Below are 461,373 nucleotides of genomic sequence, written 5' to 3'. Positions count from 1 at the left end.
TTCTTGAATATCTGGAGCAAGTAAGCCCGACATTCTTGATTTAATATAATCCAAAACTTCATAAATAATATTGTATGAAGAAATTTTTATTTTTTCATTCTCTGCTAATTTTTTTGCTTCCTTACTTGGCTTAACATTAAATGCAATTAAAGCTGCGTTTGATGCTTTCGCTAAAGTCACATCGGTTTCTGTTACCATTCCAATATCTGATAAAATTATTTTAGGTTTAACTTCATCATGAGTAATTTGACTGATGGCATTTTTTATTGCCTCGGAAGATCCATGAACATCAGATTTGATAATAATATTTAATTCAGTTGCAGATTTATCTGTAAATGCTGAGTCTTGTGTTGCAAAAGCTAGAGGGTTACCACCAGTTTTATTTTCTTCTGCTCTATTAGCACTTAAAGTTTTTGCTTCTTTTTCTGTATCAAAAACAATAAAATCATCACCTGATTTTGCTGCACCATTAATTCCTAAAATCTCCACTGGAGACGATGGTGGTGCTTCATCAATATTTTGACCTTTGTCGTTAATTAATGCCCTAACTTTACCCCACTTCAATCCACTAACAAAAAAATCACCTTTTTTAATTGTGCCTGATGTAACGATTACTGTTGCTACAGCTCCTCGACCTGTATCAATTTTTGACTCTAAAACAATACCAGTTGCTTTAGATTCATAATCTGTTTTTAAATCTAAAATCTCAGCTTGAAGAACTATAGACTCTACTAACTTATCTAAGTTCTTTTTAGTTTTAGCAGAAATCTCAACCATTAGTGTGTCACCAGATAAATCTTCTGCAATTAACTCATACTCTAAAAGTTGATTTTTAATTTTTTGTGGGTCAGCATCTGGTAAATCACATTTATTTATTGCAACAACAATTGGAACTTTAGCGGCTTTTGCGTGTTTAATTGATTCAATTGTTTGTGGTTTAACTCCATCATCTGCTGCAACTACCAATACCACAACATCTGTTAATTTTGATCCTCTGGCTCTCATCTCTGTAAAAGCAGCATGGCCTGGGGTGTCAATAAAAGTTATTTTATTTGATTCATGTTCTATTTGATAAGCCCCAATATGTTGCGTTATCCCTCCAAATTCTCCTGATACAACGTTTGCACTTCTTAAAACATCTAATACAGAGGTTTTACCATGATCAACATGTCCCATCACAGTTACAATCGGAGGTCTATTTTTTAAATTTTCAGATCTAGACTCTTTTATTTTTTGAATAATTTCTTCTGCTTTAGTTTCTCTTATAGGGTTATGGCCAAACTCTTTTACCAAGTACTCTGCCGTATCAGCTGCTAGTGTTTGGTTGATCGTAACAGTTACTCCCATTCCAAATAAAAATTTAATTACATTGCTTGATTGCTCTGCCATTCTATTTGCAAGCTCTCTAACTGTAATTGCCTCTGGAATATTTACATCTCTCTTAACTGGTTTTAAATTTTCTTGGATCTCTTCTTTAGTAAGCTCTCTGTTTTCTTTTAATTTTGCTCTTTTAAGAGAAGCTAAACTTCTTGTTCTAGCTTCAATTTGATCACTTAGTGCTCTTGAAACAGTTAATTTTAATTCTCTTTTTTTCCCCTCTGACTTTCCTTTTTCTCCAGATTCTCCCTTGAGTCTTCTAGTTGCTCTTTGTTCAGCTAATTTACGTTTTTCATAATCATTAGTTATGGGTGAAGATGGTTTAGGTGACAGAGTGTTTCTTGGCACAAAAGATCCTTTAGGACTTGCAGCAGGCGTTGATCTAACACTTGCTGGTCTACTGAAACTACCTTTTGGAGCAAATTTGCTTGGCTTTTTTTCAATTACAACAGAGTTCTTACTCTGAGTTTTTGCTAACTCTATATTTTTTATTGATTTCTTGGCTATGCCAGAAAGTGTTAATTTTGTTTTTTTGTTGTCCATATTTCATTACTCAATCTTTATAAACTATATTTCTTGCAGACATGATCAATTCATCAGCTTCCACTTTTGATAAAGCAAAGTCTTCAAGATACCCTTGAATTTTTATTCTTTCACCTTTAACAACATCATAACCGCCTGTTAATTCATCAGATGCTAGATCTGCAAAATCTTCTAATTTTAAAATTTTCTGCTCACCTAAAGTAACTAACATTCCAGGAGTTAAACCTTTGTGATTTATAAGATCATCTTGCAATCCTAAATCTTTAATTCTTTTAGTAATATCTTCCTGATCTTTTTGATAAAATTCTTTAGCTCTTTCGATTAAAGCTTTAGCTGTATCTTCTTCAATACCTTCAATTTTTATTAAACTTTCTGGTGTGCTATCTTTAATATCTGAAATTGAAGAAAAACCTTCAGCGACAAGTAATTGTCCTAGGGTTTCATCTAGCTCTAAGTTTTTAACAAAGTTTTCAGTTTTCTCTTTGAATTCTAACTGTCGTCTTTCTGAGTCTTCAGCATCAGTCATTATATTAATTTCATAATTTAATAATTTAGTAGCAAGTCTTACGTTTTGACCTCTACGACCAATTGCTTTACTTAAATTTTCTTCAGTTAAAATCACATCTAATTTTTTTGCAACACTGTCAACATTAACTCTTTGAACTTCTGCGGGAGATAGAGCGTTAGAAACTATAATTGCTGGATCTTCAGACCAATTCACAATATCAATTTTTTCTCCTTGCAATTCATTAACAACTGCTTGAACTCTTGATCCTCTCATTCCAACACAAGCTCCTACTGGGTCTAATGAAGTATCAACTGCTTTAACACAAATTTTTGCTCTACTTCCTGGATCTCTTGCTGATGACTTAATCTCAATTAAACCGTCATAGATTTCTGGAACCTCTTGAACAAAAAGTTTTTCCATAAATTTAGGATGAGCTCTTGATAAAAATATTTGCTGTCCTCTTGTTTCTCTTTTTACATCATAGCAGTAAGCCTTAATTCTATCACCTGCTTTAATGTTTTCTCTTGGGATCATTTCATTTTTTTGAATAATTGCTTCAGTTCTTCCCAAATCAACTATTACATTTCCAAATTCTAAACGTTTAACAATTCCACTCAAAATTGTATCTTTTTTATCTATAAAGTCATTGTATTGTCTTTCACGCTCCGCTTCTCTTACATTAAAGCTAATAACTTGTTTTGCTGTCTGAGCTGCAATTCTTCCAAAGTCAAAAGAGGGCAATGGTTGTAAAATTTCATCACCAACTTTTTTATCTTTGTTTTCTTCATTTAAAATGATTGCGTCTTGAAGATTAATTTCTGTATTTGTGTTCTCTGGTTTTTCAACAATAACTAATTTTCTAAATATACCAATGTCACCACTTTCTCTGTCAATTAAAACTTTGATTTCATTGTCTTGTCCAAATTTAGATTTGGCTGCTTTAGCAATTCCAGTTTCCATAGAATCTATAATCAACTCTTTATCGATAGATTTTTCTAAAGCCACAGCTTCAGCTATTCTTAATAATTCTAATTTATCTGATCTTCTATTTAACATATTTTAATAGTTCCAAAAAAAAATGGGCTAAAGCCCATTCTGTAATTTCAATAATGTAAAGGCAATATATAAAGAATTTTTTTTAATTCAATAGTAACTATTTAGAAAAAACACTCTTTTTATCTGTTTTTTCCCATGAAAATGAACCGTCTGTCTCTGGCACTCTGCCAAAATGACCATAAGCTGCTGTTTTTTCATAAATTGGTTTATTCAAATTTAACATCTCTCTTATTCCTCTCGGGCTCAAATCAAAATTCTTTGAAATCTCTTCTGTTACAAATTTATTTTTTTCTAAATCATTATCAAATAAATCGACATAAATAGATAACGGTTTTGAAACCCCAATTGCATAAGCTAATTGAATTAAACATTTCTCTGAAATTTTTGAAGCAACAATATTTTTAGCAATATATCTTGCAGCATAAGCAGCAGATCTATCTACTTTAGTTGGATCTTTTCCCGAAAAAGCTCCTCCCCCATGAGGCGCTGCCCCACCATAAGTGTCCACAATAATTTTTCTACCTGTTAAACCACAGTCTCCATCTGGCCCTCCAATTACAAAATTTCCTGTGGGATTTACATAAAACTCTTCTTCATTAAAATCTTTTAAAAAATTTTCTGGAATTGATTTTAATAAATAAGGTCTTAATAATTCTCTAACTTTAGCTTGATCTACGTCTGCAGAATGCTGTGTAGAAATTACAACTGATTTTATTTTTGTTGGTCTTCCATCAACATATTCAAAAGTAACTTGGCTTTTTGAATCTGGCTCTATATTTTTTAATTTTCCAGATTTTCTATCTTCAGCCATAAGTCTTAAGATTTTATGAGAATAATGAATTGGTGCCGGCATTAATTCTTCAGTTTCATTACAAGCATAACCAAACATTATTCCTTGATCTCCAGCTCCCTCATCTTTATTTCCTGAGGAGTCTACACCCATAGCAATATCAGCTGATTGAGAATGAAGATGGCTTTCAATTTTTGTAGCTTCTCTCCAAGTAAAACCATCTTGGTCGTATCCAATATCTTTAATACAATCTCTTACTTTTTGATAAAGATCTTCTTTTTTTATCTCTGGTCCTCGGACTTCTCCTGCAAGGACAACTTTGTTTGTAGTTGTTAATGTTTCACAGGCCACTCTAGAAAATGGATCACCAACAAGGTAGCTATCTACCACCATATCTGAAATACGATCTGAAACTTTATCCGGATGACCCTCTGACACAGATTCACTGGTAAATAAAAAGTTTTTTAAATTACTCATGTTCAAGTTTATTAAATGAAAAAATTAAAAAAATATATATTAAAATAATGATAAAAAATATTTTATTACCATATTTCATAAATAGAGTTGATTTGATAATTTTACTTTCAGTAAAATCAACATAACCAGTAGACCCAAATTCTACTTTTTGCTCAATAATTCCTATAGGATTAACTATTGCAGTGATACCGTTGTTTGCAGATCTAATTATATATTTTCCGCTCTCAATCGATCTAAAGATACTATGTGAGAAATGTTGTTTAGGGCCTATGGATCTTCCAAACCACCCATCTTCTGAAATATTAATTATATAATTATAATTATCTTCTTTAGATATTTTACCTGAATAGATTATTTCATAGCAAATGAGTGGCAGTAAACTCACTTTAATTTTATCTTTATCAATATTAAAAGGGGCTCTATTTTTACCACTTGAGAAAGATTGATAATTGTTTGTAACCGTTTTAAGGCCTATTAATCCTAAAATATTCTTAAACGGAATAAACTCACCAAATGGAACTAAATTAATTTTGTTATAGTTCTCCTGTAATTGCATTTTATGATCAAATACTGCCATTGAATTAAAAAATAAATTTTCACTATTAGAGTTTTCAATGCTATTCAATCCCATAATAATTAAATCATCTGATGAAAAATTATTTATAAACAAGTCCTGATAGATATCCATTTCGCTTACATAGCTGTCTGGAATAATTCCTTCTGGCCATAAAAAAATTGTAGGTATTTTTTTTTCGGGAGCACTAAGCGTTATCAATTCATTAATTATTTTTATCTCATCTTGATTAGAATAAAATCTTCCTAAACTAATGTTGGGTGATACAGCTCTAATCACATAGGAATTTTTTATATTTTTAAGTGAATTAAATTGATTAATTTTAAAATTACCAAAAATTAAAAAAGTAGATGAAATTAAGATAAAGAAAAAACAAAATATAATCTGTATTCTATTTTTTCTTAATATAAAAACAGCCGGCAAAGAAAAGAGAGAGATGCAAAATAGATTAAAAGAATAAGTGCCAATTAAAGAAATTATTTGAATAAAATAAATATTTTCAGAAAAACTATACGAAACTAAATTCCAGGGAAATCCAGTAAATATCAAGCCCCTTATAAATTCTATAATGCCAAATAAAATTGAAAAAATAAGAAAAGAGCTAATTAAATTCTTTGAGTAAAAAATTGAAAATAAATAAGTAATTATTCCATAAAATATAGCTAAAAAAGTTGGTAATAAAATTATAGCTAGAGGAATTAGAAATTTAAAACTTTCATCAAAAGTTAATGAAATTGATATCCAGTACAAACTTGATAAAAAATATCCAAATCCAAAAAACCATCCATATTTAAAGAAAGACTTATTCTCTAAATTTTTTTCTCTTTTATTGTAAAGAAAAATAAAAAATAAAGAAAAAGTAAAAAAGTTAATTAGAAAATAATTATAAGGTGGTAAGCTATAAGAACTGATAACTCCTAAAAAGACAATGTAAATTGCATTTAAAAAATCTTTTTTAAGCAAATTTTTCATTTTTGCTTTTAACTAATTTATAAATTTTTTCTTCTTCTTTGCTCATCTTTTTAAAATCTTTTAATTTTACATGATTATGACCCAAAAGATGAAGAAACCCATGAATGAATATTTTTATAACTTTATTTTTAAAATCCAGACTAGTTAAATTTTTTGGTTTATTCATAAATTCATAACTGATCACTATGTCTCCAAGATAAGTATTCTTTTTTAAATTGAGTTTTTTCTCAAAGGGAAAGGATAAAACATCTGTTGGTTTATCTTTATTTCTGAAACTTTTGTTAAGCTTTTTAATTCTTTTATTGTCTGACAAAAGAATACTCAGACTTATCTTTTTTCCAATAAACCTATATTTTTTTGGAAAAAATTTAACTAATTTATTAAAAAAAATATCTTTTTTTTTTATCTTTTTATTCCAAAGATTGTTCTCAGAAACAACACCAACACTAATCATTTTCTTGGTCTGAGTAAGCCTTAACAATCTTAGATACAAGGGGATGCCTAACTACATCAGAATGATCAAAATCTACAACGGATATTTCCTTAATATGTCCCAATAATTTTTTTGACCTATTCAATCCAGACATGTTTTTATGTGGTAAATCAATCTGAGAAGGGTCACCATTAATAACAATTTTAGAGTTTTCTCCAATACGAGTTAAAAACATTTTAATTTGAGTATCTGTTGCGTTTTGTGCTTCATCTAAAATTGCAAAAGAATTTTTTAAGGTTCTTCCTCTCATGAATGCGAGTGGTGCAATTTCAATATCTCCAATTTCAATCATTCTTTGAATTTTTTCAAAATCAAAGAGGTCATATAGTGAGTCATATAAAGGTCGTAAATAAGGATCTACTTTTTCTTTCATGTCACCTGGCAAAAATCCTAGGCGCTCTCCAGCCTCTACCGCAGGTCTTGATAAAATAATTCTCTCAATTTTTTTATCAAGCAACATTGTTAAACCCACTGCTACTGCTAGAAATGTTTTTCCTGTTCCAGCTGGTCCTGCTGAAATGGTAATGTCACTCTGTCTTAAAGCTCTAACATATTCTTTCTGTCTTTCTGATCTTGGGATGACTGATTTTTTAGGTGTCTTAATTATATCTGAAACGTTCTGGTTTTTTACTTTTTCTTCAATCATAAATTTATCTATGGATGAAATTATATCTTTTTTTTCAATACTTCCATTGCTAATAAATTGATTTGCTAAAAATTGGATAGCGTTTTTGGTTATCTCATTTTGTTCTGGAGTAGACTTGATAATAATTGAATTCCCTCTTGAATATAAACTTGTATTAGTAATTTTTTCTAATTCCTTTAAATTTGCATTGAATTCTCCCACTATACCCATCAATAAATCATTATCATGAAATATAACGCTTAAGGAATTGTTGTCTGAATACACAAATTTTAATGTTGAGTTAATTTTTTTAGAATTTGTATTATGCAATTTTAAGCTACCTTTTTTTAGAACTTTCTACTAATTTTCCAAAAAGACTATTTTGATTACTGCTTGTTATTTCAACTTGTACAATTTTTCCAATATTGTCTATATCACCATCAAAAATTACTGATGTCATATACTCTGTTCTGCCAAATAGCTTAATTCCATCTTTCATTATATTTTCCACTAGAACATTTAAAATTTTATTTTCAAGAGATTTATTTTTTTTAATTTGATTTTCAAATAACCTCTTTTGAATAATTTCTAATCTTTCTTTGGATTTTACCGCATTAACTTGGGTAAGATCTGCAGCTACTGTTCCAGGTCTGGCACTAAAAATAAAAGAATATGAATTTATGAAGCCAATTTTTTCAATTAATTCCATAGTTTTATTAAAATCATCTTCATCTTCCCCTGGATATCCAATGATGAAATCACTTGAGAATTCCACATTAGGATTTATCTCTTTTAAACTTTCATAAACTTTTAAATACTCCTCAATAGTATGTTTTCTATTCATTGATTTTAAAATTTTATTAGATCCACTTTGTACAGGTAGGTGAACTAGTGGCATTAATTTAGAGCTTTTTTTATACACATTAATTAAATCCTCTGTCATATCTTTAGGATGAGAGGTTGTATATCTAACCCTTTCAATTTGATCAAAACCATTAAGCTCTAACAATAAGTCTGATAATTTATATTCTCTATTATTATCTTGAAATTTATAAGCATTAACATTTTGACCTAACAAAATAATTTCTTTTGCACCTGACTCGATTAATTCTTTTGCTTCATCGATGATTTGTTTGAATGGTCTAGAGTATTCAGGGCCACGCGTATAAGGAACTACACAAAAATGACAGAACTTATCACAGCCTTCTTGAATAGTTAAAAATGAAGATACTCTACTATCTTTATTTTTAATTTTACTTAAATAATTAAATTTTGAAATTGTATCAAATTCGGTTTCTTCCTCTTTCTTTTTATTCTTCGAATGTTTTAATATAGCCTCATTAATTTTATGATATGATTGAGGTCCTATAACAATATCTATATAGGGCTCTCTTTTTAACATTTCTTGATTTTCAGCCTGAGCAACACATCCTGCTACAATAACAATTGGTTTTGGCTTTGATCTAAAAATTTTTTTAACCCTACCTATTTCATGATAAACTTTTTCTTTAGCCTTATCTCTAATATGGCAAGTATTTAATAAATAACAATTTGCATCTTCATACTTGTCAGTTTTTTCAAATCCAATTTCTTTGACTGTATCAAAAATACGATTAGAATCGTATTCATTCATTTGACAGCCAAAGGTTTTGATAAAAATTTTTTTCAACATTCAACTAGGATTTTTTTTTAACCCCATATAATTCTAATTTATGATCCACAAGTTTATATCCATATTTAGCTGCAATTTTTTCTTGTAGTTTTTCGATTTCTTCATCCACAAATTCTATAATCTCTCCAGATTTAACATCAATTAAGTGATCATGATGTCCCTCATTTAATTCCTCATATCTTGCCTTTCCTCCCTTAAACTCATGTTTAGCTAATATTCCTGACTCTTCAAAAAGTTTTACAGTTCTATAAACTGTGGCAATACTAATTTTTGCATCAATTTTCGTAACCCTATTATATAACTCATCTACATCAGGGTGGTCTTTTGCCTCTGACATCACTTTTGCAATTATCTTTCTTTGATCTGTTAACTTAACACCTTTTGCTATGCATTTTTGCTCAATATTTTGTGACATTATTAATTTTAACTTAAATAAATAGGATTAATCAAATTCTTTTTAATTTGAAATTGTTCGCATAAACTGGGGACATCTTCATATCTAATTTCATCTTTAACCTTAAAATCTTCAAAACTAAAACAATAATAGTTAATTTTTTTAGTTAAATGCAAAGCTTTAATTGTTGCTAATGAGTTTCTAATACCTGCAAAACTTCCTGGACCTCTATTTACATATATTGTGCTTACTTTATCTAGAGAGATTTTGTTATTATTCAAAAATTCATTAATTAAAATCATTAATTTTTCAAAATTAATTTTACTATTTTCATGACTACAAGTATAAATATTTTTACTAACTATGAGTGTTAAAAAAATTTTATCTCTAGCAGCATCTACAATTAAATTATTCATTATAACAATGTTATTAATGTTTAGTTGTAAAGCAGATGAAAATAATATCAAATATTATTCTCCTGACATGGGTATACTTTCTCTTATGTATCACCGATTTGATGAAAATAAATATCCATCTACAAATATTCAAATGGATATATTTAAGGAACATATTTCAATAATTAGGCAATCAAACCTTAAATTCTATGATCCCAAAAATTTAGAAAATAACTTTTCAACAATTAAAAAAGAGAAAAAAATTCTTTTAACCATTGATGATGCTTTCACTTCTTTTTACAAGGTTGCTTGGCCTTATTTAAAGCAAGAAAAAATCCCATTCATATTATTTGTATCAACCCAATCGATTGGAAAATATGGTTATATGACTTGGGAACAAATAAAAGAATTAGAACAAGAGCCTTTTGCCTATATTGGAAATCATGCCCATTCTCATGATTACTTAGTAGATTTTAACAAAGAAGATTTTATGAAAGATATTAATTCTTCTACTTCCATATTTAATAAAAATTTAGGATATAATCCTATTTTCTTTTCTTATCCCTTCGGTGAATATAGTCTAGAAATTAAAGAATATATTTCTAAAAATTTTAAATATGCTTTTGGACAACATTCAGGGGTGATTGATTATAATAAAGACCCCTTTGAACTTCCACGATTTCCTATTAATGAAAAATATGGTGATTTAGATCGATTTAAATTTTTAGTAAATCTGTATCCACTTCAATATAAAAATTTATATCCTGAAGATAAATACGTAACAGATAATAATCCTCCTGAATTTTATGTAGAATTTTTTGATGAACAAAAAAATATAAATAATATTAATTGTTTTTCTGATGAGGGTAATGAATGGAAGCAGTCCAATATAAATTTTAATGAAAATAAATTACGAATAAATTTTAGGGAAAAATTTTTGTTTAGAAGGGGAAGAATTAATTGTTCTCTTAATGATGAAGGATTATGGCGATGGTTTGGAGTTCAATTTTCAGTTGAACAAAATTAAATTAAACTATTAAGTTCAATACTTGATGGCATTAACTTTGCATCATCAAAATCTGTTAATTTATTTTGTCTAATAATTTGTTGTAAAATTTTTACATACTCTTTTCCAGTCTCTGCATATTCATCAAGATGTTCTGAAAGAATAATACTATCTAGCTCCTCACCATTATCTCTTAGTTCTGCTCTAGCACTTCTAAAATCTCTATAAGATGAATGGGTATTTAAATTTCTTTGATAAGCTTTAACTGATGCCTGTAACACGTTAAATCTCATAACTTTGTGTGTGCTATCATTATCAGCATCAGAGGGTTTTATTCCATCACCAGACCACGTCCACTGACCAAATAATGCATTTCCTTCTTGTGCAAATCTAGATGTTCCCCACCCAGTTTCTTTTGCGGCTTGAGCGATTGCCATTGAGACTGGTACTTCGTCCATTCTTATTTTAAGTGTTGATAAATCTTTATTAACAACTCCATATTGTTTAAATTTTGAGTTCAGCCAATTTTGTTCTGCTTTAGTATTTTTATTTTTATTTAGAATAGTAAAAAGTTTATTACGGTCAGATTTAATATTATTATTTTCTTCAATGACTAATGGTAAAATAATTTGGATAAATAAATCTTTTCTTTTTTTAGCATTTTCTATTTTAGTAATCTCTGCCGGTAATAATGTTAAAGTAATCGGTTTTACTAATTTATTTTTTCTTACATCTTCTAAATTATAATTTGTTGATTTAAATAACTCTTCAATTGTAGATGCGCTTAATCTCACACCATCTTTATCTTTTGGCTGTTGATCAAATGTGAAAATGTCTTCAAATAAAGATTTTTTATCTAAGTCATCATTTAGTTTTGGATCTTGGTTTTCTAGTAGTTTATTCAATTTATTTTTGGAAGTATTCTCATAGTTTTTAGAAAACAATATTTTTTTATTTGTAAGATCAATGGCAAGAGGCAAAACAAAGAAAAATGAGATTATAATTAAACTAGATAAAAAAGTTTTTGATAGGGTATCTAAGGTAATAGATTTTTTTTTTTTAATATTCTTTCTTATTATAAGTCCTTTTTTTTTTAAAAATCTTTTTATCTCTAATAGTGAAAATTGTTTATTTCTCATAACTATATAGCTACTACCTCTTTTACCTCAGGGAGATAATGGCACAAAAGATTTTGCACTCCTTGTTTAAGTGTCATTGTTGAGCTTGGACATCCAGAACAACTACCTTGTAATTCTACTTTGACAACACCATCCTTAAATTCTTTAAATTTAATATCTCCACCATCTTTAGCAACAGCTGGTCTAATTTTAGACTCTAAAATACTTATAATTTGTTTTTCTATTTCACTATGTTTTTCTTTTTCACCTCCGAATAATTCATTCGCAATGACAAACTCTTTGCCTGTAGAGTAGAAATCATTAATCAAAGAAATTGCTATATGTTTAATATCATCCCAGCTTGTTTCTTCTTTTTTATTAATTGACAAAAAATCTGCACCTAAAAAAACACCTGACACACCGTTAACAGATAACAAGTTTCGAACTAACTCGTTATCAGTCTCTTCTTTTTTAGTAACTTCAAAAGATCCATTATTGGATACCGTTTTACCAGGAAGAAACTTTAAAGAATTTGGATTTGGTGTTGATTCGGTTTGGATAAACATTATTCTATATATAATGATAAATTATGAAATTTAAACTAATTAATATATTTGTTTAAAAACCAACCAATTCTTTTATTTCCTTAATTTTTTTTGACGCAACTATATCTGCTTTTTTAGACCCCTCTAACAGAATTGTATCTAAATATTTTTCATCATTTAATAATTCTTTTATTTTTTTTGCAATAGGTTCAATTTTTTCAACTAAAACATCTGATAATTCTATCTTAAATTCAGAAAAATTTTTTCCTGAAAATTCATCTATTGAATTCTGTAAACTTTGATTTTTCAAGCTAGAGTAAATACCCAATAAATTTTCTGCTTCAGGTCGCTCAACCAACTCATCAATATTTTTTGGTAATGGCAATGGGTCAGTTTTTGCTTTTTTAATCTTATTAACTATTTCATCTTTACTGTCAGTAAGATTAATTCTACTAAGATCTGAAGGATCTGATTTGCTCATTTTTTTTAACCCATCTTTTAAACTCATTATTCTAGAAAATTGTTTTTGTATCAATGGCTCTGGCACTTTTAAGAATTCAGGTGCATTAAAATCATTATTAAATTTTTGTGCAATATCTCTGCAAAGTTCTAGGTGTTGTTTTTGATCGTCTCCTACTGGCACATGTGTTGCATCATAAAGCAAAATATCAGCAGCCATCAAAACAGGATATGAATAAAGACCAATACTAGCTTTTTCTTTATCTTTTCCAGCCTTTTCTTTAAATTGAGTCATTCTATTAAGCCAGCCAATTCTTGAAACACAACTTAAAATCCAAGCAGCTTGTGAATGTGCTGACACCATTGATTGGTTAAAGATAATATTGTTATCTGGATTGATACCGCTTGCAATAAATGTAGCAGCTGTCTCTCTTATATTATTTTTTAATTCCTTAGGGTCTTGCTTAACTGTGATTGCATGAAGATCTACAACACAAAAAATGCAATGATTTCCCTTGTCATTTTGAAGCTCTACAAAATTTTTTATAGCACCAAGATAGTTTCCCAAATGAAGATTACCAGTAGGTTGAACACCTGAAAAAATTTTTTTACTCATGTTAATAGTTTAGATTAATATCACTTTTTTTAAAAGCTTTGATTAAAAGTGCTATAAAAATATAGAATGTAAATCCAGCAATTACTATTGAGATTAAATATATTGCTTTAAAATTTTCGGAATACATTAATTGTTCATTAAAAAAATTAATCAAAAAATTAAAAAAAATACCCATTAAAATAGAGGCTACTATAATTTTGATAAATCTATCAATGAAAACTAAATTAAATTTAAACAAATTATCTTTTTTTAAAAAAATAAATAAACAAATTGCATTAAACCAAGATGATATTGTAGTTGCTATAGGTAAAATAATAAATCCTATTTCTTTAAAAAAAATAACACTTATAAATATATTTAATAAAACTGAGATTAGAGAAATATAAAAAGGTAATCTTGTATTATGTCTTGCGAAAAAAAAAGCAGAAAAAACTTTAATCAATGAAAATGCAGGTAAGCCAAAAGCAAAATAAAATAGAGCTTTGGCTGAATTTTTAACACTTAATTCATTAAAAGATCCATAACCAAATAATGACGATATAATTTCTTCTGAAGCAATTAACAGTGCAATTGCAGCAGGGATACTTAAAAACAAACTTAATTCTAAAGCTTTATTTTGAATTAAATTCATTTTATCTTTATTTTGATTTTGAACATACTTAGATAATTGGGGCAAAATAACTGTACCAATTGCAATTCCAGCAATTGCTAAATTTATTTGATAAACTCTATCTGCATAATAAAGATAAGAAACTGCACTAGTTTGAAATGAGGCAATAATTGTTCCAACTAAAATATTTATTTGGGTAACACCAGATGAAAAAATACTTGGTAATAATTTTTTAAAGAAATTTTTTATTTTTTTATCAATCTTGATTGAAAAATTTACTATAGGTGAAAAATATTTTTTTACATAAAAATATAAAAAAATAAGCTGCAAAACACCTGAGATTGTCACCGCATAAGATAAATAATACACCAATTGATCATCTAAAATTTTACCCAAAAATAAAACACTAATTAAAAGTATGTTTAAAATAATTGGTGCAGCTGATGCTACAGCAAATTTATTATGTGAGTTTAAAATAGCAGAAAAAAAAGATGCCAAACTAATAAATAAAAGAAAAGGAAATGTAATTCTTGTTAGGGTTACGGCTATTTCCATTTTCTTAAGATCACCCTCAAAACCAGGTGCTATTAGAAAGACGAATACTGGCATTAAAATTTCAATAAGAAGAACTAAAAAAAACAATCCTAAAATTAATAAGTTAAAAATACTATTAGCAAAAGCTTGTGATTTTTTTTTATTATTTAATAAAGAGGAATAGCTTGGGACAAACGCAGCATTAAATGTTCCTTCGGAGAATAATCTTCTAAAAGTATTTGGAATTCTAAATGCAACAAAAAACGCATCAGCTAGCAATCCTGTTCCAAGAAAAATTGCTATTAAAATATCTCTTAAATAACCCAATAATCTACTAATTATTGTAAAAAAACTAAACGTACCTGTTGACTTGAGAAGATTCATAAATCATATTAGTCTTAAATTCGCTTCAATTGTATACCTAATTACCAAAAATGAAAAAAACTAAAATAGACCATTACACTGATAAAGAAGCTCTAGAATTTCATAGTTTAAATAAGCCAGGTAAAATTGAGATTAATTCCTCAAAACCAATGACGACTAAGAGAGACCTAGCACTTGCTTACTCTCCGGGTGTAGCAGTTCCAGTAAAAGCAATTGCTGACAATCCCGAGGCAGCCTATGATTACACATCCAAAGGTAACTTAGTGGCTGTAATAAGTAATGGTTCTGCAATTTTAGGAATGGGAAATCTGGGAGCTTTAGCTTCAAAGCCTGTAATGGAAGGTAAGGCAGTTCTATTTAAAAGATTTGCAGACATCGACTCGATAGATTTAGAAATAGACTGTAAAGATTCTGATGAGATAATAAATAGCATTAAAAATTTTGCATGTAGTTTTGGTGGGATTAACTTGGAAGACATAGCTGCACCTGACTGTTTTATTATTGAAGAAAAATTAAAAGAAATTTTAGATATTCCAGTATTTCATGATGATCAACATGGAACCGCAATAATAACTACGGCAGCTTTAATTAATGCTCTAGATATAAGTGGCAAGTCAATAAAAGATATTAAGATTGTGGTTAATGGTGCTGGTGCTTCTGCAATAGCTTGTACTAATTTATTTAAAAATAGTGGTGTCTTAAATGAGAACATAACCATGTTAGATCGAAAAGGTGTTATCTATAAAGGAAGAACAGAGGGTATGGACCAGTGGAAATCGGCTCATGCAATTGAAACTAAAAATAGAACACTTGAGGATGCAATAAGCGGGGCAGATGTGTTTTTGGGACTATCTGCTAAAGGTGCTTTAAAAAAAGAACTTGTAAAAAAAATGGCAAATAATCCAATAATTTTTGCTTGTGCCAATCCTGATCCCGAAATAACTCCTGAAGAAATTATGGAAGTAAGAGATGATGCTATTATTGCAACTGGCAGATCAGATTATCCTAATCAAGTTAATAATTTAATTGGTTTTCCTTATATTTTTAGAGGAGCGTTGGATGTTAGGGCAACAACAATTAATGAGGAAATGAAGGTTGCAGCTGCAAACGCAATTGCTAAATTAGCAAGAGAAGATGTTCCAGATGAAGTGGTTGCTGCAATGGGTGGCGATCGTCCTAGATATGGAAAAGACTATATTATTCCATCTACTTTTGATCCAAGGTTAATTAGTGTTATCCCCGCAGCTGTTGCCAAAGCTGCTATGGACAGTGGAGTTGCAAAAAAACCGATAATAGATTTTGAGCTTTATAAAGATCAACTTAAACAAAGACTTGATCCCTCTGTAACCATTATGCAAGGTATTAATTCTCATATTAAAAAAAATCCAAAAAGAATTGTTTTTGCAGATGGAGAAGATGAAAATACATTGAAGGCTGCTATAGCTTTTAAAAACTCTAAGCTGGGGATACCAATCTTAATTGGTAAAAAAACAAAAATTAAAGAAAGAATAAAAGAAATTGGATACAATGAAAACTTTGATATCAAAATAATAAATTCTGAAGATAATGAAAAAAGAGAAAAATATGTAAAGTTCTTATTTGCTAAACTTCAAAGAGAACAAGGTCTACTAGAGAGAGATTGTGACAGGTTGATTAGGAATGATAGAGTAATTTGGGCATCTTGTATGGTTGCTTGCGGTGATGCTGATGGTGCTGTTACTGGCAACACGCGGAGGTTTGGGTCATCTTTTGATAAAGTTACACAAGTAGTAGATGCTAGACCTGGCGAAATAATGTTTGGTTTAAACATGGTCGTTGCTAAAGGAAAGACAATTTTTGTTGGGGATACTAGTGTAAATGAATACCCAAGCTCAGAAGAGCTTGCAGAAATTGCAATTTCGTCTGCTCGTGTAGTTAAAATGTTTGGCTTTGTTCCAAAAGTTGCTTTTGTTTCTCACTCTACTTTTGGCCAACCTCTTACAAGTAGAACCAAGCATATTAAAAAAGCTGTTGAAATTTTAGAGAAGAAAAATGTCGACTTTGATTTTGACGGAGACATGCAACCAGATGTTGCTCTTAACTCAGAATACAAAGAACTTTATCCTTTTTCAAGTATCGTTGGAAATGCTAATATTTTAATAATGCCTGGACAACATAGTGCAGCAATCTCTTATAAATTAATGAAAAGTTTAGGTGACACAAGAGTAATTGGGCCCTTATTAATCGGATTAGGTCAACCCATTGAAATAGCACCTTTGAGATCTTCTACATCTGAAATTATAAATCTAGCATCAGTGGCTGCTTACTCTGCTGACGTTATAGATTATAAAAAAAATTAATCTTTTTGAATTCTTAAATCTTCAACCAAAATAATACTTGCTATAACATTCTCAACATCAAGTATTTCTTTTGCTTCATTTATTACTTCTTTTTTTTCTTCGTTTGTTAAAGCAATTCCATAAATGAATATTTTTTTCTTATAGGTGTCTATTTGATAATTAGTTGAATTTATTTTTTTATTAAAAATTAACGCAGAACGTAATTGAGAAGTTATCAATAAATCTTTTGCAGATTGTTTAAAATTAAAATCTTCTTTTATTTTAATATCATTTCTTACAGATCTGACACCTTTTGTTTCCCATGCTAATTTAGTAATTTGAAGTTTTTCTTCAGGATCATCTACTTTTCCAGTTAAAAAAATTCTTCCATCTAAAACTTTTATTTTTACAAATATCAAATAACTTTTATTTGTTAATAGCAATCTACCTGTCAGATTTTTTTGCATCACAGAATCATCTATTTGAGTACCTAAAGATCTTGGATCAAATGCAACACTTACACCTGTTCCAAAAACACCCTTCGAACTTAATCCTGCACATCCAGTTAAAAACAAACAAATTAAGCTTATTAAAATAGTTCTATTTCTCATTTTTCAATTTTAGACAATAATTATAAATTTCTTTTTTTGGCACATTAGAGTTTTGGCTAATTAAATCTGTAATATCTTTTATACTTAGTTTCTTAATCATTTTTTGAATATTAATTTTATCTGATTCTTTTAAATTTATCGAAGAATTTTTTTCTTTTAATTTTTCAGAAATAACAATTGTTAATTCTCCTTTTGGGTCAGATTTAAAAGGTTCAAGTTTATCAATGTCGGTTCTAATATATTCCTCATAATACTTAGTCATTTCTCTACATATTAAGATCTTTCTATTTATAAAATATTCTTTGATGTATTTTACTGATTTGTTGAATTTCCTTGGTGAAATAAAAAAAACAATGCAGCCATCTTGTTTTTTAAGTTTTTCAAAATCTTCTTTGAGTTTATTATTTTTTTCTGGAAAAAAACCATAGAAAAAATATTGTTCATTAAAACCACTAATTGATACAGCAGAAGAAACTGCTGATGCTCCTGGAATAGGATAAATATCGATTTTATTAATTAAACACTCATTAACTAATATTGCCCCAGGATCTGAAACAGAGGGTGTTCCTGCGTCAGAAATTAGAGAAACAACACAATCGGACTTTAAAATCTTAATAATTTTAGATAGGTTTTTTTTTTCATTAAATTTATGGTTTGAAATAAGTTTGGACTTAATTTCATAACGATCTAATAGGTTTTTTGAAGTTCGAGTGTCCTCGCACAAGATATAATCTGATTTTTTTAATACCTCTAATGCCCGCAAAGTAATATCACTTAAATTTCCAATTGGTGTGGAGACTATATAAAGGCCACTTTTAACTTTATTATTTGTAATGTCAGTATGTAGAATCATTAAATTATAAACGTTATAATAATAACATTAAAATGAAAAAAATTATTAAAATTATATTGTTTTTGACCTTAACACTCTTAATGAGTTTAACGAGCATTAAAGCAAATGAAAAAATAAAGATAGGTTTGCTCATCCCTTTAACAGGTGAAAATTCAGAAATTGGTGAATCTATAATTAACTCTGTAGGACTTGCTGTTAACAAAATTAACAACTCTTCAATTGAAATTATTCCAAAAGATACAGGATCAAATCCTGATATGGCCTTAGATGCTGCAATAGAATTGTCAAACTTAGGTGTCAAAATTATTATAGGCCCTGTATTTAATGAAAGCTTAGCTTATCTTAATAAAGTAAATGAAATAACTTTTTTAGCTTTAACAAATAAGAACAATAATTTTTCAAAAAATATTATTAATGCAGGAATAAATGCAACATCCCAATTAAGAGCAATTAATAGATTTATAAAATTAGAAAAAATTAAAAAAACTATTTTTTTAACTCCTGATGTGAGCTTCAAAAATGAAATTGAAGTAGCTATTTCTAGATCTAAAATTAAATTAAAAAAAAATTATATTTATAATACTGATCCAACTAAGCTTACTGAACAAATAGAAAAAATCACTCGTTATCAAATTAGAAAACAAAATTTACAAGATGAAATAACAAGATTAGAAAAATCTGATGAAAGTAATAAAGAATTGTTAATTGAGAGATTAAAAAAAAGAGACACGCTTGGAAATGTAAATTTTGATTCAGTTATAATTTCAGACTTTGATGAAAGCTTAAAAAGTGTAACTACTTCTTTATTGTATACCGATGTCTCACCAAAAGAAAAATATTTTATCACTCTTAATCAATGGTTTGACGAGTCACTTCTTAAAGAAACAAGTTCACAGCCGCTTTATTTTCCATCTGTAAATAAAAATAATTATGAAGAATTTTCATCTGAGTATTATGAGAAATATAATCTATACCCAAATCAATTGTCTTTTTTAAGTTATGATTTAGTTGGTCTTGTTTATTACCTGATACTACAAAATGATAATATTATTAATCAAACTATGTTTGCCAAAAAAACTTTATTCAAGGGAAAAGTTGGAATTTTTGAAATCCAGGACAATAAAATAAATCATATTTTAAATTTCTATAAAGTCGAGGATGAAAAATTTAAAAAAGTTTTTTGATTTTTTTGAAAGCTTTAAATCTATGATCTATTTTATATTTTTCAGATACTTTCATTTCTCCAAAAGTAAGTTTTTTTCCTTTTGGAATAAAAATTGGATCATATCCAAATCCGTTTCTGCCTTTCATGGCAGGTGAAATTGAACCTTCAATTTTACCAATAGAGCTTATTAATTTTTTATTTGAACTAAATATAGTTAATGCACAAACAAACCTTGCTCTAATTTTTTTTTGTTTCCAGTTTTTATCTTTTTTATTTAATTCTTTAAAAACTCTATTCATTGCTTTTTTAAAATCACCTTTTTTTCCACCCCACCTAGCTGAATAAATTCCTGGTTGTCCCTTTAAAAGATCAACCTCTAAACCAGAGTCATCAGATAAACATATTAATTTAGATTTTTTTGAAAAATATCTTGCTTTTATTGATGAGTTTTCTGCAAATGTTTTACCATTCTCGGCTGGACTTTTAATTTTGAAATCTAAAGGTGAATATATTTTGAGATAATTGGGTAATAAATCCTTAATTTCCTTTAATTTTCCCCTATTATTTGTTCCAACAATAAGTTCGGTAATTTTTTTCTTTGGCATCTAGCAATTTTTAAATTTCATACCATATAAGTCTCTATGGAAAAAGAGCAAAACACTAACTCGGACAAGCAAAATAAAGAAGCTGAGGAAAAGATAAACGAGGAACAAAATAATGATGCTCAAACAAATAATAGTACAGATTCTAAGGATGATAAAAAAGAGATAAAAGAGCTAACACCAGAAGAAAGAATTATAGAACTAGAGGATAAAGTTGCAAGAACATTTGCGGAAATGGAAAATCAAAGAAGAAGGTTTGAAAAAGAAAAAGATGATGCATTTGACTATGGTGGATTCTCTTTTGCTAAAGAAGCTCTAAATCTTATTGACAATTTAGAAAGATCAAAACAAATTCTAGAAAGTGATGAGGCGTTAAAAGGTACAGAGGCTCTTAAAAAAACTTTAGAACATTTTGAAATTATTAGTAAAGATATGGTATCGATTTTTTCAAAAAATGGAATTACTCCTATAAGTTCTATTGGTAAAAAATTAGATCCAAATCAACATCAAGCAATGATGGAAATTGATGATGATCAAAAAGAACCTGGCACCATAGTTCAAGAAATTCAAAAAGGATTTATGATGAAAGACAGACTTTTAAGACCAGCTTTAGTTGGGGTATCAAAAAAAACAAAAACAGAAAAAGACGAGAAAAACGAGGAAAATAAAGAGAATTCAGACAATTAATAATATTGATCAGAGCTTGTAGATTAAAAATTAACAATTATATGAAAGGTAGGAATTGAATTATGAGCAAAATTATAGGAATAGATTTAGGAACAACAAATTCATGTGTTTCAATCATGGAAGGAAGCCAAGCAAAAGTTTTGGAAAATGCTGAAGGTGCTAGAACAACACCTTCTGTTGTTGCTTTTACTGAAGATGGTGAAAAACTAGTTGGCCAACCAGCTAAAAGACAAGCCGTAACAAATCCAGAAAATACTATATTTGCTGTAAAGAGATTAATTGGAAGAAACTTTGAAGATCCTACTGTAAAAAAAGATATTGCTGCTGCTCCTTTCAAAATTGTTAATTCTGAAAAAGGTGATGCTTGGATTGAAGCAAGAGGAGAAAAATATTCTCCCTCTCAAATTTCTGCTTTCATACTTCAAAAAATGAAAGAAACTGCTGAAAAATATTTAGGACAAGAAGTAACCAAGGCAGTTATTACCGTTCCTGCTTACTTTAATGACGCCCAAAGACAAGCAACAAAAGACGCAGGTAAAATAGCAGGTCTTGAAGTTTTAAGAATTATTAACGAACCTACTGCCGCCTCTCTTGCGTATGGTTTAGACAAAAAACAAAATAAAAAAATTGCTGTTTATGATTTAGGTGGTGGAACATTTGATGTATCTATTCTTGAATTAGGAGATGGTGTATTTGAAGTTAAATCAACTAATGGTGATACCTTCTTAGGAGGTGAAGATTTTGATAATGCTATAGTTGACTACTTAATTGGTGAGTTTAAAAAAGATAGTGGCATTGATCTAAAGTCAGATAAATTGGCTCTTCAAAGACTCAAGGAAGCTGCTGAAAAAGCAAAAATTGAATTATCTTCAGCAGAACAAACAGATGTTAATTTACCCTTTATAACTGCAGACAAAACAGGTCCAAAACATATTAATTTAAAAATGACTAGAGCAAAGTTAGAGGCTTTAGTTGAAGACTTAATTTCAAGAACCTTACCTCCATGTAAAACTGCTCTTAAAGATGCCGGTCTTACAGCAAGTGAAATTGATGAGATTATAATGGTTGGTGGAATGACAAGAATGCCAAAAGTTATAGCTGAAGTTAAAAACTTTTTTGGTAAAGAACCAAATAAAAGTGTTAACCCTGATGAAGTTGTTGCAATGGGTGCAGCAATTCAAGCTGGAGTTCTTCAAGGTGATGTTAAGGATGTACTTCTTTTAGACGTAACTCCATTATCACTTGGAATTGAAACACTTGGTGGTGTATCAACAAAATTAATTGAAAAAAATACAACAATACCAACTAAAAAAAGCCAGGTATTCTCGACAGCAGAAGATAATCAACCTGCCGTATCAATCAGAGTTCTTCAAGGAGAAAGGGAAATGGCAACTGATAATAAAATGTTAGGAAACTTTGAGTTAGTGGGTATTGCACCAGCACCAAGAGGTGTTCCACAAATTGAAGTAACATTTGACATTGATGCAAACGGAATAGTAAGTGTTTCTGCAAAAGATAAAGGCACTGGTAAAGAGCAAAAAATCCAGATTCAAGCTTCAGGTGGCTTAAGTGATGAAGAAATAGAGAAAATGGTCAAGGATGCTGAAGCAAATAAAGAAGAAGATAAAAAGAAAAGAGAATCTGTTGATGTTAGAAACCAAGCAGATACCCTTCTCCACTCTACAGAAAAAAATCTTAAAGAACATGGTGCCAAAGTTTCTGATGCTGATAAAAAAGCTATTGAAGATGCGTCTTCTGCTTTAAAAGAATCAATTAAAGGAACTGACACTGATGATATTAAGAAAAAAACTGAAACTTTAGTGCAAGCTTCTATGAAACTAGGTGAGGCAATTTATAAGTCTCAAGAAAAAAAAGAAAATTCATCTAAAGATGGTGATAAAAATGATGAAGGAAAAAAAGACGATAATGTAGTTGATGCTGACTTTGAAGAAGTAAAAGAAGAAGGCAAAGAAGGCACCGAAGATAAAGAAAAAAGCGCCTAAGTCTCACAACAACAATCATCTTGGAGTAACTTATGGCTAAAAAAGATTTTTATGACGTCTTAGGTGTTAGTAAAAATGCAAGCCCAGAAGAATTAAAATCAGCCTATAGAAAACTCGCAGTCAAATATCATCCAGATAAAAACCCCGGTGACAAAGCTTCTGAAGATAAATTTAAAGAAGCTAGTGAAGCCTATGGCATCCTTTCTGATAAAGAAAAAAAACAAAACTATGATAATTTTGGTCATGCTGCCTTTGAAGGCGGTGGTGGTAGACAAAGTGGAGGCTTTGGTGGTTTTGGAGGGGCAGATTTTTCAGATATTTTTGAAGATTTTTTTGGTGATTTTGGAGATGGTGGACGATCAAGAGGAAGAAGAAATACCAATAATAAAGGCTCAGATTTAAGGTATGATTTATCAATAACGCTTGAAGAAGCTTATGAAGGAAAAAAACAGGATATTAAATTTTCAACTACTGAAAAATGCAACACTTGTAAGGGTAATGGATCAAAACCAGGACACTCACCTGATAGATGCACAGTTTGTGGTGGAAATGGAAAAGTAAGATCAAATCAAGGTTTTTTTACTGTTCAACAAACTTGTCCTCAATGTGCAGGTTCTGGTGAAGAAATTACAAATCCATGTAATGATTGTAATGGCCAAGGCAATAAACAAGCGTCGAAAAAAATATCCGTTACAATTCCAAAAGGTGTGGATGATGGAACAAGAATAAGATTAGCAGGCAAAGGTGAGGCTGGTTCAAGGGGTGGAGCAAATGGTGATTTATATTTATTCATAAATGTTCACTCACATGATTTATTTAAAAGATCTGATGAAAATTTATTCTTTGAGTTTCCAATATCTATTGCTGATGCAGCTTTAGGGACAACAATTGAAATACCAACTATCGATGGAGGTAAAGCAAAAATTAAAATACCTGATGGAACTCAAAATGGTAAACAATTTCGTTTAAAAGGAAAAGGAATGCCTTATATGCGAGGAAGCGGCAATGGTGATCTTTATGTACAAATAAACACTGAAGTGCCTATCTCATTAAATAAAGAGCAAAAAGAGTTACTTGAAAAATTTAGAGAAATAGAAAACGAAAAATCAAATCCAAGTATCAAAAAATTCTTTCAAAAAGCAAAAAGTTTTTGGAAAAACTAAAAGACTAATTAGTTAAAAAAGGTTAATATTTTCCTTAATGAAAAAAATTAATTTAGCAATATCTGGTTGTCTTGGTCGAATGGGTCAACAACTCATTAAATCTTCAAGATCGAATAAAAATTTTAAATTAGTAGCGCTGACTGAAAATAAAACCTTTAACAAAAAAATTGCAGGAATAAAAATTAATCTTAATACAAATGAAGCTTTTAAAAATACAGATGTTATAATAGATTTTACGGTACCTAATTGTACTTTTGATATCCTTAAAATTGCATCTAAATTAAAAAAAAGAGTAGTGATTGGTACAACTGGATTTAATCAAAAAGAAGAAAATATAATAAAAAATTACTCAAAAAAAATTCCCATACTAAAAGCGGGTAATATGAGCTTGGGGGTGAATTTACTAATGTATCTAACAGAGATTGCCTCAAAATCATTGCATGATGAATATTTAAGTAAAGTGTATGAAGTGCATCATAAGCATAAAAAAGATTATCCATCAGGAACAGCCCTAATGCTTGGTAAAGGCATTGCAGATGGTAAGAAAAAAAATCTTTATAATTTAATGGGTAAAAAGTTTTTAAATAAAAAAACTTTTCCCTATGGAAAAAAAATTAATTTTAATTCAATTAGAAAAGGTGAAATTATTGGAGAGCACGAAGTTACATTCTCAAGTGGGAAAGAAATCATAAAATTAAATCATGAAGCATTTGATAGGGCGCTGTATTCAGATGGTGCCTTAACAGCTGCAAAGTGGCTTATCAATAAGAAACCTGGACTTTACTCAATGAGAGATTTATTAAACTTTAAATAATGGATGAAAAGGAAAAAGCTAAAAAAATACTTAAAATTTTAAATAAAATTTATCCAACAACTCCTATCCCATTAAATCACATAAACAATTTTACTTTACTAATGTCAGTTCTTCTATCAGCACAATGCACAGATTTAAATGTTAATAATGTTACGAAAAATATTTATCCAAAATATAATAAACCAGAACATTTTGTAAAATTAGGTAGAAAAAAAATTGAAAAATTAATTAAAAGTATTGGTCTCTTCAGAATTAAAGCAAAAAATGTTTATCTAATGTCTAAACAACTTATTGAAAAGCATAGGGGTAGAGTGCCTAAAAGCTTTGAAGAACTCGAAAAACTTCCTGGCGTGGGCCATAAAACAGCAAGTGTAGTTATGTCTCAAGGATTTGGAGTTCCTGCTTTTGCAGTTGATACTCATATCCATAGACTAGCTCAACGATGGGGATTAACTAATGGCAAGAATGTAATTCAAACAGAAAAAGATTTAAAAAGAATATTTCCAGAAAAAACATGGAGTAAGTTACATTTACAAATAATTTATTATGGAAGAGAGTTTTGTAAAGCTAGAGAGTGTTATGGTTTGACTTGTAAAATCTGTACGACTTGTTATCCTAATCGAAGAAATCCTGTTCAAATAAAAAAAGCTTAATATGAAAATTCTAGGAATTGGTAATGCTATTGTGGATGTTGTATGCAGAATTAATGATCAATATTTAATTGATAATCAATTAACAAAAAGCACAATGAAATTAGTTGATGAAGTCGAATTTAAAAAACTATTATCAACTCTTAAAATAGAACAAACTATTTCTGGTGGATCAGTTGCAAATTCTATTGTTGGATTATCTCAGTTAGGAAATGATGTTGGCTTTATTGGTAAAGTTAACGCTGATGATTTAGGACAAAAATATGAAGAGGGTCTAACTAAAGAAAAAGTGCAATATTTCTATAATAAAAAAAGAGAAATTTTACCAACTGGAACATGTTTAATTTTAATCACTCCTGACGCCGAAAGAACGATGGTCACTTATTTGGGTGTCGCAGGAAAAATAAATCAAAATGATATTGATGAAAAAGCTATAAAAGAAAGTGAAATGATTTTTCTTGAAGGCTACTTATGGGATAAGGGAGAGCCAAAATCGGCCTTTGATAAAGCAATGTCTTTCTCTCGTACCAAAGCAATGTCTCTGTCAGATCAATTTTGTGTGGAAAGACATAAGAATGAATTTTTAGATTTAGTGAAAAATAAACTTGATATTATTTTTGCTAATGAGCAAGAGATTAAATCATTAATTGACGCTAAAGATTTTGGGGATGTTGTTGAGTTTGGCAAACAAATTGAAAAAATCTTAATTATTACACGTGGTGAAAAAGGAAGTGTGGCCATTAAAAATAAAGAAGTTATGGAATGTAAAAGTAAGACAGATTTAAAAATTGTTGATTTAACTGGTGCTGGAGATCTTTTTGCAGCAGGTTTTCTTCATGGATTTATTAACAATATCTCAACCAAAGAAGCTTTAGAAAAAGGAACTGATATGTCTGCAAAAATAATTCAAAAAGTGGGTGCTAGACTTAATTAAAATTTTTTAGCCAATTAAATAACCATTTTTTTGACTTACAATAAATTTTTTATCCTTAAAAACTTTGTCTATTTTTTTTCTTAATCTATAAATATGGGTCTCCACTGTGTGTGTTTCAATATTTGCAGAATACCCCCAAATATTTTTTTGTAAATCAGCAATATCACAATTAATTTTTTTTTTATTTAAATACAGTATTATTTCAATTTCTTTTTCAGTTAATTTTAAAGTTAAACCCAATTTAGATAAGTGCTTTGAATTAACATCTAATTGAAAATCATTTATATTAATTTTAGACTGTAAACTGTATCTTAATTTAATTAAGTTAATATTAATTTTTTCTAAAAGTTTTTCAAAAGATAAGGGTAAGTCATTTAAATATAAAATGTTACTTTCATGAAGACCATGATTAAATAATAGTTTCGTTTTTTTATTTAAGATGATTAGAGATTTTCTTTTATCAAGACTATTATCTTTTAAAAAGTCATCTTCATTTTTAAATTTAATTGTTTTAAAAGGTAAATTTTCTTTTAAGTCATCAAATATTTCATATAGTGAATTATAATTTATTATAATAACATTTTGCATAAATATATTTAATTTTTTTTATGATAATTCATGTACTAAATAAAAACACTCTTATAATTGATGATTTTAAGATGAGATGTTGTGTGGGAAAAAATGGCTTAAACTCACAAAAAGAAGAGGGAGATTTTTCAACACCGAAAGGTTTATTTAATTTAAAGAAATTATATTTCAGAAAAGATCGTGTTGGTATTCCAAAATGCTCAATTAATAAAAAAGCAATTAATAAAAATATGGCCTGGTGTGATGACTCAAATGATAAAAGATATAATACAGAAATTAAAACTACAAATAAAAATCTTAAAGAATACTTATATAGAAGTGATCATAAGTATGATTACTTAATTACAATTAGTCATAATGATAAAAAAATACCTTATAAGGGTAGTGCTATATTTATTCATCTAACCGATAACTATAGACCAACATCGGGTTGCATAGCACTAAAGAGGAAAGATTTTGAAATTTTAGTAAAATTAATAAAAAATAACTCCAAGATAAAAATTGGTTAATTTCTATTTCCAAAAATTTTAGATCCAATTCTTAGGTAGGTAGACCCATATTTCGCTGCTTCAAGGTAATCATTTGACATGCCCATGCTTAATTCTTTAACATCTATTCTCTCTGCAAGATTCTTCATTTTAGAAAAATATTTTTTAGTATCTCCATTTTGTGGTGGCAAGCACATCAATCCAATAATATCTAATTCTAATTCGTTTATACATATTTTATGAAATTCATTTAATTCAGCTTGATCAATTCCACTTTTTTGGCTCTCGTTTCCAATATTTATTTGGATAAATATCTTTAATTTTTTTTTTAATTTTTTTTGTTCTTCAGAAATTTTTTTGGCTAATTTTAAGCTATCTAATGAATGAATATAGTCAAATAAACCCACAACAAACTTAACTTTATTTGACTGTAGTTTACCAATCATATGTAATTGAAGATGTTTAAAGTCCTGCTTGATCGGTTGCCATTTCTCTAACGCTTCTTGAACTTTATTCTCTCCAAAATGAACTTGGCCATGATTAATTAAAGGTAATATTTCATTAATTGGAAATGTTTTACTAACAGCTATTATTTTTGTTTGATTTGAATCTTTTTTTTCTATCTTTAATGTATTTTGGATAGAAACTAGATTATTAATACTTTGATGCAAAAAAAATTTCCTAAAATTTACTTGTTTGTTGAGGATTTCAATCCTGCTGATTTAAATAACTTAAATAAAAATATTTCAATTATTTATCGTAATTATAAAAAAAAACCTGATGAAAGTACAATATTATCATTAAAAAATTACTGTAGGGCTAATAAAAGAGAGCTTTATTTGTCAAATAATATTAAATTAGCTATTAAACATAGATTAAACGGAGTTTATATTCCATCTTTTAACAAAGTTAAAAATTTCAATTTTTTATCCAAACCAAATGATTTTTTAATTATAGGTTCAGCTCATAACAGAGCTGAAATTAAACTGAAGGAAGATCAAGGTTGCAATTTAATTTTCTTAGCTCCAACATTTAAGGTTAATAAAAAGATTGGTTTTCTTGGTATTAATAAATTTAACTTACTTACAACGAATAGCAAAAGTATCTTTATTGCTCTTGGAGGAATTAATCAAAAGAATTTAAAAAAATTAAAACTCTTAAATTGTGAGGGTTTTGCGGGAATATCCTGGATAAAAAAAACGGCCCAAAAAATTAATTTTGGGCCGTTTTAAAATTAAATGATTTATCTAATTAAAACGCTAAACCAAGTGCGATTTCAGTTGCACTTTTATCAGATGCATCTTCATCAAACGCTGGATTTGTTACGTCAATTTTGTATGCTTTAATTGACATAGCACCCATAGAGTAAGCTGCTTGGATACCATCAGTTTTCATTACAACATCAGCTACAGCTGTTGCTGCATCATCCTGCGCATCATAAGTTTCTTCTGATTCAGTGTATGAAATCGAAAAGTTTTCATTCACGTTGAAAGCGATCGACATTTGATTACCTTCAAAGAAACCATTATGTGTTCTTGTGTTAGATCCAACATCTTTTGCAGTATTAACATCTTCTGGAGTTCCATTAGCACCACCATCCATGTAAGATTCAGTGTAACCAATTGCAACTGGTCCAAATGAATAGTTTACATACCATGCACCTTCAAAAGCGTCTGATACTTCTGTATTTCCTTGAGCAGTTCTTTCAATCTCAGCACCGTAGATACCAAACTTTAATGCATCGTAACTTAAAGTTACACCCGCAGCACTTGATGATCCGAAGTCTTCATTTACAGTTACACTACCACCATCATTAACAAGTACACCAGTACCACTACCCGCTATGTTTGGCGAGTATTCTAAATCAAATGATGCAGTTACACCACCTAAATCAAATGAAGGTGAGTTATAAACGATCATGTTTGTGTCAGCCATGTTTCCAATTCTGTTAGCAGAATTGTTCTGTGCATCAGACATTTGTTCGTATGCTTGTGGCACCTCTTCATCATACTTGTAGTTAGCTCCACCAGTATCTGTACCGAAAGATACAGTTCCTAGAGAACCCATAGTCATAGATGTGTAAGATGATGATATACTTTGAGCATCAGTTAACAATGAGCTAACTGTGAAAGTCCAACCATTATCTAATTCACCAGTACCTGTAAAAGCTACATCTTTATCAGTACCAATTGATTTTCCTGCAGCAGCATCTTTTCCAGTAACGTATGTTACGTTAGCAGAACCTGTTACAGAAATTTCTCCTGCTTGAGCACTAACTGCAACTAGCGAACCTGCTAATGCTGAAAGACCCAATTTTTTTATATTTGTCATATTTATTTTCCTTTTGTTATTATTAATATGAATAAGGCTTTTTAACAAAAAAATTTTTTTTTAGTTGAAGAATTTACTCTAAAGTGTCTATTTTATTGAAATGTGACAAAATTATCACATATGATCAATTTTTTTGTTGAAATTCAACAAAACAAATGGTTTTTGACTACAAATGTATTTCTTAAAAAAATATTTTATCTTTCTTTTTCTAATTTTTTTCACTTTTTCGGGATGTTCGAATAGCATTTTTAAAAGAGCCGATATTAAAGATACACCAGTAAATGTTAATGATCGGGTAAAGAAAAATATTACAGAAGGTAGAGGAATTAGATTTGGCAAGGGATCTTCAAGTGGTGGCACTTTTGATTTTGCCTCCTCTAATGAATTATGGAGAGCGTCTATGGATGTACTAAATTTTGTTCCCTTTTCAAATGCGAGTTACTCTGGAGGTATTTTAATAACAGAATGGTTTGATGGTAATTCAAATGATCAAAATGAAAAGAGAGATTTAAAGATTACTGTAAGATTTTTATCTAATGAAATTAGAGCTGATGCTCTAGATATCAGTGTCCACGAAAGAGTATGCCTAAGCAATGGAACGGGTTGCAATGTTAATAAAATTACATCCAACATAGAACCTGAAATAAAATTAGCAATTCTTAAACGTGCTGCAATTTTAGAAAAAGGTCTATTATCAAAAAATGCCAAAGAATATGGTCGTAAGAAACGAACTACACTTAAAGATAAGTAATGTCACAAAATAGAGTAGTAAAAAAATGAGCCTCGGTGGATAAGGAATGACCTTAATAAAAAATAAATAATTTTATTAATATTGACTAGATACAATTTTAAACTAATTGAAAAAAAATGGCAAGATCATTGGATCAATAATGGTTTTTTTAAAAGCTCATTAGACAAAAATAAAAAAAAATTTTATTGTCTAGAAATGTTTCCTTACCCATCGGGTAAAATTCATATGGGACATGTAAGAAATTATACTATAGGAGATGTTTTAGCACGATTTAAGATAATGCAAGGTTATAACGTTTTACACCCTATGGGCTGGGACTCCTTTGGGATGCCAGCTGAAAATGCTGCTAGACAAAATAAATTAGATCCAAAAAAATGGACTGAAAAAAATATTAGTACAATGCGAGGCCAATTAAAACAATTAGGTCTTTCAATTGACTGGGATAAAGAAATTTCAACATGCTCACCTGAATATTATAAGCATCAACAAGCTCTCTTTTTAGAATTATATGAAAAAGGTCTTGTTTACAGAAAAGAAAATTATGTCAATTGGGATCCGGTTGATGAAACCGTTTTGGCCAATGAACAAGTAATTGATGGAAGAGGATGGAGGTCTGGTGCTTTAGTTGAGAGAAAAAAATTAAACCAATGGTTTTTCAATATATCAAAATTTTCTAACGAGCTATTAGAGGGGCTAGAAACACTTAATGAGTGGCCTAATAAAGTGAAAACTATGCAAAAAAACTGGATAGGTAAATCTTTTGGTTGTGAAATAGATTTTCAAATAGATAGTAAGGTGCCTGTAAAAAGCATAAAATGTTTTAGCACAAGACCCGACACGTTATTTGGTTGCTCCTTCTTGGCAGTATCTGTTGATCACCCGATAGCAAAATTTTATCAAAATGATAAAAAATTTTTAGAATTTAAGAGAGAGTGTTCTAAAACTGGCACAACAGAAGAGTCTATTGCTCAAGCAGAAAAATTAGGATTTCCAACAAGTCTAATGGCTATTAATCCCTTAGACCCAACTATAAAAGTACCTGTTTTTTTCGCAAACTTTGTATTAATGGATTATGGATTTGGGGCAATATTTGGTTGTCCTGCACATGATCAAAGAGATTTTGATTTTGCAAAAAAATATAAATTAAATATCATTTCAGTTGTTAGTCCAATTGACTCAAAAGATAAAATTGAACTGAGTGGCAAGGCTTATACTGGTCCTGGTAAAATAATTAATTCAAAATTTTTGAATGATTTAAGTGCACCAGATCAATCTATTTTAGAGGCTATTAAAATATTAGAAGAAAAAAAATTAGGAAAAAAAAAATTAATTTTAGGCTTAAAGACTGGGGCATTTCAAGACAAAGATATTGGGGCTGCCCTATACCGATTGCTTATAATGAAAAAAATGAAATTGTTAAAATTCCCAAAAAAGATTTACCTGTAGCACTACCAGAAAACATTAATTTAAATACTAAAGGTAATCCTTTAGATCATCAAAAAGAATGGATTGAATTAGAAATAGATGGTCAAAAATGCAGAAGAGAAACGGATACTTTGGACACATTTGTGGACTCTTCTTGGTATTTTTTAAGATTTTGTTCAAGCAAGAACACTGAAGTAGGATTTGCTTTAGATGAAATTAAATATTGGATGCCTGTCGACCAATACATTGGAGGTGTTGAGCATGCAATACTACATCTTTTATATTCTAGGTTTTTTATGCATGCAATAAAAGATCAAAGAAAAGAATTTATAAACCCTGAACCATTTAAAGGACTTTTTACACAAGGAATGGTTTGTCATGAGACTTATAAAGATAAAAACAATCAATGGTTAAGTCCTGATGATATTGAAACAAGCGACAACATAAACTTTTATTTAAAGGGAAAACCTGATGAAAAAATACAAGTTGGACCAAGTGAGTCTATGTCAAAATCTAAAAAGAATACGGTGGATCCAGCAAAAATTATTTTAAATTATGGTGCAGATGCGGTAAGACTTTTTATTTTATCAGATAGTCCTCCTGAAAAAGATGTGCAGTGGTCCGATCAAGGAATGCAAGCTTCATATAAATTTATTCAAAAATTTTGGCTTTTACACAAAAAAATTATTTCAAAGATTTCACTTAAAAATGAAAATGGTGACTCTAGTTCATTGGAATCGTTTACCAATATTATGATTGATAAAATTACAAAAAATATAGAAAATTTTCATTACAATGTAATCATAGCAAATTATCATGAAACCTATAATTACTTAAACAAAGAAATTGAAAAACCAATTAATTATTTAAGTTTGACAAAAAATTATAAGAAAATATTAAGTCTAATACATCCTGTGGCTCCTCACCTTGCAAGCGAATGTTTGCTAGAACTAGATTCTAAAAATAAACTTGAGTGGCCAAATGTTGATCAAAAAAAGATATTGAATGAAAATATTAATATCGTTGTTCAAATAAATGGTAAAAAAAGAGGTATAATTAATCTAACTAGTGAGATTTCTGAAAGTGAATTAATTATTAAAATAAAAAATAATCCTTTAATAAATAAATTTATTAATAATGAAGAATTAAAAAAAACAATCTATATTAAAAATAAACTGATAAACTTAATTATCTGATGAATAAAATAATTTTAATTATAATTTTTATAATATTAAATAGCTGTGGATATGAATCCGTTTATTCAAACAAAAATATTAACTTTAATATTATTAACATCAAAAAGTTGGAAACAAGCAAATTAAACAATATATTTGAAAAAAGAATAAAAAATTTTTCTAACAGTGATGCCATCAAACAAATTGTATTGGAAATTGATTCAAAAAAAAGTATTTCCATAGTTTCAAAAGACTCAATGGGTAATCCTTCTCGTTATAAAATGACCGTAAGATTAAATCTTAAAACAACTGACGATCAAAACAAAAAAATAGAAAAAGAATTCTTTAAACAATTTGATTATAATTCTAATTCAAATAAATTTGCACTTAGCCAATATGAGAAAGATATTGAAATAATATTAATTGAAAAAGTTATTGAAGAAGTAATAAGATATTTATCAAAATTTTAAAATGATTGTTAAGTCATTCGAAATAAAAAAAATCAAAGGCAAACACAAATTTTTTTTATTTTATGGTGAAAACCAGGGCTTTAAAAATCAATTAATTGATGATGAATTTAAAAAAAAAAACCTAGAAAGCTGTTATTTCTATGAAGAAAATGAAATTTTAAATAATAAAGAAACTTTTTTTTCAAACCTTTTAACAAAATCTTTTTTTGAAAACGAAAAATTAATTATTATCAATAGAGCCACGGATAAGATTAAAGAATTGGTAGAAGAAATTGTAGAAAAAAATCCTGAGGGAGTGATTTTAATTGTTAACGGAGGAATACTTGAAAAAAAATCCAAATTAAGATCATTTTTTGAAAAAAACGAACTAACCGTATGTGTTCCATTTTACGAAGATAATGCACAAACATTATCAACAATAACAAGTCAATTTTTTAGAGAAAATAATATTCAAATTTCTCAACAAATAATAAATTTAATTGTAGGAAGGTCTCGCGGTGACAGACAAAATTTAAAAAATGAACTTGAAAAGATAAAAAACTTTTCACAAAATAAAAAAAAAATTGAAATAGAAGATATTCTTAAACTAACAAATTTAGCTGAAAATTATAGTGTATCAGAATTAATCGATAGTTGTTTATCTAAAAATAAAAAAAAAACAATCAATGTACTTAATGAAAACAATTATTCCCAGGAAGACTGCATTCTTATAACTAGAACTATGCTAATAAAGACAAAAAGACTAGTTAGATTGTGCAAAGAACAATCTAAATTAAACAATTTAGATGCTACAATTGCTGGATTTAAACCACCTATATTTTGGAAAGATAAAGAAATTATAAAACAACAAATTAAAAATTGGTCATATAATAAAGCAAAGTCTTTACTTTATGAGATTAATGAGGTCGAATTATTAATTAAAAAAAATCCTGTAAATTCAATTAATATTTTATCAAATTTTATAATTGAAAAAACTTATATCAATTAATAATTAATTTTTATAATCTCAATTAGTTTATTTAATTGATCTAAATCTTTATATTCAAACACAAGAGACCCTGTGTTGTTTTTTTTATTTTTAATTAAAACATTAAGACCAATTTTTTCTCGAACTGAGTTTTCTAATGACTGTAAATTAATGTCACGTTGTCCTTTAAAGGATTGTTTCTTTATCTTAAAAATTTTTACAAAATTTTCTGCTTGTCTAACAGAGAGATTTTTCTCAACTATTTTATTTGCAACAAATTCTGAATTATCAAGACCTACTAAAATTTTTGCATGCCCTGGAGTTATTTTTTTTGTCTCAATTAATTTCAAAACTCCATTTGGAAGTGTAAGCAGTCGTAAAAAATTAGTTATATGACTTCTACTTTTTCCAATAAATTCAGCTACTTTTTCTTGATCATAGGAAAATTCATCTATCAATCTTTGATAACCACGAGCTTCTTCTAGTGCGTTAAGATCATTCCTTTGAACATTTTCAATTATTGCAAATTCTAATGATTTTAAATCATCGACATCTGTAATGACTACAGGCACATCATGAAGACCTGCCTTTTGAGCTGCCAACCATCTTCTCTCACCTGCAATTATTTCATATTTGGAGCTATCATCAGATGATTTTCTGACAATTATCGGCTGTATAATTCCTCTTTTTTTTATTGAATTAGTTAAGTCTTGTAAATTTTCTTCATCAAAAATTTTTCTCGGTTGGAATTTATTACTAACTAAATTGCTGATAGATAATTTATTAATATTAACCTCTGTTTTTGTCTCGCCTATTAATGAAGATAATCCTCTACCTAGACCCTTCTTAATTTTATTGGTATCCATTATGCAGCACTCCCAATTGTTTCTTCTTGATTAATAAATTCATCTGTGAAGTTAAAATATGATTTACTTCCAGGACAAGATTTATCATAAATTAAAACAGGCATTCCATGAGATGGGGCTTCTGACAATCTTACATTTCTTGGAATGACTGTTAAATAAACTTTGTCGTTAAAAAAATCTCTAGCTTCCTTTTCAACTTGTGAGGATAATTTATTTCTTTTGTCATACATTGTTAAAAGAATTCCTCTAATTATTAAATCAGGATTTAAATTTGCTTTTATTCTTTCTATTGTTTTCATTAGCTGTGTTAATCCTTCTAGAGCAAAAAACTCAGTCTGTAATGGAACAACTAGGGAGTGAGATGAAACTAAAGCCATGACAGTGAGTAAACTTAGGGATGGAGGACAATCAATTAAAATATAATCATACTGTCCTCTAAAATCATTTAAATAAGCGGTTAATTCACCTTTTAAAATGAAGGCTCGTTTGCTATCTCCTGCGGTCTCAACCTCTAAACCAGACAAATCAACATTTGAAGTTACTACATCTAAATTTTGATAGTTTGTTTTTTTAATTACATTAGAAATTGACTTAGAGCCATTGAGAACAGCATAAATTGTTTCGTTAGAATTTTCTAAATTTGATAAACCAAGTCCTGTTGTAGCATTACCTTGTGGATCAAGATCAATAATTAAAACTTTTTTTTCTTTTTGAGCCAATCCTGCAGCAAGATTAATTACAGTTGTAGTTTTTCCTACCCCACCCTTTTGATTTATTACAGATATAATTTGCATCTATTTTTTTTTAATATTTTTTATGTTTAATAAAAATGAATCTTGGCTTGTGATACTTTTTTTTTTTTCAAAATCAAAATCCCAAATTTTTAAAGTGTCCTCTAAAGTTTTTTCACCATTTTTACCCATAAATAAAATTAAATTTTTATAATTATTAAAATTATTGTAAACTAATTCTAAAACTATTGGTAAGGGCTTAAATGCTCTTGCCATTATTGTACCTGACTTTATATTTTTTATCTCAAAAATATTTTTTTGTATTACTTCTGTTTCTAATTTTAATTCTCTAGATATTTTTCTTAAAAAAACGCTCTTATGATGACTTTTTTCATATAAGTTAACTTTTATGTTTTTTTTTAAGTTTTTGATCAAAATTGACACTATTATTCCTGGGAATCCACCTCCTGAACCTATATCTGTTACAATATTACTGTTAAAATCAACAAAATCAATACTTTGAGCTGAATCTACTATATGTCGTTCTCTTATTGTATTATCCTGGGCATTTTCCTTGCTTATTAGGTTAATTTCTTCATTATTTCTTTTTAATTGAATAATAAATTTTTCAAAATCTACACAAGTTTCACGTGAAACATTTTGATATTTTAATAGTGGATATTTATCTAAAATTTCTTCCATTAAGCTATAAGCTTAATAGACTTTCTTTTGACATGTGACAACAAAATATATACAGCTGCTGGGGTAATTCCGTCAATTCTCAAAGCTTGACCCAAGGTTTTTGGCCTGATCAATTTAAATTTAGATTTTACCTCATTTGAAAGACCTGAGAGGTTATCATAGTTAAATTCTTCAGGTATGGATAAATTTTCATCTCTTTTAAAGGCTAAAATATCTGATCTTTGTTTTTTTAAATACCCCATATAATGGGCATTAATTTCAACTTGCTCATCTATTTTTTTACCAAAAAAGGGAATATTTGCCCATATTTCTCTTATTTTTTGCATATTAACTCCTTTTTGAGACAATATTTCATTTGATTTTCGTAAAACTCCATCCTGAGCTATATTTATCCCAAAATTCCTAACTTTATTTGGTGAAATTGATAATTCTGACATTTTTTTTACTATTATTTTTAATTTTTTTGACTTTTCCTCAAAAAGCCCTTTTCTAATTTCATTTATTAAACCGATTGAAATACCTTTCTCCGTTAATCTTTGATCAGCATTATCGGCTCTTAGGGATAGTCTATATTCAGCTCTAGAGGTAAACATTCTATATGGCTCAGCTACGCCTTTGGTTACAAGGTCATCTATCATAACGCCTATGTAGGCATCAGATCTATCTAGAATAAAAGGTTCTTCATTTTTAAAAGATAGAGCAGCATTTATTCCTGCAATGAGCCCCTGTGCTGCAGCTTCTTCATAACCTGTCGTACCATTAATTTGTCCCGCAAGATATAAATTAGGTATTTTTTTTGTTTCAAGCGTTAAAAAAAGCTCTCTTGGATCTATATAATCATATTCTATAGCGTATCCAGGTCTAATAATCTTTACATTTTCTAAACCACTGATATTATTACATATTTCCTGTTGAACTTCCGCAGGGAGTGACGTAGATATACCATTAGGGTATATTGTGTGATCATTTAGGCCCTCTGGCTCTAAATATATCTGGTGGCGACCTTTATCAGCAAACTTTACTATCTTGTCCTCTATTGATGGGCAATATCTTGGGCCAACCCCTTGTATGCTACCGGAATACATGGCGCTCCGTTTTAAATTTTTTTGAATAATGTTATGAACATTCTCATTAGTATAGGTCATTCTACATGAAACCTGTTTGTTAATATTTTTTTTAGTTAAAAAAGAAAAAAAATAAGGATCCTCGTCTGCAAACTGTTCTTCTAAATTTTTATAATTAATTGTTCTTGAATCTAATCGTGGAGGGGTGCCTGTCTTTAATCTTCCAATTTTAAAATTATATTTCTCCAACTGCTCGCTTAATCCTGTAGAAGGTTTCTCATTGTATCTTCCAGCTGGCGTTCTCTCTTCACCTATATGTATCAATCCATTTAAAAAAGTGCCTGTTGTTAGTATTAATTTATTACATAAAATTTTTTTCCCAGATTTTGTTACAAATCCAGTTATAGTGTTTTTTAAAAAAATAAATTTAATTACAGGATCTGAAAAAACTGTTAAATTACAATAGTTTAGTAGTTTTTCTTGCATAAATTTACGATATAAATATCTGTCTGATTGAGTTCTTGGACCTTGAACGGCTGGACCTCTACTTCTGTTTAGCAGTCTAAATTGTATGCCTGATTTATCTGCAATCTCTCCCATAACACCATCTAATGCATCTATCTCTCTAACTAAATGACCTTTACCAAGACCACCTATCGCTGGGTTACAAGACATCTCTCCTATCGTTTCAATCTTATGAGTGAATAGGGCGGTATTAACTCCAAGACGCGCAGAAGCTGTTGCAGCCTCACAACCAGCATGTCCTCCACCAATAACCACTACCTCAAACGACAAATCATTTTTCATAAGCTAAATTTATAACTGATATAAATATTTACAACCAGACAGTATTTTTTTTAAAGATATTTATCTAAAGCAATTCTGACTGTATTTATGATTTAAATTGACGAATTAGTTATGTTTATCAACAAAAATGGAGAAAATGTGCTGAAAAACCCTGTAAAATCTTGTTTATTTGCCTATACAAAAATCGTTGAAAATACTACCTAATATCTCTTCAACATCTACTTTTCCAACTATCATTCCCAAATGTCGTGTTGCTAAACGAAGATCCTCTGCAGCTTTATCGAAATCCTCTGCTTCATTTTTTTCTTCAAAGTTTTTTAAGTAATTTAAGCTTTGTTCAAGATGTTGTCTGTGCCTTTCGCGAGTAATTAAAATATCTTCATTTGTGATAAATTTATTTTTTAATTTATCTTTAATTTTTAGGATTAAATTTTCTATGTTGAGATTGTTTTTTACTGAAATTAAAACATGTTCAAAATTTTTTATTTCAGAGCTTAAATCTTTTTTTAAAAGATCAGATTTATTGACTACAAGAATTGCATTTTCATCCATCAATTTCCTCAAAACTCCTTTAAAATCAATACTTTTAGCGTCTACAATGATCAACTTTAGGTCTGCATTTTCCGCCTTATCAAGGGCTAACTTTATTCCTTTTTTTTCTATATCATTTTTAGAGTCTCTAATTCCTGCAGTGTCGGAAACCACAACTGGATATCCATCAATATTTAAGTGAGTTTCTATTACGTCTCTTGTGGTCCCCGCTATCTCGGATACTATTGCAACATCTCTTTTTGATAGATGATTTAGTAGACTAGATTTTCCAGCATTAGTTGGTCCTATAATTGCAATCTTAAAACCTTCCCTAATCCTTTCTCCAACTTTTTGATCGTTTAAAATTTTTTTAATGCTTAAAATGACTTCATCAGAAATTTTTTTAATATTTTTTAAAACATCAACTGGCAAATCTTCATCGGGGAAATCTATTTTTGCTTCGACATTTGATAAAATTTTTAAAAGTTTTTCTCGAAGATCATTAAATATTTCTGATGATTTACCATTCATTATTTTTATCGCTTGCTGCCTTTGAATTTCGGTCTCTGCTGAAATTAAATCTGCTATACTTTCGGCTTTAAGCAAATTTATTTTTCCATTTTGAAATGCAAGTTTTGTAAACTCGCCAGGTTCTGCCAAACGGCAATTTTCAATTTGAGAAATAGATGAATGTAGAGCGTCAATTACAGCTTTACTACCATGTACATGGAATTCTGCCATATCCTCGCCTGTGTAGCTCTCAGGGCCGGGAAACCATAATATTATACCCTCATCTATGAGCTCAGAAGTGTTAATTTTATTGATCTTTTTTAATGTGGCCACTCTGGCTTTTGGCAAATTCTCGTTGGTCAATAATTTTATTATTTTTTTTGTGTCTTCACCTGAAACTCTAATTATGGCTATGCCTGAAATACCTGGACCAGTTGATAGAGCATAAATTGTCATGCAATTATTATAGCTCCAATTTTACACTCATGTAAAACTTTAAATTAATGAAATAAATTTTTTAGGCTGGTTTGTTCATTGAATTAAAGAAATCTGCATTACTTTTGGTTTCTTTAAGTTTTGAGTTAATAAATTCAATTGCATCCATAGTGCCCATTGGAGCAATAATTCTTCTCAGAACATTCATTTTTGAAAGATCATCTTTGTTAAAAAGTAATTCTTCTCTTCTTGTTCCTGATTTAGTTATATCGATTGCAGGATAAATTCTTTTGTCAGCAATTTTTCTATCAAGAACTGTTTCACTATTTCCTGTTCCTTTAAATTCTTCAAAAATTACTTCATCCATTCTTGAACCGGTATCAATTAAAGCAGTTGAGATAATTGTTAAAGATCCACCTTCTTCAATATTTCTAGCTGCTCCAAAAAATCTTTTTGGTCTTTGTAACGCGTTCGCATCAACACCACCTGTTAAAACTTTTCCAGAGCTTGGAATTACTGCGTTATAGGCTCTGCCCAGTCTAGTAATTGAGTCTAACAGAATAACTACATCTTTTTTATGTTCCGTTAGTCTTTTTGCTTTTTCGATAACCATTTCAGCAACAGCAACATGTCTTGAAGCGGGCTCATCAAATGTTGAGCTAATCACTTCACCTTTAACCGTTCTTTGCATGTCTGTCACTTCCTCTGGTCTTTCATCAATTAACAAAACCATCAGATAGCTTGTTGGATAATTTTTTGCGATAGAATTTGCTATGCTTTGTAAAATCATAGTTTTACCAGCTTTAGGAGGTGAAATAATAATTGATCTTTGACCCTTGCCTATTGGACTTACAAGATCAATTAATCTGGGTGTTAAGTCTGGTTTTTTTTCTATTTTAGTTGTTTCAATTTCCATGACCATTTGTTGATCTGGGTAGAGAGGTGTTAAGTTATCAAATGCGATTTTATGACGAGCCTTTTCAGGTTCCTCAAAATTTATTTTACTAACTTGCAATAATGCAAAATATCTTTCGCCTTCTTTTGGTGCTCTAACAGGACCCTCAACAGTATCACCCGTTCTTAAACCAAACTTTCTTATTTGACTTGGACTAACATATATATCATCGGGACCAGCTAAATAATTTGATTCCATGGCTCTTAAAAAACCAAAACCGTCTTGTAATAATTGCAAAACACCAGCACCTGTAATTTCCTCTTTTTCTGCAACTTTTTTTAGTATGGCAAATAATATTTCTTGCTTTCTAAGTGTGCTCGCATTTTCAATTCCAAGCTCTTCTGCTTGTGTAATTAATTGTTCAGATGATTTTAATTTAAGTTCTTGTATATTCATGTTGTGGGGGGTGTGTTTGAGATTTGTAAGATAGATAGAATATATATGCTCTTTAAAATATTACAAGTCTAAATGGGTTTAAATATTACAATAAAAACAATCAAAATTAACAATATTGTTGGTACCTCATTAAGTATTCTAAAAAATTTTGATGATTTTGTATTTCTGTTCAAGTTAAAATCTTTAAGCAATTTAGATAAATAGAAATGATAAATCGTTAATAAGATAACAAATAATAATTTTAACTTTACCCAAAGTGTAAAAAAAATATCAATTCCTATAGTAAGAATTAAAATAAATCCAAAAATCCAACTTAAAATCATGGCCGGCATCATGATGTAAAAAAATAACTTTCGTTCCATGGTTTTAAAAATTGAAGAAGAGTTTTGATCGTTTAAGTTTTCAACATGATAAACAAAAATTCTTGGTAGATATAAAAGTCCCGCCATCCAAGAAATGACGGCTATTAAATGTAAACTTTTGAATAATAAATAACTATTCATGATTTAAACATGGACATTTTTTAAATTCTAAAGGACATTGAATTTTTGGAGGATAAAGATCATCTTTAAACTCATATTCATTTTTTTTAATTATTAAATCTGACATTGTTTTAATAAAATCTTCATTTGTTCCAAGGGCAGGGACTCTTGTGTAATTCTTGCAACCATTTGCATCCGCAAGCTCTTTATATTCTATGTCTAGTTCAACAAGCGTTTCCGAGTGTTCAGAAACAAACGCAATAGGCACCAGGACTATATGTTTTCCAATTTTAGAGTTTTTTATAATGATGTCCTCTGTTGATGGTCCAATCCACTTAAGTGGACCAACTCTACTTTGATAGCTTAATATCCAATCTAAGTTTTCAATATTTAATTCTTCCACTATCTTTTTTACTGACTGTTCTACTTGCCATTGATAGGGATCTCCTTTTTTAATATTTTTTTCTGGCAAGCCGTGTGCTGAAAATATTAATTTAAAATTTTTTAAATCTTTAATCTTTTTAAGTATCTCTTTGGTGTGAGCTTTTACAAAGTTTTGATCAGTTGGATAACAACAAATGGTACTTGTTTTAACTTTATACTGATTTTTTTTACAAACATCTTTCCATTCTTTAATTGAAGACCCAGAGGTTGCTGCAGAATATTGGGGATAGAGGGGTATTAAAATAACTTCTTCTGGATTAAAAAACTGTACTTCTTTAATCACTTGCTCCGCTCTTGGGTGCCAACACCTCATAACAATAAAACATTTATATTCGTCAACCTCTTGATCTTGATTAATCTTTTTTTCAAGAGCGTCTGATTGTTCTTTTGTTAGTTTTAATATTGGTGATGCGCCACCAAGCTCTTCATAAATTTTTTTTGCAACAGGCGCCCTTCTATTAGAAATTAATTTTGCAAGAGGATATCTTAGAAAAGTTGGTAAATTTAATATTGCTGGATCATTAAACAAATTAAATAAAAAAGGCTCAACATTTTCTATTTTGTCTGGGCCCCCAAGATTAAATAAAATTATTGCTTTTTTCATTTAATAATCTTTTACTATCTTTACTAAATAATCAACCATTTCAGGATTGGTCTCTGGCAGGACACCGTGGCCTAAATTAAAAATATAAGGATGGTCTTTAAATATATCTAGGTATTTTAAGGCTTGTTTTTTAAGGTTACTAATATCTGTTAGCAAAACTTTAGGATCCAACCCTCCTTGTACAGGAATATTAATTAATTTAGATATTGATATTGGATCTACATCATAATCGATATTGACTACATCCGGATTGACTATATCACAATAATTTTTATAATTTTTTATTCCTCTAGGAAAACAAATTACAGGAACATTAAGCGATTTAACATAGTTTACCAAACTTAATGTTGGATTGTATACGTAATTAGGTAAATCATTTTCATCCAACAATCCAGCCCAACTATCAAAAATTTGTATTATGTTTGCTCCATTTTTAATTTGTTGATCAATATGTATTTTTAAAAATTTATCTAAGATTAATAGTATTTTTTTTATTAGATTTTTATTTTCAAAAAAAATTTTTTTTTCCAATTGTTTTTTTGGCGAATGTTTATTAATCATGTAAACCAATAGTGTCCAGGGTGCGCCAACAAAACCTATTAAACTCTTATTATTAATTAAATTTTGCTCACTTACTTTCTTAATAGATTTGTAAACTGGATCCAATTTTTTTAAAAAATCTGTTTCATTAATTTTTACCAAATCTTCTAAATTTAAATCACCTAACCGAGGGCCAAAATCTTTTTTAAATTCTACTTTTTGATTTAATCCATAAGGCAACATTAAAATATCTGAAAAAATTATTGCAGCATCTAGCTCGAATCTTTTTAAAGGTTGTAAAGTAACTTCAGATGATAATGTTTCATTTAAGCATAATTTTATAAAATCTGGATTATTTTTCCTAATTTCTCTAAACTCAGGCAAATATCTTCCTGCTTGTCTCATTAACCATATGGGTGTATTTGTGGTTTTTTTATTTAATATTGTTTCCTGAATAGGAGTCATAATAATAAGTAATTATTTAATTATAGTATTAGTTATATAGTATGTGAATAATGGTAATAAATTATTTTACCAATTTTATACACTTTTTATTAACAATTAATAATATTTAAGATCTCTTTTTAAATAGTATAATTAATATATTTTCTAATCTTGTTCGATAAGTTGTATATAAATAGTTCACATGTTTATTAATGTTTGTAAAAACGTTGTTTTACAATAAAAAATAATAAACTTCATTAATGGAAAAAAGTGATAAAAATAATACTTAATTACCAACATTTTATTCATGAGTAATACATATCAAATATATCTCATTTCTGATTCTACAGGTGAAACTTTAGACAGAGTGTTTTTAGCAATTAAAGCACAATTTAAAAATATAGAATATGATGTTAAATCTTATTTTTTTACAAGAACCAATAATCAAATCATTAAAATAATTGAAGAAGCAGAAAAAAAACCAAATGCTATAATTTTATATACAATTGTAGATAGTTCACTTGCTAAATTTTTAGGCAACAAAAGCGATGAAAAAAAAATTCCTTGCTTTAGTGTTTTAGGAAATTTAATCTTAAATTTTTCTAAACTTTTAAACCAAAAAGCATCACACAAACCTAGCGGACAGCACGAACTTAACGAAGAGTATTATGAAAGAATAGAGGCTATCCAATTTACTATGGCCCATGATGATGGTAATTTAGTTCAGGACATTAATAAAGCTGATTTAGTATTGTTAGGAGTAAGTAGGACTAGTAAAACTCCCACATCTATCTATCTTGCAAATAGAGGACTCAAAACGCTAAACATTCCTTTGGTTAATGAAAACTCAGTTCCAGAAACATTAAAAACAAACCCAAAATTATCGTGTGTTGTTGGACTCACAACTGAACCTGAAAGATTAGCCGATATAAGAAAAAATAGGATGAACACACTAAAAGAGACAGAAAACACAAGCTATACAGATATAAAAAAAATTGAAAAAGAAATTATGGAAGCAAAAAAAACATTTGCAAAATATAAATGGCCAATAATTGATGTTACGAGAAAATCAGTTGAAGAAACAGCAGCCTCGATAATTAAAATTCATGAAATATTTAAAAATAATGATCGATAAAATAATACTTGCCTCAAAAAGTGGAGTAAGAAAAAAAATTTTGGAAGATAATGGAATTAATTGCAGAGTTGAACCGTCTAATGTTGATGAAGATAGTATTAAAAAAAGTCTGCTAAAACAAAATGCAACACCAACAATTATTTCAAAAAATTTAGCAGAACTAAAAGCAAATAAAATAAGTCAAAAATTTACCAGTGAAATAATTTTGGGAGCAGACAGTGTTATCGATTTAGAAGGACAAATAATATCAAAGCCGAATGATAGAGCTGAGGCCATTAAAATACTTCAAAAATTAAATGGCAAAACCCATCAATTAGTTAGCTCTGTCTGTATTTCAAAGGGAGGTTCGATGTTATGGAATCATACAGACAAAGCTTCATTAACCATGAAAAACATGAGTTTTTTAGAGCTAGAAGATTATTTGGCTAAAATTTCAGACGAAGCGCTTTATGCTTATAATGTTTATCAAATTGAAGGAGCGGGGAGAAGTTTATTTTCTAAAATTGATGGAGATGAAGACACCATTATGGGATTACCCATTAAACAAATAAAGGAATATTTAAATATATTTTAATGATTAAAAAATTTTTAGTTATTGGCAATCCAATACAACATTCTTTATCGCCAGATTTGCACAATTATTGGATTAAAAAGAATAAAATAAACGCATCCTATGAAAAAAAACTAATACAAGAGAATGAATTAAAGAAATTCATTTCTGACATCAAAGAAGAAAACATCCATGGAGCAAATATAACGGTTCCATTTAAAAATAAAATCATACCTTTGTTGGACTCTTTGACTTCTGAAGCCGATAGATCACAGTCTGTAAACACAATTTATAAAATGAAAAATAAAATTATAGGAGATAATACAGATATTGATGGTTTTAAAATTGCTTTAGAAAAGACAAAACAAACTATAGAAAATAAAACAGCACTTATTTTGGGGGCGGGTGGAGTAGTTTCATCAATAATTATTGCTTTAAAAAAATTAAAAATAGATAAAATTTTTATCACCAACAGAACAGAAAAAAATGCAACTGAAATTAAAAAGACCTTTTCTGATGTAGAAATAATAAAATGGGGAGAAATAATTGATTTTGATATTATTATAAATGCAACTAGTGTTGGCCTGGATAAAGCAGATGTGATTAAATTAGACTATGAAAAAATTAGTAAAGATAAATTTTTTTATGATGTAATTTATAACCCTAAAGAAACAAATTTTTTAAAAGAGGCTAAAAAGTTCGGCGGAAAAACTGAAAATGGAAAAACAATGTTTTTATATCAAGCTCAAAAGGCTTTTTTTATATGGCATGGAGTTCTACCAAAAATAGATACAGAGGCCATTAATTTACTTAATTTATGATTAGAATAGCTGTTTTGGGAGGCATAGGGTCAGGGAAAACTCACATAGCTAAACTTTTTAATTTTCCTGTTTTTAATGCAGATTTAGAGGTTGCTAAAATTTATAAAAACAACAGGCAATGTTTTATGAAATTAAAAGAAAAATTCCCTGACTATTTTTCGTCATTCCCAGCAAAAAAAGATCAAATTATAAGGGCAATAACAAATAATGAGAAAAACTTAAAAGAAATAACCAAAATTATTCATCCAGAAATTAAAAAAAAAATGGATATATTTTTAAAAAATAATAATAAAAAAAAAGCAGTTGTTTTAGACATCCCCCTTTTTCTTGAAAATAGACTAAATAAAAAAGATGACATTTTAATTTTCATTCAATCAAATAAATCAGAAACCATTAAAAGATTAAAAAAAAGAGATAACTTTAATATTGATTTATTTAAAAAATTTAAAAAAATTCAACTTCCTTTGAGTTTTAAAAAAAAAAAATCAAATTATATAATTAAAAACAACTTTACAAAAAAATTAGTTAGACAAAGAATAGAAAGAATACTAAAAAAAATTATATAAAATGAAAGAAGTTGTATTAGATACAGAAACAACCGGACTATCAGTTAAAGAGGGACACAGGATTGTAGAAATTGGTTGTATTGAGTTAGATAATTTAATTCCAACAAAAAATAAGTTTCACTGTTATCTTAATCCTGAAAGAAAAGTTTCTGAAAGAGCGCTAGAAGTACATGGATACACAGATGAATTTTTATCTACACAAAAAAAATTTTCAGAGATTGTAGAAGAGTTTTTAAGCTTTATTAAAAATAAGAGATTAGTAATTCATAATGCTGAATTTGACTTATCGCACTTAAATAATGAATTGACACTATTAGGTAGGGAAAAAATAGAGAGTAAAAATACCATCGATACACTTGCCTTAGCTAGAGATAAGTTTCCTGGTTCACCCACCAGTCTAGATGCGCTTTGTAAAAGATATCGTATAGACAATTCAAATCGAACTCAACACACCGCCCTTATAGACTGCGATTTATTAGCGAAAGTTTATATTAATTTGTTAGATCAAAAAGAGCCCACACTTAATTTCAAAAATGAAGATAATGAAAGAACAACAATTAATACAAGTAATACAAACCAATATTATGAAAAAGTTGTTAAGCCTACCGAGGAAGAGCTAAAGCTTCACAAAGAGTATGTAAAAAATAGCTTAAGAAAAAATTTTTTTAATTAGCCCTTTGCTTATATAGCTCTGTAAAATTAATTTTTTTTTCGAGTTTTATTTCTGGAAACCCTGAATTATGCAGCAAATTTAAAAATGCTTTTTCAAGGGTAGGATAAATTTTATTTTGAACATCACACAATATAATTTTTTCAAGTTCTTTTTTATCTTTGACTGCCTCATCAACTTGAACAATGGAAGCATATACTATTTCAAAATATGATTTTTTATCATTATACTCTTTGTCTTCAAATTTTAACGTCGTGCTAATCTCTACCATTTTATTTTTAAGAGGTTTAGAGCTAATATCTATATTCAATTGATATTTTGAAATATTTTCTTTTACATATATATAACTTTCAATATTTGGTGTTTCACTAGATATATCTTTTATGAATTCTGCTAAAATTTTAAAATTTTCTGTCATCTTCATCCTCTATATCTTCAAATTCGCCATTAATAAAATCTTGTTTTTTATTTATGGGTCTTTGTTTATTTGATACTTTTTTAAAAATCAATTTTCTTGTTGGTGGAAATATTATTAATAAGCCTATAAAATCAGTAGCAAATCCAGGCAAAATTAAAAGGAGTGCAGCAAAAGCTAAGGCCGCTCCAGAAATAATTTCGTAAACTGGGAGTTCATTTTTTACCATTTGAGACATCCCAGATCGCAATGTATTAAAACCTTCATAGCGGGCATAAACAACACCAAAAAATGCAGTAACAAAAATCAATAAAATTGTATAAAAGGCACCTATTTGAGAACCTAATTTAATAAATAAATAAATCTCAATAACCGGAATACCTATAAGTAATAATAAAAATGTGTTCATTTGTCCTTAGTCTAAATTGCTAGTTGTAATTAATCAACTTAGTAAATATTATCAAGTTATGAATTATAGTTTTGAATACTTCGATATTATTCTCTTAGCAATGATTGCAGGTTTCATATTTTTACGTTTACGAGGAATACTTGGAAAAAAAACTGGTTTTGAGGGTAAAATTCCTTCACCAATCGAAAAAGAATTCCAGGAAATAAACATAAACCCAAAACCAGTAAGCGCAAATTTTGATGAACAATCACAAAAAGAATTTTTAAAAGGTGCAAAAATAGCTTATGAGACAATTATTACAGACTTTAGTGATAGTGATAATAAATTAATAGCCAGCAAACCTCTTTTAAGTAAAAAGATTTTTGATCAGTTTAAAGAAGCACTTGAAGAAAGAGAAAGAAGGGGTCAGTTCGCAGAAATTACATTTATAGGAATTAAGTCAGCATTAGTAAAGTCTTATAAAAAAGTAGAAAATAGTTTTGAGGTTACGGTGGATTTTGTTAGTGAAATAATTACTTGTGTGAAAGATAAAGAAAAAAAAATAATTTCTGGTGATAGTGAAAAAATTAAAACTGTTTATGATACATGGGTTTTTTCAAGAGACCTTAAGTCAAATAATCCTAACTGGCTGTTAATTGATACACTTACGTAATTGAATAAAAAAATTTCAGATAAAGATAAAGAGGATTGGGAAAATTTTTTAAAAGATAAAGAAAAAATACCCAATAAAGATTTTATTGTTAATAAAAAAATAAGACATGAAAAAATAAAAAAAATAGATCTTCATGGTTTTACACTTCAAGAAGCAAACAAAGCTATAGAGCAATTTATTCAAAAGTCCTTTGATGAAGATGTCACTAAAATTATAGTAATTACTGGAAAAGGTTTAAGGTCTAAAAATATTCACAACCCCTATCTCTCGAAAGATTTAAGTATATTAAAATATTCAGTTCCTGAATTTATTGAGTCAAATAATAATCTAATGAAAATGATTATAGAAATTACTGATGCTAAGATTGAAGACGGTGGTAGTGGTGCATTTTATATTTTTCTTAGAAATAAAAATAAACTTAAGTGATCATTAAAGAATAAATTTAGAGAGATCTGTATCTTTAACTAGTTCATCTAGGTTCTGTTTAACATATTGAGAATTGATTATAATCTTTTCTCCAGCTCTATCTGTTGCAGTAAAACTTATGTCATCCAAAATTCTTTCAATAATTGTATGAAGTCTTCTTGCACCAATATTTTCTACTGTAGAATTTACTTCGGATGCAATATTGGCAATAGCATCAATTCCATCATCAGAAAACTCTAGCTCTACATTTTCTGTTTTAAGCAAAGCAATATATTGTTTGATTAAACTATAGTCAGGCTCTTTAAGTATTCTTATAAAGTCATCACTATTTAAAGCTTCAAGCTCTACTCTTATAGGGAGTCTTCCTTGTAATTCTGGAAGCAGATCTGAAGGTTTTGCCAATTGAAATGCTCCAGAAGCAATAAATAAAATGTGATCTGTTTTAATTGGACCATATTTTGTACTTACAGTTGTTCCCTCAATCAAAGGAAGAAGATCTCTTTGTACACCTTCTCTAGACACATCTCCTCCAACTCTATCTGTCCGACCTGAAATTTTATCAATTTCATCTAAAAAAACTATTCCATTATTCTCAGTTGAATTTTTTGCAGATTTAATAATTTTGTCTTCCTCAATTAACTTATCGGCCTCATCATTTATTAAAATTTCATGAGATTCTTTAACAGTCATCTTTTTCTTTTTTTGTTTATTGCCAACTGATTTACCAATCATTTCGCCGATATTAATCATGCCAATATTAGCCCCAGGCATTCCAGGAATTTCAAATGAAGCTTGGGAACCATTATTATTCACTGCAATTTCAATTTCATTATCGTCTAAATCTCCATCTCTTAGTCTTTTTCTGAAACTCTCTCTTGTGGCAAGGCTTGCTTTATGACCCACCAAAGCATCTAAAACTTTTTCCTCAGCAAGCTTTTGTGCTTTTGCATATACTTCTTTTCTTTTCTTTACTTTTTCCATAGCAATAGCAATTTCAAGAAGATCTCTTATAATTTGTTCAACATCTCTTCCAACATAGCCAACTTCTGTAAATCTAGTTGCTTCTACTTTCACAAAAGGGGCTTCTGCCAATTTAGAAAGTCTTCTAGAGATTTCAGTTTTACCAACACCAGTCGGTCCTATCATTAAAATGTTTTTAGGTAGAACTTCATTTTTCATTTCACCTTGTAGGGCTTGTCTTCGCCATCTATTCCTTAGAGCTATCGCAACAGCCTTTTTGGCTTTGTTTTGACCAACTACATATCTATCTAATTCTGATACTATTTCTCTTGGGGATAAAGAGCTAACTAACGATCCATCATTGTTTGGAATCTTTTCTTTTGGAAATGGAGTAACGTTTGTGTCTTTCATTAAATTTTTTCTATTTTAACATTGTCGTTGGTAAAAACACAAATTTCTGATGCTATCTTAATAGCTTTTCTTGCAACTTCTTCTGCACCCAAATCTGTTTCTAATAAAACTTTAGCAGCTGCTAATGCATAGTTTCCACCAGAACCTATGCCAATTGCATCACCTTCTGGCTCAAGAACATCACCTGTGCCAGAAATTATATAACTATTATCTTTGTCACCAATTGCCATTAAAGCCTCTAATCTTCTTAAATATTTATCAGTTCGCCAATCTTTAGCTAATTCAACAGCAGCACGTGGTAGGTTTCCAGCATGCTTTTCAAGTTTTGCCTCCAATCTTTCAAACAAAGTTAAGGCATCAGCAGTAGACCCTGCAAATCCTGCTATTACATTTCTTTTTTCGATTTTTCGAACTTTTGCTGCTGTGCTTTTGATCACAGTATTTCCCATACTAACTTGACCGTCTCCAGCAACCACAACTTCGTTGTTTTTTCTAATAAGTACTATTGTAGTCATAGATTATAAATGGATATTAATTTTTTTTCTTCAAGTGCTCGATTACTAATATTGATATAGTTAGCTAATCTCTATATACCTATTAAATATTATGAGCAGAAAAGGAAAAGTTTCAAGAAAAACGAAAGAGACCAGCATTAGTGTTGATTTAAATATTGATGGTAAAGGTAAATATAATATTGATACAGGCATAGGTTTTTTAGATCATATGCTTGAGCAATTATCCAAACATTCACTAATTGATATCAATCTTAAGGCAAAAGGGGACACACACATTGATCTTCATCACACAACAGAGGATACTGGAATTGCTATTGGTGAGGCTTTAAAGAAGGCATTGAAAGACTATGCAGGGATAAAAAGATATGCCCATGCAATGATACCAATGGATGAAACCTTAACAAGAGTTGCAATTGATGTCTCTAACAGACCATATTTAATATGGAAAGTTAAGCTTAAAGTAGAAAGACTTGGTGAAATGGATACAGAACTTTTTAAAGAATGGTTTCAAGCATTTTCTCAATCAGCAGGCATAACACTTCATATGGAAAACATCTATGGAGACAATAGTCATCACATAATTGAGTCCTGCTTTAAGGCTCTAGCAAGATCACTGAGGACTGCTTTAGAAATAGATCCTAGAAATAAAAAAAGCATACCATCAACTAAAGGCTCATTATAAGCTTAATGAATGTCACAATTGTTGATTATAATTCAGGAAACATAAGCTCTGTAATTAATTCTTTTAAGGAAGCTGCAAAAGATAAAGTTAAAATTGAAGTAACCTCTAATCTAAATAAAATAAAATCAAGTGATAAACTTGTATTGCCAGGACAGGGATCTTTTAAGAGCTGTGTTGATGCATTAAGTAGCATAAATGGTTTGATAGAAACACTCAATGAGTTTGCAATAATAAATAAAAAACCTCTTCTTGGGATTTGTGTTGGTTTACAAATGTTTGCAGATCTTGGTTATGAAGAAATTGAAACAAAAGGCCTGGGTTGGATCTCAGGCAAAGTTTCAAAGATTGATAATCAAAATAATAAATTCAAACTTCCACACATTGGTTGGAATGATATAAAAATCATTAAAGAAAGCAAGATTTTTAAGGATATAGAAAATAAATCACACATGTATTTTGTACATAGTTATGAATTCATTCCAGATGATAAAAGTACAATTTCAGCAACAACAGAATATTCGTCAAATATTGTTTGCTCTGTTGAAAAAGAAAATATCTTTGGAACTCAATTTCACCCTGAAAAAAGTGATAGAATTGGATTAAAGTTAATAGAAAATTTTTTGAATTTATAGAAATGAAAATATTTCCAGCGATTGATATTAAAGATAAAAAGTGTGTAAGATTAATTAGAGGAGATTTTAGTAACAAAACTGAATATCAAATATCACCAGTTGACCAAGCTGAAAAATATAAAGAACATGGCTTTAAAAATTTACACATAGTTGATTTAGATGGTGCTCTAACTGGAAAGACAGTTAATTTAGATATTATTCAACAAATAGTTCATAATTTTAATTTAAAAATTGAAGTAGGAGGGGGTATTAGAACCATTGATAGTATTCAAAAATATACAGATATAGGAGTTGAAAAAGTTATTTTAGGAAGTGCAGCCATAAAAGATAAAAATTTTTTAGAAGAAGCGTGTAAAAAATTTTCAAATAAAATTGCCTTAGGTTTAGATGCTAAAGATGGATATTTATCTGTTTCAGGATGGAAGGAAAACTCTAATCAATTAACGTTAGATTTTTTAAAAGAGGTTAATGACTTTGGTGTTAGTAGATTAATTTATACAGATATAAATAGAGATGGCATGAAGCAAAGTCCTAATTTTGAAGAAACGATAAACGTTGCTAATGTTTCAAACTGTCCAGTGATTATTTCAGGAGGAGTATCCTCAATTGATGATATTAAAAATGCAAAAGGTTTAAAAAATATTGAAGGAATAATAGTTGGTAAAGCCATTTATGATGGTGATATTAGCTTAGATGAATTAATAAAAGAAATTGATGCTTAAAAATAGAATTATTCCTTGTCTAGATGTAAAAAATGGAAGAGTTGTTAAAGGAATTAATTTTATAGATTTAAAAGATGCTGGTGATCCAGTTGAGCAAGCTAAAATTTATAGCGATGGTGGTGCTGATGAGATTTGCTTTTTAGACATTACTGCTTCCAATGAAAATAGAGACACAATTTATGATGTTGTTGAAAGAACATCTAAAAAATGTTTTGTGCCCTTAACAGTTGGTGGAGGGGTAAGAAGCATTGATGATATTAGTAAATTATTAAATTGCGGAGCAGATAAAGTTTCGATCAATACTGCAGCAGTTCAAAATCCTGAAATGATAATTGAAAGTTCAAAAAAATTCGGATCACAGTGCATTGTTGTTGCAATAGATGCTAAAAAAAATGACAATAAATGGGAAGTTTTTACTCATGGAGGAAGAAATAATACAAGCATAGATGCAATAGATTTTGCAAAAAAAATGGAAGATAGTGGAGCAGGAGAGTTGCTGGTCACTTCGATGGATAGAGACGGTACTCAAATTGGCTATGATAATGATTTAATGTTTAAGATATCATCAACAGTAAATATACCTGTTATTGCCTCAGGTGGTGTAGGAAATTTAGATCATTTAGTAGATGGTATAAAATTAGGAAATGCTAGTGCTGTACTAGCTGCATCCATTTTTCATTATGGAACCCATTCAATAAAGGAAGCTAAACAATATTTGAATTCAAAAGGGATTCCCGTTAGAAATTAAAGATGTCAGAAAATCTATTAAATTTAGTAAATATAATTAGAGAAAGAAAAAATAAAGACAAAGATAAATCTTACACATCATCATTGTTATCTGGTGGTTTATCTAAATGTATAGACAAAATGGAGGAAGAATTTGGTGAACTTAAAGAAGCTCTAAATGATAAGTCGAATGAGGTTCATGAAGCAGCAGATACAATCTATCATATATTAGTCACACTAGAAGCAGCTAACATTAAATTTGAGGATGTTTTACAAGAGCTAGAAAATAGGAAAAACCAATCAGGAATTGAGGAAAAAAATAATAGAAAATGATTTACGACAAGAATAATATTTTTGCGAAAATTTTACGAAAAGAAATTCCTTGTAAAAAAATTTTTGAGAATGAGCATGTTTTATCCTTCTATGATATTAATGCTCAAAAAAAAATTCATGCTCTGGTAATACCAAAAGGTGAATATATTGACCTAGATGATTTTAATCAAAAAGCTTCAGATGAAGAAATTGTTGCTTTGAGTAAAGCAATTACAGAGGTATCAAAAATATTAGATATATCAACAGATACAGGCAAAGGTTATAGAGCGCTAACTAACTTGGGGGAGCATGGAGGACAAGAAGTTCCTCATTTACACTTTCATTTATTTGGAGGTGAAAAAATAGGAAAAATGGTTGAGTGACAGAAAAAATTTTTAGAAATTATTTAGAAATTAAATCTCTAGAAGATTTTAAAGAAGTAGAAACACCCTCGCAGTTTAGTTTTGTAGAATTACTTAATCCTAAAGATTTTCAATTAAATAAATTCTTCTATAAAAATGTAGGGAAAAATCATCGTTGGATTGATAGATTGATTTGGACAGATTTAAATTGGATTGAATATGTATCTAATAAAAAACTTTTTACTTATGTTTTAAAAGAAAAAAATGAGATTGCAGGTTATTACGAATTGTTATTTTATGAAAATAATAAAGAGGCAGAAATTGCTTATTTTGGAATTTTAGAAGAATATTTTGGAAAAAAATTAGGTGGATATTTACTTAGTGAGGCAATCAAAAATTCATTTAATCAGGGAGCAAAAAGAGTTTGGGTACACACTTGTTCACTTGACCATGAGAATGCCTTAAAAAATTATTTAGCAAGAGGAATGAAAGTTTTTAAAACAGAAACTCTAATTAGGTAGAATTTTAGTTATTTTTTGGTAATTTGAATTTGTTATAATCTAATTTTTGATTTATCTTAATTGAAGAAATAAATGTAATACTCAAATTTTGATATATATCTTCTGTTTGCCATCCAATTAAGTTTAAATTTTTTTTGTCAAAAAAAATATTTATTTCATTATTATTTTCAAAAATTTTAAAGTTAAGATATTTATTATCTATATTCCTTGGTTTTAACTCTTGTATTTTAGAAATTAGATACTTTTTATCTAGCAAATACTGCAACGGCGTTTTAGCAAGTGGGTAAATATAATAATTACCACTATTGTTAATCTTAATTACTAAAGATTTTCCATTAGAGACAAGGACTTTCTTATTTGATCCACTATACTCACACCAAATTTTTCCTGGATATTCCAAGACACACATTCCATTTTCACTTTTATCATCAACAGTTTGAATAAAATTAAAACTTAAATTATTAGTGCTTTTCATTTTTGCAATTATATCTTCCTTCATAGATGGTAATGCAGGATTATAAAAGTTTAGCAAAATAAATATTATTAATATCCTAGGCATTATAGGACATCTCTTTTACCAACATGGTTTGCTTTGCTAACAATTCCATCAGCCTCCATCATATCAATAATTCTAGCTGCCCTATTGTATCCTATTTGCAATTTTCTTTGTAAAAATGAAGTTGAGGCTTTACCTTCTGACCTAATTATATCTAAGGCTGCTTGATATAATTCATCTTTATCTCCATTATTAGATCCAGTATCACCACTATCTTTTTCATCCACAAAATTTAAGATTTCATCTATATAGTCTGGTTCTGCCTGGACTCTTAAATAGTTATTTACCTTTTCAATTTCATTGTCAGAAACAAAGGGTGCATGAATTCTCACTATTCGATTAGCAGATGACATGTAAAGCATATCTCCTTTCCCAAGTAATTGTTCAGCTCCTTGTTCTCCTAAAATTGTTCTACTATCAATTTTTGAAGTTACTTGAAAAGAAATTCTTGTAGGAAAGTTTGCTTTAATAGTGCCTGTAATTACATCAACACTAGGTCTTTGAGTGGCCATTATAATGTGAATACCAGCAGCTCGGGCCATTTGTGAAAGCTTTTGAATATAATTTTCTATTTCTTTTCCTGCTACTAACATCAAATCAGACATTTCATCCACAACCACAACAATGTAAGGCATAGACAAAGTATGTTTTGCATTATATCCATCAATATTACGGACACCTTCTTTTGTCATAAGTCTATACCTATTCTCCATTTCTTTAACAACCCAACCTAAAACTGAAGCAGCTTTTTTTGCCTCTGTAATAACTGGACATAACAAATGGGGAATTCCCTCATACGTAGACAGCTCTAACATTTTAGGATCGATTAATATAAATTTACATTTATCAGGAGCGTGCCTGTAAAGTAAGGAGAGAATAATAGTGTTGATACATACAGACTTTCCAGAGCCAGTTGTGCCAGCTATTAATAAATGAGGCATAGATGCCAAGTCACCAACAATAGGTATTCCCGAAATATTTTTTCCAAGTGCTATTGGTAGTCTTACGTCTTTTTTATTAAAGTCAGCATGTGAGAGAATTTCACTAAGAAAAACATTTTCTCTAGTAGAGTTGGGTAATTCAATACCAATAGTACTACGACCTGGTATAGTTGCTATTCTCGCAGATTCAGAGCTAGTGTTTCTAGCGATATCATCTGAGAGGTTAATAATTTTTGAAACCTTAACTCCTGCTGCTGGTTCAAATTCATTAAGAGTTACAACGGGCCCATGACTAACTTTTTTAATATTTCCACTAACTCCAAAGTCTAAAAGGATTTTTTCCAAGAATTCACTATCAATGTAATCTTCATCTTGAAGTTTAGCTCTTTCTTTTTCAGTTGGAATTTTTAATAAATCTACAGAAGGCAATTTAAATCTTATTTTTTTATTGGTATCTTTATTTTCACTTTTAATAAAAGGAAGATCATCTTGAATTAAGCTTTTTATCTCATCTTGTGGTATAAATTCACTTATTATTTCATTTTCATTGGTGTAATTTTTCTCTTTTTTAGAAAATAGAAATTTAAATAATTTTTTTATAGTATTATAAAAAAAATTAATTCTAAATTGAATACTTATTAAAAAAATAGTCAAAATTAAAAAAATTAATAAATAATAAAATATTTGTGAATTGATATTGATCATTGATGCCAGGAAAGTTGTTTCAAGGTACTTACCAATAAAACCCCCATTACCATTAATATAAAGATTAAATGCCCTAGGATAAAAAAAAGAAAAAAATAAAGATCCAATTAAAGAATAAATCAAAGTGTAGAAAATACTTTCTATTATTAATAAAATTTTTTTATTTAAAACAATATTAATTCCACAAATTATAAGACTAAAAGGAATTAATAAGGATATAACCCCAAAAGACTGAAAAAAAAGATCAGAAGTAAAACTTCCTTGAAAACCAAGTAGATTTTTGATTACCGTGTTATCTGGAAAAATAAAATTTGGATCATCAGGCGAAAAACTAACCAATGAAATTAACAAAAAAACACCTGCAACTATGATACCCAAACCCAAAATCTCAATTACTCTATTTATTCCAAAGTTAATTGTATTGTTTGCTAGTTTTTTAAATTCCATAAATTAATTAATCAGATTAATCACTTTGTATCATCTAATTTTTATTGTTAAAATTAAAAAATATTATGAATGTATGCATTATAGGAGAAGGATTAACCAGTCTAGCTTTAGCTAAAAATCTTATAAATAAAAAAATAAATGTTCATATTTATTATAAAACTAAAATTCAAAAAAAAATAACTAGTAGAACTATTGGTATATCAAAAAATAACTTAGAATTTTTTAAAAAAGAAATTTTTGAAATCACTAAAATAAATTATTGGAAAATAAAAAAAATAGAAATTTATTCACAAAAAATTAAAAATGAAAATATCTTTAATTTTAATAATGAAAAAAATGATTTATTTTATATGGTTAAAAATGAGAGACTTTATGAATTGTTAAAAAAAGAAGTTTTAAAAAGTAAGTTTATTAAAAGAATAGCAATCAATAAAAAATTAAATGAGAAAAATCTTAATAAAAAAAATTACGATTTGATAATAAATAGTGACCCAAATAATTTTATTGCAAAGAAATATTTTACAAAAAAGATAGAAAAAAATTATTTTAATGTAGCCTACACAGCAATTTTTAAACATAAAGAAATAGAAAATAATACTGCAGTTCAGGTATTTACGGAGTTTGGTCCTGTTGCATTCTTACCTATTTCAAAAAATGAAACCTCAGTGGTATGTTCGCTGGATACAAAAAGTAAAAAATTCTCAAACTCTGAAATAATAGAATTGATTAATAAAAATAACCCTAAATATGTAATAAAAAATATTTTTGATATTAATAGTTTTAACTTAAGTTCGTCTGTTTTAAGGAAATATTATCAAAAAAATATTTTAGCTTTTGGAGACTTATTGCACAGAATTCATCCCTTGGCTGGACAAGGTTTTAATATGACTATTAGAGATATAAAAATTTTCTCTGAAATTATTCAAAATAAAATTGATTTGGGTTTACAGTTGGATTCTTCAATTTTAAAAGATTTTGAAAATCAAGCCAGAAATAAAAATTTTATGTTTTCAAATGGAATAGATTTTATTTATGAATTTTTTAATTTAGAAAAAAAATTGAAAATAAGAAATTTCACCAAAATTCTTAAAGCAGTTGGTAAAAATAATAATTTTAATAATTTATTAATTAAAATTGCAGATAGGGGAATAAATCTGTAATTTATTGAATGGTTGTATTATCAAAGTTATCGTAATTATAAGTATTTAAAATTTCAGCAATTTTATTTTTTCTAATTTCTAAATCTTGGCTTTCCAATAATATTTGTTTTTCCTCTAATGAAAAAGGTGACGCCATTGAAAGAGCATTAATTGTTTCATTTAAATCTTGTTTCTCAAGAGATTTCCAATTGATTATGTATCCTTTTTTTTCAAACAAGGTTTTTAAGTCTTTAAAAATTAACTCAAGATCTGAAAATTTTAATTCTTTTTTTGAAATGTTTAAATCATCTGAAAAATCATCAAAAGTTACTTCACATAGACGGTAAGCTTTATCAGCTTTAATTTCTTTAATTACTTTAAATCGCGTTAATCCATTTAGCTCAATTAAATATCTGCCATCAACTTTTTCAAAATTTGAAATTTTCCCTAAACATCCAACCTCATATAAATCAGGTATATTACTTAGTTTTTTTTGTTTTGGTTGAATTAAACCAATTAATTTATTGGTTTTCATACTATCATTTATCATCTCTATATATCTTGGTTCAAATATATTTAAGGGAACAGTTGTATTTGGAAAAATAATAAAGTTACTTAAGGGAAACACGGGTATAATTTTTGGTAAATCTTGTTTTTTCATAATTTCTTTTATCAAATTTTTGATAATCTATATACTAATCAAAAACTTTATTATTGCTTGCGTTAAAAAAACCGTCTATTTATTATATTTATATGCGGGTCTAGCTCATTGGTAGAGCGAATCGTTGCCAACGATTAGGTAGAGGGTTCGATTCCCTTGACCCGCTCCAATAAATTTTAAGTTATAATATTAAATGAGTGATCTTTTAAGTAAAAAATGTGTGCCATGTGAAGGTGGGATATTACCATTTGATATAAGTGAAATCCATAAATATCAAAAAAAAGTTGATGGATGGGATGTAAAAAAAAATGTTAAAGATATTTTTTTTTTAGAAAAAAATTTTATATTCAAAAATTTTATTAATAGTCAAAATTTTATAAACAAAGTTGGGGAAATTTCTGAAAATGAAAACCACCATCCTGATATCTCTTTTGGATGGGGTTATGCAAAAATTATAATTACCACACACGCAATAGAAGGTCTCTCTGAGAATGATTTTATTTTAGCAGCTAAAATTGATCAAATTGCTAATGTCTAAAATGTCTAGTTTTAGAAAAAACTAATATCGTATTAGTTTGATTTGCAAATTTTATTATTTCCTTATCCCTAATAGAACCAGAAGGTTGTATAACAGCACAAACTCCAGCTTGAATTAATTTTTCTATTCCATCTACAAATGGAAAAAATGCATCTGAAGCTGCAACTACGTCTTCTCTAAAATTTTCAAATTTATGCATTTTATCAATTGCAATTTGGCAACTATCTAGTCTACTTGGTTGACCTGAACCAATACCTACTGTTGCCTCATTAGCAGCTAATACGATTGCATTTGACTTAACATATCTACAAATATTAAAAGCAAAGATTAAGTTTTTAAATTGTAATTTAGTAGGTTTTTTTTTGGAAACTATCTTAAAATCTTTAATATTAAATTTATTTATATCTTCAGACTGAGTTAAAATTGCCTCATTTGCAGAATTAAATCTTACTAAATCTTTTATTTTAAAATTTGAAGAGTCTATTAGACGTAAATTTTTTTTATTTTTTAATATATTAAGGGCTTCTCTATCAAATCCATTAGCAATAATAACCTCTAAAAAAATATTTTTTAGTTCTTTTGCTAAAGTTTTATTTATTTTATAGTTGCATGAAATTATTCCTCCAAAAGCACTAATAGGATCGCAAGCCAGTGCTAATTTATAACTTTCTAGAGCGTTTTTATGAATAGATACACCACAAGGATTAGCGTGTTTTATAATAACCGTTCCAGTATTGGAGGGCAGTGATTTTGAAATAGTTAAAGCAGAAAATATATCATTATAATTGTTATAGCTTAATTGCTTTCCATGAATTTGATCCAAATTTAAACTATTAGTTTTTGAATAAACAGCAGCTTGCTGATGTGGATTTTCCCCATATCTTAAATTCTCTACTAAATTTCCATAAATAATTTTTTTTTTAGGAAATTTATTATCTTTAATGTTGTTAAAATAATTTGAAATTACTGCATCGTAATAAGCTGTTTCAGAAAAAGCTTCTAAAGACATTTTTTCTCTAAATTCCAAAGATGTTGAACCTTTATTTAATTGCAGTTCATTAATAAGCTCAGAGTATTGATTTGAGGAGGTAATAACAGTTACATCCTTATAATTTTTTGCTGCAGCTCTCACCATAGTTGGTCCACCAACGTCAATATTTTCTATTATTTTTAAATGATTATTTGTTTGTTCTAAAGTTTTCTCAAATGGATAGAAATTAACTATAACAAGGTCGATTTCATGAAAATTATTATTTTTTAAATCATTTTTATGTTTTTTATTTTCTCTTTTACTTAATATCCCAGCATGTATTTTTGGATGCAGTGTTTTAACTCTTCCACCAAGTATTTCAGGAGATCCTGTGTATTCTGAGACCTCTAAGCATTTAAATTTTAGTTTCCTAATTTCTTTGTAAGTGCCACCTGAGCTTATGAATTCAACTTTATATTTTGTTAAAATTTTTAAAAGGTCTTTTAAATTACTTTTATCAGATACAGAAATTAATGCTTTTTTGATTTTATTCATTATAATTTAGTAATTTCCCATTTTATAGTTTGATTTTCATCATTAGTCATTCCTGAAATAAATATATTTTGATTATCAGAAAAAGAATTTTTCTTACCAAAATATAGTCCGTTATCAATATCGATAGTATTGTTTTCTGAGTTAAATTTCCATCCTTCACCATCAAGATCAATGAGTATTGACTTGTTATCCTGTGTTTTCATTACCTTAATATTTGGCTCTAAATGAAATCTAATTTCGAATTTTAGATTTTTAATACCATTTTTTGAAATCATTTTATCATGACCCACAAATTTTATTTGTTCTGGATAAAACTCAACTTCTCTTTCATGAATAATACCATATCGCTTTAGGTAACCATCGTGTGAGGCATGAACTTTCCAATAATTTTTTTCAAAAATAATATTTTTTTTTAATATTTTTAAACCCTGTAAAAGTTTGGAACCCTTATTTTTAGTTTTAGTAAATTTACATGAAGATCTGTCATCTATAATTAATGTGCTATGGACTGCACTTGATTTAGATAAATCATTTAATTTATGTTTATAGTCTTGATAATATCCTGAGTTACAAATTAATTTTTTACCATTTGTTAATATCTCAAGAGATAAAGCACCTGCCTGATAATCAGATGAAAATTTCTTATCAGGACTATCTCCAATATCCATTATTAGAGAGTATTTCTTATTATTAAGAATTACATATCCTCCTATTTCTTTGTTTTGAGATTTAAAGTTATAATCAAACTTTTTCAAATAATGATCAAAATTGTCATTATTTGTTTCATGATTACCGTTGAATAATAAGTCCACATTATTATTTTTCCAAGTAAAGGCATATCCTTGTCCTAAATAATAAATATATTCATTGATATAATCTGGTATTTCATTTTGAGATTCTTTGATCCACTCTCGAATTAGAATAAAATATTTTAAATAAAAATTTAATTGTCTTATGTTTCTAGATTTTGGAAAACCATCATTGTCTAAAGAAAATTTAACAAATTTTTTGAGTAAATTAAGTCCTTTATCTAAGTATTTATCTTCATCATGGTAACACAATCCGACTAAAATAATAGCAGCACAACCTATCATTTTATCATCAACTTTTTCAGACCGTTCAATTTGATCAATTAAATAGTTAATTTGTTTTTTAATAACACCGTTGAAATTATCTTTATAGGAGCTAGTGCCATCTTCATAAGTTAATCTAGCATTTGAAATCCAAGCTATTATTCTTTTTGCTAATATATCTATTTCCCAGCTTTTATGATTATAACGATAATTCTTACTTATCCATTGTTGTATTATTTCTTGAGTATCTTTTTTTGAGGATCTTAAATCCAAACTAAACAACCAAAAAAAACTGTTTAAATTTTTGTAATCTTTATCATTTAAATTTTTATCATTCCAGATGTTACCTAGTGAGTAATTTTCAATATTAATTTTTTTTTTTTCAAATTTAATAAGCGAATCTAAAAGATTAGGACTTGGTTGATATTCTAAAGAACTGATGATGGTGGGATTAATTTTTTTATTATAAATACTGGAATTTAAATAAAGGGAAAGAATTTTTTTTTTAAAAAAAATAAATGAGTTATTAAAAATCATTATTTAACTTGATTTTAGAAGCTCTATATTTTTTTTTATATTTCCATTGTTATTTTTAAATATAGTTGTGCCTGAGACTAAAATATTAGCACCAGCTTCAATAGCCAATTTATTATTATCAAAGTTAATGCCCCCATCAATTTCAATATCAAATTTCAAATTTTTTTGATCTTTTATTTTTTTTAACTCTTTAATTTTTTGTAATACTTCTGGCATAAATTTTTGACCACCAAATCCAGGATTGACACTCATGATTAAGATTAAATCTATCTCTTCTAGAAAATTTGTTACTAAATTAATTTCAGTTTTAGGGTTTAGCGATACACCCACTTTTTTATTTAATCTTTTAATGTGTGTTATTGAACTTTTTAAATCTTCAGTTGCCTCAGGATGTATAGTTATAATATCTGCTCCAGCATCTGCATAATCTTGAATGTATTTATGTACTGGTGAAATCATTAAATGAACATCAAATGGCAGTTTTGTATATTCCCTTAAAGCCTTAATAATTGGAGGCCCCATAGTTAAATTAGGAACAAAATGACCATCCATCACATCTACATGGATCATATCAGCCCCACCTTCTTCTAGTCGTTTAATTTCATTTCCTAATTGACTAAAATCAGCTGATAAAATTGATGGTGATATTTGTATTTTTTTCATTGATTGTCAGCTCTACTAGTATCAATTTTTAAAATTTAATTGAATTAAATAATTGATAAATTTGTTTAGAAATTTCACTTTCTAGAGGAAATGATAACATTCCCATTACAGAATATCCTAAGACCCAGGGCATAAAGTAAAATCTAATCATAAAAAAGAACCATGCTACATATAATGGAACCAGAGGTCCTATGATGAAAGATGGGGTTATTGGTTTAAAAATTTTTATTAGTGGATTGGTAGATTTTACAAAAATCTTCATAAAAAAGAATTCAGAATCTTCTTTTTGAAAAATATTCATCGCAACTCGTCCTATTAAAGTCCACATAATCATACCAAATAAGTAATCTATAAAATAAACTAATGGATGGAAATTTGCTGACATTTAATGATTTATATTAGAAATGAGATTAAATTAAAAGGGGCGAAATTAATCGCCCCTTAGAATTAAAGTTTATTAGTTCTACTTACCAGTAACAGTTCTACCGCTTGGTATACGAACTTCATCAACCATTTTTTGAATTGCTTTATCTGGTTCTTGAGTCATTAAACTCACTACAACCATTGAAACAAAACTAACAGCTGCTCCGAAGATACCAAATGTTAATTGAGTAAGTCCTAAGAACCCACTTCCACCACTTCGCACCCAAACTAGGTACCAAATAGCAGAACCAAGACCTAAAACCATACCAGCAATAGCACCTTCTCTGTTGGCTCTCTTCCACCATACACCAAGTACAAGTGGGAAGAACAATCCAGACATCGCAAAGTCGAAAGCCCAGATAACTGAACCTAAGATACCTTGGATTTCCATTGCCGCAATAGTTGCTCCAGCAAAACCAATTACTACAAGTAATACCCTTGCAACAAGAAGTCTTTTTGCAGTTTCTGCTTTTGGATCAATCATTTTGTAATAAACGTCATGAGAGATCGCGTTCGCAATTGCTAGGATCAAACCATCAGCTGTTGACATGGCAGCAGCCATACCTCCAGCAGCAACCAGTCCTGAGATTACATATGGTAATCCAGCTATTTCTGGTGTTGCTAACACAACTGCTTTACCGCCCATGAAAAACTCGTTTAACTCAAGAGTTCCATTGCCGTTAAAGTCACTGATGAACATCAAGTTTGCTTGATTCCAGTTTTGGAACCAATCTATTGACTGAACTTCAGCAAATGATTTACCAATAATACCAGTTGGTAATGTTGGATCGATCAACGATAGTTTAGATAGCGTTGCTAACATTGGCGCTGAAGAATACAGAAGGAAGATAAAGAATAATGACCAACCAACTGATTTTCTAGCTGCTTTTACACTTGGAGTAGTAAAGTATCTCATCATCACGTGTGGTAATGATGCTGTTCCCATCATCATCGCCAATGCTAATGAAATAAACGCCCAAGGTGTTGCATTTACTGCAGAGTGTGCTTTAGTTATTCCAGCTAACCCTTTAGGTACCGTTGCTAGATCAGCAGCAGAGTTTTTAACAAAACCAAACTGTTGTTCTAACTCACCAATTCTAGCTACTTCATCAGCTAACATAAAGTGAGGGAAGAAACCCGCACCCATTTTGTTACTGATCCAAAAAATTGGAAGTAAGTAAGCTATAATTAGCACGATATATTGTGCAACCTGTGTCCAAGTTACCGCTCTCATACCCCCTAACATTGAACAAAGTAAAATACTTATTAGTCCAATATATACAGCGTATTTAAAGTCGATATCTAGAGCAACAGATGCAATAGTACCAGTAGCGTTAATCTGAGCAGTCACATAAGTGAATGAAGCAACAGTTAAAACTATTACCGCACATAGTCTCGCTAAATTACCACCGTATCTTGTACCTACAAAATCTGGAACCGTGTAACAGCCAAATTTTCTTAAGTATGGTGCTAATAAAGTTGCAACTAATATGTAACCACCAGTCCAACCGACAAGTAGAGCCATATATCCATAGCCTTTGAAGTAAATACCACCTGCCATTGCAACGAATGAAGCACCAGACATCCAGTCTGCCGCCGTCGCCATTCCATTGAATACAGTGGGCACTTGTCTTCCAGCCACGTAATATGCGTCTGCTTGAGCTGTTCTTGATAGATAACCGATCAATGCATAGATGAATATTGTAAAGGCTACAAAAGCAACACCTATTGCTTTAGCAGTCATACCCATCTGCTCACCAATTGCCATTAAGATTATAAAACCTATAAAACCTCCTGTATAGATTCCGTAAACTTTTGGCAAATTGTCTATAAATTTACCTTTTATCATTATTGATCTCCTTTTTCGTTGAAGCCAAATTCTTCATCGATTTTCTCTTGCCTATTAGCAAACCAGAAACATAAAATTACAAAAATTCCAAGAGATCCTTGACATGTAAACCAGTATGTCCATGGATAACCGAAAGGTCCTGTAACCTCATTCATTTCAGCTGCAAAAAGGAAGATGCCGATAGAGAAAACAAACCAAATAGCCAATGTTACGAATAACAATGTCCTAGTTTTTTCCCAGTGTTTTGTTGCGTTTGACATTTATACCTCTCTGTTTTTAGTTATAACTAACCGAAAACATACCCATTCTGATGGTTTTTAAAAGGCTAAAATTTTTCAAATTAAGTCCTTATTTGCTTAATTTTTAGGCTATGATGGCGCATATTTGAACTTTTATGCAAAAATATAAACTTTCCTGGAGAGATATATCACTCAATGATTTTAAAGTTTACTTGTTTGCGATGTTTAAGGCTTTTATCCCAAAGAAAAAAATTAAGAATTTAAATGACCTTGAACACTTTATTCAAACAAAATCTGCCTGGGTAACGCAAGTTACTTTATATAATTATTTAAAAACTAGAATGGGCACAAGGTACGTTCTTCATTTTGACAATGATGTATTCATGGCATCTCTTGATATTGCCAGATGGAATATTTATTCTGTTGCTTTACAGGATCTGACATTATTTACTTTCTCATATTTAAAAGTTAATTTTAATTATCAAAACATCAACCAGTCTAAAGAAATTTTTTTTAAAATTTTAGATAGTGAATCTTCTAATAAGATGCCAGTTGATATTATTGAGGGAGCAAAAAAAACTTTTAATGAGCGACATCAAAATATAAACTGGGAAACTTATTATAAAGATCTGCCATTTAATCCTAGCGCATTATCATTATATAAATGGGCCCCAATAGCTGAAGAATTAAAAACTTTAGATAGAAAAATTGTATTAAACTCTATGATTTTAAAATGGGATAATGTTGAAAAAGAGTTTAAAGAGTTAATAAATTTTTAAATATTTTTTCTATTATCAACTAAACTTTGTACAACACTTGGATCAGCTAAAGTTGTCGTATCTCCTAATTGGTCATGCTCATTAGCAGCAATTTTTCTTAAAATTCTTCTCATAATTTTTCCTGATCTCGTTTTAGGTAGCCCAGGTGAGAAATGAATGATGTCTGGTGTTGCAAGAGCACCTATCTGCTTACGAACCCAAAGTTTTAAATCTCTCTCTAGGTCAAGGTCAGCTACCTCATCAACATTTAAAGTAACATAGCAGTAAAGTCCGTTACCCTTGATATCATGAGGATAACCAACTACTGCAGCTTCAGCAACTTTTGGATGGGCAACAAATGCACTTTCTATTTCGGCAGTTCCAAGGTTATGACCAGAGACAATAATTACATCATCAACACGTCCTGTTATCCAATAGTAACCGTCTTCATCTCTTCTAGCACCATCCCCCGTAAAGTATTTACCATCAAACTGAGAAAAATAAGTATCAATAAATCTTTGATGATCACCATACACTGTCCTCATTTGTCCAGGCCAAGATTGGGAAATACACAACCTTCCTTCGCCAGCTCCCTTAATTTCATTTCCTTCTTTATCAACAATTGCTGGCTTAATACCATAAAATGGTTTTGTGGCCGAACCTGGTTTTAAATTTATAGCTCCTGTTTGAGGACTAATTAATATTCCACCTGTCTCAGTTTGCCACCAAGTATCAACTATAGGACAATTTGAATTTCCTACAGCTTTGTAATACCACATCCATGCCTCTGGATTTATTGGCTCACCTACCGTACCTAGTAATTTTAAAGATTTTCTTGAAGTTTTTTTCAAAGGACCATCACCTTCACGCATCAAAGCTCTAATGGCTGTTGGAGCAGTATAAAAAATATTTACTTTGTACTTGTCAATGATTTCCCACCATCTCGAACTGTCAGGATATGTTGGAATTCCTTCAAACATTATAGTTGTGGCACCATTAGCCAGTGGACCATAAATTATATAACTATGACCCGTAACCCACCCAATGTCAGCAGTACACCAATAGATATCTTTAGGTTTATAATTAAAAATATATTGATGAGTCATTGAGGCATAAACCATATATCCACCAGTTGTATGAAGAACTCCTTTAGGTTTGCCAGTTGAACCAGAGGTATAAAGAATGAACAATGGATCTTCAGCATTCATCTCTTCAGGTTCACAGTGATTGGGAACACCTTCAATTAAATCATGGTACCAAATATCTCTATCATTATTCCAGCTAATTTGACCTCCCGTTCTCTTGACTACAATACATTTTTTAACATTAGCACAGCTTCTTAAAGCTTCATCTGTAATTTGTTTTAATGGAATAGTTTTTCCACCTCTAACTCCTTCATCAGCTGTTATGATATATTCTGATTCACAATCATTAACTCTTCCAGAAATAGAGTCTGCTGAAAATCCTCCAAAAATAATAGAATGAACTGCACCAATTCTAGCACAAGCAAGCATTGTAATCGCAAGCTCTGGTATCATTGTTAAATAAATTGTAACTCGGTCACCTTTTTTAATTCCTAATCTTTTCAAACCATTTGCAGTTTTTGATACTTCTCTGTGTAATTGATTGTATGAAATTTTTTTTGTATCTTTTGGATTATCTCCAACCCAGATAATTGCAGTTTTATCTTTTTTATTTTTTAGATGACGATCTATACAATTAGCAGAAGCATTTAATGTTCCATCTTCATACCATTTAATTCTAACTTCTTTCTTACTATATTTAACATTTTTAATTTTTTTGTACGGCTTAATCCAAGTTATTCTTTTTCCCTCATTTTTCCAAAATTCATTATTATTTTTAATTGAGTCAGAATATTTTTTTTGATACTTGGTCTTATTAATTAAAGCACTTTTGACCCATTCTGGTCTAGTTTTAAAAACTAGCTCTTTTTCTTTTTGTATTTTTACTTTTTTTTTTGAAACTTTTTTTTTAATTTTGGATTTTACAGAACTCTTTTTTTTAGCTTTTGTTTTTTTTTTAAGCTTAGGCTTTTTAGAGCTTCTTTTTTTAGCTTTAGATTTTGTTTTTTTTCGTTTTGGCATGATTTAATTTTTTAAATACTACCCATCTTATATAAAATTTTCCAGCTTTTAGAGTCAATTGGCATAACGGAAAGTCTGCTTTGTCTAATAAGCGATAAATGGCCAAGTTCTTTGTTTTTTTTAATATCTTCAAGAGTTACACTTTTCTCTAATTTTTCGTTAAACTTAACTTGGACAGCTACAAATCGTCCTTTTTTATCTGTTTTATCTAAGAAGGCTTCTTTGATAACTTCAACAATACCAACAATTTCTTTACCAATATTTGAATGATAAAAAAAACATAAATCTCCTTTTTTCATTCCCTTTAAATTTTTTGCTGCTTGATAATTTCTAACTCCATCCCAAGGAGCACCTTTTGCACCAGCTTTTTTTTGCTGATCAATTGACCAAACATCAGGTTCTGATTTCATCAGCCAGTAATGCATTATAATCTCACTCCAGCACCTTTTAAAAAAATAGCATCCGCATCTAATGGCCACCTAGGTTTTGCAGGACTGTCCAAATCACTAAATTGTTTTAATTTAAATTTTTCTAATCCAACCATTGCAATCATTGCTGCATTATCACCACACAAGTTAATGGGTGGAAAAATTGCCTCAAAGCCTTCTTCCACACAAAGGTTGGTTAGAATTTCTCTAATTTTTTTATTTGCTGCAACACCCCCCGCAACTACAAATTTATTTTTATTATCTGGGTTCATTTTTTTAAATTCTTCAAAAGCAATCATACTTTTTTTATATAGTATTTCTTCAATTGTTTTTTGAAAAGATGCTGCAAGATCATATTTTTCTTGGTCAGTTTTTATTTGTTTTGAAATTTTTAAAACAGCAGTTTTTAAGCCCGCAAATGATAAATTACATCCTCCTTTATGAAAAATTGGTTTAGGTAACACATATTTATTGGGATCACCTTTTTTGGCATACACTTCTATTTGGGGCCCACCTGGAAATTCTATACCTAATAATTTTGCTGTTTTATCAAAAGCTTCACCAACAGCATCATCAATAGTTGTTCCTAATCTTTTATAATTTCCTAATCCTTGTACGCTTAAAAATTGAGTATGGCCCCCAGAAATTAAAAGCAATAAGTATGGATAGTTTAATTCAGAATTTAATTTTGGACTTAATGCATGTCCTTCTAAATGATTAACGGCTATAAACGGTTTATTGAGTGATGAAGCTACAGCTTTGCCAAAACTTAAACCCACTGACAGACAAACGATAAGACCAGGCCCTGCTGTTGCTGCTATTGCATCCAGATTGTCCATTTTTAGCCCACTTTCATCTAGAGCTTTTTTTGTAATTAAGTCTATTTTTTCTATATGAGATCTTGCAGCAAGTTCAGGCACAACACCGCCAAATTCTTTATGAACATCTACCTGGCTTGAGACAATACTTGATAAAATTGTTGGCATACCTTGCTTATTTTCTGTTACAATAGAAGCAGCAGTTTCATCACAGCTCGTTTCAATTCCTAAAATTATAGGTTTTTTAATCATTAAATTAGTTTTTATTAATAATACATTCTCAATATAAGTATGAAGTATAAAGCAAATAAATGAAAAATAGAAAAATTATTATAGGTTCAAGAGGAAGCAAATTAGCACTGATCTATGCTGAAAAAGCTAGAGAAAATATTCTTAAACATGCAAAAGATTTTGGAATTGAGGATGTGGATATTAAAGAAATTGTAACCAAAGGTGATCAAGTTCAAGATCAAAGATTATCCGAAGTAGGTGGTAAAGGTTTATTTTCAAAATCAATAGAAATAGAATTATTGAATAATAAAATTGATATAGCTGTACATGCTTTAAAAGACATGCCCTCAGAAGAAACTGAGGGGCTGTTAACTAATTGTTTTTTAAAAAGAAATGATCCACGAGAGATTTTGATTAGTAAAAATAATAAAAATTTAAAAGATCTAAAATTAAACTCTGTTATTGGAACTTCATCATTTAGAAGAGAATTCCAAATTAAAAAAATAAGAAGTGATTTTCAATGTAAATTAATTAGAGGAAACATAGACACTAGATTAAGAAAGCTCGATGAAAACTTATATGATGCAATTATCTTATCCTATGCTGGAATTGACTCTCTAGGTTTAAATAAAAGCATAACTCAAACTTTTTCAACTTCAGAAATTATTCCTTGTGCAGGACAAGGAGCTATAGCTTTACAATGTCGAGACAACGATAATGAATTGATTAAATTGTTAGAATTAGTAAATCATAAAAAAACATACGATTGTATAAAAGCAGAAAGAAGTGTTTTAAAGATTTTAGAGGGTGATTGTGAAACAGCTGTAGGTGCTTTTGCAAGCATTGAAGAAGGAAAAATCACTTTAGAAGTAGAGCTTTTTTCCTTAGATGGAAAAAATAGATTTTATTTAAAATCCTCTAAAGGAATTGAGGAGGCCGAGGAATTAGGTATAGAGATAGGTAGTGCTCTTAAAAAACAGTCAAATAATTCTTATAAAAAATAATATGCATATTTTATTTACAAGACCATTGGAAGATTGTCATGAAATGATGATAAGATTTAAATCATTAGGAAATGAAATATCTCATTTACCATTAATTAGTATTCAAGGTATTAAGTACAAATCTGTTGATTATTCAAAATTTAAGGGAATTATTTTTACAAGCTCTAACGCTATCAAATTTTTGGACATTAAAAATATTAATAAAAAGTTAAAATGTTTTTGTGTAGGAAGCGCCACTGAAAAAAAAGCAAGAGATGCTGGTTTTCAAAATGTATTTGCTGCAGAGGGAAATGTAAATAATCTCAAAGAATTGATTTTGCAAAATTTTAATCCCTCGGAGGGAAAATTGATTTATGTCAGTGGAGAAGTTGTCTCTAGTGATTTAGATCAAGAATTAATTTTAGACGGCTATAGTATAGATAGAATAATTAATTACAGAGCTAATGAGATAAAGAAATATGACGAAAATTTTATCGAAAAATTAAAGCTAAATATGCCAGACATTACTTACATATACTCAAAAAATAGTGCGATTAATTTTTTAAAGGTAATTAAAAATTATCAGCTAGAAACGCTGTGGATGAATACTAATTTGATGTGTGTGGGCGAGAAAACCTCTGCGGCACTTAATGAAATAAAATGGAAAAAAATTTTTCTTTTTAACCCTGGAGAAGAAGAATTTTTGCTATATAAAATTTGATTATGGACATATTTAATAATTTCAGTGAATTATTTTTTTCAGTTTGGTCAAGAGGAATTTATGGAATTGATATTTTTCAAATTTTAATTGGAATTGGAATATTTTTTATATTTTTAGTTTTTAGAGGTTTAATAAGTAAACTTATTATAAGAAAATTAGAAATAATTTCTAAAAGAACTACAAATAAACTAGATGATACATTTGTTCATGCAATGGTGGGGCCTGCAAGATTTTTACCAATCGTTCTAGGTTTTTTTATTGCAAGTTATTACATGTCTTTTGGAGAAGAGGGCAAGTTAGCCATAGATACAATAAATAGAACACTGATTACTATTTTTATTTTTTGGTTGATCCATCAGGTTGTTGAACCCATTTCTTATATCTTAAGTGGTTTAGACAAAATGTTAACTAAAGAGTTGATTGGTTGGATTATTAAATCGTTAAAAATCTTAATTTTTATATTAGGTTTAGCTGCTGTCCTTGAACTTTGGGGAATAAAAATTGGACCAATTATTGCTGGACTTGGTTTATTTGGTGTTGCGGTTGCTTTGGGTGCTCAAGATTTATTTAAAAATTTAATATCTGGGATTTTAGTTTTAGTTGAAAAAAGATTTAAGATTGGCGATTGGATTTTAGTTGAAGGAACAATCGAAGGTGTTGTTGAAAAAATTGGTTTTAGATCTACGGTGATTAGAAAGTTTGATAAATCTTTAGCAATAATTCCAAATTTTCAATTTGCAGAAAATTCAGTAGTTAATATTAGCGAGACTACTAATTGGAGAATAAGATGGTCGATTACTCTTCAGTACGATACAACTGTTGAACAATTAAAAAAAATAAGAGAAGAAATTGAAAACTATATAAATAAAAGTGATGATTTTAATCAAAGTGTAGGTGTTGCTGTAAGAATTGAAAAATTTTCAGATAGCTCAATAGATCTTCTTGTTAGATGTTTTACAGCCAGTAATAGTTGGACTGACTCACTTTTAGTTAAAGAGAGATTAGCAATTGCAATAAAGGAAATAGTAGAAGGTAATAAAGCTTCTTTTGCTTTCCCAAGTCAGTCAATTTATATCGAGAAAAAATGATAGCAATTTTTTATTTGGTTCTTCAAATATTAAAACTCTATTCTTATGTGGTAATTGCAAATGTAGTTACCAGCTGGCTTGTTGCATTTAATGTTTTAAATACTCAAAATAGATTTGTTTATTCTATTTTAGAGGTGACTTATCGATTAACAAGTCCTGCACTTAATAAAATAAGAAGTTTTTTACCTAATTTAGGATCAATAGATATTTCACCAGTTATACTACTTTTATTGATTTGGTTTATAGAAATGTGTATGAAGCTGTACATTGCACCAATAATTTTTTAAGAAAATACATGATTTTAATAGATGGAAAAAAAATAGCAGCTGAACTTAGAGAAGAACTAAGACAAGAGGTTGTAGAGTTAAAAGCTAAACACAATAAAGTTCCAGGACTTTCAGTTATTTTAATTGGCGATATGGTCCCTAGCCAAATTTATGTTCGTAATAAAGAAAAATCAGCGAATGAAGTAGGGTTAAAATCAGAAGTAATCAGATATCCAGAGGCTGTTGAAGAAAAAACAGTATTAGATAAAATTGAAGAACTTAATAAAGATGAAAGAGTTTCAGGAATTTTAGTTCAATTACCATTACCAAAACATATTGATAAGCAAAAAGTTATTGAAACTATTTTGCCAAGTAAAGATGTTGATGGGTTTCATCCAATGAATGTTGGCAATCTTTCTTCAGGCTATGAAAGTTCAGTTCCTTGCACTCCTTTAGGATGTTATCTAATGATAAAAAAAATTGAACCAAACTTGAGCGGGAAAAAAGCGGTTATGATTGGTAGATCAAATCTAAACGGTAAGCCAATGACACAGCTACTTTTAAAAGAAAATTGTACAGTAACAATTACTCATTCAAGAACTAAAGATTTAAAAGCAGAATGTTTAGAAGCAGATATTATCGTTGCAGCCGTTGGTATTCCTGAACTTGTAAAAGCTGACTGGGTTAAAAAAGATGCAATCGTAATAGATGTTGGGATCAATAAAACTGAAAACGGTATTGTTGGTGATGTCGCTTTTAAAGAAGTTTCAAAAGTTGCAAAAGCTCTAACTCCTGTTCCAGGTGGAGTAGGGCCAATGACAATTGCCTGTTTGTTAAAGAATACCATTGAGTGTTTTAAAAGATCTTTAAAATAAAAATATCAATAATAGTGATAAAATTTATAATTTTCATATTTATGATTATTGCATATAACTCATCATTAATTGCTATGGATAAAAAACCTTATCATCATTTACCAGATGGAACTTTTAGAAATCCAGAAGGTTCACCAGTTAGAACTAGTCAAGCCAAGTTTTCTTATACACAATTTATTAAATTGAAAAAAAAAATAGACATGACTATTCCGAAAGAACATGTTGTTGATAAAGAAAAAGTTTTATCTGATTTAGAAAAGTATAAAAATGACGATTATATTGCTTGGATTGGTCATGCTACTTACTTAATTAAACTTGGAGATACAACAATTATAACTGACCCAGTGTTTTCAAAAAATGCAGGGCCTTTAATTTTTGGCCCAGATAGATTTACTAAGCCTGCCTTAAATTTAGATGAAATTCCAAAGACTGATTTATTATTATTAACACATAATCATTATGATCATCAAGATATGGGAACTATTAGAAAGTATCCGTTTAAAAATACAAAAGTTTTGACACCACTAAATCTTGGAAAATACTTTACAAAAAATAGATTTAAAGATGTAAATGAAATGGATTGGTATGAAGAAATTAAAGTTAATGAGAATTTAAAAGTAACATTGCTCCCAGCTGTTCATTGGTCTAAAAGAAGTCTAACGGATATGAATAAAACACTCTGGGGTAATTTCTTAATTGAATATAAGGGTAAAAAAATCTTATTTGCTTGTGATACTGGCTATGGAAATATTTACAAAGAATTAGGTGAAAAATATGGTCCAATTGATTTAACAATGATTAATATTGGAGCTTATGATTTTAAGCCTATGTTTGATAAATCAATTTATCACACAACACCAGAAGAAGCCTTAAATGTAGCAAAAGATTTAAGAAGTAAAAAAGTTATGGGAACTCACTGGGGTACATTTGTTTTATCTTTGGAACCAATTATGGAACCACCAATAAGATTTAAGGCTAGTGCAGAAAAATATGGCTTTAAAAGAGAGGATGCAATTATATTTAAAATTGGAGAGATAACATCATTGAAAAGTATAATTTCTGAATAGAAATATTGATGAGTGTTTCAAATAGTTTTTATTCAAAACTTAGCCAACAACACCTTTAAATTTTTTTTCTAAATTAGGAATTATATCTTTGTTTTCATAAAGTTTTATTGTCTCAAATAAAAATTATTTAATTAATTCCTTTTAATTTTTGATAATCTTTAAGGATGAAAAAACCAAAATATCCGTACAGAATTGCAATCATTATGCTTCTTCTAACGGCTGTGCCAATTGGCGCTACTCAACTAGGATGGTATTTGTATGGAAAACAGGTTGGCTTTGATTATGGAATGATAGCAGGCACTTTTGCTGTTATATTAGCTGGATATTTAATGTATGAAAAAGACTGGAGAAATGAAGATGAGGATGAGGATTAAATAATGGATAAATTAATATTTTTTATATTAGCAGTACCAATATTAATCTTTGTTTTTTATCTTGGTGGTTCAGCAATCATGACAGGCTTCAAGGCTAAGGTTGACAATGCGCCAAGTCAAGACAATGAAACTCAATCTGATAACTTTAATGATGTTTTAGAAAGTAATTCAAATTTAAGTAGTGAAATTACAAAGTTAAATGAACTTTTAAAATCAGGAATTTTAACACAAGAAGAATTTGATAAAGCAAAAAAAAAACTGTTAGATAATTAGCCTACAATTTTATTCAGAACATTCTCTAAATCAGTAATGGATTTTTTATTTTCATACAAGTTTGTCTCTGCTTTAAGTTTTAGTTGATTTTTAATTTCAATGAGATTCTTGTCGTTTGCAATTCCAACTGCTGTATCAACATAATTATCAATATTTTTTACAATTGGATTAAATTTCATGTCTGAAATTTTCATTTGATTATAGGCTCCGAGCACAAGTCTAGACTTTGTGTGATTTGTGGGCATAGTTATTGTGGGAGTTCCGTAAAACATTGACTCGTAAAAACTATTACCAGCACCAAAATATAATGGGTCTAGCAAGACAGACGCTCTACCACAATGATTAATATATTGTTCCCAATTCATATTTTCTAAAAAATTAATTTTTTCAAGATTTATTTTTGAATTTTTTTTTAGTCTATTGATGAAAATATTGTTGAGAGCCTTGTTTGAATCCTTGATAAAATAAAATATTGAATTTTTATCTTTCTTTTGAATTTTTTCTATTATTTGGTCAAAATCTGGGTGTAATTTGAATAATGTTTGCGGACATGAATATAAATTTAATTCATTTAATTTTTCTTCATTAAGTATATTTTTAATTTTTGGTTTGTAGTAGTACATAGGCAAACTTTCTGAACAAATTATTTGCTCTGAAAAATTTTTATGTGAATTTTCAGACTCTATAAATTTTGAAGAAATGAAATAATCAATAGAGTCGTTTCCAGTAGTTTCAGGGTGTCCCCAGGAAGTTATTTGATATTTCGCAAGGCGAATATATGAGAGAAAATATAGTTGAATAGATAAGCCAATTTCTGGATAAAAAAGTATATCTAATTTTTGATCAAGTATTGAGATTTGTTTCTGTTTAAAATCTTTCGGTAAAAAAATATTTTTAATAACACCTTTTTTTTCGGCATCTACCAAATCATTTAATATTGATCCTTTTTTAGTTTGCTCAGAATGAAAAACCAATACTTCAAATTTTTCTTTATTAATTTTTAAGATAATACCTTTAAATAGTTTTCCAATAGTGTGGTCAGTTAAATATTCAGAGATAAAGCCTATTTTAATTTTACTCGATGAAGTATTTTTGTGAAGGTAAACTTTGTTAAGCTCAGGATATATTCTTCTAAACAAAGATATACATTTCTTGTTTATTTCTAAGTTATCGAACTGATCATATGATAAACCAAATTGAGGAGGTTTTATAAGATGGTCATTAATATTAAAATTGTAGTTTTTGTTGTTATTTAAAATTTCTTCAATAAATTTATTAATATTGGATCTAAATTTTATAATTTCATTAGAGTTATTTTTAATCATTGGTATCAGCAGTTCTTTTTTGATTTTCCAATGGTCATTTAATAAATTATTATTTATACCAATACCGATAAATTCTTTTGCCTCTTCAATTTTATCTTGTTCCTCAAGGACTAAAATTAGCATATTTAAAGCATTAGGTTCTTTTAAATTTATTTTAATTATTTTTTTTAGAATATTCTCTGTTTCAAAGAAATTTTCTTGATTGAAATAAGTTAAAGATATGTTTCTTAATAGAGATAGGTTTTCAGGATAAAATTCTAAAATTTGAAACCACAGCTCTCTTGCTTTTTCATATTTTAGAGACTCAAAATTTTTTTGAGCCTCGTTAAAAATTTTTTTAGCTTTTATTTCATCCATTTAGCTTTTTTCCATTAACCACAAACTATTATTTGCTAAAAAATAAATTTTTCCATTTACGGGATGTACCTGAATATCTCTTATTCTTCCAATATTATTTCTAAATATAAGATCTTCCTTCACATTCGTTAGATCATTAAATATTAATTTTCTTAAAGATTTATCTTTTAAAGAAGTGACTAGAGCATGACCATTCCATTCTTTAAACTCATCCCCTTTATAAATTGTGATAGCACTAGTAGCTATTGATGGTACCCAATATTGAATTGCTTTAGTAAAACCTGGTTTCCATTTAGGGCCAATAGGTATTCCAGAATAATTTTTTCCACCCCAGCCCAAAATTTTCCATCCATAATTTTCTCCTTTTTTAGCCTCTCCAAACCAATCACCACCTCTTGCTCCATGATTACTTAAATATATTTTTCTATCATAATCGGAGAGTGTTAACCCTTGTGGATTACGAACACCTATCTGATAAATTTCAGGCAACCAATCTGGTTCACCAGTAAATTTTGGGTTATCTTTGGGAATACGACCATCAGTATGAATTCTAATAATACTACCAGGATGTTTTGTGGGATCTTGAGCAATCATACCTTGGCCTCTTTCACCAGCTGATGCATAAATATAATCATCTTTAATCGCTAATCTTGAACCAAAATGATAACCAGAATCTATAGGAGGGTTTGCTTGAAAAATATTTTTAAAATTTAATTCTTGTTTGTTTAATTGTGCTTTTGCAATTGATGTGCTTGTTTTTAAATTTCCCCTATCTTCTGAATAAGAAATCCACAGAGTATTATCTTGGTAAATAATATCTAATAACCCACCTTGGCCGACTTCTAAAAAATTAAGATTATGCTTAATCTCTGTAACTTCTTTTGAAATAAGATTAATAATTTTAATTTTTCCACTTTTTTCAGTAATAATGATTTCATCATTGTTAATAAAGGATGATCCCCAAGGTTCATCTAACTCTATAATTTTAGTGAATGTATAATTATTGGAATAGCTTTTTGAAGCAAATAAAAGAAAAAAAATTACTAATAAAAAATATTTTTTCACTTTAAGAAAGTTTTGATCTACCACCATCAACAGCTATTATCTGTCCAGTAATCCAAGAACTCTCTTCAGTAATTAAAAATTTAGCAAGCGCTGCGGAATCTTTTCCTTCTCCTAATCTTTTAAGAGGATGAGCTTTAGCAATTCCTTCTGCAATTGCAGGATTTTTTAACATTGGTTCTGCAATTTTAGATTTTGATAAACTGGGTGCAATACAATTCACTCTAATATGTGGAGCAAACTCAGCAGCTAGTGTAACAGTTAGTCCCTCAACAGCAGCTTTAGCAGAAGCAATAATTGTGTGATTAGTAAAACCTCTTTGAGCAGCAACAGTTGAAAATAAAACAACTGAGCCTTTGTTCTTTTTTAAACTTTCTTGAAATCCTTTTATTGCTTCAATAGCTGAATAAAGGTTTAGTTTCATACATTTATTCATATCTGCTTCTGTAACCATCCTTAATGGTTTTAAATCAATAGATCCTACACAGTAAGCGATACCCTTAATTTCACTAATGTCTGATTTTACTTTTTCTATAAATCCTTCTTCTAAAACGTCAGCAACCGTATAAGTGCAGCCTAATTTTTCTGCAATAGTTTTAACTTCATTTTCATTTCTTGCTATTAGATGAATATTATTTCCTGAATTTTTCAATTGTTCAGCTAAGCTGGAACCCACAGAACCTGTCGCACCAAAAATAAGATATTTTTCTGACATATAAATTTTATTTAGTTATATTTAACTATGAAACTGTTTTTTATACTTGGCAATCAATTATTTCCATTAAAATACGTAGACCGCTTCAAAAAGGACCACTCTTTTTACATGGCAGAAGACTATGAACTATGTACTTTTGAAAAGCATCATAAGCAAAAGATACTGCTATTTCTCTCTTCTATGAGGTCTTATGCAGATAAGCTTAAGGTGAACAAATACAAACTTGAATATTCTAAAATTGAGGACAAAGATTTTAAAGATACTTATTTTAAGAAATTAAAAATTATTATTGATCAAAAAAAAATTACTGAAATTTCAAGTTTTGAGGTTGAGGATAAATTTTTTGAAAAGAAAATTTCACAATTCTTAAAAAAAGAAAAAATTAACTGGAATATTGTTCAAACTCCAATGTTTTTAAACTCAAGAGATGAGTTTAAAAATTATTTAGTAAAATCAAAAAAACCTTTTATGGCAACATTTTACAAAGAAGTTCGTAAAAAATCTGGAATATTAATGGGAGCAGATGGAAATCCTATTGGGGGTAAATGGAGTTTTGATGAAGATAACAGAAATAAATTACCAAAAGATATATCAATACCAAAATTTCCAAAAATTAACGAAACTAATCATACTAAAAAATTAAAACCAATTATTGAAAAATTATTTAAAGATCATCCTGGTAGCACAAATGATTTTTGGTTAGCAACAGAATACAATGATGTGGTCAAACTTTTAGATTTTTTTATTAAAGAAAAATCAAATTTATTTGGCGATTATGAAGATGCTGTTAATCAAAAAGACAATATTTTATTTCATAGCGCATTAAGCCCGTACATTAATTTAGGATTGATAACCCCTGAAATTATCATTCAAAAAATTTTAGAATTTCATAAAAAACACAAAATTAGAATGAACTCACTTGAAGGTTATATTCGTCAAATAATAGGCTGGAGAGAGTTCATGCGTGGAATTTATCAAGGTTACTCTGATGAAATGGAAACAAAAAATTTTTTCAACCATGAAAGAAAAATGAAAAAGTCTTGGTATGAAGGCACAACAGGTTTGCCTCCATTGGATCATGCAATTAAAAATGCCGTTAATCATGGCTGGTCTCACCATATTGAAAGATTGATGATTTTATCAAATATAATGAACCTTTGTGAGGTGAAACCAACAATTGTTTATAAGTGGTTTATGGAAATGTTTGTAGATTCTTCTGATTGGGTGATGGTTCCTAATGTTTATGGAATGGGCTTATTTAGTGATGGAGGTATTTTTGCAACGAAACCATACATTTGTGGATCAAGTTATTTTATGAAAATGATGGATTTTAAAAAAGGGGAATGGTGTAATACGATGGATGGTCTTTATTGGAGGTTTATAGATAAAAATAGAAAATTTTTTTTAAAGAACCCTAGATTGTCTATGATGGTTTATGTTTTTGATAAAATGAAAGATGAAAGAAAGAAAATGATTTTATCTGAAGCTGACAAGTTTATTAAATTAAATACAAATTAAAAATGTTAAAAAGTTTATTTATTATCTTTTTTTATCAACTTCTAGGTGAAGCTATTCAAAAATTTTTTGCAATAAATATTCCAGGGCCTGTTATTGGTTTAATTTTATTATTATTATCGTTCATTTTATTTTCTAAAAATATTAAACAATCCAAGAGAATAATTAAAGAAATTTCTTTAACTAGTCATCAGATTATAAGCCACTTATCATTATTATTTGTTCCAATAGGTGTTGGTGTTGTGATGCATATAAATTATCTAGGAGATAACTTATTCAAAATTTTTAGTATTATAATTATTGGTACACTCACTACTTTAGTATTCACAGCATTTGTTATGGAAAAAATAATTAACCTAGAAAAGAAAAATGGCAAGAGAAGATAAACTATATAAAATTTGGGTATATTTGCAGGCAGAACCTCTTTTCTGGATCACCCTAACATTAGGAGCATATTTAGTAGGTGATTATTTATATAAAAAATCTAAGTTAAATCCATTGGTAAACCCTGTTGCAATAAGTATCTTAATTGTTTCCTCAGTTTTATTATTCTTAGATGTCTCCTATGATAGATATTTTGAGGGTGCAAAATTTATTCACTTCATGTTAGGTCCAGCAACAGTTGCTTTGGCTATACCAATTTATGAAAAAAGAAATTTGATTACAAAAGAAGTTAAACCAATTATTTTTTCAATTTGTCTTGGAATACCTTTTGCAATTTTAATTACTTTTTATTTGGGAAAATTTTTTGGATTAAGTAATGAGATGATTTTAACAATGATACCTAGAAATGTGACAGCTCCTATTGCAATGGGTATCTCAGAGCTTATTGGAGGAATACCGTCTTTAACTGCAATAATTACAATAATTACTGGTATAATTGGTGCTTCATTAGGAACTTTTTTATTAAATGTTTTCAAATTAAAAGACATGAGTGCTAGAGGTTTTGCGTTTGGTTTAGCAAGTCATGGTATTGGAACAGCAAGAGCAATGAGTAAAAATAAAACAGCGGGCGTATTTGCTGCTCTAGCGATGGGCCTAAGTGGCATTGCAACTTCACTTTTTGTTTTAATTATAATTAAGTTTCTTATTTAATTTGTGAAAAAAGAAAATTTACCTTCAAAAATTTGTCTTACTTGTAAAAGACCTTTTACATGGCGTAAGAAATGGAAGTTAAATTGGGATAAAGTAAAGTATTGTTCTAAGAAGTGCTCTAAGTGATTTACTTATCCTTATTTACTATATCTTTTTTAGCTGCAACCATTTTACCATTTTCATCTGAGCTCACATTGGCAGGATTAATTGCAACATCAAATTTTGATAATTTATTATTGTTAATTGTTGCTAGCTTTGGGAATATTTTGGGATCAGTTGTTAACTGGGTCTTGGGATTTTATTCAAGAAATCTTACTACAAAAAAGTGGTTTCCGTTTAAAGACAAACAAATAGAAAACTCTTCAAAATGGTTTAGTAAATTTGGTAAATGGTCATTATTATTTGCTTGGGTTCCAATAATAGGTGATCCACTGACTTTAGTTGCAGGTTTATTAAGAGTTAGATTTTTAGATTTTATTATTTTAGTGGCAATTGGAAAAGTAAGTAGGTACGTCTTAATTTACTATTTGTTTTAATATTTGCTGAATTTATCCAGGTAACTATGCTAGAAAAGTGAATGCTTGAAATATTTATTCAAACTTTCTTTTTATATTTTATTGTTATTGATCCACTAGGAAATACACCATTATTCTTAGCAGTAACTCAAAATATGAGTAGCCAACAAAGAGTTAAAACTGCATTGAGTGCAACAATAATTGCATCAATCATATTGCTATTCTTTGCATTTCTTGGAAGCACTTTATTAAGTTATTTGAATATATCTTTTCCAGCATTTACAATTGGTGGAGGCATCATTTTATTAATAATTTCGATGGAAATGTTGTTTGATAAAAGACAACAACGAAAAGAAGATGACATTGATTTCAATTCTGAAAATGTAAGTGTGTTTCCTTTAGCAACACCGATTATAGCAGGACCGGCTGCAATCACATCTGTTATTGTTTCTGTTTCAGATATGGGAAGTAATTTTACAAACCAATCTGTCGGAATGATTGCTTTGGCTTCAGTTTTACTTTTAACTTTTATATTTTTTTTTACTGCTTCAAAATTTTCTCAGATAATAAATAAAAAAGTTATTAGTGTAATTTCAAGAGTAATAGCAATTATTCTAGTTGGATTAAGTGTTCAGTATATTTTAGACGGAATAAAAACCTTTTTAGCTTAAAGTATTGTTCAGTAGACTATTTTAAAATGCTATAAATATAGTAATGAACATAATTGTCTTACAGCATATAAAGATTGAAGACCCAGGCTATATCAAAGATTTAATGCTAGCTGATGGTTTTAACTTAACCACTATAGAGCTAGATGAAGGTGAAAAAATCCCAAGTGATCTAAGAAAATTTGATGGAATGTTTTGTATGGGTGGTCCAATGGATACTTTTATGGAACAAGAATATCCATGGCTAATTGAAGAAAAAAAAGCAATTAAAGAATTTGTTGTTAATTTAAAAAAACCTTATTTAGGTTTTTGTCTTGGGTGTCAGTTATTAGGTGAGGTAATAGGTGGTAAGGTAGTTAAATCAAATCCAGCAGAAATTGGAATAATGGATATAAATTTTACTAAAGAAAAAAAGGAGGATATTTTATTTTCAAAATTTCCAGATCAAATTAAAAGTTTGCAGTGGCATTCATATGAAGTGCAAGGAATAGATAATAATAAGGATGTAACTTTACTAGCATCATCTCCTATTACTAAATATCAAATTTTCAAATACCAAAATCACGCATATGCAATTCAATTTCATATAGAAATTAAAGACACAACAGTTAATGAGTGGGGGTGTGTGCCTGAATATAAAAAAGCTCTTGAAAGTCAATTAGGTGAGGGAGCTTTAGATAAATTTGATCAAGCTGCAAAAAATAATATGCCTGATATGAATAATTATTCTAAGATACTTTATGAGAATTTTAAAAGGCTATTATGAATAATAAATTTTTTGAATGGGCAGGGGTTATTACGGCAATCCTTTATTCTATGTTTGTAGCCTTAAACATTGGAATAGAGTTTTTAGGATTTTGTTTGTTACTGTTGTCAGCTATTTTAATTGGTATCTGGGCATACAGAGGAGGTCATAAGGGAATACTCGTATTACAATTTTTTTATGCCACAGCTGGTATAATTGGAATGATACGTTGGTTTTAATTAAAATTAGCAATAATTTTTGGAATATAATTTTTAAAATTAAAAAACCCCTTATTACAATATTGCCAAGAAAATTGATCTAACTTTCTATATAAAAATTTAATATTTCTTAATTGATTATTTTGAATAAAATCCAAGTTTTCACCAACGGTTGGATAAAGAGCATATACTTCTTCAGTAATATTTTTTAAATCATTAATGTTAATAGTTTCACAATTAATTGATTTTTCTTCTAATCTTATTTTTTGATCCTCTAAAAGATTAGCTTTAAATTTCAACACTTTTTTACTTAATTCGATAGTTCTATTTGTATTATTTAGGACCAAAAAAATTTTTTTAAATTTATCTTCTTTAAAATCAGAAAATTCAAATGCCATATTATTTTCAAATATTAATAAAGTTTTATCTTCAAAAATCTCAGAATTTTTAAAGCTCTTATTGATAACTGAATACATTTTATCACTAGATATAGGCTTAGCATTTTCATTAAGTTTTATGTTTTTAAACCTATTATTTGTAAATTTATTTATGTTCCATTCACTTGCTAAATAATTTTTACCCTGCGTTTGAATGCCAGCAACCCATCTCCAACCAAGGGTATTTGATGCAGCATCTCCATCGTACAAATGATTCATAAAAAATTCGGCTCCTAATTGCCAAGGAAGTTCTAAAGTGAAAACCCAAATACTTGCAAACCACATTCTTGCATGATTGTGCAAATAGTTATTTTCTTTCAATTCATTTACCCATTCATTGAAACATTCTATGTTTGTACTACCCTCAATGGCATTTTTATAATCAGCGTTATCTATAAATTCTTCACGTATCTTTTTTAATTCATTTAAGTAATCTGTCCAAACATTAGGTCTTAATTCTAGCCAACCTTTCCAATAAACACGCCAAAGAACTTCCTGAATAAATTTTTCATTTTTTGCAAATGAAAACTTTTTAAGAGATTTATCAATTACTTCTAATTCATTAATTATTCCGTGAGTTATATAGGGGGATAAACAAGAAATATTAGATCTATTACTAGGTCCAAAATCAAAATTTCTTAGTTTTGAATAATCTGAAAGATTTTGTTCAACAAAAGTATTTAATTGATCAACGGCTTTAGCCCTTGAAGCTTCACAAATCATTTTAAACTATTTAGATTTTCTTTTCTTTAGGCCCAATTTATCACTATGTCTCAATCTAAGAATAACTATTGCAGATGCAATCAGAACTATAGCTATAGCTTCATAAACTAATGCTGATGGATCCATCTCTTTTCCTTGCAATATAATAAATCGAGCTAGGGCAGTTATCGCAATTAAAAGAGGTAAAGTTATGCTTATTGATTGCTGGTTCCAAAAAACACGAACCATTGCTAAGACTTCTAAATAAAGAAACATCAAAAGTAAATCTGCTAGCATTACAGATTGATTTAGAAACATATTTTTAATTTCCATACCAACAGCAATTACAGTGCTTACTAAAATAATGCACATTAATACTAGTTGTAAATTTTTTGCTATTTTATCCATTACTTATCTTTACTAAATGGTAGCCACTTTTCAAACACTGATTTTGATGGACCATCATATGGAATTGAGTAAGAGCTAGGGTTTGGACTGGTTAAAACTTCTATTCCTTTAGAGAATACGAAGATGAATACAATAACAAAAACAATAACCATAATTTTAAATGGATCAAAGTTTTTAGTTTTGAATACACTGCTAGATTGCGCCTCTGCTTTATGAAAATGTTTGAATGTCATATAGACTGCAAATATCAATCCAATATGAGCAACGTATAAACCGGCCCAACCAAATGCAAAAGTTGTATAAGAAAATATATATAAACTAAAAACAGTTGTCCAAACGAAGCTCAGAACTAATAGAATTTGTAATCTAACGGACCTCGGTAAAGACCTTAGATCATTTTTGCTATCATCAAATAAAATGTTAGCGGCATCTATCATCCAATTTTTTAGTGCTTCCATATAGCTAGAATAGATATTTATATGTTAAAGGCAAAGGATAAAGTGTCCTTTAATTTTTAGCTTAAATTGGACTTTATTACACTTTCTAAATTTGTAGAGCTTTGGGCGCCTGAAATAAAATCTTTTCCTATTTCAAAGAAGGGCACTCCACTAATTTCCTTCTCTTTTGCGACCGAAATATATGAATTAATTTCTTCAATATTTTTTAAGTTAAAAAAATCATTAATTGCATCTCCATAAATATTAAATTCTTTTCCAATATTAATTAAGATTTCTTTATCTCCAATATCAAGACCTTCAATAAAGTATGATTGATATATTTTTTCTTTAATTTCGTTGTGTACATTAGATTGTTCAGCTAATTTGATTAATAAGTGAGAAAATACAGTATTAGGTGTTTTCTTTATCTTATCTAGATTAAAATTAAGATCTTCTTTGTTGGCCTCTTCTGTCATTCGATCATACATTGGTTGAGCAAACTCTTTTCCGCCAAACTTTATTTCTAAGTACTTGTTTCTTTCAATTCCTTCTTTAGGCATGTCGGTATTTAGTTGAAATGGAACATGCTCTATCTCAAACTTAGTTTCAGGAAAGGCCTTTAAAGCTTTATTTAATCTTGTCTGACCAATAAAACACCATCCACAAATTGTGTCAGCAAATACTTTTATTTTCATTAATTTATGAACGAAGTTTTTGTTTATGAAAGTTAATAAATCTTTCTACGTTTGATTTATTAAAGGTTTTATTTTCTTCAAAAGAAACTTTTTTCATTGAGTAAGCATTACTTTTTGTCTGTCTAGACATTATGGTGATATTACCTTTGTATAATTTAAGTTTAACAGAGCCATTAACTTTATTCTTTTTAAGGTCGACAATTTTTTGAAGTTTAAATCTTGCTTTTGAGTACCAATAACCATTGTAAATAAGTTCTGCATATTTAGGCATAATCTCATCTTTTTTATGCATAGTTTCTTTATCTAAAGTAACAGACTCAATTGCTCTATGTGCTGACATTAATAGTGTTCCACCAGGCGTTTCATAAACACCTCTAGATTTAATCCCAATAAATCTGTTCTCAACTAAATCAACTCTACCCACTGCATTTTTACCAGCAACATCGTTAAGTTTTTTTAACAAATTTCCAGGCGATAATTTTTTACTATTAATTGTTGCAGGGTCTCCATTTTTAAATCCTATAGTTACAAAAGAAGGTTTAATAGGTGCTTTTTCAGGAGACACCGTTCTTTGAAAAAGAAACTCAGGAGCTGAATTTTTTGGGTTTTCTAAAACCTTACCTTCAGTTGATGTGTGATATAAATTATCATCAATAGAAAAAGGAGGAGCACCTTTTTTATCTGTTGGAATTGGAATATTATTTTTTTTTGCATATTTAATTAAATCTGTTCTAGAATTTAATTTCCAAATTCTCCACGGTGCAATAATTTTAACTTTTGGACCAAAGTAATGATAGCCTAATTCAAATCTCACTTGATCGTTTCCTTTTCCAGTTGAACCATGTGAAACTGCATAAGCACCAAATTTTTTAGCAACAGCAATTTGTCGTTTTGCAATTAAAGGTCTTGCAATTGAAGTACCCAATAAATAAACACCTTCATAAACTGCATGCCCTCTAATCATTGGAAAGACATAGTCTTTTACAAATGTATCTTTTAAATCTTCAATAATGATATTTTTAACACCTAGTCTTTTGGCATTTTTTATAATTTTTTTTCTATCAATTTCTTGCCCAATATCTGCGGTATAACAAATAACTTCTGCGTCATAGTTTTCTTGAAGCCATTTTAATATAATAGATGTGTCTAGCCCACCAGAATATGCGAGTACAATTTTTTTTTTAGGTTTCATCTACTTAGCTGCAATTTGCTATAGTAGCATTGTATGCCTTAGTGAAACCCAATAGTGAATAATGATCAATAGTTGAAGATCCATTCTGAGTATAACCTGTAATCATTATCCTAGATCCTCTTTTCATTGTTTTGATCATTTTTTTTTCTAATTTATTATCTTGGTCTGACATCCAAGCAAATCCTTCTTGAATAAGATCAAATTTATATATGTTTTTTCCTGAAGTTGCTGTTACCGTATTTTTATTATTAAATTCATATCCACCAGTAACACTTATCTCATTGGTTATTTTTTCTCCGGGTCTAAAGCTAATAAATAATCGGGCTTCTCTAGGGTTCGCCTTGGGTGATTGGAGAACTGGCTTAGATTGAGCAAAACACACTTTACCTGTATCCGAGTTTATTACATATGTTTCCCAATCTTTATGTGTACCCATTTTTTTTACTTCTTCAGCATTAACTTGGCTGATAAAAGTAGCAAAAAAAATTATGATTATAAAATTTTTAATTATGGACATGGGTTAGGGTAAATAGTTTGTATTTCATTTATTTCTTTAATTACATCATCAGTTAAATTTATATTTACACTTTCTATATCAGTTTTCAACTGCTCCATGGTTGTTGCCCCAATAATAACACTTGTCATAAAGGGTTGTATTTCACAAAATTTAAGTGACATTTGAGTTAAGTCTAGGTTATGTTTTTTTGAAATTTCATAGTATGCATCAACTGCTTTTTTTGTATTTGGTTTTTCATATCGAGTCCAAAAATTACCATCTCTTTCAATTCTGGAGTTTTTTGGCAATTGGTTGTTTCTGTATTTTCCAGTTAAGTATCCACTTGCTAGTGGAGAATAAGCTAATAGACCAATGTCATCTCTTATTGAAATCTCAGCAAGTCCAACCTCATAAGTTCTATTTAATAAATTGTAAGGGTTTTGAACAGACATCATTCTTGGAAGACCTTTTTCCTTTGCTAGCTCTAAAAATTTTGTTACACCCCATGGTGTTTCATTAGATAAACCAATTTCTCTAATTTTCCCCGCATCTACAAACTTTTGTAAATTGCCCAAGACATCTTCAAATTTATTCCATTCACCATTATCTTTGTGTTCATAGCCCAATCTTCCAAACATATTGGTATTTCTCTCAGGCCAATGTAGCTGATATAGATCAATATAATCTGTTTGTAATCTTTTTAAGCTATCGTTAACAGCTTCAGTCATTTTTTTTATTCCATAATTATTACCACCTCCTCTTAAGTAGGCTCGCATAGGACCAGCAACTTTAGTTGCTAAAATGACTTTGTCTCTTTTGTTTGTTTTCTTAAACCAGTTACCAATTATAATTTCTGTATGACCGTAGGTTTCTTCTTTTGGTGGAACTGAATAAAGCTCTGCCGTATCCCAAAAATTTACTCCCTGATCTAATGCATAATCCATCTGCTCAAAACCTTCTTCCTGAGTATTTTGCTCTCCCCAAGTCATTGTTCCTAGACAAATTGTGCTAACCTTTAAATCAGTATTTCCTAGTTTTTTGTAGTTCATATTAATTTAATCCTTAATAAGGTATCTTGAAATAATAGTAAAAGCCTTTATATATACGGTATGGAATTCAATAAACAAAATATACTAAATAAAGTTAAAGAAGCTCAACAATCAACAGTAGTAATGGATGAGGGCCTAAGAGCCTACATGTTAAAAGTCTATAACTACATGGCATCTGGTATTTTATTAACTGGATTAGTTTCTTTAATATTTTTTAAACTTTCAGTAGTAACAGATGCGAATGGATCAATTGTTGCTTTAACAAGTTTGGGAAATACAATTTTTTTATCAGGTTTTAAATGGGTTGTAATGTTAGCTCCTCTTGGAGTTGTTTTTTACATGAGTGCTAGAATTAACAAAATGTCGGCTGCAAGTGCCCAAACAACCTTTTGGGTTTTTGCCTCATTGATGGGTCTTTCTTTATCTTCAATTTTTTTAGTTTATACAGGAGCGAGTATTACTAGAGTTTTCTTTATTACTTCAATTACTTTTGGAGCAATGAGTATTTACGGCTATACAACTAAAAGAGACCTTACAAAATTAGGATCATTTTTAATGATGGGATTAATTGGTATTATTGTGGCCTCAGTTGTTAATATGTTTATGAAATCTTCCATGATGGATTTTGTTATTTCAATCTTAGGTGTTTTAATTTTTGTGGGACTTACTGCATATGATACTCAAAAAATTAAAAACATGTTTGTATCAAGTGATACTGGAGAGTTAATGGGTAAAAAAGCTGTGATGGGTGCCTTAACTCTATACTTAGACTTTATAAATTTATTTATAATGTTGCTGAGATTGTTTGGACAAAGAAGATAGTTTTTATTTTTTAAGATTTTTCCAATTAGTATTCTTAAGTAATATTTCTAGATCAAAAGAATTTTTTAATATTTTTCCATTAGAGTCAGTGATTAAATATTTCAGATTTTTACTGTTAGGTTTAAAATTTTTACAAATTTTGTATAAAGCATTTTCGGTAGCATTTTTAAAAACACTGAAACTTACTTGTCTGCTTGAAATATTTAAACCATAATCTTTCCAAGTTCCTTCCGAGACCATTTTGGCATATAAATCTAAAATAACTTTAAGCTCATTCTTTTCAAAAAATTGTTTCTCTGTAATCTGATTATGAGGATTGTTGATGACTAATTTTAAGTTTCTATTCATCAAGCTTATGCTTCTTAATTATAGATATTTGAAAGGCCGTAAAAATAATAGTTATTGGTAGCATTCCCCAAACCTTAAAATTAACCCAAAACTCTTCAGTTTGTGTTCTCCAAATATATTCATTTAACAATGCAAGACCAAAGAAAAAATACATCCATCTTTTGTTTAAAATTTCCCAACCAATATCAGTTAAAGAAATTGATTTACCCATAATTTTCTTAAGCACAGGTTCTTTTGTAAAGTATTTTCCAAAAAACAAACCAAGAGCAAATAAAATATTTATAATTGTTGGTTTTATGTAAACAAAAATTGGATCATTAAAATAAATGGTAAGACCACCAAAGAGTGTAATTAAAATACCACTCAACAAAGGCATCATGGGTATTTTTTTTTCAAAAACCCAAACAACTGCTAATGCAACTAGAGTTGCAACTATAAGTGGTGGTATGGCAACTGATAAATTCTTATCATTATTATAATAATAAAAAAAAAATATAGCTAAAGGCCCAAAGTCTGTTGCAAATTTAAGAAAAGATTTATTCACTTGAGACATATTAACATAATAAAAAAACAATTATATTTTTTTTATTGATTTTTGTTTTTAAACCCCCATATTAATAATAATGGCAATTCAAAAAGCAAAATTTTCAATAGGTGATATTGTTAAACACAAACACTTTGAGTTTAGAGGTGTGATATATGATGTTGATTTTGAGTTTAATAATTCTGAAGAATGGTATCAGTCAATTCCTAAAAATGTACGTCCAAGAAAAGATCAGCCTTTTTATCATTTACTAGCTGAAAATGATGAGATTACCTACGAAGCCTATGTATCAGAACAAAATCTACTTATGGATGATTCAGAGGATCCAATTAAACATCCATTAATTGAAGAGATATTTTCTGGAAAAAAGGGCTCTAGTTACTTTAAGCCATCTAATTAAATCTTTTTTTTAACACATTTTACTCAAACCTCAGACACAGATTGAGCCTAAATTAAACTATATTCTGGTCAAGAGTGTTATACTAATACCTCTTAGTAATCATTATCTCCCTCTTCACTCTTGATCAGATTAACTTTTCAAAATAAGAATTAATTTAACTTCTTTTAATATATATAATTTTAAAATGTTTAGATATTTTGAACCTAATAAGATTTTTGCAATAACTTCAAAGGCACCAAAATATGTTCTATTTCTATTTATCGTTGTTTTAACAATTGGCTTAATAGAAGCACTCATTCTTTCACCTGAAGATTATAAACAAAGTGACTCTGTAAGAATTATGTACGTACATGTCCCCGCAGCATGGATATCACTTGGAATATTTTCAAGTTTAACTTTATTGTCTATTGGAAGCTTTATTTTTAAAAATAAAAATTTTGCATTAATTGCAAAAAGCTTGGCACCATCAGGCTTTGTTTTTAATATTGTAGCATTAGTTACTGGATCTATTTGGGGCAAACCAACATGGGGAACTTGGTGGGCATGGGATGCAAGAATAACATCTATGCTAGTGTTAGCTTTATTTTATGGAATGTATTTATTGGCATGGAGGATATATGAGGACAAAGAAGAAGTGGTTAAAATAACTTCTATAATTGCAATCATAGGAGTAGTTAATGTTCCAATTATTAAATATTCAGTTGATTGGTGGAACACACTCCATCAACCGGCATCAATAAACATCACAACAACTAACACAGCAATTCACCCATCAATGTTAATACCTTTAGGCTTAATGACTGCGGCATTTGCTCTTTTTTCATTACTCATTTTTTTGATGAAATATAATACGGAACTGATAAAACTTAAAAATAAAGGATTAGATAGATTATGATAATAGAAATAATTTCAATGAATGGGTACGGAGCTTATGTATGGTCAGCCTTTGCATTTACATTGACTAGTTTTACAACTTTATATTTTGTGATCAAATTGCAACTTTCAAAAGAACAAAAAAGATTTGCAAATAAGTTTGGTTCCCTAAGTATTGAAAAAGCTAAAGCTGCTAAACAACAAACTATCAATAACGAAATATTATCCAATATATCAAATATTTAACTAATAAACCATGTATGGTAAAAAGGTTAAATTACGATTTTTATTCTTAGTATTGCTTCTAGCAACTGTAATTTTAACTGTTTTTCTAATTCTACAATCATTAAAAGAGAACGTTATATATTTTCAATCTCCATCTGAAATAAATTCTCTAATAGAAATAGAGAGCAAAAAGATAAGAGTAGGGGGTATGGTTAAAGAAAAATCTGTAGTTATCAATTCCAATAAAGTAAATTTTATTATTACTGATTTTAAAAATGAAATTAACGTCACTTATTCAGGTGCCGTACCAAATTTATTTGCTGAAGGAAAAGGAGTAGTTGCTGAGGGTTTTTTAAAAGACAAAAATTATTTTTCTGCAACAAAAATTTTGGCAAAACATGATGAGAATTATATGCCACCAGAAGTCAAAGAAGCTTTAGGAGTTAAATAAATTGCTTGCTAATCAAATAGGTTATTATTCGTTAATACTTGGAATGTTATTTTCATTTTTACTCTGCACAATAGCTATCCAAGACTTTAATAAAGTTAATAAAAAACTTAATGAAAACATAATAATCTTAACTTTCCTTCAGTTAACTTTTGTGATTGTAAGTTTTTTTAGTTTAATTTTATCTTTTATAAATTCAGATTTTAGCAATGAGACAGTTTTTAATAATTCACATACAACCAAACCATTATTTTATAAAATTTCTGGAACCTGGGGCAATCATGAAGGTAGTTTGTTATTATGGTTATTAGTTCTAGCTTTATTTATTTTTCTATTTTTACTAAAATCAAATTCACAACCAAAAAAATATAGAATATTAACTTTATTATTTCAGCAAATTATAATTATTGGATTTTTTTTATTTGTATTAACTACCTCAAATCCGTTTAATTATTTATTTCCAATTCCTAAAGAAGGCCTTGGTCTTAATCCAATATTGCAAGATCCGGCATTAGCAATACATCCTCCAATTTTATATTTAGGATATGTTGGTGCCTCTATAATATTTTCAGCCTCACTGGCAGCAGTTGCTCAAAATTATATTTCTCAAGAATGGGCACAGCACATAAAAAAATGGGTTTTAATATCTTGGATTTTTTTATCATTAGGAATTATGTTGGGTTCAATTTGGGCTTATTATGAATTAGGCTGGGGAGGTTTTTGGTTTTGGGATCCTGTTGAGAATGTTTCTTTAATGCCCTGGTTATCGTTAACAGCTCTTTTACATTGTATTGCGGTATTAGAAAGAAGAGCCACATTAACATCATGGGTAGTTGTGTTATCTATTACAACATTCACCTTAAGTATGTGTGGAACATTTTTAGTTAGATCTGGCTTACTAAATTCTGTGCATACTTTTGCAAACGACCCAGCAAGGGGAATTTTTATATTAATCTTCCTGTTTGTTTTAATAATCTTATCTTTGGGTGTATTTTTTATTTTTCATAAAGATAATAATGTTAATCAAAATAATTTTTTTTGGCTTAGTAGAGAAACATCCATTTTAATAAATAATTGGTTTATGATGTACTTTTTGTCTGTTGTTTTAATAGGTACAGTTTATCCAATTTTTTTAGATGTTATTTCATCAGAAAAAATTTCTGTAGGACCTCCATTTTATCACAAACTCATAGCTCCATTTTTAATACCCTTTTTATTATTTATGGCCTTGGGGCCAAGACTTAAATGGATCAAGTCAAAAATTGAAAAGAAATATTCAATAATTATAATATTTATAATTTCAATAATTTTAACGTTTTTTATAATCAAAAATCTAACAACAAATATTCTTTTCTATACTCTTTTATTATCAGCTGCTTTTTTTCTTTTTTTCACAACTCTTAAAGAATTTTTGACTAAAAAATTAAATAATAGTTCACAAACAATTGCCCACTTTGGTTTTAGTTTATTAATATTGAGTATTTTATTTAATGGCATCTTATCATCAGAGGTGATTACCAATATGAAGATAGGTGAAAAATTTAAATTTGGAAAAGGAGAAATTTTTTTTAAAAAGATTGAAGAAAGAAGAGAGAGTAATTTTAATTCAATTATTGCTTTTTTTGAAATTAAAGATCTGGAGGGAAATGTTGTTGAATTAGAACCAGAGATAAGAGTTTATAATCAACCTCTAATGGTTACTAGCGAGGCAGATATAAAAACAACATTATTGGAAGATAAATTTATAGTCATGAATCTTGTTAAAGGTAATGAATATTTTAATGTTAGATATCAATCAAAACCATTTATGGTATGGATTTGGATTTCTGTCTTTTTATTAGGTCTTGGTGGAACGATAGGTTTATTTAAAACTAGGACATGAAAAAAAAAATAACTATATTAATTACAGGCGTAGTTTTAAGTTTTTGTTTTATAATTTTTTACAAAGGATTAAATAATCCAAATACTTATGCACCAAAAACTAGCATTAAAAAAGATATTCCAATTTTTAATGCAGTAGATTTCTTTTCAAAAAAAACTGTTAGTTCAGATGAAATTTTTAAAGATAATACTTATTATATTGTAAATATTTGGGCATCTTGGTGTGTGCCTTGTAGAGCAGAACACCCTCTTTTAATGCAATTAAATGGAAATCATTCAGTTAAACTAATTGGTTTAAATTACAGGGATAGTTTTAATAATGCAAAAAATTTTATTGATGAATTTGGAAATCCCTATTCAAGAATTTTAATTGATAAAGATGGTGCTTTAGGTGTTGAATTTGGTGCTTTCGGTGTCCCGGAAACCTTTTTAATAGATAGAAATAAAAAAATAATAAAGAAATTTATTGGCCCAATTGATCAAGAAGCTGTAAATAAAATTAAGTTAATGATTAAATGAAAATTTTTAAGATATTTATAATACTTTTATTAATTACAAATTTTTCAGAGTTAAAATCTGAAGAAAAAAGTGATATCTTAAAAAATAAAATATTAAAAAATATCCGTTGTTTGATTTGTCAGGGTCAGTCTGTATACGACTCCGAGTCAGAATTTGCATCTAGTATAAAATTAATTGTTGATAGAAAAATTAATGAAGGACTAAAAGAAGAGTCTATATATGAATTTTTAAGAGAAAAGTATGGTGATTGGATAGTTTACGATCCACAATTAAATAAAAATACTTATATATTGTGGTTATTACCGTTATTGTTATTTTTGTTAGGTGGTGCAATAATGAGAAAAAAAATTAAAATTTAAAAACTAAATATTTATGAAGCTAAAAAAACTATATTTATTGTTATCCTTGTTGCTTTTTTTTACTCCAGCAAAGAGTGAAACAGAGTTCAGCTTCTATGCCGGCACCTTTGATACCATAGATAAAGAAGGCGATGATGAGGCAACTCTATATGGTTTTGAACATAATAATCCAATATTATTCAGAGATACGTTTATTGGAAAATTTTCTCCGATTACAGGTGGATTTGTTACAGATAAAAGTTCAATTTATTTGTACACTGGGGTTCAAGCTGAATATGAGTTGGGTCCTTTAAATATTGTACCCAGTTTTGCACCTGGTTATTACGAGCAAGGTGATGGAAAAGATTTAGGAATGGCTCTAGAGTTTAAAAGTGAATTAAAATTTAGTTTAGATATTTTTAAAGAATCTAAAATAGGATACTCTTATAGTCATATTTCAAACAATGACTGGGGAGACAAAAACCCTGGTGTAGATAATCAAACAATTTCATTTTCAAAAATTTTTTAATTTAATGAAGTTAAATGATTGTTATAATTTTAATGACTTTAGAAAATTAGCTAAAAAAAAATTACCTTCACCTATATTTCATTATATTGATGGTGGTGCAGATGATGAGCAAACATTAAGAAGAAACACAGAATCTTTTAATGATTGTGATTTAGTTCCTAATATACTTGCTAGCGTTGGTAAGCCTGATCTTTCAGCGACTGTTTTTGGTAAAAAGATTAATATGCCTATCTTTCTTTCCCCAACTGCAATGCAAAGACTTTATCATCATGATGGCGACAAAGCATCTGCTAGAGCTGCTGAAAAATTTGGTACTTTTTATAGCATGTCAACTATGGCTAATAATACAATTGAAGAGATTGCAGAAATCTCAAATGGTCCAAAATTGTTCCAACTTTATGTTCATAAAGATCAATCAATAACGGATGATTTAATTGATAGATGTAAAATATCTGGCTTTGACGGCATGTGTTTAACAGTAGATACTTTAGTTGCTGGAAATAGAGAAAAAGATCATAGAACTGGATTTACCACTCCTCCAAAACTTACCCTTCAAAGTTTAATTAGTTTTGCAATGAGGCCTGAGTGGGTATTTAATTATTTTACTCATAAAAAATTTGAATTATCTAATGTTAAAAACAAAACAGACAAAGGTACCAATATTTCAAAGTCTGTAATTGAATATATTAATGAACAATATGATCCAGCTATGAATTGGAAAGACGCTGAATATTGTGTGAAAAAATGGAATGGTCCATTTGCACTTAAGGGCGTGATGTCAGTTGAGGATGCAAAAAAAGCTATAGATATAGGATGCTCAGCAATTATGATTTCAAACCATGGCGGTAGACAACTAGATGGTTCAAGGTCGCCTTTTGACCAAGTTAGTGCAATTCGAGAGGCTGTTGGAGATAAATTAGAGATCATATTAGATGGTGGAGTAAGACGTGGAACTCATGTTTTAAAAGCTTTAGCAGCTGGTGCAACAGCTTGTAGTTTTGGAAAAATGTTTTTATTTGCATTAAGTGCAGGAGGTCAACCAGGTGTTGAACGTCTATTGCAAAACATGCATGATGAAATTAATAGGAATATGGTATTAATGGGCTGTAAGACCCTGAAAGAATTAGATGCGTCAAAATTAATCTATAGAAAATAGTTATTACTTATCAAAAGTATATATAAAAAAAATAAATTAAATTATAAAATATTAATATTAGAATTAAATTATTATGAAATTAGCAAAAAATTTAGAGAGATTAGGAACTGAGTCTGCATTTAGTGTTTTGGCTGAAGCTAAGGCTTTAGAGGCTAAAGGAAATCCAATGATTCATTTAGGGTTAGGTCAGCCTGATTTTAAAACACCCCAACACGTAGTAGATGCTGCAAAAAAAGCTTTAGATGATGGTCACCACGGATATGTAATGTCCAACGGTATTCCAGAATGTAGACAAGCTGTAACAAGATGGATTAAAAAACGTTATAGTGTTGATGTAGATTTTGAAAGAATTTTAATCATGCCAGGTGGAAAACCTACGATGAGTTATGCCATTCAATGTTTTGGAGAACCAGGTGCTGAAATAATTCACCCTACACCTGCCTTTCCAATATATGAGTCAATGATTAATTATACTGGATCAACATCTGTACCTTATGATTTAACTGAAGATAAGGATCTTAAATTTAATCCAGAAAAAATTTTATCACTAATCACTGATAAAACTAGATTGTTAGTATTAATTAACCCAAACAATCCAACGGGTAGCTTTGTGGAAAAAGCGGATATTGATGTATTGGCTGAAGGTCTTAAAAAACATCCACACGTAACTATATTAAGTGATGAAATTTACAGTAGACAGATTTTTGATAATAAAGAAATGCCATCATTTTTTAATTATCCAGAGTTAAGAGAAAGACTGATTGTATTAGAAGGTTGGAGCAAAGCATATTCGATGACGGGATGGAGACTAGGATGGAGTTTTTGGCCCAAGGAATTAATTTCACATGTTAATAAGCTTTTAATTAATAGTGTATCGTGTGTAAACGCAGCAGCTCAATTTGCAGGAATTGCAGCATTGGATGGTCCAGATGATTCAATTAATGAAATGATGGTAAAGTTTACACAGAGAAGAAAACTAATTCATGAAGGTTTAAATAGTTTGCCAGGTATAGAATGTAGCCTTCCAGGAGGAGCTTTTTATGCATTTCCAAAGGTAATTGGAACGGGAATGAATGGCTCAGAATTTGCAAAAAAATGTATGCATGAAGCAGGAGTAGCAATAGTTCCAGGAACAGCTTTTGGTAAAACTTGCCAAGATTACGTAAGATTTAGCTTTGCAGCCTCAGAAGATAACATATCTAACGCATTGGAAAATATCAAAAAAATGCTAGGCTAAGACTAATGAGTGAATTAGTTCTGCCAAAGATAGATAAAGCAACGATAAATAAAAAAGAATATATCTTTAAAAATCTTGCAAAAATTATAAATCCAGAAAATGTTTTAAGTCATGCTGATGACGTTAAGCCATATGAAACTGATGCATTAGCGGCTTATACGCAGACACCACTTGCTGTTGTGATGCCAGAAAATACTGAAGAAGTAAGTAACATTTTAAAGTTTTGTTACAAAGAAAATATTAAAGTTGTACCAAGGGGAGCTGGCACTGGCCTTTCAGGTGGTGCACTACCTTTAAATGATGCAATTTTATTAAGTCTTGGGAAATTTAATAAAATTATAGAAATTGATTTTGAAAATAAATGTGTAGTAACCCAACCTGGTGTAACAAATCTAGGAATTACTCATGCTGTCCAACATAAAAATTTTTACTATGCACCAGATCCATCAAGTCAGCTTGCATGTTCAATAGGTGGTAATGTTGCTGAAAATTCAGGAGGTGTTCACTCTTTAAAATATGGAACAACAACTAATAATATTTTAGGTGTTGAAATGGTAATGATGGATGGAACGGTTTGTAGAGTTGGTGGAAAAACTCTTGATCAAGAAGGATATGATTTGATGGGATTAATTTGTGGTTCAGAAGGATTATTAGGAGTGATTACTGAAGTGACAGTTAAAATTTTAAAAAATCCTCAAGTAGTTAAAGCAGCGTTAATAGGATTTCCAACAATTGAAGAAGGTGGAAACGCAGCATCAGAAATAATTTCAAGTGGAATTGTTCCGGCGGGCATGGAAATAATGGATAAAGCTTTAATAGAGGCAACAGATAATTTTAGTAAAGCAGGTTACCCACGAGATGCAGAGCTTTTATTAATTGTAGAATTAGATGGAACTGAGTCTGAAGTAGATGAATTATTAAAACAAGTAAGAACTATTTGCGAAAAAAATAATTGCTCAAGTTTAAAATTTAGCAAAAATGAAAAAGAAAGACTATCATTTTGGGCAGGTAGAAAAGCAGCTTTTCCAGCATGTGGAGCTATGGCACCAGATTATTATTGTATGGACGGATCCATACCAAGAGGAAAACTAGCAGAAGCTTTACTTGAAATAAAAAAACTTTCTGAAAAATATGAGTTGCCAGTAGCAAATTGTTTTCATGCGGGAGACGGAAATTTACACCCGCTAATAATGTTTGATGGGGGTGATAAAGAACAATTAAGAAAAACTGAAGAATTTGGAGCTGAAATACTAAAAGCCTGTGTAAGGTTAGGAGGAGTTATAACTGGAGAACATGGGGTCGGAATTGAAAAAAGAGAACTAATGTGTGAGATGTTTAATAATACAGATATTCAACAACAATTAGATATTAAAAAATCGTTAGATGAAAAAAATTTGTTAAATCCTGGAAAGGTTTATCCAATATTAAGAAAATGTGCAGAGGAAGGAAGGGTACATGTCCACAGAAATGAAGAAAAATTCCCAGATCTTCCAAGATTCTAACAACATCTATTATCCAGAAGATGAGCTGCAAGTTTCAAATCTAGTTCAGGAGCTTTATAAAAAAAACCAACCAACAGAAATAATTGGCACAGGCTCAAAAAATTTTATTGGTAACAGAATACAATCTGCAAAAAAACTATCTATGTCTAAATTGTCAGGTGTAATTGAGTATTTGCCTGAAGAACTTTATATTAAAGTTAAAGCTAACACGCCATTAGAGTTAGTTGAAAAGGAGTTGGAAAAAAACAATCAAGAATTGGCTTTTGAGCCTATTGATTTTGGATTTATTGAAAATGGAAAATCAAATAAGGGAACTATAGCAGGTCATTTAGCTTGTAATTTTGCTGGCTCTCGAAGATTTAAAGTCGGAAGTTTAAGAGACCATATATTAGGTTTTAGAGGTGTAAATGGTAAGGGAGATATAATTAAATCAGGCGGAACAGTTGTAAAAAATGTTACAGGTTATGATTTATCAAAGCTAGTTACAGGATCTTTTGGAACTTTAGTAGCATTAACTGAAATAACATTAAAGGTTCTACCTAAAAAAAAATTATCTAATACAATTACAATTTATACTGATGATAAAAAATTAGTTAAAGATTTATTCGAAAAAATTTCTGGCTCAAGTAGCGAAGTCTCAGGAGCTGTTTATATTCCTGAAGAACCCAAAGACGAAAATTATGACCAAAATAAAGAAATGGTTTTTAAATTTAATGATTTAAAATATAAAGGATCATTTTTAGCGTTAAGAATAGAAGGAGATAAAATCTCAATAGAAGAAAAATTAAAAGCTTTAACAATTGAACTTGAGCTTAGTAATTTGAATACAATAATTTTGGATGTTCATCAATCAATACCATTTTGGAAAAAAATAAACAATCTTGAGATATTTAAACAAACAAAAAATAACCTCTTAAGAGTAGTAGTGCCTCCTTCAAAAGGCCCTAAGTTGATGCAATTTCTAGGCAATAAGTATAAATATTACATTGATTGGTGTGGCTCATTATATTGGATAGAGGTTCAATCAAAGAAGAGCTCTAAGGTAAGCGATATTAAAAAATTAACAAAGGAATTAGGTGGCTATTTAACTATCATAAAGACATCGGAAGAATATGATTACGAAGAAACGATTTTTACAGTAGACGATACAAGACTTTTAATATCAGAAAAGATCAAAAAAAGTTTTGATCCTAAAAGAATTTTTAATCCGGGAAAAATGTATAGAGGAATTTAATGCAAACAAACTTTACTGAAAAACAATTAAAAGACAGTGATAATACGGCAACAGAAAAAATTTTTAAAAAGTGTGTTCATTGTGGTTTTTGCAATGCAACTTGTCCAACTCATCAAATATTTGGTGATGAATTAGATGGGCCTCGGGGAAGAATTTATTTAATTAAGGATATGTTGGAAAATCAAAAAAAACCAACAGCAAAAACGGTAAAACACATAGATAGATGTTTGTCTTGCTATAGCTGCATGACCACTTGTCCTGCTGGAGTAAATTATATGCACATCATTGATCATGGAAAAAAATATATTGAAAAAAACTATGAAAGATCTTTTTTTGATAGAACAATTAGGAACTTTTTATCAGTAGTGTTACCGAATACTGGATACTTTAGATTAGCAAGTTATATGGTTAAATTAGCTAAACCTTTTCAATTTTTAATGCCATTAAAAATAAAAGATATGATGAACTTGATGCCAACAAGTTTTCCCAAAAAAACCTTAAAACAAAAAGAAATTTATCCTGTGGCTAAAAATAAGAAAGTTGCAAGAGTTGCGCTTTTAACTGGTTGTGTGCAGAAAGAAATTTCTCCTCAAATTAATGAGGCCACGATTAGACTTTTAAATAGACATGGAGTTGAAGTAATTGTTCCTAAAAAGATTAGATGTTGTGGATCTTTAAATCACCACTTAGGCAAAGAAGATGATGCTCACCAGGATTTTATAAATAATATCAATACTTGGTATGACGAACATCAAAAAGGAAATTTAGACGCTATTTTATCTAATACTTCTGGATGTGGAACTACCATGAAAGACTATGGTTTCATTTTTAGAGATGATGAAAATATGAAAAAAAAAGCTAGAGTAATTTCTGATTTAACCAAAGATGTCACTGAATATTTAAATACAAATTTAAAATTAAATTTTAGCTCTAAAGAAAAGAAGTACAAAATTGCCTATCATTCAGCTTGTTCAATGCAACATGGACAAAAAGTACACAGTCAACCCATGTCATTACTTTCAAAAACAAATAATGAAATTATGGAAATTCCAGAAGGACACATCTGTTGCGGATCTGCTGGTACTTATAATATTTTGCAGACTGAAATTGCAAAAGAATTATTAAGTAAAAAAGTAAAAAATATTGAAAGTTTAAAACCTGATTTTATATCAACTGGAAATATTGGTTGTATTACTCAAATTTCTAATGGAACGAAAACTCCAATTTTACATACCATTGAGATATTAGATTGGTATACTGGTGGCCCAAAACCAAAAATATTACAAAAAAATTAACTATGAAAAAAATTATAATTACAAGAAGGTTATTAAAAGAGTCTGAAGATAAAGCATCAAAAATATTTGATGCAAAATTTAATAGCAATGATGAATTATACTCTCAATCAAAACTAATTGAATTGAGCAAAGGACAAGATGCAATCCTAACTTCTTTAACTGATAAGATGGATGAAGAAACTATAAACAAACTGCCAGATAGTATTAAGATAATTTCTAATTTTGCAGTTGGTTTTGGAAATATTGATTTAGAAGCAGCCAAAAAAAGAGGAATAGCTGTAACTAATACACCAGAGGTTTTATCTGATGCCACAGCTGAGATTGGAATCTTATTAATACTTGGAGCATGTAGAAGAGTGCCAGAGGGCATTCAGGCTGCAAAAGAAAGTAGCTGGAAATGGTCAGCAGATTATTTGATAGGAAAACAGTTAACTGGTACGAGGCTTGGAATTTTAGGAATGGGGAGAATAGGTCAAAAGATTGCAAAAATTGCAAAATCTTTAGGAATGATTATTCATTATCACAACAGATCAAAACTAAGTGACGAAAAAGAACAGGGTGCGATTTATCATGATAGCATTAAAAGTCTTTTTGGAGTTTCAGATGTATTGTCAATTTGTTGTCCCGCAACAAAAGAAACAGAAAATTTAATTAATAAAGAAACATTAGAATATTTTCCAACAGGTGCAGTTATAACAAATGTAGCTCGTGGAGATATTGTTGAAGATGAAGCTTTAATAGATGCATTAAATAGAAGAAAAATTTATGCAGCAGGACTTGATGTTTATAAGGGTGAACCAAATTTAAATCCGGGCTATCTGAAGATTAAAAGTGTTTTTATTTTGCCTCACCTTGGTAGTGCCACTAAGCACACAAGAATTGCTATGGCTAATCTAGCTATAGACAATATTGATGAGTTTTTCAAAACAGGAAACTGTAAAAATAAAGTAAATTAATTTTTGGATATCAAGTTAATATAATACAATTTTAAGTTGTACTGTTATTGTCGCAAGAAGATTTTTCATCATAAAAACATAATTTTATAAAGCCGTTCAAAGTCTACTATTCTTTAGACTCTGATTACGAATGTGATTAAGATACTCGCAGTTAATTAACTAATAATCAAAGGAGAAATAATGATTAAAGAAAAAAAATCATTGAAGAGCTCAAATTCTTCAAGACGTAAGTTCTTTAAGACTGCTGCTAAAGCTGGTGCTGTAGCTGCAACAGCTGTTGCAATGCCTAATATTGCAACTGCAGACGGACACGTTACATTAAAAATGCAAGCTGCTTGGCCTTCAGGCGCAAACATTTTTTTTGAAATGGCGCAAGACTACTGTAACATGGTTAGCGATATGTCTGGAGGATCACTTAAAATTGATCTTCAGCCTGTAAACGCAATTGTTAAAACTTCAGAAATCGGAGCGGCGGTAAGCGATGGAATCGTTGATATGGGTCACTGGGTGACTGCATATTGGTATGGTAAAAACGCTGCAGCTTCACTTTTTGGAACTGGTCCTTCATACGGAATGTCATCTCAAGAAGTTATGGGATGGATGGAGTATGGTGGAGGAAGAAAATTATATGAAGAAGCAGTAGCTAGTGTTGGATATAACTATACTGGATTCTTTCATATGCCTATGCCAGCACAACCTTTTGGTTGGTTCAAAAAGAACGTAACTAAAGTATCTGATGTTAAAGGTATGAAGTATAGAACAGTTGGTCTAGCGACTAACGTTTTAACTGCTATGGGAATGGTCGTAAGACAATTACCAGGTGGTGAGATCCAACCAGCAATGAAAACTGGTTTGATTGATGCTGCTGAGTTTAACAACCCAACATCAGACTCACAGTTTGGAATGCAAGATGTCTCTAAACACTATCACTTAGGAAGTTTCCATCAATCTCAAGAGATGTTTGAAATTCCTATGAACACTAAGAGACTGAAAAGCCTTTCACCTGCTCATCAAGCTATCTTGAAGAACGCTGCTTATGCTGCTAACTCAGATAACTACTTCAAAGCACTTGTTAGATACTCTGACAGTTTAGCTGATTTGATGAATACACATAAGGTTAACGTTTACCAAACATCTGATGCCATTTTAGCTGAACAGTTAAAAGGTTGGGATAAAGTTGTTGGAGAATTCTCAGGAAAAGATGCATTCTTCAAAAAAGTGGTAGACTCTCAAAAAGCATACGCTAAGAAAGTAATGAAGTACTTGCTGATGAATCAGCCTAATTACAAACTAGCTTATGAAAATGAGTTTGGACCAATTGGAAAAGTTAAAATCTAATTAACTTTTTAACAATTTAAGAAGGGGGTTTCGGCCCCCTTTTTTTTGTAGTACAGTTTTTAACAAAATTAGAGTATCCTATTCAAATCATGATGAGAGCCTACATAAAATTAGCTGACACATTAAGTACCTCAATAGGTAAGGCTTTTTCTTGGTGTATTGTTATTTTAATGGGTGGAACTTGTTATGAAGTTATGATGGCCTATGTATTTAATAAGCCAACACTTTGGAATTTTGACTTTAGTATGCAGATGTATGGCGCGATATTGATGATGTCAGGTGCTTATTGTTTAGCAACAGAATCTCATGTTAGAGGAGATGTAATTTACAGATTATTTAAACCAAGAACACAAGGTTATATTGATTTAGTACTTTATTTTATTTTCTTTTTTCCTGGTGTCGTATCTTTAGCATTTTATGGTTATGAATATGCTGCACTTGCTTGGAAGATAAAAGAGACTAGTTGGAGTAGCCCGGCGCAAATTAATATTTATATGGTAAAATCTTTAATACCTGCCGCGGGAGTATTTTTGGTTATTCAGGGAATAGCTGAAGTATTTAGAGCAATTATTTGTATTAAAACTGGACATTGGCCAGCAAGAATGGTTGTTGCTGAAGAGACAGAGCAAATTTTAATGAGAACAGCACAAGACGAGGATCAAAGAGATGTTATTTAGTTTAACAAATCCAGAAGTAGCTATCTTCATGATGGGATTATTTTTATTTGCAGTGCTATTAGGTTTTCCAATTGCCTTCACTTTAATGGCAATGGGAATAGGTTTTGGGTATTATGCTTATTACGATCCTGCTTTAATGGATCATGTATTTGATAATAGGATATTTTCTTTATTTGTAAAAAACACATACACCGTTATGGATAATAACGTGCTCACCGCTGTACCACTGTTTTTATTCATGGGATATTTAGTTGAAAGAGCTGGCATTGTAGCAAAATTATTTTTTGCAATAAGACTTGCAGCTCATAGATTACCAGCTTCAATGGCAGTAGCCGCTCTAATAACATGTACTTTGTTTTCTACGGCAACAGGAATTATTGGTGCGGTTGTAACCCTAATGGGTCTACTTGCTTGGCCTGCGATGGTTAAGGCAGGATATGATAAAAAATTTGCTTCAGGAGTAATTTGTGCAGGCGGATGTTTGGGTATTTTAATACCACCTAGTATTATGTTAATTGTTTATTCAGTAATAGCCCAGTTATCTCCTTTGAGATTATTTGCGGCAGCAATTTTTCCAGGACTTTTACTTGCAGGACTTTATATAGCTTACGCTGTGGGTAGAGCTTGGCTCCAACCATCAATTGCACCTAAGCCAAGAGCAGAAGATATTCCACCACGAGCTGAAATTTTAAAAGAAGTATTAGTTTCTTTCGTCCCTCTTTTTGGATTAATTATGTTGGTTCTTGGAACAATCTTAGCGGGTATAGCAACGCCGGCAGAGGCCGCAGCAGCAGGAGCATTTGGTGCAATATTGTTATCATGGTTTTACAAAACACTTAAATGGCAAAGTTTTAAAGAGTCTGTTTTTCTAACTGCAAAAACTACAGCTATGATTATGTGGTTATTTATTGGTTCTTGGACTTTTTCTTCTGTATTTTCTTATCTAGGTGGCCATGAAATTTTTGAACATTTCTTTACATCAATAAATATAAATACATGGCAATTTTTAATTATCACACAAATTATTATTTTTCTTTTAGGATGGCCGTTAGAATGGACTGAAATCTTAATTATATTTGTTCCAATATTTTTACCGCTTCTAGAGGTATTTGATGTTAATCCATATTTCTTTGCAATGTTAATTGCTCTTAATTTACAAACATCTTTCTTAACTCCTCCAATGGCAATGTCAGCTTATTATTTAAAGGGCGTTCAAAAGAAAAATGTTGAATTGATGGAAATATTTGCAGGAATTATGCCATTCTTGGGTATAGTAATATTTGCTATGTTTCTTATGTATATGTTTCCAGGCATTGCCTTATGGTTGCCAGAAACGTTATTTGCAAATTAGACAAACTAAATGTTAAATATTTTTACACTCACAGCCAATAAATTGGCTGAACATTTAAAATCAGGTCAATTATCTTCAGTTGAAGTTTGTACACAATATATTGAGAGAATTGAAAAATTTGAAAAAGATGTAAAGGCGTGGCAATATTTTGATAAAAAAAAGCTTTTAGAAAAAGCTGTAGAGGCAGATGAGTATAGAAAATCAGGTAAACCACTAGGCTCATTACATGGCTTACCAATTGCGGTTAAAGATATAATTGGCACATTTGAAATGCCTACTGAATGTGGTTCTCCCTTAAGAAAAAAAATGCCTAGCTCACAAGATTCAGAGATAGTTAATTTACTTAAGATTGAAGGAGCGATAGTGATGGGTAAAACTGTAACCACAGAACTTGCATATTTCCATCCTGGAAAAACTACCAATCCACACGACAACACAAGAACGCCAGGGGGATCATCAAGTGGTTCAGCAGCTGTCATTGCAGCACATATGGCGCCCCTATCAATTGGAACCCAAACTAACGGCTCAGTTATTAGGCCCGCTTCTTACTGTGGGGTTGTAGGCTATAAGCCTTCTTATGGATTAATTTCAAGAAGTGGAGTTATGAGACAGTCTGATAAATTAGATCACATCGGAGTTTTTGGAAAAACGGTTGAAGATGTTGCCTTGTTTGCAAAATCATTAATTAAAAAAGATTTATATGATCCATCAACTATTCATTATGCTGCAGATGAAATGTTAAATGTTTGTAAAAAGGGTCCAATATATGAGCCAAAGTTTATTTTTTACAAAACTAAAAATTGGAAAAATATTGATAAAGAGTCCCAAAAATCTTTTGATTTCTTTATAAAAACTTTTAGTAAAAATATTGAGGTCTTTGATACCCCATCTTATTTTGATGACATTCCAAAATATCATAAAATAATTCATGAAACTGATATGGCAAATAATTTTCAAGGTTATTATAAAAAATCTAAAAAATTTCTTTCTAAAGAGATGGTTAGTGCAATTGAAAGAGGACTAAAATACTCAGCAAAAGAATATGCTGAAGCAATAGACTTTATGAAAAGAAGCTACGAGTCTTATAAAGAGGTTTTTGAAGATTTTCATGGAGTATTAACTCCGTCATCGTCTGGCGTTGCTCCAAAGGGTTTAAAGAGCACAGGTAGCCCAGAATTCTCAACTATTTGGACATATATGGGTTTGCCGTCTATCTCATTACCTTTACTTATCGGTGCAAATAATTTACCATTAGGAATTCAATTAGTTGGAGACAAGTTAGATGACCTAAGATTTCTTGGTGTAGCTAATTGGTTAGAAAAAAATTGTAAAAAATATGCTAAATAAAATATCAACATTTTTAGGATCGTGTCTTGCAACAATATTTCTTATTGGACTTGCAACAACCTTAACTAGATCTTCTATGATTGGTTTTTGGGACGTGTTACCCGTATATATCTTAATGGCTCTAGCAATTGGAATGATGATTTACGAAGCTTATTTCGATAAAAAATAAATCAAATTTTTAGTGAATAATTCAAAGAATAATTATTTACCTTTTTTATTACTTTTCATTCAACCTATTTTTATGGCAAGCAATCTAATCGTTGCAAGAGGTGGAGTTGAATATGTGCCTCCAATTTCTCTAGCATTTTGGCGGTGGACTGCTGTATTCTTAATATTATTACCTTTTACCTATAGCTCTCTTAAAAAAAACTTTAAATTTGTAAAACAAGAATACAAAAAAATATTCTTTATTGGGTCAATGGGGTGTGGTGTTTGTGGCGCCTTTCCATTTTTAGCAGGCCAAACAACAACCGTTACAAACATGGGAATTATATATTCCTCATCACCAATATTTATAATTTTAATTTCAAGTATTTTTTTTAAAGAGAAAATAAATTTTTTAAGAATTGTAGGTCTAGTTTCTTGTTTAGTTGGGGTTTTTGCTATTATTATTAAAGGTGACTTATCTTTATTAATTAGCTTAAAATTTACAATTGGTGACCTCTGGATGTTAGCTTCTGCAATAGGTTGGGCCCTTTATTCAATTTATTTATTTTATTGGAAAACAAATTTAAAAATTTTTGATAGATTTACATTGATTGCATTTTTTGGTGTAGTTAGTTTATTTCCATTTTATTTGATTGAAGAAATTTTTTTTGTTAAAACAATTTTTAATGAAGACTTTTTCATTTGGGTTTTATTTGCTGCTATTTCCCCAGGAATAATAGCTTTTACATTATATACCATGGCACAAAAAAAACTTGGGGCCTCCATAACAGGTTTTACACTTTATATCTTTACAGTTTATAGTGCCATTTATGGAGTGCTATTTTTTAAAGAACAGCTTGAATATTATCACTATCTAGGAACAGCCTTAGTTTTTGGTGGTGTTTATTTAGTTAAAAAAAAAAATAAATATGAAAAAAAAACTTAAAGAGTATTTATTGAAGTTAATTTTAATTATACCAATAGCTTACTTTTCTTTACTCTTTATTATATTTATATTTCAACGAAATTTATTATATCATCCAAAAGAAAATAACTATTCTGGCGATGAATTAAAAGTTAAAATAGAAAAAGTAAAGATTGAGACAGGTGATAATATTGAATTACTCGGATGGTTTCATGAAAAAGATCTTATAAATTTTAAAACTCTGGTTTTCTTTCATGGCAATGCGGGAACATTAGAAAATAGAATACATAAAATTAATCATTTTAAAGAAATGAATATAAATTTTCTAATCATTTCCTGGAGAGGATTTAGTGGAAACTTAGGCAAACCATCAGAAAAAGGATTATATGAAGATGGCGAGAGTGCAATTAATTGGTTAAAAGGAAAAGGACTTAAAGATAATGACATTATTCTTTATGGTGAGTCATTAGGCACTGGAATTGCAACTCATGTTGCTCAAAAGCGTAAATTTGCAGGTATTATATTAGAATCTCCATTTACATCTATGGTTGATGCAGCAAAAAATGTATATCCATATTTTCCAATCAGATTTTTACTTAAAGATAAATACGAAAGTGACAAAAAAATTAAAAATTTTAAGTCTCCAATTCTGATTATGCATGGAGAAGCAGATAAAATAGTGCCATTCTGGATGGGTAAAAAAATGTATGAATTAGCAAATGAACCAAAGTATTCTTACTTTTCCGAAAAAGATAATCACATGATGGAATACAACAAAAAAATGATAGTAGTTTTGAAGGAATATTTAAAGAGTTTAAATTAAGCCACAATCTGACCAAATAATTTACAGATTTTATTTTTAAATATTAAGAGTGCTAAGATTTATTATATCTTTATTAATTATAATTTCTTTCAGTAATTTTACATACTCTGATGAGACAAATTATAATACAGATAATCTTTTTCATGTAGGTCAAATGAATTCTTATGATAAAAATTTTAGTCTTTATTTTAAAACTAGAGAAAAATCTATTTTAGCAAGAGGAGAAAATTTTAATTATGTTACTGATTTTCCCCAGGATCTATATATTTATGACTATAAAACAAAAACTTCATCCCCTTTAATCTCTTATGAATGGTTTCCATCACAAGCTAAATTTTTTTTAGAAGAGTATGGTTTTCCAGTTTTTCCAGAGGATTTTGCGTATTACCTACTAAGGGATAACAATACATTAATTATGATTAGTGCAATTAAAAATATCAAAACAAATTTTCAATTTGATATTGCGAATAAGAAATTAAATCAATATTCCTCTACTGGAAAACTAGAATTTATAATTTCATCGGTTGCAAAAAATTGTGGACATTCACATCTACAAGAAAATTATAAATGTAATTATTACAAACCTTTAATTTCTAATAACTTAATTAATTAATATTGATAAAAGCTTCTGCAAACTTTTCTGCATTAAAGATTTGTAAATCATCTTCTTTTTCTCCAAGTCCCAAAGCAATTATTGGTAGCTGATATTTTTTAGCAAGAGCTAATAAAATACCCCCTTTTGCTGTTCCATCTAATTTTGTCATTATTAGACCCGTAACAGGGATAATTTTATTAAATTCCTCTACTTGGTTAATTACATTTTGTCCTGAAGTAGCATCTAAAACCAGAATTACATCATGTGGTGCATTAGGATCTATTTTTTTAGTTACATTAGCAATTTTCTTATATTCTTCCATTAAGTTCTTTTTATTTTGTAATCGTCCAGCTGTATCAATTAACACATGATTAAAACCTTCTTTTAATGCTTCTTCTATAGCCTTGTATGCAACAGAGGCTGGATCAGACCCTTGTGATGATTTAATGATTTGTATATCAATTTTATTCGCCCAGCTTTCTAGCTGTTCGATAGCTGCCGCTCTAAATGTGTCACACGCAGAAAACATAACTTTATTTCCATTAGATTTTAAAATTTTACCTATTTTACCTATGGTTGTAGTTTTACCAACTCCATTAACTCCTGATATTAATACTGCATTGAGTGTTTCTTTTTTATCAAAAAAATTTTGGTTTTCTAATGGTTTCATTAATGTGATTATATAATTTTTAAGAATTAAATTAACCTCATTCATAATATCTTTTTTAGGATTAATTTTTTCTTCAGAAATAATCTTTTTAATTTCTTCGGCTGCTACAAGACCAACATCTGACTGAATTAAGTATTCCTCTATTTGATCTAATGTTTTGTCATCAATTTCTTTTTTAATAATTATATCTCTTAAACCAGAGGTGAAAGTAGATGCACTTTTTTTAAAACCAATTTTAAATTTATCAAAAATTCCCATTATAATTTAATATCTATATCTTGAATATCAGAGACTGGTCCCTTCATAAAAACACTATTTCTTTCGTCAATAAAAATTGTTAGTTTTCCTAGAGCAAACTCAATGTCTAAAGTTTTTTCAGCTAGTTGATTTATATTTGCTGCAACAGCAGTTGCACAAGCTGCAGTACCACATGCCTTAGTAAGTCCAGCACCTCTTTCCCAAACTTTAACTTTTATTAGATTTTTATTTATAACTTTTGCAAGAGTAACATTGCATTTTTCTGGAAAAAATTCATGATGTTCAATTTTTGGACCAAGGTTTTTCAAATCAAATTTTTCTATTTCTTCTACAAAAAATATTATATGTGGATTGCCAACATTAACGGCTGTACCCCCAATAAATTTAATATTATTGTCATCTATAATCTCAATTTTTAAATTTTTTGTATTCATTTCTCTAATTAAAGGAATTTCTTGCCAATCTGTTTTTGCTATTCCTATCTCAGTTTCTACCAATTTATTTTCAATGATATTAGATTTTAGCGAACCCGACTCTGTCAAAACTGTTATTTCCTTTTGCCCATTTTCTCTTGATAGGAACTCCGCAACACATCGAGTACCATTTCCGCAGGCTCCAGATATACTGCCATCTGAATTATAAAAAACTAGTTCTGCGTCAGCATCATTTGTTTTATTTTTTTTAATCAAAATTAGCTGATCACATCCAATGAAATTACGATCACATATTTTGATTATTTGATCTTTGCTTAAATTTAAGTCCTTTTTTCTTAAATCAATGATAACAAAATCATTGCCTAAACCATCCATTTTAAATGCTTTAATATCCATATGTAGATATTTAACTTATTTATTGACTTTTTGTACCTCTATTATAGGTTGTTGCCGTTCCCACAAAAACGTTAAATTTGTGGTGTCTTTGGTAACAAAGAGATCAACACTAGTCAGCGAGGATTCGCCCACTAGTGCAGTACTGCTATGTGTAAAAAAAATGTTTGAAAACTTAACAAATAAATTTGAAGAAATCTTTTCTTCTTTAAAAAAAGCACCATCACTTGATGAAAATCAAGTTGATGAAGGTTTAAGAGCTATTAGACAAGCTCTCTTGGAAGCTGATGTATCGCTTGATGTAGCTAAAGATTTTATAACAAGAGTTAAGCCAAAAGTTTTAGGACAAGAAATAATTAGATCAACCTCTCCGGGGGATATGGTTGTTAAAATTGTTCACGATGAGTTGGTAAGTTTTTTAGGTGAAAGCAACACAGATATTAATTTAAATGCTGTTCCACCAGTTTCGATGATGCTAGTGGGCTTGCAAGGTTCGGGTAAAACTACAACTACTGCAAAATTAGCAAAATACTTAGAAAAAAATAAAAAAAAGAAATTAATGATGGTCAGCCTTGATGTCCACAGACCAGCAGCACAAGAGCAACTTAAATCCTTAGGTGAACAAAACAATATTTTAACTTTACCAATTATTGAAGGACAATTGCCAGCAGATATTTGTAGAAGAGCAGTAAGTGCTGCTAATTTAAATGGGGCAGAAATTATATTATTTGATACAGCAGGAAGGACTCAAATTGATCTTCAGATGATGAGTGAGATTAAACAAATAGAGAGTATAATTAATCCAACAGAAACTTTTTTGGTCGCAGATTCATTAACAGGGCAAGTAGCAGCAGAGGTTGCTAAAGAGTTTAAAAATACCGTGAATTTAACCGGTATTGTTTTGACTAGAGCCGATGGTGATGCAAGAGGTGGAGCTGCACTTAGTATGAAGTATGTCTCTCAAGTTCCAATTAAATTTTTAGGGGTAGGTGAAAAAACAGAAAATTTAGAAGTTTTTCATCCAGATAGAATAGCAAATAGAATATTAGGTATGGGTGATATTGTTTCTCTAGTTGAGAAAGCAGCTGAAGATCTTGGTGAAGAGAACATAAAAAAAGCAGAAGAGAATTTAAAAAAAGGTCAATTTTCGATGGAGGACTATTTAACTCAGCTAAGACAAATGAAAAAAATGGGTGGAATAGAGGGGATAATGTCATTTATGCCAGGTGTTTCTAAGATGAAGGCACAAATGGATACTGCAGGAATTGATGAAAAAATTATTTCTCAAAATGAAGCAATAATTTTATCTATGACGAAAAAAGAAAGAGGAAATCCTAAAATCATTGATGGTTCTAGGAAAAAAAGAATTGCTAATGGCTCTGGAACAGATGCGGCCACTATCAATAAATTGCTTAAGCAATTTAAAATGATGTCTGAAATGATGAAAAAGATGTCAAAAGGAAACCTGAAGGGTATGTCCGATAAAGGAATACCTCCAGAGCTACTAAATCAACTTAAATAATAAAGGAGAAGAAATGTTAAAAATAAGACTATCAAGAGGTGGAACAAAAAAAAGACCAGTTTACAAAGTAGTTGTAGCTGATAGCCGACGTGCAAGAGATGGAAGATTTATTGAGAAGGTAGGATTTTTTAATCCTCTTTTACCAAAAGATAAAAAAGAAAGAGTTGGACTAGAAGCTGAAAGAATTAAATATTGGTTAGGTGAAGGTGCACAACCAACAACTAGAGTTGCAAGAATATTAGGTGAAAATAATTTAATCACAATGCCAGTAAATGGAAGCAATCCTCTTAAAGCGGTTCCAAAAAAAGAAAGAAAAAAAGAAGGTGATGAAGCTCCAAAAGCAGAGGCAGCTCCTAAAGCAGATGCTCCTAAAGAAGAAGCTCCAAAAGCAGAGGCAGCTCCTAAAGCAGATGCTCCTAAAGAAGAAGCTCCAAAAGCAGAGGCAGCTCCAAAAGCAGAAGCTCCTAAAGAAGAAGCTCCAAAAGCAGAGGCAGCTCCAAAAGCAGAAGCTCCAAAAGCAGAGGCAGCTCCTAAAGAAGAGGCAAAATAGTTTGACTTATGTGGCAAGCTCAAATTTTTACACTTTACCCAGATATTTTTCCCGGTCCTTTAAGCAAGGGGCTTTATGGGAAAGCTTTAGCAAATAAAATCTGGGATTTAAAAGTTGTAAACATAAGAGATGCAGCAGAAGATAAACACAAAACTGTAGATGACACTCCATTTGGAGGTGGTTCTGGAATGTTGTTAAAGGCTGATGTGTTAGCAAAATCTATTGATCAAAATAAAAAGGAAGGAGAAAGAATTTTTTATTTATCTCCTAAAGGAAAAAAACTTGATCAAAAATTAGCTTTAGAATTATCAAGAGAAAAATCTGTAAGTTTAATTTGTGGACACTTTGAGGGTGTTGATGAAAGAATATTGTCGACCAGAAATATTGAAGAACTTAGCATTGGTGATTTTATTTTGTCAGGAGGAGAAACGGCTTCATTTGTTGTTTTAGATAGTATTCTAAGATTATTACCTGGCGTTTTGGGAAATGAACAATCAAAAAGTGATGAGAGCTTTGAGAATGGACTTTTAGAGTATCCCCAGTACACAAAACCTCAAATTTGGGAGGAAAAAAGCGTTCCAGATGTGCTATTATCAGGAGATCATAACAAAATTAAAGACTGGCGTTTATCACAATCAGAGGCTATAACACGCGTCCGAAGACCAGATTTATGGGAAAAGTATAAGAAAAACTAATTAAAAATATAGCATTATGAAAACGATTGAAGAAATAAACCAATTTAACGTTAAAAAGATATTAGCAGAAAAAAAGATACCAGAATTTTTTCCTGGCGATGTTATTAAAGTTGGTGTGAGAATTACTGAAGGAAAAAAAGATAGAATTCAGTATTTCGAAGGTGTTTGTATTGCTAGAAAAAATAGAGATCTTAATTCATCATTTACAGTTAGAAAAATTTCATTTGGTGAAGGTGTTGAAAGAACGTTTCCTTTATATGGAACCGTTATTGACTCAATTACTGTAATAAGACATGGAAAAGTTAGAAGAGCAAAATTATATTACTTAAGAGATAGAACAGGTAAATCAGCTAGAATTGCAGAAAAAATTAGAAAAAAAATAGGTATAGAAGTTGATGTTAAGCCTGAAACAGTAACAGAAGAAACTTTAGCACCAGTAGAAGCTGTAGAAGCTGAGACTGAAAAACAACCAGAAGCTCAAGTTGAAACAAAAATAGAAAAAACTGAAGAAAAAAAATAATTTTTTTTCAATGCCTTTAACTCTTTACGATAAAATTTGGAACGATCATTTAGTTGATCAGCAGGAAGATGGAACAGCCCTACTTTTTGTTGATAGGCATTTAGTCCATGAAGTTACAAGCCCCCAAGCATTTGAAGGATTAAGAAATGCAAATAGAAAAGTAAGACAACCAAGTCTTACCCTAGCTGTTGCAGATCATAATGTTCCAACTACTGATAGATCTAAGGGTATTGCTGATGCAGAGTCAAAAATTCAAGTAGATACTTTAGAAAACAATTGTAAAGAGTTTGGAATTCAATATTTAGGAATGAATGATAAACGACAAGGTATAGTTCATATTATTGGACCAGAACAAGGATTTACACAACCAGGAACAGTAATTGTTTGTGGAGATAGTCATACAGCAACCCATGGGGCATTTGGAGCCCTAGCTTTTGGTATAGGCACATCTGAAGTTGAACATGTTTTGGCAACTCAAACCTTAGTGCAGAAAAAAGCAAAAAATTTCAGAATAAATGTAAATGGAAAGCTTCCAATTGGTGTGACTTCAAAAGATGTAATTTTACAAATTATAGGTGTTATTGGTACTGCAGGTGGAACAGGATCTGTTATAGAATATTCAGGTAGCCTAATTTCATCCTTAAGTGTTGAGCAAAGAATGACAATTTGCAATATGACAATTGAAGGTGGAGCAAGAGCTGGATTAATAGCCCCAGACGAAAAAATTTTTGAATATTTAAAAGGCAAGCCAATGTCCCCAAAAAATACAGATTGGGATAAAGCTATGAAATATTGGATGAGTTTAAAAACAGATGATGGTGCTAAATTTGATAAAGGAATAAACTTGGTTGCAGAAGATATTCTTCCCATGATTACTTGGGGAACATCTCCTCAAGACGTCATCACTATTGATGGCAAAGTTCCAAACCCACAAAATGAAAAAGATGAGGATAAGAAAAATTCTATAGAAAGATCTTTGAAATATATGGGTTTAAAGGCTGATACATTAGCTACAGATATAAAAATTGATAAAGTTTTTATTGGAAGTTGTACAAATGGTAGAATAGAGGATTTAAGAGAGGCTGCAAAAATATTAAAGGATAAAAAAAAAGCAGCACATGTTCATGCAATGGTTGTTCCAGGATCTGGGTTAGTTAAAGAACAAGCAGAACAAGAAGGGCTTGATAAAATCTTTATAGAGTCAGGATTCGAATGGAGAGAGCCAGGTTGCTCTATGTGTTTGGCCATGAATGCTGATAAATTAAAACCAGAGGAAAGATGCGCATCAACATCAAATAGAAACTTTGAAGGTCGACAAGGAAGAGGTGGGCGTACGCACTTAGTAAGCCCTGGAATGGCAGCTGCTGCAGCCATTTCTGGAAATCTTGATGATGTTAGAAAATATCAAAATTAGAAATGAAAAAATTTAATACACTTAAAAGCATTCCAGCTTATTTACCAATAGTTAATATTGATACAGATATGATTATTCCTAAACAGTTCTTAAAAACAATTAAGAGAACTGGACTTGGTAAAAATTTATTCTTCGAAATGAGGTACGATGATAACGGTAATAGTTTAAAAGATTTTGTTTTAAATCAAGAGCCTTACATTCAATCAAAAATATTAATTGCAGGTAAAAATTTTGGCTGTGGGTCATCAAGAGAACATGCGCCCTGGGCATTATTAGATTTTGGAATAACATGTGTGATAAGCTCAAGCTATGCAGATATTTTTTATAATAATTGTTTTAAAAATGGAATTTTGCCAATTACTTTGGAAGAAAATAAAATTAAAGAATTATCTGAATATTCAAAAAGAAAAGAGGAAATAGCAATTGATTTAATGGAAGAGAAAATAATTTTTGGAAATAATGAAATAAAGTTTGATATTGATCCTTTCAAAAAAAAATGCCTATTAGAGGGATTAGATGATATTGCTCTTTCATTAGCAAAAAAAGATAAAATCATGACATTTGAGGAAAATTTAAAAAATACTAAGCCATGGATATTTAATGATTAAAGTAAAAAAAAGAAAAATTTTACTTTTACCTGGGGATGGCATTGGTCCTGAAGTAATTCAGGAAGTGAAAAAAATTATTCAATGGTTAAATTCAAATAAATCTTTGGACTTTGAGATTGACCAAGATTTAGCCGGAGGATGTTCTTACGATAAACATGGAACTCCAATTACAGATGAAGTTTTTTATAAAGCTTTAGAAAGTGAAGTTGTAATGTTAGGAGCTGTTGGTGGTCCAAAGTGGGATAATTTAGATTTTTCTAAAAAACCTGAAAGAGCATTATTGAAATTAAGAAAAGAATTAAAATTATTTGCAAATTTGAGACCAGCAATTTGTTTTGAGCAATTAGTTGATGCATCAACTTTAAAGCGAGAAATTGTATCCGGATTAGATATAATGATTGTAAGAGAATTAACAGGTGGAATTTATTTTGGAGAACCAAGAGGAATTAAACCTATAGAAAATGGAGAAAGAAAAGGCATAAATACTCACACTTATACTACCAGCGAGATAGTTAGAGTGGCTAAAGTTGCCTTCGATTTAGCAAGAAAAAGATCCAACAAAGTTACTTCGTGTGAAAAATCTAACGTGATGGAAGCTGGGCAATTGTGGAAAGAAGAAGTTCAAGAATTACATGACAAAGAATATAAGGATGTAGAACTAAGTCATATGCTTGCAGACAACTGCGCTATGCAGTTATTAAGAAATCCAAAACAATTTGATGTGATTGTTACAGATAATTTGTTTGGAGACATGTTATCTGATCAAGCCTCAATGTTAACTGGTTCGTTAGGTTTGCTGCCATCAGCATCATTAGGAGCTAAAAATAAAGAAGGAGAAATGAGAGCAATGTACGAACCCATTCATGGATCGGCACCTGATATAGCCGGCAAAGGAATTGCTAATCCAATCGCTAGTATTTTAAGTTTTGCAATGGCTTTAAAATATTCTTTGGATTTAGATAAAGAGGCGGAGGCTTTAGAGAAAGCGGTTCAAGATGTACTAAATGATGGCTTAAGAACTAAAGATATTCTATCAGAAGGCACAAAAGAGGTTTCAACTTCTCAAATGGGTGATGCGATAATTTCAAAATTGCAATAATCTATTAATTATTCTAAACTATTTTTATGCCAACCTATTCTGCTCCAGTAGAAGATATGATGTTTCTTTTTGAGAAATTGAGAGACAACAAAAATTACAATGAATTAGAAAAATATAAAGAAGTCAGCTCTGAACTAGTTAAGGATATATTAGAGGAGGCAGCAAAAATAAATCAAAATTTAATTTTACCACTTGCAAAAATAGGAGATGAAAATCCTGCAGTTTTAGAAAATGGAGTAGTAAGAACACCCCCAGGATATAAAGAAGCGTACCAAAAATATATTGAAGATGGTTGGACTTCTTTATCTTGTGATCCAAAATATGGTGGCCAAGGAATGCCAAAAACTGTAAGTGCATTTTTTGATGAAATGCTCTCTTCTGCAAGCCTATCATTTAAATTATATAGCGAATTAAGTATTGGAGCATACAACTGTATTAATCATCATGCTTCAGATGAAATAAAAAATACGTATTTACCAAAGATAGTGGAAGGTAAATGGAGTGGCACAATGTGCTTAACAGAACCTGTGTGTGGAACTGATTTAGGACTTTTAAAAACAAAAGCAGAAAAACAAAGTGACGGAACTTATAAAATTACTGGTCAGAAAATATTTATTACTTCGGGAGACCAAGATTTGACAGAAAATATTATTCATTTAGTAATTGCTAGAGCAACAGATTCTCCTGCTGGGACTAAGGGTATTAGCTTATTTTTAGTTCCTAAATTTAAAGTAAATGAGGATGGGACTGTTGGCCAACGAAATGGAATATCAACAGGATCCATTGAAAGCAAGATGGGTATTAAAGGTTCTGCTACATGTGTGTTAAATTTTGATCAAGCTACAGGTTTCATGATTGGTAAAAAAGACAAAGGTCTAAATGCAATGTTTACAATGATGAATCTTGAAAGAATAGTTGTTGGTATTCAAGGATTAGGAATTTCTGAAATTGCTTATCAAAATTCACTTGCTTACGCAAAAGAGAGAAAACAAGGTAAAACTAATAATACTAAATCTACTAATGGTGCAGATTTTATAATTGAGCATGCTGATATAAGAAGATCATTATTAAATATGAAATCAATAATAGAGGGTGAGAGAGCCTTATGTTTTTGGTTATCGCAACAAACTGAAGTTAGCCTGAATCATCCAGATGAAAAAATTCGCCAAGAGGCCTCTGATTTTGTTTCGCTAATGACTCCAGTGGTAAAGTCATTATTTACAGATCTAGGCATGGAAATTACAAATGATGCAATGCAAATTCATGGAGGTTATGGTTATACTAAAGACCAAGGGATAGAACAATTATTTAGAGACAACAGAATAACACCAATATATGAGGGAACAAATTCTGTGCAAGCTGCAGACTTAGTTTTTAGAAAATTATCCAATAAAAATGGAAGTATAATTAATAAATTTTTAGATCTAATAAAATCTGAAACAGATATAGATAACGAAAAAATTAAGCCATTTACTAAGGATTTTGCTCACTATTTAAGCATCTTAACTAAGTTTAGTGAATGGATAAATGAAAAAACAAAATCAGATAAAGACGATGTGAGTGCAGCAGCAAACGATTATTTAAAGACACTTGGGTTTGTGTCTGTTGCTTATGCTTGGATAAAAGTTTTAGACATAAGTTTTAAAAATTACGATGAGAACAAAAACTTTTATGATGATAAAATAAATACGGCAAAATTTTACTTTGATAAAGTTTTACCAAGAGCAGAGCAACATTATAAATCAGCCATATCTGGAAGCTCAAATATAATGAATTTTAAATTTAATTAAAATGAGTCATTACGATACTAATTTAAACAAAAATGCAGCAAACTATGTTCCATTAACACCGATATCTTTTTTGGAAAGAGCGAAAGATGTTTACCCAAATTATGAAGCAATTGTTTATGAAGATCGAAAATATACTTGGGCTGAAGTTTATAAAAGAACCACTAAATTTGCTAGTGCACTCGAAAAAATTGGTGTTAGTAAAGGTGATACTGTTTCGTTTTTAGCTTTTAACACACCAGAAATTTTTGAGGCTCATTATTCAGTTCCTATGATGGGTGCGGTGTTAAACACAATAAATATTAGGCTGGATGCTAATACTATCTCTTATATTTTAAAACATAGTGATGCAAAAGTATTAGTAGTAGATAGACAACTTCACATAGAAGTAAAAAAAGCATTAAGTAAATTGGATAAAAAAATAACTATTATCGACATACACGATAAGTTTGCAGATCAGTCAAAGTTAGAAAAAATTGGTGAACTAGAATATGAAAGCTTCTTAGAAACAGGTGATGATGGTTTTATTTGGAAAAGACCAGAAGATGAGTGGCAAGCTATATCATTAAGCTACACCTCTGGCACAACAGGGAATCCTAAAGGAGTTGTTTATCATCATAGAGGATCATATTTAATGGCAACAGGAAGTGCAGTTGCATGGAATATGCCTAACAGATTAAATTTTTTAACAATTGTTCCAATGTTTCATTGTAATGGCTGGTGCTATCCTTGGACAGTTCCAATGTTAAATGGAAGGACTATTTGTTTAAGAAATATAGATATTAAAAAGATTTTTGAGTTAATTGATAAATACAATGTTACTCATTTTGGAGGTGCGCCAATCGTATTAAATATGATTACGGGTGCTCCAGAAAGTGATCGAAAAAAATTAAAACACAAAGTTCATGTGCTTACCGCAGGAGCTCCACCACCAAGTATAATTTTCAAAAAAATGAAAGAACTTGGTTTTGAAGTAATGCATGTTTATGGTTTAACAGAAACTTATGGTCATGTTACTCAATGCGCTTGGAATAATGATTGGAATGAATTTGATGAAGACAAACAAAATGAAATTAAAGCAAGACAAGGTGTAAGGTATCCTAATCTTGAAGGTGCAACTATTATGGATCCTGAAACTATGCAAGAAGTACCCAGAGATGGAAAAACAATTGGTGAGATTATGCTTAGAGGTAACGTGGTCATGAAAGGTTATTTTAAGGACAAAGCAGCAACAGATAAAGCTATGGCAGGTGGCTGGTTTCATTCTGGAGATTTAGCGGTAATGCACCCAGACGGTTATGTTAAAATACAAGACAGATCTAAAGATATAATTATTTCTGGAGGAGAAAATATATCTTCAATTGAGATCGAAAATACGCTTTCTAAACATCCCTCAGTATCAATTGCTGCTGTTGTTGCTAAGCCTGATGAAAAATGGGGAGAGGTACCATGTGCATTTATTGAAATGGTAAAAGACAAGCCTACAACTGAAAAAGAATTAATAAGCTTCTGTAAAGAAACTTTGGCTAGTTTTAAGGTTCCAAAACAAGTTGTTTTCTGTGAATTACCAAAAACTTCTACGGGAAAAATTCAAAAATTTGAACTAAGAAAAAAATTTTAGGTAATTGATTGATAATAACCATAGAAAATAAAAGTGTTCATGCTTCAGATGCAGGACAAGGCATAGATAATTCTAAAGATACAATAGTATTTCTACATGGAAGTGGCCTTTCACACATTGTTTGGTCTCTAACCGAACAATTTTTTTCAAACAAAAAATTTAATGTTTTATCAATTGATTTACCAGGGCATGGGAATTCGGAAGGTCCATCTATTGATACTATTGAAAAAATTGCTGAGTGGCTGGAAAAAGTATTTATAGAATTAAAATTGGATAATATAATTCTTGTTGGTCATTCTCAAGGTTGTCTAGAAGCTTTAGAATATTCATTTAAATACAAAGATAGACTTAAAAAGATAGTTTTTGTTGGGGGCTCCTATCGAATGCCTGTTCATAAAGATCTCATTGATCTAGCAACAAACGGAGACTCTGATGCTGTAAAATTAATGATGAAGTGGGGATATGAAGGTTCAAAAAAATTTATTGGTGGAAATCCAGTTGAAAGAATAATCCAATCACCCAGGGACATCAGAGAAATTTTAGCAGTTGATCTTATTGCCTGTAATAATTATCAAAATGGTTCTGATGCTGCCAAAGCTATAAATTGTCCAGCTATGTTTATATTGGGGGAACTGGACAAGATGGCCAATTTAGAAAGTGGAAAAAAATTTGCAAATTTAGTCAAAAATTCCACTACCCATATAATTAAAGGATCAGGACATATGATTATGATTGAAAAAGCTTTTGAAATGCGAGAAAAGATTTTGGAATTTTTAAATAAATGAAAAATTATTCAATAGCAAAATCTAGAAGATTAAGAAGCACCCCTTATACCTCAAGAATAGAAAAACAAGGTGTAACAGCTTATACAGTCTATAATCACATGTTGTTACCAGCGGCCTTTGGTTCAATTGAAGATGGATATCACCATTTAAAAAAATATGTTCAAGTATGGGATGTTGCTGCCGAAAGACAGGTTGAAATATCTGGAAAAGACTCAGCAAAATTAGTTCAGTTAATGACATGTAGAGATTTATCAAAATCAAAAATAGGCAGATGTTATTACTGCCCGATAATAGATGATTTAGGAAACTTAGTTAATGATCCTGTAATTTTAAAAATAGCAGATGATAAATGGTGGATATCAATTGCAGACTCTGACGTATTATTTTATGCAAAAGGATTAGCATCTGGATATAAATTTGAAGTTAATATCATAGAGCCAACTGTAGATATAATTGCAATACAAGGGCCAAAATCTTTTGCGCTAATGGAAGAAATTTTTGGAAAAAAAATTACTGAACTAAAGTTTTTTGGTTTTGATTATTTTGACTATGAAGGTGAACAACATTTAATAGCAAGATCTGGCTGGTCAAAACAAGGGGGATTTGAAGCTTACATTCAAAATCCTGAGATAGGAAAAAAGCTATATGATAAATTATTTAAAGTTGGAAATCAGTATAATGTAAAGCCTGGGTGTCCAAATTTAATAGAAAGAATTGAAAGCGCCCTACTATCTTATGGGAACGATTTTGACAATAATGACAATCCTTTTGAATGTGGTTTTGACCAATATGTTTCTTTGGATAGTGAGGTTGAATTTCTAGGTAAAGAGAATTTAAAAAAGATAAAATCTGAAGGAGCTCTAAAAAAGTTAAAAGGGGTAAAGATTGATTTACAAGAAATAAGTCTTACATCTTCAAAAAATATTTATGATGTTAACAATGTTATTATTGGTGAATTAAGGTCAGCAACTTATTCTCCTCTATTTAAGCAAGTAATTGGAATAGCCATGATCAAAAAACCTTTTTGGAAAAATACTCAGGCTTTTAAAATTGATATAAATGGTAAAACTTTTGATGGAAAAGTTTGCGATTTACCCTTCATCTAGTATAAAATCTTGTAGTATCATGAATATAGCAATTGTAGGTGCCACAGGCAATGTAGGAAGAAAAATTCTCGAAGTATTAGAGAGGAAAAAATTAAAAATAAATGAATTATTTTTGGTAGCCTCATCTAAAAGTGCTGGTCAAAAAATAGTTTTCAATGGTAAGGATCATGAAGTTTTTAATCTTGAAACTTTTGATTTTTCAAAAACTAAAATTACTTTTTTTGCTGCTGGAGGAAAAATTTCTGAGAAGTATGCACCATTAGCAGCAAAACATTCAGTTGTTATTGATAATTCTAGTTTTTATAGAATGGATCAAGATGTGCCCTTAATTGTTCCTCAGGTGAACGCAGATGCTATTAAAAATATGAAAAAAAATATTATAGCCAATCCAAATTGTTCTACTGCACAATTAGTCATTGCATTAAAACCTTTGCATGATTTATTTAAGATTCAAAGAATAGTTGTTTCAACTTATCAGTCTGTTTCAGGAGGTGGCAAAGGTCCAATGGATGAATTAATTGAACAAACTAAACTATCGTTAAATAATAAAAAAATTACATCTAAAAATTTTACTAAACAAATAGCCTTTAATGCAATCCCTCATATCGATCTTTTTTCAGATGATGGTTACACTAAAGAAGAGTTAAAAATGACAAATGAAACAAAAAAAATACTTGATGAGCAAATTGAACTAACAGCAACTTGTGTAAGGATTCCAGTTATGGTTTCACATTCAGAGTCAGTGAATATTCAATTTGAAAAACCATTTTCTTTAGGAGAAGTTCAAGATGCCTTAAGTAAAGCTAAGGGATGTAAAGTATATGATTTAAGAGAAGATGGGGGCTACATTACTCCTTTAGAAGCTGAAGGTAGTGATGAAACTTACATATCTAGAATAAGAGAAGATAAAACAAATAAAAACTCGTTAAACTTATGGATTGTTTCTGATAATTTACTTAGAGGAGCTGCATTAAATGCAGTTGAAATTGCTGAAACTTTAATTAAAAAAAATATTGATGGAAAATAACAATCCTTTATCCCCCCATATACAAGTTTATAGATGGCATATTTCATCTTTGGTTTCGATTTCTCATAGAATTACAGGAATAATAAATATTGTTGCAATCACAGTTATATGTGTTTGGGTTGCCTCTTTATTATTAGGAGAGACTAGTTATGAATTTACAAAAGTTTTTTTACAATCTGTGTTTGGAAAATTTATAATTTTAGGATTAACATGGTCATTTAGTTTTCAAATCCTCAGCGAAATAAGACATTTAATAATGGATATGGGATACGGTTTTGAATTAAAAACTACTAAAATTACAGGTTTAGTTGTGATTATCGGCTCATTTTTATTAACAATTTTAATTTATCTTTTAGGAAAATAATTTTTATGAATAATGTAACTAAAAAATGGGTACTTTTAAAAGTAAGCTCAGCTATTTTAGTTCCTTTAATGTGCTGGTTTATAATAAATTTTGTAGGTATTTTTGATAAAGATTATACCGATGTGCTAGGTTTTTTTTCTACAAAATCATCAAAAATATTATTTTCATTATTTTTGATACTTGCATTTTTTTTCTCTAATTTAAGTATTAGTGAGGTATTTGAAGATTATATTAATGATGAAAAAAACAAAAATGCCGCAAACAAAGCATTACAAATTTTTGCTATAGTAGTTCCACTAATTACGATTATTATAGTATTTAATTTAAATATATGAGTGCTTACAAAATTATAGATCACGAATATGATGTTATTGTGCTTGGCGCTGGTGGCTCAGGTTTAAGAGCTGCAGTTGGTTTGAGTGAAGCAGGATTAAAAACTGCCTGTATATCAAAAGTATTTCCAACAAGAAGTCACACATCTGCTGCACAAGGTGGAATCTCTGCTGCCCTTGGAAACATGGGAGAAGATGATTGGAGATGGCACATGTATGATACGGTTAAAGGTGCAGATTGGTTGGGTGATCAGGATAGTATTGAGTATCTTTGTAAGGAAGCACCAAAAGCAGTAATAGAATTAGAAAAGTATGGAGTTCCATTTAGTAGAACAGATGATGGAAAAATTTATCAAAGACCATTTGGTGGAATGACTAAAAATTATGGTAATGGTATTGTTCAAAGAACATGCGCGGCTGCCGATAGAACAGGGCACGCAATACTTCATACCCTTTATGGACAAGCATTAAAGCACAATACTGAATTTTTTATTGAATACTTTGCGTTGGATTTAATAATGAAAGATGGTGAATGCAAAGGTCTTATAGCTTGGAATTTAAATGATGGAACTATCCATAGATTTAGAGCCCATATAACAATAATAGCAACGGGTGGTTATGGTAAAGTTTATTATTCTGCAACATCAGCTCACACATGTACAGGTGATGGTAATGCAATGGTACTTAGAGCAGGTCTTCCTTTACAAGATATGGAATTTGTTCAATTTCATCCAACAGGAATTTATGGTCATGGAACTTTAATTTCAGAGGGTGTTAGAGGAGAAGGTGGATATTTGGTTAACTCAAAGGGCGAGCGGTTTATGGAGAGATACGCGCCAAATGCAAAGGATTTAGCATCTAGAGATGTAGTGAGTAGATCAATGTCAATTGAGATCAATGAAGGAAGAGGTGTTGGTAAAGAAAAAGACCATGTCCATTTACACTTAAGTCATTTAGATAAAAATATTATAGAAAGTAGACTTCCAGGAATTACGGAGGCAGCAAGATTATTTGCTAACGTTGATGTAACAAAAGAACCAATACCTGTTGTGCCTACTGTGCATTATAATATGGGAGGTATTCCTACTAATTATAAAGCAGAAGTTTTAACCGTTAATGGTTCTGAAAAAACGGTTCCAGGTCTTATGGCAATCGGAGAGGCTGCATGTGTTTCTGTTCATGGAGCAAATAGATTGGGTTCAAATTCATTGATTGATTTAGTTGTGTTTGGCAGGGCTGCAGCAATGAGAGCTGCAGAATTAGTAAAGCCTGGCACACCTCATGAAGAAGTAAGTGAAACTGAGACTGAAAAATGTTTAGCGAGATTTGATAAACTTAGAAATGCTAATGGAGAAACAAGCACTGCAGAACTTAGACTTTCAATGCAAAAGATCATGCAATCAAAATGTGCAGTTTTTAGAACAGATAAGACTTTAAAAGAAGGAGTCGATGAAATAAGAAAAGTTTATGATGGGATGGAGTCAATCTCAGTCAAAGATAAATCTTTAGTTTTTAATACAGATTTAGTTGAAACATTGGAATTTGATAATTTGATTAGACAAGCAATTACCACAGTTGATTCCGCTTATAATAGAAAAGAGAGTAGAGGTGCTCATGCTAGAGAAGATTTTCCAAAGAGAGATGATGAAAAATTTATGCAACATACTATTGCTTGGTGTAACGGAAAAGATACTAAAATTGACTATAGACCAGTTCATAAAACAACATTAACAAATGAGGTCCAATATTTTCCGCCACAAGAGAGAGTTTATTAATGGTTCAAATTAATTTACCTGAAAATTCTAAAGTTCAAAAAGGCAAATATTACAAAGATACAACTGGATCAAAAAATATCAGAAAAGTTAATATTTATAGATGGGATCCATCAACTGGAGAAAATCCAAGAGTAGACACATATGAAGTTGATATGGACAACTGTCCGTCAAAAGTTCTAGATTTATTAAATAAAATTAAAAGTGAAATAGACCCATCATTAGCGTATCGAAGATCTTGCGCTCATGGTGTTTGCGGTTCTTGTGCTATGAATATGGATGGTAAGAATGGTCTTGCATGTACAACACCTCACTCTGAAATTGAAGGTGATATAAATATTTATCCTCTTCCACATTTAAAAGTTAAAAGAGATTTAATTGGAGATTTAAATGGTCTTTATAAACAGTACCAGTCAATAGAGCCTTGGTTAAAAACTAATACTAAAGTTGAAACAACAGAAATTATTCAATCTAAAAAAGATAGAGAAAAATTAGATGGAGCGTACGAGTGCATCATGTGTGCATGCTGCTCAACATCCTGCCCAAGTTATTGGTGGAATGGTGACAAATATTTAGGGCCTGCTGTATTACTACAAGCGTACAGATGGATAGTTGACAGTAGGGACGATGAGAGAAAAGAAAGACTTAAAAAAGTAGCTGATGAACTTAAGCTTTATAGGTGTCATACTATTATGAATTGTACTAATGCTTGCCCAAAGGGATTAAATCCAGCAAAAGCTATAGCAGAACTAAAAAAAATGTTAGTTACAGCTAATCTTTAAATAAAGCACTCTTCAAATTATTTGCCGCAGAAAGCATTGAAGGTAAAATTTTTTTCAAACCATCGATGTTTTTTCTACTCTTTGCTGTGTGAGTAGAAAGACAAAAACACAGTTCATTTTTATAATTTGTAATTGGCAAAGAAACACCTACCATTCCATTAAACCATTCTTCATCATCAAATGCATAACCTTGCTTATTAATTTTATTTAACTCTTTTTTAAACTGAGAAATATCAGTAATTGTATTTTTTGCTGATTTTGGTGTTTTAATATTATTAAAGATTTTTAATGCGTCTTCTTTTTTTATTGAAGAAAGATAAAGTTTTCCAGATGCAGAAGCATGCAATGGCAAATGATCACCAGCTTCCAGATTCAACTGCATTGGCCAATGAAATTCAATTCTGTCAAAATACACTAGTTTTGTTCCAATAGGTACTGACAAACTAACTGTTTCTTTAATTTCAGTTGTAAGTTTTCTCAAATAAGATCTCCTAAGAGTAAAGTTTGGTTCATAAGGCAAACTATGTAAGATTATATTTCTAATCTTTGGTCCTGGAATATATTTCTTATTACTGCTAGCAATTAAAAATTTCTCATCACACAAAGTTTCTATGTGTCGGTAAACAGTTGGTAATGGAATCTCTAATTTGTGAGATATTTTTTTTGCAGTAAAATTGTCTGGATCTAATAGAACTTCTTCAAGGATGTTTAAAATTCTTTTGGGTGAAGTTCTACTATTTGTATCACTCATAACTTTTAAGTTTTTTAACTAAAAAAATTAAGAAAGAACTGGAATTGTAAACTCTGGACCACTATTATCTTCCGACCATGTTACTGTTGCAGTTTTCAATTTAGTATAGAATCTTACTCCTTCAGGACCATGCATAGAATGATCCCCAAATAATGATCTCTTCCAACCACCAAAGCTATGGTACGCAACAGGTACAGGAATGGGAACATTTACTCCTATCATCCCAATTTTTGCATTTTCAGTAAAATGTTTTGCTATCATACCACTTTTTGTAAATACAGCAGCTCCATTTCCTAATTCATGATCATTGACTAATTTTAAAGCTTCTTCATAAGTATCTGTTGTCATCATGCTGAGAACTGGACCAAAAATTTCTTCTTTATAAATTTTCATATCAGGTTTTACATCTTCAAAAATGGTAGGACCTACAAAATATCCATTCTCATACCCTTGTAGTTTCATATTTCTTCCATCTGCAAGAAGCTTAGCTCCTTCTTTTTCACCCGTATCTATGTATCCCAAAACTTTTTCATAGTGAGCTTTGTTATTAAGTGGGCCAAAATCACTTTTTTCGTCTGTGTATGGTCCAACATTTAGTTTTAGTGTTTCTTCTAATAATTTAGTTTTTAAATTTTCAGCAGTCTTTTTTCCTACACAAACAGCAACAGAAATAGCCATACATCTCTCACCAGCAGACCCAAAAGCAGAGCCTATAATAGCGTCTGTTGTTTTATTAACATCTGCGTCAGGCATCACAACCATATGGTTTTTAGCTCCACCAAGAGCTTGAACTCTTTTATTGTTTTTTGTTCCTGTGTGATAAACATATTCCGCAATTGGAGTCGAACCTACAAAACTAATCGCTTGAACATCTTTACTCTCTAATAGAGTATCAACAGATTCTTTATCACCATTTACAACATTTAAAACACCCGGTGGCATACCAGCTTCAATAGCTAATTCTCCAAGTCTAATTGGACAACTCGGATCTTTTTCTGATGGTTTAAGTACAAAAGTATTTCCACATGCAATAGCAACTGGGTACATCCACATAGGTACCATTGCTGGAAAATTAAATGGAGTAATTCCAGCACAAACACCCAAGGGCTGTCTCATTGAATAAGAGTCAACATTAGTCCCCACACTTGCAGAGTGATCTCCTTTTAAAGAATCGGTGATACCAGTTGCATACTCAACAACTTCAATTCCTCTTTGAATAGAACCTTTTGCATCTGGAATAGTTTTTCCATGTTGTTCGGAAACCATTACAGCCATATCTTCCATATTTTTTATTAATAAATCTTTATATTTTGCTAAAATTCTTGCTCTGTTTATAGGTGTGGTTTTAGACCATTTTAAAAAAGCTTTCTTAGAGCTCTCTATAGCCATTTCAACAGTAGCTTTACTTGCTAATTCAACTTCTGCTATTTGTTCTCCAATAGCGGGGTTAAAAATTGGACCGGTTCTAGAATCTTTTACAGTAAAAACTTTTCCATCAATGAAATGACTAACTTTTTTCATAGTTCTCCTTTAATATATAATTTAAAGTTATACTAGCTCAATTTTCTTTGCAATATATTTTTCCTTAAATGAGAAAAATATTATCAATTAAAAGCTTTCAGTTGTTGACTCCTAAAATTACTTAAGTTTAGATTAAGCATTAACAAATTAGATGAAAAGAGAGAGGACCGTTTGATTAAAAGAGAAAATGTTCGTATTTGTGTTCCTAGATACTTGCAAATTGGCAAGGGTAGCTTGAATGAACTCCCTGATATAATAAAAATTTTAGGATCTATAAAATCATTACTAATTGTAACTGATAAACAAATGGTATCATTTGGTTATGTAAAAAAACTACAAGATGTTTTAACTAAAGCAGGGTTAAATTCTGATGTTTTTGATGACACTGTTCCTGATCCAACGGATTCAGTAGTTTTAAATGGAATTAAATTTTTAGAAAAATGTAAAAATGATGCTGTAATTGGTTTTGGTGGAGGAAGTCCAATAGATACTGCAAAGGCAATAGCCGCAATGGCTAAATTTAGTAAAAATATTCAAGATTATAAGCCACCATCAATGTTTGATAAAAAAGGTTTTCCAATAATTGCAATCCCTACTACAGCTGGTACAGGCTCGGAAGTAACACATCACGCAGTAGTTATAGACTCAAATAATAATGAAAAAATTTCTTGTAGAGGAGAAGGATTTGTCCCTATAGTTGCAATTGTTGATTATGATTTAACTTTATCGAAACCCAGAAGATTAACTATTGATAGCGCAATTGACACTCTAACTCATGGAATAGAAGCATACGTAAGCAAAAAAGCCACACTCTTTTCTGATCGAATGGCTTTAGACACAATAAGACTTGTTACCCAAAATATATATGCAGTTGATAAAAATCCAAAAGATTTAAAAGCAAGAGAAGGCTTAATGTTAGCTGCTACATTAGGAGGCTTAGCATTTTCCAATGCTTCAATATGTTTGGTGCATGGAATGAGTAGGCCGCTAGGTAGTAATTTCAAAGTTCCTCATGGACTTAGTAATGCAATGTTACTACCAACTATAACTAAATTTTCGATAGATCATGCAAAAAGTAGATATGCAGATTGTAGTCGTGCTGGAGATTTTGCACTACCTGGTGACAATGATGATGTGGCCTGTGATAAATTGATTAAAGGTCTGTACAAAATTAATAATGATTTTGAAGTTCCATCAATGCAAAATTTTGGAATTAATCAAAAAAATTTTGAGGAAGAGTTAAAAAATATGGCAACTGATGCAGAAAATTCAGGGGCGCCAAACCTCAATCCGAGAGTGCCTTCTGTAAATGAGATGGTAGATCTTTACAGACAAGCATGGAGAGCATTTTAAAATGAGTTGGAAATGCACTTCTTTTAGACGAACAACTCGAAACAAAAGAGAGGGGAAAAATATGATAGATAAATCAAAATCACTAATGAAATCGTTCGTTAGTATTTTGGCTGTATTTGCTTTAATGATAACTTTTTCATTTCAGCAGGTAAATGCAGCTGAAAAAATCAGATGGAAAGTACAATCTACTTTCAATACTGGTTGGCCAGCGCTGGGTGACCCAGTTGCTCGTTTAGCAGACACTTTAGATAAAGCTACAGATGGAAGAATAAAATTAAAGGTTTATGAGCCTGGAAAAATTCTTCCTCCATTAGAGATCTCACCATCAATTAGTAAAGGTGATTTACCTGCAGCTTATAACTATATGGCTTATGACCAAGGTAGAATTCCAGCGGCCGTTTTATTTGCGGCAGTACCGTTTGGAATGGAACCATGGGAGTATGCTGCATGGTGGTTTGAAGGAGAAGGTTCAAAGTTAGCAAATGAAATTTACAACAAGCAAAATATTAAAGTTTTGTTATGTAGTACAATTGGACCTGAAACTGCTGGTTGGTATAGAAATCCAATCACAAGTTTAGATGATCTTAAAGGTTTAAAAATTCGTTTCTCAGGATTAGGAGGAATGGTTTTAAATGAAATAGGAGCATCTGCAACTTTAATGGCTGGTGGTGAAATTTTTGCTGCTTTAGAAAAAGGAACTCTAGATGCAACAGAATATTCGATGCCAGCAATTGATGAAGTTCTTGGTTTTCACAAAATTACTAAGTTCAACTTGTTTCCAGGTTGGCACCAAGTATCAACATCTACTCACTTCATGGTCAACTTAGACCTATGGAAAAAAATGGGTGCAGCTGACCAAGCTTTATTCGAAATGGCTTGTACAGCAGCAGCTATGAGAGCAATTACAACTGGTGAATTTTTACAAGGAAAACAAATTGCAAGTTTCCCTTCTAAAGGTGTAACAGCTGCTAGATTGCCTGATAGTGTATTGAGAGAACTTCAAAAAGTTAGTGCAAAAGTTATGGCAGAACAGTCTGCTAAAGATGCTGACTTTAAAAAAGTTTGGAATTCTCAACAAGCATTCATGAAAGAATATGATGTTTGGCAAAAATGGGGTTATTTACCTAGAAACTTTTAGTATTTAATACTTTTAAAGTTTATAATAAAGTTAAAAAGCAGTCGGTTTTGCCGGCTGCTTTTGTTTTTAAAAGAAAATTTTTTATGGCGAATGATTTTACAAAATTAGAAAATAGTTTAGATAAAAAACTACAGCTCAAACACTTGCCAATCACAAAAAAAATAGATGGGTTTGTGACTAGTGTTGGTGAAGTATTTAATTGGATATGGGTTGTTTTAGTTGCTGTAATTATTCTTAATGTCATTCTTAGATATGTATTTAAAAGTGGTATGATTGAATTGGAAGAATTACAATGGCATCTATATGCTGTAGGGTGGTTAGTTGGCTTGTCATCTACTTACGTAGTAGATCAACACGTTAGGGTAGATGTTTTGACTGACAGCATGGCTTACAGAAGAAGACTGTGGTTTGAGTTTTTTGGAATTCTTTTATTGTTTTTACCATTCATTATTTTAGTACTTATTTACTCAGTTCCATTTTTTGAACTATCATGGGAAACAAGTGAAAGATCTACTTCTGCAAATGGACTTCCTGCACGATGGCTTGTAAAAGGCTTTCTAGTATTTAGTTTCTTTTTATTATTATTAGCTGGCTTATCAAGAATAATTAGGGTTCTAACAACTATTCGACTAGGGTTTGAAAAAATAAAATAGATGGAATTAATTTCAGAATACTACATGTCAATATTGCTCTTTTTGAGCTTCATAACTTTAATTTTTATTGGTTTCCCTGTTGCGTGGACAATGGGAGGTTTAGCGGTATTATTTACTCTCATTACAATGTTGTCTGATAGCTATTTAGACACTTTCTTTGGAGTTGATTGGAAATTTTCTTCGATGGTAGTTTATAGGCTGTATGGAGTTATGGCAAACTGGGTCCTTGTTGCTCTTCCAATGTTTATTTTTATGGGAATAATGATGGATAAATCTGGAATTGCAGAAGATTTAATGACAGATCTTTCAAAATTGTTTGGTCGTATGAGAGGAGGTTTGGCAATAGCAGTTGTCTTTATTGGGGTGCTATTAGCAGCCTCAACAGGCATCATAGGGGCGTCTGTTGTTTTATTAACAATTCTGGGTGTTCCTTTAATGTTAAAAAATAATTACAGTCCAGACCTTGCATGTGGAGTTGTTTGTGCAACTGGGACACTTGGAATTTTAATACCTCCTAGTATTATGCTTGTAATTATGGGTGACCAAGTAAGAATTTCGGTAGGTGACCTATTTATGGGGGCAGTATTTCCTGGCTTGATGCTTGGTTTATTATATACAATTTTTATTATTACTTATGCTTACTTAAAGCCAAAAGTTGCGCCAGCTCCTAAAAGTGCAGAGCCTGTTTCTTTAGATATAATTTTAAGAGTATTTAAATCAATTATACCACCAGCTTTATTAATAATAGCAGTCTTAGGAAGTATTTTTATGGGTATAGCAACTCCTACAGAGGCATCAGGAGTAGGTGCACTAGGGGCATCTATTTTAGCTCTTATAAGAGGAAGGCTTTCTTTCAAGGATTTAAAAAGTGTAATTAGAAAAACTACACATACAACAGCGTATATATTTGCACTGTTTGTAGGAGCAACGATGTTTGCTTTAGTTTTAAGAGGATTAGGTGGAGACGAATTAATTGAAGGTGCGCTCAAAGGATTACCCTTTGGACCCAATGGAGTTGTTATAGTTGTTCTGTGTATTGCTTTTATATTAGGTTTCTTTTTAGATTGGATAGAAATTACATTAATTTTATTGCCTTTTTTAGCACCAGTGATGGTTAATCTTGGCGTTGATATGGTATGGTTTATAGTTATGTTTGCAGTTGTTCTACAAACTTCTTTTATAACTCCACCAGTTGGTTTCGCCTTATTTTATATGAAAGGTGTAGCTCCTCAAGGAATAACGATACAAAATATTTATAGAGGAATAATTCCTTTTGTAATTTTACAAGCAATAGCAGTTGCAATTGTTTTTAATTTTCCAAAAATTGTTACATGGCTACCAAAAGTAGCTTATGGTCCATAAAAACTTATAATACATTTAATGAAAAAAATTATTTTTTTATTTATATCTTTATTCATTATAAGTTTTGCTAAAGCAGATACCAATACTTCTTTAAAAGATTATTTAGAAAAGAAAGATATTGAAGATGGCAAAACACAAATCTATTTATTAAATAGATGTAGTGCAGTCTATGCTTATGCATCAGGTATAATTTTAAAAACAGATGCTGTAAGTTCTAAAAATTTTATTGAGATTTCAAATAATCTTTTATTTAAGTCTGTAGAATTAATGGTAATTGAAGAAGAAAAAAAATTAGAAGAAGCTCAAAAAAAAGCTGAAGAAAATAGAAAGCAGCTATTCAATAATTACATAACTGATGGTAAAAAAAATTGGGAGGAGAACAAGTCACATTTTAAAGGATCATACATTTCTGGAGATATGGCAATCTGCTCAAAACTTATTGAAGATAAGTAGATAAAATCTAAAATTCAGTTGAATTATCGTCAATTATCAATAAAAGATAAGCTCAATCATGAAAAAAAAAATTTCTTTAATAGGTGCGGGACAGATTGGTGGTACTTTAGCACACTTAATTGGAACTAAAGAAGTAGCCAATGAAGTTGTCCTTTTTGATGTTGCCAGCGGTATAGCTAAAGGAAAAGCTTTAGATATTGCCCAATCATCATCTGTTGATGGTTTTAATGTAAAATTTTCAGGTACAGATAATTATGAGGATATTAAAGACTCAGATGTAATTATAATAACTGCAGGAGTTCCAAGAAAACCAGGAATGAGTAGAGACGATTTATTAGGGATTAATTTAAAGATTATTAAACAAGTAGCAGAAGGAATAAAAAAAAATGCACCTAATGCCTTTGTTATATGTATCACAAATCCACTTGATGTAATGGTAATGGCATTTCAAAAATTTTCTAGTATGCCAGCTAATAAAGTAGTTGGAATGGCAGGAATTCTAGACAGCTCAAGATTTAAATTATTTCTATCAGAAGAGCTTAATGTTCCTGTAAAAGAAATAGACGCAATGGTAATGGGGGGTCATGGAGACACAATGGTACCATTACCAAGATTTACAAAAGTTTTAGGAAAACCTTTATTAGACTTGGTTAAAGAAGGTAAAATAACTCAAGAAAGATTAGAAGAAATAAATCAAAGAACAAGGGATGGTGGTGCTGAGATTGTAAAATATTTAGAAAAGGGATCAGCATTTTACGCACCCGCAGCATCAGGAGTTCAGATGGCAGAAGCATACTTAAAAGATGAAAAGAAGTTATTACCGTGTGCCATTCAATTAAATGGAGAGTATGGGGTAAGTAATGTTTATGCTGGCGTACCTGTAATCATTGGAAAAAATGGTGTAGAAAAAATAGAACAGATAGATCTAGATGAAAAAGAAAAAAAAGAATTTATGCATTCTATTGATGCTGTTAAAGCACTTTGGGAAGCCGCATCTAAAATAGATCCAGATCTTTCTAAATAATGAATATTCACGAACACCAGGCCAAACAAATTCTAAAAAAATATGGAGCGGTAGTTCCTGAAGGAGTTTTTGCGTTTACAGTTGAAGATTTAATTGAAAAAGTAAAATCTTTAAAAACAGAAAAATTTGTTTTAAAAGCACAAATTCATGCTGGTGGACGAGGCAAAGCTGGAGGTGTAAAAATTTTAAACACAATTGATGAATTAAGTGCTGCTGCAAAAGAATTGTTTGGAAAAACACTCGTAACACATCAAACTGGCCCAGCAGGAAGAGAAGTAAAAAGATTATATGTAGAAGAGTCCTCTAATATTGATAAAGAATTCTATTTATCTTGTTTAGTAGATAGAGCAAGTTCAAAAATAGTATTCATATCCAGCGATCAAGGTGGAATGGACATTGAAGAAGTTGCAGAAAAAACTCCAGAAAAAATTATAACAACTAAAATAGATATTACCGATGAAATTTCTGATGCTGACTGTGAAAAAATAATTGCAATTTATGCTTTAGCATATGATGCAAAAAAACAAGCAATAGCACTGATAAAATCAGTATATAAAATGTTTTTAGGTACAGACGCCAACATGGTTGAAGTTAACCCACTAATATTAACTAAAGAAAAAAAAATAATTTGTTTAGATGCAAAAGTTAATTTTGACTCTAATGCTTTATTTAGACATCCTGAAATAATCGAGCTTAGAGATTTAAATGAAGAAGATCCTGCAGAAATAGATGCGAGTAAACACGATCTTGCTTACATAAAGCTAGATGGAAGCATTGGCTGCATGGTCAATGGAGCAGGTCTTGCAATGGCAACAATGGATATAATTAAATTATATGGTGAAGAGCCAGCAAACTTTTTAGATGTTGGCGGAGGAGCTTCAAAAGAAAAAGTTTCAGCCGCTCTTAAGATTATTCTTTCGGACAAAAATGTAAAAGGAATCTTAATAAATATATTTGGGGGAATTATGAGATGTGATGTTCTTGCACAAGGTGTTGTGGATGCTGCTAAAGAAATAAATATAAGTGTTCCATTAGTTGTAAGACTTGCTGGCACCAACTTTAAAGAAGGAAAAGAAATTTTAGATAATTCGGGGCTAAAATTGATTTCAGCTGAAAACCTAGATGACGCAGCTCAAAAAATTGTAAAGGCAATAAAATAATATGTCAGTTTTAATAAATAAAAATACAAAAGTTATATGCCAGGGTTTTACAGGTGCTCATGGAACTTTTCATTCAGAGCAAGCCATAAAATATGGAACAAATCTCGTTGGTGGAGTTACTCCAAAAAAAGGAGGACAAAAACATCTTGATCGTCCAGTATTTAATACAGTAGCTGATGCGAAACAAGAAGTTGGAGCAGATGCCACAATGATTTATGTGCCAGCAAAATTTGCTGCAGCAGCAATAATAGAAGCTATTGATGCATCTATTGAGCTTATAGTTTGTATTACTGAAGGTATACCAATTCAAGATATGCTTCGTGTTAAACAAAAGCTAAATAGTTCAAAAAGTCGATTGATAGGACCTAACTGTCCAGGAATAATTACTCCTGATGAATGTAAAATTGGGATTATGCCAGGAAATATTCACAAAAAAGGCTCGGTGGGAATTGTTTCAAGATCTGGAACTTTAACTTATGAAGCAGTAGCTCAAACAACAGAAAATGGATTAGGACAATCTACCTGTATAGGAATTGGTGGAGATCCAATAAATGGAACAAACTTTATTGATTGTTTGGATTTATTTTTAAATGATGATGAGACAGAATCTATTCTTATGATAGGAGAAATTGGTGGCTCTGCAGAAGAAGAAGCAGCTGAATTTATTAAAAACCACAAAATAAAAAAACCTATGGTTGGGTTTGTTGCTGGAATAACAGCACCCCCAGGAAGAACTATGGGGCACGCTGGAGCTATTATCTCTGGTGGTAAGGGTGGGGCAGAAGATAAGATTAAAAAAATGGAAGAATGTGGGATTACAATTGCAAAATCACCATCTGAACTAGGAAAAACATTATTTAATAAATTATCTAATTGAAAATTATTTATCTGATATTATATCAATAAAATAGATGTCATCATCAAAAAATCTCGAATTCGAAAAAACGTCATTTCTTAGTAAATCAAATAGTGCATTTATAGAACAAATGTATTTAAAATTTATCAATAAAGATAAAGATCTCCCAGAAAGTTGGCAGCATTACTTTGAAGGTATAGGCGAAGACTTAAGTATGATTGCTAAGGAAATTAATGGACCATCTTGGGGCTTAAAAAATAAAATTGATATAGATGAACTTCAAAAAAAAATTGAACAAGAAGAAGAAAGTCCATCAGGCAATACTCAGCAAGCTAATGTAGGTCAAATAAATTTATCTAAATCAAATGAAGACTCAATTAAAGCGGTCTCTATGATTAGATCATATAGACAAAGAGGACATCTCATAGCTAAATTAGATCCATTGCAATTATTACAGTCAGATTATCTAGATGAACTGCATCCAGATTCTTTTGGTTTTAAAAAAAGTGACTATCAAAAAAATATTTATTTAGGTGGTGTTATAAATAAAGATCAATCGAATATAAAAGAAATATTAGTATTTTTGAAAAAAACTTACTGTGGGCCAATTGGATATGAATATATGCATATATCAAATCCAACTGAAAGAAAATGGTTTAGAGATCGGATTGAAAAGTCAGAAGACAACTTAAATTTTACAAAAAATGGTAAAGAAGCAATTTTAAATAAATTAATACAAGCAGAAGGTTTTGAAAAATTTTTACATAAAAAATATGTAGGAACAAAAAGATTTGGACTAGATGGTGCAGAAAGTTTAATTCCCGCTTTGGAACAAATAATTAAGATTAGTGGCCAATCTGCAGTCAAAGAGGTTAAGATTGGAATGTCACATAGAGGTAGACTGAATGTATTAGCGAATGTTTTGCAGAAATCATATAAAAGAATATTTAATGAATTTGCTGGAGAAATTAATGCATCATCAGAAGAAGGAGCTGGAGATGTTAAGTATCATTTAGGCGCATCTTCAAATAGAGATTTTGATGGAAACTCTGTACACGTTAGTTTAACAGATAACCCATCTCACTTAGAGGCAGTTAATCCAGTAGTGCTTGGGCAAACAAGAGCAAAACAATTTTTTCACAAAGATAAAGAGAGAAATAAAGTAATACCCATATTGATACATGGTGATGCTGCATTTGCAGGCCAAGGTGTGGTAGCCGAATGTTTTGCAATGTCTGGATTACCAGGTCATAATACTGGCGGAACAATTCATATTATTGTTAATAACCAAATAGGTTTTACAACAAGTCCAAGATTTGCACGATCTTCACCTTATCCATCTGATGTAGCAAAAATGGTTGATGCTCCAATTATTCATGCTAATGGAGATGACCCAGAAGCTGTCGTTTATGCGGCAAGAATAGCTACAGAGTTTAGATTAAAATTTAATAGAGACGTGGTTATAGACTTGATTTGCTATAGAAGATTTGGTCATAATGAAGGAGATGAGCCTTCATTTACTCAGCCATTGATGTATGAAAAAATTAGATCACATCCCTCTGTAGTAAATGTTTATGGGAATAAATTGATATCTGAGAATACAATTACTAATAATATTTTAGAAAACTCAATAAAAGAATTTAAAAATTTACTTGATGATCAATTTAAAAATGCAAAAAATTATAAGCCTCAAATAGAATGGTTTGAAGGCACATGGTCAGCATATAAACCTGAAAAAGGAAAAGATAAAAGAGGAGTAACAGGTGCAGATACTAAAAAACTTTTAGAGATTTCAGAAAAAATAAATTCTTATTCTGAAAAATTAAATTTACATAAAACAATAACCAAAATACTAGACTCAAGAAAAAAAGCAGTCGAAAATGGATCAAACATAGACTGGTCAACTGCAGAAGCGTTGGCATTTGGATCTTTATTAGAAGAAGGATATCCAGTTAGGCTAGTTGGCCAAGATTCTGGTAGAGGAACTTTTAGCCAGAGACATTCTGTTTTAAGAAATCAAAAAAATAATAGTCGTTATGTCCCTTTAAATAATATTTCAAAAAATCAAAAGCAATTTGAAGTAGTCGACAGCTTTTTATCAGAATTAGCAGTTCTAGGTTTTGAGTATGGTTACAGTCTTGTTGAACCTAACACACTTACAATATGGGAAGCTCAGTTCGGAGATTTTGCTAACGGAGCACAAGTAGTAATAGATCAATTTATTGCATCAGGAGAAAGAAAATGGACAAGAGCATCAGGTTTAGTAATGCTTTTACCACATGGATATGAAGGTCAAGGCCCAGAACATTCATCAGCTCGTTTAGAAAGATTTTTACAACTATGTTCTAATGACAATATGCAAGTAATGAATTGCACTACTCCTGCAAATTATTTTCATGCACTAAGAAGACAAATGCATAGAGATTTTAGAAAACCATTAATTATGATGACACCAAAATCTTTATTAAGAAACAAGTATTGTGTTTCAAACTTAGAAGATTTTAATAAAGAAAATTCATTTCATAGAATATTATGGGACCATGCTGTGGACCCAAAAACTAATGGTTTTATAAAATTAAGAAAAGCTTCAGAGATTAAAAAAGTAATAATGTGCTCAGGTAAAGTTTACTTTGATTTATTAGATGCTAGAGAAAAACTTAAAATAGATGATGTAATATTGTTCAGAATTGAACAACTATATCCATTTCCTGCAAAAACTCTTGTAAAGGAACTTAAACCTTACGCTAAAAATGCTAAGTTTTATTGGTGCCAGGAAGAACCAAAAAATATGGGCGGATGGTTCTCAGTAAGAGACTATATACAATGGACATTAGAAACTATTAACGCTAATAATAGTAAAATTTCTTATATAGGAAGAAGTCCAGATGCATCTCCAGCAACAGGATATGCAAAAAGACACATTTCACAACAACAAGAGATTATTAATAAGGTTTTTGAATAAAAATGAGTGAAAAAATTTTAGTACCAGTTTTGGGTGAGAGCATAACAGAGGCAACAGTTGCTAAATGGCTTAAAAATGAAGGTGACACAGTTGAAGCCGATGAAGCAATTGTAGAGTTAGAAACTGACAAAGTTAATTTAGAAGTTCCATCTCCAATAGATGGAGTTTTATCTGAAATAAATTCAAAAGATGGTGAAACCGTAGAGGTGGGAGCTCTTCTTGGTACGATAAGTCAAAATGGAACTCAACCATCTGAAAAAAAAATAATTACAAAAATTGAACCTAAAAAAACTGAAAATAATGTAGTTAATTTAGAAATTAAAAAAGAAATTCCTAAAGTTTTTGAAGAACCTGAAGAGGAAGAACCTTTAATATTAACCAATGAAGTTAAAGAAGAAAAAACCGATTCTTCAAATAAAAATAATGAAGTACTTTCACCAGCTGTAAGAAAAATGGCAGTTGAAAATAAAATTGATTTAAAAAAAGTTAGTGGCTCTGGTAAAGAAGGTAGAATTCTTAAAGGTGATCTAATTAGCATGATGGGAGAAAACCCTCAGCCATCAGAAAGAAAAATTAAATATGGTCAAGAAGAGAGAATTAAAATGTCTAGGCTTAGACAGACAATTGCAAAAAGATTAAAACAAGCACAAGAAAATGCAGCATTATTAACAACATTTAATGAAGTTGATATGACCGGTATAATGGAAATGAGAAAAGAGAACCAGGAAGATTTCCAAAGCAGGTATGGAATTAAATTAGGGTTTATGTCATTTTTTGTAAAAGCATGTGTTGCTGCACTAAAAATGTATCCATCAGTTAATGCTGAAATTGACGGAGATGAAATTATTTATAAAAATTACTATAATATGAGCTTTGCAGTGGGAACTGAAAAGGGATTAGTGGTACCAGTATTAAGAGATGCTGATCAGTTATCATTTGCAGATATTGAAAAAAATATTAAAACTATTTCTGAAAAAGCAAGAGATGGAAAAATAACCATAGAGGACCTTCAGGGTGGAACCTTTACAATTAGTAATGGTGGAGTTTATGGTTCAATGTTATCTACTCCGATATTAAACTTACCTCAATCTGGTGTGTTAGGTATGCATAATATAGTTGAAAGACCAATGGTAGTTGATGGTGAGATTAAAATTAGACCAATTATGTATCTTGCCTTGTCTTATGATCACAGAATTATAGATGGAAAAGAGTCAGTATCGTTCTTAAAAATGGTTAAAGAAAATTTAGAGGATCCAAGAAGGTTGTTTTTAAATATTTAAATGTCAGATAAATTTCAAGCAGTTGTAATAGGTGGTGGTCCGGGAGGCTATGTGTGTGCAATAAGATTAGCACAATTGGGAATTAAAACCGCATGTATAGAATCAAGAGGTTCATTAGGTGGAACTTGTCTAAATGTCGGGTGCATACCTTCTAAAAATTTATTAAATATTTCTGAAAATTATCATAAGGCACAAAATTTCTCTAAACTTGGCATTGAGGTGAGTGGGGTAAAACTTAATCTTCAAAAAATGATGCAAAATAAGGATAAAGCGGTGACAATTTTGACTAAGGGCGTAGAGTTTTTATTTAAAAAAAATAAAGTCACTTATTTTAAAGGCACTGGAAGCTTTAAATCAGCAAATAAAATCTCGATATTAGATAATGACAAAAAAGAAACCATCATTGAAACAGATAAAACAGTAATTAGTACAGGGTCGGTGCCAGTTGCATTACCAGGTATTAAATTTGATGAAAAAATAATTGTATCTTCAACAGGAGCATTAACTTTAGAAACTGTGCCAAAAAAAATGGTTGTAGTTGGTGGTGGTTATATAGGATTAGAGATGGGGTCTGTTTGGTCTAGATTGGGTGCAGAAGTACATGTAGTTGAATTTTTAGAGCATATTACTCCTGGTATGGATAGAGAAATATCCAAAGAGTTTATGAAAATATTAAAGAAACAAGGAATTAATTTTCATATGCAGACGAAAGTAGAAGGAATTAAAAAAAATGCTAATGGTGCTAAAGTTTCAACATCTGATAAAGATGGGAAAAAAGTAGATTTTGATTGTGATGTGGTTCTTATATCTGTTGGTAGAAAACCTAATACAACTAACTTAAATTTAGAAGCAATTGGTGTTGAATTAGATGAAAAGAAAAGAATTAAAACTGACAAAGCATTTCAAACAAATATTAAGAATGTATATGCTATTGGAGATGTAATTGATGGACCGATGCTTGCTCACAAAGCTGAAGACGAAGGTATTGCAGTTGCAGAAAATATTGCAGGACAATCAGGGCATGTTAATTATGATGTTATTCCTGGAGTTGTTTATACAACACCAGAAGTTGCTTCAATTGGGAAAACAGAAGAACAATTAAAAGAAGCAAATATTAAATATAAAATTGGTAAATTTTCATTTATGGCAAATTCAAGAGCCAAAGCAATTGATGAAGCAGAAGGTTTTGTTAAAATTCTTGCTGATGAAAAAACAGATAGAGTTTTAGGAGCACATATTATTGGACCTCATGCAGGTGAATTAATTGGGGAAATTGGAGTTGCAATGGAGTTTGGTGCGAGCGCTGAAGATGTTGCAAGAACATGTCATGCACACCCAACATTTTCAGAAGCAGTAAAAGAAGCAGCTTTATCAGTAGATAAAAGAGCAATACACTCTTAAAATATTTTCATATTATAAAGATATGAAAGTACCGATTCTTATACCAAATATTTTTAATCATCCTTTTACCTATAATTCTGATCTAACTTTAAAAGTTGGAGACTATGTGCTGGTACCTTTTGGAAAGTCAGAGGTGACTGGAGTTGTGTGGGATGACTTTGAAAAAAAAACAAATAAAAATTTTGCAATTAAAAAAGTTTTAAGGAAATTAGATGTTCCACCCTTAAAGAAAAATATAATTAAATTCCTAAACTGGTTTTCAGAATACAATATGACGCCTAAAGGTATGGCATTAAAATTATTATTATTAAGTAGTGGCGCCATAGAAAAGTTACCAATTGAAGCTTATGAAACATTCAAAATAGATATCAAAGAAAATAAAATAAAACTTTCAAAAGAACAAAAAAATTCATTAAAAAAAATGAATGTATTAAATCAAAAATTTAGAGTTCATGTTTTACAAGGCACTACAGGCTCAGGTAAAACAATGGTCTATTTTGAGGCTTTAAAGGAGATAATTAATAAGGGTTTTCAAGGGTTAATTCTATTACCAGAAATAGGATTAACAGGACAATTTCAAAATAAATTTATAGAATTTTTTGGTTTCAAGCCGGCTGTATGGCACTCAGGCATTACCAAAAAAAATAAAGAAATTATTTGGAGCGGAATAGCAAATGATAAAATTAAAGTTGTAATTGGGGCTCGATCATCATTATTTTTACCTTTTAAAAAACTAGGATTAATTATTGTTGATGAAGAGCATGATCAATCTTACAAACAAGATGAGGGAGTAACTTACAATGCTAGAGACATGGCAATTTCAAGAGCATCTTTTGAAAATATTCCAATTAATTTAATAACAGCTGTCCCCTCTATTGAAACTTATGACAATATTAAAAAAGGCAAATATAGTTTATCAAAACTTGATCAAAGGTATTTAAATGCATCTTTGCCAAAATATGAAATAATTAATCTAAATAATTCTAAACTTGAATCTCAATCCTGGATATCTAAAAAAACAATTGAAAAAGTAAATTTACATCTTGAAAAAAAAGACCAAGTTTTATTTTTTTTAAATAGAAGAGGATTTTCCCCACATGTTTTATGTAAAAAATGCTTTACTAGCTATTCATGTCCAAATTGTTCAATAAATTTGGTATATCATAAAAACAAACAAAATTTGTTATGTCATTACTGTGGCTATAAAGCTTTACTAAATAGAGATTGCCCTAAAGAGGGTAAATGTGATTTTATTTTTAGTGGTCCTGGTGTTGAAAGAATATCAGAAGAGGTTAAAAAAATTTTTCCTACTCAAAAGACAACTATATTTTCTAGTGATACAATGAATAAAAAAAGTTCTTCAGATGTTATAGAAAAAATTATAAATAATGAAATCCAAATTTTAATTGGGACTCAATTAATTTCTAAAGGATTTCATTTTCCAAGCTTAAATTGTATAGTAGTAGTTGATATTGATTTATCATCACAAGGTCATGACCTAAGAGGTGCTGAAAAAAACTTACAGTTATATCATCAACTTTCAGGAAGAGCAGGTAGAACAGGAAAACCAGCAACTGTTTATTTTCAAACTTACAATCTAAATACAAAAATGATTACTGATATTACCAATAAAGATCCTGATATATTTTTAGATAAAGAACTTGAAATTAGAAGAGAAAATAATCTTCCACCGTTTCAAAGATTTATTGCCTTAATAATTACTGGTAACAATGAAAGAGAACTTGAAAAAGAAGCTTATAAGTTTAAAAGTTTTATAGAAAATGCTGTTGATGGTAGAGTGCTTGGACCTGTTAATGCTCCTATATTTAGATTAAAAAGAAGATTTAGAGTAAGGCTTTTGATTAGGGGTCGAAAGTCTTTAAAAGTTCAAAATTCGCTTTCAAAAGTCATTGAAAAATTCAAATTTCCTGCTGGAATGAAACTAACGGTTGATGTTGACCCAATAAACTTCAATTAATACAGAAAAAACAAGACTTTTAGACAATGTGTGACTTGAAGAGGTAGGAGTCATATGTTAATTAAAACAAAATTTTAATAAATCTTCTAATATTTATAAGGAACAATAAATTGAGCAAAAATAAAGTTTTTTCTGAAACATCGGCTGATAGATATTCTCTTGCACTTTATGAATTAGCAATAGAAGATAATAATTTAAGTGAGATCGAGGCTCATTCTACTTCAATTATTAATTTAATTGCTTCAAGTGAAGATTTTAAATCTTTAATAAAGGATCCAACAAATAGCAAAGAAGACCAATTGAATGCTCTAAGTAAAATTTCAGAACAATATAAAATAAATGAATTATTAACAAAATTTTTAAACTTTCTAATATCTAAAAGAAGATTCTTTTATGTGGATAAAATTCTAAAAAGCTTTGTTGAAACATGTTCGGTCAAAAGAGGTGAATTAAAAGCAGAGTTAACTTCTGCAAAAGATCTTACTAAAGAGGAAATTAACAACATAAAAGAAGAATTGACTAAAAACTTTAGTTCAAAAATAAAATTAAACTACAAACACGATGCAAGTTTAATTGGGGGTTTGATTGTGCAAGTAGGGAGCACAATGGTGGACACTTCCATTAAAAATAAATTACAACAAATCGAAAATAGGATGATAGAGGCATAAATGGATATAAACCCATCAGAAGTAACAAAGATATTAAAAGAACAAATTAAAAAATTTGGGGATAAAGCAGAAGTGACTGAAGTTGGTCAAGTTTTGTCAGTAGGAGATGGTATTGCTAGAGTGTACGGATTAGATAATGTTCAAGCTGGAGAAATGGTAGAATTTTCTGATGGATCAAAAGGCATGGCTCTAAACTTAGAAAGCGAAAATGTTGGAGTTGTAATTTTTGGAGATGATAGAAAAATTAAAGAAGGCGACGTTGTTAAAAGAACAGGAAGTATTGTTGATACACCCGTTGGAAAAGAATTATTAGGAAGAGTTGTTGATGGATTAGGAAATCCAATCGACGGCAAAGGTGCTTTAGATAAAGCAACTAAAAGAAGCAGAGTTGAAGTAAAAGCTCCTGGAATTATTCCAAGACAATCTGTTAGTGAACCTATGCAAACAGGCTTAAAATCAATTGACAGTTTAGTTCCAGTTGGAAGAGGACAGCGTGAATTAATTATTGGGGATAGACAAACTGGAAAAACTGCAGTTGCTATCGATGCGATCATTAACCAAAAAAAAATAAATGAATCTGGCGATGAGAAGCAAAAACTTTACTGTATCTATGTCGCTATAGGTCAAAAAAGATCTACAGTTAGACAGATTCAAAAAACTTTAGAAGAAGCTGGTGCAATGGAATATACAACAATTGTTGCAGCTACTGCTTCAGATGCAGCACCACTTCAGTTTTTAGCACCATATACAGGCTGTACTATGGGTGAATACTATAGAGATAATGGTATGCATGCATTAATCATTTATGACGATTTATCTAAACAGGCTGTAGCTTATAGACAAATGTCACTTTTATTAAGAAGACCTCCAGGAAGAGAAGCTTATCCAGGGGATGTATTTTATTTACACAGCAGATTGCTTGAGAGAGCAGCCAAACTTAGTGATGAGCATGGTGGAGGTTCATTAACCGCTCTTCCAATAATTGAAACACAAGGTGGAGACGTATCTGCTTTTATTCCTACTAACGTAATATCAATTACAGATGGACAAATATTTCTTGAAACAGAATTATTTAACCAAGGAATTAGACCAGCGATTAACGTAGGTCTATCAGTTTCTAGAGTTGGATCTGCAGCACAAACAAAAGCAATGAAAAAAGTTTCTGGTTCAATGAAATTAGAGCTTGCTCAATATAGAGAAATGGCTGCCTTTGCACAATTTGGATCTGATTTAGATGCATCAACACAAAAACTTTTAAATAGAGGTTCAAAACTAACTGAACTTTTAAAACAAAAACAATATTCTCCTATGACAGTTGCTGAGCAAGTAATTTCAGTTTTCTGTGGAGTAAAAGGTTATTTGGATGATGTTGAACTTAAAGATATTGCTGAGTTTGAGTCTAAGATTATTGAAAAATGTAAATCTGAAAAACCAGAAATTTTAGAATCTGTTTTAAGTTCAGGTAAACTTGAAGAAGATACTGAAAAATTATTAGTTGAAACTATCATGGAACTTAAGAAGAACTTTAATTCTTAAAATATGGCAACACTAGACGACTTAAAAAAAAGAATAGCGAGTGTAAAGTCTACACAAAAAATTACTAAAGCCATGAAAATGGTTGCAGCCGCTAAACTTAGAAGAGCACAAGAAAATGCTGAAAAGGGAAGACCTTATTCTGAAAAAATTAATAACATTATTCTTAATTTATCTAGTGGCATTTCTGATAAAGAAAATGCCCCTAAGCTTCTTTCTGGAACAGGTGAAGACAAAGTGCATTTATGTATCGTGTTAACATCTGATCGTGGTCTATGTGGTGGTTTTAATACAAATATTATTAAAAAAGCCAAAGCATATTTTCAAAAAATATCTGATGAGGGAAAAACTTTAAAGATTATAACAGTTGGCTCTAAAGGGTATGATCAATTAAAAAGAGTTTATAAAAATGATATTGTAGAGAGAATATCTTTTAAAGATTCAAAAACTATTAATTATCTAGATGCTGAAAAAGTGGGGAAAATGATAATTGAAAACTTTGAAAAAAAAGAATTTGATGTGTGTACAATTTTTTATAATAAATTTAAAAATGTAATTACTCAAATACCTCAAGAACAACAAATAATTCCTTTAAAAACATCTGAAGCAGAAGAAAATTCTTCTGAGGATAATTATGAATTTGAACCAGATGAAGATGAAATTTTAAGCAATTTATTGCCTAAAAACATATCTACTCAGATTTTTAAAGCGATGTTAGAAAATTCAGCTAGCGAACAGGGCTCAAGAATGAGTGCAATGGATAATGCAACCCGTAACGCAGGTGAAATGGTTGACAAGCTAACTATTGAGTATAATAGAAGTCGTCAAGCAGCTATTACAAAAGAACTAATTGAAATTATATCAGGAGCGGAAAGTTTATAATTATGAGCAAAGGAAAAATCACACAGATCATTGGAGCAGTAGTAGACGTAAAATTTAATGGAGAATTGCCAGAAATTTTATCAGCATTAGAATGTAAAAATGGAGACAACAGATTAGTTTTAGAAGTTGCTCAGCACCTTGGTGAGTCAAGTGTAAGAACTATTGCAATGGATGCTACTGAAGGATTAAAAAGAGGAGACGAAGTAACCGCAACAGGTGCTCCTATCCAAGTTCCAGTTGGTCCAGAAACTTTAGGAAGAATTATAAATGTCATTGGTGAACCTATTGATGAAAAAGGTGAAGTTAAAACAAAAGAGAAATGGCCAATCCATAGAGCTGCACCTGAATTTAGTGATCAGTCAACAGAGACAGAAATTCTAGTTACAGGAATTAAAGTAGTTGATCTATTAGCACCATACGCCAAAGGAGGAAAAATTGGTTTATTTGGAGGTGCGGGTGTTGGTAAAACAGTACTTATTATGGAGTTAATTAACAACGTAGCGAAAGCCCATGGTGGATTTTCTGTGTTTGCTGGTGTTGGTGAGAGAACTAGAGAAGGAAATGATCTTTATCACGAAATGATAGACTCAGGCGTTATTAAGCCAGAAGGCCCAGGATCAAAAGCTGCACTAGTGTATGGTCAAATGAATGAGCCCCCAGGAGCTAGAGCAAGAGTTGCCTTAACAGGTTTAACTGTAGCTGAATATTTTAGAGACCAAGAAGGACAAGACGTATTATTCTTCGTTGATAATATCTTTAGATTCACTCAAGCAGGTTCAGAAGTTTCTGCACTATTAGGAAGAATTCCTTCAGCAGTTGGATATCAGCCTACACTTGCAACAGACATGGGTAACCTTCAAGAAAGAATTACAACTACTAACAAGGGTTCTATTACATCTGTACAAGCAATTTATGTACCAGCAGATGACTTGACTGATCCCGCACCTGCAACATCCTTTGCCCACTTAGATGCAACAACTGTATTATCGAGACAGATAGCTGAAATTGGAATTTATCCAGCAGTTGATCCATTAGATTCTACTTCTAGAATTTTAGATCCTAGAATAGTTGGTGATGAGCATTACAGAGTTGCTAGAGAAGTGCAAAAAGTTCTTCAAACTTACAAATCACTACAAGATATTATTGCAATTTTAGGAATGGATGAATTATCTGAAGAAGATAAATTAACAGTAGCTAGAGCACGTAAAATACAAAGATTTTTATCACAACCTTTCTTTGTTGCCGAAGTCTTTACTGGTTCTCCGGGGAAATTAGTAGATTTAGAATCTACAATTAAAGGTTTTGCAGCAATATGCAATGGTGAGTATGATCATTTACCAGAAGCTGCATTTTATATGGTGGGCACAATTGAAGAAGCTGTAGAAAAAGCAGAAAAAATGGCAAAAGACGCTGCTGCATAATGAGTGAAGAGTTCAAAATAGAAATTGTAAACCCAGAAAAATCTTTTCTTACAAAAGAAGATGTAACAGAAGTTGTTGTACCTGCTTTTGAGGGAGAAATGGGGATTTTAAAGGACCATATCTCGATTATTTCATTTTTAAAGCCAGGGATTATTAAAATCTTTTCTAAATCAGGAGAGGATAATTACTATGTTGAGGATGGAATTGTTGAATTTAAGAATAATAATTTATCAGTTCTAACAAGTTCAATTTTTAATATCAAAGATATTGATAAAGATAAAATTAGTGAACTACTTACTCAAGCAGAAGAAAGTTCAAAAAATAGTGACATTACGGATCAAAATAAATACTTAGTTGATCAAAAAATTGAAGTTTTAAAAACTATAAATTAATAATTTTTCTTACTTGTTCTTGGATATTTTTGTAAACATGCATTTTAAAATCCACAACTAAGTCAGTTATTTTTTCAAGCTCAACCCATTTCCACTCAGAAAATTCAGGTTGTGCAGTTTTAATATTTATTTGATTATCTTGACCTAAAAATCTCATTACAAACCATTTTTGTTCTTGGCCTCTATATTTTCCTTTCCAGATAATTCCAAGTAAGTTTTTTGGTAATTCATAAGAGATTAATCCATCACACTCTTTAATCAGTTCAACATTTTTTATACTAGTTTCTTCTTCTAATTCTCTATAAGCAGCATCTAAATAATCCTCACCATTGTTAACTCCACCCTGAGGCATTTGCCAAAAATTTTTTTGATTATCTATTCTTTTTGCAACAAAAACTTTATTTTCTTTGTTTAATACAACAATGCCAACTCCACTTCGTAAAGGGAGGTCTAAATTAGCGCTTGTCATTTATCCGTTAAGTAATTTTATAGCAAAATTTAATTGGTTATCAGTTTCTGAATTGATCTTAAAATCATCAGAACCTTCTACAACTTCTATATCAGGAGTTACGCCAACTTCTGAAATAGATTTTCCTGATGGAAGATAATATTTTGCAATTGTTAATCTTATGGCACCTCTATTCTTAAGAGGTATTATTGATTGCACCGATCCTTTCCCGTAACTATTTTCACCAACAATAATTGCTCTTTTATGATCTTTTAATGCACCAGCTACTATTTCAGCCGCAGAAGCTGATCCATAATTAATGAGAACTAATACAGTTTTTCCATTAGTTAAATCACCTTTTTTTGCAAACCATTTTCGATTTTCAGAGGGCTGTCTACTTTTCGTTGATACAATTTCACCATTATCTAAAAAAAAATCAGATATTTTAATTGCCTGAGAAAGTAATCCACCTGGGTTATTTCTTAGATCTAAAATATACCCCTTAAGTTTTTTATTATTATTTAGTTTTTTAATTTTTTCTTTGACTTGTGAGCTACTATTTTCATTGAAAGAAGTTAATCTTATATAACCTATGTTATTTTCTAAAAGTTCAAATTTTACAGATTGAACTTCAATTATTTCTCTTGTGATATTAAAAATTAATGCTTTTTTTTCACCTCTTCTTCTAACTGTTATTTCTATACTTGAACCAACAGGTCCACGCATCAACTCAACAGCTTGTGTTAAAGACTTTCCTTGAACTTGAGTATCGTTAATTTTAACAATATAGTCACCAGCTTTTAAGCCAGCTTTTGAAGCAGGAGTATTATCTATTGGCGATATTACTTTAACAACACCTGCCTCCATACCTACTTCAATACCTAAACCGCCGAATTCTCCGCTTGTTTCAGTTTGCATACTCTTAAAGCTTTCAGGCGTCATATATGCGGAGTAAGGGTCTAAAGATTGTAATAAACCGTTTATGGCAGCATCCATACTTTGTGACTGATCAATTTCATCAACGTATTCATCATTTATTTTTTCAAGAACTTCACCAAATAAATCAATTTTTTTATAAATTTCAGAGTTATCAGAAAAACTTTTTTGAAAAATAAATAAGAAAACTAAAACAAAAAAAGGAATCTTTTTGATTAGGCTCATATCATCACTTTTTCTTTAGGAATTACTTCAGACCAAATTTTTTCAAGTTCATAAAATTTTCTTTTATCAGGATGGAATATATGGACAATTAAATCAATACCATCAACCAATTTCCAATCTCCACTTTCTTTTCCTTCAATTTTAGAATTTTTAACTCCATTAGATCTTAATTTTTCTAGTACCATTTCTGATAAAGCTTGAATGTGTCTTGATGAGGTACCACTTGCTATGATTAAGTAGTCGGCCATTGAACTTTTATTTTTAAGATCTATTGAAACAATATCTAAGGCTTTATTGGAATCTAGTGTTTCTAAAATTAAGTTTTTTAAATCTGAGTTTTTTTCCATTAATATATTTAACCTTATCAAACTTTTCTTAATTGAGAAGATGAAATATTAACCTTCTTAAATTTAATAAAGGATAATCTTTTTTTATTTACACCATTATAGGTGACTGACTTTAAAGATTTAGCCTTGTATCCTTGTCGATCAAACACTAGGAGATTGCATTTTTTCACAATAGATCTCCACTTGTGCCATTTATGAAAGTTAATAAGGTTGTCAGCACCCATAATAAAATATAGCTCATATTTTTTATTTTTTTTCAGATAGTTGATAAGGTCAATAGTTCTATTAGAGGATATCTTTTCTTCATAAAATCTTATTTTTATGAAATCATTTTTTGCAATTAGTTTTTTTGCAAATTGGATTCTATTTTTTAAATTTGATTTACTAATATCTTTGAATGGATTTTGTTTAGTAATCGCCCAGATGACATTTTTTAGATTAAGTAATTTTTTTGCCTGTTTTGAAATTTCTAAGTGCCCTTTGTGAGCAGGATCAAATGTACCTCCTAATATTCCAATTTTTATTTTTTTGTTATTTTCTAATTTTACCATTACTAACTATTTCGTATTTATATGAAACAAGCTGTCCAAGCCCAACGGGACCTCTTGGAGGTAAGGTGTTTGTAGAAATACCAACCTCACCACCAAAACCAAACTCACCACCGTCAGCGAATTGTGTAGAAGTGTTATGCATAACTATAGAACTTTTAATATTTTTTAAAAATTGATTGGCTGTTTTTTTATTTTTTGTAACAATAGAGTCAGTGTGCATAGTTCCATATTTATTAATATGTTTTATTGCTTCTTTATAATTTTTAACAGTTTTTACTGAAACAATTGCTGATAAATACTCTGTAGACCAATCCTTATCTTTTGCAGGATATATTTTTCCTTTGTAATTTTTTCTTATAAGGTGATCTCCAAAAATTTTGCAGTTGTTTTCTTCTAATTTTTTTAAAATTGGATTACAAAATTTTTTAATTATTTTTTGGTGCATCAAAATTGTTTCCGTAGCACCACAAATACTAGTATTCCTTAACTTTGCATTATAAACAATGTCTACTGCCATTTTAAGATCAGCATCTTTATCTATGTAAGTATGACAAAGACCCTCTAAATGTCCAATGATAGGTACGGTTGAGGACGCTTGTACTCTTTTAACCAAACTTTTTCCTCCACGTGGAATAATCACATCTATATAATCTTTCATTTTTGAAAGCATGTAATCAACTATTTTCCTATCTTTGGAGTTTATAAATTGGATAAAATTTTGATCTACTTTATTTTCTTTTAATGATTTTCGAAATAAGTTTGCTAAAATTTTGTTAGTATTTATAGCTTCTGAGCCACCTTTTAATATTACTGCATTCCCAGATTTAAAACATAAACTTGCAACATCAGATGTAACATTAGGTCTGCTTTCATAAATTATACCCAATACACCTATAGGCACAGACACTCTACTTATTGTTAAGCCGTTTGGTCTACGCCATTTTTCTAATATATAATCAACTGGATCTTTAATTTTTACAATTTTTTCAATAGATTTTTTTATACCAACTAATTTTTTATGATCAATTGTAAGCCTATCTATTAAATTATTCTTTAAGCCTTTTTTTTTAGCAAATTTGATATCTTTTTGGTTAGCACTGATTATAGAGTTTTTTTCTTTATCAAGTAATAAAGCATATCTCTTTAAAATTTTATTTTTAGTTCGTGTATCAATTTTATTGAGGATGGCTTTTCTAGCATTTTGGCCAATTGAATTCATAATCTTGTTCATTCTATATTTCCACTATATCATCTTTATGTATAACTTCTGATTTTGCAACATATCCTAATATTTTTTCTATTTCTCTTGAGTGATAACCTTTAATTCGTTCTATTTCATCAGACGAGAATGAACTAAGTCCTCTAGCACACTCATTGTTATTTTTGTCTAAAACTTTTATATGATCACCTTTTTTAAAATTTCCAGTTACTTTTTTTACGCCAGCGGCTAATAAACTTTTACCATTTGTGAGTGCTTGTCTTGCACCATCATCAATAATAAGAGCTCCTTTTGGGGAGACAGAACTAATGATCCATTTTTTTCTAGCATCTAATTTTGAAACTTTAGGTAGAAACCACGTACAATTATTTTCCTCAATTATTTTTTTTATAGGTCTATTTAATAAACCATTTGCGATTACCATTTTACAACCTGACAATTGACAAATTTTAGCAGCATCAATTTTTGTTTTCATTCCACCTGTACCAAGATCACCAATACTTTTAGTGGCTATTCTTTCAATATTCTTATCAATATTTTTTATTTCTTTAATAAGTTCGGCATTTTTAAAAATTTTTGGATTTTGAGTGTAAAGACCATTAACATCTGAAAGTAATATAAGTGTGTCTGCTCTAGATATTTGAGCAACCCTTGATGCCAACCTATCATTGTCACCATATTTTATTTCAGTTGTTGCCGTTGTATCATTTTCATTTACAATTGGTATGAAGCCTAACTCAAATAAATTATCAAAAGTTCTTTTTGCGTTTAAAGCCCTTCTTCTTTGTTCAGTATCCTCTAGTGTTAAAAGAATCTGAGAAATATTAATTTTTAATTTTGAGAAAGTTCCTGAAAATAAATTCATCAACTCTATTTGACCAATTGATGCAACAGCCTGGCTTTTATCAATTTTAAGATTTTTTTTATTTATGTTGAGTTTTTTGCAACCCATGGCAATTGCACCAGAGCTTACAATAATTACTTTTCTATTTTTTTTTATGAGTTCTTTAATATCTTTGGCAAATTCAGATAACCATTTATTTCTTATTTTTTTATTATCATCTATCAGTAAAGATGAACCTATCTTAACAACAATAATTTTTGAATTTTCAAGATACATATGAAAGTAATTTAGCTTTTATTTGAGATATTGATTCTTTATCTAGTGTTGAAAGTATAACAACTTCTGAGTTTTTATTTTTAGAAAATTCTTTTAAAATTTGACTTACTTCTTCTTTTTCTAGCAAGTCAGTTTTATTTAATACAATTAATTCCTTTTTATTTAGTAAATCTTTACTATAGCTACCAAGTTCAGTTCGAACTTGTTTGTAGGTATTTTCAAGATCCTGGTTAGTAATATCTAATAAGTGCATTAAAGTTTTACACCTTTCAATATGCTTTAAAAATTGAATACCTAATCCCACTCCTTCATGTGCACCCTCAACTAAACCTGGAATATCAGCTAATGTAATTTCTTTATCATCATAACTCGCAACTCCTAAATTTGGGTTTAATGTCGTAAATTTATAGTTAGCTATTTTTGGCATTGCATTTGTGATGGCAGCTAATAAACTTGATTTACCTGCATTAGGCAATCCCACTATCCCAACATCTGCAATAGTTTTTAATTGTAACCAAATTATATATTCTTCTCCTATTGCGCCCTTAGTGAATTTTTTTGGTGCTCTATTAGTAGAACTTTTAAATCTTGTATTTCCAAGTCCACCCTTTCCACCATTAGCAACAACAAATTCTTCACCTTCTTTTTTAAAGTCAAAAATTAAAGTTTTATTATCTTCCTCAAAAACTTGTGTTCCTATTGGTACTTTTAAAAATAAATCATCACCGCCACGACCTGTACGGTTTTGTCCTGATCCATTTTCTCCACGTTCAGCTTTATGATGTTGTTGGAATCTGTAATCAATAAGTGTGTTTAAATTTCTTTCAGATCTTAAAATTATGGAGCCACCTTTGCCACCATCACCACCATCAGGTCCACCATATTCAATAAATTTTTCACGTCGAAAACTTGGAGAGCCATGTCCTCCATTGCCTGCTTTTACATAAATTTTAACTTGATCAAGAAACTTCATAATACAACTCTCAATTTTTAGTTGTACTACTAATTGGGTTTTACTGAAACGAATGTTCTGTCTGATTTACCTTTTTTAAAAACAACTTTACCTTCAACAACAGAAAAAATAGAGTGATCTTTACCCATACCTACATTTTCGCCAGGAAAAATTTTTGTTCCTCTTTGTCTTACTATTATGTTTCCAGGAATTACTACTTCACCACCGTATTTTTTAACGCCCAGTCTTCTACCAGCACTGTCTCGTCCGTTTCTTGATGATCCACCTGCTTTTTTTGTTGCCATAATTTACCTAATTTATTTACTTGCTACTTCTGCTTCTACTTTTTCAACTTTTTTAGTTGGTTTTATCATTTTTGATGCTTCAGATAAAACTTTACCATCTTTTGAAAAAATTTTGCTAATTCTAATTAATGAAAACTGTTGTCTATGTCCATTTTTTCTTCTTGAATTTTGTCTTCTTCTTTTTTTAAAGATTAAAACAGTTCTATTTTTACCATTTTCAACAAGGTCAGCCTCAACTTTTGCTCCTTCTACTACAGGAGAGCCAACTTCAATAGTTTTATCATCACCGTAAGCTAAGATTTCTTTAAATTCAATTTTAGTCTCCGGCTTTGAATCCTCTAATCTTTCGATTTTAAGTATCTCACCAGCTTTAACTTTGTACTGTTTTCCACCTGTTTGTATTATAGCGTATGACATTGTTTTATCTTTTTTTATAATGAGCAATATAGTCTCGCGCAAATCATAGTCAAGCGTGAATAAGTTAGAAATTGTCCTTTAAATCTCTCAATTTTGAGAACGTTTCAACTTTATTAGATCTAAGAAAAATATTACAATCTAGCTCTTCTCTAATTGTAGATGGAATAGTGGGTAAATTATTTTCTAATTTTTTATCTATAATTTTTATTTTATTTTTAAGATTTTCATTATTTTTGTCATGTGTTATACAAAATCTAGCATTTTGTTTAGTATACTCATGTCCACAGTAAATTTTAGTTTTTAATGGAAGTGCTTTAATTTTCATTAAAGAATTAAACATTTGTTCATAACTTCCTTCAAAAATTTTTCCACACCCTAAAGAAAAAAGAGTGTCTCCAGTAAAAGCAGCCTCCTCATTGAAAAAATAAAAACATATATGTCCAAGAGTATGACCTGGTATATGAATTATTTTGGCCTCAAAACTTTCCTGCTTCCATATTTCTTGATCATCAACAAGAGTATCTATTTCTGGAATTCTATCTTTATCTCCCTTGTATCCAATAACACGAGCATTATATTTTTTTTTTAATTCTTGATTACCACCCACATGATCATAATGATGGTGAGTATTGAGTATATATTTTAAATTAATATTTTTTTTTTCTAAGTATTTAATTATAGGTTTTGCTTCACTGGGATCAATTGCACAAGCTATGTTATTTTTTTCATCAATAACAAGATAAGAATAATTATCATGTAAACAGGGTATTATTTGAATTTTCATTTATCTTTCAATTAAAAAAATACCCAATTCTGCTGATAAGTTTTTTATATTTAGATTTAATTTATTTATAGTTGATATTTTTTCATTTTTTAAAGCTATTGATTGATCTAGTTTTATATTTCGATTTTCACAAAAATTATAAAAATCTTTTAATGTGCACATATGTAAATTAGGAGTATTATACCATTCGTCAGGTAGGTTTTTTGTTATTGGCATTGTTCCTTTAAGCAATAAGTGAAGTCTAATTTTCCAAAAACCAAAATTAGGTATAGTAACAACAGCTTTTTTTCCAACACGTAATAATTCTTTTATAACAATTTCAGGAGTGAGAAATGCTTGTAATGTTTGACTTAAAATAACAAAATCAAAAGAACTATCTGGAAATTGCAAGAGATCTTTCTCTGCATCTCCCTCTATAACTGTTAATCCTTTTGATAAACATTTTTGAACATTATTTTTTGAAATTTCTATTCCTCTAATATCTATTTTCCTACTGTCTTTCAGATACTCCATTAGTGTACCATCGCCACATCCCACATCCAGAACTCTAGTATTCTTATCAATTAGATTAGATATTATTTTAAACTCTTGTTTCATATTTAACTCTTAGAATAAGCTGTTTTAATATAATCACCTAAGGTATTTAAAAATTCAGGGACTTTTAATAAAAATGAGTCGTGACCTTTATCAGACTCAATCTCAACAAATCCAACATCAGCACCTATGGCATTCAATGCAATGACAATTTCTTTATTTTCGGAAGTGGGATAAAGCCAATCGGAAGTAAAGGATATAACAAGAAATTTTGTTTTAGTATTTTCAAATGCTTTAGATAAATTTCCATTATGTTCTTTGATAAGATCAAAATAGTCCATTGCTCTTGTTATATATAGATAGCTATTTGCATCAAATCTATCAACGAATACAGATCCTTGGTATCTTAAATAACTTTCAATTTGAAAATCAGCATCAAAACCAAATTTTAAATCATCTCTTTCTTGAAGCTTTCTTCCAAATTTTTCCTGAAGCCCATTTTTTGATAGATAGGTAATATGTGCAGCCATTCGAGCTACTGACAATCCTTTATCAGGACTTTTATCTTTATTAGAATAGTCTCCATTGTCCCAGTTAGAGTCCGCCATAATTGACTGTCTACCAAGTTCATTGAAAGCTATGTTTTGTGCTGAATGACTTGCAGTACAAGCAATTGGTATTGCTACTTTTGCTTTTTCAGGAAAATTACTAACGAACTGTAGTGTCTGCATTCCCCCCATAGATCCACCAATAACAGCAAATAATTTTTCAATATTAAAGAAATTTAACAAATTAAATTGTGCATTAACCATGTCGTTAATAGTTATAACGGGAAAGCTAGTTCCATATTTTTTATTTGTTTCGGAATTAATTTCATTAGGACCAATTGAGCCCATACAGCCACCAATAACATTTGCACAAATCACAAAAAATTGATCTGTATTAATAGCTTTATCAGGGCCAACAGCATACGACCACCAACCTTCTTTTTTTGTGATTGGATTTATTCCAGTTACAAATTGATCACCTGTCAATGCGTGAAACACAAGTATAGCATTATCCTTTTTTTCATTTAAGGAACCATAGGTTTCATAGGCCAAAGAATAATTATTTATAGTTTGACCACAGTCCAATTTTAATGGTTTATCAATTATAAGTTTTTTTATCTCTAAATCTTTAATCATAAATATTAGCCAAATTTGAATTGGGAGACAAAAAAAAACTTATTTAGCGGTTTTTTTTAAGCGCTCGCAATTCAGTTAAATCAGCGCATATTTTTTGTACTAGATAGTATTTCTTATGTCAATTTTTTTTAAAAATGACATATTCTATATGAAAAGTTAGTATTTTATTTATAAAGTGAATAAAACTATAAAATGACAATTCCAAAATTTAAAATATTTAAAATAGAAGCTTATAAGCCTGGTAGGTCAAATATAAGTAAAATTTCAAATCCAATAAAACTATCAGCAAATGAGTCTGCACTTGGGGTGAGCCCAAGGGTAACAAAAATATTGAAAGATAAAAGCTTGTTAATTTCAAAGTACCCAGATGGTAAAGCCAGAAATTTAAGAAAGGAGATTGCGAGGAAATATAAGTGCAATTTAGATCAAATAATATGTGGTGCAGGTTCAGATGAGATTATTCAAATAATTTGTCAATTATATCTGAAACCATCAGATGAGGTGATTGTTCCACAATATAGCTTTTTAATGTATAGAATTTATGCTCAAATCATAGGAGCTAAAGTAGTTTTTTCTAAAGAAAAAAACTTTAAGGTATCGGTTGATGAAATACTTAAAAAAGTAACTAAAAAAACTAAATTAGTATTTATTGCAAACCCAAATAATCCAACCGGAACCTATTTAAGTAAAAGAGAATTAATAGAATTAAGAAAAAAATTAAATAAGAATATTTTGCTAGTTTTAGATGATGCTTATTTTGAATATATGAAAAATAAAGATTATAAACCAAGTTTAGACCTATTTAAGAATGCCAACAATGTTGTTGTTATAAGAACATTTTCAAAAATTTATGGATTAGCTTCATTGAGAGTAGGTTGGGGGCATGCAAATAAAAAAATAATTAGTGCAATGAATTTAATAAAACCCCCATTTAATGTTAATCAAATTGCACAGCGTGCAGCAATAGAAGCTTTAAAAGATAATAGTTTTATTAGTCGATCTGTTAAACACAATATCTTCTATGGGAATAAAATTAAGAAATTTTTAGAAAATGTGGAAATTTTTTCCAATGAAGTTACAGCTAACTTTTTATTGCTAAGTTTTGATAAATGTAAATATTCAGCCAACTTTGTTTTTAATAAACTACAATCAAAAGGAATTATATTAAGATCGACCGAGAATGGCTATAATATAAAAAATAAATTAAGATTAACTATTGGATCAAAAGTACAAAATGAAAAATTTATAAAAGCAATTACGGATATATTTAATTAATTATGAAAAATATTTTAATCATAGGTTGTGGTTTAATTGGCTCATCTGTATTAAGAGCTATTTCACATTATAAAGTTTCTAAAAATATATTTGTATATGAAAAATCAAAATCTAATTTATCAAAAATAAAAAAATTAAAATTACCCTGTACTATAATAACTGATTTCAAAAAAAATGTTCCTAATATAGATTTGATAATAGTTTGTACTCCACTTAGTGAATACAAAGGAATAATTTTAAAATTAAATAAACACTTGCTACCCAAAACAATCATTACAGATATTGGCTCAAGTAAGGAAAAATCTCATAATGTAATTAAAGAAAATTTAAAGAGAGGAATTTCATGGACCTCTAGTCATCCAATAGCAGGATCAGAAGTTAGTGGTCCAGTACATGGTAAAAAAGATTTATTTTTAGACAAATGGTGTATTCTTATAAGAGAAAGTAATACCAACCAAAAACATCTCTCAATATTAAGGAAATTCTGGACAAAAATTGGATCCAAGATTTCTATAATGAGCTCAAAAAAGCATGACAGGGTCTTTTCAATGACTAGTCATTTACCACATCTAATTGCTTATAATTTAGTTAAAACAGCTACTGACTTTGAAAGAAAACAAAAGTATGAGTTAATTAAGTTTAGTGCTGGCGGTTTAAGAGATTTTTCAAGAATCGCTGCTTCAAATGAAATAATGTGGAGGGATATTTTTTTTAATAATCAAAAAAATATTTCTGATGCAATCGAATTATTTATTAAAAATTTAAGAGCTTTTAAAAAAGATATTGAATCAAAAAATAATAAATTAATACTTAAGAAGTTAATTGATACAAAAAAGGTTAGAAAAAAAATAATTAAATTAAAACAAGATATAAGCGAACCTGATTTTGGAAGGAAAAATTAATTTTTTATTTTTTCAATTAGTTCACCTAGGTATGGTTTAAAGTAATCTGAAGATTTAATTGCAGATTTATAAATAGGTTTTCTAGCCTGAACCCAACTTGCAGTTTTTATAGATTTAGGATTATTTTCATGTTTTAGACAGTTTTCTTCAAATCTTAAATCACAAAAATTTAATAAATTTTCAATTTCTTCTTTTGGATTTTCAACTAACTCTTCATAAACTACGTCATAAATTTCATTAGGAAATAATTCTTTCCAAAATTTTATATAATTTTGATAAAGTGTATAAAAAGAAGCAAGATCATTTAGATTATTAGAAAAAGATAAAGTTCCAGAAAAAAAATTTTTATAGTTAGACCAACAAATATCTATAGGATCCCTATTACAATTAATAATTTTTGAATTTGGAAAAATTTTTTTAATAAAACCTATATATTTAAAATTTAAAGGAGCCTTATCAATAAATATTTTATCTGAAGAGTCTATTTTTGATATTTTAGAAACATACTGTCCTTGTATTATTTTTAATAAATCATTTAATTTATTATTATCAATGTTAGCTAAATTTTTATTATTAAAAATTCCTTCATGTAAAATATTTGATAAATAAGGCAGCTCACCTCCCCCAAAAACATTTGAATGTGAAGATATTATTTGTTCAACTAATGATGTGCCTGACCTCGGCATACCAACTATAAAAATTAATTGGCGTAAATTTTTATCTGTCTTATTATTGCTTATAAAATTAATTGTTTTTTTTATTTTAATAAATTTTTCAACATCGTGACGAATATCATACTTAATGATTTCACTTAAGTATTGATTTGCTCTATTAAAGTTTTTAAAAGAATTTTCATATTTTTTTACATCTTCAAAAGCTTTCCCAAGAGCAAAATGTAAATGCATTAATTGATTTTTGTTAAGATCTTTTTCTTCAATCTTTTTAATCATTTTTTTTAAATGTTCATTATCTTGTGAGTATTTTGTAAATGATGAAATTAATCGATCTGCCTCAGTAGCTTTTGGATTATTTTCTAATATTTTATTTAAATGCAACTCTGCATCATTAAACTTTCCTAAAGTAATATAAATTGTTGCTAAGTTAAATTGTATTTCATTTGAAACCTTGTTAATTTCTAGTGATTTTTTATAAAGAACAATAGCCTCATCGAATTGATTTAAATCTTTTTTAAGATTGGCAAGGTTATTAAGTATATTTATGTAATTAGGTGCAATCTCAAGTCCTTTTTTAAAATAATACTCTGCTTCATCAAGAATTTCTAATTTGTGCTTACTAATTCCCATGTTGTTTAAAAAATAAGGGTTTCTCGGGTTTTTTTTAAGAGCCTCCTCCATAATATTTACTGAAAGGTCAAATTTACCCAAACTTTGGTAAGCAATAGAAATAATATTATAAATTATTTGATGCCCTCGTTTCTTTAATAAACCTTTGGCTTCAGTTATTACATCTTCAAATAAACCTGCTTTTAATTTATTAGTTAGAATATCTATTTTTATTTTTAATTGATTATCAGTTATCATTAATATTTTTAATACTTATTACTTTTAAATTAGATTTTTTCTTAATCTCTAAAATTGTATCTTTAATGCTCATAGTCACAACTTTTTTTCTAGGCCCGTAAGCATGAATTAAATTATTACTATTAAGGCAAATTGCAACATGTCCTTTCCAATAAATTAGGTTATTTTTTTTATATTTGTTTTTTATATTATTCTTTTGAAAAAATTTTACTTGGTCTTTCGTATCCCTTGGGCAGTATAGGTTATTGAATTTAAAAAAAATTTGAACTAAAGCAGAACAGTCGATGCCTTTATAACTATTGCCACCCCATTTATATTTTGTATTTTTAAAAATTTTAATATTATTAAATATTTTATTTTTATTTTTAATGGGAACAACATCTTTACATCTAATCCAATAATTATCAAAATTATAAAATTTATTTTTGTGTTTCTTCACCTTGATAAATGAACAAAAACTAATTTGTTTATTCAACCTAGATTTCATATTAGGCTTAGAGTACAGAGTTGCTTTCAACACTGAGATTTTATGAGTTTGTTGTTGCGTTATAGGGAATTTTTTTCTATTTATAAAGCCAATATAATTATCATAAAAAGTTTTAATTTTTAATGTATTCTTATATTTTTTGATTATCTTAAATTTATCTCCATATAAAAGTTGAGTAGCTAAATTTTTTTTAGACTCTTTGTCTTCATAAACATTTAATATTAATCTATTATTAATCATTTATTCTCTTATGGGAGCTACTTTTGACAACCATATAATTAATATTAATACAGGCACACCAAGTAAAGCAGTAACTACAAAATAATTTGAATATCCAATGGCATCAACCCAACTACCAGAATAACCTGCCACTAATTTTGGTATAAAAAGCATGATAGAGCTAAATAATGCATATTGTGTTGCAGTAAATTTTAAAGATGTTAAAGCAGACAAATATACAACAAATGCAGCACCAGCAAAACCACTCGCTATATTGTCAGCAGTAATTACACCTATCAAAAATTTAATACTAGGCTCAGATATGGCAAGCCAGGCAAATAACAAGTTGCTACTTGAAGCTATAAAAGCACCTAGAAATAATGATCTCATTGTTCCAAATTTTAGACAAAAAAATCCTCCTAAAAATCCACCTGCTATAGTTGCAAAGACACCAAAAAATTTTGAATATGTTGCTATTTCGTTTATGTTAAATCCTTTTTCTAGATAAAAAATATTTGCCATAACCCCCATAACTACATCTGCTATTCTATAAAGAGCTATCAAAAAGAGTATAGAAAAAGCAAATTTACCATAACGATTTAAAAAATTTAAAACTGGATCAAGGTAGATTTTTTTAACTATTGTTTTTGAAATATATTTAGTACTCATCATTGAAAAAATTATGACTCCAAAAAAAGTAAAACATAAAAAAATTCTCATAATAGAAAATAGAAATTTTTTTATTATTTCATTTTCTCCAAAAGGATTATTAATAAAATTATATAAAAAAATAAAACCAGCTAATGAGAGAATAAAAACAAACAAAAATTTTGCATGTTCATTAATTTTAAGATTTTTTTTATTATTTATTTTAGGTTCTTTTGATACTAAAGTAGTTATTATGCCAACAACCATGAATAAAGCCATGATTAAGTAAACAGTTTTCCATACATTCTTATTATATATTTCGCTACCTAAGTAAGAAGCGAGCCACAAACTACCTGCACCACCTATCAACATAGCCAATCTATATCCAGCTATATACATTGATGAAAGTGGACCTTGTAAATAAATGGGTGATGATTCAATCCTAAATGCATCAATTAGAATATCTTGTGTAGAGCTAAATATAGCTAATAGAGTTATGGATATTGTAATAAATAACAAGCTTTTAGCTGGATCTGTTAATGAAGTTAAAATTAAAGAAGTTATAATCATCAATTGTGTAAATAGCAACCAGCCTCTCCTATGACCCATTTTATCAAAAAAAGGAATTTTAAAATTATCGACAATTGGAGACCACAAATATTTAAACGCATAAGTAAACCCTACCCAGCTAAAGAGAGTAATAGTGCTTCTATCAATACCAGCCTTGAAAAGCCAAACAGATAAAGTGGAAAATATCAAAAGTATAGGCAGCCCTGATGAAAATCCAAGCAGCAACATTTTTAATGTTTCTTTTTTAAAAAATAGATAAATATTTTTATTTTTCAATTTATTGTCTCCAAAAGGAAGGTAGAAATAATACCAAGATAGCAAAAAGCTCCAATCTACCCAATATCATTCCAAGTGTTAAAATCCATTTAGAAATTTCAGGTAGGCTTGAAAAATTACCATTTGGGCCAATTGTTGAGCCTAATCCAGGGCCAACATTTGATATTGATGTTGCAGCTCCTGAAATTGAGGTAATAAAATCTAAACCACTTAAAGATAGAAAAGCTGTAATTAAAAAAAATATAACCAAATAAAGAAATATAAAAGAAATAATGGATGCCATAAATTTATCATCAACATTATTTTTGTCATATTTTATTATAAAAACACCTTTAGGGTAAATAATTTTTTTTAGTTGATTAACTATGAACAAATATAAAATTTGGATTCTAAAAATTTTAACTCCACATGCTGTAGAACCAGCACATCCACCAATAAACATCAGCGTTAAAAAGAAAATTAGTGTAAAATTACCCCATCCATCAAACTCTCCTGTTACATAACCTGTGCCACTTAAAATCGAAATTACATTAAAAAAGATTACTCTTAAATTTGTTAGAGAAAAATTATTATTTTGAAAAAGTAAGTAAACAAAAAGTATAATAATTGAAAAAATAATTATCTTTAAAAATGATCTAATTTGCACATCAGAAATAAAAATTTTTTTATCACCATTTAAAAACTTTATATAGGCAATAAAAGGTAAGCTACCCAAAATTATAAAAATCATTGATGATATTTCGATTGATAAACTATTAAAATGTCCAATAGACTCATTGTAGTTTGAAAAGCCACCAGTTGCTATTGTTGTCATTGAATGAGTTAAGCTATCAAAAATACTCATTCCAAAAATAGAATAAGTAAAAGCACAAAGAAAAGTTAAGCTTAAATAAACATAAATTAACCTTAGAGAAATTTCTTTTGATTTTGGTAAAATTTTTTCTGATGAGTCTTTACTAGAAATTTTAAATAATTGCATTCCTCCAACGTTCATTATTGGCATTAGTGTTATTGCCATGACAATTATACCAATTCCACCAAGCCATTGAAGCATGGCTCTCCACAATAGTATTGATTTAGGAGCTTCATCCAAATTAGATATAATTGTTGATCCGGTGGTTGTGATACCAGACATACTTTCAAAAAATGAGTCTGTTATTGAAAGCTCCAAAGAGGAAAAGATAAAAGGCAAAGAACCAAATATTGCAATACTCAACCAAGAAAGAGCAGTTAATAAAAAAGCTTGTTGTAGATTTAGTTTTTTATCGTGATTAAGGTTAGATAAAAAAAATAAAACACCAAATATGATTGAAATTATAGACCCCCCAATAAATGAGGAGTCAATTTCTGAATAAATAAATTGAGCAAGAATTGGTATCATCATGGAAATTCCAAGAATAATTTGCAAAACACCCAAGGTGAAAAAAACTGTTTTATAATTAGACATTTTGAAAGAACATTATTTTATGGTAAATAAATTTCAACTCTATAAGAATTAATAAAAACACCAAATATAAGATATTTGTTATTAAACAAAGTGATTGAAAAAGATAATTTAGATAAAACCAACGCATGGCCTTTTGTTGAGGCTAAAAAGATGTTGCGTGAAAGAAAATCATTTATAGATAAAAAAGGTAAAATAATTTTACAAACAGGCTATGGTCCAAGTGGACTTCCTCATATTGGTACATTTGGTGAAGTTGCCAGAACATCGATGATGGTTAATGCTTTGAAACAACTTACTGATATTCCAGCTGAAATTATAACGTTCTCTGATGATATGGATGGTCTTAGAAAAGCTCCAGAGAATGTTCCTAATAAAGAACTTTTAAATAATAATCTTCATAAACCATTAACACAAGTTCCAGATCCATTTGAAAAATTTGCAAGTTTTGGTGAACACAATAATGAAATGTTAAAAGATTTTTTGAATAAGTTTAATTTTGAATATAATTTTAAAAGTTCCTCTGTACTTTACAAAAGTGGTTTTTTTAATCCAACCCTTCAAATAATTTTAGAAAACTACCAGGGTATTATGGACATAATTCTTCCAACATTAGGGAAGGAAAGACAAAGAACCTACAGTCCATTTTTACCAATTTGTCCAAATACAGGCCAAGTTTTAGAAATTCCAGTTTTAGAAATTTTAAAAGATAAATCAAAAATTATTTTTGATAATAATGGTGAAAAACTTGAAATTAGTATTTTAGATGGAAATTGTAAATTACAATGGAAAGTTGATTGGGCAATGAGGTGGTATGCTTTAGATATAGACTTTGAAATGTACGGAAAAGATTTGATTGAAAGTGCGATATTGTCATCAAGAATAGTAAAGTTAATTGGAAAAACGAACCCATCTGGTTTTGCCTATGAACTTTTTTTGGATGAAAAAGGTGAAAAAATATCAAAATCAAAAGGTAATGGAATTACAATTGATCAATGGTTGGAGTATGCCTCTCCCGAGAGTCTTTCCTTATACATGTATCAAAATCCTAAAAGAGCCAAAAAACTATACAAAGAAATAGTACCCAAAACAGTAGATGAGTATTTGGAACTAATAGAAAAAGCAAAAAAACAAAATGAACTTCAGTTATTGATGAACCCAGTTTGGCATGTTCATAATGGAAAAATTCCGAAAGAAGATACGATAATGAGTTTTTCAATGCTTTTAAACTTAGTGGAGACTAGCAATGCAGACTCTAAAGAATTACTTTGGAAATTTGTAAAAAAATATAAGAAGGATATTTCTGAAAAAGATCATCCTATTTTTGATAACTTAATTGGTTATGCTATTAAGTATTTTAATGATGTAATCAAAATTCAAAAAAAATATAAAAAGCCTGATGAAAGTGAAAAAAAAGCTTTGAAAGCACTTATTAAGACTTTAGATGAGTGTAATGATAAAATGTTACCTGAAGATATTCAGACATTAATTTATTCAACTGGAAAAGATAATGGATATTCAGAAAACTTACGCGATTGGTTTAAACTAATTTATGAAGTTGTTTTTGGAGATGAAAATGGTCCAAGGATGGGTTTTTTTATAAGCTTTTTTGGAGTGAACGAAACTAAAGAATTAATAAAAGAAAAAATAAAATAATGTTTTCAAAATTTAGATCACTAATCTTTAAGTTTGATCCTGAAACAGCTCATAATTTAGCAATTAAGTCATTAAAATTAAATTTACTACCAAATTTATCTAATCAAGAAAAAGATGACTCATTATTTAAGACTAAATTATTTGGAAAAGAAATTAATAATCCTATAGGAATGGCAGCTGGTTTTGATAAAAATGCTGAAGTCTATAATTCTCTTTTTAAACTTGGCTTTGGCTTTGTAGAAGTAGGAACCGTTACACCACTAGAGCAATATGGAAATCCAAAACCAAGAGTTTTTAGACTAGTAGATGATCAGGCTCTAATAAATAGATTGGGATTTAATAACTTAGGCTCAGAAAATATTAGCAAAAGAGTTAAGTCAAATCCAAATAAAGGTTTACTGGGTGTTAATATTGGTCCAAACAAAGATAGTGAAGATCGACTAAATGATTATTTAATTGGACTTAGGGTTTTTCATAATATTGCTGATTACATCACTATCAATATATCTTCACCTAATACAGAAAACTTAAGAAATTTTCATGATAAGTCTAAATTTGACGAACTAATGGACTCGATAGAAAAAGAAAAAATTAGACTAAAATCCAAAATACCAATTATAGTAAAAATTTCTCCAGATATTTTAGAAGAACAAATTGAAATAATTTGTAAAACTTTAATACAATATAAAGTTAGTGCAATAATTGTTTCTAATACAAGTGCTAAAAATAGAGATAAATTAAAAGATATTCTAAAACATCAAAAAGGTGGCCTATCAGGAAAACCTCTGGAAGAAGAAGCGAATAAATTAATAAGTAAATTCTATAAAATATTAAATGGAAAAATTGAGATTATAGGAGTTGGAGGTGTAGACTCAGGAGAGAGTGCTTATAAAAAATTTCAGTCAGGAGCAAGTTATGTACAACTATATACTGGAATGGTTTTTCAGGGACCAAACATAGTAGGAAAGATTAAAAAAGAGCTTAAAGAAATATTAATTGCTGGTGGTGTTAAGAATTTTAAAGAAATAGTGGGAAAGAAGCTGGCTAATTAAGCCTAATAAACTTGACGAGTTCTTAAACACATCCTATATAGTCACTAAATATTATGTCTAAAAAATGTGAATTAACTGGTAAAATTCCAATGAAAGGTCACAATGTTAGTCACGCTAACAATAAGACCAAAAGAAGATTTTTACCAAATTTAAAAAAAGCTAAATTTACAAGTGAACTTTTAAAGAGAAGTTTAACTTTAACAGTAAGTAATGCTGGAGTTAGATCCGTCGATAAAAAAGGTACATTTGATCAATTTTTAAAAAGTGCAAAAAATAAAAATATTTCACTTAGACTAAAAAAACTAAAAAAGAGTATTCTAATTAAATCTCCATTTATTAAAAAAGCACCAAAAGCATCTCCCAGTAAATCAGCTTAATGAACAAATACTTTTTACTACTTTCATTAATAATGGGAGTTGTAGTACTAGCATCCAATTATCTTGTTCAATTTCCAATAAATTATTATGGACTAGATGAAATACTTACTTATGGAGCCTTTAGTTATCCAATTGCTTTTTTAATTACTGATTTAACCAATAGGTCTTACGGTAAGCTTATTGCTAGAAAAATTGTTTATATAGGTTTTGTTATTGGAATAATTTTTACCTTATTTTTTTCAACAAACTTTGAAGATTTAATTTCAATTAGAATAGCCATTGGCTCTGGAGTAGCATTTTTAGTTGCACAGTTAATTGATGTCCAAGTCTTTGATCAATTAAGAAAAAAAAAATGGTTTATTGCACCACTTACCTCATCATTAATTGGCTCAACAATTGATACTTTTTTATTTTTTTCAATATCCTTTTATGCAACAGGAATTCCTTGGATTACTTTATCATTAGGGGACTTATCTGTAAAAATACTTGTGGCACTTATAATGCTAATTCCATTTAGGTTATTATTAGGAACTGTTAAAGAATCTAAAGCTTAATACAAAAATTTATAAGATAAAATTTTATAAGCTAATTTAGCTACTAGAAAATTGTAGGAATTAAACCCTTTAATAGGTGACAATTCATTTATATCCGCACCCACAATATTTGAGTTTTTAGCTGCTATTCTTATAATATTTAAAGTTTCATCCCACAGTAAGCCACCTGGTTCTGGTGTGCCAGTTGCAGGCATTATACTGGAATCTAATCCATCAACATCAAAAGTTAAATATACAGTTTTATTTTTTATTATTTTTTTGAATTTTTTTAAGTCCCACTTAGCCTTATCTTTTGCCCAAAAGATATCTATTCTAGTTGAATTTTTTTTTAAAAAAGGTATTTCACTCTCTGAGATATTTCTAATTCCAAATGAGATTAGTGATACATTTTTATAATCCAAACATCTTCTGATAGCTGATGCATGAGAAAATTTTTCACCATTATAGCTTTCTCTCAAATCTGCATGTGCATCAAAATGTAATAAGCAAATATCTTTATGTTTTTTCACAAATGGAGCAATACAGCCAGGTGTAATAGAATGTTCACCCCCAAATGTTATTGGAAAAAGTTTTTTATCTAATATTTCTTGATTTATATTAGACATCTTTTTTAGGGCTTTTTTTATATCTTTATCAATCTTAAATGGCTTTAGAGTTTTAATTCCAATTTTTTTGTAAGGTTCACAGTGTAATTCTTCATCGTATAATTCAACCTGATGAGAAGCTTTAATAATTTCTTTTGGTCCATTTCTAGTGCCTCCACCATAACTTACAGTTTTTTCTAAACCAAATGGAATAACAACAACCTTTTCTTTAAAATTGGTATTGTTATCAATCCCAAGAAATCCGTTTTTATTAGATAGATATTTCAATTTTATTTAAATATTTTTGAGAAATTTTTTCTCGTTCTGTTTTTCCAATCACCCTTATGATAAGCATCGCTAACAATTAAAGGTAAAACACTGGTAGCTTCCGCAAAGACCATTTGTTCTTTTGTAATATCTACTTTACCCCAAGAGCTTGCTTCTTTTAATGTTGAGCTGCTACAAGCTCCATCTCTAGAGTCTGCTACTGTAATTTGAACCGCATATTTATGCATTCCCACTTCTTTGCCAAGCAGTTCAGCGCATATTACTGTATCTTGGATAAAGTTTTTAGGAACTCCTCCACCAATCATAAATAAACCAGATCCTTTTGATTGAATCTTAATTTCTGTTAATTCACGAAACTCTCTTATTGAGTCTATGGTTATATGATTTTTTGGATTATTTTCTTGATGAATAACCAATCCAAATCCAGCACTTGAATCTGTAAAAGCTGGACAAAATATTGGAACGTTATTGTCATAAGCTGTTTCAATTAAAGAATCTTTTTTTACTGAGTATTTTTTTAGGTATTTTCCCATTGCATAAATAAACTCTCTAGAAGTATAACTTCTTGGTTCTAATCCATCTGCAATTTCACATATTCTTTTGTCGCATTCTTGTAATTCATCTTCATCAATATAAGTGTCATATATTCTATCTATGTAGTTTTTTCTCAATTCCGTATCATCTTGAAATTGTGAGCCTTGATAATGCTTAAAACCTAAAGCTTCAAAAAAATCCATATCAACAATTGAGGCACCAGTCGCAATGATTGCATCAACCATATTGTATTTGACTAAATCCTTATAAATATTCATACAGCCAGCGGCAGATGTTGAACCAGCTAGTGTTAAAAAAATAGTGCAATCTTTGTCTTGTATCATTTCATTAAAAATACCAGCTGCATTTGCTGTTTCTCTAGAAACGAAAGACATTTTTTCCATTGATGAGATAATTTTTCTTGCATCAAAAGATGTAATATCAATATGTTCTACAGGGTTTTTTAGAAAATCTTTTTTACTATTATGATTTAAGTTTTTGTTTTCTGACATTAGGCAACTAATATAGCCCTATTATTCTCTTTACCATACATTGTCATTATTGGTTCATCTTCTACTTCATAAATTTCATTAGAATAAAAACCATTAAATTGAGTTCTAAAAGTAAGACCATAAGCACCAAGTTGACCCAATTCTATATAATCGTTTTCTTTAATATTATTTGGTAATAGAAATGGTCCTTTCATATAATCCATACTGTCACAAGTAGGACCATAAAAATCAAAAGCAGTTAATTTTTTTGAAATTATTTTTCCTGATTTAATTATACGAGAAGGGTAAACTATATTTGGTGTACCAGCATCGAAAAGAGTTCCATATGTGCCATCATTTATATAAAGCTTTTGTTTTTTTCTAAGATTTATTCTTACAATTGTAGAGCCACTTTCAGCAACTATTGCTCTACCAGGCTCACATATTAATTCTGGAAGTTTTTCTAATTTTAAATTTTCTAATCCTTTTTTTATTTCTTCAAAATAATTATCTAAAGATTGTGGAACAAGATCCGGGTAGATTGCAGGGAACCCACCACCAATATTAATATAATCAGGAATAATTTTTGTTTTTTTTATTATATTTCCAACTTCTGAAATACCTTTTGCATAAGAAATAGGATGCATACATTGAGAACCAACATGAAAACTTAAGCCAATTTTTTTTGCATATTGTTTTGTTAATCTTAACAAACCAGAAGCCTCAGAGGCTAAAGCACCAAATTTTTTAGATAAATCTATTTCTGCATGTTCGTTTGAAACTGCAATTCTAATAAATAATTCAAGATCTGAAGCATGATTTGTTGACTCAATTATTTTAATTAACTCATCTTTTGTATCTAAAGAAAAAGTTTTAATATTATGATTAAAATAAGCATCTCTAATACTTTCTCTACTTTTTACAGTATGCATGTATGAGCATTTAGCATTAGGATCTATTGCTCTTATATCTTTAATTTCTTGAATTGATGCAACATCAAAGTTTTCAATACCACTCTCAACTATTGTTTTTAATACTTCTGGATGTGGATTGGTTTTAACAGCGTATAAAATTTTACCAGGAAATTTATTTCTAAAATATGTAGAGGCTAACTGTATAGATTTTTTTCTAATACAATAAATCGGTTTTTCCGGTTTTAGTTGACTTACAAGCTCATCAACACTTTTAAATTTTTGCACTTTATATGCCTCCAAAAAAAATTTAATAAAAAAAAGTTTTTTAAAAAACTAAAAAACTTTCATATAAATCATGCAATTAAGGTAATAGTTAATTAATGTAAAGCAAATAATAGGTGTTGAAATTTTTAAAATAAACACCATATCTAAGGTATGCCTGAACAAATCAATCTTAAAAAACTAAGTGATTTTGACAATAAATCACTATTAATTGTTGATGATGACAACCCTTTTAGAGATAGACTGGCAAGAGCCATGGAAAAAAAGGGCTTTACAGTTTTACAAGCTGAGAGTGTGCAAAAAGGTATTCAAACTGTTAAAACAAATAAACCAGGATTCGCTGTTGTTGATTTAAGGTTGGCTGATGGAAATGGATTGGAAGTTGTTAAAGAAATACAAGTTTCAAATCCCAAAAGTAGAATTATTATGTTAACCGGTTATGGAAATATACCTACGGCGGTAGCAGCCATTAAAGAAGGGGCCATTGATTATTTGGCAAAACCTGCAGATGCTGATGATGTTGAAAAAGCATTATTGGCAGATCCAGAAAAGAAAGCTGAACCACCAGAAAATCCGATGTCAGCAGATAGAGTTAAGTGGGAACATATTCATAGAGTTTTTGAATTATGTAACCGAAATGTATCAGAAACTGCTAGAAGACTTAAGATGCACAGAAGAACTCTACAAAGAATATTATCTAAAAGATCTCCTAGATAAATTTTCTTAATTTAATTATTTTTTTTGCTAATAAAGTTAAAAGACAAATCTTGAATAATTCAGCTAGTAAAAAAGGTGTTACACCTAAACCAAGTATTGGTTTATCCCATCCAATCAAAGTCCCAAGCCAGATTGCTCCAAATATATAAATTATTGAAACTGAAAATATTAATTTAGTAAAAATTAAAAAAATATTATTTTTCATATTGAGATATCCTGCAAAAAAAACTGCAAATAAAAAACCTATTAAGTACCCCATTGTTGGACCGGTAAAATAAACTAAACCAATACCTTTTTCTGGGGAATTAGAAAAAACAGGCATTCCAATAATACCTTCAAATAAATATACACCTACTGTTGTAAGACCAATTTTATACCCAAATGCTAAGCCTATGAAAAGTACAACAAAAGTTTGCATCGTCATTGGCACTGGATAAAATGGTATTTTTAATTTAGCAGAAATGGTTAGAGCAATAGTTCCTAAAAAAATCAATATAAATGTTTTTGTAACTTTTTGAATTGAGTTTGTTTTTAATAGATCCATAAGTAAAATTTACTATTTATTATTATAATAATCTAGTTTTTTATTAGTCTTAAAAATACATCTTCTAAATCACCATCATCAGTTGATATATCAACAATTTTGACGTTATTTTTCTTTATTAAGTTTATTAATTTTTCCATATTAACTTTGCTCTTTTCGTAAGAGACGCAAACTTCATTGCCTATCTTTGATATTATTTCAAGAGATTCAAGGTCATTTTTTTGAATATTAATTTCTTTATCTGTTTTAAAAGTAACTTTTTTTGTTTGAATTCTATTTAAGAGATTTTTAGTACTATCTAGGGCTACTACATTTCCTTTGTTGAGAATAGCTATTCGATCACACATTTCTTCTGCCTCCTCAAGATAATGTGTTGTCAAAATAATAGTAACACCAAGTTTGTTAAGCATTCTTACATTTTTCCATAAATTTTGTCTCAATTCGACATCAACTCCAGCAGTAGGCTCATCAAGAAAAACGAGAGGAGGCTGATGAACTAACGCTTTAGCCATTAATAATCTTCTTTTCATTCCACCAGATAAACTTCTGGCATAACTATTGGCCTCTTTTTCTAAAGATACTAGATTTAAAATTGTATCAGTAATTCTATCTTTTTCTTTTACACCATATAAGCCTGCCTGAAGTTCTAGTAGTTTTCTTGGACTAAAAAATGGGTCTAAATTTACCTCCTGAGGAACTACTCCAACTGAAGCTCTAACCTGTCTGGGATTTTCATCTAGATCAAATCCACATACATTAACTTCACCCCCAGTCTTAATGACTGTCCCAGCTAAAATATTTATAAAAGTTGTCTTACCTGCTCCATTTGGACCCAGAAGGCCAAATATTTCTCCTTCTTTCACGTCTAAGTTTAAATCATTTAAAGCATAAGTTTTTCCATTATGTTGCTTAGAATAAATTTTTTTTAGATTTTTAACCAAAAGTATATTTTTTTTGTTCATGTGCATTAATACATTTATAATATTTAAAATAATTAAGATAACATTAACTTAATGGATAAAATTAAAAAAACAGATCACTTTTATTTAATTGATGGTTCAGGTTATATCTTTAGAGCTTACTACGCTCTTCCACCCTTAACCAGAAAAAGTGATGGACTGCCGGTTGGAGCAGTAAGCGGATTTTGTAGTATGTTATTTAAATTATTAGAGGATTCAAAATCAAATGAAAATTTACAAAAACCAACTCATTTTGCAGTAATTTTTGATTCAGCTAGAAAAACTTTTAGAAATGAAATTTATTCAGATTATAAAGCAAATAGATCAGAAGCACCTGATGACTTAGCACCGCAATTTGAATATATAAGAAAATCAGTCCTAGCATTTAATTTACCATCAGTTGATCTTCCAAATTATGAAGCTGATGACTTGATAGCAACTTATACAGAACAGATATTGGCAAAAGGAGCTAAGGTTACGATAGTTTCTTCAGATAAAGATCTAATGCAACTATATAGAAAAGATGTTCGTTTATTTGATCCCATGAAGAATAAATTTATTACCCCAGAAGACATAATGAATAAATTTGGTGTGGAGCCAAAAAAAGTAATTGATGTTCAGTCATTAGCTGGAGATAGTAGTGATAATATTCCTGGAGTTCCAGGCATAGGTGTAAAAACTGCTGCAGAACTTATTAATCAATACGGAACTCTTGAAAAATTATTAGATAATGCTCATGAAATAAAACAAAATAAAAGAAGAGAAACTCTTATAGAAAATAAAGATAAGGCAATTATTAGTAAAAAACTAGTAACCCTTATGAAGGATGCTCCAGCTCAAAGAAAGATAGAGGAATTTCAATTAAAAGAAATAGATAAGGAGAAACTATATAAATTTTTAAGAGAAATGGAATTTAATAGACTTCTTAGCTCAGTCATTTCTGCGTATGGTGAACCTAAATTAGCAACCACTAAAACAGAAAGCTCAGTAAAAGAAAAACAACAAAATATAAGTAAGAAAAATTACCATCTTATTACTAACGAAGAAGAGATAGAAGAATGGATTAATGAAGCTGAGGAGGCTGGTGAATTAGTAATAGATACCGAAACAAGTTCACTGGATGCGCATCAAGCAGATCTTGTTGGAATATCGCTAAGTACAAAAATTGGTAAAGCTTGTTACATTCCAATAGCACATAAATTTGACGGATGTTTAGATAAAAATATTGTAATTAAAAAATTAAAGCCACTTTTAGAGGACAAGAGTGTAAAAAAAATAGGCCAAAATATTAAATTTGATTTTATTGTTTTGTACAAGCAGGGAATAAAAATGAATTCAATGGAAGATACAATGCTGATGTCTTATGTGCTTGATGCGGGAAAAAACAGACATAATATGGATACATTATCTGAGATCCACTTACAGCATAAAACAATTTCATTTAAGGAAATAGTGGGTACCGGAAAAAAAGAAATCAATTTCAGCGATGTCGAACTTGATAAGGCAATGGAGTACGCTGCTGAAGATGCAGATATTACTTATAGATTATATAAAATTTTTAATAAAAATCTTAAATTAGAAAAATTAACTAATATTTATGAAATTTTTGAAAAACCTTTAATTGAGATACTAGCCTTTATGGAAATTGAAGGGATAAAAGTTGATAATAAATTTTTGAAAGTACTATCCGAAAAATTCGAGAAAAAAATTAATAAAATAGAAAAAGAAGTTTTTAAAATTTCAAAAAAAGAATTTAACATTGCCTCACCAAAGCAATTAGGTGAAATAATTTATAATGAATTAAAAATAGCTGCCCTTAAGAAAACAAAAAAAGGAAGTTTTGCAACAAATGCAGGTGTACTTGAAGATTTGGCATTTAAAGGACATAAATTCCCACAATTAGTTTTAGATTGGAGACAGGTATCTAAACTTAAAAATACATATTCTGATGCATTACCAGAACATATAAATCCTTCCACAAAAAGAGTACATACTTCATTTTTATTAGCTGCAACAACAACTGGAAGATTAGCTTCAAGTGATCCAAATTTACAAAATATTCCTATTAAATCAGAAGATGGTAAAGATATAAGAAAAGCCTTTATATCGGAAAAAGGGTTCACATTGATCTCAGCAGATTATAATCAAATTGAAATGAGAATTTTAGCTGATTTAGCTGATGTTAAGGAGTTAAAAAAAGCTTTTAAAAATAATGAGGACATTCACACACTTACAGCTAGCCAAGTTTTTAATATTGATATTAAAAAAGTAGACCAAGATATGAGACGAAAAGCAAAAGCAATAAATTTTGGTATTATTTATGGAATTTCACAATATGGTCTTGCAAAACAAATTAATGTTTCAAATCATGAAGCTAATGAATTTTTAGAAGCATACTTTGCTAAATTTCCAGAAATAAAAGTTTATATGGATGACACTATTAAATTTTGTAGAAAGAGTGGATATGTAAACAATGTTTTTGGAAGACGATCACACTTTAATGGAATTAATGATAAGAATTTTAATGTTAGAAATTTTCAAGAGAGAGCTGCAATTAATGCGCCAATTCAAGGTTCGGCATCTGAAATTATGAGACTTGCAATGATTAGAATTGATCAAAAGTTTAAAGAAATAAAAAATAATAAGTCAAAGATACTGCTACAAATTCACGATGAGTTAATTTTTGAAGTTCCAGAAAAAGACGCAAAGAATATAACAAAGATCATCAAAGAAGAGATGACAAGTGTTACAAACAGTGATTTGCATGCTTTTTCAATCCCACTAACAGTGGATATAAATACGGGTGATAATTGGGGAGTACTTCATTAATTAATGAACATTGCCTAAATTAGAACAATTTAGTATTTTTAAAGTAGATTATGCAAACACAAACAATCGCTTTAATAGATGATGATCGAAATATACTTACAAGCATAAGTATTGCGCTTGAAAAAGAAGGTTTCAAGGTTCAAACTTATATTGATGGCGAGAGTGCATTAATTGGACTAAGTAGAACACCACCAGATTTAGCAGTAATTGATATTAAAATGCCAAAAATGGATGGTGAAGAACTTTTAAAAAAATTAAGAAAAAAAACTTCTCTGCCAGTAATTTTTTTAACATCGAAAGACGATGAGATAGATGAACTGTTAGGGTTAAAATTAGGAGCAGATGATTTTATAAAAAAATCTGGCGGATTTTCCATAAAAGTTTTAATTGAAAGAATAAGAGTTCAGCTAAGAAAAAAAGATATCAATGTTAACCTTGAAGAGACTAAGAGTATAATTTCTCATGGAAGACTTAAACTTGACCCTTCACAACTGGAATGCGAATGGAATGGGAAACAGTTACCAGATAAACTTACAACAACAGAATTCTTAATAGTGAAAGAGTTAGCCAAAAGACCAGGCATAATCAAGGAACGTGCACAGTTAATGGACATAGCCTATAGAGAAGATACTGACATTGAAGATAGAACTATAGATAGCCATGTCAAAAGAATTAGAAAAAAATTTAAAAAAGTTGATCCTGATTTTACTGCAATTGAAACAAGATATGGTAGTGGATATAGATGGAACGTTAGTTGATGTTCACAAATTTCATAAAAAGTTTATCAATTTTAAAAAAATTTTTATTTATAAATTTAATAATTTTTTTAGTAATTGGTAGTCTGGCATTTTTGTATATTAGCAATGTTAAACCAATCTTAATTAAAAATAAAACTACCAAGCATATTAAAATAATCAATAATACCATTGAACACATACTTCGATTAAATATAAAATTTGAAGAAGAAGATATTAGAAGATTTTTATTTTCAACAAGATTTTTATTTCAAAATTTAGATAGAGTTATTCTATTTGATAATCAATTTAATCTAGTAGGAGATACTGATACTCTAGATTTAGACCCAAGATCATTTTCAAATAGACTAGACATTGTTCAATTAGAAACTTTAAATGAAGAAAAAAGCAATAAAATAGTTGAAACGAAAAATATAAATAAGGAAAAAACTATTTCTTTAAAAGATATTTTAACAAATTATTCATGGTCTAAGGATTATGGAAAACCTTATACTTTTGTACAAGAAGGGTATGACCAGTTCCTACTGACAACAATAAACAATGTAATATTGGATGGTAAAAATATTGGCTATTTAGTAATTACAGAAAATGCCAACGATGTAAAGCTAGCTATTGATGAGAGAAAAACTTTTATTTTAAGAACAGTAATTTTTATTGTTATTGTTATTGTTATCTTTTCTTTTGTATTAAATAGATATTTTTTAAAACCAATAAAAAGTTTAGTAACCTATACAAAAATAATTAAAGAAAAGAGCAGGAAGAAAACAAATATAAACGAACTGAAAAATCGAAATGATGAATTGGGAACTTTATCAAATTCTTTAGATGATATGACAAATGAACTTCAAAAAAGAATCTCCCATGCAGAAAACTTTTCAACGGATCTTGTTCATGAAATAAGAAACCCCTTAACATCATTAAAAAGTGCATCTGAAATTCTAAACGAAACTGTTGATCAATCTCAAAGAAGTAAATTAATTGACATTCTTAATCATGATGTTCAAAGAATTGAGAGATTAATTACTGATTATTCTCAAATGTTGAAGGACGAGGTCGCTTTAAGTAAAGAAAAGATGAAACGAATTAATCTTAAAACAATAGCACAATCTGTTGTTGATGATTTCAACAATATTTATGAGGCTAGAAGGGGCATAAAAATAATACTAAATGATTTAAATAATTATGACGAATATTATATTAATGGAATAGAAAATAGAATTGAACAAATTATTGCAAATTTGCTTGATAATTCAATTTCATTTAGTGAGGACAATAAAAGAATTTTAGTTGAAATTTTTAAAGATGATAAAAATGGTATCATTTTAAAGGTTATAGATGAAGGTAAGGGATTTAAAGAAACTAATACAAAAAAAATATTTGATAGATTTTATAGTAATAGACCAGATAATTTTGGTGAACATTCAGGTTTAGGTTTAAACATAGTGAAAAATTTAGCTGAACTACATGGTGCTTCAATCAGTGCTGCTAACAATACAGCACAAAAGGGTGCAAATATTGAAATTATATTTCCCAAAGCCTAAACATAAGTTGATAAATCAATTTTTTATTGCTAGAAGACCGTTCGATGGATGATTTTAAAGTAAAAGATATATCACAAGCAGAATTTGGTAGAAAAGAAATTTCTATTGCAGAAAGTGAAATGCCAGGACTAATGGCTTTAAGAGAGGAGTATCAAGGAAAAACTCCTTTAAAGGGTGCAAAAATTCTTGGTTGTCTTCATATGACAATTCAAACAGCTGTTTTAATTGAGACACTTGTTGAGCTTGGAGCTGAAGTGAGATGGTCTTCATGTAATATTTTTTCAACTCAAGATCATGCAGCGGCAGCCATAGCAAAAGCAGGTATACCAGTTTTTGCGTGGAAAGGTGAGACAGAAGAGGAATATCTTTGGTGTATAAAACAAACCATTGAAGGAAAAAAAGATTGGAAAGCTAATATGTTATTGGATGATGGTGGTGATTTAACTGCAATTATGCATAACGAATACAAAGATTTATTAAAAGAAATAAAAGGTGTTTCAGAAGAAACTACTACAGGAATTAAAGCACTCAATAAAATGGAAAAAGAGGGTTCTTTAATGATCCCTGCAATTAATGTTAATGATTCAGTTACTAAATCAAAATTTGATAATTTGTATGGTTGTAGAGAAAGCTTGGTTGACGGTATTAGAAGAGCTACGGATGTTATGATGTCAGGAAAGGTTGCAATTGTTGCAGGCTTTGGTGATGTTGGCAAAGGTAGTGCTGCATCATTAAGAAATAGCGGTGCTAGAGTAATGGTCACTGAAGCAGATCCAATTTGTGCGCTTCAAGCAGCAATGGAGGGATATGAGGTTGTGTTAATGGATGACGCTATTGATAAAGCTGATATCATTGTAACAGCAACTGGGAATAAAGATATTGTTACAGCTGATCACATGAGAAAAATGAAGGATCGAGCAATACTTTGCAATATTGGACACTTTGATAATGAAATTCAAGTTGATGCTTTAAAAAACTATAAATGGTCTGAAATTAAACCAGAAGTAGATGAGATCGAGTTAGTTGATGGTAAGAGAATTATTTTATTAGCCAAAGGTAGACTAGTGAATTTAGGTTGTGCAACGGGACATCCCAGTTTTGTAATGAGTGCATCATTTACAAATCAGGTAATGGCTCAGATAGAATTATGGAATAACCATAAAAATTATGAAAATAAAGTTTATGTATTACCAAAAAATTTAGATGAAAAAGTTGCAATGCTTCACCTAAAAAAAGTGGGTGCAAAACTAACCAAACTATCTAAAGAACAAGCAGATTATATAAGTGTTGAGACAGAAGGACCATTTAAACCAGATGCCTATCGCTACTAATAGCGAAAAACTAGATATCTCATTAGAAGATAGAACCTCAGAGTTAGCTAAAAAAATCTCGATATCATTAAATAAAGCTGATGTTGTATTATTTCATGGTGAAATAGGCGTTGGTAAAACAACTTTTATAAAACATCTAATTAATAATTTACAAAAATTAAATAATATAAATCAAACAGAAATTACAAGCCCTACATTTAATTTAGTAAATGAGTATGATGTTGGAAAATTTACCGTTCAACATTATGATCTTTATAGACTAAAAAATATTGATGAGATAAAAAATATTGGTCTATTAGAAAATAGAAAGGAAGTTTTAACCTTAATTGAATGGCCAGAAAAAATAGAAAAAAATATTGAAGATAAGATAGAATTATTTTTTGAATATAATGATGATTTAAGTAAGAGATTTTTAACTATCAAAAATTTAAAAAACTAAATGCTGCCTTATAATTATAAATTAAAAAAATTAAAAGGTGACGCATCATTTAGAACCTTTTATAGACAAATTAAAGAAACAAAAAAATCTATTATAGTTCATGCATCTAAAGAAAAAGAAAAAAATCTATTAATTTATGATGCAATTAATAGATTATTAATTCAAAATAAAATTTTAGCCCCCAAACTTTATAGTGAAAATTATAAACAAAATTTCATAGAAATTGAAGATTTTGGCGATCAAACAGTTTTTAATCTATTAAAAAAAAATAATAATCAACAATTAAACTTATTTAAAAAATCAGTTCAGCTTCTTCATAAAATTCAAACAATTAAAAAAAATAAAGTTATAAATTTTAAAAATAAAATTTATAAGATACCCCGTTATAGCAATAGTATATTGCACGAAGAAGCCAATTTATTTACCAAATGGTATGCTAAAAAATTTGTAAAAAAAAATAAATTTTTAAAGTTTAAAAGAGAAATTAATGAACAAATAATAATTTTATCAAGAAATTTAAGATGTAAACATAATGTTTTTGTTCATCGAGATTTTCATGTATCTAATTTAATGAAATTTAATGGAAAATTAGGAGTTATAGATACACAAGATGCATTGATAGGAAATAGAGCTTATGATTTAGCATCTTTAATTGATGATGTTAGATTTAAAACCAGTCAAAAGTTAAAAGGAGATATATTTAGATATTATATAAAATTGAATAAAAAAAATATTGATGAGTATAATTTAATTAATGATTTCGAAATTTTATCAATTCTTAGAAACATGAAAATAATTGGAATTTTCACAAGATTGGCTATTAGAGATAAGAAGTTAAAATATTTAAAATTAATACCTTATGCTTGGAGATTAATAGAACTAAGAATTAAAAAAAAACCAATTTTTAATGATTTAAAGAAAATATTAGATAATAATTTTTCAAATAAAATGAGAAAAATTTAATGAAAATTAAAACTGCATTAATTTTGTGTGCTGGTTATGGAAAGAGGTTAAATCCATTAACACTAACAACACCAAAACCACTCTTAAAAATTAATCAAATTACATTATTAGAGAATTGTATTAACTTAATAGTATCATTAGGCATAAAAAAAATTCTAGTAAATACTTTTTATTTAGAAGAAAAAATCAAAAACTTTATAGAAGAAAAAAAATTTAAAATTGAAATTAAAATAATTAAAGATGGAAATAATATTTTAAACACAGGAGGAGGAGTTTTAAATATGGTAAATTCTTCAGAAGACGTGGATTTTTTAGTTTTTAATCCAGATACGGTATGGGGTGAAAATTATAAAAAAGATATAGAGTGTATGGAAAAACTATACTTCTTAAATAAAGTTAAGAATATACTTTTATTAGTAAATAAGAATATTAGCTTTGATAAAAATTTGCCAGGTGATTTTAGCCTTAATAATAATATGATTAAAAAAGATAAATTAAATAATTTAATTTATACAGGATGCCAAATTATAAATAAGGATTTATTTAAATATTATTCAGTTCATAATTTTTCAATATCAGAGATTTGGAATAATTTAATTGAAAGTAATAGTCTTTATGGTTTTGAAAGTTTAGAAAATTTTTATCACTTAACTAATCTCGAAGTTTACGAGAATCTATTAAAAAACTAGTAAATTTTTAGCTCTTTCTTTATCTAAATAAAAACACTCCTTAATATTAAGTGAAATATCTAAATCGATTAAAAGTGGATTGCCCGTAGGTATTTCTAATAATGATATTTTGTCTTTATCTAATTTAAATAAGTATTTACATAAAGCTCTAATAGAATTTCCATGTGCTGAAATTAAAATATTTTTATTATCCAAAAGTTTATTTTGTATTTCATTTTTGTAAAATTGAATGACTCTTTCATAAGTATCTTTAAGAGACTCAGTGTCAGGAATATTTTCTTTTGGAATATCCTTATACACTTCAATATTTAAAGGATGATAAGGGTTTTTTCTGTCTAATGGATCAGGTCTAATATCCCAAGATCGTCTGAATTCATGAATTTTTTTTTCACCAAGTTTTTCTCTCATCTCATCTTTATTTAATCCAGTTAATGAGCCATAATGTCTTTCATTTAATTGCCAGGCTCGAATGAATTGCTTGTCATCTCCCAGTGTATTTCGAATAAATTTTAGTGTGTTAATGGCTCTTAATTGAAATGATGAAAAAAAATAATCGATGCTGAGTTTAATTTTTTTAATACTTTCTCCCGCTTTAAGCGCTTCTTGCTTTCCTTGTTCTGTGAGATCAACATCCACCCAGCCTGTAAATCTTTTTTTTAGATTCCATTCACTTTGTCCATGTCTAACTAAAATTAAATGAGGCATTTGATATATTTTAATAACTTATATAACCTATAAAATGAATATAATTATTATGAATAATTTAATAAAATTTTCAAAACTCATATTCTATTTTTTAAACATAACATTAATTATACTTTATTTGTTTCCAGGCAGTATTTTTGGGTATTTTCTTTATAATGACTTAAATATTCAACCTCAAATAACTAGAGATTTTATTATATCTAGTAATCATTTTTATGCTTTTGCTTTACTTTCTATTTTTGGTTTTTTTGCTTATCATAAGACTAAAAATATAAATTTTTTATCTTTATATTTAATATTTCTATCAATTATTCTAGAATTTTTTCATCTTATTATTCCTTACAGAGGATTTGAATTTAGTGATTTATTTGGAAACCTAGCAGGTGTTATATTTGTAGTTATTATTTATAAAGTGATAAGTAGGTATGCTTAAAATTAAAAATTTTATTTTTTTTTCAATATTTACTTTATTTTTAGGCTGTTCTTCAATTCCACAAAATACATCAAATAGCTGTTCAATTTTTAATGAGAGATATCTTTGGTATAAACATGCTAAAAGTACTGAAAAAAAATGGGGCACCCCAATCTATGTTCAACTGGCAATAATAAAAATGGAGTCTGATTTTCACTGGTTAGCAAAACCAGAAAGACAAAAGCTATTTAAAATTATACCCTTTAAAAGACCCTCAAGTTCTTTTGGTTATTCTCAAGCAGTCAAAGGAACATGGGAGCAATATAAAAATGAGACAGGTAATAAATTAGCAACAAGGGCAAGATTTAAGGATAGCGTTGATTTTATTGGTTGGTATACAGATAAAACAGAATCTCTCCTAAAAATTTCAAAACAGGATGCATTTAGACAATATATTGCATATCACGAAGGTTGGGGTGGTTATAAAAATTATAAAAATAATCAAAAAGTTATAGGATTAGCAAAAAGAGTTAAAAATCAATCTGATAAATATAAATCTCAACTTAAAGAATGTCAGAAAAGATTAAATAAAAATAAATATATTATTTTTTAACGAAGCTGTTTTTTTAATTCGATGTCAACAGCATCTATTCGTTTAGTATTTTTTGCTAATACCAAATACATAGTTGGTGTCACATAAAGAGTAAATAATGTTGAGATGATCATTCCTCCCAAGATAGTTGCTCCTATTGCTAATCGCGAAGCTTCTCCAGCTCCAGGGCCAATGTTTCCGATAACAAGTGGTAACATTGCTATCATCGTGCTCATTGATGTCATCATTATTGGTCTAAATCTTAATTGGCAAGCTTCTTTAACTGATGTTTCAATATTTTTACCAACCGTTCGGAGTTGGTTTGCATAATCCACTATAAGTATACTGTTCTTGGTAGATATTCCAATTAATATAACAAGAGCAATTTGTGAAAAAATATTTATAGAACTGTTTAAGAATAAAATAAAAACTAATCCACCAAAAAGAGCCAGCGGTACAGTTAACATAATTATGAAGGGGTGAATGAATGAATTAAAAGTTGCAGCCATTACCAAATATGCTGTTAAGAAAGCTAAAGCAAAAATAATAAATAATTCATTACTAGTTTCTTTTAATTCTTCTGATTTACCTTTCCAGGTAATTTGATTTTCTACTCCAAGATTTGAGATTGTTTGTTCCAAATAAGATATAGCTTCACTTAATGTATAATTTTCTGAAATATTTGCAGATATAGTTACTGCACTTTGTCTATTATATCTTGCTAGTTTTTTAGCAGAACCTTCTTCTTTAAACTCTACTAAATTTGCAAGAGAAATTAATTTTCCAGTTGTGTCAGATCTTACAAATATTTTTGCTAAGCTCTCTTTGGATCTTCTATCCTCCAAGTACTGCTGTAAAATAATTGGGTATTCTTTACCACGTTGATCAAATTTTGTAACAGTTTTACCCCCATAAAGTGTCTCTAACGTTTTACCAATCGAGTCTGTTGATATTCCTAAGTCTTTAGCCTTATTTTTATTAATAATAAGTTTAATCTCAGGCTTATCTCTAGAATAATCAGACTCTATTCTTGAAAGTTGTTTATTTTTTCTAAGCTCTGATATTATCGTATTTTGAATTACTTCTAATTCTTCGTAAGTTGAGCCCAATATAACCATTTGAACTGGTTTATTAAAATTAGAAACACGAATTGATTGAGGTGATATTGGAAAAGCTACAGTTTCAGGAACAGTAACAATTTTTCCAATAGCTTCTCTCATCACAGTTTGTGAACTTTTTTTTCTATCAGCCCAATCATCTAGTAGAGCAATAATTATGAAACTATTAAATGAATTTCTATTACTTCCAAAACCTGGAACTCTCATAATAAATCTTTTATACGGACTATCTTTTGCCTGAAGAAGAGGTATTAATCTTTCTTCAACATCTTGAGCTCTTTTTTCCGTGTATTCAAATGAACTTCCTTCATCAGTGAAACCAAGAACAAGATATACACCTCTGTCCTCTAAAGGTAACAATTCTTTTTTTGTAAATGTATACAAAATACCAGAAGCCAAGATAGTTAAAATAATAAATGAAATTATAATTTTCTGTTTATTAAGCCAATAACTTAAAGTTTCTTCGTAAAATTTTAATAATGATTTAAAAAAAGTATCAAATTTAATCACTACTTTATTTTGTTTCGGTTGTTTAATTAAAAATTTGCTTGCTAACATAGGAGATAGTGTAAGAGCAACGAATGATGATACGACTATAGAAAAAGACAGTGCTATTGCGGTCTCTCTAAATAATGTTCCAGCAATTCCATCAATAAATATTAATGGTAGAAAAACAGCTACCAGGATTAATGTTGTAGCAATAATTGCAAAACTTATTTGTTTTGATCCCTTATAAGAAGCTACCAGTGGATTTTCTCCTTTTTCAATTCTAGAATAAATTGCATCAGTCATTATTACAGAGTCATCAGTAATAATTCCAATAGCTAAAATAAAACTTAATAAGACAAAAATATTTATTGAAAGTCCAAATAGATAAAGCCCTAAAAAAGAAGCAATTAAACTTACAGGTAGAGCAATTGCAGGAACAATTACCGCTTTTATATTTCCAAGAAATAAATAAATAATTATTACAACTAAAATAAAAGCTACCAGAAGGGTTTTGTAAACTTCATTAATAGCTGAAGAAACATAGTCAGCTCTATTAAAAGCAACTTCAATGTTAACTCCTTCAGGTAATGTTTTTTTAACTTCAGTTATTTTTTTTTTAATTGCTTTTGATAGTTCTACTGTTGAAGCGCCACTTTTTGCATAAATACCAATACCTACAGTTTTTAAATTTAAAGCTTCTTTTGTTTGAGCCTTAAATAATGTTTTTTCAGAAACTGGTCCAAATTCCACAACTGCGACATCAGAAAGTTTAACAATGCTATCTTTTAACATTTTAATTGGTAACTCTTTGATGGAATTAATATTATTATAAGACTTATCTAAATTTAAAGTTAAATCTATGTTGTTTGCCTCAAGTGTACCAGCAGGTAAACTTACATTTTCATTTCTTAATGCCCTCTCAACCTCTTGAATTGTTAGATTGTTTGCAGCTAGTTTTATAGGGTCTATCCAAACTCTAACACTTAATTCTCTTAATCCTCCAGTTCTAATTCTACCAACATTTTTAACACTTGAAAACTGGTCAACCAAATATCTTTCTGTGTAATCTCCAAGCTCTAAATCACTCCAATTATTAGAAGTTACTGCTAACCACATTGTGGTAGTAAACCCAGCAGATTGTTTTAATATCTGAGGAGCATTTGCTTCACTTGGAAGATTATCAACAACTCTTGCAACTCTTTCTCTGATATCATTTGCAGCGTCGTCTAAATCTATATCAGTATTAAATTCAATATTAACAGAACTACTCCCATTTTCAGATGAAGAGTCTATATTCTTTATTCCTTCAGCTCCTCCAATAATATCTTCGATTACTTGAGTGATTTCCTGATTAATGATTGATGCAGATGCTGATTTATAATCCACTCTAACCTGTACCACAGGTGGTTGTAAGCCATCAGGATTTTCTCTAACAGGTAATTCAAAAAAAACAAAAATACCAAATACAACTAATATAAGAGACATTACCCACGCAATAACTGGTCTTCTTATACTTACTTCTGTTATATACATTATTTTTTAATTGGTTTAATTTCACCTTTAGGTCTTACTTTCTTTAGCCCTTCAGCAACAATAATTTCTCCTTCATCAAGACCTGATACGATTTCAATAAATCCATTATTTCTAATTCCAATTTCTATTTCAATTTTATTTGCAATATTATCTTCAGACACTTTATAAACAAAATACTTGCTACCCTCTACCATCATGCTTGTATCTGGAATCCCAAGAGAGTTTCTTTCATTGTAATTAACATTGATTTCTAGAAGGGACCCTGGAATTAATTCAGAATTTTCATTTTGAATTATAACTCTTGTTAATAAACTTCTTGTTTCAGCATTAATTCTACTTGAAACAGCATATATTTTTCCATCATATATTTTATCTTTCATACCTGAGAATTTTGCCTTAACAGGTAAATCTTTTTTGATAAAAGAAGCAAATGTTTCAGGAATTTTAATATCAGAATATAAAATTGAATTATCATCTAATGTTATAATAATAGAATTATCTGAGCCAAGAATATCTCCTGTAATACCTCTATATCCAAGCACACCATCAAATGGAGCAACAATGTTTCTATCTTTAAGCTGAACTATTAAATCTCCTTTTTTTACATTATCTTTTAAAGTTAATTCACCAGTTAAATCATCTTTTTTAATTCTAAAAGACTCAGTTCTTTTTGAGACTGCAGTACCATAACTTTCAATTTTTTCAGAAAAATCTTTATATGAAACTTCTTTAACGATTATTCCTGGAGGCGGTCTTTTACTAAACTTTTTCGCAAAATGGTTACCAATCATTGTTCTTCCAACAATCACAATTGTAATAATTAAAAAGAAAGAAATGATTGCTGAAGTAATTTTTGTTGATCTTTTCATATTTTAGCTTTTTCCGTATTCACTCCATGAACCATCATAGATTACTGGATTATATTTATTATCTATTAAAGAATAAGCAAGTGCCAAAACAGCAGCAGTAACGCCAGATCCGCATGTAAATACAATGTTTTTATCTAGGCTACATTTTATTGAGCTAAACTTTTGAAAAATTTTTTTTTTATCAATAAAAGTATGATCAGCATTTATAAGTTCAGAAAATGGAAGGCAATAAGAATTATTTATAGAACCACTTTTTAAGCCTTTTCTTGGCTCAGGTACCACACCTTCAAATCTCTCTTTACTTCTTGCATCAATAACTAAAAATTCTTTTGTTAAAATATTTTCATTAATTTGGGCTTTATTTTTTACTAATTCTATTTTTTCATTGGCAGAATAATGAGAAGGTTTGATATTTACTATATCATTTGTAGTAGGTTTTTTTTCATTAACCCATTTTTTTAAACCACCGTCTAATACTTTTATCAAGTTTGGATTATGTCCAAAATAAATGAAATTATACCAACATCTACATGAGCTAATTACATCTGAGTTATCATAAACAATAATCTGATCATCATTTTTAATGCCCATATTTGAAACAATATTCTCCCAAGATTTTTTATCAATTAGCATATGGGGTAGGTCAGTATCTTTTTTTGAATTTTTATCTAAATCAAAATAAATTGCATTTTTTATATGTTGTTTTTTATACTCTTCGAAACCATTTCTTTTGGTTTGAGGCATGTGCCATGAACAATCAATAATTTTTACTTTATCAAGGTTTGCCATCAACCAATCAGTACTTACTAATGACATCTTATCTTTTTTCTAAATACCGTTGATGATATTCTTCAGCTGGACAATAATTTTTCACTAAAGAAATCTTTGTAACTACTTTACCAGATAACCTTGAATTTTCTTTATAAATTATCTGTTTGGCAATTTCTTTTTGCTTATCATTGAGGTAAAAAATTTCACTTCTATATTGTGTACCAAAATCAGGCCCTTGCGAGTTTAATGTTGTTGGATCATGTATTTCAAAAAAATATTCTAAAATTCTTTCATAAGAAATAACGTTTGGGTCAAAATCTAATTTAACGACTTCAGCATGATTGGTATTTCCTTCACAAACTTCTCTATAATTTGTTTCCTTTTTGTCACCACCACAATATCCAACTTCAGTTTTTATAATACCTTCGAGTTTACTAAATTTTATCTCAGGCCCCCAAAAACATCCTAATCCTAAAACAGCTATTTCCATTGATTATCCTTTAATTTGATCTACAAATTATTCCTATGTTAACTAAAAATCAATTAGGTTTATTGTACATGTTTTTGTCTGTTTGTACTTTTTCTATAATGGATTTGCTTGTAAAATGGTCAGGGGATTACCCTACTGGACAAGTTCTCTTCTTTAGAGGTTTTTTTGGTCTCCTCCCTACTTACTTTTTAATACCAAGGGATCAATTAAGAACTTTTTATAAAACCAAAAGACCCACTGAACATATTTTTAGATGTGTTATGGGTTTAATTGCACTAGTTGCGATAGTAATAGCATTGAGAGAACTACCTCTTGCTGTAGTGGTAAGTCTTTCTTATGCTGCTCCACTCTTTATTACTATTTTATCAATTTTTTTATTAAGTGAAAAAGTTGGTATTTTTAGATGGGCAGCAGTTATTGTGGGCTTTATTGGAGTGGTTGTAATTTCTGAACCAGGGTTTATTGAAATGAATTTTCTTTATTTTCTACCAATAATTTTTTGCATTGGAATGGCATTTGTAACTATCACAATTCGAAAATTATCTACAACAGAGCCAATTTGGCTTATTTCTATTTTTTTTACAATTACAATATCTCTTGCAGGCTTAGCAACAATTCCATTGGGCTGGATAATGCCTAATTTTCAAGATTTTATTCTTTTAGCTTTAATTGGAGTTACTGGAGGTACTGCAAATTTATTACTAACTCAATCCTATAAGCTCTCTGAAGTATCTTTGGTTGCTCCACTAAAATATTTGTCATTAGTTTTTGCTATATTTTTTGGTTACATGATGTGGAATGAGATACCAACTTTTAAAACATTAATTGGCGCATCACTAGTAATAATATCTTCCCTTGTAATTTTTAGAAGGGAAATTTACTATAAACAAAAAATACCTTCAAACATCAGACATGACTAAAACTCCAATATATTGGAATAATGCTAAAAAATATTTATCTAAAAAGGATAAAATTATGAAAAAGTTAATAATCAAATATAAGTCTCCATCTGAAACCATACTCACTTCCAGAAAAGATATTTTTTTTTCATTATGTAAAAGTATTATTGGACAACAGATAAGTGTTATGGCGGCAAACTCAGTTTTTTTAAAATTTAAAAAAAGATGTAAAAATAAAATAACGGCAAAAACAATTTCCAAATTATCAGTTACACAGCTTAAAAGTTGTGGTTTGAGCAGACTAAAAGCCATAGGAATTAAAAGTTTAGCAAAACAAACCCTTGATAAATCATTTAATCCAAAATTAATTCCAAAAATGTCTGATGAGGAAGCTATTGTCTATTTGTCTAACTTAAGACAAATAGGTAGATGGTCAGCAGAAATGATTTTATTGTTTACTTATAATCGTTCGAATATTTGGCCAATTCAAGATATTGGACTTCTTAGAGCAATTTCAAAAAATTATAAAAAAAAATATTTTCCACCAGAATCTTATGTAAGATTATTGAATAAAAGATTTACACCTTATTGTTCCGTTGCTACCTGGTATCTATGGAGAAGTATTGATCCAGAGCCTATTCAATATTAACACCCTCTATAATTTGTAAATTTCTTTCAGTGGTATCTTTTGCTAAAGCCCATCCAGCTTGATATTCTTTTGAGTCATGACATTTGATAGCTTGCTCATAGCTTGGAAATTCCCAAATGACAGTCCTTGGATAATCCTCACCTTCTAGGGTTTGAAATTTTCCACCTCTAACCAGTGGTTTTCCACCATAATTTTTTAAAATTTCTGTAACTTTTGTTCCATAATTTTTAATATTTTCTTGGCTTCCTATTTTTTTGTACAAAGCTATCCAGTATACTTTCATATTAGTCCATCCATTTTTTAAGTTTATTTTTATTTTCTTGAATAAATTGAGGCAATTTATTTAAATCATATTTTTCTAGTATTTTTCTTTTTTCATCACCATACTTCTTTGACTTTTTATCACCAAACATATCATAAATTGTTTTGTTACTTTTAATTAATTCTTTTATTTTATTACTACCAAGCTCTTCAACCTCATAGTCTCTATGATGTAAATATGATTTTAATTTTAATTCAATATCTTCAGCGTCTTTAATATTTGAAAAATGCCAACCTCCATTTTTTATATAAATTTTATTGATATATTTATTTTTAGAAAAAAATGTATCTATACGCCAGAAAGGATATTTTTTATTTTTAATATTTCTTAGCCACTGAGGACTTTGCAGATCTTTTTTTCTACAAGCTTTTGTTCCAAACCATTTAAAATTTGTAAGGTACCTGTTAAATTTATAGTAAAATATTTCTTGCTCAAACATGATAATTTGATTTTTTATTTTTGATAAATTTATTGAATTAAAGTTTGGTATTTCATCCACATCAGAAATTAATATTAGGTCATCATTTTTTGCTTTTTTTAATCCATTTAATATATGGTTTCTTTGGTCATTTTCTCTCAAATGAGCATTATGTATTAATTTGTAGGATTTTATACTTTCATTATCTGTTTCATTTAATTTAGAAATTTGATCAGGTTCATTTTTATGCTGTATATAAATAATCTTATCTTTAAATTTATTAAATTTTTTAATGTCAAATTTTAACTGTCTTTTAACACCATTATGATAAAATTGACTTTCAACTATTACAAAGAAATCAACGTATTTATCTAGAATATTTAATCTTATATCAAGTAAAAGCTCTTCATCATAAAACATAAAACAATCAAATATTTTCATAATTTTTTTTATTTCTTTTTAAATTCTTTTAATATGATAATAAAATTTATGGCTGACAAATTAATTATCAATTTTGACCAGTATACAAAAATTGTTGAAAAATTAGCAATAGAAATTCATAAAAGTTATAAACCAACAGTATTAGTTGGAATTATGAGAGGTGCAGCACCTATATTGGATATTCTTTCTAGAATTTTAAAATTACCAATCGCTTATATTGTTATCCAGAGCTATTCAGGAAAAGGAATGGAGGACAAACAAGGTCAATTAATGTTTTCTAGAGAGATCAGTTCTTTAGCAGAAAATAAAGATTTTGATAAAGTGTTATTAGTTGATGATCTTTCAGATACTGGTCTAACTCTAAATAAAAGCATTGAATGGTTGAAAAAATATGAACCAACAAAAAATTATATTAATGAAGTTAAAACCGCCTGCTTGTGGAAGAAAAAATCTTCTACATTTGAGCCTGATTTTTGTCCAGTAAAATTAGATTCTGATCCATGGATTGTTCAGCCAACTGAACATTATGAAGAATTATCTATGGAAGAAATAATTAAGAGAAATAAATAGGGCTGGAATTAATCCAGCCCTAAAAATTATATTTTAAGCAACTACAAAGCTAATAAAACTTAGTATTGCAATAACCCATATTGCTGGAGAAGTTGAAGAAAACTTACCAGTAAATAATCTGATTAATGCATAAGATACAAAAGCTAAAGCAATACCATTACTAATACTGTATGTTAGTGGCATAGCTATCATTGCAAGAATAGCAGGGGCTGCTTCACCAATATCATCCCATTCAATATCAGTTATGTTTCTAACAAAAAGAACAGAAACAAATAATAAGGCTGCACCATCAATTTGCTTAGGTAAACTTGTTGCTAAAGGAGCAAAGAATATGCAGGCTAAAAATAGTAGACCAATTACTAAAGAGGTCATTCCTGTTTTTCCACCAGCTTTTACACCAGCTCCAGATTCAACATAACTTGTAACAGTTGTTGTTCCCATCATTGCACCAGCAACGGTTCCAACACTGTCGGCCATCATTGCTTTTTCTATGTCTTGAACTTTTCCATTTTTATCAACCTTGCCAGCAACGTTAGCTACAGAAGTCAATGTTCCTGCGGTATCAAAAAAATCAACAAATAATAAAGTAAATACAACAGTTGTCATACCTGCTGTTAATGCTGCTGATAAATCAAAATCAAATAGATAAGTCATTGGAGGGGGTGAGCTTGCAATCCCATTAAATTTAGCAAGTCCAGTAGCCCATGCAATTATACTAAATAATAAAATTCCAATTATAATGTTTCCTTTAATTTTCATTTTTTCAAGAACCACCATTAAAATAAATGCAGCACAACCTAATAGAACAAGTGGATCACTTAAGTTACCTAGTTGAACTAATGTGACTGGGTTATCAACAACAACTTCCATTATTTGAAGACCAATTATTGCAAGGAATAGTCCAATACCAGCACCAATTCCTAATTTTAAACTTCTTGGAATTGAATTAATTAACCAAGCTCTGATAGGTGTTAAAGAGATGATTAAGAATAAAACTCCCGCAACCAATACAGCACCCAAAGCTTCTTGAGGCGTATAGCCCATTCCAGCACAAACACCAAATGCAACAAACGCATTAATTCCCATACCAGGAGCCAAACCTATTGGCCATGTTTTTCCATAAAATGCCATTATGAAACAAGCAAGTGCTGTAGCAACAATTGTTGCCGTATAAACTGCGCCAAATTCGAAGAAACCTTTTTCTGGTCCAGCAAATTCACCTGATAATATAAATGGATTTAAAAACATGATGTAGGCCATTGTCAAAAATGTTGTTACACCAGCTATTACTTCTGTTTTAAAATCTGTCTTGTGTTTTTTGTAGTTAAAATATTTATCTAACATTTATCCTCCTAAGATTATGTTAGATTAATATTAGAATTTTTTTACTAATTCTCTTTAAAACCAAGGTTTATTAACATAATTCAACTTATAAGTTATATTTAAGCCATATTTTTGGTGCTAATATCAATTTATGCAAAAATTAAATTATATTTTAATAAGTTTATTTTTTTTAACCTTAATGAGTAGCTGCCAAACAATTAAAGACAAAACTGATAATATTGTTGAAAAGGAAAATAAAAATCTTAATCAATATCTTGGTATGACGTATGAAAATTTAAAAATTAAAATGGGCAAACCCGATATTGAAGTAATACATGATGAGCCTGAGAGTCCGTTTAAATTAGTATATTACAAATCTAAAAAATATGGAATTCAATGTGATAGACGTTTTGAAATTGACCAAACTGACAGAGTAATTGGTTTTTCTTCTAAAGGATGTTTTTAAAACTTGTAATACTTGCGAGGAAATTCCCCGCAAGTAAGTTTTGAATTATTTAATTTCAATAAGTTTCTTCTTTTTATATTCAGGTACAATTCTTTCACAGGCGATTGTCAAAAGACCATCTTTTAATTCAGCACCATTAACTCTCACATCCTCTGCAATTGTAAATGATCTGGCAAATTGTCTTTGTGAAATACCTTTATGAATAATTTCACCATCATCAGATTTGTTTTCTGATTTATCAACTTGTTTAGTTCTAACAGTTAATAAATTATCCTCAAACTCAACCTCAACATCATTTTTATTAAATCCAGCCAGAGCAACTTCAATAGCGTAATTGTCTTTGCCAGTTTTTCTAATGTTGTAAGGTGGGTAATTGGACTGCATGGTTAACCCTCCATTTCCTAGCATATTTTCAAATTGGTCAAACATATCGTCAAAACCAATTGAAAAAGGTCTTAGAGTGTTAAATATAGATAGATCCCTACTTGTCATAGTTTCCTCCTTTGTTAGCAAGGTTAATTTAGTAAGCCCCATTAGGCGACGTACAGTTGATATTTAGGAACTAGTCTGAAAATTTCAAGATGAGATAATTAAATTTTTTTACAAATTTTTAAGGCAAATGCATAATCTAATGCAATTTCTTCAATAGCACCATCACGCCCAGATTTACCACCATGGCCCGCATTCATTTCAGTTTTTAAAAGTAATAAATTGTTATCGGTTTTATATTCTCTAAGTTTAGCTGTAAATTTTGCTGGCTCATCAAATAAAACTCTATTGTCACTTAAACTAGTTGTTATGAGCATATGAGGATAGTCCATCTTTTTAATATTATTATAAGGTGCGTAAGAATATATATAATCAAAATGATCTTTTTTATCTTTTGCATTACCAAACTCGTCAAACTCTCCAACAGTTAAAGGTAAAGAGTGATCAAGGTTTGTAGTTAAAGAGTCTACAAATGGTACAGCCATTATAATTCCTAAAAAAAGTTCTGGCGCTAGGTTAATTACAGCACCCATAAGAAGCCCCCCAGCAGAACCACCCATCCCAATTATTTTATTTTTTGAAGTATATTTATTTTCAATTAAAAATCTTGCGGAAGCAATATAGTCCTCAAATGTATTTTTTTTGTTAAGTAGTTTTCCATCTTTCCACCATTTCATCCCTCTTTCCATGCCACCTCTTATATGAGCGGTAACCCAAATTATATCTCGATTGATTAAACTTAATTTAGTTGAAGAAAACCCTGGACTCATTGAACTGCCATAAGAGCCATAACCATAGAGTAATAAATGTGCAGATCCATCTAATTTAGTATTTTTATGTCTTGTTATTGTAAGAGGAACCAATTTTCCATCATGAGATTTGCAATCAATTCTTTCAACTATGTAATCATCAGGATTATGACCAGAAGGAATCTCTTGTTCTTTAACTAATTTTTTTTCTTTTGTAGTTAGATTATAAGAATAAACTCTAGACTGTGTTTTTGGTGAAGAATAACTTAAGTATATCTCATCAGTATTTTTATCTCTTTGTTTTAAAGATACACCAGGCACATACACAGTTTCATCAGAAAAAATTAATTCTTCTTCTATTCCTGTATTAATATTTTTAACAAATAATTTATCTAAAGCATCAGATGTTTCAGATCTAATGATCCAGTTTTTTAAAAAAGTTAATCCACCAATTAAAACTTCATCCTTTGCAGATATAAAAGTTTTCCAATTGGGATTTTCTAAACTATCACTAATATCTACTTTAAAATCTTCAGCATTTTCATTAGTGTGATTATAAAATTTGCCATCCCAAGAATTGACAGAATATAAAATTCCTCTTTGTCTTTTTTTTATTAATTTAGGCTTAGGATTTATTTCACTTACTTCAAAGTAATACTGTTCGGAGGTATTATGGTCTGAAGAGCTAATAAAAAAGTATTTATCATCAGAACTCAAACTTATACCAACAGTAAAAGCTTCACTTTTTTCTTCAAATATTAACTGATCTTCTTTGACAGAGGTTCCTAATTTGTGTCGATAAATTTTTCTTGGTCTATGGTTTTCATCAAGCTTTGAATAAAATATATATTTATCATCTAAGCTAAAAGTTATACCGCCAGATGTCTCTTCTATTTTTTCAGTAATTAATTTTTTTGTGTTTATATCTCTAATATATATTGTGTAGTACTCTGAACCCTTTGTATCTATAGAGTATCCTAAATATTTATCATTAAAACTAACTTCTAAATCGCCAACACCAAAATATTCAACGTTAAGTTTTTCTTTTTCTTCATCACCATTCCAAATTTCCTCAATATTATTAGTGCCAATTTTTTTTCTTAATTTTATAGAATAATTTCCTTTTGTTGTGGTCTTTGACCAGTATTCATAATCAAAATCTTTAAATGGAAGAGACTCATCATCTAATTTTATTCTACCTTTAATTTCATCAAATAATTTTTTTTGCATTTCTTTGGTGTCAGACAAGTGAAAATCAGTATATGAATTTTCTTCTTCAAGATATTTTCTAACCTCTGGATTAAGTTTTGTATTATCTTTTAGAACTTCTAGAATGTCTGCCTGATGAATCCAGCTATAGTTATCTTCCCAACTGACATTGTGACACGTTTTTATTTCTGATTTTTTTTTGAGTTGTGGTATTTTCATGAAGACAAATTAAATATATGAATATTATTATATATATACTAGTTTTTTTAGGAATTATTTATCTTTTATTAAAATTTTTAGCCAATGCTTCTTCTAAAAAAATATCAAAACATTTAAGAAAATTAATTTTTATTGGATCAATTATCTTGGCTATAATTCTATTCATAGGTGGAAAATTTTTACTAAGTGTGCCTTTGACCCTTTTGAGTTTGGCTGTAGTTAAATTAAAAGGTCTTTCAATATTTCAATTAATTGGATTATTTAGACTTATTCAAACTCTTAGAAGATCAGGAAGATTTTCGTTTAATCAAAATCAAAATATTAAGAATCATTCAACATTGTCACTAGAAGAGGCTTACAAAATATTAAATCTAGATATTCATAAAAGAGTAACAAAAGATGATGTTCAAAAAGCTCATATCAAGATTCAAAAAAAAATTCATCCTGATATTTCCCCAGAAACAGCCAGACTATCTTCAATTGTAAATGAAGCGAAGGATCTAGTCTTAAAAAATATTTCTTAATTTAAAATCTGTTTTAATTGACTAAAAATTTTTATTGGATTGATTTTATCTTTACCTAAAGTGTTATGTGTTACAAAGCTTTCTCCATCTGGCAGAATTGGGTACATCAGGGTATTATAACTTCCATATACTAATGGCGTGTCTGCCATTAAAACAATTGTTTTAATACCAAGACCCGAAGAAAGATGACTGAAACTTGAGTCATTACAAATAGAAATGTCACAATTTTTAATTATTCCTAAAATTTCATAAATGTCTAGATCATCTAAAGGAATACATTTATCCTTAAATTCTGAATTCAATATTTCTTTTAGAACTTCTTGTTCATCTTGATTTTTACCAGTGGCTAAAAAAAATTTACAACGAAGAGTATTAGATGTTAGTCGAATAAGCTCTATAAATGTTTTAGCAGGAATTCTTTTTGTTGGACCCGATCCTCCAATACCAAGTAAAATATTTTTTTCATCATTTTTAATTCTAAATTTTAGTTTTGCTTCAAAAATAGATTTTTCATTAAGTAAAATTTTCGGATTTTCTTGTATATCTATATTTAATTTTTTTTTTAAAAGTTTTTTCGGGGCATCAATAATATTTTGTTCTTTTTTGTTAAACAAAGGGTATTGATAAACATTCTTGATTCCAGCAAATTTTGCAATCAAATTAAACCTTAATGATGAATTAAAAATAAAAATTTTATCAAATTTGTATTCCTTTAGCTCCCTTACTAATTTAAAAAAACCTTTAAAGCCTTGATGCTCAGCATTTTTTTGTTTATTACCCTGTTTTAGAATTATTATTTTATCTATTGACTTATCATCTTTTAAAATTTTTTCAGCTTTTGAACTTTCTTTAACAAGGATGTTAACAGGTGTATTGAATTTTTTAGATATAGCATTTATAAATGGCAAATAGATTACCATATCTCCAATCCCCATTTTATTTTGTACTATTAAAATTTTCATATTAGGCTTTTATACCTTTACTAAACTTTTTTTTTATATAAATTTTAGTTATGGGTAAAATTAAGGGTATTTATGCAGCTTCAATGTCAGTTCTTAACGATGATTTAAGTCTAAATATTGAAAAAACTATTGCCCATGCTGAAAAAATCATAGATCAGGGATGCCATGGAGTTGCAATTTTTGGAAGCACTGGTCAAGCACAACTTATTCCAATTAGTGAAAAAATTAGTTTATTAAATAAATTATCAAAAAGTGTTTATAAAGATAAATACTTAATTGGAACTGGTCTTAATTCTTTAAATGAAACTATAAATTTAATGAAGATTGCCAATTCTTTAAAATTTAATGAATTTTTAATAATGCCTCCTGCTTATTATAAGTATGGTGATAGTGAAGTAGTTGAATTTTATTCAAGATTAATAGATGCTGTGCCAGATAGTAGGATTGTTTTATATAATTTTGAAAAATTGTGTGGATATAAATTTAGCATCAGTTGTGTTGAAAAACTTGTTGAAAAATTTCCAAAACAAATAATTGGAGTAAAAGATAGCTCATATAACCTTTATGAAAATTTGAAAATTGATAATTTTTCTGTCATGCCAGGATCAGAATTGAAACTTTTAAGAGGACTTGAGAATGGATGTGATGGTATAATTACTGCAACTTGCAATGTCACAGCTAATTTAGCTAGAAAAGTTTATGATGATTTCATTAAAAAAGAAAAGCAAACAGTCAATGAAACTCTATGTAAAGTTAGAAGTGTATTTGACCAATATAATTTAATTTCCGGATTACATTCATTGATTTCTGATCAAGACGATAATTATAAAAATGTTATACCCCCTATGAGTCTTTTAAATGAAAAAGAAAAAAAACAACTTGTTGATGATCTTAATAAGCTCAATTTTAAATTAGAAGCATTAGAGGCAGCTTAAATGCAATTAGCAAGATTTTTAAATAATATTTTTAAAAAGGATGGCTTTGTATTAATTGATGCTTTTTCTAATAAATATATAATAGGCACACCATTTAACAAGGACCCTATAGTTGTTAGACTACTAAATAAAAAACTACACTATAAACTATTATTTTATCCAGATTTATATTTTGGAGAGGCTTATGCTGAAGGAGATATTGAGATTGAAAATGGATCTTTGACTGATTTTTTAAATATCGCATTAATGAATATTGGCAGAACAGATATAAATATATTTAATAAAATTTTAAATAAATTAAGAGGATCTTATAGATATTTAACTAATTTTAATTTTATAAAAAAATCTAAAATGAATGTTGCTCATCATTATGATATTTCTGATGAGTTATATGAGCTATTTCTTGATCCAAAAAAACAATACTCATGTGCTTATTTTAAGAATGAAGATGATACTTTAGAAACTGCGCAAAATAACAAAATTAATCATATCATAAAAAAATTAAATATTAAGTCTGGTCAAAGGATACTCGATATAGGAAGTGGTTGGGGTTCTCTCGCTATCGATATTGCTAAAAGTATAGATTGTGATGTTACAGGAATTACGCTTTCAGAAAATCAATATAATTTTAGTTTAAAAAAGATTAAGGATTTAGGTTTAGAAAAAAAGGTTCGTTTCAAATTATTAGATTACCGACAAATTAATGATAAATTTGATAGAGTGGTAAGTGTAGGTATGTTTGAGCATGTTGGCCGTAAATATTATAAAAAATTTTTTGATCAGATATTTAATTTACTAGACGAAAATGGAGTAGCAATAGTTCATACTATAGGCTCAGTTGATCCCCCAAGAGACCCTCAGCCATGGATTAATAAGTATATATTCCCAGGAGGGTACACACCAAGCATGAGTGAGATGACAAAACCAATAGAAAAATCAGGCTTAATTGTATCTGATGTTGAGGTTTTAAAGCTTCATTACTCATTAACTTTAAGACATTGGAAAGAAAGGTTTTTAAGCAATAAGAATAAAGTAATATCGATGTTTGATGAAAAATTTTTTAGAATGTGGGAGTTCTACTTAACATCTTGTGAGATTGCTTTCAAATATGGTGATCAGGTAGTTTACCAGTTTCAACTAGCTAAAAATTACACTTCAACACCTTCTACAAGAGACTATATTTATCAGTAATTAATTGATAAATCTAATCTTTTTAAAGTATGAAAAAAATAAAAAAAAAAAATATCAAAAACAAACCTTCAAAAAAAAATAAGGTAAAAAAAGGTATTAAGAAAAAATATAAAAACTTAAAAAAAAAGAAAAAAATTAATAACAAAAAAAAAATAAAAAATATTTCAAAAAAATTTATTAAAAAACAAAAATTTAGTTATAAAAAAAAAATAAGCCTTGTTTCACAAATAGTTAAGTTTCAACAATCTTTAAAGCCAGAATTTAATTTTAAAATTAATTTTAGTTTAGAAAAATATATACAAGCTTTTTTTGATGGCATAGCTAATAGAATAGTTGAATATAAGATTTTAAAAGCTGAAGAAAAAAAAAGAAAAAAAATAGAAGAAATTGAAAAAAAAGAAAAAGAAAAACTATTAATTCAAAAACAAAAAATTAAAGAAGAGGAAGAACAAACCAAACTTAAGGAGAAAGCTTTAAAGGAAGAGGCTAGACTTGAGAAAGAAAGAGCAAGAGATATAAAGTTATTTTTACGAAAGGAACAAGTATTAATAAGAATTGAACATGCTGAAAGACAAAAACAATTTTTAAAACAGTTACAGCTAGATAAGCAAATTGAAAAATTCAGAATAAGAGAAATTAAAGAATTAGAAAAACTTGAAAAAATTTCATTAAAGGAAAAAAGAGATGATTATACAGGCCTTCAGGCAAGAATAGAAAAATTAAAAGATAAATATAGAATTATACGAGATCAAAAAATTAGAGAAAGAGTAGAGGCTTTAGGTGTTGAAATTCAAGGTAATGAAGATAGAGAAACTCTACTTCAAAAAGAAAGAGACTATAAAATTGCTAGACAAAAAATTGAACTATCTCTTGAGAGCTTCTATAGAAGTGCAAGTAGTTTGGTTTTCCAACTTAACAAAAGACATATTACAAGACATATGTCTATTTTTAGATGTATTGACCAAAGATTTGAAACGGGAGAAATATTTATCAAATGGGATGAAGCTCCAGATGAAGAATGGTTGTTATTAATTTATATAAAGAATAATTCTCCAGATGAAGGAATTGTTATTGAAGATAAATCAAATCCAGAAAAAAATATCTCTCATGAATTTAAGGCCAATGAAATATTTAAAGCATCAGACTTAATGGTAGATTCATTAACTCAATTAATTTCGAGAATAAGGGCTAAAAAAGATTAAATTAAACACTTTCTTCGTTAATAAGCCTTTGAATTTCAGGTATTAGTTTTTGATTTTTAAATGTAGGATGAAATTTTAATGCTTCTTCAATACTTTTAATCGCTTTTTCATACTTTTTTAAATTTATATAAATTCTTGCTTGTCCAGATAAAGCTCCAAAATGCCTAGGTTCTATACTTAAAACTTTATCAATGTCACTTAAAGACTCTGTAAACTGACTCATTAAAAAATATACAGTTGCTCTTTTATTCCATGCTTCAGACCACTCAGGATCACTATCTATGACATTACTAAAAACTTTCAGTGCATAATTATAATCTCCATATTGCATAAGCTCTGTTCCTAATTCTAATTTTTGAGTTAATTCCGTATTATTTGGATGTTCGTTCCAAATATCCCAGATCTTTCTTTCCAGTAACTCAGCAGTTTTTGGGTTAGTAACATCTCTAAGTTGATCGAATAGATTATTTAGAATTTTTTTTTCTGCAAAACTAGTAGAATAAGAAAGGTTTAAAAATAATATAACTAATATTAAAACTCTCATTTGCAAAAGATATTTTATTCAATATTTATTCTCAAGAATAAAAAAACCTAATTTCTACTTTAAAAGCTGGTTTTTATTTTTTAGGAATAAAAAAAATGCAACAATTTCATAAAAAAATGAAAATAAATTAAAGATTATAGGTTTTTTTAAAACTTTGTAGAGAAATCTATATTTAGGAATATTTTTCCAGATTAATAAGAAAGCTTCTGCACCCTCAATAACATTTTCACCATCTTTAATATGAAGTCTTCTTAAAAGACTTTTTGCATCTTTCTGAGTTTCTATTTCTGCTGTTTCATTGTCTGTGATATCAACCCATTCAATATTTTTTATGTTTTGTTTTTTATACAGATTAATCTCTGTTCGGCAAATTTTACAGGAATTATTAAAATACACTTTCACGAATTATTTATTTTCTTTCCAAGCCTTAATTCCACCTGTCATATTTTTTACATTCTTTATTCCCATTTCTTGCATCGTTTTTGTTGCAAGACTACTTTGGCCACCAAGACCACAAAAAACTATATATTCTTTATCAGGGTTGTTTTTAAAATTTTCATTTTCTAAAGGACTACCTTCTGCTAAATAAAATTCAAGCAAGCCTCTTTCAAGATTAATTGCATTTCCTATAGTCCCTGAATCAAAACTACTTTTGTCCCTAACATCAATAAATTGAACATTTGGGTCCTTTAATTTTTCTCTTGCTTCATCTACAGAGATATTAGTTATTTCATTGGAAACGCTCATTAATTCATCAAATTTTTTCATTTTATCCTTATTTTGTTAAAAATAAAATTACACATAATCAATCATTTTGTATATGCGTGAAATACGCAGATTGAAAATATAAATATACCTATTATCTATTACATGTGAGTGATTTTTTTACTAAAACAGATTTATCTAGAAAAGATGCAGAAAATATTATTTCTGAGACTTTAAATAATTGTGATGACGGTGAGCTATATTTAGAAAATTCAAAGAGTGAGTCAATTGTACTGGATGATGATAAAATTAAGAGCTCAAGTTATAGCTCTGATTTAGGATATGGTTTAAGAGCAGTTACAGGCGAGGTAGTTGCCTATTCTCATTCTAATGAGATTTCAAGAAATTCGTTAAAGCAGTCTGCTAACAATTTAAGTTCAACTCTTAAATCACAAAAAGGTATTTATAATCATGAAATTCCCAAGACCAATGAAAAACTTTATAAAGATATTAATCCGATAGATGAAAAATCACTTGAATCTAAATTAGAGCTTTTAAAAAAAGTTAATAGTTATACTAGAGCAAAAGGTGGAATAGTTCAGCAGGTCACTGCTAGTTTTGCAGGAGAATATAAATCTATAGAAATCATAAGGTCAGGTGGAGAGGTATTAACTGATGTTAGACCATTAATTCGTTTTAATGTTTCGGTAATGCTTGAGAAAAATGGAAAGAAAGAAACTGGTGTTTATGGAATTGGAGGAAGACAATCCTATGATGAATATTTAAAAGATGACAATTGGAAAAATGTATGTGATGAAGCCTTTAGAATTGCATCAGTAAACCTTGATAGCAAACCAGCCCCCGCAGGAGAGATGAAAGTTGTTTTAGGATCAGGTTGGCCTGCAATATTGATACATGAAGCAATAGGACACGGATTAGAAGGTGACTTTAATAGAAAAAAAACATCTGCATTTCATAACTTAATGGGCCAAAGAGTGGCTAGTGAAGGTGTAACAATTATTGATGACGGAACACTTCATAACAGAAGAGGTAGTCTAACAATTGATGACGAGGGCACACCAACTGAAAAAACAGTATTAATTGAAAATGGAATATTAAAAAATTTTATGCAAGATCGATTAAATGCAAGATTAATGAATACAAGATCTACAGGCAGTGGTAGAAGAGAAAGTTACAAGCATGTTGTCCTTCCAAGAATGAGAAATACCATGATGATGAATGGAAAATATTCTCAAGAGGAAATGATTAAGTCAGTTGATAAGGGAATATTTGCTGTAAGTTTTGGTGGAGGACAAGTTGATATTACTTCAGGAAAATTTGTATTCAATTGCACTGAAGCTTACGAAATTATAAATGGAAAAATAGGTTCTCCTATTAAGGGTGCAACTTTAATTGGTGATGGACCATCTATTTTAAAAGAAGTTTCATTGGTTGGAAATAATATGATGCTTGATCCAGGTATTGGAACATGTGGTAAAGCGGGTCAAGGTGTTCCAGTTGGTGTTGCGCAACCCTCAATCTTAATTGACAAAATGACTGTTGGTGGAACTCAATTATAATATAAATGGTAAAAGATCAGGAATATTTAAAAAAAAAGCCTCATTTTGTATTGATTTAGCTAAAAAGTTAGGTGCTACAGAAAGCAGTGCTGCTGTTATGCACTCTATATCAGAGACAGTTAATTACAGAAATAAAAAGTTAGACGAGTCTGATAGGTCAGACAGCTTAGCTATAAGTTTAACAACTTATATTGGAAAAAAAAAATCTAGCATTACATCATCAAATCTTAATGATGATAATATAGAAACTTTAATTGAGCGATGCATTGAGACAACAAAAATTACACCAGAGGATGAGTATAATTCTTTACCAGACAAAGAATTGCTGGCTGATAAAATTAATGACCTAAACTTATATGATGACGATCATATCGAAAATGATGAAAAAATTGAATATTTAAAAGAAGCCGAAGAAGCAGCACTTCAAAAAAAAGAAATTATTAATACTGAAACAGGTTTTACTGAATCTAAGTCTAATTTTATATTAGCAAATAGTGATGGATTTATAAATGGTTATAAATCTTCATCTTTTTCAGCATCATGTGTTGCTGTTGCCAAAGATGCAAATGACAAAATGGAAAGAGATTATGAATTTACAAGCACTTGTCATTTACAGGATATGATTAGACCTCAACAAATTGGATCAGTTGCTGCAAAAAAAACAATACAGAAATTAAATCCAAAAAAAATAGAAAGTGAAAAAATTAGCATTATCTTTGATAGAAGAATTTCAAAAGGGATATTAGGTGTTTTAGCAAATGCTATATCAGCATCATCTATTGCAAGAGGCACATCTTTCTTGAAAGGTAAAATTGATGAAGAAATATTTTCATCTTCAATCAACATTTATGACAAACCTGATATTGTTAAAGGATTGGGCTCAAGATATTTTGATTCTGAGGGTGTTAAAACTGAAGAATTAAAGTTAGTTGATTGTGGTGTTTTAAAACATTATTTAGTGGACACCTATAATGGAAAAAAATTAAACCTAAAATCTAATGGTAGATCTGGTGGAACAAGTAATTTATTTTTTGAAAAAGGCTCAGTTTCATATAGGGAGCTTTTAAAACTTAATAAAAGAGTATTGTATATTACTGAAACAATTGGTCATGGGAGTAACTTAGTTACAGGAGATTATTCAGTGGGTGCAAATGGTTTTATGATCGAAGATGGAATATTTAAATATCCCGTAAGTGAAATTACTATTGCAGGAAATTTTAAAGATATATTCAAAAATATTACTTTAGCAGATGATCTAGAGTTTAAATATTCAACAAATGCACCAACAATATTAATTGAAGGCATGGTAGTTGCCGGTAAATGAAAGATTTTTGTGTTATTGGTTCAGGCATATCAGGCGCAACAATAGCAAATCATCTAAGTAAAAAATATATTGTAGATGTATATGATAAAGCTAGAGGTGCTGGTGGAAGAGCATCAAATAAAAAATTTAATCTCAAAGAAAGCTTTGATCATGGGGCTCAATATATTTCTCCAAAAAATATCAAATTTAAAAGGTTTGTAGATAATTTAATTTCAAAAAAAATTTTAAAAAAATGGCCTGGTAAACATCTTTTTTTAAAAGAAAATATCAAAGAAAATAAAAAACATATCAAAATAATTGGTAAGAATGGCAATAATGCCATCAGCAAATACCTCTTAAAAGATATTAATTGTTTTTTTAATAGTGAGGTTACCAATATTTTACACAAAAATAGTATTTGGCAGCTTACTTTTAATGATGGTTCTAAGAAATTTTACAAATCAATAATTTTAACATGTCCATTTCCTCAACTAAAAAAATTATCAAAAAAATATATTAAAAATTCTTTTATCAATCAGAAAATTAAAATGGAAGCCAATATAACAATTATGATGGTTGTTAAAAATTTAGGATCAAAAATCAGTAGTTATTTTTTCTCAGACTCAGTTCTAGGGTGGGCTGCTTATGAAAATAGTAAAAAAAGATTTAAGAGCAATTATGATTTATGGACTCTTCAAAGTACTCCTAAATGGGCAAACAAAGTCATTAATAATAATAGAATTAATAAACTACAAAATTCCAAAATATTAATAGACAAATTTTTTAAACTTACAGATTTTAAAAAAAGTAAAATTTTACATTCAAAAAATCATGGATGGAAGTATGCGTTTAATTCAAACCCACTTAAAATAAAAAGTTACTGGAATAGTTCTTTAAGATTGGGTGTATGCGCAGACTGGTTTGTTGGATCAAGACTTGAGTCAGGATGGCTAAGTGCAAAAGATTTATCTCTTAAAATTAAATAATAAATTTTATTTGTAGCTCTTTAATCTATACTCCCAGTTTCCAAGTCTTGAATAAGCAACTTTTACAATCATTGCTTTTTCTCTATCGTACCAAACATCGAAATCTAGTCTTTTATCTTTAGGAATGGTCATATCTTTTGATGTCAATTTAAAGTGGTCGACCTCAATTATACTTCCATATAATTCAATTTTTTCTTTACCTAAAAAATTTACAACCTGTTCTTTTATACTGCCTGATATAGGGCTAATTTGCGACTCTGCTTGTAATATCTGATGGTTCCACCAATTTCCTATTATATTTTTAGTATCTGCAAGACCAATATAAGATGATCCATTAATTTTGAATTTATCTGATTTAGAATCATAAATGAGATTTACAAATTTCTCTCTATCATTCTGTAAAGTCTTTGACTCGTATGATATCAGTTTATCATCTTTATGTTTTTCTACTCCATACCCCTCGAGGTTAAAAACTTCAATACCAAATAGGTTTACTTTAAATTGAATTTGATTTTTAATTATCAATATGTCATCAACTTTTTCAAAAAAATAATAATTATACCCAATCACTTTTCCATCTTTTAAAATTTCCATCTCTATCTTTTTAAAGTCTTTGTAATGAGATGTGTGTGCGTAAAGGTTTGAAGTAAGCACTACCAGTGTAAAAATAAATATTAATAATTTTTTCATTATAAATTAGAATATTAGACCTCTTTTTTTTTGAAGAAAGTCTTTAATTTATAAAATGAGTAAAAAACATTATAATGTTGCTTACACTCCTAAATAAATTTTTGATAACAATAATCTTGTAAATTAGATAAGTATAAAATACATAAAATATTATTGTATGTTTTTATATATTAAAAATATTCCTAAAGTATCATGGAGTTCTGAAAAACCTTTAAATCTCAAACCAAAATTTTCCTCACTTTTTTTTTTAGTGTTTGGTCTTATTTTGTTCGGTTTAGGTGAGGGATTATTAATTGTATCATTTGCAGGAGCTTCACCCTGGAGTGTTCTTGCCCAAGGTATTTCATTAAATGTTAATTTTTCAACAGGAATAATAACTATTTTTGTAAGCATAGGAGTTTTACTTCTTTGGTTACCTTTAAAACAGAAACCTGGAATTGGAACAATTTTGAATGCGATTATTATTGGATTAATGATTGATGTTTGTATTAATTTTGTACCAACTCCAGAAAATTATATTAACCAAGTTCTTTTAGCTATTGCTGCTGTGCTTATCGTTGGGTTGGGTGGTGGTATCTACCTTGTTGCAAATTTAGGAGCAGGGCCAAGAGATGGGCTAATGGTGGGTTTACAAAAAAAAACTAATTTACCAATTGCATTAGTAAGAGGCGCTATTGAAATTACCGTAATGTCTGTAGGTTGGTATCTTGGAGGGATAGTGGGACTTGGAACTTTATTGTTTGCTTTTGGAATAGGACCTGCGGTTGCTTTAGGATTATATCTTGTTGGAAAAATTTTTAGTAATTAAAGAGGTGTCCCAGATTTTTCGTTCTTTTTTCTCTCTGTAGGATTAAGAATAGCTTTTCTCAGTCTAAGAGATTTTGGGGTAATCTCTAAAGCTTCATCGGTATTCAACATACTTAATTGTTCTGCAATTGACATTTGTCTTACTGGAGTAAGTACAACATTTTCGTCAGTTCCTTGAGTTCTCATATTAGTTAATTGTTTACCTTTCATGACATTTATAATCATATCTCCAGGTTTTGGTGCTAAGCCAACAATCATTCCTTCATAAACAGGGTCATTATGTGTAACAAACATTTCACCTCTTGCCTGAAGGTTAAATATTGCAAACGCAACAGCTTTTCCGTTTGCCATTGAAATTAAAGCACCATTTTTTCTGCCATCCATTTCACCTTCAAATTTTCCATAACCATGAAAAATTCTGTTAATTACACCAGTTCCTTTTGTTAAAGTTAAAAATCTACTTGTGTAACCCATCAAGCCTCTTGTTGGTGCATGAAAGATTAATCTTTTTTTATCTTTTCCTGTATCTTTAAGATCAAGTAATTTACCTTTTCTTCTATTCATGGAGTCAATAATCTTTGATGAAAACTCTTCATCTACATCAACAGTAATTTCTTCAATTGGCTCTAATCTGTTACCATTTTCGTCTTTTTGATATAAAACTTTTGGGGGACTTACAGTCATTTCAAAACCTTCACGTCTCATTTGTGTCAGTAGAATTTCAAGCATTAACTCACCTCGACCACTAATTACAAATGCATCAACATTTTTGTTCTGGGAAAAAGAAATTCCAACATTATTTTGTGCTTCAGTAACCAGTCTATCTCTGATTTGAGTACTTGTTAATTTTTTACCTTCTGTTCCAGCTAAAGGTGAACTATTCACACTTATAGTAATAGACATTGTTGGAGGATCTATTGGAGTTGCTGGAATTGGATCGTTTACTTCAAGATCACAAATTGTATCCGCTACGTTAGCTTTTTCTAAACCAGCAATTACTACAATATCTCCTGCTTCACCAACTTCGATGGGTACTTTTTTTGTTCCTTCATATCTAAAAATTTTAGTTAATCTGCCTTCATCAACTTTCTCACCCTTAAGATTTATTGCCTTAATAGGTTGGTTAGCTTTTGCTGTTCCTTGAGATATTTTACCAACTAAACTTCTACCTAAAAAACTATCTGCATATAAAAGAGTAGATAGCATTGCGAAAGGTTTGGTTTTATCAAGTTCAGCAGGTTTAACATGCTCTATAATTAGATCTAATAAAGGATGTAAATTTTCTCTTGGACCATCTACTTCTTTATCTGCCCACCCAGATCTACCACTTGCATACATAACTGGAAAATCTAACTGCTCTTCATTTGCATCTAAACTTACAAATAAATCGAATGTTTCATCTAAAACTTCATCAGCTCTTTGATCTGTTTTATCTAACTTATTTATTACAACTATTGGCTTTAGCCCCTGTTTAAGTGCTTTAGCTAATACGAATTTTGTTTGAGGCATAACACCCTCAGCTGAGTCTATTAATAATAAGGCGCCATCAGCCATACTTAAAACACGTTCAACTTCAGCAGCGAAATCTCTGTGACCTGGAGTATCAATAATATTAATCCTAGTGTTTTGCCAATCTATAGAAGCAGGTTTAGCTAAGATAGTAATTCCTCTTTCTTTTTCTAATTCTCCAGAATCCATCAGCCTTTCATCTACAACTTCATTTTCTCTAAATGAACCACTTTGCTTCATTAAGTTGTCGATCATAGTTGTCTTGCCATGGTCAACGTGAGCGATAATTGTGATGTTTCGAATATTGTTACTCATAATTTGACGCTCTTATACATTAATTGAGTCATTTGAAAACTTAAAAAAAATCAATATTTACTCATTTAAATTAATTATTCTAAAAATTGACTTCTTGTGATTGTTATAAAAACGTATAGATATCCCTATATAAATTAGACGTATTAAAGGATTAAGAGCACATCTCCTTAAATTTTAAAAAATCTAAATACCTAAATGGAAAATTTTAAATTATTAAAAATAGAAGATTCGTTAAAGAATTCATTGGAAAAAATGAAGTTTACGAAACCAACTCCAATTCAGGCAATGGCAATTCCTGTTGCTTTAGAGGGAAAAGATATTTTAGGAACAGCCCAAACAGGAACTGGAAAAACATTGGCATTCAGTATTCCTCTAATAAATAAATTAATATTAGATAAAAATGCATTTGCATTAGTTATGTGTCCAACTAGAGAGCTTGCAACTCAAGTAATGGCTGCAATAAAAAGTATTATTAGCGATAAAATTAATATTAAAACTGCCTTACTTATTGGTGGAGAGGCAATGCAAAAACAACTTAGGCAACTAAGTAATAGATCAAGAATAATAGTTGGAACTCCTGGAAGAATTAATGACCACTTAAAAAGGAAAAGCTTAAATTTATCAGCTACCAAATATCTAGTATTAGATGAAACTGATAGAATGTTAGATATGGGTTTTACCCCTCAAATAGAATTAATTTTAAAATTTGTTCCAAAAGATCATCAAACTTTATTATTTTCTGCAACACTACCTCAGAATATTGTTAGAATTTCTGAAAGATATCTAAATAAGCCTGAAAGAATTTCAACAGGGTCAACATCAGTACCAATCGCAAAAATTAAGCAAGAAACTCTTCAGGTTTTTAAAGAAAATAAATATGATCAACTAGTAGACCAATTTATAGCGAGAAAAGGATCAATTTTAGTTTTTGTTAAAACTAAAAGAGGTGCTGATAAAATGGTTAAGCGTCTTAAAGAAGAGGGCCATTCAGCTGATGCTATTCATGGAGATCTTCGTCAAAGTAAAAGAGACCGTGTAATTAATTCATTTAGAAAAGGTCTTAAAAGAATATTAATAGCAACTGATGTTGCTGCAAGAGGACTGGATATTCCTTTAATCCAGCACGTTATTAATTTTGATCTTCCACAAGTTCCAGAAGATTACGTTCACAGAATTGGAAGAACTGCTAGAGCTGGAACAGAAGGTTCTGCTTTAACTTTTTTAACACCTGATGATAGATCGATGTGGAATGAAATTAGTAAATTAATTGATCCAAATTTTAAACCTTCACCACGTGGTGCAAGAGGAGACTCAAGAGGAAAAAAAAGAGGAAAAGCTCCTTACAATAAAAAAAGAAAATTTAGAGATGAAAAAAAATTTTTTAGTAAAGGAAGACCTGATAGATCATCAAGAGATGGAGAGAAAAAAAGTTTCGGTTACAAAGGAAAATCTAGTTTTGGTGACAAGTCAAAACCATCTGGTTACGGAAGACCTGATAGATCATCAAGAGATGGAGAGAAAAAAAGTTTCGGTTACAAAGGAAAATCTAGTTTTGGTGACAAGTCAAAACCATCTGGTTTTACAAATAACCCAAAATATTTTGGAAAAAAACCATCTGAAAGTTTAGGATCAAGCACAAAAAAGAAAGACTTTACTTTTAAAGGTAAAAAAAAGTTTAAGAGTAGAAGTGATAGACCTAAAAGTTTTACTTTTAAAAAACATAGTCAAAAAAGAACCTAATTTTAAGATTTTTTAGTCTTTTCTTTTTTTTGTTTTCTTTTCTCTTTCAAGCTTAATTTTGGCTTTTTCGCAGTACTTGAATCTTTAAATGATTTTCCGCTGTATCTTTTTGACATATCTTAATCTTATAACAGCTTAATAAAAAAAAAGGCCACCTAAAAAGATGGCCTTTTATAAATTTATTTAGAAAGAGTGGGATTACATGCCCATTCCACCCATACCACCCATGCCGCCCATTCCACCAGGCATTCCACCAGGCATTCCACCAGCACCAGCATCTTTGTCATCTGGTTTATCAGCAATCATGGCTTCAGTAGTTACAAGTAATCCAGCAATCGAAGCTGCATCTTGTAAAGCTGTTCTTACAACTTTAACAGGATCGATGATACCTTTAGTAAACATATCAACGTACTCTTCGTTCTGAGCATCGTAACCCATATTCTTTTTATTCTGTTCAAGTAATTTTCCAACTACAACTGAACCATCTACTCCAGCATTTAAAGTTATTTGTCTAATTGGAGCCTGTAAAGCTTTAGCTACTAATGCAACACCAGCTTTTTGGTCATCACCCTTAACTTTAAGTGACTCTAGACTTTGTGAAGCGTATAAAAGGGCACAACCACCACCAACTACTATACCTTCTTCAGCAGCAGCTCTAGTTGCGTTAAGAGCATCTTCAACTCTATCTTTTCTTTCTTTAACTTCTACTTCAGTTGCACCACCAACTTTGATTACAGCAACTCCACCAGCAAGTTTAGCTAGTCTTTCTTGAAGTTTTTCTCTGTCGTAATCAGAAGTTGTTTCACCTACTTGTTGTTTGATTTGTGCACATCTAGCTTCAATTTCAGTTTTCTTACCATTGCCGCTAATAATTGTACTGTTATCTTTATCAACTTTAACTCTCTTACAAGATCCAAGATCTGTAAGTTTAACGTTTTCAAGTTTAACACCAATATCTTCAGAGATAACCTGACCACCAGTTAAAATTGCAATATCATCAAGCATTGATTTTCTTCTATCACCAAAACCTGGAGCTTTAACAGCAACAACTTTTAAACCACCTCTAAGTTTATTTACAACAAGAGTGGCAAGAGCTTCGCCCTCAACATCTTCTGAAATAATCATTAGTGGTCTACCAGCTTGCACAACGGCTTCTAAAAGTGGAACCATTGGTTGTAAGTTAGTTAATTTCTTTTCATGCAAAAGAATGAAAGGGTTTTCTAACTCTGTAGTCATTTTATCTGCATTTGTAATAAAGTATGGCGACAGATAACCTCTATCAAATTGCATACCTTCAACAACGTCTAACTCAGTTTCAACTCCTTTAGCTTCTTCAACAGTGATTACACCTTCATTGCCAACTTTTTGCATTGCTTTTGCAATCATGTTACCAATTTCTTTATCACCATTAGCTGAAATAGTTCCAACTTGAGCAATTTCATCAGTGTCTTTAACTTTTTTTGCTGAAGAAATTAAACTTGCTTTAACATGATCTACGGCCGCATCTATTCCTCTTTTAACATCCATTGGGTTCATGCCAGCAGTAACATATTTTACACCCTCTTTAATAATCGCTTGAGCTAAAATAGTTGCTGTAGTTGTTCCATCACCAGCTTCCTCATTTGTTTTGCTAGCAACTTCTTTGACCATTTGAGCACCCATGTTTTCAAATTTATCCTCTAGATCGATTTCTTTAGCAACAGAGACACCATCTTTAGTAATTCTTGGAGCACCATAAGATTTGTCGATAACAACATTTCTACCTTTTGGTCCAAGAGTAACTTTCACAGTATTTGCAAGGATATCAACACCTCTTATCATTGCCGCTCTTGCTTCAGAGTCGAATTTTATAATTTTAGCCATTTTTATTTTTCTCCTTTAATTTAATTATTTTCCCGAAATACCCATAATGTCAGATTCTTTCATTATGCTGTATTCTTTGCCATCTATTTTGATTTCAGTTCCTGACCATTTGCCAAAAAGAACTTTGTCACCAACTTTCACATCCATTGGAATTAATTTTCCATCTTCAGTTTTTGCACCGCCGCCAACAGCAATTACTTTACCTTCTTGAGGTTTTTCTTGAGCTGTATCAGGGATAATTATTCCTCCAGCAGTTTTTTCACTGCTGTCTAAGACTTCTATTAGAACTCTATCGTGTAACGGTTTAAATTTCATAAATTCTCCTTTTATTGTGCGACTCATATAGCTATTAGGCTAACTATTTCAAGGTTTGGTAAAAAAAATATGTAGGTCAAAAAACGAGAGAAATTGTGATTTTAATAAGCTATACCTCCCATTATGGCTAAAAATTTAGATAAAGAGGGATTGAGTTCAATTATTGAGAATTATGATATTTTTTATATTGATTTGTGGGGCGTAGTACATAATGGCATCACCCTTCATAAGGAAGCAGTTAAAACGTTAGAGCAAATTACTAAATCAAAAAAAGATTACGTGCTTTTGACTAATGCACCAAGACCCAATAAGACGGTAAATTCATTTCTAGAAAAGATGGGTATGAGTAAAGAAATAAGAGAAAAAGTTTATTCATCTGGAGAAGCATCGTTAAATTATTTAAAAAAAAATTTATTAGAAGATAAGTTTTATCATGTCGGTCCACCAAGAGATTTTGATTTATTTTTAGACTTTAAAAAAAATAAGACATTAGAAATTGAAGAAAGCAAATATTTGCTTTGTACAGGTTTGTTTGAAGATCAGGGTGACAATTTAAATTTTTATAAAGAACTATTTAAAGATCAGATTAATAAAAAAATGATATGCACAAATCCTGACTTGATTGTAGATAGAGGTCACAAAAGAGAATTGTGTGCAGGATCAGTAGCATTTGTTTTTGAAAAATTGGGTGGTGAGGTTATATATTTTGGAAAACCATTTCCTGAGGTATACAATCAAGCAATTAACAATCAGGGAAAAAAAGTATTATCAATCGGCGATAATTTAAATACTGATATTAAAGGTGCAAATCTTTTAAATTATGACTCTTTAATTATAGCAAATGGTATTCATAAAGATGAAATTAAAAAAGAAGGTATAGATTTGGTTTCAAAGAAATATGAGGTTATTGTAAACTTCATCCAAACAGAATTAAAATGGTAAAATATGAAGCTATATAAAAATTTTAATGTCTCTAATAATCATAAAAATTCAATCATCTTGATTGGAAATTTTGATGGTGTTCACTTGGGACATCAAAAATTATTTAAACAAGCTAATAATTATAAAAAAAAATTTAATTTAAAAATTGGGGTTTTAACTTTTGAACCAATGCCTAAAATGTTTTTTAATAAAGGTTTTAAAAATTTTAGAATTTCAAACATAAACCAAAAAAATATAATTTTAGAAAATCTAGGAGTAGATTTTATTATAACTAAAAAATTTGATAAAAAATTTTCATTAATAAAATCTGATTTTTTTATAAAAGAAATTTTGTCAAAAAAATTGAAAGCAAAATATATATTCGTAAGCGATAACTTTAGGTTTGGCAATAAAAGAGAGGGTAACGTAAAGCAGTTAATAAAAAATGAAAAAAAATATCACTACAAAATAGTCAAACCTCAACCTTTAATTTTAAATAAAAAAATTATCTCATCAACTTATATTAGATCTCTTTTAGAAAAAGGAGATTTAAAAAAAGCTAACAAGTTGTTAAGTAGAAATTGGTCAATTGAAGGAACGGTTCAAAAAGGAAGACAACAAGGAAAAAAGATTGGATTTCCAACATGCAACATAGATATTAAAGATTATGTCATTTCAATGCCCGGTGTTTATGCTGTTAAAGTAAAGCAAAAAAATTCAAATAAATCTCTTAAAGCCATAGCTAATCTTGGATATAGGCCAACTTTTAACCAAAAAAAAATATTATTAGAAGTTCATATTTTTAATTTTTCTGGAAATCTTTATAATAAGCACTTATCAGTGGAGTTCACAAAATTTATAAGAAAAGAAAAAAAGTTCAAAAAAGTTGATCAATTAAAAAAACAAATTCAAAGTGACTTAAAAGTTGCCAAAAGTTAAAATGAGTAAAGAACATATCAATTTACCAAAAACAGCTTTCTCAATGAAAGCTAATTTACAAAATAAAGAGCCAGAAATTTTAGAATATTGGAAAAAAATTGATCTCTATAAAGAGTTAAGAAAATCCAAAAAAGGAAAAGAAAAATTTATTCTTCATGATGGACCACCATATGCAAATGGCAATATTCATATGGGTACTGCTCTAAATAAAATATTAAAAGATATTATTGTTAAATTTCATCAAATGGATGGAAAAGACTCAGTATATGTTCCAGGTTGGGATTGTCATGGACTACCCATCGAATGGAAAATTGAAGAGCAATACAAAAAAAACAAAAAAAACAAAAATGAAGTTCCAATTACTGAATTTAGAAAAGAATGTAGAGAGTTTGCTGAAAAATGGATTGAAGTACACAAAACACAATTTAAAAGATTAGGCGTTGTTGGAGATTGGGACAACCATTATGCAACAATGAGTTTTGAAGCTGAAGCTCAAATTGTAAGAGAATTAGGAAAGTTTTTAAAAGAAGGAAGTTTATATAAAGGCTTTAAGCCTGTTCTTTGGTCAACTGTTGAAAAAACTGCATTGGCTGATGCTGAGGTAGAGTATCAAGATCATAAATCTGATACAATTTATACAGCCTTTCCAGTTGTAAAAACAAATTTAAAAGAACTAGAAGGAGCTCAAATTATAATTTGGACAACAACACCTTGGACCATACCAGCAAATAAGGCTTTAGCTTATAACGAGGCTCTCGATTATCTAATCATTCAATTAAATAATGAAGGTGATTTTAAAGGTAAAAAAATAGTGGTAGCAGAAGCCTTACTAGAGTCTGTTATTAAAGACTGTAATATTAATGACTATAAAGAACTAAAAAAAATTAAGGGAAGTGATTTTAAAGACACAATTTGTAGTCATCCTTTTTTAGCACTTGGTTATAACTATGATGTTCCAATGCTTGAGGCTAGATTTGTTACAACAGAGCAAGGAACAGGAATTGTACACTGTGCGCCAAGTCATGGACCAGACGATTTTAATCTTTGTTTAACTCATGGAATTAAAGCAATAGAGACTGTCGATGGCGATGGAAAATATACTAAGAACCTACCTTTATTTGATGGTATTCACATTTTTAAAGCTAACCCAATTGTAATTGAAAAGTTAAAAGCAGAAAAAAAATTGTTATCTAGTGGAGAATTAATTCATTCATATCCACATTCATGGAGATCGAAAGCACCTCTTGTTCATAGAGCAACTCCTCAATGGTTTATCTCAATGGAAAGCCATGGACTTAGAAAGAAAGCATTAAAAGCTTTAGATGACACTACTTTCTATCCAGATAAAGGAAGAGAGCGGATAAAAGCAATGATTGAGACAAGGCCAGATTGGTGTGTATCAAGACAAAGAGTATGGGGAGTGCCTCTACCAATATTTATTCATAAAACCACCAAAGAAGTTTTGGTTGATGATGAAGTAAACGAAAATATTGCAAGCATCTATGAAAAAGAAGGTTCTGACTGTTGGTTTTCAGACAACCCACAAAGATTTTTGGGCAGCAAGTATAAGGCAGAAGATTATGATAAGATGAGTGATATTGTTGAGGTTTGGTTTGATAGTGGCTGCACTCACTCATTTGTTTTAGAAAAAAGAGAAGATTTGCAATGGCCCGCTTCAATGTATCTTGAAGGTTCTGATCAACATAGGGGTTGGTTTCATTCGTCATTATTAGAGTCTTGTGGAACTAGAGGTAGAGCTCCTTATGAAGCTATTTTATCACATGGATTCGTAGTCGACGGCAAGGGACTTAAAATGTCTAAATCTTTAGGAAATGTAATTGCACCTGAAGATATATTAAAAAAATATGGTGCAGATATTTTAAGAATTTGGGTTGCGTCATCAAATTATGCAGAAGATTTAAGAATAGATTATTCAATTTTAGAACAACATGCAGACTCTTATAGAAAAATTAGAAATACCTTTAGATATTTATTAGGAAATTTAAATGATAATTTTAAAAAAGTAGATTTAGAAAAATTAGATTTGAATGAATTGCCAGAATTAGAGCAATACATCCTTCATAGAGTTTTTGAATTAAATAAAAACTTTAATAATTATTTTAAATCATATGATTTTCACAATCTTTACAAAGAACTATTGAATTTTTGTACTGTAGATTTATCTGCATTTTATTTTGATATCAGAAAAGATGCTTTATATTGTGATAGCAAAGACTCAGATAGAAGAAAAAGTTGTATTATAGTTTTAAATATATTGCTTGAGTCTTTAAGCAAATGGTTTGCGCCAATTTTATCATTTACAACTGAAGAAATTTTCAAATTAATTAATAAAGATGAAAAAAGTATTCATCTTGAAAAATTCATGAAATTTCCAAAATTTTTTGAAAACAATCAATTAAATAAAAAGTGGATTGAATTAAAGAAAATAAGAGATGTTTGTAATGTTAGCATTGAAACAAAAAGAGCAAGTAAAGAAATAGGCTCAAGTTTAGAAGCAAATCTTGTAATAAGTCTTAATAAAAACCTGAAGGAATTAACAAAGGATATTGACATGTCTGAACTTTGTATAACCTCAGCAGTAGAAATTATTGAAAGCACAAACAATGACACAACTGTGCAAACCAAAAAAGCAGTAGGAGAAAAATGTGTTGTTTGCTGGAAAATTATTAAAAATGGCTGTCTTAGACATAAAAATTAAAAATGATGCAAGTCAATAAAAAGAAACTATTTTATTGTGGAATAATAATTTTAACTATTTTTTTGCTAGATAGGTTTACAAAATTATATGTTTTAAGCTTAGCCGAAATACACAATCATGTAGATATTTTTATAACATCTTTTTTCAACATATATCTAGTTTGGAATAAAGGAATAGCATTTGGATTGTTAAACTTTGAGCAAAGCCAAATATATAACTTAATTACAGGATTGATTGTAATAATTTCCATTGTTATTTTATTCATCATTATAAAAACAAAAGATATAAGGGTTTACTTTTTTTCCTTTATATTTGGAGGTGCAATTAGCAACTTATTTGATAGGTTATATTACTCTGCAGTACCAGATTTCATTGACTTTCATGTAAATAATTTTCATTGGTTTATTTTTAATGTGGCAGATATTTTTATTTCTTTTGGGGTAATTTGCCTTATTTTAGTAGAAATAATTTTAGATAAACATTTAAAAAATGAAAATAAATAATATAATTTTAATTCTTTTAGTTGCACTAGTTGGACTTTCTTGTCAGTCAATCAAAGATGGACTTAGTGGTAAAAAATCTGAAAATAGTGATGAGTTTTTGGTTCAAAAAAAAAGTCCACTAGTTTTACCACCAAAATTTTTAGAGCTACCACAACCAAAAGATAAAGATGAAGAAAATATACAATTAGAGGAAGAGATAGATATAGAAAAAATTTTAAGCATTAAAAGTCAAACTATTAGTGAAACAAATAAATCAAATAAAACGGCAGAGGATTTTGTATTAAAAAATATTAAGAATAATTAATGCTAACTAAGAATATTAATTTTAAAAATTTTAAAAAATTCAAAAAAAACAAGATAGTTAAAAATCTTTTTAACAAACTATTAAAAAATCAGCCTTCATTTTTAGAAACATTAAAACCAAATTATAAATATAGTTATTCAAAAAAAACACTTGTTAAGTATAAAAAATTTTCCAATATAAGAATTATTGGTATGGGAGGATCAATACTTGGTTCAGAAGCAATTCATAGTTTTCTAAAAAAAAAAATTAAAAAAAATTTTTATTTTGTAAATGATTTAAAAAATAGTGAAAATTATTTAAAAAATAAAAAAATTAATTTAAATTTAATTATATCCAAATCTGGAAACACTTTAGAAACAATAGTAAATTCAAATACATTAATAAAAAATAAAGATCACAATATCATAATTACCGAGGATAAAAAAAGTTACCTAACTAACCTGGTGGGGCAATTAAAATCTGAAATATTTGAGCATAAGAATTATATAGGTGGAAGATATTCTGTACTGTCAGAAGTTGGAATGCTGCCTGCTGAATTAATGAATTTAAACGAAAATAAATTTAAACAGTTTAATAATATTATTAAAAATAAAATTTTTATTAATAATCTCATTAATAACGTAGTAGCAACCTTGCATTTTATTAATAATGGTAAATTTGCGTCTATAATTTTGAATTATGATGAACAATCAGAAAATTTATTTAAATGGTACCAACAGTTAATAGCTGAAAGTTTAGGTAAAAAATCAAAAGGGCTGTTGCCTGTTGTATCATCCATGCCAAAAGATAATCATAGTCTAATGCAACTTTATTTAGATGGTCCCAAAAAAAGTTTTTATACATTTTTTAATACTTTAGATAACAAAGATGTAAAAATAGATAATAATAATATTTTATCTAGCCATAGATATTTAAAAAATCAATCAATACAAAAAATTAAACACTCCCAAATGCTTGCTAGTGAAAAAGTTTTTAATAAAAGAAAAATTCCATTTAGAAGTTTTAAAGTTTTAAAACGAGATGAAAAATCACTAGGTGAACTTTTTTGTTTTTTTATTTTGGAAACAATTTTACTAGGAAGATCTTTAAACGTTAATCCTTTTGATCAACCCTCTGTTGAATTAATAAAAAAAGAAACAAAAAAAATATTAATCTAATTTATTAGCAAAGATAATTTTTGAAATACCATAAATTTTACTTATTATGATTTTGAACTCTTTAGGAAATAAGTCTTTTTCCTTTTTATGCCTATGAATTATTATTACCCCATTCTCTTTTAATAAATTTAATTTGATGATTTTATTTAGAATATCTGGCACTTTTTTTTCTTTATAAGGAGGATCAATAAATATTATATCATATTTTTTGTTTAAATATTTAAACGTATTTTCTAAAAAAATATTCTTTTCAATAACTTCTGAAAAATTTTCTTGCTTCATGCTACTTATGTTTTCTTTTAATATAATTAATGCTTCTTTATAATTCTCAAAAAAAGTAACTGATTGAGCTCCTCTAGATAAACACTCGAGACCAAATGAACCCACACCAGCAAATAAATCAAGTACATTTGCATTTTCAAGCTTACAATCTAATAACTTTGAATGTTTAATTAAATTGAAAATTGACTCTTTAGTTAAATCCTTAAGAGGTCTTGTTAATTGATTTTTAGGGGATAAAATTTTTTTACCTTTGAGGTTACCTGAAATAATTCTCATTCATTAATTACTTTATATCCAATATCTTTCCTAAAAAAACCACTATTCCAATTTAGTGCTTTAATATGACTGTATATTCTATTTCTACTTTCCTTAAAGCTAGAAGATAAACTTACAAAGTTAATAACTCTACCACCGTTAGAATATATTTTATCATTAATTTTTTTTGTGCCTGCATGATAAATGAAGTCTCCCTTATTTAAATTAAGTTTATCAAAATTTTCAATCAATATGTTTTTATTATACTCATTAGGATAACCTTTTGAGCAAAGCACAATACATAAACTTTTCTGGTCATGCCATTCTACTTTCAAACTACTTAAGTTTTCATTACAGCATGCTTCTATAATTTCTAAAAAATCTGTTTTCAATTTTGGTAAAATAGTTTGGCACTCCGGATCTCCCATTCTAACATTATATTCTATTAAAAATGGTTCTCCATCAACTATCATCAATCCTGCATACAAAAATCCTTTGTAATTAGAACCCATATCTTTTAATGCATTAATTGTTGGCTTTATTATTTTTGTTAAAATTTTTTTTTCAAGTTTTTTATTAATTAATCGTGATGGAGAATAAGCCCCCATGCCTCCAGTATTACTCCCTTTGTCACCTTCAAGTACTCTTTTATGATCTTGTGCTGTTTCAAAATTTTTAATTTCTTTACCATCACTAATTACAAAAAAACTCATTTCTTCACCCTTGAGAAATTCTTCAATTAATAAATTTGTAGCTACTCCAAATTTTCCATTAAATATTTCTTCTATAGCAATATTGCCTTCACTCTTATTTTCACAAATATAAACACCTTTTCCAGATGCAAGTCCGTCTGCTTTAACTACAATTGGAAATGAGGTTTTATTTAAAAATGTAATAGCCTCACTAGAATTTTTAAAAACACCAAACTTAGCAGTAGGAATTTTATAAGTTTCACAGATTTTTTTAGTAAATATCTTAGAGCCCTCAAGCTGAGATGATATTCTGTCAGGACCAAAAATATTTATTTTTGTGTTTTTGAAAAAATCAACTATTCCATCAACTAATGGTTTTTCAGGACCAACTATAATTAATTTTATTTTATTAGAAAGTGAAAACTCTTTAATTCTAATAAAATCAGAAATATCTATTTCAATATTTTCTGCTAGTTCAGATGTGCCAGCATTTCCTGGAAAACAATAAATTTTGTTTACTTTTGAGGATTTTTTAATTTCTTTACATATTGCATGTTCTCTTCCACCGCTTCCAATTATTCCAACATTCATGTAAGAATATATAAACTAAAAATGAGTAAAAAATTAGCTAAAATAAGATATTTACCAAATAATTTTGAAGTTATTGAAGAGGGCGATCATGTAATTTGTGCAGTATCTGGCAAGAAGATTGATCTAAATACTTTGAATTATTGGAATGTAGATTTGCAAGAACCATATTATTCGTACGTTGAGGCAGCAAAAAAAAGAGAAAGTGAATAAATTTAAAGAATTCTTATTTCCATCGATTATGAGACCAAATCCATTGTTCAGGATTTTTTAAAATCATTTTTTCTAACAAACTGTTTAAGTTTAAAGTAATCGACTCAATTGTTTCATCACCTGAAAAATTTATTGGATCATGTATAGTAATTTGGAAATTTGTGCCCTGTATTCTTTCAATATAAACAGGGATTATTTTGCATTTAAATTTTTTAACAAATTGTGCAGGAATTGTAGTTGTAAAACATTCATCATTAAATAATTTAGCCTTAATACCTTGAGAAACTCTTTGATCAATCATGAGCGCTATAGAAGTTTTCTGTTTGAAAAATCTAAGCAATTTTTTAGTACCTGAAATTCCTTTTTTGATTTGATTTTTACAAATATATTTTTTTCTAACTCTCTCCATTATATAGTTAAGAAATTTATTATTAAGTGGTCTATAAATTGCTGCCAGGTTAATTCCTGACTTTTCAATATGTAGAGCCATTAATTCAAAGTTATTGAAATGTCCTGAAACAAATATGACAGGATCATTATCTTTCTTAATTTTTTCAAGCACATCTTGACCTTTAACTTTTATATTATTGTTAAATTTGGGCCCTCTAAAATTTTTTATAAAAACGTATTCAGCAAGTATTCTTCCATAATTTCCCCACATCTTTTTTGAAATTTTATCTAATTCCTTGGGACTTAAATGTGGAAGTGCTTTAAGAATATTTGATTTAATTAAATTTTTAGATCTAAAAAATGGCCCAAAACTTGATGCAATTTTATTAGAGATAAATGAAGCAATTTTAAGCCCCAAAATTCTAAATAAAAGAAGAAGTGTTATTATAATTATAAATTGAAAAAAATATTTTATTAATTTCATATATATTTTTTTAAATGATCTATTAGCCTATCTTCATTCTTGATATCCAGCTCTACTTTTAAATATCTAATATCATTGCTATCGATTGATTTAATCTTAATATAATCTTTCTCAGTAGTTAATATCTTTAAGTTAAGTTTTCTTGCCTGATTTTTTATTTGGTCAATATCCTTATGAGTATAATTGTAATGATCAGGAAAAAACATTTCTTTAGCTATCTTAATATTATTATTGATTAATGTTTGTTTAAAACTATCAGGATTACCTATGCCTGAAAAAACAATATATTCATCGTTAATATTAAATTCTTTAATATTTATAGCTTTATAGTTGGTCTCAAATATTTCAATATTAGCATTATAACTTTTTAATAGTAACTTTAGTTTAGAGTTATCTATCTCATTTCCATTAATAAAAGCCATGTCGTACTTTGAAATACTATTTATTTTTTCTCTTAAGGGTCCAGCAGGAATTAAAAAACCATTTCCAATTAATTTTAAGTCATTGAAGCAAACAATTTTTAGATCATAATTTATTGAGCTATCTTGTAGACCATCATCAAAAATTGCCACATCTTTGTTGTCTAGAATTGCTTTATTAAGTCCATCAATTCTATTTTTTTCACAGTAAAGTATAGTTTTTTCAGATAGCATTTTTTGCTCATCATAATGGCTTTTGTAAAACTTTTTTATAGTGCAAGCATTAACGTCAAGTTTATTTAAAATTTGATAAATTTTTATTGTCAATGGTGTTTTTGCTGTGCCACCTACATATATATTTCCTACACAAATTTTTTTAGGCCTATGATCTTCTTTTTTATCTTTTTTTTTATTTAAGAGAAAATTATTTAAAATTAGAGGAAAAGTTAGTGGCAACAAAATGTATGACAATAAATTTGGACGTTGATAGTCCCAAAATTTTGGTTTTTTAAATTTCATTTTTTCTTTATATAAAAGTTTATCTCATTTAAGGTTGAGTTTAAAATTTTAGAACTAAGATTTTTTATTTTTAATTGAAGTTTTTTAGAGTTGCTTTTATTGTTCAGTATCTTATTAACTTTAAGAGTTAACTGATTGGGCGTGATAACTTTATGTGATGCTCCATTAGCTTTTAAAAGGTTATAAATTTCTTTAAAATTCCATATATTGGGACCATGTAATATTTGGCACCCATACTTTGCTGCCTCCAAAGGATTTTGCCCTCCATGTTTAATAATTGAGCCTCCTAAAAAAACAGTTTTACTAATCTTAAAAAAGGATTGGGTTTGTCCAAAAGTATTTACTAGGTATATATCTGTTTTTTTATCAATCTTTTTTTTAGAGTCGTGCAAGTGAATTTTTAAATTCATTTCCTTTATATCTTGGAGAATTCTTTTAACTCTATGAATATGTCTTGGTATTATAATTGTTAATAAGTTTTTATACTTAATTTTAAGTTTTTTATGTGTATTTGCACATATCTTTTCTTCAACTCCATGTGTACTAGATGCACACCATATTTTTTTTGTTAAAAAGAATTTATTTAAATTATTACTTAATTCACTTGTAGCTTGTTTGCTTTGAATAAATTTTAAATTACCAAAATATGAAATTTTTTTTGCACCAAGTAATCTTAAATAATTCTTTGACGCTAAGCTTGATGATATGCACATGTCAAAATTTTGAAATATCGTTTTAGCAGAGGAAGAAAAAAACTTCCATTTCTTAAAAGATTTCTCAGTTATTCTTGCGTTAATTAACATTAATGATATTGATTTTTTTTTTATATTTGTAAGCATATTTGGCCATATTTCAGAGTCTATAAATATTGCAATAGATGGATCCCAATATTCTAAAAATTTGTGAGCATTATAGTTTGTATCTATTGGAAAAAATTGATGGATAGTTTTTTTTAATTTTAATTTTGATAAAATCTTAGAGGAACTTAGAGTGTTTGAAGTTACTAAAATTTGTTTTATTTTATTATTTTTTTCTAGTTTTTCTATTAGAGGAACCACACTTAATATTTCCCCAACACTTGCACCATGAAACCATATCAAATTCCCTTTAGCCTTTTTTTTTGAAAAAAAACCTAGCTTTTCTCTAAATCTTGATGGATCTTCTTTTTTTTGTAATAATCTTATTATTACAATTATAGGCGATAAAATAAAAATTAAATTTATTAGAATCCTGTAAAAAAAAAACATTAAATTTTCTTAATTTGTTTTTCGTAGAAGTTTTTATAAACCTTTGAGTTTGAGAGTAGTTGTTCGTGATTTCCTTCATCAACAACTCTCCCTGAGTCAATTACATAAATTTTATCTGAATTTAAAATTGTTGATAATCTGTGGGCTATCACTATTGTTGTTCTATCTTTAGTTAAGAAATTTATAGCATCTTGAATTTTATTTTCAGTTTCTGCATCTAGTGATGATGTGGCTTCATCCAATAAAATAATTTGACTTTTTTTCAGCATTGCTCTTGCTATTGAAAGTCTTTGTTTTTCTCCACCAGATAATCTAGTTCCATTTTCGCCAATAATAGTTTCATACTTATTTGGAAGTTTTTCTATAAATTCACTTGCAAAAGAATATTTTGCTGCTTCCTCAATTTCTTTTTGACTTGCATTTAGGTTTGCATAAGCAATATTATTTCTAATTGTATCATCAAATAAAGTAGTATCTTGACTAACTAGTGAAATATTTTTCCTTAAAGATTGTATGGTACATTTATAGATAGATTGATTATCTATCTGTATATCTCCTGAAATTGTATCATAGAACCTTGGAATTAAATTTAAAATTGTTGATTTACCAGCCCCACTATGACCAACAATTGAAGTCATTTTTCCACCTAGCATTTTTATACTTACTGAATTTAAGGTTCTGATTTCTTTTTCTTTTTCATACTTGAAAGATACATTTTTAAATTCAATATTACCTGTCTCAACTTTTATTTCAGAGCTATCTTTGTTTTGAATAAGTTCAGATTTTTCGTCAATAACAGGCAAAATTCTTTTTGCAGCTGAAAGCCCTTGGCTAATTGTTATATTCAATGTAGCAAGTGATCTAACCGGTTGATATGCTAGCATCATTGCTGCAAGAAAAGAGAAAAAATTATTTATATCAATCTCATTCTTTAAAACTAACTTTCCAGAATAAAAAATTAAAACTGCTATCATAATACCTGTTAAAGTTTCCATTATTGGTGATGATCTAACGTAGACAGTTGCAATTTTTACACTTTTTTCTTTAACATCATTTATGAATCTTTCTGCTCTTATTTTTTCATATTTTTCCTGTTGAAATATTTTAATAAGTTTATGATTTTTAAAAAGTTCAATTAAATATGTATTAAGAATTCCAGCTCTTAACATTTGTTCTGTTGCAACCTTACCTATTCTTTTACCTAAGGTTCTTGCTGCAAAAGTTGCTAAAGGTATCATTATAATTGCCACCAAAGAAAGCTTCCAATTTTGAAAAAACATTACAATCAATAATCCGATTAAAGTTAAACTATCTTTAAAAATATTTAAAACTGCAGTGCTGATTAAGTTGGTAATATGACCTACATCATTAGTTATATTGGATATAAATTTTCCAGTATGCTTTCCATCAATTAATTTTGTGTCAGCCTCAACCAAGTTATTTAACATGTCACATTGAAGGTCTTTTCTTACCTCTTCTGAAACACCTATCATAAGAACTTTTGCTACATACAGTGAAAAGCCCTTTATTGCAAAAGCAGCAATAATGAAAATTGGAATGATTATTATCAAAGCTTGATCTTTTTCAATAAATATTTTTTTTATTGCTGGATCTAAAAGATAGGCAATGGCTGAAGTACTACCAGCCACAAGTAAGGCAAAAAATACAGACAATATTATTTTATTAATATATTTTTTTGTATAATCAAAAAAAAGTCTTTTTATAATATCAATTTTATTCATTTAAAGTTTTCCAATCAAAATATTACATAAAACTATAGCGCCAAAAAAATTATTACTTTTAAAAATTTTCAAACAAGTTTTTGGATCTTGATGATTAAAATTATATATTTGAAAAAAAAATAAATGTGCAGCTGAGATAAGAATAAAAAAATAAGACATTGAATTAAGCTTCATAATAAAACTTACTAAAATTAAAGAAATTAAAAAGAGCAAATAACATGTTGTTAAAAATAATTTTGGTTTTTTTTTAAATTTTATTGAAGTTGATTTTACACCTATAATTTCATCATCTTTAATATCTTGAAACCCATAAATCGTGTCATATCCCAGTGTCCAAAATATGGCTCCAAAATAAAAGATAATAGCTACAGCGTTTATTTCCCCTTGTATTGCTGTCCATCCAAGAACCAAACCATAATTGAATGTTATTCCTAAAAATAGTTGAGGCCAATAAGTAAACCTTTTCATCAATGGATAAGTAAATGCTAAAGGCATAGAACCAAGTGCTAGAATAATTGTTAAATTATTAAAATTAATTAAAACTAAAAAAGCTATCGAACATAAAATAATAGTATAGAGCAATCCCAATTTAACAGAGATATTACCTGAAGCGATAGGTCTATTTTTAGTTCTCTCTACTTTTTTATCAAATTCTTTATCAGAAATATCATTTACAATGCAGCCTGCAGAACGCATTAGAACTGATCCCATAAAAAATAAAAATAAATAAAAAAAATAATTATGGAGTGAATTTGAAAAATCATAGGCAAGTGTTAAACCCCATGCACAAGGCCAAAATAATAGCATAAAACCAATAGGCTTTTTTAATCTAGTTAATTCGATAAAGAGATTTAATTGCTTCATAATATTTTACTTGTAAATAACAAAGGCTAGTTTCATAATCAAATTGATTCGTATGAATATAGATTACACAGTTACAGCATTGATGTTTCCAGCCATTCCTCTATTGATGAGTGTATATAGCAACAGATTTCACTCTTTGAGTAAGCTTATCAGACAGCTTCATGATGAACATGTGTATGAAAATCATATTCCTCCTGAGTGGAAAAAACAATTTATAAATTTAAATGGAAGAATTGTTCTTTTAAAGTGGACTATTATGTTTGCTGCATTTGGTTTCTTATTTAATATGCTAACTGTTTTTGCTCTTTACTTAAATGAGATTTTTGCTGCAAGAATAATCTTTGGGTCATGCTGTTTATCGATGATGATTTCAATTATTGTTTTTATGAGAGAAATTCAAGTATCAACAAATGCATTAAAATTGCATATGTCTGATATGGATGTTGATTTAGATTAATTAGGAATAATAACTGCAGGGCCAGTTAATAGTCTTGCTTCTAATTCTTCATGAGCCTTTTTTGCATCATCAAGAACATATTTTTTTGAAATTTCAACTTTAAATTTTCCAGATAAGATTGCATCAAAAACTTTTTTAGCAGACTCAACCAATTCTTCTCTCGTCATTGTGTAATGAGCAATTGAGGGACGAGTAAAAAATAATCCTTTAGCATTAATATGTTTTTTAACATCTATAGTATCAACATAACCTGATGCATTACCAAACGCGACCATCATACCTCTAACTTTTAAGGTTTCAATTGATCCATCAAATGTTTTTATTCCAACACCATCATAGACAACATCAACTCCATTTTTGCCAACAATTTTTTCTACTTCTTCAACAAAGTTTGTATCTGTATAATTAATCACATGGTGACAACCATTTTTTTTAGCAATCACTTCTTTTTCTTTAGAGCCAACGGTTCCAATAACTTTGGCTCCCAATGCATTAGCCCACTGACATAAAATTTGGCCAACACCGCCAGCAGCTGCGTGGTATAATACTTTGTCACCTTTTTTAATTGGATAAGCTCTGTGTAATAAATATTCTGCAGTAATCCCTTTAAGCATAATGCAAGATGCAATTTCATCTGAAATACCTTCTGGAACTAAAACTAGTTTTTCTTGGGGAAATAATTGTTTTTCTGAATAACTTCCAATTGGCATTGAAGAGTGAGCAACTCTATCACCAACTTTAAATAGATCAACTTCAGAGCCCACTTCTTCGATCACTCCACATGCCTCAAGACCAATTCCACTTGGTAAAGGAATAGGGTACAAACCTGTTCGGTGATAAACATCAATATAGTTAAGTCCAATTGATAAGTTTTTTATCAAAACTTCTTTTGGGCCTGGTTTTCCAATTTCAATATCTTTAACTTCTAAAACTTCAGGACCACCAAATTTTTCTATTTGAATTTTTTTCATTATTTTACAAAGGTATCATTATGATAATCTTGAACTGCTTGCAAGATCTCAGCTTTGGTATTCATTACAAATGGACCCCCTCTAGCAATAGGCTCACCAATTGGTTTTCCAGATATCAATAAAAACTTAGCTTTAGTTAAGCTAGAAACTTTTAATTTTTCACCTCTAGTAAGAATAATTAGAGTAGAGTCTTTGACAACATCATGTTCTTGATTGCCAACTTTAATTTCTCCTTCAATTAAATATATTAATGAATTGTGAGTTGAGGGAAGTTCAAAATTAAACTCTTTTCCTTTTTTAAGATCTACATCAAAATAAACAGGCTCAACATTATGACCTTTTACAGGTCCCACAGCATCCTCAAATTTTCCAGCAATTACTTTAACTGTTTTATCATCATCCTTGTGAGTACTCATTTTATCTGCATCAATGTAAATATACTCTGGCTTAGTCATTTTCAATTTAGCAGGCATATTTACCCACAATTGAAATCCATGAAGCTTACCTTCTTTCATTGCGGGCATTTCTGAATGAATGATGCCACTTCCAGTTTTCATCCACTGAACATCTCCAGCTGTCATTATTCCTTCGCCACCTGTACTGTCTTTATGTTCAAAGTCACCAGCCAGCATATACGTTACTGTTTCAATTCCTCTGTGAGGGTGGGGAGGGAAGCCTCCAATGTAATCATCTTTATTTTCAGAACCAAACTCATCCAACATTAAAAAAGGATCGTGGTAATCAATAAGGTGAGTACCAATACTTCTTTTTAATTTAACACCAGCACCATCTGATGCTGAAACTGGTTCTATTATCTTTTCAACTTCAATATTCGCCATTTTCTAAATTACTTATTATGAGAGCCATCACAAAGAGGCTGATTGTTTGTTGCTTTGCATGTACAAAAAAAAACTTTTTTTGTCTCTTCAGCTTTATAAGCTAGAGGAGTAAATTCAGAGCCTTTGTGAGAACCATCGCATAATGGTTGTTTTGAACTTTTTCCACAAGCACACCAATAATAAGATTTATCTTTTTCAACTTCTACTGCAATCGGTGCATCTCCTGCTTTATGTGCTTTTGTCATTATTAACCTTTCAATTTGATTGAACTGTATTTAATACTTTGTTATGAATAATGCAATAAGGCAATATAAACATACCAGTATATAAAATCATACAATGAAAAATTTAATAGATTGTCCAGCTGAAAGAGCCGTCTACTTTCTTGGAGGTAAATGGAAAATTAGGATCTTGTTTGGTTTACTACAAAGAAAAAAAATGAGATTTGGTGAGTTTAAAAAAGCATTAAAAACTATTACACAACAAATGTTATCTAAGCAGCTTAAAGAGTTAGAGGCTGATGGTATAATTAATAGAAAAGTTATTCAAATAATGCCCCCAAATGTTGAGTATTCACTTACTGAATTTGGTCTTTCAGTTATGCCTATTTTAAAATCTTTTTCTGAATGGAACAAAAAAAATACTCGAACTATTTCAGTAAAACTAAATAAGAATTTTGAAGAGAATAGAATTAAATAATATCAAGTAATTGTTTTAAGTTTTTAACTTCATCTTTAGGTTTATAATCAAGATTATCAAAAATATTATTATTTCTATTTACCCAAATAGAACTGTAACCATAATTTCCACCACCAGAAACATCCCAAGTGTTGGCACTTAAAAATGCAACTTCTTCTTTTTGTATTTTGTATTTTTTAATTGGCAAGTCATAAACTTTTGCGTCTGGTTTATAAATTCCAACTTCTTCAATTGAAAAAATATCATCAAATATATTATCTAGATTATTACTCTTAACTAATTCATTAAGAAGAGAGGGTGTTCCATTTGAAAGAATACCTAATTTATAATTTTTTTCTTTTAATCTTTTTAAAACCTCAGGTACCTCAGGAAAAGGTGAGAGAACCTTATAAAGATTTAATAATTCATTTCTCATTGATGAATCTATTTCGTAAGCCTTCATAGATTTATCCAAACTATCTTCGGTTACTTGCCAAAAGTCCTTATGTCTATTCATTAGACTTCTAAGCCAAGTGTATTCAAGTTGAGTAGTTCGCCAATAATTAGCAAAGCCTTCCCATTTATCACCAATTTTATCTTTACATTTTTCTGCAGCTGAATTGACATCAAATAAAGTGCCATATGCATCAAAAATTATTGCTTTAATATTTTTCATAATTTAACTTAATATTAATGAGTAATATTAGATTATTTTTTAAAGAAAGTTTATCACTTAATTTAACCGCTAAACTTAATAAATCACAATCTCACTACGTAAACAAAGTTATGAGGATTGAAGTTGGTGAAATTTTTTCATTATTTAATAGCAATGGAGAGTGGGAAGCAAAAATTTTAACTATTTCAAAAAGTATAGTTGAATTTAATATAACGAAACAATTAAGACAAAAAGAGACTTTAAATGAATTATGGTTAGCTTTTTCACCCATCAAATCAAACTATTTTAATTTTATGATTCAAAAAGCAACAGAACTTGGTGTCACAAAATTTCTTCCAATAATATTTGACAGAACAATTGTAAGAAAAATTAACAAAGATAGATTAGAAAAGATAATCATAGAAGCTGCTGAACAATCTAATCGTATTAACGTCCCTTTTGTTGAAGATCCTCAATCTTTGCAAAATTTTTTAAAGGAAAAAAAAATGGATTTAATATTTACAGATTTAAACTCTGAAAATAAAAAATTAAGATTAAATAAATTAACTCATAATCCAACGTGTGTAATTATTGGTCCAGAAGGAGATTTTTCTGAAGAGGAAAGGAAGGAGATTCTCGGTTTTGATGGGGTTCAGCCAATTAAGATAAATGACAATATACTTAGGTCAGAAACTGCTGTAATTTCAGCGTTATCAATTGTTAATTATGCAATTAATTGATATTTTGTCGCGAAAACTAAAGTGTAATTTTTTTAAAGACACTTTATATAGTGTGTAACAAATGAAAAAATTTTTAATAACAATTATAGCTACAATGTTAATGACTAGTGCTTGGGCGGATCAGCCTAAAAACTGGCAACTAGGCTTTCAAGATTCAGCTTCTCAAAGTATGACTGAGATTGTTAGTTTTCATAACAATATTCTTCTTCCTGTAATTATTGCTATAAGTGTTTTTGTTTTATTCCTAATGATTTACGTTTGTATAAGGTTTAGAGCGTCAAACAATCCTAACCCATCAAAAACTACTCATAATGTTGCTGTGGAAGTTTTATGGACATTAATTCCATGTTTAATTTTAATAGTGATGGCTGTTCCATCATTTAAAATTTTATATAAACAAGATACGATTCCAAAAGCTGACCTAACAATTAAAGCTGTAGGTTACCAGTGGTACTGGGGATATGAGTACCCTGATGAAAATATTATTTTTGAATCATATATGATCAAAGATGAAGACTTAAAAGAAAACCAACCAAGATTACTAACTGTTGATAATGAAGTTATCGTTCCAGTTAATAAAGTGGTTAAAGTTTTAATTACAGCTAATGATGTTTTGCATGCTTGGGCATTACCATCATTTGGGGTTAAGAGAGATGCTGTTCCTGGAAGAATAAATGAAACTTGGTTTAAAGCTGAAAAAGTTGGAACGTACTACGGTCAATGTTCTGAACTTTGTGGAATAGAGCATGCTTTTATGCCTATTACAGTAAAAGTTGTGACAGATGAAGAATATGCGATATGGTTAACAGAGGCAAAAATGAAATTTGCTAAAGAGCCAATTACAGAAAATGAATATAAAAAAATAGCGAGTAAATAATAATGTACACACAAACAGCATCACACGACGATCACCACACGCCAACAGGTTGGAAACGTTGGGCTTACTCAACTAACCACAAAGACATTGGTACAATGTATTTAATTTTTGCAATTGTTGCAGGAATTATTGGTACAGCTTTTTCAGTATTAATGAGAATTGAATTGATGCATCCTGGTGATGGAATTTTAGGTGGCAACTATCACCTATACAATGTGTTGGTTACAGGCCATGGATTAATAATGATTTTCTTTATGGTAATGCCTGCAATGATTGGGGGATTTGGTAATTGGTTTGTTCCAATTATGATTGGTGCACCTGATATGGCTTTTCCTAGAATGAATAATATTTCATTTTGGTTATTACCAGCTTCATTTATTTTATTATTACTTTCAATTTTTGTAGATGGCCCTCCAGGTCAACAAGGTGTTGGTGGAGGATGGACTTTATATCCGCCTTTATCATCTAAAGCTGGACAACCAGGACCTGCAATGGATTTTGCTATTTTAAGTTTACACTTAGCTGGGGCTTCTTCAATTTTAGGAGCAGTTAACTTTATTACAACAATTTTAAATATGAGAACACCAGGTATGACTTTGCATAAAATGCCATTATTTGCTTGGTCGGTTTTAGTTACTGCATTTTTATTGTTATTATCACTTCCTGTTTTAGCAGGTGCAATAACAATGCTTTTAACGGATAGAAATTTTGGAACTGCATTTTTTGATGCTCAAACTGGAGGAGATCCAGTTTTATACCAACATTTATTTTGGTTCTTTGGTCACCCTGAAGTTTATATTTTAATTTTACCTGGCTTTGGAATGATTAGTCATATCGTTTCAACATTTTCTAAAAAACCTGTATTTGGATATTTAGGAATGGCTTATGCGATGGTTTCAATTGGTGTTGTTGGGTTTGTTGTTTGGGCTCACCACATGTACACAGTAGGTTTAAGCACAGATACTAAAGCATATTTTTTAGCTGCAACAATGATTATTGCGGTCCCAACTGGGATAAAAATATTTTCATGGATTGCAACAATGTGGGGTGGATCAATTTCATTTAAAACTCCCATGATGTGGGCATTAGGTTTTATATTTTTATTTACGGTAGGTGGTGTAACAGGTGTTGTTCTTGCAAATGCAGGTGTTGATACTGCAATGCATGATACTTATTATGTAGTTGCTCACTTTCATTATGTATTATCTTTAGGTGCGGTATTTGCAATCTTTGCGGGATTTTATTATTGGTTTGGTAAAATGTCTGGGTATGAGTATTCAGAATGGATGGGGCAATTACATTTTTGGTTAACATTCATTGGAGTGAACTTAGTATTTTTTCCTCAACATTTTTTAGGTTTAGCTGGAATGCCAAGAAGATATGCTGATTATCCAGATGCATTTGCAGGTTGGAATTACGTATCCTCTGTAGGTTCTTATATTGCAGTTGTAGGCTTGCTAGTATTTTTTGTTAACTTAATTTATTCTTTTTCAAAGAAAAAAGCTGCAGCTCAAAACCCTTGGGGAGAAGGTGCAACAACTTTGGAATGGACAGTTCCATCACCACCTAATTTCCACACTTTTGAAGAGTTACCAAAGTTTGAAGATATTGATGGTGTCGAAAAATCTACTAGTTAGTAAAACTATAATTTTTTTGAATATTAATGATTAATTCTAAATTAAAAAATAGAAATTTAAGACAAGCAGAAATTTTTAGTTTTTCTGAATTACTTAAATTAATGAAACCAAGAGTTATGTCTTTGGTCATTTTTACTTGTGCTGTTGGACTTTTAATGGCGCCTGTTACAGTACCAACTCTAGACGCAATGATTGCAATTTTCATTGTTTCAGTTGGGGCGGGAGCAGCTGGTGCATTAAATATGTGGTACGAATCTGACCTTGATGCGTTAATGACTCGAACTTGTTTAAGACCAATTCCAATGGGTAAAGTGAATAAAAAACAAGCCTTAATTTTTGGAATTTTGCTATCATTTTTTTCTGTAGTTGCACTAGACTATTATGCAAATACTCTATCAGCAGTTCTACTACTTTTTACAATTTTGTTTTATGTTTTCATTTATACAATTTGGTTAAAAAGAAAAACTCCACAAAATATTGTTATAGGAGGAGCAGCAGGAGCTTTACCTCCAGTAATAGGCTGGACTATTGCAACCAATTCGCTTTCTTTAGAAGCATTAACTTTCTTTTTAATTATATTTTTTTGGACACCATCACATTTTTGGGCATTAAGTCTTTATAAGTCAGATGATTATAAAAAAGCTAAAATACCAATGTTACCATTAACTAATGGTATTGAGGCTACAAAAATAAATATTCTTGTTTATTCACTGTTAATGATGCCAATGGTTGTTTTACCATATGCAATTGATTTTGTTGGACTAATATTTTTAATACCTGCTTTAGCTTTAACGCTTTATTACAATCTTTTATGTTTTCAACTTTATAAATTCAAAAAAAATAAATTTAACCCTAAGAAAGCTAAAACAATATTTGGATACTCAATTTTATATTTATTTTTGATATTCGTTATTTTTTTAATAGATAAAATATTATGATGATACCTGATAAAAAAACTAAGCGAAAAAATATTTTAACAGCAGTTGCAATATTAGCATTTATGATTTTTTTATTTTTTTTTACTCTCTATAATACGGGTGTTTTTGATAGACAAATATAATGCAAAATAAAACACTTACACCAATTCTATTAGCAGGAATATTTTTTCTAATGTTAGGATTATCTTTTGCTGCAGTTCCTTTGTATGATTTATTTTGTAAAGTAACAGGCTTTGGCGGTACCACCCAGGTATCAAGACAGGCTCCTGAGTTAGTTTTAGATCAAAAAGTAAGTGTTAGATTTGATACCAATGTTAATAAACTTCCGTGGAACTTTAAAGCCAAGACAAATGTTATGGATGTAAAAATTGGTCAAGTAAATAGTATAGAATTTGAAGTTGAGAACTATGGAAATGAGACAACCTATGGTGTTGCAAGCTTTAATGTTTCACCATCAACATTTGGGAAGTATTATAGTAAATTAGGTTGTTTTTGCTTTGAAAAACAAGAGTTAAAACCAGGGGAAAAGGCTATATACATAATGACTTTTTATTTGGATCCAGAAATGGTAAATGATCCTGGTACTAAAAATATTAAAGATGTAACTATGTCCTATACTTTTTTCTCATCAGATTACTATAAACAGCCTCAAATATAAAATATGTCTGCAGAAAAAAAACATGATTATCATTTAGTAGATCCAAGCCCTTGGCCTATTTATGTATCTTTCTCTTGTTTAGTTCTAGCCATAGGTTCGGTTTATTATTTACACAACGAAGTATCTTGGGGAATGTACCTTGGTTTAGCTTTACTTTTATATGGAGCATACATGTGGTTTAGAGATGTTGTTATCGAGGCAGAACATCAAGGTCATCATACTCCAGTTGTACAAATTCACCATAGATATGGAATGACACTATTCATAGCGTCTGAAGTAATGTTTTTTGTTGCATGGTTTTGGGCTTATTTTGATATAAGTTTATTCCCCAATGAATTTGTAGGAAGTGTTTGGCCACCTCAAGATATAGAAACACTTGATGCTTGGGATCTTCCATTAATTAATACACTTATTCTACTATTATCCGGAACAACAGTAACTTGGTCACACCATTCATTGATTGAAGGTGATAGAAAAGGTTTTATTCAAGGATTAATTTTTACAGTTATCTTAGGGTTTAGCTTCACGTTACTTCAAGCATATGAGTATAGTCATGCAGCCTTTAATTTTTCAGGACACATTTATGGATCAGTATTTTATATGGCAACTGGATTTCATGGATTTCATGTCATCATAGGAACTATATTTTTAGCTGTATGCCTTTGGAGAGGTAAATTAGGTCATTTTAATAAAGACCATCATTTTGGGTTTGAAGCAGCTGCATGGTATTGGCACTTTGTTGATGTTGTTTGGTTGTTTTTATTTGCAGCTATTTATGTTTGGGGAAGTTAGTTTCTAGCCTTTGAGATATAAATTTTTATTTTCTATTTTTGTTTTTTTCTTCATATCTGTATTTGTAGCTTTAGGAAGTTGGCAAATTGTTAGACTTAATTGGAAGTTAGAATTAATTAATCAAATAGAAACATCCCTTAAGGATACTCCGGTTGATTTATCAAGCAGTAAACACACAAACTATCTTAGAATTAAAACTAGTGGTTTGATTGATTTTGAAAAACAAATCTATCTTTATAATTTAGATGAAAAAGGTAAACCAGGATTTGAAGTTATTAGTCCATTAACAGTTGAGAATAGAAACTATTTACTAAATAGAGGGTGGATACCTTTTGATAAAAAAAATGATCAAACAATAAATCTTATAGACTCTAGTAATATTAATGGAATTTTAAAAAAGCAAACAAAGTCTAACATGTTCAAGCCAGAAAATGACATCCCAAATAATTATTGGTTTACTTTAAACAGAAAGGATGTTTTTAAATATACTGGGAAAAATTTTTCTCCTTATATAATTTATCTTTCTGGACAAAATGATCTTCCTAAAACAAAATCAATTACTGCAAACATTTCAAATAATCATAAAAAATATGCACTAACTTGGTTTTCATTAGCGATTTCGATTCTTTTAATATATTTATATTTAAGAAAAAAAAATTATTAGATGAAGTATATAAGCACTAGAAATAATTCAAAAGAGCATAGTTTTGAAGAAGTATTTATAAAAGGATTAGCTGACGATGGTGGACTATTTATTCCAAAGGAGATTAAAAAGTATACTCAAGAAGAATTAAATTCATTAAGTGAATTGAGCTACCAGGATTTGGCTAAAAAGATTATCTATCCCTTTATAGGTGATTTTATGTCTGAGTCTGAGTTGTCTTTGATCATAGATAAATCATATTCAACTTTTCGAAAAAAAAATGTTGTTGATTTAATAAAACTTGGTGACACAAAAGTTTTAGAGCTATTTCATGGTCCAACACTTGCTTTTAAAGATGTTGCAATGCAGTTGCTTGGAAATTTTTATGAATTTTATTTAAGCAAAAATAGTAAAAATATAAATATTATTGTTGCAACATCAGGAGATACTGGTGCTGCGGCCATAGATGCAATTAAGGGTAAAAAAAATGTAAATATATTTGTCCTTCACCCTCATAATAAAGTTTCACCCGTTCAAAGAAAAATAATGTCCACTGTTAAAGAGAATAACGTCTTTAATATTGCCATAGAAGGAAACTTCGATGATTGTCAAAATTTAGTTAAAGCGATGTTTGCAGATAAGGATTTTTCAAACTCGATTAATATGTCGGGAGTTAATTCTATAAATTGGGCAAGAATAATTGCCCAAGCTGTTTATTATTTTTATACTTACTTCTTAATTAAAGATAAAAAATCAATTAATTTTTCAGTTCCCACAGGAAATTTTGGTGATGTATATGCTGGCTACTTATCAAAAAAGATGGGTCTTCCAATAAATAAATTAATAGTTGCAACGAATAAAAACGATATTTTACATAGAGCAATATCAACTGGAAAATATGAGGTTGAAACAGTTTTCGAAACTAATTCACCAAGTATGGATATTCAAGTTGCCAGTAATTTTGAAAGATTAATTTATGATTTGAATGATTTTGATGACATAGAAACTAAAGATGTAATGATTAAGATAAAAGATGAAGGAAAGTATATCTTTGCAAAAAATAGATTAGAAAAAATTAGAAAGGATTTTCTCTCTGAAAGTATGAATGAAGAGGAAGTAATAGAAACGATAAGAAATATCTATAATAAATATAAAGTAATATTAGATCCTCATACAGCGATAGGTCTTGGCGCTTTAAATAAAATAAATATAGAGGGAGATAATATTGTTTTAGCAACGGCACATCCTTGTAAATTTCCAGATGCTATAGATAAATCAATTTCAATAAAGCCAAGCCTACCCAGTGAATTACAATATATTATGGATAAAAAAGAGTATTACGATATAGTTCCTAATAACGTAAGTAAAACCAAACAATACATTAAGGACAAATTAAAATGAAGTTGAGAGAAAATGAAAATATTCCTAGTGCTGATTTTTTTATCTTAGAGAATGGAAATCCTATAAAAAAAAATACATTAGAATTTTTTAAGGATAAAAAAATAGTTTTATTTGGACTTCCTGGTGCATATACTTCAGTTTGTTCAGCCAAGCATTTACCTAGCTATGTTGAAAGTTATGAGCAATATAAAGCTAAAGGCATCGACCATATTGCTTGTATTTCAGTTAACGATCCTTTCGTAATGGATGCATGGGGAAAAAGCCAAAATGTTGGTGACAAAATTATAATGATGGCAGACCCAATGTTAGATTTTACCAGAGCTATTGGTGCAGATATTGATAAGAGTGCTAGAGGCCTAGGTATTCGATCGAATAGATATACAATGTTAGTAGATAATCTTAAGGTCATTAAAGTACAAGAAGAAAAAGATACAGGTGCTTGTGAAATTTCAGCAGGTCAAAATTTTTTAACTTTAATTTAGTTCAGCAGCTTTTTTAGCTAATAAATCAACTTCTTCATTTAAGGCATTGCCAGCATGAGCCTTAACCCAGATCCATTTTATTTTATACGATTTAGTTAATTCATAAAGTTGCATCCATAACTCTTTATTTTTAACCGGCTCTTTCTTAGAAGTTTGCCAATTATTTTTGATCCATTTATGGATCCATTCAGTAATACCTAACCTTACATATTGTGAGTCAGTATAAATTTCGATTTCGTTATTTTTGTCAATTTCTTGAAGCGCCATGATTGGAGCCATCAGCTCCATTTTATTATTAGTAGTATCTTTAACACTTCCACTAATTTTTTTAATTGTCTCATTATCATTTATAATTGCAGCCCAACCTCCATTTCCAGGATTATTTAAACAGGAGCCATCTGTATAGATTTTGATCATTATTTATAATAATCTTTGTAGTCCGTAAGATTGTTGTGAATAATTAATTTTTGTAAATATTCTCTAGGATCCTTAATCTTAATTAATGCATTATTTGGTGTATTAAAAAAATCATAAATTCTTGTTAAAAGATATCTCAAGGCAGCGCCTCTGCACATTAAATTAAGTGACTGCTTTTCTTTTTTTGACAGAGATCTTATTGCTTCATATCCATTAATTAAATTTTTTATCTTTTTATTATTCATTACAAAATTATCTTTCTTTTTATCAAAACATAATGCATTTATACAAATTGCAATTTCATAAATAAAATAATCATTAGAAGAAAAATAAAAATCAATGAATCCTGAAAATTTATTTTTTTTAAAAAAAATATTATCTATAAATAAATCTCCGTGAATAATTCCCTGGGGTAAGTTTTTGGGCCAATGTTTCAGTATATCTTTAAAACATAGATTTAGAGTTTTCTTAAGGTTAGGTAAAAATTTATAGGATTTAAAATTAATACTCTTCATTAAGCCACCAAGCTTATTAATTGACATGGAATTCTGTCTACTTAACTTTAGTTTAGATGTAACAGTATGAAATTTTGCAATATTTTTTCCAATATCAAAACAATTTTTGTAGTTAAGATTCGTTTTATCTTTGCCTTCTAAAAAGGTTACAATACAGGCAGATTTTTTTTTAATTTTACTTATATGGGAACCTTTTTTAGTACGTAATGGCTTTGGACATGCAATTTTTTTTTTATTAAGCTCTTCCATCAATTTCATAAAAAATGGTAAATCTTTTTTTTGAACTCTCTTTTCAAAAATTGTCAGGATAAATTTATTTTTTTTTGTTTTAAGTAAATAATTGGTATTTTCTATTCCTTTTTTAATACCTTGAAATTTTTTAACTTCATTTATTTGATAATCATTAACCAATGAAGAGACATCTTTTTTTGAAATCTTTGTATATACAGCCATCTAATTAAGTTTGCCAGGAACTTTAAAAACAATATTTTCTTTTATAATTTCAACAACCTCAATCTTTACTTTATATTTACTTTTAATTTGATCAATAAAGTTTTCAACTAAAACTTCAGGGGCAGATGCTCCTGATGAAATACCAATTGTTTTACAATTTTTCAATTTATCAAATGGGATGGTGCTTTCAGAATGTATTAGTTCAGAATGTGGGCAACCAGCTTGTTCTGCAACTTCAACTAGTCTTACAGAATTTGAGGAATTTCTACTTCCAAGGACAAAAAACATATCGCACTTTTTTGCAATATTCTTAACTGCTGCTTGACGATTAGTTGTTGCATAACAAATGTCCTCTTTAAATGGCTCTTTTATTTCTGGGAATTTTTTTTTAAGAGCTTTAATTATTCCTTTAGTGTCATCAATAGAGAGAGTTGTTTGAGTTACATAAGCAATTTTTTTATTCCCATCCAATTCATAGGCCTCAACATCATGCTCATCTTGTATTAAATCAATTGTTCCATTTGGTAGCTGACCCATAGTACCAATAACTTCTGGATGGTTATTGTGCCCAATAAGAACTATATGATAACCAGCTTTATGTAGATTTTCAGCTTCTCTATGAACTTTAGAAACAAGTGGACATGTAGCATCAATATATTCCATTTTGTAATCATTAGCTTGTGTAGGTACCGATTTTGGAACCCCATGTGCTGAAAATATTACTGGTCTGCTTTTATCTTGAATTTCATCAAGCTCTTCAACAAAAATTGCCCCTATGGCTTTAAGGCTATCTACAACATATTTATTATGAACTATTTCATGACGAACATAAACTGGTGCGCCATATTTATTTATACTTTTTTTTACAATTTCTATGGCTCTTTCTACTCCTGCGCAAAATCCGCGTGGAGCAGATAGCAAAATTTTTATCTCTTTATTTTTCATTTTTTTCTAAAAGGTATTCGAGCAATATATGTGGAAAGGTCAAAGACGCCAAACCAATAAATATAGTTTTAAATATAGCATCATTGATAGGATAATAATTTGTAAGAAAATATAGGCTTATAATATAAAATATTGCAGTTAATATTGTTAGTGGCATAGCTTTTTTCATAAATTTAAGACTTCCACTTTTGAAATCAATATTATCTATTTCATTTATTAATGAAATGGAGTGTCTAAAAGAATGTAAAAAACAAAAATAAACTGTAAATGCAACCAAAGGTGAAAAAAAATAGTTTAAGATTAATATCGAAATAAAGTCAAAAAAAATTAGAATATTAAGTATTTTAAAATCCCTGCTAAATAAGTAAATATGAACAATCAGAGTAATCAAAAATATATAAAAAATTAGATTATTAGTTTCAATAAAACTGAATATTAGATAAAAATTTTCATTTTCAACTAATAGCAATTTAAAAATATTGACTGTTTCGGTAAAGTGAAACATTAGAGGTGCTATAATCACAAGTAAACCTTTAAAAAAATAAAAAATAATATCTTTATTCGATTTTTTTTGTATCAAAAAATCTGTATCTTCTTTTCCAAAATGGTAAGCAGCCACAATCAAGAATACAACCAAAGATAATGTGGGAATAGAAAGCCAAAAAATAATTATGATAATAGCAATCAGTAAATACAGTAAGTAAAAAATAGAATTATTTTTAATTTTATAAAAATTTAGAAGCCTTTTTCCTTTTTGGTTATCTACTGCACCATGAGAAATACCAATTGAAAGTATAAGAAATAAACAAATCATAGGAGATATATATAAATTTTGAAACTGGTTAAAAATGATTGAAAATATACTAGTAAAAATAAAAAAAACTAAAGAGTGAAAAAAATTGATTTTGTTAATTTGACTATTTATCATTTTTAAATAAAGCTTTAATGAATATCCATTTTGGCATTTTCAATATTACAGATAAGTCTTGGAATAAATTACTTTTATTTGATAAAAATTTTATGACATTCTTAGGTAGACCATTAAACATGTTCATGAATATATTTGGCATTTTATTGGGGTGATTATTAAGCACTCTTAAAAATATTTTATCTAAAAATTTATATTTCGCACCAATATTATATTTTTTACATTCATGGATATTATGAATATTTTTTCTTATATATTTGCTATGTTCTTGAATATTTAAAAAAGTATAACCGGTACTTAGTCTAGTCATTCCCCCGGCGGTACCAATATTCATTATATTTTTTTTATCATTGGTTTTAGGATAAAATAAAGGAATTGCACCTTCCTCTTCATATAACATTTTGTAATCTTTTATATTAAGATGATTAACAATATAATTTTGCAATTGATTATCATAATCTTTTAGTGAATTATTAGCCATTGTTGATAACCAAGTTGTTTCTATTAGTGCTCTATTTTTAGAATATGGAAGTGTATAAAAAAAATGAACACTATCCCTTTGATCACAATCAAAATCCATTAAATTAAAAATTTGGTCATCAAAGTCATTTTTTTTAGTTTCAATTTCAATACCTTTAAAGTGTTGCCATAATTGATTTTGATTAGCTTTAAATGAAGAAACACTATTAAAAATAAAACCTTTATCCAAATTTATTTCCTCAGAACTTTTATAAAAGCTAATATTTTTATTTGTATTTAATTTGCTATTAATTTTTTCATAAAACAAGCCACTATCTATAGTTTCATAAGGCAAATCACTACATTCTATAAATTTAGTTTTATTGGGAATATTAATTGAAAAATTAATCCAACTTTTTTTTACACAATCTGTAAAGTTGTGCTCTAAAGTCTTCCAATAAGACCAAGTTTTATCTCTTTTATATTCTAACCTTGGTTCAATTATTGCTAAAGTTTTGTCTCTAAGCTTATTGTGAATCTCAAGCTCATAGGCTAGGGATAGACCTGCACAACCACCACCAATTATAACGTAATCAAATTCTTTCATCTAAATTTATTTCTTCTTTAATCAAGAGATGTTCTTCTTCTCTTAGATGACTTTTTTCATTCGTAAATGATAATAAAATTAAATCATATATTGAGAGAAATGTTTCAAATAATTTACTAAAATTACTCACATAAATCTTTCCACTTTTATTATAATTATCAATATTTCTTTTTTGTAAAATATTGTCTCCGATTTTTTTATAAATTCTTCTAGCTACCAATATTGCAAATCTAAAGGTAAAAGGAATTTTTTTTATAGAGTTAAAAGAGCTCTCATAGAAAAGGTCAGCTATCCTTAAAGTTTTTTTTATATTCTCAAAGTCATATTCTATGTAAAATCTATTATTATTTGCATCTTCTACAACATCTCTGGATATATTGGTTAGTTGCATCGCTATGCCAAGATCTATTGCAGCTTTCATTGATTTTTTATCTTCAACATTTAAAATTTTTGCCATCATTAAACCGACTGTGCCAGCTACTCGATAAGAATAAATTAATAATTCTTTTTTTGTATTTAGTTTAACTATTTCACTTAGATCAGATTCAATACCATCAAATAAATCATCTATAACCTTTATTGAAATCTTATAATTTTCTATTAAAGACCACATATTTCTAATTACCAAGCTATCAAAATTTTTATTTAAGAACTGACTTTTAAACTCTGATAGTTTTTTTATTTTAATATCTAAATCATTCTTATCATCTGCTATATTGTCTACTGTTCTACAAAAATCGTATAAAGAAGAACAATCTTTGTATGTATTTTTTGGAAGAAAAAAAGCTGCCCAATTAAACGACTTGGCATAAATAGATAAATAATTGTTTTTTAACATTATAATATTTTATCTAAAACTTTTGCTGAAGATAGTACGCCTGGAACTCCTGCACCTGGGTGTGTTCCTGCTCCAACAAAATATAATCCATCATAAATTTCTGATTTATTATGAAATCTAAAATATGCAGATTGAGTAAATTTTGGCTGGATCGAAAAACCTGATCCAAATTTGGTATTTAATTCATTTTCAAAATAATCTGGTGTTAAATAGAAATCTTCAATAATATTTTCTCTAAGATTGGGTAGCAATGCTTTTTCCATCTTATCTATTACTAAATTCTTCATTTTTTCACCTTCAATTTTCCAATCAATTTTGGATTGATTGTTTGGGACTGGCACAAGAACATAGAAACAATCATTTCCCTCAGGTGCCATTGATTTATCTGTAGCTGATGGTCTATGCAGGTAATAACTTATGTCATCGTTTAATTTTTTATTTTCAAAAATATCACTCAGATGTTCTTTGTATTTTTCACCAAATTTGATCGTGTGGTGCTCTACATCTGGGTATGTTTTTTTTGTTCCAAAGTAGTAAACGAATAGGCCCATAGAATACTGCATTCGATTTTGCTTCCATTTAAATAGAGAGCTTGTTTTATTTAGACTTAAAAGTTTTTCATATACAGCAGGAGGATCAGCGTTACATATTACGTTATTTGAATGAATTTCTTTTTGATTATCTAATTTTACTCCACTAATTTTTCCATTATTTGAAATTATTTCTGTAACCTCATGTCCTTTGATTAATTCAATTTCTTGTTCAATCATTAATTTTTCTAAGCCGTTGATTATATTACCAGTTCCACCCATTGAGTAATGAATGCCCCATTTTTTCTCTAGATATAGAATTAATCCGTATATAGAGGTTGTTGTAAAAGGGTTTCCACCAACTAATAGAGGATGCATACTCAGCATACGTCTTAATTTTTCATTTTTTATATATGAAGAAACTAATGAATAAACTGATTTATAGCTTTTAAGCTTTAGTAAAGAAGGTAATTGCTTCATCATCACAAGAGGCTTATCAAATGGAACATCAGCTAGTTCTGTGAAGCCTTTATCAAATATTTTTTTTGTGAATTTTACAAGCTGCTCATAACCTTTTACATCTTCTTTGCTTATTGTCTCAATTTGCCTTTTCATTTGATCTTCATCTCCAGAATAATCAAATACACCTCCATCTTCATAAATGAATCTATACCAAGTTTTTAAAGGAGTGAGTTTTATGTAATCTTGAGACTTTTTATTAAATAAAGTGAAAAGCTCTTCAATTAGATAAGGTGCAGTAATTACTGTTGGACCGCCATCAAAGGTAAAGCCATTTTTTTTAAATACCCTAGCTCTTCCGCCTAAGTCAGGGTGTTTTTCAATTAAAGTTACTTTATGATTTTTAGCTCTTAATCTTAATGCTGCAGCTATACCACCAAACCCAGAACCAATGACTATAGATTTCATTAGGTTAATTTATATTTTTTTTAAAGAATTGTAAGGTAATTATGAGCTTATTTCTTTTAAAGCTATTTTTGTTTCTTCAACATTTTTTTCAAAAAGACCATCAAGTTTTGATTTATCAACAGATGTGTTAATAATTTTTTTAACAGAATCAATAGCGATTTTAATTGAAACATCTTTTATTTCTTTAAGTGCAGCCTCTTTCATTTGTGAAATTTTATTTTCTGCTAATTTCTTTTTAATTTCTGAAGATTTGTGAAATTTATCATTCATTTCGATTATAAGATGTTCACTATCTTTTTTAGCTTGTCGCAAAATATCATTACTTATTGTTTGTGCGGTATCAAGTTTATTTTGAGCGTTATCCAACAAGACTTTCGCTTCTTGTCTTAGCTTTTCACTTTCATCTATTTCATTTTTAATATCAAGGATAAGCTTATTTAAAAGTTCATTAATTTTTTGAGGTATTTTTAAATAAATTAAAACCCCTAAAAATATTAAAAAAGATATAGCTACCCAAAAAGTTCCATCAATTATCATAATATTTAACCATTTTTTTTCTCGAAAGATCTTCTACTATTGCAGAGATGCTACTACTGTTAACTTCAGCCCCTATTAGTTTCTGTAGTAAGTCTGAAGAGGTTTCAACAGCAATCTTCTTAATTTTCTCTGGAGCGCTATCTCTAAAAGTTTTTATTTCAATCTCAGCTTTATTAACTTCTTCATCAAGTTCTTTTTCTAGTGTTTCTTTTTTTACACCAATGTCCTTCAGTACTTCTTCTCTAGCTTGTTTAAAGTAGTTTTTTGCTTCATTTTTGCTGCCTTGTATTATTTTTTCGTATTCTTGAATTTTTTGTTCACTTTCTTCTCTTTGCTTTTCCGCAGCCTCAATGTTTTCTAAAATTTGAGATTTTCTATTTTCTAGATTGGCACTTATTTTTGGAAGTATAAGTTTAGATAAAACAACATATAAAATTCCAAAAGTAATAATCAACCAAAAAATTTGAGAAACCCAAAACTCAGGATTTAATTGAGGCATTCCACCACTTTCAGCTGCAAAAGCTTCCATAAAAAACAGGAAGCTTAAAAATATCGACTGAAAAAATATTTTTTTAATCATTAAATTTAAAATGCAAATAAAATAATTAACGCTACAACTAATCCAAATAGGCCAGTTGCTTCAGCTAAAGCAAAACCTAATAAAAGATTAGGAAATTGTTTTTGAGCTGCAGATGGGTTTCTCATTGCACCAGAAAGGTAATTACCAAAGATAATTCCAATTCCAACACCGGCACCCGCTAGAGCTATTGCTGCTAGTCCTGCCCCGATCATTTTTGCTGCTTCTAATTCCATTATATCCTCCTTATGTTAGTTAATGGTGTAAATTTAATGCATCATTTAAGTAGATGCAGGTTAAGATTGCGAAAACATATGCTTGAAGAAAAGCAACTAATATTTCCAAGCCAGTTAGCGCAACCGAAAAACTCAGTGGAAGCCATCCACCAACTATTCCAAGGCTTATTACAAAGCCTCCGAAAACTTTCATCATAGTATGACCAGCCATCATGTTTGCAAACAAACGAACTGAAAGACTAATTGGTCTACTTAAGTAAGAAATTATTTCTATAACAACTATTAGCGGCAATAGTAAAGCAGGCACCCCGCTAGGCACAAATAATTTTAAATATCCCAATCCATGTTTCATAAATCCAATAATTGTGACTCCCAAAAAAATAAATGAAGCTAAAATAAAAGTAACAATAATATGACTAGTTACTGTAAAGGCGTAAGGGATCATCCCAAACATATTGCAGAATAGTACAAACATAAATATTGAGAAGATAAACGCAAAGTATGGTTTTGCTTTTGATCCTGCTGTATCACTAATCATTTTGGAAACAAAAGTATAGCTTAATTCGGAAAGAAGTTGCATCTTGCTTGGTAGTAAAGAGTTTTTTTTTGACCCTAAATTAAAAACTAATAAGATTGCAAGTGAACTAATCACCATAAACAAACTTGCGTTTGTGAAAGAAATATCTATTGCTCCTAATTTAATTTCTGGTCCAATTCTATAAACTTCGAATTGGTTCATTGGGTTTGTAGCCATAATTTTTTAAGTCTATTTTTGCATATTTTTTGCAGATCTAAATACGTTTATAATTCCAGCAACAACACCTACAAAAAAAAATATTAATATTAACCAGGGTTTAGTACCAAAGGTCTTGTCTAAAATAAACCCTATAATTGTCCCAACTGCCACTGCAGACACTAATTCTGTACTTAATTTAAAGGCAGTTCCAATAGAGGAGGTTGCCTCTTCATTTTTAATAAGATTTTTCTTTGTAAACTTTGTTTTTGCAATCTCCAAGCGAGTTTTAAGGTCTTCTTTTGGCATCAAGTATTATGCAACCATACTTTCAGCTTTTTGTAAATCAACAGCAACCAACTGGCTAATTCCCTTCTCAGGCATTGTAACTCCATAAAGCCTATCCATTTTAGACATTGTTAAAGCGTGGTGGGTTACAATAATAAATTTAGTATCTGTAATTTTAGTTAGCTCTTCTAATAGGCCACAGAATCTTGTGACATTGGCGTCATCTAAGGGTGCATCAACCTCATCTAAAACGCAAATTGGAGAAGGGTTAGTTAAAAAAACAGCAAAGATTAGAGAAAGAGCAGTCAAAGCTTGCTCTCCACCTGATAATAAAGTGATTGATTGAAGTCTTTTACCTGGGGGACTTACTAGCATTTCTAAGCCTGCTTCAAGTGGATCATCAGAGTCAATCAATTCTAATTTAGCATTACCACCATTAAATAGTTTTGTATAAACTTCATTAAATTTTCTATTAACTTTTTCAAAAGCTTCTAATAATCTTTCTCTTCCTTTTTGGTTCAATTCATTGATGCTTTCTTTTAATTTTATAATAGCCGTTACAAGATCCTCTCTATCTTGTTCCATTTTTTTTATTTCAATTTCATATTTACTAGTTTCCTCATCAGCTCTTAAATTAACAGATCCTAATTTCTCTCTTTCATTTTTTTTTTTATCTAAAGCATCTTCTTGTATTGTAGAATTTGGTAACTCTTCAACACCGTTTAAATTTGAGTTTTCAAGAATTTTATCTTCATCAAGATTAAGCTCAGAGCGTACCCTATCAAGTAGATCATCTTTACGTTTTTTTAATCCTTCAATCGTTGCACCAGAACTCGCTTTTCTTTCTCTTATCTGAATAGATTTTTCTTGAACTTCATTTAATTCGAGTCTTAAAGAATTTATTTTTTGGTCTGTTTCTTCTATTATTTTTTCATTTTCAATTTTTTCAGCTGAAGCAATTCGTAAGCCTTCAGTAATCTGACCTTTTCTTTCTGCTTGAGCTTTTGGCTGTTGATCACGTTCATTTAAATTTGATAGTAATTTATTTTTTCTTTCAGTTAATTCTGTAACCATTTTTTGAGAATTTGAATATAAGTTCTTCCAGCTTTCAACTTCTGTTTCTATCGCTTTAATTCGCTCATTTCTTTTTACAGACTCTTTTTTAATTGATTGGTTTTTACTAAAACTATCTGCATATTTTTCTTGTAATAGTTTTATATTTTCATTTTTTTCATTAATATTAGAAAGTTTCTTTTTACTTTCTTCATCTTCAAGGTTATTCAAAAAATCATCTATCTCTATTTGACATCTATCAAGTAAAACAAGTGCCTGACTTACTTCATTATTATTGATTAGCTCTTTTGCTCTTGTTATTGTACTTTTGACATTTCTAATTGGGCCAACACCAATATTTATATTTCCATCGGCAAAAACATTAATTATTTCATCTACTTTTTTTTGTTCCTCTTTTAATTGATTTTTTGCATTTTCAAGATCTTCATTGGAAAGTTTCTCAGTTTCAAAGTACTTGGAGTCAATTTCTATTAATTCAGCTTTTTCTTCTTTCAATCTTTTTTCGTTTGAATTTGCATCAATTACAATCCCTTTTTCCCTATCAATATCCTCTTCAATTATTTTTAAAGATTTTTTAATATTTTCTATCTCATCTTGAGTTCTTACATTTTCTTCATCTAAATTTTGTAATTCTAAATTTAATCTTTGGATTTTAGAGAGATTTTCTATATTTTTTTCTCTTAGTGGTGACACTTTATCAGTTTCAGTTTTAATAGAACCTTCAAACTGAGCTATTTGTTGATTGAAATTGCTTACCTCTCCTTGGGCCTCATTATTAATTTCATTTTCCACCCTAATTTCATTGTCAATTTCTAATAATTTTAAATAATACAAACCTGCTTCAATTTTTTTTATTTCCTCAGAGATTAGTTTGTATTTAGTTGCTTCTTCAGCCTGTTTTTGTAGGTTGGCTAATTGTTTTTCTTGTTGTCTTCTTAATTCATCTGCTCTTTTTAAGTTTGTTTCTGCAGCATTCAATCTAAGTTCCGCTTCATGTCTTCTCACATGTAGACCCGAAATATTTGCTGCCTCTTCCAAAATAGCTCTTCTGTCTGTAGGCTTAGCTGTAACAAGAGCTCCTATACGACCTTGACTTATTATTGATGGTGAGTGGGCACCTGTAGATAAATCTGCAAAAAAAATTTGAGCATCTCTTGCTCTAACTTCTTTGTCATTTATATAAAACTTTGAACCTTTATCTTTTTCAATTTTTCTTCTAATTTCAATTTGGTCTAATTCTTTATATTGCATGGGTCCTTCATGGCTATCGTTATCCAGTGTAATAGAAACCTCCGCTATATTTTTAGATGCTTTATTCGAAGTGCCATTAAAAATAACATCTTCCATACCTGAGCCCCTCATACTTTTAGCAGATGTTTCGCCCATTACCCATCTTAAGGATTCTACAATATTGGATTTGCCACAACCATTTGGGCCGACAATACCTGTCAGGCCATTTTCAATTAAAAAATTTGTTTTTTCGGCAAATGATTTAAACCCATTTAATTGGATTTTTTTAAACTCCATGAACTAACTTATATCAGTTTTTCTAGATATTTTTTTAAATTCTTATAATTTAGGGATTTTTCAAACTTTTTATCGTTTATTATTATCGTAGGAGTAGCATTGACCTTAAATTTTTTAACACCTTCGATTCGGTCATTTAATATGTAATCTTCTATAATTTTATCACTTAAGCATTTATCAAAATCTATGTTTATATTCTCACCTTTTAAGAATTTTTTCAAATATCCTGTAGCTTCTTCTGGTGTTTTTCCTCTAGCCCATTTTTTCTGGCCTGAATATAAAATATTCATAATGCTTGAACTGCCGTCGTTATTACACTGAGCAATTTTTGAGGCATTAAATGCTGCAATATCTAATGGAAAATGTCTAAATTCTATTTTTACCAACCCGTTATCAATGAAGTCTTTCTTAAGTTCTGGATACACGTCTTTATGAAAATTTGCACAGTAGCTACAAGTCAACGACTCGTAAGCAATTATTGTTATTTTAGCACTTTCTTCTCCTTCAGTAATTCTTTTAACAATTTCATTTTCTGCAGCAAACGATTTAGAGGAGAAGATTAAAAATATTATGAATAATGTTGAGGCAAATTTTTTCATCTTTGTTTAAATAATTTAGTTAATTCTAGTAGTGATTTTTTTATTTTATCGTTTTTAATATTATTAATTCTATCTGTATACTTATTATTTGTCACATGATTTTCATTAGCATCTAATTTTTTGAATTTTGTTTGAGCATCATCAAAGCTTATGAATTTCAATTTCTCAACAACGGCATAGCCAAAAAAACTATTCATTTTATCCATTATTATTTTTTTTGAGTATTCTAAATCAATTTCATGTCCCCTCTTTACCATTATTTGAAGAGTGCTTACTCCAAATTTATTCGAATTTTTAAAGGATTTGGGATAGCATATCTGAAAAAGATCATCTCCAACTATATACTTCCAGTTACTAAGTGTTTCAGAAAATATATGACCCTTTTTTTTGATTATTTTTTTAATGTTTTTTGGCAAAGTGTCTTTAAAAGACCTTAAGCCTTGAATAGTTTTAAACCTCTGCTTAGTATTATTTTTAAATTGCATATGACTAAATCCATACTAACAAAAAAAATTCTTTATTGGTACGATAATAATAAAAGATCACTGCCATGGAGAAAAAAACTATCTCAAGTTAAGCGAGAATATTACACGCTAGTAAGTGAATTTATGTTGCAGCAAACGCAGGTTGCAACTGTAATTCCATATTTCAATAATTTTGTAAAAGATATTCCAGATATTAAATCTCTATCAAAAATTAAGGAACATAAACTTTTAAAGTATTGGGAAGGGCTTGGTTATTATTCAAGAGTAAAAAACTTAAAAAAGACTGCACAAATATTAGAAAAAAATTTTAACAGAAGGTTACCAAGCACGATTGACGAATTAAAATTATTACCTGGAATAGGTGACTACACCTCTAATGCAATAATGGCAATTGCCTTTAACAAGCCATTTATTCCCCTGGATGGAAACATTGAAAGAGTAATTAAAAGATTATTAAATTTAAAATTACCCAAAGAAATTACAAAAGATAATCTTGTTAAGAGTAAAAAAATATTAGGTAATTCAACTAGAGCAAGTGATTATGCACAAGCGATAATGGAGCTAGGTGCATTGATTTGTCGACCTAAAAATCCCTTATGTTACCAATGTCCTTTAATTAAAAATTGTAAGTCTTTTAAAAAAAAAGATTTTGAAATAATAAAAGTAAGAAAAAAGAAGATTGATAAATTTTATTTGTTAGAAGTTTATAAAAAGAATAATAAATTTTTACTGATAAAAAATACTAAATTAAATTTTTTAAAGAATTTACAAATATTTCCTATGAAACAAATACCCAAACCTGACAATTCAATAAATGCTTTAAACTTCAAGATATCAAATATGAATATGAATATAATAATCAAGTTTTCTAAGTTAAAGGGTACAATTTCTAACTCTTCTTGGATTGATAGCTCTAAGTTTGAAGATTATACTTTGCCCACATTTACTAAAAAAATTTTTAATTATTTAAAAAAAAATTAATGAAAAATATAGCGATAATAGGAGCGGGTATTTCAGGTCTGTACATTGCAAATCTTTTTAGCCAAAACTCAAATTATAAAATTACAATTTATGAGAAAAATAGTTCTGTTAACTTAGAAAAAGGATACGGTATTCAACTTTCAGTTAATAGCATCAAACTATTAAATCAAATAAATTTCCAAAAAATTAGTGTAGAAGATAAATTTCACCCTCATAAACTAGACTTCTATTCTTTAAAAAATAATAAGAAAATATGTGATTTAGATATATCCATGTTTAACAGTGCTGATACAAAATATACTACCTTGCAGCGCTCTACTTTAATTAATTTCTTAAAAGATGGGCTTCATGAAAATATTATCCATTATAATAAAAAAGTTATAAAAATTAATGAAGAAGCTGAAAATAAAGAAGTTTCTTTTGAGGATGGTTCATCTATTAAATGTGATTACTTAATTATCTCTGATGGAACTTTTTCAAAAACAAAATCATTAATTACCAATAAAGAAATTAAACCAAAGTACTTTAACTCTATTGCCTTAAGAGCAACAATAGACCAGGATGCCCTCAAGGGTATTAACCCAGGGAATATATCTTTATTTTTAGGATTTAATTTACACTCAGTTCTTTATCCAGTTAATAGCAAAGGACAGTTTAATTTCGTTACCGTTCTTAGAAAAAAGCTTAGTACTAAAGAGTTATCGGACTATTCTTTATTTGAGAGCAAAGATTTTACTGCATCTATTATATCTGAAATATCAAAGCAAGTAGCTCCAGAAACAATTAACAATCTAGAAAGTATTAAATGCTTTCCAATATTTGTGAGTTCTAAGGCACATCAACCAAAAAATAAAAATACTTTTATCATAGGAGATGCTTTTTTTGCTTTACCCCCAACTTTTGCTCAAGGTGCCTCTCAATCAATAGAGGTTGCTCATGAACTTTATAAAAATTTAGAAAATGAAAACACTCAATTTAACTCTGAAAGAGTTAAAAGAGTAAGGATGATTGATATGAAATCAAAACTTAATTACTTTGCTTTTCATTTATCCAACCCATTAATAATTTGGATTAGAAACTTAGTAATAAAAAAATTAGTTAAAAATGAAAAATTTATCAACAGCTATCTTGGTAAAATCTATAAAGACTAATTTTTAGAAATTAATCTTTGTCTTAAATTATCAATTGGAACAGAAACACCATTCACTGTGCAATGCCAATAAGTCCATCCATTACAGCTTTCAGAACCCAGTATTGTTGCTGCAACTTTATGAATTGATCCTTCAGCTTGATCATGTTTTATACTTCCATCGGCCATAATTTTTGCAACAATTTTTTTCTTTTGATCAAAAATACTTGTTCCAGGCTTTATTATTCCAAGCTCTACCAGTGATCCAAAAGGTATTCTAGGTTTTGATCTATTATTCTTTAAAGTGTCTAAGAAATCATCTTCTATTGGTTTTGTTTTCTTTAGTCTTTCTTCTGCAGCTTTAAAATAGTTTTTTTCTTTTTCTATACCGTAATAGTTTCTACCTAATTTTTTTGCAACTGTGGCTGTTGTTCCAGATCCTAAGAATGGATCTAGAATTAAATCATTTTTGTTTGATGATGCCAATAAAACTCTATGTAATAGAGACTCTGGTTTTTGAGTTGAGTGAACTTTTATACCATTTTTTTTAAGTCTTTCTGCACCATTACAAATGGGTAAATTCCAATTAGATCTCATTTGTAGATCATCATTTAAACATTTCAAAGATTGATAGTTAAAAGTATATTTTGATTTCTCACTTTTAGAGGCCCAAATTAAAGTTTCATGAGCGTTTGTAAATCTTGTTCCTCTGAAATTAGGCATTGGGTTATTCTTATTCCAGATAACATCATTTAAAATCCAAAAACCCAAGTTCTGTATTGCAGTTCCTACTCTAAAAATATTATGATAGCTTCCTATAACCCAGATGGCTCCGTCCTTTTTTAAAATTCTTTTACATTCAGTAAGCCATTCAATTGTAAACTCATCATATTTTTTAAAGTTTTCAAATTGATCCCATTTATCGTTAACAGCACTGACTTTGCTTCTGTCTGGTCTTGTGAGTGAATTTTTTAGTTGTAAATTGTATGGTGGATCAGCGAAAACAAGATCAAAGGTTTCGCTTGGAATTTTTTTTAATTCCTTGAGACTGTCACCATTAATAATCTTATTTTTAAAATTGTTTTCCATTTTGTATAAAACAATTAGACTCCATACGGATTCTTGCGTCAACCTGAGATTGAAATAACTAGATTCAAATTGTGTCTGAATTTTTTAAGAGAACCAGATGTTGTGCTGTTACACGTGAAAATTATAAAAGATCACAAATAGGTGAGAAAGTTTTTCGATGATATTTAGTAATACCAAATTTCTTAATTGCTTTTAGGTGTTCTTTTGTACCATAACCAGAATTTGTGTCCCAACCATACTGACTAAATTCCTCAGAAAGTTTAGTTATAAATTTATCTCTGCTAACTTTAGCAATGATTGATGCTGCTGAAATACTTGAAATTTTTTGATCACCTTTAATTATATATTTTAAATTATAATTTTTGATTGTGGGCAGTTTATTTCCATCTATTAGCACTAAAGAAGGTTTTTTTTTTAATTTAAGAATTGCTCTTTTCATAGCTAGTAGACTAGCGTGCAGTATATTAATTTTTTCTATCTCCTTAGTAGATGCTTGGCCGATTGCCCATACTGAATTTTGTCTAATATATTTATAAAGCTCGTTTCTTTTTTCTTTTGTTAAACTCTTAGAGTCTTTAAGTAGTTTTTGGTTAATTGAGTTATTTAATATTACAGCAGCTGCATAAACTGGACCAATCAAGCTTCCTCTGCCAACCTCATCAACACCAGCTACAATTTTCATTAAATATTAATCTTTAGATCTATAATTTTTTTTTTAATCCTTTTTAAGTCTTCCCAAGAATATTTTTTATTTTCTGGTGTACGCAAAAGATATGAAGGATTAAAAGTTATAATAACATTATAGCTAGTATTTTTAACAATTATCTCTTTCCACTTTCCTCTTTCATTGGATATTTTACTATTCAGGCCCGTTAAAGACTCCATAGCAGTACTACCCATGAGAATAATTATTTTTGGGTCAATTATTGAAATATGTGTTTGTAGAAATTGTGAATATCTTTTTATTTCAGCTGAAGTTGGTTTTCGGTCTTCAGGAGGTCTAAAATTAACAGCATAAGATGTATAAATATCTTGCTTTTTGATATTAATTGCGAGTAACATTTTTTCTAAAAGATTTCCGACCTCACCTCTAAAAGTCAAACCAGTTTTATCCTCTTCTATTCCGGGAGCTTCACCAATTAACATAATTGAACTATTAATATTTCCATCACCCAAAACAATATTCTTTGAATTATTTTTTAGACTACAATCACTAATTGAGTTTATTTGTTTTTTCAGTTCAGTTAATTGAGTTATTTTATCGATTTTATTTGCCTCTTTTAAATTTAAGTTAGTATCTTTTAATCGATTAATAGGCTTTTCATTAAAAACAAAGTCTGATCCAATTGAGTCTAAGAATTTAGCTTTAAAATTCGAATTTTGATTTATTACTTTTTTAGACATACAATAGTAAAATGTTAGTAAAATTTCTTAAATTTATTTTAATATTATTAATTTATCAAAGCCCATTATACTCAAAAAATAATACTTTAAACGACTTTAATTCACGTTTTTTATCTAATTATTTTTCTGGAATTGTTGCATATGAAAATTCAGATAATTCTCAGGCACTGAAATTTTTTAATTCATCAAAATTTTTAATTAAACAGCATGAAATTTACTTAGAGAAATACACATTTGCATTAGTTTTAAATGGTAAAGTAAAAAAGGCAATCAATCAAATTAAACAAAACTCTACAAAAGATAATTCTAATTTTTTTCAAGCTAATTTATTATTAGCAATAGATAGTTTAAAAAAAGGGGACTATAAAAGTAGTGAGCAATATATTAATAGATCGTACGAGCTTATTAATAATGATAGATTTTCCCTAATTATTGCAGAAATTTTTAAAGAATATCTTTATGTCTTTAATGAGAAAAAAATTCCCAAATCAAAAAAAAAATTTGGCAATTTTTCTTATATCAATGAAGTTTTCCAAAGGTGTTATTTAGGTGATCAAAGTACAAAAACTTACTTTAAAAGATTAATTAATTCTCAAAATGATGCAGATTATTCAAGGTATGCATTTTTTTTTGTGAACTATTTGATAGAAAGTGAAAAATATGATGAGGCAAAGCAAATCACAGATGACTTTGATTATCTAAATTCTTCTCTTTTAATTTCCCAAGGAAAAAAATGGATAGAAGATACAAAATTTAAAAATTTTTTAGATATTTTTTCATGTACTAATTCCAGTGATATTATGGGTGAATTTTTTTTTCTAGTTGCTAATTTATATTCATCTCAAGGGGACTATGAAAAATCAAATTTCTATTTGAATATATCTAATTATTTAAACCCAAAATTTACTTTAAACTTATCTCTTCTAGCAGAAAATTATTATACAAATGAAGATTATGAAAATACTAAAAAGACATTAGAAGTTTTTGATAAAACAAATGAATTTTATTATTGGTTTAAAATAAAGAAAGAAGCACAAATTATATCAAATAATTTGGATAAAGATGTTTCTTTAAAGTTTATTAATTCAAAATTTAAAGGAATTAAAAATCCTAACAAGAAAATGATTTTTGATATTGCAAATTTCAATAAAAATGCAAAAAAATACGCAAAGGCGATAAATTATTATGACCAAATACTCCTAAACATTGATAGTAATTCTGATTTATATGCTGAGATCCTTTACAGGAGGGGAGGAAGTTACGAGCGCTCTGGTGACTATAAAAACGCAGACAACGATCTTTTGAAATCACTAGAAATTAACCCAGATGATGCTTATGTACTAAATTATTTAGCGTATTCGTGGCTTGAGCGAGAATATAAAATAGATACAGCTCTTGAAATGCTAGAAAATGCCTATGCTTCAAGAAGTAATGATCCTTATATAATAGATTCTATTGGATGGGCTTATTTTTTGGTTGGACAATATGAAAAGGCTGAAAACTTTTTAAAAAGAGCTGTTGAATTAATGCCTCAAGATCCAATAGTTAATGATCACTATGGAGATATTCTTTGGAAATTAAATAGAAAAATACAAGCAAGGTATTTTTGGCAATATGTTTTGAAGCTTGAAGAGACAGAAGATGAAATGAAAAAAAACATCAAAGAGAAATTAATTGATGGAATCAAGCAATCTTAACCTATGACCTCATTTAAAATAAAATCTCATGCAAAATTAAATCTTGCTTTGAATGTAATAGGACGAGCTGTAAAACTCCACAAGATTGAAAGCTTGATATCCTTTATAAGCTTACATGATTTGATCTATTTAAAAAAAATAAAAAGTAATAATCACAAAATATTTTTTACAGGAAAATTTTCAAAAAATATTAGCAAAATTAATACCATATCAACTTTGCTAAACTTATTAGACGCAGAGAAGCTTTTAAATAATCAAAAATTTGAAATAAAAATTAGAAAAAATATACCTCATGGAGCTGGTATGGGAGGTGGTTCAATGAATGCTGCAAGTTTAATAAATTTTTTGATAAGTAAAAAAATCTTAAAGATTAAAAATAAAAAATTAAATGATTTAGCTGCTAAGATAGGCTCTGATGTCGTTTTGGGTTTAAAACCAGGCAATACCATTCTTTCATCGAATGGTAAAATTAAGAGATTTGTTAATAAAAAGGCACTATATGTTTTAATAGCTAAGCCGTATTTTGGCTGTTCTACAAAACTCATCTATTCAAAAGTTGTTTCATTTTCAAAGTCTCAATTTAAAAGACCGCAACAAAAAATGTTTCAACCACAATATTTAAAAGCCCTAAATAATGATCTCGAAAAGATTGCTTTAAGGAAATATCCAAAACTAAATAAGATCAGATCTTTTATGGTAACTTTACCAAAAAATATATTTGTAAGAATGACAGGATCAGGCTCTTCAATTGTAGCCTATTTTCATTCTCAAAAGGATTGCAGCAACGCATACAGGCAATTTAAAAGGAAATTCAATAGTCATTGGTGTATTGAATCAAAAACTATATAATTTTTTTTTTTTGTGTTATATGCAATTAATATTGGGGCGTAGCCAAGCGGTAAGGCACTGGTTTTTGGTACCGGCATCCTAGGTTCGAATCCTAGCGCCCCAGCCATATATGAACAACTTATTAGATAAAATTTTTTTTAGATCTCAAAATCTAAATCATATAAATTTAGGCTTCAAAAAAATAAAAAAAGAAACTGAGGTAGAGCAGTTATTTAAGGCTATTCACTCATTTTCTGTAAATAGTGAAATTCGATATGTTGGTGGATGTGTCAGGAAAATTATTAATAAAGAAGACTTTGATGATATTGATTTAGCAGTAAATTTAAATCCCAAAGATGTTTGTGAGGCGCTTGATAAAAAAAATATCAAATATTATGAAAGTGGTATCAAGCATGGCACGATTACAGCATTAATTAATGATATTAAGTTTGAAATTACATCCCTTAGAAAAGACATTGATACCGATGGTAGACATGCCAAAGTTGAATTTTCTGAAAATTGGAAAGAAGATGCCTCACGAAGAGATTTTACCATAAACTCTATTTATGCTGATATTGATGGAAGTCTTTTTGACCCCTTTGATGGAAAGAAAGATTTAGAAAATGGAAAGGTTCTTTTTATTGGAAATGCAGAAACAAGAATTAAAGAAGACTACCTAAGAATCTTGAGATATATCAGATTTTTTTTAAATTATTCAAAAGTTAAGCATGAGACATCAGTCATTAAGATAATTAAAAAAAATCTTACAGGTATGATGAATATATCTGCTGAAAGATTACTGGATGAGTTACAAAAATTAGTAAGATCAAGAGGGTTTACAAAATTAGCAAAAGATAAAGATAGCCTTGAAATAATAAGTCTTATCTTTCCACAACTTAAGAATATTTCATTATTCAGTAAACTAAATAGTTTTGCACTAAAAAATATTGCTAACGTTGATTTTATTTTATTATTATCTCTAATGATTATTGATGGGACAGATAATGTGGATTATTTTATTTATAAATACAATTTATCAAAAAAGGATCAAAAACGTCTTTTATTTTTAAATAAATTTTATTCCAAAAAAGTTAATAGGTCATTTTTTTTAGAAAAAAATTTAGATAAAATTCTCTATTTTAATGGAAGGGAGGCCTTAAATGATATTATTTATTTTAAAATTTTTTTATCCAAAAAAGTAGATGATAATTTGATAAAACTGATTAAAATTTTTAAGGAAAAAGAAATTCCAGTATTGCCCCTTAAAGCAAATACATTGATAGAGAAATATCAAATTCCTGAAGGGATAGAATTAGGAAAAAAATTAAAAGCTATCGAGGAAATTTGGAGTAATAATAATTTTAAGATTTCAGAGAAAGAAATTCAAAAAATTGTAAATAATTAAATATATTTAACGTTTTTTATTTCAAAGTTTTTAACACCAGCTGGAGTTTTAATTTCAACCAAATCATTCTTATTTTTGCCAATTAATCCTTTGCCTATCGGGGATTGAAAAAATATAAGTTTTTTTTGCAAATCTGCTTCATCTCTACCAACAATTTTGTAGGTAATTTTTTCTCCAGTATCAAGGTTCTCTAAGTCAACAGTTGAACCAAAAATAACCTTTCCATCATTGTTTAATTTGGTAACATCAATTACATTTGCTCTTGCAATAATATCATTGATCTGAGCAATCCTTCCTTCATTATGAGACTGCTCTTCTTTAGCCGCATGATATTCAGCATTTTCTTTTAAATCTCCATGTGACCTAGCTTCAGAAATTGCCGCTACTATTTCAGGACGTTTTTTTTCTTTTAAAAAGATTAGCTCTTCTTTTAAACTTTCAAGTCCAGCAGATGTTATTGGTTCTTTATCCATATTAATTCCATTTTGCTATTGGAGGTAATGACATCAGAATTCCTTCGACATTACCACCTGTTTGTAGGCCAAACTTAGTTCCTCTATCATAGAGTAAATTGAATTCAGCATATCTACCTCTTTTAATATACTGCATCTCCTTTTCTTTTGTAGTCCATTTCTTTTGATATTTAGAGTTAATTATTGAATTAAATAACATTTGAAAAGTAACACCAAGATCAGTCACAAATTTGAAATCTTTTTCCCAATTATCTTTTTTATAATCAAAAAAAATACCACCAATACCTCTGGTTTCTTTTCGGTGAGGAAGATAAAAATATTCATCACACCATTTTTTATAATTTTTGTAATATTTTTTATTATGTCGATCGCACATCTTTTTTAACTCTTTATGAAGAAATTTTTTTTCTTTAGAATCTTTTATGCAGGGTGTTACATCCATTCCCCCTCCAAACCAGCCATGAGTTGTATAAATAAATCTTGTGTTAAAATGAATAGCAGGAACATGTGGATTATGCATATGCATTACAACAGAAATTCCAGATGCCCAAAATCTAGGGTCTCTTGAGGCGCCAGGTATTTTTTTACCCATTTCTTTAGAAAACTTTCCATAAACTTCAGAAAAATTTACTCCAACTTTTTCAAAAATTTTTCCATTTTTTAAAATTCTAAATTCACCTCCACCCTCATCTTTAATTTGATTTCTTTTCCACACTTTAGATTTAAATTTAAGTTTGTGGTTTTCTAATTTTTCAATATCATTACAAATAGTATTTTGTAATAACTTGAACCAATTAGAGGCAATTTTTTTTTTAATTTCCTTATCCATCATTTAATAAAAATAGTTTGTCTCAAATTTTCTGAAAGAATTATAGCAACTGAAGAGGCTATGTTTAAAGATCTTTTATTATCTTTCATTGGTATTTTTAACTTATATTTTATAGAATTATGCACATGATTAGGTACACCGGCACTTTCTCTACCAAATAATAATGTATCATTATTTTCAAATTTGAATTTTGCATAAGATTCGGAAGATTTAGTAGTTAGTAATATAACTCGCTGATCTTTTTTTGATTTAAAAAATTCTTCAGAACTTTGATAGAATTTTATCATTTTTTCATCCATATAATCCATTACTACTCTTTTAAATCTTTTATCGCTAAACAGAAAACCACAAGGTTCTATTATCTCTAAATCTGCGCCCAGACACGCACATGTTCTTATAATAGCGGCTGTATTTTGGGGAATATCAGGTTCATATAAGGCTATTTTAGGTCTCAAATTCATTGGTTCTGTGTCATTGTTTCAGTAGAAAAAAAACTTTTTTCTTATATGAAATCATATATTAGATAACAATATACAAAAAATTACAGATGTCTGACAAAAAACCTGAAAGAAGAGAATTTTTATTTACAGCCTCGTATGCAGTAGGTGCGGTAGGTGTAGGAGCAGTTGTTTGGCCTTTAATTGATCAAATGAATCCTGATGCATCAGTTAAAGCATTAGCAAGCACTGAAGTAGATGTAAGTACAATGGAGCCCGGTAAAACAATCACAGTACTTTGGAGAGGAAAACCAGTTTTTATAAAAAGAAGAACTTCAGAAGAAATCGCTGAAGCAAAAGCTGTTAAGATGGAAGACTTGAAGGATCCTCAAAAAGATGAGGATAGAGCTAAAAATCCAGAGTGGCTAGTTATGGTGGGAGTTTGTACACATTTAGGATGCGTGCCTTTAAATGATAAAGGTGACTACAATGGATGGTTTTGTCCTTGTCATGGATCGCACTACGATACATCTGGTAGAATTAGAAAAGGACCAGCGCCAACGAACATGGAAATACCCAAATATGAATTCGTTAATAGTAATACAATAAAAATCGGATAAGAATTATTATGAGTGATCACGAATACACACCTAAATCAAAGTTTGGAAAATGGTTTAATGATAGACTGCCACTTTTATCTCTTGCCAGTCATTTAACAGATTATCCAACACCTAAAAATTTAAATTACTGGTGGACATTTGGTGGAATTTTAACTTTTTGTTTAATAACTCAAATCGTAACAGGTTTGACTTTAGCTATGCACTATATTGCTCATGCTGACATGGCTTTTGAAAGTGTTGAACATATCATGAGGGACGTTAACTATGGTTGGTTAATAAGGTATATCCATGCCAATGGTGCTTCAATGTTTTTTCTAGCAGTTTATATTCATATATTTAGATCTTTATTTTATGGATCATATAAATCCCCAAGAGAAATTATTTGGATTTTGGGAATTATAATTTATCTCTTAATGATGGCAGCAGCTTTCATGGGCTATGTTCTTCCATGGGGACAAATGAGTTTCTGGGGTGCAACTGTAATTACAAATCTTTTTAGCGCAATACCTTTAGTGGGCGAGGGTATAGTGAACTGGCTATGGGGTGGTTATTCAGTTGATAATCCAACCTTAACAAGATTTTTTACGTTACATTATTTAATTCCATTTTTAATTTTAGGCTTAGTAGTTCTTCATATCTGGGCACTACACGTACCTGGAAATAATAATCCGGTAGGTATTGATATTAAAAAACCATCAAAGGATACAGTTCCATTCCATCCTTATATTGTCATTAAAGATGGTTTTGCTTTACTAATGTTTATGATCGTTTTTGCTTTTTTTGTGTTCTATACACCAAATATTTTAGGTCATGCTGATAATTATATTGAAGCAAATCCATTAGTAACGCCAGCTCACATTGTACCTGAATGGTACCTATTACCTTTTTATGCAATTTTAAGATCTGTACCTGATAAATTATTAGGTGTGATTGCAATGCTATCAGCAATTTTAATTTTAGCTGCTCTACCTTGGCTTGATACATCTAAAATAAGATCAGCTGTATTTAGACCTTTGTATAAACAGTTTTATTGGATTTTAGTCGCTGACGTACTAATACTTGGTTACGTAGGGGCAATGCCAGCTGAGGGGCTGTACTTATTAATTGCTAGAGTAGCAACTGGTTATTACTTTATTCACTTTTTAGTAGTTCTTCCAATATTAGGTTTTAAAGAAAAAACTATGCCTTTACCACTCAGTATTACAGAGCCAGTTTTAGGAGGGTCTCCAATGGCCTCAGCAGTTAAAAAAAAAGAAAGTTTAAATTAATTCAGTGAACAATATTTTTAAAATCATTTATCTAATAATATTCATTATAACCGGAACAATTCAGGTTAATTCGGCAGAAAAAATAGATTATTTAAAAACAGATTGGAGCTTTAAAGGTCTTTTTGGTAAGTTTGATAGAGCTTCATTGCAAAGAGGTTATCAAGTCTACAAAGAAGTATGCGCTTCGTGCCATTCGATGAAATATGTAAGTTTTAGAAACTTATCAGAACCAGGCGGACCAGAATTTACTGAGGAACAGGTGAAAGCAATAGCCGCAAGTTATGAGGTGAATGATGGACCTAACAGTGAAGGCGAAATGTTTCTAAGACCAGCAAAATTATCAGATAAGTTTGTTATGCCCTACGAAAATGTTAAAGCTGCACAAGCTGCAAACGGTGGTGCCTATCCACCAGACATGTCTGTATTGGCCAAAGCTAGAAGTGGAGGAGTTGACTACATTTACTCATTGCTCCTTGGTTATGAAGATGCGCCAAGTGATGTGAAACTTGATGATGGCGTTTACTATAATAAATTTATGTATGGTAATAAAATTAAAATGGCTGAGCCAATTACTGATGATTTAATAGAATATGGAGATGGGACTCCTGCAACAAAAGAACAGATGGCTAAAGATGTTACGACATTTTTAATGTGGGCAGCTGAACCGCACTTAGAAAGCAGACACAAGATGGGATTTAAAGCCATCTTATATTTAATAATTTTGACAGTTTTAGTTTATTTCAGTATGAAGAAAATTTGGTCACGTATTGAATCTGAAGTTTAATATATCACCATCTTTGACAATATAATCTTTTCCTTCAAGTCTCATTTTTCCATTTGTTTTAGAATTTACCCAACCTTGATTAGCTATGAAATCTTCATAAGCAATTGTTTCAGCTCTAATAAAACCTTTTTCAAAATCAGAATGTATTTCACCAGCTGCTTTTGGTGCTGTACAATTTTTCTGAATAGTCCAAGCTCTGGTTTCCTCAGGCCCGGATGTGAAATAGGTATCTAACTCTAGGATATTATAACCCTTTTGAATTAACATATTTAGACCAGTTTTTTTTAAACCGATCATCTCCATATAGTTTTCTTTTTCTTCATTTTCTAACTGATTTATTTGATTTTCAATATCAGCTGAAACTATTAAGGTATTTTTTTCTCCAAATTTACTAATAAAAGCCTCAGTATATTTGTTTCCATTTTGAACACTTGGTTCATCAACATTACATACAAAAATTTTTGGCTTTAAAGATAATAAACCACTTTGATTTAATAGTTTTTTTTCAAATTGGTCACGTAGAATTTGAATATCTTTAGAATTATTTATGCAATCTAATGCAATTTCTAATATTTTTATTTGCTCTTCATCTACATTTTTTTTATTACTCTTTTCTAGTCTTTTTTGAATAGACTCAAGATCAGCAAGCATCATTTCAGTTTCAATAATCTCCAAATCTCTTACAGGATCAACCGTGGGATTTACATTTTGGATATCATCAGAATCAAAACATCTGATCATATGAATTACAGCATCAACCTCTCTAATGTGTGATAAAAATTTGTTTCCCAGGCCTTCACCTTTAGATGCACCCTCTACTAATCCTGCAATATCCACAAATTCTATAGTGGTATTAATCTTTTTTTTTGATTTTGAAATTTCAACTAATTTATCTAGTCTCTCATCAGGAACTGGAACAATTCCTACATTTGGCTCAATTGTACAAAAAGGAAAGTTGGCTGCTTGTGCTTTGCTAGAATTCGTTAGTGCATTGAATAAAGTAGATTTTCCAACATTGGGCAATCCAACAATTCCACACTTAAAGCTCATTATTTATTATTTACTGTGCTTGAAAATAAATCTAATTTCTTATCAAGTAGTATAGATATTGAATCAATGATGTTTTTTGTAATTTTTTCTAATTGTAACATTTCATCTTCATCAAAATCTTTCAAAACATGATCTGAAACATCTGCCTTAGTTTTTGGTCTTCCAATTCCAATTCTCACTCTCGAATAATCTTTTCCAATGAATTTATCTATAGATTCAATTCCATTATGTCCTGCACTTGAACCAGCAAACTTCGCTTTTACTTTGCCAAATTCAATGTCCAGATCATCATGAAATACAATTACATCCTCAGCATCGATTTTAAAATATTCAATTAATTCTCTGATACAAATTCCAGAGTTATTCATAAAGGTAAGAGGTTTTATTGCGTAAACTTTTTTATCCTCAATATTACCCGTCGTTAGCAAACCTTTGAATTTTGGTTTTTGTTTAGAAAGCCCAAATTTTTGATTAAGGGCATCAATTAACTTAAAACCAATATTATGCCTATTGTTTTCACTATCAGGTGTTGGATTTCCTAAACCTACAAATAAAAGCATATTTTTTTTAAATCGTATCTAGGAAACTTCACTATGATTAGTTAATTATTTTTTCTCTTCAGAGGCTTTTTTGTCATCGCCATCTTTTTTATCACCATCAGCTGCTGCTGGAGCTGCTTCTTTACCTTCTTCTGCTGCACCTTCTTCTGCCGCAGCCTCTTCAGCTGGTTTCTCAGGCTCTTTCATTACTGTAGGAGCCGCTAAAGTTGCAATCACAAAATCTCTACCTGTAATTGTTGGTGTTACACCCTCTTCTAGTTTAACTGCAGAGATTTTAAAGCTTTCTCCAATATCTACACCCTCCAAATCCAATGTAATTACAGATGGAATTTTTTCACTTGGACAATTTAATTCAATTTTTCTTCTAACTATGTTTAATACTCCACCTCTTTTTAAACCTGGAGATGTTTCATGGTTAATAAATTCAACAGGCACCTCAATTCTAATTTTTACACCAGGTACAATTCTTAAAAAATCAATATGAGTTGGCTCATCAGATAATACATTATAACTAATTTCTCTTGGTAAAACATTTTGAGGTTTACCGTCTAAATTAAGAGTTATTATGTTTGATAAAAAACTTCCTTTATCAAGTAAAGATTTTACTGTCTTTTTTAATACAGTAATTTTTTGGTTTTGCTCAGGACCACCATAGACTATACCTGGAATGTTACCAGCTAACCTAAGAGATCTAACATCCCCTTTAGATTTTGAGTCTCTAGTATTTGCATCAAGTGAATTCATAAAAAAGAGGTTTCTAGCCCAAGTTTGTTAATAACTCAAGATAATTATTTAAATAAATCTGAAACAGAGGTCGAATTGGAAATTCTTTTAATTGCTTCTCCCATAAGGGTTGAAATAGGCAAAACTTCTATATTTTTAACATTTTTAATTTTATTCCCATTATCAATTGTGTCAGTTATTACTAATTTTTTAATAACTGATTTTTTAATTTTTTCTACAGCTTCTCCACTAAGAACGCCGTGAGTAATATAAACAAAAACTTCTTTTGCACCTCGATCTTTAAGAGCTTTAGCTGCATTTACAATAGTTCCACCCGAGTCAATTATATCGTCAACTATGATACACGTTTTATCTTTAACATTTCCAATGACATTCATAACCTTTGACTGTCCTGGTTTAGGTCTTCTTTTATCTACAATAGCAAGATCAGCATCCAACATTTTACCAAGAGCTCTTGCTCTTTCGGTTCCTCCAACATCTGGAGCAACACAAATAATATTTTTACTTTTAATATTTTTTTTGGCATGTCTTGCAAAAATGGGTGTAGCAAATAAATTGTCTACAGGAATATCAAAGAAGCCCTGTATTTGGCCAGCATGAAGGTCTACTGTCACTACTCTATCAGCACCAGCTTTAGTAATTAAATTTGAAACTAGTTTTGCTGAAATAGAAGTTCTAGGGACAACTTTACGATCTTGTCGAGCATATCCAAAATATGGAATAACAGCAGTAATATTTTTTGCTGAAGATCTTTTTAATGCATCAATACAAAGTAATAATTCCATTAAATTATCATTCGCTGGTGATGAAATAGACTGAAGGATAAAGATGCTATTACCTCTAATATTTTCATTTATTTCAACATAAATTTCACCGTCAGAAAATTTTTTGATACTTGAGTTAACAAGTTTTGTTTTTAAATATTTTGAAATATTCTTACTGAGAGGTTTATTGCTATTTCCAGTTAATAATTTCATGAGATAAACTTAATTAATCATAATTACTGAAATATTTCTACCATAATCATTCTCATTAAGCCTGATAGATCGTCTTGCACTAAAAAAATTGTTTTTTAAGACAAATGTATCTTTTTTGATAACATCAATATTCTTAATATCTAGAGCTTTTAGTTGATGATGAATATATTTACCTAAACTAAAGTAGTTTTTATCTTTTGTTTTTTTAAAAAAAAGGACATTCTTTTTATCTTTTTTTATAAATTTCTTGATAAAATCTTCTTTAACCTCGTAATTATTTACAGATATGCAGGGCCCTATAACAGCAGTTATGTTGTTAGAAGAGCAACCTTTTTTAATCATAAAATTAATAACACTTTGAATGATACCCTTGTAAGCACCTTTCCAGCCAGCATGTATTGCGGCTATCATTTTTGTTTTTTTATCATGTATAAGAATAGGCGCACAATCTGCAGTTAGAACTGCAATTGGAAGATTTGTTCTATTTGTAATTAAAGCGTCGCCTTCAAGTTTTTTTTTTGGAACTTGTGTATTTTTACTTATAAAATGAAATTTATTACTATGCACCTGTTTTAGCAAAACAATTTTTTTGGCAGTAGTATTAATTTTTTTTTTAACAATATTAAGATTTTTTAAGATATTTCGTTTATTGTCATTCGATCCAGGACCACAATTTAAACTTTTAAAAATACCAGTAGATTTGCCCCCAGCTCTATTGAAAAAAGCATGATTTAAATTTTGTAACTTACTAAGCTTTTTTGATTTAATCATTACCAAACCCTAGTTTGAATTTATTTTTATGATTTGTTATAAACAATACTTTAAATAATTTTCCCATTTGTTTTTCATCAATTAATCTTTGAATTCTAAAATAAATATCAGCCTTTTCACTAAATTGCATATTCTTAGAGATAATTTCAGCTCGCTCCATTATTCCAAGCTTTGTTAGAAAATGTTTTTGTGTAGTCATTAAAGAATTAAAAGTGCCAAATCTTTTCAGCATTTTAATGATCAAATCAAAGTTTGGGTTATAAGTAATATCTGAATTTCCAAATTCATCGAGAACACCACAGTACTTATGTTTTGATACTGCTTGAAGTGTATTTTTTATTTTTTTATCGACATAAGCATAGTCAATTATTAATACCCCACCATTATTTTTTTTAATTTTATTGGTTATATTTTTTAAATAATCATCAGCTTGAGGTGAGTATTCAATAAAAGTTTGTTTATCTGAAATGTTAAATTTAATTTTTTTTTCAAACTTCTCTATATCAAGTGGTATATCCAAATATTCTTTGTGTGTATTATCTATAAATTTTACATATCTTTCGTGCCATTTTTTCTCTTTTTTAATAAATTGCTTAATTGGCAATGCATCAAAAAATTCATTTGCTAGAAAAATACAAGGCAGATTATTCAATTGATCTAAATTATTTAGCCATCTAATTTTATTATTATTGATAATATTTTTTTGAATTTTTCTAAGTAATTTACTTCTTTCCAATATATTAATTTTACAAGCACTAAAAAATTTTGGAAATTTTGAAAATGTTTTATTTAATACCCTCATCATTTCACCGTTACCAGCACCTAGCTCTATTAAATTAAATTTTTTTGGACAACCTAGATTTTCCCAAAACGAAATTACCCAAATTGCCAGCATTTCAGAAAATAATACAGATATATTGGGTGCAGTAATAAAGTCACCACTTTTTCCAAATGGAACTTTTTTAACATAATATCCAAATTTTTTATTATAGAGAGACTCCTCTATATATTCATCTAGAGTAATCTTATCACCATTTTTAATTTTCATTTTTTTTTAAATAAAATAGAAGCACTCCAATTACAAAAAACAGAAGGCTTATGATTTGACCTAAAGTTGAGTTTAAAAATAGAAATCCAATTTGTGGGTCTGGCACTCTGAAAAACTCTAAAGAATATCTAAACAAAGAATAAAAAATTAAGAATAAAGCAGAAAGTTTTCCAGGTGTTACAATATATTTTCGTCTAAAAAGATAATTTAGTATAAAGAAAAGAATAATACCTTCAAAAAAAGCTTCATAAATTTGAGAAGGATGTCTTTTGATATTATCAATTAATACAAATTGAACACCCCAAGGCAAATCTGTAGCTCTTCCATAAAGTTCAGAATTTATAAAGTTTGCAACTCTACCAAAAAAAATACCAATAGGAGCTGATAGCGCAACTAAATCTAAAAAGATAAATGAATTAATTTTATGTTTTTTTCCAAATATTACACAGGATAGAATAACTCCAATTAAACCACCATGAAATGACATCCCACCATTCCATACCATTAGAATTTCTAATGGATTGTTTATATAATATGAGAAGTTGTAGAATAGGGCATAACCAATTCTTCCACCTAAAATTATACCAATGATTAAATAGGTAATAAAGTCATCAAATAGATCAAGTACAATGGGATCTTTAATTAATTTTTTTTTACAATAAATCCAACCAAGCACTATTCCAAAAATATAGGCCAAAGAATACCACCTAATTTCTAGTGAAAAAACTTCAAAGGCAACTGGGTCAAAATTATTAATAAACATTTTTTAAAAACTACTTATAAAGTATATTAATTTTATAAATGAATATATGACAAAATCTAAATTTGTAATTGATAAATTAGCTAAGCTATTTGAGCAAGGTCTTATTTCTTATAAAGATTTAAGTTCTGAAATTATAAATGTTTTAAAATCAAAGAGAGATGAAATAGTTTTTAAAATGAAGCTAGTTAGTAAAGAGGAAACTGATATTTTAATTAAAAGAGTAGAAAATCTTGAAAAAAAATTAGAAAAACTAGAAAAAAATAATTTAAAAAAGAAAGCTACAAAGGTAAAAAAACCTTAACTCTCAAGCCATTCAAGTGAGATTTTTCTAGTATAATATTTCCACCATGAGACTTAATGATATCTGATGTTATGGCTAACCCAAGACCTACGCTTGATTTAGAGTCAGCTCTTCCCTTGTCTATTTTGTAGAAGGGTTTAAATACATTTTGATATTCATTTTTAGGAATACCAATCCCATCATCATCTAAAGTAATTGTAATATTATTATTTTTTTTATTTAATTGTATTTCAATTTTTTTGGCATATTTAATTGAATTATCAATAAGATTATTAATAGATCTCTTAATTAAATTCTTTCGACCACTCATGTAGATTCTTGGTATGATTTTATTTGATATGTCTTTATTATTATATTTTTTAATTATATCTTCTATTAATTCTGAAATATCAAAAGTCTCATCTTTTTCTACAAAAGTTGAACTTGTAAATTGTAAATATTCGTTTAACATTTTTTCCATCTCATCAATATCTGCAGACATTTTTTTTGATAGATCTTTATCTTCAATAAAGGAGAGTTGTAATTTTAATCTTGTTAATGGTGTTCTCAAGTCATGACTTATTCCAGATAACATTTCCGATCTTTGATTAAGGTGTCTCATGATTCTTTTTCGCATTTTGTCAAACTCTAGACCTGCTTGTCTGATTTCCATTGCACCAGAAGGTCTATACTCATCAACTTTTTCACCTCTTCCAAATTTCTCAGCAGCTTTTGCAAGATTTACAATAGGGCGAGTTTGATTTTTTAGAAATATTATAGCTATAGTTATCATCAGCAATGCTGGAAGGGTTATCCATAATCCAAACAATCTGGCGGATGTGCTGGTTACCCTGTCCTTTGGAATAAAAAATTCAAAATAACCATCATTATGTTTAATATTTATATGAATGAGCTCTTTATATGTTGTTGTATCAAACCAATAATTATTAGTTCCAATATTTGATTTTAATTCTCTTCTTAATGTTCGATCTATTGGACTAAACCACCTTTGTTTTTGCGGTAATTCAAATGAATCATCTGTTTTAAACTCAACGTTAAGATCTAGGTAAATTGAAAAAAGACCTGACAAATCATTATTATTATATTTACCATTGTCATAGGCTACGATGAAAGTTTTCATTTCACCTACAAGTGCTCGTGTCATTCCTTTATTTGTTTTAATCCACAGACTATCAAAGAAAACAATGGTGATAACCAATTGCAAAACTATTATTGGTACTGCAACAATTAGTAATGCACGGTAAAATAGTCTACGAGGTAATAAATTTTTAATAAAGCTACTCAATCCATAAGACATAGCCAGCACCTCTTAAAGTTTGCAAATATTTTGGATTTTTTGGATCAAGTTCAATTTTCTTTCTTAGTCTTGTAATTATAACATCAATTGATCTCTCTTTGTCTAAATCAATTAGTTTACCAATACTTTCTCTTGAAAAAGTTTTTCCAGGGTTATTAATCATTTTTTCTAAGATAATTTTTTCAGTATTGTTAATTTTAAATTCACTATCATTTTTAATGATTAGCAATTTATTTAAATCTATTTTTATATTATCAAAAGTTATAATTCTCTTTAAATCATTTTTTTTTGTTTTATTTAGTATATTCTTTATTCTTAATACTAGTTCTTTAGGCTCAAAAGGTTTTGGCAAATAATCATCTGCACCTATTTCTAATCCACTAACTCTATCCTCAGTTTCTCCTTTGGCAGTTAAAAGAATGATTGGTGTATCAATATTTGATTTATTTTCCATTATAAAATCTAAACCACTTTTTCCAGGCATCATCACATCAAGAATGATCAAATCAAATTTTACTATTAAAATTTTTTCTTTAGCATTTTCAGCACTATTAGCAGTCGTAACTAAAAAATTATTTTCATTTAAAAATTTTTTTATTAATGATCTTATTCCATCATCATCATCAACTACTAAGATATGGGCTATAAAATCATTCATTAATTATTTTTTTTAGTACATTATCAAAATTAATAACTTGCTCTGAACTTGAGTTTAGAAGAGCATTATAAATTCTCTTTTTTTGAGTGGAGAATATGTCATTAAAAATTTTTTCTCCTTTTTCATTTAAAAAAATATGTTTTACTCTTGTATCCCGCTGATCTTTTTCAAAAAAAACAACTTCTAGTTTGATCAAATCTTTTAAAACACGATTTAAACTTTGTTTAGTAATATTAAGTTTTTTTAGCAGTTCTGAAATTGTAATACCTCGATACGTAGAAAGAATGTGTAAAACCTTATGATGTGCTATCCCAATCGAGTACTTATCCAAGGTTTTTTTGGAGTCTGCAAAGATTTCTCTATAGCTTGTAAACAACTTCTCTATTAACTCTTTAAGTTGATCATCTTTTAAATATAAAAGTTCTTTCATTATTGGTAAGTTATATTGACATATTATAGATACAAAGATAATTTTGAAAAATAATTAAAAAAAATTTCACACATGATACCCTACGACAAAAGATCTGGTAAAATTTGGTATAATAATGAGCTTGTTGATTGGGCTGATGCTAAAATTCATATACTAAATCATGGTCTTCATTATGCCAGCTGTGTTTTTGAAGGTGAAAGAGTATATGATAGTAAGATTTTTAAATTAGAGGAACACACTTCAAGACTTTTTTATTCAGCAAAACGAATGGGAATTACAATTCCATACTCTGAAAAAGATATAAACCAAGCATCTAATGAAATCATTTCAGTACAAAAAATTGAAAATGGGTATGTAAGACCAATGATTTGGAGAGGTAGTGAGATGATGGCAATTTCTGCTCAAAAAACAAAAATACATGTTGCAATAGCTACTTGGGAATGGGGTTCTTATTTTGATCCTAAATTAAAAATAAATGGAATTAGGTTAAATATTTCAAACTGGAGAAGACCCGCTCCAAATACAATACCTTGGGATACTAAAGCCTCAGGATTGTATATGATTTGTACTTTATCCAAGCATGAGGCGGAGCAACAAGGATACACTGATTCTCTAATGTTAGATCATGCAGGCAATGTAGCAGAAGCTACTGGAGCAAATATATTTTTTAAAGATAAGAACAATGAATTGCATACTCCAATCCCAGATTCCTTTTTAGATGGAATTACAAGAAGAACAGTTATTGATATTGCAAAATCAAAAGGGATTAAGATCCATGAGAGAAAGATTAAACCTGAAGAGCTCAAAGATTTTGTTGGTTGTTTTTTAACTGGAACAGCAGCAGAGGTTACGCCTGTATCTTGTATAGCTGACAATGAATTTAAAGTCTGTGAAACTATAATTGATTTAAATGAAAGCTATCAAGCTTTAGTAAGAAGCAATTAAATTAATTTTTATTATCTTCAGACATTGCATGATCAATACCTTTTCTTAAATACTCATAACCAGTATATAAAGTCAAAAAAGCAGAAAGCCAAAGCAAGATTATTCCAATAGTTTGTGCGTTATAGTCTTGGAAGTTTAAAATTTTATTTCCAGTTTCACCAGTTAATAAAAGTGCTATAGCAACCATCTGTAAAAAAGTTTTTAATTTTGCTAAATTAGATACAGGCAGTCTGATTTTACCTTTTGCTAAAAATTCTCTTAAACCCGAAATCAGAATTTCTCTTGTTAATATGATAATTGCAGCAATAACTTCGTAATGTTTAATTGTCCCACTCATCACAAGTAATATTAATGCTGTGGCAACAATAATTTTATCAGCAATAGGGTCTAACAATTCACCTAATTTAGATTCTTCACCCAACATTCTTGCAAGCATTCCATCTAAAAAATCTGTAAATGAGGCAATTAAAAACAAAGCGAAAGCAGTTAAGTCACCATAAAAACCTGGTAAGTAAAATGCTAAAACAAAAAAAGGAACAATTATTATTCTGCCGATAGTTAAAATGTTTGGAATTTTTTTAAGCATAATTATTCGTGAAAAAAGTTATATATCTTTTTTGCCACTTTTTCTTCAACACCTTCTACTGATTTTATTTCATCAAAACTAGCTGATTCAACTGCTCGAGCTGAACCAAAATGGTTTAATAATGCTCTTTTTCTAATAGATCCAATACCATCAATTTGGTCTAAAAGTGATTTTGTAATGCCTTTTGCTCGTTTAGCCCGATGAGAAGTAATAGCAAATCTATGAGCCTCATCACGAAGCCTTTGTAAAAAGAATAGGGTAGGATCATTTTTATCAAATTTGAATGTTTTTCCATTATAGAAAAAAGTTTCATCACCACTATTTCTTAATTTACCTTTAGCAATAGCAATCATTGGAAGGTCATGTAAACCAAACTCGTCTAGCACTTCTTTGGCAGTTGAGTATTGACCTTTACCACCGTCAATTAATATCAAATCTGGTAGAGTTAAATAGTTCCCCTTTTCTAACATTGCTCTTTTAAATCTCCTTGAAAGAACCTCTTTCAACATAGCAAAGTCATCTTGCTCAGAACCTTTTGTTTTAATATCGAACTTTCTATACCTTTTTTTTACAAACCCTTCATTTCCAAAAGTAATCATTGCCCCAACACTATTTGCACCTGAAATATGACTGTTATCATAAACCTCAACAAGGTTTAGATTATTTTTAAGTTCAAATTTTTTAATAACACCATCAAACAAATCTTTATTGTTATTTGTTTCATAAATTTTTCTACTAAGTGACTCTTTGGCATTTTTTTCTGCCATGGCAATTACTTTAGCTTTAGTTCCTTTTTTTGCTATATTAATTGAAATAGTACTTCCTTCTTTTTTACTTAAAGTTTCTTCAATTAGCTTTTTATCGTTGATATCACTATTAATGATTATTAATTTTGGAACACTTTTATTTTCATAGAATTGCATTAAGAAAGACGACATTATTTCAGAAATTTCTTGATCTGAATCATGTTTTGGAAAATAGGCTTGGTTACCCCAATTTTGTTTTGATCTATAAAAAAATACTTGAATACAAGTTTTACCAGATTCTTTGTACGCTGCGATTACATCTGCATCTACCAGATTTGCTTCATTAATCCTTTGAGATGATTGAATTATATTTAAAGATTTAATTCTATCTCTAAAAATAGAAGCTCGTTCAAAATCAAGTTTCTCACTAGCTTCCTCCATTTGCTTAGATAGGTTTTTCTGTATGTCTCGTGATTTACCAGACACAAATTGAATTGCTTGATCTACTGATTTTTTATAGTCATCTCTACTTATGTAATCAACACAAGGACCAGAACATCTTTTTATTTGATAAAGTATACAAGGTCTTTTCCTATTCTTGAAAGTTCCATCATCACAAACTCTTATTTGGAAAATTTTTTGCAACATTTTTATGGTCCAATTAGCAGTTCCCGCAGAAGCAAATGGCCCAAAGTAAAAACCTTCTTTGTCTTTTTTTCCCCTATGTTTTGTAACTTGAGCCCACTTATCTTTATTGCTGATAAAAATAAAAGGAAAAGATTTATCATCTTTAAGTAAAATATTGAATTTAGGCTTATATTTTTTGATTAAATTAGCCTCTAAAAGTAGAGCCTCACTTTCATTTGCTGTAGTAGTGATTTCTAATTTAAATGTTTGTGACAACATTCTCTCTGTTCTAATGATATGATTTTTTTCTGATACATAGCTCTTTAATCTATTGGGTAAATTTTTTGCTTTTCCTACATATAAAATGTCATCTTTATGATTTAACATTCTATAAACTCCAGGGCTTTTAGGAATTAATGGTAGCTCTTTTCTGATTACGTCTTTACCTAATTCAGAGCTTTTCATGACTTCTTTTTTTGGTAATTTGGATACCAACAGAGGCGCATTCTTTTATAATTTCTAGTTTTTCAATTTGAAGCATGATTTTTCCAATTCTTTTATCTTTAAATAATACATCAAATACATCTTCAGCCAATGTTTCTAAAAAATTGTAATGTTTATTTTTAACAAGTTTTTTAATCAATTTTACAACCTGACCATAATTTACAATTGACTTAATATCCTTGTCATTTGTTGGTTTTCTGTCCTCATAGTCAATTTCAAGGCAAAATTTTACTTTTTGTGATTTTTCTTTTTCGAAATCATAATATCCAAGCTTTAAATCTAAAGTTAGCTCTTTAATTAAAATTTTTTTTTCGTAATTAAATAAGTTTTTTGTTTTATCTAGTTTAATAATTCTAAAGTTATTTTTTTTCATTCTTTTCCAATTACATCTGGTGTTTGCCAATTTAAACTTTGCCCACTATCAATTGCAATTACTTGACCTGTAATTGAACTGTTTTTGATAAAAAAGTCAACAGCTGAACAAATATCTTTTACATTTACCTGTCTTTTTAAAGGGGTTGCCAAATATTGTTTCTTAAAATGATTATCTGTTTGTCTTTTGTTTTTTATAGTAGGACCTGGTGCTATTCCATTAACCCTTACATTTGGAGCTAACTCCATAGCACTTGTTTTTGTCAGAGTATAAAGCCCTGTTTTGCTTATAGTATAAGAAAAGAAAAAAGGAGTTAGTTTAAAAACTCTTTGGTCAATTATATTTATAATATTGTTATTTTTCCCTCTAGTATTTTTTGCAAATTCTTTTGTAAGATATGCTGGTGCTTTTAAATTTACATTAATATGATTTCCCCAACTTTTAGAGGTAAAATTTTTTAAATTATCATTTTCAAATAATGAAGCATTGTTTACCAAACAATCAAAGTATTTTAATTTATCTTTAGAAAATTTTATGATTTTTTTAAGATCTTGTTCTTTTGCAAGATTTCCTTTTACTAAATAAACTTTTGTTTTATTTTTTATTAATTCTTTTTTTAATTTTTCAGCTTCTGTCCTAGAAGTATTATAATGAATGATCATTTCAACCCCTGGACCTGAGAGTTTCTTGGCAATAGCAGCACCCATTCTTGTTGCAGCTCCTGTGATAATTATTTTGTTTGCTTCCATTTTTTTTTACCTTTTTGAGCTCTTGTACCAGGTAGACCCATTGTAGATCTACCTTTTGGATACACTCTATTTTCTTGATTATAGTGTTTTACTTTTGGATTTAATACAATTTCTAATTCTGACGCTTCAAGATTTCTTATTTCATCTCTAATTTTTGCAGCTTCTTCAAATTCAAGGTTGGTTGCAGCATCTTTCATTCTTTTATTTAATTGTTTTAAATGTTTCTTTAAGTTACCACCAATATTGTCACCTGTTCCAACTTTTAGGTAGTCCTTTTCATAAACACTTTCCAAAACATCATTTATTTCTTTTTTAATTGAAGCTGCATCAATATTATATTTTTTGTTATAGGCGACCTGTATTGTTCTTCTTCTATCAGTTTCTTGAATTGCTTTTTTTATACTTTTAGTTTCCTTGTCGGCATAAAGAATGACTCTGCCATCTAAATTTCTTGCTGCTCTTCCTATAGTTTGGATTAGTGAAGTTTCAGATCTTAGAAATCCCTCTTTATCAGCGTCTAGAATTGCAACCAATGCACACTCAGGTATATCAAGCCCCTCTCTTAAAAGATTTATACCAACCAAGACGTCGAAAACTCCTAGTCTTAGATCTCTCATAATTTCTATTCTCTCAAGTGTATCGATATCAGAATGTAGATATCTGACCCTAATACCATTTTCGTGAAAATATTCAGTTAAATCTTCAGCCATTTTTTTAGTTAAAGTTGTAATCAATACTCTAAAATTTTTATCGATTGTTTTCTTACACTCATGCATTACGTCATCGACTTGGTTTTTAGCTGGTTTGATTACAACTGGTGGATCAATTAAGCCTGTAGGCCTTATTATTTGTTCAACAAACTTACCTTTAGTCTGCTCTAATTCCCAAGGACCAGGTGTTGCTGATACAAAAACAGTTTGTGTTCTCATTGCATCCCACTCTTCAAATTTAAGTGGCCTATTATCCATACAAGAGGGTAGTCTAAAACCATATTCTGCAAGATTACTTTTTCTAGATCTATCTCCCTTATACATTCCATTTAATTGCGGAACAGTTACATGGCACTCATCAACAAAAATTAATGTATTATCTGGAAAATATTCAAACAGAGTAGGGGGTGGTTCTCCAGGTTTTCTACCTGATAAAAATCTTGAGTAGTTTTCAATTCCAGCACAAGAACCAGTTGCTTCGATCATTTCTAAATCAAATTTAGTTCTTTCTTCTAATCGTTGTGCCTCTAGAAGTTTATTTTGTTCTTTAAATTTTTTTAAAGTTGATTCTAATTCTCTTTTTATTTTTATGACTGCTTGTTCTATGGTTGGTTTTGGAGTGATATAGTGACTATTGGCATAAACTTTTATAACATCTAATTCTTTCAATAAATTTCCTGTTAAAGGATCAAATTCTTCAATTTTTTCCAATTTGTCACCAAACAAACTAAGTCTCCAAGCTCTATCCTCAAGGTGAGATGGAAATATTTCAATATATTCTCCTCTTGCCCTAAAAGTTCCTCTATAAAAATTTTGGTCATTTCTTTTGTATTGTAAATGCACCAGGGTCTTTATTAATTCTTCTCTGTTATAATCGTAATCCCTTTTTAAACTTAAAGTCATCTTGCTATAAGCTTCAACAGAGCCCAATCCATAAATACAAGAAACGCTGGAAACAATAATCACATCATCTCTTTCAAGAAGTGATCTTGTTGCTGAGTGACGCATTCGATCTATTTGTTCATTAATGGATGCTTCTTTTTCAATATAGGTATCAGATCTTGGAACATAGGCTTCAGGAGTATAGTAATCATAATAAGACACAAAATACTCAACAGCATTTTCTGGAAAAAATGATTTCATCTCTCCATAAAGTTGAGCTGCCAATGTTTTGTTCGGAGCCAGTATAAGAGCTGGTCTATTAGTTTGTTGAATAACCTGCGCCATTGTAAAAGTTTTTCCAGAACCTGTTACACCAAGTAAGACTTGGTTTAACTCATCTTTATTTGCTCCTTTAACCAATTGTTTTATTGCTTCTGGCTGGTCGCCAGCAGGTTTAAATTCTGTTGTAAGTTTAAATTTTTGTCCACCTTCCAGTTTCTGGTGAATTTCTGGATTTTTACTTTGGATTTCAGTAATTAAATCTTGATATGTATTTGGCATTATCTATAAAACTATTAGAATAAAAATATATTTCAATGAGCATTATATCAAACAGTCTAAAAAAAATTAAACCCTCACCAACTATTGCTGTAACTCAAAAGGCAAGAGAGTTAAAAGCTGCTGGAAAAGATGTTATAGGCCTTGGAGCTGGAGAACCTGATTTTGATACACCTGATAATATTAAACAAGCAGCCATAAAAGCTATTAACGAGGGTGATACTAAATATACAGCAGTTGATGGAACACCAGCTTTAAAAGATGCCATTGTTAAAAAATTTAAAAGAGAAAACAATCTAGATTACACAACTGATCAAATCACAGTTGGTGCTGGTGGAAAACATGTAATTTATAATGCTATGATGGCAACCCTAAATGAAGGGGACGAGGTTATAGTTCCTGCGCCATATTGGGTTTCTTATCCTGATATGGTTTTATTAGCTGGTGGAACTCCAATTATTTTGGAGTGTAATGAAAAACAAGGATTTAAAATTAATCCAGCTGAATTAGAAAAACATATCACTCCAAAAACAAAGTGGATCATATTAAATTCACCATCAAACCCAACGGGTGCTTGTTATACTGAAAGTGATATTAAAGAAATTGCAGATGTTTTAACAAAACATCCCCACGTCCATATTTTAAGTGATGATATTTATGAGCATGTAACGTACGAAGGGTTTAAATTTTTTACTATTGCACAAATTGATAGCTTGAAAGAAAGAGTTCTAACGATGAATGGTGTAAGTAAAGCTTACTCAATGACTGGCTGGAGAATAGGATATGCAGCTGGACCAAAAGATATCATTAAAGCAATTGCTAAAATACAATCACAATCAACAACAAATCCATCTTCAATTAGTCAAGCTGCAGCTGTTGAAGCATTAAATGGAACTCAAGATTTTATTAAAGAGAGAGCAACTTCATTTCAAGAAAGAAGAAATTTTGTTGTTAAAGCATTGAATGAAATTGATGGGATTGAATGTTTAAATCCAGATGGGGCATTTTATGTTTTTCCAAGCTGCAAAGGCCTAATGGGGAAAAAAGATACAAATGGTAAAGAACTTAAGACAGATACAGATTTTGTTCAGTCTTTATTAGAAAATAGTGGTGTTGCAGTAGTTCAAGGTTCTGCATTTGGTTTAGAAGGTTTTTTTAGAATATCTTATGCAACTTCAATGGAAAATCTTAAAAAGGCTTTAGAAAAAATATCTACTTTTTGTAAAAGCTTAAATTAGAACTTAAATAATATTTAGTGAGATAAAAATTTTTCAGCTTCTAATGCTGCCATACAACCCATACCAGCAGCAGTTACAGCTTGTCTGAATGTTTTGTCTTTTACATCTCCTGCAGCATAAACCCCAGGGACATTAGTTTCTGTAGAATCTGGTTTGGTAATCAAATATCCTTCTTTATCCATTTCTAATTGTTCTTTAAAAAGAGCCGTTGCTGGATCATGGCCAATTGCAATAAATAAACCATCTATTTTTATTTCTTCAATTTTATTATTTTTTAAATTTTTAATCTTAATAGCTTTAACATTCTTAGGTTCACTATCCCCAATAACTTCTTCAACGGCACTATCCCAAATTATTTCGATTTTTTTATTTTCCATTAATTTTTTTTGAAGTAATTTTTCTGCTCTTAAAGTATCTCGTCTGTGAATTAATTTTACTTTTGATGCAAATTTTGTAAGAAACATTGCTTCTTCCACAGCTGCATTTCCACCGCCAACAACTGCTACAACTTTTTCTTTAAAGAAAAAACCATCACATGTTGCACAAGCTGAAACTCCAAATCCTCTATAGGCTTGTTCAGACTCTAAATTTAACCATCTTGCTTGAGCACCTGTAGAAATTATAATGCTATCTGCTGTATATTTTTGTCCACTATCACCAATAGCCTCAAATGGTTTTGATTTTAAATTTACAGAAGAAATATGATCTTCAATTAGATCAGTTCCAACTGCTTTTGCCTGATCTCTCATTTGATCCATTAACCATGGACCTTGAATTACATCAGAAAATCCAGGGTAATTTTCTACATCTGTTGTTGTTGTTAATTGTCCACCAGGCTGAGATCCGTAAACTAGAATAGGATTTAGCATCGCTCTTGCAGCGTAAACAGCCGCTGTATAACCTGCGGGACCTGACCCTATTATTAACACTTTTGTGTGTTTAATTGGATTTTCACTCATGCAGAAGTTATATAAGGATAAATGACAAAATTAAAAGGGTTATTATTGACAGAGGGTATGCATGGCATGATTAGTCAAGTTGAAGGCTTAGCCAAAGCTCTTGATCTAGATTTTATACACGAGAAGATTGAACTTAATAGTTTTTGGAAATTATTTCCACCGAAGCTAACACCAGTTTCAAGCAATGTTTATAAAAAAATAATATCATCTGACTTTGATGTAATTATTTCATGTGGTAGAAAAAGTGTAATCCCATCCATTCACTTAAAAAAGAATTCTAATAAAAAAGTTATTAATATTCATATTCAAAATCCAAAAGTAAATTTTAAAAACTTTGATTTCATTGTAGCGCCAGAGCATGACGGAATTACTGGAGAAAATGTAATTAATACAAAAGGAGCAATACACTATTTAACAAAAGAAGAAATTCTAACAAATAAAAACTATCTTGATTCATTTATTAAAAAAGATCAAAGAAAAATTATAACCCTGATTATTGGTGGCCCAACTAAATATTATGACTATTCAGATGAAAATATAGAAAAAATTTTTAACAACTTGAAAACTTTAGTTGAAAAAAAAGAGTATCAGTTAGTAATTATTCCATCAATGAGAACGCCAAAAAGTATTATTGAAAAAGCTAAACTTTTTTTTGGAGAGAGGCATACTGTAATAGAAAGTGTTGACAAAAAAGCTTATTTATCAGCATTAGCAATTTCCGAATATATTGTTGTAACATGCGATTCTAGTTCAATGATTTCAGAAGCAGCACTAACAGGAAAGCCAATTTATATTGCAAATATTGAGCCTAAGAAAAATGACAATCGTTTTCAACAATTTAGAAATTTATTTAAAGAGTTGAATATAATTAGAAATTTAGGAGAAGATTTGGAAAATTGGAACTATCAAAAGCTAGATGAAACGAATAGAGTAGCAAGAATAATAAATCATAAAATTAAATAATAATGTCATTTTTAAATTCAATTCAAAATAACTCAAAAAAACATGACACACCCTTTACACACTGGGAATATACTAATGTATTAACCGATGGAGCAATTCAAGAAATTATAACTGCAGATATACCTGATGTTAGGGAACATGATTTAAATTATGATGGCACACGAGCTATAGATGGAGGTGCTGCTGAATTTAGAGAAGGTAACGCATCTGGTGGCCAAGCTATTAAATTTAGATGTTTTGTTACAAAAGAAAATGAAAAACAATTTCCAAATTTAGTTAAATTTATTAACGAGCTTCAATCAAAAGAAACCCATGAAGCTATTTCGAAAATGATCAATAAAGATTTGTCTAATTCATACGTTAGAGTTGAGGTTATTTGCGATAGGGAGGGGTTCTGGTTAAAGCCTCACTGTGATATCAAAGAAAAACTATTGTCAGGCTTAATTTTTGTTAATAACGCCAACGAATCTGAAGAGCTTGGTACTGATTTTTATAATGAAAAATTAGAGAAAGTTAAAACAGTTCCGTATAAAAATAATTATGGCTATCTCTTTTCAAGTGGACCTAATACTTGGCATGGCATGGAGAAGAAAAAAATAGTTAAAGAAAGAAGATGCCTTCAGGTTAACTATGTAACTTTCCCAACTGATTGGAAAGTAGCTTAGTCTAATTTTCGCAGTATTGCAAATACTGGACTGTCTTCACATTAAATATCTTGAAGTGCTGTAACTGTAATCTCTTTTGTTTTTAAAGATCTAATTCCCATTAAACAAGCTTGAGCAGTAGACATGTTTGTACAATAAGGAACTTTATTAACCAGGGTCGCTCTTCTTAAAGCCATTGCATCATGAAGACGGTGTTCACTATTTCCGCCCCCTGTATTAATCACTAATGCAATTTTTCCAGAATTTAAGACATCAACAATGTGTGGTGATCCCCCACTAACTTTATTGATGGTTTTACATTTCATTCCATGTTTACGAATGTACTCTGCGGTGCCACCAGTTCCACATAAAGTAAAATTTAACTTTAAGAGTTGTTTTGCTAAATCAACTCCTTCATCCTTATGACCATCTTTTAAAGAAATAAACGCTAAGCCTCTTGTGGGTAGTGAATTTGATGCAGCGATTTGGCTTTTTGCATAAGCCATTCCAAAATCTTTATCAAACCCCATCACTTCTCCCGTAGATTTCATTTCAGGGCCTAATAAAACATCACTGTTTGGAAATTTATTGAAAGGGAAAACTGCTTCTTTGACAGCAAATAAATTTTTATTTTTACTCTTTAAATTGAACTTAGATAACCTTTCTCCAGCCATCACCCTTGAGGCAATTTTTGCAAGTGGCAATCCTTTAGCTTTAGAGACAAAGGGAACAGTTCGACTAGCTCTCGGATTAACTTCAATTACATAAATTTCATCATTTTTAATAGCGAATTGAATATTCATGAAACCTTTTACTTTTAATGCTATGGCTAATTTTTTAGTTTGAATTTCTATTTCAGCGATTAGCTTAGGTTTAATTGATACAGGGGGAAGGCAACAAGCAGAGTCCCCTGAGTGAATTCCGGCTTCTTCAATGTGTTGCATAATTCCTGCCACATAAACTTCTTTTCCATCTGATATGGCATCAACATCCACTTCCATTGCGTGACTTATAAACCTATCTATTAGTATTGGATTTTCTTCTGCAGCCTTAAAAGCCTCTTCTACAAAATTTTTAAGCTGACTTTTTTCGTAGACAATCTCCATTGCTCTACCACCTAATACATAGGATGGCCTTACCATTAAAGGCAGTCCAATTTTTTCAGCAATTTGAATAGCTTGTTTGTAATTTTGAGCGATACCACTTTCTGCTTGTTTTAATCTTAACTTATCAAGTAATTTACTAAATCTATCTCTATCTTCAGCAAGATCTATGGATGTGTATTGTGTACCTAAAATTGGCAGCTTGTTGTCATGTAAAAATTTAGCAAGTCTTATAGGAGTTTGTCCACCAAACTGAGCAATGATTCCTACAAGGTTTCCCTTTTGTTGTTCTTTTTTAATAATATTAAAAACATACTCTTCTTTTAGAGGTTCAAAATATAGTCTGTCACTAGTATCGTAATCTGTTGAAACTGTTTCTGGATTACAGTTAATCATTATAGTTTCAAAGCCACTTTCTTTAAGTGCATAACTTGCCTGACAACAACAATAGTCAAATTCAATACCTTGACCTATACGATTTGGTCCGCCACCTAAAATTATTATTTTTTTTCTAGAAGAGGGGTCTGCCTCACATTCTGAATTTAAAGCATAGTTTCTTTGATATGTTGAATACATATAAGGAGTGAAAGATTTAAATTCGGCAGCACAGGTATCTACCTTTTTGTAAACTGGTAATACTTTTAAAGCAGTTCTTTTTTTTCTAACAAGGTCTTCAGGAATTTTAGTGATTTCAGATAATTTTTTATCTGAAAAACCGATGGACTTAATTCTATTAAATTCATTGTAATCTTTAGGTAGACCTTTTCTTTGAATTTGGTTTTCCTCATCAACAATTTCTTTTATCTGCTCTAAAAACCAAGGATCTATTTTACAAAGTTGATGAATTCTTTTGATATTTATTTTTTTTCTAAATGCTTCTGCAGCTAACAGTATTCTGTTTGGAATATTTTTTCTTAATTCTTTTTCAATTTGTTTTTTGTTTAATGGAAAAATACGATCAAGACCTGAAAAGCCAATTTCAAGAGAAACTAAAGCTTTTTGTAAAGACTCTTTAAAGTTTCTACCAATTGCCATCGCTTCACCAACAGATTTCATTGATGTCCCAAGAATTACCTCAGATGTTGAGAATTTTTCAAATGTAAATCGTGGAATTTTTGTTACAACATAGTCAATACTAGGCTCAAATGAGGCAGGGGTTGTTTTGGTAATTTCATTTTTCAATTCATCAAGCGTGTAACCGATAGCCAGTTTAGCAGCAACTTTTGCTATTGGAAATCCAGTTGCCTTAGAAGCAAGGGCTGAAGATCTTGAAACTCTTGGATTCATTTCTATGATAACCATCCTGCCGTCTTTAGGATTGATTGCAAATTGCACGTTCGATCCACCTGTTTCTACTCCAATTTTTCTAAGACAAGCAATAGAAGCATTTCTCATCACTTGATATTCTTTATCAGTAAGGGTTAGTGCAGGTGCAACTGTAATCGAGTCTCCAGTGTGAATTCCCATTGGATCAATATTCTCAATTGAACAAATAATAATGCAGTTATCTTTTTTATCTCTGACAACTTCCATTTCAAACTCTTTCCAACCTTCAAGGCACTCTTCTATTAAAATTTGACTAACAGGGGACTCATGCAAACCATCTTTAACTATTTTAAAATATTCTTTTTCTGTTTTTGCAATTCCTCCACCCAGTCCTCCTAGAGTAAAAGCTGGTCTAATTATTGCAGGTAGCCCAATTTGTTTTAAAACCTTTGCAGCGTCTCTAACATGATTTACAACTTTAGATTTTGGAAGGTCTAAACCTATATCCAACATATTTTTTCTAAACTTTTTTCTATCCTCAGCATTGGATATTGCTTTAGAATTTGCACCAATAAGTTCGATTTTATATTTCTTTAAAATACCTTTTTTCTCAGCGGCCATTGCTAAGTTCAGAGCTGTTTGACCACCCATGGTTGGTAAAATTGCATCTGGTTTTTCTTTTTTAAGAATTTTTTCAAGCACCTCTAAAGTTATCGGCTCAATATAAGTTTTATCAGCCACACCTGGGTCTGTCATAATAGTTGCAGGATTAGAATTGATTAAGATAACTTTATAACCCTCATCTTTAAGTGCTTTACAAGCTTGCGTACCGGAGTAATCAAACTCACAAGCTTGACCTATGATTATTGGTCCAGCACCAACAACTAATATAGTTTTAAGATCTTTTCTTTTTGGCATTTTTTTTCATGTTATTAAAAAATTCTTTGAATAAATAAACACTATCTTGTGGCCCTGGATTTGATTCAGGATGATACTGAACAGAGAAAACTGGTTTATTTTTTAATCTAATTCCCTCAATACAATTATCAAATAAAGATTTATGAGTGACTTCAATATTTTCAGGAAGCGTTGCTCTCACAATTTCAAAACCATGGTTTTGACTTGTAATTTCCACATTATCTTTAAGTAGATTTTTTACAGGATGGTTAGCTCCTCTATGACCTAATTTCATTTTTTTTGTTTTTGCACCAAGGGTTAGCGCAAGAATTTGATGACCTAGACAAATACCAAAAATAGGTAAATTTTTATTGATTAATTCTTTTATAATTTCGATAGCATATTTTCCAGTTGCCGCAGGATCTCCAGGGCCATTAGATAAAAAGATACCATTTGGTTTTAGCTTTAAAATATCTTTTGCACTAGTTTTGCAAGAAACAACAGTTACTTTACAGTTTAGATCTGAAAAATATCTTAAGATATTTTTTTTTATTCCATAATCAATAGCAACAACATGTAATGAGTTTTTCTTATTTTTTAAATAACCAGTTTCTTTTTTCCAAGTCTTAAACCCTGACCAAATATAACTTTTTTTAGTAGTAACCTGTTCTGCTAAATCTAAATTATTTAATCCACTCCATTTGTTAGTAATGTTAATTAATTTGCTTATATTAAAATTACCGTTTTTAGAAAAAGAAATTGTTCCCTTTGGAGCACCTTTATCTCTAATAAAATTAGTTAAACTTCTAGTATCAAGTCCAGTGATCCCTACAATTTTATTTTTTTTTAACCACATGTCCAAGTTAACGAAAGATCTGTAATTAGAAGGACTTGTTATTTCAGAATTAAAAATTACACCTTTAGTCCAAACCTTATCAGACTCTAAATCCTCTTTATTAGTTCCAACATTACCAATGTGAGGGAACGTAAAATTAATGATTTGTCCGGCATAAGATGGATCTGAGATAATTTCTTGATATCCTGTTAAGGAAGTGTTGAAACAAACTTCGCCAGTCGCAGTTCCCTGATATCCAATACCAATACCTTTAAAGATTATTTTATTATCAAGAACTAAAATGCCTGTGGGAATCTGAGAGATTTTTTTTGAGCTAGTTTTTTTTGCTTTTTTGATCAATTACAACTCATGAGTTAAAGGTTAATACAATAAAACCTTAATTACCGCAACAGAGATGTATTATAAAATTATAAAAAAACAATTTTTCTTTTGAAGAATTTTTACTTTGCAGTAGATTAAAAAATATTATGACATTGAAAGAAAAAATTGAAACTAACTATAAAAATTCTTTAAAAGCAAAAAATAAGACAGAAATATCAACCTATAGGTTAATTTTATCTTCAATTAAAGATCTTGATATTGTTAATCGATCTGGACCTGACAAAAAAGAAACAGACGATGAGGACATCAAGAAACTTTTGAAGAAAATGATCAAACAAAGAACCGAATCAATAGAGATCTATAAAAAGAACGATAGAAAAGATTTATTAGAAGTGGAGCAAAACGAATTTGAACTATTATCTAGTTTTTTGCCTAAGCAATTAAATGACGAAGAAACTAAAAAAATATGCGTTGATACAATAAGCAAATTAGGAGCAGCATCGATTAAAGATATGGGCAAAGTGATGGGTGAGCTTAAAAAGTCTTATCCTGACAACTTAGACTTTGCTAAAGCTGGACCATTGCTTAAAGAATTATTAAATAAATAATGAAATATCCCAAAGAATACTTAGACGAAATTAAAACTCGTTTAAAAGTTTCAACAGTTGTCTCAAAATCAGTTAGCTTAAAAAAAAGAGGCAAAGAATTTGTTGGTCTATCGCCATTTAAGACAGAAAAAACACCATCTTTTACGGTCAATGATGAAAAAGAATTCTATCATTGTTTTGCGACATCAGAACACGGAAATATTTTTGATTTTGTAATGAAAACTCAAAATTTAAAATTTGGCGAAGCTGTAAAATCTCTAGCTAATCTTGCTGGTATGAGACCATACACATTTTCAAAACAAGATGAAGAAAGAGAGAAAAATTGGCAAGAGTATTCTTCAATTTATAACCAATATGTCGAATTTTATCATGATGAAATTTTAAAAAATGAAAGTTTAACTATTGCAAGAGACTATTTAAAAAAAAGAAACCTTAGTAAAGATGAGGTAAAAAATTTTAAAATCGGATTTGTTGAAAGAAATTCTAATTTTTATGAAAAATTAAAAGATCAATTTAGTGAAAAAGTTTTAGTTGAAAGTGGCCTTTTTTATTTGGATGAAAAAAAAAATACATACGTAGAAAGATTTAGAGATAGAATAATATTTCCAATAAATAATATTTCTGGCCAGCCTATTGGATTGGGCGGAAGAACTATTAATGAAAATAGTTACGGTGCAAAATATATAAATTCTCCAGAGACTCCTTTTTTTAAAAAAGGTTCTAACTTATATAATTTAGATTTAGCTCGAAAATTATCTAATAAAATTGATCATGTATATCTTGTTGAAGGTTATATGGATGTTGTTGGCTTAAGTAAAAATGGAATAGAAAATGTTGTTGCAAATCTTGGAACGTCATTAACTGACAGACAAATTTTAATTTTAAATCAATTTTTTGATGACATAATTATTTGTTTTGATGGAGATGAAAGTGGATATAAAGCAGCCCTTAGAGCAGCTGAAAATTCAATAAAAGAATTACAGCCTGAAAAACAAATCTCATTTCTTTTTTTACCAGATGGTGAAGACCCAGATAGTTATGCAAACAAAAATGGTAAAGCTAATTTTATAGATTTTACCAAACAAGCAAAAATTTCTATTCATCAATTCATATTTAATCACTACAAACAACAAACTGACAATAATCCTTCATCAATGGCAATTTTTGAAAAAAAATTAAGATCTATTGCGCGAACCATTAAAGATGATTTTATTAAAAAATATGTGCTTGAGTTTTTCTTAGAAAAAATCTCATCTTTAACACCCCATAGTAACGTAGGTAAAAAACAATTTTATACAAAAAAAATTAAGTCTTTACAATCTACACAAAAATACTTCAATGAAAGTAAATCATTAAGTGGGGTAGAGCTTAAAGAGTTTTCATTACTTTATCTAATATTAAATAACTTAGATATTTTTCAAGAAAATATTCACTTAATTGAAAATATTAGATTGTTTAGTGATGAAAATAAATTGATCTATGAAACTCTTTTATCAAAGTTAAAAAGTGGAGAGAAACTTACACTTGAGCAAATTCCTATTGATCCACAATTAATAGAAAAAATCTTCAAATTTGCTTCCATCAAGCATATTTTAAATAGTCATCAAAATAATCAGGAAAAGATGTTTGAATTATTAGATGAAGTCTCAAGAGATCTCAAGAATTACGATTTAGAGTTTAGAATTGAAGAGCTTGAATCAAAATTTTCAAAGGATTTAAGCGAAAGTACTTTCAATGAATTAAGAGAGCTAAAAAAGCAAAAAAATATCAATTAAATCCAACAAAAAATACATGGATTTTTCTAAAATTGCGCTTATATAAGACTTCTCAAATATATACAATTGTGGAAAGAATAATTACAAAATCATTTGCTAGACTTATGGGTAGAGGAACCCATAGAGGATTTATAACTTTTGATGAGTTAAACAAATCTCTAGGTAAAAGAAATCTTTCTAATGAGAATTTAGAACAGGCTTTCATGCACATTCTTGATGAGAGCGTTTCTCTAGTAGAAAAAAAATCAGATTTTAAAGTTCTAAGAAAAAAAGAAAACTCTTCTAAAGAAGAAGGCAAAACTATTGAAAAGAGTGATGATCCTATAAGAATGTATTTAAGGGAGATGGGAGGAGTAGAACTTTTATCTCGTGAAGGTGAAATTGCAATTGCTAAAAGAATAGAAGCTGGAAAAGATGTAATGCTTATTGCATTAGCACAAAGCCCAATTACAGCACAGCAATTTGTTGAGTGGGATGAAAAACTTCAAAAGGATGAAATTCTAGTAAGAGAAATTATTGATATTGATACAAATTATATGGAGGACGAAAATACAGGTCCTAGTGCTAAACAAAGAAATTCAGGTGAAACAGAAAAAAATGAAGATAGCAATGATGACGATGAATTCAATCCTACACTTGCTGCAATGGAAACTGAAATTAAACCAAAGGTTTTAAAAACTGTAAATACTTTAACAAAAGAGTATGCAAAATTAATTAAATATCAAAAAGAGAAATTAGATTGTATTTTAAATTCAGGCAGTTTTTCAACTGCTAAAGAAAAAGGCTATGATAAAATTGTAAGTGATATTTTAGAAAATATTAAATCACTTCAGTTATCTCCATCTGTATTAGAAGAATTAGTTCAAAAACATTATGTAGAAAATAAAAAGATTGTTTCTTTAGAGGGAAATCTTTTGAGACTTGCAATGGATCAAAAAATTCCAAGAAATGAATTTATTAAGTTTTACATAGGCAATGAAATTAATCCAAATCTTAAAAAATTTCTTGATACTAACCCTATGTGGAAACAGTTTTTTTCAAAAAACAAAGATGAATTTAAGAATATTAGAGAAAGATTAATTGAGATTAGTCATAAGCTTGGAATCTCAGTTACAGATTATAAAAAATTAGTAAGCAGAATTCAAAAAGGTGAAAAAGAATCTAGAATTGCAAAAAAAGAAATGGTTGAAGCTAACTTGAGATTAGTAATTTCTATTGCTAAAAAATATACTAATAGAGGACTTCAATTCTTAGATCTTATTCAAGAAGGAAACATTGGTCTTATGAAAGCAGTAGATAAATTTGAATATAGAAGAGGATACAAATTTTCAACATATGCTACATGGTGGATAAGACAAGCGATTACAAGATCAATCGCTGACCAAGCGCGAACGATTAGAATTCCAGTTCATATGATTGAAACCATTAATAAAATTGTTAGAACACAAAGACTAATTTTAAGTGAATTTGGTAGAGAGGCGACACCTGAGGAATTAGCAAAAAAGTTAAGAATGCCATTAGATAAAGTTAGAAAGGTTTTAAAAATATCAAAAGAACCAGTTTCACTAGAAAAGCCAGTGGGTGATGAAGAAGATAGTAGTTTGGGAGATTTTATTGAAGACACAAAAGCATTAGCCCCACTAGAACAAGCTATTAAATCAAATTTAAGTGAGGCAACTACTAAGATTTTATCAACACTAACGCCAAGAGAAGAAAGGGTTCTTAGAATGAGATTTGGTGTAGGAATGAATACAGATCATACTCTTGAGGAAGTAGGTCTTCAGTTTTCAGTAACTAGAGAGCGAATTAGACAGATAGAAGCTAAAGCTCTTAGAAAATTAAAACACCCAAGCAGATCCAAGCAGTTAAAAAGCTTTTTAGAAAGCTAAATAAACTGATCTATTTATTCACATAAAGTAGATCTTATTTATTTTAAATATTTAATAGAGTATTAAATTAACTAAATGAACAGTAAAATTCTTAATTCTTATTTTCTTATTTTATTTTCTCTTATACCTGCATCTATAATTATTGGACCCGCTATTTCTTTGTTTAATATTCTACTAATTGATATTTCGTTCATTTTTTTTATTTTGTTCAAAAAAGATTTTAAGTTCTTATCGAATAAAACTGTTAAACTTATTATACTGCTTTGTTTATATTTAATTTTTAATTCCATAATAGCAAAAGATTTTTCAATGAGTGCTTATAGAAATCTCGGATTTATTAGATTTGGGATATTTTTTTTGGCATTTAATTATTTTTTTTATAATAATGATTTTGTAAATAGAGTTTTGGTAATATGGGCTCTTACTTTATCTTTTTTATCTTTAGATACCTACTTAGAAAGTATATCTGGAACAAATATACTTGGTTATGGTGAAGCTTATGGAGCAAGAATAGTTAGTTTTTTCAAGGATGAGCCAATTGTAGGTGGTTATATTAATGGATTTTATCTAATTATTATTGGATTTCTATTTTATTTAAATGATAAAATATTGAATAAGTATAAATATATTATCTTAATTTTTACTATTTTTTTCATTACTGCAATAATATTAACAGGTGAAAGATCAAATTCGATTAAGGCAATTCTTGGTTTTTTTTTATTTTATTTTTTGAATGATCATTTCAAATTTAAAGAGAAAATACTTTCAGTTTTATTATTGGTTTTAGTATTTATATTTTTGCTTAATACCTCTAATTTTTTAAAATTAAGATATGGTGGTCAATTTTTTAAACCAATAATTTCTATTTTTCAGTCTAATAATGATATTATCATTGAGAGAGAAGCAAATAAAAATTTATATATTGCTCTTTATCAATCTGGATTTGAAGTTTTTAAAAAATATAAAATTTTTGGTGTAGGAAATAAAAATTATAGAGTAGAGACGTGCTCAAATGAAAAAAATCCTAAGTACTATTGTAATACCCATCCCCATCAGCTATATTTTGAGTTTTTGGCAGAACATGGAATTGTGGGGTCTTTGATCTTAATTTTTATTTTATTTAGTCTAATATTGAGTAAAATTAAGATTATTCTTAGCTCTAAAAATTACCTACAATTAGGCTGTTTAACATTTTTATTAACTTCGTTTATTCCATTGTTACCCAGTGGTGCTTTTTTTGCAGATTACAATTTAACTATTTTTTGGATAAACTTATCTATTATGTATGCTGTTGGAAATAAAACTAATGTATTTAAGTTAAATTAAAAATTAATAGATAAATTATATTTATGGGACTGTAGCTCAATAGTAGAGTACTGCATTGACATTGCAGGGGTAGTTGGAGCGTAACCAACCAGTCCCACCATTCTCATTATTTTTTACCTATACTAGACATCGGTTGCATTATAATATAATTAAAGTTTAATTTTTAGGGCCTGTAGCTCAGTTGGTTAGAGCAGTACACTCATAATGTATTGGTCCCAGGTTCGAGTCCTGGCGGGCCCACCATAAATTAACTTTTATAAAAATTATTTAACGAACTCTTTTAGACTAGAAAAAAGAGCATTAATATCTCCATTGTTGCTTTGGATGATAGATGAAAATTCTTCCTTTTGTGTTCTGGCAAGACTTAAGCCCTCTATAATCAAATCTCTAATTAAAGGGTTTTCAGGATTTTTGGTATAAATTCTCCAATCAATTTTAACCTCTGGTCTTTGATCAGTTCCAACCAGTTTACTAGAAACCATTGTATATGTTTCACTTAGCTTTTCTTTAGACATGACCTCTATTTCAGGATTTGAATACTCTGCCAACCTACTAGAAAAGCTCTTTAAAAAATATTGCCTAAAAAGCGTTTCATATTCACGTATTTCATTTTCACTTATATTTTTTCTATAAGAGCCCAATGTGTAAGAACCAATTCCATTTATATCAACAGTTTCAATTGCTATCTGTTTTAGCTTTTCTATCTTCTCTTCTTTTGAATATTTATTATTTAAAGCTTCTGAAGCTCTATTTACTGTTGATTGAACAAATACATCGGGCTCCATTGAGTAGGATTGATTAAAGCTAACAAAATTTATTATGATAAAAGAAAATATTAAAAACTTTTTTAATCTCATAAAGTTTTATTTTTTTTACTGAGTTTCTATTTCTTCCCAATCACTATCGTTTTGGGTTTCAGTTATTGCCTTTGAGTTTGCAATTTTTTGTTGTCTACCTTGTAAATATAAACTTCTAACGGATGCATAAAAATCTATTGAGTTTTTTTCTAGGTTATCAAAAGAATCTATATTTTTTGCTCTAAAATCAATTCCAGTTCCTGCTCTAGATGCCCAATAATCAAAATCAGAAAAATATTGAGTATCATTTGCAACAGTAACATTATACCAAGGATCTCCACCAATTAGATTTGCAAATGAACCAACCGTGTCTCTTACAGTTGAAGGCCCCAAAACAGGAAGCACTACATAACATCCTTCACCAACACCCATAACACCAAGTGTTTGACCATAGTCCTCTTTTTCATATTCTGGAAAACCTACTTTTTCTGCTACATCAAATATTCCAACAACTCCAATAGTTGTATTAACTATAAACCTACCAGTATTAACAGTAGCTTTTTTAAAATCTCCTTGAAGTAGATTGTTTGGAATTGTTACAAGTGTTGAAAGATTATCTAAAGCATTACTTGTTCCAGTTCTTACTGGAGATGGCAAAACCCTATAGGCTTTAGCAATAGGCTCAAAAACAACACCATCTAAAACCTGATTAAATTTAAAAGTTGCTCTATTTACACTCTCAAAACAATCTTTTACTTCTCCCAAATTTTTGTTAGACATATTATTTTCACCATCAGTATCAGCACTTACATTGGTGACTAACATTAAACTAATTAGTGAAGTTAATAAAAATTTTTTCATTATTGTTTAATTATATAATGTATATAATCTCAAAGTAAATCTAGAATTAGTTATAAATATGACCCAAAAATGGCTCTAAAGATAGCATTAAACTACTCACCTAACTTTAATCCAAAGAAAAGATCATCTAAGCAAATCAAATTCATTATTTTTCATTATACGGGAATGAAAAGCGAATCTGATGCTTTGAAGAGACTTACAGATATACAATCTGAGGTTAGCTGTCATTATTTTATCAAAAATAATGGAGAGATTATAAATATGTTACCAGATTTATATATTGCATGGCATGCAGGAAAATCCTCATGGAAAAATTATAAATCTTTAAATCAAAACTCTATTGGAATTGAAATTACAAATCCAGGACATGAGCATGGTTATAAAAAATTCAAACAAAAACAAATATCTTCACTTTTAAAATTAACTAAATCATTAATAAAGAGATACAATATTCTTCCTAAAAATATTTTAGGTCATTCAGATATAGCCCCACAAAGAAAGAAAGATCCGGGAGAAAAGTTTCCTTGGGAATATTTATCAAAAAAAAATATAGGGGCATGGCATACATTAAAGGACAAGCAAGAACTGATAAAAAATAGAAAACTTAAGATACACAAGGAAGAAGAAACTTTTTTCTATAAAAATTTATTCAAAATTGGGTATTCAAAAAAGAAACCGTTAAATATTAATAGAGTAAAATATTCAAGAGAGTTAGCAAAGGCATTTCAAAGAAGGTTTAGACAAGAATTAGTTAATGGTAAAATCGATCGAGAATGCTTACTTATTAGTAAAAATCTTGTTGGAGAATTTAAATAAATTTTTCTTGAAGTTTTTGAGTTTAGTAATAAATTATAAATGCTAGATGAACGACTTATTGCTTTAATTTTATTAAAGAGGAAAGTCCGGGCTCCGCAAAGACACAGTGCCAGGTAATACCTGGCGGGGGAAACCCTAGGGATAGTGCCACAGAAAATATACCGCCATAACATGGCAAGGGTGAAAAGGTGTGGTAAGAGCACACCGGTTCTATTGGTAACAATGAACGCTGGAAAACCCCACTGGGAGCAAGACTAAGTAGAGATGACATTGTTGCAAAACTAAAAGCCGTCTTTGGCTAGTCATCAGGGTTAGTTGCTTGAGCTTAAGAGTGATCTTAAGCCTAGAGAAATGATAAGTTTTAATGACAGAACCCGGCTTATAGTTCGTCTAGCAAACTTATCCACAACTAGTGCTTAATAATAAAATAAGTGTTCACCTTTTGATTCCTAATTGAGTCATTTATGTTCTTATTTTTAATCCCACAATTGTATTAGTTTCAAACTTAAAAATTGAATTAAAACTCTAAAGAGATAGACAACAAGCTTTCCATAAACTTCATCAAATAAGCCTAAAATGAACATATTGACAGCTTGTCTAAAAACCCATATTGTCCCACATATTCCCAAATATGGAATTTATGAAATATAAAAAATATGTTTTTATCTACTTACGAGAACAAAATAGACAAAAAGGGAAGGGTGTCCGTGCCTGCTAGTTTTAGGTCTCATCTTTCTAATTTAGGATATAACGGGGTTATTTGTTATCCATCATTTAATAATCAATCTATTGAAGCTTGCTCACAAGATAGAATTGAAAAACTTTCAGCAAGCATAGACTCTTTAAGTCCCTTTGAAGAAAATAGAGATTTTTTTTCTACATCAGTTTTATCTGATAGTGTGAATTTACAATTCGATAGTGAAGGCAGAATTTCTTTATCTACAAAATTATTAAAACACGCAAAAATTAAAAACAGCATGTTATTTGTTGGTCAAGGTCAAACATTCCAAATATGGGAACCGACAGCATTTGAAAAATTTAAGGTGATAGCTAGAAAAAAAGCAAACATAAATAGAGCAAGCCTTAAATGGGAAAAACATTTTAATAACAATGAGGGGAAATAAAAATGACAATTAACTTTAAAGCGCCAGAGATAAAAGAATTACAACCAAGATTATTAGTTTTAGGTGTTGGTGGGGCAGGAGGAAATGCAATCAATGAAATGATAGATAATGGTCTACAAGGTGTAGAGTTTATTGCTGTCAACACTGATGCTCAGGATTTAAAATTAAGTAAAGCGAAAGCAAGAATTCAAATAGGATTAAATTTAACTAAAGGTTTAGGTGCTGGAGCAAAACTTGATATTGGTCAAGCAGCTGCAGATGAATCTTTAAATGATATTGTAAATACTCTTCAAGGTGCAAATATGGTTTTTATAACTGCAGGTATGGGTGGTGGAACTGGAACGGGTGCTGCACATGTTATCGCAAGAGCTGCAAAAGAATTAAATATTTTAACCGTTGGCGTTGTCACATTACCATTTCTATATGAAGGCCCTTCAAGAATGAGAAGAGCTCAACAAGGACTTGAAGAATTAAGAAAACATGTAGACACAATTATTGTAATTCCAAATCAAAATTTATTTAAGATTGCAAATGAACAAACTACATTTGAGGAGTCTTTTAATCTTTCAAATAATGTCTTGATGCACGGTGTTCAAAGTATAACTGATCTTATGGTCAGACCTGGTTTAATCAACTTGGATTTTGCGGATGTTGAAACTGTTATGGCCTCAATGGGTAAAGCAATGATGGGTACAGGAGAGGCTGAAGGAGAAGGTAGAGCTATAAAAGCCGCAGAGATGGCAATAAGTAATCCATTGATTGATGATTATACTTTAAAAGGAGCCAAAGGTTTATTAGTAAACATCACTGGTGGAAAAGATCTTAAACTTTTTGAAGTTGATGAAGCAGTAAATAAAGTAAGAGCTGAAGTTGATCCAGAGGCAGAATTAATTATTGGTGCAATTACCTCAGCAGAGCTAGATGGTAAAATGAGAGTATCTATTGTCGCAACATCACTAGATGGTCAACAACCTGAAGGCAAATCTGTAATTAATATGGTTCATAGAATACAAAACAGAAACCCAGGTTATTCAGACTTTGGTAGTGCCAGTTCAGCTCAATCATTTAATTTTTCTCCAACAATGTCTAGTCCCATTTCACATGGTGCAAATGCATTGAAGTTAGAAAATGAAGTTATTGCAGAGCAAAGTTTAGATAAATCAACTTCAGATATGATTAATCAACAAAATTTACACTCACAACAGGTTGAAAGCGTTGTTGAAAATAATCATACAGCTGATCATGAGCAATCTTTTACTGAAGAAGCGTTCAATACCACAGTTGAGACTGAAGAGGGCAATATGCCATTAGAAACTGAGCAAACTTCCAATGGACTTGAAAACTTTGGTGTGGATGAAGATGCAGCTCCAGATTTATTTAGTTCAGATAATGAACAAAATGAATCAGATAGTTTTTTATCGACAGAGAATAATGAAAATAACTCTGAAGATGATGATCTTGAAATTCCAGCATTTTTAAGAAGACAAAAGAATTAATGGTCTTCAAAAAAATAAATGATAGCCACCATAGTACCAGATGTGAGAAGTCATTATCCGGTACTGCTAAGTGAATTAATTAGCATTATTACCCCTCAATATGGTGGCACATTTATTGACTGCACCTTTGGTCAAGGTGGATACTCTAAAAAAATATTAAATTTTGCTGAAACAAAAGTAATTGCACTAGATAGAGATTTAGAAAGTCAAAAAAAAGCAAATATAATTCAAAGTTCTTTTGAAAATAGATTTTTATTTAAGAACATTAAATTTAGCCAGTTAAATAATTTAAAGCTTAAAAATGAAAATATAAGAGGAGTGATCTTTGACTTAGGTTATTCGCTCAATCAAATAAAGGATCCAAAAAAAGGGCTTTCTTTTGAGACTGTTGGTGAACTCAATATGAAGATGGGAATAAATGAGTTTTCAGCCAAAGAGGCAATAAATATTCTAGACAAAGTCGAACTTGCACAAATATTTAAGTATTTTGGTGAAGAAAAAGATAGCAATCGAATAGCACATAATATTGTGGAAGATAGAGCTAAAAAAGAAATTACAACAGAGGAGCTAGTAAGGATAATTGAGTCTTCAAAGAGAAAAAATAATAGCAAAACCCATAGCGCTACAAAAATTTTTCAAGCACTAAGAATATTTGTTAATAAAGAAATAAGTGAATTAATTTATGGGTTAATTAATGCAGCCAAAATAGTCAAAAAAGATGGAGTTATAGCGGTAGTAACATTTCATTCACTTGAAGATAAAATAGTAAAATACTTTTTTAAAAGCTTGTCTGAAAACAAAAGTGTTTCAAGGTACATGCCCAAAGGTGAAGAAAAAGTTAATTTATTTAAGTCTCTTAACAAGAAACCTATTGTACCTAGTGAAAAAGAAATTAAAGAAAATCCACCATCTAGATCAGCAAAATTAAGATACGTCATAAAAAAAGAGGATTTTTATGATTTTGAAACAGATATTTTAGAAAAATTTGATTATTTAATTAAAATTGAAAATTTTTCACAAAAATTATGAAGAAAATAGCATTTTTAATAATTTTAATATTAGTTTTAGCTACTTCAATTGTGAAAAATTCTACAAAAGAAATTGAAGATAAAATTTTTGTATTAAAAGAAAATATTAGGCCTTTAAAAACAGAACTTGGTGAAGCATTATTAGAATATAATTTCCTTACTTCTCCAGAAAAGTTAACTCAATATCAAAATCAATATTTTGAAAAAGATTTAATCAAAATAGATATTACTCAAATTAAAGAATTAAGAGAAAATAATGATCAAATAGTCACAAATAACTTAATTAAAGAAAAAAATGGATCACAAGAAAAGTAATATAATTTTAGAAGAATATGAAAATAAATTTTCATATAAAAAAAGTAAAACAAATCTCAACATAGAGTTTAATAGAATTGCATTTATCTTTTTTGTATTTCTAGTTATTTCAATAATATTTTCTACTCAGCTTCTTCACTTAGGCTCATTAAAACAAGTTAAAAAAGTTACACAAGTTTCTAATATAAAAAATTACAGAGCAGATATAATGGATAGAAATGGCAATTATTTAGCCAAAACTGTTAGCTCTATTGATATTGGTATTAATCCTGTTGAAATTATAGATAAACAAAAACTTTTAATAAATTTAAAATTGTTGTTTCCCAAAAAGAATTATTTAGAAATTAAAAAAAAAATTGATCAAAATAAATTTTTTTATTTTGAAAAAAAAATATCTTTAGAAAATTATGAAAAAATCATGTTACTTGGAGATAAATCAATAGTACCAGAAGAGAAGTTGGCTAGAGTCTATCCTCAAAAAAATCTTTTTAGTCATATTATTGGTCAGATAGATGATGATAACCAAGGTATATCAGGTATTGAGAAATCATTTGACGATAGATTAAAGCAAAAAAAAGAACCACTTGAATTAACTGTTGATACGGACGTGCAATTCTTAGTCAGAGAACAACTTATAAAATTTAATACAATTTTTAGAAGTAAAGGTGCGGCTGCGATTTTAATGAATGTAAATAATGGAGAAATTATTTCTATGGTCTCATATCCTGATTTTGACCTTAACAAGAGAGAAAAAATTGTAGATTTGGATTTTATCAATAGAGCAACCAAAGGTGTTTATGAGCTAGGCTCAGTTTTTAAAACATTTACAGTTGCTGCTGGATTGGACCAAAATTTAATAGATGTTGATACTGAATTTTTAGATTTGCCAAAATCAATTCGTTGTGCTGGTCAATCTATTGGAGAGTATAGTGACAATATTCCTTCAGATTTAACAGTGGAAGAAATCTTAATTAGATCTGGAAATATAGGATCAGTTAGAATTGGACAAAAGTTAGAAATAGAAAAACTTAAATCTTTTTTAGAAAAAGTTGGAGTTTTAAATAAAATTGATTTTGATATTGAGGAAGTAGGAGAACCATATCCGTTCAAGTGGGGAAAATGTAAATTAGCCACTGTTTCTTTTGGACATGGAATAACTACAACACCGTTGCAACTTGCAAAGGGATATTCGATTATTACAAATGGTGGTTTTGATATTAAACCTACTTTAATTAAAAGAGATGAGGATATCATTAAGAATAAAAACAGAGTCATTAAGGAAGGTATTTCAGAAAAATTAAATCTTATTCTAAGAAAAATTGTCACAAATAAAAAAGGTACCGCAGAATTAGCCAACATAGATGGATATGAAGTAGGTGGTAAAACTGGAACAGCCCAAAAAACTACATTAGGTGGTTATTCTAATTTAAAAGTTAATACGTTTGCCTCTATATTTCCAACCTCAAAACCAAAGTACGCATTAATTGTTTTATTAGATGAACCCAAAACTAATAGTGAGTATATTTATTATTACAAAGATGGAAAACAACCTACAAAAGGCACACCTTATAATACAGCTGGCTGGACCTCTGTTGAAGTTGCTGGAAATATCATAGAAAGAATTGGGCCTATTTTGGCCACAAAACATATAGAAAATTAAAATTCATATGCAGATTGGGCATTTCTTTAAAAATATAAAACCTGAATACAAAAATTATTATTTTTCAGGATTTAGCTTTGATAGTAAGCAATGTAAAAATAACTATATATTTTTCGTCATTAAGGGCACAATCAATAATGGTACTCTCTTCATAAATGATGCAATAAAAAATGGGGCAAAAATAATTGTTTCAGAATTAAAATTTGAAGGAATAAAAAAAGGAGTATTATTTATAAACACACCAAATGCCAGAAAAGCATTATCCGAATTTTCTTATGCAACCAATAATAATAAACCTAATAATTTAATAGCAGTAACAGGTACAAATGGAAAATCATCTATTGTAGATTTTTATTTTCAAATTTTGAAATCAAATAAAATTAAAGTAGCATCAATAGGAACTTTGGGGGTTAAAACAAACAATTTAACCTCCAAGTCATTTAACACAACAATGGATCCTATAAGATTAAACAAAGTATTAAAAAATCTTAAAAAAAAAAATATTGATAATGTTATATTGGAAGCGTCTAGTCATGGATTAAAACAAAATAGGTTAGATGGTTTAAAATTTAAAACTGGAATATTTACAAATTTATCTCGCGATCATTTAGATTATCATAAGACTTTCAAAGATTATTTAAAATCTAAGTTGTACTTATTTAAAAATCTATTGGAAAAAAATGCAAATATAGTTACAGATGACTCAATTCAAGAATATAAAAAAATTAAAAATATTGCATTAAAGAGTAAATTTAATCTTAACACTATTTCTAATAAAAAAAGCAACTTAAGTTTAATTTCAATTGAATATCAAGATGACAAGCAATTAATTTATATTAGGTATAAAAAAAATACTTATAAAATTTTAGTAAATTTAATAGGAAAAGTTCAACTAAAAAATATTTTTATGGCAATGCTTGCTGCTGAAAAAAGTAATTTAGTATTTAATAAAATAGTAGACTCCATTAGATATATTAAACCTGTTAGAGGGAGACTTGAAAAAATAGGTAACATAAAAAATAACTCTAAGGTGATCCTTGATTATGCGCATACACCTGATGCACTAAAGGTATGCTTGTTAAATTTGAAGGAACAATTTGCAGATAAAAAGATTTCTATTGTTTTTGGTTGTGGTGGCAATAGAGACAAGGGCAAAAGAGCAGTGATGGGGATGATTGCTAATCAATATTGTGAAAATATTTATTTAACAGATGACAATCCTAGAAATGAGAATCCAAGCAATATTAGAAAAGATATTAAAAAAAAGATTGAGAAGTCAAAGATTTATGAGATCGCAGAGAGATCAAAAGCAATTAAACAGGCAATTTTGAATTTAAAAACAGGAGATATTTTAGTTGTAGCTGGTAAAGGTCACGAAGAAACACAAGACTATGGAACCAAAAAAAAAGCTTTTTCTGATAAAAAAGAAATATTAAAAAATATTAAATTAAAAAATAAAATACTCTCAGATAATTTAAAAATTAATATTTTAAATGATTTATCTAACTATATTTTAGCAAACCCAAAAACAATTATAAAAAAAGCATCAATAAACTCTAAAGAGATAAAAAAAAATGATATTTTTTTTGCAATAAAAGGAAAAAAAAATAATGGTAATCTTTTTGTAAAAGAAGCATTTACTAGAGGAGCAAGCTTAGTAGTTGCTAGCGAAGGAAAAAAAGAAAAAAGAAAAATAATTGTAAAAAATACTTTAAATTTTTTAACAAAAGCTTCTTCAATACTTCGAAATAATTTATCAACAAAAATAATTGCAATAACAGGAAGTTGTGGAAAAACTTCTTTAAAAGAATTGACAGGAAAAATATTGGGTAAAATTTTTCAAGTTACATACTCTCCAAAATCTTTCAATAATAAATTTGGTGTTCCTTTGAGTGTGTTTAATTTACAAGCTAATGATGATTATGGCATATTTGAAATTGGAATGGATAAAAAAAATGAAATAGATGAATTATCAAAAATAATAAAACCAAATGTAGGAGTTATTACAAATATTTCACATGCCCACATAAAAAATTTTAAAAATATTAACGAAATAGCACTTGCTAAAGCTGAAATTATTAACAATATAAAAAGTAATGGCTATCTTGTTTTAAATCGAGACGATGATTTCTTTAGTTTTCATAAAAAACTAGCCCAAAAAAGAAAATTAAAAACTTTATCATTTAGCTTGAAAGATAAAAATTCAGATATCAACTTAATATCAATCATTAAAGTTAAATCGAAGTTCAAAATATTTATAAAAGTTAATAAAGTAAAAACTTTTTTTTATGTTAATTCTATTTTTGAAAATGACTTAAAAAATATATTGGCATCAATTACAATTATTTCAATTTTTATAAATATAAATAGTCTAAATAAAAATATTTTTTATAATTACCAAAAACCACAAGGAAGAGGCGATATACAAAAAATTAAATTAGCTAAAAAATCATTTTATTTAATAGATGAGAGCTATAATTCAAATCCATTGTCTTTAAAGTCAGCATTAAATAATTTTGACAATATTAAAATGCTAAACTCTAAAAAACACTTAATTCTTGGAGATATGTTAGAGCTTGGAAAATATTCAAAATCATTACATTTGGCAATTGGCAAGAGTATTAACAAGCTATCACTTAAAAATATTAATGTTTTTGGTAAAGATATTAAGATAACCCATAAGGTGTTAAATAAAGATAAAAAAGGATTAATCTTAAAAAATGAAACTCAAATATTTGATTTGATTAAAAATTCATTAAATAATAATGATTATTTAATGATTAAGGGTTCAAACTCAACAGGACTTAATACTCTTGTTAAACAAATAAAAATCGGAAAAATTAATGCTTTATAGTCTTATTGTTAATTTAGTTGATCAATTTGGTTTTTTGAATGTTTTTAAATATTTAACATTTAGAACTGGTTTAGCCATGTTTACTTCAATGTTTGTTGTGTTGTTAATAGGCACTCCATTTATAAAGTTTTTTTCAGCAAGACAAATTTTAAACCCAATAAGAGACGATGGTCCAAGTGACCATATCATAAAAAAAATTGGAACTCCCACAATGGGAGGAGTATTAATATTATTAGGTTTGTTTTCAGGGATATTACTTTGGGGAGACTTAACCAATTATCATATATGGTTTTTACTTTTCATAGTAAGTAGTTATGGTTCATTGGGGGCTTATGACGATTATAAAAAAATTAAATTTAAGAATTCATCTGGCATATCTTTTAGGTTCAAAATTATTTCACAAATAGTAATAGCTTTAGTTGGAATTTTGGGATTGGCACATTTTTCTCAAAATACTGAATTAACAAATTTATATTTTCCATTTTTTAAAAACCTGATTATTAACCTCGGTTGGTTCTTTATACCATTTTCTATATTTATAATTGTTGGCTCATCAAATGCAGTCAATTTAACAGATGGTCTTGATGGTTTAGCTACCGTACCCGTTATACTGGTTGCAGGATGTTTTGCATTTATAAGTTATGTAACTGGCAATATTGTATTCTCTGAATACTTAAACATTCCTTATTTGGAAGGCATGGGTGAAGTAGCAGTTTTTTGTGGATCAATTATTGGAGCTTGTCTGGGGTTTTTATGGTTTAATGCACCACCTGCAAAAATATTCATGGGCGACACAGGATCCTTAGCACTAGGAGGCTCGTTGGGAGCGATTGGAATAATTACTAAGCACGAGTTTGTTCTAGCCATTACAGGCGGTCTGTTTGTGCTAGAAGCAGTATCAGTTATTGTTCAGGTTGTATCATTTAAATTAACAGGAAAAAGAATTTTTAGAATGGCACCCATTCATCATCATTTTGAAAAAAAAGGTTGGCCAGAGTCAACGGTTGTTATTAGATTTTGGATAATTTCAATAATTCTTGCAATGATAGGTTTGGCGACGTTGAAACTTAGATAATGTTAGAGTCTCATAATATTTTCAATAACAAAAAAATTTTAATTTATGGTTTAGGTAAAAGTGGATTATCAGCATCAAAATTTTTAAAAAGAAATAACAAAGTTATTGAATATGATGACAAAAAAAATAAGAATTATGGAAAAATTAGAAAAATAGAATTTGATTACATAATACTTAGTCCAGGAATAGATATTAATAAATGTAAATTAAGTAATTTTTTAAAAAAAAATTATAGTAAAATTCACACAGATTTAGATATTTTTTACAGTAATTATAAAAACAATTATAAAATAACTATAACTGGTACCAATGGTAAATCTACGACTGCTAAAATTCTATATGAAGTTATAAAAGCTCAAAAGATAGACGTTCGATTAGTAGGCAATATTGGCAACCCTATTTTATTAGAGAAAAACATAACTAATAAGACAATTTTCATAATTGAGGCTTCATCATACCAGTTAGCATATAGTAAATTGTTTAAATCAAATATATCGATGATTTTAAATATATCGCCAGATCATCTAGATAGACACAAGACTATTAAGGGATATATAAATGCAAAGTTTAAACTGATTAAAGGTCAATCAAAAGATGATTTGGCTATTTTAAATTATGATAATTTTTACATAAAACGTTATCTAAAATTAAAAAAGTTTTTAGTAAAAATAATCAAGATAAGTAAAAAGACGAATATTAATACTATTTCAAGTATCAAAAATCAATATTTTTTAACAGAAGGTAATAAAGAAAACTTAAAGTTTGTTTTAGTAGTTGCAGATATATTAAAGCTTAAAAAAGATATTTTATTTAGAACATTAGAAAAATTTAAGGGGCTTAATTTTAGACAACAAATAATCTATAATTCAAATAGATTGACAGTCATCAATGACTCAAAAGCAACTTCTTTTTCCTCTTCTGTAAGTCTATTAAGTTCATTATCTAATGTATATTGGATAGTAGGAGGGTTAGCAAAGAAAGGAGATAAATTATTATTAAATAAAAGAAATAATAAAAATATTAAAGCATACATTTTTGGAAAAGATAAAATTTTTTTTATAAATAAAATAAAAAGATTAATGAAATATGAGTCTTTTTTTGATCTTAAAGATTTAATAAAAAAAATATTTATAGATATAAAATCAGATCATAAAATAAAACATAAAATAATACTTTTTAGTCCTGCAGCAGCTTCTTTTGATAATTTTAAAAATTTTGAAGAAAGAGGAAAATATTTTAACAAAATTATTAATAAATATATAAATGCTAAGCTTTAACGAGATATATAAATTTTATTATGAGTGGTGGAAAAATATAGATAAAACTTTGTTCTTATTAATTATTTTTTTATTTGGTTTAGGATTATTTTTTTCTTTAGTATCAACCTCATTAATAGCCTCTGATAAACTAGATACTAATAATTATTTTTTTTTCTTTAGGCATTTAATATTTATATTACTAGGTATTGGTGTATTAATTTTTTTTTCTTCATTAAGTGAAAAAAATCTATTTAAAATATCTTTATATCTATTTTTCATTTCTATTTTTTTTTTGATTTTAGTGCCAATTATTGGAGTTGAAGTAAAAGGATCTAGAAGGTGGCTTAATCTTTTTTTTCTGCCAAGGTTTCAGCCAATTGAACTTGTAAAACCCTTCGTCATTATTTTTATAGCCACTATTTTATGTATAGAAAAAAATTTTAATATTTTTTTTAAATACGTCATAAGTTTTATAGCAATCCTACCAATAATCTTTTTATTGGTAATCCAACCTGATATTGGGCAGACTCTTTTGGTATTTTTGTCTTGGGCTACATTAATTTTTGTATCAGGTATCAGCTTACCAATAATAATTAGCGCTCTAAGTTTTCTACTATCAATATTTATTTACATGATTTTTTTTATTCCAAAATTTTTATATATAAAAAGTCGTATTTTATCTTTTTTTAACCCAAATAGCGGCACACATAATTTTCAGTCCGATAAAGCAATAGATGCAATAAGTAGTGGAGGTTATTTTGGAAAAGGAATAGGAGAGGGCACATTAAAAAATAGAGTTCCAGAAGCACATACTGATTATATTGTATCAGTAATTTCGGAAGAATTTGGTGTGATTGCTATTATATTATTGTTAATCCTGTTTCTATTTTTTATCTATACCGTCTTTAAAAAAATATATTTAGAAAAAAGTGAAAAAATAAAATTAGTATTAACTGGGATTATAAGTTTATTAATTTTTCAAGCCTTAATACATTTTGGTGTGAATATCAGATTATTTCCAACTACGGGCATGACGTTACCATTCTTAAGCTATGGAGGCTCATCAATTATTGGTGTGTCTATTCTGTCTGGTATACTATTAAATTTAACCAAGAGAAAAGTTAATTAGATGAAAAAAAAAATTTTAATAAGTACAGGTGGTTCAGGTGGCCATGTTGTACCGGCAACTATATTATATCAACATTTAAAAGATCTTAATGAAGTTTTTGTGACTTGTGATAATAGAGGCTTAAAATTTTTAAATCAAAAAGATTATGATTTAACAATATTTAATATAAATCCATTTAAAAAAAATTTTTTTTTATTCCCTTTAAATATTTTTAAAATCTTATTTTTAACAATCAAATCTTTCATTTTTCTAAAAAAAAAAGACAGAAGTATTAATATCGACAGGCGGTTATATGTCCTTACCATTATGTTTAGCATCAAGATTATTAAACATAAAGCTGTATTTATTTGAACCAAATATTGTCATTGGAAGATCTAATAAGCTTTTTCTAAGATATTGTAAAAAAATATTTTGTTATTCTGATAAAATAAAAAATTTTCCTAAAAATCTAAAAAATAAAATTGAAATTATACCCCCTTTATTAAGAAAAAAATTTTATGAACTTAATAAAACTAAGACAATAAATGATCAAATTAAACTTCTGGTTATTGGTGGCAGTCAAGGAGCAAAAATTTTTGATACATTAATTAAAAATTCAATAGTCAAACTATCAAAAAAATACAAGTTTAAAGTTTACCAACAATCAAACATAAATAATTTTACTAGTATAAAAAAGACCTACCAAGAAAATAAAATTGATTATGAACTGTTTGAATACAACGAAGATGTCTCAATGTTCATGGAAAAATCAAATTTATGTATTACAAGAGCAGGAGCTACAACGTTAGCAGAATTAGTTTTTTTAAATTTACCGCATGTTGCAATACCACTGCCTAGTTCAAAAGATAATCATCAATTTGAAAATGCAAATTTTTATAATGAAATAGGATGCAATTGGATCTTAAATCAAAATATTATTAATGAAGATAAAATGGTGAGTTTTTTAACAAATATCATTGAAAATAAAAAAGAATATAATGAAAGACTAATTAAAATGGAAAATTTTAGCTATCAAAATAGTTGGAATAATATAAATCTCAAAATTAACTCTATTATTAATGAAAATTGAATTAGCACAAACTGAAATTATACATTTTATAGGTATAGGTGGCATTGGCATGAGTGGTCTGGCTCTTATTATGAAAAGAATGGGTTTTAATATTCAGGGAAGCGATGTTCAAAATAATAAAAATATAGAAAGATTACAAAAAAGTAAGATCAGGATTAATATTAAACATAATAAAAAAAATATTTCAAAAGCAACGATTGTTGTTGTCTCTTCAGCCATTAAAAAGAATAATCCAGAATTAATTGAAGCAAAAAAAAAGATGCTGCCAATTTATAAACGTGGACAAATGTTGGCAAACATAGTCTCTTTAACTAAAAATATTGTTGTTACAGGCTCTCATGGTAAAACAACTACAACATCTTTATTAGCAGCAATTTTTGCAAAAACGAAATTAGATCCAACAATCATTAATGGTGGAGTACTAAATGCAATAAAAAATTCAGCAAGGCTTGGAAAAAGTGATTGGTGTATATTAGAAGCGGATGAGTCTGATGGAAGTTTTATTTATGTGCCTCCAACCTATTCTATAATAACAAATATAGACCGAGAACATATGGATTATTACAGTTCCATGGACGATCTTAAAGATTTATTTATAAAATTTATAAATAAAGTTCCCACTTTTGGTAAATCATTCATATGTATTGATGATAAAAATAATAATGATTTATTAAAGAGACTAAAAATAAAAAATTATTTTACTTATGGAACAAACCCAAAATCTCAATTTTATATAAAAAATATAAAACAATTAAAAGATTTTTCAGAATATGATTTATCAATAAAGCTTCCTGGGAAGAAAAATTTGAATATAAAAAATATTAAGATCCCCCTTCTTGGTATTCATAATATACGTAATTCAACTGCTGCAGCAGCTGTTTCATTAACAATTGGAATTTCTCCAAAACTTATAAAAAATGGTTTAAGAGAATTTAAAGGTGTTCAAAGGAGATTTAATAAAATCTTTAGCTACAGAGAAACTCATTTTTATGATGATTATGCCCATCATCCAACTGAAATAAAAGAAGTTTTAAATGGAGTTAGAGCCGCATATAAAAAAGAAGAAGTTATTTGTATATTTCAACCTCATAGAATATCAAGATTAAAAGATTTAAAAAAAGAATTTAGCCTATCTTTTAAAAAAGCAGACACAGTTATTTTGTGCCCAATTTATGCTGCAGGTGAAAAAATTAAGCTTGGATTTAATTACATGAATTTTGCAAAAGAAATTATTAAAAATTCTAATGTTAAATTATTTATGGTTAATGATCAGTATCAATTAGCAAAATTTATTAAAAATAATATTTATGGAAAAAAAATAGTTGTTGGAATGGGTGCAGGGACAATTTCTTCCTGGATGAGAGAACTTCCAAAATTGATATAATGCAATTAGAAGAATTAAAAAAATTCTCAAGTGAGATCAATAGTAAATTTTTATTTGATTTTGATCTAAAGAAAAGTAATTGGTTCAATATAGGTGGTAAAACTAAGGCATATTTTAAACCTGATAATTTGTCAGATTTAATTCTATTTTTAAAAAAATTTGGCTTAAAAGAAAAAATTTATATTCTAGGTGCTGGCTCTAATACCCTGATAAGTGATAAAACTTATGAAGGAGTTGTTATTAAATTAGGTAAAAATTTTGCCAATATTTCGATGCTTCCCAATAATACAATTATTGCCGGCAGTGCTTGTTCTGATAAAAAATTATCAGACTTTGCTATGGAAAATGATGTGGGCGGTTTCGAATTTTTAGCCTGTATACCAGGTACCGTTGGTGGTGGTTTAAGAATGAATGCCGGCTGTTTTAATAGAGAATTTAAAGACATACTTCTATCTGTGCAAGCCATTGATAGGAATGGTAGAGTTTTAACAATACCTGCTAAAAAAATTATGTTTGAATATAGAAATAATGACTTACCAGAAGATTTAATTTTTTTAAGTGCATCTTTCAAAGGTTTCAATAAAGATAAAGAAAAGATTAAAAATGAAATTAAAGAGTTAAAAGATAAAAAAGATAACTCTCAACCAACTAAAATAAAGACAAGTGGTAGCACTTTTAAAAACCCAATTAATCAATCAGATAAAAAAGTTTGGCAATTAATTAAAGAGTCTGTGCCACAAGATTTGAATTTTGGAGATGCTAGTATTTCAGAAAAACATTTTAATTTTTTTGTAAATGAAGGTAGCGCTAGTTTCAATGATATGATCAAATTAATAAACTTTGTTCAGGAACAAGTTAAAAAAAAAACAGGAATTATACTTGAAAAAGAAATAAAAATATTGGAATAGTTATGAAAAAAAAAATCTTAGTACTTTGTGGAGGAATATCCAAAGAGCGATTAATAAGCTTAGATACTGGAAAGCAAGTTTATAATGAGTTAAAAAAAAATGGTTATAGAACTAAAATAAGTGAACCAAATAATAGTTTACTTAAAAATATAAAATCATTTAAGCCAAATATAATTTTTAATGCTTTGCATGGACAATATGGAGAAGATGGCTATATCCAATCAATTTTAGAAACACAAAAAATTCCTTATACTCATTCAGGTATACTTGCATCATCAATCGCTATGGATAAAGAATTATCAAAAAAAATTTTTCTTAAAAACAAGATCTTAACACCAAAATATATCAAGTTCGATTTTTTAAAACCAATCAAAAATATAATTAAAGAAATTGATAAAAAATTAAAATTTCCAGTTGTAATAAAACCAATAAATGAGGGATCAAGTGTACATGTTTATATATGTACAAAAAAAGATTTCATAAAAAATTTGAAAAAATTAAACATTTATAAACAAATTTTAATTGAAGAATTTATTGAAGGTAGAGAAATACAGGTTGCCGTAATGGGCCAAAAAGCACTTGGTACAATTGAGTTAAAACCTAAAAGAAAATTTTATGACTATGAAGCAAAATATAGTTCAAATGCTAAAACAAAACACATAATTCCCGTAGATTTATCTAAAAAAGATTTGAGTAAGATAGAAGACATCGCAAATAAAGCCCATCAAATAGTTGGCTGTCGAGGAGTATCACGATCAGATTTTAAATATCACAAAGGTAAATTTTATTTACTAGAAATTAATACACAGCCAGGTATGACTAAACTTTCATTAGTACCAGAAATTGCTAGTCACAAAGGTATAACTTTTATCAAATTAATTGAGTGGATTTTAAAAGATGCATCAATCAATAGGTAAAAGAAATAAAATAGTAATTTATTTTATATTACTAATTACATTAAGTACAATAAGTGGGAAATTTACTCTCAACAACAAAGAATATTTATCTACAAATAATAAAATAACAATTCAAGGTCTTTCAAATGATAATAATTTTGACATTTCTAATAGACTTAAAAGTTTAGTTAATAAAAATATTTTATTCATTAATCGTAAAGAAATTGTCGACATAATTGATGACTACAATATTATAGAAAAATATAGCGTTAAACGAATTTATCCTGGAAATATAGTGATAAATGTTACACCCACCAGATATCTAGCCCGAACATCAAATGACAATAAATTATTAGTTGGAGCAAACGGTAAACTTATTAGAGACTCAAAAAATTCAGAAAATTTACCTTTCTTGTTTGGAGATTTTAAATCAAAAAGCTTTTTAAGTTTAAAAAAAGATATTGAACAATCAAAGTTTACCTTTCATAGATTTAAGACATTATATTTTTTTAAGTCAAATAGATGGGATATTTTAACCAATAACGATATTCTGATTAAGTTGCCTTTAGAAAATTCCTTAGTAGCCTTAAACCTTGCATATAAGATTATTGAAGACGATCAAGTTAATAAAAAAATTATAGATCTTAGGGTAAAGGATCGTTTAATAATAAATTAATGACTAATAAAAATTTTCAAACTTTTTTTGATTGTGGTTCCTCTAAAATAAGAGCAGCAACATTTAATATAGATAATGACAATGATGCATACTTTACAGAAAGTGAATTTCTTAAAGACAATACAAGCCTAGAGTTAAAAATTAAAGAAATTATAAATTCACTTGAGAGAGACTCAAGCAAATATATTAACAATGTAAATCTGATGATAGATAGCCCTAAGATGCTCTCAATAAGTATTTCTTTATCCAAAAAACTTGATGGATCAAAATTAAAAAAAGAAAATATAAAATTTTTAGTTCAAGAGGCAAAACAAGAAATTTTAAAATATTATACTGGCTACAATATAGCTCATATCATCATTAATAATTATAAGATTGATGGAGTTGATTACACCTTTTTACCAGATAAAATTAATTGTAATTTTTTTTCTTTAGACATACTTTTTATTTGTTTACCTTTAGAATTAGTTTTAAATTTTAAAGATATTTTTTCTAGATTAAATATCTTAGTTGATAGAATTATTTGTACAAGTTACGCAAAATCCATTCATTATAAAAGTAACTTAAATCTTAGTGGGCCCGTATCATTTATTGATGTTGGATTTGATAAAACATCTATAATTACGTATTTAAATGAAAATATAGCTATGTTAGATATTTTATCTGTTGGTGGTAATCATATTACAAAAGATCTTTCCAAGGTATTAAATATAAGTTTACAGAAGTCTGAACAAATCAAACTGAATTTTGACCAAAATCTCAACATTTTAAGTGAAGAAATTAAATCTACAGATATGCTTCAAAAAATAATTTTGGCTAGAACAGAAGAAATTCTTGAGCTGTGTAATAAATCAATTAAATCAAATTTATTTTTAACTGAAAAATTTAAGATGGTATTAACTGGTCAAGGATCTAAAATACTTGATAGTAAGCTCAAAGATAACATTTTTTTTGTAAATGATATTGATTTTTTAGAAGAAACTCTTGAGGATATTTGTTGGTCAGGCTTCAGATTAATTTCAAAACCAAATAAACAAGAGGTTGTAATAGTCCCAAAAAAATCAATAAAACATGGTTTTTTTGAAAAACTTTTTCACTTATTTAGATAATCTGGTTAAAAAATTCTAGTAAATTACCGTAACATTTCTTGTTTTTCTTAATTTAATCTAACTATTTATAAGGCTTCAATGTCTGTTTTAAATCAAAAAACTATTAATCAAGAGATTACATTCAATGGTGTTGGTCTTCATAGTGGCTTAGCTGCAACTATGACAGTAAAGCCTGCCGCACCAAATACTGGAATAATTTTTAAAAGAACAGACTTAAAAGAGAATAATGTTATTATACCAAATATATTTAATGTAAGTAGTGCAATATTTTGCACGACTATTTCAAATGAACATGGGGTAAGCGTATCAACTATAGAACATTTAATGGGAGCGTTATATGGTTTGGGCATTGATAATGCATTAATTGAAATTGATAATCAAGAAGTGCCAATTTTAGATGGTTCAGCAAAACTTTTTGTTGAAGCTATCTCTAAAATTGGGATTAAAAAAAGTGATGCTCCAATTAAGATAATAAAGATTTTAAAAAAAATAGAATTTATAGATGAAAATAAAACAATAACTATTGAACCAAGTAAAATTAGTTTAGATATAGACTTTGAACTAAAGTATACAAACGAAATTATAGGAACACAACGAAACTTGATTAAGGTTTTTGAATCTGACTTGAGTGATATTTATAACTCTAGAACATTTTGTCTGTTTGAAGATATAGAAAAATTAAAAGAAATGGGTCTTGCAAAAGGAGGCAGCCTTGATAATGCAGTAGTTGTTAAGAATAATGCGGTATTAAATCAAAATGGACTTAGAAATCATAAAGAATTTGTTAATCATAAGATTTTAGATTGCATGGGTGATTTATACTTGGCTGGCTATAAAATAATTGGAAAAATAGTTTGTTCACAAGGTGGCCATAAGCTTACAAATCAATTACTAAGAAAAGTTTTTGAAAATGATGAAAATTTTTCATTAATAGAAATTAAAGAAAAAAGCCTCCCACATGCTTTTGTTAACAAAACTAGTCTTAGATCTATTGCATAAAGATTAGAGTTTTTTTGTTTTTATGTTAATAGATTAAAAATGAATAAACTTTTTTATATAACCTTAATAACTTTAACTATTTTTTTAACATCATGCAGTAAAGAAAAAAAAATTACCGTTATTAATGAGACTGATATAAATTTACAAATGATTTCACTATATGAGGAGGGCTATCAGGAATTATTAAATGGAGACACCTTGTATGCAGCAAATAAATTTAGAGAAGCTGAATTAATTTTTCCACAATCAGAGTGGGCACCAATGGCATCTCTAATGTCAGCTTATGCCTACTATTCTGATGATTATTATTTGGAGGCAATCGATCAAATTAAAGATTATATGAGGAAATATCCAAATCATATTAATAATGACTACGCTCACTTTATTTTAGCTATGTGTTATTATGAAAATATTGTTGATGAGAAAAGAGATTTAGACCCATTACTTAATTCAAAAAAAGAGTTTGAGTTAATCATAAGAGAATATCCCGATACTGATTTTGCTCTTGATGCCAAATTTAAAATAGAACTCATTAAAGATAGACTTGCTGGAAAAGAAATGTTTATAGGTAGGCACTATTTAAAAAGTAAAAAATGGATACCTGCTTTAAATAGATTTAAAAATGTATTAGAAAATTATGAAACTACAGTTTATGTCGAAGAAGCGTTATTTAGATTAGTTGAGACAAATTACAAGATTGGTTTAGTTGAAGAGTCTAAAAAATATGCAAATTTGTTAGGATATAATTATGGTTCCAGTGAGTGGTATAAAGCATCTTATAAAATATTTAATCAAGATTATAAATATGATGAAAAACAGCTAAAAAAAAATAAACAAAAGGATAAAAAAAAAATACTATCTAGATTTAAAGCAAAATTTAAAACAATTTTTGAATAAATGAATGATGAATTAATTAAGAAAGATTATTCTACAAAAATAAAAAAAGTACAAAAATTAAACAAAGCTTACTATCAAGAAAACAACTCTATTGTAACCGATCAAGAATATGATCTCTTAAAAAAGCAGATAATTGATTTAGAAAAAAAATATTTATTTTTAAAAAGCAAACATTCACCTACAGTTTCAATAGGATTTAAACCATCAAAAAATTTTGAGAAGGTAAGACATAAGGTTCCAATGTTATCACTTGGAAATGCTTTTAATGAAGAAGATTTAAAAAACTTTGAAAAAAAATTATTCAATTTTTTAAGTTTAAATAAGATAAGTGTAGTGGATTATAGTGCTGAACCAAAAATTGACGGAATATCAGCATCATTAATTTATATTAATGGAAAATTTATAAAGGGACTTTCCAGAGGTGATGGAGTCGAAGGAGAGGATATTACTGAAAATTTAAAAACAATTAAGGATATCCCACAGAATGTAAGTGCAAAAAATTTTCCTAATGAAATTGATATAAGAGGTGAAGTGTTTATAGAAAATGATGACTTTAAAAAGATTAGTGAAAAATTTGCCAACCCTAGAAATGCCGCGTCAGGATCTCTAAGACAGAAAGATCACAATGTTACTGCTAAGATTCCATTAAAATTTATTGCTTATACCTTTGGTTATACATCGGAGATGAAAATTAATAATCAAACAGAATTTTTAGAAAATTTAAAAGTCTGGGGTTTTAAGACAAATCCATTTAATAAAAAAATCTCAGGCATCAAAAATTTAATGTCTAATCATAAGAATTTAGAGGAAAAAAGAAAAGAAATAGCATTTGATATAGATGGTGTAGTTTATAAAGTTAATGATTTTAGTTTACAAAAAAGATTAGGATTTGCTGCTAATGCCCCAAGATGGGCCATTGCACATAAATTTTCAGCTAATAGCTCAATTTCTGAAATAATAAATATTGAGATCCAAGTAGGAAGGACAGGCGCCCTAACACCTGTTGCAAAGATTAAGCCAGTTAATATTGGTGGTGTTATAGTTTCTAATGCCACACTTCATAATGAAGATGAGATTATCAGGAAAGATATAAGAATTGGGGATACAGTGACCGTTGAAAGAGCAGGCGATGTAATACCCCATGTTGTTTCAGTTGATATAAAAAAAAGAAATAAAAACTCTAAAAAATTTAATTTCCCTCTCATTTGTCCATCGTGTGGCAACAAAACTGTCAAAGATTATAATGAGACAACAAAAAAAAAAGATGCTGTTAGAAGATGTATTAGTGAGGGATATGAATGTGAAAAAATTGCAATAGAAAAAATTAAACATTTTGTATCTAAAGAGGCATTTAATATCGATGGACTGGGTAAAAGGATTGTTGAAAATTTTTGGAATTTAAAGCTAATAAGGTTTCCACAAGATATTTTTAATTTTAATTATGACAAAATAGAAAAATTAGAAGGATGGGGAAAATTATCTGTTAAAAATTTAAAATTTTCAATTGAAGAAAAAATAACAATCTCTTTAGATAGGTTTATCTACGCTCTAGGAATAAGGCATATAGGACAAGAAAATGCTAAACTTATGGCAAAGCATTTAAAAACTGCTGATAATTTTTTTAAATTATCAAAGGATAAAAACATAGAAATTTTATCGAATATTGATGGTATTGGTAAAACTCAAATTCAGTCAATAAAAAAATTTTTCTTAAATAAAACAAATTTAGATGTGCTATCTGAATTGAAAAAAAAACTTAAAATACAAAATATGATTTTAATAAATGATAAAGGATTATTGAATAATAAAACTTTTATGCTCACAGGTAAGTTAAATGGAATTAGTAGAGCAGAGGCAAAATCTTTAATTGAGCAAAATTCAGGAAAAATAATTAGTAATGTGAACAAAAAATTAAATTATTTAATAGTAGGTGAAAAACCAACTATTAAAAAGATAAATACAGCAAGAGAATTAAATATAAAAATTATTGATCAAAAAGAATTATTAAAAATGTTAAATAAGTTGGGCTAACCATCTTCTTTCATTTTTATTTAATAAAGATGAATACTCAGAGTAAATTTTTAAATGATATCTAAATAAATAATCTTTTTCAGATTTGTTTAGCAGCTTGTAATTGATCAAATCTTTTTCTATGGGCGCAAGCGTAAAATTATCAAATAATAACTTATTTTTAAATTTTTTTACATATATCAAATTTTCTATTCTAATTCCAAAATGACCTTTTTTGTAAAACCCAGGTTCATTACTCAAAATCATTCCTTTGGTTAATTTAATATTATTATATTTTGAAATTGATTGTGGACCCTCATGAACATTTAAGAAAAAACCAACACCATGTCCTGTTCCATGTGCATAGTCTAAGCCTACTTTTTTTAAAAATTTTCTAGCTCTAATATCTATTTTTTTTCCAGTATCAATTTTATTTAAATTGGTTTGAACAACTGCAATATGTCCCTTTAAAACATAAGTATAAGCATTCATTATAGTTTTTTTTTGCTTAGAAAAACAAATGGTTCTAGTAACATCTGTTGTACCAAATTTATATTGACCACCTGAATCAACTAATAAAAGGTCTTGTTTTTTAATCTTTTTGGTATTTTTAGGTGTTGCTCTATAGTGAACTATGGCCCCATTAGATCCTGCACCAGCTATTGTATTAAAACTTGGGTATAAATAGGCTGGATTTAATTTTCTAAATTTTTCCAATCTATTTTGCGCATCAACTTCTGTGATTACTTTTTTATTAACATTCTTAATCCAATAAATAAATTTTGTTAATGCCAACCCATCTTTTTTATGAGTTTCAATCATATGTTTTATCTCCTGCTCATTTTTAATAGATTTTAATTTATAAATTGGATCTTCAATTTTTAATACTTTGAATCTTTTTTTTATGATGTTTTCATATAAAATTGAACAAGATTTATTATCAATTATAAAATTACCTTCTTCTAACTGGTAGAATAAATTAGATAAATTATTTTCATCAACAATATATTTTGTATTTATTTTTTTTTCTTTAATAATAGTTTTTGCGTTAGATTTTTTAGTTATCAGATATATTTTTTTATTTTTACTAATAATCAATCTTGCATTTGGTATTGGACTGCTAGGACTATCATAGCCTCTAATATTTAGTAACCACGCAACATTTTCTGGTGCACTCACAAACAAATAATCAGCATTATTTGATTTAATAAATTTTATTACTTTAGAAATTTTTGAATGATGTGATTCGCCTACAACACTTTTATCCAAGGAAAAAAAAGGTTTTGTTTTTATCTTTTTAAATTTAAATATTTGATCGATTAAATTATGGTTTATTGCAGTTAAATTATTATTTGAAAAATATTTCTTAAGTATATTTTTTGTAAATAGACTTGGATCATAACCTAAGTTTAGATTTTTAATAATTTCATTTGGAAGTTTTTTATGAATCTCAATTATTTTATAATTATCTGAAGATTCTTGTTGAGCTTGAATAGTATATCTACCATCAACAAATAAATAATTTTTTTTATTTAAAATAACAGCTAAGCCCGCTGAACCTGAGAATTTTGTAATCTTCTTTAATCTATCATTTTTGGCATATTCAGAAAAATAATCATCATTTTTAGGAACAATGTAGCCATCAATTTTATATTTTTTGAATTTATTTCTTAAATTATTTATTTTTTCTATAATCATTTAATTCTTTTTTGATATCGTATCCAACCTGGGCTTCTTATTTCTTCATTAGTTTCAAAATCTTGATTAAATTCAAAATCATCATCTTTACTGTCATCGAAATATGAGTTTTTTTCTAAAAATTCTTCTGGCAGTTCATCGACAAACCTTGAGGCCATACTATCAATCCAATTTCCTTGGTAAAATCTATTCATTGCAAAAGACACAAGTGCTTTCTTTTTTGCTCTAGTTATTCCTACGTAAGCCAACCTTCTTTCCTCTTCAAGTCCATTTTGACCTTTTTCTTCAATTGATTTTTGGTGTGGAAAAAGTCCCTCCTCCCATCCAGGTAGAAAAACCACGTCAAACTCAAGTCCTTTTGAGCCATGCATAGTCATCATATTAATTTTTTCACCATCCCAATCTTGATCCACTGATGTTGCTAATGCAACGTGTTCTAAGAAACTCTCTAAATTATCAAATTCTTTCATTGCACTGAGAAGCTCTTTAATATTCTCTAGGCGATTTTCATTTTCAACGTCTTTTTTATTCTTCAACATTGAAGAGTAGCCCGACTCATCTAAGACTAGCTGGAGTAATTTTACATGGTTAATTTTTTTTATATTGATATCGTTTCTCCATTTATCCATTAAAAATAAAAAAGAACTCAAGCCTATTTTAGTTTTTGGTTTGATTAAATTTTGTTCAATTAATTGCTTAGAAGAAATTTCTAAACTTGAGGAGTTTTCTTTTGAAAATTCATGTATTAATTTAATAGTACTTTCACCTATAGATCGTTTAGGAGTGTTTATTATTCTATCAAATGCTAAATCATCTTTAGGTTGATGAATTAACCTTAAATATGCAACACAATCTTTAATCTCTGCTCTCTCATAAAATTTTGTACCTCCCAAGATCCTATAAGGAAGCCCAATTTTTAAAAAACGTTCTTCAAATTCTCTAGTTTGAAAAATTGCCCTAACTAAAATTGCTATGTTATTAAAAGAATATTTTTTTTTTAATTTTTTTTCTATTTCATCTGAAATTCCTATTGCTTCATCTTTTCCATTTTTAAAACAATTAAGTTTAACTAAGTCACCCTCATCCATTGTAGTTTTTAAAGTTTTGCCAACTCTATTTTGATTATTAGCGATTAAATTCGAGGCAACGGATAAAATATTTTGTGAGGATCTATAATTTTCTTCTAATCTTATTACTTTTACATTTTCATAAACCTTATCAAATTCTAAAAAATTCTTGATTTCTGCACCACGCCAACTGTAAATAGATTGATCATCATCTCCAACACAACATAAATTTTTATGTTTTTCTGATAATAGATATAGCCATCTACTCTGAATGTAGTTTGTATCTTGATATTCATCGACCAAAATATATTTAAAATTATTTGAATATATTTCTCTTATATCTAAATTTTTTTCTAAAATTTTTACAGCATGTAAAATTAAATCTCCAAAATCACACGCATTTAAATCTAATAGTTTTTGCTGATAAATTTTATATAAAGGAAGTAAAGTTTTTTCATAAATATCATTTTTATTTATAATGACTTCATTTGGATAAAATCCTTTATTTTTCCATCTATCAATAATGGATAAAATATATTTTGGAGCTAATTGTTTAATATCTATATTTTCAGCTTTACATATATTCTTAATGAGTCTTACCTGATCATCTGTGTCAATGATCGTAAAATTAGATGTTAAACCAGCTGCAGGAGCATGTTTTCTCAATAATTTTGCGCAAATTGAATGAAAAGTTCCTAGCCAAGATAATCCAGTAGCTTCAGAATTAAGCATAGAACTTATTCTATTTTGCATCTCCCTTGCAGCCTTATTTGTAAAAGTTACAGACAATATCTGATTAGGAAAAGCTTTCTTCTCTTTAATTATATGAGCGATTCTAGATGTGAGAACTTTAGTTTTACCTGAGCCTGCTCCAGCAACTATAAGTAATGGTCCATTAAGGTGTAAAACTGCTTCTTTTTGAGCTTTATTTAGATCATTTAAATAATCAGAGTTTATCATTTTAGAATATTCATTATAAGCTTATTAAATTTTATTAGTAGATATGAAACAAAAATATACCAAAAAAATTACAAATCTGATTGATTTATTGATCATAAATACACTATTAAAAGTTATATATAAAATAAAATATTTTTTTGTTTGGCATTTTTGGAATTTGTCTAAGAAATTTAATAAACTGTTTAACAACTTAGTAAAAAAACCATTATCAGACTTTTTTATAAAAATAAGTGATTTAATTAGTTATTTTTTTAAAAAAAAAATAACTAAAAATGTAAATACATTTACTCAAAATTTTTTTTTTAAGCTTGATAATTTAAAAACTAAATATTTTGGAAAAAGCTCTAAAATAAGTAATTTTAATAAATTTAATATTAGTGGATTAAATAAAGTTTTAATAACTTTAATTGGTTCATTGTTTTTATATATTTTTTACTTATTACTACCTAGTATATACGATAAAACTTGGGTAGAGGAAAAAATCAAAAAAAATCTTCTTAGTGAATTTAAAATTGATTTAACATCTACTGAAGATATTTCTTACCGTATTCTTCCATCTCCACATTTTTTAATTAAAGATACCAATATATTATCAAATGAGCCAAATAATAAAAAAATAATAGCTGAGGTTAGAAATTTAAAAGTATTTATCAATCAAGGTAATTTTTTTGATAAAGAAAAAATTACTTTAAAAAATATTATTATAAATGATGCAAATTTTTCTTTATCAGGGATTGATTTAAAAAGATATAATAGTTCAATTAACGATAAACTTTCTAATAAAAAAATTCAATTTGACAAAGGTAATATCTTTTTTAAAGATAACATCAATGAAATATTTGCTATAGTGAAAATTAATGATGCAAATCTTTTTTTTGATGATCAAGCATTACATAATAATTTTAATCTCAAAGGGAGTATTTTTTCAATACCGTTTACTTTCGAATTAGAAAGTAAAAATGATCAACAAATTAAAAAAAAAATTTCATTTAATGCAAAATCTCTTAATTTAGAAATTAACAATGACTATATTGTTGATAATGATGGTCAAACTAAAGGTAATAATATTGTTACTTTTTTAGGGACCCTATTAAATTCAGAATTTAAATTGAGCAACAACAGTGTTATTTTTTTTTCCAAAAATTCAAGAATTAAAAATAACAAAATTGACTACAATGGAATTTTATCAATTAATCCATTTGATCTAGATTTAAAAATTGATTTAAATGATAATAATATATCTGAGCTATTAAATTTTAATCCTATTTTAATAGAATTACTAAAATCAGGAGTATTATTTAATAGCAATATAAGTTTAAAAACTCTTATCAATGCTAATTCAAATGAGCAAAAGAATCTTTTTCAAAATTCTAAAATCCATCTAGATATAACTAGTGGCAAAATAAACTTTGATAAAACAAAATTTTTTAATAGTGACATAGGATCATTTGAGTTAAGTAATAGTAATTTATTTGTCCAAGATAATAGATTAATTTTAAATACAGATTTATTTTTTGATATCAAGAATAGTAATAAATTATTCTCATCTCTTAACACAAAAAAAAAATCTAGAAGAAAAATTAATAATGTTTTAATAAATTTTGATTATGATTTTTCAAATAATGTAATTAAATTTAATAATGTCAAAATTGACAATAATAAAGTAGGTGATCAAATTTTAAATATTATTGAGGAATTTGAGGATAATAATTTAAATAATAAAGTTAAAACTAAAAGATTATTAAATAATATACTTGATGCTTATGAGGGGTAAATCATTTTTTTAGGATCTACTATCTGATCATAATCCTTCTCTTTTACAAGACCAGTTTTTAAAGTTTCTTCTTTTAAAGTAGTTCCATTTTTTAAAGCAGTTTTTGCAATTTTTGCAGCATTGTCATATCCAATTTTAGGAGCGAGAGCAGTAACTAACATTAGAGAGTTATCTAGATGCTCTTTAATTTTTTTCTTATTAGCTTTAATTCCTTTAACGCAAAAGAGAGCAAAATTTTTTGTACTATCTGCAATAAGATCTATGGATTGAAGAACATTGTGGGCTATCATTGGTTTAAATACATTCAATTCAAAGTGACCATGAGAACCAGCAACAGTAATACCCGTATGATTTCCAATAACATTGGCACAAACCATCGTAACAGCTTCACATTGTGTAGGATTAACTTTACCAGGCATAATAGATGAGCCAGGTTCATTTTCAGGAAGAATTAATTCTCCATAACCAGCTCGAGGTCCTGATCCAAGAAATCTTATATCATTTGATATTTTCATCAAGGCAACAGCACAAGTATTTAAAGTTCCTGAGAAATTTATAATAGAGTCGTGAGCAGCCAATTCAGCAAATTTGTTTATGGCAGGTTTAAAAGGTAATTTTGTAAATTTAGCAATTTCTTTAACAATTTTTTTATCAAAACCCTTTCTTGAATTAATTCCAGTTCCAACAGCAGTGCCACCCTGTGCTAAAAAGAATATCTCTTTAAGGGCAAACTCTATTCTTTCAATAGATTTCTTTAATTGAACTTGATATCCTGAAAACTCTTGACCAAGTGATAATGGGGTTGCATCTTGTAAATGGGTTCTACCAATTTTAATAATACTTTTAAATTCTTTAGATTTTTTAGCTAATTCTTTTTCTAAAATTTTTAAATTTGGTAATAATTTTGATACAGTTTCTTGAGCAACAGATATATGCATAGCTGTTGGAAAAACATCATTAGTAGATTGAGATTTATTGACATGATCATTTGGATGAACAGGTTTTTTTGAACCTTTTTTTCCACCCAATATCTCAATTGCTCTATTTGCAATTACCTCATTAACATTCATGTTTGTTTGAGTACCAGAACCTGTTTGCCAAACTTTTAAAGGAAAATTTTCATCTAATTTTCCTTTTATTACTTCATCAGAAGCCTTTATGATTGAGTTAGTAATTTTTTTATCAATCTGTTTTTCTTTAAAATGTACTAACGCTGCTGATCTTTTTATAATTGCTATTGATTTAATTATTGAAATATTTACTAAAATTTTTCCAATGTTAAAAAATTTATTAGATCTTTGGGTTGACGCTCCCCAATATTTATCATTTGAAACGTTTATACTTCCAATACTGTCAAATTCTTTTCTTAATTTCATTGATTAATATATTATTCTTAATTTAGTATACTTATATATTAAAATTAAAAAACTTACAGGAGCTAAATGACAAATTTTAACAAAGTAAAAACTTTTATGAAAACCTTTGGCCAAGAGGTTAAAACTAAGCCTTCTTTTAGCTCTGATAAGATAAATACTTTAAGATATGATTTAATTAAAGAAGAACTAGAAGAACTTAAAATTGCAATGGAAAATAAAGATCTTTTAGAAGTTGCTGACGCTTTAACGGATATTTTGTATGTAACTTATGGTGCTGGACATGCATTTGGTATCGATCTTGATAAATGTTTTGAAGAAGTTCAAAATTCAAACATGAGTAAGCTAGGCGAAGACGGTAAGCCCATTTATAATGATGCTGGAAAAGTTATGAAGGGTCCTAAATATTTTAAACCTGATTTAAGTAAATTTATAAATTTATAGGGGCGTTCTGTTACCCGGTGCCCCAGACCGTGCTTCTATAATTAACCTAAGTTAATTATGCAGCAATAGCGTAACTTTCGTTAGCATTTAAAGTTTAGCCCGTCACGGTGGAACAATCCCGAACGAAAGAATAACCTTTAGTCACCCGTCGATCCTATTTCACCCCCTTAAGTTGTAAATGGTGGAGGTGGTGGGTACTGCCCCCACGTCCGTAATGGTTATTACGAAATTCGTTTATCGTCGTAGTTGGCAAGCCAACACTATTACTATAAAAGCATTTGAAGGAGATTCAATAAAAATCATGAAATTAACAAAAGAACAATCACAAGAAATCAAAGATCAACAGGCCCAACAAAATCAAACAAAAAGGGTTACAGCTCCTGAACTTGAAAACATTCTTTATGAAGCAATACCAGCCCTTGATCACGGCTTTGTAAGAGTTATTGATTACATGGGAGATGACACATCAATTGTTCAATCTGCTAGAGTTTCCTATGGAAAAGGAACCAAGCAAGTTTCAACAGATGCAGGCCTTATAAAATATTTGATGAGACATTGGCATAGCACTCCATTTGAAATGTGTGAAATTAAATACCATGTTAAACTTCCAATTTTTATTGCACGACAATGGATTAGACATAGAACAGCAAATGTTAATGAGTATTCAGCAAGGTATTCAATTTTAGATAGAGAGTTTTATTTACCATCACAAGAAAATTTAGCAGCACAATCTTCAAGTAACAGACAAGGAAGAGGAGATGTTATTGAAGGTGAACAAGCAAAAGAAGTTTTGGAACTTTTAAAAAATGATGCTGAAAGAACCTATGACAATTATGAAATGATGCTGAATGAAAGATTTGATGGCTCAACGATCGATGAAAATAAAAAAGGACTTGCAAGAGAACTTGCTAGAATGAATTTAACTTTAAACACTTATACTCAGTGGTACTGGAAAACAGACTTACTAAATTTGATGAATTTCTTAAGACTAAGAGCGGACAGTCATGCACAATATGAAATAAGAGTTTATGCGGACATCATGTTAGATACTGTTAAGAAATGGGTACCTATAACTTATGATGCATTTATGGATTATAGGGTAGGTGGAACAGAGGTTTCAGCTAAAGGAAAAATTATAATTCAAAAACTAATCAAAGGGGAAGAAGTTGACCCAGATAGTTCAGGCTTATCTAAAAGAGAATGGAATGAGTTAATGGTTTCTTTTGATCTTAAAGATAAGTTGATTTAATTTTTTTAGCAAAGTCTAAGTATATTTTAGAAATTTCATGCTCAGGATTAGCTTCAACAATTGGTTTTCCTTCATCACCACATCTTCCAACCTCAGAATTTATTGGAATTTCACCTAAAAATTCTTTTTCAAATTCCTCAGCTGTTCGTTTAACACCACCCTCACCAAATATTTTATATTTTTTACCATCATCACCAGTAAAATAACTCATATTATCAACTAAACCTAAAATTTTAACTCCAAGTTTGTCAAACATCTTAATGCCTCTTTTAACATCAAGAAGGGCTACTTCTTGAGGAGTTGAAACGATTATTGCTCCATCCATCTTAATTTCTTGAGAAAAAGTTAATTGAGTATCACCAGTTCCAGGAGGCATATCAACAATGATGAAATCTAAGTTTTTCCAACCAACTTTTTGTGTGAAAGTTTTAATTGCGCTAGTTACCATAGGTCCACGCCAAATCATTGGAGTTTGTTGATCAGCTAGAAAACCAATGGACATACATTGAATGTCATATTTTGTAATAGGAGTTAAAGTTTGACCATCACTTTTTGGTTTTTCATTTATATCAAACATTTTTGGTATTGAAGGACCATAAATGTCAGCATCAAGCAAACCAACCTTACAACCAATTTGTTTTAATGCTAAAGCAAGATTTGTTGCAAAAGTTGATTTACCAACTCCACCTTTTGCACTTGAAATTGCTATGGTAAATTTTGTTCCAAGAATCGGGTTTTTAGTGAACTTTCTAGGCTCCAGTTTTTTTTTCATTGCGTCACTTGGTTCTGGTTTTTTATCTGTCATGTGGCTATCAATACTTGTTTTTCTAATTAAAGGCACTATATACTTAACGATATGTCAGATGATTTTCAAGGTAGAGGTGGAAGTCCATGGGGAACACCCCCTGGAGGAGGAAACGGCTCAGGTAGAGGTCCAACACCACCAGACATAGATGCAATTATTAAAGACATCCAAAATAAAATAAATAAATTTTTACCTGGTGGAAGTAAATCAGGCGGAAAACCAATTGGTCTAATCTTAATTATTTTACTTTTTGTTTGGCTTGCAAGCGGATTATATAGAGTGCTTCCAGATGAACAGGGAGTTGTATTAAGATTTGGTAAATTTATAAAAACTACTCAACCAGGATTAAACTACCACATTCCTTTTCCAGTAGAGGCTGTTGAAACTCCAAAAGTTACAAAAGTTAACAGAATTGATATTGGGTTTAGATCAGAGAGAGATAGTGGTTTTTCTCAAGGAGGTGGAGTAGCCGATGTTCCTCAAGAAAGTTTAATGTTAACAGGTGATGAAAATATTGTGAACATAGACTTTTCAGTTTTTTGGGTAATTAAAGATGCGGGAAAGTTTTTATTTGAAATTCAAGATCCTGAAGGATCTGTTAAAGCTGCAGCAGAGACTGCAATGAGAGAAGTAATTGCTAAAAGTGAAATTCAACCAATTCTAACTGAAGGAAGAGCTGAAATTGAAATTGAAACACAAGAAATTATTCAAAAAATATTAGATGAGTATCAAAGTGGAATTCAAATTACACAAGTTCAAACTCAAAAAGCTGATCCACCGGATCAAGTAATTGATGCATTCAGAGATGTTCAAGCTGCAAGAGCTGATATGGAAAGATCTAAAAATGAAGCTGAAGCATATGCAAATGATGTTATCCCAAGAGCAAGAGGGGAAGCTGCAAAAATTATGCAAGCAGCAGAAGCTTACAAACAAAAAGTAGTTGCTCAATCAGAAGGTGAAGCAAGTAGATTTATATCAATCTTCAATGAATATGATAAAGCAAAAGAAGTGACACAAGAGAGAATGTATCTTGAAACTATGGAAAAAGTTTTAGCTGATATTGATAAAGTAATTATTGAGAAAAATGCTGGATCAGGGGTCGTTCCTTATTTACCACTACCTGAACTAGGAAAAAAGAAGGTAACTAATTAGATGAAAGCACAAAAAATTTTATTACCCATTATAGCAGTCCTAGGAGCTGCAGTTTTCTTTTCAGTATTTATTGTTAAAGAAGTTAATCAAGCAATAGTTTTGCAATTTGGTGACCCTAAAAGAATTATAGTAGAGCCTGGTTTAAATTTTAAAATTCCTTTTATTCAAAATATAGTCTACCTAGATAAAAGAATATTAAATTTAGATACTCCACCAGCAGAGGTTATTGCCTCAGATCAAAAAAGATTAATTGTAGATGCATTTGCAAGATTTAAAATTGTAGACCCCTTAAAATTTTATATTTCTGTTGGAAATGAAAGAGTTGCAAGATCAAGATTGGCAACAGTTATTAACTCAAGAATTAGAAATGTTTTAGGTCAACAAGAACTACAAACATTATTATCTAAAGACAGATCAAAACAAATGTCTCTAATTCAAGTAGGGGTTAATGCAGAGGCTCAAAAATTTGGAATTGAAATTGTAGATGTAAGAATTAAAAGAGCAGACCTTCCTCAAGCAAACAGTGAAGCAATTTTTAGAAGAATGCAAACTGAAAGAGAAAGAGAAGCTAAGGAATTTAGAGCACGAGGTGCAGAAATGGCAGTCACAATTACATCAACGGCTGATAAAGAAGTTTCAATAATTTTAGCAGATGCAAATAAAAACTCTGAGATCATGAAGGGTGAAGGTGATGGTGAAAGAAATAGAATATTTGCAGATGCCTTTGGAAGAGACCCTGAATTTTTTGCATTTTACAGAGCTATGCAGGCATATGAAACAGCTTTAATCGGCGGAGAAACATCTTTAATTTTATCTCCTGATAGTGAATTTTTTAAATTTTTTGGAAATATAAAACCTAAATCTCAATAATAATTAAACATGAAAGAATTGATCATAGCTTTTGGTCTCTTTCTTTTTATTGAAGGTATTATGTATGCCTTATTTCCATCAAAAATGAAAAATATGATAAAAAAAATTGAGTTGATAAGCGACTCACAATTGAGAAGTGGTGGATTAATTTTTGCAGTTATTGGCTTTGTTATTATTTGGTATATTAAAAATTAAAATGAAAAAGATTAAAAAATTTATACTCATTATTTTTTCAATTACTTTTGCTTCACAGGTAATTGCAAAAGAAGTACCGAATTCATTTGCAGATTTAGCAGAAAAGCTAATGCCTTCTGTTGTAAACATTTCAACAACCACAACAGTTGTTACTAATTCAAATCCATTTCCAGGATTTCAATTCCCACCAGGCTCTCCTTTTGAGGATATGTTTAAAGAATTTGGCACGCCACAGAAAAGAAAATCAGCTGCTCTAGGCTCAGGTTTTATAATTGAAAAAAGTGGAATTGTGGTAACTAATAACCATGTTATACAAGATGCAGAAGATATTTTAGTAAGAGTTGATGGTGACAAAGAGTATAAGGCGACAGTTATTGGAGCTGACCCCTTATCAGATATTGCTGTCCTTCAAATAGAGTCAAAAGAAAAGTTCATACCTGTAAAATTTGGAGACTCAGATAAAGCGAGAATTGGTGATTGGGTAATTGCAATAGGTAATCCATTTGGCCTAGGAGGAACAGTTACGGCTGGAATTATTTCTGCAAGAAATAGATCTATTGGGCTTTCTCGTTATGAAGACTACATTCAAACAGATGCTTCTATAAATTCAGGAAATTCTGGAGGTCCCTTGTTTGATATGAACGGCGATGTAATTGGAATTAATACAGCAATCTTAGGCAAAGGTGGTTCAATTGGCATAGGTTTTTCTATACCCTCCAACAGTGCAAAAAAAGTAATAGACCAATTAATTGAATTTGGTGAAACTAAAAGAGGATGGCTTGGAGTTAGAATTCAAGTGGTTACTCAAGAAATTGCTGATGTAGAAAAGTTAGATGAACCAAGAGGAGCTTTAGTTGCAAGTGTAGCTGAGAATAGCCCATCTGATAAAGCAGGAATTAAAGATGGCGATATAATTTTAGAGTTTAATAATACCAAAATAAATGAAATGAAAGAACTACCAATTATTGTTGCTCAAACAGAAGTAGGTAAAACAGTTGATGTTAAAGTTTGGAGAAATAAAAAAGAAATTACAAAAAAAATTAAATTAGGAAGACTTGAAACTTCAGAGGATTTTAAAGTTGAAAAAAAAGCAAGTAAAAATGAAACTCCAGAAATTTCTGAAGTTAAATCATTAAAGATTATAGCACGACCTTTAAATGATGATGATATTAAGGAAAGAAAATTACCCAATCAAACAACAGGTCTAGTGATCACTAATATTGGTAAAAATAGCCCAATAAATTACTTAAACGTAGGTGACATAATTATTGAAGCTCAAAAGAAAAAAATCAAATCTATAAAAGATCTTGAAGAAATAGTTGAGAGTACACTTAAATCAAATCAAAAAACAATTTTGATTGTGATTTACAACAATCAAAACCAAAGAAGATATATTGGTGTTAAGCTAGACTAATAATGGACAATCTGTCCAAGATCATTTTAATTTCAGGTCCAACTGCTTCAGGTAAATCAAATTTTGCTGTAAAAATTGCTAAAAAAATTAATGGAGAAATAATTAATGCAGATAGCATGCAAGTTTATAAAAAATTAAAAATATTAACAGCAAAACCAAACCTAAAAGATAAAAAAGGTATCAAACATCATTTGTACGGATTAATTGATTTAGACAAAAAATTTTCAACAGGCGATTGGTTAAAAAAAGTGATTAAAAAAATTAAAGAAATTAAAAAAAGAAAAAAAATTCCAATTTTAGTTGGAGGAACTGGTTTATATTTTCAATCCTTGATCAATGGTTTAGTAGAAATCCCTGAGATTCCAATAAAATTTAGAAATAAAATTAGAGCAATACACAAAAAAGAAGGTCAAAAAAAATTTTATAAAAAACTTTTACAGATTGATCCTAAGGTTAAATTGAAATTTGATCCAAATGACTCTCAAAGAAGTATAAGAGCATTTGAAATTAAATCATTTACCAATGTTTCAATGTATGACTGGTTAGATAAAACCACATCAATTTTTAAAGAAAATGAATTTTTGAAATTGTATATCAACGTTGAAAGACAGGAGTTAGTCAAAAGAATAAATGAAAGAGTCTTACTTATGGTTAAAAAAGGAGCCATACAGGAAGTTCAAAAATTTATTTCATTAAAAATTAAAAAAGATCAAACTGTAAATAAGGTCATTGGAATTGACGAATTGACACAGTATCTACAGAATAAAATTAATTTAGAGCAAGCCATAGAACTAATATCAATTAAAACAAGACAATATGCTAAAAGACAAGCAACTTGGGCCAGAACGAGAATGACCACTTGGGATAAAATATCTTTAAATAAAATTGATGCCTTTGTAAAAAAATTAGATAAATCATCTCTTAAACTTGACCAATTAACATAAAGTCCGATAGATTGCCTGAATGCCAAAATTATATTCAGGTGCTGAGATTGTTTTTAAATGTTTAGAAGATCAAAAGGTAGAGCATATCTTTGGTTATCCTGGTGGAGCAGTGCTTCCAATTTATGATGAATTAAAAAACCATCCTTCAATTAAACATATTCTTGTTCGACACGAGCAAGGAGCTGGTCATGCTGCTGAGGGATATGCAAGATCAACTGGAAAACCTGGCGTTGTATTAGTCACGTCTGGACCTGGTGCAACAAATGTTGTGACAGCTTTAACAGATGCCTACATGGACTCTGTTCCTCTTGTTTGTATCTCAGGTCAAGTCCCAACTCATTTAATTGGTACAGATGCTTTTCAAGAGTGCGATACAACAGGAATAACAAGACCATGCACAAAACATAATTGGTTAGTTAAAAATATAAATGACCTTCCAAGGATAATGCATGAAGCATTTGAGGTTGCAACAACAGGAAGACCAGGGCCAGTATTAGTAGATATTCCAAAAGATATACAATTTGCAAAAACAAAATACTTTAAACCTTCCAAAAAAAAATCTAACTTAAAGATTAAAAATAGGTTTAAGCAAAAAGATATAGATCAATTAATTGATTTAATGAGCAAGGCAAAAAAACCTATTTTTTATACAGGTGGTGGCGTTATTAACTCAGGCCCAAAAGCAAGTGAACTTTTAAGAGAATTAGTATCTCTTACTGGATTTCCAATTACCTCAACACTACAAGGATTAGGTGCTTATCCAGGAGATGATAATCAATTTCTTGGAATGCTAGGAATGCATGGAACTTATGAAGCTAACAATGCAATGCATGATTGTGATTTACTTATCAATATAGGTGCTAGGTTTGATGACCGAATAACAGGAAAGATTGATGAGTTTTCTCCCAAATCAAAAAAAGTCCATATAGATATAGACCCATCTTCAATAAACAAAATTGTAAAAGTTGATCTATCTATTGTTGGAGATGTTGTGGATGTAATTAATTCAACAACAAAAACTTTAAAAAAGAAAAATTTAAATCTAGTAAAATCAAATAAACAAAAAATTTCAAACTGGTGGCAACAAATTCAAAAATGGAGAAAAAAGCAATCTCTAAGTTATATTGGCAGTGATAAAATTATAAAGCCTCAATATGCTGTAGAAAGACTTTATGAGTTAACAAAAAAACAAGATACTTTTGTAACAACAGAAGTAGGCCAACATCAAATGTGGGCTGCACAACATTACAAATTTAATAAACCAAATAGATGGATGACCTCGGGTGGCTTAGGAACCATGGGCTATGGATTGCCAGCTGCAATTGGTGTGCAAGTTGCCCATCCTAAAAAATTGGTGGTAGATATTGCTGGTGAGGCTTCAATTTTAATGAATATGCAAGAAATTTCCACTGCGGTTCAGTACAATTTGCCAATTAAAGTCTTTATATTAAATAATCAATACATGGGCATGGTAAGGCAATGGCAAGAACTTCTCCATGAAAAAAACTATTCTGAAAGTTATTCAAAGGCACTACCAGATTTTGTTAAATTAGCAGAAGCCTATGGTTGTGTTGGTATTTGTGCAAAAGAACCTAATGAACTAGATGAAAAAATTGAAGAAATGATCAATACTGATAGACCAGTAATTTTTGATTGTCACGTAGATCAAGATGAAAATTGCTTTCCAATGATACCTTCTGGAAAGCCTCATAACCAAATGTTGTTAGGTCCAAATGATCAAGAAGCCAATAAGATTAGCGGCAAAGGAAAAGCATTAGTATAAATGACAAAATCTAAATCAGCATATAGCACTCCAACTAAATCGGGAAAAATTGATACACATATTATTGTAGTCTGGGTAGATAATGAAGCGAGTGTTTTATCTCGAGTGGTTGGACTATTTTCAGGTAGAGGATATAATATTGAATCTTTAGCAGTGGCTGAAGTTGACCATAAAAAAAACTTATCTAGAATTACAATTGTAACAACAGGGACACCACAAGTTATTGAACAAATTGTATTACAATTAAAAAAACTCGTACCAGTTCATAATGTTGCTAATTTTAAAAGAGACGATAAAAATGTCATTTTTAGAGAAATGGCTCTATTAAAAATTGTTGCAAATCCTATTAAAATTAAGAAAGCTTTAAATACTTGTAAAAACTTTAATCCAGTTGTACTAGATCAGACAAAAAAATCTGTAGTAATTCAAATTACAGCATTAAGAAGAGAAATAGATAATATGATAAAAAATTTAAAACCACTTGGTCTTGTTAGCGCTTCAAGAACTGGGGCGGTTGCAATGACGAGAGGTGCAGAAATCTTAAATTAATTAGCAAAAGGAGAAAAGAAATGAAAATGTTTTATGAAAAAGATGCAGACGTTAATCTAATTAAGAGCAAAAAGATTGCAATTTTTGGTTATGGAAGTCAAGGACACGCACATGCTTTAAATTTAAAAGATAGTGGAGCAAAAGAAGTAGTTGTTGCTCTTAGAGATGGATCGGCGAGCAAAGCAAAAGCTGAGTCTAAAGGTTTAAGAGTAATGAATTTATCTGATGCTGCCGAATGGGCAGAAGTTGCAATGATATTAACTCCAGATGAATTACAGGCTTCAATTTATAAAAATCATATTGAACAAAGAATTAAAGAGGGCACAAGTCTAGCTTTTGCTCATGGATTAAATATTCATTACAAACTTATTGATGCTAGAAAAGATTTAGATGTATTTATGGTTGCCCCAAAAGGACCTGGCCATTTAGTTAGAAGTGAGTTTGAAAGAGGTGGAGGAGTTCCATGTTTATTTGCAGTTCATCAAAATGGGACAGGTAAAGCAAGAGACCTTGCTTTATCATATGCATCAGCAATTGGTGGTGGAAAATCTGGAATTATTGAAACAACATTTAAAGATGAGTGTGAAACAGATTTATTTGGAGAGCAGTCAGTTCTTTGTGGAGGATTAGTTGAGCTTATAAAAAATGGTTTTGAAACTTTAACGGAAGCTGGCTACGAACCTGAAATGGCATATTTTGAATGCTTACATGAAGTCAAATTAATTGTTGATCTAATTTATGAGGGTGGAATAGCAAATATGAATTATTCAATCTCAAATACTGCTGAGTATGGCGAATATGTATCAGGCAAAAAAGTGGTAGACAGTGAAAGCAAAAAGAGAATGAAAGAAGTTCTTGCTGACATTCAATCTGGTAAATTTACAAGAGATTGGATGAAAGAATGTGAAGGAGGTCAAAAGAACTTTTTAAAAATGAGAAAAGATCTTGCAGATCATCCAATTGAAAAGGTTGGTGCTGAACTAAGAGCTATGATGCCTTGGATTGGTAAGAAAAAATTAATAGATAGTGATAAAGGTTAGTTTTTAATAAAAACCCAAATCGACCAAGAAACATAGCGTAAATATAACAAATATTTTGCAATCTCTAATATAGATTGTATTATAGGTTTTCTAAATATTAGCTATGAACGACAAAGATAAAATTTTTATATTTGATACTACAATGCGTGATGGTGAGCAATCACCAGGTGCATCAATGAGTCTTGAGGAAAAAATTCAAATTGCAAGAATTTTTGATGAATTAGGTATAGATATAATCGAAGCTGGATTTCCAATTGCATCTCCAGGTGATTTTGAAGCGGTAACTGCAATAAGTAAGATTTTAAAAAATTCTATTCCTTGTGGACTTTCAAGAGCAAGTAAAAAAGATATAGATGTATGTCATGAAGCTTTAAAAGCAGCGCCGAGATTTAGAATACATACATTTATTTCAACAAGTCCATTACACATGAAGCACAAGTTAAATAAATCACCAGAACAAGTTCTGGAAGCAATTAAAGAAAGTGTAACTTACGCAAGAAATTTGACCGATGATGTTGAATGGTCATGCGAGGATGGCACAAGAACAGATATGGATTATATGTGCAAGTCAGTTGAGCTTGCAATTAGCAGTGGAGCGAAAACAATAAATATTCCAGATACTGTTGGTTATACCATTCCAGCTGAATTTACAAAAATAATTACAACATTAAAAAATAAAGTTCCAAATATTGATAAGGCAATATTATCTGTTCATTGTCATAATGATCTTGGGTTAGCAGTTGCAAATTCACTTGCAGGGGTTGCAGCAGGAGCAAGACAAGTAGAGTGTACTATAAATGGCATTGGTGAAAGAGCGGGTAATGCAGCACTTGAAGAAATTGTAATGGCAATAAGAACAAGAAATGATCTAATGCCTTATTCAACAGGAATTAAGACTGAATTGATAAGTAAAGCTTCTAAAGTTGTTTCAAATGCAACCTTTCCCGTTCAGTTTAATAAAGCAATTGTTGGAAAAAATGCTTTTGCACATGAAGCGGGTATTCACCAAGATGGAATGCTTAAAAATAGAGAAACATATGAAATTATGACTCCTGAAAGTGTAGGAGTTAAAAAAACATCTCTTGTTATGGGAAAACATTCAGGACGACATGCATTTAAAGAAAAATTAAATGATCTTGGTTATGGAGAAGTAACTGATGATGTAATTCAAACAGCTTTTGGAAAATTTAAGATTTTAGCTGATAAGAAAAAACATGTTTATGATGATGATATCGCAGCTTTGGTTGATGATAGTTTGGTTTTAGATAAATATATGATTAATTTAAAATCATTGAAAGTTTTTGCTGGAACAGGTGAGCCACAAAAAGCTGAAATGACACTAGATGTTTATGGAGAAGTTAAAAAAACATCAGAAACAGGAGATGGACCTGTAGATGCTATATTTAAATGCATCAAAGTATTATATCCTCATGATGTAAAATTGTTATTGTATCAAGTTCATGCTGTTACTGAAGGAACTGATGCGCAAGCTACAGTAAGTGTTAGAATTGAAGAAGAAGGAAAGACTGCAGTTGGACAAGCTGCTGATACAGATACATTAGTTGCATCAGCAAATGCTTATTTAAGTGCATTAAATAAAATGATTATTAAAAGAAAAAAAGTTGCTCCTATGGAGTATGAATCCCAACAATTGAAAGGTATTTAAAATGGCTAATTGGTTTAGTAATATAAGCAGCGTATGGAGTCAGGACATGGCAATTGACCTTGGAACGGCCAATACACTTGTAGTTTTAAAAGGACAAGGTGTAGTTTTAAATGAACCATCTGTTGTTGCTATCGCAGATAATGCTGGAAAGAAAACTGTACTTGCAGTGGGGGATGAAGCAAAAACAATGCTTGGAAGAACACCTGGTAATATAAGTGCAATTAGACCTTTAAGAGATGGGGTTATTGCAGATTTTATAGTTACAGAAGAAATGATTAAACATTTTATTAAAAAAGTTCATAAAAATAAAACTTTTGCAAATCCAAGAATTTTAATTTGTGTACCAACAGGCTCAACACCAGTTGAAAGAAAAGCTATTCAAGATAGTGCTTTAGCTGCTGGTGCTAGAAGGGTTCAATTAATTGAAGAACCAATTGCAGCAGCAATTGGTGCGGGACTTCCAATTTCAGAAGCAACAGGATCAATGGTAGTTGACATAGGGGGTGGTACTACTGAGATAGCCGTAATGTCTTTAGGAGGATTGGTATATTCTAAATCATTAAGAGTTGCTGGAGATGCAATGGATGCCGCATTAGTAAATTATATGAGAAAAGAATATAATCTTATGATTGGAGATAGTACAGCTGAGAAAATTAAAAAAGAAATTGGAACAGCCATACCTTCAAATTCAAATGTATATGCTGTTAAAGGTAGAGATTTAAGATCAGGCACTCCTAAAGAAGTAAATATTACTGAAGAAGATACAGCAGAGGCTTTAAATGATATCTTAAAAGATATGGTCGATGGTATAAAGGGTGCACTTGAAAACACACCTCCAGAATTATCCGCTGACTTAGTAGATATGGGGTTAACATTGACTGGTGGTGGAGCTTTATTGAAAAATATTGATAAAAGATTTTCCAAAGAAACTGGTTTGCCAGTTTTTATAGCAGATGATCCATTAGCATGTGTTGCAATTGGTACTGGAAAAGCTTTAGAGCAAGAGGAGACTTTTTCTACTATGCTTTCTGAGTATTAAAAGAAATGGAAACAAGCAGAGACGATTTTGTAATAGCAATTAGATCTGCATTTTTAAAAAAAGAAACACAACAAAAATTTTCTATACTAACACTTATAATTTTTTCTATAATATTTTTAATTCTAGGAGAAATTAATTTTAAACCTATTAATTATATTAAAATAGCAATTAAGGAAATTGCTTATAGATCTTCATTTATAGTCTCAGGACCAGAAAAAATTATTGGAATTGGTTTTAATAAAATAACCAACCATATAAACCATTATAGTAACTATAAAAATATGAAAGAAAAATTAGATAAATTAGAAGCTTTAGATTTATCAAATCAAATTATTACACTTGAAAATATAAAGTATAAAAAACTCGTCGATGATTATTTTATAAAAAATAATGAAATCTTTGCAAAAGTATTAATTGACAAGAATAGCCCATTTTTAAGATCTGTAGTGCTAAACAAAGGAAGTAAAAATAACATAAAGCTTGGAATGGCAGTTCTTGATGGTGAATATTTAATTGGAAAAGTGGTTGAAGTAAATTTTTTTACATCTAGAGTTTTGCTAATATCAGATATTAATTCTAAAATTCCAGTGTCTATATCACCAAACGATGTTCAGGCCATCATGTCTGGTGATGGTAAGCAAAATGCTACTTTACAATATACTCAAGGAACAGATTTAAAAAACAATAACGAAGATATGATGGTAACAACTTCAGGGGCAGGAGGATTATTCAAAAGTGGAATATTAATTGGAAAGATAAATTTTACAGAAAACTCAATAACAAATAATTTAAAAGTCAATATTTATAAGGATTTTTCACAACTCAAGTATGTAAAAGTTATATCTTTTTCTAAAGAGGAAAAGGCTTTAGATCAAACATCTAAAGATGAATTAAAAACAATGGATGCTCAGATCTTAGAAGCAACGAAACAAAAAGAAAACATAAGAATATTGCTAGAAGAAAAGAAAATAGCCTCAGAGGTTAGAAAAAATATTGAGGAAGAGAATAGTCAACTTAAAAATAGAATCTATAATTTGCAAACCAAACTTTTAAATACCGAAGAAGCTATTGAAGAACAGACAATTCAAAAGGAAGAAATGGAATTCTTAAAATTAAATCTTTTATATGGACACAAATGTAGAAAAGCTATGTTTAATAAACTTCATAAAGTAGGAACACCAGAATATAAAAACTGCGTATTGCAAAAAGGAAAAATGTAAATGGGCAATTTAAGAAACAATAATATTATTAGAATTTTTTTTGAATATTTTCCAATGATTTTACTTTTTATATCTATATTAAATAATTTTGATTTTAATTATTTAAACTTGCAATATTTTTCATTTAATTTTTCATATATTTTAATTTTTTACTTTAGTTTAAAAAGAAGTGCTAGCTTAGGATATACCTTAATATTTATTGCAGGTTTATTTAATGATGTAATTAATGGCACACCAATTGGTATGAGTAGCCTGATGTATTTATTACTTTGTGGTGTTGCGGCCTATTTAAGAGCTATAACTTTAAGTGTAAGTTTATTAAAAGACTGGATATCATTTGTTATTACTCTTTTAGTTATAAATTCATTGTCCTTCATAATCTTAAATATATTTCTTAATTATGAGACAAATTATATTGATCAAATATCAAATATCATTTTTACTTCTTTACTTTATTTAATTTTTCCATTTTTGTTTAATTTTATAGAGGATAGACGCAGTGCTAGGTGATGACTTTAGTGTAAAAAAAATTCATACCATTAATAGACGAATGTTTATTATTGGAGCAGCAAAATTTATTATTTTCTCAGGAATTATAGTAAGATTATTTTCATTACAAATCACAGATAACAAAAAGTATTCTACGCTGTCAGATAAAAATAGACTGCGAGAATGGAGGTTGCCGCCAATTAGAGGGGAATTTCTTGATTATTTTGATAATGTAATTGCAGGAAATAACAGGGTTTACGAGTTACACGTAATACCTGAACAAGTAGAAGATTTTAGATATCTAATAGTAAGACTAAAAGAAATTTTAAATCTTACTAACAGTCAATTTGAAAAAATTATAAAACAAAAAAACCAACAAAAACCTTGGGAGACATTGATTGTTTCAAAAAATTTAACTTGGGAACAATTTTCTAAAGTTAATCATTATCTTTATGATTTAGTGGGTGCAAAACCTGTCATTTCTGTATCACGTAACTACCCGTATGATGAAAGCTATACACACGTATTGGGCTATGTAAGTGAAGCTAGTGAAAATGATATTTTAAACAATCAGTCTATCAAAGACAATCTTGTGCCAGGTCTTAAGGTTGGAAAAACTGGTTTAGAAAAATCGTTTGAAGATCAATTAATTGGTACTAACGGTATCCAGAGATACGAAGTTAATGCTTATGGTAAAAGAATTAATCAAGTTGATCAAATTGATGGTTTAAAAGGCAATACTATTAAACTTACATTAGACACAGAGATTCAAAAAAAAAGTGCCGAACTTTTAAGAGGAATGGCTGGATCAATAAATGTAATGGACATTTATACTGGAGATATTATAGCAATGCAGTCTTCTCCTTCATTTGACCCAAATCTATTCATTTTTGGTATTAGCCAAGATGATTGGCAATTAATTAGAAACAACCCATTAAAGCCTTTAGTTAATAAAAGTTTATCTGGATTGTATTCACCTGGTTCAACATTTAAACCAATGGTTGCTCTTTCTGCACTAGAAAACAATATAATAACAAAAAATTTTAAGGTTAACTGTACAGGAAAAACTGAAATGTATGGGCAAACATACCACTGCTGGAAAAAGAAAGGTCATGGAGTTGTAAATTTAAAAGAAGCCATGAAACAATCTTGTGATACTTATTTTTATGAAATAGCAAGAAAACTTGGAGTTGATCGTTTAAAAGAAACTTCAATTAAATTTGGTCTAGGAGATAAAGTTTTAGACAAAACATTTAATAATGAAAAAAAAGGATTGGTTCCAGACACAAAATGGAAAAAAAATAATTTGGGAAAAGGGTGGGTTTTAGGTGAAACATTAATAACCGGAATAGGTCAAGGTTATATTCAAACTACTCCACTTCAATTATGTTTAATGACCGCACAATTAGCTAATGGCGGATTTAAAATTTATCCCAAAATAACTATTAATGAAAAAGACAAAACTGCTGTTGAGATTAAAGAACTAATGAATGAAGGACAGGATTTTTTAGAGTCATTTGGAAATGATCAATATACCAAACTTTTTGATAAAAAAGAAAATATAGAATTAATTAGAAACTCAATGTTTGCATCAACAAATGAAATTAGAGGAACATCTTATTCTTCTAGAATAGAAGATCCAAAATATCAGTTTGCAGGAAAAACAGGCACATCACAAGTTAAAAGAATTACTGAAGCTGAGAGAGAACTAGATTTAGCAACAAAAGATATAGATTATAAAAATCGAGACCATGCTTTATTTATAGCTTTTGGACCTTTTAAAAATCCAAGGTATGCTTTGAGTATAGTTATTGAACATGGTGGATCTGGAAGTTCAGTAGCAGCTCCACTTGCAAAAGAATTATTTAAACTAATTATTGATAGACATAATCTTAGAGAACAAGCTCAAACTCAAAAAATAATAAATACATAAATGCAAATCGACTCACTAAGTTCACACTCAACTTTGTTTCAAAAATTAAGAAATTTTGATTATATTTTATTATTTTGTATCTTATTATTAGGGTTAATTAGTTCATTATCTATGTATTCAACAGATGGTGGAGAGATTTTATTTCACACTAAAAGTCATATTGCAAAATTTTTGATTTTCTTTTTTATGATGATTTTTTTATCATTGTTTAAAATAAATATTTGGCATTACTTTTCTTATCTTTTTTATGTAGTAATTTTATTTCTTTTAATATGGGCCTCTATTTATGGGATTAAAGTTTCAGGCTCACAGAGATGGATTGATTTATATTTTATTAATCTACAACCTTCTGAACTAATGAAAATTGCAATAATAGCCTGTCTTGCAAAATATTATCATCGAGTCCAACTTCGAGAAGTTAATACTTTTAAGCATATATTTTTTTCATTAATAATTCTTATTCTTCCTATTTTACTTGTAATATCGCAGCCAGACTTAGGTACCTCAATACTTATTGGATTAAGTGGTCTAGTTGTGATGTGGCTTTCAGGTCTAAACATTAAATATTTTATATATTCATTTTTAATTTTATTAATTTCGATGCCCTTTGCCATCTCACTTTTAAAACCATATCAAAAATTAAGAATTCTTACTTTTTTAAATCCAGATAGGGATCCCTTGGGTGCAGGATATCAAATAATTCAATCTAAAATAGCAGTTGGTTCCGGTGGATTTACTGGAAAAGGTTTTTTAAAGGGAACACAAAACTATTTAGAATTTTTACCTGAAAAACATACTGACTTTATTTTTACATTATATGCAGAAGAGTATGGTTTTTTAGGATCATTAGGATTGCTACTAATCTATATTATGATCATTTATAGAATTATAAAGATAGGTTCGATTTCGAGAAGTTATTTTGCAAAAATTTTTTGTTATGGTTATGCATCATCTATATTTTTTTATATTTCAGTGAACATGTCAATGGTTTTAGGTTTATTACCTATTGTTGGTTCACCTCTGCCAATCATGTCATATGGAGGCTCATCAATGTTGGCTACAATGATTGGATTTGCAATTGTTATGAGTGCAAAAATTAATCATAAACAGTTAATAGCTTAATTTTTAAACCACCCATACCAATTTGCCGCTGGAAAAAAATTCATTGAGAAATTATATAGAGATTGTGAATAAAAAATTTAAAATTGGAATTGTAGGAGCAGGAATACAAGGAATTTCCAATGGATTATTTTTACAAAAAAAAGGTTTCGATGTAACAATTTTTGATAAAGATGAACCAGGCAGTCCTGTTGCCTCATATGGAAATGCAGGTCATTTTTCTCCATATGCTTGTGTATTAATGAATAGGCCTGATGTTTTAGCTGATGTGCCAGCTATGCTTCTAAGCTCAACAGGTCCACTTGCTCTTAAATGGAATTATGTTCCCAAAATGATTCCATGGTTTTTACAATTTATTAGAAACTGCACCACAAATAGAATGATGCATACCGCAAAGAATATGCATCAAATTTTGGATTTAGCTTTACCAGCTTATGATGAATTATTTGATGAAATAGATTTAGAAGGTTTAGTTGAAAAAAAAGGTATTTTATATATTTGGAATGATCAAAATTTAAAGAGTAGAGAGCTTGAGATTAGAGTTAGAAATGAATTAGGTGTTGATCAACAAGTTGTAACCCCTAAAGAAATTCACGATCTTGAACCAAATATAAAACCTTTTTATCATGGTGGTGTTTATTATCAGCATGGAAGACACGCAAGAAATCCAAAAAGGATTCTTTTAAAACTTTTTGATCTTTTTTTGAAAAAAGGTGGAAAGTTTTTAAAAATGAATGTCCAAGATATTAATTTTGATGAAGATAAACCAGCTATAAAAACTGAAACTCAAAGATTTATTTTTGACAAATTAGTAATTGCCTGTGGTGCTTTTTCAAAAAGATTAACAGATAATTTGGATGAAAAAATACCACTTGATACAGAAAGAGGATATCATGTTCATTTTAAAGGTTGTGATCATCTTTTAAATAGACCGGTAATTTTTTCTAATAGAGGTTTTGGTATTACGCCAATGGAACAAGGACTTAGAGTTGTTGGAACAGTTGAGTTCGGCGGTCTTGAGAACCCACCTTCTAAAGGAAGAGTTAAAAATTTAATTAATAATGCAAAATATATGTTGGGCGATTTACCAGAGCATGAAGATGAATGGATGGGATTTAGACCTAGTTTGCCAGATTTTTTACCAGTAATAGGTCCATCAAAAAATCATAAAAATATTTTTTATAGCTTTGGTCATCATCATTTAGGATGGACTTTGGGTCCAATATCTGGAAAGATTATCTCTGGAATGATAGCTGAAGAAAATACAAATCTAAATCTAGAACCTTATAGCTCAAAAAGATTTGGTTAATTAATGCAAAACACTAAAGCATATACAATGCTGGTATGTGCAACTTTATTTTGGGCTTGCAATTTTATAGTTGGAAAATTTGCTTTTTTAACAGAAATCCCACCTTTATCTTTAGTTTTTTATAGATGGTCTTTAGTTTGGATAATTCTATTACCATTCACTTACAAAGATATAATTAAATACAAAGAAATTATCTTTAAAAATTTACCGTTGTTGTTTTTTTTAGGCCTTACAAGTGTTGGTTTATTTAATTCATTTACATATTTAGCTCTAATGCACACGCAAGTAATAAATGCTTCTCTCTTTAATGCTGCGATACCTGCTATTATAATTTTACTTTGTTTTTTATTTAATGTTGAAAAAACTAATAAATTTCAGATCCTAGGTTTGATAGTTTCTATTTGTGGGATCATAGTGATAATAACCAAACTTAAACTAGACATTATACTTTCATTAAATTTTAATAAAGGTGACCTAATAATGGTTGGAGGTGTTCTTGCTTGGGGAGTTTATTCGACTCTTTTAAAAAGAAAAAAATTTACCTTACCATTGTTAGCGTTAGTGCATGTTATTTGTACATTAGGATTGATTACTGTATTACCACAATTTTTATATGAATTTTCAAATGGAAAAGTGATTCAGTTTGATATTAATTTCATTTGTACTCTAGTTTTTCTTGCACTTTTTCCTAGCATTGGATCTTATTATTGTTGGGCTGGAGCGGTATCAATTATAGGTGCTAATAGAGCAGGTATTTCATTATCCTTAATTCCATTATTTAGTACTATGATGGCTATAATAATTTTTGATGAAAAATTTCAATTTTTTCATTTGATTGGAGCTATTTTAATTATAATAGGTTTATTTTTATCAAATAAGGAAATTAAAAATGCTTAAAGTTGCAATATTAGATGATTACCAAAATGTATCACATGAGTTTGTAGATTTAAAAAAACTTTCAGGAAAATATGAGTTTAAAATTTTTAGTGAACCATTTGTTGATGAAGCGGATGCTATTGAACAACTTTCTGATTTTGAGGCTTTATTAATAATGAGAGAAAGAACGCCAATCACTAAAAATTTAATAGATAATCTTAATGATCTTAAATTTATCATTACTAGTGGATCAAGAAATAAGGCAATAGATCTTGTAGCTGCAAAAAAAAGAAAAATTATAGTTTGTGGTACAGAAATTAATTTTACTCCAACGTCCGAGTTAACTTGGGGTTTAATTTTGGGCCTTGCTAGAAATTTTAAAGAAGAAATTGATAATATGTATCAAGGGTATTGGCAGACCACTATCGGCTTTGAACTTAAGGGAAAGATTTTAGGATTAATTGGACTTGGTAGAGTAGGGTCCGAGGTTGCTAAAATTGGTAAGGCTTTTGGCATGCAGGTTATGGCTTGGAGTGAAAATTTAAATTTAGATACCTGTAAAGAATTAGATGTGTTGCCTTGCAGTAAAGAAGACTTATTACAAAATTCTGATTTTATATCTATCCACGTTCAAGGTGGTGTCAGATATAAGGAGTTAATAAAATTAAAAGAGCTAGATATGATGAAAAAAACTGCTTTTTTAATTAATACGTCACGAGGCTCAATTATAAATGAAGACGATTTAATTATTGCATTATCAACCAATGTTATAGCAGGTGCTGGACTTGATGTTTATGAAAAAGAACCTTTACCTGAAAATAATAAATTAAGATTTTTACCCAATGCATTGCTAATGCCACACGTTGGTTATGTAACAGCTGAAAATTATAGTAAGTTTTATACACAAATGATTGAGGGCTTAGAAGCTTGTGTTGCTGGTAAACCGTTAAGAGTGTTAGAATGAAATTATGACAAGAAAAATTAATAAAGATCTCACAAGTGAACAGAAATTAGTTTTATTTGAAGATGGAACTGAAGCACCGGGCACTAGCGAATTAAACTATGAAAAAAGAGAAGGTAGTTACCACTGTGCTAATTGTGGTGAAAAGCTATTTGATTCAACTGCTAAATATGAAAGTGGTTCTGGTTGGCCTTCATTTTATCAGTCACTACCTGATGCTTTCGAAACTAAAACAGATACGTTATTAGGGTATGAAAGAGTTGAGTATCATTGCAAAAAATGTGGTGGACATCATGGTCATATCTTTGAAGATGGACCAAACCCTACGGGAAAAAGATACTGTAATAATGGTGTTTGTTTAGTCTTTAAGCCAAAAACGTAAAATGATTATTAAGTTTACTACTTTTTTAATTGGTATTATTTGGTCTTATTCAATAATAAAAACACAATCAGTGTTTAGTAAGAAGGCTGGAATAATATTTAAAATATTTATTACAAAAATTTCTTGGCTTAGTTTAATTGCAGCTTGCTACTTTGGTTATAAAAATTTTACAGTTAAATTTATAGTTATTGGCATTATAATTGGTGTTTTGTTAGTGAATGTTGGTTTTTATTTATTAAAAAAATATATCAATCAAAGATTTAATGAAAAACAAATAACATCTTTTAAAAGTTTTTTTGAATATACTTTAGTTTTTTTAGTTATTTATTTTATTTTATTTTAAAAGATCTTGTAATTTGTTTTCTTTTTCTAAGGCTCTTACTTCATCGTAACCACCAATGTGCTGATCATCAAAGAATATTTGAGGTATGGTTCTTTTTCCATTAGCTTTAGCAATCATTTCATCCATTGCTCCATCTACTGATGCAATGTTGATTTCTTTATATTCAACGTTGTTTCTAGTTAATAATCTTTTTGCAGCATCACAAAAATTACAAAGAGGTCCTGTATAAATAGTAACTAATTTCATAGATTATAAATAATCATTCTTTTTAATTTTACTAGTAATTTCTTTTCTAGAATATTCAAATTTTTTTCTATGTTTTATACTCTTTTGATTTACTCTTTTTCTCCACAACCTGAATGAAGTAGGTTTAACAGATCTTCGCATAATCTTGATTACTTCAGATTCTGTCTTTCCAGTCTTTTGTTCAATTTCTTCAAAAGTGATCCGGTCTGCCCAGGCAGCCCAGATGATCCAATCTGGGTCATCAATTTTCGGTTCTGGATTTTTGACCTTGGTGATGGGTCTGCGACCTTTTTTTTTCATAAATCCTTTATATTTGAAAAAAATGATTAATGCATTTTAATTAAGGGCATGGTATTATCTGATCTAGATAGTCCATCTTAGCCATCTTTAGCTCCCGGTTTTTTTGGACTATCCTAAAAATCCCAAAATGCTCCCTTTAAATTATTTCCTCTTTTTACAGATAATCTTATTTCTATTTATCACCCCTGGAACTCCTAGAATTGTGATCATTTCTTATTCTATGAATTATGGGGTTGAAAAATGTATTTGGACAGCACTAGGAGACGTTACTGCAAATTTTATTCAAGCAACTTTAGTAATTTTTGTTCTTGGATCTTTTTTTGTTGATAATCCAAACTTTTTAAATATTTTTAAGTGGATTGGAATAGTTTATTTGCTTTATCTTGCTTATGATATTTATAATTCAAGACCAAAAGATATAAACTCAAATAATATTTCATCAAAAAGTTTTTTTTCATTCTTTAAAGATGGTTTTTTAGTTGCAGGAACAAGTCCAAAGGCTTGGATGTTCTTTCCTTTAATTTTTCCACAGTTTATAGATTTTAATTCAAATTATATTGTCCAATTTGTAATTTTAATCACAACATATGTAGTCTTAGATTTTTTATCTTTAGTTGCTTATGCTGTGCTTGCTAGAAAGTTAATTGTTTGGATACAAGCAAATCCAAAAACCATTAATACAATTTCAGCGTGCGTATTAATAATAATCGCATTAATTATAGCTTTTATTCAAAAATATTAGGTCACACTTTGTTTTAAGTACTTGCGGAGAATTACATTTAAAGGTTTAATATTTCTTTAAATTTAAAACTAATAGAAGGAAATAAAAATGAAAATCAGAAATATACTAATTACGTTAGTTTCTGCAATTGCTCTTTTAATTTCAGCTTCAACAATATCTTTCGCGAAGGTTGTTGGGGATAAAATTATTTTAGGTGCAGCTGTTTCATTGACTGGAAAATATTCATCTAATGGTGTTCATACTCAAAATGGCTATAACTTAGCCGTAGAGAGAATTAACAGCATGGGGGGTGTTAAAGTTGGTGGAAAAACTTACAAGTTTGAAATCATTTATTATGATGACGAGTCAAACTCTGGAAGAGCAGCACAACTTGCAGAAAGATTAATTCAACAAGATGGTGTTCAATACATGCTTGGGCCTTATAGCTCAGGACTTACAAAAGCTATGGCTCCTGTAACTGAAAAATATGGAATTCCTATGGTTGAAGCAAACGGTGCGTCTAGATCGTTATTCACTAAGGGTTATAAATATTTATTTGCAGTGCTTGCTCCAGCAAACTTATATCTTGATGTAGCAATTGACCTTGCAGTTGAAAAAAACGGTGGAAAACCAGTTAAGATTGCAATGGCATTTGAACAAGATGCCTTTTCTCAAGATGTGAGATTAGGTATTCTTGATGCTGCTAAAAGAACAGGTTCTAAAATCATCATTGACGATAAGTTACCGAAAGAACTTAATGATATGGCTGCTACTTTATCTAAAGTAAAAGCTGTAAAACCAGATGTTCTTGTGGTTTCAGGTCACACAAAAGGAGCTCTAACAGCTGTTAGACAAATTTCAGAGATGAAAGTTGATGTTCCTATGTTAGCAATGACTCACTGTGATGCTGCTAAATTATCTAAGATGCATGGTAAAGCTTCTGAGTATGCACTTTGTGCTTCGCAATGGCATAAATCATTATCTTACAAAGATGATTTCTTTAAAGATGGAACTACCTATGATGCAGATTTTACAAAAGCATTTGGTTATGCACCGCCATACCAAGCTGCAGAGTCGTCAGCTGCTTTATTAGTATTTAAAGATGCGTTCGAGAGAGCACAATCATTTGACACTAAAAAAGTTAGAGACGCTTTAGCCGCAACTGATATGCAAACTTTTTATGGGAACATAAAATTTGCAGAAGGTGGACAGAACGTTTCTAAGCCAATGGTACTTTTCCAAGTATCATGTAACGATGATGGTAGTAAGTGTGAAAACAAAGTTGTTGCTCCTACAAAATGGGCATCAGCTGAGTTGGTACACCCAATTCCATCTTGGTCTGAAAGATAAATACTTAAATAATTTAAATGCCCTCTACTTGTAGGGGGCATTTTTTTACAAACATTTAAAGAATTTATGGATTTTCTAATTTTTCAAGCACCCATACTAATGGTCCAAGCATCAATGGATGGAATACTTCTTGGTATTTTGTTTGCATTAATTGCTTATGGAATGGCTTTGCAATGGGGTGTGATGAATATAATAAATATCGCACAAGGTGAATTAGTAATTATGGGTGGATACATTGCTTACTTTATGTATCTCTCAGGAATTCACCCAGCCTTTGGGATAATTGTATCTCCAATTGTAATGTATTGCGTTGGTTGGGGAATGTATAAATTGGTTATTAATAAAGTTGTAGATAAAGATTTATTTACATCAATTCTTGCAACTTTTGGAATTAGTATTTTAGCACAACAATTAATGAATTTTGCATTTGGTGCAGACGTAGTTGTTGCTCAATCAGATTTTGGAACAACAATGTTATTTAATGATATGGTTACAATTCCTAATGCTAAGTTATTTGCAGGCGCTGTTTGTGTCATAACTGCAGTTATTTTGGTGATCTATATGAGAAAATCAAAATTAGGTAGAGCAATTAGAGCAACCGCACAAAATGCAAGAGCTGCTAAAATTTTAGGTGTAGATACAGAAAAAGTTTATGCAGCAACATTTGGAATAAATGCTGCTCTATGTGGAATAGCAGGAGCTTGTGTTGCGATCACATTTACACTTCATCCATACACAGGATTACCTTACACAGTTAGATCGTTCATGATTGTAATCATTGCTGGACTTGGAAATTTACCAGCTGTAGCAGTGTCAGGAATGGGTCTTGGAATATTTGAAGAATGGGCAGATTATTTACTAGGAACAGAATTTAGAATAGCGGCTGTATTCTCGTTACTTGTTTTAATTTTAGTTTATAGAAGATTTAAATTATCAAGAAAAAGAGAATATCTAAAATAATGAATAAAAATACTCTTTTATACGCGGGTTTAATAATTTTTGGTTTAGTAGGAGCATTTATATTTCCTGCTTACAAACTTCAGATGTCGTTTCTTTATATTTTAATTGTACTTGCGATGACTTGGGACGTTCAAGGGGGGCAAATGGGTTACAATACATTTGGAAACATTTTATTTTTTGGAGTTGGAATGTATGTTGCTTCAAGTACACAAATAGCAATGTTCTTTTCATTAGCTGAGTGGACAGATGCTGGTGGAGAAAAAACTTTTGTTCATACAGTCCCACAATTTTTTCAAGGTTTTGGTGTTGGAATATTGTTAGCAGGAATTATACCAACAATAATTGCAGGAGTAATTGGTTATGGAATTTTAGGTTTAAGAGGGCATTACTTTGCAATTTGTACTTTAGCCTTAGGAATTGCTGCTGGCGAAATTGCTGGTGGAATTGAAATTATTGGAGCAGGACAAGGTATGACAGTTCCGGTTTGGCCAAAAGATTTAGGATCTAATGCATCATCGTCACAGTTTATGTATTATTTAAGTTTTGGTTTAGCAGTTATAACTTTCATTACTTTAAAGTGGGCCTACAGCACAAGATTTGGATTAGTTTTAAATGCAATAAGAGATAACGAAGATAAAGCTGAAGCAATGGGCATTCACACTATGAGGTATAAAATTATAGGTTGGATGGTATCAGCGTTCTTTGTTGGAATTGCAGGAGGACTAATGGGTCATATTAATGGTTACATTGAACCTAATGAAATTGCATTTGCTGGACCTACATTTGGAGTATTCATGGTGTTAATGGCAATTCTTGGTGGCAAAGGAACTTTATGGGGACCACTTGTTGGTGCTGTTTTATTTCATTTATTTAAAGAAGGTTTTTGGACTTACTTCTTAGGCTGGCAGTATGTGGCTCTTGGAGTTTTAATTATTGTAATCGTTGTTTATTTTCCTGAAGGCTTGATGGGATGGTTAAGAGAAAAATATCCTGAAAGATTTGGGGAAGTAATTGATGAAGCAGACCGAAAGGCACAGGTAGAATTAAAATAATGGCAATACTAGATATATCCAATGTAAGTAAATCTTTTGGAGGTGTTAAAGCTAATGTTGATATTTCTATGTCAGTTGAACAAGGTTCAATAGTTGGATTAATTGGTCCAAATGGATCTGGCAAAACTACTCTATTTAATTCTATTGTAGGAACATATCCAATTGATAATGGTTCAATCAAATTTGATGCTACAGAAGTTTCCGAATTACCTGTACCTGTTATTGCTAAACTTGGATTGCTTAGAACTTTCCAGCAAACTCGAATTTATGGAAAATTAAACTGTATTCAGAATATGTTAATTAGTCATAAACCAGAAAATGATGGAATATTGACAGTATTTCAAAAAATACCTTCAGATTTAACAGATAAAGCTGAGACATTATTAAAGTTTGTAGGGCTTCATCAAAAAAGAAAGCTTAGAGCGGGTGATCTTTCTTTTGGTCAGCAAAAATTATTAGAACTAGCAATGGCCTTAATGAATGAGCCTAAAATGCTTTTATTAGATGAGCCAACAGCTGGAATTAATCCAACATTAATTAATGGAATTATTGACCGTTTGATAAGTGTTAATAAGGACTATGGAATTACTTTGTTAGTTATAGAGCACAATATGAAAGTAATTATGAATTTAGCACAAAGAGTTTTTTGTTTAGCACATGGTCAAATGTTAGCAAATGGAACTCCAGATGAAATTAAAAATGATAAGCGTGTGCTAGACGCTTACTTGGGAGCACAATAATGTCAAATCAATATGATGTATTAGGAAAAGCACCAGGATCAGAAGATTTAAAAAAATTATCTCCAGATAATGATCATTTAACTATCAAAAAATTATCAGCTGGCTATGGTAAAATGGAAATTCTTCATGATTTTGATTTAAATGTAAGTAAAGCTCAATCGCTATGTTTGATTGGACCGAATGGTGCAGGGAAATCTACAATACTTCATTCAATTTATGGGTTTACAAATATTTTTTCAGGACAAATTGAAATTGATGGGAAAGAAATTACCAGCTTAACTCCAGCTCAAAAACTTACATCATGTGGAATTGCTTATATACTTCAAGATAATTCTGTTTTCCCAGATATGACTGTTGAAGAAAATCTATTGATGGGTGGCTATTCCAAAGAAAATACAGACGAGTCTTATCAAGAAGCTGAGAGAATTTTTGAAAAATATGAAAGATTAAGAAATAGAAGAAATCAACCTGCTAAAGTTTTATCAGGTGGAGAAAGAAGGTTATTAGAAATTTCTAGAGCATTAGTTATGAAGCCATCAGTATTACTTGTTGATGAACCATCTATTGGATTAGAGCCAAGATATATCGATATGGTTTTTGAAATTTTAAGAGATCTTCAACAAACAGAAAAGAAAACTATTATTCTAGTTGAGCAAAATGCAAAAAAAGGATTAGAGTTTGCAGATATTGGTTATGTTTTAGTGTCAGGACAAACTGCTATTGCTGGCAAAGGGGACGATTTATTAAAAAATCCTGATGTTGGTAGATTATTCCTTGGTGGTTAATGATTAATAAAGAATTTTTCTTTAAAGGTTTTAAATCAATTCTAGCGCCAGACAGCCCAGCCCTTGCACTTGGTTGTTGTTTTATCGCTATTGGAGCACTCCTTAAAAATATAGGCTTTAATATTCAGGAAAGTATTTTTTCGACAATGCTTACTTATGCTTTGCCTGGTTCGTTAGTTATGGCAGAATCGTTATTAGTAGGAGCATCATTATTAAATATTTTTTTAGCAGTTTGGTTTGTTAATGCTCGACTTTATCCAATGGCAGTTTCTTTATTTCCATTGATGATGCACAAAAGTCAACCTAAGTGGAAATATTATTTCTCATGCCATTTTATTGCAGTGTCAGCATGGCTAATAATGAAAAGTAATTACAAAAGTGTAGACAAAAAAAATAGGATAGATTTTTGGATTGGGATTGGCTGCGCTACTTGGGCTACAGCAGTAATAGGAACATTTATAGGATTTTATGCATCTGATTATTTGGATAAAAATATGATGATGGGGTTAGCAATTTTAAATCCAATTTATTTTTTATGTATGATGGTTGGTGCAATGAAAACAATTCAAATTACTTTTTCTGTAATATTAGGTTTGATATTAGGGCCAATTTTTTATTTTTTTTCACCTGAGTGGTCAATTTTATTAGGTGGACTTGTTGGTGGAACGATTGCTTATTTTATAGGAGAACTAAATGTCAACTAGTGTAGTTCTTGCAATTCTGGTTACTTCTTTAGCAACTTTTTTATCAAGGTTTTTAGGTGTGATTTCATCGAAAGGAATAAAAGAGACTTCAAAATTATTTAGATGGTTCAATTGTCTGGCATACTCAACACTAGCTGCATTAATTGCTAGAACAATAATATTTCCTGTAGGAGTATTATCTGACTCAACTTATAACAGTAGAGTTTTAGTTGTTCTATTTTGTTTATTTATTTTCTTTATTTCAAAAAGAAATTTTGTTTATCCAACAGTTATTTCTGCTATTATGATGGCAATATTAAGTAATTATTTATAATGGATGATATATTAGGACTAACCATAATAAAAAACCCAAGTTCAAAAAGAATTATTGATATTAAAATTGAGGATGAAATTTTAGAAAAATTAATATTTCCATTTAATAAATTTGATATTACTGCTCTAGAATACAAACCATTTACAAGATTTACGATTGCAAAAAGCTTAGATGATATAACTTCTAATAAGTTAAGCAAATTACTTAACTCGATAATTAGAGATAGAAATACAGGTTGTTTTATAATAAGTCCAAAAAGTATTAGTTCAAAAATTAATGATATTTTTTTGGTTAAATTATCAACAGCAATTGCATATTTAATTGGTAATCCAAACCATGATTCCATGGCTGGAAAATATTATGCGAGATTTCACGTTAAGCATGAGGATAAAAGTGACTCGTATTTAAGAAAAGCATATACAAATATGGATCTGCATACAGATGGAACTTATGTAAAAGAAAAAACTGACTGGTTACTTATGACCAAGATAGAGGAGAAAAATGTTGAGGGAGGAGAAACAAGTATGCTTCACCTTGATGATTGGGAGCATTGTAAAGATTTATATAATGATCCTATTGGTAAGCAAAATTTTATTTGGGGATCACCAAAAAGTAAAAATATAGATTATAAAGTAGAGCACCCAGTTTTTTCAGAAGATGAAAAGGGAAGACCTAATATTTCTTATATAGATCAATTCCCCGAACCTAAAAATATGGAACAAGGTAATTTTTTACAAAAATTGTCTGATAGATTAGAGGGAAGCGAAAACAAGATAATAACTAAATTAACACCAGGATCTACAATTGTGGCCAATAATTACTTTTGGCTACATGGAAGAAAACCCTTTAAGGAAAATAAAGAACTGAGTAGAGAGTTATTAAGAATCAGAGGCTCTTTTTTCAATTAAAATTGAAAAATTGTGTTTAGTTAGCTCAATTAAAGATTGAAAAATTAACTTTATTTATTAAAATTAATTTTACTCAATTATTTATAGGGTTTTTTGTTGTGAAAATACAACATATTATTTATTATATTTATTTTTAAAAAATAAATACACAATATTAAGAAATTGATGTATGAATACGTTAAATTAACTAATTATATTAAGAGAAACAAATGAAAAAAATTACAGTAATAGCAACAGGTATTATGCTTTTAGTGTTTGCAAATGTAAATGCTGCAGAAAAAAGAATAGGTATATCTGGTGCTTATACACAGTTCTCAAGTGATGGTACTGAAACAATGAAATCATCAGGAACGAAGACAAGCAAAACACAAGATGAAAATGTAGTTGTACCATCAATATTTATTGAAGTTGCAAATGACAACGGTTTAGCGATTGGATTAGATTTTATGCCAATTGAAGCAGAACTTGGTTCAGGTACAAATGCCAGAACTGATACTGACACAGATGATGCGTCAGATACTGCGGGAAATAACAAGGTAAGTGCAGAGCTTACTAGTCATACAACATTGTATTTAAGTAAGTCTTTAGGAGACAATGGAGCTTATCTTAAAGGTGGTCTAGCAATGGCAACAATTGATACTACTGAAACTTTAGCAACAGGATCAACATATGGTAACGAAGATGTTACAGGTTTTTTGATTGGTCTTGGTATGAATAAAGATATAAATAATGGAACATTCTTCAGAACAGAATTAACTTATACTGACTATGAAGACGTTACTATTAACGGTACTGCAGACTCTGACGGTGTTAAAAACAAAATTGATGCTGACATAGATGCAGTTGCATTTAGAATTTCAATTGGTAAAGCATTCTAATTAAATAATTCAATTAATTTAAAATTTAAAGCCCCTTAACTGGGGCTTTTTTTTGCTAATTATTAAATGATTTACTGATATATTTTAAAAATGAAATTAGGTTTTATTGGAAGTGGAAAAATAGCATCATCAGTAATTAATGGTATTTGTTGTTCAAAAATATCATTTACTAAAATTCTTATATCTGCTCGAAATAAAAAAATAGCAAAACAGCTTCAGAAAAAATTCAAAAAAGTAGTAATTACAAAAGATAATCAAAAAATAGTGGATAATTGTGATTGGGTTTTTTTATCCATTACTCCAACAGTAGGAGAGAGAATTATTAAAGATCTTAATTTTAGACCCACTCAAACAATCATTAGTTTTATATCAACAATCACTTTATCAGAATTAAAAAAAGCAATTAAAGTAAAAGCAAAAATAGTTAGAGCCATACCTTTGCCTCCAATTTCTTTAAAAAAAGGACCCGTTCCCATCTGTCCACCCAATAAAAAAGTAAAAGATTTTTTTAATAAAATTGGCACAACAGTTGAAATAAAAAATGAAAAATCTTCAATTAATTTTTGGTCAACATCTGGAATGATGGCACCATTTTATGAATTATTAAGAGTGATGACTGACTGGTTGGTTAAAAGGGGCATTAAAAGAGATAATGCGCAAAAATATATAACATCTTTATTTTTAGCTTTATCAGAAGATGCAGTTGTAAATTCTAAAAAAGATTTGAAATATTTAGTAAAAGAATCTCAAACACCAAAAGGATTAAATGAACAAGGTGTTAGTGAGTTAACTAAATTAGGTTTTTATAGACAATTAGAGAAAACACTCAATAGTATTCATAAAAGATTAAGTAAGTAAAATTTTGTGAGTCAAGATATTCTAAAAATTGTCAATAATTCTAAAAAACCCAAATATTGAAATAAATATAAGAAAGTAAAAAACAACTTTTCTATAAGTCTTCTCTTTACTTTTAACAAAAAATTTATCACCAATATAAACACCTATTGGTAAAGTAATAATCAGTGGAATAGTCCTATAAATAGTTGTGACATCCACAATTCCAGCAAAAAAACTTAGACTAAAAGCATAAATATCTGTTAAGAAAAATAATGCTGCTAATGAACCTCTAATTATTACAGGTTGAATACTTGTAACTAATAAGAATAGTGCAACAGGCATTCCTCCTAAAGTAGTTAATCCATTTAATGCTCCAGCAATTATTCCTGTAAAAAATTTTCCATAATTATTATTAATCTTTTGATTTACATAACCTCTCATTAATAAAAATGAAAAAAATATGATTAGTACACAAACAGATAGATGTGTAACGTCAGGAGTTAAATATTTTAATAGATAAATACCAACAGGAGAGCCAATAATTATTCCAAATATTAGTTTTATAACAAAATTCCAGTCTATTTTGTTCCATATATATGGGACCATAAAAATACTAATAATGACCTCAAGTATTAGAATAATTGGAACTATTTCTACTGCCGGAAGAATAAAAGAAAAACCTGAGATACATGTTGCTGAAAAGCCAAAGCCATTAAATCCTCTTATAATAGAAGCAATGAATACAGTAAATATTACAAAATAAATTTCAACCAAGCTCAGTTGAAAATAATCTATTAAATCCATTTTACTTTCTCTCTTTAAAATCAGCTCTTAATGTTGATAATATAATTAAAACCAAGAATATTATACAAACTAAATTCATTGTTTTCCAACTTGTTGAGGTTAGGAAAACTCCTGCAGATAAACTTGAGATTGCTTGAATTGAATAAACTATTAAATCATTAAATCCTTGCGCCTTAAATTTTTCATTTTCCCTATAAGACAAAACTAATAGACTTGTCCCAGATATAAATAAAAAGTTCCAACCAAATCCTAAAAATATTAATGCAATTAAATAATTAGTAAAATTTTGGTCAAAGAAACTAGTTAAGATTGTTATTAAAAATAAAAAGACACCAGCATACATTATTTTACTATGTCCAAATTTTTTTATCAAATTACCTGTAACCAATGATGGTAAAAACATAGCTGCAATATGAAATTGAATTACAAAACTTGTTTTAGTTAAGTTTATTTTCTCCATTACATGCATACTTATTGGTGTAGCTGTCATTAAAAATGACATCACTGCATATGCAAATGCAGATGCTACTAAAGCCTGTAGAAATCTTGGTTGAGAAATTAACTCTAGATAGCTACGTGAAGTTTTTTTATTAATAAGATTTGGTTTATGCCCGTCTTTATAGAATAATAAGAAAATTATTGAGGTGAGTGTTAAAGCTGCAAGTGCGATGTAAGAACCGGCATATAAATGTTCAGCAATAATATCTTTTGTTATATTAGCAACATTTGGTCCTATAAAAGCAGAACCTATACCTGCTAATAATATTATTGAAATAGCTTTTGGTGCCATATCCTTTTTAACTGTTTCAACCGCAGCAAAACGATATTGATGACTAAACGCAACCCCAGCCCCAAGTAAAAAACATGCAAAATTAAATAATATAAAACTTTCAATAATTATTGAATAAGCAGCAAGTAATGATGACAATGAACTAATAATTGATGCAAATATAAAGCCTGCTCTTCGACCAATTATACTCATAACCTTTGCTGCAAAAATTGCAAAAATTGCAATACCCACAATTGATAAAGCCATTGGAAGAGTTGCTAAAGATTTTACTGGACTAAACTGAGAACCAATTATTCCACTTAAAAAAACTGTTATGGGTGCTGCTGTAAAAGCAAAAATCTGACTTAAAATTAGTAGCCATAAATTTTTATTCATTAAAAAAAATATTTATCACCGATGTACATAGCCCATGCTACTGCAGCTCCGAGTATAATATATTTCATAATAAGTTTATTTTATTTCGATTTTCTCAGGAAGTATACCTTTAGGATGATATATTATGATTAATAAAAGACCCATATCCATTATTAGGCACCTAAAGTATCGAACACTTTTAATTAAATGAATTTACAATAGAGGAATTATCTAATTTTCTGTAGCTGGTAAACAGAAATAATCACAATAGATCCACCAACAGCACTTAGTAGTGATGGAATTTCTTCAAAGATAAAAAATGTTAGAAGCAAACCAAATATTGGAAATAAAGAATAGAAAGGCATAACCTTGTTAACTGAGTAAAATTTATATAGATAAAACATAGATGTGTGAGCAACAACTGAAACCATCACTCCATTATGAAGTAAGAGTAACCAAGTATATAAATCGATATTCTTTAATTGACCAAAAGTATTACCCTCAAAAATAATTGAAAAAAGTAGCAAAGTTACAAAGCCAATAAAACCCATTATAGCATTAGTTAATTTTACATCAATATTTTTAATGTAACGAGAAAATACATTTGCAATACCATAGAAAAAAGCTGAAACAGCACAAAGTAGAATTGCAAAAATTTCATTTTTTAAATTAGGATCATATCCAATAAGAAAAATTCCAAAAAAAGAAATAAAAATTAGTAGCCACATTTTAAAAGTAACTTTTTCACCTAAGAATATTGAACTAGCAAGTATTGCAAAAGGAATTGCAAGTTGTGCACCAATGATAATAGGTGCAATTACAGTCGCTTTTTGTAAAGATAGATTTAAAAAAATAAAAACACCAAAACCCATAGATAAAGAAAAGCCTGCTAAAGGAAGTTGATATTTTTTACTTGGAATTCTAAATTTACAAAAGGGAGCAAGACATGAAAAAAGTATAAACATCCTTAATGATGCCGCTAACATAGGTGTTAAAGATGTATTTAATGCAAGTTTATTAATTGGATAAGAGCTTCCAAAAAGAAACATAATGAACAAAACTAAAAAATAATGTCTGGCAGTCAATTATTAACCCATTGTAAATGGATCAACCATCGGTTTATCCGATGAATTTAACCATGTAGTCTTTATTCTTGTGTATTCTTTAATTGACTCAATTCCTGCTTCTTTTCCATATCCACTATCTTTAATTCCTCCAAAAGGAGCCATTGGTGAAATTAACCTATAAGTGTTTACAAAGGTTATTCCAGCTCTAATTGCCCTTGAAACTCTCAGGCCTCTTCCAAAATTAGATGTGTAAACTCCGGAAGATAAACCATATTTATTATCATTCATTAATTTAATAACCTCATCTTCTGTTTCAAATTTCATCACGGATAGGATAGGACCAAATAATTCATTTTCCGCTGTAGGTAAATTATGATTTTTACATTCAATAATTGTAGCTGGAAAATAATAACCTTTATTGGATATATTAGATCTTTTACCTCCACACCGAATTTTTCCACCTTGCTCAACAGTAGCTTTGATATTTTTTTCTATATTTTCTAGTTGTTTATAACTATTTAAAGGTCCCATTTGAGTTTCATTATCCATAGGAGCTCCTAATTTTATTTTTTCAGCTTTAGCTATTAGCTTATTTAAAAAGTCATCATAAATTTTAGATTGAATGTAAAGTCGTGATCCTGCAATACAGCTTTGACCGCTTGCACCAAAAATACCAGCAGTTATTCCATTTAGTGCGTTCTCTTGCTCAGCATCATCGAATACAACAACAGGGCTTTTTCCACCAAGTTCTAAGCTTACCTGTGATAAATTTTCTGCAGAATTTTTAACAATATGTTTTGCAGTTTCAGGACCACCTGTAAAAGCAATTCTTTCTACAAGGTCATGTGTAGTTAGAGCTTTACCACAAGGCTCACCTAGACCAGTAATTATATTAACAACACCTTTGGGTATACCTGATTTTTCAACTAATTTTGCAAACTCTAATAATGTTACAGGCGCTAGTTCAGAAGCTTTTATCACAACAGTATTACCCATTGCTAATGCGGGTGCTAGTTTTACTGCAGTTAATAACATTTGGGAATTCCAAGGAATTATCGCAGCAACAACACCAATAGGTATTCTAGTAGTTGTTACTTGCATGTCTGGTTTGTCAATTGGCACAACTGTTCCTTCAACTTTATCGGCTAGTCCTGCAAAATAATCATAATACTCAGCAATATAGTTAGCTTGTGTTTTTGTTTCTCTAAAAATTTTTCCTGTATCAATTGTCTCTATAGTTCCAAGATGTTCAGCATTTTGTCTTAATTGATCTGCAAGAGATCTTAAGCATTTAGCTCTTTCTCTTGGGTGTAAGTTTGACCAAGATTTTTCAAAAGCATTTTGTGCAGCCTTAACTGCTTTATCTACATCTTTCTCGTTAGCTTCAGGAACAGTTGCCCAAACTTCGTTGTTTTCTGGGTTTACAGTTTCTATTGTTTTTCCAGACTCTGAATTAACCCACAGTCCATTTATATACATTTTAAAGTTTTGAATTTTTATCATTTATCTATTAATAAAATTTTTAAGATTGATATTAACATCATCTGCACACTCTATACTACAAAGATGTTTTCCATTATTTATCTCAATAAAACTTGAGTTTATTAAATCTTCACATAAAGATTTTGACATCTCAACAGTAGATCCTGAGTCATTTGACCCTGTCATTACAAGGGTCCTAGTTTTAATATTATTAATTATATCTGCATTATCCTCATGATAAGCAAATAACTTGTATGCTTTTAAAAAATTTAAATGATCTTTTTTATTTTTTGTCAAAATTTTTATAAATTGATTATAAGTTTCTGGATGGTCATTTAAGTATTGATCGGTAAACCATCTTTTTAGGGCTTGCTTTGAAATAGGTTTGTTTAATTTAGCCTGTTCAAATCTTTCTATAACCAAAGACCTCTGTTCTGAGGTTCTTTTATATGTTGTACCCATTACAACAAGACTGTTTAGTTTGTCTTGAAATTTAGAGGCAAAATTTAGTGCAATTAAAGAGCCTAAAGAAAAACCGACAAGATTAATCTTATCTACTTTTAAAAATTCTAATATTGATTTTAGTTGGTTCGAAAAATCATCTAATGTTACATCATCTTTATTGAGAATAGTCTTGCCATGTCCCAATAAATCATATGTAATTATTGAATATTCTTTAAAAGCTTCAATTTGAGGTTCCCACATCCGTTGATCAAGTCCAACTCCATGAATAAAAACCACAGGAACTGTATTTTTATCATTAAATGAATAATAATTTTGATTTGGATCAAAATTTTGAAACATTAATTTATTTAGGATCTAATCCCATTTCTTTCATGTCTTGATAACGATCACCTGTTCTAGCATGAGCTCTACCTGTTGAGGCCCCACCAATTGCTATAACAATTTCATCATCAAAAGGAGCATCATGAATCGTAAATTCATGAGTTAAATAATAAGGCCTTAGACCTGAATCTGTTTTATGCATCATTGGAATGGATATTTTTGATCCAGCTGGACCTCTGGTATTGGTAAAACTTAAGTAAGAAGTTCCACCAACCGCATCTCTAAATTTATTTCCAAATCTTAAAGTGTGAATAAATGCTGAAGCATGCTCAATTTCACCATCAAGCCCGACAGTACCTGCCTTTCCATAGGCTAAAATTTTTTCAGGTGATCCAATCTCTTTTATTAACTCTGGAACTAAAATATCACCTAATTTAGGTGCCAAATCTAAAATAATTGGTTTTAAATCTTCAACAAAGCCTTTTCCATGCCATGGATTTTTGAATACAGCTGCAACAGAAACCATCAAAACTGGCTCTTTAGCTTCCTTGCCACCTTCGATAAAAGTTTTATCTACAAATTTTGTAAACTTTCTAAGCTCTAATTTCACTAACTTGCCTTTTCTATACTTGAATTATCTAGATTAATCTTTGGTATAACCTCATCATTAAACAGTTTTATACTTCTCATGCAAGCTTCATGATCTATTCCAGGAAAATTAGACCAAACTTGAAGATTTTGTAAATTTAATTCTGATTTTAATTCATTTATTTTATTAACAACATATTCTGGTGTTCCAAATAATAAATTTCTTTTATGTAGAAAATCATAGTTAAGTAAGTCTAATTTATGTTTTGTTTCCGGTAGTTCTTCTCCTGGATCCATATGATTTCCTAAGCCTCTCCAGTGACAAACCCATTTCATATATTTTATAATATGTTCACCTGCTAATTTTTCTGCTTCTTCCATAGTTTCTGCAATAAACATATCTCTTACTAAAGAAATACCTTCTCCAAGTGGAACATCTCTATTTTCAGCTTTAGATTTTGCATCTCGATATATTTCAAATCTAGTTTTCAATGCTTTTACCGTTGGTATCCACATTATTGTGTTTAAACCATTTTGTGCAGCCCACTCAATTGATCTTGCGCCATCTACCACTTGCCATATTGGAGGATGTGGATACTGTTTTGGTTTAGGCACAATACTTATTTTCTTTATTTCATTAGTTTTAGTATCTAGAAATTCTTCACTCGGCGGACTCATATCATGTTGCCAAACAAAACCAGGAGTAGGGTAAGTATAAAATTCACCTTGGTGACTAAAAAACTTTTCTGTCCAAGCTTTTTTCATAATAGTTAGAGTCTCATCAAACAAACGAAAATTTTTAGCCTGATCTTTTAGATCAGCCTCTTTATTCATATTTATCGCTTCTCTTCCATATATTCCTCTGCCAATACCAACTTCCACCCTACCGTTTGAAAGTTGATCTAATAATGCTATGTCTTCTGCTAAACGTATTGGGTTATGAAATGTAATTACATTACAAGCTTGACCTATTCTAATTTTTTTAGTTCTAGCTGCAGCATCTACACCCATCATTAATGGATTAGTACAAGACTCCATTCCCTCATGATTAAAATGATGCTCTGTATACCAAATAGAGTCCCAATCATTTTTATCGCAATATTCAGTTATTTCCTTAGTTTCATCAAGTAATTGTGTGTATGGTTTATGGTCCCAATTGGTAGTGTTACAAAAATATCCAAATTTCATCCAAACCTCCCTAAATAATTAAATTTAAAGACGACTGATCCCACTTTCGTATTTTTTGAATAACGACGAGTTATGTATCGCTTTATATAAACATTATTTTAGCTAGACTATTTAATCAATATATATTTAATCGACCTATATAGAGATTATCAATGAAACTAAATAAAATTGACCCAAAGTTCATATCTAAAGCCAACCCTAGAATAGGTTTAATAGCCCTAGGTAGTGATTTTAGAATTGAAAAAGATTTTAATAATGTGATTTATGGTAAAGATATAGATCTCTACGTTAATAGAATACATTGTTACAACCCATTAACCAATGAAACATTAGCTAAAATGGCAGATGACATTACAGAGGTGACAAGTGATATTTTACCTGATCAAAAAATAGATTGTGTTGCTTATGGATGCACTTCAGGAACTGTTGCTGCAGGGTACGATGTTATTGAAAAAAATATAAAGTTGTCTAAACCAGAGGCAAAAGTTACTACTCCAATTACATCAGCAATAAAAGCCCTTAAAGCTTTTAATATTAATAAGATATCAGTTTTTACTCCTTATACAAAAAGCATAAACGACTCTGTTTTAAATTATTTTAAAAAAGAAAATATAACAGTTAATGAATTAACATATTTTGATATTGAATCTGATTTAGATATTGGAAAAGTAGACGAAAAATATTTAATTGAAGTTTTGTCTAAAATTAATTTAGAAGATAGTGAGGCGTTGTTCGTATCTTGTACTGCCTTGCCTGTTTTATCAATTATCGAAAAATTAGAAAAAAAATTAAATAGGATAGTTTTGTCAAGTAACCAAACCTTGATATGGGATAGTCTAAATTTAATTGGTTATAAAGATGATATTGAAGGTTTTGGAAAATTATTTAAGATAAGCACATGAATTTTACAAAAGTAGAATATAAAAATAGATTAAAAAAAGTTCAAAAAATGATGCAAGATAAAGGCATCGAGTTATTAATTTCACAAGATCCATCAAACATGAATTACCTAACAGGCTATGATGCTTGGTCATTTTATTATGCTCAATGTGTAATAGTGCATGTTAATGCAGATGAACCATTATGTTTTGTTAGAGATCAAGATGCAGGTGGGGCATATATCAAAACTTATTTAAAAGATGAAAATATTATTAAATATGGAGAAAAATATATCCATAGTTGGCCACTTCATCCCTATGAGGCTTTAACTGATATTATTAAAGAAAGAAAATGGGAAAAACTTTCCATAGGTGTTGAAATGGATAGTCATTATTTCACTGCTTACTGTTATGAAAAAATTAAAACAGGTTTACCTAATGCTAAAATTTTAGATTGCAAAAGATTAGTCAATTGGGCAAGAGTTGTAAAATCAGATTCAGAAATTGATTATATGAAAGCTGCATCAAAGATAGTTCAAACTGGAATGCAAAAAGCTTTTGAGGCAATTAATCCAGGACTTAGACAATGTGATGCTGTTTCTGAAATACAAGCGGCGCTTATAAAAGGAACTCCTGAGTTTGGGGGTGATTATGCATCTATTGTTCCAATGCTTCCAACAGGAAAAGGTACGTCAGCCTCACATTTAACATGGACACAAGATAAATTTGTTGAAGGTGAAGCAACAATTGTTGAAATTGCAGGATCTCATAAAAAATATCACTGCCCTATGGCTAGAACAGTATTACTCGGAAAACCTGACCAACTTAAAATTGATACAATGAAAAAAACTAATGAGGCTCTTCAAGCAGGAATAGATGCTATTAAACCTGGGAAAACTGCAGATGATGTGGCTCAGGCATTTTGGAAGGTTCTTGATAAATATGGCATAGAAAAAACCTCGCGTACTGGATATTCTATTGGAATTGGTTACCCACCTGATTGGGGTGAACATACTCTAAATATATCTAAAGGTGATATGACAATCTTAGAGCCAAACGTAACATTCCACATGATTGCTGTAATGCAATTTGGAAACTGGGGCGTGGAAGCATCTGAAGCTATTAGAGTTACAGAGAAGGGTAGTGAATTATTTTATAATTTTTCAAGAGACTTACATATTAAATGACCAATAAAGGGCTTGATTAATATCTCAACAAATGTTTTAAATATCTCGTATGTCAAAAAATAGTGAATTTGTAAAATTTGATAATGTCGATAAAAGCTACGATGGAAAAGTCTTAGTTGTTAAGGGATTAAACTTAGATATTCAAGAAGGTGAATTTGTAACTATGTTAGGACCCTCTGGTTCGGGTAAAACAACATGTTTAATGATGTTGGCTGGTTTTGAAACTCCAACTCATGGTGAAATTTATTTAGATAATAATGTTATTTCAAACATTCCACCTCATAAAAGAGGAATTGGAATGGTGTTCCAAAACTATGCTTTGTTTCCTCATATGACAGTTTATGAGAATTTAGCATTTCCATTAAGAGTTAGAAAAATTCCAAAAGATGAAGCTGATAAAAAAATTGACAAAGCTTTATCAATGGTATCGCTTCAAGGTTTTGAAGCTAGAATGCCAATGCAATTATCTGGTGGACAACAACAAAGGGTAGCAGTGGCTAGATCACTTGTGTTTGATCCAAAGCTTGTTTTGATGGATGAACCACTAGGCGCATTAGATAAAAATTTAAGAGAAAGCATGCAATATGAAATAAAACATATTCATGAAAGTATTGGTGTAACAGTTGTGTATGTTACTCATGACCAAACTGAAGCATTAACAATGTCAAATAGAATTGCAGTATTTAATGATGGGAAAGTTCAACAACTTTCAAGTCCTGATGATCTTTATGAAAAACCAGTTAATTCTTTCGTGGCGGAATTTATTGGCGAGAATAACACGTTTAATGGAACAGTGAACGATGTGTCAGGAAATACTTGTAAAATTAAATTAAATAATGGAACTGAAATTTTAGCTAATCCTATTTCTGTAAAAGCCAAAGGTGATAAAACTACCGTATCTTTAAGACCAGAAAGAGCTTTAATTAATCCAAAAGATAAAATGGACAATAATCATAAAGGAAAAATTAAAGAAGTAATTTACCATGGAGATCATACTAGATTGAGAATGGACATACTAGGTAATGAACAATTTATTTTAAAAATTCCAAATAGCTCATCAAACCTAGATATCAAACTTGGAAATGAAATAAATGTTGGCTGGAATGCTATTGATAGTAGAGCTTTAGACCCTAAATAAAAAATAAAACCTTCATAATTTCTAATCAATTAAATAATAACCTTGCATAAATAAAGGTAAAAAACCCAGATTCAACTGTTGACTCATCTTTCTGATCTTGTTTTACTTAATTTTTAAAAAAAACGTTTAAACGGAGGATAAATGAAAAAACTAAGTAAACTATTATTAGCCTTATCATTTGTACTTTCTATTACTACTTCGGCATTTGCAGTTACTGTAGTGTCATGGGGTGGAGCTTATACAGAAAGTCAAAAATTAGGCTATGGAGATCCAACAGCTAAAAAGCTTGGAATACCTGTTAACTGGGTAGACTACACTGGTGGATTATCAGAGATCAAAGCACAAAAAGAAGCTGGAAAAATCACTTGGGACATCATTGATGTGTACGCAAAAGACACTATCATTGGCTGTGACGAAGGTATTTTTGTTGAATTCGATTTCGACAAAGACTTCGCTCCTGCTCCAGATGGAACACCAGCAAGTAAAGACTTTTTCACAGGCATGCCTTCTAAGTGTGCAGTTGGAAACATTCTTTACTCTTGGAACTTTGCTTACAACAAGAATAATGTAAAAGGTACTCCAAAATCAGCGAAAGACTTTTTTAATACTAAAAAGTTTCCTGGTAAAAGAGCTATCTACAAAGGTGCAATGTCTAACTTAGAATTAGCTATGGCTGGCACTGGAACAAAAGCTGGTAAAGGTGGTGATAAGATTTACAAATCACTTGAAAAAGGTGGAGTTGATAAAGCAATTGCCGCTATTAAAGCACTTTGCCAAGATCCAAATGGCGGATGTGTATTCTGGAATGCTGGAGCTCAGCCACCAGAACTATTAGCTAATGGTGAAGTTGTTATGGCTACTGGTTGGAATGGTAGATTCTTTAATGCTCAAATGGAAGGAACTCCAATTGTGCAAGTATGGGATTCACAAATTCTTGACTATGAGTATTTCGCTATGGTTAAAGGTGGACCTAACGATGCTAACGGTAAAGCTTTGAAAGTTCTTAGAGAAATGACAAGTACTGAAGGTCTAGCAGGAAGTGCTAAGTATATTGCTTACGCTCCTTGGAGAAAATCTTCAATTGCTATCATGGAAGCAGGAGAGCCTTGGTTTAAAGATGGTAAAACTAACATGGTACCACATATGCCAACAGCACCTGCGAACACTAAATCATACATTCTTATGAACCCTGAATTCTGGGCAGATAACCAGGACGAAATTGGTGAAAAATGGGAAGCTATGAAAGCTGGTCTGTAATTTAATTATAGATTAAACTTTTATTTTATTTAAAGGGCGGTTATTATATAACCGCCCTTTTTTTATTATGAGCACAGAACAAATTTTATCATCTGATGGTGTACCTCTTGAGGTTAGTTTAAAAAAAGCCGAGAGAAGAAACAAGATAAGAGCATTAATGCTTGTGGGTCCTTTATTTTTATTTCTTTTAATTACTTACGTGTTTCCAATCGGCGATATGTTGTTTAGAAGCGTTGATGATAGAATGATTACAAGTAAGTTGCCGAATACCTTTGCAGCACTAGAACAGTGGGATGGTAAAGATTTACCAGATGAAAAAGTATATGAAGCATTTTACAAGGATTTTTATCCGCTAGCTATGGCTAAAGAAGCGGGAAAACTTTATCAAAGATTAAATTATGAAAAATCTGGTTTTAGTAGTGGATTAAAAAAAACAAATAGAAAAATTAAAAAATTTGAAGAAGGAAATTATAAAGAGCAGTTCATGGCAACTCACAAAATATGGAATGAAGTTGGATATTGGGTAGCCTTAAAAAATACAGCTCCCAAATGGTCTTATGCAAAGTATTTAAAAGGAATGGATTTAAAATTTGATGATGAAAGAAATATTGTTCAAGTTGCTGAGGATAGAAAAATACATAAAATTTTATGGTTAAGAACATTAAATGTAGCTTTTTGGGTTACAGTTTTTTGTTTTTGTTTAGCTTACCCGATTTCACATTTACTCGCTACATTGCCAATGAAATACAGTAACTTATTAATGATCTGTGTTTTACTTCCTTTTTGGACTTCATTATTAGTTAGAACTTCAAGCTGGATGGTATTACTTCAACAACAAGGCCCGATTAATGATTTAATTGTCTGGTTAGGTTTTGCTGCTGATGATAGTAGACCTGAACTAATGTATAATGTAATTGGAACTTTTGTTGCAATGACACAAATTCTTTTACCTTTTATGGTATTGCCGCTTTACAGTGTAATGAAAACGATTTCTCCAAGCTTAATGAGAGCAGGAAAATCTTTGGGAGGCACACCATTAACAGCATTCATTAAAATTTATTTTCCATTAACTATGCCTGGAATTGGTGCGGGCTGTTTATTAGTATTTATTATTTCAATTGGTTACTATATTACTCCTGCTTTAGTGGGTGGTGCTAGTGGATCATTAATTAGTAATACAATTGCATATCACATGAAGAGTTCATTAGACTGGGCTTTTGCTTCTGCATTAGGCACAATGTTGTTAGTTGGAGTTTTAACAATTTATTGGATTTATAATAAGTTAGTTGGAATAGATAATATTAAACTAGGATAAACTATGGCTTTACCAAATTATACACCAATACATTACAGAATTTGGCACTACACATATTTAACCATCTGTGGACTAGTATTCTTTTTCTTAATTGCTCCATTATTTGTAATTCTACCACTTTCATTTAATGCTGAGCAATATATTCATTTTTCAGAAAAAATGTTGGCGCTAGACCCAGATGGTTTTTCTTTAAGATGGTATAAAGACATGATTTGGGGAACAAAAAATCCTTGGGGCTTAGCAACAAAAAATAGTTTAATTATTGCATTTTTTGCAACCATAGGATCAACGATCCTGGGAACTGTTGCTGCTCTTGGTTTAAGCAGTCGACATATGCCGTATAAAGCTGCATTTATGGCTTTGTTAATTTCACCGATGATCGTTCCATTAATTATTTCAGGAACAGCAATATTTTTCTTTATGGCAAAAGTAGGCTTGGCCGCAACACATACTGGAATTATTTTATCTCATATAATTTTAGGAACACCATTTGTTGTTATAACAGTTACAGCTACTTTAAGTGGTTTTGACCATAGTGTAACAAGAGCAGCCGCAAGTCTTGGAAGCAATCCTGTTAATACTTTTATGAAAGTGACATTACCTTTAATCACTCCAGGAGTTATCTCTGGTGCATTATTTGCGTTTGTAACATCATTTGATGAAGTGATAGTTGTTCTGTTTTTAGCTGGATTAGAAAATACAACTATTCCAATTCAGATGTGGGTTGGTTTAAGAGAGCAATTAAGTCCAACGATATTAGCTGTTGCAACATGTTTGATTATTATGTCAACTTTAATTCTAGTTAGTGCAGAACTTTTAAGAAGACGTTCTGAGAGACTAAGAGGAATTAACAGATAAGACATTTTCAAATTTCATGAATATTAAAAAAGTAGTTGTCATTGGTTCTGGAACAATGGGAAGTGGAATAGCGGCACATCTTTGCAATGCAAATATTCCTGTAACTTTATTAGATTTAAAAACAGAGATTAGTGAAAAGGCAAGAGATCGAATTCATAAATCAAAACCTCCATTATTAATTGATAAATCTAAAATCAATAATATTAAAGTTGGAAATATATCAGATGATTTTGATGCAGTTAAAGATGCGGATTGGGTTGTTGAAGCAGTGGTTGAAAGAATTGATATTAAGCATCAAATTTATGAAAAAATATTCAAAGTAAGAAAAGATGGGGCAATAGTTTCTTCAAACACCTCATCAATTCCAATTAAGATATTATCTGAACATTTAACAAATATTGAAAAAAAAGATTTTTGTATTACCCACTTTTTTAATCCAGTTAGATATATGGGTCTTTTAGAGATAGTTAAAAATGAAAATAACGACCTAAATAAGATTAACCAATTAAAAAAATTCTGTGAAGTTGAATTAGGTAAAGGAGCTATAATTTGTAATGATACTCCAGGTTTTTTAGGAAATAGAGTTGGTGTTTATGCAATGCAAGTGGCGATGACTGAAGCTTTTAAAATGAAACTTTCAATAGAAGAAGCCGATGCAATTTTTGGAAGACCAATGGGTATTCCAAAAACAGGTGTATTTGGATTATATGATTTAATTGGAATTGATTTAATGGCCGATGTATTAAAAAGTTTTATTAAAGAATTGCCAAAATCTGATGAGTTTCACGAGGTAGCAAAAGAAATTCCATTGGTGAAAAAATTAATTGAAACAGGTTATACAGGCAGAAAAGGTAAGGGTGGTTTTTATAGAATGAATAAAACAGGATCTATCAAAGTCATGGAAGCAATCAATCTTGAAACTGGTGATTATTCAATTAGTAAAAAGATTGATATTAAAACAGACCAAGTAGATTTAAAGAGATTAATTAATAGAAAAGATAAATATGGAGATTATGCTTGGTCAGTTATATCTAAAATAATCAAATATGCATCCTCATTAGTTCCAAAAATTACAAAAGAATTTAATGATATTGATGAAGCAATGAGACTTGGTTTTAACTGGTCAAAAGGTCCATTTGAGATGCTTGAAGAAATAGGAGTTAAAAATTTCTTTGATAAAATAGATGATTTTAAAGGAAATAACTTTTTAGAGGAGTTATCAAAAAATAAAAATGAAAATTTTTATGGTGAAAGGCAAAAGTACACAAATATTGAAACTTTAGGAAAAGTAAAAAAAACTGCCTCAAGTGTTGATGGAAATAATTCTGCAAAGATTTATAGATTTAATGATTATAACATTGTTGAGTTTACAACTAAAGCTAACGCACTTGATTACGACTCGATGGATGCATTAAAGAAAGCAACCGATAAACCATTAATAATAATCAATGAAAGTATGCAATTTTCAGCTGGTGTTAATTTAACTTACACAATGGAGTTTGCAGATAAAAGAGATTTCAAATCAATTGAAAAATTTATTAAATATTTCCAAGAAACTTGTAAACACCTAAAATATTCAAAATATCCAGTAATTTCAGCTCCATCAGGATTAACGTTGGGTGGTGGTTTTGAGGTAATGGTTCAAAGTAACTTTGTAGCATCACACACCAATATTGTAGTCGGATTAGTTGAAACTATTGTAGGATTAATTCCAGCAGGTGGCGGATGTAAAGAAATGTTAGCTAGATGGCTTGATACAGATGAAGCTAAAAAAGATCCTAATTTTGCACCTTTAAAAGTGTTTGATATTATCGGTTACGGTAAAACCGCAACCTCATCTGTAGAGGCAGAACCAATGAAATATTTGATGCCAGAGGATAAAAAAATAATGAATAGAAACAGTTTATTTGAAGTCTCAAAAAAAATTATAATGGAAAACACAGACTTTAAAGCACCAGAAGAGCTTAAATTCAATCTTCCCGGAAAATCAGTATTGGAAGATATGAATAAAATTTTAGATAATCTTTATAATGAAAAAATAATCTTAGATCATGGAGTAATAGTTGCAAAAGAATTAGCGAATGTATTAAGTGGTGGTGACACTACAATAGATAAAACATTATCAGAGAATGATTTATTTAAATTAGAACTAGACGCATTTATGAAATTAATTGAAACAAAAGAAACTCAAGATAGAATCAAACATACTCTAGCTACTGGTAAGCCTTTGGTAAATTAATTTTCTTTTGTTTGATTATTTGCAGATATACTATTTTCTTCTGAATCATTTTCGTGCTTAAATGAATTTTCTCGTTCATTTAGTTTTTTTATCATTTCTTCTTCTTTTTTTCTTTGCTCTTCATCAAATTTTCTTTCCCATTCTTTAATTCTTACATTTTCTTCTTCTATTCTTTTTTCTTCAGCAATTCTTGCATCATGAGCCTTTTGTTCTTCAATCTCTCTCAATCTAATTTCTTCTTCTTTCTTTTTAATTTCTATCTGTCTTTTTTTATATTCTTCATCTTTTTGTCTTAAGGCCCTTAACTCTTCAATTTCTTTTTTTTCTTTTAATCTAAATTCTTCTTCTTTTTTTCTCAATTCCTCAACTTCTTTAAGTTTTTGGATTTCAATTTCTCTTAATCTTTCAGCTTCAATATCCTTTATTCGCTCTGCAGCTTCTTTAAGTTTTTGTTCTTGATATTTTAATTTACGCTCCTCTTCATCCAGTCTACGTTGCTCTTCTAATTGTTTGGCAATTTGAATATCTTTTAGCCTCTGTTTTTCATCTCTTGCTATTCTTCTTTCCGTTTCTAATTTCTCTTTTTCAATATTCTTTATTTTTTCCTCTTCTTCTTTAATTTTTTGTCTTTCTAATCTTATTCTTTGTTTTTCTAAATATTCTAATCTTATTTTTTCTTCTTTTAATTTTAAATCATCTTCTCTGATTTTTTTTTCTTCTTCGTCCTTAATTCTTTGCGCTTCAGCTTGCACCCGCTGTTGTTCTAGTTTAATTTTTTGATTTTCAATAAGTTGTTGTTGTTTTTGAATTTTTATTCTCTGTTTTTCTTGATCAAGTATTCTTTTTTTTTCTTCTTTTTCTTTTAAATCTTGCTCCCTTTTGATTTGACGAGCCTCCTCTAATTTTTGTTTTTGTTGTTGATGTTTTTCTTGTTTAGCTTGTCTTATTTTATTCTTTTTTAAAGTCTTGATTCTTTCTAATTCAGCTTTTCTTAATTTTTCTTTAAAATTAGTTAAAGTTTTGTTTATAGAAAATGATTTAATGATATTAAGTTTTTGAAAATTTAATTTTTTTATAGCAGCAATAGGCTCTTTCAGAATTTTACTATTACTTTTTTTAAGTATTTTAATTTTATCTTCTATTACATTTTTCACACACTATTTAACCAAAATTTAGAAGATAAAAAAAGACCATGATTGACTATAATGGGTTCAACTTATAGTTTATTTCTTAATTTAGCATTCTAAATGAGTTAATAAAATCAGGTCTCAATATATATTCTGAATGTCGCTGATGTTTAATTTTCTTTAAAATTTCTAAACCATAAAGAACTTTTCCTACAGGTGTATATTCGCCCTCAAACAATGGTTCATCTTGCAGAATTATAAAAAATTGACTGTCTTCTGTATCATTCTTAAAAGTTCTTGCCAAACCCACACTTCCTTTTCTAAAGCTAAAATCATTATCTATTTCAGATTTAATAGTCCCTAAACCAGACTTGCCTGTTCCAATTTTACCATAATTAATTGAATTTTTTTTACCAAACTCTAAGTCACCTGCTTGGACTAATTTATCTTTTATCACTCTATGAAAAGCTACGTCATCATACAAGCCAGATTTTATTAACGTTTTAAATCTTTCAACACCTTTTGGAGACACATTTGGGTACAGCTCAATAATTACATTTCCACACGGCGCATTAAGAATTACTATGTTTTCTGGTTTATCAAAATTGATATTTTCAGGATTATGATTTTTAACAAATAAACATTTATTTTTTATAACAAAATAAGAACCAAAAGTAACTGAGGCCAAAATTATCAAAAATACAAATATTATTTTTTCAAATAACGTTGCTTTAATTTTTTTAATCATTTTATCATTAAATTCACACTTGTTTAAAATTCTTCTGAAAATTTAAAATCTTTATAAATTTTTAATAGCCTATATTTTATAAATTCAACTTTATTTTTTAAAATATTGTCTGCATCATTAATTTCTTTTAATTTTTTTGGACTTAAAGTCATTATATGAGAAAATGTTTCTGCCATGTCTTCAGAGGGTGTAGATTGAGAATATTCAGTAAAAAAACCATTTGTATTTGTATAAGTATTTAGCCCAAGTTTTTTAGTGCAAGTAGAACAATCGGCATATTTAAAATTTTTATTATTAAATTTAACCCATTCATCTTCATTGAAAATTTCTTTAAAGCTATCATTGATTATATGAAAAACCTCATGGTGAATTGTTCTTTTAAAATACTTTTCATTAAACTTGATGTCTAATATTAAAGTCTTCATAATGTTATCTGGTATCCCAGCAGTATTAATTCCAGAAATTGATAAATTTTCACACATAACTACGTATCTTAAGTTTATTTTTTTTAAAAAGTCTTTTGAGTATTTATTAAGGTTATAACTAATTAAATCAAATTTTTTGTTATAATCTTCTTTGGTAGAGTTCATGCATACAATATTTTTTTTAACTCCTAATCTAAACGAGCTTGAAGCGTATAAATATCTAAGCTGATTTTTTTTATCGATTTGATAAAGTTCTAAGTTAGGTATCTTAATCAGATTATAGATAGTATTTGCTTTTAATGGTGTAATAAAAAAAATTATTAATAAAATTACTTTAAATAGCTTCATAAATAGTAATATAGAAGATATTCCAAATTCAAAGAATGTGGTACATTTTATTTAGATGAAAAAAGAAAAAAATAAAAACCCTGTTCAGCCAGTTAGTGGAACTAAAGTACCAAGATTTGCCGGACCTTCCACCTTTGCAAGGCTGCCAGAATTAAGAGATGTCCAAGATTGTGATGTAGCTATCGTTGGAATACCTTTTGATGCTGGTACAAGTTATAGGCCTGGAGCCAGATTTGGACCCATGAGCATTAGACAGGCATCACGACATTTAAGAACTAATTATCACCCAAGTTATGATGTTGAGCCATTCAAAGTTCAGCAGGTAGCAGATGCTGGAGATATAACTTGTAATCCATTTAATATTGATGAGGCCATTAAACAAATAGAAGAAGGAGCGACAGAACTTTTAAAAAAAGTTGGTGGTATAATAAGTTTAGGTGGAGATCACACAATTGCGCTTCCGCTTTTAAGAGCTATTAATAAAGAAAATAACGGACCAGTTGCACTAGTTCATTTTGATGCTCATTTAGATACTTGGGATACATATTTTGGAGCACCTTACACTCACGGAACACCATTTAGACGAGCTCGGGAAGAAAATTTATTTCTTGATGATGCATCTATGCATGTAGGGATCAGGGGTCCTCTTTATAGCAGAAATGATATTAAAAATGATGAAGAGTTTGGTTTTAAGATTATTCATTGTGATGATTTTCAAACACAAGGAACAGATAAAATTGCAGAAAGAATACGACAAAGAGTAGGAAATAATCCACTGTATCTTTCAATCGATATAGATGTTTTAGATCCAGCTTTTGCTCCAGGAACTGGAACACCTGAAATTGCAGGAATGACTACAAGAGAAATGGTTAATGTTATAAGAGGTTTGTCAGGTTTAAATTTAATATCTGCAGATGTAGTTGAAGTTTCACCAGCATATGATCATGCAGAAGTTACATCGTTAGCTGCTGCAACAATTGTTTATGAACTAACTAATTTATTTGCAAAAACTAAAAGATAAGGTACTTTTTAAAATGCTAGATAAACGAAATTTTTATATTAATGGAAAATGGGTTGCTCCAAAAAAACCAAATGATTTTAAAGTAATTGATCCCTCAACCGAAAAAGAATGTGCAGTAATATCTCTTGCGGGAGCTGAAGATGTGAATGAAGCAGTAAGTGCTGCAACAAAAGCTTTTCAAACTTGGGCGTTCTCTTCTAAGGAAGAAAGAATAAAATATTTAGAAGCACTATATGATGTTTATAAAAAAAGATGGAATGATATGGCGCAAGCTATTTCTCTTGAAATGGGAGCTCCTATTGATTTTTCAACGCAATTACAGGCTGGAACTGGAGCAAGCCATATCAAATCTTATATTAAAGTATTGAAAGAATATACATTTGAAGCAAAATTAGGAGAGCATGCCCTTAATAATAATATTTTACATGAGCCAAAAGGAGTTTGTGCATTAATCACACCATGGAATTGGCCAATGAATCAGGTTTGTTTAAAAGTAATCCCAGCCATTGCTGCTGGTTGTACAATGGTTCTTAAGCCTTCTGAAATAGCACCACTATCATCTATGATTTTAGCAGAAATGATCGATGAAATTAAATTACCAAAGGGTATATTTAATCTGGTTAATGGAGATGGAGCAGTTGCTGGTAATACATTAACAAGTCATCCTGATGTTAATATGATTTCATTTACAGGATCTACTAGAGCCGGTGCTTTAATTTCTGAAAATGCAGCAAAAGACTTTAAAAGAGTTAGTTTAGAACTTGGAGGAAAAGGTGCGAATATTATATTTAAAGATGCTGATGCTGAAGCTGTTGAAAGAGGAGCGCTTAGATGTTTTAGAAATACAGGACAATCTTGTAATGCTCCAACAAGAATGTTGGTAGAAAAATCAATGTATGATGAAGCAGTTGAAAGAGTTAAGAATTTTGCTAATTCTATGAAAGTTGATGTTGCTAATAAAGAAGGGGATCACATAGGACCCGTAGTTTCAAAAACCCAATTTGATAAAATTCAATCATTAATCCAAGTTGGAATAGATGAAGGAGCCAAAGTAGTTGTTGGTGGATTAGGTAAACCTGAGGGTTTAAATAAAGGTTATTTTGTAAAACCTACAGCATTTGCAGATGTTAATAATCAAATGCAAATTGCAAGAACAGAAATATTTGGACCCGTGTTATGTATAATTCCTTTTGAGACAGAGGAAGAAGCAATTGCAATTGCAAATGACACACCATATGGATTATTAAATTTTATTCAAACTCAAGATCAAGAAAAAGCGAATAGAGTTGCTAGAAAATTAAGATCAGGAATGGTTGATATTAATGGAGCTGGTTTAGCACCAGATGCTCCATTTGGTGGTTATAAACATTCAGGCATTGGTCGTGAAGCTGGTAAATTAGGCCTAGAAGAGTATCTTGAAGTTAAAGTTGTTAGTGGTTGGAACGATTAATCCAATTTATGTTGCTGTTCATAATAGGTTTTCTGCAATTCAATAAGTCCTATATTTATTAGTTAATTTTCTAAACTAGAAGTTGTATCGCTTTATACTTTACAGAACATGAATAATCCATAATGTCGCAGTCAGTGTTACCATAACTTTATAGTTAATAAGAGTAACAAAAATAAAAGGGAGAAAAGATATGGGTAGATCGTCAAAACTCTACAACTCAGATTTAGCTCCAACTCCAAGCAATAAAAAAAATTGGGGATGGTTCGAAATCTTTAATGTCTGGGCTAATGATGTTCAAAGTTTATTTGGTTATACTTTGGCAGCATCTTTGTTTTTAGCGTCAGGACTAAATGGTTGGGCTGTATTTGCTGCATTAATTCTAGCAGGATTTTTTATAATGTGGCTAGTAAACTTATCAGGTAAACCAAGTGTAAAACATGGAATTCCATATCCAGTATTCGCTCGTGTTAGTATGGGTGTCTTTGGAGCAAACTTTCCAGCAATGGCCAGAGGTCTTGTTGCAATGTTTTGGTATGGAGCACAAACTTATGCAGCATCAACTGCTGTAGCACTTTTAATTACAGGTATTACTGGAAACGCAGGTACAGAAATGTTCTTAGGAATGACAGGTGTAATGTGGGTGTCATTTATATTTGTGTCTGGATTCCAAGTTTATTTATTTTGGCAAGGTGTAGATCTTATCAAAAAATTCTTAAACTTTGCAGGACCTGCTGTCTATGCGGTAATGATACTATTAATGATTATTATCTGGGTTAAAGCTGGTGGAGGACTTTTTTCAGAAGTGGGAACTATATTTTCTGGAGGAGAAAGAACTGGTGGTTTTGAAGGTTTAGGATCATTTGGAGCTTTCATAGCTGTATTTTCAATTATGGTTGGATATTTCGCTGCAGTAGTTATCAATTTTGGTGACTTCGCTAGATTTGTTAAAAATGAAGAAGAGATGAGAAAAGGTAACCTATGGGGATTAGTAGGTAACGTGATCTTATTCTCTTTTATTACTTTAATGATCACAGGCGGAACAATTGCAATTTTTGGTGAGTATGTTGCAAGTCCTACAGAGATGGTAGCTAAAGTAGATAACTTAGGTTTAACAATTATTGCTGCATTTGCATTCTTTGCAGCGACAGTTGGTATTAACATGGTTGCAAACTTTATACCCCCTGCGTATGATCTAGCTAATTTAATGCCAAGTAAAATCAATTTTAAAACTGGTGGATTAATAACTGCTGGTTTTGGTTTTATTATTGGCGGTATGTGGGTTGCTGTTATTACTCAAATGGGTTTATTTCCATTTGTTAATACATTAGGAGCAATTCTTGCACCTGTATTTGGTATTATGATTGTTGATTATTATATCATCAAAAAAGAAAAACTAGATGTAGACGCATTGTTTGATGCTAGCCCTAGTGGGAAGTATCATTACAATGGTGGCTTCAATCATAAAGGAATGTTAGCTTGGATACTATCAGGTTACATCGCAGTTGGAACTGTTTGGCCAAACATTTTAGTTTTTGGTTTAGATGATTTCTTCGCAAACCTAGGTGGTGGCGGAGGATATGCTTGGATAATTGGAGCATCACTAGGTGCCGTAGTTCATTTAGCAATATCTAAAAGATAATAAAACTAATTATTTAAAATTAGAAAAACCCGCCGCATTTATGTGGCGGGTTTTAGTATTTTAAGAAAATTTCTTTGTTATTTAAATCTTCAATTACTAGATTGTCTCCAGTGCCTTTTCTATCTACAACTAAAAAATTCATGTCCAAAGTAGATATTAAAGGAAAATGCCATGTGCCAGGTTTATAATTCACACCAATATTTGGAGGAACAATGAAGGACTCAATTTCATCAATATTTGGTTTATCACCTTTCGGAGCAACCAATACTAAAAAAGTAGTTTCTTGCATTGGTATAAAAGCCTGACTTCCTAAAGGATGTTTTTCCATCATATCAATTTTCATTGGAAAGGATCTTTTTAAGGCAGAAAAAATACAAATAGTAGTTTCTCCATTATCAGTTGACGTATCTAAATTCGCTATACCATCAAATCTTTTTGCATAACCATTATTAATTTCAAGTGGCTTTATATCTTTAGTTGTAATTACATCTCCATACTTAGAGAAGTTTTCTTTAGTGATTGGTTTTGGTTTAATTATAATTTCCATTAAAGCGCCTTACCAAACATTCTAAATCTTGAAATACCACCATCTGGAAAAATATTAATTTTAACATAATTAATTTTATTATTTTTCATTAATTTATTTTTAAATATATGTGTTTTATTTGCTGATAATTTAACTTTATCTAATAGAACTTTCCACTTCTTAGAATTTTTTATAATTGAAGATGATGTTTTATTGTTTGGAATATAAATCGCTTGAAGAGAGCAGTGACTTGGATAATTTCCTTTAAAATGATGTGTTGATATTTCAATTTTATCAATTTTATTGCCATCAATTGAGTTTAATATTAGCCAATCAAAACCTTTATCTCTTCTTCTTCTAGTCTCCCATCCATCACCCATATTTTTTGCTTTACCAGGTGCTAAAATATTTTCAGCTTTTCCAAAATGTTCATTATTACAAGCTATAACTGAGGCTCCATTTAAAAGAGATGTTAAATTTGTAGTCCTATTTTTCAAATTAATTGTGTCCTTTGAAATTTTTCCAAAAAGTCTTAATCTAGCAACTCCTCCATCTGGAAAGATATTAAATTTAATATGAGTAACTGTAGATTTGGATGAGATATTAAAAAAATGATGACTGTTAGCTTTTATTTTTTTTTTACCCAGTAAAGTTTTCCATTTAAAATTTTTATACGAATTGGATTTAGAGCTGCAGGCCTCTAAAGAAATCATAGATGGTTGATTTCCATTGAAATGAGATGTATCCACATCTACTTTAGAAATTTTACCAGGTTTACCTAATTTAATAATTAAATAATCATGTCCTAGATTTCTTTTTCTTCTCGATTCCCAACCATCCATCCATTTTCCATTTCTATCAAACAATCCCTCCTTAAAGACAGCTGGTGATGGATTTATAATTCTATTAGCTGAGGCAAAAAAATCATCTGTTTTATAAATAACTTTTGAACCCAATCGGGGTTGAGCCAAGTCTATTAATCCATTTGTGAAAATTATTTTTTCAGACATTGTTAGGAATAGTTTTTAATCCAATGTTTGGCAATATCAACTCTTTTGCAAACCCAAATATCTTCATGTTTTTGTATATAATCTAAAAACTTTTTTAAAGACTGAATTCTACCAGGTTTTCCAATTAGTCTACAGTGTAGTCCAACAGACATCATTTTTGGGTTTGTTCTTCCTTCTTCATACAAAACATCAAAACTATCTTTAAGATAACTATAAAAATGATCACCAGTATTAAAACCTTGATTTGTTGCAAATCTCATATCATTATTATCAAGAGTATAAGGAATGATTAATTGTTTTTTTTTATTTCTGTTTTCCCAATATGGTAAATCATCACTATACGAGTCACTGTCATATAAAAATCCACCATCTTCCATTACCAAATCTCTAGTATTTGGACTACATCTTCCCGTATACCAACCATCAGGTCTTTTACCAAAAATTTTAGTATGAGCTTTAATAGCAAGCTGCATATGTTTTTTTTCTTCTGATTTTTTAATATTTTGATAATCAATCCATCTCCATCCATGTGAAGCTACTTCATAATCAGCTTCTATTATGGCTTTACAAATTTCAGGGTTTTTTTCTAAGGCCATCCCAACTCCAAAAATAGTTATAGGAATTTCTTTTTCTTGAAAAAGATTGTGAAGTCTCCAAAAACCTGCTCTTGAACCATATTCATAAAGCGACTCCATATTCATATGCCTTCCCTTTATGGGTTGAGCGCCTATAATTTCTGACAGAAAAACTTCTGAATTTTTGTCTCCATTAAGAACACAATTTTCTGCACCTTCTTCATAATTTAAGACTATTTGAACCGCTATACGTGCTTTGTTTGGCCATTCAACCTTAGGTAAATTTGAACCATAACCAATTAGATCGCGAGTATCTTTTTTTGTCATAAAAAATTATAATTTAATTTGACTGAATTAACAATTTGTTAATTTATTACAGATTTTTCTTTAATACCATCCAGCAAGCTTAAACATTTTTTAAGCTCATCAAGTTTTATAAATTCATCAATTTTATGTGCTTGTTCAATTGAACCAGGACCACAAACAACTGTGCTTATTCCTATCTCTTGAAATAGACCAGCTTCGGTTCCAAAAGAAACAACTTCTCTTGAATTATCTCCTGTTAAACTTGAAACTAATTCACAGGCTTTTGATGCTTCATCTCTATCGAAACCAATTACTTCACCAATAATTTTTTTGCTAATTGTAGCCTTAGGATAAACTTTTTTCATATCTGGCAATAAAACTTCATTAGCATATTTATCTATTTCTAAATTCAAAAATACACCATCTTCTTTAACAACAGGTCTTGTTTCCCAGTTGATGTGACATTTGTCAGCAATTACATTGTGAGCTATCCCGCCAAATATTCCACCAATTGATAGTGTGGAGTGTGGAGGGTCAAAAATAGAGTCTTTAGGAGATCTTTCTTTTAATTTTTCTCTTAACTCAATTAATTTATTTACATATCTTGATGCATATTCAACAGCACTGACACCTTTATGTGGAGCAGAGCTATGACCTGCTAAACCCTCAAAATAAGTTGTATATTCATAACACCCTTTATGAGCATCTATGATTTTCATATTAGTTGGTTCTCCAATTATACAAATTCCATCTTTTATTCCTCTTTTTTTTAATTCAGCAATTAATATTGGAGCTCCTATACAAGCAGTTTCTTCATCAAAGGTATAGGAAAAATGAATATCTCTATCAGAATTCGCTTTTGCATAAATTGGAGCGAAAGCTAAAGTACAAGCAATAAAACCTTTCATATCACAAGCCCCTCTACCAAAAAGTTTTTCATCTTTAATTATTGCTTCAAATGGATCTGCACTCCATCCTTTAGAAACAGGAACAACATCAGTATGACCTGATAAAATTATAGGTTTTTTATTACTAGGGTTCTTTGCTTTAAGTGTTGCAAAAAGATTAACTCTTTTTTTTTCATCATCAAAAGTTCTAAATGATGTAGCACCTATCTTTTTTAAAATTTCATCACAATAATTAATTAAAGAGCTATTATCTTGACCAGATATAGTTTTAAATGAAATCAAATCTTTTAAAATTTTTATAGAATTATTAAATAATTGATTAGAACTATTTTCTGTACTCATAAATTATTTCTATTATATATTAAAATAATGAAAGAACAAATAACGTATGATATTTTTGACAAAGTTGATATTAGAGTTGGAACAGTCATATCTGTTAAAAAAAATGAAAAAGCCAGAAAACCCTCACTGGTAATAAAAGTAGATTTTGGAAAAGATATAGGAATTAAACAATCATCCGCTCAAATTACCCATTATTATAACGAAGAAAATTTAAAAGGAAAACAGGTGATTGGTGTTTGTAATTTTCCTGAAAAAAATATTGCAGGAGTTGTTTCACAAGTTCTTATTCTAGGATCAATTGATGAAGAAGGTAAAGTGATATTGGTTCATCCCTCTCAACCATCTGAGAATGGTCTTCCTATAGCTTAATTTTTTATGTACTCAGAATTATTATTGTTAATTGGTATATCGGTTTCACTTGGTTACACTCCTGGACCAAACAATGCTGTAGCATCTTATTCAGGATTTAATTTTGGTATAAAAAAAACAATTCCACTAATACTAGGTGTGTGGTTAGGATATACGACATTAGTTATATTAATTAATTTTGTTCTAATATCAACTTTTGTTAAGTATCCAATAATTCAAGAGATAATTAGAATATTAGGTACAATTTTTTTATTTTATCTTGCATATAAAATTTCTTTCACTAATTCATCGACTGAAGATAAAAAAGAAAATCCTGTAAAATTTTTTGATACATTTATATTTCAGTTTTTAAATCCAAAAGGTGTAATGGCAGCAATTACTTTAATTTCTAAATTTGTCAAAGAGGATAATTATTTGACGAGCTCTTTATCTGTTATTATTGTTTGTTCCTTAACAGCTATAACAAGTATTACTGTATGGGCATTTTTAGGTAAATTCTTAAGGGGTTTTGCGACAAATATTAATTTCATTAAACGTTTCAATTATGCTATGTCATTGCTTCTTATTCTTTGTATAATAGGATTTTACATCTAACTAAATGAAACCAGGAAACCAAAATTCATATAAGTCTTTAAAATCAATCAGTATTGATAATAAAAACTATAAATATTATTCATTAGCTGAAGCTGAAAAAAATGGATTAGAAGGTATTTCAAAATTACCAAAATCCTTGAAAGTTTTGCTAGAAAATCTTTTAAGATATGAAGATGATTTATCAGTTAACAAAGATCAAATAGATGCAATTAAACTTTGGTTAAAAGATAAAAAATCAAACACTGAAATAGCTTACCGTCCTGCAAGAGTTTTATTGCAAGATTATACGGGTATACCAGCTGTAGCAGATTTAGCTGCTATGAGAGAGGCTGTAAAAGAAAAAAATAGAGATCCAAATTCTATCAATCCTTTGTCAGCGGTAGATTTAGTTATTGATCACTCTGTACAAGTAGACAAATCTGCCAAATCAGATTCTTTTGAAAAAAATGTTGATATAGAATTTGAAAGAAATGGAGAGCGATATTCATTTCTAAAATGGGGACAGCAAGCATTTAATAATTTTAGGATTGTTCCTCCTGGAACAGGAATCTGTCACCAGGTTAATTTAGAATACTTATCTAAAGTAGTGTGGTCTGAGAAGTTTAATGAAGAGGATTATCTATTTCCTGATACCTTAGTTGGTACAGATAGCCACACGACAATGGTTAATGGATTGTCAGTGCTTGGATGGGGTGTTGGAGGCATTGAAGCAGAAGCTGGAATGTTAGGTCAGCCAATTTCAATGTTAATTCCTGAGGTAATAGGATTTGAAGTTAAAAATAAAATGCCAGAGGGCACCACTGCTACTGATTTAGTATTAACAGTTGTAAAGATGTTAAGAGATAAAGGAGTTGTTGGAAAATTTGTTGAATTTTATGGTGAAGGTTTAAAAAATTTAACCCTAGCTGATAGAGCAACAATTGCAAACATGGCACCAGAGTATGGTGCAACTTGTGGATTTTTTCCTATTGATGACGAAACATTAAAATATTTAAGATTTTCTGGAAGAGATGAAGCAACAGTAAAAATTGTTGAAGTTTATGCTAAAGAACAAGGTTTATGGGCAAGTGAGGGTATAGAATTTACAGATACTATTTCTTTAGACATGTCTACAGTTGTGCCAACAATTTCAGGACCTAAAAGACCTCAAGATAAAGTTTTGCTTACAAATGCTTCTGTTGAATTTAAAAAAGTTTTTAAAGATGCCACACAAAGAAATAAACAAAATGTTTCAAAAGTTGAAAATACAGATTATGAAATTAAAGATGGATCAATATTAATTGCTGCTATAACATCATGTACCAATACATCAAATCCTAATGTTTTAATTGGTGCTGGTCTTTTAGCTAAAAAAGCTGTTGAATTAGGTTTAACAACAAAACCTTGGGTCAAAACATCTTTAGCCCCAGGTTCACAAGTTGTGACTGATTATTTAGAAAAAGCAGGCCTAAACATATTTTTAGATAAACTTGGATTTAACCTAGTAGGCTATGGATGCACAACATGCATAGGAAATTCTGGACCTTTACCTGAAAATATTACAGATGCTATCCAAAAAGAAAATTTATATGCTGTATCTGTATTATCAGGAAATAGAAATTTTGAGGGAAGAATATCTCCCCATATCAAAGCAAATTATCTTGCTTCCCCACCTCTTGTAGTAGCCTATGCATTAGCAGGTCATATGGAATTCGATTTATACAAAGATCCTTTAGGACAAGATAAAGATAGAAAAGATATTTTTTTAAAAGATATTTGGCCTTCAAATAAAGAAATTGAGGAAACATTAAGAGATGCACTTAATGCTGACATGTTTATTAAAAGATATTCCAATGTCTCAGAAGGACCTAAACAGTGGCAAGAAATTAAAACAGAAAATACAAGTATATATAATTGGGATGACACTTCTACTTATGTAAAAAAACCACCTTTCTTTGAAAATTTACCTGATACACCAGAAGGCTTTAAACCAATCAAAGATGCAAGACTACTTTTAATTTTAGGTGACATGGTAACGACTGACCATATTTCGCCAGCAGGAAATATTCAAAAAGAAAGTCCAACAGGTGAATATTTTATGGAACATCAAATACAACCGAAAGATTATAATTCTTACGGTTCGAGAAGAGGAAATCACGAGGTTATGATGAGAGGAACATTTGCAAATATTAGAATTAGAAATGAAATGGCACCTGGAACAGAAGGAGGTTTTACAAAATTATATCCAGAAGATAAAGTTATGCCAATTTACAATGCAGTTGAAGAATATAAAAAAAGAGGTGTAGATTTAGTTGTTATAGGTGGCAAGGAATATGGAACAGGTTCATCAAGAGACTGGGCCGCAAAAGGAACAAAACTATTAGGTGTAAAAGCAGTTATTGCAGAAAGTTTTGAAAGAATTCATAGATCAAATTTAATTGGAATGGGTGTTTTACCACTTCAGTTTACAGAGGGAAACAATAGAACCAACTTAAATTTAATTGGTTCTGAATTGATTACTGTTTTAGAAATACAAGATGGAGTGAACCCTTCTGACCATATTAGTGTAGAGATAAAATATGCAAATGGAGATATTAAAAAAATTAAAACTCTTTGTAGAATTGATACAAAGAACGAATTAGAATATTATAAGCATGGTGGTATTCTTCAATTTGTTTTAAGAAATATGATTTAATATGGATGAAGATATTTCAATAATCGACTCAAACACAAGAAATGAAAAGATTAAAAACTTTTTAACAAATAATAAAAAAAAAATAATCTCATCAGTATTAATTTTAGTTATTTTGGTAATTGGCATTTATTCAATTGATACCTATAAAAAACAAGTCACACTCAAGTTGGCTGATAAATATAATTTTGCTTCAATAAATTTTAAAACAGAAAACCCTCAAAAAATAATTGAAGATTTAACTGATATAGTGAAAGCAAATGATACTACCTATTCACCACTGGCGTTATATTTTTTAATAGATAATAATTTAATTGAGAGTCGAGATGAAATTAATCTGTTATTTGATGAGGTGATAAACAAAACAAAGCTTGATAAAGAAATTAAAAATCTAAATATTTATAAAAAAGGACTATACAATTCAAATTCTGTGTCAGAAAATGAATTATTAATGATCTTAAACCCTTTAATTAATTCTGAAAGTATATGGAAATCACATGCTTTATATTTAGTTGCTGAATATTTCTATTCAAAAGATGAAAAGCAAAAAGCAAAAGATTTTTTTGACCAGATAATTACCCTTCCACAAGTCAATAGCGATATTAAAGAAACAACGCAAAAAAGACTTAACAGAGACTACCGTGAATAGGATTTTAAAGATTTTATTAATATTTTTTTTAATAAGTAACTGCTCATTTAATTCAAACTCAAAATTCTGGACAAAAGAAGCAAATATTGAAAATGAAAAAAAAGTTTTGAATAAAAATGCTTTATTTAAAAAGAAAAAAGTTGTTCAAAAAGAATTTAATTCAAACTTAAAAATAGAATTAAAATTTGACGATATATTAGGTAATAACTTATACAATGTAAATAATGAAGGTATTGTTGATTTCTCAACAGATTTAAAAAAAATATCTAAATATAAGTTCTCAAAAATAAAAAATTTCGATCAGTTTCAGCCAGATATAATTTTTAATAATGATAATTTAATTTTTTTTGACAGTAAAGGTTCAATAGTTAAGTTTGATCAAAATTCAGATTTATTATGGAAAAAAAATTTTTATAACAAACAAGAGAAAAAAAATCACCCCATTTTATTTTTTGCGAAAAATGAAACAACCCTGATTGTTGCAGACAGTATTTCAAAATATTATGCGTTAAATATTAAGACAGGAGAAATTTTATGGACAAAATATAATAATGCACCATTTATTTCTGATATAAAAATTAATGATGACAAGTTTTTTGTAGTAGACTCCAATAATGTTCTGAGTTGTATTTCAATAACAGATGGCACTTTAATTTGGCAAAACAAAAGTGAAAATAATATAATAAAATCTACAAAAAAAATCTCAATAGTAATCAATAAAGATAAAGTTATATTTAATAATTCTGTTGGCGATATAAGTGCACTAGATATTAATAATGGAAATCTAAAATGGATTATAACTACAGGAGATAAAGATACTTCAATTAAACCATATTTATTAAAATTGTCAGAATTAGTTATAAGTAAAAACTCGCTAATATTTTCAAATAATAATAATTCTTTTTACTCTGTTAATTTAGCAAATGGTCTTATAAATTGGACACAAAATATTAATTCATACTTGAGACCTGCGATTGTAAATGATTTTATTTTTACTGTCACAAATGAGGGGTATTTGATAGTCATCGATAAAACGACAGGAAATATTATAAGAATCACAGATATATTTGATAAATTTAAGATAAAACAAAGAACGAAAATTAAACCTGTAGGTTTTGTTATTGGGTTAGAAAACTTATATTTGTCCACAGACAATGGAAAACTTTTGGTTATTGATGTGCTAACAGGTAGAACTAATTTGATACTTAAAATTGATAAAAATAAAATATCTAAACCTTTTATTTCAAATAACAGTTTATATCTAGTTAAGGATGACTCGATTATAAGATTAAAATAAGAATGTTTCTTGAGTTGCTTAATAGTTTAGGACGAAAAAAAATAGTACTTGATAGAGGTCCATCCCATCCCAAATACGATCAAGCAAAACCCTGGATGAATAGATATTATGTTTTATTTAGACATCGTCCAAAATGGTTTCCATTTAATATTTTAATCCATGAAATGCTCGCAGATGATCACGGTGAAGGTGTACATAATCATTTATGTCCATATATTACTATTATTCTGAGAGGTGGTTACTGGGAAACTACAAAAAAGGGTAAGTTTTGGAGAAAACCAGGTTATGTAGGATTTCGTTCGGCAAATGCTCATCACAGAGTAGACTTAAAAGAAGGCACAAAACCTATGACAATATTTATTCCTGGTCCCTTTGGTTTACGAAAAGGGCCAAGATCAGAGTATGGTATTGATTTTAAAACCAAAAAAAATTAATGGTAAACCAATTACAAAAAAATTTTATATCGCATTGTAACATTCAACAATTAGAAGTTAATTCAAATCAAATAGAAACTGTTAAGAAATTAGAACAATATTATAAAGAGAATTTTAAATCTTATTTTTCAAAATTATTTTCAAAAAAATCATCAAAAAAATGTTTTTATCTTTATGGTGATGTTGGTGTAGGTAAAACTATGATTTTAAATTTTTTTTTTGATCATCTAAAAGAAAAAAGGTTAAGACTACACTTTAATGAGTTTATGTTAAATTTTCATGATTTTGTACATGAAAAAAAAGAAGAAAATACAATTAATCATTTTGTAAAAAATTTAAAATTAAAAGCTTCATTAATTTATTTTGATGAATTTCAGGTAACAAATATAGTTGATGCTATGATTTTAGGAAAATTATTTGATCAAATTTTTAAAGAAAATATTAGAATTATTGTAACTTCAAATACTAAAATCTCTGAGTTATATAAAGATGGACTTCAAAGGGATCAATTTAAACCTTTTATAAAAGTTATGGAGCAGAAGTCAGTTGAATGTGAGTTAAAAATTGAAGATGATTATAGAAAATCTAGCAACAATCAAAAACAAAGATATTTTTATCCACTTAATCAGGAAACTAACTTTAAAATTAATAAATTTTTTAGAACTATTACAAAAGATAAAAAACATTCTTTAAAAATAATCAATGTAAAAGGTAGAGATTTCAAAATAGAAAATTTTTATGAAGGGGTTGTTAGATTTAACTTTAATGAGTTATGTGCTCAAAACTTAGGTGCAGAAGATTATTTGGAAATTATTAAAAATTGTAAATTTATTGTAATAGATCAAATACCACAATTTAATGATATAAATACAAATCAACAACAACGTTTCATTACTTTACTCGATATAATTTATGATAAAAATGTTCCAATTTCAGTTACAGCAAACCAAAGCCTGGATAAATTTGCCTCATCAAAATTATTAGAAAAACCATTCAAACGTACCATCAGTCGTCTATACGAATTAACATCCATGGAAAATAATTGATGAAACAAGAATTTTATAATCTTAAAATAAATACTGAGGGTCAAAAATTATACGAATTTACAAACCTAACAATTGAATGGATTAATCAAAACAATTTTAAAAATGGGATGCTTAATTTAAGTATTCAGCACACCAGCGCATCTTTAATTGTACAAGAAAATGCTGATCCAGATGTTCAAACAGATCTAGTAAATTATTTTGATAAACTAGTTCCTATGGATAACAAATTGTATATTCACACAGCGGAAGGAAAAGATGATATGCCAGCACACATTAAATCTACCTTAACTAATAATCAAATTGCTCTTAGTATTAAAGAAGGTGAATTATTGCTTGGAACCTGGCAGGGTTTATATCTATTTGAACACAGGTTAAATACTCAAAATAGAACAATTATTCATCATTTTATTGGAGATTAATTTGTTAATTTTTTATTTTTTATTTTTTTAAGCTTTGAAAAGCTTCTAAGGCCGAAGCTCTAGCTTTTTCATGTACGACTATTGGCTGAGGATAATCTTTTCCAATTATTGTATTAATTGCTTGTTGGTATTTTAATTCCATTTCCCAAGGTTTATGAATAAATTTATTTGGCACTTTATCTAATTCGGGGACCCATTTTTTTACATAAAGCCCTTCTTTATCAAATTTTTCACCCTGCAGGATTGGATTGAAAATTCTAAAATAAGGAGCAGCATCTGCCCCACAACCAGCAACCCACTGCCATTGTGCAACATTGTTTGCTTTATTAAAATCCAACAAACAATTTCTGAAATGTTTTTCTCCTTCAGTCCAATTAATTCTTAAATGTTTAACAAGAAAAGATCCAACTACCATACGAACTCTATTATGCATCCAGCCAGTCTCATATAATTCTCTCATACCAGCATCCACTATTGGATATCCTGTCATTCCAGTTTTCCAAGCTTTTAAATGTTTTTCGTTTTTAATCCATGGAAATTTGTCAAAGTCTTTTCTATAATTACCTTTTAAAAATTCTGGAAAATAATTGATCAAACTATGTGAAAATTCTCTCCAACCAAGTTCATTAATATATTTTCTATATCCAATACCTTTAGATTTGATTTCACTACATTTTTTCCAAATACTTGCCACATGAATTTGACCATGTTTTATATATGGTGAAAGTTTTGAAGTTCCATCTACAGATGGGATGTCTCTTGTTGTTCCATAATCTTTGATTTTATTTTCTATTAACTCATTTAGAATTTTTTTAGAATTACCCTCAGATATTATCCAGTATTTATCAAATTTTTTATACCAATTTTTTTTAGGCAAAATATCTTTAGGTTTAATATAGTTTTTAAAAAAAGTTTTTTCTTTTGACTTATTTTTGATAATATATTTTTTACTAGGAGGTGAAGCTAAATATTTTTGTTCAGCAGTTCTCCAAAATGGAGTAAATACTTTAAAAGGTGTCCCATCATTTTTGGTTACTTCTTGAAATTCATTTAAAATATTTCCTTTAAAGTATTTAAAATTGATTTCATTTTTTAAAAAAATATCTCTAATTTTTTTTCCTTTAGCAATTACATCTGGTTCATAAACTTTATTCCAATATATAGAAAGATTATCTTTTTTTTTAATCTTAGAAAAAATATCAAGCTCATCACCTTTCACTATTTGAAGAGCAATATTATATTTAGATAAGTCTTTTTTATAAACTTCTAATGACCTTGAAACCCACCATTTTTGAGCCTCAGTTTGATTATCAAAATTTTTGTTATTATAGATAAACAATCCAATTACACTCTCATGATTTTGAGTTGCAAAAGATAATGCAGGATTATCTTCTATTCTAAAATCATCTCTTATCCAGAAAATGCCTGTGTCTGACATGTAATTAATTTTGGTTAATTAACTTTTGGTACATTGCTTTATCTGTATCACCTTCACAACCAATTACTAAAACATTTGAATTTTGATCTAATCTTAAACTTTGTTTTAAATTTTGATCTTCACAACTTGCAATTAAACTTATTACTCCTGGAGCCGAATTTTCACCAGCAATAATAGACTGATCACTAAAGCTTGAGTTTCCTAATAATTTCATAGTTTTTGCAATATCGTCATCTGGCAGACTGATACAATGTTTAACAGAGTTCTTTAAAATCTGCCATGGGACCAGTGATACCTCTCCACAAGACATACCACCCATCAAACTTTCTGTTTTGATGTCAATTTTTTCTATTTTTCCAGTTTTTATACTTTCCAAAACACAAGCTGCACTATCAGGTTCAACTACTATAGTAGATGGAATATTGTTTAAATATTTAGCAATCCCTGCGATCATTGCTCCAGCCATTCCACCAACACCAGCTTGTAAAATTATATGAGACATTTTTTCATTATGAATTTGATCTGTAATTTCTTTCATCATGACTGTATATCCAGCCATCGTATACGTAGGCACCTGCATATAATCTCTCCAAGCAACATCCTGGACTATTTGCCAATTATTTTCCGTAGATTGTTTGATGCATTCAATTAATGATTTTTCATAATTTCCTTTTACTTTAATTACATCTGCCCCAAGATCAGCCATAGCTTGACCTCTTGCATCACTCACAAACTCACTAATAAAGATTTTACACTTTAAACCTAATCTTCTAGCACCCCAAGCAACAGATCTTCCATGATTTCCAGCAGTTGCGGTTGCAACTACAATATCTTTATTACCTTTTGTTACTTTTTCAACAGCATAAGCGCCACCTAAAGCTTTAAAAGATTTTAAATTAAATCTTTTACTCTCATCTTTGTAGTAAATATTTTTTAAATTTAATTCTTTTGATAATTTATTTAAAGAAATTAAAGGAGTAGGGGCATAACCATCCCATTTTGAAATGCTAGAATAAGCATCATCTATTTCTTTTTCTGATAATGTGTTTAAAATTTGCTGTTTATCAAAGGAATAATTTTTATTATTTAAAAATTCAGAAAATTTCCATTGGTGACCATTAGATAAAATTGTCATTCTAACAATCTAGAGTATTATCTTTTTCCCACTTTGAAATAGGTTTTGTCTTATCAAAACTTTCTTTGGATTGGAATTCTTTAATTTCCAAACTTCTAAGTTTGATGTAGCTTATAATTGTTTCTTTACCAAAGGCCTCATTCATTTCTTTATTATTTTTTAATTGCTCTAATGATTGAACTAACTCATTAGGTAATTTTGGTAAATCTGGATATTTTGCGTGGTCTTCGTACATATTACAATTAAGTGGTTTTCCTGGATCGATTTTATTTTTTAAACCATATAATCCAGCAGCTAATACACTTGCTTGTAACAGATATGGATTAACAGATCCATCCATTAATCTTAATTCAAATCTACCTGGGTCAGGTATTCTAATCATATGAGTTCTATTGTTTCCTGTATAAGAAATACTGCTAGGTGACCATGTGGCACCTGATTTTGTTGGTGGAGCATTTATTCTTCTATAACTATTAATTGTTGGATTAAAAAAAGCTGATAGAGAAGATGCATTTTTGATTACTCCACCAAGAAAATTATAAGCCATTTTACTTAAGCCCAGATTGTCTGATTTATCTAAAAATTTATTTTTCTTACCTTGCCATACTGAAACGTGTGCGTGACAGCCATTTCCAGTTAAATTTTCAAATGGTTTAGGCATGAAAGTTGCTCTAAGACCATGTTTTTCAGATATTGTTTTAACCATATATTTAAAAAAAGTATGTCTATCTGCAGTTTTTAAACAATCGTCATAATCCCAATTCATTTCAAATTGGCCATTAGCGTCCTCGTGATCATTTTGATATGGGCCCCATCCCATTTCAATCATACAATCACAAATTTCTTTGATTAAATCATACCTTCTCATTAATGCCGATTGATCATAACAAGGTTTTGATTGAGTATCTCTTGGATCTGCAATTGAGTTCCCATCTTGTGAAATTAAAAAATATTCACATTCAACGCCTGATTTCATTGTTAAATTTTGTTTTTTAAGTTTTTGAATTTGTTTTTTAAGCATTACTCTTGGTGAGGCTTCAACTGGCTTGCCATTCATCCATAAGTCAGAAGCTAACCATCCCACTTCTTTATTCCATGGCAATTGGATTAAGCTATCTGGATCTGGTATTCCAAACATATCTGAGTCTGCAGGAGACATATCAAGCCATGCGGCAAATCCCGCAAAGCCAGCACCAGCACTTTGCATTTCTTTTATAGCATGAGTAGGAACTAATTTTGATCTAAGTACACCAAATAAATCAACAAAACTTATTAGAAAATATTTAATTTTTTTTTCTTTTGCAATTTTGAATAAATTTTTAGGCATAAATTAAGTTAACATTATTATCTAAATAGTGAAAAGATAGTTTCCTTATAATAAATTAAATTTACAACAATTATTATTACTATAGCTAATATTACTCCATATTTTGCTTTAGGAAAAACAACGCCTCTCATTTTAGTAGGTCTCAATTCTTCGTTGTTATTGTCAGCCATATTTAAAGATTATAAAAATAGGGCGCCACTTTCAAGTAGCGCCCAAATTTTAAGTTTAATTACCAATCGGTAATATTGCTTTTATGATCATTGGCACCATGTCTTTTTCTAGCTAACCTTGAGAGTTTTTCACTCTCAGATCTAGCAGTCAAAACATGCCAGCCAATCCAAAAAACTACACCAAGAATAACCAGTAAAGTTTCAGTGGATCCAGCTCCCGGATAAACTGCTCCGACAACCTCTTTTGCACTTAAATGATCTATCCAGTTTGTAACTGTAGCCATATTTTTCTCCTTTACCTAGTTGAAGAGGCGACTGCTTTTTCAGCTTCTCTATCGTCCTCCATTATTTCATAGTCTAGTCCAGCTATTTCAACTTCACGGGGTATTCTTAATTTACCCATTCCATGAAGTACTTTAGCTATTACATAACCTGGTAGCATTCCAAGAACACCAAACATAATTATTGCTCCTAAGAATTGCCCCAATGGATTGATTGATGCATAAGTTGATCCGTCCCACATAGCTCCTACACTATATCCAGATGAAGGATAGCCATTTAAAACAAACCCACAAATTACAAGACCAACAAACCCTGCGTAACCATGCACTGCTACTGCACCAACTGCATCATCGATTTTGAACTTACGTTCAACCCAGTAATGCATTTTGTATGCAATAACTACACCGATCGCACCAATAAGCATTGCTTGTATCGGGTGATACAAATCATTACCTGCAGATGCACAGATGATCCCAGCTAGTCCACTTGAGTAAGTCCAGAATGGATCACCTTTAGCGACCACGTATCCAGCCAATAATCCGCCTGAAAGTGACATCAAGAAGTTAAAGGTAATTCCACTCAGTGTGGTAGGGGTTACATATATGTTTGTAGCCGTCCAATAGGTGACACCTTCCATTCCATATTCAGGTCCAAGATCAAATATCGGTATATTACATGCCGCATAAAATCCCCAGAAACCAGTATAAATTAAAAATAATCCAACAGTTACTAGCCATGGGTTTCTTGGCCCTATATTTCTTGGTTCACCACTTGATGAGAATTTTCCAATTCTAGGTCCTAAAACGATTAGAACACCTAAAGCAAATCCACCCGCAATTGCGTGAATTACTCCTGATGCGTAAGCGTCATGATACCCTAAAATTTTAAGCATCCATCCATCAAAGTGCCATCCCCAAGCAGCATCAATCACCCAGAAGCACGAACCAATTGCAATTGCTAAAATTCCAAATGCAAAAGTTGTAATTCTTTCAATGATTGCTCCAGAGACGATTGAAGCAGCTGTCCATGAAAATAGTAAGAATGCAGCCCAGAATACTCCACTTATGTGATCACCTAAATTGATCGCCATAAATTCTGAGTTAGCTAAATACCATTTAGCACTAAAAGTGCTTTCGTCAGTAATTAACGCTGTACTCTCATTCATTATTGAAGGTGCAATTCCTGGTCCTGTTGGAAATGCCCAGTAAATCCACCAACCAAAGAAAAACCAAGTTACTGTAACCAATGGTATCAGCATTGTGTTTTTCATTAAAGTATGTTGGTGATGTTTGTATCGAGAAGCTCCAACTTCATACATACAGAAACCGACGTGAATTAAAAACATCAGCACTACTGTTACCCAATAGTAAAACTCTGTAAATATAGTTGTAAGAGCACCTAACTGATCAGTCATATTCTCTCTCCCATATTAGTTTTTAAAAAGCTTATGAGATTTCTAGGGGTGTGACAAATGAAACAATCTATAAAAACCTAATGTTCACAACAACTTTTTAAAAAAAAACAACTATAGATTGAGATATTAAAATTTTAGGTAAGCTTTTTTCAAATCAACAAGTGGGTGTTTTGGAGACATTTGAAATTTAACTAAAAGCTCTCTTGCTATCATATCTCTATCTTGTTGGTTGTTCGGTAATTTAATAGATTTTGGAATTGTAACCCAACCATTCGCATTTCTACAAAATACTGCTGGTCTTCCTTCTTCATAACCCATATGAACGTCTTCTAACCAGTTAAGATCATCCCATCCCATTGCTTCCACATATTTTTTAAGAAATGGAGTTACTCTTTTATAATCTGGAAGTAAGTTTACATCATATCTGTAACCGATATGTTGACCAATTAACTTTTCTCTAGCTGTTTCTTTAAAAGTACCTAGTTTTAGTTTTTTTTCTTTTTTAACTTTACTTTTAACTTTTGCTTTAGTTTTTGTTTTTTTCTTAGCCATATTTACCTCTATATTTTGTGATAGTTATCAACACCTACGGTGTAGTTAGTTCCAGCCAAAGGAACTTTTGCTAAAGCAGATGCTTCTGTAGTTAATGCAGCTAAATCCTCAGGCTCTAAAGAGTGGATATTAGTTTTACCACACGCTCTAGCCAAAAGTTGAGCTTCTAACGTCATTGAATGAAGATAGTTGTAAACTCTTAAAGCAGCATCATCTGGATTTAATCTAGCTCTTAGTTTAGGATCTTGCGTTGCAACACCAACTGGACAACGACCTGTATGACAGTGGTAACACTCACCAGCTTTTACACCCATTTCTTTTTCAAAATTAGCTTCAGGGATATCTTTATTACAATTCAAAGCGATCATAGATCCAGTTCCAATTGCAATTGCGTCAGCACCTAATGCCAAAGCTTTTGCCATATCAGCACCATCTCTTATACCACCAGCATAAATTAAAGTAACTTTTCCAGTTTTGCCGACATCATCAATTGCTCTTCTAGCTTCTCTAATTGCAGCAATTCCTGGAATACCAGTATTTGCAGCAGCAATGTGAGGGCCAGCTCCTGTAGAACCTTCCATTCCATCCAAATAAATAGAGTCAGGATCACATTTTGCAGCCATACGCACATCATCATAAACTTTTGATGCACCAAGCTTTAATTGAATTGGTACTTTATTTTTTGTAAGTTGTCTTAATTCCTCAACCTTTAAAGCTAAATCATCTGGACCTAGCCAGTCAGGGTGTCGAGCAGGTGATCTTTGGTCAATACCAGATGGTAATGATCTCATCTCAGCTACTTGATCAGTTACTTTTTGACCCATTAAGTGTCCACCCATTCCAACTTTTTGACCTTGACCAATGAAAACCTCTATTCCATCTGCAAGTTGAGCGTGGTGTGGATTAAATCCATATCTTGATTGGATACATTGGTAATACCATTTTTCAGAATACCTTCTTTCATCAGGTATCATTCCACCTTCTCCAGAACAAGTAGCACTACCAGCCATAGTAGCTCCTCTTGCTAAAGCAGTTTTAGCTTCATAAGAAAGTGCTCCAAAACTCATACCGGTAATGTAAACAGGTATATCAAGTTCAATTGGGTTTTCACATCTTGGACCAATTACAGTTTTTGTTTCACATTTTTCTCTGTAACCTTCAATTACAAATCTTGTAAGTGTTCCAGGTAAGAAAACTAAATCATCAAATGTTGGAATTTTCTTCATCAATGCCATTCCACGCATTCTGTATCTTCCTAACTGAGCTTTTATGTGAATATCGTCAATTACTTCAGGAGTAAAAATAGCATTATGACCTAATAAACTTTTATTTCTTTTACCTTCCTCGTAGGCATGAACATCAGCTTTTCCACCAACACTTCCATTACTTTTTTTCTTTTTAGTTTTTTTCTTAGGCATTAAATTGCTCCTTTCTTCTCAGTAGGTTCTAAATTATCGTAGTTCCATAATTTTTTACCAGCTACAATTTTTTTCATTTTACTTACATCAAAATTTTCACCGATTTCTGCAACTTTTAATTTTCTTCTTAACCAGTCTTGATCACTCTTAGTAAGTTCAGCGTCAACTGCATCACTCCCATAAGATCCAATACTGCCACCAATAAAAATTGTACCATCATACATAGAGTCACCTAAATTTATTCCAACATCTCCAAGAATAATTATTCTCCCTCTTTGCATCATGAAACCTGTAAATGCACCAGCATCACCACCAATAATGATAGTTCCACCTTTCATATCAATACCAGTTCTAGCACCAACACTACCTTTACAAATTAAATCTCCACCTCTAATAGCAGCGCCGAAACAAGATCCTGCATTTTTTTCAATAACTACTTTACCAGCCATTAAATTTTCAGCACAAGACCAACCAACTCTACCGTTAATTCTAACAGTTGGACCATCGCATGAACCCATACCAAAATAACCTAAGCTTCCTTCAAAAATTAAGTTTAATTTATTTAGAATCCCAACACCCAAACTGTGTTTTCCTTGAGGATTTTTTATAACAATTGTTCCATAGCCTTGGCTCATTAAATTATCTATTTCTTTATTTGCGTCTGGAGCAGTCATATCTTTAACATCAAGCTCTGTTCTTTTATTAAAATCAACATCATATGTGCCAAAGTAATAAAAGTTTTCTGCTTCATCAGGATTAAAAAACTTTTGTTGAGTTCTTCCTGTTAAAACTTCTGTGTGCATACCCATTGACTGGGCTTTTGATTTTTTCTCGGTTGTTTTTAGATTTGCCATACTTTTACCTCTCCATCAAATGGATCATATGTATCAATTTCTTGTGGAAGAACTGATCTGATCGCTATTTCTTCTGAACCCATTGCAACTAAATCATCTGACTCATAAAGAACCAAAGGTTTTGCTGCCATAGTGTCTTTTGCCATTCCTAACGAGTCTTTTGTTGCAACAAAATAAGTGAATACTCCATCAAGACCTGTTAAAGAGTCCCTCATACCTTCTTCAAGACTTGCTCCTTCTCTCATCTTTTGAGCAATATAAACGGCAATTAATTCTGAGTCACATTCAGACATAAATCTCATACCCTTATTTTCTAATAGTCTTCTATTATTCCAGTAATTAGTTAATTGTCCGTTATGAACCACGGATACATCACTAAAGGGATAACCCCAGAAAGGATGTGCTGATTTAATATCAACACCAGACTCTGTTGCCATTCTTGCGTGACCAATTGCATGAGTTCCAACCACTTTATCTAAATTATATCTATCACAAACCATTTTAGCATTACCTAAATCTTTAATCACTTCTAATGATTTCCCCATAGAAAGTATTTCCACACCTGGAATACTTTCAATTTTTTGTGAAAATGAAAGTAAATCTTTTGCGCTATAATCAAGCTCATATCTTAAAGAGTAAGGTAAAATCCTTTCTTCCTTAAGAATTTTTGCACCCATCTCAGAAAGATATTGATCAACAATTTTTTTTCTTTCATCATAAACTGAAGTTTCTTCCATTATTGATGAGCTTCCTTCCCCAACATTTTCTCCAACTTTAAAGCGCATGATAAAATTTTTACCATCTGTATCACCGTATAAAGCGTAACCAGTTGAGTCTTCCCCTCTATGTTTTAGAGCCTGAAGCATTCCCTGCAGCTCACTTCCTACATTTGATGATTTACCTCTATGTATTAATCCTGCTATTCCACACATATATTTTCCTTTTTATAATTAAAGACTACGGTAGGCAGTCCAGATAAGTATCTAAATCCCACTGAGTTGTTGCACCTAAAAATCTTTCCCACTCATCGTTTTTGTACCAATGAAACACTTTATACATTTCATCTGGCATAGCTGATTTGATAACTTCGTCTTCAGCTAAACGGTCAAGAGCCTCACCAAGACTTAAAGGTAATTTTTTGACTTCTTTACCAGCTGCTTGAGCTTCGTACATACTTCTAGATTCTGGTTTTCCAGGATCAATATTATTTGATATTCCGTCATCAAAAGATTTTAATAATCCTGAACCCATTAAATAAGGATTATGCATCGAGTCTACCGATCTATATTCAAATCTTCCAGGGGCAGAAACTCTTAATCCACATGTTCTATTTTGATATCCCCAGTCAGCATAAACAGGAGCCCAAAAACCTGTGTCCCATAATCTTCTATATGAATTTACAGTTGAAGAACCAATTGCAGTTAAAGCACCAAGGTGTTTCATTACACCACCAATTGCTTTTAGACCAACCTTACCAGGTAACTGAACATCTTTTGTATCTGGCATGAATGTATTTGTTCCACCCTCAACATAAGTAAATACATGGTCCATTCCTGGTAAAGATTTATGACTTAATTTATTCACAACATCTTTTCCACCTGTCCATAAAGACATATTTGTATGGCAACCACTTGCAGACACACCCATAAAAGGTTTTGTCATAAAGCAAGCAATTAAATTAAATTCTCTAGCAACTTGGGCACAAATTTGTCTGTAAGTTGATAGTCTATCTGCATTTCTTAAAACATCATCGTACATCCAGTTTAATTCTAGTTGTCCTGGTGCATCCTCATGGTCACCTTGAATCATATCAAAGCCCATTGCTCTAGCATATTCGAAAACTTTCATAAATACAGGCCTTAAAGATTCAAATTGATCTATGTGATAGCAATAAGGTTTAGAAAATCCTTTACCTGTTGGAGAGCCATCTTCATTTTTAGTTAACCACATCATTTCTGGTTCTGTTCCAACTCTTAATTGGTAGCCATGCTTTTTTTTAAATTCTTCAGCATGAATTCTTAAATTTCCACGACAATCAGAGGTTAAATGAGCGCCTGGGTTTTCTCTTTCTTCACGATTTCTAAAACAAGTAACAAAAACTCTTGCTACTTTTTTATCCCATGGAAGTTGACAAAAAGTTTCCGGATCAGGTATCCCTACAAGCTCTTTTGCTTCGGGTCCATAACCTATGTATCTACCATGACGATCTGTAAATAAGTTTGCAGTTGCTCCATAAACTAATTGAAAACCTTTTTCACATGTTCTTTCCCAGTGGTCTGTTGGAATTCCTTTTCCAACAACTCTACCAGTTACTGATATGAATTGAAAAAATATATATTCAATACCAAGCTCATCAATTTTTGCTCTAACTTGTTTTACTAGTTTAGCTCTGCCTGGTTGGTTAACGTGTTTATCTAGATCAGTCATTTTAATTTCACCCCTCAATGAATTATAATTTATTCAAAGGTAGCTGAAATTTTTATTAGTGTCTAGACTTGAAGTTTAACTCCAAGGGAACGGACTGTTCGATGTAGGGTGAAGTTCACCTTTCTCGTAACGGTTGAATCTAAACGGTTTTAATAAATCACTCTCAGTACCAAGAATTTCTTTTGCTACAAGTTCTCCTACACCAATCATTTTATAACCGTGATTAGCATCAGCAATCATATATACGTTCTCTAAAAATCTATCAAAGATTGGAAACGAGTCTGGTGTCATACATCCAAGACCACCAGACGGCCCTTTTCTATAAAGATCAGATTTTCCTTCAAATCTTTTTTGACAATGCGCTAAAGCCGAACACCACATATCATTGAATTCTTCTGTAGTTTGATATTCAGGAGATTCAACTCCATAAGGATCTACATTCACTTTATCAAAATGTTTATCAACTATGTAAGGAGACGTTCCACCTTGAACACCAAGTCCTTCAATGTCAGGTTTATAATAAATTCCCCAAATTTTATCAGTGATTAATTTTTTTGTTTTATCTGAATATAATGGAGCAGTAGAGTCAACATGGATCACAGGAGGTTGTTTTCCATTGTTCATTTTTAAAAAGTCGGGCTCAACCCCAATCACACCTTCTTGAAGCATCCAATATGTCCACATATCAGTTTCATGCATTTTGCCATCTTTACCCTTGATATTTGCTGTTTTTGGAAGTTCTAACATATTCCAAAAATCTCTAGCCCAAGGACCAGCACCAACTACTACTTGCTCGCACTCAATAGTTCCTTTGTCAGTTTCAACTCCAGTAACTGCTTTACTATTGCTACCTCTTTTAAAACCTGTAACTTTAATACCTTTCATTACCTGAACACCATTTGAAGTAGATTTATTTTCAAGAGCTTTGATAGAATCTTTATTAAATGCATAACCACCTTTTTTTTCATGAAGAACTGAAGTGATGCCTTGAGCTTGCCAGTCATCAAACATTCCCTTCATATAATTCATACAATCTTTTTCACCTTCAATAAATTCTGAATCGTATCCAATTGCTTTTTGTTGTTCGTAAATTGTTGCTACATCTGCATGCATTACTTCTGGAGAAATTTGTAAATATCCTACCGCATTATATTTAAATGCTTTTGGATCACTTTCCCAAACAGAAACTGAGTGTGCCATTAATTCTCTCATGGCTGGTTGAAAATAATTATTTCTAATAACTCCACACGCAATCCCACTTGCGCCAGCTGCAATATCTTTTTTTTCTAGGACTACAATGTCGCCAGGATTTTTATATGTTTCTGAAAGTTTCCAAGCAGTACTCAATCCATGAATACCACCACCAATGATAACTACTTTTGCTTTTGTAGGTAATGTTGACATATCAAAACATTATTTTTTGGTAATAGTAATTAATATAATTTTTTATAGAACTAAAAATTATATATAAAAGATATATACTTTGTAATTTTGATAAATTAATAGCTAATAGCTTATGTTTTTAAGCGTATTTAAATATTCGTTAAACTCATTAATAAATGACTCACTCGGCACTATATTTTTTATTCTCTGATCAGTTGAAGTTTTTTCAAGGCGAAAGAATCCTTTTTCGCAAGCTTCAGTAATGATTAATGCAGATTTTGGTCTAGAAGTTTTAAAAAGTTTTGTTTTTAATTCTTCAACAGATAATTTTGTTTGTTCTTTATAAGCTGACATAACTAATAACATCATATGATAATGAGAAGGAGACTTTCTAAAAAAATAGTTACTTGATGTATGAGATTGTTTCATTTGGTCTTCCCAAAAACTTAAAAGAGTTTTTTTATCTTTGGGCATTTTCAAGCTCTTACTCTAGATTTTGTTGGATCATAGAAAGGAAAAGCAACAACCTTTGCACCAATTCTTTTTTGGTGCCCATCTAATTTACCAATCTCAACTTCAGTTCCAATTTCAGAATATTTTACATCAATTCTACAAAGCGCAATATTTTTACCAAGCTTTGGTGACAACATTCCACTCGTTATAACTCCAATTTGTGCTCTACCAACATGAACACAATCACCATGAACAGCTGGTTCGTGACCAATAAGCTCTAAACCTACTAATTTTTTTTGAGGATTAGCTTTTCTTTTTATTAATTCTTCCTTGCCAATGAAATCATCTTCTTTAGTTTTAAGTGGAACAGTAAAACCAATTCCAGCTTCAAAAGGATCTGTTTGATCATCAAATTCATATCCATAAAATATTAGTCCAGCTTCAATTCGAACCATATCTAAAGCTTCTAAACCTAAAGGTGTGATGTCAAATTCTTTTCCAGCTTCCCAAACTTTATCCCAAACCTCACCAGCATCTTTTGGATGACACCATATTTCATAACCAAGTTCCCCAGTGTAACCTGTTCTAGAAATTACAATAGGTGTTCCTGTTTCATGTTCAATTCTTGCAATATTAAATCTAAACCATTCAAGTTCGGTTATTGAGGGCTGGATAGGGGCTGTCCAAACAAATTTTTCTAAAATTTTTCTACTATTAGGTCCTTGAACGGCAATATTGTGTATATGGTCTGTTGCAGATTTTATCCAAACTTTATAATTTTTCTTTTTAGCCTGTTCTTTTAACCACTCACCGCTGTATTCATCTCCACCAATCCATCTAAAATTATCTTGTCCAAATTTGAACAATGTACCATCATCTAACATACATCCATTTTCATAACACATCGCAGTGTAGACAACTTGACCTACTGATAGTTTTTTAACATTTCTTGTTAAAGTGTATTGCATTAAATTTTCTGCATCAGGACCAAGTATTTCAAATTTTCTAAGTGGAGAAAGATCTGTTGCTATCGCACTTTCTCTACACGCGTTATATTCTTTTATTGTTCCTGAATTAGTAAAATTATTTGCTAACCAAAAACCTTTGTATTCAACAAAATTTCTGGTTAGATCAGATGTTTTTTTATGAAAACCTGTTTCTTGAGTTAGTTTTGGTTCTGAGTCTGTTTTCATTCTAAATGCAATTGCTTTTGAATACTTATTATTCTTTCCGTAAGTTCTAACAAATATATCAGTAGGGTTCCACCCATTAGCAGCATCAACATCACAAGGACAAGCAGATGAAACGCACGTTAAATCTTTTAACGCTCTAAATAGAACATAATCACCAGGTCTTGACCATGGCTCATCAAATGTTGCAACATTGTTAGCATCAATTGCTGTATTAAAAAAAAGGTTTATAGCAGACCAACTTTTTCGAGCACTTATATCGTATTTTTTTAAACCTTTATTAAAATTATCAGTGCAATTGATGTGCCCCATGTAACCTAGGTCTTCATAGTATTTAGAAGTACAAGCTAAATTAAAAGTATCATGTCTTCCAACCGTGTCTCTTACTACTTCAACCATTGCTTCATGATCTCCATCATAAAATTTTGAAAACAATCCCGGGCCAGGATACGCGCTACCCATAAACGTTCTTGTGGCTTTATCGTCGATTATACTTTCAATACCATCATTTAATTTATGAGTATCGAAAGCTAAAAAATCAGAACATTGTCTTCCACCTGTATCTATGATTTGAATATATTCACCTGCTTTAACCTCATAAGTTTCTGCCGTTCTTCTTTTAATAAGTTGCTCAATTATAGGATCACTTAAAGGCTCTGGTAAAATAAATTGTTCATCAGTTTCTGAAAATTTTGCTCTATTAACAAAAATTGTTAAATCAGTCGGTGGATTTTGTTCATGAACATTTAGTGGGTCACCAGGTGCTGCTATTAACACAAAGCATTTATCTTTTGATGAGAGTGTTATTTTTTCTCCCATTAAACAATCTTCATCGAATACAATTGATGATTTAGCTTTTTTAAGATCTAGATTTCTTTTCTTAAAAATTTTTGAAATTTTTTCATCTTTTGCAATTACTCTTTTAGAGAAATCTGCATTTGAATTTTCTTTTAGATTTAAAATTGACAAATCAGGTTTGCCACTAGAATTAAAAACAATTATTTCACAAATTTGTTTTCCTTCTTCATTAATTATTTCAATTTTATCTTCGGGAAAAACCTCTATTACTGATAAGCCCCCACCTTTGACGAAGTATCTTTCAACTCCTGGTGGTAAAATCCTTAAACCTGGATTATTAATATCTCTGCTAGTTCCTAACATCTACTTAGCTTTTTATATATATTATATGAAGCATAATATAATCAAAATGAGTTGACTAGAAGTTTAATTAAGAACATAATTTGATTATTAATATAATCGAGGGGAATAAAATGAAAAAAATAACATCATTAATATCTGCTCTGATAATTACTGTAGTAAGTTTTACAGGAATATCTAACGCAGCAGATAGTAAAAAACCTATCGTAATCCCAACTCATAACTGGTCAAGTCAAATTGTAATGGCTTATGTTATTGGTGGAATTTTCGAAAGTATGGGTAACAATGTTAGCTATGTAAATGCTGACTCTCAAGCAGTATACGAGTCAATTAGAATTGGTGACGTATCTATTTCTCATGAAGTATGGGAATCTGCTTTTGGTAAGTCATTTACTACAGCATTAGATAAAGGTGGTTTACTTGATTGGGGTGACCATGAAGCAAGAACTCTAGAGGATATGGGTTATCCTAACTGGGTTGCTGAAAAAGGATTATGCCCAGGTCTTCCAGATTGGACGGCTTTAAAAAATCCTGCTTGTGCGAAGAATTTCGTAACACCTGACTCAGGTGGAAAAGGAAGAATGCTTGAAGGTCCACAAACTTGGCATGGAGATTTGATACCTCAAAGGGTTGACGCTTTAGGCTTAGGTGATCTTTGGATGGTTAAATTTGCTGGAAGTGCAGATGCACTTTGGGCAGAGTTATCAGCCGCTGAAAAAGAAGGAAGAGGAACAATTATCTTCAACTGGACACCAAATTTTACAGATGGTGCTGGTTTTACATTTATCGATTTTCCTCCATACACAGCTGGTTGTAGACCAGAAGACGGTGGAGATGGTAAATGTGGTTCGCCAGATGGTTATTTAAAAAAAGCAGTAAATGCTGATTTTCCAAAAACTCATCCAGCAGCAGCTGCGGCATTCAAAAAAATGTCATTCTCTACAAGTCAAATTGGTGCAATGGCAGCTTTAGTTGACATTGACAAAATGACTCATGAAGATGCTGCAAAAGCATGGTTAAAAAAGAACAAAAAAGTTTGGAAAGCTTTTACTAAATAAGGGTAAAGCTTTTAAATTTGAATCTCTCCCAACAATGTTGGGGGAGATTTTTTTTTAATAAAATGATCAAATATTTAGTAGTAATAATTTTTAGTTTATTTTTTGGCAATCTTTTATTTGCTAAAGATATAAATATTCAAGAAAATATAAATTTAAAATTTACATGTGATTTAGAAAAGAAAATAATAAAAAATTTAGAATACAATTATCAAACATTTTTAGCTGAAGATTTAGATGAAAAGGGTTTAGATAAATTTGAAATTGTAGCATCAAAACCTGAAAAACTTTTTGTAAATGGATTATCTTTATTCCTTTCAAAATCTGAAGAATTAAATGTTAAAATTGTAAATAAAAATATAATTTTGTTTAAATCCATAGATCAAGAAAAAAAATATTCAGAGTCAGCTATTATAGATAGAAACTCTGGTGAATTAATTCATGAAATTACACGAAATATTAAAAGCAAAAACTCTGAAAAGGAAATTTCTTTTTATTCATGTAGCAAAAAAGAGAAAAAAGTTTGATTTTTTTTTTAATGAATTTTGTGTAAAATATTGAAATGAAAAAATACCTTATTAGTATAATTTTAGGATTGTTGATTATATCTTCTGCTTTAGCTAGAAGCACGGGCTGTAAAGAAGGAAATTGTGAAAATGGTTATGGAAAATGGATTTACACTGACAAAACAACATATGAAGGTGAGTGGGTTGGAACCAAAAAACATGGTCAAGGAACTGAAACCTGGCCAAATGGATATATTTATAAAGGAGAATTTAAAAATAGTGAGTGGAGTGGCATAGGCACTCTAAGTTTTCCTGATGGCTCAACATATGAAGGTGAATGGAAAAAAGGTTTTATGAACGGCCAAGGTATTTTTACCTGGTCTGATGGAAAACAAAAATCAGGAACATGGATTAATGGAAAGTTACAAGAGTAATGTTAAAAGAAAATTATTTACATAAAATAAAAGAGTTACCAGATACTATTAAAGAATTTGCTGGTTTGGCACTCGTAATGATAATTATAATTTTATTTTTTGCTATCTTGAATAACATTTTTGGTGAAGGAGACGAGCTTGTTGCAAAAATGAAAATTGAGGAAGAAAGAGTTGCTGAAACAAGAAAACTAGACAAATTAATTTCAAGTCTTCCTTCAGGAATTTTAGTATATTTTGATGGAACTGATCATTTTAGACTAACAGATGAAGTTTATGAGAAAGTTTGTAATGCTACAAAGCTTATTCCACAGCGCGCAATAATGGGAGCAAATTTTTTAAATTTTAGAGCACATGAACTGTACACAATGAATGGTAATCAAATAAGTGATACATTTGTAAAATGGGACAAGGAAAAGAATAAATGTTTTGCAGGATTTGTAGTGAGTGGAGAGAACGTTGGTGTTGACGAAACAATTACTGTTAGTGGTGAAGCTTTAAGTTTTTTAAGCACAGGAATTGATACAAGAGTTTATTATATAAAAAATTTTTAAGGAGGAAAAAAATAATTATATCGTTTTTAATTTATCTTAATTTCGTATAACCTAATTACAAGTTATGTCTGATCCAATAATCAAATGTGAAGGCGTTTATAAAATTTTTGGGGAAAATGCCAAAAAAATGCTTCATGAATCTAATGGCAATGTAGATGCAAAAACTTTTCAAGATAATGGATGTATTGTAGGCGTTAATAATGCTTCTTTTGAAGTTTCAAAAGGAGAAATGTTAGTTGTAATGGGTTTATCTGGTTCAGGTAAATCAACTTTATTAAGATGTATTTCTAGATTAACAGATGCAACAAGTGGAAAAATTTTTATTGAAGGGCAAGATTTACTTCAACTAAACAATAAAGAGCTAATTGATCTAAGACGAAATAAAATGGGAATGGTTTTTCAAAGTTTTGCTCTACTACCTCATAAAACAGTTGTAGAGAACATTGCTTTTCCACTTCAAATTAAAGGAATTAAAACTGAAGATAGTATTAGTAAAGCAATGGAAATGGTAAAATTAGTTGGTCTTGATGGAAGAGAAAACTATTTTCCAAGAGAACTTTCAGGAGGTCAACAACAAAGAGTTGGTATCGCCAGATCATTAGCTGTTGAACCAGACATATGGTTTTTAGATGAACCTTTTTCGGCGCTGGATCCATTAATAAGAAAAGAAATGCAAGATGAGTTTTTAAGACTTCAAGGAAAATTACAAAAAACAATAATGTTTATTACTCATGATTTTGATGAAGCTTTAAAACTAGCGGATCGAATTGCGATTATGAAGGATGGTATTATTGAACAATTAGACACACCAGCTAATATTGTTTTAAATCCTGCAACAGAATATGTAAGAAAATTTACTGAAGAAGTCCCTAGAGAAAAAGTTTTGCTAATTGAAGATGTAATGGACGTAATTACAAAAGAAAATTTAAGTGATTTAAAAGTTTCAAAAGATGAAATTATTGAAAATGTAGCAGAAAAAATTTTAACTCAAGAAAAAACAGTATCTGTAGTAGATGAAAATAATCAAATTGTAGGTTCTATTAATCCATCAAAAATAATTAATACAGTTTTTGGAGGACGTAAAAATAACAATTAAAATATGGAATTTATTAAAAAATATCCCAAATTATTTCAGTGGTTATTTTTATTAATTATATTTTTTGCACTATGTTTTGCTATTGATGTTCCCGAAACATACAATTTTATAAGAGGACAAGCAGAATTTATTAAAGATCCTAACCAAAGTTCATACGTCTTATTTGGTAAAGAGGTAAGATATTATGCCTTTGATGTTTTTTGGAGATTACCCCCGCTTCTAGGGTGGCTTCCTATTTGGATAAATGACTCTTTATTTTTCTTAATGAATGAGTGGATGCCAATGGAGTTTTGGAATGAGGATACTCAAGAGTTTAAAACTCGACCCTTAGTGCTGCAAATCACTAGGAATTTAACTTCTTTTATGACTTTTCTTATTGAGCTAATAAGAGAGTTTTTGTTAGGTGGGCTTAATACTATTGTTGCATTTTCTAGTTGGGACTGGATTGATGCTAATCCTTGGGCAGAATTACCAGGACTTCCATGGACAATCGTGGCAGCAGGGGCAACAATTTTAGCTTATAAACTTAGTGGTAAGGGTCTTGCGTTATTTGCTGCTTTAGTCATGATTTATATTTCCATTTTTGGTCAATGGAAACCTTCGATGCAAACACTCTCTTTTATATTAGTTGCGGCACCTTTATCATTTATTTTTGGTTTGGGTCTAGGGATTGCAGCATTTAAAAGTAAACGAGTTGAGAAAGCTTTATATCCAATACTTTTGGTAATGCAGACTATGCCTCAATACGCAGTTTTAGTTCCAGCAATTGTTCTTTTTGGAGTAGGTGATCATGCAGCTGTAATTATAACTATGGTTGTTGCAGTACCGCCAATGATACTATTAACTTTATTGGGTCTTAGAGGTATATCCCCAGAGGTTATTGAAGCAGGTAAAATGAGTGGATGTAGTAATTGGCAACTGATGTCTAAAGTATTAATTCCAACAGCCAGAAGAGATATATTAATTGGAGTTAACCAAGTTATCATGGTTTGCTTTTCTATGGCTGTAATTTCAGCTTTTATAGGAGCAAAAGGTTTAGGATTTAATTTATTACTAGCTTTAAATCAGTTAAACATAGGATTAGCGTTAGAAGCTGGATTATGTATAAGCCTGATTGCAATCTTATTAGACAAAATGTCTTTAGCTTGGGCTAATAAACAAATTGATTATTTTGGAAACTTAACTTTTTTTCAACGTCATAAAAATACATTCTTTTTCATTGTAGCTATAATATTAGGGATTGTATTTGCATACATTGGATCTTTTTACTTTAAAGAAGGTTTTAATTATTTTTTTGAAATTCCACATAACAAAGGAATATCGACAGCTGATTTTTGGAACAAAGGTGTTGATTGGATTTTTGATACATTCTTTGTATATATAAAAGCATTTAATACTTGGTTAATTGTAGATGTGCTTCAGCCAATGCGTGCTTTATATTTAAGAATGCCTGCTGTAGCCACATTAGTTTTGGTTGTTGGTGCAGGATATATAATAGGTGGCATTCGTTCTGCTTTAATTGTTTGTGGATTAACATTATTTATAGCATTAAGTCCATGGTGGGATAGAGCTTTAGTTACAACTTACATGGCAACCTTTGGAGTTGTCATATCTTGTATAATTGGATTTACAGTCGGCACTTTGTGTTTTCAAAATAAAAATTCAGCGAGTTTTATGTTGGGAGTTTGTGATATTTTTCAAACATTTCCATCATTTGTATATTTAATACCTGTAATGATGCTTTTTGGAATAACAGATACGTCGGTATTAATTGCGGTAATAGTTTACGCAACTATTCCTGCAACAAGATATACCATTGAGGGATTAAGAAGTGTTCCTGCAGCCTTACATGATGCAGCAACAATGTCGGGTGTAACAAAATTTCAAAGATTATTCAAAATAGAATTTCCTTTAGCATTTCCTCATATGATGCTTGGTTTAAATCAAACAATAGTATTTGCTCTATTCATGGTGATTATCGGTGCATTTATTGGAACAGAAGATTTAGGTCAATATATTCTTAAGGCTTTGTCGGACAAAAATGGAGCGGGTATAGGATTAACACTAGGACTCTGCGTTGCCTTTATTGGCTTGATATTTGATAACTTAATTAGAACTTGGGTTGATCAGCGAAAGAAACACCTTGGGTTAAGTTAGCTTAGATATTTAACCTCTGAAAAACGATCTGTTGGAAAAATCCAATAAAATTCTAAAGTTTCTTTTCCATTATTTTTTAAAGCATGTTTTTCATTTCCGCCAATATATACAACGTCACCTTTTTTGATTTTTTCTAAATCACCTGATTTATTTAATATACCTTCGCCATTTGTAATCACATATATTTCATCAGGAGAATGATAGTGAAGAGTTAAATCACCTCCCGGTGCTATTTCAGCATAACCAAGTGATAGTCCAGAACTCCCATCAAAATCTTTATCAATTAAAAATTTCCATCTCACTCCTGGGTATTTATCCGTGGTTGTCCAATCTTGATCAGAAACAGATTTAAGGTTTTTTACAAATATCATATAAATTAAACATCAAATACTTATTTTTTTTGATCTAAAAAAACTTTCAAAGAGTCGTCCATTGCAGTTTCCCATGGTGTATGATGAACTGGTCCAACAGAACCCGTTACTGGTGAAGAGAAAGATTTGTTTCTATAAGTCATAATATTTTCAACTTTATGATGTTCCCATTCTTTAAAATGTTTTCTGATTAATTCAAAATCAATTTTAGGATAATCAGATAAAGAGTGGAGTTCTTTGGTATATTCAGTTTGAAAATCAATCATTTGATCTGGATTTTCTAATTTTTCTTCCATCGATACCCATTTATTTATGTCTGTTTCAATTTCTGAGTCATTTGGAATTTTTATTTTTCCCATTATTACATCTCGCGCATACCAAGCCTGACAATCAAACATATTGAAAGTATGAAACTGATCTTGCATACCTAAATACATTAGTTTGTGATTATTTTGCCAAACAACACCTTTATATAATTTTGGTGGATACAATCTATTGCTAGTTTTAAGTTTAAGATCTTCAGATAAAAAAGGGAAATGGTGAAGATAGCCAGTGCAAAGAATAACAGCATCTGTTTCTTGTTCATGACCGTCCTTAAAAATTGCTTTATTGCCCTCAAGTCTATCTAAGTGAAAAACTTCCTTCATTCCTTTAGGCCACTTAAATCCCATTGGATTATGTCTGTAGCCTATGGTTACACTTTTTGCTCCATATTTATGACACTGAAGAGCAACATCTTCAGCAGAATAACTACTTCCCAAGACAACAACATTTTTTCCTCTGAATTCTTCTGCATCTCTAAAGTCATGAGAATGCATTATTCTTCCAGGAAATGATTTCATTCCTGGATATTCTGGAATGAATGGGACTGAAAAATGACCCGTTGATACAATCACATAATCAAATATATCTTTTAAAATTTTATTATTTATCTTGTCTCGATAAGAAACTTCAAAACTTTTACCATTATAAAAAACATTGGTAACAGACGTATTAAATTTGACTTTATCTTTTAAATTTCCTTTTTTAACTCTACCTAAAATATAATCGTACAATACTTCTCTAGGTGGAAAAGATGGAATTGGTTTTCCAAAGTGTTCATCAAATGAATAATCTGCAAACTCTAGACATTCTTTAGGACCGTTTGACCAAAGATATCGATACATACTATTAGGTACAGGGTCACCGTATTGATCAGAACCTGTTCTCCAACTGTAATTCCATAATCCTCCCCAATCTTCTTGTTTATCAAAACAAACTATTTCAGGTATCTTTTCACCTTTTTTTTCAGCTTGTTCAAAAGATCTCAAAGCAGATAAACCACAAGGCCCAGCACCAATAATTGCTACTTTTGTCATAAAATCGCTTCTTCCTAATTAATTTATAACTGTACTTTATCAACAAAATGCTAAAAATTAATATAAAAAAATACAGTATTATGAAAAAAATTATTATTATTGGTGCTGGAGCAATGGGGTCAGCATTTGCTGTTCCATGTCTTGAAAACAAGAATAAAGTAACACTTGTTGGTACACATTTAGAAGATGATTTAATAAATAAAATTCAATTAAATAATAATTTCCATCCAGCTTTAAATATTAAATTACCATCAGAATTGAAGGTTGAAAAATTTGAAAAATTACAATCAATACTTGAAGATAAGGTAGATATAATTGTTGCTGGAGTTAGTTCTATAGGAATTGAATGGTTTGTTAATCAAATATCGAAAAATTATAAAAAAAATATTCCCATTATTTTATTAACAAAAGGTTTGGCTATAGAGGATAATGAATTAATAACACTGTCGGATAAAATTAAAAAACTTCTAAAAAATCAAGGTCAAACTGAAGTAAACGTTTCAGCGATTAAAGGCCCCTGTTTGGCAGCCGGTCTTGCAAATAAAATGAGAACAGGTACAGTTATTGCCAATCCAAACATTAAAGAAACTGAAAAACTAAAAAAATTTATATCAACCGATTATTACTCAACAGAAACTTCAGATGATTTAACAGGTGTAGAATTAGCTGGTGCAATTAAGAATATATATTCAATGTTGATTGGGGCTTCTGAGGGATTGAGTAACTCTAAAGCTTCAAAAGAAATTCAATCTAAATATTATTTGAACACATCTGCTTCATTAATTCATAGATCAATTTCTGAGATGGTAGAATTTGTTTCTTACTATGGAGGCAAAACAGATACAGTTTATGGCTTAGCTGGCTTGGGTGATTTATATGTCAGTGCAATAGGTGGAAGAAATAGTTTAATGGGTAAATATTTAGGAGAAGGCTATCTTTATAAAGATGCTAAAGAAAAGTTTATGAAAAATATTACAGTTGAAGGCGCACAACTTGCTTTAGAGATTGGACCAAAAATTTTAGAAGAACTTGATCAAAAGGACTTCCCACTTATGTTTAGTATGTTAAAAACTATTTGTGAAAATAAAAAATTAGAAATTAAATGGTAAAAAATATATTAATATTTTTTTTTATAGTGCTTGGAATGGTAGTTATTTTAAATTTTAGCGATCATAATCTCAAAAGAGCTGTAGATGCCTGTTTAGCAGGAAGCCAAAAATTATCTAAATCTAAAATTGTTGATCTTGAAGAAGCTAAAAAGTTTTGTGAAGAGGAAATTAAAAAAAATAAAAATTAGAAAGAGATTAACTCATGAATTCAAATTGGAATTATCCAACAACCATGTGGGTTGGAAAAAACAGAGTTAAAGATTTAAGTATTGCTTGTAAAACTTTAAATATTAATAAACCATTGTTAGTAACAGATAGTGGTCTAGCTAAATCAAAAATTGTAAATAATGTTTTAAATAACCTAAAAGAAAATGGGATTTTGGTTGAGTTATATTCAAATGTTGTTGGTAACCCAACTGGCACCAATGTAACTGAAGGCGCTGATTATTATAATAAAAATAATTGTGATGGAGTAATAGCTTTTGGTGGAGGTAGTGGCTTAGATGTTGGTAAAGCTATCGCATTTATGTCGGGTCAAACACAGTCTATTTGGGATTTTGAGGATGTTGGTGATAACTGGACCAAAGCAAACCCTGATAAAATTGCACCAATTATTGCTGTACCCACAACTGCAGGCACTGGTTCTGAAACAGGACGAGCATCAGTAATATTAAATGAAGAAACGGGTATAAAAAATATTATTTTCCATCCTAAATTTTTACCTTCAATAGTTATTTTGGACCCAGTTTTAACAGTTGGATTACCTGCAAAGATTACAGCTGCAACTGGTATGGATGCACTAGCTCATAACCTGGAAGCATATTGTGCTCCAGGATACCACCCTATGGCTGATGGAATTGCTTTAGAGGGAATGAGATTAATTAATGAATGGTTACTTGAAGCAGTTAACAATGGATCAAATATTGAAGCAAGGCAAAACATGCTAACAGCTGCTAGTATGGGGTCAACAGCATTTCAAAAAGGACTAGGAGCAATTCATTCATTAAGTCACCCAGTAAATGCATTAAATAATATTCATCATGGTTTATCGAATGCAATATTCATGCCCTATGTTTTAACATTTAATAAAGATGTTATCGAAGAGAAGATAATTAAGATTTCTGATTATTTAAAACTTAAAGATAGATCATTTGACGGTTTTGTTAACTGGGTTTTAGATTTAAGAAAAAAACTAGATATGCCTCATAAATTATCAGAAGTGATTGATGAAAAAGATTTTGATATTGATAGATTATCAAAAATGGCTTTAGCAGACCCATCTACTGGAGGAAATCCAAAAAAATTAACTGAGAATGATATGAGGATAATGTACCAGCACAGTATGACAGGTGAATTATTTAAATGAGTAATTTGAGCATTTTAATTGTTGAAGGAAATATTAAAGAAGATAGTGAATTTTTTATTAAAGCAGCTGGTGCTTCTGCAGCAGATAACTTAAAAAACTTAATTTTAAAAATAGAACCATCTACAATTACTGAAATTATAAATCCTGGTCATGATGATGAGACAACGAATGCTCTAAAAGACATGAGTAAATATAATGGTATTGTCTTTACAGGTGGTGCAATGCGAATAAATGATATGACAGATGTGATTAAGAAACATATTAATTTTGCATCAAATTGTTTTACTCAAAAAAAAAAGATTTTAGCTATTTGTTGGGGGTTACAAGTCTGCACAACAGCGGCTGGGGGCAAAGTAAACCCTGGAAAAAAAGGTGCTCACATTGGAATTGCGTCGGATGTAATTATTAATAATGAAGGTGAGAAGCATTTTATTTACAAAGATAAAAAAAAGATTTTTACATCACCAGCATTTAATTTTGATGAAGTAAGTGAATTACCAAAAAATGCTATTCTTCTATCAAGTGATAAAGTTAACAATGTAATGGGTGTTAGTTTTAATGCAGGAAACTCTGAAATTATTGGCCTACAGTATCATCCTGATTATGAGTACTTGCAGATGCTTAAACTTATTGAAGGTCGTAAAGAACGACTATTTGTAAATAAAAATTTTTTAAATGAAGAAGAGTATGAAAACCATATCTCTTACATAAAATCTCAAAACGAACTATTAGATTTTAATAATAGGACATGTGAAGTTAGAAACTGGCTTAATTATTTACGTAAATAGTTTCTAAAATAGACCTTCAATTTCACCGTCTTTATTTAGCTTAATCGAGTCTGCTGCTGGAACTCTTGGTAGCCCAGGCATCGTCATCACTGCTCCACATATAACCACTATAAACTCTGCTCCAGAAGAAAGTTTAATCTCCCTGATTGGCAAAGAGTGTCCTGTTGGCGCGCCTTTTAAGCTCGGATCTGTTGAAAAACTGTATTGAGTTTTTGCAATACAAATTGGGAATTCTCCATACCCAGCATCTTCAAAGCTTTTTAATTGATCTCTAATTTTAGTATCAGCAATAACCTCATCTGCTCTATAAATTTCTTTTGCAATAGTTTCTATTTTTTTAAATAGAGGAGTTTTGCTTTCATATAAGAATTTGAATTTATCTTCATTTTTCTCACATAATTCAGCAACATGACTTGCAAGCTCTTTTGTACCACCACCACCATTTGCCCAATGAGTACAGAGACTTGCTTTCACTCCAATAGTGTCACAAAATTCTATTAAGGCTTTTACTTCGTTATCTGTATCTTTAATAAAATGGTTAACTGCTACTGCAACTGGTAAACCAAATTTCTTTACATTTTCCACATGTCTTTTAAGGTTAACTAAACCTTTTTTTAAAGCTTCTACATTTTCTGTTTTAAGATCATCTTTTGCTACACCACCATGCATTTTTAATGCTCTAATAGTTGCAACAATTACTACACAACTAGGTTTTAGATCTGATTTTCTACATTTAATATCAAGGAATTTTTCTGCACCAAGGTCTGCACCAAATCCAGCCTCTGTAACAACATAGTCAGCAAGTTTTAATCCAGTCTTTGTAGCAATTACAGAATTACAACCATGAGCAATGTTTGCAAAAGGGCCACCATGAATAATTGCAGGATTATTTTCTAAAGTTTGAGTAACATTAGGTCTAATTGCATCTTTTAATAATACTGTCATTGGACCTTGTGCTTTTAAATCTTTAGCATAAATAGGTTTTCTATCTCTAGTATAGGCAATTGTAATATTTCCTATTCTCTTTTCTAAATCTTCTAAATCATTTGATAAGCAAAAGATTGCCATGATTTCAGATGCAACGGTTATATCAAAACCATCTTCTCTTGGAAAACCATTTGCAACTCCACCTAAGTTTATATTTATAGATCTTAAAGAACGATCGTTCATATCTATTACTCTTTTCCAAACAATTCTTCTAACATCGATGTCTAATTTATTTCCCCAATAGATATGATTATCAATTAAGGCTGACAGCAAATTATGAGCTGATGTTATTGCATGAAAATCTCCAGTAAAATGTAAATTAATTTGTTCCATTGGAACTACTTGAGCATAACCACCACCTGCTGCTCCACCTTTCATTCCAAAAGAGGGACCAAGGCTTGGTTCTCTTAAACAAACAATAGATTTTTTTCCAATTTTATTTAATCCATCATTTAAACCAACTGAAGTTGTTGTTTTTCCCTCACCAGCTGGAGTAGGAGTGATTGCTGTCACTAATACAAGTTTTCCATTTGGTTTATTTTTTAAAGTATCTAAATATTCTAAATTAATTTTTGCAATGTGCCTTCCCATTGGACTAAAAGCAGCACTTTCATCAGGTACATTTATCTTGGCTAAAATATCATTTATAGGTTGCATTTTAGCTTCTCTAGCTATTTGAATGTCTGACTTAACTTCGCTCATTTAAAACTCCTATAAAATTAATTTTTAATGCTCAATTGATATCCTATTATAATTTTTTGGAAACTTCTAAAAAATATATATAAAAAAAATAAGAACTATTTATATTCGTTTGTATAAAATTATTTAATGCAAAAATATTCTATATTTAATTTGATCAAAAATGCTTTTTCTGGTCATCAAAATTGGGATTTAGCCTGGAAAGATCCTACTCCTAAAAAAGAGTATGATGTTGTCATAATTGGTGGAGGCGGACATGGTCTGGCAACCGCTTATTATTTAGCAAAAGAGCACAATATTACCAATGTTGCCATTATTGAAAAAGGATGGATAGGAGGTGGAAATGTTGGAAGAAATACCACAATCATTAGATCAAACTACATGTATGATGATAACGCTTTATTTAGTGAATTTGGAATGGATTTATGGAGAAAGATGAGCCAGGATTTAAATTACAATGTAATGTTTTCCCCAAGAGGAATTATTAACCTTGCTCACTCAGATGCCCAGATGAATGTTTTTGCAAGAAGAGGAAACTCAATGCGATTAAATGGTATCGACGCAGTTTTATTAAATAGAGAAGAAGTGAAAGAAATTATTCCAATGGCTGACTTTTCAGACAATGTAAGGTTTCCTATATTCGGTGGATTGATGCAACCAAGTGCAGGTACTGCTCGTCATGATGCAGTAGCTTGGGGATATGCACGACAAGCAGATTCTATGGGCGTAGATATAATTCAAAATTGTGAAGTAACAGGTTTTGATGTTGTGAGTGGAAAAATCCAGGGAGTTAGAACCTCACGTGGAGATATTAAAGTTAAAAAAATTGGACTTTGTGTTGCAGGTAGTACAAATATTTTAGCAGAGAAATTGAATATGACATTGCCAATTGAAACACATCTTTTACAAGCTTGTGTTTCAGAACCAGTTAAGCCTGTTTTAGATAGAGTTGTAACTTTTGGTGCGGGGCATTTTTACATAAGTCAGTCAGATAAAGGTGAGATGGTAATGGGAGGAGATTTGGATGGCTATAATAGTTATGCGCAAAGAGGAAATCTTCCAACCCTTCAACATGTTTTAACTGAAGGAATTGCAATGATGCCGTTTCTTAGTAAACTAAAAATGCTCAGAACTTGGGGTGGGATAATGGATATGTCTATGGATGGTTCACCTATAATAGATAAAACTCATATTGAAGGATTGTATTTAAATTGTGGATGGTGTTATGGTGGGTTTAAAGCAACACCTGCATCAGGATGGACATTCGCACATACAATTGCACAAGATAGAGTTCACAAATTAAATGCTGGGTATAGTTTAAATAGATTTAATACAGGTCACTTACTAGATGAAAAAGGACTTGGAACTAAAACATGGATTTCATAAATGCTCCATATTAAATGTCCTCACTGTGGGATGAGATCTCAAAATGAATTTTCATATGGTGGAGATGCAACCGTTAAAAGACCAGAGCTTAATAAGGAAGTTTCAGACCAAGATTGGAATAATTTTGTCTATAATAGAAAAAGCTTAAGAGGAAAACACAAAGAGTTATGGCAACATATATCAGGTTGTAGACAGTGGATTAAAGTAGAAAGAGACACTGCAACTCATGAAATATTCAAAACAGTTAAAGCAAATGAAGAACTTTAATATGAAGCAGGATTATAGATTAAATGATATTGGTTTAATAAATAGAGACAAAAAGATTTCTTTTAAATTTAATGGTAAAAAATACTTTGGTTATGAAGGGGATACACTGGCTTCGGCCCTATTAGCTAATGGAGTTCATTTAATAGGAAGAAGCTTTAAGTATCATAGACCCAGAGGCTTTTTTGGAGCGGGAGTGGACGAGCCATATGCAATTGTCCAACTCTATAGAAATAATGAAACTGAACCTAATATAAAAGCTACAGAACAAGAGTTGTTTGAAGGCTTAGAAGCTAACAGTGTCAATTGCTGGCCAAGTGTTAATTTTGATATTGGAGCTATAAATAATTTTCTAAAAATATTTTTACCTGCAGGATTTTATTACAAAACTTTTATGTGGCCAAAAAGCTTTTGGTACAAAGTTTATGAACCTTTTATAAGAAAAGCGGCAGGACTTGGGGTAGCATCAATTAAACATGATAAAGAGAGATACGAGCATAAATATGAGTACTGTGATTTACTAGTTGCTGGTTCAGGACCTTCTGGTTTAGCAAGTGCATATGCTGCAGCTAAAAATGGAGCCAGAGTTATATTAGCAGAGGATAAACCAAGGTTTGGTGGATCATTGTTAACTAGTGAAGTTAATATTGGTAATCAATCAGGAAAAGAGTGGGCAGATAATATAATTTCAGAACTTAAAGAAATGCCCAATGTTATTGTTAAAAATAGATCTCAAGTATTTGGTTATTATGACCACAATATGCTCGTGATGTCTGAAAAATTAAGTGATCATTTGCCTAAAACCAAAAAATATAATCCTAAACAAAGATTATGGTATATCAGAGCTAAAGAAGTTGTAATTTCATCTGGATCAATTGAAAGACCATTAGTATTTGGAAACAATGATACACCAGGCGTGATGTTGTCTTCAGCTGCAAAAGAATATTTAAAAGTCTACGGGGTTTTAGTAGGTAAAAAACCATTAATTTTTACTAATAATGATAGCGGATATGAAACAGCTATAGAATTTAAAAAAAATGGAGTTGATCCAGTTGTTTTAGACACGAGAAAAGAATTAAAATCTGAAATTATAGATGAAGCAAAAAAATTAAATATTCAAATTAAATTTTCTTACGTAATTGTTGCAGCCAAAGGATATAAAAAAGTTAAATCTGCTGAGGTTGCTAAAATTTCAGATGATAAAAAAAAATTGGGAGCTTTAGAAAATATTAATTGTGATTGTATTTGTGTTTCGGGCTTTTGGACTCCAACAATACACTTAGCTTCCCAATCAGGAAATAAAACAACTTTTAATAAAGATATAGATGCATTCGTGCCAGGACTATCAAAACAAAATGAAACAACCTTGGGTGCTGCAAATGGAACTTTCACATTAGAAGAAACTTTAAAAAAATCATTTGAAAGTGGATATGAACTTTCAAAAAAAATTACTAAAAATGAAAACAAAACATCAACTCCAACAGTTATGGAGAAAAAATCAACTACACATGATAAATTTTGGTGTGTACCTTTGCCTAAAGACAAAACATATAAAAGATTTTTAGATTTTCAAAACGATGTAGCAGTTTCCGATGTAGAAATTGCACTAAAAGAAGGTTATCGATCAATAGAACATGTAAAGAGATATACGACACTAGGAATGGCTACAGACCAAGGAAAAACAAGTAACCTCAACGGTTTGCAACTAGTTTCAAATATCGAAAATAAAATAGTGCCAGAAGTAGGTCATACAACTTTTAGACCTCCATATACACCAGTTACTATTGGTGCAATTGTTGGAAGAGAAATTGGTAAACATTCTAAACCAACAAGAAAATCACCGATGCACACTTGGCATGAAAAAAATAATGCAGTGTTTGTAGATGCGGGTGTTTGGTTGAGACCAAGATATTACAAAATTGGAGAAGAAACTTTATTTGAAGGTTCCAAAAGAGAAGCTAAAAATGTTAGAACAAATGTAGGAGTTTGTGATGTAACTACTTTAGGTAAAATTGACATTAAAGGACCTGATGCAGCAGAACTACTAAATCGAGTTTATACTAATGCTTGGTTAAAACTACCGGTTGGTAAAGCTAGATACGGTGTAATGTTAAGAGAAGATGGAATTGTTATGGATGATGGAACAACAACGAGGATTTCTGAAAACCATTATCATATGACAACAACTACAGCACAAGCAGCAAATGTTTTATCTCATCTTGAATATTATCTACAACTTGTATGGCCAGAACTAAATGTAAATGTAGTTTCAACTACAGAGCAATGGGCAGGAGCAGCAATCGCTGGACCAAAATCTAGAGATTTATTGCAAAAACTATTTCCAAATATTGATGCTTCAAATGAAGGGTTACCTTTTATGGGGTATTTAGAAGCTAATTTATTTGGAGTTCATGCACGAATTTTTAGAATTTCATTTTCAGGAGAGCTTGCTTATGAAGTTAATGTAGAATCTAATAATGGAAACCTTATGTGGGAGAAAATAATAGAAATAGGACAAGAATTTAAAATTCAACCCTATGGAACTGAAGCATTATCAACATTAAGAATTGAAATGGGACACATTGCAGGATCCGAACTTGATGGTAGAACTATTCCTTATGACAACTCTTTAGAAGGATTGGTCAGTAAAAAGAAAGACTTTATAGGAAAACGTTCTTTAGATAGAGAAGCATTTATAGCAAAAGATAGACAAAAGGTAGTAGGAGTTGTTCCAATTGATAAGAAAACAAGTATCCCTGAAGGATCTCATTTAGTTAAAGACGCAACGGCTCCAATCCCAAATCCTAAATTAGGATATATTTCAGCATCTTGCTGGAGTGTTGAATACGATAATCCATTTTCCTTAGCAATTCTCAAGGATGGAAAAAATATGATAGGACAAAAACTATTTGCAATGTCACCTTTAAAAAATAAAACAATACCGGTTGAGATTGTTTCATCACATTATGTAGATCCAAAAGGTGAAAGGGTAAGGTCATGAGCTCAATCTCTGCTTTAAAAAATACTCATATCAAAGGTTTATTTGGTGATCATGAAGGAAAAAATGATAATGAGTTGTTAAAAGTAAGTGAATTAACTGATTTTCTAATTATCCAAATTTTTAAATATAGTAGTTCTACAATAGCTATTGAAAATATTAGGTTAGATAATCTGAACTTAAAAAACGAAGCTCTAAATATAAGCTGTAACATTAATACAAGAATTTTATGGAATGGCCCAAATAACTGGCTTTTAGTTTCTTCAAAAAAAGAAACTATAAAAGAAATTAATGAAAAATTACCAGTAACAGATTTTGCTATAACAGATATATCTCATAGCAGAGCAATAATTCAAATAGAGGGAAACAATACAAAAGAGATTTTAAAAAAGGGATGTCCTTTTAATTTTAATGAATTAAAAAAAGATACATGTTTAAATTCAATTTATAACGGAATGTCGGTTACAATTGATATGTTAGATGACAATCCAGATAAAGTTAGAATGTTCACATTAAGAAGTTTTGGAGAATCTTTTTACCATTCAATTACTGATGCTTGCTTAGAGTTTGGATATAAAGGAGTTTAAAAATTTATTGATTTCTTGTTGCTATATAAACACCAAGAGTTGCCACAGCAAAACCAATTAAATCTAGATTATTTAATTTTTCATTTAAAAATAACCAGGCCATTATTGCTGTAGTTGGTGGTATTAAAAAAAATATAGAAACAGTTTTACTTGCTGAGTTATTTTTAATTAAAAACATTAAGATTGTAAATGCTCCAAAAGATACAAGAAATATTTGGTGACTCATTGCTATTAAGAATGTGGATGTAAAATTAATATAAGGTTCACTAAAAATTAAAATAATTATTATGTGAAAAGAACAGCCACCTATTGCTTGATACATGTTGCTGACAGACAAAGGTAAATTGTTACTTATTTTTTTTTGCCATAAAGTAGATGTTGTAATCGCCAGAAGAGCAACAAAAGATGCTAACACTCCAAAAACAGGAAGGCTTGATCCAATATCAAAACCTAAAACTAAAGCAGCACCAATAAATCCAAGGATCACTCCAATCCATTGCATAAAAGTAACTTTTTCACCTAAAAATTTTCCTGCTAAAGCATTGGTTAAAATTGGTTGTAAGGTTACAATTAATGCAGCAATACCAGTGGGCATTCCGATTGAAACTGAATAAAAAACACCCCCTAAATAAACACCATGAAAAAGTACTCCACTAAAAAGTGACTGCAGAAGGTTTCTTGAATTAGTTAAAATTTTTTGTTTTGTATAAATTGAATAAATATAGAAACCAAAAGCTACTACAAAAAATCTAAAGGCCAATGCTGCAAAGGGATCACTATTGTCTATTATTGGTTTTGTCGTCACAAAAGCTGAGGACCACAAAATAATAAAAATGAATGGAAAAATTTTAACCATATCAAGGTTATAGGTCATATTTATTATCAATATTAGCGATTAATATACAAAATGAACACTTTCTCTCTTGAGTTGTACTTTTAAATACTTAATATTTAGAAGGAGTATGATGAGTCTAAAAAAAATATTTGCTGGATTATTTTTGCTATTTTTTCTTAATGGATGTGTACAAAATACAGCTTTATTAGGACCTGTTTATACATTAGCTACTACTGGTAATATCTATCAAGCTGGCCTTTCATACGGCTCTAATCAAGCAGTTAAAAAAATTACTGGTAAGTCTCCTTCTGAAAATATTCAAAGTCTTGTAGAAAATAAAAAGAAAAAAAATGAGGAAGAAGAAAAACAGGAAGAGTTTTTTACTTTAGTAAAAAATAGAATAGAAAAAACAAGTAAAATTATTCAATTAGCTAATCAGTAATACCCAATAAAAGTTGCTCTGATTGGCCGGATTCTTTACACCAAAGTTCATAACTTTCACACATACGCCATAAGAATTGGTTTGCTCTATTTGATGCTTCGATGAGAGTATTATTTTCAGTCTCATAAAGTTTAGGAATTTTAATTAAATTTTTAATAGTCATATCCTTTTGAATTTCTAAAAGTTTGATGGTTTCATCTGGTATTTTTTTTCCAGTATCTTTGTCTAAATATTCATTTTTCTTTAATTCACTAAACCATTCATCATGCAATGCACCAGTACTTAACTTTGCAAATTCATTAGTTTCCATGAATTTATTAATAGCTTGTTTTACATCGATTTCTGGATATTTGTTTTTTTCGATGGAAACGTAGGAGTAAATAATTTCAGCCATATATATAACATATGGCTTTTTGACTTTTGTGTTCATTATCTATTTTTTATATCTTGCCATACATGAGTTGGCTAATATTAAATTAGGATCAAGATACAATTTTGAAACTTTAGCATTCTGTAGAGATTTATAAGCAAAAATTGCTATAGGTATCTCGGTACATCCAAGTATTATTTTTTCACACTTTTGTTTAATTAAATATTTAATTGCAGGCTTGATAGTTTTTTCTGCCAATTTTATATTCCCCATTTTTACATGTTTGATAGTTTTGTTTACTGAACTTGTTTGTAAATTGTTTGAAGGTTTAATTAATTCAAAATCTTTTTTAAAAATTTTATCATAAATCTCTGTTTTTAATGTTCCTTCTGTTGCAAGAAGCCCAATTTTAGAATTTTTTTTACAACTTTTTTTTGTTTGTGTAAAAACTTCTTTAGGCATATTAATGACAGGTATCTTGATTTTTTTCTTTAAATCTTCATACCAATAATGTGCAGTATTACAGGGTATAACAATAAATTTGCACCCACTTTTTTCTAATGATTTACAACCCTCTAGCAAACTTTTTAAAACGCTATTATATTTTTTTGTATTTTTAGAGTTCCTTGGAATTGAAGATAATGATTTAGTTTGAACACCTATAGACTCTGGTCTTCCAGGAATATTTGATTTGTTGTAAAGTATGAATAAAGGGTATTCTTGATCACTTTTTCCTCTATTTAACATTGCAAGTTTATTGCAAAAATCAAGTCCAGCTTGAGTTCCCATTCCGCCTAAAATTCCAATCATAAATATATATTTTTATTAAATTTATTTAATATTTCCTAAAGAGGTTTATTGATACCTCTCATAAAAACTAAAATTAAGCAACCATCTTTAGTATAAGACGAATGTGTAGAGCCCGGTTCGAAAGTAACAAAATCACCTTTTTTAAAAACTCTGTTATCTGGATCAGTTAACTCACCCTCTAACATCAAAAACTCTTCAAAACCCGTATGAACATGGGGTAAACTTTTTGCATTTGGCTCCATTTTTAAAAGATAAGTTCCATTACCACCATTTTCTTTATTATAACTTATTTTATGCCAACTCATTCCAGGCACAACAACCCCATAATTATCAAATGGAGTGAATTCAACATTGTAGAGGTCAGTTATTTTTCTATTTGTCATACTTGTTAGTTACTTATTATTAAATTGTTATATTGGATCATTATTAATAAAATATGAATATGCAAGATATATTTATTGAAGATGTTGGAAGTGGTACGCCACTGGTGTTAGTGCATGGTTTTTTAGGATCTTCTGAAATGTGGACTTTACAAACAGACTTTTTTAAAAATAATTTTAGAGTTTTAGCTCCAGCACTACCAGGTTTTGGAAAAAGCAATAAAGTTAAATCATGCAATTCAATTGAAGATATGGCTAAATCTATATTGACCTCTTTAGAAAAAAAGAAAATAGAACACTTTTATTTATTAGGTCACTCAATGGGCGGCATGATTGTACAAGAAATGGTTAAGTTAGCAGGTGAAAAAATCTTAAAGTTAATTTGTTATGGTACAGGACCAAGAGGGAATATGCCTGGTAGATTTGAAACTATAGATGTTTCTAGAGAAAAGCTAAAAACTAATGGACTGGATAATACAGCTTATAGAATTGCAAAAACATGGTTCATTGAAGAGGATAAATCTAAATATTTTTATTTATGTGAAGAGGCGGGCAAGCAAACTTCTTTAGAGGCTGCAGACAATGCGCTTGTTGCTATGAAAAATTGGAGTGGTATTGAAAATTTAAAAAATATTAAGAATGAAACTTTGATAATTTGGGGAGATCAAGACAAAGCCTATAACTTCAATCAAGTAGAAACTTTAAAAGAAAATATTATAAATAGCGATCTTAGAATAGTTGATGGCTGCTCTCACAATGTTCATTTAGAGAAGCCTGATGAATTTAATTCAATAGTAATTAATTTTCTTAAAAAATACTGATTGGTATTGGCTGAAATATTTAGCTAAATAATTAAAAAATTAATTTAATTAAAAAATTGCAGCCAATAAAAAGTGTGAAAATTATGCAGTTTTTAAATTTACTGCAGAAGGACCTTTTGGACCATCTTCAACATCGAAAGTCAAAGCTTGACCTTCATCTAAACCATTCATACCAGCATCTCTTACAGCTGAAACGTGAACGAATACATCTTTTTCTTTATCTTCTCTTTCAATAAAACCAAAACCTTTAGTTGGATTGAACCATTTTACTTTTCCTTGTAGACTCATATTTATCTTCTTACTTTTTGTTATGTTACTTTTTATTACTTATAATTAAGTAATTATCGCTTTGTTTAGATTTATTGAGGTTTTGTCAACAAAAAATAGAATATTTATCTAATTTAAACTTTTTTAGTTGTTTATTAGCATGCTCATATAAACTGAATTGACGTCTTCTTTATAGTGCGAGAAGGGCCCAGTAACTTTAAATCCAGATTGGTTAAAAAGTTTTCTAGCATTTTTAAAGAAAACACCTGATCCAGTTTCCAGGCTTAATTTCTTAATATTTAACTTTTTAGCCTCAAAAATTAGGTGATTGATAACCTTTATTCCATTGCCTTTGCCTCTAAATTTATCATTAACTCTTATAGATTTAAACTCACCATGTTCTTTATCTAAAAATTTAAGAGCTCCGCAACCCATTAATTCCTCATCTTCCCATAAGCTCCAAAATTTTATAGTAGGATTTTTTAATCCTGCGATATCAAGTACATGAGCACTTCCCTCTGGTGATACAGATCTCAGTTCCATAAAATGCTTAACCAAAAGTGAATTAACCTCTGGATGATCAAAATTACCTTCAATTGATTTTAACATGAAAATCTTTTAACTAGTTAAAGTTGTTAAATGGCCCATTTTTCTTTTTTCTTTAATTTCTTTTTTTAAATAGTCAAAGAAAAATTCATTTTCAGCATATTTCTTGTCTCTATAATTAATTATTTGATTTCCAATTATATTTAACATTTGGGCATCAGAAATCTTTTTAATAGGTAGTTGATCTAATTTACAAACAGCTCTTATATGGTTTTCAAACTGACTAATATTATAGGCATTAATAGTTAAATGGCCAGAGTTATGCACTCGTGGTGCTATTTCATTTACATATAAATTTTCATTTCTGTCTATGAAAAACTCAACACACAAAGTTCCCACATACTTTAGTTCTTCAGCAATTTGTTTTGCCCATAATTTTGATTGTTCTAATATTTTTTCATTAATCTCTGCTGGTATTTTAGAGCTTCTTAAAATTTGATCTTCATGTACATTTTCAATAGGTTCATATATTTCGTATTTTCGAACATCAAACCTTGTAATAATAATTGAAATTTCTTTTTTAAGTTTGACCAATTTTTCTAAAATATAACCTTTTGAATAATCAATATTCAGAGAATTTAAATTTTGTAAATTTTGAATTGGATGTTGACCTTTGCCATCATACCCTAAAGTTACAGTTTTAAGAATTCCAGGCAAAAGATCCTCAACAGACTCTATTTCAGATTTTTTTTCAATTGAAACGTATCTTGTAGTTCTAATATTCAAATTATTAATGAAATCTTTTTCTGCTAATCTATGTTGAATTATTCTATTAACTGAAGGTTTTGGCAAAACAGGTTTTATCTTATTGATTTCTTTTAGTGTCTCATAAGGAATATTTTCAAATTCATAAGTAATAACATCAACTTTGCTAATGAATTCTTTAATCTTATTTTGATCATTATATTCTCCATGAACAAAATCATTAGCAAATTGTTGAGCAGGAGCGTCTACATCATCACAAAAAATAACAGTTTTAACTTCTAATTTCTTTGCTGCAACCGCTAGCATACTACCTAATTGACCTCCACCTATTATTCCAAGAGTTGGTTTAAACATATTTAAATTATTTTGGTTTTTTTTTAACAGCTTTACTTTGACTTGATCGCCATTGATCTAATTTTTTTTTAACACCAAGATCATTTATTCCAATTATAGATGCTGCTAACAACGAAGCATTAATGGCACCATCCTCACCAATTGCTAAAGTACCCACTGGTATACCTTTTGGCATTTGAGCTATTGATAAAAGACTATCTAATCCTTTGAGTTTTTTACTTTCAATTGGAACTCCCAACACTGGTATTGATGTGAGTGCAGAAATCATTCCTGGCAAATGAGCCGAACCACCAGCACCAGCTATAATAACTGCTATATTATTTTTTTCTGCATCTTTAGCATATTGATACATTCGATCTGGTGTTCGATGAGCTGATATGATTTTAGTTTCATATTTTATATTTAATTTTTTAAGCACTTTTTCACAAAATGTCATGGTTTTAAAGTCAGATTGACTACCCATTACAATTGATACTTTTTTTTTATTGTTTTTGCTCATTTAATCTAATTACATTTTAACTTAAATTGTTATTTCAAATTAAGCTAAATATTTCAATAAAATTAATAGAATTTATCCAACTTATTGATATTCTTGTTAACAAATAAAATCATTATGAATTTCAAAATTGATAACTTGCAATACTGTAACTGGTCTAGAGAAGTTTTTAAGATTAATAGGGAAGCAGGTCTTGATGCGATACACGTAACTATTGTTTATCATGAAGATTTTGATGAGTTAAAAACAGTAGTTAAACAATGGGAAGATCATTTTACAAAAAATTCAGACCTTATATTTCATGGTAAAGATTTTAAAGATATTGAAAAAGCAAAATTAGAAAATAAAACTGCAATATTTTTTGGTTTTCAAAATTGTTCTCCTATAGAAGACGATATTGGTTTGGTTGAAAAGGTATATGATCTTGGCTGTAGATTTATGCAATTAACTTATAATAATCAATCGTTACTAGCCACAGGCTGTTATGAAAATACTGATAGTGGAGTTACAAATTTTGGAAGAGAAGTAATTAAAGAAATGAATAGACTAGGATTTGTAATTGACATGTCTCATTCTGCAGAAAAGAGTACAATTGATGCAATTAATATAAGTGAAAAACCAATTGCAATCACTCATGCAAATCCGTCGTTTTGGCACCCAGCAAAAAGAAATAAATCTAATGAACTTTTAAAAATTTTGTCAAAAAATAAAGGAATGTTAGGACTGTCTCTTTATTCACATCATTTAAAAAATGGCACAAATTGTACGTTAAATAGTTTTTGTGAAATGGCAGCAAAAACTGCTGAAATAATAGGGGCAGAATGTATTGGAATTGGTTCTGACCTTTGTTTGAATCAACCAGACACTGTTGTTGAGTGGATGAGAAATGGTACCTGGACAAAAAGTAGAAATTATGGAGAAGGTTCTAAAAACAAACCAGGTTTTCCTGAGCAACCAAAATGGTTTTTAGATGCAAGAGGTTTTAAAAATATAGAAGATGGCCTTAAAAAAGTTGGTTTTTCAGAAAATGAAGTAAACGGAATTTTAGGAAATAATTGGTATAATTTTTATAAAGGTATGAATTGATGAATGTTGAGCTAAGAGATCCCAATGTAGTGATGAAACTATCTAGACTTGGATCATTTCATCAATCTAAACTTTCATTTTTAAGAAGTTTTTTAAATGAATTTAAAGACTGGGATTATAAAAGAGATTTATTTGAATTAGATGAACATGGGTATGGAATAGCAGTTTATTCATTTAAAAAAAAAAATAGAGTTTATTCTTTAATTTGTTTTGCGAACGAATTGGATGAAAATGAAAGATCAGATAGAGTTATAGCTACAAAGTGGGATGCTGCTTTCACACTACATGATGGCATTCCTACAAAACAAGATATTGAACGTTTAAGAAATGAAGTTCCAAAGCAAGAATTTGGAAGACTTTCTTTTAAAGAATTAACACTATCTAGAGCAAATAAATCAGTAAGAGTTTTTAATCATGTTGTTGAAAACTTAAGTGAAGGCAAACAACCTGACAGAAATTTACTAAATAGTGTCGGATATTTATACAGAACTACTGCAGTTTATGGGTCAGGTAAATTTGGATTAGCAGATAGATTTAGAATTAAAGATAGAGAAGAGATATATGGACCTTTTAGACTAGAAATGATGTTGGTTTATTTAGTTCGACAATTTACTTTTGATCAAGTCAATCATGTTGCAAAAATTAAAAATCCAAAAAAGGCAGTAAGGCTTGATGAAAATATTTGTAAAAGTTTGGGCATTGGAAATTCAACTGGGCTTGGTATGGCTCCATTTATTGTTAATCACCCAACACTTTTAAATAATTGGATATCTGCAAGAGAAATTGCTCTAAAAAAGATAAGAGAAATAAAAAAAATACCAAAAAAAGACCAGAACATTTTTTTAGAATGTTTAAAAAAGTCAATAAAGAATATTACTTCTTGGAATACAGAAAGCGAATATCAAATTAATAAGATTAAATCTTTATTAAAAGACCTTAATGAATTTATTATATACTTAGATAACAATTTTAATTTTGAGCAAGATTATGCTTTTAATGAATTATACCTACATTTAGAAAAAAAATATTGTGAGGAGTGCATCGAATATGTTGTCTCAATGATGATGGAGCCTTATGATGATATTGTTTTACCTTTAATTAAAGAAATGAGCTCTGAAGAGGAAAAATATTTTAATATTCCAACTGAGCGAACAGTAGAAGATTTAAAGCTGATTTTAGAAAAAAAATATCCAGATATCTTAACTATAGATTTTACTAAAGATGAAAATAATTTAAATTTTTGGTTTATTTCAAAAAATAAAGAGGAGCCAAGGTTAGCAAATAGATTTGATGAAATGGGTGCGGAATTAGAGCAACCTCTTGCAATCGCTCGAGATATTAAACGGTTACACGACTTATTATTAAAAGTTAATAATAATTGGACTATTGCTAAATTTTTATCAACCAATAATGAATTGAGACATATTGTTAGAAGAGCATTTATAGTTGAAAAATTTCCTTATTCAGAGATACAGGACAATACAATTGGCAAAACAATTGTACCAATTGATATGTTGAGATTAAAATTATCATTTTTTGGAGCTTTAAAATTTGATCCACGATCTGATAAATGGTTAAGAATATGTATGTTTCAAGGTGCACCTTTACCTGACCAATTAAAAAACTATGATGAGCATTGGGTTTATAATTAAAAAAGATGAGGTCTCTAAGCGAAATAGAAACTGTTTCAAAAAGATCAAGTAGAGCTGCTGGTTATTCTTGGGGTATTGCAGAAGAAGTTGCTAAAAATATAAGATTGCTTGAAATTTTCAATTTACCAGGAGTTAAAAATCTTAATAGTTTTTTTAAGAAAAAAAAAAATTGAGTCTTGATATGATTAGCGCGGTTAATCAGGATAACGTAGCAAATAGAGATGGATATTGCCCAATTATAACTGGAGTGAATGTTTTAGATCAAATCAAAACCTTAGAAAAATTAAATCAGGTAAACTTTAAAAAAGTCTTATACCCTTTACTTTTCTTGCCTTTTATTAGTCGAGCTACCGCAGTGATTGGAAAAAGAATTTTCTTGAAAATTGATGACAAAGAATTTCTGTTAAATTTTAATAATAATATTTATTCAAATTATACAAAAAATGAAATTATAGAATCCGCGAATAATGTTAATTTAAAAGTCATTGAAAATAGAGACTCATTTAATGACGATGAATGGAATGAGCTTTATAAGCTTTCAGAAGAAACATTTGTTGAAGAAAATGAAAGCCTAAAACAAGGTGGAGCAGGGGCTGGTCTTACTGATAATGACTAAAGACTTTGATGATCAAACTAATAATGATGAAGAAGTTCTTCAATTAGATGATTTTTGTGAAGAGTGTAAAAAAGAAGACCCGAGTGTTTCTCAAAATTTGATTTTAACAGGATTTAAAACCTGTAATTCTTGCAAAATTTCAAAAACTATATTTCCGCTTTAGCTAATATTGCTAATGGGTAGAGCATTCATTTTGCTCATCACAAACGATATTGAGAGAAAAGCAATTATTAAAAAAGCCAAAAAGACTATTCCAAATGATTTAAAATTAGACTTTAAATTTAAAACTTGTTTTGTTGAAATAATTAATCCAGCAAATATCCAAAACTGAGTTAGAAATATTATTGGGATCATTAACTCTGGTGTTACAGCAAAAAACCTTAAAAGCCCTGGTGCATGTGCAAACCCTACCGCTGTTAAAACTTTTTTAAAAGGAACTTTAGTTTCTTTATCTGGAAATAATTTTACACCAATCACATAAATAAATAATCCCCATACAAACCAAGTAAGAATGGCAGTTAAGCCAGACATTGCAACAGCGGTTTTAATAACAGTGTTTGCAGCAACTGCACCAGCAATACCATCAAGTATCATTATAAGTCCTGCAAAATATATTGCAGCTTCACCAAAGTTCTTATTATCTTTGTAAAGAGTTTTATCTAATTTAATAGACCGAACAATTATATTTAAAAATTGACCAAACATTATTTATTTTTTTTACTACTTTTCTGAGCTTTGTAAGAAACAAATAGTGGAAAGATTATTAAAGCAATTACGATTATTATGCAAACTACGATTAGGAATGTTTTTGTCATTATTAGTGGGGGAGAATAAGTCTCCCCCAAATAATTAATTTAACCTTTAACGACTTCTCTAGTGTTTGCGTTATAAGATTCTGTAAATGGAATATCCACTACCACAGCATTAACTGGTGTTCCTGGTGTGTCAGAATATTTAGCAGGTAAGTGAACTTTGTACTTAGTTCCAACTTTACCTTTAGGGAAACCATTAGCATTTAATGTTCCATCAAATGGCACATATCCCATTGCTATATTTTGACCTTTTTCAGGGTGATACCAAGGAGATGTGATAAATCCTACAGGATCTCCACCGCTTTCAGGTGACACTAACCAAAAGTCAGGAGCATATTCTTCAATTGGTTTTCCACCCAACTCAAGACCTACTAACTGAAGTTTGTAAGGTTTTTTACCAGCTTTAAGATCAGCGCCCATTTTCTCTAAAGCAGCTTTTCCAACATAGTCAGCTTTTTTATTCCACTCACCTTTACCTGAAAGTGACACTTGATAACCAAGATTACACTGGTAAGGGTTATGTTGTTGATCCATATCTTGTCCCCAAGAAAGAATTCCAGCTTGAATTCTTCTGTGGTGAGCAGGAGCGATAACCATCAGGCTATGTTTTTTACCTGCAGCAAGAACAGCATTCCACATATCATCAGCATATTTAGTGGCATCTCTTAGATAAATTTCATATCCAGCTTCACCTGAGAAACCAGATTGTGAAATTATACAACTTCTGCCACCAATTTTTGCTTCAGCTAAACCATAGAAAGGCATATTGTCAAAATCAACTTGATCTCCACAAAGGTCTTTCATTAAAGCTTTTGATTTAGGTCCTTGAATTTGTACTGGACAAACATCAATCTCATCAATAGTACAATTAAACCTTCCATCAGCATTAACACCTTGAAGATACATTCCAATATCAGAGTCTGATAATGAGAACCAAAATTCATCTTTAGAAATTCTAAGAAGAATAGGATCATTTAAAACACCACCATAAGCATTACATAAAATTACATATCTTGCTCTCATTGGTGAGATTTTAGTTGCATCTCTAGTTATAACATAGTCAGTAAACTTTTCTGCATCTGGACCTTTAACTCTAATTTGTCTTTCAACAGCAACGTTCCACATTGTAACGTGATTTTTAATTGCTTCATATTCAACCATCGCTCCACCATCTTCAGGTTTTACATAACCTCTTGGGTGATAAATACGATTGTATACAGTTGCTCTCCAACAACCAGCTTGCATAGATAAATGCCAGTATGGAGATTTTCTTACTCTTGTTGAAATTAACATCTCAACTTTTGTAGGACCACTTTGTCTTAAGTTATATGGTACTTCACGATCTGATTGATCAACTGAAGTTACGTGTTTTAGTTTAGTATAGTCAAATTCATTAGACATAACCATTCTCCTTCAACCACTTGTTAGTTTCCTTCAAGCCGCCGAATGTATAAATGTGGAAGTTACCTGTAAACTCTTTCACTTTCCCAATTAAATCATTAGGGTCTTTAGGTTTCAATAAATCTAATGCCTTACTAAAATTAGATCTAAGAAAATTTATGGAATTTTTCGCCCCAACTATATTAGCAAACTTAATTAAGCTGGATATTTTCATTGGCCCAGTAATTCCCACATGCACTGGTACTGACTGCTTAGAAATGAAATCTACAATGGGTTGACTATCTAGTAACCATTGAGTCACTATATAATCGGCGTAAGGTTTTTTATCCATCATAGCTTTTTCTAATTCTTTATCAGAAATATCAGGACTACCTTCCGGATGCCCTGCTATTCCTATTTTAATTCCTTCAAAAAATCCTGTTTCTAAAATTTGTATTGAACTATCAAATTTTCCAATTGGATCTCTACTACCACCTATTACTAAAGCTTGTTTTGTACCAACATCTTTACATCTTGTGATAAAATCTTTTAACTGCTGCTCATCTAAAATTGATCTTGCTGGAAAATGGGGAACTGGATTGAAACCTTTTTTAAATAAATCACCAGATTTTGCTGCGGTTTCTTTATAGTCTCCACCTGGTAGCATAGTCACATAAACATCTTTAACTGGTGGCAATGTTTCAAGATCAGTGTGAGGTCCAACCTCAAGAGAAAAATTCATTTTTTTTGATCTTTATCTTTTTTGTAAAAGCTGTCAAAGAAATTCATCTTGTGGACAAAGATATTTGTTGCCAAAATAAATCTCAGTGATAATTTTTTTTATGTCCAAAAATACCAAATATTTTAAACTTTCAGAGATTTTAGATTTGGACAAAATCAGGGTTGTTGGAAACCCTATTGAAACAGCTCATGGCTTACCAAACGAGTGCTATATAAGTAAGGACTATTTATCATTTGAGAGAGAGGCTATTTTCATGGATAAATGGTCAGTAATTGGAGTGGCAAGCTCAGTACCCAATTCAGGAGATGCTCAACCTTATAGTTTGTTAGGCATTCCTCTTATTATTCTTAGAGATAAGGAGAAAAAAATAAGAGTATTTCATAATGTTTGCAGTCATAGAGGATTTAAGCTTATAGATGAGCCTTGCTCATTAAAAAATGTATTGAGATGCCCTTATCACTCATGGGCTTATGATTTTGATGGAAAACTAGTTGCAACACCTCATATTGGAGGCCTGAATACTCATGAAATAGAAAATTTTGACAAATCTTCTAGTAATTTAAAAGAAGTTAGAACTAAAGTATGGATGGATATAATTTTTGTTAATATAAATAATAATGAGCTAGAGTTTGAGGAATATATAAAGCCTCTTGAAGAAAGATGGTCAAAATTTATATCTAAAGAAGACCAAAATTTAATTAAATATTCGAAAGATCATGGGTATTTTAATCTTGATGTTAAATGTAACTGGAAATTCGCTATAGAAAACTACTGTGAAAGTTACCACTTGCCCTGGATACATCCAGAACTCAACAAAGTTTCAAATATAACTGATCATTATCACATACAAGGTCTACCCAATAGATTTGCTGGGCAAGGAACAAATAAATATGATCAACCGGTTAAAGGTGAAAAAAGTTTTAATAATTTTCCAAATTGGCCAGAAGATTTAAAAAAAAAAGCTGAATACATCGCTCTATTTCCTAATGTTATGATTGGTTTGCATATTGATCATTTTTATATTTTTTGGTTGGAGCCAAAATCTATTAGTGAAACAAGAGAGCACTTATTCATGTATTATATAGGTGATGAAAGTGCAAATGGAAGCAAATTAGCTGAAATGAGAAAAAAAAATTCTGAATTTTGGAAAGAAGTAATGAAAGAGGATATAAAAGCTATTGAAGGTATGCAAGAAGGAAGAAATTCTCCTACTTATAATGGTGGAAATTTTTCTCCAATAATGGATAATCCAACCCATCAATTTCATAAATGGGTTGCAGAAAATTTAATATAAAATGAAAATAATTTTAATAATGGGTCTACCGGGCTCGGGCAAGACAACTTTAGCAAATGAAATAGCACCAATGTTAAATGCCAAAAGACTGAATGCGGATGAGGTTAGAAAAGAAGCTAATGATTGGGATTTTTCAGAAGAAGGAAGAATAAGACAATCAAAGCGAATGGCAGATTTTGCAAAAAAATTGAAAGATGAGGGAAATTATGTTGTGGCAGATTTTGTTTGCCCAACTCCTGAGGCTAGAAACTTATTTCCTGCGGATTATATTATCTGGGTAAACACAATAAAAGAAGGACGTTTTGACGATACTAACAAAATGTTTGTAAAGCCTGAAAAATTTGATTGTCAGGTCACAACTCAAGATGCTAAATACTGGGCACCAATAATATTAAAGGAGATAAAATAATGGCTTACAAATGGGATAATAAAAAACCAACTGCACAAATGTTAGGAAGGTGGCAACCATTCCATGATGGTCATTATGCATTATTTCAGGAAATTATTAAAAAAACTGGACAAGTTTGTATTCAAATAAGAGACGTTCAAGGAGTTGATGATAACCCATTTGATTTTGACACAGTGAAAAAGAATATTGAAGAAAGATTAAACCCAGAGTTTGAAGGTAGATTTAAGGTGATATTAGTACCTAATATTACAAATATTTGTTACGGTAGAGGAGTTGGTTATAAAATTGAAGAAATAGTTTTATCAGAGGAAATTCAACAAATATCAGCAACTAAAATTAGAGCTAAAATGAGAGAAGATGGCAAACTTAAGTAATATTAAAGTAAAATTTTCAAATAAAGATATTGCCTCAGTCATCATTAATGAGCCAAAAACATATAACGCACTTTCATTTAAAAATTTAAACGACCTAATCAAAGTTTTTAAAAGATTAGATAATAATAACGATGTTAAAGCAATTATTATTGAAGGTGCTGGCAAAGGTTTTAGCGCAGGTCATAACTTAAAAGAAGTGAGTGGATTAAAAAAAAGAGAAAAGTATCAAAAACTTTTTAATCTTTGCTCAAAATTGATGCTTCAAATAGTTGAAGGAAAAAAACCAGTTATTGCAAAAGTTCATGGGGCAGCATTTGCAGCAGGTTGTCAGTTAGTTGCAAGCTGTGATCTTGCTTACAGTACTAATGATGCAATTTTTGCAACACCAGGAGTAAATATTGGTTTATTTTGTAGTACACCAATGGTTGCAGTTAGTAGAAAAGTTAATAGAAAAAGAATGATGCAAATGTTATTAACTGGTGAACCTATTAAAGCAAATTATGCAAAAGAAATTGGATTAATTAATAATCATTTTGCTAAATCAAAATTAAACAATGAAGTTTTAAAAGTTGCCAAAACTATTGCTTCAAAATCAAGCCTTACAATTAAAATTGGAAAACAAACTTTTTATAATCAATTAGAAATGCCATTGAGAAAAGCTTATGCATATACGAGTAAAATGATGACTAAAAATATGATGGCAATGGATGCAAAAGAAGGGATCTCAGCATTTTTGCAAAAAAGAAAACCTAAGTGGAAACATAAGTAGTGAATGATAAAATAAAAAAAATTCTCTCAAAGTATAAAACAATTGCGATGGTGGGTGTTAGCAAAGATGATAAAAAACCCTCAACTATTGTTATGAAATATATGCAGAAGTATGGCTTTAGAGTTATCCCAGTTAACCCAAGTGCAAAGGGTCAAAAAATTTTAGGAGAAGAGGTTTTTGAAAAACTTGAAGATATTAAAATACCTATTGATATTGTAGATGTATTTAGACCATCTGCAGAAGCTAATAAGTATGCAGAAGAGAGTGTTAAAATTGGAGCTAAAGTTCTTTGGTTACAACTTGGAATTAGAAGCGATGATGCTAAAGAGTTGGTAGAGAGTAATGATATTGAATACATTGAAAATAGATGCACTAAAATGGAATATCAAAAGCTTTTTTTAAATATCAACCCAGCTTTTCCTGTTTTGCAGAGCTAGTTTTTTATGACCCAAGCACGATGATAAAAATCATCTATATTTTTTTGAATTAATCCCTTTGCAATCTGATTAGCTTCTTGTTCTTCAAAGGGGCCATGTTTTTTTTCAGTATTCTTCAGTAATGTTTTAATTTCGTTTGGGTTGGTATGTTCACCTTCAATTACATAAAAATTTTTCATGGCTTTCTTATAGAACTAGTTTAAAAATACACAAATGAAAAAAATATTTCTTTTATATGGTCACTATAACGAAAAATCCTTTAACGCTGCGATTAGAGATACGTTTATAGAAACAGCTGAGGCAAAAGGTCATTCAGTTGATTGTGTAGATTTATATAAAGAAAAATTTAATCCTGTTTTTGCTGGTGAGCAAGCAGGTGAAGATGTTCTAGATCATCGTAAACGAATTGAAAAATGTGATACAATTGTATTAATTGCACCTATTTGGAACTTTAGAATGCCAGCAATCGTAGAGGGATGGATAGATAAAGTTTTATCACCACCATGGGCCTATACATTTAAAAAATTAGTTGGAAACTACGGTTATCCAATGGGAAATTTAAAAGACAAAAAAGCTATAATTTTTTGTACCTATGGATCACCAAGACTGGCTGTTACAACTTTCTTTTTAAACCTGCCTATAAGAAGATTAAAAAGAGGGGTCTTTCACATGTGTGGCATTTATAATATTGTTTACAGAAGATATTTTGCTGTACCGTTTGTTAGTGATAAAAAAAGAGAACTATTTTTGGAAGACGTCAGAACAACTGCTCAAAATATATAAAGTAATTTTAATTACTTTATTTTTTACATCTCCATCATTTGCTGAATTGGTAAAACCTAATAATGGGATTGAACCTTATCAAGTTGTCAAAATCCAATTAAGAAGCTTAAAACAGAACGATAATCCAAAAAAGGATAATGGAATTGAGCAGACTTGGGAATTTGCACACCCAAATAATCAAAAAAATACAGGTCCCTTAGATAGGTTTAAAACAATGATTAAAGGAAAATCTTATGTGATGCTACTTAATCACTTGGATCATAAGGTTGTGGAGATAAAATCTGATGATTTAACTGCTCTTTTTGAGGTAACAGTTCTTGATAGAGATAAGGTTTATTATAAATTTAAGTGGGCAGTTGAAAAATATATAAAAGAGGGTCCTCTCAAGGACTGCTGGCTTACCACAATGGTGTCTTCGCCAATGCCTCTTGGATCTTCAATTTAAGCTAATAACTAAACGAATTTTGTTTCGTTAATAATAAAAAAATAGTAGGAATCGGATTAATGAAATCTAAAGCTAAAGTTGTTGTAGTTGGTGGTGGTGTAGTAGGAGTTAGCGCTCTTTATCACCTTGCAAAAAAAGGTTGGTCTGATGTTGTTTTAATTGAGAGAAAAGAGTTAACATCTGGTTCGACTTGGCATGCTGCTGGATTACTGCCTTTGTTTAATATGAGCTATTCAGTTGGTCAACTTCACAAATATGCAGTTAATCTTTATAAAAAATTAGAAGAAGAAACTGGAAAAAATGTAGGTTTCAGTGTTGTATCAAATATTCGTTTAGCAAGTACTAAAGATAGAATGGATGAGTATCATCAGTATGCAGGTGTTGCCCAAACAATTGGTGTTGACGTAAAATTTTTAACGCCCGATCAGGTAAAAGAAATTTGGCCCTTGTGTAATACAGAAGATTTAATTGGTGCAATCCAACATCCAGAAGATGGCTATATTCAGCCTGCTGACTTAACACAAGCAATGGCAACAGGGGCTAGAAATTTAGGTGCAGAAATTTATAGAAATACAGCTGTAGTTGGAATGAAACAAACTAAAGATGGCTGGATTGTTGAAACAGATAAAGGTGCAATAGAGTGTGAACATGTAATTTCTTGCTCTGGAAATTTTGCAAGACAAACTGGAAAAATGGTTGGTTTAGATATTCCAGTAATACCAGTTGAACATCAATATATCGTAACAGAACCTCATCCAGATATTGTAAAAAGAAAAAAAGATGGTTTACCCGAAATGGGAGTTTTAAGAGATAGTGATAGTAGATGGTATATGAGAGAGGAAGCAGGTGGATTAATATTAGGTCCATATGAAGATGGAGCACCCGCATGCTATGTAGATGGTCCATCAAAAGACTCTGAATATGAATTATTTCAAGAAGACTTAGATAGATTAGCACCACATATTGAAGGAGCTATTCACCGTGTACCTGCTTTTGGAGAAGTAGGAGTGAAGAAAGTTTATAATGGTGCAATTTGTTATACACCTGATGGAAACCCGATTGTTGGACCCGCATGGGGATTAAAGAATTTTTGGATTAACGAAGGACATAGTTTTGGAATAACGGCAGCAGGTGGAGCAGGATGGCAACTTGCTGAATGGATAGTTAATGGTGAACCTACAATAGATATGCTTGGTGTCGAACCAAGAAGATTTGGTGATTATGTTTCAAAATCATATTTAAAAGAAAAAAATGAAGAAGCATACAATCATGTATTTAAAGTTCATTATCCTGACGAAGAAAGAGAGGCTGCTAGAGAATTAAGAACATCACCTTGTTATGATAGAATGAAAGCCCTTGGTGCAGTTTTTGGTCAAAAATTTGGATGGGAAAGACCCAATTTCTTTGCAGTTGATGGGATGGAACAAAAAGATGACTGGTCTTTTAGAAGATCTAAATGGTTTAAGGCGATAGAAAAAGAATGTAAAAATGTAAAAGAGAATGTTGGTCTTTTAGATATGACTGCATTTGCAAAATGTAGAATTAAAGGATCTGGTGCTGAAGAGTTTTTAGATTATTTAGTTGCAAATAAACTTCCAAAAAAAATTGGCAGAATTGGATTATGTCATGCTCTTAATACTAAGGGTGGAGTGCATTCTGAATTTACAATCATGAAAGAAGCAGAGGGAAGTTATTATTTAGTTTCTGCAGGAGCAAATCAAAGATTAGACCATGACTGGATTCAAAAATGGATGCCAACCGATGGTAGTGTTCAATTTGAAAACTTAACAAATAGCATTGGTGTTCTAGTTGTCTCTGGTCCTAAAGCTAGAGAGTTAATGACTAGAGTATCAAGAGATGATTTTTCAAATGAAAACTTTAAATGGTTAAGTGCAAAAACTGTTGATGTTGGAAATGCACAAGTTAATGCAATGAGAGTAAATTTTGTAGGGGAACTAGGTTGGGAACTTCATCACCCAATTGAATACCAAAATCATATTTTTGATAAATTAATGGAAGCTGGAAAAGATTTAGGTCTTAAGCCTTATGGAATTAGAGCTATGAATAGTTTAAGACTTGAAAAATCTTATAAACTTGTTGGTACAGAATTATCAATCGAATACTCACCTTATGAATCTGGGTTAGATAGATTTATTCACCCAAATAAAGGAAAATTTATTGGATTAGAGGCTTTGAATAAATGGAGAGAAAAAGGATTTTCAAATCAATTGGTTACCTTAGAAGTTCACAATATAGAAGATGCAGATGTTTTAGGAAATAATCCAATTTATGATAATGGAAAAGTAATTGGACGTGCAACTGGTGGAGATTTTGGTTTTAGACTAGGTAAATCAATAGCATTAGGAATGGTTAAGCCAGAGATTGCGACACCAGGGCAAAAATTGAAAATTGATATTCTTGGTAAAATGTATGATTGTACAATTTTAGAGGAAAGTCCTTATGACCCAGAAAACAATTTACTAAGAGCATAATGAAAATATTAGTCGCCGTAAAAAGAGTTATTGATTACAACGTCCAAATAAGAGTTAAGGAGGATGGCACTGGTGTCGTCACAGACAACGTCAAAATGTCAACAAATCCACCTGATGATAATGCAATAGAAGAAGCTGTAAAAATTAAAGAAGCTGGAAAAGCCACGGAAATAGTAGCAGTAACTATTGGAGAAGAAAAAGCACAAGAAACAGTTCGTAAAGCATTAGCTGTTGGTGCAGACAGAGGAATTCATGTTAAAATAGATGGAATTGTTGAGCCTTTAGCAGTCGCTAAATTATTGCAAAAAATTGTTGATAAAGAAAAACCAGATTTAGTGTTTATGGGAAAACAAGCAATTGATGACGATTGTAATCAAACTGGGCAAATGCTTAGTGCATTATTAAACTGGCCTCAGGCAACTTTTGCATCAAAGATAGACATTAAAGATAATAAATTAGAAATCATAAGAGAAATTGATGAAGGTTTGGAGACAATTGAAGTTAATGTTCCAGCAGTGGTTACTTGTGATTTAAGATTAAATGAACCTCGATATGCTTCATTACCAAATATTATGAAAGCTAAAAAAAAACCAATCGATGAACTATCAGCAGCAGATTTAGGTGTTGATGCAGCACCAAGAGTTCAACAAATTAAAGTTGAAGAGCCACCAAAAAGAAAAGCTGGAATAAAAGTGTCAAGTGTAGCTGAATTAGTACAAAAACTTAAAAATGAAGCAAAGGTTATATAATGTCTATTTTATTAATTGCTGAACATAATAATAAAGAATTAAGACCATTTACTCTTAATGCAATTACCGCAGCATCACAAATTGATAGTGATGTTCATGCATTATTAATAGGAAATAATTGCTCTGAAGTTGCAAAAGCTTTATCAGAAATACCTTTGGTTAAAAAAGTAATACAAGCTGAAGCTTCTCATTATGAAAATTTTTTGCCTGAAAATTTTGCACCATTAGTTGTTAAGGCTTCTGAAAGTTATTCACATGTAGTTAGCTCTGCAAATACATTTGGTAAAAATTTAATGCCAAGAATAGCAGCGTTGCTAGACACTTCACAAGTAAGCGATATAATAAAAGTGATTTCTCCAGATACATTTATAAGACCTATTTATGCGGGCAATGCATTTGCAACTGTTAAAAGCAATGATACAAAAAAATGTATAACTATAAGACCAACCTCGTTTGAAGCATGTGAAACGTCAGGAGGATCTGCAACAGTTGAAAAAATGGATGCTGCAGATGAAGTTACTGTATCAAAATTTATTAAAAGAGAAGAAGTTAAATCAGACAGACCAGAGCTTGGAACTGCAAGAGTTGTGATTTCAGGTGGAAGAGGTATGCAAAGTGGAGATAATTTTAAATTGATTACAGATATAGCTGATAAATTAAATGCAGCAATAGGAGCCTCACGTGCAGCAGTGGATGCTGGGTATATAAGCAATGAACATCAAGTTGGTCAAACAGGTAAAGTTGTTGTACCAGATTTATATATTGCGGTTGGAATCTCTGGCGCAATTCAACATTTGGCTGGCATGAAAGAAAGTAAAATTATTGTTGCAATAAATAAAGATGGGGAAGCACCTATTTTTAGTGTTGCAGATTACGGTTTAGAAGCTGACTTGTTTGAAGCTCTTCCACAATTTCTAGAAGAATTGAATAAATTAAACACTATACAAAAATAGCAAATAATATAAAAAAATACCATATGCCTAGAGAAGCAATGGAATATGATGTGGTGATTGTTGGAGGTGGTCCCTCAGGATTATCAACTGCAATTAAATTAAAACAAATAAATCCAGAATTAAATGTTTGTCTATTAGAAAAAGCATCTGAGATCGGTGCTCATATTTTAAGTGGTAATGTTTTTGAAACCAGGGCCTTAGATGAGTTATTGCCAAATTGGAAAGAACTAAATTCACCTATTAAAACCAAGGTTTCTAAGGAAAAATTTTTATTTTTAGGAAAATCCAAATCAATAAGTTGGCCTACTTGGTTGTTACCATCAGTTCAACAAAATCATAATAATTACATAATTAGTTTAGCTAATTTATGTAGATGGTTAGCAGAACAAGCAGAAGGTTTAGGAGTTGAAATATTTCCAGGCTTTCCAGCAAGTGAAATTTTATATAATGAAGATGGATCAGTCAAAGGAGTTGCAACTCAAGATATGGGAGTTGATAAAGAAGGAAACAAAAAAGATAGTTTTGAACCTGGTATAGAACTTTTAGGAAAAGTTACTGTTTTTGCTGAAGGATGTAGAGGACATCTTGGAAAACAATTAATTGAAAAATTTAATTTATCTGAAGGTAAAGACCCTCAACAATATGGAATTGGATTTAAAGAAATTTGGGAAATAACTGAAAAAAATCATCAAGAGGGAATGGTCATGCATACTGCAGGTTGGCCACTAGATAACAATACTTATGGTGGAAGCTTTATGTATCATGCAGAAAATAAACAAGTTTTTTTAGGTTATGTAATTGGTCTTGATTATAAAAACCCATATCTTTCCCCGTTTGATGAATTTCAAAGATTTAAAACTCATCCTGCAATTAAAAAAATAATTGAAGGTGGAAAACGTATTTCTTATGGTGCTCGTGCTTTAATTGAGGGTGGACTACAAAGTTTACCAAAAATGTTTATGCCGGGAGCTTTGCTTATTGGTTGTGATGCGGGAACTTTAAATATGCCAAAAATTAAAGGGTCACATACCGCAATGAAGAGTGGAATGATTGCAGCTGAAACTATCAATGAGCATTTAAAAGAAAATAAAAGTTTATCCATATATGAAGATAAGTTCAAAAAAAGCTGGGTCTATCAAGAATTACATGCGGCTCGAAATGTCAAACCAAGTTTTAGCTGGGGCTTAATTCTTGGAATAATATTCACTGGAATCGATCAAATATTGTTTAGAGGAAAATTACCTTTTACCTTAAAGCATAAACATGCTGACCACGAAACATTAAAGCCAGCAAATGAAATGCCAAAAATTGATTATCCAAAACCAGACAATGTAATTACCTTTGACAAAACAAGTTCTGTTTATTTAACAGGAACTAATCATGCTGACAATCAACCAGTGCACTTACAATTAAAAGATCCTAATTTACCAATAAATTATACTTTAGAAAAATTTGATGAACCTGCACAACGATATTGTCCAGCAGGTGTTTATGAAGTTCAAAATGAAAATGGGATAAATAAATTTGTGATAAATTCACAAAATTGTATTCATTGTAAAACCTGTGATATCAAAGAGCCTTCCCAAAATATTACTTGGGTGACGCCTGAAGGAAGTGGTGGTCCAAAGTATGGAAATATGTAATTAGAAAGATAAAATTAACCCAACAACAAAAACTAAACAAAGTCCAAGTCCAGCTAATACTAAGTTAGTTCTTGTTTCTTTTTCTTGAACTTTTCTTGCTCTATTTAAAAGTACATTTATATCAACTCGCTTCGATGAAACTTCCTCATTTTGAATAGGGGTCGTAAAATAAGGAAGTTCACTTTCCCCAGAACTAATTTTTTTTACAGAACTCATAACTATAATAAATCATAGTTGGTAAATCTTAACAATTTTGCATTTGTTCATTTTGGGTTGACTCTAGTCTTGATTATGTTCATTTTGGGTTAAAATATAATTTATGTCTAAATTTTTACCTGAACTATCAAAACAAATTCATAGTGAGGTCATACGAGAAGTAATAGAAAAAAACTATGCTTCGATTATTCCTGTTTGGGCACCATTACAATTAACATGGGTTAATAGTGTTTATAGGACTTTTTATGATTATGAAAAATATATGATCGTCATGTATTTATTGAAGAGCACATTTGAAACTTACGCCAAAAATCTTACGACGTTAAATTATGATGAGTATTTTAATCAATTTGAGTTTGAAATAGAAAAAATTAATGTAATGGAAATATCTAAATCCCTAAATATAGCAAAAGAAACAACTAGAAGAAAAATTAATGAATTAGAAAAAATGGGTGTAATAAAAAAAATTAATAAAAAGATTATAATTGACAGAAATACTTGGCCAAATATTAAACCTGCTGATACGCTAAAAAGAATAACAAGATTTTTATCCACTCTTTCAAAAATATGTGTTGCTGAAGGGAAAATATCTGAACCGTTCAGCAATGAAATTTTAACAAAAATATGTAAGGAATATTTTTCATTTGTTTGGATACTTTATTATGAAATGCAATTCCCTTTGTTATTAGGTAATAAAAAAATTTTCGGTGACTTGGAAAGTTTTCATGTTAATGGCGTTTGTATAATCAATCAAGCTTTACACTCAAAAAAATATGATAATAGTGAAATGAGTAAAGAATTTTACTTAGAAAAGTATATGTGGGGTGACCAAAAAAGTGAAACAGGTGTTAACGCAATGTCTATTTCAGATATAACAGGGATACCAAGAGCTACAGTTATTAGAAAATTAAATAAACTACTAAAAGAAAAATTTTTAAAAGTTGATAACAAAAAACATTATAGTTCATCTGGTCATCATGCACAAAAATTATTAGATGTACAAAAAGTAACCTTGGACAATTTATCTAAATTTGCTTCACGTGTTTATAATTTATGCTTAATGAAAAATGATTAAATTTTAGCTGCTCTTTTTTATAATATAGACAAAAAATATAGAAGTTACCATCATCACTAATGCGTAAGCTGCTGTAGGAACGATATAAATCATCTCATCAAATAATTGAGTTGAAACAAATACTGCCAAAGTTCCATTTTGTAAACCGCATTCTAAGGATATACATCTTTGTTGCGCAACACCTGATGTAAAAAATTTTGCAACATAAAAACCTACAATCATCATTACAATATTAAGTATTAATGCAATCAAACCAGCCTGCTTTATAAAGCTTGCAATATTATCCCATTCTTCAATATAGATCGCGACAAATACCAAGACAAATAAAGCTATTGAAATTCTCTGAATTAATAAAACATTATTTGTAATAAAATTCTCAGCAAAATGACGAATAATCATTCCTATTAAAACTGGGACAGTAACAACAAAAAACATTTTTAAGGAAATACCAACCATAGAAAATTCTTTTGTAATATAATTGATATTTAATAAATCAATTGAAAGAAAAATAATAAAAGGAACAGATATAATACTAACTAAGCTAATAATTGCTGTTAGCGTTATTGATAAAGCGACGTCTCCATCTGCAAATTTAGTGAGTACATTTGATGTTACACCCCCAGGAGCAGCTGCAATTATCATTACTCCCAAAGCAAGTTCAAGTGGAGTATTTAATAATTTAATAAGAGTGAATGCAATAATTGGAAGAACAAGCATCTGACAAATTAAACCAACTAAAAAATCTTTTGGAAACTTAACTACTCTTGTAAAATCCTTAATTGTTAGACTCATTCCAAGTCCCAACATTATTATAGCTAAACCTAACGGAGCAATTTTTGTGACAATTTCCATTATTTAATTAAATAGTCCATAATGGGTTTTTTTACAAGAAAATGATCTCTCAATTAAAAATAATCAAGATAGATCGATTGCATTTTTTTTTAGAGCTTCTATAGAAACTAGCTTTAAAGTTTTTTCATGTGTTCTTTTTAAATATACAGGACAACTTTTTCCAGCATCAACAGCTCTTGCATACCAACTGGCACAAACACACCAACCATCTCCATCTTTAAGTCCTGGAAAACCAAATTCAGGATGTGGTGTTATTAAATCATTACCAGCTTCTTTGCACCATTCTAAAAATTCAGTTGTAACTTTTGCACAAACAGTATGAACACCATGATCATTTTCATCAGTATTGCAGCAACCATCTCTATACCATCCTGTTAATGGGTTGTTAGAACATTCCTCTAGATCTTCACCTAGAACATTTTTTTGTTTGTCAGCCATTTAAATTTTTGTAGGGTTAGGTTGACCTTTATAGACAATCTCAGGATCAAAAGATTTTTCTTTTTCTTCAAACTTCATCTCAATTTCTCTACCATTGTCGATCGGACCTAGTGGAATTGATCTATAAAAACATGATCTATAACCAACATGACAACTAGCACCATCGCCAATATCAACTGTAATCCAAACTGAGTCTTGATCATCATCAATTCTAATTTCTGTTATTTTTTGAGTATACCCACTAGTTTTGCCTTTGTGCCAAATTTGCTGTCTTGATCTACTAAAATAATGAGCTTCTTTTGTTTCTATAGTCTTCTTTAAAGCTTCAACATTCATATATCCATGCATTAAGATATCTCTAGTTTTTGAACACATTGTAATAACCGGTATTAATCCATCATTATCGAACTTGGGAGATAGATATTTGCCTTCTTCAATTTCTAGGATATTTTCTCTTTTTTTAAACATAATCAGGTTATTATGTAGCATATTACTCAATATATTAAATATTTTAAAAACAATGATTTACTGTATAAACTTGCGTTATGAAATTAGTTGAAGACATAAATAATAAAGTTTTAGATACCAAGAAAGTTTCTGATAAGGAAGCTGAAGAAGCTTTTAAAACTATTTTAACTTGGATGGGTGAAGATCCTTCTAGAGAAGGTTTACTTGAAACACCAAAAAGAGTTGTTAAAGCATTTAAAGAATATTTTGGAGGATATGCTGAGGATGCAAATAAGATATTAGAAAAAACCTTTGGTGATGTTGAGGGTTATGACGACATGGTTGTTGAAAAAAATATTTCAGTAACTAGTCACTGTGAACATCATATGGCACCAATAGTTGGAACGGCACATGTTGCCTATATTCCAAATGAAAGAGTTGTAGGATTAAGTAAACTTGCAAGAGTTGTAGAAGTCTTTTCAAAAAGATTGCAAACTCAGGAGAGACTTACAATGCAGGTTGCACAAGCTTTAATGACTTCATTAGATGCAAAAGGAGTTGCAGTAACAATTGACGCTGCACATCAATGTATGACAATGAGGGGTATTAAAAAAGAAAATGCAACAACTGTTACAAATTATTTTTTAGGGGAATTTAAAAAAGATTTAAGTATTCAAAATAGATATCTAAGATTTATTAGTAAGTAACTTTCCCAAAGGAGGAAAAGTATGTCAGATAATTTCAAAGCATTAATTCTCAATCAAGAAGGTGAAAATTTTACTAGAGAAGTAAAGTCAATTGAGAAATCATTTTTAAAACATGGAGATGTTACTGTTAAAGTAGATTATTCAGATTTAAATTATAAAGATGCGCTTATTTTAAATAATGGTGCAAAACTAGTAAAAGAATTTCCGCATATTCCTGGTATTGATTTTGCAGGTACTGTTATAGAAAGTGATAACTCAAAGTTTGCAAAAGGTGATGAGGTAATTCTAACAGGTTGGAGAGTAGGAGAAATTTATTTTGGTGGTTATTCTCAGCTTGCAAAAGTTAACGGTGATTATTTGGTTAAAAAACCAAAAGATGTAACATCTAAACAAGCAATGATTTTAGGCACAGCAGGTCTTACAGCTTTACTATGTTCTTTTGCAATCAAAGCTAGAGAAGAACTTTTATTAGGAGAAAAAGTAAAAGATGTTCTAGTAACCGGTGCATCTGGAGGCGTTGGAAGTATTGCGGTAATGATTTTAAATAAATTTGGTTATGATGTTACAGCTGTTACCGGAAAATCTGAAAATGAAGAATACTTAAGAACGTTAGGTGCAAAAAATATAATAAATAAAGCAGATCTAGATAAGGATCCAAGGCCATTAGATAAAGGGTTATGGGATGGTGTTGTTGATACCGTTGGTGGTAAAATACTTGCTAATGCATTAGCACAAACTAGAGATAATGGAATTGTTGCAGCTTGTGGAAATGCGTCTGATTATAAACTAAATACTACAGTTATGCCTTTTATTATAAGAGGTGTTAAACTTTGGGGAATAAACTCTGTTACAGCATCAATAAAGAGAAGAGAATTTGTTTGGAACGAAGTTAAAAATATTATTGACTTTGAACAATTAGAAAAATCAATAAAGACAATAAGTTTGGTGGATTTAATAGACATATATCCAAAAATGTTAAAAGGTGAAACATCCGGAAGATATATTGTTGATGTAAATAAATAATGGACTGGGATAAATTAAAAATTTTTCATGCAGTTGCAGAAGCTGGAAGCTTTACTAACGCAACAATAAACTTAAACCTTAGTCAGTCTGCAATAAGTAGACAAATTCAATCTTTAGAACAGGATCTAAAAGTACAGCTCTTTGAAAGACACGCAAGAGGTCTTACATTAACTGAAAATGGTGAATATGTGTTTAAAACAGCTCATGATGTAATTAGTAAACTAAAAGAAGTTGAATCTACGTTAGGTGATCAAAAAAATAAACCAACTGGTAAACTAACAATTACAACTGTTAGAAGCTTCGGGACTCACTGGCTAACTCCAAGAATTCAAGAATTTATGACTTTAAATCCAGAAATTGAAATTGAATTAATCTTTGATGATAAGGAACTTGATCTAAGTACTAGACAAGCTGATATTGGAATTTTCATGAGAAGACCTAAGCAGCTTAATTATATTCAAAAAAAATTAGTTGATATTAAGTATTATATTTATGGTTCTTATAAATATTTAGAAAAACATGGGATGCCTAAAACAATTAATGATTTAAACAAACATAGATTTATTTCGTTTGGAAAAGGCGCTCCATCACCAGTATATAATCCTGATTGGGCATTAAAACTTGGTATTAAAGATGGAAAAAAAAGGAAATCTATAATGAAAGTAAATAGTGTTATGGGTCTATTACTTGCTGTTGAAACTGGAGTTGGACTAGCAGCTTTACCAGAATACTTAGTTACAAATTCGACAAATGTAATTAAAGTTCTTCCTAGCTCAGAAGGTCCAATTACCGAAGCACATTTTGTTTATCCGCAATCACTTAAAAATACAGCAAGAATTACAGCATTTAGAAATTTTCTGTTCAGTAAAATTGGTGATTGGAAGTCTTAATTAACTAGACTTATCGTTTACATATACTGAGACGCCTCTAGAATTAATATCTACATCAAATTTTTTATGTAACGGAGGAAAGGCTCTTTGCGAACAATCCAATCTATCACAAGTTCTGCAAGATACACCGATAGGAATTTCAGTAGTTTTATCACTAACATTAATATTTTCAGTGTACACAAAGTCTTTTGCATACTTTGCATCACAGCCAAGACCAATTGATAATATACTTTTTGATCGACCAAATCTTCCAACACCTTTCTCTACAGTTCTTGCGATACAAACATATTTTTCACCGTTAGTCATTTTACTAACAGCTGCTTGAATTACACCAGGTCGAGTAAATGCCGAATAAACATTCCATCTAGGACATGCACCACCATATCTTGGTATATCAATTCCTGATAATGAAAATCTTTTTGAGATATTTCCTGCCATGTCAACTCTAAGCATGTGAAAAGGAATTCCAGGTAATTTTGGATCTTGTAAGCATGTTACACGGTGAGCAACTTGTTCAAAAGAAGTTGCAAATGTATTTTGTAATAGCTCTAAATCATATTTCAATTTTTTACATTCAGTATGAAAAGGTTTGTAAGGCATTAAAATTGCTGCACCACAATAATTTAATAAAGCAACTTTAGTCAATTGTTTTGATTCTTCTGAAGGAAAAGAAAATTTAGATAGATAATTATCAATATCTTTCATTGCACCTTCTTGTGCAATCTGAGCTGCTGCATGAAGTTTTTTTGTCTCCAAAGAACTATAATCACTTAATAAGAGTTCTTTTTTATTTTTATTATAAATTTTAGAAAAAGGCTTTCCCTCTTCTGGTAAAATATCTTTAACTGTAATTGAATATTCTTTATTTAAATATTCACATAAAGAAATATATCGAGTTCTGTTATTTTTTTGAATTTTATCAAAAACTTTATTTGCAAACTCTTCTAATTTTGGAAAATAGTTTTTATGTTCTTGAAGGAAATCAGATATTACTTCTCCTGGAAAAGAGTTTTTTCTATTATCAACTATCTTACCTGATATTTTTTCTATTTTATTAATTAGCTCATGATCTTTTTTTTTAAGAATATCTCCTAATCTCACAAGAGCTCTACCAATCTTAGGATTTGTTCCAACAAGGTCTTTAACTTCAGGACCAAGAATATCTAGGTCTTCAAACAATTTATCATCTAAAATTTCTGAAATAGTATTTTCTAAGTTAACATCTGTTTTTGATGTTAAGTCTGAGAGCTGAATATTTAATTTTTCACAAACCTTAAGCAGCAAATCTCCATCTATTTTTCTTTTTCCGCTTTCAATTAAATTTAAATAACTTGGAGAAATACCCAGATCTTCCGAAAGTTTATTAGCTTGTAGTCCTAACTGTCGTCTAAAAGCCTTTATTTTAGGACCAATTTTTAAATCAATTTGACTCATAATTTCTATTTGTAAATTTTGTAAATTTTAATTTACAACAAATTTCTTTGTTTTACAAGGTTTTTATCGATTTAATTAGATTTTGTAAATTTTGTAAATTATAAAGTTTACATGAACAATAAAAACACAAATAAAAAACAAGAAAATCAAAGAGAAATTAACGAAAACAACAATCAGAATCAATTTAGTCAATCAGGTGTTTACCTAAGAGACGATCATTGTGATTGGGGTTCTAGTGGGATGAATGAATTCACTCAAGAATTTAGTGAAAAAAAATAAATCCTATTACTGTTAATTTAGACACAATTTAATTTTCTTAATACATAATTTAGAAAGACTTACCTATGAGCTCAGAAGCTAAAGTTTCATACGATTTAAAAAGATTTTTAGGAATAAAAAGAGACTACACCCCAGAAGAAGTTGAGAGATTAAGAGGTTCAATTAAAATTGAATATTCTATGTGCAAACACCAATCTAAAAAATTATGGGATTTATTGAATTCAGAAAATTATATTAATACATTGGGTTCACTCTCTGGAAATCATGCTGTCCAACACGCTAAAGCTGGATTAAAAGCAATTTATTTAAGTGGATGGCAAGTAGCAGCTGATGCAAATACTGCTGGCGAAATGTATCCTGATCAGTCTTTATACCCATATGATAGTGCACCAAAATTAGTTGAGTCGATGAACAATGCTCTAATAAGAGCAGATCAAATTCAACATATGGAATTACAAGATGGTGATATGAAATCAAAAGATAGAACAGATTATATGCTACCAATTATTGCAGATGGTGAAGCAGGATTTGGTGGTCCATTAAATGTTTTTGAGTTAACAAAAAAATTCATTAAAGCAGGTGCAGCTGGTGTTCACTTTGAAGATCAATTAGCTAGTGAAAAAAAATGTGGCCATATGGGTGGAAAAGTTTTAGTTCCAACTGGCACTATGATTAAAAACTTAAAAGCTGCAAGACTAGCTGCAGATATTGCAGATGTACCATTAATAATTCTAGCAAGAACAGATGCAAATGCTGCAAAATTAATCACTAATGATTTTGATGAAAATGATAAACCATTTTTAACTGGTGAAAGGTCACCAGAAGGCTTTTATTATGTTAAACATGGAATTGATCAAGCAATCTCAAGGGGTTTAGCTTATGCTCCTTATTCAGATTTAATCTGGTGTGAAACTGCAACACCAAACTTAGAAGAAGCAAAAAAGTTTGCGGATGCAATTCATGAAAAGTTTCCTGGTAAATTGTTGGCTTACAACTGCTCTCCCTCGTTCAATTGGAAAAAACATTTATCAGATGCTGAGATTGCAACATTTCAGCAAAAAATTAGTGAGATGGGATATAAATTCCAGTTTATAACTCTTGCAGGATTTCATACTCAAAATATTGCAATTTTTGAACTTGCTGAAAAATATAAAACAGAAGGAATGACTGCTTATTCTAAAATCCAAGAGCTTGAATTTGCTAGAGAAAAAGATGGTTACACAAGTGTTAAACATCAAAGAGAAGTTGGAACATCTTATTTTGATGCAGTTTCAAATACTATAAGTAGTGGAAAAAGCTCTACAACAGCTATGGCAGGATCAACAGAATCTGAACAGTTTTAATTAGTCTTTAATAAGCTTTCTAAATATGATTATATATTTGGATGTTTATAAGTAGTTTACTTTTAATTATTCTCTATATTTCTCACAGATACATTGTTGCTTGGATTATCTATTACAATAATACAGATGAACGTTTTGGTAATTCTGTATGGCGTTGGTCATATGACTATCAAGTAATTGGAGAAAGAGATGTTTCAGACCTTGATGATAAGCCATTTGTAAGAAAAAGAAGAGTTAGAAACCGGGCTGTCTCAATAATGTACTGCAATTTCTTTATAGGGTTTTATGCATTCATGTCTTTCCTAAGTAATCTGCTTATCCGGATATTAACTTAATTAACCATTGTAAACTGCGTCAATAAATGCGATTGATAATCATTCGCAATGTTAATAATAAGCATTCTAAACTAATCAAGGGTAAAAAATAAAGGAAAAAATGAAAAAAATTATACTTATTATATTAACCTTGAGTTTTTTTAAAAGCATGACATTAGCTAATGAAGTTAATGTTTTTAGTGCAAGACATTACGATTCAGATATCCAGCTTTACAATAAATTTACATCTCAAACTGGAATTAAAGTGAATGTCATATCCGGCAAAGATAAATCTCTTCAAAAAAGAATTATAGAAGAAGGAAAAGATTCAAAAGCTGATCTTTATATTACAGCTGATGCTGGAAAGTTAGGACTTTTCGATTTAAAAGGGATGTTTCAAAACTCTATGTCGCCAGCAATTAAATCTGCAGTACCGGCAAACTTTAG

Annotated in this window: 481 protein-coding genes, 4 tRNA genes, 2 other RNA genes and 2 pseudogenes (2 of these 489 only partly in view); 283 read left to right on the top strand and 206 right to left on the bottom strand. The window is 29.7% G+C overall.

Features of this window, described 5'->3' with window-relative positions:
* The 9 genes from infB to AC5SL1_RS06565 form a co-directional block, all read right to left on the bottom strand.
* A protein-coding gene (gene infB / locus AC5SL1_RS06605; protein ID WP_494599603.1) for a translation initiation factor IF-2 crosses the window boundary here: on the bottom strand, window positions 1-1,920 show its 5' portion. The gene continues 294 nt to the left of window position 1, outside the view; the window shows 1,920 of its 2,214 coding nt (coding positions 1-1,920); the start codon lies at window positions 1,918-1,920; its stop codon lies off the left edge, out of view.
* 10 nt (window positions 1,921-1,930) lie between these two features.
* Window positions 1,931-3,484 carry a transcription termination factor NusA gene (gene nusA, locus AC5SL1_RS06600; RefSeq protein ID WP_494573160.1) on the bottom strand — a complete coding sequence of 518 codons (1,554 nt, stop codon included), beginning with the start codon at window positions 3,482-3,484 and terminating at the stop codon, window positions 1,931-1,933.
* Between the two features lie 97 nt (window positions 3,485-3,581).
* Window positions 3,582-4,751 (bottom strand): methionine adenosyltransferase, encoded by a 1,170-nt coding sequence (metK, locus tag AC5SL1_RS06595; protein WP_494599601.1) that lies wholly within the window; start codon window positions 4,749-4,751, stop codon window positions 3,582-3,584.
* Entirely contained in the window at window positions 4,744-6,297 is a 1,554-nt protein-coding gene (lnt, locus tag AC5SL1_RS06590) for an apolipoprotein N-acyltransferase (RefSeq protein ID WP_494599599.1), read from the bottom strand. The genes metK and lnt overlap by 8 nt, the downstream gene beginning before the upstream one ends.
* On the bottom strand, window positions 6,281-6,751 hold the full coding sequence (gene ybeY / locus AC5SL1_RS06585) for an rRNA maturation RNase YbeY (protein WP_494599597.1): 471 nt from the start codon (window positions 6,749-6,751) through the stop codon (window positions 6,281-6,283). Before ybeY ends, lnt begins: the two co-directional genes overlap by 17 nt.
* A complete protein-coding gene (locus AC5SL1_RS06580) occupies window positions 6,744-7,745 on the bottom strand; it encodes a PhoH family protein (protein WP_494599595.1) in 1,002 nt (333 codons plus the stop codon). Before AC5SL1_RS06580 ends, ybeY begins: the two co-directional genes overlap by 8 nt.
* Window positions 7,746-7,752: 7 nt before the next feature.
* Window positions 7,753-9,087: a tRNA (N6-isopentenyl adenosine(37)-C2)-methylthiotransferase MiaB gene (gene miaB, locus AC5SL1_RS06575; protein ID WP_494599593.1), complete on the bottom strand. Its 1,335-nt coding sequence runs from the start codon at window positions 9,085-9,087 to the stop codon at window positions 7,753-7,755.
* A gap of 4 nt (window positions 9,088-9,091) precedes the next feature.
* Window positions 9,092-9,502, bottom strand: coding sequence for a Fur family transcriptional regulator (locus tag AC5SL1_RS06570; protein ID WP_494579860.1), 411 nt, complete (start codon window positions 9,500-9,502; stop codon window positions 9,092-9,094).
* A gap of 8 nt (window positions 9,503-9,510) precedes the next feature.
* The gene (locus tag AC5SL1_RS06565; RefSeq protein ID WP_494579858.1) at window positions 9,511-9,897 is read right to left on the bottom strand and encodes a peptidase M22; all 387 of its coding nucleotides are present in this window, start codon (window positions 9,895-9,897) and stop codon (window positions 9,511-9,513) included.
* A gap of 16 nt (window positions 9,898-9,913) precedes the next feature.
* Between AC5SL1_RS06565 and AC5SL1_RS06560 the strand changes: the two genes are divergently transcribed.
* The gene (locus AC5SL1_RS06560) at window positions 9,914-10,903 is read left to right on the top strand and encodes a polysaccharide deacetylase family protein (protein ID WP_494599591.1); all 990 of its coding nucleotides are present in this window, start codon (window positions 9,914-9,916) and stop codon (window positions 10,901-10,903) included.
* Here the strand turns inward: AC5SL1_RS06560 and AC5SL1_RS06555 are convergent.
* The 4 genes from AC5SL1_RS06555 to murJ are packed head-to-tail and all read right to left on the bottom strand — an operon-like array spanning window position 10,900 to window position 15,148.
* Complete coding sequence (locus AC5SL1_RS06555) at window positions 10,900-12,021, bottom strand: glucosaminidase domain-containing protein (RefSeq protein WP_494599589.1); 1,122 nt, start codon at window positions 12,019-12,021, stop codon at window positions 10,900-10,902. The two genes, AC5SL1_RS06560 and AC5SL1_RS06555, sit on opposite strands and share 4 nt — an antisense overlap.
* Window positions 12,022-12,023: 2 nt before the next feature.
* Window positions 12,024-12,566, bottom strand: coding sequence for a NifU family protein (locus AC5SL1_RS06550; protein WP_494599587.1), 543 nt, complete (start codon window positions 12,564-12,566; stop codon window positions 12,024-12,026).
* Between the two features lie 52 nt (window positions 12,567-12,618).
* Window positions 12,619-13,620 (bottom strand): tryptophan--tRNA ligase, encoded by a 1,002-nt coding sequence (gene trpS, locus AC5SL1_RS06545; protein ID WP_494599585.1) that lies wholly within the window; start codon window positions 13,618-13,620, stop codon window positions 12,619-12,621.
* A 1-nt stretch (window position 13,621) separates the two neighbouring features.
* On the bottom strand, window positions 13,622-15,148 hold the full coding sequence (murJ, locus tag AC5SL1_RS06540) for a murein biosynthesis integral membrane protein MurJ (RefSeq protein ID WP_494599583.1): 1,527 nt from the start codon (window positions 15,146-15,148) through the stop codon (window positions 13,622-13,624).
* A 50-nt stretch (window positions 15,149-15,198) separates the two neighbouring features.
* On the opposite strand from murJ, the gene AC5SL1_RS06535 reads away from it, so the two are divergent.
* Entirely contained in the window at window positions 15,199-17,487 is a 2,289-nt protein-coding gene (locus AC5SL1_RS06535; RefSeq protein WP_494599581.1) for an NADP-dependent malic enzyme, read from the top strand.
* Here AC5SL1_RS06535 and AC5SL1_RS06530 read toward each other — a convergent pair.
* A complete protein-coding gene (locus AC5SL1_RS06530) occupies window positions 17,484-18,077 on the bottom strand; it encodes a BON domain-containing protein (protein ID WP_494599579.1) in 594 nt (197 codons plus the stop codon). The two genes, AC5SL1_RS06535 and AC5SL1_RS06530, sit on opposite strands and share 4 nt — an antisense overlap.
* Entirely contained in the window at window positions 18,067-18,930 is an 864-nt protein-coding gene (rsmI, locus tag AC5SL1_RS06525) for a 16S rRNA (cytidine(1402)-2'-O)-methyltransferase (RefSeq protein WP_494579846.1), read from the bottom strand. The genes AC5SL1_RS06530 and rsmI overlap by 11 nt, the downstream gene beginning before the upstream one ends.
* A gap of 32 nt (window positions 18,931-18,962) precedes the next feature.
* Here rsmI and AC5SL1_RS06520 point away from each other — a divergent pair, with 32 nt between their 5' ends.
* Window positions 18,963-20,114, top strand: a complete 1,152-nt coding sequence (locus AC5SL1_RS06520; RefSeq protein ID WP_494599577.1) for an ABC transporter substrate-binding protein — start codon at window positions 18,963-18,965, stop codon at window positions 20,112-20,114.
* Here the strand turns inward: AC5SL1_RS06520 and rdgB are convergent.
* Window positions 20,098-20,700, bottom strand: coding sequence for an RdgB/HAM1 family non-canonical purine NTP pyrophosphatase (gene rdgB, locus AC5SL1_RS06515; protein WP_494599575.1), 603 nt, complete (start codon window positions 20,698-20,700; stop codon window positions 20,098-20,100). The genes AC5SL1_RS06520 and rdgB overlap by 17 nt on opposite strands.
* A 36-nt stretch (window positions 20,701-20,736) precedes the next feature.
* Between rdgB and grpE the strand changes: the two genes are divergently transcribed.
* From grpE to AC5SL1_RS06485, 6 genes are all read left to right on the top strand, one after another.
* Window positions 20,737-21,384: a nucleotide exchange factor GrpE gene (gene grpE / locus AC5SL1_RS06510; protein ID WP_494599573.1), complete on the top strand. Its 648-nt coding sequence runs from the start codon at window positions 20,737-20,739 to the stop codon at window positions 21,382-21,384.
* Window positions 21,385-21,446: 62 nt separating this feature from the next.
* The gene (dnaK, locus tag AC5SL1_RS06505; RefSeq protein WP_494599571.1) at window positions 21,447-23,387 is read left to right on the top strand and encodes a molecular chaperone DnaK; all 1,941 of its coding nucleotides are present in this window, start codon (window positions 21,447-21,449) and stop codon (window positions 23,385-23,387) included.
* A gap of 32 nt (window positions 23,388-23,419) precedes the next feature.
* Window positions 23,420-24,550 (top strand): molecular chaperone DnaJ, encoded by a 1,131-nt coding sequence (gene dnaJ, locus AC5SL1_RS06500; RefSeq protein ID WP_494599569.1) that lies wholly within the window; start codon window positions 23,420-23,422, stop codon window positions 24,548-24,550.
* A gap of 37 nt (window positions 24,551-24,587) precedes the next feature.
* A complete protein-coding gene (dapB, locus tag AC5SL1_RS06495) occupies window positions 24,588-25,364 on the top strand; it encodes a 4-hydroxy-tetrahydrodipicolinate reductase (RefSeq protein WP_494599567.1) in 777 nt (258 codons plus the stop codon).
* Window positions 25,364-26,017 carry an endonuclease III gene (gene nth, locus AC5SL1_RS06490; protein WP_494599565.1) on the top strand — a complete coding sequence of 218 codons (654 nt, stop codon included), beginning with the start codon at window positions 25,364-25,366 and terminating at the stop codon, window positions 26,015-26,017. The genes dapB and nth overlap by 1 nt, the downstream gene beginning before the upstream one ends.
* A 1-nt stretch (window position 26,018) precedes the next feature.
* Window positions 26,019-26,948, top strand: a complete 930-nt coding sequence (locus AC5SL1_RS06485; protein WP_494599563.1) for an adenosine kinase — start codon at window positions 26,019-26,021, stop codon at window positions 26,946-26,948.
* 6 nt (window positions 26,949-26,954) lie between these two features.
* Here the strand turns inward: AC5SL1_RS06485 and AC5SL1_RS06480 are convergent, their stop codons facing one another.
* Complete coding sequence (locus tag AC5SL1_RS06480; protein WP_494599561.1) at window positions 26,955-27,536, bottom strand: winged helix-turn-helix domain-containing protein; 582 nt, start codon at window positions 27,534-27,536, stop codon at window positions 26,955-26,957.
* A gap of 20 nt (window positions 27,537-27,556) precedes the next feature.
* Here AC5SL1_RS06480 and AC5SL1_RS06475 point away from each other — a divergent pair, with 20 nt between their 5' ends.
* Complete coding sequence (locus tag AC5SL1_RS06475; RefSeq protein WP_494579829.1) at window positions 27,557-28,045, top strand: L,D-transpeptidase family protein; 489 nt, start codon at window positions 27,557-27,559, stop codon at window positions 28,043-28,045.
* Here the strand turns inward: AC5SL1_RS06475 and AC5SL1_RS06470 are convergent.
* The gene (locus tag AC5SL1_RS06470; protein WP_494579827.1) at window positions 28,042-28,695 is read right to left on the bottom strand and encodes a YggS family pyridoxal phosphate-dependent enzyme; all 654 of its coding nucleotides are present in this window, start codon (window positions 28,693-28,695) and stop codon (window positions 28,042-28,044) included. The genes AC5SL1_RS06475 and AC5SL1_RS06470 overlap by 4 nt on opposite strands.
* Between AC5SL1_RS06470 and AC5SL1_RS06465 the strand changes: the two genes are divergently transcribed.
* On the top strand, window positions 28,690-29,256 hold the full coding sequence (locus AC5SL1_RS06465) for a thiamine phosphate synthase (protein ID WP_494599559.1): 567 nt from the start codon (window positions 28,690-28,692) through the stop codon (window positions 29,254-29,256). The two genes, AC5SL1_RS06470 and AC5SL1_RS06465, sit on opposite strands and share 6 nt — an antisense overlap.
* A gap of 19 nt (window positions 29,257-29,275) precedes the next feature.
* On the opposite strand, the gene AC5SL1_RS06460 is transcribed toward AC5SL1_RS06465, so the two are convergent.
* Window positions 29,276-30,355, bottom strand: a complete 1,080-nt coding sequence (locus tag AC5SL1_RS06460) for a porin (protein WP_494599557.1) — start codon at window positions 30,353-30,355, stop codon at window positions 29,276-29,278.
* A gap of 172 nt (window positions 30,356-30,527) precedes the next feature.
* On the opposite strand from AC5SL1_RS06460, the gene AC5SL1_RS06455 reads away from it, so the two are divergent.
* The 4 genes and pseudogenes from AC5SL1_RS06455 to holA all read left to right on the top strand — a co-directional run bounded on the left by AC5SL1_RS06455 (window position 30,528) and on the right by holA (window position 35,164).
* Window positions 30,528-31,106, top strand: coding sequence for a DUF3576 domain-containing protein (locus AC5SL1_RS06455; RefSeq protein WP_494599555.1), 579 nt, complete (start codon window positions 30,528-30,530; stop codon window positions 31,104-31,106).
* Between the two features lie 81 nt (window positions 31,107-31,187).
* Window positions 31,188-33,727, top strand: a pseudogene (gene leuS / locus AC5SL1_RS06450) (leucine--tRNA ligase).
* Complete coding sequence (locus AC5SL1_RS06445) at window positions 33,727-34,176, top strand: hypothetical protein (protein WP_494599553.1); 450 nt, start codon at window positions 33,727-33,729, stop codon at window positions 34,174-34,176. Before leuS ends, AC5SL1_RS06445 begins: the two are co-directional and overlap by 1 nt.
* A 1-nt stretch (window position 34,177) precedes the next feature.
* Window positions 34,178-35,164 carry a DNA polymerase III subunit delta gene (gene holA / locus AC5SL1_RS06440; protein ID WP_494599551.1) on the top strand — a complete coding sequence of 329 codons (987 nt, stop codon included), beginning with the start codon at window positions 34,178-34,180 and terminating at the stop codon, window positions 35,162-35,164.
* Here the strand turns inward: holA and AC5SL1_RS06435 are convergent.
* From AC5SL1_RS06435 to hemE, 9 genes are all read right to left on the bottom strand, one after another.
* Window positions 35,161-36,009, bottom strand: a complete 849-nt coding sequence (locus tag AC5SL1_RS06435) for a ParB/RepB/Spo0J family partition protein (RefSeq protein ID WP_494599549.1) — start codon at window positions 36,007-36,009, stop codon at window positions 35,161-35,163. The genes holA and AC5SL1_RS06435 overlap by 4 nt on opposite strands.
* Complete coding sequence (locus AC5SL1_RS06430; RefSeq protein ID WP_494599547.1) at window positions 36,009-36,803, bottom strand: ParA family protein; 795 nt, start codon at window positions 36,801-36,803, stop codon at window positions 36,009-36,011. Before AC5SL1_RS06430 ends, AC5SL1_RS06435 begins: the two co-directional genes overlap by 1 nt.
* Window positions 36,804-37,442 carry a 16S rRNA (guanine(527)-N(7))-methyltransferase RsmG gene (locus AC5SL1_RS06425; RefSeq protein ID WP_494599545.1) on the bottom strand — a complete coding sequence of 213 codons (639 nt, stop codon included), beginning with the start codon at window positions 37,440-37,442 and terminating at the stop codon, window positions 36,804-36,806.
* Window positions 37,442-39,313 carry a tRNA uridine-5-carboxymethylaminomethyl(34) synthesis enzyme MnmG gene (gene mnmG, locus AC5SL1_RS06420; protein ID WP_494599543.1) on the bottom strand — a complete coding sequence of 624 codons (1,872 nt, stop codon included), beginning with the start codon at window positions 39,311-39,313 and terminating at the stop codon, window positions 37,442-37,444. The genes AC5SL1_RS06425 and mnmG overlap by 1 nt, the downstream gene beginning before the upstream one ends.
* A 165-nt stretch (window positions 39,314-39,478) precedes the next feature.
* The gene (gene mnmE, locus AC5SL1_RS06415) at window positions 39,479-40,810 is read right to left on the bottom strand and encodes a tRNA uridine-5-carboxymethylaminomethyl(34) synthesis GTPase MnmE (RefSeq protein ID WP_494599541.1); all 1,332 of its coding nucleotides are present in this window, start codon (window positions 40,808-40,810) and stop codon (window positions 39,479-39,481) included.
* A 61-nt stretch (window positions 40,811-40,871) separates the two neighbouring features.
* Entirely contained in the window at window positions 40,872-42,140 is a 1,269-nt protein-coding gene (rho, locus tag AC5SL1_RS06410) for a transcription termination factor Rho (RefSeq protein WP_494599539.1), read from the bottom strand.
* A gap of 68 nt (window positions 42,141-42,208) precedes the next feature.
* Window positions 42,209-42,643: a protoporphyrinogen oxidase HemJ gene (gene hemJ / locus AC5SL1_RS06405; RefSeq protein WP_494579807.1), complete on the bottom strand. Its 435-nt coding sequence runs from the start codon at window positions 42,641-42,643 to the stop codon at window positions 42,209-42,211.
* Window positions 42,636-43,670, bottom strand: a complete 1,035-nt coding sequence (hemH, locus tag AC5SL1_RS06400) for a ferrochelatase (protein WP_494599537.1) — start codon at window positions 43,668-43,670, stop codon at window positions 42,636-42,638. The genes hemJ and hemH overlap by 8 nt, the downstream gene beginning before the upstream one ends.
* Entirely contained in the window at window positions 43,671-44,675 is a 1,005-nt protein-coding gene (hemE, locus tag AC5SL1_RS06395) for a uroporphyrinogen decarboxylase (protein ID WP_494599535.1), read from the bottom strand.
* A gap of 286 nt (window positions 44,676-44,961) precedes the next feature.
* On the opposite strand from hemE, the gene AC5SL1_RS06390 reads away from it, so the two are divergent.
* The 5 genes from AC5SL1_RS06390 to dnaQ are packed head-to-tail and all read left to right on the top strand — an operon-like array spanning window position 44,962 to window position 48,399.
* Complete coding sequence (locus AC5SL1_RS06390) at window positions 44,962-45,789, top strand: pyruvate, water dikinase regulatory protein (protein WP_494579802.1); 828 nt, start codon at window positions 44,962-44,964, stop codon at window positions 45,787-45,789.
* Window positions 45,779-46,363: a Maf family protein gene (locus AC5SL1_RS06385; RefSeq protein ID WP_494579800.1), complete on the top strand. Its 585-nt coding sequence runs from the start codon at window positions 45,779-45,781 to the stop codon at window positions 46,361-46,363. The genes AC5SL1_RS06390 and AC5SL1_RS06385 overlap by 11 nt, the downstream gene beginning before the upstream one ends.
* Window positions 46,363-47,160, top strand: a complete 798-nt coding sequence (gene aroE, locus AC5SL1_RS06380; RefSeq protein ID WP_494599533.1) for a shikimate dehydrogenase — start codon at window positions 46,363-46,365, stop codon at window positions 47,158-47,160. The genes AC5SL1_RS06385 and aroE overlap by 1 nt, the downstream gene beginning before the upstream one ends.
* Window positions 47,157-47,726, top strand: coding sequence for a dephospho-CoA kinase (gene coaE / locus AC5SL1_RS06375; RefSeq protein ID WP_494599531.1), 570 nt, complete (start codon window positions 47,157-47,159; stop codon window positions 47,724-47,726). Before aroE ends, coaE begins: the two co-directional genes overlap by 4 nt.
* A gap of 1 nt (window position 47,727) precedes the next feature.
* Window positions 47,728-48,399, top strand: coding sequence for a DNA polymerase III subunit epsilon (dnaQ, locus tag AC5SL1_RS06370; protein WP_494599529.1), 672 nt, complete (start codon window positions 47,728-47,730; stop codon window positions 48,397-48,399).
* On the opposite strand, the gene AC5SL1_RS06365 is transcribed toward dnaQ, so the two are convergent.
* Together AC5SL1_RS06365 and AC5SL1_RS06360 are read right to left on the bottom strand one after the other, a co-directional pair.
* Window positions 48,392-48,814 carry a protein-export chaperone SecB gene (locus AC5SL1_RS06365; RefSeq protein ID WP_494599527.1) on the bottom strand — a complete coding sequence of 141 codons (423 nt, stop codon included), beginning with the start codon at window positions 48,812-48,814 and terminating at the stop codon, window positions 48,392-48,394. The two genes, dnaQ and AC5SL1_RS06365, sit on opposite strands and share 8 nt — an antisense overlap.
* Complete coding sequence (locus AC5SL1_RS06360; protein ID WP_494599525.1) at window positions 48,798-49,220, bottom strand: FxsA family protein; 423 nt, start codon at window positions 49,218-49,220, stop codon at window positions 48,798-48,800. The genes AC5SL1_RS06365 and AC5SL1_RS06360 overlap by 17 nt, the downstream gene beginning before the upstream one ends.
* 58 nt (window positions 49,221-49,278) lie before the next feature.
* On the opposite strand from AC5SL1_RS06360, the gene AC5SL1_RS06355 reads away from it, so the two are divergent.
* Both AC5SL1_RS06355 and AC5SL1_RS06350 read left to right on the top strand, forming a co-directional pair.
* Window positions 49,279-49,872: a Tim44/TimA family putative adaptor protein gene (locus AC5SL1_RS06355; RefSeq protein WP_494599523.1), complete on the top strand. Its 594-nt coding sequence runs from the start codon at window positions 49,279-49,281 to the stop codon at window positions 49,870-49,872.
* Window positions 49,873-50,298, top strand: coding sequence for a Smr/MutS family protein (locus AC5SL1_RS06350; RefSeq protein ID WP_494599521.1), 426 nt, complete (start codon window positions 49,873-49,875; stop codon window positions 50,296-50,298).
* A 3-nt stretch (window positions 50,299-50,301) separates the two neighbouring features.
* Here AC5SL1_RS06350 and hslU read toward each other — a convergent pair whose 3' ends face one another.
* Window positions 50,302-51,669, bottom strand: coding sequence for an ATP-dependent protease ATPase subunit HslU (hslU, locus tag AC5SL1_RS06345; RefSeq protein ID WP_494599519.1), 1,368 nt, complete (start codon window positions 51,667-51,669; stop codon window positions 50,302-50,304).
* Window positions 51,669-52,184 carry an ATP-dependent protease subunit HslV gene (hslV, locus tag AC5SL1_RS06340; RefSeq protein WP_494599517.1) on the bottom strand — a complete coding sequence of 172 codons (516 nt, stop codon included), beginning with the start codon at window positions 52,182-52,184 and terminating at the stop codon, window positions 51,669-51,671. Before hslV ends, hslU begins: the two co-directional genes overlap by 1 nt.
* Before the next feature lie 91 nt (window positions 52,185-52,275).
* Between hslV and hisB the strand changes: the two genes are divergently transcribed.
* Genes hisB through AC5SL1_RS06305 form a run of 7 tightly spaced genes read left to right on the top strand, consistent with a single transcriptional unit; the run spans window position 52,276 to window position 56,141 of the window.
* The gene (gene hisB, locus AC5SL1_RS06335; protein ID WP_271516978.1) at window positions 52,276-52,866 is read left to right on the top strand and encodes an imidazoleglycerol-phosphate dehydratase HisB; all 591 of its coding nucleotides are present in this window, start codon (window positions 52,276-52,278) and stop codon (window positions 52,864-52,866) included.
* A 5-nt stretch (window positions 52,867-52,871) separates the two neighbouring features.
* Window positions 52,872-53,498 (top strand): imidazole glycerol phosphate synthase subunit HisH, encoded by a 627-nt coding sequence (gene hisH / locus AC5SL1_RS06330; protein WP_494599515.1) that lies wholly within the window; start codon window positions 52,872-52,874, stop codon window positions 53,496-53,498.
* A 2-nt stretch (window positions 53,499-53,500) separates the two neighbouring features.
* Window positions 53,501-54,220, top strand: coding sequence for a 1-(5-phosphoribosyl)-5-[(5-phosphoribosylamino)methylideneamino]imidazole-4-carboxamide isomerase (gene hisA, locus AC5SL1_RS06325; RefSeq protein WP_494599513.1), 720 nt, complete (start codon window positions 53,501-53,503; stop codon window positions 54,218-54,220).
* Window positions 54,213-54,968, top strand: a complete 756-nt coding sequence (hisF, locus tag AC5SL1_RS06320; protein ID WP_494599511.1) for an imidazole glycerol phosphate synthase subunit HisF — start codon at window positions 54,213-54,215, stop codon at window positions 54,966-54,968. The genes hisA and hisF overlap by 8 nt, the downstream gene beginning before the upstream one ends.
* A gap of 2 nt (window positions 54,969-54,970) precedes the next feature.
* On the top strand, window positions 54,971-55,279 hold the full coding sequence (gene hisE, locus AC5SL1_RS06315) for a phosphoribosyl-ATP diphosphatase (protein ID WP_494579781.1): 309 nt from the start codon (window positions 54,971-54,973) through the stop codon (window positions 55,277-55,279).
* Window positions 55,276-55,641, top strand: a complete 366-nt coding sequence (locus AC5SL1_RS06310) for an HIT domain-containing protein (RefSeq protein WP_494573104.1) — start codon at window positions 55,276-55,278, stop codon at window positions 55,639-55,641. The genes hisE and AC5SL1_RS06310 overlap by 4 nt, the downstream gene beginning before the upstream one ends.
* On the top strand, window positions 55,638-56,141 hold the full coding sequence (locus AC5SL1_RS06305) for a GNAT family N-acetyltransferase (RefSeq protein WP_494599509.1): 504 nt from the start codon (window positions 55,638-55,640) through the stop codon (window positions 56,139-56,141). The genes AC5SL1_RS06310 and AC5SL1_RS06305 overlap by 4 nt, the downstream gene beginning before the upstream one ends.
* A 4-nt stretch (window positions 56,142-56,145) precedes the next feature.
* Here the strand turns inward: AC5SL1_RS06305 and AC5SL1_RS06300 are convergent, their stop codons facing one another.
* Both AC5SL1_RS06300 and AC5SL1_RS06295 read right to left on the bottom strand, forming a co-directional pair.
* On the bottom strand, window positions 56,146-56,700 hold the full coding sequence (locus AC5SL1_RS06300) for a LolA family protein (RefSeq protein ID WP_494599507.1): 555 nt from the start codon (window positions 56,698-56,700) through the stop codon (window positions 56,146-56,148).
* Entirely contained in the window at window positions 56,700-58,790 is a 2,091-nt protein-coding gene (locus AC5SL1_RS06295) for a DNA translocase FtsK (RefSeq protein WP_494599505.1), read from the bottom strand. The genes AC5SL1_RS06300 and AC5SL1_RS06295 overlap by 1 nt, the downstream gene beginning before the upstream one ends.
* A gap of 65 nt (window positions 58,791-58,855) precedes the next feature.
* On the opposite strand from AC5SL1_RS06295, the gene AC5SL1_RS06290 reads away from it, so the two are divergent.
* Window positions 58,856-59,950 carry an FAD-dependent monooxygenase gene (locus AC5SL1_RS06290; protein WP_494599504.1) on the top strand — a complete coding sequence of 365 codons (1,095 nt, stop codon included), beginning with the start codon at window positions 58,856-58,858 and terminating at the stop codon, window positions 59,948-59,950.
* Between the two features lies 1 nt (window position 59,951).
* On the opposite strand, the gene AC5SL1_RS06285 is transcribed toward AC5SL1_RS06290, so the two are convergent.
* Entirely contained in the window at window positions 59,952-60,590 is a 639-nt protein-coding gene (locus AC5SL1_RS06285) for an LON peptidase substrate-binding domain-containing protein (protein WP_494599502.1), read from the bottom strand.
* Window positions 60,591-60,684: 94 nt separating this feature from the next.
* Here AC5SL1_RS06285 and AC5SL1_RS06280 point away from each other — a divergent pair.
* Both AC5SL1_RS06280 and AC5SL1_RS06275 read left to right on the top strand, forming a co-directional pair.
* Window positions 60,685-60,759, top strand: a tRNA-Gly gene (locus AC5SL1_RS06280).
* A 24-nt stretch (window positions 60,760-60,783) separates the two neighbouring features.
* Window positions 60,784-61,128 (top strand): 4a-hydroxytetrahydrobiopterin dehydratase, encoded by a 345-nt coding sequence (locus AC5SL1_RS06275; RefSeq protein ID WP_494599500.1) that lies wholly within the window; start codon window positions 60,784-60,786, stop codon window positions 61,126-61,128.
* Here AC5SL1_RS06275 and purH read toward each other — a convergent pair.
* From purH to AC5SL1_RS06245, 6 genes are all read right to left on the bottom strand, one after another.
* On the bottom strand, window positions 61,118-62,653 hold the full coding sequence (gene purH, locus AC5SL1_RS06270) for a bifunctional phosphoribosylaminoimidazolecarboxamide formyltransferase/IMP cyclohydrolase (RefSeq protein WP_494599498.1): 1,536 nt from the start codon (window positions 62,651-62,653) through the stop codon (window positions 61,118-61,120). The two genes, AC5SL1_RS06275 and purH, sit on opposite strands and share 11 nt — an antisense overlap.
* Window positions 62,653-64,263 (bottom strand): heparinase II/III family protein, encoded by a 1,611-nt coding sequence (locus AC5SL1_RS06265; RefSeq protein WP_494599496.1) that lies wholly within the window; start codon window positions 64,261-64,263, stop codon window positions 62,653-62,655. Before AC5SL1_RS06265 ends, purH begins: the two co-directional genes overlap by 1 nt.
* Before the next feature lie 3 nt (window positions 64,264-64,266).
* Complete coding sequence (gene rpe / locus AC5SL1_RS06260; protein WP_494599494.1) at window positions 64,267-64,926, bottom strand: ribulose-phosphate 3-epimerase; 660 nt, start codon at window positions 64,924-64,926, stop codon at window positions 64,267-64,269.
* 28 nt (window positions 64,927-64,954) lie between these two features.
* The gene (locus tag AC5SL1_RS06255; RefSeq protein ID WP_271516410.1) at window positions 64,955-65,311 is read right to left on the bottom strand and encodes a hypothetical protein; all 357 of its coding nucleotides are present in this window, start codon (window positions 65,309-65,311) and stop codon (window positions 64,955-64,957) included.
* 78 nt (window positions 65,312-65,389) lie between these two features.
* Complete coding sequence (locus AC5SL1_RS06250) at window positions 65,390-67,198, bottom strand: sodium:solute symporter family protein (RefSeq protein ID WP_271516411.1); 1,809 nt, start codon at window positions 67,196-67,198, stop codon at window positions 65,390-65,392.
* Window positions 67,198-67,458: a DUF4212 domain-containing protein gene (locus tag AC5SL1_RS06245; protein WP_494573093.1), complete on the bottom strand. Its 261-nt coding sequence runs from the start codon at window positions 67,456-67,458 to the stop codon at window positions 67,198-67,200. The genes AC5SL1_RS06250 and AC5SL1_RS06245 overlap by 1 nt, the downstream gene beginning before the upstream one ends.
* 134 nt (window positions 67,459-67,592) lie before the next feature.
* On the opposite strand from AC5SL1_RS06245, the gene AC5SL1_RS06240 reads away from it, so the two are divergent.
* A complete protein-coding gene (locus AC5SL1_RS06240) occupies window positions 67,593-68,216 on the top strand; it encodes an esterase (RefSeq protein ID WP_494573092.1) in 624 nt (207 codons plus the stop codon).
* On the opposite strand, the gene acs is transcribed toward AC5SL1_RS06240, so the two are convergent.
* From acs to tsaD, 3 genes are read right to left on the bottom strand one after another with little or no spacing between them, the layout of a single operon-like run.
* Window positions 68,213-70,300 carry an acetate--CoA ligase gene (gene acs / locus AC5SL1_RS06235; RefSeq protein ID WP_494573091.1) on the bottom strand — a complete coding sequence of 696 codons (2,088 nt, stop codon included), beginning with the start codon at window positions 70,298-70,300 and terminating at the stop codon, window positions 68,213-68,215. The two genes, AC5SL1_RS06240 and acs, sit on opposite strands and share 4 nt — an antisense overlap.
* 11 nt (window positions 70,301-70,311) lie before the next feature.
* Complete coding sequence (locus AC5SL1_RS06230; protein WP_494573090.1) at window positions 70,312-70,725, bottom strand: EVE domain-containing protein; 414 nt, start codon at window positions 70,723-70,725, stop codon at window positions 70,312-70,314.
* The gene (gene tsaD, locus AC5SL1_RS06225; RefSeq protein ID WP_494599492.1) at window positions 70,725-71,798 is read right to left on the bottom strand and encodes a tRNA (adenosine(37)-N6)-threonylcarbamoyltransferase complex transferase subunit TsaD; all 1,074 of its coding nucleotides are present in this window, start codon (window positions 71,796-71,798) and stop codon (window positions 70,725-70,727) included. Before tsaD ends, AC5SL1_RS06230 begins: the two co-directional genes overlap by 1 nt.
* 59 nt (window positions 71,799-71,857) lie before the next feature.
* Here tsaD and hemC point away from each other — a divergent pair, with 59 nt between their 5' ends.
* The 8 genes from hemC (at window position 71,858) to AC5SL1_RS06185 (ending at window position 77,424) form a co-directional block, all read left to right on the top strand.
* Entirely contained in the window at window positions 71,858-72,781 is a 924-nt protein-coding gene (hemC, locus tag AC5SL1_RS06220) for a hydroxymethylbilane synthase (protein WP_494586505.1), read from the top strand.
* A gap of 1 nt (window position 72,782) precedes the next feature.
* A complete protein-coding gene (locus tag AC5SL1_RS06215; protein ID WP_494599490.1) occupies window positions 72,783-73,481 on the top strand; it encodes a uroporphyrinogen-III synthase in 699 nt (232 codons plus the stop codon).
* A 2-nt stretch (window positions 73,482-73,483) separates the two neighbouring features.
* Window positions 73,484-74,569, top strand: coding sequence for a mechanosensitive ion channel family protein (locus tag AC5SL1_RS06210; RefSeq protein WP_494599488.1), 1,086 nt, complete (start codon window positions 73,484-73,486; stop codon window positions 74,567-74,569).
* Window positions 74,566-74,856 carry a YggT family protein gene (locus AC5SL1_RS06205; RefSeq protein ID WP_494599487.1) on the top strand — a complete coding sequence of 97 codons (291 nt, stop codon included), beginning with the start codon at window positions 74,566-74,568 and terminating at the stop codon, window positions 74,854-74,856. Before AC5SL1_RS06210 ends, AC5SL1_RS06205 begins: the two co-directional genes overlap by 4 nt.
* A gap of 8 nt (window positions 74,857-74,864) precedes the next feature.
* Complete coding sequence (locus AC5SL1_RS06200; protein WP_494599486.1) at window positions 74,865-75,710, top strand: bifunctional 5,10-methylenetetrahydrofolate dehydrogenase/5,10-methenyltetrahydrofolate cyclohydrolase; 846 nt, start codon at window positions 74,865-74,867, stop codon at window positions 75,708-75,710.
* 14 nt (window positions 75,711-75,724) lie between these two features.
* Window positions 75,725-76,777: an MBL fold metallo-hydrolase gene (locus AC5SL1_RS06195; protein WP_494599485.1), complete on the top strand. Its 1,053-nt coding sequence runs from the start codon at window positions 75,725-75,727 to the stop codon at window positions 76,775-76,777.
* A gap of 164 nt (window positions 76,778-76,941) precedes the next feature.
* Window positions 76,942-77,151 carry a hypothetical protein gene (locus AC5SL1_RS06190; RefSeq protein WP_494599483.1) on the top strand — a complete coding sequence of 70 codons (210 nt, stop codon included), beginning with the start codon at window positions 76,942-76,944 and terminating at the stop codon, window positions 77,149-77,151.
* Between the two features lie 3 nt (window positions 77,152-77,154).
* A complete protein-coding gene (locus tag AC5SL1_RS06185; protein ID WP_494599482.1) occupies window positions 77,155-77,424 on the top strand; it encodes an SHOCT domain-containing protein in 270 nt (89 codons plus the stop codon).
* Here the strand turns inward: AC5SL1_RS06185 and AC5SL1_RS06180 are convergent.
* Genes AC5SL1_RS06180 through AC5SL1_RS06170 form a run of 3 tightly spaced genes read right to left on the bottom strand, consistent with a single transcriptional unit; the run spans window position 77,421 to window position 80,883 of the window.
* Window positions 77,421-79,106 (bottom strand): tetratricopeptide repeat protein, encoded by a 1,686-nt coding sequence (locus tag AC5SL1_RS06180; protein WP_494599481.1) that lies wholly within the window; start codon window positions 79,104-79,106, stop codon window positions 77,421-77,423. The genes AC5SL1_RS06185 and AC5SL1_RS06180 overlap by 4 nt on opposite strands.
* A complete protein-coding gene (locus AC5SL1_RS06175; RefSeq protein ID WP_494599480.1) occupies window positions 79,107-80,198 on the bottom strand; it encodes a PQQ-dependent sugar dehydrogenase in 1,092 nt (363 codons plus the stop codon).
* On the bottom strand, window positions 80,173-80,883 hold the full coding sequence (locus AC5SL1_RS06170; protein ID WP_494599478.1) for an SDR family NAD(P)-dependent oxidoreductase: 711 nt from the start codon (window positions 80,881-80,883) through the stop codon (window positions 80,173-80,175). The genes AC5SL1_RS06175 and AC5SL1_RS06170 overlap by 26 nt, the downstream gene beginning before the upstream one ends.
* A gap of 27 nt (window positions 80,884-80,910) precedes the next feature.
* On the opposite strand from AC5SL1_RS06170, the gene AC5SL1_RS06165 reads away from it, so the two are divergent.
* Genes AC5SL1_RS06165 through AC5SL1_RS06130 form a run of 8 tightly spaced genes read left to right on the top strand, consistent with a single transcriptional unit; the run spans window position 80,911 to window position 85,660 of the window.
* Window positions 80,911-82,401, top strand: a complete 1,491-nt coding sequence (locus tag AC5SL1_RS06165) for a cryptochrome/photolyase family protein (RefSeq protein WP_494599477.1) — start codon at window positions 80,911-80,913, stop codon at window positions 82,399-82,401.
* A 2-nt stretch (window positions 82,402-82,403) separates the two neighbouring features.
* Window positions 82,404-82,784 (top strand): CidA/LrgA family protein, encoded by a 381-nt coding sequence (locus tag AC5SL1_RS06160; protein ID WP_494573080.1) that lies wholly within the window; start codon window positions 82,404-82,406, stop codon window positions 82,782-82,784.
* A complete protein-coding gene (locus AC5SL1_RS06155; protein ID WP_494573079.1) occupies window positions 82,768-83,493 on the top strand; it encodes an LrgB family protein in 726 nt (241 codons plus the stop codon). Before AC5SL1_RS06160 ends, AC5SL1_RS06155 begins: the two co-directional genes overlap by 17 nt.
* Window positions 83,494-83,496: 3 nt before the next feature.
* The gene (locus tag AC5SL1_RS06150; protein WP_415323288.1) at window positions 83,497-83,619 is read left to right on the top strand and encodes a DUF2256 domain-containing protein; all 123 of its coding nucleotides are present in this window, start codon (window positions 83,497-83,499) and stop codon (window positions 83,617-83,619) included.
* Window positions 83,616-84,029, top strand: coding sequence for a YqaA family protein (locus AC5SL1_RS06145; RefSeq protein WP_494573078.1), 414 nt, complete (start codon window positions 83,616-83,618; stop codon window positions 84,027-84,029). The genes AC5SL1_RS06150 and AC5SL1_RS06145 overlap by 4 nt, the downstream gene beginning before the upstream one ends.
* A gap of 41 nt (window positions 84,030-84,070) precedes the next feature.
* Window positions 84,071-84,679, top strand: a complete 609-nt coding sequence (locus AC5SL1_RS06140; RefSeq protein ID WP_018413652.1) for a MarC family protein — start codon at window positions 84,071-84,073, stop codon at window positions 84,677-84,679.
* A 43-nt stretch (window positions 84,680-84,722) separates the two neighbouring features.
* The gene (locus AC5SL1_RS06135; protein ID WP_011281613.1) at window positions 84,723-85,442 is read left to right on the top strand and encodes a type 1 glutamine amidotransferase; all 720 of its coding nucleotides are present in this window, start codon (window positions 84,723-84,725) and stop codon (window positions 85,440-85,442) included.
* On the top strand, window positions 85,439-85,660 hold the full coding sequence (locus tag AC5SL1_RS06130; RefSeq protein WP_011281612.1) for a hypothetical protein: 222 nt from the start codon (window positions 85,439-85,441) through the stop codon (window positions 85,658-85,660). Before AC5SL1_RS06135 ends, AC5SL1_RS06130 begins: the two co-directional genes overlap by 4 nt.
* Here the strand turns inward: AC5SL1_RS06130 and AC5SL1_RS06125 are convergent.
* From AC5SL1_RS06125 to AC5SL1_RS06095, 7 genes are read right to left on the bottom strand one after another with little or no spacing between them, the layout of a single operon-like run.
* A complete protein-coding gene (locus AC5SL1_RS06125) occupies window positions 85,657-86,799 on the bottom strand; it encodes an FAD-binding domain-containing protein (protein ID WP_494599476.1) in 1,143 nt (380 codons plus the stop codon). The genes AC5SL1_RS06130 and AC5SL1_RS06125 overlap by 4 nt on opposite strands.
* Before the next feature lie 6 nt (window positions 86,800-86,805).
* Entirely contained in the window at window positions 86,806-87,186 is a 381-nt protein-coding gene (locus AC5SL1_RS06120; protein ID WP_494579718.1) for a phosphate-starvation-inducible PsiE family protein, read from the bottom strand.
* Entirely contained in the window at window positions 87,186-87,644 is a 459-nt protein-coding gene (locus tag AC5SL1_RS06115) for a hypothetical protein (RefSeq protein WP_494599475.1), read from the bottom strand. Before AC5SL1_RS06115 ends, AC5SL1_RS06120 begins: the two co-directional genes overlap by 1 nt.
* A gap of 56 nt (window positions 87,645-87,700) precedes the next feature.
* Window positions 87,701-88,318, bottom strand: coding sequence for a DsbA family oxidoreductase (locus AC5SL1_RS06110; RefSeq protein WP_494599474.1), 618 nt, complete (start codon window positions 88,316-88,318; stop codon window positions 87,701-87,703).
* A 4-nt stretch (window positions 88,319-88,322) separates the two neighbouring features.
* Entirely contained in the window at window positions 88,323-89,510 is a 1,188-nt protein-coding gene (locus AC5SL1_RS06105; RefSeq protein WP_494599473.1) for an argininosuccinate synthase, read from the bottom strand.
* 4 nt (window positions 89,511-89,514) lie between these two features.
* Window positions 89,515-90,027: an invasion associated locus B family protein gene (locus tag AC5SL1_RS06100; protein WP_494586489.1), complete on the bottom strand. Its 513-nt coding sequence runs from the start codon at window positions 90,025-90,027 to the stop codon at window positions 89,515-89,517.
* Window positions 90,018-91,055: an aldo/keto reductase gene (locus AC5SL1_RS06095; protein ID WP_494599472.1), complete on the bottom strand. Its 1,038-nt coding sequence runs from the start codon at window positions 91,053-91,055 to the stop codon at window positions 90,018-90,020. Before AC5SL1_RS06095 ends, AC5SL1_RS06100 begins: the two co-directional genes overlap by 10 nt.
* Before the next feature lie 60 nt (window positions 91,056-91,115).
* Here AC5SL1_RS06095 and AC5SL1_RS06090 point away from each other — a divergent pair, with 60 nt between their 5' ends.
* Complete coding sequence (locus tag AC5SL1_RS06090) at window positions 91,116-91,877, top strand: Bax inhibitor-1/YccA family protein (protein WP_271516464.1); 762 nt, start codon at window positions 91,116-91,118, stop codon at window positions 91,875-91,877.
* 3 nt (window positions 91,878-91,880) lie between these two features.
* On the opposite strand, the gene AC5SL1_RS06085 is transcribed toward AC5SL1_RS06090, so the two are convergent.
* Both AC5SL1_RS06085 and AC5SL1_RS06080 read right to left on the bottom strand, forming a co-directional pair.
* Entirely contained in the window at window positions 91,881-92,225 is a 345-nt protein-coding gene (locus tag AC5SL1_RS06085) for a DUF2794 domain-containing protein (RefSeq protein ID WP_494599471.1), read from the bottom strand.
* Window positions 92,218-92,769 carry a septation protein A gene (locus AC5SL1_RS06080; RefSeq protein ID WP_494599470.1) on the bottom strand — a complete coding sequence of 184 codons (552 nt, stop codon included), beginning with the start codon at window positions 92,767-92,769 and terminating at the stop codon, window positions 92,218-92,220. The genes AC5SL1_RS06085 and AC5SL1_RS06080 overlap by 8 nt, the downstream gene beginning before the upstream one ends.
* A gap of 79 nt (window positions 92,770-92,848) precedes the next feature.
* Here AC5SL1_RS06080 and hspQ point away from each other — a divergent pair, with 79 nt between their 5' ends.
* The 22 genes from hspQ (at window position 92,849) to AC5SL1_RS05970 (ending at window position 112,583) form a co-directional block, all read left to right on the top strand.
* On the top strand, window positions 92,849-93,169 hold the full coding sequence (hspQ, locus tag AC5SL1_RS06075; RefSeq protein ID WP_271516469.1) for a heat shock protein HspQ: 321 nt from the start codon (window positions 92,849-92,851) through the stop codon (window positions 93,167-93,169).
* A gap of 184 nt (window positions 93,170-93,353) precedes the next feature.
* Entirely contained in the window at window positions 93,354-94,064 is a 711-nt protein-coding gene (gene ccmC / locus AC5SL1_RS06070) for a heme ABC transporter permease CcmC (RefSeq protein ID WP_494599469.1), read from the top strand.
* The gene (locus AC5SL1_RS06065) at window positions 94,061-94,288 is read left to right on the top strand and encodes a hypothetical protein (protein WP_271516472.1); all 228 of its coding nucleotides are present in this window, start codon (window positions 94,061-94,063) and stop codon (window positions 94,286-94,288) included. Before ccmC ends, AC5SL1_RS06065 begins: the two co-directional genes overlap by 4 nt.
* Window positions 94,289-94,298: 10 nt before the next feature.
* A complete protein-coding gene (ccmE, locus tag AC5SL1_RS06060; protein WP_494579705.1) occupies window positions 94,299-94,718 on the top strand; it encodes a cytochrome c maturation protein CcmE in 420 nt (139 codons plus the stop codon).
* A 1-nt stretch (window position 94,719) separates the two neighbouring features.
* Entirely contained in the window at window positions 94,720-96,597 is a 1,878-nt protein-coding gene (locus tag AC5SL1_RS06055) for a heme lyase CcmF/NrfE family subunit (protein WP_494599468.1), read from the top strand.
* A complete protein-coding gene (locus tag AC5SL1_RS06050) occupies window positions 96,594-97,115 on the top strand; it encodes a redoxin family protein (protein ID WP_494599467.1) in 522 nt (173 codons plus the stop codon). Before AC5SL1_RS06055 ends, AC5SL1_RS06050 begins: the two co-directional genes overlap by 4 nt.
* Complete coding sequence (locus AC5SL1_RS06045) at window positions 97,112-97,474, top strand: cytochrome c-type biogenesis protein (RefSeq protein WP_494599466.1); 363 nt, start codon at window positions 97,112-97,114, stop codon at window positions 97,472-97,474. Before AC5SL1_RS06050 ends, AC5SL1_RS06045 begins: the two co-directional genes overlap by 4 nt.
* A gap of 13 nt (window positions 97,475-97,487) precedes the next feature.
* A complete protein-coding gene (locus AC5SL1_RS06040; RefSeq protein WP_494599465.1) occupies window positions 97,488-97,982 on the top strand; it encodes an acyloxyacyl hydrolase in 495 nt (164 codons plus the stop codon).
* Window positions 97,983-97,986: 4 nt separating this feature from the next.
* A complete protein-coding gene (locus AC5SL1_RS06035; protein ID WP_494579696.1) occupies window positions 97,987-99,138 on the top strand; it encodes an alpha-hydroxy acid oxidase in 1,152 nt (383 codons plus the stop codon).
* 73 nt (window positions 99,139-99,211) lie between these two features.
* Window positions 99,212-100,375: a pyridoxal phosphate-dependent aminotransferase gene (locus AC5SL1_RS06030; protein ID WP_494599464.1), complete on the top strand. Its 1,164-nt coding sequence runs from the start codon at window positions 99,212-99,214 to the stop codon at window positions 100,373-100,375.
* Between the two features lie 5 nt (window positions 100,376-100,380).
* Window positions 100,381-101,877 carry an FAD-linked oxidase C-terminal domain-containing protein gene (locus AC5SL1_RS06025; protein ID WP_494573060.1) on the top strand — a complete coding sequence of 499 codons (1,497 nt, stop codon included), beginning with the start codon at window positions 100,381-100,383 and terminating at the stop codon, window positions 101,875-101,877.
* Window positions 101,843-103,111: an FAD-binding protein gene (locus AC5SL1_RS06020; RefSeq protein WP_494599463.1), complete on the top strand. Its 1,269-nt coding sequence runs from the start codon at window positions 101,843-101,845 to the stop codon at window positions 103,109-103,111. Before AC5SL1_RS06025 ends, AC5SL1_RS06020 begins: the two co-directional genes overlap by 35 nt.
* Window positions 103,111-104,406 carry a glycolate oxidase subunit GlcF gene (glcF, locus tag AC5SL1_RS06015; RefSeq protein ID WP_494599462.1) on the top strand — a complete coding sequence of 432 codons (1,296 nt, stop codon included), beginning with the start codon at window positions 103,111-103,113 and terminating at the stop codon, window positions 104,404-104,406. The genes AC5SL1_RS06020 and glcF overlap by 1 nt, the downstream gene beginning before the upstream one ends.
* A gap of 2 nt (window positions 104,407-104,408) precedes the next feature.
* Window positions 104,409-105,362 (top strand): 2-hydroxyacid dehydrogenase, encoded by a 954-nt coding sequence (locus AC5SL1_RS06010; protein ID WP_494586477.1) that lies wholly within the window; start codon window positions 104,409-104,411, stop codon window positions 105,360-105,362.
* A 180-nt stretch (window positions 105,363-105,542) separates the two neighbouring features.
* Window positions 105,543-106,700: a TRAP transporter substrate-binding protein gene (locus AC5SL1_RS06005; RefSeq protein ID WP_494579688.1), complete on the top strand. Its 1,158-nt coding sequence runs from the start codon at window positions 105,543-105,545 to the stop codon at window positions 106,698-106,700.
* Between the two features lie 92 nt (window positions 106,701-106,792).
* Window positions 106,793-107,377, top strand: a complete 585-nt coding sequence (locus tag AC5SL1_RS06000) for a TRAP transporter small permease subunit (RefSeq protein WP_494600297.1) — start codon at window positions 106,793-106,795, stop codon at window positions 107,375-107,377.
* Window positions 107,367-108,728 (top strand): TRAP transporter large permease, encoded by a 1,362-nt coding sequence (locus AC5SL1_RS05995; protein WP_494579684.1) that lies wholly within the window; start codon window positions 107,367-107,369, stop codon window positions 108,726-108,728. Before AC5SL1_RS06000 ends, AC5SL1_RS05995 begins: the two co-directional genes overlap by 11 nt.
* 9 nt (window positions 108,729-108,737) lie before the next feature.
* Entirely contained in the window at window positions 108,738-110,075 is a 1,338-nt protein-coding gene (locus tag AC5SL1_RS05990) for an amidase (protein ID WP_494579683.1), read from the top strand.
* Window positions 110,065-110,244 (top strand): hypothetical protein, encoded by a 180-nt coding sequence (locus AC5SL1_RS05985; RefSeq protein WP_494573053.1) that lies wholly within the window; start codon window positions 110,065-110,067, stop codon window positions 110,242-110,244. The genes AC5SL1_RS05990 and AC5SL1_RS05985 overlap by 11 nt, the downstream gene beginning before the upstream one ends.
* Window positions 110,245-110,256: 12 nt before the next feature.
* Window positions 110,257-111,168, top strand: a complete 912-nt coding sequence (locus tag AC5SL1_RS05980; protein ID WP_494599461.1) for a DMT family transporter — start codon at window positions 110,257-110,259, stop codon at window positions 111,166-111,168.
* Window positions 111,152-111,970: an alpha/beta hydrolase gene (locus AC5SL1_RS05975; protein WP_494599460.1), complete on the top strand. Its 819-nt coding sequence runs from the start codon at window positions 111,152-111,154 to the stop codon at window positions 111,968-111,970. Before AC5SL1_RS05980 ends, AC5SL1_RS05975 begins: the two co-directional genes overlap by 17 nt.
* A gap of 49 nt (window positions 111,971-112,019) precedes the next feature.
* On the top strand, window positions 112,020-112,583 hold the full coding sequence (locus AC5SL1_RS05970; protein WP_494599459.1) for a hypothetical protein: 564 nt from the start codon (window positions 112,020-112,022) through the stop codon (window positions 112,581-112,583).
* On the opposite strand, the gene ftsY is transcribed toward AC5SL1_RS05970, so the two are convergent.
* Window positions 112,576-113,493, bottom strand: coding sequence for a signal recognition particle-docking protein FtsY (gene ftsY, locus AC5SL1_RS05965; protein ID WP_494599458.1), 918 nt, complete (start codon window positions 113,491-113,493; stop codon window positions 112,576-112,578). The two genes, AC5SL1_RS05970 and ftsY, sit on opposite strands and share 8 nt — an antisense overlap.
* Window positions 113,493-114,323: a diaminopimelate epimerase gene (gene dapF / locus AC5SL1_RS05960; RefSeq protein WP_494599457.1), complete on the bottom strand. Its 831-nt coding sequence runs from the start codon at window positions 114,321-114,323 to the stop codon at window positions 113,493-113,495. The genes ftsY and dapF overlap by 1 nt, the downstream gene beginning before the upstream one ends.
* Window positions 114,324-114,483: 160 nt before the next feature.
* Between dapF and ffh the strand changes: the two genes are divergently transcribed.
* From ffh to AC5SL1_RS05880, 16 genes are read left to right on the top strand one after another with little or no spacing between them, the layout of a single operon-like run.
* Window positions 114,484-115,842, top strand: coding sequence for a signal recognition particle protein (gene ffh, locus AC5SL1_RS05955; RefSeq protein WP_494599456.1), 1,359 nt, complete (start codon window positions 114,484-114,486; stop codon window positions 115,840-115,842).
* Window positions 115,843-115,855: 13 nt separating this feature from the next.
* Window positions 115,856-116,392 (top strand): 30S ribosomal protein S16, encoded by a 537-nt coding sequence (rpsP, locus tag AC5SL1_RS05950; RefSeq protein WP_494599455.1) that lies wholly within the window; start codon window positions 115,856-115,858, stop codon window positions 116,390-116,392.
* Window positions 116,393-116,400: 8 nt separating this feature from the next.
* Window positions 116,401-117,087 (top strand): tRNA (guanosine(37)-N1)-methyltransferase TrmD, encoded by a 687-nt coding sequence (gene trmD / locus AC5SL1_RS05945; RefSeq protein ID WP_494573046.1) that lies wholly within the window; start codon window positions 116,401-116,403, stop codon window positions 117,085-117,087.
* A 16-nt stretch (window positions 117,088-117,103) separates the two neighbouring features.
* Window positions 117,104-117,607 carry a 50S ribosomal protein L19 gene (gene rplS / locus AC5SL1_RS05940; protein ID WP_494586468.1) on the top strand — a complete coding sequence of 168 codons (504 nt, stop codon included), beginning with the start codon at window positions 117,104-117,106 and terminating at the stop codon, window positions 117,605-117,607.
* Between the two features lie 10 nt (window positions 117,608-117,617).
* Window positions 117,618-119,021: a 3-isopropylmalate dehydratase large subunit gene (leuC, locus tag AC5SL1_RS05935; RefSeq protein ID WP_494599454.1), complete on the top strand. Its 1,404-nt coding sequence runs from the start codon at window positions 117,618-117,620 to the stop codon at window positions 119,019-119,021.
* Window positions 119,022-119,023: 2 nt separating this feature from the next.
* The gene (gene leuD / locus AC5SL1_RS05930) at window positions 119,024-119,629 is read left to right on the top strand and encodes a 3-isopropylmalate dehydratase small subunit (protein ID WP_490039840.1); all 606 of its coding nucleotides are present in this window, start codon (window positions 119,024-119,026) and stop codon (window positions 119,627-119,629) included.
* Window positions 119,622-120,728, top strand: coding sequence for a 3-isopropylmalate dehydrogenase (gene leuB, locus AC5SL1_RS05925; RefSeq protein ID WP_494599453.1), 1,107 nt, complete (start codon window positions 119,622-119,624; stop codon window positions 120,726-120,728). The genes leuD and leuB overlap by 8 nt, the downstream gene beginning before the upstream one ends.
* Window positions 120,729-120,754: 26 nt before the next feature.
* On the top strand, window positions 120,755-122,518 hold the full coding sequence (locus AC5SL1_RS05920) for an acyl-CoA dehydrogenase family protein (protein ID WP_490039838.1): 1,764 nt from the start codon (window positions 120,755-120,757) through the stop codon (window positions 122,516-122,518).
* A gap of 1 nt (window position 122,519) precedes the next feature.
* Window positions 122,520-124,136 (top strand): acyl-CoA synthetase, encoded by a 1,617-nt coding sequence (locus AC5SL1_RS05915; protein ID WP_494599452.1) that lies wholly within the window; start codon window positions 122,520-122,522, stop codon window positions 124,134-124,136.
* Window positions 124,137-124,144: 8 nt separating this feature from the next.
* Complete coding sequence (locus tag AC5SL1_RS05910; protein ID WP_494599451.1) at window positions 124,145-124,921, top strand: alpha/beta fold hydrolase; 777 nt, start codon at window positions 124,145-124,147, stop codon at window positions 124,919-124,921.
* On the top strand, window positions 124,918-126,027 hold the full coding sequence (locus tag AC5SL1_RS05905; RefSeq protein WP_494599450.1) for a dimethylsulfoniopropionate demethylase: 1,110 nt from the start codon (window positions 124,918-124,920) through the stop codon (window positions 126,025-126,027). Before AC5SL1_RS05910 ends, AC5SL1_RS05905 begins: the two co-directional genes overlap by 4 nt.
* A gap of 19 nt (window positions 126,028-126,046) precedes the next feature.
* Window positions 126,047-127,054: an aspartate-semialdehyde dehydrogenase gene (locus tag AC5SL1_RS05900; RefSeq protein ID WP_494599449.1), complete on the top strand. Its 1,008-nt coding sequence runs from the start codon at window positions 126,047-126,049 to the stop codon at window positions 127,052-127,054.
* Complete coding sequence (gene sdhC / locus AC5SL1_RS05895; RefSeq protein ID WP_494599448.1) at window positions 127,044-127,418, top strand: succinate dehydrogenase, cytochrome b556 subunit; 375 nt, start codon at window positions 127,044-127,046, stop codon at window positions 127,416-127,418. Before AC5SL1_RS05900 ends, sdhC begins: the two co-directional genes overlap by 11 nt.
* A 5-nt stretch (window positions 127,419-127,423) precedes the next feature.
* Window positions 127,424-127,753: a succinate dehydrogenase, hydrophobic membrane anchor protein gene (gene sdhD / locus AC5SL1_RS05890; RefSeq protein ID WP_494573037.1), complete on the top strand. Its 330-nt coding sequence runs from the start codon at window positions 127,424-127,426 to the stop codon at window positions 127,751-127,753.
* Complete coding sequence (gene sdhA / locus AC5SL1_RS05885) at window positions 127,750-129,525, top strand: succinate dehydrogenase flavoprotein subunit (protein ID WP_494599447.1); 1,776 nt, start codon at window positions 127,750-127,752, stop codon at window positions 129,523-129,525. Before sdhD ends, sdhA begins: the two co-directional genes overlap by 4 nt.
* On the top strand, window positions 129,525-130,304 hold the full coding sequence (locus AC5SL1_RS05880) for a succinate dehydrogenase iron-sulfur subunit (protein WP_494573035.1): 780 nt from the start codon (window positions 129,525-129,527) through the stop codon (window positions 130,302-130,304). The genes sdhA and AC5SL1_RS05880 overlap by 1 nt, the downstream gene beginning before the upstream one ends.
* Here the strand turns inward: AC5SL1_RS05880 and AC5SL1_RS05875 are convergent.
* Together AC5SL1_RS05875 and AC5SL1_RS05870 are read right to left on the bottom strand one after the other, a co-directional pair.
* A complete protein-coding gene (locus tag AC5SL1_RS05875) occupies window positions 130,294-131,055 on the bottom strand; it encodes an IclR family transcriptional regulator (protein WP_494573034.1) in 762 nt (253 codons plus the stop codon). The genes AC5SL1_RS05880 and AC5SL1_RS05875 overlap by 11 nt on opposite strands.
* Window positions 131,056-131,082: 27 nt before the next feature.
* Window positions 131,083-132,576 (bottom strand): CoA-acylating methylmalonate-semialdehyde dehydrogenase, encoded by a 1,494-nt coding sequence (locus tag AC5SL1_RS05870; RefSeq protein ID WP_494579616.1) that lies wholly within the window; start codon window positions 132,574-132,576, stop codon window positions 131,083-131,085.
* A 171-nt stretch (window positions 132,577-132,747) separates the two neighbouring features.
* On the opposite strand from AC5SL1_RS05870, the gene AC5SL1_RS05865 reads away from it, so the two are divergent.
* From AC5SL1_RS05865 to atpC, 17 genes are all read left to right on the top strand, one after another.
* Window positions 132,748-133,929, top strand: coding sequence for an iron-containing alcohol dehydrogenase (locus AC5SL1_RS05865; protein ID WP_494599446.1), 1,182 nt, complete (start codon window positions 132,748-132,750; stop codon window positions 133,927-133,929).
* A 61-nt stretch (window positions 133,930-133,990) separates the two neighbouring features.
* Window positions 133,991-135,067 (top strand): TRAP transporter substrate-binding protein, encoded by a 1,077-nt coding sequence (locus tag AC5SL1_RS05860; RefSeq protein ID WP_494599445.1) that lies wholly within the window; start codon window positions 133,991-133,993, stop codon window positions 135,065-135,067.
* Window positions 135,068-135,150: 83 nt separating this feature from the next.
* Window positions 135,151-135,720, top strand: coding sequence for a TRAP transporter small permease subunit (locus tag AC5SL1_RS05855; protein ID WP_494599444.1), 570 nt, complete (start codon window positions 135,151-135,153; stop codon window positions 135,718-135,720).
* Complete coding sequence (locus tag AC5SL1_RS05850; RefSeq protein WP_494599443.1) at window positions 135,721-137,082, top strand: TRAP transporter large permease; 1,362 nt, start codon at window positions 135,721-135,723, stop codon at window positions 137,080-137,082. It begins immediately after the preceding gene.
* A gap of 18 nt (window positions 137,083-137,100) precedes the next feature.
* Window positions 137,101-137,535 carry a hypothetical protein gene (locus AC5SL1_RS05845; RefSeq protein ID WP_494579610.1) on the top strand — a complete coding sequence of 145 codons (435 nt, stop codon included), beginning with the start codon at window positions 137,101-137,103 and terminating at the stop codon, window positions 137,533-137,535.
* Window positions 137,536-137,593: 58 nt separating this feature from the next.
* Window positions 137,594-138,559: a malate dehydrogenase gene (gene mdh / locus AC5SL1_RS05840; RefSeq protein WP_494599442.1), complete on the top strand. Its 966-nt coding sequence runs from the start codon at window positions 137,594-137,596 to the stop codon at window positions 138,557-138,559.
* Complete coding sequence (gene sucC, locus AC5SL1_RS05835; RefSeq protein WP_494599441.1) at window positions 138,559-139,719, top strand: ADP-forming succinate--CoA ligase subunit beta; 1,161 nt, start codon at window positions 138,559-138,561, stop codon at window positions 139,717-139,719. The genes mdh and sucC overlap by 1 nt, the downstream gene beginning before the upstream one ends.
* 1 nt (window position 139,720) lies before the next feature.
* Window positions 139,721-140,596: a succinate--CoA ligase subunit alpha gene (gene sucD / locus AC5SL1_RS05830; protein ID WP_494599440.1), complete on the top strand. Its 876-nt coding sequence runs from the start codon at window positions 139,721-139,723 to the stop codon at window positions 140,594-140,596.
* Between the two features lie 34 nt (window positions 140,597-140,630).
* Window positions 140,631-143,537, top strand: a complete 2,907-nt coding sequence (locus tag AC5SL1_RS05825; protein WP_494599439.1) for a 2-oxoglutarate dehydrogenase E1 component — start codon at window positions 140,631-140,633, stop codon at window positions 143,535-143,537.
* 2 nt (window positions 143,538-143,539) lie between these two features.
* Window positions 143,540-144,817, top strand: coding sequence for a 2-oxoglutarate dehydrogenase complex dihydrolipoyllysine-residue succinyltransferase (gene odhB, locus AC5SL1_RS05820; protein WP_494573023.1), 1,278 nt, complete (start codon window positions 143,540-143,542; stop codon window positions 144,815-144,817).
* Window positions 144,818-146,218 carry a dihydrolipoyl dehydrogenase gene (gene lpdA / locus AC5SL1_RS05815; RefSeq protein ID WP_494599438.1) on the top strand — a complete coding sequence of 467 codons (1,401 nt, stop codon included), beginning with the start codon at window positions 144,818-144,820 and terminating at the stop codon, window positions 146,216-146,218. It begins immediately after the preceding gene.
* Window positions 146,219-146,240: 22 nt separating this feature from the next.
* Window positions 146,241-148,196, top strand: coding sequence for a replication restart helicase PriA (gene priA, locus AC5SL1_RS05810; RefSeq protein ID WP_494599437.1), 1,956 nt, complete (start codon window positions 146,241-146,243; stop codon window positions 148,194-148,196).
* 110 nt (window positions 148,197-148,306) lie between these two features.
* Window positions 148,307-148,864, top strand: coding sequence for an ATP synthase F1 subunit delta (atpH, locus tag AC5SL1_RS05805; RefSeq protein ID WP_494599436.1), 558 nt, complete (start codon window positions 148,307-148,309; stop codon window positions 148,862-148,864).
* Window positions 148,865-150,400 (top strand): F0F1 ATP synthase subunit alpha, encoded by a 1,536-nt coding sequence (atpA, locus tag AC5SL1_RS05800; protein WP_494579593.1) that lies wholly within the window; start codon window positions 148,865-148,867, stop codon window positions 150,398-150,400. It begins immediately after the preceding gene.
* 3 nt (window positions 150,401-150,403) lie between these two features.
* Complete coding sequence (locus AC5SL1_RS05795; RefSeq protein ID WP_494599435.1) at window positions 150,404-151,279, top strand: F0F1 ATP synthase subunit gamma; 876 nt, start codon at window positions 150,404-150,406, stop codon at window positions 151,277-151,279.
* A gap of 2 nt (window positions 151,280-151,281) precedes the next feature.
* A complete protein-coding gene (gene atpD / locus AC5SL1_RS05790; RefSeq protein ID WP_271516186.1) occupies window positions 151,282-152,700 on the top strand; it encodes a F0F1 ATP synthase subunit beta in 1,419 nt (472 codons plus the stop codon).
* Window positions 152,700-153,092 (top strand): ATP synthase F1 subunit epsilon, encoded by a 393-nt coding sequence (atpC, locus tag AC5SL1_RS05785; protein ID WP_494599434.1) that lies wholly within the window; start codon window positions 152,700-152,702, stop codon window positions 153,090-153,092. The genes atpD and atpC overlap by 1 nt, the downstream gene beginning before the upstream one ends.
* Here atpC and AC5SL1_RS05780 read toward each other — a convergent pair.
* The 12 genes from AC5SL1_RS05780 to metX all read right to left on the bottom strand — a co-directional run bounded on the left by AC5SL1_RS05780 (window position 153,082) and on the right by metX (window position 162,114).
* A complete protein-coding gene (locus tag AC5SL1_RS05780; RefSeq protein WP_494599433.1) occupies window positions 153,082-153,561 on the bottom strand; it encodes an RNA pyrophosphohydrolase in 480 nt (159 codons plus the stop codon). The genes atpC and AC5SL1_RS05780 overlap by 11 nt on opposite strands.
* A complete protein-coding gene (locus AC5SL1_RS05775) occupies window positions 153,562-154,701 on the bottom strand; it encodes a S41 family peptidase (protein ID WP_494599432.1) in 1,140 nt (379 codons plus the stop codon).
* The gene (rsfS, locus tag AC5SL1_RS05770; RefSeq protein ID WP_494573015.1) at window positions 154,698-155,048 is read right to left on the bottom strand and encodes a ribosome silencing factor; all 351 of its coding nucleotides are present in this window, start codon (window positions 155,046-155,048) and stop codon (window positions 154,698-154,700) included. The genes AC5SL1_RS05775 and rsfS overlap by 4 nt, the downstream gene beginning before the upstream one ends.
* A gap of 17 nt (window positions 155,049-155,065) precedes the next feature.
* Window positions 155,066-155,599 carry a nicotinate (nicotinamide) nucleotide adenylyltransferase gene (nadD, locus tag AC5SL1_RS05765; RefSeq protein WP_494599431.1) on the bottom strand — a complete coding sequence of 178 codons (534 nt, stop codon included), beginning with the start codon at window positions 155,597-155,599 and terminating at the stop codon, window positions 155,066-155,068.
* Window positions 155,580-156,818, bottom strand: a complete 1,239-nt coding sequence (locus AC5SL1_RS05760; protein ID WP_494599430.1) for a glutamate-5-semialdehyde dehydrogenase — start codon at window positions 156,816-156,818, stop codon at window positions 155,580-155,582. The genes nadD and AC5SL1_RS05760 overlap by 20 nt, the downstream gene beginning before the upstream one ends.
* Window positions 156,819-156,831: 13 nt before the next feature.
* Complete coding sequence (proB, locus tag AC5SL1_RS05755) at window positions 156,832-157,938, bottom strand: glutamate 5-kinase (protein WP_494573012.1); 1,107 nt, start codon at window positions 157,936-157,938, stop codon at window positions 156,832-156,834.
* The gene (cgtA, locus tag AC5SL1_RS05750; RefSeq protein WP_494599429.1) at window positions 157,928-158,911 is read right to left on the bottom strand and encodes an Obg family GTPase CgtA; all 984 of its coding nucleotides are present in this window, start codon (window positions 158,909-158,911) and stop codon (window positions 157,928-157,930) included. The genes proB and cgtA overlap by 11 nt, the downstream gene beginning before the upstream one ends.
* Before the next feature lie 29 nt (window positions 158,912-158,940).
* On the bottom strand, window positions 158,941-159,195 hold the full coding sequence (rpmA, locus tag AC5SL1_RS05745) for a 50S ribosomal protein L27 (protein WP_006997689.1): 255 nt from the start codon (window positions 159,193-159,195) through the stop codon (window positions 158,941-158,943).
* 12 nt (window positions 159,196-159,207) lie between these two features.
* On the bottom strand, window positions 159,208-159,612 hold the full coding sequence (rplU, locus tag AC5SL1_RS05740; protein WP_494579576.1) for a 50S ribosomal protein L21: 405 nt from the start codon (window positions 159,610-159,612) through the stop codon (window positions 159,208-159,210).
* A 64-nt stretch (window positions 159,613-159,676) separates the two neighbouring features.
* A complete protein-coding gene (gloB, locus tag AC5SL1_RS05735) occupies window positions 159,677-160,396 on the bottom strand; it encodes a hydroxyacylglutathione hydrolase (RefSeq protein WP_494599428.1) in 720 nt (239 codons plus the stop codon).
* Entirely contained in the window at window positions 160,397-160,993 is a 597-nt protein-coding gene (gene metW / locus AC5SL1_RS05730; protein ID WP_494599427.1) for a methionine biosynthesis protein MetW, read from the bottom strand. It abuts the gene before it with no gap.
* 2 nt (window positions 160,994-160,995) lie between these two features.
* Entirely contained in the window at window positions 160,996-162,114 is a 1,119-nt protein-coding gene (metX, locus tag AC5SL1_RS05725) for a homoserine O-acetyltransferase MetX (protein ID WP_494599426.1), read from the bottom strand.
* A gap of 192 nt (window positions 162,115-162,306) precedes the next feature.
* On the opposite strand from metX, the gene hisC reads away from it, so the two are divergent.
* Both hisC and AC5SL1_RS05715 read left to right on the top strand, forming a co-directional pair.
* Window positions 162,307-163,389: a histidinol-phosphate transaminase gene (gene hisC / locus AC5SL1_RS05720; RefSeq protein ID WP_494599425.1), complete on the top strand. Its 1,083-nt coding sequence runs from the start codon at window positions 162,307-162,309 to the stop codon at window positions 163,387-163,389.
* Window positions 163,390-163,391: 2 nt separating this feature from the next.
* Window positions 163,392-164,291, top strand: a complete 900-nt coding sequence (locus AC5SL1_RS05715; protein ID WP_494599424.1) for a prephenate dehydrogenase — start codon at window positions 163,392-163,394, stop codon at window positions 164,289-164,291.
* Here AC5SL1_RS05715 and AC5SL1_RS05710 read toward each other — a convergent pair.
* From AC5SL1_RS05710 to AC5SL1_RS05695, 4 genes are read right to left on the bottom strand one after another with little or no spacing between them, the layout of a single operon-like run.
* Window positions 164,288-165,832, bottom strand: a complete 1,545-nt coding sequence (locus AC5SL1_RS05710) for a tetratricopeptide repeat-containing sulfotransferase family protein (protein WP_494599423.1) — start codon at window positions 165,830-165,832, stop codon at window positions 164,288-164,290. The two genes, AC5SL1_RS05715 and AC5SL1_RS05710, sit on opposite strands and share 4 nt — an antisense overlap.
* Window positions 165,822-166,559, bottom strand: coding sequence for a C40 family peptidase (locus AC5SL1_RS05705; protein ID WP_494599422.1), 738 nt, complete (start codon window positions 166,557-166,559; stop codon window positions 165,822-165,824). Before AC5SL1_RS05705 ends, AC5SL1_RS05710 begins: the two co-directional genes overlap by 11 nt.
* Window positions 166,560-168,032 carry an AmpG family muropeptide MFS transporter gene (locus AC5SL1_RS05700; protein WP_494599421.1) on the bottom strand — a complete coding sequence of 491 codons (1,473 nt, stop codon included), beginning with the start codon at window positions 168,030-168,032 and terminating at the stop codon, window positions 166,560-166,562.
* Between the two features lies 1 nt (window position 168,033).
* Window positions 168,034-169,479, bottom strand: coding sequence for a TrkH family potassium uptake protein (locus AC5SL1_RS05695; RefSeq protein ID WP_494599420.1), 1,446 nt, complete (start codon window positions 169,477-169,479; stop codon window positions 168,034-168,036).
* Between the two features lie 90 nt (window positions 169,480-169,569).
* On the opposite strand from AC5SL1_RS05695, the gene AC5SL1_RS05690 reads away from it, so the two are divergent.
* The 4 genes from AC5SL1_RS05690 to AC5SL1_RS05675 are packed head-to-tail and all read left to right on the top strand — an operon-like array spanning window position 169,570 to window position 173,115.
* Window positions 169,570-171,132 (top strand): lysine--tRNA ligase, encoded by a 1,563-nt coding sequence (locus tag AC5SL1_RS05690; RefSeq protein ID WP_494599419.1) that lies wholly within the window; start codon window positions 169,570-169,572, stop codon window positions 171,130-171,132.
* Window positions 171,132-172,184 carry a quinone-dependent dihydroorotate dehydrogenase gene (locus AC5SL1_RS05685; RefSeq protein ID WP_494599418.1) on the top strand — a complete coding sequence of 351 codons (1,053 nt, stop codon included), beginning with the start codon at window positions 171,132-171,134 and terminating at the stop codon, window positions 172,182-172,184. The genes AC5SL1_RS05690 and AC5SL1_RS05685 overlap by 1 nt, the downstream gene beginning before the upstream one ends.
* 53 nt (window positions 172,185-172,237) lie before the next feature.
* Window positions 172,238-172,561 (top strand): 50S ribosomal protein L28, encoded by a 324-nt coding sequence (rpmB, locus tag AC5SL1_RS05680; RefSeq protein WP_494599417.1) that lies wholly within the window; start codon window positions 172,238-172,240, stop codon window positions 172,559-172,561.
* Entirely contained in the window at window positions 172,561-173,115 is a 555-nt protein-coding gene (locus tag AC5SL1_RS05675) for a queuosine precursor transporter (protein ID WP_494599416.1), read from the top strand. The genes rpmB and AC5SL1_RS05675 overlap by 1 nt, the downstream gene beginning before the upstream one ends.
* On the opposite strand, the gene speB (AC5SL1_RS05670) is transcribed toward AC5SL1_RS05675, so the two are convergent.
* Genes speB (AC5SL1_RS05670) through AC5SL1_RS05660 form a run of 3 tightly spaced genes read right to left on the bottom strand, consistent with a single transcriptional unit; the run spans window position 173,112 to window position 176,211 of the window.
* Window positions 173,112-173,987: an agmatinase gene (speB, locus tag AC5SL1_RS05670; protein WP_494599415.1), complete on the bottom strand. Its 876-nt coding sequence runs from the start codon at window positions 173,985-173,987 to the stop codon at window positions 173,112-173,114. The two genes, AC5SL1_RS05675 and speB (AC5SL1_RS05670), sit on opposite strands and share 4 nt — an antisense overlap.
* Window positions 173,988-173,989: 2 nt before the next feature.
* The gene (locus tag AC5SL1_RS05665) at window positions 173,990-175,033 is read right to left on the bottom strand and encodes a 1,9-bis(guanidino)-5-aza-nonane synthase (protein WP_494579553.1); all 1,044 of its coding nucleotides are present in this window, start codon (window positions 175,031-175,033) and stop codon (window positions 173,990-173,992) included.
* A complete protein-coding gene (locus AC5SL1_RS05660) occupies window positions 175,033-176,211 on the bottom strand; it encodes a type III PLP-dependent enzyme (protein ID WP_494599414.1) in 1,179 nt (392 codons plus the stop codon). The genes AC5SL1_RS05665 and AC5SL1_RS05660 overlap by 1 nt, the downstream gene beginning before the upstream one ends.
* A 150-nt stretch (window positions 176,212-176,361) precedes the next feature.
* Here AC5SL1_RS05660 and AC5SL1_RS05655 point away from each other — a divergent pair, with 150 nt between their 5' ends.
* The gene (locus AC5SL1_RS05655; protein ID WP_494579550.1) at window positions 176,362-176,925 is read left to right on the top strand and encodes an ActR/PrrA/RegA family redox response regulator transcription factor; all 564 of its coding nucleotides are present in this window, start codon (window positions 176,362-176,364) and stop codon (window positions 176,923-176,925) included.
* Here the strand turns inward: AC5SL1_RS05655 and AC5SL1_RS05650 are convergent.
* Window positions 176,918-177,469 (bottom strand): biotin transporter BioY, encoded by a 552-nt coding sequence (locus tag AC5SL1_RS05650; RefSeq protein WP_494579548.1) that lies wholly within the window; start codon window positions 177,467-177,469, stop codon window positions 176,918-176,920. The two genes, AC5SL1_RS05655 and AC5SL1_RS05650, sit on opposite strands and share 8 nt — an antisense overlap.
* Window positions 177,470-177,501: 32 nt before the next feature.
* Window positions 177,502-178,431: an ABC transporter ATP-binding protein gene (locus AC5SL1_RS05645; protein ID WP_494599413.1), complete on the bottom strand. Its 930-nt coding sequence runs from the start codon at window positions 178,429-178,431 to the stop codon at window positions 177,502-177,504.
* Window positions 178,432-178,482: 51 nt separating this feature from the next.
* On the opposite strand from AC5SL1_RS05645, the gene polA reads away from it, so the two are divergent.
* From polA to AC5SL1_RS05610, 7 genes are read left to right on the top strand one after another with little or no spacing between them, the layout of a single operon-like run.
* A complete protein-coding gene (gene polA, locus AC5SL1_RS05640) occupies window positions 178,483-181,257 on the top strand; it encodes a DNA polymerase I (protein WP_494599412.1) in 2,775 nt (924 codons plus the stop codon).
* Between the two features lie 50 nt (window positions 181,258-181,307).
* Complete coding sequence (locus AC5SL1_RS05635; protein ID WP_494599411.1) at window positions 181,308-182,015, top strand: response regulator transcription factor; 708 nt, start codon at window positions 181,308-181,310, stop codon at window positions 182,013-182,015.
* Window positions 182,015-183,553 carry a sensor histidine kinase gene (locus AC5SL1_RS05630; protein WP_494599410.1) on the top strand — a complete coding sequence of 513 codons (1,539 nt, stop codon included), beginning with the start codon at window positions 182,015-182,017 and terminating at the stop codon, window positions 183,551-183,553. The genes AC5SL1_RS05635 and AC5SL1_RS05630 overlap by 1 nt, the downstream gene beginning before the upstream one ends.
* A gap of 44 nt (window positions 183,554-183,597) precedes the next feature.
* Window positions 183,598-184,884: an adenosylhomocysteinase gene (ahcY, locus tag AC5SL1_RS05625; RefSeq protein WP_494572989.1), complete on the top strand. Its 1,287-nt coding sequence runs from the start codon at window positions 183,598-183,600 to the stop codon at window positions 184,882-184,884.
* On the top strand, window positions 184,868-185,323 hold the full coding sequence (tsaE, locus tag AC5SL1_RS05620; RefSeq protein ID WP_271516227.1) for a tRNA (adenosine(37)-N6)-threonylcarbamoyltransferase complex ATPase subunit type 1 TsaE: 456 nt from the start codon (window positions 184,868-184,870) through the stop codon (window positions 185,321-185,323). The genes ahcY and tsaE overlap by 17 nt, the downstream gene beginning before the upstream one ends.
* Window positions 185,324-186,286, top strand: a complete 963-nt coding sequence (locus AC5SL1_RS05615) for an aminoglycoside phosphotransferase family protein (protein ID WP_494599409.1) — start codon at window positions 185,324-185,326, stop codon at window positions 186,284-186,286. It abuts the gene before it with no gap.
* Entirely contained in the window at window positions 186,286-186,975 is a 690-nt protein-coding gene (locus AC5SL1_RS05610; RefSeq protein WP_494599408.1) for a sugar phosphate nucleotidyltransferase, read from the top strand. Before AC5SL1_RS05615 ends, AC5SL1_RS05610 begins: the two co-directional genes overlap by 1 nt.
* On the opposite strand, the gene AC5SL1_RS05605 is transcribed toward AC5SL1_RS05610, so the two are convergent.
* Window positions 186,964-187,680, bottom strand: a complete 717-nt coding sequence (locus AC5SL1_RS05605) for a 2,3-bisphosphoglycerate-dependent phosphoglycerate mutase (RefSeq protein WP_494599407.1) — start codon at window positions 187,678-187,680, stop codon at window positions 186,964-186,966. The genes AC5SL1_RS05610 and AC5SL1_RS05605 overlap by 12 nt on opposite strands.
* 49 nt (window positions 187,681-187,729) lie before the next feature.
* Here AC5SL1_RS05605 and AC5SL1_RS05600 point away from each other — a divergent pair, with 49 nt between their 5' ends.
* Together AC5SL1_RS05600 and AC5SL1_RS05595 are read left to right on the top strand one after the other, a co-directional pair.
* Window positions 187,730-188,113 carry a VanZ family protein gene (locus tag AC5SL1_RS05600; RefSeq protein ID WP_494599406.1) on the top strand — a complete coding sequence of 128 codons (384 nt, stop codon included), beginning with the start codon at window positions 187,730-187,732 and terminating at the stop codon, window positions 188,111-188,113.
* Complete coding sequence (locus AC5SL1_RS05595) at window positions 188,106-188,705, top strand: transglycosylase SLT domain-containing protein (RefSeq protein WP_494599405.1); 600 nt, start codon at window positions 188,106-188,108, stop codon at window positions 188,703-188,705. The genes AC5SL1_RS05600 and AC5SL1_RS05595 overlap by 8 nt, the downstream gene beginning before the upstream one ends.
* Here AC5SL1_RS05595 and AC5SL1_RS05590 read toward each other — a convergent pair.
* From AC5SL1_RS05590 to msrA, 4 genes are read right to left on the bottom strand one after another with little or no spacing between them, the layout of a single operon-like run.
* Window positions 188,702-191,824, bottom strand: coding sequence for an efflux RND transporter permease subunit (locus AC5SL1_RS05590; RefSeq protein ID WP_494599404.1), 3,123 nt, complete (start codon window positions 191,822-191,824; stop codon window positions 188,702-188,704). The two genes, AC5SL1_RS05595 and AC5SL1_RS05590, sit on opposite strands and share 4 nt — an antisense overlap.
* The gene (locus AC5SL1_RS05585) at window positions 191,824-192,693 is read right to left on the bottom strand and encodes an efflux RND transporter periplasmic adaptor subunit (protein WP_494599403.1); all 870 of its coding nucleotides are present in this window, start codon (window positions 192,691-192,693) and stop codon (window positions 191,824-191,826) included. Before AC5SL1_RS05585 ends, AC5SL1_RS05590 begins: the two co-directional genes overlap by 1 nt.
* Window positions 192,694-192,696: 3 nt before the next feature.
* Complete coding sequence (locus AC5SL1_RS05580) at window positions 192,697-193,509, bottom strand: rhodanese-like domain-containing protein (protein WP_494599402.1); 813 nt, start codon at window positions 193,507-193,509, stop codon at window positions 192,697-192,699.
* A 1-nt stretch (window position 193,510) separates the two neighbouring features.
* On the bottom strand, window positions 193,511-193,954 hold the full coding sequence (gene msrA, locus AC5SL1_RS05575; RefSeq protein WP_494599401.1) for a peptide-methionine (S)-S-oxide reductase MsrA: 444 nt from the start codon (window positions 193,952-193,954) through the stop codon (window positions 193,511-193,513).
* 35 nt (window positions 193,955-193,989) lie between these two features.
* Here msrA and AC5SL1_RS05570 point away from each other — a divergent pair, with 35 nt between their 5' ends.
* Both AC5SL1_RS05570 and AC5SL1_RS05565 read left to right on the top strand, forming a co-directional pair.
* Entirely contained in the window at window positions 193,990-194,874 is an 885-nt protein-coding gene (locus AC5SL1_RS05570) for a DMT family transporter (protein ID WP_494599400.1), read from the top strand.
* Window positions 194,867-195,502, top strand: coding sequence for a DNA-3-methyladenine glycosylase family protein (locus AC5SL1_RS05565; RefSeq protein ID WP_494599399.1), 636 nt, complete (start codon window positions 194,867-194,869; stop codon window positions 195,500-195,502). Before AC5SL1_RS05570 ends, AC5SL1_RS05565 begins: the two co-directional genes overlap by 8 nt.
* On the opposite strand, the gene AC5SL1_RS05560 is transcribed toward AC5SL1_RS05565, so the two are convergent.
* Window positions 195,489-195,785: a DUF1330 domain-containing protein gene (locus AC5SL1_RS05560; RefSeq protein ID WP_494599398.1), complete on the bottom strand. Its 297-nt coding sequence runs from the start codon at window positions 195,783-195,785 to the stop codon at window positions 195,489-195,491. The genes AC5SL1_RS05565 and AC5SL1_RS05560 overlap by 14 nt on opposite strands.
* Before the next feature lies 1 nt (window position 195,786).
* A complete protein-coding gene (locus AC5SL1_RS05555; protein ID WP_494599396.1) occupies window positions 195,787-196,683 on the bottom strand; it encodes a glycosyltransferase family 17 protein in 897 nt (298 codons plus the stop codon).
* A gap of 33 nt (window positions 196,684-196,716) precedes the next feature.
* Here AC5SL1_RS05555 and AC5SL1_RS05550 point away from each other — a divergent pair, with 33 nt between their 5' ends.
* Window positions 196,717-197,253 (top strand): phosphoribosyltransferase, encoded by a 537-nt coding sequence (locus AC5SL1_RS05550; protein WP_494599395.1) that lies wholly within the window; start codon window positions 196,717-196,719, stop codon window positions 197,251-197,253.
* Between the two features lie 33 nt (window positions 197,254-197,286).
* Here AC5SL1_RS05550 and AC5SL1_RS05545 read toward each other — a convergent pair whose 3' ends face one another.
* Window positions 197,287-198,597, bottom strand: coding sequence for an NCS2 family permease (locus tag AC5SL1_RS05545; protein WP_494599394.1), 1,311 nt, complete (start codon window positions 198,595-198,597; stop codon window positions 197,287-197,289).
* Between the two features lie 178 nt (window positions 198,598-198,775).
* Here AC5SL1_RS05545 and AC5SL1_RS05540 point away from each other — a divergent pair, with 178 nt between their 5' ends.
* A complete protein-coding gene (locus tag AC5SL1_RS05540; protein ID WP_494599393.1) occupies window positions 198,776-199,042 on the top strand; it encodes a hypothetical protein in 267 nt (88 codons plus the stop codon).
* Between the two features lie 45 nt (window positions 199,043-199,087).
* On the opposite strand, the gene AC5SL1_RS05535 is transcribed toward AC5SL1_RS05540, so the two are convergent.
* Both AC5SL1_RS05535 and AC5SL1_RS05530 read right to left on the bottom strand, forming a co-directional pair.
* Entirely contained in the window at window positions 199,088-199,534 is a 447-nt protein-coding gene (locus AC5SL1_RS05535) for an Hsp20 family protein (RefSeq protein ID WP_494600296.1), read from the bottom strand.
* A gap of 98 nt (window positions 199,535-199,632) precedes the next feature.
* Window positions 199,633-201,708, bottom strand: coding sequence for a S9 family peptidase (locus AC5SL1_RS05530; protein WP_494599392.1), 2,076 nt, complete (start codon window positions 201,706-201,708; stop codon window positions 199,633-199,635).
* Window positions 201,709-201,725: 17 nt separating this feature from the next.
* Here AC5SL1_RS05530 and AC5SL1_RS05525 point away from each other — a divergent pair, with 17 nt between their 5' ends.
* A complete protein-coding gene (locus tag AC5SL1_RS05525) occupies window positions 201,726-202,232 on the top strand; it encodes a J domain-containing protein (RefSeq protein WP_494599391.1) in 507 nt (168 codons plus the stop codon).
* Here the strand turns inward: AC5SL1_RS05525 and AC5SL1_RS05520 are convergent.
* Entirely contained in the window at window positions 202,229-203,194 is a 966-nt protein-coding gene (locus AC5SL1_RS05520) for a glycosyltransferase family 9 protein (RefSeq protein ID WP_494599390.1), read from the bottom strand. The two genes, AC5SL1_RS05525 and AC5SL1_RS05520, sit on opposite strands and share 4 nt — an antisense overlap.
* Window positions 203,195-203,244: 50 nt before the next feature.
* Here AC5SL1_RS05520 and AC5SL1_RS05515 point away from each other — a divergent pair, with 50 nt between their 5' ends.
* Genes AC5SL1_RS05515 through AC5SL1_RS05505 form a run of 3 tightly spaced genes read left to right on the top strand, consistent with a single transcriptional unit; the run spans window position 203,245 to window position 206,522 of the window.
* Window positions 203,245-204,129 (top strand): dihydrodipicolinate synthase family protein, encoded by an 885-nt coding sequence (locus AC5SL1_RS05515; RefSeq protein ID WP_494599389.1) that lies wholly within the window; start codon window positions 203,245-203,247, stop codon window positions 204,127-204,129.
* Window positions 204,130-205,320, top strand: a complete 1,191-nt coding sequence (locus AC5SL1_RS05510; protein WP_494599388.1) for a class I SAM-dependent methyltransferase — start codon at window positions 204,130-204,132, stop codon at window positions 205,318-205,320.
* 29 nt (window positions 205,321-205,349) lie between these two features.
* Complete coding sequence (locus AC5SL1_RS05505) at window positions 205,350-206,522, top strand: hypothetical protein (RefSeq protein ID WP_494599387.1); 1,173 nt, start codon at window positions 205,350-205,352, stop codon at window positions 206,520-206,522.
* 1 nt (window position 206,523) lies between these two features.
* Here AC5SL1_RS05505 and AC5SL1_RS05500 read toward each other — a convergent pair whose 3' ends face one another.
* The 3 genes from AC5SL1_RS05500 to AC5SL1_RS05490 are packed head-to-tail and all read right to left on the bottom strand — an operon-like array spanning window position 206,524 to window position 207,834.
* A complete protein-coding gene (locus AC5SL1_RS05500; RefSeq protein WP_494599386.1) occupies window positions 206,524-207,066 on the bottom strand; it encodes a tetratricopeptide repeat protein in 543 nt (180 codons plus the stop codon).
* A gap of 54 nt (window positions 207,067-207,120) precedes the next feature.
* Entirely contained in the window at window positions 207,121-207,468 is a 348-nt protein-coding gene (locus tag AC5SL1_RS05495; protein WP_494599385.1) for a thiol-disulfide oxidoreductase DCC family protein, read from the bottom strand.
* A gap of 3 nt (window positions 207,469-207,471) precedes the next feature.
* Complete coding sequence (locus AC5SL1_RS05490) at window positions 207,472-207,834, bottom strand: rhodanese-like domain-containing protein (protein ID WP_494599384.1); 363 nt, start codon at window positions 207,832-207,834, stop codon at window positions 207,472-207,474.
* A 104-nt stretch (window positions 207,835-207,938) separates the two neighbouring features.
* On the opposite strand from AC5SL1_RS05490, the gene tldD reads away from it, so the two are divergent.
* From tldD to AC5SL1_RS05475, 3 genes are read left to right on the top strand one after another with little or no spacing between them, the layout of a single operon-like run.
* Window positions 207,939-209,351 (top strand): metalloprotease TldD, encoded by a 1,413-nt coding sequence (gene tldD / locus AC5SL1_RS05485; RefSeq protein WP_271516261.1) that lies wholly within the window; start codon window positions 207,939-207,941, stop codon window positions 209,349-209,351.
* Window positions 209,335-210,675 (top strand): TldD/PmbA family protein, encoded by a 1,341-nt coding sequence (locus tag AC5SL1_RS05480; protein WP_494572962.1) that lies wholly within the window; start codon window positions 209,335-209,337, stop codon window positions 210,673-210,675. Before tldD ends, AC5SL1_RS05480 begins: the two co-directional genes overlap by 17 nt.
* Window positions 210,672-211,640: an NAD(P)/FAD-dependent oxidoreductase gene (locus AC5SL1_RS05475; RefSeq protein WP_494599383.1), complete on the top strand. Its 969-nt coding sequence runs from the start codon at window positions 210,672-210,674 to the stop codon at window positions 211,638-211,640. The genes AC5SL1_RS05480 and AC5SL1_RS05475 overlap by 4 nt, the downstream gene beginning before the upstream one ends.
* A gap of 6 nt (window positions 211,641-211,646) precedes the next feature.
* On the opposite strand, the gene AC5SL1_RS05470 is transcribed toward AC5SL1_RS05475, so the two are convergent.
* A complete protein-coding gene (locus tag AC5SL1_RS05470) occupies window positions 211,647-212,330 on the bottom strand; it encodes a DUF6134 family protein (RefSeq protein ID WP_271516265.1) in 684 nt (227 codons plus the stop codon).
* Between the two features lie 157 nt (window positions 212,331-212,487).
* Between AC5SL1_RS05470 and yczE the strand changes: the two genes are divergently transcribed.
* Window positions 212,488-213,138, top strand: a complete 651-nt coding sequence (yczE, locus tag AC5SL1_RS05465; RefSeq protein ID WP_494586399.1) for a membrane protein YczE — start codon at window positions 212,488-212,490, stop codon at window positions 213,136-213,138.
* On the opposite strand, the gene typA is transcribed toward yczE, so the two are convergent.
* Window positions 213,135-214,961 carry a translational GTPase TypA gene (gene typA, locus AC5SL1_RS05460; protein WP_494599382.1) on the bottom strand — a complete coding sequence of 609 codons (1,827 nt, stop codon included), beginning with the start codon at window positions 214,959-214,961 and terminating at the stop codon, window positions 213,135-213,137. The two genes, yczE and typA, sit on opposite strands and share 4 nt — an antisense overlap.
* Before the next feature lie 195 nt (window positions 214,962-215,156).
* Between typA and AC5SL1_RS05455 the strand changes: the two genes are divergently transcribed.
* Window positions 215,157-216,701 carry a DEAD/DEAH box helicase gene (locus AC5SL1_RS05455; RefSeq protein WP_494599381.1) on the top strand — a complete coding sequence of 515 codons (1,545 nt, stop codon included), beginning with the start codon at window positions 215,157-215,159 and terminating at the stop codon, window positions 216,699-216,701.
* Between the two features lie 198 nt (window positions 216,702-216,899).
* Here the strand turns inward: AC5SL1_RS05455 and groL are convergent, their stop codons facing one another.
* On the bottom strand, window positions 216,900-218,564 hold the full coding sequence (groL, locus tag AC5SL1_RS05450) for a chaperonin GroEL (RefSeq protein WP_494599380.1): 1,665 nt from the start codon (window positions 218,562-218,564) through the stop codon (window positions 216,900-216,902).
* A gap of 24 nt (window positions 218,565-218,588) precedes the next feature.
* On the bottom strand, window positions 218,589-218,879 hold the full coding sequence (gene groES, locus AC5SL1_RS05445) for a co-chaperone GroES (RefSeq protein ID WP_006997749.1): 291 nt from the start codon (window positions 218,877-218,879) through the stop codon (window positions 218,589-218,591).
* 123 nt (window positions 218,880-219,002) lie between these two features.
* Here groES and AC5SL1_RS05440 point away from each other — a divergent pair, with 123 nt between their 5' ends.
* The 6 genes from AC5SL1_RS05440 to AC5SL1_RS05415 are packed head-to-tail and all read left to right on the top strand — an operon-like array spanning window position 219,003 to window position 225,422.
* Entirely contained in the window at window positions 219,003-219,821 is an 819-nt protein-coding gene (locus AC5SL1_RS05440; RefSeq protein WP_494599379.1) for a TIGR01459 family HAD-type hydrolase, read from the top strand.
* Window positions 219,822-219,824: 3 nt separating this feature from the next.
* On the top strand, window positions 219,825-220,739 hold the full coding sequence (gene ribF / locus AC5SL1_RS05435) for a riboflavin biosynthesis protein RibF (protein ID WP_494599378.1): 915 nt from the start codon (window positions 219,825-219,827) through the stop codon (window positions 220,737-220,739).
* Window position 220,740: 1 nt separating this feature from the next.
* Entirely contained in the window at window positions 220,741-223,458 is a 2,718-nt protein-coding gene (ileS, locus tag AC5SL1_RS05430; protein WP_494599377.1) for an isoleucine--tRNA ligase, read from the top strand.
* A gap of 2 nt (window positions 223,459-223,460) precedes the next feature.
* On the top strand, window positions 223,461-223,961 hold the full coding sequence (gene lspA, locus AC5SL1_RS05425; protein ID WP_494599376.1) for a signal peptidase II: 501 nt from the start codon (window positions 223,461-223,463) through the stop codon (window positions 223,959-223,961).
* Window positions 223,948-224,265: a DUF3035 domain-containing protein gene (locus AC5SL1_RS05420; RefSeq protein ID WP_494599375.1), complete on the top strand. Its 318-nt coding sequence runs from the start codon at window positions 223,948-223,950 to the stop codon at window positions 224,263-224,265. The genes lspA and AC5SL1_RS05420 overlap by 14 nt, the downstream gene beginning before the upstream one ends.
* Entirely contained in the window at window positions 224,265-225,422 is a 1,158-nt protein-coding gene (locus AC5SL1_RS05415; RefSeq protein ID WP_494599374.1) for a phosphoglucose isomerase-related protein, read from the top strand. Before AC5SL1_RS05420 ends, AC5SL1_RS05415 begins: the two co-directional genes overlap by 1 nt.
* Here AC5SL1_RS05415 and rsmD read toward each other — a convergent pair.
* Window positions 225,414-225,980: a 16S rRNA (guanine(966)-N(2))-methyltransferase RsmD gene (gene rsmD, locus AC5SL1_RS05410; RefSeq protein WP_494599373.1), complete on the bottom strand. Its 567-nt coding sequence runs from the start codon at window positions 225,978-225,980 to the stop codon at window positions 225,414-225,416. The two genes, AC5SL1_RS05415 and rsmD, sit on opposite strands and share 9 nt — an antisense overlap.
* Window positions 225,977-227,242, bottom strand: coding sequence for a phosphoribosylamine--glycine ligase (purD, locus tag AC5SL1_RS05405; RefSeq protein WP_494599372.1), 1,266 nt, complete (start codon window positions 227,240-227,242; stop codon window positions 225,977-225,979). The genes rsmD and purD overlap by 4 nt, the downstream gene beginning before the upstream one ends.
* A 21-nt stretch (window positions 227,243-227,263) precedes the next feature.
* On the opposite strand from purD, the gene AC5SL1_RS05400 reads away from it, so the two are divergent.
* Window positions 227,264-227,452 (top strand): DUF2093 domain-containing protein, encoded by a 189-nt coding sequence (locus AC5SL1_RS05400; protein WP_494599371.1) that lies wholly within the window; start codon window positions 227,264-227,266, stop codon window positions 227,450-227,452.
* Between the two features lie 13 nt (window positions 227,453-227,465).
* Here the strand turns inward: AC5SL1_RS05400 and AC5SL1_RS05395 are convergent, their stop codons facing one another.
* Genes AC5SL1_RS05395 through ubiA form a run of 5 tightly spaced genes read right to left on the bottom strand, consistent with a single transcriptional unit; the run spans window position 227,466 to window position 233,117 of the window.
* On the bottom strand, window positions 227,466-228,326 hold the full coding sequence (locus AC5SL1_RS05395) for a lysophospholipid acyltransferase family protein (protein WP_494599370.1): 861 nt from the start codon (window positions 228,324-228,326) through the stop codon (window positions 227,466-227,468).
* The gene (lpxK, locus tag AC5SL1_RS05390; protein WP_494599369.1) at window positions 228,323-229,264 is read right to left on the bottom strand and encodes a tetraacyldisaccharide 4'-kinase; all 942 of its coding nucleotides are present in this window, start codon (window positions 229,262-229,264) and stop codon (window positions 228,323-228,325) included. Before lpxK ends, AC5SL1_RS05395 begins: the two co-directional genes overlap by 4 nt.
* Window positions 229,261-230,511, bottom strand: a complete 1,251-nt coding sequence (locus AC5SL1_RS05385) for a 3-deoxy-D-manno-octulosonic acid transferase (protein ID WP_494599368.1) — start codon at window positions 230,509-230,511, stop codon at window positions 229,261-229,263. Before AC5SL1_RS05385 ends, lpxK begins: the two co-directional genes overlap by 4 nt.
* A complete protein-coding gene (locus AC5SL1_RS05380) occupies window positions 230,511-232,253 on the bottom strand; it encodes an ABC transporter ATP-binding protein (protein ID WP_494599367.1) in 1,743 nt (580 codons plus the stop codon). The genes AC5SL1_RS05385 and AC5SL1_RS05380 overlap by 1 nt, the downstream gene beginning before the upstream one ends.
* Complete coding sequence (ubiA, locus tag AC5SL1_RS05375) at window positions 232,254-233,117, bottom strand: 4-hydroxybenzoate octaprenyltransferase (RefSeq protein ID WP_494599366.1); 864 nt, start codon at window positions 233,115-233,117, stop codon at window positions 232,254-232,256.
* Between the two features lie 52 nt (window positions 233,118-233,169).
* Here ubiA and AC5SL1_RS05370 point away from each other — a divergent pair, with 52 nt between their 5' ends.
* A complete protein-coding gene (locus tag AC5SL1_RS05370) occupies window positions 233,170-233,574 on the top strand; it encodes a DUF2721 domain-containing protein (protein WP_271516301.1) in 405 nt (134 codons plus the stop codon).
* Here the strand turns inward: AC5SL1_RS05370 and AC5SL1_RS05365 are convergent.
* Genes AC5SL1_RS05365 through AC5SL1_RS05355 form a run of 3 tightly spaced genes read right to left on the bottom strand, consistent with a single transcriptional unit; the run spans window position 233,571 to window position 235,629 of the window.
* Window positions 233,571-234,545 (bottom strand): quinone oxidoreductase family protein, encoded by a 975-nt coding sequence (locus tag AC5SL1_RS05365; RefSeq protein ID WP_494599365.1) that lies wholly within the window; start codon window positions 234,543-234,545, stop codon window positions 233,571-233,573. The genes AC5SL1_RS05370 and AC5SL1_RS05365 overlap by 4 nt on opposite strands.
* The gene (locus AC5SL1_RS05360) at window positions 234,545-235,384 is read right to left on the bottom strand and encodes a pirin family protein (RefSeq protein ID WP_494599364.1); all 840 of its coding nucleotides are present in this window, start codon (window positions 235,382-235,384) and stop codon (window positions 234,545-234,547) included. The genes AC5SL1_RS05365 and AC5SL1_RS05360 overlap by 1 nt, the downstream gene beginning before the upstream one ends.
* An 8-nt stretch (window positions 235,385-235,392) precedes the next feature.
* Entirely contained in the window at window positions 235,393-235,629 is a 237-nt protein-coding gene (locus AC5SL1_RS05355; RefSeq protein ID WP_494599363.1) for a CDGSH iron-sulfur domain-containing protein, read from the bottom strand.
* Between the two features lie 94 nt (window positions 235,630-235,723).
* Between AC5SL1_RS05355 and AC5SL1_RS05350 the strand changes: the two genes are divergently transcribed.
* Complete coding sequence (locus AC5SL1_RS05350) at window positions 235,724-236,083, top strand: winged helix-turn-helix transcriptional regulator (RefSeq protein WP_271516308.1); 360 nt, start codon at window positions 235,724-235,726, stop codon at window positions 236,081-236,083.
* On the opposite strand, the gene AC5SL1_RS05345 is transcribed toward AC5SL1_RS05350, so the two are convergent.
* Entirely contained in the window at window positions 236,076-236,738 is a 663-nt protein-coding gene (locus AC5SL1_RS05345; RefSeq protein ID WP_494572938.1) for a haloacid dehalogenase type II, read from the bottom strand. The genes AC5SL1_RS05350 and AC5SL1_RS05345 overlap by 8 nt on opposite strands.
* A 17-nt stretch (window positions 236,739-236,755) precedes the next feature.
* Between AC5SL1_RS05345 and AC5SL1_RS05340 the strand changes: the two genes are divergently transcribed.
* From AC5SL1_RS05340 to AC5SL1_RS05300, 9 genes are all read left to right on the top strand, one after another.
* Window positions 236,756-237,457 (top strand): RsmE family RNA methyltransferase, encoded by a 702-nt coding sequence (locus tag AC5SL1_RS05340; RefSeq protein ID WP_494572937.1) that lies wholly within the window; start codon window positions 236,756-236,758, stop codon window positions 237,455-237,457.
* A gap of 61 nt (window positions 237,458-237,518) precedes the next feature.
* Complete coding sequence (gene coxB / locus AC5SL1_RS05335; protein WP_494586376.1) at window positions 237,519-238,334, top strand: cytochrome c oxidase subunit II; 816 nt, start codon at window positions 237,519-237,521, stop codon at window positions 238,332-238,334.
* Window positions 238,335-238,336: 2 nt separating this feature from the next.
* Window positions 238,337-239,971 carry a cytochrome c oxidase subunit I gene (gene ctaD, locus AC5SL1_RS05330; protein ID WP_494572935.1) on the top strand — a complete coding sequence of 545 codons (1,635 nt, stop codon included), beginning with the start codon at window positions 238,337-238,339 and terminating at the stop codon, window positions 239,969-239,971.
* Between the two features lie 26 nt (window positions 239,972-239,997).
* Entirely contained in the window at window positions 239,998-240,909 is a 912-nt protein-coding gene (cyoE, locus tag AC5SL1_RS05325) for a heme o synthase (RefSeq protein ID WP_494599362.1), read from the top strand.
* 121 nt (window positions 240,910-241,030) lie between these two features.
* Window positions 241,031-241,567 (top strand): cytochrome c oxidase assembly protein, encoded by a 537-nt coding sequence (locus tag AC5SL1_RS05320; protein WP_494572933.1) that lies wholly within the window; start codon window positions 241,031-241,033, stop codon window positions 241,565-241,567.
* A gap of 3 nt (window positions 241,568-241,570) precedes the next feature.
* Window positions 241,571-242,359, top strand: a complete 789-nt coding sequence (locus AC5SL1_RS05315) for a cytochrome c oxidase subunit 3 (protein WP_494572932.1) — start codon at window positions 241,571-241,573, stop codon at window positions 242,357-242,359.
* A gap of 10 nt (window positions 242,360-242,369) precedes the next feature.
* Window positions 242,370-243,023: an SURF1 family protein gene (locus tag AC5SL1_RS05310; RefSeq protein ID WP_494599361.1), complete on the top strand. Its 654-nt coding sequence runs from the start codon at window positions 242,370-242,372 to the stop codon at window positions 243,021-243,023.
* Window positions 243,024-244,403: a threonine synthase gene (gene thrC, locus AC5SL1_RS05305; RefSeq protein ID WP_494572930.1), complete on the top strand. Its 1,380-nt coding sequence runs from the start codon at window positions 243,024-243,026 to the stop codon at window positions 244,401-244,403. It abuts the gene before it with no gap.
* Entirely contained in the window at window positions 244,400-244,885 is a 486-nt protein-coding gene (locus AC5SL1_RS05300; protein ID WP_494572929.1) for a peroxiredoxin, read from the top strand. The genes thrC and AC5SL1_RS05300 overlap by 4 nt, the downstream gene beginning before the upstream one ends.
* Here the strand turns inward: AC5SL1_RS05300 and rnhA are convergent.
* From rnhA to AC5SL1_RS05225, 15 genes are all read right to left on the bottom strand, one after another.
* Window positions 244,877-245,302: a ribonuclease HI gene (rnhA, locus tag AC5SL1_RS05295; RefSeq protein ID WP_494599360.1), complete on the bottom strand. Its 426-nt coding sequence runs from the start codon at window positions 245,300-245,302 to the stop codon at window positions 244,877-244,879. The genes AC5SL1_RS05300 and rnhA overlap by 9 nt on opposite strands.
* A complete protein-coding gene (locus tag AC5SL1_RS05290; protein WP_494599359.1) occupies window positions 245,302-246,270 on the bottom strand; it encodes a homoserine kinase in 969 nt (322 codons plus the stop codon). Before AC5SL1_RS05290 ends, rnhA begins: the two co-directional genes overlap by 1 nt.
* Window positions 246,271-247,215 carry a 4-hydroxy-3-methylbut-2-enyl diphosphate reductase gene (gene ispH / locus AC5SL1_RS05285; RefSeq protein ID WP_494599358.1) on the bottom strand — a complete coding sequence of 315 codons (945 nt, stop codon included), beginning with the start codon at window positions 247,213-247,215 and terminating at the stop codon, window positions 246,271-246,273.
* Window positions 247,205-248,029, bottom strand: coding sequence for a Brp/Blh family beta-carotene 15,15'-dioxygenase (locus AC5SL1_RS05280; RefSeq protein ID WP_494599357.1), 825 nt, complete (start codon window positions 248,027-248,029; stop codon window positions 247,205-247,207). Before AC5SL1_RS05280 ends, ispH begins: the two co-directional genes overlap by 11 nt.
* Window positions 248,030-248,132: 103 nt before the next feature.
* Window positions 248,133-249,209: a lycopene cyclase family protein gene (locus AC5SL1_RS05275; RefSeq protein ID WP_494599356.1), complete on the bottom strand. Its 1,077-nt coding sequence runs from the start codon at window positions 249,207-249,209 to the stop codon at window positions 248,133-248,135.
* Window positions 249,196-250,047, bottom strand: a complete 852-nt coding sequence (locus tag AC5SL1_RS05270) for a phytoene/squalene synthase family protein (protein ID WP_494572923.1) — start codon at window positions 250,045-250,047, stop codon at window positions 249,196-249,198. Before AC5SL1_RS05270 ends, AC5SL1_RS05275 begins: the two co-directional genes overlap by 14 nt.
* Window positions 250,047-251,504 (bottom strand): phytoene desaturase family protein, encoded by a 1,458-nt coding sequence (crtI, locus tag AC5SL1_RS05265; RefSeq protein ID WP_494599355.1) that lies wholly within the window; start codon window positions 251,502-251,504, stop codon window positions 250,047-250,049. The genes AC5SL1_RS05270 and crtI overlap by 1 nt, the downstream gene beginning before the upstream one ends.
* A 39-nt stretch (window positions 251,505-251,543) precedes the next feature.
* Window positions 251,544-252,041 carry a F0F1 ATP synthase subunit B family protein gene (locus AC5SL1_RS05260; protein ID WP_494599354.1) on the bottom strand — a complete coding sequence of 166 codons (498 nt, stop codon included), beginning with the start codon at window positions 252,039-252,041 and terminating at the stop codon, window positions 251,544-251,546.
* Window positions 252,031-252,621: a F0F1 ATP synthase subunit B family protein gene (locus AC5SL1_RS05255; protein ID WP_494599353.1), complete on the bottom strand. Its 591-nt coding sequence runs from the start codon at window positions 252,619-252,621 to the stop codon at window positions 252,031-252,033. The genes AC5SL1_RS05260 and AC5SL1_RS05255 overlap by 11 nt, the downstream gene beginning before the upstream one ends.
* A gap of 5 nt (window positions 252,622-252,626) precedes the next feature.
* Window positions 252,627-252,854 (bottom strand): F0F1 ATP synthase subunit C, encoded by a 228-nt coding sequence (locus AC5SL1_RS05250; RefSeq protein ID WP_006997791.1) that lies wholly within the window; start codon window positions 252,852-252,854, stop codon window positions 252,627-252,629.
* Window positions 252,855-252,873: 19 nt separating this feature from the next.
* Window positions 252,874-253,608, bottom strand: a complete 735-nt coding sequence (locus AC5SL1_RS05245; RefSeq protein WP_494572919.1) for a F0F1 ATP synthase subunit A — start codon at window positions 253,606-253,608, stop codon at window positions 252,874-252,876.
* Window positions 253,609-253,620: 12 nt separating this feature from the next.
* On the bottom strand, window positions 253,621-253,896 hold the full coding sequence (locus AC5SL1_RS05240; protein WP_494572918.1) for an AtpZ/AtpI family protein: 276 nt from the start codon (window positions 253,894-253,896) through the stop codon (window positions 253,621-253,623).
* Between the two features lie 6 nt (window positions 253,897-253,902).
* Entirely contained in the window at window positions 253,903-256,476 is a 2,574-nt protein-coding gene (locus tag AC5SL1_RS05235; RefSeq protein WP_494599352.1) for a chromosome segregation SMC family protein, read from the bottom strand.
* A gap of 8 nt (window positions 256,477-256,484) precedes the next feature.
* Window positions 256,485-257,075, bottom strand: coding sequence for a thioredoxin domain-containing protein (locus AC5SL1_RS05230; RefSeq protein ID WP_494599351.1), 591 nt, complete (start codon window positions 257,073-257,075; stop codon window positions 256,485-256,487).
* Window positions 257,072-257,560, bottom strand: a complete 489-nt coding sequence (locus AC5SL1_RS05225; RefSeq protein WP_494599350.1) for a DciA family protein — start codon at window positions 257,558-257,560, stop codon at window positions 257,072-257,074. The genes AC5SL1_RS05230 and AC5SL1_RS05225 overlap by 4 nt, the downstream gene beginning before the upstream one ends.
* Between AC5SL1_RS05225 and AC5SL1_RS05220 the strand changes: the two genes are divergently transcribed.
* Together AC5SL1_RS05220 and AC5SL1_RS05215 are read left to right on the top strand one after the other, a co-directional pair.
* Window positions 257,561-258,541: an A/G-specific adenine glycosylase gene (locus AC5SL1_RS05220; protein ID WP_494599348.1), complete on the top strand. Its 981-nt coding sequence runs from the start codon at window positions 257,561-257,563 to the stop codon at window positions 258,539-258,541.
* Window positions 258,541-259,692 (top strand): FAD-dependent monooxygenase, encoded by a 1,152-nt coding sequence (locus AC5SL1_RS05215; protein ID WP_494599347.1) that lies wholly within the window; start codon window positions 258,541-258,543, stop codon window positions 259,690-259,692. The genes AC5SL1_RS05220 and AC5SL1_RS05215 overlap by 1 nt, the downstream gene beginning before the upstream one ends.
* Here AC5SL1_RS05215 and AC5SL1_RS05210 read toward each other — a convergent pair.
* From AC5SL1_RS05210 to AC5SL1_RS05200, 3 genes are all read right to left on the bottom strand, one after another.
* Window positions 259,689-260,759: a site-specific DNA-methyltransferase gene (locus AC5SL1_RS05210; RefSeq protein WP_494599346.1), complete on the bottom strand. Its 1,071-nt coding sequence runs from the start codon at window positions 260,757-260,759 to the stop codon at window positions 259,689-259,691. The two genes, AC5SL1_RS05215 and AC5SL1_RS05210, sit on opposite strands and share 4 nt — an antisense overlap.
* 121 nt (window positions 260,760-260,880) lie before the next feature.
* Complete coding sequence (rnhB, locus tag AC5SL1_RS05205) at window positions 260,881-261,441, bottom strand: ribonuclease HII (protein WP_494586362.1); 561 nt, start codon at window positions 261,439-261,441, stop codon at window positions 260,881-260,883.
* Complete coding sequence (locus AC5SL1_RS05200) at window positions 261,441-262,163, bottom strand: uracil-DNA glycosylase (RefSeq protein WP_494599345.1); 723 nt, start codon at window positions 262,161-262,163, stop codon at window positions 261,441-261,443. The genes rnhB and AC5SL1_RS05200 overlap by 1 nt, the downstream gene beginning before the upstream one ends.
* 11 nt (window positions 262,164-262,174) lie before the next feature.
* Between AC5SL1_RS05200 and AC5SL1_RS05195 the strand changes: the two genes are divergently transcribed.
* From AC5SL1_RS05195 to AC5SL1_RS05180, 4 genes are all read left to right on the top strand, one after another.
* A complete protein-coding gene (locus tag AC5SL1_RS05195) occupies window positions 262,175-263,860 on the top strand; it encodes a tetratricopeptide repeat protein (RefSeq protein WP_494599344.1) in 1,686 nt (561 codons plus the stop codon).
* Between the two features lie 3 nt (window positions 263,861-263,863).
* The gene (locus AC5SL1_RS05190; RefSeq protein ID WP_494586360.1) at window positions 263,864-264,709 is read left to right on the top strand and encodes a 4-(cytidine 5'-diphospho)-2-C-methyl-D-erythritol kinase; all 846 of its coding nucleotides are present in this window, start codon (window positions 263,864-263,866) and stop codon (window positions 264,707-264,709) included.
* A 32-nt stretch (window positions 264,710-264,741) separates the two neighbouring features.
* Window positions 264,742-264,815 (top strand) — tRNA-Gln (locus AC5SL1_RS05185).
* Window positions 264,816-264,818: 3 nt separating this feature from the next.
* Window positions 264,819-266,093, top strand: coding sequence for a CCA tRNA nucleotidyltransferase (locus tag AC5SL1_RS05180; RefSeq protein WP_494586359.1), 1,275 nt, complete (start codon window positions 264,819-264,821; stop codon window positions 266,091-266,093).
* Here the strand turns inward: AC5SL1_RS05180 and greA are convergent.
* From greA to AC5SL1_RS05165, 3 genes are read right to left on the bottom strand one after another with little or no spacing between them, the layout of a single operon-like run.
* Complete coding sequence (gene greA / locus AC5SL1_RS05175) at window positions 266,090-266,566, bottom strand: transcription elongation factor GreA (protein WP_494572907.1); 477 nt, start codon at window positions 266,564-266,566, stop codon at window positions 266,090-266,092. The two genes, AC5SL1_RS05180 and greA, sit on opposite strands and share 4 nt — an antisense overlap.
* A 1-nt stretch (window position 266,567) precedes the next feature.
* Window positions 266,568-267,395: an oxygen-dependent coproporphyrinogen oxidase gene (gene hemF, locus AC5SL1_RS05170; protein ID WP_494600295.1), complete on the bottom strand. Its 828-nt coding sequence runs from the start codon at window positions 267,393-267,395 to the stop codon at window positions 266,568-266,570.
* Complete coding sequence (locus tag AC5SL1_RS05165; protein ID WP_494572906.1) at window positions 267,395-267,856, bottom strand: tRNA (cytidine(34)-2'-O)-methyltransferase; 462 nt, start codon at window positions 267,854-267,856, stop codon at window positions 267,395-267,397. The genes hemF and AC5SL1_RS05165 overlap by 1 nt, the downstream gene beginning before the upstream one ends.
* A gap of 86 nt (window positions 267,857-267,942) precedes the next feature.
* Here AC5SL1_RS05165 and petA point away from each other — a divergent pair, with 86 nt between their 5' ends.
* Genes petA through AC5SL1_RS05150 form a run of 3 tightly spaced genes read left to right on the top strand, consistent with a single transcriptional unit; the run spans window position 267,943 to window position 270,504 of the window.
* Window positions 267,943-268,452 carry a ubiquinol-cytochrome c reductase iron-sulfur subunit gene (gene petA / locus AC5SL1_RS05160; RefSeq protein ID WP_494599343.1) on the top strand — a complete coding sequence of 170 codons (510 nt, stop codon included), beginning with the start codon at window positions 267,943-267,945 and terminating at the stop codon, window positions 268,450-268,452.
* 8 nt (window positions 268,453-268,460) lie between these two features.
* Window positions 268,461-269,720 carry a cytochrome b gene (locus AC5SL1_RS05155; protein ID WP_494579419.1) on the top strand — a complete coding sequence of 420 codons (1,260 nt, stop codon included), beginning with the start codon at window positions 268,461-268,463 and terminating at the stop codon, window positions 269,718-269,720.
* 4 nt (window positions 269,721-269,724) lie between these two features.
* Window positions 269,725-270,504: a cytochrome c1 gene (locus AC5SL1_RS05150; protein ID WP_494572903.1), complete on the top strand. Its 780-nt coding sequence runs from the start codon at window positions 269,725-269,727 to the stop codon at window positions 270,502-270,504.
* On the opposite strand, the gene ychF is transcribed toward AC5SL1_RS05150, so the two are convergent.
* The 7 genes from ychF to lgt are packed head-to-tail and all read right to left on the bottom strand — an operon-like array spanning window position 270,481 to window position 276,417.
* Window positions 270,481-271,554 (bottom strand): redox-regulated ATPase YchF, encoded by a 1,074-nt coding sequence (gene ychF, locus AC5SL1_RS05145; protein ID WP_494579417.1) that lies wholly within the window; start codon window positions 271,552-271,554, stop codon window positions 270,481-270,483. The two genes, AC5SL1_RS05150 and ychF, sit on opposite strands and share 24 nt — an antisense overlap.
* Entirely contained in the window at window positions 271,554-272,114 is a 561-nt protein-coding gene (gene pth / locus AC5SL1_RS05140; protein WP_494599342.1) for an aminoacyl-tRNA hydrolase, read from the bottom strand. The genes ychF and pth overlap by 1 nt, the downstream gene beginning before the upstream one ends.
* 45 nt (window positions 272,115-272,159) lie before the next feature.
* Complete coding sequence (locus AC5SL1_RS05135; protein ID WP_494599341.1) at window positions 272,160-272,858, bottom strand: 50S ribosomal protein L25/general stress protein Ctc; 699 nt, start codon at window positions 272,856-272,858, stop codon at window positions 272,160-272,162.
* Between the two features lie 44 nt (window positions 272,859-272,902).
* Window positions 272,903-273,835 carry a ribose-phosphate pyrophosphokinase gene (locus tag AC5SL1_RS05130; protein ID WP_494572899.1) on the bottom strand — a complete coding sequence of 311 codons (933 nt, stop codon included), beginning with the start codon at window positions 273,833-273,835 and terminating at the stop codon, window positions 272,903-272,905.
* 9 nt (window positions 273,836-273,844) lie between these two features.
* Complete coding sequence (gene pgeF, locus AC5SL1_RS05125; RefSeq protein ID WP_494599340.1) at window positions 273,845-274,606, bottom strand: peptidoglycan editing factor PgeF; 762 nt, start codon at window positions 274,604-274,606, stop codon at window positions 273,845-273,847.
* Complete coding sequence (locus AC5SL1_RS05120) at window positions 274,599-275,654, bottom strand: SAM-dependent methyltransferase (protein WP_494599339.1); 1,056 nt, start codon at window positions 275,652-275,654, stop codon at window positions 274,599-274,601. Before AC5SL1_RS05120 ends, pgeF begins: the two co-directional genes overlap by 8 nt.
* Window positions 275,644-276,417, bottom strand: coding sequence for a prolipoprotein diacylglyceryl transferase (gene lgt / locus AC5SL1_RS05115; RefSeq protein WP_494599338.1), 774 nt, complete (start codon window positions 276,415-276,417; stop codon window positions 275,644-275,646). Before lgt ends, AC5SL1_RS05120 begins: the two co-directional genes overlap by 11 nt.
* 46 nt (window positions 276,418-276,463) lie before the next feature.
* Here lgt and AC5SL1_RS05110 point away from each other — a divergent pair, with 46 nt between their 5' ends.
* Window positions 276,464-276,718, top strand: a complete 255-nt coding sequence (locus tag AC5SL1_RS05110) for a hypothetical protein (protein ID WP_494572895.1) — start codon at window positions 276,464-276,466, stop codon at window positions 276,716-276,718.
* Here the strand turns inward: AC5SL1_RS05110 and AC5SL1_RS05105 are convergent.
* The 3 genes from AC5SL1_RS05105 to AC5SL1_RS05095 are packed head-to-tail and all read right to left on the bottom strand — an operon-like array spanning window position 276,696 to window position 279,103.
* Window positions 276,696-278,015: an ATP-binding protein gene (locus tag AC5SL1_RS05105; protein WP_494572894.1), complete on the bottom strand. Its 1,320-nt coding sequence runs from the start codon at window positions 278,013-278,015 to the stop codon at window positions 276,696-276,698. The genes AC5SL1_RS05110 and AC5SL1_RS05105 overlap by 23 nt on opposite strands.
* Entirely contained in the window at window positions 277,996-278,673 is a 678-nt protein-coding gene (locus AC5SL1_RS05100) for a response regulator (protein WP_494572893.1), read from the bottom strand. Before AC5SL1_RS05100 ends, AC5SL1_RS05105 begins: the two co-directional genes overlap by 20 nt.
* A complete protein-coding gene (locus AC5SL1_RS05095; RefSeq protein WP_494599337.1) occupies window positions 278,666-279,103 on the bottom strand; it encodes a MarR family winged helix-turn-helix transcriptional regulator in 438 nt (145 codons plus the stop codon). Before AC5SL1_RS05095 ends, AC5SL1_RS05100 begins: the two co-directional genes overlap by 8 nt.
* Window positions 279,104-279,175: 72 nt before the next feature.
* Between AC5SL1_RS05095 and AC5SL1_RS05090 the strand changes: the two genes are divergently transcribed.
* Entirely contained in the window at window positions 279,176-280,048 is an 873-nt protein-coding gene (locus AC5SL1_RS05090; protein WP_494599336.1) for a branched-chain amino acid aminotransferase, read from the top strand.
* Window position 280,049: 1 nt separating this feature from the next.
* Here the strand turns inward: AC5SL1_RS05090 and pgsA are convergent, their stop codons facing one another.
* Genes pgsA through uvrB form a run of 5 tightly spaced genes read right to left on the bottom strand, consistent with a single transcriptional unit; the run spans window position 280,050 to window position 285,786 of the window.
* Complete coding sequence (pgsA, locus tag AC5SL1_RS05085; protein ID WP_494586352.1) at window positions 280,050-280,634, bottom strand: CDP-diacylglycerol--glycerol-3-phosphate 3-phosphatidyltransferase; 585 nt, start codon at window positions 280,632-280,634, stop codon at window positions 280,050-280,052.
* A gap of 2 nt (window positions 280,635-280,636) precedes the next feature.
* On the bottom strand, window positions 280,637-282,472 hold the full coding sequence (gene uvrC, locus AC5SL1_RS05080) for an excinuclease ABC subunit UvrC (RefSeq protein ID WP_494599335.1): 1,836 nt from the start codon (window positions 282,470-282,472) through the stop codon (window positions 280,637-280,639).
* Window positions 282,459-282,884: a dihydroneopterin aldolase gene (locus tag AC5SL1_RS05075; RefSeq protein WP_494579403.1), complete on the bottom strand. Its 426-nt coding sequence runs from the start codon at window positions 282,882-282,884 to the stop codon at window positions 282,459-282,461. The genes uvrC and AC5SL1_RS05075 overlap by 14 nt, the downstream gene beginning before the upstream one ends.
* Window positions 282,881-283,633 carry an SDR family oxidoreductase gene (locus AC5SL1_RS05070; RefSeq protein ID WP_494599334.1) on the bottom strand — a complete coding sequence of 251 codons (753 nt, stop codon included), beginning with the start codon at window positions 283,631-283,633 and terminating at the stop codon, window positions 282,881-282,883. Before AC5SL1_RS05070 ends, AC5SL1_RS05075 begins: the two co-directional genes overlap by 4 nt.
* The gene (uvrB, locus tag AC5SL1_RS05065; protein WP_494599333.1) at window positions 283,615-285,786 is read right to left on the bottom strand and encodes an excinuclease ABC subunit UvrB; all 2,172 of its coding nucleotides are present in this window, start codon (window positions 285,784-285,786) and stop codon (window positions 283,615-283,617) included. Before uvrB ends, AC5SL1_RS05070 begins: the two co-directional genes overlap by 19 nt.
* A 35-nt stretch (window positions 285,787-285,821) precedes the next feature.
* Between uvrB and AC5SL1_RS05060 the strand changes: the two genes are divergently transcribed.
* Window positions 285,822-287,021 (top strand): pyridoxal phosphate-dependent aminotransferase, encoded by a 1,200-nt coding sequence (locus AC5SL1_RS05060; protein ID WP_494599332.1) that lies wholly within the window; start codon window positions 285,822-285,824, stop codon window positions 287,019-287,021.
* A gap of 14 nt (window positions 287,022-287,035) precedes the next feature.
* On the opposite strand, the gene trxB is transcribed toward AC5SL1_RS05060, so the two are convergent.
* Window positions 287,036-287,980 carry a thioredoxin-disulfide reductase gene (gene trxB / locus AC5SL1_RS05055; RefSeq protein ID WP_494599331.1) on the bottom strand — a complete coding sequence of 315 codons (945 nt, stop codon included), beginning with the start codon at window positions 287,978-287,980 and terminating at the stop codon, window positions 287,036-287,038.
* Window positions 287,981-288,001: 21 nt separating this feature from the next.
* Between trxB and AC5SL1_RS05050 the strand changes: the two genes are divergently transcribed.
* Together AC5SL1_RS05050 and AC5SL1_RS05045 are read left to right on the top strand one after the other, a co-directional pair.
* Window positions 288,002-288,943 (top strand): mitochondrial fission ELM1 family protein, encoded by a 942-nt coding sequence (locus tag AC5SL1_RS05050; RefSeq protein WP_494599330.1) that lies wholly within the window; start codon window positions 288,002-288,004, stop codon window positions 288,941-288,943.
* A gap of 2 nt (window positions 288,944-288,945) precedes the next feature.
* Complete coding sequence (locus AC5SL1_RS05045) at window positions 288,946-289,608, top strand: hypothetical protein (RefSeq protein WP_494599329.1); 663 nt, start codon at window positions 288,946-288,948, stop codon at window positions 289,606-289,608.
* Between the two features lie 41 nt (window positions 289,609-289,649).
* Here AC5SL1_RS05045 and carB read toward each other — a convergent pair whose 3' ends face one another.
* Together carB and carA are read right to left on the bottom strand one after the other, a co-directional pair.
* Window positions 289,650-292,874, bottom strand: coding sequence for a carbamoyl-phosphate synthase large subunit (carB, locus tag AC5SL1_RS05040; RefSeq protein ID WP_494599328.1), 3,225 nt, complete (start codon window positions 292,872-292,874; stop codon window positions 289,650-289,652).
* A complete protein-coding gene (carA, locus tag AC5SL1_RS05035; protein ID WP_494599327.1) occupies window positions 292,852-294,048 on the bottom strand; it encodes a glutamine-hydrolyzing carbamoyl-phosphate synthase small subunit in 1,197 nt (398 codons plus the stop codon). Before carA ends, carB begins: the two co-directional genes overlap by 23 nt.
* 128 nt (window positions 294,049-294,176) lie before the next feature.
* Between carA and AC5SL1_RS05030 the strand changes: the two genes are divergently transcribed.
* The 6 genes from AC5SL1_RS05030 to AC5SL1_RS05005 all read left to right on the top strand — a co-directional run bounded on the left by AC5SL1_RS05030 (window position 294,177) and on the right by AC5SL1_RS05005 (window position 299,871).
* Complete coding sequence (locus AC5SL1_RS05030) at window positions 294,177-294,638, top strand: GatB/YqeY domain-containing protein (RefSeq protein WP_494572877.1); 462 nt, start codon at window positions 294,177-294,179, stop codon at window positions 294,636-294,638.
* Window positions 294,638-296,413, top strand: a complete 1,776-nt coding sequence (dnaG, locus tag AC5SL1_RS05025; RefSeq protein ID WP_494599326.1) for a DNA primase — start codon at window positions 294,638-294,640, stop codon at window positions 296,411-296,413. Before AC5SL1_RS05030 ends, dnaG begins: the two co-directional genes overlap by 1 nt.
* 68 nt (window positions 296,414-296,481) lie before the next feature.
* Complete coding sequence (gene rpoD, locus AC5SL1_RS05020; RefSeq protein ID WP_494599325.1) at window positions 296,482-298,302, top strand: RNA polymerase sigma factor RpoD; 1,821 nt, start codon at window positions 296,482-296,484, stop codon at window positions 298,300-298,302.
* A 309-nt stretch (window positions 298,303-298,611) separates the two neighbouring features.
* Window positions 298,612-299,628 carry an O-antigen ligase family protein gene (locus tag AC5SL1_RS05015; RefSeq protein WP_494599324.1) on the top strand — a complete coding sequence of 339 codons (1,017 nt, stop codon included), beginning with the start codon at window positions 298,612-298,614 and terminating at the stop codon, window positions 299,626-299,628.
* 25 nt (window positions 299,629-299,653) lie between these two features.
* Window positions 299,654-299,728, top strand: a tRNA-Val gene (locus AC5SL1_RS05010).
* A 66-nt stretch (window positions 299,729-299,794) separates the two neighbouring features.
* Window positions 299,795-299,871, top strand: a tRNA-Ile gene (locus tag AC5SL1_RS05005).
* A gap of 20 nt (window positions 299,872-299,891) precedes the next feature.
* On the opposite strand, the gene AC5SL1_RS05000 is transcribed toward AC5SL1_RS05005, so the two are convergent.
* Window positions 299,892-300,485 carry an MlaC/ttg2D family ABC transporter substrate-binding protein gene (locus AC5SL1_RS05000; protein ID WP_494579380.1) on the bottom strand — a complete coding sequence of 198 codons (594 nt, stop codon included), beginning with the start codon at window positions 300,483-300,485 and terminating at the stop codon, window positions 299,892-299,894.
* A gap of 15 nt (window positions 300,486-300,500) precedes the next feature.
* Window positions 300,501-301,286, bottom strand: a complete 786-nt coding sequence (locus AC5SL1_RS04995) for an MlaA family lipoprotein (protein WP_494599323.1) — start codon at window positions 301,284-301,286, stop codon at window positions 300,501-300,503.
* A 69-nt stretch (window positions 301,287-301,355) separates the two neighbouring features.
* On the opposite strand from AC5SL1_RS04995, the gene AC5SL1_RS04990 reads away from it, so the two are divergent.
* The 21 genes and pseudogenes from AC5SL1_RS04990 to ligA all read left to right on the top strand — a co-directional run bounded on the left by AC5SL1_RS04990 (window position 301,356) and on the right by ligA (window position 324,011).
* On the top strand, window positions 301,356-302,102 hold the full coding sequence (locus tag AC5SL1_RS04990; protein WP_494599322.1) for an N-acetylmuramoyl-L-alanine amidase: 747 nt from the start codon (window positions 301,356-301,358) through the stop codon (window positions 302,100-302,102).
* 42 nt (window positions 302,103-302,144) lie between these two features.
* Window positions 302,145-302,500, top strand: an RNA gene (rnpB, locus tag AC5SL1_RS04985) — RNase P RNA component class A.
* Between the two features lie 258 nt (window positions 302,501-302,758).
* Window positions 302,759-303,226, top strand: a complete 468-nt coding sequence (gene mraZ, locus AC5SL1_RS04980; RefSeq protein WP_494579375.1) for a division/cell wall cluster transcriptional repressor MraZ — start codon at window positions 302,759-302,761, stop codon at window positions 303,224-303,226.
* Window positions 303,227-303,228: 2 nt separating this feature from the next.
* The gene (gene ftsZ, locus AC5SL1_RS04975) at window positions 303,229-304,722 is read left to right on the top strand and encodes a cell division protein FtsZ (RefSeq protein WP_494599321.1); all 1,494 of its coding nucleotides are present in this window, start codon (window positions 303,229-303,231) and stop codon (window positions 304,720-304,722) included.
* An 18-nt stretch (window positions 304,723-304,740) separates the two neighbouring features.
* Window positions 304,741-305,751, top strand: coding sequence for a 16S rRNA (cytosine(1402)-N(4))-methyltransferase RsmH (gene rsmH / locus AC5SL1_RS04970; protein ID WP_494599320.1), 1,011 nt, complete (start codon window positions 304,741-304,743; stop codon window positions 305,749-305,751).
* Window positions 305,748-306,065, top strand: a complete 318-nt coding sequence (locus AC5SL1_RS04965; RefSeq protein WP_494599319.1) for a cell division protein FtsL — start codon at window positions 305,748-305,750, stop codon at window positions 306,063-306,065. Before rsmH ends, AC5SL1_RS04965 begins: the two co-directional genes overlap by 4 nt.
* Window positions 306,046-307,725, top strand: a complete 1,680-nt coding sequence (locus AC5SL1_RS04960; protein WP_494599318.1) for a peptidoglycan D,D-transpeptidase FtsI family protein — start codon at window positions 306,046-306,048, stop codon at window positions 307,723-307,725. Before AC5SL1_RS04965 ends, AC5SL1_RS04960 begins: the two co-directional genes overlap by 20 nt.
* A 7-nt stretch (window positions 307,726-307,732) precedes the next feature.
* Window positions 307,733-310,579, top strand: coding sequence for a UDP-N-acetylmuramoyl-L-alanyl-D-glutamate--2,6-diaminopimelate ligase (locus tag AC5SL1_RS04955; RefSeq protein ID WP_494599317.1), 2,847 nt, complete (start codon window positions 307,733-307,735; stop codon window positions 310,577-310,579).
* Entirely contained in the window at window positions 310,569-311,654 is a 1,086-nt protein-coding gene (gene mraY, locus AC5SL1_RS04950; protein WP_494599316.1) for a phospho-N-acetylmuramoyl-pentapeptide-transferase, read from the top strand. Before AC5SL1_RS04955 ends, mraY begins: the two co-directional genes overlap by 11 nt.
* Window positions 311,654-312,931, top strand: a complete 1,278-nt coding sequence (murD, locus tag AC5SL1_RS04945; protein ID WP_494599315.1) for a UDP-N-acetylmuramoyl-L-alanine--D-glutamate ligase — start codon at window positions 311,654-311,656, stop codon at window positions 312,929-312,931. Before mraY ends, murD begins: the two co-directional genes overlap by 1 nt.
* Complete coding sequence (locus AC5SL1_RS04940) at window positions 312,918-314,042, top strand: FtsW/RodA/SpoVE family cell cycle protein (RefSeq protein ID WP_494599314.1); 1,125 nt, start codon at window positions 312,918-312,920, stop codon at window positions 314,040-314,042. Before murD ends, AC5SL1_RS04940 begins: the two co-directional genes overlap by 14 nt.
* Window positions 314,043-314,394: pseudogene (locus tag AC5SL1_RS04935) on the top strand (glycosyltransferase); the annotation flags it as partial.
* On the top strand, window positions 314,374-315,111 hold the full coding sequence (locus AC5SL1_RS04930; protein WP_494600294.1) for a UDP-N-acetylglucosamine--N-acetylmuramyl-(pentapeptide) pyrophosphoryl-undecaprenol N-acetylglucosamine transferase: 738 nt from the start codon (window positions 314,374-314,376) through the stop codon (window positions 315,109-315,111). The pseudogene AC5SL1_RS04935 and the gene AC5SL1_RS04930, both read left to right, overlap by 21 nt.
* Entirely contained in the window at window positions 315,101-316,495 is a 1,395-nt protein-coding gene (gene murC / locus AC5SL1_RS04925) for a UDP-N-acetylmuramate--L-alanine ligase (RefSeq protein ID WP_494599313.1), read from the top strand. The genes AC5SL1_RS04930 and murC overlap by 11 nt, the downstream gene beginning before the upstream one ends.
* Window positions 316,495-317,403, top strand: coding sequence for a UDP-N-acetylmuramate dehydrogenase (gene murB / locus AC5SL1_RS04920; RefSeq protein WP_494599312.1), 909 nt, complete (start codon window positions 316,495-316,497; stop codon window positions 317,401-317,403). The genes murC and murB overlap by 1 nt, the downstream gene beginning before the upstream one ends.
* Before the next feature lie 2 nt (window positions 317,404-317,405).
* Window positions 317,406-318,320, top strand: coding sequence for a D-alanine--D-alanine ligase (locus tag AC5SL1_RS04915; protein WP_494599311.1), 915 nt, complete (start codon window positions 317,406-317,408; stop codon window positions 318,318-318,320).
* Window positions 318,301-318,975 carry a cell division protein FtsQ/DivIB gene (locus AC5SL1_RS04910; RefSeq protein ID WP_494599310.1) on the top strand — a complete coding sequence of 225 codons (675 nt, stop codon included), beginning with the start codon at window positions 318,301-318,303 and terminating at the stop codon, window positions 318,973-318,975. Before AC5SL1_RS04915 ends, AC5SL1_RS04910 begins: the two co-directional genes overlap by 20 nt.
* A complete protein-coding gene (locus tag AC5SL1_RS04905) occupies window positions 318,975-320,084 on the top strand; it encodes a cell division FtsA domain-containing protein (protein ID WP_494599309.1) in 1,110 nt (369 codons plus the stop codon). Before AC5SL1_RS04910 ends, AC5SL1_RS04905 begins: the two co-directional genes overlap by 1 nt.
* 78 nt (window positions 320,085-320,162) lie before the next feature.
* Window positions 320,163-321,083, top strand: a complete 921-nt coding sequence (gene lpxC / locus AC5SL1_RS04900) for a UDP-3-O-acyl-N-acetylglucosamine deacetylase (RefSeq protein WP_494599308.1) — start codon at window positions 320,163-320,165, stop codon at window positions 321,081-321,083.
* A gap of 39 nt (window positions 321,084-321,122) precedes the next feature.
* On the top strand, window positions 321,123-321,980 hold the full coding sequence (locus tag AC5SL1_RS04895; RefSeq protein WP_494599307.1) for an outer membrane protein assembly factor BamD: 858 nt from the start codon (window positions 321,123-321,125) through the stop codon (window positions 321,978-321,980).
* Window positions 321,981-324,011, top strand: a complete 2,031-nt coding sequence (ligA, locus tag AC5SL1_RS04890; RefSeq protein ID WP_494599306.1) for an NAD-dependent DNA ligase LigA — start codon at window positions 321,981-321,983, stop codon at window positions 324,009-324,011.
* Here ligA and AC5SL1_RS04885 read toward each other — a convergent pair.
* Complete coding sequence (locus AC5SL1_RS04885) at window positions 323,994-325,688, bottom strand: M24 family metallopeptidase (protein ID WP_494599305.1); 1,695 nt, start codon at window positions 325,686-325,688, stop codon at window positions 323,994-323,996. The two genes, ligA and AC5SL1_RS04885, sit on opposite strands and share 18 nt — an antisense overlap.
* Complete coding sequence (locus AC5SL1_RS04880; RefSeq protein ID WP_494599304.1) at window positions 325,685-327,715, bottom strand: ATP-dependent helicase; 2,031 nt, start codon at window positions 327,713-327,715, stop codon at window positions 325,685-325,687. The genes AC5SL1_RS04885 and AC5SL1_RS04880 overlap by 4 nt, the downstream gene beginning before the upstream one ends.
* A 43-nt stretch (window positions 327,716-327,758) precedes the next feature.
* On the opposite strand from AC5SL1_RS04880, the gene AC5SL1_RS04875 reads away from it, so the two are divergent.
* Window positions 327,759-329,489, top strand: a complete 1,731-nt coding sequence (locus AC5SL1_RS04875) for an AsmA family protein (RefSeq protein ID WP_494599303.1) — start codon at window positions 327,759-327,761, stop codon at window positions 329,487-329,489.
* Here AC5SL1_RS04875 and fumC read toward each other — a convergent pair.
* Window positions 329,477-330,865: a class II fumarate hydratase gene (fumC, locus tag AC5SL1_RS04870; RefSeq protein WP_494599302.1), complete on the bottom strand. Its 1,389-nt coding sequence runs from the start codon at window positions 330,863-330,865 to the stop codon at window positions 329,477-329,479. The genes AC5SL1_RS04875 and fumC overlap by 13 nt on opposite strands.
* 66 nt (window positions 330,866-330,931) lie before the next feature.
* Here fumC and AC5SL1_RS04865 point away from each other — a divergent pair, with 66 nt between their 5' ends.
* Window positions 330,932-331,306, top strand: a complete 375-nt coding sequence (locus AC5SL1_RS04865) for a pyrophosphohydrolase domain-containing protein (protein WP_494599301.1) — start codon at window positions 330,932-330,934, stop codon at window positions 331,304-331,306.
* Here the strand turns inward: AC5SL1_RS04865 and ssrA are convergent.
* Window positions 331,302-331,603, bottom strand: a transfer-messenger RNA (tmRNA) gene (gene ssrA, locus AC5SL1_RS04860). The two genes, AC5SL1_RS04865 and ssrA, sit on opposite strands and share 5 nt — an antisense overlap.
* A gap of 4 nt (window positions 331,604-331,607) precedes the next feature.
* Between ssrA and thyX the strand changes: the two genes are divergently transcribed.
* Complete coding sequence (gene thyX / locus AC5SL1_RS04855) at window positions 331,608-332,555, top strand: FAD-dependent thymidylate synthase (protein WP_494599300.1); 948 nt, start codon at window positions 331,608-331,610, stop codon at window positions 332,553-332,555.
* Here thyX and AC5SL1_RS04850 read toward each other — a convergent pair.
* Window positions 332,536-333,360, bottom strand: coding sequence for an Mrp/NBP35 family ATP-binding protein (locus AC5SL1_RS04850; protein WP_494599299.1), 825 nt, complete (start codon window positions 333,358-333,360; stop codon window positions 332,536-332,538). The genes thyX and AC5SL1_RS04850 overlap by 20 nt on opposite strands.
* A gap of 51 nt (window positions 333,361-333,411) precedes the next feature.
* On the opposite strand from AC5SL1_RS04850, the gene hflK reads away from it, so the two are divergent.
* The 19 genes from hflK (at window position 333,412) to AC5SL1_RS04755 (ending at window position 352,644) form a co-directional block, all read left to right on the top strand.
* On the top strand, window positions 333,412-334,512 hold the full coding sequence (hflK, locus tag AC5SL1_RS04845; RefSeq protein ID WP_494599298.1) for an FtsH protease activity modulator HflK: 1,101 nt from the start codon (window positions 333,412-333,414) through the stop codon (window positions 334,510-334,512).
* Window positions 334,513-335,382: a protease modulator HflC gene (gene hflC, locus AC5SL1_RS04840; protein WP_494599297.1), complete on the top strand. Its 870-nt coding sequence runs from the start codon at window positions 334,513-334,515 to the stop codon at window positions 335,380-335,382.
* Window positions 335,383-335,391: 9 nt separating this feature from the next.
* On the top strand, window positions 335,392-335,577 hold the full coding sequence (locus AC5SL1_RS04835; RefSeq protein WP_494572835.1) for a DUF2065 domain-containing protein: 186 nt from the start codon (window positions 335,392-335,394) through the stop codon (window positions 335,575-335,577).
* A gap of 1 nt (window position 335,578) precedes the next feature.
* Entirely contained in the window at window positions 335,579-336,991 is a 1,413-nt protein-coding gene (locus tag AC5SL1_RS04830; RefSeq protein WP_494599296.1) for a Do family serine endopeptidase, read from the top strand.
* Between the two features lie 2 nt (window positions 336,992-336,993).
* Window positions 336,994-337,935, top strand: coding sequence for a tRNA (adenosine(37)-N6)-dimethylallyltransferase MiaA (gene miaA / locus AC5SL1_RS04825; RefSeq protein WP_494599295.1), 942 nt, complete (start codon window positions 336,994-336,996; stop codon window positions 337,933-337,935).
* Between the two features lie 19 nt (window positions 337,936-337,954).
* The gene (locus tag AC5SL1_RS04820; RefSeq protein WP_494599294.1) at window positions 337,955-339,718 is read left to right on the top strand and encodes an acetolactate synthase 3 large subunit; all 1,764 of its coding nucleotides are present in this window, start codon (window positions 337,955-337,957) and stop codon (window positions 339,716-339,718) included.
* The gene (gene ilvN, locus AC5SL1_RS04815) at window positions 339,719-340,267 is read left to right on the top strand and encodes an acetolactate synthase small subunit (protein ID WP_494579324.1); all 549 of its coding nucleotides are present in this window, start codon (window positions 339,719-339,721) and stop codon (window positions 340,265-340,267) included.
* A gap of 20 nt (window positions 340,268-340,287) precedes the next feature.
* Window positions 340,288-341,307, top strand: a complete 1,020-nt coding sequence (gene ilvC / locus AC5SL1_RS04810) for a ketol-acid reductoisomerase (protein ID WP_494572830.1) — start codon at window positions 340,288-340,290, stop codon at window positions 341,305-341,307.
* Window positions 341,308-341,410: 103 nt separating this feature from the next.
* The gene (locus AC5SL1_RS04805; RefSeq protein WP_494599293.1) at window positions 341,411-342,973 is read left to right on the top strand and encodes a 2-isopropylmalate synthase; all 1,563 of its coding nucleotides are present in this window, start codon (window positions 341,411-341,413) and stop codon (window positions 342,971-342,973) included.
* Between the two features lies 1 nt (window position 342,974).
* Entirely contained in the window at window positions 342,975-344,012 is a 1,038-nt protein-coding gene (locus tag AC5SL1_RS04800) for a rod shape-determining protein (RefSeq protein WP_494599292.1), read from the top strand.
* Window positions 344,013-344,017: 5 nt separating this feature from the next.
* Window positions 344,018-345,232 carry a rod shape-determining protein MreC gene (gene mreC, locus AC5SL1_RS04795; protein ID WP_494599291.1) on the top strand — a complete coding sequence of 405 codons (1,215 nt, stop codon included), beginning with the start codon at window positions 344,018-344,020 and terminating at the stop codon, window positions 345,230-345,232.
* Window positions 345,233-345,742, top strand: a complete 510-nt coding sequence (gene mreD / locus AC5SL1_RS04790; RefSeq protein WP_494599290.1) for a rod shape-determining protein MreD — start codon at window positions 345,233-345,235, stop codon at window positions 345,740-345,742. It abuts the gene before it with no gap.
* Window positions 345,732-347,654, top strand: coding sequence for a penicillin-binding protein 2 (gene mrdA, locus AC5SL1_RS04785; RefSeq protein WP_494599289.1), 1,923 nt, complete (start codon window positions 345,732-345,734; stop codon window positions 347,652-347,654). The genes mreD and mrdA overlap by 11 nt, the downstream gene beginning before the upstream one ends.
* A complete protein-coding gene (gene rodA / locus AC5SL1_RS04780) occupies window positions 347,655-348,776 on the top strand; it encodes a rod shape-determining protein RodA (RefSeq protein ID WP_494599288.1) in 1,122 nt (373 codons plus the stop codon).
* A 64-nt stretch (window positions 348,777-348,840) separates the two neighbouring features.
* Entirely contained in the window at window positions 348,841-350,082 is a 1,242-nt protein-coding gene (locus tag AC5SL1_RS04775; RefSeq protein WP_494599287.1) for an NAD(P)/FAD-dependent oxidoreductase, read from the top strand.
* A gap of 3 nt (window positions 350,083-350,085) precedes the next feature.
* A complete protein-coding gene (locus AC5SL1_RS04770) occupies window positions 350,086-350,979 on the top strand; it encodes a DMT family transporter (protein ID WP_494599286.1) in 894 nt (297 codons plus the stop codon).
* Complete coding sequence (locus AC5SL1_RS04765) at window positions 350,972-351,922, top strand: D-2-hydroxyacid dehydrogenase family protein (protein WP_494599285.1); 951 nt, start codon at window positions 350,972-350,974, stop codon at window positions 351,920-351,922. The genes AC5SL1_RS04770 and AC5SL1_RS04765 overlap by 8 nt, the downstream gene beginning before the upstream one ends.
* Before the next feature lie 4 nt (window positions 351,923-351,926).
* Entirely contained in the window at window positions 351,927-352,301 is a 375-nt protein-coding gene (msrB, locus tag AC5SL1_RS04760) for a peptide-methionine (R)-S-oxide reductase MsrB (protein ID WP_494572820.1), read from the top strand.
* Window position 352,302: 1 nt separating this feature from the next.
* A complete protein-coding gene (locus AC5SL1_RS04755; RefSeq protein ID WP_494599284.1) occupies window positions 352,303-352,644 on the top strand; it encodes a hypothetical protein in 342 nt (113 codons plus the stop codon).
* Here AC5SL1_RS04755 and grxC read toward each other — a convergent pair.
* Both grxC and AC5SL1_RS04745 read right to left on the bottom strand, forming a co-directional pair.
* Window positions 352,636-352,890: a glutaredoxin 3 gene (grxC, locus tag AC5SL1_RS04750; protein WP_494599283.1), complete on the bottom strand. Its 255-nt coding sequence runs from the start codon at window positions 352,888-352,890 to the stop codon at window positions 352,636-352,638. The two genes, AC5SL1_RS04755 and grxC, sit on opposite strands and share 9 nt — an antisense overlap.
* 3 nt (window positions 352,891-352,893) lie before the next feature.
* Window positions 352,894-353,190 carry a TIGR03643 family protein gene (locus tag AC5SL1_RS04745; protein WP_494572817.1) on the bottom strand — a complete coding sequence of 99 codons (297 nt, stop codon included), beginning with the start codon at window positions 353,188-353,190 and terminating at the stop codon, window positions 352,894-352,896.
* Between the two features lie 127 nt (window positions 353,191-353,317).
* Between AC5SL1_RS04745 and AC5SL1_RS04740 the strand changes: the two genes are divergently transcribed.
* From AC5SL1_RS04740 to AC5SL1_RS04690, 11 genes are all read left to right on the top strand, one after another.
* Window positions 353,318-353,932 (top strand): LysE family translocator, encoded by a 615-nt coding sequence (locus AC5SL1_RS04740; protein WP_494572816.1) that lies wholly within the window; start codon window positions 353,318-353,320, stop codon window positions 353,930-353,932.
* Window positions 353,933-354,019: 87 nt separating this feature from the next.
* Window positions 354,020-355,261 (top strand): amino acid ABC transporter substrate-binding protein, encoded by a 1,242-nt coding sequence (locus AC5SL1_RS04735; RefSeq protein ID WP_494572815.1) that lies wholly within the window; start codon window positions 354,020-354,022, stop codon window positions 355,259-355,261.
* A gap of 66 nt (window positions 355,262-355,327) precedes the next feature.
* Window positions 355,328-356,221 carry a branched-chain amino acid ABC transporter permease gene (locus AC5SL1_RS04730; RefSeq protein ID WP_494579301.1) on the top strand — a complete coding sequence of 298 codons (894 nt, stop codon included), beginning with the start codon at window positions 355,328-355,330 and terminating at the stop codon, window positions 356,219-356,221.
* On the top strand, window positions 356,221-357,273 hold the full coding sequence (locus AC5SL1_RS04725) for a branched-chain amino acid ABC transporter permease (protein WP_494579299.1): 1,053 nt from the start codon (window positions 356,221-356,223) through the stop codon (window positions 357,271-357,273). The genes AC5SL1_RS04730 and AC5SL1_RS04725 overlap by 1 nt, the downstream gene beginning before the upstream one ends.
* On the top strand, window positions 357,273-358,013 hold the full coding sequence (locus AC5SL1_RS04720; RefSeq protein ID WP_415271478.1) for an ABC transporter ATP-binding protein: 741 nt from the start codon (window positions 357,273-357,275) through the stop codon (window positions 358,011-358,013). The genes AC5SL1_RS04725 and AC5SL1_RS04720 overlap by 1 nt, the downstream gene beginning before the upstream one ends.
* Window positions 358,013-358,798 (top strand): ABC transporter ATP-binding protein, encoded by a 786-nt coding sequence (locus tag AC5SL1_RS04715; RefSeq protein WP_415271477.1) that lies wholly within the window; start codon window positions 358,013-358,015, stop codon window positions 358,796-358,798. The genes AC5SL1_RS04720 and AC5SL1_RS04715 overlap by 1 nt, the downstream gene beginning before the upstream one ends.
* On the top strand, window positions 358,798-359,502 hold the full coding sequence (locus tag AC5SL1_RS04710; RefSeq protein ID WP_494599282.1) for an AzlC family ABC transporter permease: 705 nt from the start codon (window positions 358,798-358,800) through the stop codon (window positions 359,500-359,502). Before AC5SL1_RS04715 ends, AC5SL1_RS04710 begins: the two co-directional genes overlap by 1 nt.
* Window positions 359,492-359,815: an AzlD domain-containing protein gene (locus AC5SL1_RS04705; protein WP_494599281.1), complete on the top strand. Its 324-nt coding sequence runs from the start codon at window positions 359,492-359,494 to the stop codon at window positions 359,813-359,815. Before AC5SL1_RS04710 ends, AC5SL1_RS04705 begins: the two co-directional genes overlap by 11 nt.
* A complete protein-coding gene (gene glaH, locus AC5SL1_RS04700; RefSeq protein WP_494599280.1) occupies window positions 359,815-360,723 on the top strand; it encodes a glutarate dioxygenase GlaH in 909 nt (302 codons plus the stop codon). Before AC5SL1_RS04705 ends, glaH begins: the two co-directional genes overlap by 1 nt.
* A 209-nt stretch (window positions 360,724-360,932) precedes the next feature.
* Window positions 360,933-361,601 (top strand): outer membrane protein, encoded by a 669-nt coding sequence (locus AC5SL1_RS04695; protein ID WP_494599279.1) that lies wholly within the window; start codon window positions 360,933-360,935, stop codon window positions 361,599-361,601.
* 90 nt (window positions 361,602-361,691) lie between these two features.
* Window positions 361,692-362,459 carry a pyrroline-5-carboxylate reductase gene (locus tag AC5SL1_RS04690; RefSeq protein WP_494599278.1) on the top strand — a complete coding sequence of 256 codons (768 nt, stop codon included), beginning with the start codon at window positions 361,692-361,694 and terminating at the stop codon, window positions 362,457-362,459.
* Between the two features lie 21 nt (window positions 362,460-362,480).
* Here AC5SL1_RS04690 and AC5SL1_RS04685 read toward each other — a convergent pair whose 3' ends face one another.
* The 7 genes from AC5SL1_RS04685 to AC5SL1_RS04655 form a co-directional block, all read right to left on the bottom strand.
* Entirely contained in the window at window positions 362,481-363,242 is a 762-nt protein-coding gene (locus AC5SL1_RS04685) for a sulfite exporter TauE/SafE family protein (protein WP_494579291.1), read from the bottom strand.
* Between the two features lies 1 nt (window position 363,243).
* Window positions 363,244-364,407: an MFS transporter gene (locus tag AC5SL1_RS04680; protein WP_415275233.1), complete on the bottom strand. Its 1,164-nt coding sequence runs from the start codon at window positions 364,405-364,407 to the stop codon at window positions 363,244-363,246.
* 206 nt (window positions 364,408-364,613) lie between these two features.
* The gene (locus tag AC5SL1_RS04675) at window positions 364,614-365,471 is read right to left on the bottom strand and encodes a DMT family transporter (protein WP_494579289.1); all 858 of its coding nucleotides are present in this window, start codon (window positions 365,469-365,471) and stop codon (window positions 364,614-364,616) included.
* A gap of 3 nt (window positions 365,472-365,474) precedes the next feature.
* Window positions 365,475-366,956, bottom strand: a complete 1,482-nt coding sequence (locus AC5SL1_RS04670) for an aldehyde dehydrogenase (protein ID WP_494579287.1) — start codon at window positions 366,954-366,956, stop codon at window positions 365,475-365,477.
* A complete protein-coding gene (locus AC5SL1_RS04665) occupies window positions 366,957-367,739 on the bottom strand; it encodes an alpha/beta fold hydrolase (protein WP_494579285.1) in 783 nt (260 codons plus the stop codon). It abuts the gene before it with no gap.
* A 4-nt stretch (window positions 367,740-367,743) separates the two neighbouring features.
* Entirely contained in the window at window positions 367,744-368,331 is a 588-nt protein-coding gene (locus AC5SL1_RS04660; RefSeq protein ID WP_494579283.1) for an amino acid synthesis family protein, read from the bottom strand.
* On the bottom strand, window positions 368,331-369,497 hold the full coding sequence (locus tag AC5SL1_RS04655) for an LLM class flavin-dependent oxidoreductase (protein WP_494599277.1): 1,167 nt from the start codon (window positions 369,495-369,497) through the stop codon (window positions 368,331-368,333). The genes AC5SL1_RS04660 and AC5SL1_RS04655 overlap by 1 nt, the downstream gene beginning before the upstream one ends.
* A 152-nt stretch (window positions 369,498-369,649) precedes the next feature.
* Here AC5SL1_RS04655 and AC5SL1_RS04650 point away from each other — a divergent pair, with 152 nt between their 5' ends.
* From AC5SL1_RS04650 to AC5SL1_RS04620, 7 genes are all read left to right on the top strand, one after another.
* Window positions 369,650-370,399, top strand: coding sequence for a maleate cis-trans isomerase family protein (locus tag AC5SL1_RS04650; protein ID WP_494579279.1), 750 nt, complete (start codon window positions 369,650-369,652; stop codon window positions 370,397-370,399).
* Window positions 370,396-371,562 carry a M24 family metallopeptidase gene (locus tag AC5SL1_RS04645; protein WP_494599276.1) on the top strand — a complete coding sequence of 389 codons (1,167 nt, stop codon included), beginning with the start codon at window positions 370,396-370,398 and terminating at the stop codon, window positions 371,560-371,562. Before AC5SL1_RS04650 ends, AC5SL1_RS04645 begins: the two co-directional genes overlap by 4 nt.
* A gap of 49 nt (window positions 371,563-371,611) precedes the next feature.
* Entirely contained in the window at window positions 371,612-372,700 is a 1,089-nt protein-coding gene (locus tag AC5SL1_RS04640; protein ID WP_494573402.1) for an ABC transporter ATP-binding protein, read from the top strand.
* Between the two features lie 141 nt (window positions 372,701-372,841).
* Window positions 372,842-373,957, top strand: coding sequence for an extracellular solute-binding protein (locus tag AC5SL1_RS04635; RefSeq protein ID WP_494579275.1), 1,116 nt, complete (start codon window positions 372,842-372,844; stop codon window positions 373,955-373,957).
* A gap of 67 nt (window positions 373,958-374,024) precedes the next feature.
* On the top strand, window positions 374,025-375,272 hold the full coding sequence (locus AC5SL1_RS04630; RefSeq protein ID WP_494599275.1) for an ABC transporter permease: 1,248 nt from the start codon (window positions 374,025-374,027) through the stop codon (window positions 375,270-375,272).
* 3 nt (window positions 375,273-375,275) lie between these two features.
* Complete coding sequence (locus AC5SL1_RS04625; protein WP_494573405.1) at window positions 375,276-376,130, top strand: ABC transporter permease; 855 nt, start codon at window positions 375,276-375,278, stop codon at window positions 376,128-376,130.
* A gap of 16 nt (window positions 376,131-376,146) precedes the next feature.
* Window positions 376,147-378,369 carry a 3-hydroxyacyl-CoA dehydrogenase/enoyl-CoA hydratase family protein gene (locus AC5SL1_RS04620; protein WP_494579271.1) on the top strand — a complete coding sequence of 741 codons (2,223 nt, stop codon included), beginning with the start codon at window positions 376,147-376,149 and terminating at the stop codon, window positions 378,367-378,369.
* Here the strand turns inward: AC5SL1_RS04620 and AC5SL1_RS04615 are convergent.
* The 3 genes from AC5SL1_RS04615 to AC5SL1_RS04605 all read right to left on the bottom strand — a co-directional run bounded on the left by AC5SL1_RS04615 (window position 378,366) and on the right by AC5SL1_RS04605 (window position 381,017).
* Window positions 378,366-379,523 carry a primosomal protein gene (locus tag AC5SL1_RS04615; protein WP_494599274.1) on the bottom strand — a complete coding sequence of 386 codons (1,158 nt, stop codon included), beginning with the start codon at window positions 379,521-379,523 and terminating at the stop codon, window positions 378,366-378,368. The two genes, AC5SL1_RS04620 and AC5SL1_RS04615, sit on opposite strands and share 4 nt — an antisense overlap.
* A gap of 76 nt (window positions 379,524-379,599) precedes the next feature.
* Window positions 379,600-380,244: a peptidylprolyl isomerase gene (locus AC5SL1_RS04610; protein WP_494579267.1), complete on the bottom strand. Its 645-nt coding sequence runs from the start codon at window positions 380,242-380,244 to the stop codon at window positions 379,600-379,602.
* 23 nt (window positions 380,245-380,267) lie between these two features.
* Window positions 380,268-381,017 carry a putative zinc-binding metallopeptidase gene (locus AC5SL1_RS04605; RefSeq protein ID WP_494579265.1) on the bottom strand — a complete coding sequence of 250 codons (750 nt, stop codon included), beginning with the start codon at window positions 381,015-381,017 and terminating at the stop codon, window positions 380,268-380,270.
* A 55-nt stretch (window positions 381,018-381,072) separates the two neighbouring features.
* Between AC5SL1_RS04605 and speB (AC5SL1_RS04600) the strand changes: the two genes are divergently transcribed.
* The 3 genes from speB (AC5SL1_RS04600) (at window position 381,073) to AC5SL1_RS04590 (ending at window position 385,127) form a co-directional block, all read left to right on the top strand.
* Window positions 381,073-382,038, top strand: coding sequence for an agmatinase (gene speB, locus AC5SL1_RS04600; RefSeq protein ID WP_494579263.1), 966 nt, complete (start codon window positions 381,073-381,075; stop codon window positions 382,036-382,038).
* 13 nt (window positions 382,039-382,051) lie between these two features.
* Complete coding sequence (locus AC5SL1_RS04595) at window positions 382,052-383,488, top strand: aldehyde dehydrogenase family protein (RefSeq protein WP_494579262.1); 1,437 nt, start codon at window positions 382,052-382,054, stop codon at window positions 383,486-383,488.
* Between the two features lie 190 nt (window positions 383,489-383,678).
* Window positions 383,679-385,127: an NCS1 family nucleobase:cation symporter-1 gene (locus tag AC5SL1_RS04590; protein WP_494579260.1), complete on the top strand. Its 1,449-nt coding sequence runs from the start codon at window positions 383,679-383,681 to the stop codon at window positions 385,125-385,127.
* A 52-nt stretch (window positions 385,128-385,179) separates the two neighbouring features.
* Here AC5SL1_RS04590 and AC5SL1_RS04585 read toward each other — a convergent pair whose 3' ends face one another.
* From AC5SL1_RS04585 to argE, 4 genes are read right to left on the bottom strand one after another with little or no spacing between them, the layout of a single operon-like run.
* Window positions 385,180-385,674 carry an ureidoglycolate lyase gene (locus tag AC5SL1_RS04585; protein WP_494579258.1) on the bottom strand — a complete coding sequence of 165 codons (495 nt, stop codon included), beginning with the start codon at window positions 385,672-385,674 and terminating at the stop codon, window positions 385,180-385,182.
* Window positions 385,674-386,663 (bottom strand): allantoicase, encoded by a 990-nt coding sequence (alc, locus tag AC5SL1_RS04580; RefSeq protein WP_494599273.1) that lies wholly within the window; start codon window positions 386,661-386,663, stop codon window positions 385,674-385,676. Before alc ends, AC5SL1_RS04585 begins: the two co-directional genes overlap by 1 nt.
* A 2-nt stretch (window positions 386,664-386,665) precedes the next feature.
* Window positions 386,666-387,565, bottom strand: coding sequence for an allantoinase PuuE (puuE, locus tag AC5SL1_RS04575; RefSeq protein ID WP_494599272.1), 900 nt, complete (start codon window positions 387,563-387,565; stop codon window positions 386,666-386,668).
* A 38-nt stretch (window positions 387,566-387,603) separates the two neighbouring features.
* Window positions 387,604-388,794, bottom strand: coding sequence for an acetylornithine deacetylase (gene argE / locus AC5SL1_RS04570; protein WP_494599271.1), 1,191 nt, complete (start codon window positions 388,792-388,794; stop codon window positions 387,604-387,606).
* Window positions 388,795-388,821: 27 nt separating this feature from the next.
* On the opposite strand from argE, the gene AC5SL1_RS04565 reads away from it, so the two are divergent.
* The 8 genes from AC5SL1_RS04565 to AC5SL1_RS04530 are packed head-to-tail and all read left to right on the top strand — an operon-like array spanning window position 388,822 to window position 396,273.
* Window positions 388,822-389,163 (top strand): tRNA-binding protein, encoded by a 342-nt coding sequence (locus tag AC5SL1_RS04565; protein ID WP_494579251.1) that lies wholly within the window; start codon window positions 388,822-388,824, stop codon window positions 389,161-389,163.
* A 6-nt stretch (window positions 389,164-389,169) separates the two neighbouring features.
* A complete protein-coding gene (locus tag AC5SL1_RS04560) occupies window positions 389,170-389,757 on the top strand; it encodes a LysE family translocator (protein WP_494599270.1) in 588 nt (195 codons plus the stop codon).
* A 4-nt stretch (window positions 389,758-389,761) separates the two neighbouring features.
* The gene (acnA, locus tag AC5SL1_RS04555; protein WP_494599269.1) at window positions 389,762-392,431 is read left to right on the top strand and encodes an aconitate hydratase AcnA; all 2,670 of its coding nucleotides are present in this window, start codon (window positions 389,762-389,764) and stop codon (window positions 392,429-392,431) included.
* A 1-nt stretch (window position 392,432) separates the two neighbouring features.
* A complete protein-coding gene (locus AC5SL1_RS04550; protein WP_494599268.1) occupies window positions 392,433-393,077 on the top strand; it encodes a hypothetical protein in 645 nt (214 codons plus the stop codon).
* On the top strand, window positions 393,070-394,374 hold the full coding sequence (locus AC5SL1_RS04545) for a PQQ-binding-like beta-propeller repeat protein (protein ID WP_494599267.1): 1,305 nt from the start codon (window positions 393,070-393,072) through the stop codon (window positions 394,372-394,374). The genes AC5SL1_RS04550 and AC5SL1_RS04545 overlap by 8 nt, the downstream gene beginning before the upstream one ends.
* A 2-nt stretch (window positions 394,375-394,376) precedes the next feature.
* Window positions 394,377-394,808, top strand: coding sequence for a hypothetical protein (locus tag AC5SL1_RS04540; RefSeq protein ID WP_494579241.1), 432 nt, complete (start codon window positions 394,377-394,379; stop codon window positions 394,806-394,808).
* Entirely contained in the window at window positions 394,808-395,854 is a 1,047-nt protein-coding gene (gene zapE, locus AC5SL1_RS04535) for a cell division protein ZapE (protein ID WP_494599266.1), read from the top strand. The genes AC5SL1_RS04540 and zapE overlap by 1 nt, the downstream gene beginning before the upstream one ends.
* Window positions 395,854-396,273: a secondary thiamine-phosphate synthase enzyme YjbQ gene (locus AC5SL1_RS04530; RefSeq protein ID WP_494599265.1), complete on the top strand. Its 420-nt coding sequence runs from the start codon at window positions 395,854-395,856 to the stop codon at window positions 396,271-396,273. The genes zapE and AC5SL1_RS04530 overlap by 1 nt, the downstream gene beginning before the upstream one ends.
* A gap of 19 nt (window positions 396,274-396,292) precedes the next feature.
* On the opposite strand, the gene AC5SL1_RS04525 is transcribed toward AC5SL1_RS04530, so the two are convergent.
* The 14 genes from AC5SL1_RS04525 to AC5SL1_RS04460 form a co-directional block, all read right to left on the bottom strand.
* The gene (locus AC5SL1_RS04525; protein WP_494599264.1) at window positions 396,293-397,711 is read right to left on the bottom strand and encodes a cryptochrome/photolyase family protein; all 1,419 of its coding nucleotides are present in this window, start codon (window positions 397,709-397,711) and stop codon (window positions 396,293-396,295) included.
* Between the two features lie 4 nt (window positions 397,712-397,715).
* Window positions 397,716-398,846 (bottom strand): diaminopropionate ammonia-lyase, encoded by a 1,131-nt coding sequence (locus tag AC5SL1_RS04520; protein WP_494599263.1) that lies wholly within the window; start codon window positions 398,844-398,846, stop codon window positions 397,716-397,718.
* A gap of 1 nt (window position 398,847) precedes the next feature.
* On the bottom strand, window positions 398,848-400,173 hold the full coding sequence (gene glnT / locus AC5SL1_RS04515; protein WP_494579234.1) for a type III glutamate--ammonia ligase: 1,326 nt from the start codon (window positions 400,171-400,173) through the stop codon (window positions 398,848-398,850).
* Window positions 400,174-400,190: 17 nt separating this feature from the next.
* Window positions 400,191-400,343, bottom strand: coding sequence for a hypothetical protein (locus AC5SL1_RS04510; RefSeq protein WP_494573428.1), 153 nt, complete (start codon window positions 400,341-400,343; stop codon window positions 400,191-400,193).
* Window positions 400,344-400,402: 59 nt separating this feature from the next.
* Window positions 400,403-400,627 (bottom strand): hypothetical protein, encoded by a 225-nt coding sequence (locus AC5SL1_RS04505; protein WP_415277903.1) that lies wholly within the window; start codon window positions 400,625-400,627, stop codon window positions 400,403-400,405.
* 11 nt (window positions 400,628-400,638) lie between these two features.
* Entirely contained in the window at window positions 400,639-402,039 is a 1,401-nt protein-coding gene (locus AC5SL1_RS04500) for an ammonium transporter (protein ID WP_494579232.1), read from the bottom strand.
* A 126-nt stretch (window positions 402,040-402,165) separates the two neighbouring features.
* A complete protein-coding gene (locus AC5SL1_RS04495; RefSeq protein ID WP_494586801.1) occupies window positions 402,166-402,591 on the bottom strand; it encodes a hypothetical protein in 426 nt (141 codons plus the stop codon).
* An 8-nt stretch (window positions 402,592-402,599) separates the two neighbouring features.
* Entirely contained in the window at window positions 402,600-404,009 is a 1,410-nt protein-coding gene (locus tag AC5SL1_RS04490; protein ID WP_494573432.1) for an FMN-binding glutamate synthase family protein, read from the bottom strand.
* Window positions 404,009-404,863 (bottom strand): GltB/FmdC/FwdC-like GXGXG domain-containing protein, encoded by an 855-nt coding sequence (locus AC5SL1_RS04485; RefSeq protein WP_494573433.1) that lies wholly within the window; start codon window positions 404,861-404,863, stop codon window positions 404,009-404,011. Before AC5SL1_RS04485 ends, AC5SL1_RS04490 begins: the two co-directional genes overlap by 1 nt.
* Window positions 404,851-405,795, bottom strand: a complete 945-nt coding sequence (locus AC5SL1_RS04480; RefSeq protein ID WP_494573434.1) for a class II glutamine amidotransferase domain-containing protein — start codon at window positions 405,793-405,795, stop codon at window positions 404,851-404,853. Before AC5SL1_RS04480 ends, AC5SL1_RS04485 begins: the two co-directional genes overlap by 13 nt.
* Before the next feature lie 25 nt (window positions 405,796-405,820).
* Window positions 405,821-407,290 (bottom strand): glutamine synthetase family protein, encoded by a 1,470-nt coding sequence (locus tag AC5SL1_RS04475; RefSeq protein ID WP_494573435.1) that lies wholly within the window; start codon window positions 407,288-407,290, stop codon window positions 405,821-405,823.
* A gap of 75 nt (window positions 407,291-407,365) precedes the next feature.
* On the bottom strand, window positions 407,366-408,694 hold the full coding sequence (locus AC5SL1_RS04470) for an NAD(P)/FAD-dependent oxidoreductase (RefSeq protein WP_494579227.1): 1,329 nt from the start codon (window positions 408,692-408,694) through the stop codon (window positions 407,366-407,368).
* 102 nt (window positions 408,695-408,796) lie between these two features.
* The gene (locus AC5SL1_RS04465) at window positions 408,797-409,147 is read right to left on the bottom strand and encodes a hypothetical protein (protein ID WP_494579225.1); all 351 of its coding nucleotides are present in this window, start codon (window positions 409,145-409,147) and stop codon (window positions 408,797-408,799) included.
* A 2-nt stretch (window positions 409,148-409,149) separates the two neighbouring features.
* The gene (locus AC5SL1_RS04460) at window positions 409,150-411,477 is read right to left on the bottom strand and encodes a trimethylamine N-oxide demethylase (RefSeq protein ID WP_494599262.1); all 2,328 of its coding nucleotides are present in this window, start codon (window positions 411,475-411,477) and stop codon (window positions 409,150-409,152) included.
* Between the two features lie 110 nt (window positions 411,478-411,587).
* On the opposite strand from AC5SL1_RS04460, the gene tmoX reads away from it, so the two are divergent.
* The 6 genes from tmoX (at window position 411,588) to tmoV (ending at window position 417,273) form a co-directional block, all read left to right on the top strand.
* Window positions 411,588-412,532, top strand: a complete 945-nt coding sequence (gene tmoX, locus AC5SL1_RS04455) for a trimethylamine N-oxide ABC transporter substrate-binding protein TmoX (protein WP_494579222.1) — start codon at window positions 411,588-411,590, stop codon at window positions 412,530-412,532.
* A gap of 62 nt (window positions 412,533-412,594) precedes the next feature.
* Window positions 412,595-413,056, top strand: coding sequence for a hypothetical protein (locus AC5SL1_RS04450; RefSeq protein WP_494579220.1), 462 nt, complete (start codon window positions 412,595-412,597; stop codon window positions 413,054-413,056).
* 35 nt (window positions 413,057-413,091) lie between these two features.
* Entirely contained in the window at window positions 413,092-413,469 is a 378-nt protein-coding gene (locus tag AC5SL1_RS04445) for an MORN repeat-containing protein (RefSeq protein WP_494579219.1), read from the top strand.
* Window positions 413,469-414,020: a hypothetical protein gene (locus tag AC5SL1_RS04440; RefSeq protein ID WP_494579217.1), complete on the top strand. Its 552-nt coding sequence runs from the start codon at window positions 413,469-413,471 to the stop codon at window positions 414,018-414,020. Before AC5SL1_RS04445 ends, AC5SL1_RS04440 begins: the two co-directional genes overlap by 1 nt.
* A 64-nt stretch (window positions 414,021-414,084) precedes the next feature.
* Window positions 414,085-415,116 carry a trimethylamine N-oxide ABC transporter ATP-binding protein TmoW gene (gene tmoW / locus AC5SL1_RS04435; RefSeq protein ID WP_494579216.1) on the top strand — a complete coding sequence of 344 codons (1,032 nt, stop codon included), beginning with the start codon at window positions 414,085-414,087 and terminating at the stop codon, window positions 415,114-415,116.
* A gap of 3 nt (window positions 415,117-415,119) precedes the next feature.
* The gene (gene tmoV, locus AC5SL1_RS04430) at window positions 415,120-417,273 is read left to right on the top strand and encodes a trimethylamine N-oxide ABC transporter permease protein TmoV (RefSeq protein ID WP_494579215.1); all 2,154 of its coding nucleotides are present in this window, start codon (window positions 415,120-415,122) and stop codon (window positions 417,271-417,273) included.
* Here tmoV and AC5SL1_RS04425 read toward each other — a convergent pair.
* The gene (locus tag AC5SL1_RS04425) at window positions 417,270-417,644 is read right to left on the bottom strand and encodes a cupin domain-containing protein (RefSeq protein WP_494573445.1); all 375 of its coding nucleotides are present in this window, start codon (window positions 417,642-417,644) and stop codon (window positions 417,270-417,272) included. The genes tmoV and AC5SL1_RS04425 overlap by 4 nt on opposite strands.
* A gap of 20 nt (window positions 417,645-417,664) precedes the next feature.
* Window positions 417,665-419,002 carry a trimethylamine monooxygenase gene (locus AC5SL1_RS04420; protein WP_494579213.1) on the bottom strand — a complete coding sequence of 446 codons (1,338 nt, stop codon included), beginning with the start codon at window positions 419,000-419,002 and terminating at the stop codon, window positions 417,665-417,667.
* A gap of 80 nt (window positions 419,003-419,082) precedes the next feature.
* On the opposite strand from AC5SL1_RS04420, the gene AC5SL1_RS04415 reads away from it, so the two are divergent.
* Genes AC5SL1_RS04415 through AC5SL1_RS04400 form a run of 4 tightly spaced genes read left to right on the top strand, consistent with a single transcriptional unit; the run spans window position 419,083 to window position 422,265 of the window.
* Window positions 419,083-420,111, top strand: a complete 1,029-nt coding sequence (locus AC5SL1_RS04415) for a 2-dehydropantoate 2-reductase N-terminal domain-containing protein (RefSeq protein ID WP_494599261.1) — start codon at window positions 419,083-419,085, stop codon at window positions 420,109-420,111.
* Window positions 420,105-420,299, top strand: coding sequence for a hypothetical protein (locus AC5SL1_RS04410; RefSeq protein ID WP_494579210.1), 195 nt, complete (start codon window positions 420,105-420,107; stop codon window positions 420,297-420,299). Before AC5SL1_RS04415 ends, AC5SL1_RS04410 begins: the two co-directional genes overlap by 7 nt.
* 14 nt (window positions 420,300-420,313) lie before the next feature.
* Entirely contained in the window at window positions 420,314-421,477 is a 1,164-nt protein-coding gene (locus tag AC5SL1_RS04405; protein WP_494579209.1) for an iron-containing alcohol dehydrogenase, read from the top strand.
* Window positions 421,474-422,265, top strand: coding sequence for a type 1 glutamine amidotransferase (locus tag AC5SL1_RS04400; RefSeq protein WP_494579207.1), 792 nt, complete (start codon window positions 421,474-421,476; stop codon window positions 422,263-422,265). The genes AC5SL1_RS04405 and AC5SL1_RS04400 overlap by 4 nt, the downstream gene beginning before the upstream one ends.
* Window positions 422,266-422,268: 3 nt before the next feature.
* Here the strand turns inward: AC5SL1_RS04400 and AC5SL1_RS04395 are convergent, their stop codons facing one another.
* The gene (locus tag AC5SL1_RS04395) at window positions 422,269-423,954 is read right to left on the bottom strand and encodes a formate--tetrahydrofolate ligase (protein ID WP_494599260.1); all 1,686 of its coding nucleotides are present in this window, start codon (window positions 423,952-423,954) and stop codon (window positions 422,269-422,271) included.
* Between the two features lie 126 nt (window positions 423,955-424,080).
* On the opposite strand from AC5SL1_RS04395, the gene AC5SL1_RS04390 reads away from it, so the two are divergent.
* The 4 genes from AC5SL1_RS04390 to AC5SL1_RS04375 are packed head-to-tail and all read left to right on the top strand — an operon-like array spanning window position 424,081 to window position 429,186.
* A complete protein-coding gene (locus AC5SL1_RS04390; protein ID WP_494599259.1) occupies window positions 424,081-425,337 on the top strand; it encodes a sarcosine oxidase subunit beta family protein in 1,257 nt (418 codons plus the stop codon).
* Window positions 425,338-425,604 (top strand): sarcosine oxidase subunit delta, encoded by a 267-nt coding sequence (locus AC5SL1_RS04385; protein ID WP_494573453.1) that lies wholly within the window; start codon window positions 425,338-425,340, stop codon window positions 425,602-425,604.
* A gap of 1 nt (window position 425,605) precedes the next feature.
* Complete coding sequence (locus AC5SL1_RS04380; RefSeq protein WP_494600293.1) at window positions 425,606-428,602, top strand: sarcosine oxidase subunit alpha family protein; 2,997 nt, start codon at window positions 425,606-425,608, stop codon at window positions 428,600-428,602.
* Window positions 428,599-429,186 carry a sarcosine oxidase gene (locus AC5SL1_RS04375; protein WP_494599258.1) on the top strand — a complete coding sequence of 196 codons (588 nt, stop codon included), beginning with the start codon at window positions 428,599-428,601 and terminating at the stop codon, window positions 429,184-429,186. The genes AC5SL1_RS04380 and AC5SL1_RS04375 overlap by 4 nt, the downstream gene beginning before the upstream one ends.
* 4 nt (window positions 429,187-429,190) lie before the next feature.
* Here AC5SL1_RS04375 and AC5SL1_RS04370 read toward each other — a convergent pair whose 3' ends face one another.
* Window positions 429,191-430,042 carry a DMT family transporter gene (locus AC5SL1_RS04370; RefSeq protein WP_494599257.1) on the bottom strand — a complete coding sequence of 284 codons (852 nt, stop codon included), beginning with the start codon at window positions 430,040-430,042 and terminating at the stop codon, window positions 429,191-429,193.
* Window positions 430,043-430,148: 106 nt separating this feature from the next.
* Between AC5SL1_RS04370 and AC5SL1_RS04365 the strand changes: the two genes are divergently transcribed.
* The gene (locus tag AC5SL1_RS04365; protein WP_494599256.1) at window positions 430,149-430,463 is read left to right on the top strand and encodes a hypothetical protein; all 315 of its coding nucleotides are present in this window, start codon (window positions 430,149-430,151) and stop codon (window positions 430,461-430,463) included.
* Here the strand turns inward: AC5SL1_RS04365 and AC5SL1_RS04360 are convergent.
* From AC5SL1_RS04360 to AC5SL1_RS04350, 3 genes are read right to left on the bottom strand one after another with little or no spacing between them, the layout of a single operon-like run.
* On the bottom strand, window positions 430,453-430,893 hold the full coding sequence (locus AC5SL1_RS04360; protein WP_494579197.1) for a hypothetical protein: 441 nt from the start codon (window positions 430,891-430,893) through the stop codon (window positions 430,453-430,455). The genes AC5SL1_RS04365 and AC5SL1_RS04360 overlap by 11 nt on opposite strands.
* A gap of 3 nt (window positions 430,894-430,896) precedes the next feature.
* The gene (locus tag AC5SL1_RS04355; protein WP_494579195.1) at window positions 430,897-431,643 is read right to left on the bottom strand and encodes an aspartate/glutamate racemase family protein; all 747 of its coding nucleotides are present in this window, start codon (window positions 431,641-431,643) and stop codon (window positions 430,897-430,899) included.
* Window positions 431,644-431,678: 35 nt separating this feature from the next.
* Window positions 431,679-432,026 carry a cupin domain-containing protein gene (locus tag AC5SL1_RS04350; protein WP_494579193.1) on the bottom strand — a complete coding sequence of 116 codons (348 nt, stop codon included), beginning with the start codon at window positions 432,024-432,026 and terminating at the stop codon, window positions 431,679-431,681.
* 59 nt (window positions 432,027-432,085) lie between these two features.
* On the opposite strand from AC5SL1_RS04350, the gene AC5SL1_RS04345 reads away from it, so the two are divergent.
* On the top strand, window positions 432,086-432,844 hold the full coding sequence (locus AC5SL1_RS04345) for an alpha/beta fold hydrolase (protein ID WP_494579191.1): 759 nt from the start codon (window positions 432,086-432,088) through the stop codon (window positions 432,842-432,844).
* Window positions 432,845-432,925: 81 nt separating this feature from the next.
* Here AC5SL1_RS04345 and AC5SL1_RS04340 read toward each other — a convergent pair whose 3' ends face one another.
* The 4 genes from AC5SL1_RS04340 to purE form a co-directional block, all read right to left on the bottom strand.
* Window positions 432,926-433,132 (bottom strand): cold-shock protein, encoded by a 207-nt coding sequence (locus AC5SL1_RS04340; protein ID WP_008545539.1) that lies wholly within the window; start codon window positions 433,130-433,132, stop codon window positions 432,926-432,928.
* 123 nt (window positions 433,133-433,255) lie between these two features.
* Entirely contained in the window at window positions 433,256-433,720 is a 465-nt protein-coding gene (locus AC5SL1_RS04335) for a GNAT family N-acetyltransferase (protein ID WP_494599255.1), read from the bottom strand.
* A 9-nt stretch (window positions 433,721-433,729) separates the two neighbouring features.
* A complete protein-coding gene (locus tag AC5SL1_RS04330; RefSeq protein WP_494599254.1) occupies window positions 433,730-434,776 on the bottom strand; it encodes a 5-(carboxyamino)imidazole ribonucleotide synthase in 1,047 nt (348 codons plus the stop codon).
* A 7-nt stretch (window positions 434,777-434,783) separates the two neighbouring features.
* The gene (gene purE / locus AC5SL1_RS04325; RefSeq protein ID WP_494579186.1) at window positions 434,784-435,275 is read right to left on the bottom strand and encodes a 5-(carboxyamino)imidazole ribonucleotide mutase; all 492 of its coding nucleotides are present in this window, start codon (window positions 435,273-435,275) and stop codon (window positions 434,784-434,786) included.
* A 114-nt stretch (window positions 435,276-435,389) separates the two neighbouring features.
* Here purE and AC5SL1_RS04320 point away from each other — a divergent pair, with 114 nt between their 5' ends.
* The 5 genes from AC5SL1_RS04320 to AC5SL1_RS04300 are packed head-to-tail and all read left to right on the top strand — an operon-like array spanning window position 435,390 to window position 438,789.
* Window positions 435,390-436,358: a membrane dipeptidase gene (locus AC5SL1_RS04320; protein WP_494599253.1), complete on the top strand. Its 969-nt coding sequence runs from the start codon at window positions 435,390-435,392 to the stop codon at window positions 436,356-436,358.
* Complete coding sequence (locus tag AC5SL1_RS04315; RefSeq protein WP_494599252.1) at window positions 436,358-438,010, top strand: hypothetical protein; 1,653 nt, start codon at window positions 436,358-436,360, stop codon at window positions 438,008-438,010. The genes AC5SL1_RS04320 and AC5SL1_RS04315 overlap by 1 nt, the downstream gene beginning before the upstream one ends.
* Before the next feature lie 5 nt (window positions 438,011-438,015).
* On the top strand, window positions 438,016-438,183 hold the full coding sequence (locus tag AC5SL1_RS04310; protein ID WP_494579182.1) for a DUF3726 domain-containing protein: 168 nt from the start codon (window positions 438,016-438,018) through the stop codon (window positions 438,181-438,183).
* An 8-nt stretch (window positions 438,184-438,191) separates the two neighbouring features.
* Window positions 438,192-438,626, top strand: coding sequence for a DUF3726 domain-containing protein (locus AC5SL1_RS04305; RefSeq protein ID WP_494599251.1), 435 nt, complete (start codon window positions 438,192-438,194; stop codon window positions 438,624-438,626).
* Entirely contained in the window at window positions 438,619-438,789 is a 171-nt protein-coding gene (locus AC5SL1_RS04300) for a hypothetical protein (RefSeq protein ID WP_494599250.1), read from the top strand. The genes AC5SL1_RS04305 and AC5SL1_RS04300 overlap by 8 nt, the downstream gene beginning before the upstream one ends.
* Here AC5SL1_RS04300 and AC5SL1_RS04295 read toward each other — a convergent pair.
* The 3 genes from AC5SL1_RS04295 to AC5SL1_RS04285 all read right to left on the bottom strand — a co-directional run bounded on the left by AC5SL1_RS04295 (window position 438,786) and on the right by AC5SL1_RS04285 (window position 441,560).
* The gene (locus tag AC5SL1_RS04295) at window positions 438,786-439,331 is read right to left on the bottom strand and encodes a hypothetical protein (RefSeq protein ID WP_494579178.1); all 546 of its coding nucleotides are present in this window, start codon (window positions 439,329-439,331) and stop codon (window positions 438,786-438,788) included. The two genes, AC5SL1_RS04300 and AC5SL1_RS04295, sit on opposite strands and share 4 nt — an antisense overlap.
* Window positions 439,332-439,480: 149 nt before the next feature.
* Window positions 439,481-440,839, bottom strand: coding sequence for an aminomethyltransferase family protein (locus tag AC5SL1_RS04290; protein ID WP_494599249.1), 1,359 nt, complete (start codon window positions 440,837-440,839; stop codon window positions 439,481-439,483).
* On the bottom strand, window positions 440,832-441,560 hold the full coding sequence (locus AC5SL1_RS04285) for a methylenetetrahydrofolate reductase (RefSeq protein ID WP_494599248.1): 729 nt from the start codon (window positions 441,558-441,560) through the stop codon (window positions 440,832-440,834). The genes AC5SL1_RS04290 and AC5SL1_RS04285 overlap by 8 nt, the downstream gene beginning before the upstream one ends.
* Before the next feature lie 100 nt (window positions 441,561-441,660).
* Between AC5SL1_RS04285 and AC5SL1_RS04280 the strand changes: the two genes are divergently transcribed.
* From AC5SL1_RS04280 to AC5SL1_RS04260, 5 genes are read left to right on the top strand one after another with little or no spacing between them, the layout of a single operon-like run.
* On the top strand, window positions 441,661-442,854 hold the full coding sequence (locus AC5SL1_RS04280) for an aromatic ring-hydroxylating oxygenase subunit alpha (RefSeq protein ID WP_494599247.1): 1,194 nt from the start codon (window positions 441,661-441,663) through the stop codon (window positions 442,852-442,854).
* Window position 442,855: 1 nt separating this feature from the next.
* A complete protein-coding gene (locus tag AC5SL1_RS04275; RefSeq protein WP_494572707.1) occupies window positions 442,856-443,263 on the top strand; it encodes a P-loop nucleotide/nucleoside kinase family protein in 408 nt (135 codons plus the stop codon).
* Window positions 443,263-443,637, top strand: a complete 375-nt coding sequence (locus AC5SL1_RS04270; protein WP_494599246.1) for a cytidyltransferase — start codon at window positions 443,263-443,265, stop codon at window positions 443,635-443,637. Before AC5SL1_RS04275 ends, AC5SL1_RS04270 begins: the two co-directional genes overlap by 1 nt.
* Window positions 443,621-444,406: an enoyl-CoA hydratase gene (locus tag AC5SL1_RS04265; RefSeq protein ID WP_494599245.1), complete on the top strand. Its 786-nt coding sequence runs from the start codon at window positions 443,621-443,623 to the stop codon at window positions 444,404-444,406. Before AC5SL1_RS04270 ends, AC5SL1_RS04265 begins: the two co-directional genes overlap by 17 nt.
* Complete coding sequence (locus AC5SL1_RS04260) at window positions 444,406-444,843, top strand: CoA-binding protein (protein ID WP_494579171.1); 438 nt, start codon at window positions 444,406-444,408, stop codon at window positions 444,841-444,843. Before AC5SL1_RS04265 ends, AC5SL1_RS04260 begins: the two co-directional genes overlap by 1 nt.
* Here the strand turns inward: AC5SL1_RS04260 and AC5SL1_RS04255 are convergent.
* Window positions 444,840-445,022: a hypothetical protein gene (locus tag AC5SL1_RS04255; RefSeq protein ID WP_494579169.1), complete on the bottom strand. Its 183-nt coding sequence runs from the start codon at window positions 445,020-445,022 to the stop codon at window positions 444,840-444,842. The genes AC5SL1_RS04260 and AC5SL1_RS04255 overlap by 4 nt on opposite strands.
* Window positions 445,023-445,056: 34 nt before the next feature.
* Here AC5SL1_RS04255 and AC5SL1_RS04250 point away from each other — a divergent pair, with 34 nt between their 5' ends.
* The 6 genes from AC5SL1_RS04250 to AC5SL1_RS04225 are packed head-to-tail and all read left to right on the top strand — an operon-like array spanning window position 445,057 to window position 451,908.
* Window positions 445,057-445,626 (top strand): NAD(P)H-dependent oxidoreductase, encoded by a 570-nt coding sequence (locus AC5SL1_RS04250; protein ID WP_494579167.1) that lies wholly within the window; start codon window positions 445,057-445,059, stop codon window positions 445,624-445,626.
* Window positions 445,627-445,672: 46 nt separating this feature from the next.
* Window positions 445,673-446,071: a DUF4864 domain-containing protein gene (locus AC5SL1_RS04245; protein WP_494599244.1), complete on the top strand. Its 399-nt coding sequence runs from the start codon at window positions 445,673-445,675 to the stop codon at window positions 446,069-446,071.
* A 59-nt stretch (window positions 446,072-446,130) separates the two neighbouring features.
* Window positions 446,131-448,563, top strand: coding sequence for a GcvT family protein (locus AC5SL1_RS04240; protein WP_494599242.1), 2,433 nt, complete (start codon window positions 446,131-446,133; stop codon window positions 448,561-448,563).
* The gene (locus AC5SL1_RS04235) at window positions 448,563-449,312 is read left to right on the top strand and encodes an electron transfer flavoprotein subunit beta/FixA family protein (protein WP_494599241.1); all 750 of its coding nucleotides are present in this window, start codon (window positions 448,563-448,565) and stop codon (window positions 449,310-449,312) included. The genes AC5SL1_RS04240 and AC5SL1_RS04235 overlap by 1 nt, the downstream gene beginning before the upstream one ends.
* Window positions 449,312-450,265 carry an electron transfer flavoprotein subunit alpha/FixB family protein gene (locus AC5SL1_RS04230; protein WP_494599240.1) on the top strand — a complete coding sequence of 318 codons (954 nt, stop codon included), beginning with the start codon at window positions 449,312-449,314 and terminating at the stop codon, window positions 450,263-450,265. Before AC5SL1_RS04235 ends, AC5SL1_RS04230 begins: the two co-directional genes overlap by 1 nt.
* A gap of 23 nt (window positions 450,266-450,288) precedes the next feature.
* The gene (locus AC5SL1_RS04225) at window positions 450,289-451,908 is read left to right on the top strand and encodes an electron transfer flavoprotein-ubiquinone oxidoreductase (RefSeq protein ID WP_494579161.1); all 1,620 of its coding nucleotides are present in this window, start codon (window positions 450,289-450,291) and stop codon (window positions 451,906-451,908) included.
* On the opposite strand, the gene AC5SL1_RS04220 is transcribed toward AC5SL1_RS04225, so the two are convergent.
* Complete coding sequence (locus AC5SL1_RS04220; RefSeq protein ID WP_494599239.1) at window positions 451,909-452,124, bottom strand: hypothetical protein; 216 nt, start codon at window positions 452,122-452,124, stop codon at window positions 451,909-451,911.
* A 103-nt stretch (window positions 452,125-452,227) separates the two neighbouring features.
* Here AC5SL1_RS04220 and AC5SL1_RS04215 point away from each other — a divergent pair, with 103 nt between their 5' ends.
* Entirely contained in the window at window positions 452,228-453,199 is a 972-nt protein-coding gene (locus AC5SL1_RS04215) for a DeoR family transcriptional regulator (RefSeq protein ID WP_494599238.1), read from the top strand.
* Between the two features lie 3 nt (window positions 453,200-453,202).
* Here the strand turns inward: AC5SL1_RS04215 and AC5SL1_RS04210 are convergent, their stop codons facing one another.
* From AC5SL1_RS04210 to hisI, 3 genes are all read right to left on the bottom strand, one after another.
* The gene (locus AC5SL1_RS04210; RefSeq protein WP_494599237.1) at window positions 453,203-454,051 is read right to left on the bottom strand and encodes a bile acid:sodium symporter family protein; all 849 of its coding nucleotides are present in this window, start codon (window positions 454,049-454,051) and stop codon (window positions 453,203-453,205) included.
* A gap of 63 nt (window positions 454,052-454,114) precedes the next feature.
* Entirely contained in the window at window positions 454,115-454,489 is a 375-nt protein-coding gene (locus AC5SL1_RS04205; protein WP_494579155.1) for a DUF2237 family protein, read from the bottom strand.
* Window positions 454,490-454,957 (bottom strand): phosphoribosyl-AMP cyclohydrolase, encoded by a 468-nt coding sequence (gene hisI / locus AC5SL1_RS04200; RefSeq protein ID WP_271516876.1) that lies wholly within the window; start codon window positions 454,955-454,957, stop codon window positions 454,490-454,492.
* A gap of 77 nt (window positions 454,958-455,034) precedes the next feature.
* Here hisI and folE point away from each other — a divergent pair, with 77 nt between their 5' ends.
* Genes folE through AC5SL1_RS04185 form a run of 3 tightly spaced genes read left to right on the top strand, consistent with a single transcriptional unit; the run spans window position 455,035 to window position 457,556 of the window.
* Window positions 455,035-455,643, top strand: coding sequence for a GTP cyclohydrolase I FolE (folE, locus tag AC5SL1_RS04195; RefSeq protein WP_271516874.1), 609 nt, complete (start codon window positions 455,035-455,037; stop codon window positions 455,641-455,643).
* A gap of 21 nt (window positions 455,644-455,664) precedes the next feature.
* The gene (locus tag AC5SL1_RS04190) at window positions 455,665-456,666 is read left to right on the top strand and encodes an oxidoreductase (RefSeq protein WP_494599236.1); all 1,002 of its coding nucleotides are present in this window, start codon (window positions 455,665-455,667) and stop codon (window positions 456,664-456,666) included.
* On the top strand, window positions 456,666-457,556 hold the full coding sequence (locus tag AC5SL1_RS04185; protein ID WP_271516865.1) for a LysR family transcriptional regulator: 891 nt from the start codon (window positions 456,666-456,668) through the stop codon (window positions 457,554-457,556). The genes AC5SL1_RS04190 and AC5SL1_RS04185 overlap by 1 nt, the downstream gene beginning before the upstream one ends.
* Here the strand turns inward: AC5SL1_RS04185 and AC5SL1_RS04180 are convergent, their stop codons facing one another.
* Entirely contained in the window at window positions 457,557-458,990 is a 1,434-nt protein-coding gene (locus AC5SL1_RS04180) for a helix-turn-helix domain-containing protein (protein WP_494599235.1), read from the bottom strand.
* A 111-nt stretch (window positions 458,991-459,101) separates the two neighbouring features.
* Here AC5SL1_RS04180 and AC5SL1_RS04175 point away from each other — a divergent pair, with 111 nt between their 5' ends.
* The 3 genes from AC5SL1_RS04175 to AC5SL1_RS04165 all read left to right on the top strand — a co-directional run.
* On the top strand, window positions 459,102-459,269 hold the full coding sequence (locus AC5SL1_RS04175) for a hypothetical protein (RefSeq protein ID WP_494572689.1): 168 nt from the start codon (window positions 459,102-459,104) through the stop codon (window positions 459,267-459,269).
* Between the two features lie 65 nt (window positions 459,270-459,334).
* Complete coding sequence (gene aceA / locus AC5SL1_RS04170) at window positions 459,335-460,612, top strand: isocitrate lyase (protein ID WP_271517041.1); 1,278 nt, start codon at window positions 459,335-459,337, stop codon at window positions 460,610-460,612.
* Window positions 460,613-461,047: 435 nt separating this feature from the next.
* Window positions 461,048-461,373, top strand: partial view of a Fe(3+) ABC transporter substrate-binding protein gene (locus tag AC5SL1_RS04165; RefSeq protein WP_011282242.1) — the beginning only. It continues 694 nt past the right edge of the window; the window shows 326 of its 1,020 coding nt (coding positions 1-326); it begins with the start codon at window positions 461,048-461,050; its stop codon lies beyond the right edge, outside the window.

The organism is Candidatus Pelagibacter sp. PS_10_02 (assembly GCF_059418005.1).
Note: the sequence above shows the minus strand (reverse complement) of the source record. Positions and strands in the feature narration are given on the sequence as shown.

Bases quoted from the DNA above. Each gene is read 5' to 3' on its own strand.
- nusA (WP_494573160.1), bottom strand. From the start codon at position 3,484: ATGTTAAATAGAAGATCAGATAAATTAGAATTATTAAGAATAGCTGAA.
- metK (WP_494599601.1), bottom strand. From the start codon at position 4,751: ATGAGTAATTTAAAAAACTTTTTATTTACCAGTGAATCTGTGTCAGAG.
- lnt (WP_494599599.1), bottom strand. From the start codon at position 6,297: ATGAAAAATTTGCTTAAAAAAGATTTTTTAAATGCAATTTACATTGTC.
- ybeY (WP_494599597.1), bottom strand. From the start codon at position 6,751: ATGATTAGTGTTGGTGTTGTTTCTGAGAACAATCTTTGGAATAAAAAG.
- miaB (WP_494599593.1), bottom strand. From the start codon at position 9,087: ATGTTGAAAAAAATTTTTATCAAAACCTTTGGCTGTCAAATGAATGAA.
- AC5SL1_RS06570 (WP_494579860.1), bottom strand. From the start codon at position 9,502: ATGTCACAAAATATTGAGCAAAAATGCATAGCAAAAGGTGTTAAGTTA.
- AC5SL1_RS06565 (WP_494579858.1), bottom strand. From the start codon at position 9,897: ATGAATAATTTAATTGTAGATGCTGCTAGAGATAAAATTTTTTTAACA.
- AC5SL1_RS06560 (WP_494599591.1), top strand. From the start codon at position 9,914: ATGTTTAGTTGTAAAGCAGATGAAAATAATATCAAATATTATTCTCCT.
- AC5SL1_RS06555 (WP_494599589.1), bottom strand. From the start codon at position 12,021: ATGAGAAATAAACAATTTTCACTATTAGAGATAAAAAGATTTTTAAAA.
- AC5SL1_RS06550 (WP_494599587.1), bottom strand. From the start codon at position 12,566: ATGTTTATCCAAACCGAATCAACACCAAATCCAAATTCTTTAAAGTTT.
- trpS (WP_494599585.1), bottom strand. From the start codon at position 13,620: ATGAGTAAAAAAATTTTTTCAGGTGTTCAACCTACTGGTAATCTTCAT.
- murJ (WP_494599583.1), bottom strand. From the start codon at position 15,148: ATGAATCTTCTCAAGTCAACAGGTACGTTTAGTTTTTTTACAATAATT.
- AC5SL1_RS06535 (WP_494599581.1), top strand. From the start codon at position 15,199: ATGAAAAAAACTAAAATAGACCATTACACTGATAAAGAAGCTCTAGAA.
- AC5SL1_RS06530 (WP_494599579.1), bottom strand. From the start codon at position 18,077: ATGAGAAATAGAACTATTTTAATAAGCTTAATTTGTTTGTTTTTAACT.
- rsmI (WP_494579846.1), bottom strand. From the start codon at position 18,930: ATGATTCTACATACTGACATTACAAATAATAAAGTTAAAAGTGGCCTT.
- AC5SL1_RS06520 (WP_494599577.1), top strand. From the start codon at position 18,963: ATGAAAAAAATTATTAAAATTATATTGTTTTTGACCTTAACACTCTTA.
- rdgB (WP_494599575.1), bottom strand. From the start codon at position 20,700: ATGCCAAAGAAAAAAATTACCGAACTTATTGTTGGAACAAATAATAGG.
- grpE (WP_494599573.1), top strand. From the start codon at position 20,737: ATGGAAAAAGAGCAAAACACTAACTCGGACAAGCAAAATAAAGAAGCT.
- dnaK (WP_494599571.1), top strand. From the start codon at position 21,447: ATGAGCAAAATTATAGGAATAGATTTAGGAACAACAAATTCATGTGTT.
- dnaJ (WP_494599569.1), top strand. From the start codon at position 23,420: ATGGCTAAAAAAGATTTTTATGACGTCTTAGGTGTTAGTAAAAATGCA.
- dapB (WP_494599567.1), top strand. From the start codon at position 24,588: ATGAAAAAAATTAATTTAGCAATATCTGGTTGTCTTGGTCGAATGGGT.
- nth (WP_494599565.1), top strand. From the start codon at position 25,364: ATGGATGAAAAGGAAAAAGCTAAAAAAATACTTAAAATTTTAAATAAA.
- AC5SL1_RS06485 (WP_494599563.1), top strand. From the start codon at position 26,019: ATGAAAATTCTAGGAATTGGTAATGCTATTGTGGATGTTGTATGCAGA.
- AC5SL1_RS06480 (WP_494599561.1), bottom strand. From the start codon at position 27,536: ATGCAAAATGTTATTATAATAAATTATAATTCACTATATGAAATATTT.
- AC5SL1_RS06475 (WP_494579829.1), top strand. From the start codon at position 27,557: ATGATAATTCATGTACTAAATAAAAACACTCTTATAATTGATGATTTT.
- AC5SL1_RS06465 (WP_494599559.1), top strand. From the start codon at position 28,690: ATGCAAAAAAAATTTCCTAAAATTTACTTGTTTGTTGAGGATTTCAAT.
- AC5SL1_RS06460 (WP_494599557.1), bottom strand. From the start codon at position 30,355: ATGACAAATATAAAAAAATTGGGTCTTTCAGCATTAGCAGGTTCGCTA.
- AC5SL1_RS06455 (WP_494599555.1), top strand. From the start codon at position 30,528: ATGTATTTCTTAAAAAAATATTTTATCTTTCTTTTTCTAATTTTTTTC.
- AC5SL1_RS06445 (WP_494599553.1), top strand. From the start codon at position 33,727: ATGAATAAAATAATTTTAATTATAATTTTTATAATATTAAATAGCTGT.
- holA (WP_494599551.1), top strand. From the start codon at position 34,178: ATGATTGTTAAGTCATTCGAAATAAAAAAAATCAAAGGCAAACACAAA.
- AC5SL1_RS06435 (WP_494599549.1), bottom strand. From the start codon at position 36,009: ATGGATACCAATAAAATTAAGAAGGGTCTAGGTAGAGGATTATCTTCA.
- AC5SL1_RS06430 (WP_494599547.1), bottom strand. From the start codon at position 36,803: ATGCAAATTATATCTGTAATAAATCAAAAGGGTGGGGTAGGAAAAACT.
- AC5SL1_RS06425 (WP_494599545.1), bottom strand. From the start codon at position 37,442: ATGGAAGAAATTTTAGATAAATATCCACTATTAAAATATCAAAATGTT.
- mnmG (WP_494599543.1), bottom strand. From the start codon at position 39,313: ATGAAAAATGATTTGTCGTTTGAGGTAGTGGTTATTGGTGGAGGACAT.
- mnmE (WP_494599541.1), bottom strand. From the start codon at position 40,810: ATGACAATTTATGCTCTATCAACTGGTCCAGGTATTTCAGGCATAGCC.
- rho (WP_494599539.1), bottom strand. From the start codon at position 42,140: ATGAATATACAAGAACTTAAATTAAAATCATCTGAACAATTAATTACA.
- hemJ (WP_494579807.1), bottom strand. From the start codon at position 42,643: ATGAATAGTTATTTATTATTCAAAAGTTTACATTTAATAGCCGTCATT.
- hemH (WP_494599537.1), bottom strand. From the start codon at position 43,670: ATGAAAAAAGCAATAATTTTATTTAATCTTGGGGGCCCAGACAAAATA.
- hemE (WP_494599535.1), bottom strand. From the start codon at position 44,675: ATGACTCCTATTCAGGAAACAATATTAAATAAAAAAACCACAAATACA.
- AC5SL1_RS06390 (WP_494579802.1), top strand. From the start codon at position 44,962: ATGAGTAATACATATCAAATATATCTCATTTCTGATTCTACAGGTGAA.
- AC5SL1_RS06385 (WP_494579800.1), top strand. From the start codon at position 45,779: ATGATCGATAAAATAATACTTGCCTCAAAAAGTGGAGTAAGAAAAAAA.
- aroE (WP_494599533.1), top strand. From the start codon at position 46,363: ATGATTAAAAAATTTTTAGTTATTGGCAATCCAATACAACATTCTTTA.
- coaE (WP_494599531.1), top strand. From the start codon at position 47,157: ATGATTAGAATAGCTGTTTTGGGAGGCATAGGGTCAGGGAAAACTCAC.
- dnaQ (WP_494599529.1), top strand. From the start codon at position 47,728: ATGAAAGAAGTTGTATTAGATACAGAAACAACCGGACTATCAGTTAAA.
- AC5SL1_RS06365 (WP_494599527.1), bottom strand. From the start codon at position 48,814: ATGACAGAAAATTTTAAAATTTTAGCAGAATTCATAAAAGATATATCT.
- AC5SL1_RS06360 (WP_494599525.1), bottom strand. From the start codon at position 49,220: ATGAACACATTTTTATTATTACTTATAGGTATTCCGGTTATTGAGATT.
- AC5SL1_RS06355 (WP_494599523.1), top strand. From the start codon at position 49,279: ATGAATTATAGTTTTGAATACTTCGATATTATTCTCTTAGCAATGATT.
- hslU (WP_494599519.1), bottom strand. From the start codon at position 51,669: ATGAAAGACACAAACGTTACTCCATTTCCAAAAGAAAAGATTCCAAAC.
- hslV (WP_494599517.1), bottom strand. From the start codon at position 52,184: ATGACTACAATAGTACTTATTAGAAAAAACAACGAAGTTGTGGTTGCT.
- hisB (WP_271516978.1), top strand. From the start codon at position 52,276: ATGAGCAGAAAAGGAAAAGTTTCAAGAAAAACGAAAGAGACCAGCATT.
- hisH (WP_494599515.1), top strand. From the start codon at position 52,872: ATGAATGTCACAATTGTTGATTATAATTCAGGAAACATAAGCTCTGTA.
- hisA (WP_494599513.1), top strand. From the start codon at position 53,501: ATGAAAATATTTCCAGCGATTGATATTAAAGATAAAAAGTGTGTAAGA.
- hisF (WP_494599511.1), top strand. From the start codon at position 54,213: ATGCTTAAAAATAGAATTATTCCTTGTCTAGATGTAAAAAATGGAAGA.
- hisE (WP_494579781.1), top strand. From the start codon at position 54,971: ATGTCAGAAAATCTATTAAATTTAGTAAATATAATTAGAGAAAGAAAA.
- AC5SL1_RS06310 (WP_494573104.1), top strand. From the start codon at position 55,276: ATGATTTACGACAAGAATAATATTTTTGCGAAAATTTTACGAAAAGAA.
- AC5SL1_RS06300 (WP_494599507.1), bottom strand. From the start codon at position 56,700: ATGCCTAGGATATTAATAATATTTATTTTGCTAAACTTTTATAATCCT.
- AC5SL1_RS06295 (WP_494599505.1), bottom strand. From the start codon at position 58,790: ATGGAATTTAAAAAACTAGCAAACAATACAATTAACTTTGGAATAAAT.
- AC5SL1_RS06290 (WP_494599504.1), top strand. From the start codon at position 58,856: ATGAATGTATGCATTATAGGAGAAGGATTAACCAGTCTAGCTTTAGCT.
- AC5SL1_RS06285 (WP_494599502.1), bottom strand. From the start codon at position 60,590: ATGAAAAAACAAGATTTACCAAAAATTATACCCGTGTTTCCCTTAAGT.
- AC5SL1_RS06275 (WP_494599500.1), top strand. From the start codon at position 60,784: ATGAGTGATCTTTTAAGTAAAAAATGTGTGCCATGTGAAGGTGGGATA.
- purH (WP_494599498.1), bottom strand. From the start codon at position 62,653: ATGAATAAAATCAAAAAAGCATTAATTTCTGTATCTGATAAAAGTAAT.
- AC5SL1_RS06265 (WP_494599496.1), bottom strand. From the start codon at position 64,263: ATGATTTTTAATAACTCATTTATTTTTTTTAAAAAAAAAATTCTTTCC.
- rpe (WP_494599494.1), bottom strand. From the start codon at position 64,926: ATGAAAAAAATACAAATATCACCATCAATTTTATCAGCTGATTTTAGT.
- AC5SL1_RS06255 (WP_271516410.1), bottom strand. From the start codon at position 65,311: ATGTCAGCAAATTTCCATCCATTAGTTTATTTTATAGATTACTTATTT.
- AC5SL1_RS06250 (WP_271516411.1), bottom strand. From the start codon at position 67,198: ATGATAAAAGGTAAATTTATAGACAATTTGCCAAAAGTTTACGGAATC.
- AC5SL1_RS06245 (WP_494573093.1), bottom strand. From the start codon at position 67,458: ATGTCAAACGCAACAAAACACTGGGAAAAAACTAGGACATTGTTATTC.
- AC5SL1_RS06240 (WP_494573092.1), top strand. From the start codon at position 67,593: ATGCAAAAATATAAACTTTCCTGGAGAGATATATCACTCAATGATTTT.
- acs (WP_494573091.1), bottom strand. From the start codon at position 70,300: ATGCCAAAACGAAAAAAAACAAAATCTAAAGCTAAAAAAAGAAGCTCT.
- AC5SL1_RS06230 (WP_494573090.1), bottom strand. From the start codon at position 70,725: ATGCATTACTGGCTGATGAAATCAGAACCTGATGTTTGGTCAATTGAT.
- tsaD (WP_494599492.1), bottom strand. From the start codon at position 71,798: ATGATTAAAAAACCTATAATTTTAGGAATTGAAACGAGCTGTGATGAA.
- hemC (WP_494586505.1), top strand. From the start codon at position 71,858: ATGAAAAATAGAAAAATTATTATAGGTTCAAGAGGAAGCAAATTAGCA.
- AC5SL1_RS06215 (WP_494599490.1), top strand. From the start codon at position 72,783: ATGCATATTTTATTTACAAGACCATTGGAAGATTGTCATGAAATGATG.
- AC5SL1_RS06210 (WP_494599488.1), top strand. From the start codon at position 73,484: ATGGACATATTTAATAATTTCAGTGAATTATTTTTTTCAGTTTGGTCA.
- AC5SL1_RS06205 (WP_494599487.1), top strand. From the start codon at position 74,566: ATGATAGCAATTTTTTATTTGGTTCTTCAAATATTAAAACTCTATTCT.
- AC5SL1_RS06200 (WP_494599486.1), top strand. From the start codon at position 74,865: ATGATTTTAATAGATGGAAAAAAAATAGCAGCTGAACTTAGAGAAGAA.
- AC5SL1_RS06190 (WP_494599483.1), top strand. From the start codon at position 76,942: ATGAAAAAACCAAAATATCCGTACAGAATTGCAATCATTATGCTTCTT.
- AC5SL1_RS06185 (WP_494599482.1), top strand. From the start codon at position 77,155: ATGGATAAATTAATATTTTTTATATTAGCAGTACCAATATTAATCTTT.
- AC5SL1_RS06180 (WP_494599481.1), bottom strand. From the start codon at position 79,106: ATGGATGAAATAAAAGCTAAAAAAATTTTTAACGAGGCTCAAAAAAAT.
- AC5SL1_RS06175 (WP_494599480.1), bottom strand. From the start codon at position 80,198: ATGGTGGTAGATCAAAACTTTCTTAAAGTGAAAAAATATTTTTTATTA.
- AC5SL1_RS06170 (WP_494599478.1), bottom strand. From the start codon at position 80,883: ATGTCAGAAAAATATCTTATTTTTGGTGCGACAGGTTCTGTGGGTTCC.
- AC5SL1_RS06165 (WP_494599477.1), top strand. From the start codon at position 80,911: ATGAAACTGTTTTTTATACTTGGCAATCAATTATTTCCATTAAAATAC.
- AC5SL1_RS06160 (WP_494573080.1), top strand. From the start codon at position 82,404: ATGTTAAAAAGTTTATTTATTATCTTTTTTTATCAACTTCTAGGTGAA.
- AC5SL1_RS06155 (WP_494573079.1), top strand. From the start codon at position 82,768: ATGGCAAGAGAAGATAAACTATATAAAATTTGGGTATATTTGCAGGCA.
- AC5SL1_RS06140 (WP_018413652.1), top strand. From the start codon at position 84,071: ATGCTTGAAATATTTATTCAAACTTTCTTTTTATATTTTATTGTTATT.
- AC5SL1_RS06135 (WP_011281613.1), top strand. From the start codon at position 84,723: ATGAACATAATTGTCTTACAGCATATAAAGATTGAAGACCCAGGCTAT.
- AC5SL1_RS06130 (WP_011281612.1), top strand. From the start codon at position 85,439: ATGAATAATAAATTTTTTGAATGGGCAGGGGTTATTACGGCAATCCTT.
- AC5SL1_RS06125 (WP_494599476.1), bottom strand. From the start codon at position 86,799: ATGATTTGTGAAGCTTCAAGGGCTAAAGCCGTTGATCAATTAAATACT.
- AC5SL1_RS06120 (WP_494579718.1), bottom strand. From the start codon at position 87,186: ATGGATAAAATAGCAAAAAATTTACAACTAGTATTAATGTGCATTATT.
- AC5SL1_RS06115 (WP_494599475.1), bottom strand. From the start codon at position 87,644: ATGGAAGCACTAAAAAATTGGATGATAGATGCCGCTAACATTTTATTT.
- AC5SL1_RS06110 (WP_494599474.1), bottom strand. From the start codon at position 88,318: ATGAAAATAAAAGTATTTGCTGACACAATTTGTGGATGGTGTTTTATT.
- AC5SL1_RS06105 (WP_494599473.1), bottom strand. From the start codon at position 89,510: ATGAAACCTAAAAAAAAAATTGTACTCGCATATTCTGGTGGGCTAGAC.
- AC5SL1_RS06100 (WP_494586489.1), bottom strand. From the start codon at position 90,027: ATGTCCATAATTAAAAATTTTATAATCATAATTTTTTTTGCTACTTTT.
- AC5SL1_RS06095 (WP_494599472.1), bottom strand. From the start codon at position 91,055: ATGAACTACAAAAAACTAGGAAATACTGATTTAAAGGTTAGCACAATT.
- AC5SL1_RS06090 (WP_271516464.1), top strand. From the start codon at position 91,116: ATGGAATTCAATAAACAAAATATACTAAATAAAGTTAAAGAAGCTCAA.
- AC5SL1_RS06085 (WP_494599471.1), bottom strand. From the start codon at position 92,225: ATGAATAGAAACTTAAAATTAGTCATCAACAATCCTCATAATCAGATT.
- hspQ (WP_271516469.1), top strand. From the start codon at position 92,849: ATGGCAATTCAAAAAGCAAAATTTTCAATAGGTGATATTGTTAAACAC.
- ccmC (WP_494599469.1), top strand. From the start codon at position 93,354: ATGTTTAGATATTTTGAACCTAATAAGATTTTTGCAATAACTTCAAAG.
- AC5SL1_RS06065 (WP_271516472.1), top strand. From the start codon at position 94,061: ATGATAATAGAAATAATTTCAATGAATGGGTACGGAGCTTATGTATGG.
- ccmE (WP_494579705.1), top strand. From the start codon at position 94,299: ATGTATGGTAAAAAGGTTAAATTACGATTTTTATTCTTAGTATTGCTT.
- AC5SL1_RS06050 (WP_494599467.1), top strand. From the start codon at position 96,594: ATGAAAAAAAAAATAACTATATTAATTACAGGCGTAGTTTTAAGTTTT.
- AC5SL1_RS06045 (WP_494599466.1), top strand. From the start codon at position 97,112: ATGAAAATTTTTAAGATATTTATAATACTTTTATTAATTACAAATTTT.
- AC5SL1_RS06040 (WP_494599465.1), top strand. From the start codon at position 97,488: ATGAAGCTAAAAAAACTATATTTATTGTTATCCTTGTTGCTTTTTTTT.
- AC5SL1_RS06035 (WP_494579696.1), top strand. From the start codon at position 97,987: ATGAAGTTAAATGATTGTTATAATTTTAATGACTTTAGAAAATTAGCT.
- AC5SL1_RS06030 (WP_494599464.1), top strand. From the start codon at position 99,212: ATGAAATTAGCAAAAAATTTAGAGAGATTAGGAACTGAGTCTGCATTT.
- AC5SL1_RS06025 (WP_494573060.1), top strand. From the start codon at position 100,381: ATGAGTGAATTAGTTCTGCCAAAGATAGATAAAGCAACGATAAATAAA.
- AC5SL1_RS06020 (WP_494599463.1), top strand. From the start codon at position 101,843: ATGAAGAAAAATTCCCAGATCTTCCAAGATTCTAACAACATCTATTAT.
- glcF (WP_494599462.1), top strand. From the start codon at position 103,111: ATGCAAACAAACTTTACTGAAAAACAATTAAAAGACAGTGATAATACG.
- AC5SL1_RS06010 (WP_494586477.1), top strand. From the start codon at position 104,409: ATGAAAAAAATTATAATTACAAGAAGGTTATTAAAAGAGTCTGAAGAT.
- AC5SL1_RS06005 (WP_494579688.1), top strand. From the start codon at position 105,543: ATGATTAAAGAAAAAAAATCATTGAAGAGCTCAAATTCTTCAAGACGT.
- AC5SL1_RS06000 (WP_494600297.1), top strand. From the start codon at position 106,793: ATGAGAGCCTACATAAAATTAGCTGACACATTAAGTACCTCAATAGGT.
- AC5SL1_RS05995 (WP_494579684.1), top strand. From the start codon at position 107,367: ATGTTATTTAGTTTAACAAATCCAGAAGTAGCTATCTTCATGATGGGA.
- AC5SL1_RS05990 (WP_494579683.1), top strand. From the start codon at position 108,738: ATGTTAAATATTTTTACACTCACAGCCAATAAATTGGCTGAACATTTA.
- AC5SL1_RS05985 (WP_494573053.1), top strand. From the start codon at position 110,065: ATGCTAAATAAAATATCAACATTTTTAGGATCGTGTCTTGCAACAATA.
- AC5SL1_RS05975 (WP_494599460.1), top strand. From the start codon at position 111,152: ATGAAAAAAAAACTTAAAGAGTATTTATTGAAGTTAATTTTAATTATA.
- ftsY (WP_494599458.1), bottom strand. From the start codon at position 113,493: ATGGGAATTTTTGATAAATTTAAAATTGGTTTTAAAAAAAGTGCATCT.
- dapF (WP_494599457.1), bottom strand. From the start codon at position 114,323: ATGGATATTAAAGCATTTAAAATGGATGGTTTAGGCAATGATTTTGTT.
- ffh (WP_494599456.1), top strand. From the start codon at position 114,484: ATGTTTGAAAACTTAACAAATAAATTTGAAGAAATCTTTTCTTCTTTA.
- rpsP (WP_494599455.1), top strand. From the start codon at position 115,856: ATGTTAAAAATAAGACTATCAAGAGGTGGAACAAAAAAAAGACCAGTT.
- trmD (WP_494573046.1), top strand. From the start codon at position 116,401: ATGTGGCAAGCTCAAATTTTTACACTTTACCCAGATATTTTTCCCGGT.
- rplS (WP_494586468.1), top strand. From the start codon at position 117,104: ATGAAAACGATTGAAGAAATAAACCAATTTAACGTTAAAAAGATATTA.
- leuC (WP_494599454.1), top strand. From the start codon at position 117,618: ATGCCTTTAACTCTTTACGATAAAATTTGGAACGATCATTTAGTTGAT.
- leuD (WP_490039840.1), top strand. From the start codon at position 119,024: ATGAAAAAATTTAATACACTTAAAAGCATTCCAGCTTATTTACCAATA.
- leuB (WP_494599453.1), top strand. From the start codon at position 119,622: ATGATTAAAGTAAAAAAAAGAAAAATTTTACTTTTACCTGGGGATGGC.
- AC5SL1_RS05920 (WP_490039838.1), top strand. From the start codon at position 120,755: ATGCCAACCTATTCTGCTCCAGTAGAAGATATGATGTTTCTTTTTGAG.
- AC5SL1_RS05915 (WP_494599452.1), top strand. From the start codon at position 122,520: ATGAGTCATTACGATACTAATTTAAACAAAAATGCAGCAAACTATGTT.
- AC5SL1_RS05905 (WP_494599450.1), top strand. From the start codon at position 124,918: ATGAAAAATTATTCAATAGCAAAATCTAGAAGATTAAGAAGCACCCCT.
- AC5SL1_RS05900 (WP_494599449.1), top strand. From the start codon at position 126,047: ATGAATATAGCAATTGTAGGTGCCACAGGCAATGTAGGAAGAAAAATT.
- sdhC (WP_494599448.1), top strand. From the start codon at position 127,044: ATGGAAAATAACAATCCTTTATCCCCCCATATACAAGTTTATAGATGG.
- sdhD (WP_494573037.1), top strand. From the start codon at position 127,424: ATGAATAATGTAACTAAAAAATGGGTACTTTTAAAAGTAAGCTCAGCT.
- sdhA (WP_494599447.1), top strand. From the start codon at position 127,750: ATGAGTGCTTACAAAATTATAGATCACGAATATGATGTTATTGTGCTT.
- AC5SL1_RS05880 (WP_494573035.1), top strand. From the start codon at position 129,525: ATGGTTCAAATTAATTTACCTGAAAATTCTAAAGTTCAAAAAGGCAAA.
- AC5SL1_RS05875 (WP_494573034.1), bottom strand. From the start codon at position 131,055: ATGAGTGATACAAATAGTAGAACTTCACCCAAAAGAATTTTAAACATC.
- AC5SL1_RS05870 (WP_494579616.1), bottom strand. From the start codon at position 132,576: ATGAAAAAAGTTAGTCATTTCATTGATGGAAAAGTTTTTACTGTAAAA.
- AC5SL1_RS05860 (WP_494599445.1), top strand. From the start codon at position 133,991: ATGATAGATAAATCAAAATCACTAATGAAATCGTTCGTTAGTATTTTG.
- AC5SL1_RS05855 (WP_494599444.1), top strand. From the start codon at position 135,151: ATGGCGAATGATTTTACAAAATTAGAAAATAGTTTAGATAAAAAACTA.
- AC5SL1_RS05850 (WP_494599443.1), top strand. From the start codon at position 135,721: ATGGAATTAATTTCAGAATACTACATGTCAATATTGCTCTTTTTGAGC.
- AC5SL1_RS05845 (WP_494579610.1), top strand. From the start codon at position 137,101: ATGAAAAAAATTATTTTTTTATTTATATCTTTATTCATTATAAGTTTT.
- mdh (WP_494599442.1), top strand. From the start codon at position 137,594: ATGAAAAAAAAAATTTCTTTAATAGGTGCGGGACAGATTGGTGGTACT.
- sucC (WP_494599441.1), top strand. From the start codon at position 138,559: ATGAATATTCACGAACACCAGGCCAAACAAATTCTAAAAAAATATGGA.
- sucD (WP_494599440.1), top strand. From the start codon at position 139,721: ATGTCAGTTTTAATAAATAAAAATACAAAAGTTATATGCCAGGGTTTT.
- AC5SL1_RS05825 (WP_494599439.1), top strand. From the start codon at position 140,631: ATGTCATCATCAAAAAATCTCGAATTCGAAAAAACGTCATTTCTTAGT.
- odhB (WP_494573023.1), top strand. From the start codon at position 143,540: ATGAGTGAAAAAATTTTAGTACCAGTTTTGGGTGAGAGCATAACAGAG.
- lpdA (WP_494599438.1), top strand. From the start codon at position 144,818: ATGTCAGATAAATTTCAAGCAGTTGTAATAGGTGGTGGTCCGGGAGGC.
- priA (WP_494599437.1), top strand. From the start codon at position 146,241: ATGAAAGTACCGATTCTTATACCAAATATTTTTAATCATCCTTTTACC.
- atpA (WP_494579593.1), top strand. From the start codon at position 148,865: ATGGATATAAACCCATCAGAAGTAACAAAGATATTAAAAGAACAAATT.
- AC5SL1_RS05795 (WP_494599435.1), top strand. From the start codon at position 150,404: ATGGCAACACTAGACGACTTAAAAAAAAGAATAGCGAGTGTAAAGTCT.
- atpD (WP_271516186.1), top strand. From the start codon at position 151,282: ATGAGCAAAGGAAAAATCACACAGATCATTGGAGCAGTAGTAGACGTA.
- atpC (WP_494599434.1), top strand. From the start codon at position 152,700: ATGAGTGAAGAGTTCAAAATAGAAATTGTAAACCCAGAAAAATCTTTT.
- AC5SL1_RS05780 (WP_494599433.1), bottom strand. From the start codon at position 153,561: ATGACAAGCGCTAATTTAGACCTCCCTTTACGAAGTGGAGTTGGCATT.
- AC5SL1_RS05775 (WP_494599432.1), bottom strand. From the start codon at position 154,701: ATGAGCCTAATCAAAAAGATTCCTTTTTTTGTTTTAGTTTTCTTATTT.
- rsfS (WP_494573015.1), bottom strand. From the start codon at position 155,048: ATGGAAAAAAACTCAGATTTAAAAAACTTAATTTTAGAAACACTAGAT.
- nadD (WP_494599431.1), bottom strand. From the start codon at position 155,599: ATGGTAAAATTAGAAAATAACAAAAAAATAAAAATTGGAATATTAGGA.
- AC5SL1_RS05760 (WP_494599430.1), bottom strand. From the start codon at position 156,818: ATGAATTCAATTGGCCAAAATGCTAGAAAAGCCATCCTCAATAAAATT.
- proB (WP_494573012.1), bottom strand. From the start codon at position 157,938: ATGTATCTTGAAAATTCAAAAATTATTGTTGTTAAGATAGGTTCATCT.
- cgtA (WP_494599429.1), bottom strand. From the start codon at position 158,911: ATGAAGTTTCTTGATCAAGTTAAAATTTATGTAAAAGCAGGCAATGGA.
- rpmA (WP_006997689.1), bottom strand. From the start codon at position 159,195: ATGGCAACAAAAAAAGCAGGTGGATCATCAAGAAACGGACGAGACAGT.
- rplU (WP_494579576.1), bottom strand. From the start codon at position 159,612: ATGTCATACGCTATAATACAAACAGGTGGAAAACAGTACAAAGTTAAA.
- gloB (WP_494599428.1), bottom strand. From the start codon at position 160,396: ATGAAAATTCAAATAATACCCTGTTTACATGATAATTATTCTTATCTT.
- metW (WP_494599427.1), bottom strand. From the start codon at position 160,993: ATGAAACAAGAGTTTAAAATAATATCTAATCTAATTGATAAGAATACT.
- metX (WP_494599426.1), bottom strand. From the start codon at position 162,114: ATGATTAAAGATTTAGAGATAAAAAAACTTATAATTGATAAACCATTA.
- hisC (WP_494599425.1), top strand. From the start codon at position 162,307: ATGACAATTCCAAAATTTAAAATATTTAAAATAGAAGCTTATAAGCCT.
- AC5SL1_RS05715 (WP_494599424.1), top strand. From the start codon at position 163,392: ATGAAAAATATTTTAATCATAGGTTGTGGTTTAATTGGCTCATCTGTA.
- AC5SL1_RS05710 (WP_494599423.1), bottom strand. From the start codon at position 165,832: ATGATAACTGATAATCAATTAAAAATAAAAATAGATATTCTAACTAAT.
- AC5SL1_RS05705 (WP_494599422.1), bottom strand. From the start codon at position 166,559: ATGATTAATAATAGATTAATATTAAATGTTTATGAAGACAAAGAGTCT.
- AC5SL1_RS05695 (WP_494599420.1), bottom strand. From the start codon at position 169,479: ATGTCTAATTATAAAACAGTTTTTTTCACCTTGGGTGTTTTGCAAATT.
- AC5SL1_RS05685 (WP_494599418.1), top strand. From the start codon at position 171,132: ATGTTTTCAAAATTTAGATCACTAATCTTTAAGTTTGATCCTGAAACA.
- rpmB (WP_494599417.1), top strand. From the start codon at position 172,238: ATGTCTAAAAAATGTGAATTAACTGGTAAAATTCCAATGAAAGGTCAC.
- AC5SL1_RS05675 (WP_494599416.1), top strand. From the start codon at position 172,561: ATGAACAAATACTTTTTACTACTTTCATTAATAATGGGAGTTGTAGTA.
- AC5SL1_RS05665 (WP_494579553.1), bottom strand. From the start codon at position 175,033: ATGTCAGAAAACAAAAACTTAAATCATAATAGTAAAAAAGATTTTCTA.
- AC5SL1_RS05655 (WP_494579550.1), top strand. From the start codon at position 176,362: ATGCCTGAACAAATCAATCTTAAAAAACTAAGTGATTTTGACAATAAA.
- AC5SL1_RS05650 (WP_494579548.1), bottom strand. From the start codon at position 177,469: ATGGATCTATTAAAAACAAACTCAATTCAAAAAGTTACAAAAACATTT.
- AC5SL1_RS05645 (WP_494599413.1), bottom strand. From the start codon at position 178,431: ATGAACAAAAAAAATATACTTTTGGTTAAAAATCTAAAAAAAATTTAT.
- polA (WP_494599412.1), top strand. From the start codon at position 178,483: ATGGATAAAATTAAAAAAACAGATCACTTTTATTTAATTGATGGTTCA.
- AC5SL1_RS05635 (WP_494599411.1), top strand. From the start codon at position 181,308: ATGCAAACACAAACAATCGCTTTAATAGATGATGATCGAAATATACTT.
- AC5SL1_RS05630 (WP_494599410.1), top strand. From the start codon at position 182,015: ATGTTCACAAATTTCATAAAAAGTTTATCAATTTTAAAAAAATTTTTA.
- ahcY (WP_494572989.1), top strand. From the start codon at position 183,598: ATGGATGATTTTAAAGTAAAAGATATATCACAAGCAGAATTTGGTAGA.
- tsaE (WP_271516227.1), top strand. From the start codon at position 184,868: ATGCCTATCGCTACTAATAGCGAAAAACTAGATATCTCATTAGAAGAT.
- AC5SL1_RS05615 (WP_494599409.1), top strand. From the start codon at position 185,324: ATGCTGCCTTATAATTATAAATTAAAAAAATTAAAAGGTGACGCATCA.
- AC5SL1_RS05610 (WP_494599408.1), top strand. From the start codon at position 186,286: ATGAAAATTAAAACTGCATTAATTTTGTGTGCTGGTTATGGAAAGAGG.
- AC5SL1_RS05605 (WP_494599407.1), bottom strand. From the start codon at position 187,680: ATGCCTCATTTAATTTTAGTTAGACATGGACAAAGTGAATGGAATCTA.
- AC5SL1_RS05600 (WP_494599406.1), top strand. From the start codon at position 187,730: ATGAATAATTTAATAAAATTTTCAAAACTCATATTCTATTTTTTAAAC.
- AC5SL1_RS05595 (WP_494599405.1), top strand. From the start codon at position 188,106: ATGCTTAAAATTAAAAATTTTATTTTTTTTTCAATATTTACTTTATTT.
- AC5SL1_RS05590 (WP_494599404.1), bottom strand. From the start codon at position 191,824: ATGTATATAACAGAAGTAAGTATAAGAAGACCAGTTATTGCGTGGGTA.
- AC5SL1_RS05585 (WP_494599403.1), bottom strand. From the start codon at position 192,693: ATGAAAAGATCAACAAAAATTACTTCAGCAATCATTTCTTTCTTTTTA.
- AC5SL1_RS05580 (WP_494599402.1), bottom strand. From the start codon at position 193,509: ATGTCATTAGTAAGTACTGATTGGTTGATGGCAAACCTTGATAAAGTA.
- msrA (WP_494599401.1), bottom strand. From the start codon at position 193,954: ATGGAAATAGCTGTTTTAGGATTAGGATGTTTTTGGGGGCCTGAGATA.
- AC5SL1_RS05570 (WP_494599400.1), top strand. From the start codon at position 193,990: ATGTTAACTAAAAATCAATTAGGTTTATTGTACATGTTTTTGTCTGTT.
- AC5SL1_RS05565 (WP_494599399.1), top strand. From the start codon at position 194,867: ATGACTAAAACTCCAATATATTGGAATAATGCTAAAAAATATTTATCT.
- AC5SL1_RS05560 (WP_494599398.1), bottom strand. From the start codon at position 195,785: ATGAAAGTATACTGGATAGCTTTGTACAAAAAAATAGGAAGCCAAGAA.
- AC5SL1_RS05555 (WP_494599396.1), bottom strand. From the start codon at position 196,683: ATGAAAATATTTGATTGTTTTATGTTTTATGATGAAGAGCTTTTACTT.
- AC5SL1_RS05550 (WP_494599395.1), top strand. From the start codon at position 196,717: ATGATAATAAAATTTATGGCTGACAAATTAATTATCAATTTTGACCAG.
- AC5SL1_RS05545 (WP_494599394.1), bottom strand. From the start codon at position 198,597: ATGTTAGATAAATATTTTAACTACAAAAAACACAAGACAGATTTTAAA.
- AC5SL1_RS05540 (WP_494599393.1), top strand. From the start codon at position 198,776: ATGAGTAGCTGCCAAACAATTAAAGACAAAACTGATAATATTGTTGAA.
- AC5SL1_RS05535 (WP_494600296.1), bottom strand. From the start codon at position 199,534: ATGACAAGTAGGGATCTATCTATATTTAACACTCTAAGACCTTTTTCA.
- AC5SL1_RS05530 (WP_494599392.1), bottom strand. From the start codon at position 201,708: ATGAAAATACCACAACTCAAAAAAAAATCAGAAATAAAAACGTGTCAC.
- AC5SL1_RS05525 (WP_494599391.1), top strand. From the start codon at position 201,726: ATGAATATTATTATATATATACTAGTTTTTTTAGGAATTATTTATCTT.
- AC5SL1_RS05520 (WP_494599390.1), bottom strand. From the start codon at position 203,194: ATGAAAATTTTAATAGTACAAAATAAAATGGGGATTGGAGATATGGTA.
- AC5SL1_RS05515 (WP_494599389.1), top strand. From the start codon at position 203,245: ATGGGTAAAATTAAGGGTATTTATGCAGCTTCAATGTCAGTTCTTAAC.
- AC5SL1_RS05510 (WP_494599388.1), top strand. From the start codon at position 204,130: ATGCAATTAGCAAGATTTTTAAATAATATTTTTAAAAAGGATGGCTTT.
- AC5SL1_RS05505 (WP_494599387.1), top strand. From the start codon at position 205,350: ATGAAAAAAATAAAAAAAAAAAATATCAAAAACAAACCTTCAAAAAAA.
- AC5SL1_RS05500 (WP_494599386.1), bottom strand. From the start codon at position 207,066: ATGAGAGTTTTAATATTAGTTATATTATTTTTAAACCTTTCTTATTCT.
- AC5SL1_RS05490 (WP_494599384.1), bottom strand. From the start codon at position 207,834: ATGAAAAAATTTGATGAATTAATGAGCGTTTCCAATGAAATAACTAAT.
- AC5SL1_RS05475 (WP_494599383.1), top strand. From the start codon at position 210,672: ATGAAAGATTTTTGTGTTATTGGTTCAGGCATATCAGGCGCAACAATA.
- AC5SL1_RS05470 (WP_271516265.1), bottom strand. From the start codon at position 212,330: ATGAAAAAATTATTAATATTTATTTTTACACTGGTAGTGCTTACTTCA.
- yczE (WP_494586399.1), top strand. From the start codon at position 212,488: ATGTTTTTATATATTAAAAATATTCCTAAAGTATCATGGAGTTCTGAA.
- typA (WP_494599382.1), bottom strand. From the start codon at position 214,961: ATGAGTAACAATATTCGAAACATCACAATTATCGCTCACGTTGACCAT.
- AC5SL1_RS05455 (WP_494599381.1), top strand. From the start codon at position 215,157: ATGGAAAATTTTAAATTATTAAAAATAGAAGATTCGTTAAAGAATTCA.
- groL (WP_494599380.1), bottom strand. From the start codon at position 218,564: ATGGCTAAAATTATAAAATTCGACTCTGAAGCAAGAGCGGCAATGATA.
- groES (WP_006997749.1), bottom strand. From the start codon at position 218,879: ATGAAATTTAAACCGTTACACGATAGAGTTCTAATAGAAGTCTTAGAC.
- AC5SL1_RS05440 (WP_494599379.1), top strand. From the start codon at position 219,003: ATGGCTAAAAATTTAGATAAAGAGGGATTGAGTTCAATTATTGAGAAT.
- ribF (WP_494599378.1), top strand. From the start codon at position 219,825: ATGAAGCTATATAAAAATTTTAATGTCTCTAATAATCATAAAAATTCA.
- ileS (WP_494599377.1), top strand. From the start codon at position 220,741: ATGAGTAAAGAACATATCAATTTACCAAAAACAGCTTTCTCAATGAAA.
- lspA (WP_494599376.1), top strand. From the start codon at position 223,461: ATGATGCAAGTCAATAAAAAGAAACTATTTTATTGTGGAATAATAATT.
- AC5SL1_RS05420 (WP_494599375.1), top strand. From the start codon at position 223,948: ATGAAAATAAATAATATAATTTTAATTCTTTTAGTTGCACTAGTTGGA.
- AC5SL1_RS05415 (WP_494599374.1), top strand. From the start codon at position 224,265: ATGCTAACTAAGAATATTAATTTTAAAAATTTTAAAAAATTCAAAAAA.
- rsmD (WP_494599373.1), bottom strand. From the start codon at position 225,980: ATGAGAATTATTTCAGGTAACCTCAAAGGTAAAAAAATTTTATCCCCT.
- purD (WP_494599372.1), bottom strand. From the start codon at position 227,242: ATGAATGTTGGAATAATTGGAAGCGGTGGAAGAGAACATGCAATATGT.
- AC5SL1_RS05400 (WP_494599371.1), top strand. From the start codon at position 227,264: ATGAGTAAAAAATTAGCTAAAATAAGATATTTACCAAATAATTTTGAA.
- AC5SL1_RS05395 (WP_494599370.1), bottom strand. From the start codon at position 228,326: ATGAAATTAATAAAATATTTTTTTCAATTTATAATTATAATAACACTT.
- lpxK (WP_494599369.1), bottom strand. From the start codon at position 229,264: ATGAAATTTAAAAAACCAAAATTTTGGGACTATCAACGTCCAAATTTA.
- AC5SL1_RS05385 (WP_494599368.1), bottom strand. From the start codon at position 230,511: ATGTTTTTTTTTTACAGGATTCTAATAAATTTAATTTTTATTTTATCG.
- AC5SL1_RS05380 (WP_494599367.1), bottom strand. From the start codon at position 232,253: ATGAATAAAATTGATATTATAAAAAGACTTTTTTTTGATTATACAAAA.
- ubiA (WP_494599366.1), bottom strand. From the start codon at position 233,117: ATGAAGCAATTAAATCTCTTTATCGAATTAACTAGATTAAAAAAGCCT.
- AC5SL1_RS05370 (WP_271516301.1), top strand. From the start codon at position 233,170: ATGAATATAGATTACACAGTTACAGCATTGATGTTTCCAGCCATTCCT.
- AC5SL1_RS05365 (WP_494599365.1), bottom strand. From the start codon at position 234,545: ATGAAAAAAATTCAAATAGAAAAATTTGGTGGTCCTGAAGTTTTAGAA.
- AC5SL1_RS05360 (WP_494599364.1), bottom strand. From the start codon at position 235,384: ATGGCGAATATTGAAGTTGAAAAGATAATAGAACCAGTTTCAGCATCA.
- AC5SL1_RS05355 (WP_494599363.1), bottom strand. From the start codon at position 235,629: ATGACAAAAGCACATAAAGCAGGAGATGCACCGATTGCAGTAGAAGTT.
- AC5SL1_RS05350 (WP_271516308.1), top strand. From the start codon at position 235,724: ATGAAAAATTTAATAGATTGTCCAGCTGAAAGAGCCGTCTACTTTCTT.
- AC5SL1_RS05345 (WP_494572938.1), bottom strand. From the start codon at position 236,738: ATGAAAAATATTAAAGCAATAATTTTTGATGCATATGGCACTTTATTT.
- AC5SL1_RS05340 (WP_494572937.1), top strand. From the start codon at position 236,756: ATGAGTAATATTAGATTATTTTTTAAAGAAAGTTTATCACTTAATTTA.
- coxB (WP_494586376.1), top strand. From the start codon at position 237,519: ATGAAAAAATTTTTAATAACAATTATAGCTACAATGTTAATGACTAGT.
- ctaD (WP_494572935.1), top strand. From the start codon at position 238,337: ATGTACACACAAACAGCATCACACGACGATCACCACACGCCAACAGGT.
- cyoE (WP_494599362.1), top strand. From the start codon at position 239,998: ATGATTAATTCTAAATTAAAAAATAGAAATTTAAGACAAGCAGAAATT.
- AC5SL1_RS05320 (WP_494572933.1), top strand. From the start codon at position 241,031: ATGCAAAATAAAACACTTACACCAATTCTATTAGCAGGAATATTTTTT.
- AC5SL1_RS05315 (WP_494572932.1), top strand. From the start codon at position 241,571: ATGTCTGCAGAAAAAAAACATGATTATCATTTAGTAGATCCAAGCCCT.
- thrC (WP_494572930.1), top strand. From the start codon at position 243,024: ATGAAGTATATAAGCACTAGAAATAATTCAAAAGAGCATAGTTTTGAA.
- AC5SL1_RS05300 (WP_494572929.1), top strand. From the start codon at position 244,400: ATGAAGTTGAGAGAAAATGAAAATATTCCTAGTGCTGATTTTTTTATC.
- rnhA (WP_494599360.1), bottom strand. From the start codon at position 245,302: ATGATCAAAATCTATACAGATGGCTCCTGTTTAAATAATCCTGGAAAT.
- AC5SL1_RS05290 (WP_494599359.1), bottom strand. From the start codon at position 246,270: ATGGCTGTATATACAAAGATTTCAAAAAAAGATGTCTCTTCATTGGTT.
- ispH (WP_494599358.1), bottom strand. From the start codon at position 247,215: ATGAAAAATAAAGAGATAAAAATTTTGCTATCTGCTCCACGCGGATTT.
- AC5SL1_RS05280 (WP_494599357.1), bottom strand. From the start codon at position 248,029: ATGATTTGTTTATTTCTTATACTTTCAATTGGTATTTCTCATGGTGCA.
- AC5SL1_RS05275 (WP_494599356.1), bottom strand. From the start codon at position 249,209: ATGAAAGAATTTGATTACGTTATAATTGGTGGTGGTTGTGCAGGTCTA.
- AC5SL1_RS05270 (WP_494572923.1), bottom strand. From the start codon at position 250,047: ATGTTAAAAAACAATTATTTATCTATTTATGCCAAGTCGTTTAATTGG.
- crtI (WP_494599355.1), bottom strand. From the start codon at position 251,504: ATGAAATCTATAGTCATTGGTTCTGGGTTTGGTGGTATAGCTGCAGCA.
- AC5SL1_RS05260 (WP_494599354.1), bottom strand. From the start codon at position 252,041: ATGATAATTGATGGAACTTTTTGGGTAGCTATATCTTTTTTAATATTT.
- AC5SL1_RS05255 (WP_494599353.1), bottom strand. From the start codon at position 252,621: ATGATTAAAAAAATATTTTTTCAGTCGATATTTTTAAGCTTCCTGTTT.
- AC5SL1_RS05250 (WP_006997791.1), bottom strand. From the start codon at position 252,854: ATGGAATTAGAAGCAGCAAAAATGATCGGGGCAGGACTAGCAGCAATA.
- AC5SL1_RS05245 (WP_494572919.1), bottom strand. From the start codon at position 253,608: ATGGCTACAAACCCAATGAACCAATTCGAAGTTTATAGAATTGGACCA.
- AC5SL1_RS05240 (WP_494572918.1), bottom strand. From the start codon at position 253,896: ATGCCAAAAGAAGACCTTAAAACTCGCTTGGAGATTGCAAAAACAAAG.
- AC5SL1_RS05235 (WP_494599352.1), bottom strand. From the start codon at position 256,476: ATGGAGTTTAAAAAAATCCAATTAAATGGGTTTAAATCATTTGCCGAA.
- AC5SL1_RS05230 (WP_494599351.1), bottom strand. From the start codon at position 257,075: ATGAAAAAATTTGCCTCAACATTATTCATAATATTTTTAATCTTCTCC.
- AC5SL1_RS05225 (WP_494599350.1), bottom strand. From the start codon at position 257,560: ATGCAATTTAAAAATAATACTAAGCAGAGGTTTAAAACTATTCAAGGC.
- AC5SL1_RS05220 (WP_494599348.1), top strand. From the start codon at position 257,561: ATGACTAAATCCATACTAACAAAAAAAATTCTTTATTGGTACGATAAT.
- AC5SL1_RS05215 (WP_494599347.1), top strand. From the start codon at position 258,541: ATGAAAAATATAGCGATAATAGGAGCGGGTATTTCAGGTCTGTACATT.
- AC5SL1_RS05210 (WP_494599346.1), bottom strand. From the start codon at position 260,759: ATGGAAAACAATTTTAAAAATAAGATTATTAATGGTGACAGTCTCAAG.
- rnhB (WP_494586362.1), bottom strand. From the start codon at position 261,441: ATGAAAATTGTAGCTGGTGTTGATGAGGTTGGCAGAGGAAGCTTGATT.
- AC5SL1_RS05200 (WP_494599345.1), bottom strand. From the start codon at position 262,163: ATGTCTAAAAAAGTAATAAATCAAAATTCGAATTTTAAAGCTAAATTC.
- AC5SL1_RS05195 (WP_494599344.1), top strand. From the start codon at position 262,175: ATGTTAGTAAAATTTCTTAAATTTATTTTAATATTATTAATTTATCAA.
- AC5SL1_RS05190 (WP_494586360.1), top strand. From the start codon at position 263,864: ATGACCTCATTTAAAATAAAATCTCATGCAAAATTAAATCTTGCTTTG.
- AC5SL1_RS05180 (WP_494586359.1), top strand. From the start codon at position 264,819: ATGAACAACTTATTAGATAAAATTTTTTTTAGATCTCAAAATCTAAAT.
- greA (WP_494572907.1), bottom strand. From the start codon at position 266,566: ATGGATAAAGAACCAATAACATCTGCTGGACTTGAAAGTTTAAAAGAA.
- hemF (WP_494600295.1), bottom strand. From the start codon at position 267,395: ATGGATAAGGAAATTAAAAAAAAAATTGCCTCTAATTGGTTCAAGTTA.
- AC5SL1_RS05165 (WP_494572906.1), bottom strand. From the start codon at position 267,856: ATGAATTTGAGACCTAAAATAGCCTTATATGAACCTGATATTCCCCAA.
- petA (WP_494599343.1), top strand. From the start codon at position 267,943: ATGTCTGACAAAAAACCTGAAAGAAGAGAATTTTTATTTACAGCCTCG.
- AC5SL1_RS05155 (WP_494579419.1), top strand. From the start codon at position 268,461: ATGAGTGATCACGAATACACACCTAAATCAAAGTTTGGAAAATGGTTT.
- ychF (WP_494579417.1), bottom strand. From the start codon at position 271,554: ATGAGCTTTAAGTGTGGAATTGTTGGATTGCCCAATGTTGGAAAATCT.
- pth (WP_494599342.1), bottom strand. From the start codon at position 272,114: ATGCTTTTATTTGTAGGTTTAGGAAATCCAACACCTGATAGTGAAAAC.
- AC5SL1_RS05135 (WP_494599341.1), bottom strand. From the start codon at position 272,858: ATGAATTCACTTGATGCAAATACTAGAGACTCAAAATCTAAAGGGGAT.
- AC5SL1_RS05130 (WP_494572899.1), bottom strand. From the start codon at position 273,835: ATGAAATTATTAACTGGAAATAGCAATAAACCTCTCAGTAAGAATATT.
- pgeF (WP_494599340.1), bottom strand. From the start codon at position 274,606: ATGATTAAATCAAAAAAGCTTAGTAAGTTACAAAATTTAAATCATGCT.
- AC5SL1_RS05120 (WP_494599339.1), bottom strand. From the start codon at position 275,654: ATGAAAATTAAAAATGGTGATAAGATTACTCTAGATGAATATATAGAG.
- lgt (WP_494599338.1), bottom strand. From the start codon at position 276,417: ATGTTTATTAATAATTTTGACCCAGTTGCCTTTGAAGTTTTTTCACTA.
- AC5SL1_RS05110 (WP_494572895.1), top strand. From the start codon at position 276,464: ATGACAAAATCTAAATTTGTAATTGATAAATTAGCTAAGCTATTTGAG.
- AC5SL1_RS05105 (WP_494572894.1), bottom strand. From the start codon at position 278,015: ATGTCTTATGGATTGAGTAGCTTTATTAAAAATTTATTACCTCGTAGA.
- AC5SL1_RS05100 (WP_494572893.1), bottom strand. From the start codon at position 278,673: ATGAATGATTTTATAGCCCATATCTTAGTAGTTGATGATGATGATGGA.
- AC5SL1_RS05095 (WP_494599337.1), bottom strand. From the start codon at position 279,103: ATGAAAGAACTTTTATATTTAAAAGATGATCAACTTAAAGAGTTAATA.
- AC5SL1_RS05090 (WP_494599336.1), top strand. From the start codon at position 279,176: ATGATACCCTACGACAAAAGATCTGGTAAAATTTGGTATAATAATGAG.
- pgsA (WP_494586352.1), bottom strand. From the start codon at position 280,634: ATGCTTAAAAAAATTCCAAACATTTTAACTATCGGCAGAATAATAATT.
- uvrC (WP_494599335.1), bottom strand. From the start codon at position 282,472: ATGAAAAGCTCTGAATTAGGTAAAGACGTAATCAGAAAAGAGCTACCA.
- AC5SL1_RS05075 (WP_494579403.1), bottom strand. From the start codon at position 282,884: ATGAAAAAAAATAACTTTAGAATTATTAAACTAGATAAAACAAAAAAC.
- AC5SL1_RS05070 (WP_494599334.1), bottom strand. From the start codon at position 283,633: ATGGAAGCAAACAAAATAATTATCACAGGAGCTGCAACAAGAATGGGT.
- uvrB (WP_494599333.1), bottom strand. From the start codon at position 285,786: ATGCCAAATACATATCAAGATTTAATTACTGAAATCCAAAGTAAAAAT.
- AC5SL1_RS05060 (WP_494599332.1), top strand. From the start codon at position 285,822: ATGAGCATTATATCAAACAGTCTAAAAAAAATTAAACCCTCACCAACT.
- trxB (WP_494599331.1), bottom strand. From the start codon at position 287,980: ATGAGTGAAAATCCAATTAAACACACAAAAGTGTTAATAATAGGGTCA.
- AC5SL1_RS05050 (WP_494599330.1), top strand. From the start codon at position 288,002: ATGACAAAATTAAAAGGGTTATTATTGACAGAGGGTATGCATGGCATG.
- AC5SL1_RS05045 (WP_494599329.1), top strand. From the start codon at position 288,946: ATGTCATTTTTAAATTCAATTCAAAATAACTCAAAAAAACATGACACA.
- carB (WP_494599328.1), bottom strand. From the start codon at position 292,874: ATGCCAAAAAGAAAAGATCTTAAAACTATATTAGTTGTTGGTGCTGGA.
- AC5SL1_RS05030 (WP_494572877.1), top strand. From the start codon at position 294,177: ATGACATTGAAAGAAAAAATTGAAACTAACTATAAAAATTCTTTAAAA.
- dnaG (WP_494599326.1), top strand. From the start codon at position 294,638: ATGAAATATCCCAAAGAATACTTAGACGAAATTAAAACTCGTTTAAAA.
- AC5SL1_RS05015 (WP_494599324.1), top strand. From the start codon at position 298,612: ATGAGTGCTTATAGAAATCTCGGATTTATTAGATTTGGGATATTTTTT.
- AC5SL1_RS05000 (WP_494579380.1), bottom strand. From the start codon at position 300,485: ATGAGATTAAAAAAGTTTTTAATATTTTCTTTTATCATAATAAATTTT.
- AC5SL1_RS04995 (WP_494599323.1), bottom strand. From the start codon at position 301,286: ATGAAAAAATTTTTATTAACTTCACTAATTAGTTTAATGTTAGTCACC.
- AC5SL1_RS04990 (WP_494599322.1), top strand. From the start codon at position 301,356: ATGGCTCTAAAGATAGCATTAAACTACTCACCTAACTTTAATCCAAAG.
- mraZ (WP_494579375.1), top strand. From the start codon at position 302,759: ATGTTTTTATCTACTTACGAGAACAAAATAGACAAAAAGGGAAGGGTG.
- ftsZ (WP_494599321.1), top strand. From the start codon at position 303,229: ATGACAATTAACTTTAAAGCGCCAGAGATAAAAGAATTACAACCAAGA.
- rsmH (WP_494599320.1), top strand. From the start codon at position 304,741: ATGATAGCCACCATAGTACCAGATGTGAGAAGTCATTATCCGGTACTG.
- AC5SL1_RS04965 (WP_494599319.1), top strand. From the start codon at position 305,748: ATGAAGAAAATAGCATTTTTAATAATTTTAATATTAGTTTTAGCTACT.
- AC5SL1_RS04960 (WP_494599318.1), top strand. From the start codon at position 306,046: ATGGATCACAAGAAAAGTAATATAATTTTAGAAGAATATGAAAATAAA.
- AC5SL1_RS04955 (WP_494599317.1), top strand. From the start codon at position 307,733: ATGCAGATTGGGCATTTCTTTAAAAATATAAAACCTGAATACAAAAAT.
- mraY (WP_494599316.1), top strand. From the start codon at position 310,569: ATGCTTTATAGTCTTATTGTTAATTTAGTTGATCAATTTGGTTTTTTG.
- murD (WP_494599315.1), top strand. From the start codon at position 311,654: ATGTTAGAGTCTCATAATATTTTCAATAACAAAAAAATTTTAATTTAT.
- AC5SL1_RS04940 (WP_494599314.1), top strand. From the start codon at position 312,918: ATGCTAAGCTTTAACGAGATATATAAATTTTATTATGAGTGGTGGAAA.
- murC (WP_494599313.1), top strand. From the start codon at position 315,101: ATGAAAATTGAATTAGCACAAACTGAAATTATACATTTTATAGGTATA.
- murB (WP_494599312.1), top strand. From the start codon at position 316,495: ATGCAATTAGAAGAATTAAAAAAATTCTCAAGTGAGATCAATAGTAAA.
- AC5SL1_RS04915 (WP_494599311.1), top strand. From the start codon at position 317,406: ATGAAAAAAAAAATCTTAGTACTTTGTGGAGGAATATCCAAAGAGCGA.
- AC5SL1_RS04910 (WP_494599310.1), top strand. From the start codon at position 318,301: ATGCATCAATCAATAGGTAAAAGAAATAAAATAGTAATTTATTTTATA.
- AC5SL1_RS04905 (WP_494599309.1), top strand. From the start codon at position 318,975: ATGACTAATAAAAATTTTCAAACTTTTTTTGATTGTGGTTCCTCTAAA.
- lpxC (WP_494599308.1), top strand. From the start codon at position 320,163: ATGTCTGTTTTAAATCAAAAAACTATTAATCAAGAGATTACATTCAAT.
- AC5SL1_RS04895 (WP_494599307.1), top strand. From the start codon at position 321,123: ATGAATAAACTTTTTTATATAACCTTAATAACTTTAACTATTTTTTTA.
- ligA (WP_494599306.1), top strand. From the start codon at position 321,981: ATGAATGATGAATTAATTAAGAAAGATTATTCTACAAAAATAAAAAAA.
- AC5SL1_RS04885 (WP_494599305.1), bottom strand. From the start codon at position 325,688: ATGATTATAGAAAAAATAAATAATTTAAGAAATAAATTCAAAAAATAT.
- AC5SL1_RS04880 (WP_494599304.1), bottom strand. From the start codon at position 327,715: ATGATAAACTCTGATTATTTAAATGATCTAAATAAAGCTCAAAAAGAA.
- AC5SL1_RS04875 (WP_494599303.1), top strand. From the start codon at position 327,759: ATGAAACAAAAATATACCAAAAAAATTACAAATCTGATTGATTTATTG.
- fumC (WP_494599302.1), bottom strand. From the start codon at position 330,865: ATGAAATTAAGAAAAGAATTTGACAGTATTGGAAGTATAAACGTTTCA.
- AC5SL1_RS04865 (WP_494599301.1), top strand. From the start codon at position 330,932: ATGACAAATTTTAACAAAGTAAAAACTTTTATGAAAACCTTTGGCCAA.
- thyX (WP_494599300.1), top strand. From the start codon at position 331,608: ATGAAATTAACAAAAGAACAATCACAAGAAATCAAAGATCAACAGGCC.
- AC5SL1_RS04850 (WP_494599299.1), bottom strand. From the start codon at position 333,360: ATGACAGATAAAAAACCAGAACCAAGTGACGCAATGAAAAAAAAACTG.
- hflK (WP_494599298.1), top strand. From the start codon at position 333,412: ATGTCAGATGATTTTCAAGGTAGAGGTGGAAGTCCATGGGGAACACCC.
- hflC (WP_494599297.1), top strand. From the start codon at position 334,513: ATGAAAGCACAAAAAATTTTATTACCCATTATAGCAGTCCTAGGAGCT.
- AC5SL1_RS04835 (WP_494572835.1), top strand. From the start codon at position 335,392: ATGAAAGAATTGATCATAGCTTTTGGTCTCTTTCTTTTTATTGAAGGT.
- AC5SL1_RS04830 (WP_494599296.1), top strand. From the start codon at position 335,579: ATGAAAAAGATTAAAAAATTTATACTCATTATTTTTTCAATTACTTTT.
- miaA (WP_494599295.1), top strand. From the start codon at position 336,994: ATGGACAATCTGTCCAAGATCATTTTAATTTCAGGTCCAACTGCTTCA.
- AC5SL1_RS04820 (WP_494599294.1), top strand. From the start codon at position 337,955: ATGCCAAAATTATATTCAGGTGCTGAGATTGTTTTTAAATGTTTAGAA.
- ilvN (WP_494579324.1), top strand. From the start codon at position 339,719: ATGACAAAATCTAAATCAGCATATAGCACTCCAACTAAATCGGGAAAA.
- ilvC (WP_494572830.1), top strand. From the start codon at position 340,288: ATGAAAATGTTTTATGAAAAAGATGCAGACGTTAATCTAATTAAGAGC.
- AC5SL1_RS04805 (WP_494599293.1), top strand. From the start codon at position 341,411: ATGAACGACAAAGATAAAATTTTTATATTTGATACTACAATGCGTGAT.
- AC5SL1_RS04800 (WP_494599292.1), top strand. From the start codon at position 342,975: ATGGCTAATTGGTTTAGTAATATAAGCAGCGTATGGAGTCAGGACATG.
- mreC (WP_494599291.1), top strand. From the start codon at position 344,018: ATGGAAACAAGCAGAGACGATTTTGTAATAGCAATTAGATCTGCATTT.
- mreD (WP_494599290.1), top strand. From the start codon at position 345,233: ATGGGCAATTTAAGAAACAATAATATTATTAGAATTTTTTTTGAATAT.
- rodA (WP_494599288.1), top strand. From the start codon at position 347,655: ATGCAAATCGACTCACTAAGTTCACACTCAACTTTGTTTCAAAAATTA.
- AC5SL1_RS04770 (WP_494599286.1), top strand. From the start codon at position 350,086: ATGCAAAACACTAAAGCATATACAATGCTGGTATGTGCAACTTTATTT.
- AC5SL1_RS04765 (WP_494599285.1), top strand. From the start codon at position 350,972: ATGCTTAAAGTTGCAATATTAGATGATTACCAAAATGTATCACATGAG.
- msrB (WP_494572820.1), top strand. From the start codon at position 351,927: ATGACAAGAAAAATTAATAAAGATCTCACAAGTGAACAGAAATTAGTT.
- AC5SL1_RS04755 (WP_494599284.1), top strand. From the start codon at position 352,303: ATGATTATTAAGTTTACTACTTTTTTAATTGGTATTATTTGGTCTTAT.
- grxC (WP_494599283.1), bottom strand. From the start codon at position 352,890: ATGAAATTAGTTACTATTTATACAGGACCTCTTTGTAATTTTTGTGAT.
- AC5SL1_RS04745 (WP_494572817.1), bottom strand. From the start codon at position 353,190: ATGAAAAAAAAAGGTCGCAGACCCATCACCAAGGTCAAAAATCCAGAA.
- AC5SL1_RS04740 (WP_494572816.1), top strand. From the start codon at position 353,318: ATGCTCCCTTTAAATTATTTCCTCTTTTTACAGATAATCTTATTTCTA.
- AC5SL1_RS04735 (WP_494572815.1), top strand. From the start codon at position 354,020: ATGAAAATCAGAAATATACTAATTACGTTAGTTTCTGCAATTGCTCTT.
- AC5SL1_RS04730 (WP_494579301.1), top strand. From the start codon at position 355,328: ATGGATTTTCTAATTTTTCAAGCACCCATACTAATGGTCCAAGCATCA.
- AC5SL1_RS04725 (WP_494579299.1), top strand. From the start codon at position 356,221: ATGAATAAAAATACTCTTTTATACGCGGGTTTAATAATTTTTGGTTTA.
- AC5SL1_RS04720 (WP_415271478.1), top strand. From the start codon at position 357,273: ATGGCAATACTAGATATATCCAATGTAAGTAAATCTTTTGGAGGTGTT.
- AC5SL1_RS04715 (WP_415271477.1), top strand. From the start codon at position 358,013: ATGTCAAATCAATATGATGTATTAGGAAAAGCACCAGGATCAGAAGAT.
- AC5SL1_RS04710 (WP_494599282.1), top strand. From the start codon at position 358,798: ATGATTAATAAAGAATTTTTCTTTAAAGGTTTTAAATCAATTCTAGCG.
- AC5SL1_RS04705 (WP_494599281.1), top strand. From the start codon at position 359,492: ATGTCAACTAGTGTAGTTCTTGCAATTCTGGTTACTTCTTTAGCAACT.
- glaH (WP_494599280.1), top strand. From the start codon at position 359,815: ATGGATGATATATTAGGACTAACCATAATAAAAAACCCAAGTTCAAAA.
- AC5SL1_RS04695 (WP_494599279.1), top strand. From the start codon at position 360,933: ATGAAAAAAATTACAGTAATAGCAACAGGTATTATGCTTTTAGTGTTT.
- AC5SL1_RS04690 (WP_494599278.1), top strand. From the start codon at position 361,692: ATGAAATTAGGTTTTATTGGAAGTGGAAAAATAGCATCATCAGTAATT.
- AC5SL1_RS04685 (WP_494579291.1), bottom strand. From the start codon at position 363,242: ATGGATTTAATAGATTATTTTCAACTGAGCTTGGTTGAAATTTATTTT.
- AC5SL1_RS04680 (WP_415275233.1), bottom strand. From the start codon at position 364,407: ATGAATAAAAATTTATGGCTACTAATTTTAAGTCAGATTTTTGCTTTT.
- AC5SL1_RS04670 (WP_494579287.1), bottom strand. From the start codon at position 366,956: ATGATAAAAATTCAAAACTTTAAAATGTATATAAATGGACTGTGGGTT.
- AC5SL1_RS04665 (WP_494579285.1), bottom strand. From the start codon at position 367,739: ATGTTTCAAAATTTTGATCCAAATCAAAATTATTATTCATTTAATGAT.
- AC5SL1_RS04655 (WP_494599277.1), bottom strand. From the start codon at position 369,497: ATGAAATTTGGATATTTTTGTAACACTACCAATTGGGACCATAAACCA.
- AC5SL1_RS04650 (WP_494579279.1), top strand. From the start codon at position 369,650: ATGAAACTAAATAAAATTGACCCAAAGTTCATATCTAAAGCCAACCCT.
- AC5SL1_RS04645 (WP_494599276.1), top strand. From the start codon at position 370,396: ATGAATTTTACAAAAGTAGAATATAAAAATAGATTAAAAAAAGTTCAA.
- AC5SL1_RS04640 (WP_494573402.1), top strand. From the start codon at position 371,612: ATGTCAAAAAATAGTGAATTTGTAAAATTTGATAATGTCGATAAAAGC.
- AC5SL1_RS04635 (WP_494579275.1), top strand. From the start codon at position 372,842: ATGAAAAAACTAAGTAAACTATTATTAGCCTTATCATTTGTACTTTCT.
- AC5SL1_RS04630 (WP_494599275.1), top strand. From the start codon at position 374,025: ATGAGCACAGAACAAATTTTATCATCTGATGGTGTACCTCTTGAGGTT.
- AC5SL1_RS04625 (WP_494573405.1), top strand. From the start codon at position 375,276: ATGGCTTTACCAAATTATACACCAATACATTACAGAATTTGGCACTAC.
- AC5SL1_RS04620 (WP_494579271.1), top strand. From the start codon at position 376,147: ATGAATATTAAAAAAGTAGTTGTCATTGGTTCTGGAACAATGGGAAGT.
- AC5SL1_RS04610 (WP_494579267.1), bottom strand. From the start codon at position 380,244: ATGATTAAAAAAATTAAAGCAACGTTATTTGAAAAAATAATATTTGTA.
- AC5SL1_RS04605 (WP_494579265.1), bottom strand. From the start codon at position 381,017: ATGAAGCTATTTAAAGTAATTTTATTAATAATTTTTTTTATTACACCA.
- speB (WP_494579263.1), top strand. From the start codon at position 381,073: ATGAAAAAAGAAAAAAATAAAAACCCTGTTCAGCCAGTTAGTGGAACT.
- AC5SL1_RS04595 (WP_494579262.1), top strand. From the start codon at position 382,052: ATGCTAGATAAACGAAATTTTTATATTAATGGAAAATGGGTTGCTCCA.
- AC5SL1_RS04590 (WP_494579260.1), top strand. From the start codon at position 383,679: ATGGGTAGATCGTCAAAACTCTACAACTCAGATTTAGCTCCAACTCCA.
- AC5SL1_RS04585 (WP_494579258.1), bottom strand. From the start codon at position 385,674: ATGGAAATTATAATTAAACCAAAACCAATCACTAAAGAAAACTTCTCT.
- alc (WP_494599273.1), bottom strand. From the start codon at position 386,663: ATGTCTGAAAAAATAATTTTCACAAATGGATTAATAGACTTGGCTCAA.
- puuE (WP_494599272.1), bottom strand. From the start codon at position 387,565: ATGACAAAAAAAGATACTCGCGATCTAATTGGTTATGGTTCAAATTTA.
- argE (WP_494599271.1), bottom strand. From the start codon at position 388,794: ATGAGTACAGAAAATAGTTCTAATCAATTATTTAATAATTCTATAAAA.
- AC5SL1_RS04565 (WP_494579251.1), top strand. From the start codon at position 388,822: ATGAAAGAACAAATAACGTATGATATTTTTGACAAAGTTGATATTAGA.
- AC5SL1_RS04560 (WP_494599270.1), top strand. From the start codon at position 389,170: ATGTACTCAGAATTATTATTGTTAATTGGTATATCGGTTTCACTTGGT.
- acnA (WP_494599269.1), top strand. From the start codon at position 389,762: ATGAAACCAGGAAACCAAAATTCATATAAGTCTTTAAAATCAATCAGT.
- AC5SL1_RS04550 (WP_494599268.1), top strand. From the start codon at position 392,433: ATGGATGAAGATATTTCAATAATCGACTCAAACACAAGAAATGAAAAG.
- AC5SL1_RS04540 (WP_494579241.1), top strand. From the start codon at position 394,377: ATGTTTCTTGAGTTGCTTAATAGTTTAGGACGAAAAAAAATAGTACTT.
- zapE (WP_494599266.1), top strand. From the start codon at position 394,808: ATGGTAAACCAATTACAAAAAAATTTTATATCGCATTGTAACATTCAA.
- AC5SL1_RS04530 (WP_494599265.1), top strand. From the start codon at position 395,854: ATGAAACAAGAATTTTATAATCTTAAAATAAATACTGAGGGTCAAAAA.
- AC5SL1_RS04525 (WP_494599264.1), bottom strand. From the start codon at position 397,711: ATGTCAGACACAGGCATTTTCTGGATAAGAGATGATTTTAGAATAGAA.
- AC5SL1_RS04520 (WP_494599263.1), bottom strand. From the start codon at position 398,846: ATGACAATTTTATCTAATGGTCACCAATGGAAATTTTCTGAATTTTTA.
- glnT (WP_494579234.1), bottom strand. From the start codon at position 400,173: ATGCCTAAAAATTTATTCAAAATTGCAAAAGAAAAAAAAATTAAATAT.
- AC5SL1_RS04510 (WP_494573428.1), bottom strand. From the start codon at position 400,343: ATGGCTGACAATAACAACGAAGAATTGAGACCTACTAAAATGAGAGGC.
- AC5SL1_RS04505 (WP_415277903.1), bottom strand. From the start codon at position 400,627: ATGGCTACAGTTACAAACTGGATAGATCATTTAAGTGCAAAAGAGGTT.
- AC5SL1_RS04500 (WP_494579232.1), bottom strand. From the start codon at position 402,039: ATGACTGATCAGTTAGGTGCTCTTACAACTATATTTACAGAGTTTTAC.
- AC5SL1_RS04495 (WP_494586801.1), bottom strand. From the start codon at position 402,591: ATGGCTAAGAAAAAAACAAAAACTAAAGCAAAAGTTAAAAGTAAAGTT.
- AC5SL1_RS04490 (WP_494573432.1), bottom strand. From the start codon at position 404,009: ATGCCTAAGAAAAAAACTAAAAAGAAAAAAAGTAATGGAAGTGTTGGT.
- AC5SL1_RS04485 (WP_494573433.1), bottom strand. From the start codon at position 404,863: ATGGCAAATCTAAAAACAACCGAGAAAAAATCAAAAGCCCAGTCAATG.
- AC5SL1_RS04480 (WP_494573434.1), bottom strand. From the start codon at position 405,795: ATGTGTGGAATAGCAGGATTAATACATAGAGGTAAATCATCAAATGTA.
- AC5SL1_RS04475 (WP_494573435.1), bottom strand. From the start codon at position 407,290: ATGACTGATCTAGATAAACACGTTAACCAACCAGGCAGAGCTAAACTA.
- AC5SL1_RS04470 (WP_494579227.1), bottom strand. From the start codon at position 408,694: ATGTCAACATTACCTACAAAAGCAAAAGTAGTTATCATTGGTGGTGGT.
- AC5SL1_RS04465 (WP_494579225.1), bottom strand. From the start codon at position 409,147: ATGCCCAAAGATAAAAAAACTCTTTTAAGTTTTTGGGAAGACCAAATG.
- AC5SL1_RS04460 (WP_494599262.1), bottom strand. From the start codon at position 411,477: ATGTTAGGAACTAGCAGAGATATTAATAATCCAGGTTTAAGGATTTTA.
- tmoX (WP_494579222.1), top strand. From the start codon at position 411,588: ATGAAAAAAATAACATCATTAATATCTGCTCTGATAATTACTGTAGTA.
- AC5SL1_RS04450 (WP_494579220.1), top strand. From the start codon at position 412,595: ATGATCAAATATTTAGTAGTAATAATTTTTAGTTTATTTTTTGGCAAT.
- AC5SL1_RS04445 (WP_494579219.1), top strand. From the start codon at position 413,092: ATGAAAAAATACCTTATTAGTATAATTTTAGGATTGTTGATTATATCT.
- AC5SL1_RS04440 (WP_494579217.1), top strand. From the start codon at position 413,469: ATGTTAAAAGAAAATTATTTACATAAAATAAAAGAGTTACCAGATACT.
- tmoW (WP_494579216.1), top strand. From the start codon at position 414,085: ATGTCTGATCCAATAATCAAATGTGAAGGCGTTTATAAAATTTTTGGG.
- tmoV (WP_494579215.1), top strand. From the start codon at position 415,120: ATGGAATTTATTAAAAAATATCCCAAATTATTTCAGTGGTTATTTTTA.
- AC5SL1_RS04425 (WP_494573445.1), bottom strand. From the start codon at position 417,644: ATGATATTTGTAAAAAACCTTAAATCTGTTTCTGATCAAGATTGGACA.
- AC5SL1_RS04420 (WP_494579213.1), bottom strand. From the start codon at position 419,002: ATGACAAAAGTAGCAATTATTGGTGCTGGGCCTTGTGGTTTATCTGCT.
- AC5SL1_RS04415 (WP_494599261.1), top strand. From the start codon at position 419,083: ATGAAAAAAATTATTATTATTGGTGCTGGAGCAATGGGGTCAGCATTT.
- AC5SL1_RS04410 (WP_494579210.1), top strand. From the start codon at position 420,105: ATGGTAAAAAATATATTAATATTTTTTTTTATAGTGCTTGGAATGGTA.
- AC5SL1_RS04405 (WP_494579209.1), top strand. From the start codon at position 420,314: ATGAATTCAAATTGGAATTATCCAACAACCATGTGGGTTGGAAAAAAC.
- AC5SL1_RS04400 (WP_494579207.1), top strand. From the start codon at position 421,474: ATGAGTAATTTGAGCATTTTAATTGTTGAAGGAAATATTAAAGAAGAT.
- AC5SL1_RS04395 (WP_494599260.1), bottom strand. From the start codon at position 423,954: ATGAGCGAAGTTAAGTCAGACATTCAAATAGCTAGAGAAGCTAAAATG.
- AC5SL1_RS04390 (WP_494599259.1), top strand. From the start codon at position 424,081: ATGCAAAAATATTCTATATTTAATTTGATCAAAAATGCTTTTTCTGGT.
- AC5SL1_RS04385 (WP_494573453.1), top strand. From the start codon at position 425,338: ATGCTCCATATTAAATGTCCTCACTGTGGGATGAGATCTCAAAATGAA.
- AC5SL1_RS04380 (WP_494600293.1), top strand. From the start codon at position 425,606: ATGAAGCAGGATTATAGATTAAATGATATTGGTTTAATAAATAGAGAC.
- AC5SL1_RS04375 (WP_494599258.1), top strand. From the start codon at position 428,599: ATGAGCTCAATCTCTGCTTTAAAAAATACTCATATCAAAGGTTTATTT.
- AC5SL1_RS04370 (WP_494599257.1), bottom strand. From the start codon at position 430,042: ATGGTTAAAATTTTTCCATTCATTTTTATTATTTTGTGGTCCTCAGCT.
- AC5SL1_RS04365 (WP_494599256.1), top strand. From the start codon at position 430,149: ATGATGAGTCTAAAAAAAATATTTGCTGGATTATTTTTGCTATTTTTT.
- AC5SL1_RS04360 (WP_494579197.1), bottom strand. From the start codon at position 430,893: ATGAACACAAAAGTCAAAAAGCCATATGTTATATATATGGCTGAAATT.
- AC5SL1_RS04355 (WP_494579195.1), bottom strand. From the start codon at position 431,643: ATGATTGGAATTTTAGGCGGAATGGGAACTCAAGCTGGACTTGATTTT.
- AC5SL1_RS04350 (WP_494579193.1), bottom strand. From the start codon at position 432,026: ATGACAAATAGAAAAATAACTGACCTCTACAATGTTGAATTCACTCCA.
- AC5SL1_RS04345 (WP_494579191.1), top strand. From the start codon at position 432,086: ATGCAAGATATATTTATTGAAGATGTTGGAAGTGGTACGCCACTGGTG.
- AC5SL1_RS04340 (WP_008545539.1), bottom strand. From the start codon at position 433,132: ATGAGTCTACAAGGAAAAGTAAAATGGTTCAATCCAACTAAAGGTTTT.
- AC5SL1_RS04335 (WP_494599255.1), bottom strand. From the start codon at position 433,720: ATGTTAAAATCAATTGAAGGTAATTTTGATCATCCAGAGGTTAATTCA.
- AC5SL1_RS04330 (WP_494599254.1), bottom strand. From the start codon at position 434,776: ATGTTTAAACCAACTCTTGGAATAATAGGTGGAGGTCAATTAGGTAGT.
- purE (WP_494579186.1), bottom strand. From the start codon at position 435,275: ATGAGCAAAAACAATAAAAAAAAAGTATCAATTGTAATGGGTAGTCAA.
- AC5SL1_RS04320 (WP_494599253.1), top strand. From the start codon at position 435,390: ATGAATTTCAAAATTGATAACTTGCAATACTGTAACTGGTCTAGAGAA.
- AC5SL1_RS04315 (WP_494599252.1), top strand. From the start codon at position 436,358: ATGAATGTTGAGCTAAGAGATCCCAATGTAGTGATGAAACTATCTAGA.
- AC5SL1_RS04310 (WP_494579182.1), top strand. From the start codon at position 438,016: ATGAGGTCTCTAAGCGAAATAGAAACTGTTTCAAAAAGATCAAGTAGA.
- AC5SL1_RS04305 (WP_494599251.1), top strand. From the start codon at position 438,192: ATGATTAGCGCGGTTAATCAGGATAACGTAGCAAATAGAGATGGATAT.
- AC5SL1_RS04300 (WP_494599250.1), top strand. From the start codon at position 438,619: ATGACTAAAGACTTTGATGATCAAACTAATAATGATGAAGAAGTTCTT.
- AC5SL1_RS04295 (WP_494579178.1), bottom strand. From the start codon at position 439,331: ATGTTTGGTCAATTTTTAAATATAATTGTTCGGTCTATTAAATTAGAT.
- AC5SL1_RS04290 (WP_494599249.1), bottom strand. From the start codon at position 440,839: ATGTCTAATGAATTTGACTATACTAAACTAAAACACGTAACTTCAGTT.
- AC5SL1_RS04285 (WP_494599248.1), bottom strand. From the start codon at position 441,560: ATGAATTTTTCTCTTGAGGTTGGACCTCACACTGATCTTGAAACATTG.
- AC5SL1_RS04280 (WP_494599247.1), top strand. From the start codon at position 441,661: ATGTCCAAAAATACCAAATATTTTAAACTTTCAGAGATTTTAGATTTG.
- AC5SL1_RS04275 (WP_494572707.1), top strand. From the start codon at position 442,856: ATGAAAATAATTTTAATAATGGGTCTACCGGGCTCGGGCAAGACAACT.
- AC5SL1_RS04270 (WP_494599246.1), top strand. From the start codon at position 443,263: ATGGCTTACAAATGGGATAATAAAAAACCAACTGCACAAATGTTAGGA.
- AC5SL1_RS04265 (WP_494599245.1), top strand. From the start codon at position 443,621: ATGGCAAACTTAAGTAATATTAAAGTAAAATTTTCAAATAAAGATATT.
- AC5SL1_RS04255 (WP_494579169.1), bottom strand. From the start codon at position 445,022: ATGAAAAATTTTTATGTAATTGAAGGTGAACATACCAACCCAAACGAA.
- AC5SL1_RS04250 (WP_494579167.1), top strand. From the start codon at position 445,057: ATGAAAAAAATATTTCTTTTATATGGTCACTATAACGAAAAATCCTTT.
- AC5SL1_RS04240 (WP_494599242.1), top strand. From the start codon at position 446,131: ATGAAATCTAAAGCTAAAGTTGTTGTAGTTGGTGGTGGTGTAGTAGGA.
- AC5SL1_RS04235 (WP_494599241.1), top strand. From the start codon at position 448,563: ATGAAAATATTAGTCGCCGTAAAAAGAGTTATTGATTACAACGTCCAA.
- AC5SL1_RS04230 (WP_494599240.1), top strand. From the start codon at position 449,312: ATGTCTATTTTATTAATTGCTGAACATAATAATAAAGAATTAAGACCA.
- AC5SL1_RS04225 (WP_494579161.1), top strand. From the start codon at position 450,289: ATGCCTAGAGAAGCAATGGAATATGATGTGGTGATTGTTGGAGGTGGT.
- AC5SL1_RS04220 (WP_494599239.1), bottom strand. From the start codon at position 452,124: ATGAGTTCTGTAAAAAAAATTAGTTCTGGGGAAAGTGAACTTCCTTAT.
- AC5SL1_RS04215 (WP_494599238.1), top strand. From the start codon at position 452,228: ATGTCTAAATTTTTACCTGAACTATCAAAACAAATTCATAGTGAGGTC.
- AC5SL1_RS04210 (WP_494599237.1), bottom strand. From the start codon at position 454,051: ATGGAAATTGTCACAAAAATTGCTCCGTTAGGTTTAGCTATAATAATG.
- AC5SL1_RS04205 (WP_494579155.1), bottom strand. From the start codon at position 454,489: ATGGCTGACAAACAAAAAAATGTTCTAGGTGAAGATCTAGAGGAATGT.
- hisI (WP_271516876.1), bottom strand. From the start codon at position 454,957: ATGTTTAAAAAAAGAGAAAATATCCTAGAAATTGAAGAAGGCAAATAT.
- folE (WP_271516874.1), top strand. From the start codon at position 455,035: ATGAAATTAGTTGAAGACATAAATAATAAAGTTTTAGATACCAAGAAA.
- AC5SL1_RS04190 (WP_494599236.1), top strand. From the start codon at position 455,665: ATGTCAGATAATTTCAAAGCATTAATTCTCAATCAAGAAGGTGAAAAT.
- AC5SL1_RS04185 (WP_271516865.1), top strand. From the start codon at position 456,666: ATGGACTGGGATAAATTAAAAATTTTTCATGCAGTTGCAGAAGCTGGA.
- AC5SL1_RS04180 (WP_494599235.1), bottom strand. From the start codon at position 458,990: ATGAGTCAAATTGATTTAAAAATTGGTCCTAAAATAAAGGCTTTTAGA.
- AC5SL1_RS04175 (WP_494572689.1), top strand. From the start codon at position 459,102: ATGAACAATAAAAACACAAATAAAAAACAAGAAAATCAAAGAGAAATT.
- aceA (WP_271517041.1), top strand. From the start codon at position 459,335: ATGAGCTCAGAAGCTAAAGTTTCATACGATTTAAAAAGATTTTTAGGA.